The sequence below is a fragment of the Nitrospirillum karajorum genome (assembly GCF_036348415.1).
GTDB lineage: Bacteria > Pseudomonadota > Alphaproteobacteria > Azospirillales > Azospirillaceae > Nitrospirillum > Nitrospirillum amazonense_B.
In genome coordinates, this window is sequence record NZ_JAZBQB010000003.1 from 927,843 (window position 1) to 1,373,954 (window position 446,112).

General features: G+C 68.2%; 433 protein-coding genes, 8 tRNA genes, 1 other RNA gene, 10 pseudogenes and 1 riboswitch (2 of these 453 running past the window's edge). Of the genes and pseudogenes, 242 read left to right on the forward strand and 210 right to left on the reverse strand.

Translation table 11 applies throughout. From position 1 onward, the window contains the following. Positions 1-2,491, forward strand: the 3' portion of a protein-coding gene (locus tag UCD39_RS17840) for a TIGR02302 family protein (protein WP_330497226.1). It extends 290 nt beyond the left edge of the window; the window shows 2,491 of its 2,781 coding nt (coding positions 291-2,781); its start codon lies off the left edge, out of view; it ends in the stop codon at positions 2,489-2,491. A 7-nt stretch (positions 2,492-2,498) separates the two neighbouring features. On the opposite strand, the gene UCD39_RS17845 is transcribed toward UCD39_RS17840, so the two are convergent. Continuing rightward, positions 2,499-3,278: a zinc-ribbon domain-containing protein gene (locus UCD39_RS17845; protein WP_330497227.1), complete on the reverse strand. Its 780-nt coding sequence runs from the start codon at positions 3,276-3,278 to the stop codon at positions 2,499-2,501. A 195-nt stretch (positions 3,279-3,473) separates the two neighbouring features. Here UCD39_RS17845 and UCD39_RS17850 point away from each other — a divergent pair, with 195 nt between their 5' ends. The 5 genes from UCD39_RS17850 (at position 3,474) to UCD39_RS17870 (ending at position 9,967) form a co-directional block, all read left to right on the forward strand. Further along, positions 3,474-4,373: a cell division protein FtsX gene (locus tag UCD39_RS17850; protein WP_330497228.1), complete on the forward strand. Its 900-nt coding sequence runs from the start codon at positions 3,474-3,476 to the stop codon at positions 4,371-4,373. Continuing rightward, positions 4,370-5,026, forward strand: coding sequence for a YdcF family protein (locus UCD39_RS17855; RefSeq protein WP_330497229.1), 657 nt, complete (start codon positions 4,370-4,372; stop codon positions 5,024-5,026). The genes UCD39_RS17850 and UCD39_RS17855 overlap by 4 nt, the downstream gene beginning before the upstream one ends. A gap of 86 nt (positions 5,027-5,112) precedes the next feature. Next, the gene (locus UCD39_RS17860; RefSeq protein ID WP_330497230.1) at positions 5,113-5,892 is read left to right on the forward strand and encodes a lysophospholipid acyltransferase family protein; all 780 of its coding nucleotides are present in this window, start codon (positions 5,113-5,115) and stop codon (positions 5,890-5,892) included. A gap of 196 nt (positions 5,893-6,088) precedes the next feature. Beyond that, positions 6,089-8,368, forward strand: coding sequence for an adenosylcobalamin-dependent ribonucleoside-diphosphate reductase (locus tag UCD39_RS17865; RefSeq protein ID WP_442943703.1), 2,280 nt, complete (start codon positions 6,089-6,091; stop codon positions 8,366-8,368). Positions 8,369-9,082: 714 nt separating this feature from the next. Beyond that, entirely contained in the window at positions 9,083-9,967 is an 885-nt protein-coding gene (locus UCD39_RS17870; protein WP_330497232.1) for an RNA polymerase factor sigma-32, read from the forward strand. A 285-nt stretch (positions 9,968-10,252) separates the two neighbouring features. Here the strand turns inward: UCD39_RS17870 and UCD39_RS17875 are convergent, their stop codons facing one another. The 6 genes from UCD39_RS17875 to UCD39_RS17900 all read right to left on the reverse strand — a co-directional run bounded on the left by UCD39_RS17875 (position 10,253) and on the right by UCD39_RS17900 (position 18,423). Then, positions 10,253-11,554 carry an aminotransferase class V-fold PLP-dependent enzyme gene (locus UCD39_RS17875; RefSeq protein WP_330497233.1) on the reverse strand — a complete coding sequence of 434 codons (1,302 nt, stop codon included), beginning with the start codon at positions 11,552-11,554 and terminating at the stop codon, positions 10,253-10,255. Between the two features lie 234 nt (positions 11,555-11,788). Beyond that, a complete protein-coding gene (locus tag UCD39_RS17880; RefSeq protein WP_330497234.1) occupies positions 11,789-14,497 on the reverse strand; it encodes a TonB-dependent receptor domain-containing protein in 2,709 nt (902 codons plus the stop codon). 166 nt (positions 14,498-14,663) lie between these two features. Continuing rightward, positions 14,664-14,924 carry a FecR family protein gene (locus UCD39_RS17885; RefSeq protein ID WP_330497235.1) on the reverse strand — a complete coding sequence of 87 codons (261 nt, stop codon included), beginning with the start codon at positions 14,922-14,924 and terminating at the stop codon, positions 14,664-14,666. Beyond that, positions 14,894-15,697, reverse strand: a complete 804-nt coding sequence (locus tag UCD39_RS17890) for a FecR family protein (protein WP_330497236.1) — start codon at positions 15,695-15,697, stop codon at positions 14,894-14,896. Before UCD39_RS17890 ends, UCD39_RS17885 begins: the two co-directional genes overlap by 31 nt. 13 nt (positions 15,698-15,710) lie before the next feature. Beyond that, positions 15,711-16,322: an RNA polymerase sigma factor gene (locus UCD39_RS17895; protein ID WP_330497237.1), complete on the reverse strand. Its 612-nt coding sequence runs from the start codon at positions 16,320-16,322 to the stop codon at positions 15,711-15,713. A 118-nt stretch (positions 16,323-16,440) separates the two neighbouring features. Beyond that, positions 16,441-18,423, reverse strand: coding sequence for an adenylate/guanylate cyclase domain-containing protein (locus tag UCD39_RS17900; protein WP_330497238.1), 1,983 nt, complete (start codon positions 18,421-18,423; stop codon positions 16,441-16,443). Between the two features lie 563 nt (positions 18,424-18,986). Between UCD39_RS17900 and UCD39_RS17905 the strand changes: the two genes are divergently transcribed. After that, positions 18,987-19,946 carry a thermonuclease family protein gene (locus tag UCD39_RS17905; RefSeq protein ID WP_330497239.1) on the forward strand — a complete coding sequence of 320 codons (960 nt, stop codon included), beginning with the start codon at positions 18,987-18,989 and terminating at the stop codon, positions 19,944-19,946. On the opposite strand, the gene UCD39_RS17910 is transcribed toward UCD39_RS17905, so the two are convergent. After that, entirely contained in the window at positions 19,943-20,353 is a 411-nt protein-coding gene (locus tag UCD39_RS17910) for a group III truncated hemoglobin (protein WP_330497240.1), read from the reverse strand. The two genes, UCD39_RS17905 and UCD39_RS17910, sit on opposite strands and share 4 nt — an antisense overlap. A gap of 121 nt (positions 20,354-20,474) precedes the next feature. Between UCD39_RS17910 and pip the strand changes: the two genes are divergently transcribed. After that, entirely contained in the window at positions 20,475-21,422 is a 948-nt protein-coding gene (pip, locus tag UCD39_RS17915) for a prolyl aminopeptidase (RefSeq protein WP_330497241.1), read from the forward strand. A gap of 127 nt (positions 21,423-21,549) precedes the next feature. On the opposite strand, the gene UCD39_RS17920 is transcribed toward pip, so the two are convergent. Then, positions 21,550-23,307 (reverse strand): potassium/proton antiporter, encoded by a 1,758-nt coding sequence (locus UCD39_RS17920; protein WP_330497242.1) that lies wholly within the window; start codon positions 23,305-23,307, stop codon positions 21,550-21,552. A gap of 217 nt (positions 23,308-23,524) precedes the next feature. Beyond that, positions 23,525-23,980, reverse strand: a complete 456-nt coding sequence (locus UCD39_RS17925) for a DUF488 domain-containing protein (RefSeq protein ID WP_145732711.1) — start codon at positions 23,978-23,980, stop codon at positions 23,525-23,527. 249 nt (positions 23,981-24,229) lie between these two features. On the opposite strand from UCD39_RS17925, the gene rpmI reads away from it, so the two are divergent. The 7 genes from rpmI (at position 24,230) to lepA (ending at position 33,062) form a co-directional block, all read left to right on the forward strand. Then, positions 24,230-24,430 carry a 50S ribosomal protein L35 gene (gene rpmI, locus UCD39_RS17930; RefSeq protein ID WP_004271784.1) on the forward strand — a complete coding sequence of 67 codons (201 nt, stop codon included), beginning with the start codon at positions 24,230-24,232 and terminating at the stop codon, positions 24,428-24,430. Positions 24,431-24,443: 13 nt separating this feature from the next. Beyond that, entirely contained in the window at positions 24,444-24,806 is a 363-nt protein-coding gene (gene rplT, locus UCD39_RS17935) for a 50S ribosomal protein L20 (RefSeq protein ID WP_040843389.1), read from the forward strand. 246 nt (positions 24,807-25,052) lie between these two features. Next, on the forward strand, positions 25,053-26,129 hold the full coding sequence (pheS, locus tag UCD39_RS17940; protein ID WP_330497243.1) for a phenylalanine--tRNA ligase subunit alpha: 1,077 nt from the start codon (positions 25,053-25,055) through the stop codon (positions 26,127-26,129). Between the two features lie 68 nt (positions 26,130-26,197). Next, positions 26,198-28,591, forward strand: coding sequence for a phenylalanine--tRNA ligase subunit beta (pheT, locus tag UCD39_RS17945; protein WP_330497244.1), 2,394 nt, complete (start codon positions 26,198-26,200; stop codon positions 28,589-28,591). A gap of 194 nt (positions 28,592-28,785) precedes the next feature. After that, a complete protein-coding gene (locus tag UCD39_RS17950; RefSeq protein WP_330497245.1) occupies positions 28,786-30,474 on the forward strand; it encodes a methyl-accepting chemotaxis protein in 1,689 nt (562 codons plus the stop codon). Positions 30,475-30,503: 29 nt separating this feature from the next. Further along, positions 30,504-31,175: a haloacid dehalogenase type II gene (locus UCD39_RS17955; protein WP_330497246.1), complete on the forward strand. Its 672-nt coding sequence runs from the start codon at positions 30,504-30,506 to the stop codon at positions 31,173-31,175. A gap of 84 nt (positions 31,176-31,259) precedes the next feature. Then, complete coding sequence (lepA, locus tag UCD39_RS17960) at positions 31,260-33,062, forward strand: translation elongation factor 4 (RefSeq protein WP_330497247.1); 1,803 nt, start codon at positions 31,260-31,262, stop codon at positions 33,060-33,062. A gap of 154 nt (positions 33,063-33,216) precedes the next feature. Here the strand turns inward: lepA and UCD39_RS17965 are convergent, their stop codons facing one another. The 6 genes from UCD39_RS17965 to UCD39_RS17990 all read right to left on the reverse strand — a co-directional run bounded on the left by UCD39_RS17965 (position 33,217) and on the right by UCD39_RS17990 (position 40,867). Next, positions 33,217-33,498 carry a type II toxin-antitoxin system ParD family antitoxin gene (locus tag UCD39_RS17965; protein ID WP_330497248.1) on the reverse strand — a complete coding sequence of 94 codons (282 nt, stop codon included), beginning with the start codon at positions 33,496-33,498 and terminating at the stop codon, positions 33,217-33,219. A 69-nt stretch (positions 33,499-33,567) separates the two neighbouring features. Next, entirely contained in the window at positions 33,568-35,304 is a 1,737-nt protein-coding gene (locus UCD39_RS17970; RefSeq protein WP_330497249.1) for a sensor histidine kinase, read from the reverse strand. Between the two features lie 185 nt (positions 35,305-35,489). Further along, positions 35,490-37,076 carry a bifunctional phosphoribosylaminoimidazolecarboxamide formyltransferase/IMP cyclohydrolase gene (gene purH, locus UCD39_RS17975; RefSeq protein WP_330497250.1) on the reverse strand — a complete coding sequence of 529 codons (1,587 nt, stop codon included), beginning with the start codon at positions 37,074-37,076 and terminating at the stop codon, positions 35,490-35,492. Between the two features lie 82 nt (positions 37,077-37,158). Then, the gene (locus UCD39_RS17980) at positions 37,159-38,811 is read right to left on the reverse strand and encodes a heparinase II/III family protein (RefSeq protein WP_330497251.1); all 1,653 of its coding nucleotides are present in this window, start codon (positions 38,809-38,811) and stop codon (positions 37,159-37,161) included. Positions 38,812-38,826: 15 nt separating this feature from the next. Beyond that, positions 38,827-39,507 carry a ribulose-phosphate 3-epimerase gene (gene rpe / locus UCD39_RS17985; RefSeq protein ID WP_330497252.1) on the reverse strand — a complete coding sequence of 227 codons (681 nt, stop codon included), beginning with the start codon at positions 39,505-39,507 and terminating at the stop codon, positions 38,827-38,829. 43 nt (positions 39,508-39,550) lie between these two features. After that, positions 39,551-40,867, reverse strand: coding sequence for an RsmB/NOP family class I SAM-dependent RNA methyltransferase (locus UCD39_RS17990; protein ID WP_330497253.1), 1,317 nt, complete (start codon positions 40,865-40,867; stop codon positions 39,551-39,553). Between the two features lie 82 nt (positions 40,868-40,949). On the opposite strand from UCD39_RS17990, the gene UCD39_RS17995 reads away from it, so the two are divergent. Further along, positions 40,950-41,240 carry a DUF1674 domain-containing protein gene (locus UCD39_RS17995; protein WP_442943664.1) on the forward strand — a complete coding sequence of 97 codons (291 nt, stop codon included), beginning with the start codon at positions 40,950-40,952 and terminating at the stop codon, positions 41,238-41,240. Positions 41,241-41,411: 171 nt separating this feature from the next. Here the strand turns inward: UCD39_RS17995 and UCD39_RS18000 are convergent, their stop codons facing one another. The 3 genes from UCD39_RS18000 to UCD39_RS18010 all read right to left on the reverse strand — a co-directional run bounded on the left by UCD39_RS18000 (position 41,412) and on the right by UCD39_RS18010 (position 43,618). Next, a complete protein-coding gene (locus tag UCD39_RS18000; RefSeq protein ID WP_330497254.1) occupies positions 41,412-41,993 on the reverse strand; it encodes an ActR/PrrA/RegA family redox response regulator transcription factor in 582 nt (193 codons plus the stop codon). A 252-nt stretch (positions 41,994-42,245) separates the two neighbouring features. Further along, positions 42,246-42,578: an ATP-binding protein gene (locus UCD39_RS18005; RefSeq protein ID WP_330497255.1), complete on the reverse strand. Its 333-nt coding sequence runs from the start codon at positions 42,576-42,578 to the stop codon at positions 42,246-42,248. Then, a complete protein-coding gene (locus tag UCD39_RS18010) occupies positions 42,548-43,618 on the reverse strand; it encodes an ActS/PrrB/RegB family redox-sensitive histidine kinase (RefSeq protein ID WP_330497256.1) in 1,071 nt (356 codons plus the stop codon). Before UCD39_RS18010 ends, UCD39_RS18005 begins: the two co-directional genes overlap by 31 nt. A 168-nt stretch (positions 43,619-43,786) precedes the next feature. On the opposite strand from UCD39_RS18010, the gene UCD39_RS18015 reads away from it, so the two are divergent. Continuing rightward, complete coding sequence (locus UCD39_RS18015; RefSeq protein WP_145732728.1) at positions 43,787-44,179, forward strand: hypothetical protein; 393 nt, start codon at positions 43,787-43,789, stop codon at positions 44,177-44,179. A 63-nt stretch (positions 44,180-44,242) separates the two neighbouring features. On the opposite strand, the gene UCD39_RS18020 is transcribed toward UCD39_RS18015, so the two are convergent. The 3 genes and pseudogenes from UCD39_RS18020 to UCD39_RS18030 all read right to left on the reverse strand — a co-directional run. Then, on the reverse strand, positions 44,243-44,626 hold the full coding sequence (locus UCD39_RS18020; protein ID WP_145619986.1) for a hypothetical protein: 384 nt from the start codon (positions 44,624-44,626) through the stop codon (positions 44,243-44,245). A 115-nt stretch (positions 44,627-44,741) separates the two neighbouring features. Then, a pseudogene (cobT, locus tag UCD39_RS18025) lies at positions 44,742-45,641 on the reverse strand (nicotinate-nucleotide--dimethylbenzimidazole phosphoribosyltransferase); the annotation flags it as partial. An 11-nt stretch (positions 45,642-45,652) separates the two neighbouring features. After that, positions 45,653-45,778 (reverse strand): annotated as a pseudogene (locus tag UCD39_RS18030) (nicotinate-nucleotide--dimethylbenzimidazole phosphoribosyltransferase); the annotation flags it as partial. Positions 45,779-45,862: 84 nt separating this feature from the next. Between UCD39_RS18030 and cobS (UCD39_RS18035) the strand changes: the two are divergent. From cobS (UCD39_RS18035) to UCD39_RS18045, 3 genes are all read left to right on the forward strand, one after another. After that, on the forward strand, positions 45,863-46,678 hold the full coding sequence (gene cobS / locus UCD39_RS18035; protein WP_330497257.1) for an adenosylcobinamide-GDP ribazoletransferase: 816 nt from the start codon (positions 45,863-45,865) through the stop codon (positions 46,676-46,678). Then, positions 46,675-47,307, forward strand: coding sequence for a histidine phosphatase family protein (locus tag UCD39_RS18040; protein ID WP_330497258.1), 633 nt, complete (start codon positions 46,675-46,677; stop codon positions 47,305-47,307). The genes cobS (UCD39_RS18035) and UCD39_RS18040 overlap by 4 nt, the downstream gene beginning before the upstream one ends. Positions 47,308-47,476: 169 nt before the next feature. Then, positions 47,477-48,163, forward strand: coding sequence for a lipid-binding SYLF domain-containing protein (locus UCD39_RS18045; RefSeq protein WP_330497259.1), 687 nt, complete (start codon positions 47,477-47,479; stop codon positions 48,161-48,163). 37 nt (positions 48,164-48,200) lie between these two features. On the opposite strand, the gene UCD39_RS18050 is transcribed toward UCD39_RS18045, so the two are convergent. The 5 genes from UCD39_RS18050 to hemC are packed head-to-tail and all read right to left on the reverse strand — an operon-like array spanning position 48,201 to position 54,228. After that, the gene (locus tag UCD39_RS18050; RefSeq protein ID WP_330497260.1) at positions 48,201-49,181 is read right to left on the reverse strand and encodes a cobalamin biosynthesis protein CobD/CbiB; all 981 of its coding nucleotides are present in this window, start codon (positions 49,179-49,181) and stop codon (positions 48,201-48,203) included. Beyond that, positions 49,178-50,650, reverse strand: a complete 1,473-nt coding sequence (locus UCD39_RS18055; protein WP_330497261.1) for a heme biosynthesis protein HemY — start codon at positions 50,648-50,650, stop codon at positions 49,178-49,180. The genes UCD39_RS18050 and UCD39_RS18055 overlap by 4 nt, the downstream gene beginning before the upstream one ends. Beyond that, positions 50,647-52,440 (reverse strand): COG4223 family protein, encoded by a 1,794-nt coding sequence (locus UCD39_RS18060; RefSeq protein ID WP_330497262.1) that lies wholly within the window; start codon positions 52,438-52,440, stop codon positions 50,647-50,649. The genes UCD39_RS18055 and UCD39_RS18060 overlap by 4 nt, the downstream gene beginning before the upstream one ends. Positions 52,441-52,500: 60 nt before the next feature. Beyond that, positions 52,501-53,247, reverse strand: coding sequence for a uroporphyrinogen-III synthase (locus UCD39_RS18065; protein ID WP_330497263.1), 747 nt, complete (start codon positions 53,245-53,247; stop codon positions 52,501-52,503). Positions 53,248-53,268: 21 nt separating this feature from the next. Continuing rightward, positions 53,269-54,228 carry a hydroxymethylbilane synthase gene (gene hemC / locus UCD39_RS18070; RefSeq protein WP_330497264.1) on the reverse strand — a complete coding sequence of 320 codons (960 nt, stop codon included), beginning with the start codon at positions 54,226-54,228 and terminating at the stop codon, positions 53,269-53,271. 126 nt (positions 54,229-54,354) lie between these two features. Between hemC and tsaD the strand changes: the two genes are divergently transcribed. Then, a complete protein-coding gene (gene tsaD, locus UCD39_RS18075; protein WP_330497265.1) occupies positions 54,355-55,410 on the forward strand; it encodes a tRNA (adenosine(37)-N6)-threonylcarbamoyltransferase complex transferase subunit TsaD in 1,056 nt (351 codons plus the stop codon). 249 nt (positions 55,411-55,659) lie between these two features. Here tsaD and UCD39_RS18080 read toward each other — a convergent pair whose 3' ends face one another. Further along, positions 55,660-57,042, reverse strand: coding sequence for a metal-dependent hydrolase family protein (locus tag UCD39_RS18080; protein ID WP_330497266.1), 1,383 nt, complete (start codon positions 57,040-57,042; stop codon positions 55,660-55,662). A 188-nt stretch (positions 57,043-57,230) separates the two neighbouring features. Here UCD39_RS18080 and UCD39_RS18085 point away from each other — a divergent pair, with 188 nt between their 5' ends. The 4 genes from UCD39_RS18085 (at position 57,231) to UCD39_RS18100 (ending at position 59,449) form a co-directional block, all read left to right on the forward strand. Next, entirely contained in the window at positions 57,231-58,223 is a 993-nt protein-coding gene (locus UCD39_RS18085) for an NAD(P)H-dependent glycerol-3-phosphate dehydrogenase (RefSeq protein ID WP_330497267.1), read from the forward strand. A 22-nt stretch (positions 58,224-58,245) separates the two neighbouring features. Next, a complete protein-coding gene (locus UCD39_RS18090; RefSeq protein WP_330497268.1) occupies positions 58,246-58,527 on the forward strand; it encodes a YciI family protein in 282 nt (93 codons plus the stop codon). Between the two features lie 162 nt (positions 58,528-58,689). After that, positions 58,690-59,103 (forward strand): EVE domain-containing protein, encoded by a 414-nt coding sequence (locus tag UCD39_RS18095; protein WP_330497269.1) that lies wholly within the window; start codon positions 58,690-58,692, stop codon positions 59,101-59,103. Continuing rightward, entirely contained in the window at positions 59,096-59,449 is a 354-nt protein-coding gene (locus UCD39_RS18100) for a Rieske (2Fe-2S) protein (protein WP_330497270.1), read from the forward strand. Before UCD39_RS18095 ends, UCD39_RS18100 begins: the two co-directional genes overlap by 8 nt. 38 nt (positions 59,450-59,487) lie before the next feature. Here UCD39_RS18100 and UCD39_RS18105 read toward each other — a convergent pair whose 3' ends face one another. Next, positions 59,488-59,814 (reverse strand): hypothetical protein, encoded by a 327-nt coding sequence (locus tag UCD39_RS18105; RefSeq protein WP_330497271.1) that lies wholly within the window; start codon positions 59,812-59,814, stop codon positions 59,488-59,490. 520 nt (positions 59,815-60,334) lie between these two features. Between UCD39_RS18105 and acs the strand changes: the two genes are divergently transcribed. Then, complete coding sequence (gene acs / locus UCD39_RS18110; protein WP_330497272.1) at positions 60,335-62,275, forward strand: acetate--CoA ligase; 1,941 nt, start codon at positions 60,335-60,337, stop codon at positions 62,273-62,275. A 75-nt stretch (positions 62,276-62,350) separates the two neighbouring features. Here acs and UCD39_RS18115 read toward each other — a convergent pair whose 3' ends face one another. The 5 genes from UCD39_RS18115 to UCD39_RS18135 form a co-directional block, all read right to left on the reverse strand. Next, complete coding sequence (locus UCD39_RS18115; protein ID WP_330497273.1) at positions 62,351-62,857, reverse strand: MmcB family DNA repair protein; 507 nt, start codon at positions 62,855-62,857, stop codon at positions 62,351-62,353. A gap of 6 nt (positions 62,858-62,863) precedes the next feature. Next, the gene (locus UCD39_RS18120; RefSeq protein ID WP_330497274.1) at positions 62,864-63,400 is read right to left on the reverse strand and encodes a hypothetical protein; all 537 of its coding nucleotides are present in this window, start codon (positions 63,398-63,400) and stop codon (positions 62,864-62,866) included. Beyond that, entirely contained in the window at positions 63,400-63,948 is a 549-nt protein-coding gene (locus UCD39_RS18125; protein ID WP_330497275.1) for a hypothetical protein, read from the reverse strand. The genes UCD39_RS18120 and UCD39_RS18125 overlap by 1 nt, the downstream gene beginning before the upstream one ends. Positions 63,949-64,136: 188 nt before the next feature. Further along, positions 64,137-64,454, reverse strand: coding sequence for a hypothetical protein (locus tag UCD39_RS18130; RefSeq protein ID WP_330497276.1), 318 nt, complete (start codon positions 64,452-64,454; stop codon positions 64,137-64,139). A gap of 175 nt (positions 64,455-64,629) precedes the next feature. Further along, positions 64,630-64,815, reverse strand: coding sequence for a zinc-finger domain-containing protein (locus UCD39_RS18135; RefSeq protein WP_145732760.1), 186 nt, complete (start codon positions 64,813-64,815; stop codon positions 64,630-64,632). A 284-nt stretch (positions 64,816-65,099) separates the two neighbouring features. Between UCD39_RS18135 and UCD39_RS18140 the strand changes: the two genes are divergently transcribed. From UCD39_RS18140 to UCD39_RS18160, 5 genes are all read left to right on the forward strand, one after another. Further along, positions 65,100-66,113 (forward strand): ABC transporter ATP-binding protein, encoded by a 1,014-nt coding sequence (locus UCD39_RS18140; RefSeq protein ID WP_330497277.1) that lies wholly within the window; start codon positions 65,100-65,102, stop codon positions 66,111-66,113. Positions 66,114-66,186: 73 nt separating this feature from the next. Continuing rightward, entirely contained in the window at positions 66,187-67,164 is a 978-nt protein-coding gene (locus UCD39_RS18145) for an alpha/beta fold hydrolase (RefSeq protein WP_330498481.1), read from the forward strand. Next, complete coding sequence (locus UCD39_RS18150) at positions 67,161-68,069, forward strand: ChbG/HpnK family deacetylase (protein WP_330497278.1); 909 nt, start codon at positions 67,161-67,163, stop codon at positions 68,067-68,069. The genes UCD39_RS18145 and UCD39_RS18150 overlap by 4 nt, the downstream gene beginning before the upstream one ends. Positions 68,070-68,146: 77 nt before the next feature. Then, a complete protein-coding gene (locus UCD39_RS18155) occupies positions 68,147-68,992 on the forward strand; it encodes a TrmH family RNA methyltransferase (RefSeq protein WP_330497279.1) in 846 nt (281 codons plus the stop codon). 1 nt (position 68,993) lies between these two features. Then, entirely contained in the window at positions 68,994-69,584 is a 591-nt protein-coding gene (locus UCD39_RS18160; protein WP_330497280.1) for an rRNA large subunit pseudouridine synthase E, read from the forward strand. Here the strand turns inward: UCD39_RS18160 and UCD39_RS18165 are convergent. From UCD39_RS18165 to UCD39_RS18180, 4 genes are all read right to left on the reverse strand, one after another. Beyond that, positions 69,559-70,593, reverse strand: coding sequence for an OmpA/MotB family protein (locus tag UCD39_RS18165; RefSeq protein ID WP_330497281.1), 1,035 nt, complete (start codon positions 70,591-70,593; stop codon positions 69,559-69,561). The two genes, UCD39_RS18160 and UCD39_RS18165, sit on opposite strands and share 26 nt — an antisense overlap. Further along, the gene (locus UCD39_RS18170; RefSeq protein WP_330497282.1) at positions 70,583-71,461 is read right to left on the reverse strand and encodes a motility protein A; all 879 of its coding nucleotides are present in this window, start codon (positions 71,459-71,461) and stop codon (positions 70,583-70,585) included. The genes UCD39_RS18165 and UCD39_RS18170 overlap by 11 nt, the downstream gene beginning before the upstream one ends. Before the next feature lie 190 nt (positions 71,462-71,651). Beyond that, on the reverse strand, positions 71,652-72,113 hold the full coding sequence (locus UCD39_RS18175) for a spore coat protein U domain-containing protein (protein ID WP_330494960.1): 462 nt from the start codon (positions 72,111-72,113) through the stop codon (positions 71,652-71,654). A 315-nt stretch (positions 72,114-72,428) separates the two neighbouring features. Further along, positions 72,429-72,905 carry a Csu type fimbrial protein gene (locus UCD39_RS18180; protein WP_330497030.1) on the reverse strand — a complete coding sequence of 159 codons (477 nt, stop codon included), beginning with the start codon at positions 72,903-72,905 and terminating at the stop codon, positions 72,429-72,431. Between the two features lie 445 nt (positions 72,906-73,350). Here UCD39_RS18180 and UCD39_RS18185 point away from each other — a divergent pair, with 445 nt between their 5' ends. The 7 genes from UCD39_RS18185 (at position 73,351) to UCD39_RS18215 (ending at position 79,888) form a co-directional block, all read left to right on the forward strand. Next, positions 73,351-73,740: a response regulator gene (locus UCD39_RS18185; protein WP_145732772.1), complete on the forward strand. Its 390-nt coding sequence runs from the start codon at positions 73,351-73,353 to the stop codon at positions 73,738-73,740. A gap of 6 nt (positions 73,741-73,746) precedes the next feature. Beyond that, complete coding sequence (locus UCD39_RS18190; protein WP_330497283.1) at positions 73,747-74,592, forward strand: protein phosphatase CheZ; 846 nt, start codon at positions 73,747-73,749, stop codon at positions 74,590-74,592. Positions 74,593-74,829: 237 nt separating this feature from the next. Next, on the forward strand, positions 74,830-75,282 hold the full coding sequence (cdd, locus tag UCD39_RS18195) for a cytidine deaminase (protein ID WP_330497284.1): 453 nt from the start codon (positions 74,830-74,832) through the stop codon (positions 75,280-75,282). A 20-nt stretch (positions 75,283-75,302) separates the two neighbouring features. Beyond that, the gene (gene deoC / locus UCD39_RS18200; protein WP_330497285.1) at positions 75,303-76,100 is read left to right on the forward strand and encodes a deoxyribose-phosphate aldolase; all 798 of its coding nucleotides are present in this window, start codon (positions 75,303-75,305) and stop codon (positions 76,098-76,100) included. 65 nt (positions 76,101-76,165) lie between these two features. Then, positions 76,166-77,488: a thymidine phosphorylase gene (deoA, locus tag UCD39_RS18205; RefSeq protein ID WP_330497286.1), complete on the forward strand. Its 1,323-nt coding sequence runs from the start codon at positions 76,166-76,168 to the stop codon at positions 77,486-77,488. A gap of 183 nt (positions 77,489-77,671) precedes the next feature. After that, positions 77,672-78,655: a response regulator gene (locus UCD39_RS18210; RefSeq protein ID WP_330497287.1), complete on the forward strand. Its 984-nt coding sequence runs from the start codon at positions 77,672-77,674 to the stop codon at positions 78,653-78,655. Between the two features lie 99 nt (positions 78,656-78,754). Next, the gene (locus tag UCD39_RS18215; protein ID WP_330497288.1) at positions 78,755-79,888 is read left to right on the forward strand and encodes a cation diffusion facilitator family transporter; all 1,134 of its coding nucleotides are present in this window, start codon (positions 78,755-78,757) and stop codon (positions 79,886-79,888) included. Here the strand turns inward: UCD39_RS18215 and UCD39_RS18220 are convergent. The 3 genes from UCD39_RS18220 to UCD39_RS18230 all read right to left on the reverse strand — a co-directional run bounded on the left by UCD39_RS18220 (position 79,885) and on the right by UCD39_RS18230 (position 81,726). After that, entirely contained in the window at positions 79,885-80,232 is a 348-nt protein-coding gene (locus UCD39_RS18220; RefSeq protein WP_330497289.1) for a hypothetical protein, read from the reverse strand. The two genes, UCD39_RS18215 and UCD39_RS18220, sit on opposite strands and share 4 nt — an antisense overlap. Positions 80,233-80,299: 67 nt before the next feature. Then, the gene (locus UCD39_RS18225; RefSeq protein ID WP_330497290.1) at positions 80,300-81,067 is read right to left on the reverse strand and encodes a methyltransferase domain-containing protein; all 768 of its coding nucleotides are present in this window, start codon (positions 81,065-81,067) and stop codon (positions 80,300-80,302) included. 65 nt (positions 81,068-81,132) lie between these two features. After that, the gene (locus UCD39_RS18230; protein WP_330498482.1) at positions 81,133-81,726 is read right to left on the reverse strand and encodes a TVP38/TMEM64 family protein; all 594 of its coding nucleotides are present in this window, start codon (positions 81,724-81,726) and stop codon (positions 81,133-81,135) included. A 258-nt stretch (positions 81,727-81,984) separates the two neighbouring features. On the opposite strand from UCD39_RS18230, the gene rpmH reads away from it, so the two are divergent. The 6 genes from rpmH (at position 81,985) to argB (ending at position 86,655) form a co-directional block, all read left to right on the forward strand. Further along, positions 81,985-82,119, forward strand: a complete 135-nt coding sequence (gene rpmH / locus UCD39_RS18235; protein ID WP_044558639.1) for a 50S ribosomal protein L34 — start codon at positions 81,985-81,987, stop codon at positions 82,117-82,119. Positions 82,120-82,127: 8 nt separating this feature from the next. Beyond that, positions 82,128-82,589, forward strand: a complete 462-nt coding sequence (gene rnpA / locus UCD39_RS18240; protein ID WP_330497291.1) for a ribonuclease P protein component — start codon at positions 82,128-82,130, stop codon at positions 82,587-82,589. Then, positions 82,586-82,897, forward strand: a complete 312-nt coding sequence (yidD, locus tag UCD39_RS18245) for a membrane protein insertion efficiency factor YidD (protein ID WP_330497292.1) — start codon at positions 82,586-82,588, stop codon at positions 82,895-82,897. Before rnpA ends, yidD begins: the two co-directional genes overlap by 4 nt. Positions 82,898-82,965: 68 nt before the next feature. Continuing rightward, positions 82,966-84,705, forward strand: coding sequence for a membrane protein insertase YidC (yidC, locus tag UCD39_RS18250; RefSeq protein WP_330497293.1), 1,740 nt, complete (start codon positions 82,966-82,968; stop codon positions 84,703-84,705). Positions 84,706-84,932: 227 nt separating this feature from the next. Beyond that, positions 84,933-85,598: a ribosome biogenesis GTP-binding protein YihA/YsxC gene (gene yihA / locus UCD39_RS18255; RefSeq protein WP_145610552.1), complete on the forward strand. Its 666-nt coding sequence runs from the start codon at positions 84,933-84,935 to the stop codon at positions 85,596-85,598. 130 nt (positions 85,599-85,728) lie between these two features. Further along, the gene (gene argB / locus UCD39_RS18260; RefSeq protein WP_330497294.1) at positions 85,729-86,655 is read left to right on the forward strand and encodes an acetylglutamate kinase; all 927 of its coding nucleotides are present in this window, start codon (positions 85,729-85,731) and stop codon (positions 86,653-86,655) included. A 69-nt stretch (positions 86,656-86,724) separates the two neighbouring features. Here argB and UCD39_RS18265 read toward each other — a convergent pair whose 3' ends face one another. Next, positions 86,725-87,627 carry an IclR family transcriptional regulator gene (locus tag UCD39_RS18265; protein ID WP_330497295.1) on the reverse strand — a complete coding sequence of 301 codons (903 nt, stop codon included), beginning with the start codon at positions 87,625-87,627 and terminating at the stop codon, positions 86,725-86,727. Between the two features lie 122 nt (positions 87,628-87,749). On the opposite strand from UCD39_RS18265, the gene UCD39_RS18270 reads away from it, so the two are divergent. Both UCD39_RS18270 and UCD39_RS18275 read left to right on the forward strand, forming a co-directional pair. Next, positions 87,750-89,204, forward strand: a complete 1,455-nt coding sequence (locus UCD39_RS18270) for a TonB-dependent receptor plug domain-containing protein (RefSeq protein WP_330497296.1) — start codon at positions 87,750-87,752, stop codon at positions 89,202-89,204. Further along, complete coding sequence (locus tag UCD39_RS18275) at positions 89,201-90,523, forward strand: TonB-dependent receptor (RefSeq protein ID WP_330497297.1); 1,323 nt, start codon at positions 89,201-89,203, stop codon at positions 90,521-90,523. The genes UCD39_RS18270 and UCD39_RS18275 overlap by 4 nt, the downstream gene beginning before the upstream one ends. Positions 90,524-90,636: 113 nt before the next feature. Here UCD39_RS18275 and UCD39_RS18280 read toward each other — a convergent pair whose 3' ends face one another. Genes UCD39_RS18280 through UCD39_RS18290 form a run of 3 tightly spaced genes read right to left on the reverse strand, consistent with a single transcriptional unit; the run spans position 90,637 to position 95,062 of the window. Continuing rightward, positions 90,637-92,022: a DUF6880 family protein gene (locus UCD39_RS18280; RefSeq protein WP_330497298.1), complete on the reverse strand. Its 1,386-nt coding sequence runs from the start codon at positions 92,020-92,022 to the stop codon at positions 90,637-90,639. Beyond that, positions 92,022-93,269, reverse strand: a complete 1,248-nt coding sequence (locus UCD39_RS18285; protein WP_330497299.1) for a DUF2336 domain-containing protein — start codon at positions 93,267-93,269, stop codon at positions 92,022-92,024. Before UCD39_RS18285 ends, UCD39_RS18280 begins: the two co-directional genes overlap by 1 nt. After that, on the reverse strand, positions 93,269-95,062 hold the full coding sequence (locus UCD39_RS18290; RefSeq protein WP_330497300.1) for a sensor domain-containing diguanylate cyclase: 1,794 nt from the start codon (positions 95,060-95,062) through the stop codon (positions 93,269-93,271). Before UCD39_RS18290 ends, UCD39_RS18285 begins: the two co-directional genes overlap by 1 nt. A 207-nt stretch (positions 95,063-95,269) precedes the next feature. Between UCD39_RS18290 and UCD39_RS18295 the strand changes: the two genes are divergently transcribed. From UCD39_RS18295 to UCD39_RS18310, 4 genes are all read left to right on the forward strand, one after another. Continuing rightward, entirely contained in the window at positions 95,270-96,010 is a 741-nt protein-coding gene (locus UCD39_RS18295) for a pyrimidine 5'-nucleotidase (protein WP_330497301.1), read from the forward strand. Positions 96,011-96,169: 159 nt separating this feature from the next. Beyond that, entirely contained in the window at positions 96,170-97,015 is an 846-nt protein-coding gene (gene dapD / locus UCD39_RS18300) for a 2,3,4,5-tetrahydropyridine-2,6-dicarboxylate N-succinyltransferase (RefSeq protein ID WP_330497302.1), read from the forward strand. Positions 97,016-97,020: 5 nt separating this feature from the next. Continuing rightward, the gene (dapE, locus tag UCD39_RS18305) at positions 97,021-98,238 is read left to right on the forward strand and encodes a succinyl-diaminopimelate desuccinylase (protein ID WP_330497303.1); all 1,218 of its coding nucleotides are present in this window, start codon (positions 97,021-97,023) and stop codon (positions 98,236-98,238) included. Continuing rightward, positions 98,235-98,846 (forward strand): hypothetical protein, encoded by a 612-nt coding sequence (locus UCD39_RS18310; RefSeq protein ID WP_330497304.1) that lies wholly within the window; start codon positions 98,235-98,237, stop codon positions 98,844-98,846. Before dapE ends, UCD39_RS18310 begins: the two co-directional genes overlap by 4 nt. 6 nt (positions 98,847-98,852) lie before the next feature. Here UCD39_RS18310 and truA read toward each other — a convergent pair whose 3' ends face one another. The 3 genes from truA to def form a co-directional block, all read right to left on the reverse strand. Next, entirely contained in the window at positions 98,853-99,593 is a 741-nt protein-coding gene (gene truA / locus UCD39_RS18315; protein ID WP_330497305.1) for a tRNA pseudouridine(38-40) synthase TruA, read from the reverse strand. A 5-nt stretch (positions 99,594-99,598) separates the two neighbouring features. After that, positions 99,599-100,543, reverse strand: coding sequence for a methionyl-tRNA formyltransferase (gene fmt / locus UCD39_RS18320; RefSeq protein ID WP_330497306.1), 945 nt, complete (start codon positions 100,541-100,543; stop codon positions 99,599-99,601). A gap of 132 nt (positions 100,544-100,675) precedes the next feature. Then, entirely contained in the window at positions 100,676-101,182 is a 507-nt protein-coding gene (gene def / locus UCD39_RS18325; RefSeq protein ID WP_330497307.1) for a peptide deformylase, read from the reverse strand. A 235-nt stretch (positions 101,183-101,417) separates the two neighbouring features. Between def and UCD39_RS18330 the strand changes: the two genes are divergently transcribed. The 3 genes from UCD39_RS18330 to UCD39_RS28560 all read left to right on the forward strand — a co-directional run bounded on the left by UCD39_RS18330 (position 101,418) and on the right by UCD39_RS28560 (position 105,084). Next, the gene (locus tag UCD39_RS18330; RefSeq protein ID WP_330497308.1) at positions 101,418-102,230 is read left to right on the forward strand and encodes a TonB family protein; all 813 of its coding nucleotides are present in this window, start codon (positions 101,418-101,420) and stop codon (positions 102,228-102,230) included. Positions 102,231-102,765: 535 nt separating this feature from the next. Beyond that, on the forward strand, positions 102,766-104,463 hold the full coding sequence (locus UCD39_RS18335; RefSeq protein ID WP_330497309.1) for a methyl-accepting chemotaxis protein: 1,698 nt from the start codon (positions 102,766-102,768) through the stop codon (positions 104,461-104,463). Between the two features lie 90 nt (positions 104,464-104,553). After that, positions 104,554-105,084: an energy transducer TonB gene (locus UCD39_RS28560; protein ID WP_442943669.1), complete on the forward strand. Its 531-nt coding sequence runs from the start codon at positions 104,554-104,556 to the stop codon at positions 105,082-105,084. A gap of 8 nt (positions 105,085-105,092) precedes the next feature. On the opposite strand, the gene recR is transcribed toward UCD39_RS28560, so the two are convergent. The 4 genes from recR to ffs form a co-directional block, all read right to left on the reverse strand. After that, the gene (gene recR, locus UCD39_RS18340) at positions 105,093-105,701 is read right to left on the reverse strand and encodes a recombination mediator RecR (protein WP_330497310.1); all 609 of its coding nucleotides are present in this window, start codon (positions 105,699-105,701) and stop codon (positions 105,093-105,095) included. Between the two features lie 131 nt (positions 105,702-105,832). Next, positions 105,833-106,156: a YbaB/EbfC family nucleoid-associated protein gene (locus UCD39_RS18345; protein WP_040842623.1), complete on the reverse strand. Its 324-nt coding sequence runs from the start codon at positions 106,154-106,156 to the stop codon at positions 105,833-105,835. A 3-nt stretch (positions 106,157-106,159) separates the two neighbouring features. Continuing rightward, positions 106,160-108,124, reverse strand: coding sequence for a DNA polymerase III subunit gamma/tau (locus UCD39_RS18350; RefSeq protein ID WP_330497311.1), 1,965 nt, complete (start codon positions 108,122-108,124; stop codon positions 106,160-106,162). A 93-nt stretch (positions 108,125-108,217) separates the two neighbouring features. Next, an RNA gene (gene ffs / locus UCD39_RS18355) (signal recognition particle sRNA small type) lies at positions 108,218-108,315 on the reverse strand. A gap of 132 nt (positions 108,316-108,447) precedes the next feature. On the opposite strand from ffs, the gene nudC reads away from it, so the two are divergent. Next, positions 108,448-109,419: an NAD(+) diphosphatase gene (gene nudC, locus UCD39_RS18360; protein WP_330497312.1), complete on the forward strand. Its 972-nt coding sequence runs from the start codon at positions 108,448-108,450 to the stop codon at positions 109,417-109,419. On the opposite strand, the gene UCD39_RS18365 is transcribed toward nudC, so the two are convergent. The 3 genes from UCD39_RS18365 to UCD39_RS18375 form a co-directional block, all read right to left on the reverse strand. Next, a complete protein-coding gene (locus UCD39_RS18365) occupies positions 109,416-110,045 on the reverse strand; it encodes a hypothetical protein (protein WP_330497313.1) in 630 nt (209 codons plus the stop codon). The two genes, nudC and UCD39_RS18365, sit on opposite strands and share 4 nt — an antisense overlap. Positions 110,046-110,094: 49 nt before the next feature. After that, on the reverse strand, positions 110,095-110,874 hold the full coding sequence (hisN, locus tag UCD39_RS18370) for a histidinol-phosphatase (RefSeq protein ID WP_330497314.1): 780 nt from the start codon (positions 110,872-110,874) through the stop codon (positions 110,095-110,097). Positions 110,875-110,997: 123 nt separating this feature from the next. After that, a complete protein-coding gene (locus tag UCD39_RS18375; RefSeq protein ID WP_145732810.1) occupies positions 110,998-111,543 on the reverse strand; it encodes a c-type cytochrome in 546 nt (181 codons plus the stop codon). A 287-nt stretch (positions 111,544-111,830) separates the two neighbouring features. On the opposite strand from UCD39_RS18375, the gene UCD39_RS18380 reads away from it, so the two are divergent. The 3 genes from UCD39_RS18380 to UCD39_RS18390 all read left to right on the forward strand — a co-directional run bounded on the left by UCD39_RS18380 (position 111,831) and on the right by UCD39_RS18390 (position 114,719). After that, on the forward strand, positions 111,831-112,616 hold the full coding sequence (locus UCD39_RS18380) for a 3-deoxy-manno-octulosonate cytidylyltransferase (protein WP_330497315.1): 786 nt from the start codon (positions 111,831-111,833) through the stop codon (positions 112,614-112,616). A 101-nt stretch (positions 112,617-112,717) separates the two neighbouring features. Continuing rightward, entirely contained in the window at positions 112,718-113,602 is an 885-nt protein-coding gene (locus tag UCD39_RS18385) for a prephenate dehydratase (RefSeq protein WP_330497316.1), read from the forward strand. Positions 113,603-113,786: 184 nt separating this feature from the next. Continuing rightward, a complete protein-coding gene (locus tag UCD39_RS18390; RefSeq protein ID WP_330497317.1) occupies positions 113,787-114,719 on the forward strand; it encodes a 2-hydroxyacid dehydrogenase in 933 nt (310 codons plus the stop codon). A 5-nt stretch (positions 114,720-114,724) separates the two neighbouring features. Here UCD39_RS18390 and UCD39_RS18395 read toward each other — a convergent pair whose 3' ends face one another. From UCD39_RS18395 to UCD39_RS18425, 7 genes are all read right to left on the reverse strand, one after another. Continuing rightward, positions 114,725-115,606 (reverse strand): cyclic nucleotide-binding domain-containing protein, encoded by an 882-nt coding sequence (locus UCD39_RS18395; RefSeq protein WP_442943704.1) that lies wholly within the window; start codon positions 115,604-115,606, stop codon positions 114,725-114,727. Positions 115,607-115,621: 15 nt separating this feature from the next. Further along, on the reverse strand, positions 115,622-115,999 hold the full coding sequence (locus tag UCD39_RS18400) for a response regulator transcription factor (protein WP_330497319.1): 378 nt from the start codon (positions 115,997-115,999) through the stop codon (positions 115,622-115,624). 129 nt (positions 116,000-116,128) lie between these two features. Continuing rightward, positions 116,129-116,776, reverse strand: coding sequence for a response regulator transcription factor (locus UCD39_RS18405; protein WP_330497320.1), 648 nt, complete (start codon positions 116,774-116,776; stop codon positions 116,129-116,131). Next, positions 116,769-118,283 carry a PAS domain-containing sensor histidine kinase gene (locus tag UCD39_RS18410; protein ID WP_330497321.1) on the reverse strand — a complete coding sequence of 505 codons (1,515 nt, stop codon included), beginning with the start codon at positions 118,281-118,283 and terminating at the stop codon, positions 116,769-116,771. Before UCD39_RS18410 ends, UCD39_RS18405 begins: the two co-directional genes overlap by 8 nt. A gap of 131 nt (positions 118,284-118,414) precedes the next feature. After that, positions 118,415-119,296, reverse strand: coding sequence for a C40 family peptidase (locus UCD39_RS18415; protein ID WP_330497322.1), 882 nt, complete (start codon positions 119,294-119,296; stop codon positions 118,415-118,417). 6 nt (positions 119,297-119,302) lie between these two features. Next, positions 119,303-119,716 carry a MarR family transcriptional regulator gene (locus UCD39_RS18420; RefSeq protein ID WP_145732822.1) on the reverse strand — a complete coding sequence of 138 codons (414 nt, stop codon included), beginning with the start codon at positions 119,714-119,716 and terminating at the stop codon, positions 119,303-119,305. Positions 119,717-119,963: 247 nt separating this feature from the next. Beyond that, positions 119,964-121,364 (reverse strand): leucyl aminopeptidase family protein, encoded by a 1,401-nt coding sequence (locus UCD39_RS18425; RefSeq protein WP_330497323.1) that lies wholly within the window; start codon positions 121,362-121,364, stop codon positions 119,964-119,966. A gap of 152 nt (positions 121,365-121,516) precedes the next feature. Between UCD39_RS18425 and UCD39_RS18430 the strand changes: the two genes are divergently transcribed. Both UCD39_RS18430 and UCD39_RS18435 read left to right on the forward strand, forming a co-directional pair. Beyond that, positions 121,517-122,179, forward strand: coding sequence for a glutathione S-transferase family protein (locus UCD39_RS18430; RefSeq protein WP_330497324.1), 663 nt, complete (start codon positions 121,517-121,519; stop codon positions 122,177-122,179). A 72-nt stretch (positions 122,180-122,251) separates the two neighbouring features. After that, positions 122,252-122,605, forward strand: a complete 354-nt coding sequence (locus UCD39_RS18435) for a VOC family protein (protein WP_330497325.1) — start codon at positions 122,252-122,254, stop codon at positions 122,603-122,605. A 24-nt stretch (positions 122,606-122,629) separates the two neighbouring features. Here the strand turns inward: UCD39_RS18435 and UCD39_RS18440 are convergent, their stop codons facing one another. Next, complete coding sequence (locus tag UCD39_RS18440) at positions 122,630-123,700, reverse strand: TAXI family TRAP transporter solute-binding subunit (RefSeq protein ID WP_330497326.1); 1,071 nt, start codon at positions 123,698-123,700, stop codon at positions 122,630-122,632. Positions 123,701-123,940: 240 nt separating this feature from the next. Continuing rightward, positions 123,941-124,513 carry a PAS domain-containing protein gene (locus UCD39_RS18445; protein WP_330497327.1) on the reverse strand — a complete coding sequence of 191 codons (573 nt, stop codon included), beginning with the start codon at positions 124,511-124,513 and terminating at the stop codon, positions 123,941-123,943. A gap of 89 nt (positions 124,514-124,602) precedes the next feature. On the opposite strand from UCD39_RS18445, the gene UCD39_RS18450 reads away from it, so the two are divergent. After that, positions 124,603-125,244 (forward strand): glutathione S-transferase family protein, encoded by a 642-nt coding sequence (locus tag UCD39_RS18450; RefSeq protein WP_330497328.1) that lies wholly within the window; start codon positions 124,603-124,605, stop codon positions 125,242-125,244. A gap of 12 nt (positions 125,245-125,256) precedes the next feature. On the opposite strand, the gene UCD39_RS18455 is transcribed toward UCD39_RS18450, so the two are convergent. The 4 genes from UCD39_RS18455 to UCD39_RS18470 all read right to left on the reverse strand — a co-directional run bounded on the left by UCD39_RS18455 (position 125,257) and on the right by UCD39_RS18470 (position 129,260). Continuing rightward, entirely contained in the window at positions 125,257-126,018 is a 762-nt protein-coding gene (locus tag UCD39_RS18455) for an SDR family NAD(P)-dependent oxidoreductase (RefSeq protein ID WP_330497329.1), read from the reverse strand. A gap of 190 nt (positions 126,019-126,208) precedes the next feature. Beyond that, on the reverse strand, positions 126,209-126,838 hold the full coding sequence (locus UCD39_RS18460; protein ID WP_330497330.1) for a nucleotide-binding protein: 630 nt from the start codon (positions 126,836-126,838) through the stop codon (positions 126,209-126,211). 47 nt (positions 126,839-126,885) lie between these two features. Further along, entirely contained in the window at positions 126,886-128,544 is a 1,659-nt protein-coding gene (locus tag UCD39_RS18465) for a CYTH and CHAD domain-containing protein (RefSeq protein WP_330497331.1), read from the reverse strand. 131 nt (positions 128,545-128,675) lie between these two features. Continuing rightward, a complete protein-coding gene (locus tag UCD39_RS18470; RefSeq protein ID WP_330497332.1) occupies positions 128,676-129,260 on the reverse strand; it encodes a hypothetical protein in 585 nt (194 codons plus the stop codon). 137 nt (positions 129,261-129,397) lie between these two features. Here UCD39_RS18470 and UCD39_RS18475 point away from each other — a divergent pair, with 137 nt between their 5' ends. Continuing rightward, on the forward strand, positions 129,398-130,591 hold the full coding sequence (locus tag UCD39_RS18475) for a phosphoglycerate kinase (protein ID WP_330498483.1): 1,194 nt from the start codon (positions 129,398-129,400) through the stop codon (positions 130,589-130,591). A gap of 117 nt (positions 130,592-130,708) precedes the next feature. Here UCD39_RS18475 and UCD39_RS18480 read toward each other — a convergent pair whose 3' ends face one another. Beyond that, the gene (locus UCD39_RS18480; RefSeq protein ID WP_330497333.1) at positions 130,709-131,515 is read right to left on the reverse strand and encodes a M48 family metallopeptidase; all 807 of its coding nucleotides are present in this window, start codon (positions 131,513-131,515) and stop codon (positions 130,709-130,711) included. Between the two features lie 610 nt (positions 131,516-132,125). Between UCD39_RS18480 and glpK the strand changes: the two genes are divergently transcribed. From glpK to UCD39_RS18495, 3 genes are all read left to right on the forward strand, one after another. After that, positions 132,126-133,616 (forward strand): glycerol kinase GlpK, encoded by a 1,491-nt coding sequence (gene glpK / locus UCD39_RS18485; RefSeq protein ID WP_330497334.1) that lies wholly within the window; start codon positions 132,126-132,128, stop codon positions 133,614-133,616. A 174-nt stretch (positions 133,617-133,790) separates the two neighbouring features. Next, the gene (locus UCD39_RS18490; protein ID WP_330497335.1) at positions 133,791-134,858 is read left to right on the forward strand and encodes an aspartyl protease family protein; all 1,068 of its coding nucleotides are present in this window, start codon (positions 133,791-133,793) and stop codon (positions 134,856-134,858) included. 101 nt (positions 134,859-134,959) lie between these two features. Further along, positions 134,960-136,030, forward strand: coding sequence for an aspartyl protease family protein (locus tag UCD39_RS18495; protein WP_330497336.1), 1,071 nt, complete (start codon positions 134,960-134,962; stop codon positions 136,028-136,030). Positions 136,031-136,124: 94 nt separating this feature from the next. Here UCD39_RS18495 and gltB read toward each other — a convergent pair whose 3' ends face one another. Together gltB and UCD39_RS18505 are read right to left on the reverse strand one after the other, a co-directional pair. Further along, positions 136,125-140,702, reverse strand: coding sequence for a glutamate synthase large subunit (gltB, locus tag UCD39_RS18500; protein ID WP_330498484.1), 4,578 nt, complete (start codon positions 140,700-140,702; stop codon positions 136,125-136,127). A gap of 23 nt (positions 140,703-140,725) precedes the next feature. Beyond that, entirely contained in the window at positions 140,726-142,171 is a 1,446-nt protein-coding gene (locus UCD39_RS18505; RefSeq protein WP_330497337.1) for an NAD(P)-dependent oxidoreductase, read from the reverse strand. A 476-nt stretch (positions 142,172-142,647) separates the two neighbouring features. Between UCD39_RS18505 and UCD39_RS18510 the strand changes: the two genes are divergently transcribed. Further along, positions 142,648-143,463, forward strand: a complete 816-nt coding sequence (locus UCD39_RS18510) for an undecaprenyl-diphosphate phosphatase (RefSeq protein WP_330497338.1) — start codon at positions 142,648-142,650, stop codon at positions 143,461-143,463. A gap of 118 nt (positions 143,464-143,581) precedes the next feature. Here UCD39_RS18510 and UCD39_RS18515 read toward each other — a convergent pair whose 3' ends face one another. Further along, complete coding sequence (locus UCD39_RS18515) at positions 143,582-144,589, reverse strand: complex I NDUFA9 subunit family protein (protein WP_330497339.1); 1,008 nt, start codon at positions 144,587-144,589, stop codon at positions 143,582-143,584. Between the two features lie 311 nt (positions 144,590-144,900). On the opposite strand from UCD39_RS18515, the gene UCD39_RS18520 reads away from it, so the two are divergent. From UCD39_RS18520 to ptsN, 10 genes are all read left to right on the forward strand, one after another. Further along, positions 144,901-144,987 (forward strand) — tRNA-Leu (locus UCD39_RS18520). Between the two features lie 250 nt (positions 144,988-145,237). After that, a complete protein-coding gene (locus UCD39_RS18525) occupies positions 145,238-146,437 on the forward strand; it encodes an IS256 family transposase (protein ID WP_330496045.1) in 1,200 nt (399 codons plus the stop codon). A 234-nt stretch (positions 146,438-146,671) separates the two neighbouring features. Beyond that, positions 146,672-146,758 (forward strand) — tRNA-Leu (locus UCD39_RS18530). A 169-nt stretch (positions 146,759-146,927) separates the two neighbouring features. Beyond that, positions 146,928-147,539: a ribonuclease D gene (locus tag UCD39_RS18535; RefSeq protein WP_330498485.1), complete on the forward strand. Its 612-nt coding sequence runs from the start codon at positions 146,928-146,930 to the stop codon at positions 147,537-147,539. Between the two features lie 363 nt (positions 147,540-147,902). Beyond that, complete coding sequence (gene lptC / locus UCD39_RS18540; protein WP_330497340.1) at positions 147,903-148,577, forward strand: LPS export ABC transporter periplasmic protein LptC; 675 nt, start codon at positions 147,903-147,905, stop codon at positions 148,575-148,577. Positions 148,578-148,618: 41 nt separating this feature from the next. After that, positions 148,619-149,614, forward strand: a complete 996-nt coding sequence (locus UCD39_RS18545; RefSeq protein ID WP_330497341.1) for an LptA/OstA family protein — start codon at positions 148,619-148,621, stop codon at positions 149,612-149,614. After that, positions 149,611-150,438, forward strand: a complete 828-nt coding sequence (gene lptB / locus UCD39_RS18550; RefSeq protein ID WP_145732850.1) for an LPS export ABC transporter ATP-binding protein — start codon at positions 149,611-149,613, stop codon at positions 150,436-150,438. The genes UCD39_RS18545 and lptB overlap by 4 nt, the downstream gene beginning before the upstream one ends. Positions 150,439-150,499: 61 nt before the next feature. Next, complete coding sequence (rpoN, locus tag UCD39_RS18555; RefSeq protein ID WP_145732852.1) at positions 150,500-152,047, forward strand: RNA polymerase factor sigma-54; 1,548 nt, start codon at positions 150,500-150,502, stop codon at positions 152,045-152,047. Between the two features lie 138 nt (positions 152,048-152,185). After that, a complete protein-coding gene (hpf, locus tag UCD39_RS18560; protein ID WP_322482203.1) occupies positions 152,186-152,830 on the forward strand; it encodes a ribosome hibernation-promoting factor, HPF/YfiA family in 645 nt (214 codons plus the stop codon). Positions 152,831-153,000: 170 nt separating this feature from the next. Further along, positions 153,001-153,459 carry a PTS IIA-like nitrogen regulatory protein PtsN gene (ptsN, locus tag UCD39_RS18565; RefSeq protein ID WP_322483782.1) on the forward strand — a complete coding sequence of 153 codons (459 nt, stop codon included), beginning with the start codon at positions 153,001-153,003 and terminating at the stop codon, positions 153,457-153,459. A 319-nt stretch (positions 153,460-153,778) separates the two neighbouring features. On the opposite strand, the gene ubiG is transcribed toward ptsN, so the two are convergent. Continuing rightward, complete coding sequence (gene ubiG, locus UCD39_RS18570) at positions 153,779-154,522, reverse strand: bifunctional 2-polyprenyl-6-hydroxyphenol methylase/3-demethylubiquinol 3-O-methyltransferase UbiG (RefSeq protein WP_442943705.1); 744 nt, start codon at positions 154,520-154,522, stop codon at positions 153,779-153,781. Positions 154,523-154,836: 314 nt separating this feature from the next. Between ubiG and UCD39_RS18575 the strand changes: the two genes are divergently transcribed. The 10 genes and pseudogenes from UCD39_RS18575 (at position 154,837) to leuC (ending at position 168,741) form a co-directional block, all read left to right on the forward strand. Beyond that, positions 154,837-156,072: an aspartate kinase gene (locus tag UCD39_RS18575; protein ID WP_145732858.1), complete on the forward strand. Its 1,236-nt coding sequence runs from the start codon at positions 154,837-154,839 to the stop codon at positions 156,070-156,072. A gap of 209 nt (positions 156,073-156,281) precedes the next feature. Beyond that, on the forward strand, positions 156,282-157,373 hold the full coding sequence (locus tag UCD39_RS18580; RefSeq protein ID WP_330497343.1) for an NAD(P)H-dependent flavin oxidoreductase: 1,092 nt from the start codon (positions 156,282-156,284) through the stop codon (positions 157,371-157,373). Between the two features lie 167 nt (positions 157,374-157,540). Beyond that, on the forward strand, positions 157,541-159,748 hold the full coding sequence (gene ptsP, locus UCD39_RS18585) for a phosphoenolpyruvate--protein phosphotransferase (protein WP_330498486.1): 2,208 nt from the start codon (positions 157,541-157,543) through the stop codon (positions 159,746-159,748). A 205-nt stretch (positions 159,749-159,953) separates the two neighbouring features. Next, positions 159,954-161,180 carry a helix-turn-helix domain-containing protein gene (locus UCD39_RS18590; RefSeq protein WP_330497344.1) on the forward strand — a complete coding sequence of 409 codons (1,227 nt, stop codon included), beginning with the start codon at positions 159,954-159,956 and terminating at the stop codon, positions 161,178-161,180. Beyond that, the gene (locus tag UCD39_RS18595) at positions 161,180-162,790 is read left to right on the forward strand and encodes a GH39 family glycosyl hydrolase (protein ID WP_330497345.1); all 1,611 of its coding nucleotides are present in this window, start codon (positions 161,180-161,182) and stop codon (positions 162,788-162,790) included. The genes UCD39_RS18590 and UCD39_RS18595 overlap by 1 nt, the downstream gene beginning before the upstream one ends. 150 nt (positions 162,791-162,940) lie before the next feature. Further along, a pseudogene (gene ispG / locus UCD39_RS18600) lies at positions 162,941-164,076 on the forward strand (flavodoxin-dependent (E)-4-hydroxy-3-methylbut-2-enyl-diphosphate synthase). A 173-nt stretch (positions 164,077-164,249) separates the two neighbouring features. After that, positions 164,250-165,335 carry a peptide chain release factor 1 gene (gene prfA, locus UCD39_RS18605; RefSeq protein ID WP_330497346.1) on the forward strand — a complete coding sequence of 362 codons (1,086 nt, stop codon included), beginning with the start codon at positions 164,250-164,252 and terminating at the stop codon, positions 165,333-165,335. Beyond that, positions 165,304-166,236, forward strand: coding sequence for a peptide chain release factor N(5)-glutamine methyltransferase (prmC, locus tag UCD39_RS18610; RefSeq protein WP_330497347.1), 933 nt, complete (start codon positions 165,304-165,306; stop codon positions 166,234-166,236). The genes prfA and prmC overlap by 32 nt, the downstream gene beginning before the upstream one ends. Positions 166,237-166,587: 351 nt before the next feature. Next, on the forward strand, positions 166,588-167,037 hold the full coding sequence (locus UCD39_RS18615) for a DUF4167 domain-containing protein (RefSeq protein WP_330497348.1): 450 nt from the start codon (positions 166,588-166,590) through the stop codon (positions 167,035-167,037). A gap of 294 nt (positions 167,038-167,331) precedes the next feature. Next, positions 167,332-168,741: a 3-isopropylmalate dehydratase large subunit gene (leuC, locus tag UCD39_RS18620; protein ID WP_330497349.1), complete on the forward strand. Its 1,410-nt coding sequence runs from the start codon at positions 167,332-167,334 to the stop codon at positions 168,739-168,741. An 89-nt stretch (positions 168,742-168,830) separates the two neighbouring features. Here the strand turns inward: leuC and UCD39_RS18625 are convergent, their stop codons facing one another. Further along, positions 168,831-169,376 carry an NUDIX hydrolase gene (locus UCD39_RS18625; RefSeq protein ID WP_330497350.1) on the reverse strand — a complete coding sequence of 182 codons (546 nt, stop codon included), beginning with the start codon at positions 169,374-169,376 and terminating at the stop codon, positions 168,831-168,833. Between the two features lie 203 nt (positions 169,377-169,579). Next, the gene (locus tag UCD39_RS18630) at positions 169,580-170,074 is read right to left on the reverse strand and encodes a DUF1178 family protein (protein ID WP_330497351.1); all 495 of its coding nucleotides are present in this window, start codon (positions 170,072-170,074) and stop codon (positions 169,580-169,582) included. A 179-nt stretch (positions 170,075-170,253) separates the two neighbouring features. Between UCD39_RS18630 and UCD39_RS18635 the strand changes: the two genes are divergently transcribed. Beyond that, complete coding sequence (locus tag UCD39_RS18635) at positions 170,254-170,841, forward strand: methyltransferase domain-containing protein (protein ID WP_330497352.1); 588 nt, start codon at positions 170,254-170,256, stop codon at positions 170,839-170,841. A 67-nt stretch (positions 170,842-170,908) separates the two neighbouring features. Here the strand turns inward: UCD39_RS18635 and UCD39_RS18640 are convergent, their stop codons facing one another. Then, positions 170,909-171,319, reverse strand: coding sequence for a hypothetical protein (locus tag UCD39_RS18640; RefSeq protein WP_330497353.1), 411 nt, complete (start codon positions 171,317-171,319; stop codon positions 170,909-170,911). A 249-nt stretch (positions 171,320-171,568) separates the two neighbouring features. Between UCD39_RS18640 and UCD39_RS18645 the strand changes: the two genes are divergently transcribed. Continuing rightward, on the forward strand, positions 171,569-172,372 hold the full coding sequence (locus UCD39_RS18645; protein WP_330497354.1) for a hypothetical protein: 804 nt from the start codon (positions 171,569-171,571) through the stop codon (positions 172,370-172,372). A 27-nt stretch (positions 172,373-172,399) separates the two neighbouring features. Here the strand turns inward: UCD39_RS18645 and UCD39_RS18650 are convergent, their stop codons facing one another. Beyond that, a complete protein-coding gene (locus UCD39_RS18650) occupies positions 172,400-173,263 on the reverse strand; it encodes a tetratricopeptide repeat protein (RefSeq protein WP_330497355.1) in 864 nt (287 codons plus the stop codon). A 190-nt stretch (positions 173,264-173,453) separates the two neighbouring features. On the opposite strand from UCD39_RS18650, the gene UCD39_RS18655 reads away from it, so the two are divergent. Then, the gene (locus tag UCD39_RS18655) at positions 173,454-174,350 is read left to right on the forward strand and encodes an SDR family oxidoreductase (protein WP_330497356.1); all 897 of its coding nucleotides are present in this window, start codon (positions 173,454-173,456) and stop codon (positions 174,348-174,350) included. Here the strand turns inward: UCD39_RS18655 and UCD39_RS18660 are convergent. Further along, positions 174,338-175,069 (reverse strand): hypothetical protein, encoded by a 732-nt coding sequence (locus UCD39_RS18660; protein WP_330497357.1) that lies wholly within the window; start codon positions 175,067-175,069, stop codon positions 174,338-174,340. The genes UCD39_RS18655 and UCD39_RS18660 overlap by 13 nt on opposite strands. A 274-nt stretch (positions 175,070-175,343) precedes the next feature. Then, the gene (locus UCD39_RS18665) at positions 175,344-176,015 is read right to left on the reverse strand and encodes a glutathione S-transferase family protein (RefSeq protein ID WP_330497358.1); all 672 of its coding nucleotides are present in this window, start codon (positions 176,013-176,015) and stop codon (positions 175,344-175,346) included. 195 nt (positions 176,016-176,210) lie between these two features. On the opposite strand from UCD39_RS18665, the gene UCD39_RS18670 reads away from it, so the two are divergent. Beyond that, positions 176,211-176,558 carry a GNAT family N-acetyltransferase gene (locus tag UCD39_RS18670; RefSeq protein WP_330497359.1) on the forward strand — a complete coding sequence of 116 codons (348 nt, stop codon included), beginning with the start codon at positions 176,211-176,213 and terminating at the stop codon, positions 176,556-176,558. 60 nt (positions 176,559-176,618) lie between these two features. Here UCD39_RS18670 and UCD39_RS18675 read toward each other — a convergent pair whose 3' ends face one another. Beyond that, a complete protein-coding gene (locus tag UCD39_RS18675; protein ID WP_145732893.1) occupies positions 176,619-177,881 on the reverse strand; it encodes a polyhydroxyalkanoate depolymerase in 1,263 nt (420 codons plus the stop codon). Positions 177,882-178,323: 442 nt separating this feature from the next. On the opposite strand from UCD39_RS18675, the gene recQ reads away from it, so the two are divergent. The 5 genes from recQ (at position 178,324) to acnA (ending at position 186,147) form a co-directional block, all read left to right on the forward strand. After that, positions 178,324-180,348 carry a DNA helicase RecQ gene (recQ, locus tag UCD39_RS18680; protein ID WP_330497360.1) on the forward strand — a complete coding sequence of 675 codons (2,025 nt, stop codon included), beginning with the start codon at positions 178,324-178,326 and terminating at the stop codon, positions 180,346-180,348. Between the two features lie 356 nt (positions 180,349-180,704). After that, positions 180,705-180,779, forward strand: a tRNA-Thr gene (locus tag UCD39_RS18685). Positions 180,780-180,927: 148 nt separating this feature from the next. Beyond that, the gene (phoU, locus tag UCD39_RS18690) at positions 180,928-181,626 is read left to right on the forward strand and encodes a phosphate signaling complex protein PhoU (RefSeq protein ID WP_145732895.1); all 699 of its coding nucleotides are present in this window, start codon (positions 180,928-180,930) and stop codon (positions 181,624-181,626) included. 835 nt (positions 181,627-182,461) lie between these two features. Next, entirely contained in the window at positions 182,462-183,109 is a 648-nt protein-coding gene (locus UCD39_RS18695; RefSeq protein WP_330497361.1) for a TerC family protein, read from the forward strand. Positions 183,110-183,438: 329 nt separating this feature from the next. Further along, entirely contained in the window at positions 183,439-186,147 is a 2,709-nt protein-coding gene (gene acnA / locus UCD39_RS18700; RefSeq protein WP_330497362.1) for an aconitate hydratase AcnA, read from the forward strand. Positions 186,148-186,241: 94 nt separating this feature from the next. Here acnA and UCD39_RS18705 read toward each other — a convergent pair whose 3' ends face one another. Genes UCD39_RS18705 through UCD39_RS18720 form a run of 4 tightly spaced genes read right to left on the reverse strand, consistent with a single transcriptional unit; the run spans position 186,242 to position 189,146 of the window. After that, positions 186,242-186,520 carry a hypothetical protein gene (locus tag UCD39_RS18705; protein ID WP_330497363.1) on the reverse strand — a complete coding sequence of 93 codons (279 nt, stop codon included), beginning with the start codon at positions 186,518-186,520 and terminating at the stop codon, positions 186,242-186,244. Between the two features lie 26 nt (positions 186,521-186,546). Next, on the reverse strand, positions 186,547-186,876 hold the full coding sequence (locus UCD39_RS18710) for a hypothetical protein (protein WP_330497364.1): 330 nt from the start codon (positions 186,874-186,876) through the stop codon (positions 186,547-186,549). Beyond that, positions 186,851-187,909, reverse strand: a complete 1,059-nt coding sequence (locus UCD39_RS18715) for a hypothetical protein (protein ID WP_330497365.1) — start codon at positions 187,907-187,909, stop codon at positions 186,851-186,853. Before UCD39_RS18715 ends, UCD39_RS18710 begins: the two co-directional genes overlap by 26 nt. Positions 187,910-187,967: 58 nt before the next feature. Beyond that, positions 187,968-189,146 (reverse strand): hypothetical protein, encoded by a 1,179-nt coding sequence (locus tag UCD39_RS18720; protein WP_330497366.1) that lies wholly within the window; start codon positions 189,144-189,146, stop codon positions 187,968-187,970. A gap of 579 nt (positions 189,147-189,725) precedes the next feature. Here UCD39_RS18720 and UCD39_RS18725 point away from each other — a divergent pair. Then, positions 189,726-192,005, forward strand: coding sequence for a hybrid sensor histidine kinase/response regulator (locus UCD39_RS18725; protein WP_330497367.1), 2,280 nt, complete (start codon positions 189,726-189,728; stop codon positions 192,003-192,005). A 60-nt stretch (positions 192,006-192,065) separates the two neighbouring features. Here UCD39_RS18725 and UCD39_RS18730 read toward each other — a convergent pair whose 3' ends face one another. Genes UCD39_RS18730 through UCD39_RS18740 form a run of 3 tightly spaced genes read right to left on the reverse strand, consistent with a single transcriptional unit; the run spans position 192,066 to position 193,991 of the window. Then, a complete protein-coding gene (locus UCD39_RS18730) occupies positions 192,066-192,752 on the reverse strand; it encodes a periplasmic heavy metal sensor (RefSeq protein ID WP_330497368.1) in 687 nt (228 codons plus the stop codon). Beyond that, positions 192,749-193,309, reverse strand: a complete 561-nt coding sequence (locus UCD39_RS18735; protein ID WP_330497369.1) for a hypothetical protein — start codon at positions 193,307-193,309, stop codon at positions 192,749-192,751. Before UCD39_RS18735 ends, UCD39_RS18730 begins: the two co-directional genes overlap by 4 nt. Before the next feature lie 10 nt (positions 193,310-193,319). Then, positions 193,320-193,991 (reverse strand): RNA polymerase sigma factor, encoded by a 672-nt coding sequence (locus UCD39_RS18740; protein WP_145732913.1) that lies wholly within the window; start codon positions 193,989-193,991, stop codon positions 193,320-193,322. Between the two features lie 417 nt (positions 193,992-194,408). Here UCD39_RS18740 and UCD39_RS18745 point away from each other — a divergent pair, with 417 nt between their 5' ends. From UCD39_RS18745 to phoB, 4 genes are all read left to right on the forward strand, one after another. Then, positions 194,409-196,694, forward strand: coding sequence for an NADP-dependent malic enzyme (locus UCD39_RS18745; RefSeq protein ID WP_330497370.1), 2,286 nt, complete (start codon positions 194,409-194,411; stop codon positions 196,692-196,694). A gap of 301 nt (positions 196,695-196,995) precedes the next feature. After that, entirely contained in the window at positions 196,996-198,519 is a 1,524-nt protein-coding gene (locus UCD39_RS18750) for an ATP-binding protein (RefSeq protein ID WP_330497371.1), read from the forward strand. A 237-nt stretch (positions 198,520-198,756) separates the two neighbouring features. Further along, positions 198,757-199,521 carry a phosphate signaling complex protein PhoU gene (phoU, locus tag UCD39_RS18755; protein WP_145732919.1) on the forward strand — a complete coding sequence of 255 codons (765 nt, stop codon included), beginning with the start codon at positions 198,757-198,759 and terminating at the stop codon, positions 199,519-199,521. A 79-nt stretch (positions 199,522-199,600) separates the two neighbouring features. Further along, on the forward strand, positions 199,601-200,305 hold the full coding sequence (gene phoB, locus UCD39_RS18760) for a phosphate regulon transcriptional regulator PhoB (RefSeq protein WP_145732922.1): 705 nt from the start codon (positions 199,601-199,603) through the stop codon (positions 200,303-200,305). A 55-nt stretch (positions 200,306-200,360) separates the two neighbouring features. Here phoB and UCD39_RS18765 read toward each other — a convergent pair whose 3' ends face one another. Continuing rightward, a complete protein-coding gene (locus UCD39_RS18765) occupies positions 200,361-200,747 on the reverse strand; it encodes a hypothetical protein (RefSeq protein ID WP_330497372.1) in 387 nt (128 codons plus the stop codon). A gap of 11 nt (positions 200,748-200,758) precedes the next feature. Continuing rightward, positions 200,759-201,958 (reverse strand): FAD-dependent oxidoreductase, encoded by a 1,200-nt coding sequence (locus UCD39_RS18770; protein WP_330497373.1) that lies wholly within the window; start codon positions 201,956-201,958, stop codon positions 200,759-200,761. Between the two features lie 139 nt (positions 201,959-202,097). Between UCD39_RS18770 and UCD39_RS18775 the strand changes: the two genes are divergently transcribed. The 5 genes from UCD39_RS18775 (at position 202,098) to UCD39_RS18795 (ending at position 207,227) form a co-directional block, all read left to right on the forward strand. Continuing rightward, the gene (locus UCD39_RS18775; protein ID WP_330497374.1) at positions 202,098-202,934 is read left to right on the forward strand and encodes an AraC family transcriptional regulator; all 837 of its coding nucleotides are present in this window, start codon (positions 202,098-202,100) and stop codon (positions 202,932-202,934) included. 113 nt (positions 202,935-203,047) lie between these two features. Continuing rightward, on the forward strand, positions 203,048-203,887 hold the full coding sequence (locus tag UCD39_RS18780; protein ID WP_330497375.1) for a class I SAM-dependent methyltransferase: 840 nt from the start codon (positions 203,048-203,050) through the stop codon (positions 203,885-203,887). Between the two features lie 2 nt (positions 203,888-203,889). Beyond that, entirely contained in the window at positions 203,890-205,428 is a 1,539-nt protein-coding gene (gene ubiB, locus UCD39_RS18785; protein ID WP_330497376.1) for a 2-polyprenylphenol 6-hydroxylase, read from the forward strand. A 277-nt stretch (positions 205,429-205,705) separates the two neighbouring features. Further along, positions 205,706-206,710 (forward strand): aspartate-semialdehyde dehydrogenase, encoded by a 1,005-nt coding sequence (locus UCD39_RS18790; protein ID WP_330497377.1) that lies wholly within the window; start codon positions 205,706-205,708, stop codon positions 206,708-206,710. 256 nt (positions 206,711-206,966) lie between these two features. Further along, the gene (locus UCD39_RS18795) at positions 206,967-207,227 is read left to right on the forward strand and encodes a hypothetical protein (RefSeq protein ID WP_330497378.1); all 261 of its coding nucleotides are present in this window, start codon (positions 206,967-206,969) and stop codon (positions 207,225-207,227) included. A gap of 200 nt (positions 207,228-207,427) precedes the next feature. Here UCD39_RS18795 and UCD39_RS18800 read toward each other — a convergent pair whose 3' ends face one another. The 4 genes from UCD39_RS18800 to UCD39_RS18815 form a co-directional block, all read right to left on the reverse strand. Next, positions 207,428-208,381: an acetyl-CoA carboxylase carboxyltransferase subunit alpha gene (locus tag UCD39_RS18800; protein WP_330497379.1), complete on the reverse strand. Its 954-nt coding sequence runs from the start codon at positions 208,379-208,381 to the stop codon at positions 207,428-207,430. Positions 208,382-208,510: 129 nt separating this feature from the next. Further along, complete coding sequence (locus UCD39_RS18805; protein WP_330497380.1) at positions 208,511-209,554, reverse strand: site-specific tyrosine recombinase XerD; 1,044 nt, start codon at positions 209,552-209,554, stop codon at positions 208,511-208,513. 5 nt (positions 209,555-209,559) lie between these two features. Next, complete coding sequence (locus UCD39_RS18810) at positions 209,560-211,419, reverse strand: hypothetical protein (protein ID WP_330497381.1); 1,860 nt, start codon at positions 211,417-211,419, stop codon at positions 209,560-209,562. 7 nt (positions 211,420-211,426) lie between these two features. Continuing rightward, entirely contained in the window at positions 211,427-211,567 is a 141-nt protein-coding gene (locus UCD39_RS18815) for a hypothetical protein (protein ID WP_186455801.1), read from the reverse strand. Between the two features lie 453 nt (positions 211,568-212,020). Between UCD39_RS18815 and UCD39_RS18820 the strand changes: the two genes are divergently transcribed. From UCD39_RS18820 to UCD39_RS18835, 4 genes are all read left to right on the forward strand, one after another. Next, entirely contained in the window at positions 212,021-212,614 is a 594-nt protein-coding gene (locus tag UCD39_RS18820) for a shikimate kinase (RefSeq protein ID WP_330497382.1), read from the forward strand. An 11-nt stretch (positions 212,615-212,625) separates the two neighbouring features. Beyond that, on the forward strand, positions 212,626-213,768 hold the full coding sequence (gene aroB / locus UCD39_RS18825) for a 3-dehydroquinate synthase (RefSeq protein ID WP_330497383.1): 1,143 nt from the start codon (positions 212,626-212,628) through the stop codon (positions 213,766-213,768). Between the two features lie 9 nt (positions 213,769-213,777). Next, positions 213,778-214,338, forward strand: a complete 561-nt coding sequence (locus UCD39_RS18830) for a DUF2889 domain-containing protein (protein WP_330497384.1) — start codon at positions 213,778-213,780, stop codon at positions 214,336-214,338. An 89-nt stretch (positions 214,339-214,427) separates the two neighbouring features. Beyond that, on the forward strand, positions 214,428-215,519 hold the full coding sequence (locus tag UCD39_RS18835) for a Fic family protein (RefSeq protein WP_330497385.1): 1,092 nt from the start codon (positions 214,428-214,430) through the stop codon (positions 215,517-215,519). On the opposite strand, the gene UCD39_RS18840 is transcribed toward UCD39_RS18835, so the two are convergent. After that, on the reverse strand, positions 215,516-215,788 hold the full coding sequence (locus tag UCD39_RS18840) for a BolA family protein (protein ID WP_330497386.1): 273 nt from the start codon (positions 215,786-215,788) through the stop codon (positions 215,516-215,518). The two genes, UCD39_RS18835 and UCD39_RS18840, sit on opposite strands and share 4 nt — an antisense overlap. Before the next feature lie 181 nt (positions 215,789-215,969). On the opposite strand from UCD39_RS18840, the gene UCD39_RS18845 reads away from it, so the two are divergent. The 3 genes and pseudogenes from UCD39_RS18845 to cobT (UCD39_RS18855) all read left to right on the forward strand — a co-directional run bounded on the left by UCD39_RS18845 (position 215,970) and on the right by cobT (UCD39_RS18855) (position 219,525). Then, entirely contained in the window at positions 215,970-216,545 is a 576-nt protein-coding gene (locus UCD39_RS18845; protein ID WP_330497387.1) for a J domain-containing protein, read from the forward strand. Positions 216,546-216,614: 69 nt separating this feature from the next. Further along, entirely contained in the window at positions 216,615-217,607 is a 993-nt protein-coding gene (gene cobS / locus UCD39_RS18850) for a cobaltochelatase subunit CobS (RefSeq protein ID WP_330497388.1), read from the forward strand. Between the two features lie 32 nt (positions 217,608-217,639). Further along, positions 217,640-219,525 (forward strand): annotated as a pseudogene (cobT, locus tag UCD39_RS18855) (cobaltochelatase subunit CobT). Between the two features lie 63 nt (positions 219,526-219,588). On the opposite strand, the gene UCD39_RS18860 reads toward cobT (UCD39_RS18855), so the two are convergent. Beyond that, positions 219,589-220,152 carry a hypothetical protein gene (locus tag UCD39_RS18860; RefSeq protein ID WP_330497389.1) on the reverse strand — a complete coding sequence of 188 codons (564 nt, stop codon included), beginning with the start codon at positions 220,150-220,152 and terminating at the stop codon, positions 219,589-219,591. A gap of 209 nt (positions 220,153-220,361) precedes the next feature. On the opposite strand from UCD39_RS18860, the gene murI reads away from it, so the two are divergent. Further along, on the forward strand, positions 220,362-221,246 hold the full coding sequence (gene murI / locus UCD39_RS18865) for a glutamate racemase (protein WP_330497390.1): 885 nt from the start codon (positions 220,362-220,364) through the stop codon (positions 221,244-221,246). A 9-nt stretch (positions 221,247-221,255) separates the two neighbouring features. Here murI and nadC read toward each other — a convergent pair whose 3' ends face one another. From nadC to UCD39_RS18890, 5 genes are all read right to left on the reverse strand, one after another. Then, positions 221,256-222,113 (reverse strand): carboxylating nicotinate-nucleotide diphosphorylase, encoded by an 858-nt coding sequence (gene nadC, locus UCD39_RS18870; protein WP_330497391.1) that lies wholly within the window; start codon positions 222,111-222,113, stop codon positions 221,256-221,258. Further along, positions 222,110-223,780, reverse strand: a complete 1,671-nt coding sequence (locus UCD39_RS18875) for an L-aspartate oxidase (RefSeq protein WP_330497392.1) — start codon at positions 223,778-223,780, stop codon at positions 222,110-222,112. Before UCD39_RS18875 ends, nadC begins: the two co-directional genes overlap by 4 nt. Positions 223,781-223,852: 72 nt before the next feature. Further along, entirely contained in the window at positions 223,853-224,863 is a 1,011-nt protein-coding gene (nadA, locus tag UCD39_RS18880) for a quinolinate synthase NadA (RefSeq protein WP_330497393.1), read from the reverse strand. Positions 224,864-225,207: 344 nt separating this feature from the next. Next, entirely contained in the window at positions 225,208-226,398 is a 1,191-nt protein-coding gene (locus UCD39_RS18885) for a class I SAM-dependent rRNA methyltransferase (protein WP_330497394.1), read from the reverse strand. 85 nt (positions 226,399-226,483) lie between these two features. After that, entirely contained in the window at positions 226,484-226,951 is a 468-nt protein-coding gene (locus UCD39_RS18890; RefSeq protein WP_330497395.1) for a hypothetical protein, read from the reverse strand. Positions 226,952-227,299: 348 nt separating this feature from the next. On the opposite strand from UCD39_RS18890, the gene UCD39_RS18895 reads away from it, so the two are divergent. Together UCD39_RS18895 and UCD39_RS18900 are read left to right on the forward strand one after the other, a co-directional pair. After that, complete coding sequence (locus UCD39_RS18895; protein ID WP_330498487.1) at positions 227,300-227,962, forward strand: Crp/Fnr family transcriptional regulator; 663 nt, start codon at positions 227,300-227,302, stop codon at positions 227,960-227,962. 201 nt (positions 227,963-228,163) lie between these two features. Further along, positions 228,164-230,212: a methyl-accepting chemotaxis protein gene (locus tag UCD39_RS18900; RefSeq protein WP_330497396.1), complete on the forward strand. Its 2,049-nt coding sequence runs from the start codon at positions 228,164-228,166 to the stop codon at positions 230,210-230,212. Between the two features lie 61 nt (positions 230,213-230,273). Here UCD39_RS18900 and UCD39_RS18905 read toward each other — a convergent pair whose 3' ends face one another. Next, positions 230,274-231,080 carry an alpha/beta fold hydrolase gene (locus tag UCD39_RS18905; RefSeq protein ID WP_330497397.1) on the reverse strand — a complete coding sequence of 269 codons (807 nt, stop codon included), beginning with the start codon at positions 231,078-231,080 and terminating at the stop codon, positions 230,274-230,276. 133 nt (positions 231,081-231,213) lie between these two features. Between UCD39_RS18905 and rlmN the strand changes: the two genes are divergently transcribed. The 3 genes from rlmN (at position 231,214) to UCD39_RS18920 (ending at position 233,179) form a co-directional block, all read left to right on the forward strand. Continuing rightward, the gene (rlmN, locus tag UCD39_RS18910; RefSeq protein WP_145732969.1) at positions 231,214-232,428 is read left to right on the forward strand and encodes a dual-specificity RNA methyltransferase RlmN; all 1,215 of its coding nucleotides are present in this window, start codon (positions 231,214-231,216) and stop codon (positions 232,426-232,428) included. A 248-nt stretch (positions 232,429-232,676) separates the two neighbouring features. After that, complete coding sequence (locus UCD39_RS18915; RefSeq protein WP_330497398.1) at positions 232,677-232,907, forward strand: hypothetical protein; 231 nt, start codon at positions 232,677-232,679, stop codon at positions 232,905-232,907. A gap of 47 nt (positions 232,908-232,954) precedes the next feature. Further along, positions 232,955-233,179: a hypothetical protein gene (locus tag UCD39_RS18920; protein WP_330497399.1), complete on the forward strand. Its 225-nt coding sequence runs from the start codon at positions 232,955-232,957 to the stop codon at positions 233,177-233,179. Position 233,180: 1 nt separating this feature from the next. On the opposite strand, the gene UCD39_RS18925 is transcribed toward UCD39_RS18920, so the two are convergent. Further along, positions 233,181-234,518, reverse strand: coding sequence for a HipA domain-containing protein (locus UCD39_RS18925; RefSeq protein WP_330497400.1), 1,338 nt, complete (start codon positions 234,516-234,518; stop codon positions 233,181-233,183). Continuing rightward, the gene (locus tag UCD39_RS18930; RefSeq protein ID WP_322957162.1) at positions 234,515-234,766 is read right to left on the reverse strand and encodes a helix-turn-helix domain-containing protein; all 252 of its coding nucleotides are present in this window, start codon (positions 234,764-234,766) and stop codon (positions 234,515-234,517) included. Before UCD39_RS18930 ends, UCD39_RS18925 begins: the two co-directional genes overlap by 4 nt. 274 nt (positions 234,767-235,040) lie before the next feature. Between UCD39_RS18930 and UCD39_RS18935 the strand changes: the two genes are divergently transcribed. Then, positions 235,041-236,252 carry an argininosuccinate synthase gene (locus UCD39_RS18935; RefSeq protein WP_088870560.1) on the forward strand — a complete coding sequence of 404 codons (1,212 nt, stop codon included), beginning with the start codon at positions 235,041-235,043 and terminating at the stop codon, positions 236,250-236,252. On the opposite strand, the gene UCD39_RS18940 is transcribed toward UCD39_RS18935, so the two are convergent. The 3 genes from UCD39_RS18940 to UCD39_RS18950 are packed head-to-tail and all read right to left on the reverse strand — an operon-like array spanning position 236,171 to position 238,279. After that, positions 236,171-237,598 carry a hypothetical protein gene (locus UCD39_RS18940; protein ID WP_330497401.1) on the reverse strand — a complete coding sequence of 476 codons (1,428 nt, stop codon included), beginning with the start codon at positions 237,596-237,598 and terminating at the stop codon, positions 236,171-236,173. The two genes, UCD39_RS18935 and UCD39_RS18940, sit on opposite strands and share 82 nt — an antisense overlap. 41 nt (positions 237,599-237,639) lie before the next feature. Beyond that, on the reverse strand, positions 237,640-237,966 hold the full coding sequence (locus UCD39_RS18945; protein ID WP_330497402.1) for a DUF167 domain-containing protein: 327 nt from the start codon (positions 237,964-237,966) through the stop codon (positions 237,640-237,642). A 4-nt stretch (positions 237,967-237,970) separates the two neighbouring features. Next, entirely contained in the window at positions 237,971-238,279 is a 309-nt protein-coding gene (locus tag UCD39_RS18950) for a YggT family protein (RefSeq protein WP_330497403.1), read from the reverse strand. Between the two features lie 277 nt (positions 238,280-238,556). On the opposite strand from UCD39_RS18950, the gene UCD39_RS18955 reads away from it, so the two are divergent. After that, positions 238,557-238,632 (forward strand) — tRNA-Ala (locus UCD39_RS18955). Positions 238,633-238,792: 160 nt separating this feature from the next. On the opposite strand, the gene UCD39_RS18960 is transcribed toward UCD39_RS18955, so the two are convergent. The 5 genes from UCD39_RS18960 to UCD39_RS18980 form a co-directional block, all read right to left on the reverse strand. Continuing rightward, the gene (locus UCD39_RS18960) at positions 238,793-239,422 is read right to left on the reverse strand and encodes an acyloxyacyl hydrolase (RefSeq protein WP_145732982.1); all 630 of its coding nucleotides are present in this window, start codon (positions 239,420-239,422) and stop codon (positions 238,793-238,795) included. Between the two features lie 101 nt (positions 239,423-239,523). Beyond that, positions 239,524-240,213: an ABC transporter permease gene (locus UCD39_RS18965; protein WP_330497404.1), complete on the reverse strand. Its 690-nt coding sequence runs from the start codon at positions 240,211-240,213 to the stop codon at positions 239,524-239,526. Beyond that, positions 240,210-240,920 carry an ABC transporter permease gene (locus UCD39_RS18970; protein ID WP_330497405.1) on the reverse strand — a complete coding sequence of 237 codons (711 nt, stop codon included), beginning with the start codon at positions 240,918-240,920 and terminating at the stop codon, positions 240,210-240,212. The genes UCD39_RS18965 and UCD39_RS18970 overlap by 4 nt, the downstream gene beginning before the upstream one ends. Positions 240,921-241,211: 291 nt before the next feature. Then, on the reverse strand, positions 241,212-242,099 hold the full coding sequence (locus UCD39_RS18975) for a transporter substrate-binding domain-containing protein (protein WP_330497406.1): 888 nt from the start codon (positions 242,097-242,099) through the stop codon (positions 241,212-241,214). A gap of 86 nt (positions 242,100-242,185) precedes the next feature. Continuing rightward, positions 242,186-242,986 (reverse strand): ABC transporter ATP-binding protein, encoded by an 801-nt coding sequence (locus tag UCD39_RS18980; RefSeq protein WP_330497407.1) that lies wholly within the window; start codon positions 242,984-242,986, stop codon positions 242,186-242,188. Positions 242,987-243,292: 306 nt separating this feature from the next. Between UCD39_RS18980 and UCD39_RS18985 the strand changes: the two genes are divergently transcribed. Then, complete coding sequence (locus UCD39_RS18985) at positions 243,293-244,264, forward strand: hypothetical protein (RefSeq protein WP_330497408.1); 972 nt, start codon at positions 243,293-243,295, stop codon at positions 244,262-244,264. Positions 244,265-244,424: 160 nt separating this feature from the next. Here the strand turns inward: UCD39_RS18985 and UCD39_RS18990 are convergent, their stop codons facing one another. From UCD39_RS18990 to UCD39_RS19030, 10 genes are all read right to left on the reverse strand, one after another. Then, positions 244,425-244,577, reverse strand: coding sequence for a hypothetical protein (locus UCD39_RS18990; protein WP_186455802.1), 153 nt, complete (start codon positions 244,575-244,577; stop codon positions 244,425-244,427). A 10-nt stretch (positions 244,578-244,587) separates the two neighbouring features. Beyond that, the gene (locus tag UCD39_RS28565) at positions 244,588-244,815 is read right to left on the reverse strand and encodes a hypothetical protein (protein WP_442943671.1); all 228 of its coding nucleotides are present in this window, start codon (positions 244,813-244,815) and stop codon (positions 244,588-244,590) included. Further along, entirely contained in the window at positions 244,812-246,494 is a 1,683-nt protein-coding gene (gene feoB / locus UCD39_RS18995) for a ferrous iron transport protein B (RefSeq protein ID WP_442943672.1), read from the reverse strand. The genes UCD39_RS28565 and feoB overlap by 4 nt, the downstream gene beginning before the upstream one ends. Then, complete coding sequence (locus UCD39_RS19000; RefSeq protein ID WP_145732992.1) at positions 246,491-246,856, reverse strand: FeoA family protein; 366 nt, start codon at positions 246,854-246,856, stop codon at positions 246,491-246,493. Before UCD39_RS19000 ends, feoB begins: the two co-directional genes overlap by 4 nt. Positions 246,857-247,024: 168 nt before the next feature. Further along, a complete protein-coding gene (mtgA, locus tag UCD39_RS19005; protein WP_330497409.1) occupies positions 247,025-247,747 on the reverse strand; it encodes a monofunctional biosynthetic peptidoglycan transglycosylase in 723 nt (240 codons plus the stop codon). A 364-nt stretch (positions 247,748-248,111) separates the two neighbouring features. Beyond that, positions 248,112-248,342, reverse strand: a complete 231-nt coding sequence (locus UCD39_RS19010) for a hypothetical protein (protein ID WP_330497410.1) — start codon at positions 248,340-248,342, stop codon at positions 248,112-248,114. 140 nt (positions 248,343-248,482) lie between these two features. After that, entirely contained in the window at positions 248,483-248,617 is a 135-nt protein-coding gene (locus tag UCD39_RS19015; RefSeq protein ID WP_330497411.1) for a hypothetical protein, read from the reverse strand. Between the two features lie 56 nt (positions 248,618-248,673). Beyond that, positions 248,674-249,069, reverse strand: a complete 396-nt coding sequence (locus tag UCD39_RS19020; protein WP_330497412.1) for a hypothetical protein — start codon at positions 249,067-249,069, stop codon at positions 248,674-248,676. Between the two features lie 26 nt (positions 249,070-249,095). After that, a complete protein-coding gene (locus UCD39_RS19025; RefSeq protein WP_330497413.1) occupies positions 249,096-250,418 on the reverse strand; it encodes a hypothetical protein in 1,323 nt (440 codons plus the stop codon). A gap of 211 nt (positions 250,419-250,629) precedes the next feature. Further along, positions 250,630-250,932: a hypothetical protein gene (locus tag UCD39_RS19030; RefSeq protein WP_330497414.1), complete on the reverse strand. Its 303-nt coding sequence runs from the start codon at positions 250,930-250,932 to the stop codon at positions 250,630-250,632. A 270-nt stretch (positions 250,933-251,202) separates the two neighbouring features. Here UCD39_RS19030 and UCD39_RS19035 point away from each other — a divergent pair. Continuing rightward, positions 251,203-254,060 (forward strand): annotated as a pseudogene (locus UCD39_RS19035) (ATP-dependent DNA helicase); the annotation flags it as partial. A 173-nt stretch (positions 254,061-254,233) separates the two neighbouring features. Here UCD39_RS19035 and UCD39_RS19040 read toward each other — a convergent pair. Beyond that, positions 254,234-254,440 (reverse strand): hypothetical protein, encoded by a 207-nt coding sequence (locus tag UCD39_RS19040; RefSeq protein WP_145733001.1) that lies wholly within the window; start codon positions 254,438-254,440, stop codon positions 254,234-254,236. Positions 254,441-254,781: 341 nt separating this feature from the next. Between UCD39_RS19040 and UCD39_RS19045 the strand changes: the two genes are divergently transcribed. From UCD39_RS19045 to UCD39_RS19155, 23 genes are all read left to right on the forward strand, one after another. After that, positions 254,782-255,153 carry a DUF952 domain-containing protein gene (locus tag UCD39_RS19045; protein ID WP_330497415.1) on the forward strand — a complete coding sequence of 124 codons (372 nt, stop codon included), beginning with the start codon at positions 254,782-254,784 and terminating at the stop codon, positions 255,151-255,153. Next, positions 255,153-256,235: a quinone-dependent dihydroorotate dehydrogenase gene (locus tag UCD39_RS19050; RefSeq protein WP_330497416.1), complete on the forward strand. Its 1,083-nt coding sequence runs from the start codon at positions 255,153-255,155 to the stop codon at positions 256,233-256,235. Before UCD39_RS19045 ends, UCD39_RS19050 begins: the two co-directional genes overlap by 1 nt. 40 nt (positions 256,236-256,275) lie before the next feature. Further along, on the forward strand, positions 256,276-256,623 hold the full coding sequence (locus UCD39_RS19055) for a hypothetical protein (protein WP_330497417.1): 348 nt from the start codon (positions 256,276-256,278) through the stop codon (positions 256,621-256,623). Beyond that, positions 256,620-257,060 (forward strand): hypothetical protein, encoded by a 441-nt coding sequence (locus tag UCD39_RS19060; protein WP_330497418.1) that lies wholly within the window; start codon positions 256,620-256,622, stop codon positions 257,058-257,060. Before UCD39_RS19055 ends, UCD39_RS19060 begins: the two co-directional genes overlap by 4 nt. After that, the gene (locus tag UCD39_RS19065) at positions 256,988-257,869 is read left to right on the forward strand and encodes an EAL domain-containing protein (RefSeq protein WP_330497419.1); all 882 of its coding nucleotides are present in this window, start codon (positions 256,988-256,990) and stop codon (positions 257,867-257,869) included. The genes UCD39_RS19060 and UCD39_RS19065 overlap by 73 nt, the downstream gene beginning before the upstream one ends. Before the next feature lie 12 nt (positions 257,870-257,881). Next, positions 257,882-258,766 (forward strand): TIGR01459 family HAD-type hydrolase, encoded by an 885-nt coding sequence (locus tag UCD39_RS19070; protein WP_330497420.1) that lies wholly within the window; start codon positions 257,882-257,884, stop codon positions 258,764-258,766. Between the two features lie 169 nt (positions 258,767-258,935). Further along, on the forward strand, positions 258,936-260,084 hold the full coding sequence (locus UCD39_RS19075; RefSeq protein ID WP_330497421.1) for a hypothetical protein: 1,149 nt from the start codon (positions 258,936-258,938) through the stop codon (positions 260,082-260,084). A 195-nt stretch (positions 260,085-260,279) separates the two neighbouring features. Continuing rightward, entirely contained in the window at positions 260,280-262,040 is a 1,761-nt protein-coding gene (locus UCD39_RS19080; protein WP_330497422.1) for a sensor histidine kinase, read from the forward strand. A gap of 47 nt (positions 262,041-262,087) precedes the next feature. Then, positions 262,088-262,330 carry a hypothetical protein gene (locus UCD39_RS19085; RefSeq protein WP_145733012.1) on the forward strand — a complete coding sequence of 81 codons (243 nt, stop codon included), beginning with the start codon at positions 262,088-262,090 and terminating at the stop codon, positions 262,328-262,330. 85 nt (positions 262,331-262,415) lie between these two features. Then, on the forward strand, positions 262,416-264,311 hold the full coding sequence (locus UCD39_RS19090) for an ABCB family ABC transporter ATP-binding protein/permease (RefSeq protein WP_330497423.1): 1,896 nt from the start codon (positions 262,416-262,418) through the stop codon (positions 264,309-264,311). 47 nt (positions 264,312-264,358) lie between these two features. Continuing rightward, the gene (locus UCD39_RS19095) at positions 264,359-264,649 is read left to right on the forward strand and encodes a CopG family ribbon-helix-helix protein (protein WP_330497424.1); all 291 of its coding nucleotides are present in this window, start codon (positions 264,359-264,361) and stop codon (positions 264,647-264,649) included. An 87-nt stretch (positions 264,650-264,736) separates the two neighbouring features. Continuing rightward, entirely contained in the window at positions 264,737-264,913 is a 177-nt protein-coding gene (locus tag UCD39_RS19100; protein ID WP_330497425.1) for a type II toxin-antitoxin system RelE/ParE family toxin, read from the forward strand. Between the two features lie 111 nt (positions 264,914-265,024). Beyond that, positions 265,025-266,038: a methylmalonyl Co-A mutase-associated GTPase MeaB gene (meaB, locus tag UCD39_RS19105; RefSeq protein ID WP_330497426.1), complete on the forward strand. Its 1,014-nt coding sequence runs from the start codon at positions 265,025-265,027 to the stop codon at positions 266,036-266,038. Positions 266,039-266,361: 323 nt separating this feature from the next. Continuing rightward, positions 266,362-266,658, forward strand: a complete 297-nt coding sequence (rpmB, locus tag UCD39_RS19110; RefSeq protein WP_145610695.1) for a 50S ribosomal protein L28 — start codon at positions 266,362-266,364, stop codon at positions 266,656-266,658. A gap of 144 nt (positions 266,659-266,802) precedes the next feature. Continuing rightward, positions 266,803-267,603, forward strand: a complete 801-nt coding sequence (locus UCD39_RS19115; protein ID WP_330497427.1) for a queuosine precursor transporter — start codon at positions 266,803-266,805, stop codon at positions 267,601-267,603. A 37-nt stretch (positions 267,604-267,640) separates the two neighbouring features. Further along, on the forward strand, positions 267,641-268,903 hold the full coding sequence (tgt, locus tag UCD39_RS19120; protein ID WP_330497428.1) for a tRNA guanosine(34) transglycosylase Tgt: 1,263 nt from the start codon (positions 267,641-267,643) through the stop codon (positions 268,901-268,903). Positions 268,904-269,012: 109 nt separating this feature from the next. Then, positions 269,013-270,620, forward strand: a complete 1,608-nt coding sequence (locus tag UCD39_RS19125; RefSeq protein WP_330497429.1) for a lysine--tRNA ligase — start codon at positions 269,013-269,015, stop codon at positions 270,618-270,620. 57 nt (positions 270,621-270,677) lie between these two features. Further along, on the forward strand, positions 270,678-270,932 hold the full coding sequence (locus tag UCD39_RS19130) for a hypothetical protein (protein WP_330497430.1): 255 nt from the start codon (positions 270,678-270,680) through the stop codon (positions 270,930-270,932). Positions 270,933-270,955: 23 nt separating this feature from the next. Further along, positions 270,956-271,255: a type II toxin-antitoxin system RelE/ParE family toxin gene (locus tag UCD39_RS19135; protein WP_330497431.1), complete on the forward strand. Its 300-nt coding sequence runs from the start codon at positions 270,956-270,958 to the stop codon at positions 271,253-271,255. Positions 271,256-271,287: 32 nt separating this feature from the next. After that, positions 271,288-272,298: a low-specificity L-threonine aldolase gene (gene ltaE / locus UCD39_RS19140; protein WP_330497432.1), complete on the forward strand. Its 1,011-nt coding sequence runs from the start codon at positions 271,288-271,290 to the stop codon at positions 272,296-272,298. Positions 272,299-272,385: 87 nt separating this feature from the next. Further along, positions 272,386-273,051 (forward strand): MarC family protein, encoded by a 666-nt coding sequence (locus tag UCD39_RS19145; RefSeq protein ID WP_330497433.1) that lies wholly within the window; start codon positions 272,386-272,388, stop codon positions 273,049-273,051. 22 nt (positions 273,052-273,073) lie between these two features. Further along, a complete protein-coding gene (locus UCD39_RS19150; RefSeq protein WP_330497434.1) occupies positions 273,074-273,565 on the forward strand; it encodes a hypothetical protein in 492 nt (163 codons plus the stop codon). 55 nt (positions 273,566-273,620) lie between these two features. Next, entirely contained in the window at positions 273,621-275,339 is a 1,719-nt protein-coding gene (locus UCD39_RS19155) for an acyl-CoA dehydrogenase family protein (protein WP_330497435.1), read from the forward strand. A gap of 45 nt (positions 275,340-275,384) precedes the next feature. Here UCD39_RS19155 and UCD39_RS19160 read toward each other — a convergent pair whose 3' ends face one another. Both UCD39_RS19160 and pspF read right to left on the reverse strand, forming a co-directional pair. Next, on the reverse strand, positions 275,385-277,646 hold the full coding sequence (locus UCD39_RS19160; protein WP_330497436.1) for a transglycosylase domain-containing protein: 2,262 nt from the start codon (positions 277,644-277,646) through the stop codon (positions 275,385-275,387). 247 nt (positions 277,647-277,893) lie between these two features. Then, positions 277,894-278,982: a phage shock protein operon transcriptional activator gene (gene pspF / locus UCD39_RS19165; protein ID WP_330497437.1), complete on the reverse strand. Its 1,089-nt coding sequence runs from the start codon at positions 278,980-278,982 to the stop codon at positions 277,894-277,896. A 235-nt stretch (positions 278,983-279,217) separates the two neighbouring features. Between pspF and UCD39_RS19170 the strand changes: the two genes are divergently transcribed. The 7 genes from UCD39_RS19170 to UCD39_RS19200 all read left to right on the forward strand — a co-directional run bounded on the left by UCD39_RS19170 (position 279,218) and on the right by UCD39_RS19200 (position 282,413). After that, positions 279,218-279,388, forward strand: coding sequence for a hypothetical protein (locus UCD39_RS19170; protein WP_186455805.1), 171 nt, complete (start codon positions 279,218-279,220; stop codon positions 279,386-279,388). A 14-nt stretch (positions 279,389-279,402) separates the two neighbouring features. Then, on the forward strand, positions 279,403-280,074 hold the full coding sequence (pspA, locus tag UCD39_RS19175) for a phage shock protein PspA (protein WP_145733032.1): 672 nt from the start codon (positions 279,403-279,405) through the stop codon (positions 280,072-280,074). 7 nt (positions 280,075-280,081) lie between these two features. After that, positions 280,082-280,312, forward strand: coding sequence for an envelope stress response membrane protein PspB (gene pspB, locus UCD39_RS19180; RefSeq protein ID WP_040845458.1), 231 nt, complete (start codon positions 280,082-280,084; stop codon positions 280,310-280,312). Beyond that, the gene (pspC, locus tag UCD39_RS19185; protein WP_145733034.1) at positions 280,309-280,851 is read left to right on the forward strand and encodes an envelope stress response membrane protein PspC; all 543 of its coding nucleotides are present in this window, start codon (positions 280,309-280,311) and stop codon (positions 280,849-280,851) included. Before pspB ends, pspC begins: the two co-directional genes overlap by 4 nt. A 227-nt stretch (positions 280,852-281,078) precedes the next feature. Further along, positions 281,079-281,315, forward strand: a complete 237-nt coding sequence (locus UCD39_RS19190) for a hypothetical protein (RefSeq protein ID WP_145733036.1) — start codon at positions 281,079-281,081, stop codon at positions 281,313-281,315. Positions 281,316-281,329: 14 nt separating this feature from the next. Then, a complete protein-coding gene (locus tag UCD39_RS19195; protein ID WP_145733038.1) occupies positions 281,330-281,545 on the forward strand; it encodes a phage shock protein B in 216 nt (71 codons plus the stop codon). A 124-nt stretch (positions 281,546-281,669) separates the two neighbouring features. After that, the gene (locus UCD39_RS19200) at positions 281,670-282,413 is read left to right on the forward strand and encodes a substrate-binding periplasmic protein (RefSeq protein ID WP_330497438.1); all 744 of its coding nucleotides are present in this window, start codon (positions 281,670-281,672) and stop codon (positions 282,411-282,413) included. Between the two features lie 60 nt (positions 282,414-282,473). Here the strand turns inward: UCD39_RS19200 and UCD39_RS19205 are convergent, their stop codons facing one another. Both UCD39_RS19205 and UCD39_RS19210 read right to left on the reverse strand, forming a co-directional pair. Next, positions 282,474-283,139 (reverse strand): 3-oxoacid CoA-transferase subunit B, encoded by a 666-nt coding sequence (locus UCD39_RS19205; protein WP_145733042.1) that lies wholly within the window; start codon positions 283,137-283,139, stop codon positions 282,474-282,476. Between the two features lie 12 nt (positions 283,140-283,151). Then, positions 283,152-283,856, reverse strand: a complete 705-nt coding sequence (locus UCD39_RS19210; RefSeq protein WP_145733043.1) for a CoA transferase subunit A — start codon at positions 283,854-283,856, stop codon at positions 283,152-283,154. Between the two features lie 200 nt (positions 283,857-284,056). Between UCD39_RS19210 and UCD39_RS19215 the strand changes: the two genes are divergently transcribed. The 3 genes from UCD39_RS19215 to UCD39_RS19225 all read left to right on the forward strand — a co-directional run bounded on the left by UCD39_RS19215 (position 284,057) and on the right by UCD39_RS19225 (position 285,525). Further along, positions 284,057-284,749, forward strand: coding sequence for a MarC family protein (locus UCD39_RS19215; protein WP_330497439.1), 693 nt, complete (start codon positions 284,057-284,059; stop codon positions 284,747-284,749). Between the two features lie 102 nt (positions 284,750-284,851). Continuing rightward, positions 284,852-285,106, forward strand: coding sequence for a FitA-like ribbon-helix-helix domain-containing protein (locus tag UCD39_RS19220; RefSeq protein ID WP_330497440.1), 255 nt, complete (start codon positions 284,852-284,854; stop codon positions 285,104-285,106). Continuing rightward, positions 285,103-285,525: a type II toxin-antitoxin system VapC family toxin gene (locus tag UCD39_RS19225; RefSeq protein ID WP_330497441.1), complete on the forward strand. Its 423-nt coding sequence runs from the start codon at positions 285,103-285,105 to the stop codon at positions 285,523-285,525. Before UCD39_RS19220 ends, UCD39_RS19225 begins: the two co-directional genes overlap by 4 nt. On the opposite strand, the gene UCD39_RS19230 is transcribed toward UCD39_RS19225, so the two are convergent. Genes UCD39_RS19230 through UCD39_RS19245 form a run of 4 tightly spaced genes read right to left on the reverse strand, consistent with a single transcriptional unit; the run spans position 285,526 to position 287,801 of the window. After that, positions 285,526-285,966, reverse strand: a complete 441-nt coding sequence (locus UCD39_RS19230) for a gamma-butyrobetaine hydroxylase family protein (protein WP_330497442.1) — start codon at positions 285,964-285,966, stop codon at positions 285,526-285,528. A gap of 10 nt (positions 285,967-285,976) precedes the next feature. Continuing rightward, the gene (locus UCD39_RS19235; RefSeq protein WP_330497443.1) at positions 285,977-286,162 is read right to left on the reverse strand and encodes a Trm112 family protein; all 186 of its coding nucleotides are present in this window, start codon (positions 286,160-286,162) and stop codon (positions 285,977-285,979) included. Positions 286,163-286,187: 25 nt separating this feature from the next. Further along, positions 286,188-286,853, reverse strand: coding sequence for an LON peptidase substrate-binding domain-containing protein (locus UCD39_RS19240; RefSeq protein ID WP_330497444.1), 666 nt, complete (start codon positions 286,851-286,853; stop codon positions 286,188-286,190). Between the two features lie 15 nt (positions 286,854-286,868). Then, positions 286,869-287,801: a tetratricopeptide repeat protein gene (locus UCD39_RS19245; RefSeq protein ID WP_330497445.1), complete on the reverse strand. Its 933-nt coding sequence runs from the start codon at positions 287,799-287,801 to the stop codon at positions 286,869-286,871. Between the two features lie 295 nt (positions 287,802-288,096). On the opposite strand from UCD39_RS19245, the gene UCD39_RS19250 reads away from it, so the two are divergent. The 4 genes from UCD39_RS19250 to UCD39_RS19265 all read left to right on the forward strand — a co-directional run bounded on the left by UCD39_RS19250 (position 288,097) and on the right by UCD39_RS19265 (position 289,110). Beyond that, positions 288,097-288,171: transfer RNA gene (locus UCD39_RS19250), tRNA-Gly, on the forward strand. A gap of 99 nt (positions 288,172-288,270) precedes the next feature. Continuing rightward, positions 288,271-288,345 (forward strand) — tRNA-Gly (locus tag UCD39_RS19255). Positions 288,346-288,632: 287 nt separating this feature from the next. Next, positions 288,633-288,851 carry a DUF6726 family protein gene (locus tag UCD39_RS19260; protein ID WP_330497446.1) on the forward strand — a complete coding sequence of 73 codons (219 nt, stop codon included), beginning with the start codon at positions 288,633-288,635 and terminating at the stop codon, positions 288,849-288,851. Further along, complete coding sequence (locus tag UCD39_RS19265; RefSeq protein ID WP_330497447.1) at positions 288,838-289,110, forward strand: hypothetical protein; 273 nt, start codon at positions 288,838-288,840, stop codon at positions 289,108-289,110. Before UCD39_RS19260 ends, UCD39_RS19265 begins: the two co-directional genes overlap by 14 nt. Before the next feature lie 10 nt (positions 289,111-289,120). Here UCD39_RS19265 and UCD39_RS19270 read toward each other — a convergent pair whose 3' ends face one another. From UCD39_RS19270 to UCD39_RS19280, 3 genes are all read right to left on the reverse strand, one after another. After that, on the reverse strand, positions 289,121-290,119 hold the full coding sequence (locus tag UCD39_RS19270; RefSeq protein ID WP_330497448.1) for a transporter: 999 nt from the start codon (positions 290,117-290,119) through the stop codon (positions 289,121-289,123). Between the two features lie 154 nt (positions 290,120-290,273). Further along, complete coding sequence (locus tag UCD39_RS19275) at positions 290,274-290,693, reverse strand: CopD family protein (protein WP_330497449.1); 420 nt, start codon at positions 290,691-290,693, stop codon at positions 290,274-290,276. A 240-nt stretch (positions 290,694-290,933) separates the two neighbouring features. After that, positions 290,934-291,689, reverse strand: a complete 756-nt coding sequence (locus UCD39_RS19280; RefSeq protein WP_330497450.1) for an SDR family oxidoreductase — start codon at positions 291,687-291,689, stop codon at positions 290,934-290,936. A 140-nt stretch (positions 291,690-291,829) separates the two neighbouring features. Between UCD39_RS19280 and UCD39_RS19285 the strand changes: the two genes are divergently transcribed. Beyond that, the gene (locus tag UCD39_RS19285) at positions 291,830-292,768 is read left to right on the forward strand and encodes a LysR family transcriptional regulator (protein WP_330497451.1); all 939 of its coding nucleotides are present in this window, start codon (positions 291,830-291,832) and stop codon (positions 292,766-292,768) included. Between the two features lie 75 nt (positions 292,769-292,843). Beyond that, on the forward strand, positions 292,844-293,746 hold the full coding sequence (locus UCD39_RS19290) for a DMT family transporter (RefSeq protein ID WP_330497452.1): 903 nt from the start codon (positions 292,844-292,846) through the stop codon (positions 293,744-293,746). Positions 293,747-293,866: 120 nt separating this feature from the next. Here UCD39_RS19290 and UCD39_RS19295 read toward each other — a convergent pair whose 3' ends face one another. Together UCD39_RS19295 and UCD39_RS19300 are read right to left on the reverse strand one after the other, a co-directional pair. After that, a complete protein-coding gene (locus UCD39_RS19295; protein ID WP_330497453.1) occupies positions 293,867-294,736 on the reverse strand; it encodes an NAD(P)-dependent oxidoreductase in 870 nt (289 codons plus the stop codon). Between the two features lie 24 nt (positions 294,737-294,760). Then, entirely contained in the window at positions 294,761-295,459 is a 699-nt protein-coding gene (locus UCD39_RS19300) for an SDR family NAD(P)-dependent oxidoreductase (protein ID WP_330497454.1), read from the reverse strand. A 206-nt stretch (positions 295,460-295,665) separates the two neighbouring features. Here UCD39_RS19300 and UCD39_RS19305 point away from each other — a divergent pair, with 206 nt between their 5' ends. Beyond that, positions 295,666-296,004, forward strand: a complete 339-nt coding sequence (locus tag UCD39_RS19305; protein ID WP_330497455.1) for a GIY-YIG nuclease family protein — start codon at positions 295,666-295,668, stop codon at positions 296,002-296,004. Here UCD39_RS19305 and UCD39_RS19310 read toward each other — a convergent pair. The 3 genes from UCD39_RS19310 to UCD39_RS19320 form a co-directional block, all read right to left on the reverse strand. Beyond that, positions 296,001-296,480: a HEAT repeat domain-containing protein gene (locus UCD39_RS19310; protein ID WP_330497456.1), complete on the reverse strand. Its 480-nt coding sequence runs from the start codon at positions 296,478-296,480 to the stop codon at positions 296,001-296,003. The two genes, UCD39_RS19305 and UCD39_RS19310, sit on opposite strands and share 4 nt — an antisense overlap. Positions 296,481-296,499: 19 nt before the next feature. Beyond that, positions 296,500-297,207 carry a glutathione S-transferase N-terminal domain-containing protein gene (locus UCD39_RS19315; protein WP_330497457.1) on the reverse strand — a complete coding sequence of 236 codons (708 nt, stop codon included), beginning with the start codon at positions 297,205-297,207 and terminating at the stop codon, positions 296,500-296,502. Positions 297,208-297,329: 122 nt separating this feature from the next. Continuing rightward, positions 297,330-299,816 carry a glycoside hydrolase family 31 protein gene (locus UCD39_RS19320; protein WP_330497458.1) on the reverse strand — a complete coding sequence of 829 codons (2,487 nt, stop codon included), beginning with the start codon at positions 299,814-299,816 and terminating at the stop codon, positions 297,330-297,332. Positions 299,817-300,068: 252 nt separating this feature from the next. Here UCD39_RS19320 and UCD39_RS19325 point away from each other — a divergent pair, with 252 nt between their 5' ends. Further along, complete coding sequence (locus tag UCD39_RS19325) at positions 300,069-300,920, forward strand: pirin family protein (RefSeq protein WP_330497459.1); 852 nt, start codon at positions 300,069-300,071, stop codon at positions 300,918-300,920. A gap of 123 nt (positions 300,921-301,043) precedes the next feature. Here UCD39_RS19325 and UCD39_RS19330 read toward each other — a convergent pair whose 3' ends face one another. Continuing rightward, complete coding sequence (locus tag UCD39_RS19330) at positions 301,044-301,268, reverse strand: helix-turn-helix transcriptional regulator (protein ID WP_442943676.1); 225 nt, start codon at positions 301,266-301,268, stop codon at positions 301,044-301,046. Next, complete coding sequence (locus UCD39_RS19335; RefSeq protein WP_330497460.1) at positions 301,268-301,687, reverse strand: hypothetical protein; 420 nt, start codon at positions 301,685-301,687, stop codon at positions 301,268-301,270. The genes UCD39_RS19330 and UCD39_RS19335 overlap by 1 nt, the downstream gene beginning before the upstream one ends. 366 nt (positions 301,688-302,053) lie before the next feature. Here UCD39_RS19335 and UCD39_RS19340 point away from each other — a divergent pair, with 366 nt between their 5' ends. The 4 genes from UCD39_RS19340 (at position 302,054) to UCD39_RS19355 (ending at position 303,606) form a co-directional block, all read left to right on the forward strand. Next, complete coding sequence (locus tag UCD39_RS19340) at positions 302,054-302,518, forward strand: hypothetical protein (RefSeq protein ID WP_145733089.1); 465 nt, start codon at positions 302,054-302,056, stop codon at positions 302,516-302,518. Positions 302,519-302,593: 75 nt separating this feature from the next. Then, positions 302,594-302,670, forward strand: a tRNA-Arg gene (locus UCD39_RS19345). 213 nt (positions 302,671-302,883) lie between these two features. After that, the gene (locus UCD39_RS19350; protein ID WP_330497461.1) at positions 302,884-303,327 is read left to right on the forward strand and encodes a hypothetical protein; all 444 of its coding nucleotides are present in this window, start codon (positions 302,884-302,886) and stop codon (positions 303,325-303,327) included. 48 nt (positions 303,328-303,375) lie between these two features. Then, positions 303,376-303,606 (forward strand): hypothetical protein, encoded by a 231-nt coding sequence (locus UCD39_RS19355; RefSeq protein ID WP_330497462.1) that lies wholly within the window; start codon positions 303,376-303,378, stop codon positions 303,604-303,606. 52 nt (positions 303,607-303,658) lie between these two features. Here the strand turns inward: UCD39_RS19355 and UCD39_RS19360 are convergent, their stop codons facing one another. From UCD39_RS19360 to UCD39_RS19380, 6 genes are all read right to left on the reverse strand, one after another. Further along, positions 303,659-304,072 (reverse strand): STY0301 family protein, encoded by a 414-nt coding sequence (locus UCD39_RS19360; RefSeq protein WP_330497463.1) that lies wholly within the window; start codon positions 304,070-304,072, stop codon positions 303,659-303,661. After that, positions 304,021-304,491 (reverse strand): STY0301 family protein, encoded by a 471-nt coding sequence (locus UCD39_RS28570; protein ID WP_442943677.1) that lies wholly within the window; start codon positions 304,489-304,491, stop codon positions 304,021-304,023. Before UCD39_RS28570 ends, UCD39_RS19360 begins: the two co-directional genes overlap by 52 nt. Then, positions 304,373-304,816, reverse strand: a complete 444-nt coding sequence (locus UCD39_RS19365) for a BPSL0067 family protein (RefSeq protein WP_330497464.1) — start codon at positions 304,814-304,816, stop codon at positions 304,373-304,375. Before UCD39_RS19365 ends, UCD39_RS28570 begins: the two co-directional genes overlap by 119 nt. Before the next feature lie 351 nt (positions 304,817-305,167). Continuing rightward, the gene (locus UCD39_RS19370; RefSeq protein WP_330497465.1) at positions 305,168-305,494 is read right to left on the reverse strand and encodes an STY0301 family protein; all 327 of its coding nucleotides are present in this window, start codon (positions 305,492-305,494) and stop codon (positions 305,168-305,170) included. 16 nt (positions 305,495-305,510) lie between these two features. Beyond that, a complete protein-coding gene (locus UCD39_RS19375) occupies positions 305,511-305,954 on the reverse strand; it encodes a BPSL0067 family protein (RefSeq protein WP_330497466.1) in 444 nt (147 codons plus the stop codon). A 124-nt stretch (positions 305,955-306,078) separates the two neighbouring features. Next, positions 306,079-308,088 carry a S9 family peptidase gene (locus tag UCD39_RS19380; RefSeq protein WP_330497467.1) on the reverse strand — a complete coding sequence of 670 codons (2,010 nt, stop codon included), beginning with the start codon at positions 308,086-308,088 and terminating at the stop codon, positions 306,079-306,081. 177 nt (positions 308,089-308,265) lie between these two features. Between UCD39_RS19380 and UCD39_RS19385 the strand changes: the two genes are divergently transcribed. Continuing rightward, a complete protein-coding gene (locus UCD39_RS19385; RefSeq protein ID WP_330497468.1) occupies positions 308,266-309,342 on the forward strand; it encodes a lysine-2,3-aminomutase-like protein in 1,077 nt (358 codons plus the stop codon). Positions 309,343-309,351: 9 nt separating this feature from the next. On the opposite strand, the gene UCD39_RS19390 is transcribed toward UCD39_RS19385, so the two are convergent. Together UCD39_RS19390 and UCD39_RS19395 are read right to left on the reverse strand one after the other, a co-directional pair. Beyond that, complete coding sequence (locus UCD39_RS19390) at positions 309,352-309,669, reverse strand: hypothetical protein (RefSeq protein ID WP_330497469.1); 318 nt, start codon at positions 309,667-309,669, stop codon at positions 309,352-309,354. Between the two features lie 5 nt (positions 309,670-309,674). After that, positions 309,675-310,436 (reverse strand): DUF599 domain-containing protein, encoded by a 762-nt coding sequence (locus tag UCD39_RS19395; protein ID WP_330497470.1) that lies wholly within the window; start codon positions 310,434-310,436, stop codon positions 309,675-309,677. A 154-nt stretch (positions 310,437-310,590) separates the two neighbouring features. Here UCD39_RS19395 and UCD39_RS19400 point away from each other — a divergent pair, with 154 nt between their 5' ends. Further along, the gene (locus tag UCD39_RS19400; protein ID WP_330497471.1) at positions 310,591-311,157 is read left to right on the forward strand and encodes a hypothetical protein; all 567 of its coding nucleotides are present in this window, start codon (positions 310,591-310,593) and stop codon (positions 311,155-311,157) included. A gap of 33 nt (positions 311,158-311,190) precedes the next feature. On the opposite strand, the gene maiA is transcribed toward UCD39_RS19400, so the two are convergent. Both maiA and UCD39_RS19410 read right to left on the reverse strand, forming a co-directional pair. Further along, the gene (gene maiA, locus UCD39_RS19405; protein ID WP_330497472.1) at positions 311,191-311,856 is read right to left on the reverse strand and encodes a maleylacetoacetate isomerase; all 666 of its coding nucleotides are present in this window, start codon (positions 311,854-311,856) and stop codon (positions 311,191-311,193) included. A gap of 30 nt (positions 311,857-311,886) precedes the next feature. After that, on the reverse strand, positions 311,887-312,978 hold the full coding sequence (locus UCD39_RS19410) for a fumarylacetoacetate hydrolase family protein (protein WP_330497473.1): 1,092 nt from the start codon (positions 312,976-312,978) through the stop codon (positions 311,887-311,889). Positions 312,979-313,348: 370 nt separating this feature from the next. Between UCD39_RS19410 and UCD39_RS19415 the strand changes: the two genes are divergently transcribed. Beyond that, the gene (locus tag UCD39_RS19415) at positions 313,349-313,825 is read left to right on the forward strand and encodes a MarR family winged helix-turn-helix transcriptional regulator (RefSeq protein WP_330497474.1); all 477 of its coding nucleotides are present in this window, start codon (positions 313,349-313,351) and stop codon (positions 313,823-313,825) included. A gap of 197 nt (positions 313,826-314,022) precedes the next feature. On the opposite strand, the gene UCD39_RS19420 is transcribed toward UCD39_RS19415, so the two are convergent. After that, complete coding sequence (locus tag UCD39_RS19420) at positions 314,023-316,224, reverse strand: xanthine dehydrogenase family protein molybdopterin-binding subunit (protein ID WP_330497475.1); 2,202 nt, start codon at positions 316,222-316,224, stop codon at positions 314,023-314,025. A gap of 2 nt (positions 316,225-316,226) precedes the next feature. Continuing rightward, positions 316,227-316,691, reverse strand: a complete 465-nt coding sequence (locus UCD39_RS19425) for a (2Fe-2S)-binding protein (protein WP_330497476.1) — start codon at positions 316,689-316,691, stop codon at positions 316,227-316,229. A 575-nt stretch (positions 316,692-317,266) separates the two neighbouring features. Between UCD39_RS19425 and UCD39_RS19430 the strand changes: the two genes are divergently transcribed. The 3 genes from UCD39_RS19430 (at position 317,267) to UCD39_RS19440 (ending at position 320,428) form a co-directional block, all read left to right on the forward strand. Continuing rightward, positions 317,267-318,310, forward strand: coding sequence for an amino acid ABC transporter substrate-binding protein (locus UCD39_RS19430; RefSeq protein WP_330497477.1), 1,044 nt, complete (start codon positions 317,267-317,269; stop codon positions 318,308-318,310). Between the two features lie 166 nt (positions 318,311-318,476). Beyond that, positions 318,477-319,727: a dicarboxylate/amino acid:cation symporter gene (locus UCD39_RS19435; protein WP_330497478.1), complete on the forward strand. Its 1,251-nt coding sequence runs from the start codon at positions 318,477-318,479 to the stop codon at positions 319,725-319,727. A 500-nt stretch (positions 319,728-320,227) separates the two neighbouring features. After that, positions 320,228-320,428, forward strand: a complete 201-nt coding sequence (locus UCD39_RS19440; RefSeq protein ID WP_145733140.1) for a hypothetical protein — start codon at positions 320,228-320,230, stop codon at positions 320,426-320,428. Positions 320,429-320,574: 146 nt separating this feature from the next. On the opposite strand, the gene UCD39_RS19445 is transcribed toward UCD39_RS19440, so the two are convergent. The 3 genes from UCD39_RS19445 to hslV all read right to left on the reverse strand — a co-directional run bounded on the left by UCD39_RS19445 (position 320,575) and on the right by hslV (position 322,999). Beyond that, complete coding sequence (locus tag UCD39_RS19445) at positions 320,575-320,799, reverse strand: hypothetical protein (RefSeq protein ID WP_330497479.1); 225 nt, start codon at positions 320,797-320,799, stop codon at positions 320,575-320,577. 320 nt (positions 320,800-321,119) lie between these two features. Further along, positions 321,120-322,430 (reverse strand): ATP-dependent protease ATPase subunit HslU, encoded by a 1,311-nt coding sequence (gene hslU / locus UCD39_RS19450; RefSeq protein WP_330497480.1) that lies wholly within the window; start codon positions 322,428-322,430, stop codon positions 321,120-321,122. Positions 322,431-322,438: 8 nt separating this feature from the next. Then, positions 322,439-322,999 (reverse strand): ATP-dependent protease subunit HslV, encoded by a 561-nt coding sequence (gene hslV, locus UCD39_RS19455; protein ID WP_145733146.1) that lies wholly within the window; start codon positions 322,997-322,999, stop codon positions 322,439-322,441. Between the two features lie 140 nt (positions 323,000-323,139). On the opposite strand from hslV, the gene hisB reads away from it, so the two are divergent. From hisB to hmpA, 8 genes are all read left to right on the forward strand, one after another. Then, positions 323,140-323,763: an imidazoleglycerol-phosphate dehydratase HisB gene (gene hisB / locus UCD39_RS19460; RefSeq protein WP_330497481.1), complete on the forward strand. Its 624-nt coding sequence runs from the start codon at positions 323,140-323,142 to the stop codon at positions 323,761-323,763. 31 nt (positions 323,764-323,794) lie between these two features. Then, complete coding sequence (gene hisH / locus UCD39_RS19465; RefSeq protein ID WP_330497482.1) at positions 323,795-324,460, forward strand: imidazole glycerol phosphate synthase subunit HisH; 666 nt, start codon at positions 323,795-323,797, stop codon at positions 324,458-324,460. Between the two features lie 67 nt (positions 324,461-324,527). Beyond that, positions 324,528-325,121 carry a GNAT family N-acetyltransferase gene (locus UCD39_RS19470; protein ID WP_330497483.1) on the forward strand — a complete coding sequence of 198 codons (594 nt, stop codon included), beginning with the start codon at positions 324,528-324,530 and terminating at the stop codon, positions 325,119-325,121. Positions 325,122-325,129: 8 nt separating this feature from the next. Further along, positions 325,130-325,870: a 1-(5-phosphoribosyl)-5-[(5-phosphoribosylamino)methylideneamino]imidazole-4-carboxamide isomerase gene (gene hisA, locus UCD39_RS19475; protein ID WP_322482348.1), complete on the forward strand. Its 741-nt coding sequence runs from the start codon at positions 325,130-325,132 to the stop codon at positions 325,868-325,870. Then, positions 325,870-326,631 (forward strand): imidazole glycerol phosphate synthase subunit HisF, encoded by a 762-nt coding sequence (gene hisF / locus UCD39_RS19480; RefSeq protein ID WP_330497484.1) that lies wholly within the window; start codon positions 325,870-325,872, stop codon positions 326,629-326,631. Before hisA ends, hisF begins: the two co-directional genes overlap by 1 nt. A 3-nt stretch (positions 326,632-326,634) precedes the next feature. Beyond that, positions 326,635-326,967 (forward strand): phosphoribosyl-ATP diphosphatase, encoded by a 333-nt coding sequence (locus tag UCD39_RS19485; protein ID WP_330497485.1) that lies wholly within the window; start codon positions 326,635-326,637, stop codon positions 326,965-326,967. Between the two features lie 138 nt (positions 326,968-327,105). After that, positions 327,106-327,468, forward strand: a complete 363-nt coding sequence (locus tag UCD39_RS19490) for a histidine triad nucleotide-binding protein (protein WP_330497486.1) — start codon at positions 327,106-327,108, stop codon at positions 327,466-327,468. A 199-nt stretch (positions 327,469-327,667) separates the two neighbouring features. After that, positions 327,668-328,882 (forward strand): NO-inducible flavohemoprotein, encoded by a 1,215-nt coding sequence (hmpA, locus tag UCD39_RS19495; RefSeq protein ID WP_330497487.1) that lies wholly within the window; start codon positions 327,668-327,670, stop codon positions 328,880-328,882. 81 nt (positions 328,883-328,963) lie between these two features. Here the strand turns inward: hmpA and UCD39_RS19500 are convergent, their stop codons facing one another. From UCD39_RS19500 to dnaK, 3 genes are all read right to left on the reverse strand, one after another. Next, on the reverse strand, positions 328,964-329,545 hold the full coding sequence (locus UCD39_RS19500; RefSeq protein WP_330497488.1) for an LOG family protein: 582 nt from the start codon (positions 329,543-329,545) through the stop codon (positions 328,964-328,966). Between the two features lie 80 nt (positions 329,546-329,625). Next, positions 329,626-330,768: a molecular chaperone DnaJ gene (dnaJ, locus tag UCD39_RS19505; RefSeq protein ID WP_145733167.1), complete on the reverse strand. Its 1,143-nt coding sequence runs from the start codon at positions 330,766-330,768 to the stop codon at positions 329,626-329,628. 177 nt (positions 330,769-330,945) lie between these two features. Continuing rightward, entirely contained in the window at positions 330,946-332,865 is a 1,920-nt protein-coding gene (gene dnaK / locus UCD39_RS19510) for a molecular chaperone DnaK (RefSeq protein ID WP_145733169.1), read from the reverse strand. Between the two features lie 691 nt (positions 332,866-333,556). Between dnaK and UCD39_RS19515 the strand changes: the two genes are divergently transcribed. Continuing rightward, positions 333,557-333,763: a hypothetical protein gene (locus tag UCD39_RS19515; RefSeq protein WP_145733171.1), complete on the forward strand. Its 207-nt coding sequence runs from the start codon at positions 333,557-333,559 to the stop codon at positions 333,761-333,763. Positions 333,764-334,098: 335 nt separating this feature from the next. On the opposite strand, the gene UCD39_RS19520 is transcribed toward UCD39_RS19515, so the two are convergent. The 3 genes from UCD39_RS19520 to UCD39_RS19530 all read right to left on the reverse strand — a co-directional run bounded on the left by UCD39_RS19520 (position 334,099) and on the right by UCD39_RS19530 (position 337,210). Then, on the reverse strand, positions 334,099-335,391 hold the full coding sequence (locus UCD39_RS19520) for a hypothetical protein (RefSeq protein WP_330497489.1): 1,293 nt from the start codon (positions 335,389-335,391) through the stop codon (positions 334,099-334,101). Positions 335,392-335,520: 129 nt separating this feature from the next. Next, positions 335,521-336,369: an ABC transporter permease gene (locus tag UCD39_RS19525; protein ID WP_330497490.1), complete on the reverse strand. Its 849-nt coding sequence runs from the start codon at positions 336,367-336,369 to the stop codon at positions 335,521-335,523. Between the two features lie 4 nt (positions 336,370-336,373). Beyond that, entirely contained in the window at positions 336,374-337,210 is an 837-nt protein-coding gene (locus tag UCD39_RS19530; RefSeq protein ID WP_330498489.1) for an ABC transporter permease, read from the reverse strand. A 194-nt stretch (positions 337,211-337,404) separates the two neighbouring features. Between UCD39_RS19530 and UCD39_RS19535 the strand changes: the two genes are divergently transcribed. After that, a complete protein-coding gene (locus UCD39_RS19535) occupies positions 337,405-338,034 on the forward strand; it encodes a regulatory protein RecX (protein WP_330497491.1) in 630 nt (209 codons plus the stop codon). A gap of 3 nt (positions 338,035-338,037) precedes the next feature. Here the strand turns inward: UCD39_RS19535 and UCD39_RS19540 are convergent, their stop codons facing one another. Then, positions 338,038-340,467, reverse strand: a complete 2,430-nt coding sequence (locus UCD39_RS19540; protein WP_330497492.1) for a mechanosensitive ion channel domain-containing protein — start codon at positions 340,465-340,467, stop codon at positions 338,038-338,040. Positions 340,468-340,816: 349 nt separating this feature from the next. Here UCD39_RS19540 and UCD39_RS19545 point away from each other — a divergent pair, with 349 nt between their 5' ends. Both UCD39_RS19545 and UCD39_RS19550 read left to right on the forward strand, forming a co-directional pair. Continuing rightward, the gene (locus UCD39_RS19545) at positions 340,817-341,512 is read left to right on the forward strand and encodes a sulfite oxidase-like oxidoreductase (RefSeq protein WP_442943678.1); all 696 of its coding nucleotides are present in this window, start codon (positions 340,817-340,819) and stop codon (positions 341,510-341,512) included. A 7-nt stretch (positions 341,513-341,519) separates the two neighbouring features. After that, entirely contained in the window at positions 341,520-342,131 is a 612-nt protein-coding gene (locus UCD39_RS19550; RefSeq protein ID WP_330497493.1) for a glutathione peroxidase, read from the forward strand. 15 nt (positions 342,132-342,146) lie between these two features. Here the strand turns inward: UCD39_RS19550 and UCD39_RS19555 are convergent, their stop codons facing one another. Continuing rightward, entirely contained in the window at positions 342,147-343,079 is a 933-nt protein-coding gene (locus tag UCD39_RS19555) for a sensor histidine kinase (protein ID WP_330497494.1), read from the reverse strand. Between the two features lie 53 nt (positions 343,080-343,132). Continuing rightward, positions 343,133-344,380 (reverse strand): annotated as a pseudogene (locus UCD39_RS19560) (PAS domain S-box protein); the annotation flags it as partial. A gap of 14 nt (positions 344,381-344,394) precedes the next feature. On the opposite strand from UCD39_RS19560, the gene UCD39_RS19565 reads away from it, so the two are divergent. Next, positions 344,395-344,724: a DUF1289 domain-containing protein gene (locus UCD39_RS19565; protein ID WP_330497495.1), complete on the forward strand. Its 330-nt coding sequence runs from the start codon at positions 344,395-344,397 to the stop codon at positions 344,722-344,724. Positions 344,725-344,753: 29 nt separating this feature from the next. On the opposite strand, the gene UCD39_RS19570 is transcribed toward UCD39_RS19565, so the two are convergent. From UCD39_RS19570 to rsmI, 5 genes are all read right to left on the reverse strand, one after another. After that, positions 344,754-344,996, reverse strand: coding sequence for a hypothetical protein (locus UCD39_RS19570; RefSeq protein ID WP_330497496.1), 243 nt, complete (start codon positions 344,994-344,996; stop codon positions 344,754-344,756). 307 nt (positions 344,997-345,303) lie between these two features. Further along, entirely contained in the window at positions 345,304-346,254 is a 951-nt protein-coding gene (gene gshB / locus UCD39_RS19575; RefSeq protein ID WP_330497497.1) for a glutathione synthase, read from the reverse strand. Between the two features lie 115 nt (positions 346,255-346,369). Continuing rightward, on the reverse strand, positions 346,370-347,272 hold the full coding sequence (locus UCD39_RS19580) for a SirB1 family protein (protein ID WP_330497498.1): 903 nt from the start codon (positions 347,270-347,272) through the stop codon (positions 346,370-346,372). 123 nt (positions 347,273-347,395) lie between these two features. After that, entirely contained in the window at positions 347,396-347,785 is a 390-nt protein-coding gene (locus UCD39_RS19585) for a YraN family protein (protein ID WP_330497499.1), read from the reverse strand. Beyond that, positions 347,772-348,752 carry a 16S rRNA (cytidine(1402)-2'-O)-methyltransferase gene (rsmI, locus tag UCD39_RS19590; RefSeq protein ID WP_330497500.1) on the reverse strand — a complete coding sequence of 327 codons (981 nt, stop codon included), beginning with the start codon at positions 348,750-348,752 and terminating at the stop codon, positions 347,772-347,774. Before rsmI ends, UCD39_RS19585 begins: the two co-directional genes overlap by 14 nt. Before the next feature lie 49 nt (positions 348,753-348,801). On the opposite strand from rsmI, the gene UCD39_RS19595 reads away from it, so the two are divergent. Beyond that, complete coding sequence (locus tag UCD39_RS19595) at positions 348,802-350,148, forward strand: penicillin-binding protein activator (RefSeq protein WP_330497501.1); 1,347 nt, start codon at positions 348,802-348,804, stop codon at positions 350,146-350,148. Between the two features lie 39 nt (positions 350,149-350,187). Here UCD39_RS19595 and UCD39_RS19600 read toward each other — a convergent pair whose 3' ends face one another. From UCD39_RS19600 to UCD39_RS19610, 3 genes are all read right to left on the reverse strand, one after another. Continuing rightward, positions 350,188-350,439, reverse strand: coding sequence for a hypothetical protein (locus tag UCD39_RS19600; RefSeq protein WP_330497502.1), 252 nt, complete (start codon positions 350,437-350,439; stop codon positions 350,188-350,190). 155 nt (positions 350,440-350,594) lie between these two features. After that, the gene (gene znuB / locus UCD39_RS19605; protein ID WP_330497503.1) at positions 350,595-351,386 is read right to left on the reverse strand and encodes a zinc ABC transporter permease subunit ZnuB; all 792 of its coding nucleotides are present in this window, start codon (positions 351,384-351,386) and stop codon (positions 350,595-350,597) included. Beyond that, positions 351,379-352,197, reverse strand: coding sequence for a metal ABC transporter ATP-binding protein (locus tag UCD39_RS19610; protein ID WP_330497504.1), 819 nt, complete (start codon positions 352,195-352,197; stop codon positions 351,379-351,381). Before UCD39_RS19610 ends, znuB begins: the two co-directional genes overlap by 8 nt. A 174-nt stretch (positions 352,198-352,371) precedes the next feature. On the opposite strand from UCD39_RS19610, the gene UCD39_RS19615 reads away from it, so the two are divergent. From UCD39_RS19615 to UCD39_RS19625, 3 genes are all read left to right on the forward strand, one after another. Continuing rightward, positions 352,372-353,349, forward strand: coding sequence for a zinc ABC transporter substrate-binding protein (locus UCD39_RS19615; protein WP_330497505.1), 978 nt, complete (start codon positions 352,372-352,374; stop codon positions 353,347-353,349). Positions 353,350-353,398: 49 nt separating this feature from the next. After that, on the forward strand, positions 353,399-354,199 hold the full coding sequence (gene dapB, locus UCD39_RS19620; RefSeq protein WP_330497506.1) for a 4-hydroxy-tetrahydrodipicolinate reductase: 801 nt from the start codon (positions 353,399-353,401) through the stop codon (positions 354,197-354,199). Positions 354,200-354,301: 102 nt separating this feature from the next. Beyond that, entirely contained in the window at positions 354,302-356,785 is a 2,484-nt protein-coding gene (locus UCD39_RS19625; protein ID WP_330497507.1) for a patatin-like protein, read from the forward strand. Here UCD39_RS19625 and UCD39_RS19630 read toward each other — a convergent pair. Then, the gene (locus tag UCD39_RS19630) at positions 356,782-357,273 is read right to left on the reverse strand and encodes a DUF2244 domain-containing protein (RefSeq protein ID WP_330497508.1); all 492 of its coding nucleotides are present in this window, start codon (positions 357,271-357,273) and stop codon (positions 356,782-356,784) included. The genes UCD39_RS19625 and UCD39_RS19630 overlap by 4 nt on opposite strands. Positions 357,274-357,378: 105 nt before the next feature. Next, positions 357,379-358,143 (reverse strand): SDR family oxidoreductase, encoded by a 765-nt coding sequence (locus UCD39_RS19635; RefSeq protein WP_330497509.1) that lies wholly within the window; start codon positions 358,141-358,143, stop codon positions 357,379-357,381. Between the two features lie 139 nt (positions 358,144-358,282). Here UCD39_RS19635 and UCD39_RS19640 point away from each other — a divergent pair, with 139 nt between their 5' ends. Both UCD39_RS19640 and nth read left to right on the forward strand, forming a co-directional pair. After that, complete coding sequence (locus UCD39_RS19640) at positions 358,283-359,206, forward strand: LysR family transcriptional regulator (protein ID WP_330497510.1); 924 nt, start codon at positions 358,283-358,285, stop codon at positions 359,204-359,206. 176 nt (positions 359,207-359,382) lie between these two features. Further along, complete coding sequence (nth, locus tag UCD39_RS19645; protein WP_322482378.1) at positions 359,383-360,024, forward strand: endonuclease III; 642 nt, start codon at positions 359,383-359,385, stop codon at positions 360,022-360,024. Between the two features lie 91 nt (positions 360,025-360,115). Here the strand turns inward: nth and UCD39_RS19650 are convergent, their stop codons facing one another. From UCD39_RS19650 to UCD39_RS28575, 3 genes and pseudogenes are all read right to left on the reverse strand, one after another. Next, positions 360,116-360,730, reverse strand: coding sequence for a bactofilin family protein (locus UCD39_RS19650; RefSeq protein WP_330497511.1), 615 nt, complete (start codon positions 360,728-360,730; stop codon positions 360,116-360,118). Positions 360,731-360,999: 269 nt separating this feature from the next. Next, entirely contained in the window at positions 361,000-361,416 is a 417-nt protein-coding gene (locus UCD39_RS19655) for an EI24 domain-containing protein (RefSeq protein WP_330497512.1), read from the reverse strand. A gap of 56 nt (positions 361,417-361,472) precedes the next feature. Next, positions 361,473-361,709: pseudogene (locus UCD39_RS28575) on the reverse strand (EI24 domain-containing protein); the annotation flags it as partial. An 86-nt stretch (positions 361,710-361,795) separates the two neighbouring features. On the opposite strand from UCD39_RS28575, the gene UCD39_RS19660 reads away from it, so the two are divergent. The 4 genes from UCD39_RS19660 (at position 361,796) to UCD39_RS19675 (ending at position 366,886) form a co-directional block, all read left to right on the forward strand. Beyond that, the gene (locus tag UCD39_RS19660; RefSeq protein WP_330497513.1) at positions 361,796-362,776 is read left to right on the forward strand and encodes an adenosine kinase; all 981 of its coding nucleotides are present in this window, start codon (positions 361,796-361,798) and stop codon (positions 362,774-362,776) included. 159 nt (positions 362,777-362,935) lie between these two features. Further along, positions 362,936-363,469 (forward strand): inorganic diphosphatase, encoded by a 534-nt coding sequence (ppa, locus tag UCD39_RS19665; RefSeq protein ID WP_330497514.1) that lies wholly within the window; start codon positions 362,936-362,938, stop codon positions 363,467-363,469. A 202-nt stretch (positions 363,470-363,671) separates the two neighbouring features. Continuing rightward, the gene (locus tag UCD39_RS19670) at positions 363,672-366,395 is read left to right on the forward strand and encodes a bifunctional acetate--CoA ligase family protein/GNAT family N-acetyltransferase (protein ID WP_330497515.1); all 2,724 of its coding nucleotides are present in this window, start codon (positions 363,672-363,674) and stop codon (positions 366,393-366,395) included. A 194-nt stretch (positions 366,396-366,589) separates the two neighbouring features. Continuing rightward, positions 366,590-366,886, forward strand: a complete 297-nt coding sequence (locus UCD39_RS19675) for a hypothetical protein (protein WP_330497516.1) — start codon at positions 366,590-366,592, stop codon at positions 366,884-366,886. 124 nt (positions 366,887-367,010) lie between these two features. Here the strand turns inward: UCD39_RS19675 and xth are convergent, their stop codons facing one another. Beyond that, positions 367,011-367,805 (reverse strand): exodeoxyribonuclease III, encoded by a 795-nt coding sequence (gene xth / locus UCD39_RS19680; RefSeq protein WP_330497517.1) that lies wholly within the window; start codon positions 367,803-367,805, stop codon positions 367,011-367,013. A gap of 158 nt (positions 367,806-367,963) precedes the next feature. On the opposite strand from xth, the gene UCD39_RS19685 reads away from it, so the two are divergent. Next, positions 367,964-368,506, forward strand: coding sequence for a glutathione peroxidase (locus UCD39_RS19685; protein ID WP_330497518.1), 543 nt, complete (start codon positions 367,964-367,966; stop codon positions 368,504-368,506). A gap of 18 nt (positions 368,507-368,524) precedes the next feature. On the opposite strand, the gene UCD39_RS19690 is transcribed toward UCD39_RS19685, so the two are convergent. The 5 genes from UCD39_RS19690 to UCD39_RS19710 all read right to left on the reverse strand — a co-directional run bounded on the left by UCD39_RS19690 (position 368,525) and on the right by UCD39_RS19710 (position 374,854). Continuing rightward, complete coding sequence (locus UCD39_RS19690) at positions 368,525-369,295, reverse strand: gamma-glutamyl-gamma-aminobutyrate hydrolase family protein (protein ID WP_330497519.1); 771 nt, start codon at positions 369,293-369,295, stop codon at positions 368,525-368,527. A 40-nt stretch (positions 369,296-369,335) separates the two neighbouring features. Continuing rightward, positions 369,336-369,986 carry a LolA family protein gene (locus tag UCD39_RS19695; protein ID WP_330497520.1) on the reverse strand — a complete coding sequence of 217 codons (651 nt, stop codon included), beginning with the start codon at positions 369,984-369,986 and terminating at the stop codon, positions 369,336-369,338. 123 nt (positions 369,987-370,109) lie between these two features. Further along, positions 370,110-372,764 carry a DNA translocase FtsK gene (locus UCD39_RS19700; RefSeq protein ID WP_330497521.1) on the reverse strand — a complete coding sequence of 885 codons (2,655 nt, stop codon included), beginning with the start codon at positions 372,762-372,764 and terminating at the stop codon, positions 370,110-370,112. 281 nt (positions 372,765-373,045) lie between these two features. Further along, a complete protein-coding gene (locus UCD39_RS19705; RefSeq protein WP_330497522.1) occupies positions 373,046-374,296 on the reverse strand; it encodes an aminotransferase class I/II-fold pyridoxal phosphate-dependent enzyme in 1,251 nt (416 codons plus the stop codon). Between the two features lie 219 nt (positions 374,297-374,515). Further along, positions 374,516-374,854, reverse strand: coding sequence for a P-II family nitrogen regulator (locus UCD39_RS19710; protein ID WP_330497523.1), 339 nt, complete (start codon positions 374,852-374,854; stop codon positions 374,516-374,518). Between the two features lie 437 nt (positions 374,855-375,291). Here UCD39_RS19710 and UCD39_RS19715 point away from each other — a divergent pair, with 437 nt between their 5' ends. Both UCD39_RS19715 and kynA read left to right on the forward strand, forming a co-directional pair. Further along, on the forward strand, positions 375,292-376,542 hold the full coding sequence (locus UCD39_RS19715; protein ID WP_330497524.1) for a UbiH/UbiF/VisC/COQ6 family ubiquinone biosynthesis hydroxylase: 1,251 nt from the start codon (positions 375,292-375,294) through the stop codon (positions 376,540-376,542). Positions 376,543-376,557: 15 nt separating this feature from the next. Further along, positions 376,558-377,403 (forward strand): tryptophan 2,3-dioxygenase, encoded by an 846-nt coding sequence (gene kynA, locus UCD39_RS19720; RefSeq protein WP_330497525.1) that lies wholly within the window; start codon positions 376,558-376,560, stop codon positions 377,401-377,403. 18 nt (positions 377,404-377,421) lie between these two features. Here kynA and UCD39_RS19725 read toward each other — a convergent pair whose 3' ends face one another. Both UCD39_RS19725 and kynU read right to left on the reverse strand, forming a co-directional pair. Beyond that, the gene (locus UCD39_RS19725) at positions 377,422-377,781 is read right to left on the reverse strand and encodes a hypothetical protein (RefSeq protein ID WP_330497526.1); all 360 of its coding nucleotides are present in this window, start codon (positions 377,779-377,781) and stop codon (positions 377,422-377,424) included. Continuing rightward, positions 377,778-379,043, reverse strand: a complete 1,266-nt coding sequence (kynU, locus tag UCD39_RS19730; RefSeq protein ID WP_330497527.1) for a kynureninase — start codon at positions 379,041-379,043, stop codon at positions 377,778-377,780. The genes UCD39_RS19725 and kynU overlap by 4 nt, the downstream gene beginning before the upstream one ends. A 254-nt stretch (positions 379,044-379,297) precedes the next feature. Between kynU and UCD39_RS19735 the strand changes: the two genes are divergently transcribed. The 5 genes from UCD39_RS19735 (at position 379,298) to UCD39_RS19755 (ending at position 385,301) form a co-directional block, all read left to right on the forward strand. Beyond that, complete coding sequence (locus UCD39_RS19735; protein ID WP_330497528.1) at positions 379,298-381,718, forward strand: penicillin acylase family protein; 2,421 nt, start codon at positions 379,298-379,300, stop codon at positions 381,716-381,718. Between the two features lie 222 nt (positions 381,719-381,940). Beyond that, the gene (locus UCD39_RS19740) at positions 381,941-383,071 is read left to right on the forward strand and encodes a hypothetical protein (RefSeq protein ID WP_145736626.1); all 1,131 of its coding nucleotides are present in this window, start codon (positions 381,941-381,943) and stop codon (positions 383,069-383,071) included. 85 nt (positions 383,072-383,156) lie between these two features. Continuing rightward, on the forward strand, positions 383,157-383,852 hold the full coding sequence (locus UCD39_RS19745; protein WP_330497529.1) for an RluA family pseudouridine synthase: 696 nt from the start codon (positions 383,157-383,159) through the stop codon (positions 383,850-383,852). Positions 383,853-383,943: 91 nt separating this feature from the next. Further along, positions 383,944-384,879: a hypothetical protein gene (locus tag UCD39_RS19750; RefSeq protein WP_330497530.1), complete on the forward strand. Its 936-nt coding sequence runs from the start codon at positions 383,944-383,946 to the stop codon at positions 384,877-384,879. A 2-nt stretch (positions 384,880-384,881) separates the two neighbouring features. Next, positions 384,882-385,301, forward strand: a complete 420-nt coding sequence (locus tag UCD39_RS19755) for a DUF4431 domain-containing protein (RefSeq protein ID WP_330497531.1) — start codon at positions 384,882-384,884, stop codon at positions 385,299-385,301. Positions 385,302-385,330: 29 nt separating this feature from the next. On the opposite strand, the gene UCD39_RS19760 is transcribed toward UCD39_RS19755, so the two are convergent. From UCD39_RS19760 to UCD39_RS19795, 8 genes are all read right to left on the reverse strand, one after another. Then, positions 385,331-385,627: a putative quinol monooxygenase gene (locus UCD39_RS19760; protein ID WP_145736630.1), complete on the reverse strand. Its 297-nt coding sequence runs from the start codon at positions 385,625-385,627 to the stop codon at positions 385,331-385,333. A 25-nt stretch (positions 385,628-385,652) separates the two neighbouring features. After that, entirely contained in the window at positions 385,653-386,123 is a 471-nt protein-coding gene (locus UCD39_RS19765; RefSeq protein ID WP_330497532.1) for a DUF2269 family protein, read from the reverse strand. Then, positions 386,123-387,430 (reverse strand): SDR family oxidoreductase, encoded by a 1,308-nt coding sequence (locus UCD39_RS19770; RefSeq protein ID WP_330497533.1) that lies wholly within the window; start codon positions 387,428-387,430, stop codon positions 386,123-386,125. Before UCD39_RS19770 ends, UCD39_RS19765 begins: the two co-directional genes overlap by 1 nt. A 25-nt stretch (positions 387,431-387,455) precedes the next feature. After that, positions 387,456-387,902, reverse strand: a complete 447-nt coding sequence (locus UCD39_RS19775; RefSeq protein ID WP_330497534.1) for a thiol-disulfide oxidoreductase DCC family protein — start codon at positions 387,900-387,902, stop codon at positions 387,456-387,458. A gap of 46 nt (positions 387,903-387,948) precedes the next feature. After that, positions 387,949-388,614, reverse strand: coding sequence for a phytanoyl-CoA dioxygenase family protein (locus UCD39_RS19780; protein WP_330497535.1), 666 nt, complete (start codon positions 388,612-388,614; stop codon positions 387,949-387,951). Continuing rightward, positions 388,611-389,885 (reverse strand): PQQ-dependent sugar dehydrogenase, encoded by a 1,275-nt coding sequence (locus UCD39_RS19785; protein WP_330497536.1) that lies wholly within the window; start codon positions 389,883-389,885, stop codon positions 388,611-388,613. The genes UCD39_RS19780 and UCD39_RS19785 overlap by 4 nt, the downstream gene beginning before the upstream one ends. A gap of 68 nt (positions 389,886-389,953) precedes the next feature. Next, positions 389,954-390,820, reverse strand: a complete 867-nt coding sequence (locus UCD39_RS19790) for an aldo/keto reductase family oxidoreductase (protein WP_330497537.1) — start codon at positions 390,818-390,820, stop codon at positions 389,954-389,956. A 132-nt stretch (positions 390,821-390,952) separates the two neighbouring features. Then, complete coding sequence (locus tag UCD39_RS19795; protein ID WP_330497538.1) at positions 390,953-392,071, reverse strand: helix-turn-helix transcriptional regulator; 1,119 nt, start codon at positions 392,069-392,071, stop codon at positions 390,953-390,955. On the opposite strand from UCD39_RS19795, the gene UCD39_RS19800 reads away from it, so the two are divergent. Next, the gene (locus tag UCD39_RS19800; RefSeq protein WP_330497539.1) at positions 392,058-393,230 is read left to right on the forward strand and encodes an alpha/beta hydrolase family protein; all 1,173 of its coding nucleotides are present in this window, start codon (positions 392,058-392,060) and stop codon (positions 393,228-393,230) included. The genes UCD39_RS19795 and UCD39_RS19800 overlap by 14 nt on opposite strands. Before the next feature lie 150 nt (positions 393,231-393,380). Here the strand turns inward: UCD39_RS19800 and UCD39_RS19805 are convergent. Further along, a tRNA-Ser gene (locus UCD39_RS19805) sits at positions 393,381-393,472 on the reverse strand. 94 nt (positions 393,473-393,566) lie between these two features. Then, positions 393,567-394,361: a YggS family pyridoxal phosphate-dependent enzyme gene (locus tag UCD39_RS19810; protein WP_330497540.1), complete on the reverse strand. Its 795-nt coding sequence runs from the start codon at positions 394,359-394,361 to the stop codon at positions 393,567-393,569. A 189-nt stretch (positions 394,362-394,550) separates the two neighbouring features. Between UCD39_RS19810 and UCD39_RS19815 the strand changes: the two genes are divergently transcribed. From UCD39_RS19815 to holA, 5 genes are all read left to right on the forward strand, one after another. After that, complete coding sequence (locus UCD39_RS19815) at positions 394,551-395,741, forward strand: porin (RefSeq protein ID WP_330497541.1); 1,191 nt, start codon at positions 394,551-394,553, stop codon at positions 395,739-395,741. Positions 395,742-395,878: 137 nt separating this feature from the next. Next, complete coding sequence (locus tag UCD39_RS19820; protein WP_246130697.1) at positions 395,879-396,421, forward strand: DUF3576 domain-containing protein; 543 nt, start codon at positions 395,879-395,881, stop codon at positions 396,419-396,421. 125 nt (positions 396,422-396,546) lie between these two features. Then, positions 396,547-399,135 (forward strand): leucine--tRNA ligase, encoded by a 2,589-nt coding sequence (leuS, locus tag UCD39_RS19825; protein WP_330497542.1) that lies wholly within the window; start codon positions 396,547-396,549, stop codon positions 399,133-399,135. A gap of 34 nt (positions 399,136-399,169) precedes the next feature. Further along, positions 399,170-399,694, forward strand: a complete 525-nt coding sequence (gene lptE, locus UCD39_RS19830; RefSeq protein ID WP_330497543.1) for an LPS assembly lipoprotein LptE — start codon at positions 399,170-399,172, stop codon at positions 399,692-399,694. 73 nt (positions 399,695-399,767) lie between these two features. After that, on the forward strand, positions 399,768-400,799 hold the full coding sequence (gene holA / locus UCD39_RS19835) for a DNA polymerase III subunit delta (RefSeq protein ID WP_330497544.1): 1,032 nt from the start codon (positions 399,768-399,770) through the stop codon (positions 400,797-400,799). 78 nt (positions 400,800-400,877) lie between these two features. Here holA and UCD39_RS19840 read toward each other — a convergent pair whose 3' ends face one another. The 7 genes from UCD39_RS19840 to UCD39_RS19870 all read right to left on the reverse strand — a co-directional run bounded on the left by UCD39_RS19840 (position 400,878) and on the right by UCD39_RS19870 (position 407,282). After that, on the reverse strand, positions 400,878-401,750 hold the full coding sequence (locus UCD39_RS19840) for a ParB/RepB/Spo0J family partition protein (RefSeq protein ID WP_442943679.1): 873 nt from the start codon (positions 401,748-401,750) through the stop codon (positions 400,878-400,880). 1 nt (position 401,751) lies between these two features. Beyond that, positions 401,752-402,570 (reverse strand): ParA family protein, encoded by an 819-nt coding sequence (locus UCD39_RS19845; protein WP_145735239.1) that lies wholly within the window; start codon positions 402,568-402,570, stop codon positions 401,752-401,754. Then, positions 402,560-403,168 carry a 16S rRNA (guanine(527)-N(7))-methyltransferase RsmG gene (gene rsmG, locus UCD39_RS19850; RefSeq protein WP_330497546.1) on the reverse strand — a complete coding sequence of 203 codons (609 nt, stop codon included), beginning with the start codon at positions 403,166-403,168 and terminating at the stop codon, positions 402,560-402,562. The genes UCD39_RS19845 and rsmG overlap by 11 nt, the downstream gene beginning before the upstream one ends. After that, positions 403,165-405,066, reverse strand: a complete 1,902-nt coding sequence (mnmG, locus tag UCD39_RS19855; protein WP_330497547.1) for a tRNA uridine-5-carboxymethylaminomethyl(34) synthesis enzyme MnmG — start codon at positions 405,064-405,066, stop codon at positions 403,165-403,167. Before mnmG ends, rsmG begins: the two co-directional genes overlap by 4 nt. Positions 405,067-405,305: 239 nt before the next feature. Further along, a complete protein-coding gene (gene mnmE / locus UCD39_RS19860) occupies positions 405,306-406,646 on the reverse strand; it encodes a tRNA uridine-5-carboxymethylaminomethyl(34) synthesis GTPase MnmE (RefSeq protein ID WP_330497548.1) in 1,341 nt (446 codons plus the stop codon). 10 nt (positions 406,647-406,656) lie between these two features. Beyond that, positions 406,657-407,031 carry a (2Fe-2S) ferredoxin domain-containing protein gene (locus tag UCD39_RS19865; protein ID WP_330497549.1) on the reverse strand — a complete coding sequence of 125 codons (375 nt, stop codon included), beginning with the start codon at positions 407,029-407,031 and terminating at the stop codon, positions 406,657-406,659. Further along, entirely contained in the window at positions 407,028-407,282 is a 255-nt protein-coding gene (locus UCD39_RS19870; RefSeq protein ID WP_330497550.1) for a DUF6489 family protein, read from the reverse strand. The genes UCD39_RS19865 and UCD39_RS19870 overlap by 4 nt, the downstream gene beginning before the upstream one ends. 178 nt (positions 407,283-407,460) lie before the next feature. On the opposite strand from UCD39_RS19870, the gene UCD39_RS19875 reads away from it, so the two are divergent. From UCD39_RS19875 to UCD39_RS19890, 4 genes are all read left to right on the forward strand, one after another. Then, a complete protein-coding gene (locus tag UCD39_RS19875; protein ID WP_330497551.1) occupies positions 407,461-409,521 on the forward strand; it encodes a thioredoxin domain-containing protein in 2,061 nt (686 codons plus the stop codon). A gap of 118 nt (positions 409,522-409,639) precedes the next feature. After that, positions 409,640-410,335: a dienelactone hydrolase family protein gene (locus tag UCD39_RS19880; protein ID WP_330497552.1), complete on the forward strand. Its 696-nt coding sequence runs from the start codon at positions 409,640-409,642 to the stop codon at positions 410,333-410,335. 124 nt (positions 410,336-410,459) lie between these two features. Continuing rightward, positions 410,460-411,434: a quinone oxidoreductase family protein gene (locus UCD39_RS19885; protein WP_330497553.1), complete on the forward strand. Its 975-nt coding sequence runs from the start codon at positions 410,460-410,462 to the stop codon at positions 411,432-411,434. Between the two features lie 46 nt (positions 411,435-411,480). Continuing rightward, the gene (locus UCD39_RS19890; RefSeq protein ID WP_442943680.1) at positions 411,481-411,939 is read left to right on the forward strand and encodes a DUF29 domain-containing protein; all 459 of its coding nucleotides are present in this window, start codon (positions 411,481-411,483) and stop codon (positions 411,937-411,939) included. A gap of 1 nt (position 411,940) precedes the next feature. Here the strand turns inward: UCD39_RS19890 and dnaQ are convergent, their stop codons facing one another. The 5 genes and pseudogenes from dnaQ to UCD39_RS19915 all read right to left on the reverse strand — a co-directional run bounded on the left by dnaQ (position 411,941) and on the right by UCD39_RS19915 (position 415,777). Further along, a complete protein-coding gene (gene dnaQ, locus UCD39_RS19895) occupies positions 411,941-412,654 on the reverse strand; it encodes a DNA polymerase III subunit epsilon (RefSeq protein ID WP_330497554.1) in 714 nt (237 codons plus the stop codon). Between the two features lie 9 nt (positions 412,655-412,663). After that, positions 412,664-413,307, reverse strand: a pseudogene (gene coaE / locus UCD39_RS19900) (dephospho-CoA kinase). 47 nt (positions 413,308-413,354) lie between these two features. After that, the gene (locus UCD39_RS19905; RefSeq protein WP_330497555.1) at positions 413,355-414,203 is read right to left on the reverse strand and encodes a shikimate dehydrogenase; all 849 of its coding nucleotides are present in this window, start codon (positions 414,201-414,203) and stop codon (positions 413,355-413,357) included. A 14-nt stretch (positions 414,204-414,217) separates the two neighbouring features. Beyond that, positions 414,218-414,862, reverse strand: coding sequence for a Maf family protein (locus UCD39_RS19910; protein ID WP_330497556.1), 645 nt, complete (start codon positions 414,860-414,862; stop codon positions 414,218-414,220). A 6-nt stretch (positions 414,863-414,868) separates the two neighbouring features. Next, positions 414,869-415,777, reverse strand: a complete 909-nt coding sequence (locus UCD39_RS19915) for a pyruvate, water dikinase regulatory protein (protein WP_330497557.1) — start codon at positions 415,775-415,777, stop codon at positions 414,869-414,871. A 468-nt stretch (positions 415,778-416,245) separates the two neighbouring features. Between UCD39_RS19915 and hemE the strand changes: the two are divergent. From hemE to UCD39_RS19945, 7 genes and pseudogenes are all read left to right on the forward strand, one after another. Then, a pseudogene (hemE, locus tag UCD39_RS19920) lies at positions 416,246-417,305 on the forward strand (uroporphyrinogen decarboxylase). A gap of 60 nt (positions 417,306-417,365) precedes the next feature. Then, positions 417,366-417,752, forward strand: coding sequence for a ferrochelatase (locus UCD39_RS28580; RefSeq protein ID WP_442943681.1), 387 nt, complete (start codon positions 417,366-417,368; stop codon positions 417,750-417,752). Further along, positions 417,671-418,459 (forward strand): ferrochelatase, encoded by a 789-nt coding sequence (gene hemH / locus UCD39_RS19925; protein ID WP_442943682.1) that lies wholly within the window; start codon positions 417,671-417,673, stop codon positions 418,457-418,459. Before UCD39_RS28580 ends, hemH begins: the two co-directional genes overlap by 82 nt. 43 nt (positions 418,460-418,502) lie before the next feature. Next, the gene (gene hemJ, locus UCD39_RS19930; protein WP_330497558.1) at positions 418,503-418,931 is read left to right on the forward strand and encodes a protoporphyrinogen oxidase HemJ; all 429 of its coding nucleotides are present in this window, start codon (positions 418,503-418,505) and stop codon (positions 418,929-418,931) included. 383 nt (positions 418,932-419,314) lie between these two features. Further along, positions 419,315-420,578, forward strand: a pseudogene (rho, locus tag UCD39_RS19935) (transcription termination factor Rho). A 273-nt stretch (positions 420,579-420,851) separates the two neighbouring features. Further along, positions 420,852-421,457 (forward strand): response regulator transcription factor, encoded by a 606-nt coding sequence (locus UCD39_RS19940; RefSeq protein ID WP_145735255.1) that lies wholly within the window; start codon positions 420,852-420,854, stop codon positions 421,455-421,457. Further along, on the forward strand, positions 421,457-421,963 hold the full coding sequence (locus UCD39_RS19945) for a hypothetical protein (RefSeq protein ID WP_330497559.1): 507 nt from the start codon (positions 421,457-421,459) through the stop codon (positions 421,961-421,963). Before UCD39_RS19940 ends, UCD39_RS19945 begins: the two co-directional genes overlap by 1 nt. Before the next feature lie 93 nt (positions 421,964-422,056). Here UCD39_RS19945 and secB read toward each other — a convergent pair whose 3' ends face one another. Then, positions 422,057-422,560 carry a protein-export chaperone SecB gene (gene secB, locus UCD39_RS19950; protein WP_145735257.1) on the reverse strand — a complete coding sequence of 168 codons (504 nt, stop codon included), beginning with the start codon at positions 422,558-422,560 and terminating at the stop codon, positions 422,057-422,059. A gap of 192 nt (positions 422,561-422,752) precedes the next feature. Then, positions 422,753-422,830: riboswitch (SAM riboswitch) on the forward strand. Positions 422,831-422,891: 61 nt separating this feature from the next. On the opposite strand from secB, the gene metZ reads away from it, so the two are divergent. The 12 genes from metZ to UCD39_RS20010 all read left to right on the forward strand — a co-directional run bounded on the left by metZ (position 422,892) and on the right by UCD39_RS20010 (position 436,520). Beyond that, on the forward strand, positions 422,892-424,103 hold the full coding sequence (gene metZ, locus UCD39_RS19955) for an O-succinylhomoserine sulfhydrylase (RefSeq protein ID WP_330497560.1): 1,212 nt from the start codon (positions 422,892-422,894) through the stop codon (positions 424,101-424,103). 137 nt (positions 424,104-424,240) lie between these two features. Further along, positions 424,241-424,861 carry a hypothetical protein gene (locus UCD39_RS19960; protein ID WP_330497561.1) on the forward strand — a complete coding sequence of 207 codons (621 nt, stop codon included), beginning with the start codon at positions 424,241-424,243 and terminating at the stop codon, positions 424,859-424,861. Between the two features lie 358 nt (positions 424,862-425,219). After that, a complete protein-coding gene (locus UCD39_RS19965; RefSeq protein WP_330497562.1) occupies positions 425,220-428,084 on the forward strand; it encodes a [protein-PII] uridylyltransferase in 2,865 nt (954 codons plus the stop codon). A 192-nt stretch (positions 428,085-428,276) separates the two neighbouring features. Beyond that, positions 428,277-429,833: a murein biosynthesis integral membrane protein MurJ gene (gene murJ / locus UCD39_RS19970; protein WP_330497563.1), complete on the forward strand. Its 1,557-nt coding sequence runs from the start codon at positions 428,277-428,279 to the stop codon at positions 429,831-429,833. A gap of 101 nt (positions 429,834-429,934) precedes the next feature. Then, positions 429,935-430,933, forward strand: coding sequence for a tryptophan--tRNA ligase (gene trpS, locus UCD39_RS19975; protein ID WP_145735261.1), 999 nt, complete (start codon positions 429,935-429,937; stop codon positions 430,931-430,933). Between the two features lie 148 nt (positions 430,934-431,081). Continuing rightward, positions 431,082-432,005: a sulfite exporter TauE/SafE family protein gene (locus UCD39_RS19980; RefSeq protein WP_145735262.1), complete on the forward strand. Its 924-nt coding sequence runs from the start codon at positions 431,082-431,084 to the stop codon at positions 432,003-432,005. Next, on the forward strand, positions 432,002-432,763 hold the full coding sequence (locus UCD39_RS19985; protein WP_330497564.1) for a TIGR02186 family protein: 762 nt from the start codon (positions 432,002-432,004) through the stop codon (positions 432,761-432,763). Before UCD39_RS19980 ends, UCD39_RS19985 begins: the two co-directional genes overlap by 4 nt. A gap of 45 nt (positions 432,764-432,808) precedes the next feature. Further along, complete coding sequence (locus UCD39_RS19990) at positions 432,809-433,147, forward strand: universal stress protein (protein WP_330497565.1); 339 nt, start codon at positions 432,809-432,811, stop codon at positions 433,145-433,147. A 29-nt stretch (positions 433,148-433,176) separates the two neighbouring features. Continuing rightward, the gene (locus UCD39_RS19995) at positions 433,177-433,317 is read left to right on the forward strand and encodes a hypothetical protein (protein WP_330497566.1); all 141 of its coding nucleotides are present in this window, start codon (positions 433,177-433,179) and stop codon (positions 433,315-433,317) included. 372 nt (positions 433,318-433,689) lie between these two features. Beyond that, positions 433,690-434,244 (forward strand): NifU family protein, encoded by a 555-nt coding sequence (locus UCD39_RS20000; RefSeq protein WP_330497567.1) that lies wholly within the window; start codon positions 433,690-433,692, stop codon positions 434,242-434,244. 462 nt (positions 434,245-434,706) lie between these two features. Beyond that, positions 434,707-435,780, forward strand: a complete 1,074-nt coding sequence (locus tag UCD39_RS20005; protein ID WP_330497568.1) for a glucosaminidase domain-containing protein — start codon at positions 434,707-434,709, stop codon at positions 435,778-435,780. Between the two features lie 149 nt (positions 435,781-435,929). Then, positions 435,930-436,520 carry a malonic semialdehyde reductase gene (locus tag UCD39_RS20010; RefSeq protein ID WP_330497569.1) on the forward strand — a complete coding sequence of 197 codons (591 nt, stop codon included), beginning with the start codon at positions 435,930-435,932 and terminating at the stop codon, positions 436,518-436,520. Between the two features lie 32 nt (positions 436,521-436,552). Here the strand turns inward: UCD39_RS20010 and ddpX are convergent, their stop codons facing one another. Next, the gene (ddpX, locus tag UCD39_RS20015; protein ID WP_330497570.1) at positions 436,553-437,128 is read right to left on the reverse strand and encodes a D-alanyl-D-alanine dipeptidase; all 576 of its coding nucleotides are present in this window, start codon (positions 437,126-437,128) and stop codon (positions 436,553-436,555) included. A gap of 45 nt (positions 437,129-437,173) precedes the next feature. Between ddpX and tsaB the strand changes: the two genes are divergently transcribed. Further along, complete coding sequence (gene tsaB / locus UCD39_RS20020; protein ID WP_330497571.1) at positions 437,174-437,953, forward strand: tRNA (adenosine(37)-N6)-threonylcarbamoyltransferase complex dimerization subunit type 1 TsaB; 780 nt, start codon at positions 437,174-437,176, stop codon at positions 437,951-437,953. Further along, the gene (locus UCD39_RS20025; RefSeq protein ID WP_330497572.1) at positions 437,950-438,450 is read left to right on the forward strand and encodes a GNAT family N-acetyltransferase; all 501 of its coding nucleotides are present in this window, start codon (positions 437,950-437,952) and stop codon (positions 438,448-438,450) included. Before tsaB ends, UCD39_RS20025 begins: the two co-directional genes overlap by 4 nt. A gap of 43 nt (positions 438,451-438,493) precedes the next feature. On the opposite strand, the gene UCD39_RS20030 is transcribed toward UCD39_RS20025, so the two are convergent. Beyond that, the gene (locus tag UCD39_RS20030) at positions 438,494-438,703 is read right to left on the reverse strand and encodes a sulfurtransferase TusA family protein (protein WP_330498492.1); all 210 of its coding nucleotides are present in this window, start codon (positions 438,701-438,703) and stop codon (positions 438,494-438,496) included. Positions 438,704-438,835: 132 nt separating this feature from the next. Between UCD39_RS20030 and UCD39_RS20035 the strand changes: the two genes are divergently transcribed. The 8 genes from UCD39_RS20035 to lnt form a co-directional block, all read left to right on the forward strand. Beyond that, complete coding sequence (locus UCD39_RS20035) at positions 438,836-439,249, forward strand: Ros/MucR family transcriptional regulator (RefSeq protein WP_145735270.1); 414 nt, start codon at positions 438,836-438,838, stop codon at positions 439,247-439,249. A gap of 531 nt (positions 439,250-439,780) precedes the next feature. Beyond that, positions 439,781-440,596 (forward strand): GNAT family N-acetyltransferase, encoded by an 816-nt coding sequence (locus UCD39_RS20040; RefSeq protein WP_145735271.1) that lies wholly within the window; start codon positions 439,781-439,783, stop codon positions 440,594-440,596. A gap of 50 nt (positions 440,597-440,646) precedes the next feature. Next, positions 440,647-441,522 carry a lysophospholipid acyltransferase family protein gene (locus tag UCD39_RS20045; protein WP_330497573.1) on the forward strand — a complete coding sequence of 292 codons (876 nt, stop codon included), beginning with the start codon at positions 440,647-440,649 and terminating at the stop codon, positions 441,520-441,522. Positions 441,523-441,695: 173 nt separating this feature from the next. After that, entirely contained in the window at positions 441,696-443,132 is a 1,437-nt protein-coding gene (miaB, locus tag UCD39_RS20050) for a tRNA (N6-isopentenyl adenosine(37)-C2)-methylthiotransferase MiaB (protein ID WP_442943683.1), read from the forward strand. Between the two features lie 5 nt (positions 443,133-443,137). After that, complete coding sequence (locus tag UCD39_RS20055) at positions 443,138-444,160, forward strand: PhoH family protein (RefSeq protein ID WP_330498493.1); 1,023 nt, start codon at positions 443,138-443,140, stop codon at positions 444,158-444,160. Next, positions 444,157-444,753 carry an rRNA maturation RNase YbeY gene (gene ybeY / locus UCD39_RS20060; protein WP_330497575.1) on the forward strand — a complete coding sequence of 199 codons (597 nt, stop codon included), beginning with the start codon at positions 444,157-444,159 and terminating at the stop codon, positions 444,751-444,753. The genes UCD39_RS20055 and ybeY overlap by 4 nt, the downstream gene beginning before the upstream one ends. Positions 444,754-444,756: 3 nt before the next feature. Further along, positions 444,757-445,683 (forward strand): hemolysin family protein, encoded by a 927-nt coding sequence (locus UCD39_RS20065; RefSeq protein WP_330497576.1) that lies wholly within the window; start codon positions 444,757-444,759, stop codon positions 445,681-445,683. Between the two features lie 29 nt (positions 445,684-445,712). After that, positions 445,713-446,112: the start of an apolipoprotein N-acyltransferase gene (gene lnt, locus UCD39_RS20070; RefSeq protein ID WP_330497577.1), read on the forward strand. Its footprint extends 1,268 nt past the window's final position; only the first 400 of its 1,668 coding nucleotides appear in the window; its start codon is at positions 445,713-445,715; the stop codon falls past the right edge of the window.

Consider the following 446,112-nt stretch of genomic DNA (forward strand, 5'->3'; position numbering starts at 1 on the left):
CTTCGCCGCCGCCGTCATCATCCTGCTGGTCCGCAGCCTGCGATCCTTGCGCTTGCCCGACCGCGACGCCGTGTTCCGCCGGCTGGAGCGGAACAACGGCCTGCGCCACCGACCCTTCGACCTGCTGATCGACAGCCCCGTGAACCAGGGGGTGGTGGATCAGACCGGCCCCGCCGCCGCCCTGTGGCAAGCGGCGCAGGAGCGGGCACGGCGCGGCCTGGCGGGCTTGCGCGTCAGCGGGCCCAAGCTGGACCTGCCCAGCCGCGACCCCTGGGCCCTGCGCCATGTCCCGGCCCTGCTGCTGATCGTCGCCGCCGTGATGGCCTGGGGCGACTGGCGCCCCCGCCTGATCGAGGCGCTGGACCCCGGGTTCGAGGCGCCGCCCCCGGGCGCGGAGGCCGACCTGGATGTCTGGATCACCCCACCGGAATCGACCGGCCTGCCGCCGCAGTTCCTGACGCACCGGGGCAAGGCTGGCGCACCGACCGACAACGCCGCCACCATCTCCGTCCCGGCTGGCGCCACCCTGACCGCCCGCCTAGGCCCCCACCACCGCGCGCCCACCCTGTCGGTGGACGACGACGCGCGGCCTCTGGACCCGGCCGCCACCGGCGGCTTCCAGGTCAGCCGCACCGTCACCAAGGGGCAGCGCGTCGCCATCACCGACCGGGGCCGCACCCTGGGCAGTTGGACCATCCGCGTGGTGGCCGACGACCCGCCGGCCATCGCCTTCCGCGAGAAGCCCAGCGCCACCGAGCGCTATGCCCTGCGCCTGGACTACACCGCCGCCGACGACTACGGCATCGCCAGCGTCACGGCCACCGTGACCCCGACCACCCGCCCCGAGGGCGCGCCGGTGGAACCGCTGGTGCTGACCCTACCGGTGCCGGCCCGGCCCAGCCGCCAGGCGTCCGCCGCCGGCACGCCGGTGGTGGCCAACGCCAGCGGCTATTTCGATCTGACGGCCAGCCCCTGGGCGGGACAGCCCGTGACCATCCAACTGACGGCCACCGACACCGCCGGTCAGACGGCCACCAGCGAAGCCCAGACCACCACCCTGCCGGAACGGGTGTTCAACAACCCCACGGCCAAGGCCGTGATCGCCCAGCGCCGCACCCTGCTGGACCAAGGGGAGGAGGCGCGCAAGCCCGCCGCCAACGCCCTGCTGGGCCTGGCGGGCGAGTTGGACGGCTATGCCGGCGATCCCACCGTGTTCATGGCGCTGTACGCCGCCGCCCGCCACCTGGGCCTGAACGACGACGCGCGGTCGATCAGCGACGTGGCCGACCTGCTGTGGGACACGGCCCTGACCATCGAGGACGGCAGCCTGGCCTCGGCGGAGACGGAGCTGCGCGACGCCCGCCAGCGCCTGGCCGACGCCCTGGACCGCAACGCGTCGGAGGCGGAAATCCGCCGCGACCTGGACGCGCTGAAATCCGCGCTGAACCGCTACATGCAGGCGCTGGCGGAGAAAAGCGACCAGCAGCCGGGCCAGACCGGCACCCCGCCCGACGAGCAGAACGCCCAGACCATCGACATGGGCCAGATGATGCAGCAGCTGGAGCAAATGGCCCAGACCGGCGCCCGCGATGCCGCGCGCAAGATGCTGGACCAGATGCAGGACCTGATGGAAAGCGTCCAGACCGGCCCGCAGAAGCCGCCGACGGAGGCGGAGCAGCAGCAGATGCGGCAGGCCCTGCAAACGCTGGAGAAGCTGCAGGACCTGACCAAGCGCCAGCGCGAGCTGATGGACCAGACCTTCCGCCAGGGCGACCGGGGCGAGGCCGAGGACAGCCAGCCGCAGCAACCTGGCACCCGGGGCGATGGCCCCAACCGCTCCACCCCCAACCGCCAGGGCGCGGCCCCGCGTCAGCCGCCACGTGACCCGTCGGCGGAGGCCACGGCCCGCGATCTGGCCAAGCAGCAGGACGCGCTGCGCCGCGAGTTGCAGGCCCTGATGCAGCAGCAGGGGCAGCAGGCGGGCCCGCAGGACGAAGGCCAGGCCCAGGACCAGCAAGGCGATGGTCAGCAGGGGCAAGACCAGCCCGGCGGTCAGGAGAACGGCAATGGCGGCGGCCAGGGCCCCGGCCAGGCGCCCTCCCCACTGGACAAAGCCGACCGCGCCATGGGCCAGGCCGGCCGCGCCCTGGCGGAGGGATCGCCCGAGGACGCGGTGGAAGCCCAGGGCCGGGCGTTGGAGGCCCTGCAGGACGGGCTGAAGGGCATGGCGCAGCAGATGGCCCGCCAGATGGGCCGGGGCACGCGCGTGGCCCCCCGCAACGCCACCAACGGCCGGGGCCAGAACACCGACCCGTTGGGCCGCCAGATGACCGGCCAAGGCGCCACCAGCACCGACAGCGTCAAGATCCCTGACCATGGCGACCTGCAGCGCGCCCGCGAGATCCTGGAAGAACTGCGCCGGCGCGCCGGCGAAGCCGGGCGTCCAAAGGAAGAGCTGGACTACATCGATCGGCTGCTGAAGCGGTTTTGAGCGGGTATCAGTTCGGCAGCACGAATTCTGGAAGGATCTTCGTGGCTTGGCCGCCCTTTTCCACAATGTTGCCGTGGTAGACGGTCTTCTCGCCCGGGAATAGGCGGCGGGCCTTGGGCTGCATGCGCCAGCGCTGGAAGGGCTTGCCGTCGGCACCCAGCGCCGAGGCCATGAGGTCCGGCACCGTGCGCTGGCGGTCGGACTTGTTCTGCACCGTGATGTCGATGAACAGCATCGACGTACCCTCGACGTCGCGGAATTCCGTCTTGCTGTCCACCATCTCCAGCCCAGCACCCGGCGGCTCCACGCCGAAGCCGAAGGTGTCGTAGAGGCGGGCGGCGGCGGGCCAGGCGTCGACCACGGCGTCACGCTCCACCGCTAGGCCGGTGACGCCGCCGATGATCACCGCCGCCAGGGCGCCCCAGCGCAGCACCGCGAACAGGCGCCGCGGCTTTTCCTCAAGGTCGGGAAGGGCGGAACCGCCGACCGGGCGCAGGCGCCCCAGGGACATGGGGGCCGGCGGGGCCTCTTCTTCCGCCATGGTCAGGGTGTCGTAGGCAGTCTCCCGCTCCATGGCCGCCGCAAGGTCGGCAAAGGAGGAGGATGAGGGCCGGGGGGACATCCAGTCATCCCCGTCGTCGTCGGCGAGGGCGATGGGGCGCCCGGCCGATTCCGGCACCTGGTGCCAAACCGAACCGCAGGCACTGCACCGCACGCGGCGACCACGGCCCAGCAAGGCGTCGTCGACCCGGAAGCGCGTGGCGCAGGACGGGCAGGTTGTTATCATGGGGGAGAGGCCAGGCCGAAATCCTTGAAAGGCCTTCTAGACTTAAACGAAAAGGTCGGGGATGCGCAAGGTGGGCCCCGATGCCGCAGGGGTGGATACGCCGGGCGGACACGGCTGGACGCCCGCCACCCGCCCGTGCCATCACTAGGGCCGATACCATATCCCCTGGCCCCATCCCTTGGAGAGGCAGTCCCCATGAGCCGGCGCGGCCCTGCCGTCCTATCCCTCCGCCGCGATGCCACGGGCCGCTTCCTGCCCTGGCTGATCGCCCTGATGGTGTTTCTGTCCACCCTGGCCGTCGCGGCGGCCCAGTTGCTGTCCGGCTGGGCCCAGCGCTGGGACAGCGGGCTGGAGGGCAGCTTGACCCTGCAGGTCAGCCCCGTGGGGGATGTGAAGAAGGATGATGGCACGCCCGCGTCCCTGGATGAGCGGGTGCAGATGGTGCTGCACGCATTGGGCGGCGTGCCCGGCATCATCAACGCCCGCCCGGTGCCCATGGCCGATGCCGCCCGCCTGGTGGAGCCTTGGCTGGGCGACGGCGCCCTGCTGCAGGACCTGCCCCTGCCCGCCCTGATCGATGTCACCGCCGGCCCCGCCGTCGATGTCGCGGCGCTGCGCCAGCGCCTGGCCAAGGCCGTCCCCGGCACATCGGTGGAGGAACCGGGCGTGTGGCTGCGCGACCTGCGCCGCCTGGCCCGGCTGGTGGAGGCCGTGGCCCTGGTCATCGTGGCGCTGATCGGCGGGGCGGCCGTGGCTGTGGTGGTGTTCGCCGCCAAGGCGGGCCTGGCCATGCACCAGGAGGAGGTGGACCTGCTGCATGTCATGGGCGCCACCGACAACCATGTGGCGGACCAGTTCCAGCGCCATATCCTGCGCCTGTCGCTGACCGGCGGTATTGGGGGCACGGCGGTGGCGCTGGCCACGCTGGCCATCCTGTCGCTGCTGTCGCGCACGGTGGAGGGCACGCTGCTGCCGCCCCTGACCCTGGCGCCGCCGCAATGGCTGGTCCTGGCCGCCGTGCCGGTGGTCGCCGGGGCCCTGGCCGCCATCAGCGCCCGCCTGACCGTGCTGCGCGCGCTGGAGCGGCTGCCGTGACGCCCCCCTGGGCGCCTCTGTCGCAAGCGGAAGCGGCGGCCCCGCCCCCCGCGGCGGTGGGCGCCCGCCTGTGGCAGCGCCTGCGCCGGCTGACCGGACTGGGTGCCGCCCTGGGGGTCCTGTGGGTGGGGGGGCTGCTGACCTTCGCCGCCAACATTCCCCGCGCGCCGGAGGACGCGACCGCCGCCACCGACGCCATCGTCGTGCTGACCGGCGGCAGCGAGCGGCTGGAAACCGGGTTCGACCTTCTGGCCGCCGGCCGGGGGCGGAAGCTGTTCATCTCCGGCGTCTATCGCGGCGTGGACGTGCGCGCGCTGCTGCGCATGTCGCAGGCGACGCCGGCGGCGCTGGAATGCTGTGTGGTGCTGGGCTACAGCGCCGATGACACGGTGGGCAACGCGGCGGAGACGGCGCGGTGGATGCAGGCGGAAGGGTATCATTCCCTGCGCCTGGTCACGGCCAACTATCACATGCCGCGCAGCCTGGTGGAGTTCCGTCACGCCCTGCCCGACGTGCGCATCGTCCCCCACGCGGTGCAGCCGCCCAACGTGCGCCTGGATGGCTGGTGGCACTGGCGCGGCACCGCCGGGCTGATCGTCAGCGAATACGACAAGTACCTGGTGGCCTTCCTGCGCCACGCCCTGGGGCTGTAGCCGAAGAGTGGACGCCGAAGAGTGGACAGGGGGGCGCCCAGGCACTATCCCTGCATCGGTCAACCCCGGTCATGTGGTTAAGGGCGATGCTGGTTCTGCGATCCCTGGTCTTCAACATCGTCTTCTACCTCTGGACGACGCTGTGGTGCTTCGGCCTGTTGTGGACCCTGGTGGTCCCCCACCGCACCATGATCTGGGGCATCCGGGGCTATATGCGCACCCTGAACTTTTGGGAGCGCGTCATCATCGGCCTGAAGTACGAAGTGCGCGGGCGGGAGCATCTACCGACCTCTGGCGCCTTCCTGGTGGGCGCCAAGCATCAGTCGATGTGGGAAACGATGAAGCTGCACCTGCTGATGGACGATCCCGCCATCGTCCTGAAGAAGGAGCTGACCTACATCCCCATCTGGGGCTGGTACGCCGCCAAGGCGCGCATGATCGCCGTGGATCGGGGCAAGCGCGGCGCCGCCATCCAGTCGCTGCTGAAGGGGGCGAAAGAGCGTGTGGCCGAAGGCCGGCCCATCGTCATCTTCCCCCAGGGCACCCGCACCGCCGTGGGCGCCTGGCGGCCCTACAAGGTGGGCATCGCCCTGCTGTATGAAAACCTGGGTGTGCCGCTGGTGCCCATGGCGCTGAATTCCGGCCTGTTCTGGCCCCGCCACAAGTTCCTGCGCCGACCCGGCACCATCGTCATCGAGTTCCTGCCGCCCATTCCCCCCGGCCTGTCCAAGGAAGCGGCGCTGGCCCAGCTGGAGGCGGTGCTGGAAACCGCCACCGACCGCCTGGTGATGGCGGCCGGCGGCCCCCCCACGGAACGCCCCGCCAACGCGCCGCCCCTGGCCAAGGTGCCCGCCGCCGCCGGCTGACCGGCCCTTTCCGCATACGCTGGGGGCGCGATTGACCGCCCCGGCTCACCGGCCTACCCTTGATGAACGATCAATCATCCGGGATCGGAGGGTGCGCATGGTCGGGCGTGAGGGTCAGGCGACGGCAATCCTCGGGGCGACCACCCCTTCCGAGACACCCACCGACTGGCCGGCCATCTCCTCCCAAGTCTGGGATATGAAGTACCGGTTCAAGGGGCCGGACGGCACGCCGCTGGACCGGACGGTGGATGAGACCTGGCGCCGGGTGGCCAGGGCGCTGGCGGAGGCAGAGCGCGACCCGGCCCTGTGGGAACCCCAGTTCTACGAGGCCTTGCGCGACTTCGCCTTCCTCCCCGCCGGGCGCATCCTGGCCGGGGCTGGAACGGGGCGCAGCGTCACCCTGTTCAACTGCTTCGTCATGGGCACGGTGCCCGATGACATGGGCGGCATCTTCGCCGCCCTGCGCGAGGCGGCGCTGACCCTGCAGCAGGGCGGCGGCATCGGGTATGACTTCTCCACCCTCCGGCCACGTGGCGCGCCGGTGGCTGGGGTGGGGGCCGACGCGTCCGGGCCCATCTCGTTCATGGACGTGTGGGACGCCATGTGCCGCACCATCATGAGCGCCGGCAACCGCCGGGGCGCCATGATGGCCACCCTGCGCTGCGACCATCCCGATATCGAGATGTTCATCGACGCCAAGCGCGATCCCGGTCGCCTGCGCATGTTCAACCTGTCGGTCCTGGTGACGGACCCCTTCATCGCCGCGGTGCGGGAGGACGGCCCCTGGGATCTGGTGTTCGGAGGCACGGTGTGGCGCCGGCTGCGGGCACGCGACCTGTGGGACCGCATCATGCGGGCGACCTACGACTATGCCGAGCCCGGCGTCATCTTCATCGACCGCATCAACGCCCAGAACAACCTGGGCGGGGTGGAGGTGATCAGCGCCACCAATCCCTGTGGGGAGCAGCCGCTGCCGCCCTATGGCGCCTGCCTGCTGGGCTCCGTCAACCTGGCGGCGCTGGTGGTTGACGCCTACAGCCCGGACGCCCGTCTGGACCTGGACCGGCTGGCCCAGGTGGTGCCCGTGGCCGTGCGCATGCTGGACAACGCCATCGACGTCTCACGCTTCCCCCTGCCCGCCCAGCAGGCGGAGGCGCGGGCCAAGCGCCGCGTCGGCCTGGGCGTCACCGGGCTGGCCGACGCGCTGATCCTATGCGGCGTGCGCTATGGCACGCAGAGTGCCGTGGAGCTGACGCGCCAATGGCTGGGCGCGGTGCGCCGCCACGCCTACCGCGCCAGCGCCGGCCTGGCGGCGGAAAAGGGGGCCTTCCCCCTGTATGACCGGGATCAGTATCTGAGCCGGCCCATGATCCAGGGCCTGGACGACGTGACCCGCGCGGCGGTGGAACGGCATGGCATCCGCAACGCCCTGCTCACCTCCATCGCGCCCACCGGCACCATCTCGCTGCTGGCGGGCAACGTGTCGTCGGGTATCGAGCCGGTGTTCACCTGGGAGTATGACCGCGCCGTGCTGCAGCCGGACGGCACCCGCAAGGTGGAACGGGTGACCGACCACGCCTATCACCGCTTCCGCCAGGTCTTCGGCCCCGACGCCCCCCTGCCCGACAGCTTCGTCGATGCCGGATCGTTGCCGCCGGCCGCCCACCTGGTGATGCAGGCGGCGGCGCAGGGCGAGGTCGACAGTTCCATCTCCAAAACCATCAACTGCCCGGCGGATTTGGATTTCGAGACGTTCAAGGACGTCTACCTGCAGGCCTATGACCTGGGCTGCAAGGGCTGCACCACCTACCGCCCCAACGCCATCACCGGATCGGTGCTGTCGGCGCCAGCCACCCCCGCCCCAGTGCCGGCCCCCGTGCCGGACACCTCGCCACCCGCCCCACCGGCGCCCAGCGGCGGCGGGGCCGTGCCCCTGGATCGGCCGGAGACGCTGGTGGGCGCCACCTACAAGGTGCGCTGGCCGGGCAGCGACCACGCGCTGTACATCACCATCAATGACATCGTGATCGAGGAGCGGCGGCGGCCGTTCGAGGTGTTCATCAACTCCAAGAACATGGAGCATTACGCCTGGACAGTGGCGCTGACCCGCATGATCTCCGCCGTGTTCCGGCGCGGCGGCGACGTCGCCTTCGTGGTGGAGGAGCTGAAAGCCGTGTTCGACCCGCGCGGCGGGCAGTGGATGAAGGGCCGCTACGTTCCCTCCCTGCTGGCCGCCATCGGCGAGGTCATCGAGCGGCACATGCTGGAAACCGGGTTCCTGATGCGGGCGGGCGGCCTGCCGGCGATGCCCGAGTCTGGTGCTCCGCCCGCCCCGAGCGCCTCACCGGGTAACCATGACCCCAGTGGGGAGGGCACCCTTCCCCCCACGCAATGCCCCCGTTGCGGCCAAGCCAGCCTGGTCCACCAGGAGGGATGCGACACCTGCCTGTCCTGCGGCTATTCCCGCTGCGGCTGATGGGTGGTGCACCGGCCGCCGCCGACCACTGATCAAAAGAGATAAGGGTGGAAATCAGGCGGACCGTCCGTACCGCGTGGCCACCCCACACCTCCTTACCGGAAGGCATAGACCGGCGGCCTGCCAGCACCGCGGCTGGCCGCCACGTGCCGATGAGTGGCGCCCGAAGGCACAACCCTAGGACGTGCGACATTGCGCGCCGCCCATCGCGATTGACACATTCGGCCAAGGGTTTGGGGGGGTGCCGGGGCAATCCCGGCGCCCGTTAACATTGGAGCGCCAGACCATTCGAGCGCCACGGGTCTCATGTTAACAGAAGCGGAAGCTGAGCCGCGCGTCTAGGCCCTCCGCCAGGGTGACGAAGGTTCTATTGGAAGGGGTGTATAGTCCCTGAATAAGCCCGGCGGACGACAACCGATCCTATCAATTTAGAGAAATTAGACCCTTTGGTGGTGGTAATAGGCGAATACGACCCGGCCCGGCCTAAGGCAAGCCCGGGTTATGCCCTGTGGGTGATCGACTTTTTCCCGCGATATTTCAGTGACCCAATCGGTCATTACTGTCCCATCGATCCCGCAAATCCACGTGGGGCGCCAACCCGGCGGAATAGGCCACCGGGACGCCCCTCCGGGACCGACATCCGACTGGACGCCAAGGCCGCCCGGCCAAGCCCAGACGGAGGTCGATGCCGGGACTGCCAAGATGGAGGGGAGCATGGCGCACATCGACGATCCTCAGACCCAACGGGCGAATTTGTCCTTCATCAAGGCGTCCATGAAGGCGCCGTTGTTGAGCCGTGACCATGAGTTCGAGCTGGCCCGCCGCTGGCAGCAGAACCGGGACGAAAAGGCGCTGCACGCCCTGGTCTCGTCCCACACCCGCCTGGTCATCGCCGTCGCCAGCCGTTTCCGTAACTATGGCCTGCCCCTGGGTGACCTGGTGCAGGAGGGCAACCTGGGCCTGATGCAGGCCGCCAGCCGTTTCGAGCCGGAGCGGGAGGTGCGCTTTTCCACCTACGCCGCCTGGTGGATCCGATCCACCATCCAGGAATTCGTGCTGCGCAACTGGTCCATCGTGCGCACCGGGACCACGGCGGGGCAGAAGTCGCTGTTCTTCAACCTGCGCCGCCTGCGCGCCCGCATCGACAACAACCCCTCCGCCACCTCGCTGACCGTCGAGGGCCGCCGCCATGTGGCCCGCGAGTTGGACGTGAGCGAGCAGGAGGTGGAGACCATGGAAATCCGCCTGACCGCCACCGACCAGTCCTTGAACCACCCGCTGAGCGAAGAGGGTGGGGAGTGGCAGGACTTCCTGGCCGACGACGGCCCATCGCCCGAGCAGATCGTCATCGGCCTGAAGGACAGCCGCAGCCGCACCGCCTGGCTGAGCGAGGCCATGGATACCCTGTCGCCGCGCGAGCGCACCATCATCGCCGCCCGCCGCCTGCGCGAGGACGGCGCCACGCTGGAGGAACTGGGCCACACCCTGGGCGTCAGCAAGGAGCGGGTGCGCCAATTGGAGCACCGCGCCATGGGCAAGCTGCGCCAGAGCATCATGCGCCATGTGGGCCGGCCGGAAGAGCTGTTCGTGGAGGCTTAGTTTAAGTTCGCCTCAGGCGCCGGCGGGGCATCCGCCCCTTGGCTATCCTCGCCTTTCAGTCCACTCCGTTCCCCGGAAGCCTGCGGCGGCCGCGGTCGCGGCCTAGTCGCTATGCTCCAATGCCAACCTCAAGCGCCGGCGGGGCATCCGCCCCTTGGCTCATCCTCGCCTTTCAGTCCACTGCGTTCCCCGAAAGGCTCCGGCGGCCGCGATCGCGGCCTGGTCGCTACGCTCCAACCCCGGCCACACGCGGCGGCAGAGGTCCGGGGTTTCCGTTTGAGCCCCTCAGATTTCCTTCAGCGCCTCCACCAGCTTGGCCATATCGGCCGGCATGGTGCTGAAGCCGGGCGTCACGCGCAGGCAGGCGCCGCCGGCCAGACCCGTACGCACCACGGTGAATAGGCCGTGCTTCTCCACCAGCCTGGCGGCCAGGGCGGTGTTGGCCGCCGGCGTGGTCTGGCCCTTCACCCGGAAGCTGGTCATGCCGGCGCAGAGGCGCGGATCGTCGGGGGTCAGCACCTCGATCTTCGGCAACTCCCGCGCCGGCAGAGCCCAGAGGTCGCGCAGGTGACGCAGGCGGGCGCCGACGACAGCGGAGCCCAGGGCGTTGTGGAAGTCCAGCGCGTCGATGGCCGCCATCTGGGCCGCGAAGTTGGCCATGCCGGTATGCACCCGGCCCAGGATGGGGTCGCGCTCCGACGGTTCCTCCCCCATGAAGGGCTCGATATCGGCGATGCGGGCCTTGGCGATGTAGAGGGCGCCCACGCCCAGGGGCGCGCCGATCCATTTGTGCAGGTTGAAAACGGCGAAGTCGACGCCGTCGCCGTGGACGTCCACCGGGCCCTGCCCCCATGCCTGGGCGCTGTCCACCACCACGTCCACGCCGCGCTGACGCGCCAGGTCCACGATTTCGCGCACCGGCTGGCGCAGGCCGTCACGGTGGCTGAGATGGGTCAGCAGCATGAGGCGCACGGTGGGATGGGCCGCCAGCGCCTGGTCATAGGCGTCGATCAGGTTCTGGTAGGTCGCCGGCTGCGGCAGATCGATGCTGATGACGGTGACGCCCCGCCGCCGTTCCAGCCAGGACGCCGCCATGCGGGCGCTGTCATAGTCATGGTCGCTCATCAGCACGGCGTCGCCGGGCTTGAGCCGGGCATAGCCGCCGATGACCGCCTGCAGCGATTCGGTGGCGTTGCGGGTGATGACGATCTCCGCCGGGTCCGCATGAACCATGCCGGCGATGCGCTGGCGCAGCGCCTGGTAATAGCCGACGAAATCCCGGCGCACGAAGGTGGCGCCTTCCTGGTTCACCTTGGCGGTGTAGCGCTCATAGGCCGCCTGGATGGCCAGGGGCATCTGGCCGAACGCGCCGTATTCCAGATTGATGAGGCCGTTGGCCAGCCGGGGCGGATAGGCCGCCGCGATGGCCGCCCATCCAGCCTCGTCATCAGCCGCCGGCGGGGCGGCCCCCGGCGCCAGCGGGCTGGGCAAGGGGCCGGGCTGGGCGGCGACCGGTGCAGCGGAACCGCTCAAGAGGCCACCGGCACCGCCCACCAGGGCCGCCCGCAACAGGGTACGTCGACGCATGTCAGCAACTCCCCTTGGGTGCCGTCCCGGATGGGAGGTCGGGACGGCACCCCGTACGAACAAGACTCGCTAACACCAGCGGCACGAGCTTTTGACTCGCGCCGCTGTAGGATGCGACCGCGTCCGCCGGAGCGAGTACCGGAGGGCGGAGCGAGGAAGCCAAGCTGCCGGATGGCAGCGCCCGGCGACTGAGGGGCCTTTGATCGTCACGATCAAAGGCTACGCGTGTAAGGTTCAGAAAGCGGCGTTGAAGCGCACGTAGTAGCGGCCGCCGTAGGTGTCATAAGGGGCGTTGCGCGAATATTCGATGCCCCGGCTGGCCTGGTAGATGGCCTTGGCCGGATAGGTGTCGAAGATGTTCTCGCCCGCCACCTTCACCGCCAAATTCTCGGTGATGTGGTAGGTCACCGACAGGTCGACGAAGGTGATGCCGTCGAAGGTCTGGAATATGTCGCCGGTGGAGTTACCACTGCTGTCCGTCCAGCCGCCGTAGTAGCGGACGCGCACCTGGTAATCGAAGGGGTTGTCGCTGTAGGTCAGGCTGCCGGTGATGTTGTTCTTGGGCAGGCCCTGTTCATACAGCACCTTCTGCGTGGGGTTGGCGTTCAGGCTGCCGCCCGTCACCATGGTCAGATTGTGGTTGTAGGCCAGCTTCATGTCGATGCGGGCCGTGTCGAACACCGGCTGGGTATAGTCCAGCACGACGTCCAGGCCCTGGGTGCGGGTGTTGAAGTCGTTGGTGAACCAATAGACCGAGGTGAAATTGTCCGCCCCCGGCACGCCCTGGGCCACCAGCTGCGCCTTCTGCGCCGCCGTCAGGTTGATGGTGGGCGAGCTGGAGAAGCGGTGGTCCACGTCCACCTGATAGGCGTCGACGGAGCCGGACAGGCCCACATCCGTGCGCCACACCGCCCCCAGGCTGTAGTTCCGCGACGTCTCCGGGCTCAGCGGCTTGGCGCCCAGGGCCACGGCCAGCGGATTGTCGGGCGACAGGCGGCCGCTGGTGAACAGTTGCAGGGTCTTGGTGTCCAGCCCCTGCGAGGTGCTGAGCGAGTTGATCTGGCCCGGCGTGGGGGCGCGGAACCCGGTGGAGTAGGAGGCGCGCAAGGCCAGGTCCGGCGTGATTTCATACCGGGTGGAGGCCTTGTAGGTCATCTTGTCGCCGAACCCGGAATAGGTTTCGTAGCGGCCGGCGGCGCCCACGGTCCAATCCGGCGTCAGCTTGGCCTCCATATCCAGGTAACCGGCGTAGCTGGTCTGGTACCAGGACCCCGCCTGCAGATCGCTGAAGCCGGGGAAGCCGTTGGCGCCCGAGGCCAGGCCGGCGGCGGCACCCGGCCCCACCTGGTATGAGGCCTTGTCGCCGGCCTCCACCGTGTAGATCTCCAGCCGGCGTTCGGCGCCGAAGGCGATGTTCAGCGGCTCATCCAGGCCGGCATCCAGGCGATAGACACCGTCGGCGTTGAGGTTGAACTCATCCTGCCGCTGGGTGCCCAGGTTGAAGTTGGTCGGGCTGCTGGGCCCCAGCGAGGCGTTGACGGAGTTGTTCAGGAAAAACCGGCTCTCATTCTCGCCGTAGCTGCCGCTCAGATCCCAGTCGAGGTCGCCGCCGACATGGCCCCGGGCCCCCCAGGCGGCCTGATAGTCGGTGTACTTGATGCCTTCCTTGGGCGTGAAGCCGTTGGGGTAGATGGAGCGCAGATCCCAGCCGAGGAAGACCTTGGGCGCCAGGCCATAGACGCTGGAATTGCTCTTGGGATCGGGGATGCGCCAGTTGATGTCGTTCATGCCCTCGCCCGTGGCGATGGTCATGAAGCCATACAGCTCCACCGCCCCCACGGGCAGCAGGCCGTCCACGGCGTAGTGATAGCTGCTCTCGTCCGGACGGCCCCAGCGCTGCACCGGGTTGGCGATGGTGAGCTGGGGGTTGGCGGCCTGGAAGGCCTGGGCGTCGGCGCGTTGATGGGTGCGGGAGGTCAGCGTGCCGTCCGACCATTCGGCCGTGGCCATGAGGTGCCCGCCGTCGCCGATCTCCGTCGCCCCGCGCAGGCCGCCGTTCCAGGTGGTGCCGTCACCTGCGTAGTATTGCGAGCCCTGCATGTAGCCATAGACGCCGGGCCGGTCGTCCAGCTGGATGTTAATGACGCCGGCGATGGCGTCGGACCCGTACTGGGCGGAGGCGCCGTCGCGCAGCACCTCGACACGGCCGATGGCGAAATCCGGGATCTGCGCCAGGTCAGGGCCCTGGGCGCCGCGCGTGCCCAGATAGGCGGTGCGGTGGAAGCGCTTGCCGTTGATCAGCACCAGGGTCTGGTCGGGTGACAGGCCGCGCAAATGGGCCGGGCGGATGAACTGCCCGCCGTCGGAGCTGGGCAGCTTCTGCACGTTGAAGCCGGGGATGACCTGGGTCAGGTTTTCCAGGAGCTGGTTGGAGGCACCGTCCTGCAGATCCTTGGCCGACAGCACGTCCACCGGCGTCATGGTGGTGAACTGGGTGCGGCCCCGGTCACGCGTGCCGGTCACCACCACCTCGTCCAGGGCACCACCGGCGGCGTCGGCCAGCTGCGGCTCGGCGCCCGGGCCCGCCGGGGCCGCCGCCTGGGCCTTGCGCACCGGCGCGGCGGTGGACACCGGGGTGGGCGCCAGCTTCAGCACGACGGTGCGGCCATCATCGGAAGCCACCACCAGCGGCGTGCCCTTCAGCAGGCGCGCCAGGGCCTGGTGCCGGTCCAGATCCCCCCGCAGCGCCGCGGTGGTGATGCCGTCCAGCAAATCGGTGGGCGCCAGGATTTGAATGCCCGCCTGCTGGGCGAACAGGGGGATGGAGCGGGCCGCCGGCTGGGCCGGCAAGTCGAAATGCGCGCTTTGCGCCCAAGCCGGAACCGCCCACCCCGCCAGGGCCGTCCCGCACAGAGCAAAGAAACTGCCATATTTCTTAATCATTACGATCTTCCCCAACGATGATCGGCGATTTGACCCACCACATCCGGCCTATCGCACTGGTTTACGTCGTCCTAACGGGGAGAGATCGATGAGATTGTCTTTCCGCCACTGCGTCATTTAAGTTTAACAACATCAGGAAATTCTGGATGAGCCACTGCTACCCGCCTCAATCGTAAAGAATGATGGCATTACCCTCTTCCCGATACTTGGCGTTGAAGGCAACGGCCACGGCGTGGGCGAAGCCGTCGATGTCCGTGGCGGTGAACAGGCCGGAAACGTGGCGCGGCGCCAACCGGTCGCTGGCCAGCACGATACGCCGGCGGGAGTAGCGGGCGAACTGCGCCACCGCCTGGGCCAGGGTTTCACCCGCGAAGGCCAGCCGCCCCTCCCGCCACATCAGCGCACGGTCCAGCGCGCCCGGGGCCATGGTCTCGACACTGACCAGCGTGCCATGGCCGGCGCCGCCGGCGCGCACGCTGACCTGCTGCCCCGCCACCGCGAGCACGGCGTCCTGCCCCCCGGATGCAGCGTCCAGTCGCGGCCGGTGGCCCGCTCCAGCGTCTCCGCCAGGGCGGACGGCGCGCCCTCCACCGCCACGGTGCCCGACACCACCGCCACGGTCATGGCGCCGCCAGGGTTCAGCCGGGCGCAACAGGCGCCGTCATTGGTGGCGAGTTGGACCAGCGGGCCGCGCAGGATGAAGGGGCGATCCGTCCGGGGCGCCACCTCGACGTACGCCTCGCCCCGCTCCAGGTACACCAGCCGGCGCCCCGCCTCATCGGCCAGGGTGATGGCGGAGTCGGTGTTAAGCGTGAGGGTGGAGCCGTCCTCCAGCGGAATGTGCCGCACCTCGCCCACCGCCGAGCTGTAGGCTTGCCGGGCGGCGGGCTGGCGCATGCCGGCCCCTAGCGCCGCCAGGCCGGCGACGCTGGCGGCGGCGGCCAGCAGGCCTCGGCGGCTGGGAAGCGGGACGCGCCCAGGGGCGGCGGATTCAGCCGGGGCCGTAACCGGAATAGGCGCGTCCAGCGGGCTGAGCAGCAGGGCGCGGGCGCGGGCCAGCGCGCCCAGGTGCCGGACGTCGGCGGCCAGCCAGGCGTCCAGCGCGCGCCGTTCATCGGCGGTCAGGGCGCGCGCGTCCAGGCGGGCGGCCCAGCCGGCGGCCGCCAGGTCGACGGCCGCGGCGGTTTGTCTTGCGCTCACGCTGCCTGACCCCTCACCCAATCCCCGACCCTCCCCGGCCGAAGCGCTCCGCAAGCAGCCTCAGGCCCCGGGCGATGTGCTTTTCCACCGTGTTCTCCGACAGGCGCATGCGCCGCGCGATCTCCTGCTGCGGCAGGCCCTCCACCCGGCGCATGACGAAGGCGCGGCGGGTCTGGCGCGGCAGGTCGGCAATGGCGTCCTGGATTAGACGGAGTTCCTGGCGCGCCGACGTCACCTCCTCCGGCGACGGGGCGTCCACCACCGCCTCCAGCGCCGACAGGTCGGCCACGGCGGCGATGGGCACGACGCGCGCCTGGCGCAGCAGGCGCACCACCACGGAATAGGCGGTCTGGAAGGCATAGGCGCGCGGGTTCTCGATCCCGGCGACGCAGGCCTTGGCCACCAGGATGGCGTAGGTTTCCTGCACCACGTCATCGACATCGAAGCCCAGGAAGGCCTTGGACCGCAGCCAGGCCCTAAGACCATGCTCGTGGGGCAGGATGTGGGTGGCCAGCCACCGCGCCCGCTCCTCGCCAAAGGGCGCGTCATCCAGGGGCGCATCATCCAAGGGCGCCGGGGACGGGCCATCCTGCGGCCGGGCGATCGCGTCGTGTCGTTCCTGCACGGGGGCGCATCCACACGGAGGGGGGTATCCATCGACAGCCGCCTCGGAACGACGCGGCGCCGGGATACTAGGGTGTGGAGACGCTGGCGGGGGTCTTTCCCCCACCCGTCACAAAAATTTAAGAGGGAACCCGCGCCGGCGGCTCGGGGCAGACGGGGTCCAGCCGCGCCTCGCCCACGGTTTCGCCGGTGGGGCCGACCGGCTCACGCGGGCCATGCTCGCCATCGGCCAACTGCCACACCCGCACTTGGCCCGTGCGCCCGCGCAGGCTGAACTCACCCACGTCCGTCATGGGCACGCCGCAGTCGCCGGCGGCGTCCACCGTGTCGGCGCTGGCCAGCACGATGCAGGCGGCGGCCGGGTCGGCCAGGTCGGCGCCCAGCGCCTCCAGCCGGGCGGCGGCGTTCACCGTGTCGCCGACGATGGTGTAGTTGATGCGGCTGCTGGTGCCGATGTTGCCCACGACCACCGGGCCGGAATGGATGCCGACGCGCAGGCGGATGGCGGGCCGGCCCTGGGCCACCGCCTCGTCATGGCTTAGGCGGATGCAGTGGTCTATGGCGGCGGCGGCGCGCAGGGCGCGGCCGGCGTGGTCCGCCTGGTCATCCGGCGCCCCCCAGAAGGCCATGACGGCATCGCCGATGAACTTGTCCACCGTGCCGCCCTCCGCCTCGATGCAGGCGGACAGCAGGGTGAAATGCTCGTTCAGCAGCGAGGCGGTCTGCGCCGGCGTCATATTCTGGGCCAGGGTGCTGAACCCCTTGATGTCGGTGAACATGACGGTGACATCCCGCTCTTCCGACAGGATGGAGCCGGCATGGTCGCCCCGGCGGATGAGGCGCAGCACCAGGGCCTTGGGCACATAGGATTCGAACCAGCGCAGCCCGGTCAGCATGGTGTTGAACGCGGCGGCGGCGTCCGACAGTTCGCGCAGGCGGCTGTCGGGCAGATAGGGCACGGCGTGGAAATCCAGGTCGCGCAGCGAGCTGGCGGCGTGCGACAGCCCCCGGATCTGCCGGCTGATGGTCTTGCCCAGGATGAGGCTGAGGGCCACCGACACCAACAGGATGGCGACGCCGCCCAGGCCGAACCAGCGCACGCGCCGGATTTCCTGGTCCACCTCGCGCTGGGGCAGGGCCATCACCAGGGTCCAGTTCTGGGCGCCATAGCCGCCGAGGTCGCGCAGCAGATAGACGTAGTCGACATCGCCCACGGTGGCCTGGCGGAAATCCAGGTCGCGCAGCTTGCCGCCCAAGGCGTCGCTGGCGCTGCCCCGTCCAGGGGGCTGGCGCTGCCAGATGGCGGCGGCCACAGGATCCCCCAGGTCGGCCAGCGTGGGCAGGGGCGGGGTACGCCCCGCCAGGTTGAAGGTACGGCCGATCAGGGCCGGATGGGCCAGCACATGGTCGGCGTCGAACAGGATGAAGGCGGTGACGCCCTGGCTGCTGTCCAGTTCGCCCAGGAAACCCGACAGGTCGGCGAAGCTGACGCCCACCAGCACGGCGCCCAGGAACTTGCCGTCCTTGGACCGCACCGGCGCGCGTACGGTAAGGAAGCTGGTGCCCTCGTCCTCCGACCAGACGGGGTCGACCCAGCGCGCGACCGGTGCCGCCTTCATTTCCTGCATCAGAAGATCGCTGCCAGGCGGCGGCGGCACTGTCATGACCTCGGCGTCATTGGGACCCGTGCGCCGCGCCACCGTCCACTGGCCGTCGGCGGACAGGAAGCTGACGGCCGTGATCTGGGGCGAGGCCGCCAGCGCCGAGCGCAGGTTCTGGCCCAGGCGGGTCCTGTCGCTGGTGTCGATCTCCCCCCGCTGGATGGAGGCGACCAGGAATTCCGCCTGGTATTGGGCCGGGTCCAACTGGGCGCGCACGCGCACCGTCATCCCGTCCATGGCCAGGATGACCTTATCCGTCAACAACGCCGCAGTGTTGCGGGTGGAGGTGCTGAAGCCCAGGATCAGGACGCTGGCCACCGCCACCAGAACCAGCGTGCCGAAACCCAGCAGCAGGGCGGTGGCGATGGACACGCGCACGGCGGACCGCCGGATGGGACAGCCCCCGGCCGGACCTTCCAGGGCCTGTGTCGTCTCGCTCATGGCGGCACCGTAGCCGTCAGCCGGCCCGGCGGCAACTGCGGCAATGACGCCGGCCCCCCCGCCCCGGTATGGGGCTAATTCCAATACAGCATATTGCATAGCGCAACGGCTACCGATCCCCGCGCTGCTCATTGCAATATGCATTACATAACGCAGTGATTCCAAGAATTTTGGATAACACGCGCCAACCATCCCGCCGCGGAAACTGGCGGACTGCTGCGAATAAATGGTTAAGGGCCACAAAAATTTCGTCCTGGCCCCTGCTTTGCTATGGCTGGGGTGTCTAGCAGAGCAACACCCGCTAAGGGACCCGCAGACGATGGAACCGATGGAATTCGCCTATCCCATGTTTTTTGCTTCGCGTCCCTGACCATTCGGGGTTGTGACGCCCCCGGATAGGCAGCCCTGACGCCCCATCACCGGCATACGCGGCCGTGCCATCAATCGGTTCTGGCAGAACGCGTAAACTATCAGCGGCGCGGATCCAGGTGGTCCGCGCCGTCTTTTCTTTGGCACACCGCTGCCGTATCGTCGTCGCGCCCCGGTTGCTGGAAACCCGCGCGATGCACGCCTGGCGAATCGTCCTGTTGCCGTTGCTGATCCTGATGATGGCGCCCGCGCCGGCGGCGGCCGGTACGCATCGGGCACATCACAAGGCCCACAAGGAACGGCATGCCAAGGGCGCGCACGGCCTGATCCCCGCCGGCAGTGGCGTCGTCATCGGCGTGCTGAGCGGCGACACCGTGACCCTGCGGGACGGCCGGGTGGTGCGCCTGGCCGGCATCCTGGCGCCCAAGGGGGCCCGCCGCGGCGGGCTGGGCGGCCGCTCTATGGAGGACGGCGGCGGCCGGACGGCCTGGCCCCTGGCGGAGGAGTCGCGACAGGCGTTGGCGGGGCTGGTGCTGAACCGTACCGTCAGCCTCATGCTGGGCGGCGCCGACCATGACCGCTACGGCCGCGTCCTGGCCCACCTGATGGTGCGCGACGGTCGGCGGCAGGTGTGGGTGCAGGACGCGCTGCTGCGCCAGGGCTGGGTGGAACTGGCGCCCCATCCCGACGCGCCCAAGGGGCTGGCCGCGCTGCGCCGGGCGGAAGACGACGCGCGGGACCATCAGCGGGGCCTGTGGTCCGACAGCTTCTACGCCGTGCGCAACCCGGACTCCGCCGGGCATGCCCAGGGACGCTATACCATCGTCACCGGGCGGGTGCTGGATGCGGCCGACGCCCGCGACCGCGTCTACCTGAACTTCGGCGCCGATCGCCGCACCGACTTCACGGTGGAGATCGACCGCCGCGACATGGCCGCCTTCCGCGCCCGCCATCTGGACCCGCTGGACCTGAAGGACAGATTGGTGGAGGTGCGCGGCTGGGTGGAGGAGCATAACGGCCCCATGATCCGCGTCACCAACCCCGACCAGATCATCACCACCGACGGCCGCTGGCCCCACCGCCGCCCGGCGCGCGGCGGAAAGAAAAAGGGGGAGGCGGAGAGCGGCGGCGACGCGGCGGCGACGGAACCCTAGCCCCGATACGCCCCGGCATCCTCACCGCGCGCCACCGCCAGGCCCATCTGCAGGCTGCGGCCGATACGGGTGCTGACCTCCACCAGCCGCTCCGCCGCCGCCGCGGTGAACAGGCCCTGGGCCGTGTCGTGGAACAGGGCCAGCCAGCGGCGGAAATGGTCGGGACCGATCATGGGCAGGCCGGCATGCACCACCATGGGCCGCCCCTCGTAGCGGCCGGTGGACAGCAGGACGGACGACCAGAAGTCCACGATGCGGGCGCGGTGGCGGTCCCACGCGGCCTCATCCGTGCCGACGGCGCCGTGGAACACGGGGCCCAGCAAATCGTCCTGCCGCGCCCGGTCATAGAACACCCGGACCAGGACGGTCAGCGACTCCTCCGTGAAAACGTCAAAAGGGTGTGACATCGCTGTAAAGCCTCCCGTTAAACGGGTTAGGGGGAACCCTGCGGGGTCGGTTGGGTTTGCGCTGGGGGCTGGCCTTGGCCTACACTTCCGCCCCTAACGAGCAAATCTGGTGTACCGACCCATGGCGCGCGGCGATCTCTTCCCACCCCTGGAACCCTATCGGACAGGCACGCTGGCCGTCAGCGGCCTGCATACCATCTATTGGGAGGAAGCCGGCAACCCGGACGGCGCGCCAGTCGTATTCCTGCATGGCGGCCCCGGTGCCGGCGCCTCGCCCACCCACCGGCGCTTTTTCGATCCCCGGCACTATCGCATCGTCATTCTGGACCAGCGCGGCGCCGGCCGGTCCACGCCGCTGGGCGAGATCCGTGAAAACGACATTCCGAATCTTATTTCGGATCTGGAACAACTGAGGTCAATGCTGGAGATCGACCGCTGGCTGGTCTTTGGCGGCTCCTGGGGGTCGACCCTGGCGCTGGCCTATGCCCAGGCCCACCCGGAACGGGTGAAGGGCCTGGTGCTGCGCGGCATCTTCCTGATGCGCCAGCAGGAAATCGACTGGTTCCTGTACGACATGCGCACCTTCTTCCCCGAGGCGTGGTCCACCTTCGCGGCCCACATCCCGGTGAACGAGCGGGGCGACCTGCTGGAGGCCTATTATCGCCGCCTGACCTCCGCCGATCCGCAGACGCGCATGGCCGCCGCCCGGGTGTGGAGCGTGTACGAGGGAGCCTGCTCCACCCTGCTGCCCAGCCCGGAGCTGGTGTCGGCCTCGGGCGAGGACAACCATGCCCTGGGCCTGGCGCGCATGGAGGCGCACTACTTCCGCAACAACAAGCTGTCGCCCGAGGCGGCCCTGCTGGAAAACGTCGACCGCATCCGGCACATCCCGGCCATCATCGTCCAGGGCCGCTATGACGTGGTCTGTCCCATCCGCACGGCGGATGAGCTGCACCGCGCTTGGCCCGAGGCCGACTACATCGTCGTGCCGGACGCCGGCCACAGCGCCATGGAGCCGGGCATCCGCTCCGCCCTGGTGCAGGCGACGGAGCGGTTCAAGACTCTCTGAGTCTGCCTCAGGCGCCGGCGGGGCATCCGCCCCTTGGCTATCCTCGCTGCGCCCTTCGGTACTCGCGCCGGGGCCCGCAGTCGCGGGCCAGGAAAAAAATGATGAGAAGGGGGGCGATCGCGGGTCGTCAGGCCGTGCGCTTCCGCAATCCCTTCAGGCCCTGGCGCAGGCGCGTCCAGGGCCGTTCGTTGGGGGTGAGATCGATGCCGACCTCGGTCACCCGCGCCTCATCCATGGCGGCCACGATCAGGGCCACCTCCCCCACCTTCAGGCGCACGCCGACGGAGGCGCGGCGGCCGAGCCGGCGGCCCAGATGCTCGCCGATGGCGATGTGGCCATCCACGCCCGGCGCCTCGAAGCCGTACAGGCCGGCGACGGTGGCCAACGGCGTGTCGCCCTTGACCTGGAAGTCACCCAGGCCAGCGGCGCGGCGGCCGTGGTCGCGGCGGCCGAACAGCCGTTCCATGGCGGTCAGCGCCGCCGGTTCGCCCAGCACCAACACAGCATCGCCGGGGTAGAGGACGCGCACCTCCTCCGGCGCCACCGGATGGCCCTCGCGGATCATGGCCAGGACGCGCACGGATTCCGGCACCACCAAGCGCCCCAGGCCGCGCACCGCCGCCTCGCTGTCCGGCGAGACGGTCAGCATGGCCAGCTGCTGCGGCCCGTCGACCGGCAGGTCGATGTCGGCCCGGCTGGCGGGTTCGGGATCGGCCGGGATCTCCACATCCAGCAAGCGCGCCGCCGGGCCGATGGTCCACCCCTGGGCCAGCAGGGACAGGAGCACCACGGCGAAGGCGATGCCGAAATAGGTTTCCGCCCCCGGCAGGCCGGACAGCACGGGCAGCAGGCCCAGGAAGATCGGAACCGCGCCGCGCAGGCCAACCCAGGAGATGAACAGCCGCTCGTTCCAGGCGAAGCCGAAGAAGGACAGGCACAGGGTGACAGCCAGGGGCCGCGCCACCAGGATCAGCGCCACCGCCACCACCAGGGCGGGCAAGGCCACGCGCACCAGCGTGTCGGGGGAAACCAGCACCCCCAGCATGAGGAACAGGGAAATCTGGCTGAGCCAGGCCAGGCCGTCGTGGAAGCGCTCGATGATCTGGCGCGCCTTGACCCGGCGGTTGCCGATGATGAAGCCCGCCAGGTAGACGGCCAGGAAGCCGGACGCCCCAATGGTCTGGGTGGCGCCGAAGATGAACAGCGTGCCCGCCAGGGCCAGGATGGGATAAAGGCCGGCCGACAGCTCCAGCCGGTTGATGAGGGCGGACAGGGCGAACCCGCCGGCGATGCCGATGATGCCGCCGCCGCCCATCTCCAGCGCGAACTGTCCCAGTTGCGCCCAGCCGAAGCCCGCCCCCTGCACCGCGTGGATGGACAGCAGCGTCAGGAACACCGCCATGGGGTCGTTCAGGCCCGACTCCACCTCCAGCAGGGCGGAGACGCGGGGACGCAGGCGCAGGCCCCGTTGATGCAGCAACAGGAAGACCGCCGCCGCGTCGGTGGAGGCGACGATGGACCCGATGAGGAAACCCTGGGCCCACCCCACGCCCAGCAGCCAGCGCGCCACCACGCAGGTGACACCGGCCGTGATCAGCACGCCGATGGTGGACAGGATCAGCGCCGGCCAGCGCGCCACCTTGAACACCGCCCTGGGTGTGCGCAGCCCGCCGTCGAACAGGATGACGGCGATGGCGATGGACCCGACCAGCGAGGCCAGGCGGTAGTCGTTGAACTGGAAATTGGCCAGCTTGTCGACAGCGATGCCCAGAGCCAGGAACACCAGCAGCAGCGGGGCGCCGACGCGGGAGGAGGCACGGCCAGCCAGAATGGCCAGCATCAGCAGCGACCCGAGCGCGAAGATGATGGTGTCGACGTGATGCACTGGCCGACTTGCTCCCCCCGGGCGGACCGCCTGCCGGCGCCCCCGTTGACCTCGTTCGCCTGAGGCTTACCCTAGCCCCAAGCCCTTGGACTAGCTGTCCGTTGGGCCAGCGTCCCTTTCGGGTTTCCCATCCGCCGGCCCCAAGGCTCTTGTCGCCACCCTTTGTGTCCGCCGTGCGGCGTCCGATTGGTAAATTGCGGGCGGTGAAATGAAGGGGCTAAAAGGCCGCGTCCACCGCCAGGTGGCGCACGTCGAAGCCCCAGCCCGCCGCCATGTCGGCCGCGACGCGGGAGCGGTGGCAGATGTGCGGGTCATCCTCCAGGCACAGCAGACAGGCCGGGCCCTGGTTCAGCGCGGTGGCGGCGGCCACGCCCAGCTCATACTGCGCCTCCGGCCGGGCCAGCGCCTGATCGACGATGGACCAGAACAGCGGCTGATTGCCGGCGCGGCCGGCCAAGCGCCCCTCCTTGGGCGTGCCCAGCGCCTTCAGGTGCAGATACTCGATACCCGCCTGGCGCAGGGCCGCCGACAACGGGCCCTTGGAAAAGCCGGCGCGGCGCGACAACGGCAGCTCCCGCACGTCGATCAGCGTGCGCACGCCGGCCCGCACCAGGCGCTCCACCAACGCCGGCTGGCCCGCCTTCTCATACCCTATGGTGTACAGCTCGGGCATGGACGGGACTCCCTCGGGGATGCGGCAGGTCTCAGAAATGGGCCCCGGCCCTGTGTCCGGCAAGGGGCGGATGTGCCTGGAAATGAGTCATTCTGCCGCTCTCGGCCCTTGCCATGGGCGCGCGCCCCGTGTACAAACCGCGCTTCATTTTGGCGGCGAGGCCGGGCCGAAAGGTCCAGGGCATGCCCACCCGCTCAAATGAGTCCACCGCCGTCCTTCGGGGCGGTTATTCTTTCGTGAGGAACCAAAATGCCCAAGCTGAAGAATCACAGCGGGACGAAGAAGCGGTTCAAGCTGACCGCCTCCGGTCTCGTTCGCGCCCAGGCCGCCGGCAAGCGCCACGGCATGCGCAAGCGTCCGCAGAAGATGAAGCGGAACGCCCGCGGCATGATGACCCTGTCCAAGCAGGACGGTATCATCATCACCAAGAATTTCATCCGGGTACCGTAAGGAGGGCTGATCCATGGCTCGCGTTAAGCGGGGCGTGACCACCCACGCCCGTCACAAGAAGATCCTGAAGCTGGCCAAGGGCTACCGGGGTCGTTCCAACAACTGCTTCCGTATCGCGATCGAGAAGGTCGAGAAGGCGCTGCGTTACGCCTACCGCGACCGTCGCGCCAAGAAGCGTAACTTCCGCGCCCTGTGGATCCAGCGCATCAACGCCGGTGCCCGCATCCACGGCCTGACCTACAGCCAGTTCATGCACGGCCTGAAGCGCGCCGCCATCGACGTTGACCGCAAGGTCCTCGCCGACATCGCCGCGCGCGAGCCGGAGGCGTTTAAGGTCCTGGTCGATCAAGCCCAGGCCGCTCTCAAGGCCGCTTGATCCTACCCGGATCAACGGTGCTGATAAGAAGGGGAGCAGGCCCGGCGGGCCCGCTCCCCTTTTTGTTTTGTGCTCCCTCAAGCGCCGGGCGCCGGCATCCGCCGGCTTGGCTTCCTCGCTGCGCCCTGCGGTACTCGCTGCGGGGCCGGCGGTCGCCGGCCACAACGGCACGAGTCAAAGCCTGGTGCCGTTGGTAGTATCCGCCCCCAAGATTGCCCTACTGCCCCTAAAAGACGGATCGTCGCGATGAACATCCTCGACAGCCTCAAGGCCGACCTGCTGGCCGCCGCTGCCGCCGCCCCCGACCTGGCCGCCCTGGAAGAGGTGCGGGTGGACGCCCTGGGCAAGAAGGGCCGCATCACCGGCCTGATGAAGGACATGGGATCGCTGACGCCGGATGAGCGGCGCGAACGCGGCCAGGCCTTGAACGCCGTGAAGGAAGAGATCAGCCAGGCGCTGGATGCCCGCCGCCAGGTGCTGAAGGCCGAAGCCCTGGCGCAAAGGCTGGAGGCGGAGCGCATCGACGTCAGCCTGCCGGCCCGCCCCGAGGTCGAGGGCCGCGTCCACCCCATCAGCCAGACGGTGGAGGAGATGATCGCCATCTTCGCCGACATGGGCTTCACCGTGGCGGAAGGGCCGGACATCGAGACCGACTTCAACAACTTCACCGCCCTTAACATCCCGCCGGAGCATCCGGCGCGCCAGATGCACGACACCTTCTACCTGCCCAACGGGCCGGACGGGGGCACCCGCGTGCTGCGCACCCACACCAGCCCGGTGCAGATCCGCACCATGCTGGCGGGGGAGCCGCCCATCCGCATCATCGCGCCCGGCCGCACCTACCGGTCCGACTACGACCAGACCCACACCCCCATGTTCCACCAGATCGAAGGCCTGGTGATCGGGGAGAACATCCACATGGGCCATCTGAAGGGCACGCTGCTGGAGTTCTGCCGCGCCTTCTTCCAGGTGGACGACCTGCCCCTGCGGTTCCGCCCCAGCTTCTTCCCCTTCACCGAACCGTCGGCGGAGGTGGACATCGGCTGCTCCCGCAAGGGCGGCGAGCTGAAGCTGGGCAACCATGGCGACTGGCTGGAGATCCTGGGCTGCGGCATGGTGCACCCCAAGGTGCTGGAGAACTGCGGCATCGACAGCACCCGCTGGCAGGGCTTCGCCTTCGGCATGGGCATCGAGCGCGTGGCCATGCTGAAGTACGGCATCCCCGACCTGCGCACCTTCTTCGAGGCCGACCTGCGCTGGCTGAAGCACTACGGCTTCGTGCCGCTGGATGTGCCCAGCCTGGCCCAAGGCCTCACCCGATAACCCCCCCTTAAAGAGCGGCAGCCGGCGTCGAGACGCCAGGCGCCCCACCCGAAGAACGGCAGGTAGCGATGAAGTTCACCCTTTCCTGGCTGAAGCAGCACCTTGAAACCGACGCCCCGCTGGACGTCATCACCGACAAGCTGACCTCCCTGGGCCTGGAGGTCGAGGGCGTGGAGGACACCGGCAAGGCCCTGGCGCCCTTCGTTATCGCCAAGGTGCTGTCGGCGGAGAAGCACCCCAACGCCGACAAGCTGCGCGTCGCCATGGTCGACACCGGCAAGGGCGAACCCATCCAGGTGGTGTGCGGCGCCCCCAACTGCCGCGCCGGCATCACCGTGGTGTTCGCCAGCCCCGGCGCCGTCATCCCGGCCACGGGCGACACCCTGAAGGTCGGCGCGATCCGGGGCGTGGAAAGCCGGGGCATGCTGTGCTCCGAGCGCGAGCTGAACCTGTCGGATGAGCACAACGGCATCATCGAGCTGCCGGAAGAGGCGCCGGTGGGCGCCAGCTTCGCCGCCTGGCGCAAGCTGGACGACGCCCTTATCGAGATCTCGCTGACCCCCGACCGCGTGGACTGCGCCGGCGTGCATGGCATCGCCCGCGACCTCGCGGCGGCCGGCGTCGGCACGCTGAAGCCCCTGGACACGGCACCCGTGCCCGGCGCCTTCCCCGCCCCGGTCAAGGTGGCGCTGGAAACGGCGACCTGTCCGCAATTCGCCGCCCGCGTGGTGCGCGGCGTCCGCAACGGCCCCAGCCCGCAGTGGCTGCAGGACAAGCTGACCGCCGTCGGCCTGCGCCCCATCTCCGCCCTGGTGGACATCACCAACCTGATGACCCTGGACCAGGTGCGCCCGCTGCACGTCTTCGACGCCGCCAAGGTCCAGGGCGACCTGACCGTGCGCGACAGCAAGGCGGGTGAGACCCTGCTGGCCCTGAACGGCAAGGAATACACCCTGCCCGCCGGCCTGGCCGTCATCGCCGACGCCAGCGGCGCCGTCCTGTCCCTGGGCGGCGTCATGGGCGGGGAGAGCACCGGCGTGTCGGAGACGACCACCGACGTCATCATCGAATCCGCCCTGTTCGAGCCGGCCAAGGTGGCGGAGGCCGGCCGTGCCCTGCAGATCGACAGCGACGCGCGCTATCGCTTCGAGCGCGGCGTGGACCCGTCCAGCGTCGTCAGCGGCATCGAGCAGGCGACCCGCCTGGTGCTGGAGATCTGCGGCGGCGAGGCCGGGGAGGTCTTCGTGGCCGGTGCCGAGCCCGCCTGGCGCCGTCCCCTGACCCTGCGTCCCGCCCGCGTGGCCCATCTGGGCGGCGTGGACGTGGCGGAAGCCGACCAGCTGCGCATCCTGAACGCCCTGGGCTTCGAGACCAGCCAGAAGGACGGGTTGATCCATGCCGTGCCGCCGTCCTGGCGCGCCGACGTGCAGGGCGAGGCCGACCTGGTGGAGGAGGTGCTGCGTATCCACGGCTTCGACACCATCCCCACCACCAGCCTGCCGCGCGACGAGGGCCTGCCCAAGGTGGCCGTCACGCCCAAGCAACGCCGCACCGCCACCGTGCGCCGCCTGCTGGCCGGCCGCGGCATGCTGGAGGCCATCACCTGGTCCTTCCTGGCGCCGGAGACGGCCAAGCTGTTCGGCGGCGCACCGGATGAGCTGGCCCTGCTGAACCCCATCAGCGCCGACCTGGCCATCATGCGCCCGTCGGTGCTGGCCAACCTGGCGGCCGCCGCCGGCCGCAACGCCGCGCGCGGCTATCCTGACCTGGCGCTGTTCGAGGTAGGCCCCGCCTTCCGCGACGGCAGCGAGAAGGGGCAGGACCTGGTCGCCGCCGGTGTGCGCGCCGGCCTGGCCGTGGCTCGCCACTGGGCCAAGGGCACCCGCCCCGTGGACGCCTATGACGCCAAGGCCGACGCCATCGCGGCGCTGGAGGCCGCCGGCGCCCCCACCGCCAACCTGGTCGTCTCCACCGACGCGCCCGGCTGGTACCATCCGGGCCGCTCCGCCTGTCTGCGGCTGGGCCCCACCGTGCTGGCCCGCTTCGGTGAACTGCACCCGGCGGTGCTGGAGGCCCTGGACCTGACGGGCCCGCTGGTGGCGTTCGAGGTGTTCCTGGACCTGATCCCCACCCCGAAGAAGAAGGGCGGGACGGAGAAGCCGAAGCTGGAGCTGTCGGCCTTCCAGCCCATCAGCCGCGACTTCGCCTTCGTGGTGGAGGCCGGCGTGGAGGCCGACCGCCTGATCCGCGCCGCCAAGGGGGCCGACAAGGCCCTGATCACCGGCGTGCAGCTGTTCGACGTTTATCAGGGCCCCGGAGTCGAAACCGGCTTCAAGTCCATCGCCCTGTCGGTCACGTTGCAACCGGTGGACAAGACCCTGACGGACGCGGAAATCGAAGCCGTGGCCGCCAAAGTCGTCGCCGCCGTCACCAAGACGACAGGCGCCGTGTTGCGCGGCTGACACAGAACCGGCAAGGCCGCAGTAGGCGCCCCCTGGGGTTCGGGGGCGCCCTTCTTTCCCGATCAATTTATTGTGAATTTTAGGCGACCGAACCCTCTTGCGCCCTCGCCTTCCCCGCCGCTTACTATCCTTCCAACGATAAAAAGCGGACACTGACGCCAAGACTGGCGTCATCCTCGGGGAGGAGAGGCTGCATGAGGTTTTTCCGGGACCTGCCCATCATCCAGAAGCTGCTGCTGCCCCTGATCCTGATGGGGCTGGTGACGCTGGGCACCTCGCTTTACACCCTGTCGCAGATGAACACGGGTGCGGCCCAATACCAGCACCTGCTGCATGGCGAGGCGGAGGCCCTGAAGGCCATCGACCGCGCCAATGGCGCCGCGGCCAACATCGGCCGCATCAGCTACATGATGGTGGCCGAAACCGACAAGTTCATCATCGACAGCATGAAGGATGAGATCGGGCAGCAGGCCAGCGATCTGTCCAAGTACCTGGACAGCGTCGCCAGGCTGAACCCGGGGACCAAGGACGACCTGGCCATGGCCAGAGATGAGTTCAAGGCCATGATGAAGTTCGCGGAAGAGGCGCGCGAACAGATGCTGGCCGGCAACGTCAAGGCCGGCGCCGCCACCCTGACCGATGAGTTCGACATCCGCCTGTCCAAGCTGCTGGACCGGCTGACCGTCATCACCAAGGCGGTGGACGAGAACCTGGCCAAGGGCGAGGCGGCCGCCAAGGCCCGTAACGAGCGCACCTATTGGGTGACGCTGACGGCCGGCCTGTCCGGCGCCGTCGTGGTCATGGCGCTGGCGCTGTGGATCGCCTGGGCCGGCGTGTCGCGGCCGCTGAAACGCATCGTCGACACCATGACCGCCCTGGCCGACGGCGACCAGACCGTGGAGGTGCGCGCGACCGAGCGGCGGGACGAGATCGGCGCCACCGTCCGCGCCCTGCGCATCTTCCAAAGCGCGATGGTGGAGGCCGACACCCTGCGCCATGAGCAGGAGACGCTGAAGACCCAGGCGCAGGCCGAGCGCCATGCCGCCCTGGCCCACCTGGCCGATGAGTTCGAGGCCAGCATGAACCAGGTGGTGGAAGGGGTGGCTGGAGCGGCCGACCGCATGCAGGGCAACGCCAAGGGCCTGTCCGCCATCGCGGAGCAGACCAACCACCAGACCCTGGCGGTGGCGGGCGCGGCGGAGGCCGCGGCCGGCAACGTCAACACCGTGGCGGCGGCGGCCGAGGAACTGTCCGCCAGCATCCAGGAGATCGGGCGGCGGGTCGAGGAATCCTCGCAGATCGCCCAGAACGCGGTGGTGGAGGCGGAACGCAGCAACCATACGGTCAGCGGGCTGGTGGAGGCGGCGCGCAAGATCGGCGACGTGGTGCGCCTGATCAGCGACATCGCCAGCCAAACCAATCTGCTGGCCCTGAACGCCACCATCGAGGCAGCGCGCGCCGGCGAGGCGGGCAAGGGCTTCGCCGTGGTCGCCAGCGAGGTGAAGACCCTGGCCACCCAGACGGCCAAGGCGACGGAGGAGATCAGCGCCCAGATCGGGGAGATCCAGGCGGTGGCCGGCAACGCCGCCGGCGCCATCCACGGCGTCAGCGGCACGATCGGCCGCATCAGCGACATCGTCACCACCATCGCCGCCGCCGTGGAGCAGCAGGGGGCCGCCACGAACGAGATCGCCAGCAGCGTGGCCCAGGCTGCGGCCGGCACCTCCGACGTGTCCAGCACCATCGGCCAGGTCACCCGCGCCGCCAGCGAGACTGGCACCATGGCGACCGACGTGCTGCACGCCGCCCAGGATCTGGTCAGCCAATCCGACCATCTGCGCCACCAGGTGGCGGGCTTCGTGGCCAAGGTGCGGGCGGGGTAAGATCAGCGCCCCCACCAAGGAGGGTAGCGATGACGGTGACACTGGCCTTTGACGTGTACGGCACGCTGATCGACACCCAGGGGCTGGTGACGATGCTGCGGGGCATGGTCGGGGATAAGGCGGCGGAGTTCTCCCGCACCTGGCGGGAACGGCAGTTGGAATACACATTCCGCCGCGCCCTGATGCAGAACTACGTGCCCTTCAGCGCCTGTACCGCCCAGGCCCTCGACCACACCTGCGCCCTGTACAAAACGCCACTGGGCCCAGATCAGCGGACGGCCCTGCTGGACGCCTACCGCACCCTGCCGGCGTTCAGCGACGTGGCGGATGGCCTGGCCCTGTTGCGCGCGGCCGGCTTTCGCCTTTACGCCTTTTCCAACGGGACCGCGGAGGCGGTGCGCACCCTGCTCGACGCCGCCGGGGTCGCCGACCTGTTCCTGGACATCGTCAGCACGGACGACCTGCGCTCATTCAAGCCCAACCCCGCCGTCTACAGCCATTTCCTGCGAATGGCCGGCGCCACGGGTGCAGAAACCTGGCTGGTGTCCAGCAATCCCTTCGACGTCATCGGCGCCCTTTCCGCCGGTTGGCGCGCCGCCTGGGTGAAGCGGTCCCCCGACGCGCTGTTCGATCCCTGGGGCATCCCGCCGACGGCGACCGTTCCAGACTTGCGCCATCTGGCGGCGGCGATCGCTGGATAGCACATGAACGCCCCGCCAACCCCGCGGTTGCGCCAGGACGCGGGGCATCCTATGGTCGCGGGAATTTTCCCAGACCGGCCCGTCATGACCGACCTTTCGCACATCCGCAATTTCTCCATCATCGCCCATATCGACCACGGCAAGTCGACCCTGGCCGATCGCCTGATCCAGTATTGCGGCGGCCTGGACGCCCGCGAAATGCGCGAGCAGGTGCTCGACAGCATGGATATCGAGCGCGAGCGCGGCATCACCATCAAGGCGCAGACCGTGCGCCTGAACTACAAGGCCGATGACGGGCAGACCTATCAGCTGAACCTGATGGACACGCCCGGCCACGTCGACTTCGCCTATGAGGTTTCCCGCTCGCTGGCGGCGTGCGAGGGCTCGCTGTTGGTGGTCGATGCCTCGCAGGGGGTGGAGGCGCAGACGCTGGCCAACGTCTACCAGGCCATCGACCACAACCATGAAATCGTCCCGGTCCTGAACAAGATCGACCTGCCGGCGGCCGAACCCGACCGCATCAAGCAGCAGATCGAGGACGTGATCGGCCTGGACGCCAGCGACGCCGTCATGATCTCGGCCAAGACCGGCCTGAACATCAAGGACGTGCTGGAAGCCATCGTCAAACGGCTGCCGCCGCCCAAGGGCGAGCTGGACGCGCCGCTGAAGGCCTTGGTGGTCGACAGCTGGTACGATCCCTACCTGGGCGTGGTCATCCTGGTGCGCGTCGTCGATGGCGAGCTGAAGGTTGGCCAGAAGATCCGCATGATGGCCACGGGCGCCGCCAAGGAAGCCGACCGCGTCGGCCATTTCACGCCCAAGGCCGTGCAGTCGGGCCGTCTGGGGCCGGGCGAGATGGGCTTCATCACCGCCGGCATCAAGGACATCCGCGAAACCAAGGTGGGCGACACCATCACCGAGGATCGTCGCCCGGCGGCCGAGCCGCTGGAAGGCTTCAAGCCCAGCGTGCCGGTGGTGTTCTGCGGCCTGTTCCCCACGGACGCCGCCGAGTTCGAGCATTTGCGCGAGAGTCTGGGCAAGTTGGCCCTGAACGACGCCAGCTTCCAGTTCGAGGCGGAGACGTCGGCCGCCCTGGGCTTTGGCTTCCGCTGCGGCTTCCTGGGCCTGCTGCACCTGGAGATCATCCAGGAGCGGCTGGAGCGCGAGTTCAACCTGGACCTGATCACGACGGCGCCCAGCGTCATCTACAAGGTCCACATGACCGACAAGTCGGTCATCGACATGCACAACCCGGCCGACATGCCGGACCCCATCCGCATCGACCACATCGATGAGCCGTGGATCCGCGCCACCATCATGCTGCCCGACGAATATCTGGGCGGCATCCTGGCGCTGTGCACCGAGCGGCGCGGCCAGCAGATCGACCTGACCTACGTCGGCGGGCGCGCCATGCTGGTCTACAAGCTGCCGCTGAACGAAGTGGTGTTCGACTTCTATGACCGGCTGAAGTCCATCAGCCGCGGCTATGCCAGCTTCGACTACCAGATGGAAGGGTACGAGACCGGCGACCTGGTCAAGATGTCCATCCTGGTGAACGCCGAGCCGGTGGACGCGCTGTCGACCATCGTCCACCGCAGCCAGGCCGAGCACCGCGGCCGCCTGCTGTGCGAGCGGCTGAAGGAGCTGATCCCGCGCCAGCTGTTCAAGATCGCCGTGCAGGCCGCCATCGGCAGCCGCGTCATCGCCCGCGAAACCATCAGCGCCATGCGCAAGGACGTGCTGGCCAAGTGCTACGGCGGCGACATCAGCCGCAAGCGCAAGCTGCTGGACAAGCAGAAGGAAGGCAAGAAGCGCATGCGGCAGTTCGGCGAGGTCGAAATTCCGCAGAGCGCCTTCATCGCCGCCCTCAAGATGGGCGACGGCTGATCGCCGTCCTCAAAGCTTCGATTACCGCGCCGGCCGCCCCACAAAGGGCGGCCGGTCGGCGTTTCAGGGGCCTTCGCCACCGGGAATATGCTGTTCCACGTCCATGGCATCGTGAAGGACACGCACGATCCCGACCACAGCGGCTTCGCTGTGATCAGCGCTCGCCAGCGGCTGCACCGCCCAAATTGGCGATGTAATTTTCCAGGTCCGCATCGCTTTCCAGCAGATCAAACCGGCCTTCCGCGATATCCCGGCGCCCCACCTCCGCCGCTTCGCTCAACGCCCTGAGCTTGGCGGCATGTTCCTCTTCTTCCCGTTCCACCAACCGCAGGCCGGCGCGGAGGTCCTCGCTGGCGTTCTGATAGCGGCCAGATCGCACCAGGGTTTCGATGACCCGCTCATGATGGTCGGTCAGCACCACGTTGCGTGTGGGCATAGGGATTCCTCCTGCGGCAAGGGCGGTGCTGGAAGCCCACCCCTTATTGGCATACTATGCCAATGCTGATTATCCCAGCGGGAAGCGCAAGGTGAACCGCGTGCCGGGCGCACCGTTTTCGTAGCGGAAGCTGCCCCGCAGTTGACGGGTGAAGGCGTCGATCAGCAGCAGGCCCAGGCTCTTGCGCCCGGCCCTGGACGCGGCGTCCGGCATGCCGATGCCATCGTCGGTCACGGTCAGCACGCCCTCCGCCCCCTCACGCCGCAAGGTGACGGACAGGGCGCCGCCCCGCCCGCCGGGATAGGCGTGCTTGAAGGCGTTGGACAGCACCTCGTTCAACACCAGGGTGACGGGCACCGAGGCCGTCAGGTCCGTCGCCAGCGGCTCCACCGCCAGCGCCAGGGTCACGCGGCGCGGCTCATCCGCCGGGGTTCCCTCCCCCTGGTGGATATTGTCGATCTCGCGCGCCAGGGCAGTGATCACGCGGTCCAGCGGCACCACGTCGACATCGGCGGCGCGGTGCAGCTGTTCGTGCAGGATCCCCATGGCCTGGATGCGGCGCAAGGCATCGCCCAGCACCGGGCGCAGCGCCGGGTTCATGCTGGCCTGCAGTTGCAGCAGGCTGGAGACAACCTGCAGGTTGTTCTTCACCCGGTGATGCGTATCGCGCAGCAACATCTCCCGTTCCGCCAAGGCCTTGTCCAGATGGCGGGTGCGGTCAGCCACCCGTGCCTCCAGCACGGTGTTGGCCTGGCGCAGGATGCGGTCGGCGCGCGCCAGGTCGCGGGACCGCCGGATGGCGATCCACGCCACGAGCATCAGCGCCAGCGAGGCCGGCACGGCCACAGCGGCGTAGATCAGGGCCCGGCCCTCCCATTCGCTGGCGATGCTGTCCGTGGTGATGCCGTAGACGACATACAGCGGCAGGTTGGGCACCTTGCGGCGGGCGTACAGGCGCTCCACGCCATCGATAGGCGAGGTCAGGATGAAGGTGCCGGCGGCATCCGCCGGCGCCTGGATGAAACCGGGGTAAGAGCCCTGCTGCAGGTTGTCGTCCGCCGGGGCGGGTTCCCGCAGCAGCAGGGCGCCATCTTCCCGGATCAGCAGCATGGTCTTGGGCTCACCCGCGAACAGCGACCGGTAGAAGGAAATGAAATAATCCGGCCTGAGCGACAGCTGGGCCACGCCATTGAACCGGCCATCCAACGTCTGCATGCGCTGGCTGATGGGCAGGAAGGGCTGGCCCGACAGGCGGCCGCGCAGCTGCTGGCCGATATAGATACCGGTGCCTGGTTTCAGCTGGGCGCGGAAATACTCGCGATCGCTGACATCCAGCACGGGCGTCGGCCACTGCATGGTGTTGACCCGGACGATGCCGGTGGGGTCGACCACCCACACGCCCTCCAGCTCCGGCGAGGCCTGCCAAATCTCCCGCAGCCGGTCATAGAATCGGCTGTCACCGGCGATTTCCTTCCAACCGGCATCATCCACCAGGCGTTCGACATACCGCAGGCTGGCGGCGTGGATGCTGAAGATCTTGCCCGCGTGTTCTTCCAGAACATGGGTGACGTCCACCACCTGGTCGCGGGCGTCGTCCCAGACCCGGCGGTGATGGTCCCAGGCGGCCCAGGCGAAGACCAGCAGGGTCAGCACCAGGCTCATGAGCAGCAAGGCCGCCACCGGCCGGCCGGCGGACGGGATCAGGGGAACGGCGGCGGACGCCACCCCCTCCGGCGGATCGCCGGTGGCGGGTGCGGATGGGGGGACGCCTGCCGGAATGGCATGGTCTGGCGCGGAGGCGATCATACGGGCGGGCCCAGTCCTTATTGGCCCAGGCTTCTGCACCCCATCGCAGTCCCGGGCGTACCCCTCAGGTCATCGCCACCCCTGAACGACCGGTCCTCCCCACAGTGTCCCACGAAGGACAAAGGGGGAAGCGCCGACGATGGCCGATGCCTTGATACGGACCATCGCCGGCATTCCTACGCCCGTCAGTGACGGAAATGACGCATCCCGGTAAATACCATGGCCAGGCCGCGCTCGTCCGCCGCGTCGATCACCTCCTGGTCACGCATGGAGCCGCCGGGCTGGATGACGGCGGTGACACCGGCCTCCGCCGCGGCGATCAGACCATCGGCGAAGGGGAAGAAGGCGTCGGACGCCACCACGCTGCCCTTGGTGCCCGGCTCGGACAGGCCCGCGGCCTGTGCCGCCTCGCGGCTCTTGATGGCGGCGATGCGGCTGCTGTCGACTCGGCTCATCTGGCCGGCGCCGATGCCCACGGTGGCCAGGTCCTTGGCATAGACGATGGCGTTGGACTTGACGTGCTTGCCGACGCGGAAGGCGAACAGCAGGTCGGCCAATTCCTTCGCCGTCGGGCCGCGCTTGGTCACCACCTTGAGGTCGGCCGGCAGGACACGGCCGTCATCCCGGCTCTGGGCCAGGAAGCCGCCGGCCACGGTCTTGATCAGGGTGCCGGCCTGGGCCGGGTTGGGCAGGTCGCCGGTCAGCAGCACGCGCAGGTTCTTTTTGGACGCCAGCACGGCGCGGGCCGCCTCGTCCGCGTCGGGCGCGATCACCACCTCGGCGAACAGCCGGGATATGGCCTCGGCCGTCACGGCGTCGAGCGTGCGGTTGGCGGCGATGATGCCGCCGAAGGCGGAAACGGGGTCACAGGCCAGCGCGCGGGCATAGGCGCCGGGCAGGTCATCGCCCTCGGCCACACCGCAGGGGTTGGCGTGCTTGATGATGGCGATGGCGGGACGCTCGAACTCGGCCACCAGCTCGAAGGCCGCGTCGGTGTCGTTCAGGTTGTTGTAGGACAGCTCCTTGCCCTGCAGCTGGGTGGCGGTGGCGATGCCGGGACGGCGCTCCCCCGTCACGTAGAAGGCGGCCGTCTGGTGCGGGTTCTCGCCATAGCGCAGGGTCTGGCGCAGGGTGCCGGATACGGTCACGCTCTCCGGCCAGGTCTGGCCCAGGCGGTTGGCGAACCAGGCGCCGATGGCGGCGTCATAGGCGCCGGTGCGGGCATAGGCCTTGGCGGCCAGCCGGCGGCGCAGGTCCAGTGTGGTCTGGCCGTCATGGGCGGCCAACTCCGCCAGCAGGGGGGCGTAGTCGGAGGGGTCGGTCACCACCGCCACGAAGTCGTGGTTCTTGGCGGCACCCCGGATCAAGCTGGGGCCGCCGATGTCGATGTTCTCGATGCAGGTCTCGAAATCCGCGCCCTTCGCCACCGTGGCCTCGAAGGGGTAGAGGTTCACCACCACCAGGTCGATGCCGGGGATGTCATGGGCGTTCATGGCCGCCACATGCCCCTCGTCATCGCGGCGGGCCAGGATGCCGCCATGGATGCGCGGGTGCAGGGTCTTCACCCGGCCGTCCATCATCTCGGGGAAGCCGGTGTGATCGCCCACCTCGGTCACGGGCACGCCGGCCTCGGCCAAGCGCTGGGCGGAACCGCCGGTGGACAGGATGTGCACGCCGCGCGCGGCCAGGGCCTGGCCCAGCTCAATCAGGCCGGTCTTGTCGGACACGGAGATGAGGGCGCGGCGCAGGGGAACGAGATCGGGGCTGGTCATGATGGCAATCCGGCTTGGATGGATTTGGGGAAAGAGAAAGCCCGGCAGCAAGCCGGGCTCGGGGAAATTCACACAGGGGTGGTCAGGGGTCGGCGCCCTCGGCCTTCTTCTCGCGGCGCAGGGCCCATTTCACGGTGGCGCCGCCGGGGGCCGTCTGGCCGCGCACGGTGACCTGCAAGGTGCCGCGCGGCTCGGGCCCGTCGCCCAGGTAGACGCTTTCCTCCAGCCCCACCACACCGCCCGACAGACGCAGGCGCCAACCGGCGCCCGACGGCAGGCGCAGCAGCACGCCGTCACCGCCCTGAGAAAGGCTGGCATGGACACCGGGATGCAGGTGGAAACGCAGGGTGTAGGCCTGGCCGCCCGACCCGCCCTCAAGCCTGTCCTCGCCCCGCAGGTCCTCCCCGCTTTCGGCGAGGTACAGGCGGCGGTGATGGATCAGGCCGAAGCCGTCGCGGTACCCGTCGTGCGCCGCCTCGACCAGCACGGCGCCGCCGGTTTCCCGCCGCTTGGCCTCTACGGGATGCGGGCGACGGCCCAGGCCGCCATCCTCCCGCACCGAGGCGGAGTTGGTGTCGGCCACCACCAGGGTGGAGTGGGCGGCGGTGGAGGCGAGCGCGCCGCGCCACGCGCCGGTTTCCGACGGATGGCCGCCGCAATTGACGATCAGCCGCTCCCGCCCCACGCTCATTTCAAATGAGAGGGTGCCGGCATGAGCGCGGGCGTCCAGGCCCGCGGGGGGCGGCGCGCCGGCGTCGAACAGCACGCAGGTGCGGCCCGCCGCCAGCCGCTCAAACCCCACATGGGGGGCGGAGCGCAGGGGGCGGCCGCGCGCGTCGGCCTGGCTCAGCACCGTGTCGATGAAGGCCGGGTCTTCCGCGCACCCGCCGTTGAACAGGGCGAGACCGCCATCGCCATGGCGGAAGAAGCGCAGGGTGGGGGTCAGGCGGTCAATAGTATGCTGCAGGGCGTCCGGCATGTCGGCCCGGGCGGCGCGCAACACCCCCCGGATGTCGATGAGGTGACGCAGCACCTGCAATTGCAGCGATGGGCTGCGCTGCACATGGCCACCATCGGCCATGACCTGGCGCGCCAGCTCGCGGTTCAGCAGCCACAGCGCCCGCTGGGCGGTGCGCACGCGGCCTGGCAGGCATAGGCCGCCATAGATCATGCCCTTGATGCCCAGGATCAGGTCGACGCCGCGCAGGCGACCGGGCACCAGGCGGGCCAGATGACGCAACTGGCGGGCCAGGCTGTCGAAGACCCGGGCGCGCAAGCCGTCATCGGCGCTGGCCAGGAAGAAATCATGGGCGCCGATCCAGGCTGCGATGCGCTGGGCCGTCACCTCCGGCGCCCAGGCGACGGCGTGCCAGGAGGAGAAACCGTCCAGCCAGCTGGTGACCAGCACGCGGGCCTGGCGCCGCGCGGCGTCGCCGCCCACGGCCTTCAGGTGGCGCAGCCAGTCGAACCCATGCAGCGCGGTCAGCCAGGCGGACCCGGCGGACAGGTCCAGCCAGGGCGGCAGGTCGGCCTGGCGCTCCTCCCCCGCGAAGGCGAAGCGGCCGGCCAGCAGCGCTTCACCCTGGCGGGGGTCGCCCGGCCACGGGTCGGCCGGCACCACACCCAGCGCCTGGGGCGCGCGGCTTTTCAGCAGCACGCCGTACAGCGGCGTCCGGTAGACCAGCGCGCCGGGGCCGGCGCGAAACCGTCTCATGCCGGAAGTGACACGGGCCATGCGCCGTTCGACCCCTTAGACCAGCGGGCCGCGCAGGCGGCGGATGTTGTCGGCGTAGGCGTCAGGGCCGCCCTGGAAGGTGGCGGTGCCGGCAACCAGCACGTCGGCACCGGCGGAGATCGCCACGGGCGCCATCTCGGCATTGATGCCGCCATCGACCTCCAGGTCGATGACACGGGAGGTGCCGGCGGTCACCGCGTCGATGCGCTGGCGGATGGCCCGGATCTTGTCCTTCTGGCTGTTGATGAAGGACTGGCCGCCGAAGCCGGGGTTGACCGACATGACCAGGATCATGTCGACGTCGTCCATGATGTAGTCCAGCACCGAGATGGGCGTCGCCGGGTTCAGCGCCACGCCGGCCTTCTTGCCCAGGCTGCGGATCAACTGCAGCGTGCGATGGGTGTGGGCGCCGGCCTCGGGATGCACGGTGATGATGTCGGCGCCGGCCTTGGCGAAGGCGGCGACGAAATTGTCGACCGGGCTGATCATCAGGTGAACGTCGAACACCTTGGCCGAATGCGGGCGCAGCGCCTGCACCACCATGGGGCCGATGGTCAGGTTGGGCACGAAATGCCCGTCCATGACGTCGATGTGGATATAGTCGGCGCCGGCAGCGTCCACGGCCCGAACCTCCGCGCCCAGGTTGGCGAAGTCGGCCGACAGGATGGAGGGGGCGATGCGTACCGGCTGCTGCATGGTGACTATGGTTCCTATCAACTAAGGGCTGTTTTGCCAACCGCTAGGCGGTGCGGCGCAGGCGGGTCATGAAAAATCCGTCAAGTCCACCCAGCTCGGGCCAGTGGCCGGGCGTGGTGCGCACGTCGCCGCTGTCGGTCACCAGCGGGGCGAGCGCGGTGGCGTCCGCCTGCGGGTCGTACGCCAAGTCGACCGGGATGACGGGTTCCACCATGACGTCCAGGCGGCCCGACAGCAGCTTGGACAACTGCTCCTCGCCTTCCTCCGGCTGGAGGGAGCAGGTGCAGTAGACCACCAGGCCGCCGGGCTTCACCATGTCGATGGCGCGGTCCAGTAGGCGGCGCTGCACGCCCTGCAGGCGGCCCACGTCTTCCGGCGTCTTCAGCCGCGCCACGTCGGGGTGGCGGCGGATGGTGCCGGTGGCGCTGCACGGCGCGTCCAGCAGCACGGCGTCCACCGGTTCGTCCGGCAGCCATTTGGTGGCGTCGGCCACCGCCGTGGTGACCGACAGGCCCAGCCGTTCCATGTTGCGCGACAGCCGGTCCAGCCGGGGGGCGGAGCGGTCGACCGCCGTCACCTTGGCGCCGGCGGCGGCCAACTGGGCGGTCTTGCCGCCCGGGGCGGCGCACAGGTCGATGACGGTCAGGCCAGCGACATCGCCCAGCAGGCGGGCGGGCAGCGCGGCGGCGGCATCCTGCACCCACCAGGCGCCCTCATTGAAGCCCGGCAGTTCGGTGACCGACCCGCCGGCGGCGCGGCGCAGGGTGCCGGTGGGCAGCACCGTCGCCTCCAGCCTCTCGGCCCAGGCGTGCGGGTCGCCCTTCACCGTGATGTCCAGCGGCGCCTCGACCAGATGGGCGTCGACGATGGCGCGGGTGTGGCCGGTGCCGTAGTGCTGGCGCCAGGCCAGCCACAGCCAGTCGGGCGTGTTCAGGCGGCCGGCGTCCTGCGCGGCCAGCAGGTCAGCGCCCTCGCGCGCCAGGCGGCGCAGCACGGCGTTGATCAGGCCCTTCATGCCGGCCAGGCCCTTGGCCACGGCCAGTTCCACGCCCGTGTCCACGGCGGCGTGGGCGGGGGTGCCCAGGAACAGCAGCTGGGCGGCGGAAACGCGCAGGATGTCCAGCACGCCGGCCTTGGGCAGGTCCGGCCGCGCCAGCAGCGACAGGACCACGGCGTCGATCTGGCCCAGGCGGCGGATGACGGTGGCGGTCAGCAGGCGGACGAAGGCGCGGTCGCGCGCCTCCAGCGCCGGCAATCCCCGATGCTGATCCAATGCGTCATCCAGCGGCACGCGGCGGCGCAGCACGCTTTCCAAGAGATCCAGGACCACCCGGCGGGCAGCCAACGTTTCGGTATTCATGGGGGCGGGGTGTACCCTGGAAAAAGCCCGCTGTCACCGGCCCCTTTCGGCCACCCGCCCCCCGTTTCCGGCATGGATTTGGATGGGAAAGGCCGACACCTGGCAAAAGCCCTTGGCGTCGGTGGGCGTCGGGGCCAATTATACCCCCATGAGCAAGCTCCCCCCTCTGCCCGAACCCCCTTTGCCCGAACCCAAGGCCCCCGTGTTCAAGGCGCACGTCGCCCCCACGGCATCGGCGCCCGAGCCTGCCCCCGAAGCCGTCAAGGCCGAGGCCGCGAAACCCGAACCCGTGCGCGAGATCGGGGGCCCCACCGGCCCCGAGCCCACACGCTACGGCGACTGGGAGCGCAAGGGCCGCTGCAGCGATTTTTGAGGCAGGGCGTCCGCGCCATCCAGACCCAAGTGACCGCTCCAACGGAGGAGCGTCAGCGCCGACTAGCCCGCGACTGCGGGCGCCGGAGCCTTTTGGGGAGCGAAGCGGACTGAAAGGCGAGGATAGCCAAGCCCCCGGATGGGGGCGCCCGGCGCTTGAGGGAAAACGAGACTAAGTCCTAGGCGCGTGCTTGTTCAGGATGCGCTGCAGGGTACGGCGGTGCATTTTCAGCCGGCGCGCGGTTTCCGAGACGTTGCGGTCGCACTGCTCGAACACCCGCTGGATGTGTTCCCAGCGCACGCGGTCGGCGGACATGGGGTGTTCCGGCGGCGGCGGCAGGGGGCCGTCGGTCAGCAGGGCGGCCTCCACCGCGTCGGCGTCGGCCGGCTTGGGCAGGTAGTCCACGGCGCCGGCCTTCACGGCGGCGACGGCGGTGGCGATGTTGCCATAGCCCGTCAGCATGACGATGCGCGCCTCGGGCCGGGCGTCGCGCAGGGCCTTCACCACATCCAGGCCGCTGCCGTCGGCCAGGCGGAGGTCGACCACGGCGTAGCGCGGGGCGGCCTCCTGCGCCACCTCCACGCCCACCGCGACGCTGTCCACCGCCACGACGTCGAAGCCGCGCTTTTCCAGCGCGCGGGCCAGGCGGATGCGGAAGGGGCCGTCATCGTCCACCACCAGCAGGCTGCGCGACGCGTCCCCGGTGAAGCCGAGGCGCATGGGATCGATCACGTCACCGGTCTCAACGCTCATCTCTCGAAAACCCCTTATTTTCCGGCCGTGCTGTGTGGACGGTTGCAAAGCTATGAACGACCTTATTACGCCGTCCGGGACGGCTTGCCTGCGATTTCGACACGCGGCAAAAGGACGCCCCGTTATGGCGGAATAGATGGACACGCGATTGTGGCCATCCAAGGGCGGTAATACGCCCTCGTTCCCACCCGATCCCTGATTTATCCCTTTGGCCTGTCTTGGGCCCGCGCGTACATGGCCTTGTGGGCCGCCTCACTCGCCCGGCTGCGGCCCGCTCCAGTTCACGGTGACCAGGGCGCCGGCCCCGACGGGGGTGCTACCCGGCCGGCCGTTGGCGTAGGAGACGATGGCGCCGGTGCGTTCCAGCAGGATCTGGGCGATGAACAGGCCCAGCCCCATGGTGCCGCCCCCGCCCACGCGCACGGGCACCTGCTCCAACCGCTCATCCCGGTCAGAGACATAGGGCTCCCCCAACCGTTCCAACAGGCTGACGGGAAAGCCGGGGCCATCGTCCGCCACCGTCAGCACCAGGGCGGAGGGGTCGCACTGCAGGGTCACGTCCACCCGGGTGGTGGCGAACTGCATGGCGTTCTGAATGATGTTGCCCAGGCCGTGCTGCAGTTCCGGCGACAGCGGCAGGGGGAAGGCGCCCCCTCCTCCGCCCCGGTGACGGTGATGTCCAGGGTCACGTCCGCCCGCCGGTGCGGAGCGGCCACGGCCTCGATGACCTGGACGGGGCCCAGGGGGGCATAGGGCTCCATCTCCCCTTCCGCGTCCGGGCGGCGGGCCAGATCGGCCAGGATGACGCGGCAGCGGTCGCTCTGGCTCTGCAACAGCTGGACATCCTCCAGCCAGGGGCTGTCGGGTGGCATGTCGCGGGCCAGCTCCTTGGCCACCACGGCGATGGTGCCCAGCGGGCTGCCCAGCTCATGGGCCGCCGCCGCCGCCAGGGCGCCCAGGGCGGACGCCTTCTGGGCGCGGGCCAGCGACACCTGGCTGGCGATCAGGGCCTGGGACAGGTCGCGGCCCGACTGCGCCACCTTGTAGACGTAGGTCGCGATGAAAATGGCGGCCAGGGTGAGCGCCGCCCAGATGCCGGCCAGATAGATGGGCGACAGGGTGACGCCGTTGCTGGCCGGCCAGGACAGGGGCATGGCCAACGCCCACAGCAGGGTGAGACAGGCGGTGGTCAACGCGGTGAGGCTCGTGACCAGCCGGCGCGCCAGCATGCTGGCCCCCACCATCAGCGGCGCCAGCACCAGGACGGCGAAGGGATTCTCCAGGCCGCCGGTCAGCAGGAGCAGCAGGGTGAGCTGCACGGTGTCGTAGCCCAGGAAGGCGACGGCCCCCAGTTCGGTCAGGAAGGGGCTGCGGCGCCGGCGGGCGACGGCGTACAGGTTGATCAGCAGCGATACGGCCGTCACCGCCAGGGCCGGCAGCAGCGGAATGTCGACGCCGACCAGATCCTCCACCGTCAGCAGGGTGATGGTCTGGCCGGCGATGGCGATCCAGCGGATGGTGTTGAGGGTGCGCAGGTTGATGCGCGCCGCCGCCCAACGCCCGCCCCCCGGCCGCGCCTCATCCGGGCTGTCACCCACGCTTGCTGTCCACACCTGCCGCGTCATTGTCCCGACCGTCCCAAAGCTCAAGGTCGCCTGGATTAAGCAGCGGCAACCATGCCGGGCGTCAAGCGATTGCGCATCGGGCCAAGGCGTCGCACCCGCGCAGGCCCTTGCCCCCGGGCGTATGGCATTGATAATGACGGCGGGATGCCACCTGGTGGAGAAAGGTCCGTGGACAGCCAGCGCAAATTCGCGGTGCAGAAGCCCCAGGGCAAGAAGTGGGAAACCCTGGCCCTGGTCGACAGCCTGTCGGCGGGCAAGCGGGAGTTCAGCGAAGCGGTGCGCAGCCACGGGCGCGGCTACGTCCGCCTGATCCAGGTGGATTTCGAAAGTGAGGACGCGCTGTCCAACTATGACTGGCGCCTGGTGGAACTGCACGACCCCTACAAGGGCAGCGGCCGGCCCAAACCCACCGTGGTGGCGGGCTCGGAGCGCCCGGCCAAGCCCAAGAAGGACAAGGGGCCCGGCGAAAAGGTGGCGATCCCCATCCGCACATGGATGCTGGCCTGCCTGGTGGCGGTGGCCGTGGGCGTCATGTGGGTGCTGACGTATCACCGGCCGTGAGTTCTCAAACTCCGCATGACGTATGGAAAGTTCCAAGCTTAGCTACGAAAGGCCTAGCCTACATCACATCGAGCCGTCCAATGTGAACTCGGCATATTCGTGATCGACCACAGTCGCGAAAGTCCAACGCCCATTCCGTTCCTCGAAAACGAGACTGGCACCATCGGGCGACGCCCGTAGCCCATCGCGCGTCAATGTGGCGTCCATATAAGCGGTAAGGCCGAACTTCATCCTCTCAAGCCGATATGTGGATACGTCGCCGCCTCGGCGTATGGTGCCATCCGCCAGCACAATCGAACCGCAGCAGACGCTGCTGTACGTTCCGTTCACAAAAGCTGGACTTGGCTGACCGCTTCTTTTGACGAAGTAGATAAGGGCGACCAGGAGCGCCAAGCCGATGAAAGCCACATCTTTAACGCGCCCTTTGTTCCATGCGGTCCATTCCAACCGTGATCTCCATCGTTCTCACGATAGCAGGCGCATATCATAACACTGGCAGGATAACCCCAGCAGAGCGCCGGTCGCCCCCTGCTCCGACCTGATGGAGCAGGGGGCGACGTCATCAATGCGTGGCCCGGCCCTCGCCGCCCCGCGTGGACACGCCGGCCTCGGTGAACGTCGCCATGCCGGTGTGGCAGGCGACGGCGGCCTGCAGCAGGGGCAGGGCCAGGGCGGCGCCGGAGCCTTCGCCCAAGCGCATGCCCAGGGTCAGCAGCGGCTCCTGGCCGATAGCGTCCAGCAGGCGGCGGTGGGCCGGCTCGGCCGACAGGTGGCCGACGATGCAATGGTCCAGGGCGCGGGGGTCCAGCTTGAACAGCACGGCGGCGGCGGCGGTGCAGGCGTAGCCGTCCAGCACCACCGGCGTGCGGGCCATGCGGGCCGCCATGATGGCGCCGACGATGGCCGCCAGTTCATACCCGCCCAGGGCGCGCAGGACATGGAAGGGATCGGCCAGCAGATCGGCGTTGGCCTGGACGCCGGCCGCGACCACGGCGGCCTTACGCGCCACGCCCTCGGCATCCAGGCCGGTGCCGGGACCGACCCAATCCTCAGCCTTGCCCCCGAACAGGGCCAGGCACAGGGCGGCGGCGGATGTGGAATTGCCGATGCCCATCTCCCCCAGGCACAGCACGTCGATGCCGGTCTCCACCGCCATCATGCCGTAGGCCATGGCGCGGGCGCAGGCCTCCTCGCTCATGGCGGGGCCGTGGGTGAAGTCGGCGGTGGGGTTGTCCAGGTCCAGTTCATAGACGCGGAGGTCGGCGTCGGCCTGGCCACACAGCTGGTTCACCGCCGCACCGCCCTGGGTGAAGTTGTGCACCATCTGGGCCGTGACCGCCGACGGATAGGCGGACACGCCCAGCGCCGCCACACCATGGTTGCCGGCGAACACCGCCACGCGCGGATGCTGCACCCGGGGGGCGTGCGGCCCTGCCAGGTGGCCAGCCACTCGGTCAGGCTTTCCAGCCGGCCCAGGGCGCCGCGCGGCTTGGTCAACTGCACCTCGCGCTGCATGACGGTGGTGGCGGCCTCCAGATCCGGGCCCGGCAGGTCGGCCAGGACGCGGCGGAATTCGTCGAAGGAGGGGATGTCGCTCATGATGCTCCGGCCCGATGATGGGACCCGCGATCAGGCGCCGGACTGGCGCTGGCGGGCGGACGGGACTTCCCGTATACCGGAACCATGACTGATGCAACGGGGCCGCGCCTGGGCGGTGTCTTCGCCGAATTCATAGCCGCCGTGATCTTTTTGACGCGGTTGCCCATCCGTTGGCGCGGGGCCTGGCCCCAGGACCTGGATTCCCGAGCGCTGACCTGGTTTCCCATCGTCGGCACCCTGATCGGCGCCGTGGGCGGCCTGGTCTATTGGGGCCTGAGCAGCGTCAACGTCCCGCCCCTGCTGGCGGCACTGCTGACCGTGGGCGCCCTGATGGGCCTGACCGGCGCCTTGCATGAGGACGGGCTGGCCGACGTGGCCGACGGTTTCGGCGGCGGGCGCGACCGCGAGGCCAAGCTGACCATCATGAAGGACAGCCGTGTCGGCACCTATGGCGCCACCGCTCTGGTGCTGAGCGTGGCCGCCCGCACCCTGGCCCTGGCGGCCATCGCCAGCCCCCACCATGTGGCCGTGGCCCTGATCGGGGCGCATGCCTATTCCCGCGCCTTCCTGCCGGGCATGAAGCTGCTGTTGCCCGAGGCGCGGCTGGTGGGCCACAGCGCCGGCGTGGGCAAGCCCAACAGCGCCCGCGCCCTGGCGGCGCTGCTGGCCGGCTTCGTCCTGGCCGCCACCACCCTGGGCAAGCTGCCCATGGACGGGGGCATGACCCGCCTGGCCGTCCTGGCGGTGGCGGCCGGCGGCGTCCTGGTCGTGGCCCAGCTGGCGCGCCGCCAAGTGGGCGGCATCACCGGCGACGTGCTGGGCGCCGCGGAGCAGGTGGCGGAGATCCTGTTCCTGGTGGCCGTGACGGGCGCGCTGGGCGGCGCGGTCCCCATTCCATGAGCCAACGGCCAGAGGCAACGGTCCGCTGGTGGTGGGTGCGCCACGCGCCGCTGGACCAGCCGCACCAGATCGCCGGCCAGGCCGACGTGCCGCTGGCGGCCCCCTGGCCGGGGTCCAGCGCCCAGCTGACCGCCGCGCGCCTGCCCACCCCCGCGCTGTGGCTGGCCAGCCCCTTGTCCCGCACGCGGGAAACGGCAGCACGCCTGGCCGCCCTGGTGCCCGCCGCACCGGCGGAGGCGGAGACCGACCCTCGCCTAATGGAGCAGCATTTCGGCGCCTGGCAGGGCCACAGCTACGCCGGGCTGGAGGATGCGGGCGACCCACACCTGGCCCCCTTCTGGGCCGACCCCGCCGGCACCGCCCCGCCGGCAGGTGAGAGCTTCGCCACGCTGTGCCGCCGCGTCGCCGAGGCGGTGGAGGACTGGAGCCTCCGGCAGGCGGGTGACCGCGACATCGTCTGCGTCAGCCATGCCGGGCCCATCCGGGCGGCGGTGGCCCAGGCGCTGTCGCTGTCCCCGGCGGCGGCGCTGTCCCTGGACATCGCGCCGCTGTCGCTGACCCGCCTGGACCGTATCCCCAGCCCGGACGGCCCCGTCTGGGCCGTGCGCTGGATCAACCGCATCCCCTAATCACTCTCGCCGTGCCGCACGGCCGCCTTAGTTACCCTTCAGGGTGAGGCCCATGGTGTGGCGTCGCCCTGAACCATGGGCGGCAGCATCCAGATATGGTAGGAATTCTGCCAACAACGTCAAAAGCTGGTTCAGCCCCGCTGAACCGCGACTAAAGAGGATGAGGACGATGATCGATCGGCGGCAGGTGTTGGCGGGTGCGGCGGCGGGTTTCGCGCTGGCGCTGGGAACCGCGATGCCGGCGCGGGCGGAGGTGACGGAGGCGCAGCTGATGGTGGAGCGCGCGCGCCTGACCGCCATGACCCTGCTGGGTGACCCGCAGTACGCCCCGTTGAAAAGCCTGCTGGGCCGGGCCAAGGGCGTGTTGATCCTGCCCAACGTCATCCAGGCCGGTTTCTTCCTGGGCGGCGGCGGCGGCACCGGCGTGCTGGTGGCGCGCGGTAGCGACGGGTCGTGGAGCGGCCCGGCCTTCTACACCATGGCGGAGGCCAGCTTCGGCCTACAGTTCGGGGGCCAGCAGGCGCAGATGATGCTGGTCATCATGACCGACAAGGGCCTGAACGCCGTCATGGACCGCAGCGTGAAACTGGGCGCCGACGCCAAGGTGGCGGTGGGCGAGCTGGGCACCCAGGTGGGCGCCGGCTATGGCGTGGGCATGGACGCCGACATGTACGTCTATGCCAAGACCAGCGGCCTGTTCGGCGGCCTGGCCGTCGACGGCTCGGTCATCACCCCGCGCAAGGAATGGAACGACATCTTCTACGGCCAGCAGACCACGCCCGAACAAATCCTGCTGGACCGCGCTTTCTTCCGGCCGGAGGCACAGGCGCTGGCGGCGGTGCTGAGCCAGCCGTAAGGGTGTTCCTCACGCACCGGCAGCGCGGACGGAATCGCTAAGCCCACACCAGCGCCAACAGCGCGATGCACACGGCCATCAGGCTGGCGGCACTGGTGAGGGCGACGACGGCGCGCAGGTCGCTGGTGTCGACGCGGGCTCGGCCGGTGCCCAGCCAGTCCTCATAGACCACGATCTCGCCCTCCTTGCGGGGGCCGGCCAGCGCCAGGTTCAGGGCGCGCGCCACGGCGTGGAGCGGCAGGGCCGCCGTGCCCTGGATATGATGGGTGCGCAGGGCGGCCAGCGCCAGGGCCGGGCGGCTGCCCGGCACGATCAGGCAGCCCGCCGCCAGGAACAGCACGGTCAGGCGGGCGGGCACCCAGTCCATGACGCCCAGGGCGCGTCGTGCCGGCCGGCCAAAGGCGGCGTAGCGGGGGGACGTGTGGCCCACCGTCGCCGCCACCGTTTCCACCGTCACCCACATCATCAGCCCCGGCAGGTCGAACAGCGCGAACCAGAACAGCGGCGCCACCAGGCCCCGGCTGGCCTGGCCCACCAGCGCCTCCATGCCCGCCCGCAGCACGGCGTGCCGGTCCATGGACCAGACGGGCTTGTGCGTCAGGGGCGCCACCGCCTGGCGCAACGCGTCCTCATCCGCCGCCGGCGCCGCCGCCAGCAGGGTGCGCATCGTGACCAGCAGCCGCCCGAAAACCAGCGCCCGGGTCACCAGCAGCAGCGACAGAAGCCACGCCACGCGCAGGTGCACGGCGGCGATGGTCAGCACCAGGGCCGCCAGCCCCACGCCCCCGGTGAGCACCAGCACCAGCAGGGCGCCGCGCGCCAGGCGCACACTGTCCAGCCGCTCGATGCGGTTCAGGCGCTTGTCCGCCCAGCGTACGGCCTGGGCCAACTGCCCCTGCGGCGTCATCAGCCAGCGATCCACGGCGGGAAAGCCGGCGATGAAGGCGTTCAGCGCCAGGGCCAAGGCCAGCAACAGCAGCGATTCCGCCCGGGGCGGGGCGAAGGGCAGGGGAATCATGACCGGCGGCCGGGCCTGAGGCTGGCAAGCGTGAAGGACGGCAGACGCCCGCCGAGGCGGGACGCTGCACCGGCGCCCTCGCCCCCCTCCGCCGCCGGCTCCGGCGGCGGCAGGAAGCCCAGCGTCTCGGCCGGCACGCTTCCCTGGGCGGCACCGCCGGGAAGCCGCCAGGCAAGGGTGTCGAAGCCGCCGCAATGGGCGCACAGCGCCCCCCAGGCCGGGTTCACACCCCCACAGGACCGGCACACCCAGGCCGGGTCGGCGGCGGCCTTGGCCGCCTGGGCCAGATGGCCCCGCTCTTCCGGTCCCGGACCATGCTCCGCCACGGCCACGGCCGCCAGGCGGCGGTAGACGCGCGCGCTGGGACGCAAGGTCAGCGCCCGGGTCAGATGGCCGCGCGCCAGGCCCCACAGACGGGCCTCGACCGCCGCGTCGGCCAAGGCGACGTGCGCCTCCGGCACGGTCGCGTCAATGGCCACCAGCGCCTCCAGCCGCTTCACGCGGGCCAGCGGATCGGCGGCATCCCCGGCCTTTTCCCCAGCCGCGCCCCAGGCGGCGGCCAAATCGGGGTGGGGCGAGGCCCGCCAGGCCTGTTCCAAGGCGCGCGTGGCGGCGCGGGCCGAACCGGTGGCGGCCAGCAGGCGGGCCGCCTGGACCGCGGCCGGCACGGACCCCGGCTCCAGATCATGCGCCTTGCGCGCCAGCGCCAGGGCTTGGTCCTGGTTGCCGTCGGCCTCCGCCGCCCGGCTGCGTTCGACCAGCAGGGCCGCGCGATGGCGGCGCAGGGTTTCCGGGGGCAGCGCCTTGGCCGAGGTCAGGGCGTCCAAGGTGGTCGCCGCCGCCGTCCAATCGCCGGCGCGGGCCTGCAGGTCGAACTGCGTCAGCAGGGGCCAGCGCGCCTTGGGCTTCAGGGCCCGCGCCTCCTGGGCCAGCTCCAGGGCCTGCCGGGTCTTGCCCGCCGCCAAGGCCTGCAGGGCCAGGCCGCGCAAGCCGACGAAGGCCATGTCCGGCTGCTTCAGCGCGGCCCCCCGGTCGCGCATGGCGGCATAATGGCCGGCCGCCGCCGCCTCATCGCCCGCCAGCTGCGCGGCCTGCGCCGACAGAAGCAGGGTCAGCGACGGCTCATTCAGCAGCGCCTCCGCCTTCGCCGCGAGGCGGCTGGCGGCGGCGGTGTCGCCACTGGCCACCGCCAGGAAGCCGCGGCTGAGCGCCTGGTACCCGCGCGTCCGCCGGCTGGTGCGCCGTCCCGCGCCGAAGCGCCGGGGGCTGCGCCACAGCAGCAGGAGCAGGCGGACCAGGACATAGGCCACCACCGCCACGACCAGCAGCGCCGCGGCCACTACCCCCACCTGGGTCTGGACGATGTATCCCTGCCAATCCAGGCGCAGGGTGCCGGGCCGCTGCGCCACCCAGACCGCCAAAGCGACCACCAGGCCCAGGCGCAGCAGGAACCAGAGGGTCCGCCTCATGGGTGACCCCCTTCAGCCGGCTGTTGGCCACTGGGGGGTTGAGAGGCGGGCGGTTGAGCCGCATCCTCGGGTGGCTTCGGCTGCTCCGGCTGGGGCGTCTCACCCTTGCCGGACTCCGACGGGGTGGGCGACGGCTCGGCGGGCGCGCTTTCGGCCGGCTTGGCCTTGGGGGCCGGCAGGCCGGCCTGCACATCGCTGACGGCGCGGCGCGATAGCCGGGCCATGGCCTCGTCGGCGCTCAGCCGCGCCTGGGCATCCCGCAGCCAGGCCTGGACCTCGGGCGCGGCGGCCGGCGGACCGGACAGGGCCGACATCTCCGCCACCGCCGTGCCGATATCGCCCCGGTCCAGGGCGGCGCCGGCACGCGACACGACGGCGTCGGGGGCGTTGCCCTCCAGGCGGCCATCCTTGCGGCGAATGGTGACCAGGGCCTTGAGCCGGCCCCAGAGGGTTTCCAGCCAATCCGCCCCCTCCGGCACCTGGGCGGCGCGCTGAGCGGCGGCGGCGGCGCGGTCGAAGCCTTCACGCAGGGCGACGGGGCCGGCCAGGCCGGTGGCCTGGCTTTGCGCCAGCCGGTCCAGCGCCTGGCGCAGGGTGTCATCCTCCGGCGCCAAGCCGCGCACGGCCGACAACTCAACGCCATAAGGCCGGCCAGACATGAGGGCCGCCTGCAACTGGTTGGTGGCCACCAGCAGGGCCTGCCCACGGCCGGCGGCGGCGGTTTGGGCGGCCAAGCGTCCTGACAGCTCCTCCCGCTGCTGCGCCGACTGGGCCAGCGCCTGCTCCAGCGCGCGCTGCCGTTCGGTCAGGCGGTTGAACTGGTCGGTCATCTGTTCCAGCCGCGCGGCCAAGGCCGGGTCGGGCGCCGCCGAGGCGGGCGCGCCATCGGCGGACGGCGCCTCTGGGGAAGCCGGTGCTGCGGCCAGCTTGGCCTTGAGGTCGGCCACCTCCTGCTCCAGCGCCTGTTGGTGCTGGGCGGCGGCGCTCAGGCGGCGGGCCATCTCGGCCAGCGTCGCCTCCACCCCCGCCTGCTCCGCCGACGGGGTAGGCAGGGCAGCCGAGGCGGACGCCCCAGGCGCCAGTCCGGCCCGGACCAACCAGGGATCGAGGCTGCCTGACCGGTACAACGACCAGCCCCCGGCACCCAGCGCGCCCAGGGACAGCAACAGCGCCAGGGCCGACACGGCGCCGCCGCCCCGGCGGGGCGGTGGCGCGGCGGGGCGCGGTGGATCGCGGCGGATGGCGTCGGCCTTGGGAATCTCCATGCGCGGCGTCTCCGTCCTGGAAGAGTCAGGCCTAGGCGAGTCAGCCGGCGAACTGGTGGAGGCGCTGGCCCTCGGCGGCTCCGCCCGGAAGGCTTCCAGCCTGGGGGGCTCCGGCCTTTCCGGTTGCGGCTTTGGCGCCTCCGGGAGGGAGGGGGCCGGCGACGGCACGGCATGCCCTTCGGCACGGGGTTCAACAGCGCCGGGCAGGGCGATGACAGCGGGGGCGGCCGGCGCGGCGGGAACCTCGGGCGCGCCCATCACCGCGTCCAGTTCGGCGGCGGTCAGGGGGATGCCCAGGCGCGTGGCCGCCGCCTCCAGGTCGGCGCGGCGGTTGGGCGGGATGTGCCCACGCTTTTTCCAGCCCTGGACCGTGGTCACCGGGATGCCCAGCTTGGCCGCCATGGGACGGATGCCGCCGAACCGTTCGACGATGGCGTCCACCTGCGGGTTGGCGCCCGCCTGGCCCAGGCCAGCAGGCACCAGGCCGGTTTGGGGGGACGTCGCGTCCGAACCTTCACCGCTCATACGGCGATCCTTTCATCCTTCAAAGCGTACCCTGTCAACGCGGACCCTGCCGGCGGCCGGTCAGGCCCCGGGCCCGCGCCCCAGCAGGTCGAGCAAGGCCGCCTGGTTGGGATGGGCGGCCACGGCCACATGGCGGAAAACCCCGGGGCGGAAGGAATGCACCCCGTCGTGATCATCCCGCTCCAGGGCGCCCGCCACCGCCGGGCTGAGGCACAGGGCTGAGACGGCGGCCAGATCGGCGCCGCCCTGTACCGCAAGGTTAACAAACGTACGCGCCGACCGGGGAGAAAAAAGCAGCACATGGGTGATGGACCCCGCCGCCAAGGCATCGCGCACCTCCGGCAACAGGGCATCGGCGGCCACGGTGCGGTATAGGGCCAGGCGCCGTGTGGCATAGCCCTGGGCCGCCAAATCACCGGCCGGGTCGCCCGCCACATCGGCCCCGGCCGCGTGCAGCAGCAGGCCCTCGCTCACCGGCACCTCATCCGCCACCAAGCGCACCAGGGCATCGGCATCGCCGGCGGCGGAGCGCACGGTGGTGAAGCCCAGCCCCCGCGCCACGTCGGCGGTGCGGTCGCCCACGGCGTACAACGGCCACGTACGGGGCGCGTTCAGGCGGGCCAGGGCCCGTACACCGTTGGCGCTGGTGATCAGGACGGCGCGCACCGCATCCGCCGGCGGCAGGGCCCCGTCCAGCCAGTCCACCTTCAGCAGCGGATCAACCAGGACCTGGTGGCCCAGCGCCGCCACGGCCGCCGCCGTGCGGTCGGCCTCCGGCTGGGGACGGGTGATCAGGACGGTGGCCATGGGTGCCGTCCGCTATCGTGGTCAGGAGACGGTGAAGATGCCAGGCGGCAACCGGCCCTTCAACTCCGCGCCCGCGTCCAGGCCGGCGGCCAGCGCGTCGGTGGCGAGGAAACGGCGGCTGGTGGTGACGATGGTGCGGCCGTCCGGGCTGAGGGCCATGGCGTCCAGTTCCAGCGCCCCCTCCCCCACCACGCGGGCCAGCGCGGCGATGGGGGTGCGGCAGGACCCGTCCAGGGCGGACAGCACGCCGCGCTCCGCCGTCACGCGCAGGGCGGTTTCAGCACAGTTCAGAGGGGCCAGCAGACCGTTGGTCACAGTGTCGGCGACGCGCGTCTCGATGCCGATGGCGCCCTGGGCCACGGCGGGCAGCATGAGGTCCGCCTCCAGCACCGCGGTCGCGTGCCCCTCCAGGTTTAGGCGGCGCAGGCCGGCCATGGCCAGCAGGGTGGCGTCCACCTCGCCCTCGGCCAGCTTGCGCAGGCGGGTCTGCACATTGCCGCGCAGGGGCACCACGGTCAGATCGGGGCGGCGGGCCAGCACCTGCGCCTGGCGGCGCAGGCTGGCGGTACCGACGACGGCGCCGGCCGGCAACTGCAGCAGGGTGGCGCCGTCGCGGCTGAACCAGGCGTCGCGCGGGTCCTCGCGCGGCAGCAGGCAGGTGATGTCCAGCCCCGCCGGCAGCACCGTGGGCACGTCCTTCATCGAATGGACGGCCAGGTCGATCTCCCCCGCCAGCAGGGCGTCCTCGATCTCCTTGGTGAACAGGCCCTTGCCACCGGCCTCCGCCAGGGTGCGGTCCAGGATGCGGTCGCCCGTCGTCTTGATGACAACGATTTCGATGACACCGGGCGCCGCCAGGTGCGGGTGGGCCGCTCCCAGCCGGTCGCGCGTCTCATGCGCCTGGGCTAGGGCGAGCGGGCTGCCCCGCGTTCCTATGCGGAGGGGGGCCTGCGGGGTATGGGAGGGCGTCGCGGTCGTCATGCTTGCCTGTCTATCGCCCTTTGCGGTTGCGGGAAAGGCCCCGGTCGGTGACAACGGCGCAAATCGTGCCGATTTGATATGGCTTAAATCCGGTGGACACCGGATCGGCCCCGAAGGTTTTACGTCATGATCGTCCTGGGTATCGAGACCAGTTGTGATGAGACCGCCTGCGCCATCGTCGACGATACGCGCGCCATCCGCGCCAACGTCGTGCTGTCGCAGCTGGATGAGCACCGCCCCTATGGCGGCGTGGTGCCGGAGGTGGCCGCCCGCGCCCACCTGCATTACCTGGACGGCCTGATCCGCCAGGCCCTGGATGAGGCGCACCTGGATCTGGGCCAGGTGGATGCCATCGCCGCCACCGGCGGACCCGGCCTGATCGGCGGGGTGATCGTCGGCGTCATGACGGCCAAGGCCATGGCGGCCGCGCGCGGCCTGCCCTTCGTCGCCGTCAACCACCTCGAAGGCCACGCCCTGACGGCGCGCCTGACCAACGACGTGCCCTTCCCTTATCTGCTGTTGCTGGTGTCGGGCGGGCATTGCCAGTTGCTGGAGGTGGAGGGCGTGGGCCAATACCGCCGCCTGGGCACCACCATCGACGACGCGGTGGGCGAGGCCTTCGACAAGACGGCCAAGCTGCTGGGCCTGGGCTATCCCGGCGGCCCGTTGCTGGAGAAGGCCGCACAGAAGGCCACCAACCCCAGCCGCTTCGACCTGCCGGCCCCGATGAAGGGGCGGCCGGACTGCGACTTCTCCTTCTCCGGCCTCAAGACCGCGGTGCGCCGGCATGTGGAGCAGCTGGGCACGCCGACCGAGGCGGACGTGGCGGATCTCGCCGCCGCCTTCCACCATGCCGTAGGGCAGTCGCTGCTGGACCGCTGCGACCGCGCCATCAAGGCTTTCAAGGGGCGCCACCCTACCGGCAAACACCTGGTGGTCGCTGGTGGGGTGGCGGCCAACAAATATCTGCGCGAGCAGTTGGCCAAGCTGGCGGCCAAGCGCGGCCTGACCTTCACCGCCCCGCCCCTGGCGCTGTGCACCGACAACGCCGCCATGATCGCCTGGGCGGGGCTGGAGCGCTTCCGCCTGGGCCAGACCGACGGCCTGGACTTCGCCCCCCGCCCCCGCTGGCCGCTGGACCCGACCGCGAAGCCGATGAAGTTCGCGGGGGTTAAGGCGTAAGCGCCGCGTCAGCCGGCGCTATTGCTTGGGCGAAATGGCATCGCCCGGGTCGAGGACCTCGATAGGCCAATGCTTGGCCTCATAATCGGCGATGTCCAAGGCGATCAAATCAAAGTCGCCAGCCTCCGCTGTGCCTGGGGCCGGCTCGTTGTCAAAGAAGCGCTCAATGTCGGCCTGGGCCTTTTCGTAGTCCGCTTCGAAGCCTCTAGGCAGGTGCCCCCGGCCACCGCCGGCCGGGGGCCGCCTCGCTCAATGCGCCGTGCTGGTGAATACCTGCTCGGCACCGCCTTTCTTGAAGACGACGCCACCCTTCATCACGAAGTCGACCTTGCCCATCAGGGTGATGTCCTTGGTCGGGTCGCCGGGGACGGCGACGATGTCGGCGTACTTGCCGGCGGCGACGCTGCCGATGTCCTTGTCCTTCTTCAGCAGGGTGGCGGCGTTGATGGTCGCCATCTGCAGGGTGTAGATCGCCGGCATGCCCACCTGGACCAGCAGGGGGAAATCCTTCCAGTTCTCACCATGCGGGTAGACCCCGGCATCGGTGCCATAGGCGAACTTCACCCCCGCCTTGTAGGCGTCGCCCACCGTCTTCATCAGCTGCGGCCCCACCAGCAGGGCCTTGGCCTGCACCGCCGGCGGATAGGCGTGGGGGTTGCCCTTGGCCTTCTCGGTCACATAGGTGCCGGTGTAGAGGGTGGGCACGTAATAGGTGCCGTGCTCCTTCATCAGCTTCATGTCCTGGGCGTCCATGAAGGTGCCGTGCTCGATGCTGTCGGCGCCGGCGACGACGGCGCGGCGGATGCCCTCCGCCCCGTGGGCGTGGACGCCGACGATGTAGCCATACTCGTGCGCCGCCGTGACCAGGGCCTTGGTCTCCTCCTCCGTCAACTGGCTGTTGTCGACGCTGCCCGACAGGTCCAGCACGCCGCCGGTGGTCATGATCTTGATGGTGTCGACATTCTGCTTGTAGTGCTCGCGCACCGCCTTCCAGGCGTCGGCCGTGCCGTTGATGATGCTGTCATGCGCGCCCACGTCGGGCTGCAGATCCATGCGCAGGCCGTCGCCGTCGTCGGCATGGCCGCCGGTGGAGCCGATGGCGGGCCCGGCCGTCAGGATGCGCGGGCCGGGGACCCAGCCCTTGTTGATCTGGTCGCGCAGGGCCACCGTCTCATAATGGCTGTCGCCCAGGTTGCGCACGGTGGTGAAGCCGCCCAGCAGGGTCCGCTTCGCCCATACCGTGCTGCGCACCACCCAGTCGGCCAGGTTGAAGTGCAGCATGTCGCTGTAGACCGTGGGCGAGAACTCGCTGCTGATGTGGACATGGGCGTCGATCAGGCCGGGCAGGCAGGTTTCCCCTGCCAGGTCCACCACATCGGCATCGGGGCGGGTGACGGTGCCGGGCACCACCTCCACCACCCGCTCACCCTGGATGACCACGCTGGTCGCCCCCAGCATCTTACCCGCCACCGAATCCAGCAGCGCCGGGCAGTGCAGGACCACCGGCTTGGGCGGCACGTCTGGAGCCTGGGCGGCAACCGGGCCCGAGAGGGAGACCAGCGCGCAGCCGGCCAGCAAGGCAAAGGAACGGGCGGCGCGGCGACGCGCCGTCGACAGACGACCAACAGCCATTTTCGGCATCCCCTTATGTGAAGCCATATCCCTGATTCATCCGCCGGTTACCCCACCGGTCGGCTGACGCCACGGTAGCATCGGCCCCCGCCCGCCGCCACCGGCCCCTTGCGGCGACCGTTGCGAACCGGGGCCCATCCGGGGTAAGCCAAAGCCGGCAGACGCTTACCGGTTCGGAAGGGGACGAAATGCAGCGCATCGGTGTCATCGGCGCGGGTGCCTGGGGCACGGCCTTGGCCATGGCCGCCCGCCGGGCCGGGCGCGACGTGGTGCTGTGGGCGCGTGAGGCCGAGGTGGTGACCGCCATCAACGGCCGGCATGAGAACACCCCTTTCCTGCCCGGCGTGCCCCTGGACCATGACATCCGCGCCACCGCCGACCTGGCGGAGGCCGCCCAGGCCGACGCCGTGCTGCTGGTCACCCCGGCGCAGCACATCCGCGCCACCACATCCCGACTGAAACCCCTGCTGGCCGCCGGCACCCCCGTCGTGCTGTGCGCCAAGGGCATCGAGATCGCCACCGGCAGCCTGATGACCGAGGTGGCGGCCGGCGAGTTGCCCGACACCCCCTTGGCCGTGCTGTCCGGCCCCACCTTCGCCGCCGAAGTGGCGCGCGGCCTGCCCACGGCCGTGACCCTGGCCTGCCGGGACCCACAGGTCAGCCAGCGTCTGGCCCAGGCCCTGGGCAGCCTGACCTTCCGCCCCTATGCCAGCGATGACCTGGTGGGGGCGGAGATCGGCGGCGCGGTGAAGAACGTGCTGGCCATCGCCTGCGGCATCGTCGCCGGCCGCGCCTTGGGCGACAACGCCCGCGCCGCCCTGATCACCCGCGGCCTGGCAGAGATCGCCCGCCTAGGCCAGTCACTGGGCGCCAAGCCGGAAACCTTCATGGGCCTGTCCGGCCTGGGCGACCTGACGCTGACCTGCGGCAGCCTGCAATCCCGCAACATGTCGTTGGGCCACGCCCTGGGTCAGGGCCAGCCGCTGGCCACCATCCTGGCCGGCCGCACCTCCGTGGCGGAGGGCGTCTACACGGCGGAAGCCGTGGTGCGCTTGGCCGCCCGCTGCCAGGTGGACATGCCCATCTGCCAGGCGGTGGACGCCATCCTGAACCATGGCGCCGACGTCAACGCCACCATCCAATCCCTGCTGTCCCGCCCCCTCAAACCCGAGGGCGCCTAAGCCTTCCCGGAGAGCCATCCCCATGCATTTCGCCATCACCTGCACCGATAAGCCCGGCCACCTGGATCTGCGCCTGGCCACCCGCCCGCGGCATTTGGAGTACCTGGACGGTCAGGTGGACCACATCGTCGTGGCCGGCCCCCTGCTGGACGCCGAGGGCAAGCCCACGGGCAGCCTGCTGGTCGTGGATTTCCCGGATGAGGCCGACGCCCAGGCCTTCGCCGCCGCCGACCCCTATGCCGAAGCCGGCCTTTTCGCTTCCGTAACGATCCAGCCCTTCCGCGTCGTTTACCCAAAGGCCTGACCAGCGCCATCACCAGCCCACCCCCGCTTTTCTTAGGATGCGACCCCCTTTTCACATAAAGGAGGGCCTGAGATTTACGGGGAGCGTAGCGGACTGGAAATCGAGGATAAGCCAAGCGGCCGGATGGCCGCGCCCGGCGCCTGAGGGAACAAGGAACCAAACATGTCCTACTGGCTGGTGAAGTCGGAACCCTTCAAATATTCCTGGGACAAGTTCGTGGCCGACGGCCGCACCCATTGGGATGGCGTGCGCAATTACCAGGCCGCCAACAACCTGAAGGCCATGAAGGTGGGTGACCGCGCCTTCTTCTATCATTCCAACGAGGGGCTGGAGATCGTGGGCATCGCCGAGGTGGTCCGCGAGGCCTATCCCGACCCGTCGGATGAAAGCGGCCGCTTCGTCATGGTGGACCTGAAGCCGGTGACGCCGGTGAAGACGCCCCTGACCCTGAAGAACATCAAGGCCGACCCCGAATTGTCCAGCATGGCCCTGGTGCGCCAGTCGCGCCTGTCCGTCTGCCCCATCACGGAGGCGGAATGGAAAAACGCCTGCCAGCGCATGGGCGTCGATGCCTGACGCTGTTCCCTCTCCCCTGTGTCGCCTGGACGACATCCCCGACGGCCAAGCTAAGGGAATCAATTGGGGCAGCGGCGCCGACCGCCAGGAAATCCTGGTTGCCCGGCGCGGCGGCGCGGTGTTCGCGTATCACAACCGCTGCCCCCATGTCGGCACCACCCTGGACTGGACGCCCGATCAATTCATGAGCGCCGATGGCCAGCATCTTCAGTGCGCCACCCACGGCGCCCTGTTCCGGGTGGATGACGGCCTGTGCCTGCGCGGCCCCTGCGCCGGCCGTGGCCTGACACCAGTAGCCGTCCGGGTCAAGGATGGCGCGCTGTACCTGGACATCGCCGCCGCTTGAGCGCGTACGGCGGCGCCGACAAGTCGTTACGGGAAGCGTCAGGCCGACCGGGTCTTCATGGTGGCGGCGAAATCCTCGGTCGTCGTGACCATGCGGCGGGCGATCACCCCCACCTCGCGGGCGACATCGGCGACGGTGGGTGTGGATAGGACGTCGGCGGCGTCATTGGCGACGGCGGCGGACGAGGCGGCCCGCCCCTCCCCCGTGGCCAAGCCGGAGGTCGCGCGCGCCACGGCCGGGTGCGAGAGCGCGCGCAGCACGCTATCGATGGCCATCAGGCTGGTTCGGCTACTGATCTGGCTCAAGCGGCCGATCAGGTCCGTGGCGTCCTGTCCTGCACCGTTGTCCCCAACACCGGTCGTCATGGTCGTCCTATCCGCGGAGCTACGGGCGCCGTCGCAGGGGCGGCCGCCGATGACAATAACAGCCTTATCAATAACACAAAATGAACACGCGCGGCAGCGACGCCAATGGAGAGGGGGTGGGGAAATCACCCGATCACTCCGCAACCTCCAGGAGCCCCCTTGGGCACCGCCCTGAACGGTTGGCGGGGTGATCTATGTCATGGCCCCATCGCCGTCGATGGTTTCCCATGCCACGACTCCGCCGGAAAAAACAAGGCGAACCCCCAGGGCTGACGCGAAATTTACCAGCGGCCGCAACGGCCTGGCGCTTGTGGAATGCGGGGGCAAGAGGGATACTCGGGCCGGTAAGCGATGGCCATCGCCGCCGGGCATGAACTAGACGATGCCGGCCAGCGCCCCCCGATGTGGAGGGGGCAAGCCGGACAGGGATGGCGGCTTCGGAAGGGGTATACCCCGCGAGGGAGTGGGCCCGCGAAGCCCCGGCAGGCGACAACACATCAGGGAAGGAAACCAAGGTCCCATGAGCAACAACACCCTGTTCCCCGTTCCCGACGCGGTGGCGGCAGACGCCTGGGTCGACGCGACGAAATACCAGCAGATGTATGACCGCTCGATCAGTGATCCGGACGGGTTCTGGGGCGAGCATGGCCGCCGGCTGGACTGGATTCAGCCCTACACCAAGGTGAAGAACACCAGCTTCACCGGCGATGTGTCCATCCGCTGGTATGAGGACGGCGTGCTGAACGCCTGCGCCAACTGTGTGGATCGCCACCTGCCCGCGCGCGCCGACCAGACCGCCATCCTGTGGGAGGGCGACAGCCCATCCGAACACAAGCACATCACCTATTCCGAGCTGTACGACAACGTCACCCGCCTGGCCAATGTGCTGAAGGCGCGCGGCGTTAAGAAGGGTGACCGCGTCACCATCTACCTGCCCATGATCCCGGAGGCGGCCTACGCCATGCTGGCCTGCGCCCGCATCGGCGCCGTCCATTCCGTGGTGTTCGGCGGCTTCTCCCCCGACAGCCTGAAGGACCGGGTGCAGGACTGCGGCAGCAGCGTCGTCATCACCGCCGACGAGGGCCTGCGCGGCGGCCGCAAGGTGGGCCTGAAGGTCAACGCCGACCAGGCCCTGAAGTCCTGCCCCAGCGTGGACACGGTCATCGTCGTGCGCCGCACCGGCGGGGCCGTGAACTGGGTCGAAGGCCGGGACATCTGGTATCACGAGGCGGTGGCCGCCGCCTCCCCCGATTGCCCGCCGGAACCGATGAACGCGGAAGATCCGCTGTTCATCCTCTACACCTCCGGTTCCACCGGGAAGCCCAAGGGCGTGCTGCACACCACCGGCGGCTATCTGGTCTATGCCAGCATGACGCACCAGTACGTCTTCGACTACCACGAGGGCGATGTCTACTGGTGCACGGCCGACGTAGGCTGGGTCACCGGCCACAGCTACATCCTGTACGGGCCGCTGGCCAACGGCGCCGTGACCCTGATGTTCGAGGGCGTGCCCAACTATCCGGACAGCGGGCGCTTCTGGGAGGTCATCGACAAGCACAAGGTCAACATCTTCTACACCGCCCCAACCGCCATCCGCGCCCTGATGCGCGAGGGCGAGGGGCCGGTGAAGCGCCATAGCCGCAAGAGCCTGCGCCTGCTGGGTTCGGTGGGGGAACCCATCAACCCCGAGGCCTGGCTGTGGTACCACTCCGTGGTGGGGGATGAGCGCTGCCCCATCGTCGACACCTGGTGGCAGACGGAAACCGGCGGCATCCTGATCACCCCGCTGCCCGGCGCCACCGCCACGAAGCCAGGCTCGGCCACCCGCCCGTTCTTCGGCGTGAAGCCGGTCATCGTCGACAATGAGGGCCATCTGCTGGAAGGCGCCACCGAGGGCAATCTCTGCATCGCCGACAGCTGGCCCGGCCAGATGCGCACCGTGTTCGGCGACCACGAGCGCTTCAAGCAGACCTATTTCTCCACCTTCGCCGGCAAGTATTTCACCGGCGACGGCTGCCGCCGGGACGAGGACGGCTATTACTGGATCACCGGCCGTGTGGACGACGTCATCAACGTTTCCGGCCACCGCCTGGGCACGGCCGAGGTGGAAAGCGCGCTGGTCGCCCACCCCAAGGTGGCCGAGGCCGCCGTCGTCGGCTACCCGCACGACATCAAGGGCCAGGGCATCTACGCCTACGTCACCCTGAACGCCGGCGAAACGCCTTCGGAGGAGTTGCGCAAAGAGTTGGTGGCATGGGTGCGCAAGGAGATCGGGCCCATCGCCACGCCCGACCTGATCCAATGGGCGCCGGGCCTGCCCAAGACCCGCTCCGGCAAGATCATGCGCCGCATCCTGCGCAAGATCGCCGCCAACGAGCATGAGGCGCTGGGCGACACGTCCACCCTAGCCGATCCCACGGTCGTCACCGACCTGGTGGACAGCCGCATGAACCGGGCCTGAGGCACCGTATCATCCATGACGGAAAGGCCGGCCGGGGTAACCTGGCCGGCTTTTTTCTTTGAGTATCGGCGCGTATCACAGCGCCGTCGGCCGGGGATCTTCCACCTGGTGCAGGCGCTGGAAGGCCTGCATGGCCACGCGCAGCAACAGGGTCTTGCGCCGCGCGGCGTTCAGTTTGACCTCGGGCCCCTCGCGCAGGATTTCCGCGCCATAGCCATCGGCAACGATCAGGCCGCATTCCTCGGGGATCAGTTCCTGGGGAAAGTCCTCGCCCACGGCGAAATAGAAACGGTCGCAGAACTCCAGGTAATCACCCCATTTGTGGTCGGCGCGGAAATCGGCGACGGAGCTTTTGATCTCGACGATGGTGACGGTGCCGTCGCCGGCCAGGGCCAGGATGTCGGCGCGGCGGTTGTTGGCCAGCGGCACCTCCAGCATGGAGCGCATGCCGCGGTGGACCAGCATGCGGCGCACACCACGCGCCAGCAGCAGGGCGCGCTCCATGCCGGGCCGGCCAAAGAAGGGCGGCACAGTGGCGGGAATGACGAAGTCAGCCGCATCGTCGTCGGAGGGTGCGGACATGGGGCCTTACCCCCGCTTGAAGCGTTCCACCTTCTGGACGCGATAGCCCAGGCCGGTGGGAAAGCGCTGTTCCGCCCGGAAACGGGCATCGCGATCGGTGGTGGCGCCCAGCAGATAGACCCGGGCGCCGTTATCGCCGGCGGGGGTCTCCGCCTCGGCCCCGTTGGCGGCCGTTCCGGCCACGGGGACCACGGTCACCTCCCACAGGCGGCCATGCACCAGTACCGCCTTGTCCGGCACGATCAGGCGGCGGCGGGGGGCAGACTGCAATTCACGCAGCTTGGCGTCAGCCTCCGCACGCACGGCGCGCAGTTCCGCCACCGCTTCTTCCAGGGCGGCGGCCTCGCGGGCGCTGCCCTCGGCCGTGGCCTTGGCGTCATTGGCGGCGGCGGTGGCGTGACCCAATTCCTCCTCCAGACGGCCCAGCCGGCGCTCCCGCGTCCGGCGGTCCTCCTCAATGCTGCGGGCGGTCAGCGTGAACTGGATGAGCGAATACATCAACAGGACGATCAGCCCGATATTGGCGAGCAGCGCGGCCGACATCAGGAGGCCACCAGCTGCTGGGGTGCCGAATCACGCGCCTGCAGCATGGACAGGGTGAAGCCCGCCGCCTCTGGAAAGGCCTGGCGGGCCAGGCGCAGGGCCTCCGCCTGATTGTCGGCCCACACCTCGACCAGATGCGGGCATCCGCGCAAATGGCTGTGCGTGGTGGCCGTCTGGTTGATGGTCAGGGTCGGCCCCAGGGCCAAGCTGCCGGTGTAGAGCCGGCGGCTGGCGCCCGCCTCCCCCACCTCGTGGATCACCTCGAAATTGTCGGACTGGGCGGTCAGCAGGCGGCGATGCGTTTCCGCCAGTTGGTTCTGAATCATGCGCCGCTCCTCCGCCAAATCCCGGCCCCGGGCCAGGTTCTGGTCATGGGCCTTGGCGGCCTGGTCCATGGCGGTGCGCGCCTTGGACACCCGGCCCTCCAACTCCGCCACGGCGTTGCGGGTGGCGTAGAGCAAGGTCTGGCGAAACAGCACCATGGCGACCATGCCGATCGCGCCGAGGAGCGCGATCACGAACAGGCTGATGCTGAATTCTTCAAGCACGACCGCGGTGATCCTTTCGGCGTTCCTGGTAAGCCTAACATTAGCGACAATTTTCCACAAATTGTCGCGCCTTACCGCCAGACCATACCGCCAAGTCCATCACGCCGGTCCGTTCATAGACGGTTATTATGGGACCCTAAACCCCGACAAGGCCAGAAGCAACCTATACGGGAGCATTCTGAACGATCTCACGCAGCGCTTTGTGAGAAGCCCTGGCTGGCGATTTCGCGGAGGAAGGCACGATCGACGGCGGGATAACGGGACGGCATCTCACGCTCGATGCTATCCATCAGGGCGCGCGCGGCCGCCCGGCCATTGATCTCGGCATACAGCAGGAACCAGGCGGCGTAGGTCCGCCCCAGGCCCACGGCGGCGGCCCCGACGGCGACATCGCCGTCCTGGGGCATCACCCAATAACCCAAGGCCCCGTCCCGGCGCAAACCGACGAAAGGCAGCTTGACCAGCGGCAGGTGGGTAGGGTTGGGCTGGGAGGGGGAGGAGACCATCGGATGCCGTTGAGGACGGGCCTGCCCCCAATGATAGCGGAGCGCGACCGGCAAACACACCGGCAATGGTATATCGTGGCGAGTTGGGGCCCGCCACCGATGCGGAAGAATAGGGTGCCCGCGCCAGGGGGTGACCGATTGCCCCACCCTGGCACGTGGTATGGCGTGCCCGGCGTCAGTGGCCGTGGCCGCCCTTGGCCTTGCCGGCCTCGGACAGGACGAAATGGCGGCCGCAATAGGGGCAGTCGATCTCGCCGTTCTTTTCCATGGTCAGGTAGACCAGCGGATGGCCCAGCGCACCGCCCCCGCCATCACACCCGACGGACGGGGTGTCGACATAGATCGTCTCAATCGGCTGCATGGCCTTGGGCGCTCCGTAAGAAATAAAGGTCAAGGGGGCGGGACGGCCGTCCCACCGACGCCCGGATCATAGCCAAGCGCGCCGGCGGATCAAGGGCGAGGCGCCGGGGATGCCTCTTCCTTCCCTTGCACATCCGTACCGCCACGCCGGGGGGGGTGTGATGGCCGTGGTTGACCGCCATCAACCGCGGGGTGTACGCCTTTTTGCATCCGGTTTTGTTAGGCCTCCCCTTCATTTCGGGCCCCACGCTTTCCGGCCCCGCCATCATGGACCGTTCCGATCCCATGCCTGACACGCGCGCGCCCGATTCCCACCCCGCCCAACCCGCCCCGACGGTGGAGCCTGGCGCCCAGCCCGCCCTGGCGATTGAGCTGCGCGGCCTGACCAAGACCTACAAGGCCAGTGGCAAGGCGCCGGCCAAGCTGGCGCTGAAGGGCATAGACCTGTCCATCCCGCGCGGCTCGGTCTATGGCCTGCTGGGCCCCAATGGCGCCGGCAAGTCCACCATGATCAACATCCTGGCGGGCCTGGTGACCAAGAGCGGCGGCACGGCCAAAATCTGGGGCATCGATATCGACCAGGACCCGCGGGCCGCCCGCGCCGCCATCGGCGTGGTGCCCCAGGAACTGAACATGGACCCCTTCTTCACGCCACGGGAACTGCTGGACCTGCAGGCCGGCCTGTACGGTGTGCCCAAGCGCGAGCGGCAGACCGACCGCCTGCTGGAGGCAGTGGGCCTGAAGGACAAGGCCAACGCCTATGCCCGCACCCTGTCGGGCGGCATGCGCCGGCGCCTGATGGTGGCCAAGGCCATGGTGCACACCCCGCCGGTGCTGGTGCTGGACGAGCCCACCGCCGGCGTGGACGTGGAACTGCGCCAATCGCTGTGGGCCCATGTGCGCGAACTGAATCGCGCCGGCACCACCGTGGTGCTGACCACCCATTACCTGGAAGAGGCGCAGGAGCTGTGCGACAGCATCGCCATCGTCAACCATGGCCAGGTGGTGGCCTGCGACAGCACCGACCGCCTGCTGCGCACCCTGGACCGCAAGGACCTGGTGGCAGTGGTGGACCAGGATCTGACGGAGGTGCCCGCCACCCTGGCCGGCTTCGAGGTTGCGCTGAAGGGCCGGCAACTGACGGTGCAATATCCACCCAGCCGCGTGAAGGTGGGGGAGGTGCTGAACGCCATCGCCGCCGCCGGCCTGACCATCGTCGACCTCAGCACCAAGGAGTCGGACCTGGAGGACATCTTCCTTCAGCTGACCCGCGCCCCCGCCGGCAATGGCGAGGGCTGAGAGTGGCATCCATTCCGCAGCAGTTCCGCGCCGGCGCCGCCGCTGGCTGGCGGCCTGTGTTCTTTTGCTGTCCGTGACCGCTTGCGCCACCACCCCGCGGGTGGCGCCGCCGCCGGTGGCCGTCACCCCACACTTGACCCAGGCCGGGATCGCGGCGCGCGACGGCGCCGTGTTGCCCACCCAATCCTGGCTGCCCGCTGACACCCCCCCGCGCGCCGTCATCCTGGCGCTGCACGGCTTCAACGACTACGCCAACGCCTATGACGCGCCCGGCCGCTGGTGGGCGGAGCGCGGCGTCGCCACCTACGCCTATGACCAGCGGGGCTTCGGCCGCAATCCCCGGCCCGGCGTCTGGGCCGGGGGCGACGTCATGGCGCGCGACATGTGGGACGCGGCGGCGGCCCTGCACGACCGCTATCCTGACACGCCCCTGTTCCTGACCGGGGAGAGCATGGGCGGGGCCGTGCTGATGACCGCCCTGGCCGGCCACACCCTGCCGGCAGGGTTCAAGGGTGCCATTCTGACCGCCCCCGCCGTCTGGTCGCGCGGCACCATGCCCTTCTATCAGCGCTGGGCGCTGGCCATCGCCAACTGGACCGTACCCTGGCTGACGCTGACACCGCCGCGCGGCCTGGTCCATGTGCAGGCGTCGGACAACATCCCCATGATGATCGCGCTGGGCCGCGACCCTCTGGTGGTGAAGGCGACCCGCGTGGATGCGTTGGAGGGCCTGACCGATCTGATGGATGCCGCCATGGCCGCGGCGCCGGACTTCAGGGTGCCGTCGCTGGTGATGTACGGGCAGCATGAGCAACTGATCCCGCGTGAACCCATGACGAAGGCCCTGGCCCGCCTGCCCGACCCCAGCCAGGGCGGGCCGCGCATCGCCTTTTATCCCACGGCCTGGCACATGATGTTGCGGGACCTTCAGGCCCGGATCGTGTGGCAGGATATCCTGGCCTGGATCACCGACCCGTCCGCCCCGCTGCCCAGCGGCGCGGATGTGAACCCCGAAATCCCCAAGCTGCTGGCCGAGGGGCGCGCACCATGACCGCGACCATCATCCCGAATGCCGACGCGGGTCCCCTCGGCAATGCCGGCGAGAGTCGTCCCGTTGTCGTCGTCAATGCCGACGACTATGGCCTATCCCCCGGGGTGTCCCAGGGCATCCTGGCCCTGATTCGCCAGGGGCGGCTGTCGGGCACCAGCTGCATGACCGCCACGCCGTACTGGCCGGAGCATGCCGCCTGGCTGGCAGAGGTGGCGGACAAGGCGGACATCGGCCTGCATCTGACCCTGACGGACCAGGAACCAGCCGGCCCCTGCCCGGCGCTGGCGCCCGGCGGACGCTTCGGCGGCGTGGGCGGCCTGATGGCCCGCGCCCTGACCGGCCGCCTGATGGGGGCCGCGGTTCAGGCAGACCTGAAGGCGGAGATCAACCGCCAGTTGGATCTGTTCGAGGCTCATGCCGGACGGCCGCCGTCGCACGTCGACGGGCACCAGCATGTGCACCTGCTGCCCGGCATCCGGGCTCTGGTGCTGGACGCCGTGGCCCGCCGCTATCCGGCCGGCAGCGTTTACGTGCGCGACTGCTCCGACCCCATCGCGGCCGTGCTGGCCCGCGGGGTGGACAGCGTGAAGGCCCTGATCATCGCCACCCTGGCACGGGGGCTGGCGGCGGCGGCGGCCCGGCGCGGCATCCCCACCAATCGGGGCTTTCGCGGCGTCTACGACTTTGCCCCCGGCCGCGACTTTCCCGCGCTGATGGCCAAGTTCCTGGAACCGGCCCGCGACCGTGCGCTGATCATGGTGCATCCCGCCCTTCCTGACGAGGTGCTGGCCGGGCTGGACCCGGTGGTGGCCAGCCGCCAGGTGGAACAGGCCTATCTGGCGGGCCCGGCCTTCGCGGCGCTGCTGGATCGCGCGGGCGTGCGGCTGGGGCGTCTTCTGGGTTGAAACAAAACCGGTTGACCCCGTAAGGACCCGCGCGCTTCATGCGGCCCCATCACCGCTATTCGTCACGAGGACCAGGGATGCCGGACCCCCGCAGCGCCAAAGGGCCGTCCAAGGCCGCCCCCCAGCCCAAGCCCGTCGGTATGGCTGAAGCCACCGGCGGTGACAGCGCCCGCCGCAAGACCTTCCGCGTCCTGGGCCTGCCGGCGGTGGCCGCCCTGTTCGCCCAGGACCCGGGGCGGGTGGAGCGGCTGTTCTTCGACGACCGCATGAAGGAGAAGGTGGGCGCCTACTGCGCGGCCCTGGCCCAGGCGCGCAAGGTCTATCGCCTGCTGCCCGCCGATGAGATGGAGAAGGTGGCCGGTACCCCCCTGCATGGTGGCGTCGTGGCGGTGGCCCCGCCCCGGCCCGTCCTGCCGCTCGACGTGGACGAGGCGGCGCGATGGGCGGCGGCGGGGGAGCCGCTGATGATCCTGGACGGCGTCGGCAATCCACACAATCTGGGCGCCATCGTCCGCACCTGCGCCTTCTTCGGCATCAACCGCCTGGTGCTGTCCGACCATGGTGAGCAGGCCTTGCCGTCCGAGGCCACCTATCGCGTGGCCGAGGGCGGGCTGGAATATGTGACGCTGTACCAGGCATCGCGCTTCGTCCAGACGCTACGCCACCTGCGCGCCCACTATCGCATCGTCGGCACCGCCCTGGGCGACCATCCGGACCCGGCGGCCGTCCTGGCGGGCGGCCAGCCCAAGCCCGCCGCCCTGATCCTGGGCAACGAGGAGGTGGGCCTGCCCGCCACCACGCTGCAGGCCTGCAACCAGCTGGTCACCCTGCGCGGCAGCGGCCAGGTCCAGTCGCTGAACGTTTCCGCCACCGCCGCCATCCTGGTCCATGCTTTGGCGACCCCCGGGGTCCGGCGGGCCTGAGATGCCGCGGCTGATCCTGTTCAACAAGCCCTATGACGTGCTGTCGCAGTTCAGCGACGATGGGGCCAATGGGGGCAAACCTCGGGCGACGGTGAAGGATTATGTCGACGTGCCCGGCGTCTATCCGGCCGGCCGCCTGGACCGGGACAGCGAAGGGCTGCTGGTGCTGAGCGACCATGGCCCCCTGATCCACCGCATCGCCGACCCCAAGCACAAGTCGCCCAAGACCTACTGGGCGCAGGTCGAGGGCGTGCCGGACGAGGCTGCCCTGGAAGCCCTGCGCCGGGGCGTCCTGCTGAAGGACGGGCCCACCCTGCCCGCCGGCGCGCGGCTGATGGCGGAGCCCGCCGGCCTGTGGCCCCGCGACCCGCCCATCCGCTATCGGGCATCCATCCCCACCAGCTGGGTGGAGCTGACCCTGAGGGAGGGGCGCAACCGCCAGGTCCGCCGCATGACGGCGGCCGTGGGCTTCCCCACCCTGCGTCTGGTGCGCTGGGCGGTGGGCGATTGGACGCTGGAGGACCTGGCGCCCGGCCAGTGGCGCGACGCGCCGCTGCCGCCGCCCCCTACCGGGTCTCGACGATCAAGGTGACGCGCCGGTCGGCGGCACGGTCATGGTCCGGCGCGGTGGGGTCGGCGTTGCCCCCCGGTGGCGCCACATGCGGCCGGGTATCGGCATAGCCCACCGCCCGCAGGCGGTTGGCCGGCACGCCATCGCTGATCAACATGCGCACCACGGCAGCCGCACGGGCGGCCGACAATTCCCAATTGCTGGGAAAGCGGGCGGTATTGATGGCGTTGCTGTCGGTGTGCCCCTCCACCGTGACCATGCCCTTCAGCGATTGCAGCATGGGGACCAGGCGGGCCAGCAACTGCTGCCCTTCCTCCCCCAAATCGGCCCGGCCGGAGGCGAACAGCACGCGGTCCTTGATCTCAATGGACAGGCCGCTGCCGTGGGGGGTGACCTGCACGTCCGGCGGCAGGTCCTGCGCCTCCAGGGTCTGGGCCAGGCGCTTGGCCTCCGCCGTCGGCTCTTCCGCCGGGCCGGCCTCCGGAAGGGCGTCGGTGGGCGGGCGTTGCGGCGGGTAGGAGGGGACGGGCGGGAAGGTGGGGCTGGTGGTGGAGGCCGCCGTCGGATGCTTGGCCATGTCCCGGGCGGGCGCCCCGATGGGATCGGCCGTGACCGCCACGCGACCGGCGCCCGGCTGGTCGTTGTCGGACTTCAGCTTCAGCCGGCCATTGATGCCCAGGATGGCCACCATGCCCAGGAACACGATCATCAGCAGCGTGACCATGTCCATGTAGCTGATGACCCACTCCTCCGACTCCTCGGCCGGCTCGCCGGGCATGCGGCCCGGGACCGTGCGGTTATGGGCCAGCCGGCCCCCGCGGGCACGGACGTCCGGGCGGGCTGGGGGCTTGGGTAGCGGCGATTTGGGGGTGGACGGTTGCGCGAACGAAGCGTGCGCCGCCCCCGGCATGACGGGGGGCGGGACGGGAACACCGGAGGCGTAGACGCGGGCGGTGTGCCGGGGCTTGGGCGGCGGCGGGTCGCCACCACCATTGCCGGCGCCGCTGCTGGACTGGTCGCTAGGCGCCACCCCAGTCCTCCTCCCGCGCGTCGCGCAGGTAATGGTCCAGGCTGTCCTGGATCAGGGTGGGGGAGCGGCCGAGATGGGTCAGCACCACCCCCTCCAGCAGCACGTTCATCAGGGCGACCCGCCGGCCGGTGCGTTGCTCCAGCTTGATGGCGATGGGCTTGAACACCAGGTTGGCCAGGATGAGGCCGTACAGCGTGGCCAGCATGGCCACCGCCATGCTGGCGCCGATCAGACCGATGTCGCCCTCCCCCAGGTGCTTCAGCATGCCGACCATGCCGGCCAGTGTGCCCAGCAGGCCGAAGGCGGGGGAGAAGGTCGCCAGCGTGCGGAAAAAGCGCGACTGCCCGGCCTCCAACTCCATCTGTTTCTGGATGCGCCAGTTCATGACCTGCAGCAGGTCCTCCAGCGGCTGGCCATCCACGACCATCTGCAGGCCCAGGCGCAGGAAGGGGTGGGACACGCGCTGGGCCCGCTCATCCGCCGCCTGGATGCGCTTTTCATAAAGAGGACGGGCGACCTCCATCAACTCCGCCACATCGGCGCGGATGCTGTCGCGGTCGCGCACGATGCCGACCAGGGCGCCCAGGGCGGCGCGAATTTCGTCACCACGAAAGGCCAGCAGCGCGACGCAGACGACGCCGCCCAGCACGATGACCAGGCCCTCGGGATTGTAATAGAAATGCCAGCTGCCGCCGGCGGAGACGACGAACCACAGCAGGACGATGGTGGCCAGCACCCCCGCCAGCGTCGTGCCGATGAAGCGCGAGGTGACGCCGCTGCCCTTGGCGCGTCCATCGCCGGCGCCTTGGCCCCCTCTGGCGGCCGGCGCGTTCCGCGCCGGGCGCGCGCCCCGTTCATTCACAGTCACGCCCCATACCCCTAAACGGACAGATGCCGCCTGCCCCGGCGGCTCGCTTCCCCAGATTAACCGACTGCCCCCGCCGAATATACCCCGGCCAGAAGATCAAGCGTTTAGGGGCGTGACCTTCTGGATACGAAATGGCAACGGCCCCGCCTGGGTGACCAGGCGGGGCCGTTTTGCATTGGGGGAAGAAGCGTCACTTTCCCTGGATGGTGATGGTCAGGGTGTCGGTGTAGCTGCCGGCGATGGCCTGTGCGTTGGCGGGGACGGTGACGGCGACGGTGGCGGTCTTGTTGAACTGGGCGGAGGAGCGGACGACGTTGACGCTGCTGCCGCTGGACTGGCCGTCGTAGATGGGGGTGTAGCTGATGGGCTGGGCGCCGGTGGCGTTGGACTTCAGGGTGCCGCCGTTGGCGGAGGTGACGCTGATCTGGTAGCCGGCGCCGTCGTTGCAGGTCTCGACCACGCTGCCGACGGTGACGGCGTTGGAGCCGGAGAGGATGTTCAACTGGGCGCCGGCGTCGGTGACGGCCACGGTGCAGGTCTGGGCGACGGTGCTGTTCAGCTGGATGGTGCCCGAGGCGCTGGCGGCGGCGAAGGCGGGGGCGGCGGCCAGGGAAGCGGCGGCGATCAGGGCGGCGGCGGCGAAGCGGATCATGACGGTGGTTCCTATCGGTTCGGCTGGGCTTGTTGCCCGTTTGCTTGATGGAAGGAATAACAGCAAACGGGGTGCCAGAACCGGGGCCGCGCCGGGCCAATTTGTTAATGTGTTGATAACGTTAATATATCTTATTTATACGGGCCGGGCCCGCCGGACACGGTGGCGGAACCCTTGCGTTCCGCAGTGGGCGGAAGGCAAGGACCGCAAGCGAATCAATGCATTAGGATTTGCCGTTCGCCAGGGCCGGCCCGGACGCGCGAAAGGGCGCCCCGGTCTGGGGCGCCCATTTGCCACGGCGAAGAAGGGGTCGGCTTACTTGCCGGCGATGGTGATGGTCAGGGTGTCGGCGTAGCTGCCGGCGATGGCCTGGGCGTTGGCCGGGACGGTCACGGACACGGCGGCGGTCTTGTTGAACTGGGCGCCGGAGCGGGTGACGGCGAAGCTGGAGCCCGAGCCGCTAGTGCCGTCATAGCTCGTGGTGTAGCTGATGGCCTGGGCGCCGGTGGCGCTGGACTTCAGGGTGCCGTTGTTGGCCGAGGCGACGGTGATGGTATAGCCGGCGCCGTCGTTGCAGTTCTCGACCACGCTGCCGACCGCCACGTTGCTGGAGCCGGACAGGATGTTCAGGGTGGCGCCGGCATCGGTCACCGCCACGGTGCAGGTCTGGGCGACCGTGCTGTTCAGCTGGATGGTGCCCGACGTGCCGGCGGCGGCGAAGGCGGGGGCGGCGAACAGGGCGCTGGAGACCAGGGCGGCGGTGGCGGCGGCGGTGGCGATGCGGCGGATCATGGCAGAGGTTCCTATCGGTTCGGCGCGGCTTCGGCGCCAAGTTTGTTCATGCCAGGTTAGTAAGCATCCACCGTGCCAAGTGCCGCGCCTTCCCGGACCGGCGTTCACCAAAATTCAACGAATTCATTTTACTGTTTGGTTGAACCGGGTTGGAACGCCGTCCAACCCTTAGACGCCGCACGCCGGCGACCCGACGGGTCGCTGCACCTTGCATCACGCCCTTGGGATAGGTTCTTTTGATAATGCATTGCAATATGCAAATACACCCAAAAGCCTCCCCATTTGCCCCACCGCCAGGGCGGGGCTTCTTCTTCGACACTCCCCATACGGGTGGGTGATGGGCGACAACCCAGACTCGTGTTAGGGTCTGCCGGGATTCACATCAATAGACACCCCGGTGGCCCCGCCCACCGTATCGCCAAGTACCCTCCGGAGACATGTTCCTATGGCCAAGGCCTCTGCCACCCCCGTCCTCGTTGTCGATGACTACGCCACCATGCGCCGCATCGTGCGCAATCTGCTGACCCAGATCGGCTTCACCCAGATCGAAGAGGCCGCCGATGGCGCGGAGGCCCTGGGCAAGCTGCGCGGCTCCAACGTCGGGCTGGTCATTTCCGACTGGAACATGGAGCCCATGACCGGCCTGCAGCTGCTGAAGGAAGTGCGCGCGGACGTCCGCCTGAAGGGCACGCCCTTCATCATGGTCACTGCCGAGTCCAAGACGGAAAACGTGGTTGCCGCCAAGGAAGCCGGCGTCAACAACTACATCGTGAAGCCGTTCAACGCCGAAACGCTGAAAAAGAAGATCGAGAGCGTCCTCGGCACGCTGGAGTAACCCCGCATGGGCCAGAAGACGGGTGTGGTTGAAACGGCGGCCCTGACGGCCGCCGATTACACCGCCATTGAGGCCGAGCTGCTGAACGACCCGCGGACCCGCGCCTTTCTGGAAAAGCGCGACGCCCATATGCGGAACGTGGGGGCGGCAGCCGGTGGGGATCTGCTGGGCGCCTTGCGGGCCGAGGTCGGCAAGCTGCAGTCCATGAGCCATCAGCTGGGCGACGGCAGCATCGCCATCGCCGGCCAGCATCCGCACATGCACATGATGCGGCAGGAACTGCGGCAGCTGTCCTCGCATATCGAGCAGACGAAGCAGGAAATCGCCCAGATGGTGCCCAAGGATTCGGCCAACAGCCGCATCCTGGCCGCCACCTCGGAACTGGACGCCATCGTCACCGCCACGGAGCGGGCGACCAGCGACATCCTGTCCGCCGCGGAGGCCATCCAGGCCACCACCGAGCGGCTGGCCCGCACCGGCCACATCGACGTCATCGAGATCGCCACCGATATCGAAAACCACGTCATGTCCATCCTGCTGGCTTGCAGCTTCCAGGACATCACCGGCCAGCGCACCACCAAGGTGGTGAACACCCTGCGCTATATCGAGCACCGGGTGGCGGCGATGATCGGCATCTGGGGGGTGGAAGGCAACGGCGATCCGATGATGCCAACCAAGCCCGGCGACACCCGGCCCGATGCGCATCTGCTGAACGGCCCGGCCCTGAACGACGTCAGCCAGGACAACATCGACGCCCTGTTCAACGCCGCCGGCACACCGGCGGCGGCGCCCAAGCCCGCCGCGCCAACCGGTCCGAGCAGTCAGTCGGATATCGACGCCCTGTTCGACTAAGGCGCGATGTCTGGCTGAAGGCCGGCGCCTTAGTCGAACAGCCGTACCGATCCCACCGAAAGCGGTCCCCCAAGGACCGCTTTCGTATTTGTGGGCCTTGTGATTTCCTATGGGGTAGGCACTCCCAAGACTTGACCATTTGGTCAGGTTGTGGCGGTGTCCTGGGTGTGGCGGCGCGGCCCTTGCCGCTTCACCCGCGTTGGACCAAACACCCGCCCCTCGGAGCCTAGGCCCCTCATGTCCGCACCTCCGCCCGCCCCTGTGCCCACACCGGCATCGCCCGCGCTGTTCACGGCCGCCGCCGCCGCACGCCTGCATGCCCATGCGCCCTATTCCCGTTTCCTGGTGGGCGCGGCCCTGCGCACGGCGGACGGCACCGTCTTCGTCGGCGCCAATGTGGAGAACGCGGCCTATCCCCAGGGCCAGTGCGCGGAGGCCAGCGCCATCGGCGCCATGGTGGCCGGCGGCGCCAAGCGGATCGCGGAAATCGTCGTCATCGGCGCGCCGGCCGACCCGAACGCTGACGCGTCGGGACTGTGCACGCCGTGCGGCGGCTGTCGCCAGCGCTTGCGCGAATTTTCCGCCCCCGACACCCTGATCCATGTCGCGGGGCCGGAGGGGATGCGCGCCACCTTCACCATGGACCAGCTGCTGCCCTTTTCCTTCGGGCCGGATAACCTCAGTTTCTAACGGGTTGAGCTGTTGACGCCATGACCGATCCCCAGTCGCTAGAAGGTCAAGACCTGGCCCGCCGCGCCCTGCCCCTGCTGGACCTCACCAGCCTGAACGAGGAGGAGGACGAGGCCACGACCGACGCGCTGTGCGCGCGCGCCGTCACCCCGGCCGGCCGGGTCGCCGCCGTCTGCCTCTGGCCCAGCTTCATTCCCCAGGCCCGGGAACGCCTGGCCGGCACCGGCGTGCGCATCGCCACGGTGGTGAATTTCCCCGGCGGCAGCCTGTCGCCGGAAAAGGTGGCGGAACAGACGGCCGCCGCACTGGCCGATGGCGCGGACGAGATCGACGTGGTCATCCCCTATCACAGCATCATGCACTACCCGAACAGCCCCCAGCCGGATGAGGTGCTGGCCGCCACGCGGGAGGCGGCGGGCGACGCCGTGATGAAGGTGATTCTGGAAACCGGCAGCCTGGCCAAGCCCGTCTTCATTGAAAAGGCGGTGGAGATCGCGGTGCGCAACGGCGCCGATTTCCTGAAGACCTCCACCGGCAAGGTGCAGATCGGGGCCACCCTGGGCGCCGCCCGCATCATGCTGGAAGCCTGCCGCGACAGCCTGAAGCCCGACAGCCCCCGCCGCGTGGGCTTCAAGGCGTCGGGCGGCATTCGCGACCTGGACGGCGCGCGGGATTATCTGGCCTTGGCCGACAAGATCTGCGGCCCCGACTGGGCCAGCCCTGCCACCTTCCGCTTCGGCGCCTCGGGCCTGCTGGACGCCCTGCTGGCGGCCCTGGGCCAGGATGCAGGTCACCCGGCCGCGACCAGCGGGTACTGACGCCCTTCCAATCGCCCCTTTCACGGCCCCCCTGGCCGCTGTCCCCTTCGTGAACGGACCATCCCATGCTTCCCCAAGAAATCATCCGCCAGAAGCGCGACGGCGGGCGCCTCAGCGCCGCCGACATCACCGATTTCGTGCGCGGCCTGACCGACGGCCGCGTCACCGAGGGCCAGGCCGCGGCCTTCGCCATGGCGGTCTATTTCCAGGGGCTGGAGATGGAGGAGCGTGTGGCCCTGACCCGCGCCATGACCCAGTCCGGCACGGTGATGGAATGGCGCTCGCAAGATCTGCCGGGCCCCATCCTGGACAAGCATTCCACCGGCGGCGTCGGCGACAAGGTCAGCCTGCTGCTGGCGCCTCTGGTGGCGGCCTGCGGCGGCTTCGTCCCCATGCTGTCCGGCCGGGGCCTGGGCCACACCGGCGGCACCTTCGACAAGATGGAAAGCATTCCCGGCTATGTCGTGCAGCCGGACCTGGGGACGTTGCGCCAGGTGGTGCGGGAGGTGGGCTGCGCCGTCATCGGCGCCACAGCCGACCTGGCCCCGGCCGACCGCCGCCTCTATTCCATCCGCGACGTGACCGCGACGGTGGAGAGCATCGACCTCATCACCGCCTCCATCCTGTCCAAGAAGCTGGCCGCCGGCCTGGACGGGCTGGTCATGGACGTGAAGTTCGGCAGCGGCGCCTTCATGGCGCAGTATGACAAGGCGGAAGCGCTGGCCCGCAGCATTGCCACCGTGGCGCGGGGCGCCGGACTGCCCACCGTGTCGCTGCTGACCGACATGAACGAGGTGCTGGGCACCACCGCCGGCAACGCGGTCGAGGTGGCGGAGTGCGTGGCCATCCTGAAGGGCGACGCGCCTGAATCCCGGCTGTGGGAGGTGACGCGCGACCTGACGGCGGAGTTGATCCTGCTGGGCGGCCTGGCCACCGACCTGACGGAGGCCCGCGCCAAGGTGGACCGGGCACTGGCCGACGGCAGCGCCGCCGACCGCTTCAGCCGCATGGTGGCGGCCCTGGGCGGCCCCGCCGACTTCCTGGAACGGTCGGAGGCCTACCTGGCGGCGGCCCCGGTGGTGCGCGACATCCATGCCGCCGAGGCCGGCACCGTCACCGCCATCGACACCCGCGCCGTGGGCATCGCCGTGGTGGCGCTGGGCGGCGGCCGCACCCGGCCACAGGATGGCGTGGACCACCGCGTGGGCTTCACCGCCATCGCGGGCCTGGGCGACCGGGTCGGCCCCGGCGGCCGGCCGCTGGCCCAGGTCCATGCCGCGACCGAGGCCGACGCGGAGGCCGCCGTGGCGGCCTTGGCGGCGGCCTACACCGTGGGCGGGGGCCCCGCCCGGCGCGGCCCGACGGTGGCGGATCGCATCACCGGCTGACCCAGGTTCGGGGGGCTGGCAGGGGCTATCCTTTCGGGGGGCGCCCCCTTTCTCACAGGCCGGCCTTCTCGCATTCATTGCATTATTGGGGGCGAGCGGCCATGATTCCGTGTCGTCGTTGGGCTGTCGGAATGACCGGCGCCCAGCGGCCCGTCACTGTCCCCCGCGCCTGCCGTCCGCCTCATGTCCCTTGACCTCAGCAAGATCCAGACCCTGCTGGTTGACGCCGACCTGAACACACGGCGCATCCTGCGCGCCATGCTGGCGCGCATGGGCATGGACAAGGTGACGGATCACGCCACCCTGGCGGAGGCCGCCGGCAGCCCCGCCACCATCGACCTGGTCATCCTGGACGCCGACCAGGCGGATGGCGCGGCGCTGCGCTGGATACACGCCATCCGCCACGGCCTGACGACGCTGAACCCCTTCGTCGGCGCCATCGTCATGACCTGGAACCCGACGCAGCAGATGCTGATCCGCTTCGCCAGTTCCGGCGCCGACGACATCCTGGTGAAGCCCTACTCGCCCAAGCAGGTGCAGGAGCGGCTGGTCAACCTGGTGGAGAATCGCAAGAAGTTCGTCGTCACCAGCGACTATATCGGCCCCGACCGGCGGCGGGCCCCCCGCGAGGGCCAGGTGATACAGCTGATCGACGTGCCCAATCCCCCCCGCCTGAAATGCACGGGCGAGTTCGACCGCGTGAACATCCATGAGCTGACCGCCCAGGCGGCCCGCGTCATCGACGCCGAGAAGGTGGTGCGCCACGGCTTCCAGGTCGCCTTCCTGGTGGAGTTCGCCCTGCCCGGCTTGTCGACCCAACCGCCGGAGAAGCGCGCCATGGACCACGCCCTGCGCGTGACCGCCGTACTGGAGGATCTGGAGCGGCGCCTGCCGCCGGGCGACTTGCGGGTGGAGGCCACGAACCACATCCGCCGCATGGAAACCCTGCTGGGCATCCTGAAGACCCGCCACACCCTGCCCCCCCATGAGCTGGAGCAGCTGCGCCAGGACGCCCATTCCCTGATGGGCCTGACCAGCCGCGTGGATGACGCGGAAAAGCGCATGAACGAGGTGCTGGCGGCCGTCGCCGGCTATCGCACCCGGTTGGACCAGCTGACCCTGGCCAAGAACGCGGCTGACGCGGCGCCGGCCACCGGTGCCGGTTGATGCCTGCGGCATAAGCCCACCGGCCACCGAGCCCATGGCTCCCCGGCGCCGCCCACGGTATGGTTGGCACCCCAGCCCACCACGGTACGCCCGCAGCCCATGGCCCCGCACGATCACGACTTTTCCAGCACTTCGCCGGCCTCAACCGCGCCGGCCCACGGCCATGACCACAGCCATGGCGCGGGGCATGATCATGGGCACGACCATGACGCCCACGGCTGTGCCGGGCATGACAACGGGCATGATCATCACGGGCACGATCATCACGGCCATGATCATGACGACCATGATCACGATCGTCACGGCCACGACCACCATGGACACAGCCATGGCCTGGGCGGGCATCACCATGCCGCACCGGCTGACGCCGGCACGGCCTTCGCCATCGGCATTGCCCTGAACCTGGCCTACGTCGGGGCGGAAGCGTTCTATGGATTCGTCAGCAACTCGCTGGCGCTGCTGGCGGACGCGGGGCACAACCTGTCGGACGTGCTGGGCCTGGCCGCCAGCTGGGTGGCGGTGATCCTGGCGCGGCGCCAGCCCTCCAGCCGCTATACCTATGGCCTGGGCGGCAGTTCCATCCTGGCGGCCCTGGCCAACGCCGTGGCCCTGCTGCTGGTCACCGGCGGTATCGCGTGGGAAGCCTTGCGCCGCTTCACCGAGCCCCAGCCCGCGTCACCCACCATCATGATGTGGGTCGCGGCCGGCGGCATCCTGGTCAATGGCGGCACCGCGCTGCTGTTCATGCGCGGCTCCCAGCATGACCTGAACCTGCGCAGCGCCTTCCTGCACCTGGCGTCTGACGCCCTGGTCACCCTGGGTGTGGTCATCGCCGGCGCCCTGATCCTATGGACGGGGTGGAGCTGGCTGGACCCGGTCATCAGCCTGGTGATCAGCGTGGTCATCGTGCTGGGTACCTGGTCGCTGCTGCGCGAATCGCTGAACTTGGCGCTGAACGCCGTGCCGGCCGGTGTGGACATCGCCGCGGTGCGCGCCTATCTGGCGGCCCTGCCGGGGGTGACGGAGGTGCACGACCTGCACGTCTGGGCGCTCAGCACCACCGACACGGCCCTGACCGCCCACCTGGTGCGCCCGGACAACGCGGACGGCGACCGCCTGCTGGCGGAAATCTGCCGCGACCTGAAGGCGCGCTTCCGCATCAGCCATGCGACGGTACAGGTGGAAACCGGCCTGGGCGAGCCCTGCGCGCTGGCACCGGACAGCGTGGTTTAATCTTCTTCTTTGTGGCACGACGCCTTGATCGTGCCCCCCGCTTCGCACAGCATGCCGGTGGAGGACTTGAAGTTGCCGCCGGCCACGCGCCGCATGCTGACGCCATTGCTGAACTGCACCCAGCTGCCGGCCCCCCAATGGGCGGTGATGCCGTTGGAGAAGGAAAGGTTGCCGTCCGGCAGCCGCGACACCACCACGCCGTTGTCGTAGTGGATGACGCCCTTCTCCTCCGTCGCCGACAGGCCATTGGTGCATTCCACCGCCTGGTCCTTCTGTTCGCAGAAGAACGGCTTCTTCCCGCCGGTCATCACCAGGGCGTAGACGGCGACCTCAAGGACGGTCATGGGGCCTCATGCGCGAAAAAGGGAAACGACGCGCCCATTGTCCGTCCTTCCCCGCATGCCGTCAATTTCACGCCCGCGTGGCCACGATGAACAGCCGGCGGAAGGGGAACAGGGTGCGGCCATCGGGACGGCGGGGATAGGCGGAGGCCAGCGCCGCGCGGTACCGCTCCGTGAAATCGGCCAGTTCAGCCCCCGTCAGCGTTTCCAGGACCGGCAGCATGGCCGTGGCCCGGGTCCATTCCAGCACCGGGTCGGGGCCGTCCAGCACGTGCAGATATTCCGTCTCCCACACATTCACGTGGGCGGCGGCCGGGGACAGCCAGTCATAATACTGGGCGGGATCGTGCACTGGCGCCTCTCTCAGCCGGCCCTCCAATACCGCCGCCCACGGCCCCTCCGCCGCCACCCGCCGCAGCAGCGTGTGGGAGGGGGAGGCGAAGTTGCGCGGCATCTGCACCGCCATCACGCCCCCCGGCGCCACCGCGTCGAACAGCCGGGGGAACAGCGCCTCATGCCCCTCCACCCATTGCAGGGCGGCGTTGGAGAACAGCAGATCGACCGGCGCCTTGGGGCGCCAATGGCGGATATCCCCCAGTTCCCAGGCGACGCGTGCGTCCAGCAGGGCGGCGCGGCCCAGCATGGCGGGGGAACTGTCGATGCCCGCCACCTCCGCCCCGGACCACCGGCTGGCCAGGGCCATGGTCAGCTTGCCGGGCCCACAGCCCAGATCGACCACGGTGGCGGGCTTGCACGGCGGCAGTGCGGCGATCAGGTCATGCCCGGGCCGGGCACGGGCCGCCTCGAACAAACCATACTGCGCTGGATCCCAAGCCATGGGCGGTCCCTCTCCTCCATGAGTCCTTACTTATACATAGGAGCGAATCGGGCGGTGCGCGAGGCTCAGGACCGATGACGGAGGGCGCGGATGAGCACCGGCGCCAGGGCCAGCAATGCCAGTGCCACCAGGGGGCCGCCCACTTCCGGCCGCAGCAGCAGCCCCGGGCCCGGTCGTTCGCCCGCCGCCAGCAGGGCCGGCAGGCGGGACCCAAGCAGGGCGTACAGGAACTGGGGTGGATAGGCGCCCAGCGCCGTGCCGGCCGCGAAGACGGGCAGGGGCATGCGAATCGCCGCCGCCAGCACGTTGATGGCGGAGAAGGGCATGACGGGCAGCAGGCGCAGGACCAGGATGACCGCCCAGGGTTGCCCCGCCATCGGCTTCAGCCAGCCCGGCAGCCTTGCTGCCAGCCCACCGGCGCCGGCGCGCCGCAACGCCAGGAAAACCAAGGTTCCGCCCAAGGTGCTGCCCGCCACCGACAGCAGGGCGCCCAGCGGCGCGCCGAACGCGTATCCGGCCCCCAGGCTGACCACCGTCGCCGCCGGCAGGGAGAAGGCGGCCACGCCCAAGGCCACGCTGAACACGGCCGCCGCCGCCCAGGCGGGATGCTGGTCAACCAGATCGGAGAGGTCGCGCAGGCGGCTGGCCAGGGCGTCCACCGTCAACCAATGGTGTCCACCGGCCGCCAACACCACAAGAAGCCCCGCCAGCAAAAGGCCAAGGGGCAGCAAACGCCGTATCAGAGAGACAGGTGTCCGTGATGGACGAGCCGCGTCCATGCTTTCATAATGGCGAGACGCCTTCTCTACAGGCAATGCGGCCATCCTTTCGACGAAGAACAGGCGCATTGACTCTGCGCCGGGCCGCCACTATACAACGCCCTTCCATTTTCCAGTTTTTTATCCGGAGTATCCGTCGTGAAGCGTACGTTCCAGCCGAGCAAGCTCGTGCGTGCCCGCCGCCATGGCTTCCGCGCCCGCATGGCCACCCCCGGCGGTCGCAAGGTTCTGGCCCGCCGTCGCGCCCAGGGCCGCAAGCGTCTGTCGGCCTAAGGCCGAAGATGGCGCCCCGGCGCGCAGCCGTGGTGGGGCGCCTCCTGAAACGGTCGGAGTTTCTGGCCGTTGCCGGGGCGCGCCGTAAATGGGCAACCCCCGGCCTGATTCTGCAAGCCCGTGCCCACGACGATCGCCAGCGGCCTGCCGCCGGCGACGTTTTGGTGCGCGTGGGCTTTACCGCCAGTAAAAAGGTCGGCAACGCCGTCAAGCGCAATCGCGCCCGGCGACGCCTTCGCGCAGCCGTGCGCGAGGTGCTGGCCCTGCATGGCAAGCCCAACAATGATTTCGTGGTGATCGCGCGCGGTGAGACCGTGACGCGGCGCTATGCCGATTTGTTGGCTGACCTGACCCTGGCCTTGAAAAAGCTGGGCGCCTGGACCGAGGGCGCCCAGGCTATTGCCATGCCCGCGGCCCCGCCGGCGCCCGCCGGACCGTCTTCGGACACCGCCCCCGGCGCCGCGTCATGAGCCCGCTGGCCCGCCTTCTTCGCCTTCCCATCCATGCCTACCGGCTGCTGCTGGCCCCGCTGCTGGGGCCGCGCTGCCGGTTCGAGCCCAGCTGTTCGGCCTATGCGCTGGAGGCCTTGGCCGTGCATGGGGGAATCAAGGGGGCGTGGCTGGCCGCCCGCCGCATCGCCCGCTGCCACCCCTGGGGTGGCGGGGGCTTCGATCCGGTGCCGCCGATGACGTCCGGCCCATCCGAATCGGCCCCATCGCGGCGTCATTCGCCTGACATCCATTGCTGCCATATGGACGGGGGCCGCGCGGCCCGTTAGGGTCCTGCCGCCGTCTGTTTCCAAAGATTGCCGCCATCGCCGGCCGGGGTCGTGTGGGAAGTGATTACATGAGCGATCAGAAGAACCTGTTCATTGCCTTGGGCCTGTCGGCCGCCATCTTGGTGGGTTTCCACTATTTCTACGAGGCGCCGCGCCAGCGGGCCCTGCAGGAGGCGCGGGCCAAGCAGGAAGCGGCGCAGGCCCTGGCGGCGCCCAATACCACCCCAGGGGCGGCGCCGGGTGCGGCCCCCACCGGGGCCCCGGGCGCCGTGGCCTCCGGCGGTGTGGCCGACGCCCTGCGTGACCGCGCCACCGTGCTGAGCGAGGGCCAGCGCGTCACCATCCGCACCCCGCGCCTGGCCGGCAGCCTGAACCTGCGCGGCGGCCGCTTCGACGATTTGAGCCTGCAGGACTATCGCGAGACGGTGGACAAGAGCAGCCCGGCCGTCACCCTGCTGTCGCCCAGCGGCGCCCCCGGCGCCTATTTCGCGGAATACGGCTGGACCGCCAACGGCGCCACCGTCCCCGGCCCCACCACCGAGTGGCAGGCCGACGGGACGGAACTGACGCCGGACCACCCGGTCACCCTGCGCTGGGACAACGGCCAGGGCCTGACGTTCGAGCGCAAGGTGGCGGTCGACGCCAACTTCATGTTCACCATCACCCAGAAGGTGACGAACAACGGCGCCGCCGCCGTCACCCTCTACCCTTACGCCCGCATCGCGCGGGCCAGCCACCCGACGCTGGTCGGTTCCTACATGCTGCATGAGGGCCCCATCGGCCTGATGGACGGCACGCTGAAGGAGATCAGCTACAAGGACGTCAGCGGCGAGACCTCCAAGTCCTTCGAGACCAAGGGCGGCTGGCTGGGCATCACCGACAAGTACTGGCTGGTCAGCCTGGTGCCGGACCAGGCCAAGAGCCTGACGGCCCACGTCACCCACCAGGAGAAGGGTGACCTCTACCAGACCGACTATGCCGAGCCGTCGGTGACGCTGGAGGCCGGGCAGAGCACCGAGGATACCGAGCGCCTGTTCGCCGGGGCCAAGGAGATGAAGCTGCTGGACAGCTACCAGGATGACCAGCACATCCCGCTGTTCAACCGGGCCATCGACTTCGGCCACCTGTGGTTCCTGACCATGCCGTTCTCGCTGGCGCTGGATTTCTTCGGCCGCCTGCTGGGCAACTTCGGCCTGGGCATCATGCTGTTCACCATCTGCCTGCGCACGCTGATGTTCCCGCTGGCGCAGAAGCAGTTCCGCAGCGCCGCCAAGATGAAGAAGCTGCAGCCGCAGGTGGAGGCCATCCGCAAGCGCGCCGGCGACGACAAGCAGAAGGCGTCCATCGAGATGATGGCGCTGTACAAGAAGGAAGGCGCCAACCCCATGACGGGCTGCCTGCCCGTCCTGGTCCAGATGCCGATCTTCTGGTCGCTGTACAAGGTGCTGTCGGTCACCATCGAAATGCGGCACGCGCCCTTCTTCGGTTGGATCCATGACCTGTCGGCGCCCGATCCGACCAGCCTGTTCAACCTGTTCGGGCTGCTGCCCTTCACCCCGCCGGCCTTCCTGCACCTGGGCGTCTGGCCCATCCTGCTGGGCTGCACCATGTTCCTGCTGCAGAAGATGACGCCCACCCCGGGCATGGACCCGACGCAGCAGAAGGTGATGATGACCATGCCCCTGGTTTTCACCTGGATGATGGGCTCCCTGCCCGCCGGCCTGGTGATCTACTATGTGTGGTCCAACCTGTTCAGCGTGACGCAGCAGTACGTGCTGATGCGCCGCATGGGTGTGAAGCCAACTTAAAGAGTGCCCTCAAGCGCCGGGCGCCGGTATCCGCCGGCTTGGCTTCCTCGCTCCGCCCCCCGTTACACTAACTGGGGGTGCTCGCTCCGGCGGACGCGGTCGCGTCCTACAACGGCATGCGGCGTGGCCGCACGTCGTTGGTGCAAGAGGTGTTTTCATACCGCCGGGGGCATGGGACAAGGTTCCATGCCCCCGCGCCATTTCAAGCAAGTGAGAGAGTCCGGCCCATGGCCATCCAGCTGCCCCCCCTGCCCGCCCTGACCCCCATCTCGCCCGAGGCGCTGGAGCAGGGGCGCCTGCTGTTCGCCAAGGAGTGCGAGTTCAAGTGGGGCGCCTCGGCCAAGGACAACCTGCCGCCGCAGGGCCTGCCGGAGGTGGCCTTCGCCGGCCGGTCCAACGTGGGCAAGTCCAGCCTGGTGAACGCCCTGACCGGCCGCAAGACCTTGGCCCGCACCTCCCACACCCCAGGCCGGACGCAGCAACTGAACTTCTTCGACCTGGGTGACCGGCTGTCACTGGTGGACATGCCGGGCTACGGCTACGCCAAGGAGAGCAAGGACAAGGTGGAGGCGTGGAACGAGTTCGTGCGCGCCTACCTCAAGGGCCGGGTGACCCTGCGCCGCTGCTGCCTGCTGATCGACAGCCGCCATGGCTTCAAGCCCATCGACATGGAGGTCATGGGCATGCTGGACAACGCCGCCGTGGTCTACCAGGTGGTGCTGACCAAGACCGACAAGCTGACCCGCCAGGCCCTGAACCACGTGCACGCCGCCACCCAGGCCGCGATCAAGAAGCATCCCGCCGCCCATCCCGAGGTGCTGTTCACCAGCAGCGAGACGGGCCAGGGCGTGCCGGAACTGCGGGCCAGCCTGGCGGCTTTAGCGAATCCGTAACAGGCGTCGGGGCGTCCGCCCCGCTATGCTCGGGACCATCGCCGCACCGGCCGACAGGGGGATTGCCCCGGGGCCGGGTCGGGTATAGATACGAACCGCCCTTCCATCCCGTGACACGGATCCCGAGCCGATGACCGCTGCCACCGCCGCTTCCTCCTCCCTGGCCGCCTCGCGTGAGGATTGGTTGGGCAAGGCCACCACCCTGTCGGAAGCGCTGCCCTACATGCGCCGCTATGCCGGCCAGACCTTCGTCGTGAAGTATGGCGGCCACGCCATGGGCGACGAGCGCCTGGGCGAGATGTTCGCCCGCGACATCGTGTTGCTGAAGCAGGTGGGCATCAACCCCATCGTCGTGCACGGCGGCGGGCCGCAGATCGGCCAGATGCTGGACCGGCTGAAGATCAAGTCCGAGTTCATCGACGGCCTGCGCGTCACCGACAAGGAAACGGTGGAGATCGTCGAGATGGTGCTGTCCGGCTCCATCAACAAGCAGCTGGTGCAGCTGATCAATGACCAGGGCGGCCAAGCCATCGGCATGTCCGGCAAGGACGGCAACCTGATCGAGGCCCGCAAGGTCATGCGCACCAAGCGCGACCCCGACAGCAACATCGAGCGGGTGCTGGACCTGGGCTTCGTGGGTGACCCCTTCAACGTCAACCCGGGCATGATCCGCCGTATCCAGGACGCCGGCCTGATCCCCGTGATCGCCCCCATCGGCTTCGGCCCGCATGGCGAGACGTTCAACATCAACGCCGACACCGCCGCCGGCGCCGTGGCCGCCGCCGTGAACGCCAAGCGCCTGCTGCTGCTGACCGACGTGGCCGGCGTGCTGACCAAGGACAAGACCCTGATCCCCGAGCTGTCGGTGGAGCAGGCCAAGGCCCTGATCGCCGACGGCACCGCCAGCGGCGGCATGATCCCCAAGATCGAGACCTGCATCCAGGCGGTGGAAAAGGGTGTCGACGCCTCCGTCATCCTGGACGGCCGCGTGCCCCACGCCATCCTCATGGAAATCTTCACCGAGGGCGGCGCCGGCACCCTGATCGGCCACAAGTAAGCGCCGACTTCGGTCCAAAACGCGAAACGCCGGGCGGAGCGATCCACCCGGCGTTTTTTCTTATCATCGTTAATTCCGGAGCCCACCTTCCAGGCCTGGAGCCGGATGGATATAGCCCAGCGTCGCCGAAATGTTCGCGGCGGCGACCTGCAGCAGCCGCTGGGCTGTTTCAAAATCGACCTTTTGCGATCCATCGATCAAGGCCAGAAACGGGATGGTCAGGGCGCCGACGACGTCCCCATCGAAGCCGAAGACGGGATAACTGATATCGGTCACCCCGTGGGTGATCGGGCTTTTGCGGTGATCGAAGCCATCCCGTCGGATGGCATCCAAACGCTCGGCCAGCCAGGCGCGGTCAGCGGGCCCGCCTTGAACCACCTCGGCATCGGCGATGATACGATCGGCGCGATCCGATTTGGAAAAGGCCAGGATCACCTGACCGGAGCAACTTCTCACCATGTCGATGGCCGCGCCGAGCCGCAGCGAAAAACCCCGCGCACCAGGGTTTTCCTCGCGCGCGATAACCAGCCCTTCGCCGCCATTGGGAACGACAAAGTGGCACGACTGCCCCGTCTCGATCGCCAACTGGCGCATTTCGGGCAGCGCCGCATGCATGAGATTCTGCGCCGGGGTGGCCCGGTAGGCGAGGTCGAGCAGCTTGTACGCCACCGTGTAGCGATCCGATTTCGCCGACTTCTGCAGATAGCCCAACTGCTCCATCACGATGACCACGCGGAATAGCTCACCGACGGACCGGTTGAGTTGAGCCGCCATTTCGCTGACCAGTGCCCCGTCGCGCCGAGTCGCCAACATCTCAAGGATTTCAAACGCCTTTTCTATGGCAGGCGCGGCATAGGTGCCTTTAGGGCCGGCTCGGTTCATGTCGTCTCCCTTGATTGCCAACGCGGGCTGGTTGGCATCCCCGTTCCATGATCGATCCGCCTTGCGGGGGTGTTCGTCAAGCCGGTGCATCGCCCCGGGCAGCCCTCCGATTAATGCACAGGTGCGATCTCCTCAAAGTTCTAATTGCATATATGATAATTGGATCGTACTGGTGAAAACACCGAAGCAAAAAACGATCTGGGAGGTTGCGCATGTCGCGCCGACGCCGTTCATCAGGACTGATTACGCTGTTGCTAGGCTTGCCGCTGCCGCTGGCCCTGATCTGGTCAGCCCCGGCCATCGCGCAAACGACCGATGCGCCGCCGCCAACCCAAGGCCCGGCCACCACCACGGGCGCCACCACCCCGGCCGAGCAGGATGGCCTGGAGGAGATCGTCGTCACGGGCGTCCGCGCGAGTTTGAAATCGGCGGAAGCCATCAAGCGCGACGCGCCGGAAATCGTCGATTCCATCGTCGCCGAAGACATCGGCAAGCTTCCCGACCGCAATGTCGCCGAAGCGTTGCAGCGGGTCGCCGGCATTCAAATCCAGCGCAATTACGGTGAAGGCAGCTCGGTGGCCATCCGGGGCTTGACCCAGGTGCGAACCGAACTGAATGGCCGCGATATTTTCACCGCCGGCGGTGTCGACCTTCTGAATCTGGAAGACGTCCCGGCTGAATTGCTGGCGGGCATCGACGTCTACAAGAATCCGTCGGCCGAACAGATCGAAGGGCAACTCAGCGGCGTCATCAACTTCCGCACGCGCAAGCCCTTCGACTTCGACGGCTTCAAATTCGCCGGCGGGATCACCGGCAACTATTATGACCTAGCCGACAAGACAGGGCCATCCGGGTCGGTGCTGATGAGCGATCGCTGGAATACGGGCATCGGCGAAATCGGCGTGCTGGCCGACATCGCCTACCAGAAGGACTATTTCCGCGATGACCAGATCACGACAGAGCCGTTTTACACGCTGAATCAAAGCCGCAATGCCGACGGCAGCTTCGTCAACCCGTCGGACGCGGCGGCGGCGGCGGCCATGGGCCGGTCGGGCCAGCTCACGACCATTCCGCACGGCGGCGGTCTGAACAAAAATTACGGCAACCGGCAGCGCTTCGGCACGGACGTCGCCCTGCAGTGGAAACCCACGGACACGGTGGATATCACGGGCGAGGTGCTGCGCAACAACTACAAATTCAACATCCGCGGTAACGCCTTCTTCGCCACCACCGGGGATGGGCCGATCACGCCGCTGCCGGGCGCCGACTTCAAATTCGCCAGCAACGGCGATTTCATCAGCGGCACCTGGGAAGACGTTCCGCTGGGGTCCTACGCCAGCCTGACCACGCGCGATTCGACCACGACCGACTATTCCCTCAAGGCGCATTGGACACCGACGTCGAACCTGGAGATCACGGCGGATGGCCAATACATCCGGTCGGACACCAGCCAGAGCAATTTCATCGTTCTCACCAATGGCCCGAACACCGTCTTTCACCAAAACGTATCGGGTGACGTGGCCTCGTTCTCCACCATCCCAGCCAGCCAGACGACCAATGCCGCGCTTTATTCCAACAACGGGTTCCTCGACGACTTCTCCAATTCCGTGGGGGAGGAAAAAGCGGCCGACTTGACGTCAAGTACAGCTTCGACACCGGCATTTTGAAGTCACTGCGGGCCGGGGTCCGCTACACGGACAGGACGAACTCGACCCGCGATACCGGCTATCGGTATTCGAGCATCAACGGCCGGGGCGCACTTGAGAATTACGACCTGACCGATATTTTCCGCGGTGACGCGGATGTGTTCCGCAGCGTGGTCACCTTCCCGCTGGAGACCATCGGCAATTACACCAACACGCTGGCCGCCTTCGGGATTAACGGCGCGCCGCCCTTCCTGCCCAGCGGCTCGAACGCGCAGAGCCAGCAGACCTATGCGGAATATGGGGCGGCCTATTTCGACGCCAGCCCACTGTCGATCCCGCTGGACGGCAATATCGGCGTGCGGATCGTCCAGACCAACCTGGGCGTCTCGGGCTATTATCAGCAGGTGCCGCAGATCGCACAGCCGGATGGGTCGACGGCGACCGGCGCCCCCCAATACGCCGCCATCGCGTTCCAGGACTCCTACACCAAGTTCCTGCCCAGCCTGAACCTGCGCTATCACCTGACGGATGCCCTGCAGCTCCGCCTGGCGGCATCGACCAACCTGGCGGCCCCGACCTTCTCCCAGCTGAATCCCAGCCTGACGCTGACCGAGCCGGGGCCCTCGCAACATGCCGAGATCCATACGGCCACCGGCGGCAACCCGTTGCTCAAGCCGATGACTTCCCGCAACCTCGACGCCTCGCTGGAATGGTATTTCTCGGACCATGAATATGTCTCGGTCGCGGGCTTCTACAAGAAGATCAACGGATACATCCAGACCGCGATCACGCCGCGCGACATCACCTTCCCGGATGGGAAGACGTACACCTACCAGGTCACGTCCTATACCAACGCGGCGGATGCCGAGGTGAAGGGGGCCGAGTTCTCGTTCCAGCAGTTCTTCGATTTCCTGCCCGCGCCACTGGACGGCTTGGGACTTCAGGCGAACTTCACCTATGTCGACTCCCAGGCGCCCAGCCCGGCCACGTCGGGCCCCGTCACCAACGTGCCGCTCGAACTGCTGTCAAAGTATAGCTACAACCTGATCGGGATTTACGAGAAGGGCCCGCTGTCGGTTCGGCTTGCGTACAATTGGCGCAGCAAGTTCGTCGAGACGACGGCGGGCGTCGGCACCGGCAACCTGCCGATCTTCGACCAGCCCTACGGTCAGCTCGACGGCTCGCTGACCTATCAGGTGACCCAGAATTTCTCGCTGGGCGTGGATGCGCGCAACATCAATAATGCGCTCAAAATGTCGTATTTCGGCATCGAGACGCGGCCGCGAACCGCGACCATCTCGGACAGGCGTTTCAGCGTCACGGCCCGCGTCACCTACTGACGGGTCACCCACCGTCAGGCATATGAAACGCCCGTACGACCCATGGAAGACATACGCCGGGTGGAGCGATCCACCCGGCGTTTTCGTTTGGGACGGAATGGATCAGGCGGTCGTCACTGGCTCCAGAACGACGCCTTGCGGCCATGGTCCTTGCGCAGGCGCAAGACATACGTGGTGTGGTTGTCCAGGTCCTCATAGGTCTCGATGCGCGGCGCGAGGGCGCCGAGACGGGCCAGATAGCGGGCACCATGGCCGTAAGCGGCCGAGACACCGCGCCCCAGGATGTCGTCCAGCAGCACGCGGTAGAGAACAGTCGCCGCCAGGGGGAACACGTCCTCCAGTGCCGCCGACGCCTCGGACAGCACGTCGTAGTAGGCGCCCCTCCACTCGCCGCGCCTGGCAAAGACCAGGCTGGCCGCCAGGTCAAGGCGGGGCCAGCGGATGAAAAAGTCCAGCCCCGTGTGCGGGTCCTTGCTGGCGGCGACGACGGCGAACGCCCGATCCAACTCATCGAATTCCTGGAAGTCATCCAGTTTTTCGATGTAATCGCGCAGCAGGCTGGCGTCCAACGTGGCCTCGAACCCCCGCCAGCGCAGCGCCTGGGCGGCGGCGCGATCCTTCATGGCGTCCAGGATCCTGGCTTCCAGCCGAATCTTGTCGGGGTGGCCCCCTCGGCGCGGCAGGGTGCCGGCCATCAGTTCAGCGGTGGTCGCCACGATCAGCCGGTTGGGCTTGTCCTCGGTGCGGACCCAGCGCAGCGCGTCCTCATACCGGCCCGCCGCCAGCAAGCGCTCAGCCAGGCGCATGGGATTCTGACGCCAGGACGGCAACCGCGTCTCCAGCGCCATCACCGCGTCCATGTCGCCCCGGGCTTCGGCCAGGGCCTGGCGCACCTCTATGGGCGCCGACCGGTCGCTGCCCGCCTTGGCCAGCGCCCTGTCCCAATCCTGGCGCTGGGGGTCGGACAGCAGGGGCGCCAGCGCCAGGGCGACGCGCAGGAACAAGGAATAATCGTCCGTTTCCAACGCAGGGGTCAGCCACTCGGCGATCTGCGCCCGTTCCACCGGCTTCAGCCGCTCCAGCAACCCATGGGCCAACTCCGTCGCCTCCCAATAGAGGTTACCCATGCGTCCACCGGAATCAGCGGTACGCTCCAGCACATCCTGCTGCGTCCCCAGGAATCGCAACAGGCGGTTGACCGCGGCAAAGGCATCCGCCGGCCCCAATTCCTTGACGATGGTGTCCACGGTCGCCTGAAGGTCGGCGACGAAGGCCTTTTCCTTTTCCCAGGGAATCAAAGACTGCGCCCGCTCCAGCGCGCTCAAGCGGCGATCGATCAGCTTGGCCACCGCGTCCGGTCCCTTAAGGGCTGCCAGGGCCGCATTCACCCGCTTGCGGAACGGGGCGCTGTCGGCCGCCTCATCCAGGATGATCTGCGCCAGTTTCTCCGGCCCCAGGGCGATCAGGGCCTCTACGGACAAGGCGGGTTTACGCGCCATCACTCAACCCCGAAAAATTCCAGCTGCCACTTCATCTCATCGTCGGTCATGGGGTATTTGGTGCCCTCACGCGCGTTCAGCACGTTGGACGGGGGGATTTGGGCCAGGCGCATCTGCACCTGGCGGGCGGCGCGCATGGTCAGCTTGGCCTTCCAGCACAACGCGGTGACCCCGCGCGGGCTCTGGCCGGCGATGATCTTGTCCACGATGGGCAGGGGCAGGCCGGACAAGAGCGCCAGGGCGGCGATGACGAAGCCCCGGTCGCCCTGGCCCAGGGCCATGGTCACCGTATCCTCCGTCAGCTTCTTTTCCTTGTGCAGGCGGCGGGCGCGGTCGACCGGCCGCTCCTTGGGCGTCTCTTCCTCATCCACCAGACCGTTGCCAATCCCGGTGCCGGCCTTGGCGGCGGGCAGGCGCTGGCGCACGGCCTGGGTGATGGCTTGGCGGGTTTCCGGCGGCAGGTCGCTGCGGCTTTCCAGCACCTTCACCAGGCTGTCGGTGACGAAGCCGGCGATGCGGGCCGCCGCCGCCGCCGGCAGATGGGGCCGGCGCACCAGGGGGGCGTGCCAGGGTTCATGCTTGGGCGCGAGATCCAGGATGCGGTCCAGAGTCTCTTCCCGGATCTGGGCGCTGGCGTTGCCCAGCAGGCTGGCCACCGCCGCCTCACGCTCCGTCTGCACGATGGCGTCGGACACGGCGACGCTGACGTCGGCGCGTTCGGCGATGGCGCACAGCCGGTCATCCTCCGGCGCGCCGGCGATGATCTCCAACAGGTCGTCGTCGGTCAGGATGGGAGAATGGCGCAGGACGGGGCCGGAAATGCTGGCGTCCAGGTCGCGGGCCAGTTGCTGGATGACCGTGGGCGGGGCGTTGGGCAGGTCCTTCAGCGCTGCGACCATGACACCCCGCACCGCCGCCGCGCGATCGCGGGCCAGCGTTTCCAGGATCTGCAGGGTCATGCGCTCGATCTGCCCTACCCGGTCGGCGGACAGCGAGGGCACCAGGGCCGCGATCTTAGAGGCCAGGCCGCTGCGCACGCTCTCATCCACGTCGGTGGACAGCAGCATGTCCGCCTGGCGGGGCGTGGCGTTGTTCAGCGCGATCTCGCGCCGCACGTCGGCGCTCTTGTCCGTCGCCAGCAGGTACAGGATTTCCGGCTGGGTTTCGGCGCGGGAGGCGACGAAACGCCGATCGGCGGTGTCGCCGGTGGCCAGCTTCTTGGCGGTATCGTAGTCCAGTCCGCCCATCACAGATCCTTTTCCCTGGGTTCACCGGGTTCCCCGAGAGCCTCTTTCCCGGTGTCGTCACTATAGGCCGGCGCCAGGGTGCGGTGGCCCTTGCCCAGGCGCTTGGCGGCGTACATGCCCTGGTCGCCGCGATCCACCAGGCTTTGCGCCAGTTCACCCCCGCCGCCCCGGTGGACGGCCACGCCCACCGACACGCCCAGCGGCTTTTCCGGCCCGGCCGACAGCGGGCGCAGGAATTCCGCCGCCTCGCGCAGCAGACGGTCGGCCACGGACAGGGCCTGGTCCCCGTCCACCCGGTCCACCCACAGCACGAATTCGTCACCGCCCAGGCGGCCCGCCAGGTCGCCCGGCCGCGCCATGCGGCGCAGCAGGTCGCCCACGGCGCGCAGCACGTCGTCACCGGCGGTGTGGCCGCGCAGGTCGTTCACCGCCTTGAAATTGTCGAGGTCGAAATACAGCAGGGCGGAGGAGCCGCCGGTCTTGGCGCCCAGGCGCTGCCCCAGCAGTTCCATGACGGTGCGGCGGTTATAGAGGCCGGTGAGCCCGTCCCGCTCCGACAGGGTCTTCAGCCGTTCCTGGTAGCGGGCCTGGGCGATGGCGGCCCCGACATGGTCGGCGATGGTGCGGACCATGGACAGGTCGTCCGCCGACCAGCCGCTGGCTTTGGCGTCCTCACCGCCGGTGCCCGCCGCCGTATTGGTGTCAGCGGTGGGGCGCCAGACCAGGACGGCGCCATTGACCTCATGCCGGAACAGGGTGCGGGCGGCCAGCACGTCATAACCCGCCGCCGTAACCGTCACCGGCCCCTCGCTGCCGGCGGCGCGCTGGGGTAGGCCGGCCAGGACCGTCTCCAACTCCGGCGGGATGCGCTCCTCCGCGCCCACCGGGGTGCCGACGGGCGTGTAATCGGTGGTGCCCACCGTGCGGGCGCGCAGCGCGGAACCGGCGGCGCCGGTGGCGTTCACCGCCACGCCGGCAGCGATCTCCAGCGTGCGGGCGGGATCGACGTCATCGCGGGTGGAGGAGACGATATAGCCCAGATACTGCTCGCGCAGCCGCACCTGGGCCAGTTCCATGGCCCGCAGCCGGGCATCGGTGATGTCACGGCACGCGCCCCGCGCGCCAGCCCACCGGCCGTCCGGCCCCGTCAGCGGCAGGGCGGAGGAGATGAGGCAGGCCGGGCGGCCATCCGCCGCGCGCAGCCAGACCTCCACCCGCTCGATGGCGTCCCGCGCCTCGAACGGGGACAGGCCGTCGTCGAATTCCGGCAGCAGGAAGTCGTTGGGATGGCGGCCCACCAGGTCATCCGGGCGATAGCCGATGGCCCCAGCGGGAGAGACGAAGGCGAACCTTCCGTCCGGCCCGGTTTCCCAGGCGAAGTCGCTGGAGATCTCCACCAGGTCCTTGTACCGCTGACGCGATTCGGTCAGCGCCTGGCGCAGGCGCCGCTCCAGGGTGGCCATGCGCCCCAGCAACAGGTAGCGGGGCTGGCCGTTCCCGTCCGACCCGTCCGCCTGGGGCGGCAGGGCTAGGGGCGTCCACTCCACCACCTCCTGGTCCGGCAGGGGGCTGGAATGGGTGCCCGGCTGCAAGCCGCCGCCATCGGCCACCCAGCGGGACAGCAGGTCCAGCCAACCGTCATCCCGGGTCAGAAGCTGGGCACCGGCTGGGTTTGCGCCGGTGACGGCGCCGGCGGCGTCCATGGCCAGGCCAGGCCCGGCCCAGCCCATGAGCAACGCCTGGCTGTCCACCTCGCGCCCCGCGGACCGGTCATCATGCATATCGGAACCCATGCCCGCGCCTCGCGCCCCAAGCCGTCCGGCTTCCCTCGTGGAAGCCAAGCCTATCAGACCAAAGGAGTAGCCTACTCAACCGGTGGCGGCAACCAGCCCGGACGGGCACCCAGGGCCGCATTGGGGGACTGCATCGGGATAGGGTCCCCGCGCGGTTGGGCCGTTCCGCGTCTTGCCGCGAACCGGCGCCGGGCCCATGTTGGGGGCATGATGACCGACACAGCCGCCCCCGCCGCTCTCGCCCCCACTGCCCCGGGAAGCCCGTTCGCCCAGATCGACACCTGGATCTTCGACCTGGACAACACGCTGTACCCGGCGGCGTGCGACCTGTTCGCCCAGGTCGATGTGCGCATTGGCGCCTACATCGCCCAGGCCCTGGGCCTGGATGCCGAGGCCGCCCGGCGGCTGCAGAAGGATTATTTCCGTCAATACGGCACCAGCCTGCGTGGCCTGATGCTGAACCACGGGGTGCAGCCGGGGCCCTTCCTGGACTATGTCCACGACATCGACGTCAGCGCCATCCTGCCGCAGCCGGCCATGGCCGAAAGCCTGGCGGCCCTGCCGGGGCGCAAGATCATCTACACCAACGGGTCGGCCGGCCATGCGGAGAACGTGATGCGCCGCCTGGGCGTGGCCGACCAGTTCCACGCCGTGTTCGACATCGTGGCGGCGGACTACACCCCCAAACCGGATGCCCAGCCCTACACCACCCTGGTGCAGCGCCACGGCATTGACCCCACCCGCGCCGTGATGGTGGAGGATATCGCCCGCAACCTGGAACCGGCGCGGGCGCTGGGCATGGCCACCGTGCTGGTGGAGACGAACTCGCCTTTTTCCCTGCCCAATCCCGAGGCTCCGCCGGCGGCACTGCCCTATGTGCAGCACCGCATCACCGACGTGCCCGCCTGGCTGGCCCAGGTGGTGGCCGATCTGGACCAGGGGCGGTGAGCGCCCCCACGCAACAATATGTCCGGGAGAGCCTGCTAAAGTAGGATCTGGCTTGTGGCCGCGGGACGTTGACAGGGGGCGAAGCCGCCCGCCATTGTCCCCCGCCCCCATCGCCCCACCTTCAAAGTCGCCGCCAAGGCGCCCTCCGGACGACGCCCCATGACCGCTTTCACCGACCTGCAAAGCCATATCGAGCAAGCGTGGGAAACCCACGACACCCTGAACGCCAGCACCCACGGCGCCATCCGCGACGCGGTGGATGAGGCGCTGTCGGCCCTGGACCGGGGCGACCTGCGGGTGGCGGAGAAGGTGGACGGCGCCTGGGTGGTGAATCAGTGGCTGAAGAAGGCGGTGCTGCTGTCCTTCCGCCTGACCGACAGCGCGCCGGTGCCCGGCGCCCCGGGCGGCAGCACCTGGTTCGACAAGGTGCCGACCAAGTTCGAGGGCTGGGACGATGCCCGCTTCCGCGCCGCCGGCTTCCGCGCCGTGCCGGGCGCCATCGTGCGCCGCAGCGCCTACATCGCCCCGGGCGTGGTGCTGATGCCCAGCTTCGTCAACATCGGCGCCCGCGTGGGCAAGGGCACCATGGTCGACACCTGGGCCACGGTCGGCTCCTGCGCCCAGATCGGCGCCAACGTCCACCTCTCGGGCGGTGTCGGCATCGGCGGCGTGCTGGAGCCGCTGCAGGCCGGCCCGGTGATCATCGAGGACAACTGCTTCATCGGCGCGCGGTCCGAGGTGGTCGAGGGCGTGGTGGTCGAGGAGGGCGCCGTCCTGTCCATGGGCGTCTACATCGGCGCCAGCACCAAGATCGTCGACCGCACCACGGGTGAGGTGTTCGTGGGCCGCGTGCCCGCCTATTCCGTCGTCGTGCCCGGCAGCCTGCCCGGCAAGCCCCTGCCCGACGGCACCCCCGGCCCCAGCCTGTACTGCGCCGTCATCGTCAAGCGCGTGGACGAGCAGACCCGGGCCAAGACCTCGATCAACGACCTGCTGCGGGACTGATCCCCATGGCCAACGCCTCCCCCACGCCCCCGAACGCCGCGCTGGACCCCACGGATCCGGTGGCGCTGACCCAGGCGCTGATCCGCTGCGCCAGCGTCACGCCGGCCGACGCCGGCGCGCTGGGGGTGCTGGAGGGGGTGCTGGCACCCCTGGGCTTCACCTGCCACCGCCTGACCTTCACCGAGGACGGGACGGCGCCGGTGGAAAACCTGTACGCCCGCCTGGGCGACGCGGGCCCCAACTTCTGTTTCGCCGGCCATACCGACGTGGTGCCGGTGGGGGATGAGGCGGCGTGGACCGTGCCGCCCTTCGCGGGGGAGATCATCGAGGACCGGCTGTTCGGCCGGGGCGCGTCGGACATGAAGGGGGCCATCGCCGCCTTCATCGCCGCCGTGGCCCGGCACAGGGCCGCCGGACTGCCCATGGCCGGCAGCCTCAGCCTGCTGATCACCGGGGATGAGGAAGGCCCGTCCATCAACGGCACGCGCAAGGTGCTGGGCTGGCTGGCGGAACGGGGCGAGAACCTGGACGCCTGCCTGGTGGGGGAACCGACCAACCCGCAGCGCCTGGGCCAGATGATGAAGATCGGCCGGCGTGGCAGCATCACCTTCACCCTCACCAGCCTGGGTGCCCAAGGCCACGTGGCCTATCCCCACTTGGCCGACAACCCGCTGCCCCGCCTGGCCCAGGCCCTGGCCCGCCTGTCGGGGGAGCCGCTGGACCAGGGCACGCCCCATTTCCAGCCAAGCAGCCTGCAGATCACCACCATCGACGTGGGCAACCCCACCACCAACATCATCCCGGCCAAGGGCACGGCGGTGCTCAACATCCGCTTCAACGACCTGCACAGCCCCGCCAGCCTGGAGGCCCACGTGCGCGGCGTCCTGGCCGAGGTGGGCGGCGCCTGGGATGTGAAGGTCGCGGTCAGCGGCGACGCCTTCCTGACCCCGCCGGGGCAGCTCAGCGCCATCGTTGCGCAGGCGGTTCAATCCGTGACGGGACTGGAGCCCGAGCTGAGCACCAGTGGCGGCACCTCCGACGCCCGCTTCATCAAGAACCACTGCCCGGTGGTGGAGTTCGGTGGCGTGGGCGCCAGCATGCACAAGGTCGATGAGCATATCGCCGTGGACGATCTGACCCGCCTGACCGACATCTACGCCCGCGTGCTGGTCGACTGGTTCGCCGCCCAGGGCGTGGGTCAGGCCCCGGGCGCCACCGCGTGATGGGCGAGCTGGGCCGCAGCCTGGCCGGCGCCCTGCGCCTGGCCTTCCTGGATAAGACGGCCGCCGACCGCTTCCCCGCGGACCGGGCCGGCGCCCTGCGCAGTTTCTGGGCCATGCTGATCCTGCTGCCGGGACTGGCGGCACTGGACACGGTGGACCGCTGGATGGGCCACCCTATAGTGCTTGTTGGGGAAGCGCCGACAAGCACACCGATGGTTCCCCTGACACAGGCCATCCTGTCCCTGCTCCTGGCCTACATCATCGGTACCCTGGCCTATTTCCTTATGGTCGAGCGCCTCCTGCATCTGCAGGGCAACGCCGCCGTGTTCCCCCGCCTCGTCGCCGGCCTCAACTGGAGCGGGGTCGTCGCCCTGATTGTCGTCCTTCCGCTGGCCGCCCTGGCCCATACCGGCTGGCTGTCCACGCCCATGGCGCTGGCCATCGTATGGGTGACCTATTTCTGGAACCTGTTTTACGAGGCTTATGTCGCCCGCGCCATCTTGGGAACGGGTTGGATCACCGCCGCCGGCTTCGTCATGCTGGACGTCATCACCACGGAACTGGCCTTCGCCCTGGTGCGCGGCCCCCTCATGGCGGCGGTGGGTTAGGGCGCGCTACTCATACCATGCTTCGGTGAAGTAGAGCCCGTCGGGCGGCGCCGTCTGGCCGGCGGCGGCGCGGTCGCGCGCCTCCAGCGCCCGGGTCACGTCGTCGGGCGTCCACTTGCCCTCGCCCACCAGGCGCAGGGTGCCGATCATGTTGCGGATTTGGTGGTGCAGGAAGGACCGGGCGCGGGCCACCATGTGGATCTCCTGCCCCACCCGGCTCACCGTCAATAGGCTCAGCGTCTTCACCGGGCTCTTGGCCTGGCAGATGCTGGCGCGAAAGCTGGTGAAGTCATGGTTGCCCACCAGGCGCTGGGCGCCTTCGTTCATAGCGTCGGCGTCCAGGGCCGTGGGGATGTGCCAGGCGCGGCCGATGTCCAGCGCCAGCGGCGCCCGGCGGTTGACGATGCGGTAGAGATAGGCGCGGCCCTTGCAGGACAGGCGGGCGTGGAAGTCGTCGTCCACCGCCTCCACCGTCACCACGGCCACCGGCTCGGGCCGCAGGTGGAAGTTCAGGGCGTCGCGCACCGTGTCGGCCTTGGTCGGCTTTTCCAGGTCGAAATGGCAGACCTGGCCCAGGGCATGGACGCCGGCGTCGGTGCGGCCGGCGGCATGCACCCGCACCACCTCGCCCGAGAAGCGCCGGATGGCCTCTTCCAGGCAGGCCTGGACGGAGGGGCCATGCGGCTGCAGCTGCCAGCCCTGATAGGGCCGGCCATCATATTCGACGGTGAGTTTCCAGCGCGGCATGGGGGTCAGACGGTGGCGATGGGCGTGCCCACCTGGTGCGGGAAGCCGCGCAAGAAGGCCGCCCCCTCTACCGGGCCCTTGCCCGGACGCTGCACGGTGGTGAGGCGCAGGGCGCCCTCGCCGCAGGCCACGGTCAGATCGGCGCCCAGCAAGGTGCCGGGAGCGCCGGAACCCGCGACAGGTTCAGCCGCCAGCACCTTGATCTTTTCAACCGTACCACCCTCAAGGGCCGCCTCGAACCAGGTGCCGGGCCAGGGGGTCAGCGCCCGCACCTGGCGGTCCAGCTCGGCCGCCGGTTTGGTGAAGTCCAGCAGCCCTTCCTCCTTGGCCAGCTTGGCGGCGTAGGTCACGCCCGCTTCCGGCTGAACCGTGGCGGGCAGGTCGCCGGCGGCCAGGCGGTCCAGCGCCGTGACGATCAGGCGCGCGCCCATGGATGACAAGCCGTCGTGCAACTGGCTGGCGGTCATGCGCGGGGTGATCGCGATGCGCTCCTCCAGCAGCATGGGGCCGGTGTCGAGGCCCGCCTCCATCTGCATGATGGTGACACCGCTCTCGGCATCGCCGGCCAGGATGGCGCGCTGGATGGGCGCGGCGCCGCGCCAGCGGGGTAGCAGCGAGGCGTGGATGTTGAGGCAGCCCAGGCGCGGCGCGTCCAGCACCGCCTGCGGCAGGATCAGGCCATAGGCGACCACCACCGCGACATCCAGGTTCAGCTCCCGGAACTCCGCCTGGGCCTGCTCGTTGCGCAGGGTTCGCGGCGTGCGCACGGGGATGCCCAACGCCGCCGCTCGCGCGTGCACCGGCGTCAGCTGCTCCTTGTGCCCGCGCCCGGCGGGGCGGGGCGGCTGGCTGTAGACACAGGCGACCTCATGCCCGGCCGCGACCAGGGCGTCCAGCACCGGAACGGAAAAGTCGGGCGTGCCCATGAAGGCTAGGCGCAGGCGGGTCATGGCGACCTCCAACCAAAAAGTGAACCAGGCCTGCGACCGCAGGCCCCGGAGATTTCTGGGGAGCGTAGCGGACTGGAAATCGAGGATAGCCAAGCGGCCGGACGGCCGCGCCCGGCGCCTGAGGGAACAGCGTCAGCGAGACGCCTTGGTCACCTTGCGCATGATCATGTTGCGCTTCAGGGAGGACAGGTGGTCGATGAACAGCACACCGTTCAGATGGTCGACCTCATGCTGGATGCAGCGGGCCAACAGGTCGTCGCAGTCACGCTCCTGCACACTGCCGTCGCGGTCGACATAGCGCACACGGATTTGCTTGGGCCGCACCACGTCGGCGTAGATCTCGGGGATGGAAAGGCAGCCCTCGTTGTGCACGCAGGTCTCATCCGACAGCCACAGCAGCTCCGGATTGGCCATGGCGATGGGTTCCTTGGCGCCTTCCTTATGCTCGGACACGTCCACCACGATGATGCGCTCCAGCAGGCCGATCTGCGGGGCGGCCAGGCCGATGCCGGGGGCCTTGTACATGGTCTCCAGCATGTCATCCATCAGCTTCACCACCCGGCCATCGACATTGGCGATGGGGGCGCACTTCTTCTTAAGGCGGGCGTCGGGAACGGTGAGGATGGGCAGGAGGGCCATGGGTGTCGTGTCCAGGTCAAGCGGCGCCAAGTTGGGCGGCAAATGAATTAGGGCGGCAAGTATAATCACTTGTTCCCCTGCGAGATAGGGGAAGCCGTCGGCGGGGGCAAGGCCCGGTTGCGGCGCGGGGGGTATGCGGGCCTTTACAGGTCGGGAAAGGGACCTCCTGACAATTGATTCCGCCTGTCACTTATTCTAACGCTAAGGCATGCGTTAAGGGGGAACGCGCGTCGCCATGCACCACCGTCATCATCGACTGTTTGTCGCCCTATGCCTGGCCCTGCTGCCGTCCACCGCCGGCGCGGCGGACCAGCCCGACCCGACCCAGCCCCGCCTCGACATCGCCTCGTTCAAGCAGCCGGACTATCCGGCGGAATCGGCGCGGGCGGGCGAGGAGGGCCGCGTCGGCGTCAGTGTCCTGTGCGAGGCGGATGGGCGCGTCAGCGACCCCCAGGTGGTGGAGCCCAGCGGCTTCGCCCGGCTGGATAACGCCGTGCTGGCCGTGGTGCCCGGCCTGCGCTGCTTTCCCGGCCACGACGCCAAGACGGGTGAGATCGTCACCGGCCGTACCCGCTTCCGCTTTAATTTCAAGCTGCGGGAACCGCCGCCACCGGCCAGCCTGCACCTGACCCCCGACGATATCCGCGACTTGGCGGCGGCGGCCCGTGCGGCCAACCCCGGCGTCACCATTCCCGAGCCCACGGACAGCGACAGCCAGCAGACCCTGTGGAAACTGGCGCTGGAGGCCAAGCTGGCGCCCGGTGCCTTCAAACGCCCGGCCTACCCGGCCGCGTCGGTGGATCAGCGGGAGGCCGGCACGGCGGCCGTCGCCTTCCTCTGCGGCATCGATGGCCATGTCACCACCACCCGCGTCATCAACAGCGCCGGCAGCCCCCGGCTGGATGCCGCCCTGTCCGAGGCGGTGCCCGTGGGCACCGCCTGCCAGCCCACGACCACGGGACCGGATAAACGGCCCGTGGCGTCCTGGGGCTTCGTCGCCCACGCCTTCACGCCGCCGGAGCCGGCCGCTGGCGCGCCGCGGCCCTAGGCTCCGCCCCCATCCGCACAAACCCGTTCCTTGGAGAACGGGGGCGACGACTGTCTCCGCATCATACCCGGCGCCTCAAGGGGGCCGGCCACGGCTGTTTGTCGAAAACCCAAATTTTCAGCGAAGGCGGGTGCCGGAAATATTCCGAGCCCTTTTCGACCCCCAGCGCAAAAAACGCTTTCCCCGTGCGCGGAGCACGCCAACCGACTTTATTTTTCGGCCGGCACCAATAGATTTTCAAAGATGGTTGGCGAAATTCTTGCAATCACACCAACCGGCGCGTCACTCAGACATAATCTAAACTCTATACCAAAGCATATATCGGTGATCCAGAAACAAATTCGCTCGTAAGAAACCTCCTATTTCTATTCTATGAAAATATTGGTTAACCATATTAAAAACGCTATCCGATTAGGATTACATTTTATAACTATGGTTATACGTACCTTGAACAGCATAAAATAAAATTTATTCTTTTCACCCCAAGACAATCCTCGCACTCCAGCACCCGCTACTCCGGGAAGGACGCAGTCCCATGGCTTTGGAAAATCTTCGCATCTCAAACAAAATCAACATCATCGTCGGGCTGTTCTCCGCCGCCTTCCTGGCATCAGTGGCCGTTAGCGGCATGCGGATGCAGAAAATCGACACTGATTATTCCGACTTGGTTTCCCGGGTGGATCGGGCCGTCGCGACCAGTTCCCGCGCCAACCGCAACCTTGCCAACTATCTGGCCCAAACCTACCAACTGGCCGCCGAAACGACGGTGGAAGGCAACGCCAAGGCCAAGGCCTCGGTCGAGGAAAGCCAGAAAAAATATGGCGCCTTCATGGAAGAGGTTCGCCAGCGGCTGCCGGAAATGGCGGATGATTTCAAGGTCATAGATGCGGAAGCGAAGGCGGCGTTCACCGCCTGCGCGCCGGTGATCGACTTGGCGGCGAAGACCGCCACGGCGGAGGAAAGCCAGAAGGCGGCCGGTGAAATCAAAGCCCGATGCGCGCCCCTGATCACCCAGGCGACGAAAAATCTGTCTGCGTTCAATGACAAGGCCAGCGCATACGCGCAGAAGGTGTCCGATGAGCTTAGCGACCGGACCGACACCACCATCAAGACGCAGATGGTGATGGCCATCCTCAGCATCGCGGCCATCCTGGCCCTGGCGCTGTGGATCAGCCGCGCCGCCATCACCCGGCCGCTGAACGTGCTGCGCGCCGCCATGGAGGCGTTGGCCACCGGTGACTTCAGCACCGAGGTCACCGGCCAGGCCCGCAAGGATGAGGTCGGCCTGATGGCTCGCAGCGTCCAGGTCTTCAAGACCAATGGCCTGGAAGTCCTGCGCCTGCGCGAGGAGCAGGAGCGGCAGAAGGAGATCGCCGCCCAGGAACAGAAGCGGGTGCTGAACCAGATGGCCGACGCGTTCGAGGCCAAGGTCATGGCCGTCGTCCAGGCCGTCACCCTGTCCTCCGGTGAGTTGCAGGACACGGCCAAGACCATGTCGTCCAGCGCCAGCGAGTCCACCGTGCGCTCCACCACCGTCGCCGCGGCGGCCGAGCAGGCGTCGGCCAACGTTCAGACCGTGGCGGCCGCGTCGGAGGAGCTGACCTCCTCCATCATCGAGATTTCCCGCCAGGTCACCGACTCCGCCCGCATCGCCAGCACGGCATCGGAGGAGGCGGCCCGCACCAACGCGCTGGTCACCAAGCTGGCGGAGGCCGCCAACCGCATCGGCCAGGTGGTGAAGCTGATCACCGACATCGCCAGCCAGACCAACCTGCTGGCCCTGAACGCCACCATCGAAGCGGCACGCGCCGGGGACGCCGGCAAGGGCTTCTCCGTGGTGGCGAACGAGGTGAAGTCGCTGGCCAACCAGACGGCCAAGGCCACGGGCGAGATCGGCGAACAGGTCACCTCCATCCAGGAGGAAACCCGCCGGACCGTGGCCGCCATCGGCGAGATCGCCACCACCATCGAGCGCCTGGGCGCCATCTCCACCGGCATCTCCTCGGCGGTGGAGGAGCAAGGGGCGGCGACGCAGGAGATTTCCCGCAACGTGCAGGAGGCCGCCCAAGGCACCCAGCAGGTGAGCGAGAACATCAGCGCGGTCTCGGAAAGCGCCACCGTCACCGGTGCCGCCGCCACCCAGGTCCTGGCCTCCGCCAGCGAACTGGCCGGCCTTTCCGCCCAACTGCGCCAGGAGGTCCAGGACTTCCTGGTCACGGTGCGGGCGGCCTGAGGCGGGCGGGACACGGCTTGGGGTGAGGGCGTTCCCTCACCCCAGGCCGCCCAACCTCGACCTTCGCGATGAACCTGCTATCATCGTCCCATGGCGGAGAGGGGACGTCATGCGGACGAGTGCGGCGCACGCGGTTCTGAGCGGGGTACTGGTGGTGCTCGCCTGTTGGCCGGCGACGGTACCGGTTCATTCACAGGCAAGCGAACGGGTGTTCCATCCCGCATTCTATTCCGAGATGATAATTTACGATTTTGCGATGACGCCTCCCCCCTCGATCCAAACCAACATGCAGCCCCCTATGCAGCCTGGCCTCTCACCAGAGTTGATGCGCATTCCTTTCACCGCTTTCCGCCGGCCTATCCAGCGGCGGCGGTAAAGCGGGGCGAGGAAGGCAGGGTGGTCTTCATCGCTCTCTGTGACGCGAAAGGCCATGTCTATGACGCCAGGGTCTGGGAGAGCAGCACCCACGACCGATTGGACGCGGCCCTGGTAAAGGCCGCGCGCTCCCGCCGGTGGCGATGCGTCCCGGCCATGGAGAACGGCCAAGCGGTCCCCTCTGTTTCGACAAAAATAGCCTACCGCTTCCAACTCCCCGATGTCGGCAAGAGCCAACACCGATAGCTGCCCCCTCACCCCAGCGTCCGCCGCGCCCGTAACGCCGCGGTCAGTGTGCCGTCATCCAGGTAGTCCAGCTCGCCGCCCACGGGCACGCCGTGGGCCAGGCGGCTGATGGCGACGTTCAGGCCGGAGAGGCGGTCAGTCAGGTAATGGGCGGTGGTCTGGCCGCCGGCGGTGGCGTTCAGCGCCAGGATGACCTCGCGCACGGGCATGCCGTCCGTCCCTTGGGCCACGCGGGCCAGCAGGCCCGGCACGGCCAAATCATCGGGGCCGATGCCGTCGAGCGCCGACAGGGTGCCGCCCAGCACGTGGTAGAGGCCGCGATAGGCGCCCGTGCGCTCCAGCGCCCACAGGTCGCCCACCTCCTCCACCACGCATAGGGTGGTGCTGTCGCGCGACGGGTCGCGGCAGACGCCGCAGGGGTCGACCGTGTCCAGGTTGCCGCAGATGGGGCAGGTGCGGATGCGGGCGGCGGCGGCGGCCAGCGCCTCGGCCAGCGGGTCCATCAGTTGGTCGCGCTTCTTGATCAGATGCAGGGCGGCGCGGCGGGCCGAGCGCGGGCCCAGGCCCGGCAAGCGCGACAACAGCTGTATCAGGCGGTCGATTTCAGGGCCGATCATGGCCCCAAGATAGGGGCTGTGCCGGCTTTGTTCCAGCCCTGCTTTGTCTTGGGCCCTGCCGGAAAAATGACAAACGCCGGGCCCGTCGCCAGGCCCGGCGTTCAAAACCATACCCTGACGGGCGGCGCCGATCAGAACGGCAGCTTCATGCCCGGCGGCAGCTTCAGGCCGCCCATGAGCTTGTTGGTCTCTTCGGCGATGTGCGCCTCGACCTTGCTCTTGGCATCGTTGAAGGCGGCGACCAGCAGGTCCTCCAGCACCTCGATGTCCTCGGGGTCGACGACGGACTTGTCGAGCTTCACCTTCTTCAGCTCGCCCTTGCCGTTGACCACGACGCGGACCATGCCGGCGCCGGACTGGCCGTCGGCCTCGATCTCGCCCAGCTTGCCCTGCATTTCCTGCATCTTGGCCTGCATCTGCTGGGCCTGCTTCATCATCTGGCCGATGTTTTTCATGGCCTAAAAATCTCCTTCCCAGTCGCCGTCGCTCATATCGGGCGGCGCGTCGAAATACGGGTTGTCCGGGGCATCCATACCGCCATCCTCGTAAGAAGGGAAGGCGGGGGCGCGTGCGGCCTCTTCGGCGGCGGCCTTGGCGGCGGCGGCGGCCACCTGGTCCAGGTCACGCACCGCCGTCATCTTGGCGCCGGGAAAGGCGGCCATGAGGGCCTGCACCAGGGGGCTGGCGGCCGCCTGCTCCCGGGTGCGGTTCTCGGCCGCGCGATCCTGGTCGCTGAGCGTGGGTTCGCCGGGGGCGCCGGAAACGGTGACGATCCAGCGCCGGCCGGTCCATTCCGTCAGCAGCTGGCCCACGCGGCCGGCCAGGTTGGGCACGGCCATGGCGGTGGGCCGCAGCTCGATCAGCCCCGGCTCGAACTTCACCAGGTGGACCATGCTCAAGAGGTTGCCTTGCAGCATGCCCTCACGCCGGGCGCCGAACAGCTCCGCCACCTCGCGGAAGGACTTGGGATCGGCCGGGGGCAGGTCCGGCACAGGCTCCATCATCGGCGCCGGGGCCACCGGCGCCGGGGCCGCCACGGGCGCCGCCTTCACCGCGCCGGCCAAGCCGCCACGCAGCACGGCCATGGGGGCGCCACCGCCGTTCGAGGTGCCGTTGGACAGGGCCATGCCCCGCGCCAGGGCGCCGCCGCCGTTGCCCCCCACGGGGGCGCCACCGCCATTACCACCGCCGCCCCCCATGGCGGCACCGGTGGGCACGCCGCCCTCCATCACCTTGCGCACCAGGTCGCCCGGACTGGGCAGGTCGGCGGCGTAGGCCAGGCGGATCAGCACCATTTCCAGGGCCTGCATGGGCACCGGCGCCTGCTGCACCTCCGACAGGCCTTTCAGCAGGATCTGCCAGGCCCGGGCCAGGGCCGGCATGCCCAGCTTGGCCGCCAGGTCGCCGCCGCGTACCCGCTCCATCTCCGGGATGCCCTGGTCCTGGGCCGTGCCGGGCACCACGCGGGCGCGGGTCAGGAAATGGGTGAAGTCCAGCAGGTCCTGGGCGATGACCACCGGGTCGGCGCCGCGCTTGTGCAAATCGTCCAGCACGGCCAGCGCGTCGGCCGGCTTGCCCGACAGGGTCGATTCGAACAGGTCCACCACCAGGGTGCGGTCGGCCAGCCCCAGCATGTCGCGGACCTGCAGGCCGGTGACAGCACCACCACCCAGCGCGATGGCCTGGTCCAGCAGCGACAGGCCATCGCGCACCGACCCGTCGGCGGCGCGGGCGATCAGACTCAGCGCCTCCGCCTCCACCGGCACCGATTCCTGATCGGCGATACGGCCGAAATGGGCCTGCAAGGTGCCCTGGTCCACCCGGCGCAGGTCGAAGCGCTGGCAGCGCGACAGCACCGTCACCGGCACCTTGCGGATTTCGGTGGTGGCGAAGACGAACTTCACATGCGGCGGCGGCTCCTCCAGCGTCTTCAGCAGCGCGTTGAACGCGCTGCGTGACAGCATGTGGACCTCGTCGATGACGTAGACCTTGTAGCGGGCGCCGGCGGGGGCGTAGCGCACGCCCTCGATGATCTCGCGGATGTTGTCGACCGAGGTGTTGCTGGCCGCGTCCATCTCGATGACGTCGACATTGCGGTCCTGCGAGATGGACACGCACTGCTCACACACGCCGCAGGGGCTGACGGTCGGGCCGCCCTGACCGTCGGGGCCGACGCAGTTCAGCGCGCGGGCGATGATGCGGGCGGTGGTGGTCTTGCCCACGCCGCGCACGCCGGTCAGCATGTAGGCTTGATGGATGCGCCCGGACTGGATGGCATTGCGCAGAGTGCGCACCAAGGCGTCCTGGCCGATCAGCTCATCGAAATTGCGGGGGCGGTACTTGCGGGCCAGCACGCGATAGACGGCGTCGCCGGCGGAGGCGGGGGACTGGACGTCGGGGGAAAGCGGGCTCTGATCGGTCACGGGATCGCTCAACCCTTCCGGCGCTGGCTGCCGCCGGCCAAGTGTGGGCCGGACCGTGTGGCCGGCCCAAAGGCGGCGTTCAGATTTTATGAGGTGGGAGGCTGGACATGCGACCCGCGCCGAAACTCGTTACGGCTGCTTCCTTCCGGACCTGACCGGGTTGGCGAGGGACACGTCCGCCGCCAACCTCCCGCCGCCATATATCGGCATCGACCCGCCCCATAGCAAGTGAAAAGGCGGCAGGGCCGACCCGCCCGTTCCGACGCGCTGCCCAAAAGGGGTGGCCTTGTCCCCCCTGGCCCGTCGTGAGACGAATGATGATCATGACGAACCGCTCCCAAAAGAACTTCTACACTGGCGCCGGCCTGGACCGCGCCACCGTCGCCCGCAAGCAGGCCGACTGGCTGGCCCAGCGTCTGGCGGCACCGGAAAGCCGCTTCCTGGCCGTGTGGCGCGGCCAGTTCCTGGTGGCCCCGCCGCCAGAGGGGGCGCCGGATCGGGGGACGTCAGAGGGAGAAGCGGTGCGGCCGGCCTATCTCGACCCCGGCAGCCCGTGGTGGCGGGAGGCGGCCACCCTGGCCCCCGCCTTCCTGGGCGTGGAGGGCGACATCGCCCATTTCGCCGTGGACCTGTCGGGCCTGGAGCAAGACCATCCGGCGCTGCAGGGCCTGGGCACGCCGACGGAGCTGCGCACCCTGGCCCACCAGGTGGACCGGCCCACGGCCAGCCTGCTGGCCTATGTGCGCGGCCTGTTGGGCTGGCACCAGCGCCACCGCTTCTGCGGCGTCTGCGGCACGGTGACCGAGGTGATCGAGGGCGGGCATGTCCGGCGCTGCACCAACCCCGACTGCCAGACCCTGCATTTCCCGCGCACCGATCCCGCCGTGATCATGCTGGTGCATGATGGCGACCGCTGCGTCCTGGGCCGGCAAAGCCGTTTCGGCCAGGGCATGTATTCCACCCTGGCCGGCTTCGTGGAACCGGGCGAAAGCCTGGAGGAGGCGGTGGCCCGCGAGGTGATGGAGGAGGCGGGCATCCAGGTGACGGACGTGCGCTATCTCTCCTCCCAACCCTGGCCCTTCCCCTCCTCCCTCATGCTGGGCTTCCACGCCCGCGCCGTGACCACCGAGTTGAAGGTGGATTTGGAGGAGTTGGAGGACGCGCGCTGGTTCACCCGGGATGAGGTGTACCAGGCCAGCCTGCGGCGCGGGCCGCCGGACGGCAGCTTGCGCCTGCCCGGCGCCGACAGCATCGCCCGCCGCCTGATTGAGGATTGGCTGGAGGGCGACGTTTAGGGATGCGGCGGCGCCCTGGGCTTGTCACAGGTGCCGTCGTAGGCATCGGCATAGGGCTTGGTGAAGCAAGCCACCAGGCTATTGACGATCCCCATATTCATGGGCCATTTCACCACCTTCATGGACGTGCCCCTGGCGTCCGGCTCGGGTGGGGGCGGCGGAACATGGCTCAGGCGGTCGCGCGCCGCCAGCAGGGACCGCTGGTCACGGCGCAGAAAGGCCATGGTGGCGTCGACGTAGGCATTCCAGGCCTGGGCCCGGGACGTGGCGCGCGGGTCGCGTGATTGGTCGAGCAAGGGCAGGGCGGCGGCGGTATCGCCGGTCATGGCCCGCAACTGCCCCTCATGCCAGTACAGGATACGGGCCGGTTCCTGCGGATGGGCGGCCCGGTAGTCGCGCAGCAGATCGGCCGCCGCCGTCATGCAACCCGGCTTGTAGGCGATATGACGCCACCCCCCGTTCAGATCCTGGTCGAATGCCTGCCCATCCAGTGCCAGCAGCGCGGCTCGGTCGGGAATGCAGGCATCAGCGGGGGCATCGGCCGCCAGCGCCACCCCCGCGCCCAGCATTGGCAAGCTGGAAAGGAAAACCGATGCCTGCAGGAAGGCCAAACCCCACGTCTTCATGGCCACACCATCAACGCGATTGATGGTGGTGATATTAACCCAGAAAGTATCACCCCCCCATGATGGCCAGCGCCTCGGCATGCGACCGGATGTCGCCGGATGCCACCACCTCGCCCACGGCGCCTAGCACCAGGTCGCGGCCCTGCCAGTCGGTCATGCGGCCGCCCGCACCCTCGACCACCGGCACCAGGGCGGCCCAGTCCCAGGGCGCCAGGTCGCGTTCCACCGAAATGTCCAGCCAGCCGTTGGCCACCTGGGCATAGCCGTAGCAGTCGCTGCCGTAGACGACGTAGCGCGAGGCGGCCTTGAGCCGGGCGAAACGCTCCGCCTCCTCGCCCTTGAACATGTCGGGGCTGGTGGTGGTCACGGTCGCCTCCGCCAAGGTGGGGCAGGCGCGGGTGCGGACGGGCGTGCCGTTGAACCGGGTGGGGTGGCCCACGCCACCGATCCAGCGTTCGCCAAGGATGGGCTGGTCGATGACGCCCAGCACCGGCCGGCCATGGCGCAACAGGCCGATCAGGGTGCCGAAGATGGGCCGGCCGGTCATGAAGCTCTTGGTGCCGTCGATGGGGTCCAGCACCCAGACATACTCCCGGTCCAGGCCGTGGGTGCCCAGCTCCTCCCCCAGGATGCCGTCGTCGGGGCGCTCGGCGGCCAGGATGGCGCGCAGGGCCTCTTCCGCCTGGCGGTCGGCGATGGTGACCGGCGTCAGGTTGGACTTGGCGTCGATCTCCACATCCGCGCGGAAATAGCGGCGGATGACCGCGCCCGCCGACTCGGCCATGCGGTGGGCCAGGGCGATGAGGTCATCGGGCACGGGCGTGGTCATGGGGGCGCTTCCTGGGCAAACGGGACATGCAAAGAGGGGCGGCCCCGGCTGGGACCGCCCCTGCTTTTATACCGAAGAGGCCGCCGCCTCAAACCCAAGGCGGCGGACTATCCCATCAGCGCCTTATTGCGGCAGCGGCGCCGGGCTGTCGGCCTGGGTGCGCAGATAGGCGATCACGTCGGCGCGGTCCTTCACGGACTTGAAGCCGGCGAAGGTCATCTTGGTGCCGGGGGCGTAGGTCTTGGGGCTGGCGAGGAACTCGTTCAGCTTTTCGTAATCCCAGGTGCCGCCCAGCTTCTTGATGGCGTCGGAATAGGCGAAGCCTTCCATATGCCCCTGCTTGTTGCCGATGATGCCCCACAGGTTGGGGCCCACCTTGGCGGCGCCACCCTTGTCGAAGGTGTGGCAGGCCTGGCAGACCTTGGTCAGCTTGGCGCCGTTCTCGGCGCTGGCGCTGGCCAGCAGCGGGCTGACCGGGTCCGGCTTGGCCGGGGCGGCGGGCTCACCGCCGCCGGCGGCCGGCGCCGCCTCCGCCCCTTCGATCTTGTAGACGTTTTCGGTCAACATCGTCGGGTGCACGACCTTCTTGGCGATGAACCCCGCCAGCAGGGCGATCAACGCGCCCAGCAGAATGGCCATGGAAATCTTGTTGAAGAAGCTACCCGCCATCAGATCAAGCCCTCATGTCCCACGCTGCTGCGGTTCGCGTGCTGGTTATAGTCCCTGCGCGTTCAAATTAACGCCAGGTGGTGACGCTTGTCGATGCCCCGGGGCCGCCCCAGCAATGCAAGAGGGGGTCCGGCCATCGTTCTCCCAATTCCGGGCGACGATAAGCGGCCTGTTCAACCAGGGCAAGATAGTTCGGCGCCCCGCTTGTAAACCGGCTTGACCGAGGGTGGTAAATGTCGCACGCCTGCCCCGGCCATGAGGCAAATCAATTCGTAGGCGACACCCCCATGTCTTCCCGCCCCGCCGGCAGCCCGTCCCTGGGCGCCCCCACCTCTCCCATCGTCATCATCCCGGCGCGCCTGGCCTCCACCCGCCTACCCAATAAGCCGCTGGCTGACATTGGCGGCGCGCCCATGATCGTGCAGGTGTGGCGCCGCGCGGCGGAGGCCGACATCGGCCCTGTCCTGGTGGCGGCGGCGGAAAAGGAAATCGTGGAAGCCGTGCGCGACGCCGGGGGCCAGGCGGTGCTGACCGACCCCAACCACCCCTCCGGCTCCGACCGCATCTATGAGGCGCTGTGCCAGGTGGACCCGGAGGGGCGCCACGACGCCGTGGTCAACGTCCAGGGCGACCTGCCGACGGTGGAGCCCGCGACGGTGCGCGCCGCCTTCGGCCCGCTGGCCAACCCGCAGGTGGACATCGCCACCCTGGCCGTGGAGATCACGGTGGAGGAGGAGCGGCACAACCCCAACGTGGTCAAGGCGGTGATCGAACTGGCACCGGGCGCCCGCGTGGGCCGCGCCCTGTACTTCACCCGCACCACCACGCCCTGGGGCGCCGGGCCGCACTATCACCATATCGGCCTGTACGCCTATCGCCGCGAGGCGCTGGCCCGCTTCGTCGCCCTGCCGCCCGCCGCGCTGGAGCAACGCGAGAAGCTGGAACAGCTGCGCGCCCTGGCCAACGGCATGCGCATCGACGTGGCGGTGGTGGACGCCGTCCCCCTGGGCGTTGATACGCCGGAGGATCTGGAGCGCGCCCGCGCCCTCATCAGCCGCATAGGCGCCCCCTGATTCAAACGGCATGAGCCCCGGCCCCCGCCGTTGTAGGCTGCCCCCGGTTACAGGACCGCAGACCGGCGGCACGAAGGCACCGGTACAAGAGAGGGAAAGTGATGCCGAACAGTGTGCAGGGCGCTGAGAACACCATCGCCTACCAGGGGGCGCCGGGCGCCAATTCCGACATGGCGTGCCGCCAGGTGTTCCCCGACATGGTTCCCCTGCCCTGCCATTCCTTCGAGGACGCCTTCGCCGCCGTGACGGAGGGCCGCGCCCGCCTGGCCATGATCCCCATCGAGAATTCGGTGGCGGGCCGCGTGGCCGACATGCACCACCTGTTGCCCCAGGGCGGCCTGCACATCATCGGGGAGCATTTCCAGCGCGTGGTCCATTGCCTGGTGGCGCCCAAGGGGGCGACCATCGCCGGTCTGAAACAGGTGCATTCCCATATCCAGGCGCTGTCGCAGTGCCGGGGCTATCTACGCGGCCACGGCCTGGCGCCCATCACCCACGCCGACACGGCGGGTGCGGCCGCCGACGTGGCCAAGTGGGGCGACCTGACCCAGGGCGCCATCGCCTCGGAACTGGCGGCGCAGATTTACGGGCTGGAGGTGCTGGCGCGGGGCATCGAGGATGCGGAGCACAACACCACCCGCTTCCTGATCCTGTCGCGGGAGCCCAAGCCGGCGCCGCGCGGCCAGGGCCCCGTGATCACCAGCTTCGTCTTCCGCGTGCGCAGCGTGCCGGCCGCCCTGTACAAGGCCATGGGCGGCTTCGCCACCAACGGCGTCAACATGACCAAGCTGGAAAGCTACATGGTGGGCGGCCGCTTCACCTCCACCCAATTCTACGCCGACGTGGAGGGCCATCCCGAGGACCGGCCCCTGCGGCTGGCTTTGGAGGAGCTGGACTTCTTCGCCCGCGAACTGAAGATCCTGGGCGTCTACCCCGCCCACCCATTCCGCTCGGAGAGCAGCCAGCGCGACGACGGTCAGGATTAGTTTTTGCTGACCGTTGATCGTCACCGATCAACGGTCCCCTCAAGCGCCGGGCGCCAGCATCCGCTGGCTTGGCTTCCCCGCTCCGCCCTGCGGTACTCGCTCCGGGGCCGGCAGTCGCCGGCCTCCAACAGCATGAGTCCAAGCCTCACGCTGTTGGTTCATCTCTCGACACCGGGATTGCGCTATGGCCTTGCTGTTCGTCTCCGCCCACGACCATGCCGCCGACTGGGTGCATGAGCTGAAAGCCCAGTTGCCGGACATGGATGTGCGCGTCTGGCCGGAGGGCATGGGCGACCCGGCGGAGATCGACTACGCCCTGGTGTGGAAGCCGCCGGCGGGCCTGCTGGCCAGCCTGCCCAAGCTGAAGGTCATCTTCTCGCTGGGCGCCGGGGTCGACGCCTTGCTGGCCGACCCCACCCTGCCCGACCTGCCGCTGGTGCGCATGGTCGAGCCCGGCCTGACCGAGGGTATGACCGAGTATGTCTGCCTGCACGTCCTGCGCTGGCACCGCGACGCCCCCTTGTTCGAGGCGCAGCAGCGGGATGTCGTCTGGAAACAGCTGACCCACCAGCACCTGGCGCGGGAACGGCGGGTGGGCATCCTGGGGCTGGGCGCCCTGGGTAGCGATGCGGCGCAGGCCCTGAAGGCGCTGCGCTTCGACGTGGCGGGATGGAGCCGCTCGCCCAAGAGCCTGGACGGCATCACCACGTATCACGGGGCGGAAGGGCTGACGCCCTTCCTGGCCCGCACGGACATCCTGGTCTGCCTGCTGCCCCTGACGCCGGACACCGAGAACATCCTGGATTCGGGCCTGTTCGCCCAGTTGCCCCGGGGCGCGGTGGTCATCAACGCCGCCCGGGGACGTCATCTGGTGGAGGAGGATCTGCTGGCGGCGCTGGATGGCGGCCATCTGGCCGGGGCCACCCTGGACGTGTTCCGCACCGAGCCGCTGCCGGCCGACCACCCGTTCTGGACCCACCCCAAGGTGACCGTCACCCCCCATGTCGCCGCCATCACCCAGGCGCGCACGGCGGTGGAACAGGTGGTGGGCGGCCTGAAGCGGCTGGCCGCCGGGCAACCGCTGATCAATCTGGTGGATCGCCAGCGGGGATACTGAACCGCTTATTGCACCAGGCCCGACCGGCCACCGCCCTCCGACAGGTCGATCAGGGCCTCGACATCCACCAGTTCCACCATCTGGTCGGGCAACAGCCGGATGAGACGGGTGGTCTTCAGCTTGGTGAAGGCGCGCGACACGGTTTCCATGGTCAGGCCCAGGAAATCCGCGATGTCGGTGCGGGTCATCGGCAACGGGATGCGGCAATGGTCCTGGGGCTCGGGCGTCACGCGGCGGGCCTGGCGCAGCAGGAAGCTGGCCAGCCGCTCCGGCGCGGTCTTGCGGCCCAGCAACAGCATCTGTTCCTGCGCGACCTGCAATTCGGTGGCGGTGGCGGCCAGCAGGCGCAGGCGCAATTCCGGATCCCGTTCCAGCAGCGTATCGAACTGCGTGCGCGACAGACGGCGCAGGGTCACCGGGGTCACGGCTTCGGCGGAGTAGAGGTAGGTGCCGCCCAGGGCCAGCCCCAGCATGTCGCCGGGCTGGAGGAAGCCGACGATCTGGCGCCGCCCATCGGCCATCATGCGCAGGATGCGGACCATGCCGGAGGTGACGATGCGCACGCTGCTGGCCGGATCGCCCTCGGAAAAGATCACCTGGTCCCGGCTGTAGGCGGAGGCCTCATCCCCCAGGGGGCGAACGGGCTGGCCGGAGCGGCGCGGCCGGCGGAGGACGCGGGCACGGCACCGAAAATGGCGGGGCTGGGGTGGCGGGCGGTGGCCGGGGCGGTGGCGAGCGATGGCGTCATCTGGGGGGCTCCCGTTGTGTCGGGCCTGAACCAGCCCGTCGTCGTTCCGTAAGAGGACGTTAGCGCCCGTGGGCCCGCCTGATGAGTTCGGTCTTCTACCTACGTAAAACCCCTTATGCCGGTAAAACCCCTTATGGATGTGACGGTCACGCCGTCAGGCGGCGGTGGCCAGCAGGCGGTGCAATTCATCCACCAGCCGGCCGGTATCGACGGGCTTGTCGAAAAAACAGGCCACGCCCGCCCGCGCGGCGCGGTCCCGCGTCTCCGGCTCCATGTTCGCGGACATCATCAGGACGGGCACGTCGCGCAGCAGGGCGCGGTGCCCTTCCACGAATTCGACGCCGGTCATGCCCGGCATATGCTGGTCGAGCAGCAGGCAGCTCCGCCCGCCATCGTAGGTCGCGGCGAAGTCCTGGCAGGAGGCGTGGAGGTCGACCTCGAAGCCATACAGCCGCAGCAGGAACTTAAGGGAATGGCGGACGGACTCGTCGTCATCGACGACATGGATCCGTCCCGCCGCGATCTCGGCCACATCAAATCTCCTCGGGGGCGTTACACCGGCGTCGGTGGTGCCGGCCCCGTCGACCCTGATGAATTTAAGGCGTCGGCGCGTACGGGAGTAATAAGGGTTTCCCCGTATTCCGTCCGTGTTTGACGCGGATCAACCCGCGTTCGGGCGAATACCTGCCGTCAGCGCCAGGCGGACCAGTTGGGACAGGCTGGTGGCGCGCATCTTCTCCATCACCCGGGCGCGGTGGATTTCCACGGTGCGCGGGCTGATGGACAGGTCGAAGGCGATGATCTTGTTGGGCTTGCCGTCGACCAGGCCCTGCAGCACATCCAGTTCCCGGGGCGTCAGCGCGCCCAGGCAGGCCAGAACCTCCGGCGAGGGCGCCTCCACCGCCGCCGTGGTCGAGGGCGGCGGAACCTCGGCCGCGGCCCGGGGACGCGACAGCGCCGACTGGATGGAGGCCAGCAGCGTCTCCTCCTCGAACGGCTTTTCGATGAAATCCACGGCCCCGGCCTTCATCGCGGCCACCGCCAGGGGCACGTCGCCATGGCCGGTCATGATGATGACCGGCAGGGTGGACCCGCTGGCGACCAGCCGCTCCTGGACCTCCAGGCCGGTCAGCCCCGGCATGCGCACATCCACCACCAGGCAAGCGCAGCGCGCCGGGGCATCGGAGTCGAGGAAATCCAAGGGGGAGGGAAAGGCCGCGACCTGGTAACCCGACGCCATCAGCAACAGCCGCAGCGAATCCCGCACGGCGGCATCGTCATCCAGCACGGCGATGACAGGGTCAGGCATCCTGGTTTTCCTCGGATTCGGACAGCAGAGGCAGCGTGAAGCGGAAGGTCGCGCCGCCGTGTTCGTTACGTTCCGGCCACAGCCGGCCGCCATGGGCCTCGACGATGGACCGGCTGATCGACAGCCCCACCCCCATGCCCCGTTCCTTGCCGGAAACGAAGGGCTGGAACAGGCGGGCCATGGCGGCGTCATCCAGGCCATGGCCGGTATCGGCCACCGCGACCTCCATGAATCCCGCGCCATCCGGGGCGACCATGGGGGCGGCCGAGATGGTGAGGATGCGTTCAGGCTGGCCGCTCATCGCCTCGACCGCGTTGCGGATAAGGTTCAGCAGCACCTGCTGAACCTGGATTTTGTCGATGACGGCGCGCAGGTCCTGCCGCTGCAGGCGCAATTCCATGCGCACGCCGCTTTCCCGCGCCCCGACCAGGGCCAGGGCGGCGGCCTCCTCGATCAGGCCGTCCAGGCTTTCGGCGCGGCGGTCGGTGCCGCCCTTGGCGATGAAGTCGCGCAGCCGGCGGATGATCTGCCCGGCCCGCAGCGCCTGCGCCGACGCCTTGTCCATGGCCTCGCGCGCCAGGGGCATGTCGGCGGTCTCCGCCCGCTCCAGCAACCGCAGGGACGCCTTGATGTAGTTGACCACCGCCGTCAGCGGCTGGTTCAGTTCATGCGCCAGGGCGGACGCCAGCTGCCCCATGACGCTGACCCGGCTGACATGCAGCAGTTCCGCCTGAAGCTGCTGCAGCCGCCGCTCCACCGCCTGATGTTCCGTCAGGTCGTGGATGAAGCCGGTGAACAGCCTCTCCCCCTCCAAATCCACGGCACCGACCGCCAATTCCATGGGGAACACGGTTCCGTCGCGGCGCTGGCCGGAAACGATGCGGCCGACGCCGATGATCCGCTTCTCCCCCGTGGCGAGGTAGCGGCCGATATACTGGTCGTGCTGTTCCCGGTAGGGCGAGGGCATCAGCATGCTGACGTTCAGCCCCAGCACCTCGCCCTCGGCATAGCCGAACATCCGCTGGGCCGCCGGGCTGAAGGAGCGAATCAGCCCCTGGCCGTCGATGACGATGAGGGCGTCGGGAATGGTCTCGATGATGGAGGCTAGGCGCGCCTCGCGGTTGCGCAACGCCTGTTCCGCCGCCCGCCGGTCGCTAATGTCGCGGATGATGCCGATATAGGCGGGCGGTCCGTCCTGCTGCGCCTCCCCCACCGACAGTTCCATGGGGAAGGTGGTGCCATCGCGGCGCAGGCCCGTCACCTCACGGCCGATGCCGATGATGCGCTTTTCCCCCGTCGCGTGATAGCGGGCCAGGTACTGGTCATGCTCCTCCTGATAGGGGGCGGGCATCAGCACCTTGACGTTGCGGCCGATCACCTCCGCCGCCGTCCAGCCGAACAGGCGTTCGCAGGCGGGGTTGAAGGATTGGATCGTGCCCTGGCCATCGATGACGATCACGCCATCGGGCACGGTATCCATCAACGCGCGGAAGTGAGGTGAGAGCATGGGGTCCTCCGTCCGCCACACCATATGTCGTGGGCCGAACGTTTCCCATACCTAACAATCTTTCCGCCCCCGCGTAAGGTTGAAATGCGGCGCGGTATTCGCCTGATGCGTGGGGCGGAGGCCCCACGCCCTCACCCCAGCCGCTTGACCGCTGTGACGCCCTTGCCGGCCGCCGCCCGCGCCAGGACATCGGCCAGGGGTTCGCGCACCGTGGCCATGTGATGGGCGTTGGCGTGCACCAGGTGGGTTTCATCCGCCATGATGCCGACATGGCCGGGGAAGAACACCAGGTCGCCGCGCTGGTAGGCGTGGCCGACGCCATCGGCCGAAACCAGCGTGCCCAGGGCCGCCTGCTGCTGGTCGCTGTCGCGCGGGCACGGCAGGCCGGCGGCGTCCAGCGCCAACTGGATCAGGCCGGAACAGTCGATGCCCACGCTGGTGCGCCCGCCCCACAGATAGGGCGTGCCCAGCAGGCGCAGCGCGGTTTCCACCGGGTCGGCCTTCACGGCCCCGATCTCCGCCACATGCACCAGGGGCACCCAGCCGCCGCCGGCCACACCAGCGAAGCCGTCGGCCTCTTCCACCACGCACAACGGCGCGCCCAGGCTGATCATGTCCAGCGGCGGCGTCTTCAGGTCCGGCTCCGGATGGAAGAAGCTGCGCAGCGCCGTCAGCTTGTGCGTCGGCTCCGCCAGCTCGTCATCCAGCGCTTCCAATTGCAGATAGCCGACATAGCCGTCCGTGGCGTTCTGGCCCCAGACCCAGCCGTCCTTCTCCTCGAACACCGTGAACACCTCACCGAACAGCAACTGGCTGGACTGGCGGGCGGTGAAGGTCGGCTCTTCCTTCAGGCTGACATAGCCGGCGCGAACCTGGCAGGGCACGCCATCGACATAGCGGTCGGCCGTGACCTTGCCATAGAGGTGGGCGGAGGCGAGGTCGGAACGATAGGGGTTCACACGGGGGTCGAGAGCCGCCTTGGGGGCTGGCGTGGACTTGGACTTGCTGGACATCTCACATCATACCGGCGCTGAAACCGGCTCCGAAGCAGGGGCTGACGGCGGGCGCGGCGGCGTGGCGCGCGCCCCGTCCAATGCGCCCTGCACGGCGCCGGCGTCAATCACCATCTGCCCGAACTCATGCAGGAAGACCGAACCCTTGACCGTGCGTTGGACCAGGACGTTGCGCCGGTCGTCCGCGTCCCGCTTGCGCTTGGTGAAGCCCAGACGGCCCAGCCGGTCCAGGGCGCGCGTGATGGCGGGCTTGGACACGTTCAGCGTCGCCGCCAAGCCGCGCACGGTATGGGGTGGCGGGGTCATGTAGACCGTCAGCAGCAACGCCAACTGGCGGGCCGAGAGATCCGGGCCGGCGGCCCGCACGCTGGCCACCAGCGCGCCGCGCCAGAGTTCCAGGGCTTCGAGATTACGCGACATGCTGCCCCCCGCATCCGGAAACGGTCGTCCGGCCACCCCCGCTGCGCCGGCCCCACCGTCATTCCGGTAGCGTATCGGGCGAGACGCAACTTTTCCGGAGTGTGCCGAAAGTCCCGCGCAGCGGCAAGGGCTTGCCACCCCCTTAGGGGTAGGCATTGGATAAAGTATCTATGATTTTATCCCCGGGAGCCCCTCTCGGGATTCCCCCGGGCGCCGCCCGCCCTTCCCCGGCGTCAGCCCTTGGGGATCAGCCCTTGGGGAAGCGGCGGCTCAGCATGGCGAAGGCGGCGCGCAGGCCCATGGCCTCGCCCCCCTCGGGGCGGCCGGGCTTGGCGCTGGCGTTCCAGGCCATCAGGTCGATATGGGCCCAGGGGGTACCCTTGGTGATGAAGCGCTCCAGGTACAGGGCGGCGGTGATGGCGCCGCCATAGCCGCCGCCGGGGGCGTTGTTGAGATCGGCGATCTTGCTGTCCAGCTGCTTGGCGTAGCCCTGCCACAGCGGCAGGCGCCACAGCGGGTCGCCCGTCTCCTTGGCGGCGGCCAGGATGTCGTCCGCCAATTGGTCGTCGTTGGCGAACAGGGCCGGCAGCTCGGTGCCCAGCGCGATGCGCGCCGCCCCCGTCAGGGTGGCGAAGTCCAGGATCAGGGCGGGCTTGGCGCTGTCGGCCTCCGCCAGGGCATCGCACAGGATCAGCCGGCCCTCGGCGTCGGTGTTACCGATCTCTACCGTCAGGCCCTTGCGCGTGGTGATGATGTCCATGGGGCGGAAGGCGTTGCCGGAAATGGCGTTCTCCACCGCCGGCACCAGCACGCGCAGCCGCACCGGCAACTGGGCCGCCATGACCAGGCGGGCCAAGCCCAGCACATGGGCGGCACCGCCCATGTCCTTCTTCATCAGCAGCATGCCGCCCGCCGCCTTGATGTCCAGGCCGCCGCTGTCGAAGCACACGCCCTTGCCCACCAGGCAGACCAGCGGATGGCCGGCATCGCCCCAGGTGAGGTCGATCAGGCAGGGCGCCTTGGCCGCGGCCCGGCCCACGGCATGGACGGTGGGATAGTTGGCGGCCAACAGATCGTCACCGGCGATGACCGAAACATCGGCGCCGAACTCGGCCCCCAATTCCCGGGCGGCGGCGGCCAGGTCGGACGGGCCCATGTCCTCCGCCGGGGTGTTGATGAGGTCGCGCACCAGGGTGACGGCGCGGACCATGCTGTCTACCGCCTGGGCGTCGGCGCCGGCCGGCAGCACCAGGCGCGGCAGAACCTTCTTCGGCTTGCGGTAGCGGGTGAAGCGATAGCTGCCCAGGGCCCAGCCGGTGGCAAGCACGGTCGCCTCATCCGGGGTCAGGCCGTCCTCCAGGGCATAACTGGCCTCCCCCTCCTTGGCGCCCGTCGGCAGCGTCGTGGGCAGGCCGGCGATGCTCCACAGGTCCAGCGTCTCCCCCACGCCCACCAGCACCCGGTCCAAGCGGCCATCGGCGGCGGGCAGCAGGGCCGTGGCCCCAGGCTCGGCGGTGAAGCCGACGCCACGCACCCAGGCGGCCGTCTCGGCGGGGGCCGCCGCCAGCCAGGCGTCCAGCCCATCCTTGCGCACGGGGATCAGGGTGACGGTATCGGCGGCCTTTTCGGCCAGGAAGCAGGACAGCACGGGGGAAACCCTTTCGGCTTCGGAAAGTCAGGCCCGCAGGGTTCCACATCCGGGCGCCGGTTTCAAACGCGGCGGCGTCACAGCGCTGGCGCGGGGCGGCATCCCCCGCTACCCTCACCCGCCCGACCTTACCGATTCCCGAGGGCCGATTCATGTCCGCCGACCTGACCTTGATCCTGGGCAGCAAGACCTATTCCTCCTGGTCGCTGCGTCCCTATCTGGCGCTACGCCATGCCGGCCTGGCGTTCGAAGAGGTGGTGATCCCCCTGCGGCAGCCGGACAGCAAGGCCCGCATGCTGGCCCACAACCCGGCGGGCAAGGTGCCGGCGCTGATCCACCGCACCGCCGACGGGCCGGTGACGGTCTGGGACAGCCTGGCCATGTGCGAGTACGCGGCCGAGCTGGCGCCCAGTGCCAACCTCTGGCCCGAGGACCGCGCGGCGCGGGCGCACGCGCGCTCCGTCAGCGCGGAGATGCACGCCGGCTTCATGGACCTGCGCCGCAACCTGTTCATGGACCTGGCCCGCACCATCGACCGGCCGGAGCGGGTGGCCAAGGCCGCCGGCGACATCGCCCGTGTCCAATCTTTGTGGGCCGATTGCCTGGACCGGTACGGCGGCCCCTTCCTGTTCGGCGCCTTCACCATCGCGGACGCCATGTACGCGCCCGTCATCACCCGTTTCCAGACCTGGCGCGTGCCGCTGACCGAAAGGTCGCAGGCTTATGCCGCCACCGTCGAGGAATTGCCCGCCATGAAGGACTGGCGCGCGGCCGCCGCCACCGAAACCGTGGTCCTGGACATGTTACTGGATTGAGGTCAGCATCGGCCGGCAAACGGCATCCGTAGGTCGTCCCAGCGACGGTACGGAGAACAGGGAGGGGACGGTATGGCAATCACCGGTATAGGCGGGCTGTTCTTTCGGGCGCGCGACCCGGCGGGCTTACGCGCCTGGTACAAGACCCATCTGGGCATCAACGTGGGCGGTGTCTGGAACCAGGAGGCCGGCCCCACGATACTGTCGCCCTTCGCGCAGGACACCAGCTATTTCCCTGCGGATCACGCCTGGATGCTGAACCTGCGCGTCGATCAGCTGGACCCGCTGCTGGAGGCGTTGCGCGCCGCCGGCATCGCAATCACGACCGACCCTGCCTGGGACACCCCGGAAACCGGCCGCTTCGCCCGTATCCATGACCCCGAGGGCAATCCCATCGAGCTGTGGGAACCGCCCGCCGACGACTGAGCGGCATAACCTAACCGCCCGGGATCAGCCCGAGGTGGCTAGGGAGACATCGAACCCCTGCTCCCGGTAATAGCGCGCGGCCCCCGGGTGCAGGGGCACGGCGAGGCCGGTCAGCGCCGCCTCTTTGCGGATGCTTTCTCCCCGGGGATGGCCGGCGACCAGCAGGCGGTGGGTGTTGGGGTGCCACAGCGCCTTGACGATGCCGTAGGCCAGGTCGTCCGGCAGGGCGGTGGTGGCCAGCCACTGCGCGCCCACCCCCAGGGTCTTGGTCTCCGGCACGCCGACATAGGCGCCGTCGCCGCCGATCATGGTTTCGGTGAACAAGGGCAGGCCAGGGCTGAGGCGCGGCAGGCGCGCGTCGATGATGGAGATGAGGCGTACCGGCAGGCGGGCGGCCACATCGGCCACCGCCGGCAGGGGGTAGCCGCCGATGATGAAAAAGGCGTCCAGTTGGCCTGAGGCCAGGCGATCCCCGGCCGTGCCGGGGTTGAGGTAGAAGGGCTGCACCGTTTTTTCCGACAGGTCGTGCGCCTGGAGGATCAGCAGGGCCGTGGGCAGGGTGCCGGACCCCTTCTCCCCCAGGGCCACGCGCCGGCCCTTCAGGTCGTTCACCGTTTTGATGGGGCTGTCGCCCCGAACCACCAGGTGCACCGTCTCGCTGTACAGGTTGGCCAGGGCCCGCAGCTCGGTGAACGGCGGCTTGCCGGCGTAGGGGCCCTTGCCCTTGTACGCCAGGAAACCGATATCGGCCTGGACCAGCCCGGTCTCATACCGCCCGGTGCGCAAGGCCTCGATATTCTCCACCGCGCCGGAGGTGGTCTGCGCCACGGCGATCATGCCCGGCACGCCACAACTGCCGCCCCGGTCGCAACCGGGACTGCCGGGCGGGTTGCTGATGGCGTTGGCCAGGATGCCGCCGATGGGGAAGTAGGTGCCACCAGCCGTGCCGGTGCCGATGGTCAGGAAGCGGATGGACTCCGCGCGGGGGCGACCGCCGCCGCCGCCCCAACCCAGGCCCGCCGCCGCAAGCGCGCCCAATCCCCCCATCAGCACATGGCGGCGCGAGGCCGTGGCGGGAGGCGTGCTGGCGACCATGCCTGGGGCTGCCTCAGAACCCGCGCGCCGTTTCCCTGGTGACGGGACGGAGGGCCGGGTGGGGGGAACCTCAGACACGGCGGAAACATCCTTGGCGGCGGTGCAACGGAACGCGGTGCGACGGACGGCGGGGCGGCCCCAGGCTACAAGGGCGACTCGGGTAATTATTATCGCGCCGAGATGCCTTTTCGCGCAACGTTCGAATGCCGCGCGCGCACACTTCCTTTGGCCAGTGTGGCCTTAAAACGCCACCAGCCTCAGCTCGCGGCGCAGCAGCCGGGCACGGTCCTGCAGCACGCGCAACCGAACCCGGAAGTTTTCCGGCGTCGGCTGGTAATGCATGACGACAGCCAACCGGTCCAGGCCGCCATCCGTTCCCCGGAACGGCAGGCCCAGGCGGGGAACGTTGTACATCACACCCTCATCCGTGCCGATCTGGTCCAAGCCGAAGACCGGCCGGGCGTCGCGCACGATGGCTGCCTGAAAGCCCAGTGCCGCTTCCAGCATGTCGGGTGGATAAAATTCATCGAAATACTGGCCGGTGGGATCGCCCCCGGCGGCCAGGGCGGAGAGGGAGCCACAGAAGACGACACGCACCCGGCCATCGGCGCGATAGGCCGTCGTCACCGCCAAATGGGGCAGGAAGCTGTCGGGAACCGCAGCCACATCCAGAGCGGCAGACGGCGGTGGAACGACACCTCCACCCAGCCCCCGCCACCACGCGTAGGCATGGGCGATAGGGCCGTCGGGCAATTCATCCGCATGGATGAAACCCGCGATATCCGGCAAGGGTTCGCATGCGTTCAATGGCATAATGATATGACCATACCGTCGCGCCCGGCCGATCGCCAGATGCAAGACCGTCGTCGGCGATCCACCTTTACGGTTGGAGGAGAATGCCCATGAAACTTTATGGCGCCGCCCTGTCCCCCTACTCCGCCCGCGTGATGCTGGCCATCCGCGCCAAGGGCCTGGACATTCCCCTGACGGACCCGCCGGGCGGGCAGAAATCCGCCGCTTTCCTGGCCATCAACCCGCTGGGCAAGACCCCAGTGCTGGAGGTGGACGGGGCGTACATCATCGAGTCCGCCGTCATTTGTGAATTTTTGGAGGATGCCTTCCCCACGCCGCCCCTGCTGCCGGGGGAGCCGCCGGCGCGGGCGGCCCAGCGCACGGTGGCGCGCCTTCTGGACCTTTATGTCCTGCCACCACTGCTGTCGCTGATGGCCCAGACGGGCGACGCGGCGGCCGGGGCGGCGCGCCTGTCGGACCTGACCCGGGGGCTGGACGCGCTGGAAACGGTGGTGGGGCGCGGGCCCCCACCACCGGCGGCGGACGGGTTGTTGGGCCTGGCCGACTGCGCCCTGGCCCCCACCCTGATTTTCCTGGAGCGCTTCCTGCCCCGCTACACGCCCCAGGACATGCTGGAGGGACGGCCGGCGTTGGCCGCCCGCTGGGCCGCCTATGCCGACCATCCCCTGGTCATCCCGGTCGCGCGGGCGATGGAAACGGCGCTGGAGGCGTTCCGCCAGCGCCGGGGATGATACCCGCCGTCCTTACTTGGCGTTCATGCGGACCGCGCCGTCAAGGCGGATGGTCTCGGCGTTCAGCATCACGTTGCGCACGATGGTCAGCGCCAGATCCGCGTATTCCTCCGGCTTGCCCAGGCGCTTGGGGAAGGGGATGGAGGCCGCCAGGCTGTCCTGCACCTCCTGCGTGAAGCCGGCGACCATGGGGGTCCAGAAGATGCCGGGGGCGATGGTCATGACGCGCACGCCCACGCGGGCCAGTTCCCGGGCGATGGGCAGGGCCATTGCATGCACGCCGCCCTTGGACGCGCTGTAGGCGGCCTGGCCCACCTGGCCATCGAAGGCCGCGACCGAGGCCGTGTTGATGATCACGCCGCGCTCATTGTCCTCCAACGGGTCCAGGGCGCTCATATCCGCCGCCGCCAGGCGCAGGATGTTGAAGGTGCCGATCAGGTTGATCTCGATGACCTTGCGGAAGGCATTGAGGTCCAGCGGACCTTCGCGGCCCAACACGCGGCCGGCGGTGGCCACGCCGGCGCAGTTCACGGCGATACGGGCGGCGCCATGGGCCTCGCGCGCGGCGGCGATGGCAGCGGTGGCGCTGTCGGCGCTGGTGACATCGCAGCTGAGCGCCAGGCCGCCGATCTCGGCGGCGACCGCCTCGGCCGCGGCCAGGTTCACGTCCAACAGGGCCACCTTGGCGCCCTCGGCCGCCAGCCGGCGCGCGGTCGCAGCACCCAGACCGGACCCGCCACCGGTGATGATGGCGGCAACACCTTGAACCTGCATGCTTCTCTCCCGAAAGTTCTGGCCCGATCCTGTCGGCCCGAAAATTTTGACGTCTGGCCTGGCTTGGCCACGTTTAGGCGTCTTTCTGGCAAGGAAGAGGGCTCAAGTCCAGGCCCCGATGTCCCGGTCCCACGTGCCGGTCCCACGTCCAGGCGGACCAGGGTGCGCGTCGGCTGCGCGGGGCGGCGCCTCAGCCGTTCGGGTCCACGATGAACGTCATCAGCGGCGCCCAATCCTGGCGCAAATCGGCCAGACGCTTAGCCTTCTGGTCGAACAGGGTGAGGCCGGCGGCCGCCGCGTCGGGGTAGGCCTGGCTGTCGCGCAGGCGGGTCACCACCCGGTGGCCAACCGTGCCCAGGAAGGCGTCCAGCCGGTCGGCGGCGCGGGTGCGGGCGCGCACGCGGTTGCCCACCACCGCCACGGCCTTGCGGCTTTTGCGGATGGGCTTCAGCTCATCCAGCTTTTTCAGGAAGCGCTCGGTCGCCTGCTCATCGAACGCGCCGGGCAGCAGGGGCAGCACCACCACGTCGGCCTCCGCCACCAGCAGTTCCACCTCCTTGGCCTTCAAGGCGGCCGGCGCGTCGATGACCAGCACGTCGGCGCCCTTGGGCACGCTGCCGATTTCCTTCGTCCAGTCCAGGGCGGCGATGACCGGGGCCGTCACCGGGCGGCGGGCCAGCCAGCCCAGGGACGATTTCTGCCGGTCGACATCGGCCAGCACCGTCTGCCGGCCCTCGCCGGCGAAGGCGGCGGCCAGGTGGGTGGCGACCGTGGTCTTGCCGACGCCGCCCTTGATGTTGGCCACGAGGATGGAAAGCATGAGGCGCCAATTCCCTTGAAATATGCAGCGATTGAAAGACGGGAGGGTCAGGAGGGCGGATGCGGCCAGTGATCGGCCGGCGTCCAGAAGGGGTCGGCGTCCATGAATCCATCCACCGCGCGGCACAGCGCCTCCTCCCCCACCGCCATGTGGGCGGCATGCCAGCCCAGCACCAGGCCGGCGCCCATGTCCCAGCCGGCGGGGCTCACGTCCTTGGCGGCGGCCAGATCGGCCCGAAGGTCGCGGATCAGCGCGTCCATGGTGGCGACGTCGTTCAGGTGGCCCAGACCGTCCTGCAGGGCGGAGAGCCGCTCCAGATACCGGCGCACGCCCTTCTGTGGGTAAATCTCGCGGAAGAAGTCCACGGCATAGCGCAACTTCTTCAGGGCGATGCGCAGGCCATGGCGGGCGGGCGCGTCCAGCCGGGCGAAGTGGCGCCCGCGCTTGGCGGCGCGGTGGCGCTGGCGTGTCAGCACGGCGTCGGCGAAAGGCAGCAGGGGTTGGCCCAGCCAGGCCAGGCGCTCCGCCGGCGCGTCGTCGCGCCAGCACCGCCCATCCACCCACCGGCCCAGGGTCAGCAGCAATTCGGTGTAGCCGGGGCCCGACACGGCGGCCCGCGCGGCGGCATGGCCCCGGCCCCGGGCGCCCTGCGCCGCCACGGCCAGCGCCTGCAGGCTTTCCTGCTCCGGCATCGCCGCCGAAACCGGCGTCAGCAATTCCTCCAGGAACACGTCCCAGGAACGGGCGGGGCCGACGGCATCGGCCAGCCCCTTCAACGCCGCCTTCAAGGCGGCCGCCTGGGCATCGGGCAGGATGGCCTTGAACAGGGTCAGGGCGGAGCGCAGGCGCCGGACCGCCACGCGCAGCTGATGCACGCCCGAGGGATCGCCGGCCAGCACCGCCGCCTCGTTCGCCGCCATGTGATGCAGGCAGGCGCGGGCCACGCCGGCCAGGGCCGCCTCCACCGTCTCATCGGGTTTGAAGTTCAGGGGGCCGGCCTTCACGGCCTTGGCGGACGTCAGCTCCCCCCGCGCCAGGGCATAGCCCCGGTCCGCCTTGCTGCGCGGTTCCAGGCGCAGCGGCACGGTGCGGTGGAGGGCCAGCGCCAGGTCATAGAGCACGCGGCGGTCCTGGCCGGCGGCCAGTTCCAGCTCCACCTCCGCGATGGCCTCTTCCCGCCCGTCGGCCGCACGGGTGACGCCCTGGTCCACCGCCACCTCCACCGCCAGGCCGGCGGCCAGCGGCAGGGTGCGGGTCCAGCGCTTGACCTCATTGCTGAACACCGGCGCCAGGCGGCGCAGATCCACGCCGTCCAGCAGGGTCTGGGCGGTGGGGTCGGTGAAGGCCTGGGGCACCAGATGCCCGTCCGGCGCCGGGATTTCCCATTCCGACCGGGACATGGCCATGCCGGCCCCGGCCGAGGGCCCCTTCAGCGTCTGCAAAACCTTGGCCCCAGACTGGCGCAGGCGCAGGCTGACGCCCCGGGCGGCCAAGTCCCCCTCCGGCGTGTCGAAGTAGGTGTTGCGCAGGGTCTTGGTCACGGCGCGGGCGCCGGCCAGGACGGGCGCGGACTTCAGCCGGGACAGGTGCTCCGGCGCCACCGCCAGCTTCAGTTCGATCTCCTGCGGGGCATCCGCCTCCACAGGAATGGCCGCGCCCTCCGTCGGGACGGAAGGGGCGGGGGACGGCGACGGGTTTTCAGGCATCAAGGCGGGAATCCGGCATTGACAGGGGCGGCGGCCGCAGGGGCGCACCCTTGTCCCTCAACGCTATAGGACGCGACGGCCCGCGACAATATGGGTAAAGGTGAAACTTTCGCGGGCTGGCGGCCCGCCGCTCACAGGTGTCCATGGCGCACGATGGCCAGGTTGATGGCCAGGTGCAGCACCACCATGAGGGTGAACCACAGCGCGCGGGCCGCCGGATAGGTCGCCCGCACCGCCCACAGCTGCCCGAACGACAGGGCGACGTGCAGCAGGCTGGGCACCGACCGCGCCACCAGCACCGTGCCCAGTGCCAGCAAGGGCGGGAACCCCAGGCCGAAGCAATGCGGATTGCCGGCGGCGCACAGGGGCAACATGCCGCGCGCCAGCGCCCAGACCGCCCCGCCCAGTTCCCACGCCGCCCAGGCGTAGCCGGCGCTGACCGCCGCGCGGGTGTCGCGGTTGCTGAGCGACAGCAGCAGGTAGCGACCCGCCTCCTCCACGCAGGCGCCCAGGATCAGCAGCAGGGTGACCGGCCCGACATGGCCCCCGGACAGGCCCAGGGCGCCCATGTCACGGGCCGCCCATCCCTCCATGGCCGTCACCCCGGGCAGGACCAGCAGGCCGGCGGCCAGCACCCGCCCCTCCAGCACGCCCTGGCGGGCCAGTAAGAGGGTGGCCAGGACCAGGACAATCAGGAAAAGGATGTAATAGATCACCAACGTCCTCCCAGTCGCCGCGCGGCCGTCCGCCTTTCGGCCAGAGTGGTGTAGCGGGCCGGCTTGTGCGGTTGCAACAGGGTCCCGCCTATGCTTCCTTGGCCCCCGTCTTTCGCTTTTACGGGCCGGGAACCGACATCATGACCTTCAAGACCCTAGACGATATCGCCCCCGCCAGCCGCACCGTGCTGGTCCGCGCCGACCTCAACGTCCCGGTGCAGGACGGCCAGGTCACGGACGCCACCCGCCTGGTCCGTCTGGTCCCCACCTTGAAGGAACTGGCGTCCAAGGGCGCCAAGGTCGTGGTGCTGTCGCATTTCGGGCGGCCCAAGAACGGCCCGGATGAGAAGAACTCCCTGCGCCAAGTGGTGCCGGCCCTGGCGGACGCCCTGGGCGCGCCGGTGGCCTTCGCCAGCGACTGCATCGGCAAGCCGGCCCAGGACGCCATCCGCGGCCTGGAAAAGGGCCAGGTGCTGGTGCTGGAGAACCTGCGTTTCCACGCTGGGGAAGAGAAGAACGACCCCGCCTTCGCCGCCGAGCTGGCCAAGCTGGGCGACCTTTATGTCAACGACGCCTTCTCCGCCGCCCACCGCGCCCACGCCTCGACCGAGGCGCTGGCCCGCCTGCTGCCGGCGGCCGCCGGCCGCTTGATGCAGGCGGAACTAGTGGCCCTGTCCAAGGCCCTGGGCCAGCCGCAGCGGCCGGTGGCCGCCGTGGTCGGCGGCGCCAAGATCAGCACCAAGCTGGACCTGCTGCTGAACCTGGTGGGCAAGGTCGATATCCTGGCGCTGGGCGGCGGCATGGCCAACACCTTCCTCTACGCCCAGGGCGTGGACGTCGGCGCCTCGCTGGCGGAGAAGGACATGGCCGACCAAGCCCGCGCCATCCTGGCCAAGGCCGAGGCCGGCGGTTGCCAGATCCTGCTGCCCAAGGACGGCGCGGTGGCCAAGCAGTTCAAGGCCCATGCCCCCTCGCGCATCGCCGCCCCCGGCGACATCGCCGCCGATGAGATGATCCTGGACGCCGGCCCCGCCACCGTCGCCTATTACGGCGAGAAGCTGGCCACCGCCAAGACGGTGGTGTGGAACGGCCCCATGGGCGCCTTCGAGATCGAGCCCTTCGACGCCGCCACCAACGCCGTGGCCAAGATCGTGGCCGACCTGACCAAGGCCGGCACCGTCCTGTCCGTGGCCGGCGGCGGCGACACCGTCGCGGCCCTGGAGCATGCCGGCGTGGCGGACGCCTTCAGCTACATCTCCACCGCCGGCGGCGCCTTCCTGGAATGGCTGGAAGGCAAGGAATTGCCGGGCGTGAAGGCGCTGGAAGCGTGATGGAGTGGCCATTGGTCCTAACGGATCAATGGCCCCCTCAAACGCCGGGCGCGGTCGCGTCCTGTGGTGGCATGAGGCAATCTCATGCCACTGGCAGGTTGGCTCACCCCCTCAAAACTAACCGAACCGGTGCAGCTTAGCTCCATGGGCTTTCAGCCAGGCACGCGGCTTGTCCACGTCGCCGGCCAGTTCCGCGCACAAGGCCCAGAACTTGGGTCCGTGGTTCATCTCCTTGAGGTGCGCCACCTCGTGCGCCACGACGTACTCGACGATCTGCGGCGGGGCCAGGATCAGGCGCCAGGAATAGCTGATGCGGCCGGTGGCGGAGCAACTGCCCCAGCGGCTACGGGTGTCGCGCACGGAGACGCCACTGGCGCGCAAACCGGCGCGGGCGGCCGTGTCCGCCGTCAGGGCCGACAGGTGGCGCCGCGCCTCCGCCTTCAGGAAGTCGGTCACACGGCGATTGAGGAACTCCGCCTCCCCGCCCACGCGCAGGTCCAGTCCCCCCGGCCCTTCCACCAGGTGGGCGCCCCCCCGGCGGCCGGCGTCATGACGGATGATGGCCGAACGGCCCAGCAAGGGCACCGCCATGCCATCGACGAAGGGCTGACGCGGCGGTAGGGCCGCCAGGCGGGCGTTCACCCAATCCAGGTGCCGCCCGACGAAGCCCGCGACCTCGGCATCGCCGACGCGGGGAGGCACGGTGACGCGCACGGTGTCGGTGGCGCCATCGACCTTGAGCGACAGGCGGCGGGCGCGCGGACTGCGCCGCACCTCGATCGGCTGGGCGATGCCGGCGATACGCAGCCGCGTGACCGTTATCGGCACCGCCGGCCGCGCCACACGCGCCTTCGTCCTGGTTTTCGGCGCCGGCTTTTTCGGGGCGGTCAGCCCCATGCCGCGCAGCAGGCCCATCAAACCCATCGGCCCCGGCCCTCGATTCCTCCAGCGGCCGCACCATCGGCCTGCCGTCCTCACCCTATATACGGTGTCCGGTGCCCAGGCGCACCCCCATAGAGGTCATGGCGCGCGGGGTGAAACCGTCGGCGAAAGCGTCCCGCCCGTGTTCCCATGCCCCAAAAAGCGAACCCCCGCGCCGGTCAGGGTCGCGGGGGTTCTTTTGGCTTCAGCGAAGCTCAGATATCCATCGAGCGATACACCGGTCAGCAACCGGCGTTAGCTACAGCTATATATGTGGAGTTGGTCACACAACTCATACAGTACGCATCGGTGGAGTCATGGTTTGACGCACCCTCCTGGTTACGGGCAACACATCGAATACTGCATGCATTCGACGATTTACCTGATCTGGTGGGCTAATCTGGTTTCTGATGCCTCCTGAGTGCTTCGGTAAGACAGATGGTGCGCCTGTTACAGTTCCGCGTCAACCCCATTACGCAGGACTTTTCGCCCCCCTTCTGGATAGCTTTTTCCGACCCCGGCGTTGACAGGGTGACCCTTGCGACGCACCGTCGGCGTACAGCGCACGGGCGACCAAGGCCCGTGATAACAAGACCCTGAGGGAGGGGCCGCGATGCCCGCCAACCTGATCCTGGCCATCGACCAGGGGACCACCTCCACCCGCGCCATCCTGTTCGAAGCCGGGGGCCGGCCCCTGGCCACAGCCCAGCGCGAGTTGCCGCAGCACTATCCCGCCGACGGCCAGGTGGAGCATGACCCCGAGGATATCTGGCGCGACACCGTGGCCGTCTGCCGGGGCGTGGTGGAAAAGGCCGGGGTGGACGCCGCCCGCGTGGCCGCCATCGGCATCACCAACCAGCGTGAGACGACGGTGGTATGGGACCGCCGCACGGGGGAGGTGTTGCACCCCGCCATCGTCTGGCAGGATCGCCGCACCGCCGGCCTGTGCCAGGCCCTGCGCCGCGAAGGGGCGGAAGACATGGTGCGCCAGCGCACCGGCCTGCTGCTGGACCCCTATTTCTCCGCCACCAAGCTGGCCTGGATTCTGGACACCGTGCCCGGTGCGCGCCGCCGGGCCGAGGCCGGGGAGCTGGCCTTCGGCACCATCGACTGTTTCCTGCTGTGGCGCCTGACCGGCGGCCAGGTGCATGCGACCGATGCCACCAACGCCGCCCGCACCCTGCTGTTCAACCTGGAAACCCTGGACTGGGACGCCGACTTGCTGCGCCTGTTCGGCATACCGGCGGCCGTCCTGCCCCGGGTGTTGGACAATTCCGGTCCCTTCGGCATCGCCACGGCAGATCTGCTGGGCCGTCCCATCCCCGTGCTGGGCATGGCGGGCGACCAGCAGGCCGCCGCCATCGGCCAAGCCTGCCTGGCCCCGGGCATGATCAAGAGCACCTACGGCACCGGCTGCTTCGCCCTGATGAACATCGGCGACCGGCCGCGCCCGTCCGCCCACCGGCTGCTGACCACCCTGGCCTATCGCCTGGACGGCCGCGCCAGCTACGCGCTGGAGGGGTCGATCTTCGTGGCGGGCGCCGCCGTGCAATGGCTGCGCGACGGCTTGCGGCTGATCCCCGACGCGGCGGCCACCCAGGGTCACGCGGCGGCCCTGGCCGATACCGGCGGCGTCTATCTGGTGCCGGCCTTCACCGGCCTGGGAGCCCCCTACTGGGACCCGGATGCGCGCGGCGCCATCCTGGGCCTGACCCGGGACAGTGGGGTCAGCCACATCGTGCGCGCCGCCCTGGAGTCCGTCTGCTACCAGACCCGCGACCTGATGGACGCCATGGCGGCGGACGGCGGCTGCGACCTGACCGCCCTGCGCGTGGACGGCGGCATGGTCGCCAATGACTGGCTGATGCAGTTCCTGGCCGACCAGCTGGACCTGACGGTGGAACGCCCCGCCGTGACCGAGACCACGGCCCTCGGCGCCGCCTTCCTGGCCGGCCTGGCCGCCGGCCTGTTCCCCAGCCTGGACGCCATCGCCACCTTGTGGCGGGAGGAGCGGCGGTTCGAGCCGGCCGCCGACCCCGCCGCGCGGGAGCGCCTGTACGACGGATGGAAGCGCGCCGTCGCCCGGGTGCGGACGGTGTCCTAAGCACCGGCCCCGGCGCCAGCCGGGTGCGACCAAGAACCGCACGCCATTTCCCGCGCCCCTCGTCGGCCAGAGGGGCGCGGTAGTTGCAATCATGCTTCCCCATACCCGCGCGCGGCGATAAATTGTTGCCAAGAATGGGTCCAAAAGGGATCCGCAACAGGGGATGAACGGGAAATGGGTTGGGGACTCAGGGCCTGGGGTGGTGTGGGGCGATTGGCGGGGCTGGGACTGATGGGGCTGGTGCTGGCGGCGGCGCCCGCGCAGGCGGCTTCCAAATGCCAATTCGTCAAGGTGGCCAGCCTGCCGGTGAAGATGGAAGGCAACAGTCCCCTGATCCAGGGCAGCATCAACGGCCAGCCGGTGTACTTCCTGGTCGATACCGGTTCTTTCGCCAGCCTGCTGTTCCGTGGGTCGGCCGAGAAGCTGGGCCTGCGCCTGAACACGGTGGAGGGGGCCACCGTCTACGGCGTCGGCGGCGGCAGCGATGTCTGGATCACCACCGTGGACAACCTGACCCTGGACGCAGCGTCGGTGAAGAACCTGAAGCTGAACGTGGTGGGAAGTAACCAGGGCGGCGACGGTCCTGTGACCACGGCCGGGGTCCTGGGCGAGGATCTGTTGCGGCAATTCGACGTCGAGATGGATTTGAGCCACGGCAAAATCAATCTCTATGACAGCAAGAACTGCGACGATGTCGACCTCATTCCCTGGGATGACCCCTTCACGGTCGCGGAATTTCCGACCGTCACCCGGGACAATACCCACATCCAGGTTGTGGTCCAGGTGAATGGGGAGCGCGTGCGCGCCGACCTGGATTCCGGCGCCTACTATTCCATCCTGACCACGGCCGACGCCGCCCGGGCCGGGGTCAGGCCCGACAGTCCCGGTGTGGTCGAGGTGGGCCGCGCCTACGGCATCGGCGCGCGGCAAGAGCAGACGTGGGTCGGCACCTTCGACAGCTTCAGCATCGGCGAAGAATCCATCCACCATCCCAAGATGCGCTTTGGCGACCTGTTCAAGCACAGCGCCGTGACCTTCACCGGATCGCACATCCCCACCCAGATGCTGCCGGCGGGGATGCTGCTGGGCGCGGACTTCCTGCGGGCGCACCATGTGATGATCGCCCACAGCCAGGGCAAGCTGTACGTCAGCTATGTCGGCGGCACGGTGTTCCAGACGGATCAGCCGGCGCCGGCGACGTCGGCGCCAGCCAACCCAACACCTTCGTCCCCGAGCCCTTGACCTGGAGGGGACCAGGCGCCCCTTGATCCCCACACCATTTGCGCGCACCTTTCCGCGCACAAATGCGAACAATAGGGGCCGTGCGGGAAATGGGGGAGCGGATGCGGGGGGTCGTGGGGCGTGCCGTGGCGGGGGCCATCGTGGCCGCCTTTTCCGTGGCCGGTGGGACGCTGGTGGCTGGGGCGCTGGTGGCCGGGGCGGCGGCCCAGGCCGCCGAGACCTGCCAGATGATCAAGTCGGACACCCTGCCCGTCGAGATGGACGGCAACCAGCCGCTGGTGAAGGTGGCGGTCAATGGCCACCCGGTCTATTTCCTGGTCGACACCGGCTCCGCCCTCAGCATGATCCTGCGCAGCAAGGCGGAGGAGCTGGACCTGCCCAGTTTCAGCGGACGCAACGGCACGCTGGTGGGCGTGGGCGGGCGCAGCGATATCCAAGGCACCCGCATCAAGACCTTCACCCTGGGCAAGCAGACGGTCACCGACATGCCCCTGAAGCTGGCGGGGGAGCGTCGCATCGGCCGCGAGGACGTCGTGGGCCTGCTGGGCGAGGACGTGTTCCGCAAGTTCGACGTCGAAATCGACCTGGCGCACAACGTCATCAACCTGTACCAGCCGCGGGGCTGCGACAGCGCCTTCCTGGGTTTTTGGGCTGAAAACGCCATGACCGCCGACTTCCGGCCGGTGGACTGGCAGGCGCCCAGCATCGTCCTGGATGTCACCGTCGGCGGCAAACCGGTAAGGGCCATCCTGGACAGTGGCGCCACCCATTCCGTTCTGTCCCTGGAGGCGGCCAGCCGCGCCGGCGTCACCCCCGACACGCCAGGCGTGGTCATGGGGGAGAAGAGCGAAGGCATCGGCGCCAAGCTCGTCCAGGATTGGGTGGGTGTCTTCGACGGCTTCACCCTGGGCGATGAAACCATCAAGCGCGCCAAGCTGCGCTTCAGTGACCTGAACGGCTCGGCCAGCTACGCCGATGCCGGATCGCGCACCCGCTTCGACACCAGCGGCGGGCCGGAAATGCTGCTGGGCGCCGATTTCCTGCGGGCGCACCATGTGCTGATCGCCCACAGCCAGAACAGGCTGTACTTCACCTACAATGGCGGCCCGGTCTTCCAGGTCACCGGGCCGGCGCTGCGACGTGCGTCCGGCGAGAACGCCGACGCCAACTGATCCCATAAGGAAAGACCGCCACCGGTGCGTACCGGCGGCGGTCCTATTTTTCAGCGTGCGGCCCGGTCGAAACCGGGCCGCCTGACTGGAAGGCTCACTCGGCGCTCAGCGCCTGGGGCGGGACGACGGGCACCGCCAGGCGGTGCAGCATCTCCTTGGGCACGACCTGCCAGAAGTGGCCGCGCACCAGCGGCCAGTCGTTCAGCAGGGTCATGGCCCAGCGGCTTTGCGTGCGCGCCACGTGCTCCTCGATCAGGGACACCAGCATGTCCTCGTAATGCTGGACCTCGATGCGCTGGAAGATGACGCTGTCCGGGTTGATGTGCAGCGGCAGGGTGCCGCTCTCGTCATAGACGAAGGCCATGCCGCCGGTCATGCCGGCCGCGAAGTTGTCGCCCACGCCGCCCAGGATGACCACCATGCCGCCCGTCATGTACTCGCAGCCGTTGGAGCCGCAGCCCTCAACCACCACGGTGGCGCCGGAGTTGCGGACGGCGAAGCGCTCACCCGCCTGGCCGGCGGCGAACAGCTTGCCGGCCGTGGCGCCGTACAGCACCGTGTTGCCGATGATGGTGTTCTCATTCGACTTCAACGGCGTGGCCGTCATGGGCCGGACGATGATGGTGCCGCCCGACAGGCCCTTGCCGACATAGTCATTGGCGTCGCCGAACACCTCCAGGGTCAGGCCCTGGACGGCGAAGGCGCCCAGCGACTGGCCGGCGGAGCCGCGCAGCCGCACCGTGCAGTGGCCGGGCTGCAGCCCGCTCATCCCGAACTTGCGGGTGATCATGGCCGACATCCGGGTGCCGATGGCGCGATGCGTGTTCTGGACGTTGTAGGCCAGCTGCATCTTCTCGCCGTCGTCGAACAGCTGACGGGCGTCGCGGATCATCTGGGCGTCCAGGGTGTCCGGCACCTCGTTGCGGCCGACCTGGGTGCAGTAGCGGGCGCTATCCCCGGCCGGGTCGGCCTGGGCCAGCAGCGGGTTCAGGTCCAGGTCGTCCAGGTGGACGGCGCCGCGGCTGACCTGGTGCAGCAGGTCGGTGCGGCCGATGACCTCGCGCAGGGTGCGGAAGCCCAGGCTGGCCAGGATCTCGCGCACCTCTTCGGCCATGAAGCTGAACAGGTTCACCACCTTTTCCGGCGTGCCCACGAACTTCTGGCGCAGGGCCTCGTCCTGCACGCACACGCCCACGGGGCAGGTGTTGCTGTGGCACTGGCGGACCATGATGCAGCCCATGGCGATCAGGCTGGCGGTGCCCACGCCGAACTCCTCGGCGCCCAGCATCGCCGCCATGACGATGTCGCGGCCGGTCTTCAGGCCGCCGTCGGTGCGCAGGGTGACGCGGTGGCGCAGGCGGTTCAGCGTCAGAACCTGCTGCACCTCGCTGAGGCCCATTTCCCAGGGCAGGCCGGCGAACTTCACGCTGGTCTGGGGCGAGGCGCCGGTGCCACCGACATTGCCCGACACCAGGATGACGTCGGCGCCGGCCTTGGCCACGCCGGCGGCGATGGTGCCGATGCCCGAGCGGCTGACCAGCTTCACGCAGACCTTGGCGTCCGGGTTGATCTGCTTCAGGTCGTAGATCAGCTGCGCCAGATCCTCGATCGAATAGATGTCGTGGTGCGGCGGCGGGCTGATCAGCATGACGCCGGGCGTGCTGTGACGCAGGCGGGCGATCAGTTCCGTCACCTTGAAGCCGGGCAGCTGCCCACCCTCGCCGGGCTTGGCGCCCTGGGCCACCTTGATCTCGATCTCACGGCACTGGTTCAGGTATTCGGCGGTGACGCCGAAGCGGCCCGACGCCACCTGCTTGATGGCAGAGTTCCAGTTGTCGCCGTTGGCGTCCGGCTTGAAACGCGCCGGATCCTCACCGCCCTCACCCGAGTCGGACTTGGCGCCGATGCGGTTCATGGCCACGTTCAGCGTGCCGTGCGCTTCGGGGCTGAGCGCGCCCAGCGACATGGCGGGGGTGATGAAGCGCTTGCGGATGGCGGTGATGCTCTCCACCTCGTCCACCGGAACCTTGCCCTTGGACGGGCGGAAGTCCAGCAGGTCGCGCAACTGCATGGGCGGGCGCTTGTGCACACCCTCGGAGTAGCGCTTGAAGGTGGAATAGCTGTCGTTGGACACCGCCTGCTGCAGCAGGTGGATCAGGCCGCCTTCCCAGGCGTGGCGGTCGCCGCCCTTGCGGAACTTGTAGAAGCCGCCGATGGGCAGGGCCACGACCTCCTCGTTCCAGGCCAGGGCATGCTGCTCCAGCACGTCCTTCTGGATGCCGACCAGGCCCAGGCCGGAGATGCGGCTGATCATGCCGGGGAAGTGCTCGGCCACCAGCGAGCGGGACAGGCCCACCGCCTCGAAATTCAGGCCACCGCGATAGCTGGAGACGATGGAGATGCCCATCTTGGACATGATCTTCAGCAGGCCTTCGTTGATGGCCTTCTTGTACCGCTCCAGGCACTTTTCCAGAGGCATGTCGCCGAACAGGCCACGCCGCTGGCGGTCGGCGATGGCCTCCTGCGCCAGGTAGGCGTTGACCGTGGTGGCGCCCACGCCGATCAGCACGGCGAAATAATGCACGTCCAGGCACTCGCCCGCCCGCACGTTCACCGACGTGAAGGTGCGCAGCTGTTGGCGGATCAGGTGGGTGTGGACGGCCCCCGTCACCAGGATCATGGGCAGGGCGGCGCGGCCCGGGCCCATGGCCTCGTCCGTCAGGATCAGGTGGGTGGCGCCGCCGCGCACCGCGTCCTCCGCCTCCTGGCGCACGCGGCGCAGGGCGTCGTTCATGGCGAACTCGCCGCCAGCGGGGTCGAAGGTGCAGTCGATTTCCGCCGCCGTGTCGCCCATGTAGCGGCGCATGGCGATGAACTCCGCCGTCGTCAGGACGGGGGTTTCCAGCTGCAGCAGGCGGGTCTGGCTGTCATCCTCGTCCAGGATGTTGCCCAAATTGCCCAGGCGGGTCTTCAGGCTCATCACCCGCTGCTCGCGCAGGCTGTCGATGGGCGGGTTGGTGACCTGGCTGAAGTTCTGGCGGAAATAGTGGTGCAAACCACGGTAGCGATCCGACAGCACGGCCAGCGGGCTGTCGTCACCCATGGAGCCCACGGCCTCCTTCGCATCCTCCACCATGGGGTGCAGGATGGTCTCCACATCCTCCATGGAGATGCCGTAGGCCACCTGGCGGCGGCGCAACTGGTCGCGGCTGAGTTCGGCCGTGGCGGCGGGCGCCCCCTTCACCAGATCGTCCAGCGCCGTGATGTGGCGCACCCAACTGCCATAGGGCTTGCCGGCGGCCAGGGTGTCCTTGATCTCCCGGTCCTTGTAGAGGCGGCCCTCGGCCAGATCCAAGGCGATCATCTGCCCCGGGCCCAGGCGGCCCTTCTCGCGCACCGTATATTCCTCGACCTTGGTCATGCCGGTCTCGGAACCGGCGATCAGCAGGCCGTCGCCGGTGACGACATAGCGCATGGGGCGCAGGCCGTTGCGGTCCATGCCGCCCACGACCCAGCGGCCGTCATACATGGCCAGCGCCGCCGGGCCGTCCCACGGCTCCATCACCGCGTTGGCATAGCTGTACAGGTCGCGATGGTTCTGGGGCATGGTCTCGCGGTCGGACCAGGCCTCCGGCACCAGCATGGTCTTGACCATGGGGGCGGAACGGCCGGAGCGCACCAGCACCTCGAACACCGCGTCCAGGCAGGCGCTGTCGGACCCACCGGCGGGGATGATGGGCTTCACGTCCTCGATCAGGTTGCCGAAGATCTCGTGACCCATGCGGGTCTCGTGCGCCTTCATCCAATTGACGTTGCCGCGCAGCGTGTTGACCTCGCCATTGTGCGCCAGCATGCGGAAGGGCTGGGCCAGCCACCAGGTGGGGAAGGTGTTGGTGGAGTAGCGCTGATGGTAGATGGCGAAGTTGGACTCGAAGCGCTCGTCCAGCAGGTCCGGATAGAAAGACGTCAGCTGTTCCGCCAGGAACATGCCCTTGTAGATGATGGACCGGCAGGACAGCGTGCAGATGTAGAAGTCGCTGATGCTTTCCGCCTTCACCGCCTTCTCGATACGGCGGCGGATGACGTAGAGGTCACGCTCCAACTGGTCTTCGGGGATGTTGCGCGGGTTGCCCACCATGATCTGCTCGATCTCGGGGCGGGTGGCGTTGGCCTTCTCGCCGATGATCTCGATGTTGATGGGGACCTGGCGCCAGCCATAGATGATGTAGCCGAACTTCAGGATTTCCGTCTCGACGATGCAGCGGCAGCGCTCCTGCGCCTCCATGTCGGTGCGGGGCAGGAAGACCTGGCCGACGGAAATCAGGCCCTCGGGCGGCAGGTGGCCGCTGCGGGCCACGTGCTCCCGGAAAAAGCTCTGCGGGATCTGCAGGTGGATGCCGGCGCCGTCGCCGGTCTTGCCGTCGGCGTCCACGGCACCGCGGTGCCACAGGGCGCTGAGCGCCTCCACCGCCTTCTCCACGACGGAGCGGCGGGGCTTGCCGTCCAGGGCGGCGACGAAGCCCACGCCGCAGGCGTCATGCTCCATCTCCGGCGACCAGACGTGCGCGTCCTCCAGGCGGCGGGCGGCATCACGGTACCGCTCGACGAATTGGGCGCCGGTTTCGGCGCGGGTCCCGTTGGACACGGAAAGGGGGCTGCCGTTCTCGATCATTTCGCTCATGTCCAATCCCCCTCTTACTCGGCGGCCAGCGCGGCGGCGGCGCGGGCGGTGATGTAGTTATGGATGCCGGCGGCGGCGTCGCGGCCGTCGCGGATGCCCCAGACGACCAGAGAGGCGCCGCGCACGATGTCGCCGGCGGCGAACACGCCCTCCAGGTTGGTCATCAGGGTGCGCGGGTCGGCCATGACGGTGCCCCAGCGGCTGACCTTCAGGCCCGGTTCACCGAACAGGGTGGGCAGCGGCTCGGGATCGAAGCCCAGGGCCTTGATCACCAGGTCAGCCTCCAGCGTGAAGGCGGAGCCCTCGATGGGCTGCGGCGTCTGGCGGCCGGAGGCGTCGGCCACGCCCATGTGCATGCGGTGGGCGCGCACGCCGGTCACCTGGCGGTCGCCCAGGAAGGCGTCCGGGGCGGCCTGCCACACGAATTCCACGCCCTCTTCCTCGGCATGGGCGACCTCGCGCTGGCTGCCCGGCATGTTGGCGCGGTTGCGGCGGTACAGGCACTTCACCGACTTCGCCCCCTGGCGAATGGCGGTGCGCACGCAGTCCATGGCGGTGTCGCCACCGCCGATGACGACGACGTTCTTGCCTTTGGCATTCAGGCGGCCGTTCTCGAAATCGACCACCGTGTCGCCCAGGCTGGTGCGGTTGCTGGCGGTCAGGTAATCCAGCGCCGGGACGATGCCGTCCACGCCGCTGCCCGGGCCTTCCAACTCACGCGCCTTGTAGACGCCGGTGGCGATCAGGATGGCGTCGTGCTGCACCCGCAGCTGGCCCAGCGTGGCATGGCGGCCGACCTCGAAGCCCAGGTGGAAGACGACGCCGGCATCGGCCAGCAGCTTGGCCCGGCGCTCCACCACGTCCTTTTCCAGCTTGAAGCCGGGAATGCCGTAGATCAGCAGGCCGCCCACGCGGTCGTAGCGGTCATAGACATGTACCTGATAGCCCTTGCGGCGCAGCTGGTCGGCGGCGGCCAGGCCGGCGGGGCCGGCGCCGATGATGCCGACGCTCTGCGGCCGCTCACGCACGGGCGTGGCCGGCTTCACCCAGCCGCGTTCCCAGGCGGTGTCGGTGATGTACTTCTCGACCGCGCCGATGGTGACGGTGCCGTGGGTCGACTGCTCGATGGTGCAGTTGCCCTCGCACAGGCGATCCTGCGGGCAGATGCGGCCGCAGATTTCCGGGAAGTTGTTGGTGGCCTGCGACACCTCGTAGGCCTCTTCCAGGCGGCCCTCGGCCGTCAGCTTCAGCCAGTCGGGGATGTTGTTGGAGACGGGGCAGTGCACCTGGCAGAAGGGCACGCCGCACTGGGAGCAGCGCGAGGCCTGCGTCACCGCCTGGTTGTCGGCGAAGCGGGCGTAAATCTCGTTGAAATCGTGCCGACGCAGCGCGGGTTCCCGTTTATCGGGCATCTGCTGGTCCGTGTGGACGAACTGGAGCATCTGCTGCTTCTGCGCCATGGCCTTGTTCCTCGTGTCCAATCCGGCGGGCCCCCAGCCCGGCCGGGTGATCCCGACATTCCGTCGGCGGCCCTGTGCGGGGACCGCCGTGTTCCCGACGCCCGCAACCGTCGTGGGTCACGGGCTTGCGCACAAGCGGGTGCGCCGAGTTCATATAAGTCGTTAGACACCACCGCTCCAGCACTTTTTTCACGATAGGTCAGCCTTATTGACACATTTATTGCCAGCCAAGCGACTCGCGTGTGGAAAAGCGGTGACTGCCCGGGTTGCTGGCGCAGCAAATAGTACACTATTGCTTACTAAATTTTTTCAAGACGTTGATTCAGATAGTAATTTTGATTTACGTTTTTTGTCAGCCGGCGATGCCCGCGCCCGCAAGCCATTGTCGCGGGCCGCAGCGACCGCTGCTATAAGCAGGCAGCCGTCCCCCGGCCGGGCCCGTCCGGCCGTCTTTCGCCCCTAGACGTTGAGGCGCCATGTCTTTTTTGCAGACCCTGATCTTCGCGATCATCCAGGGCATCACCGAGCTTTTCCCCATCAGCAGCGTGGCCCACGGGGTGCTGACGCCCTTCCTGCTGGGCTGGGGCCTGGACCAGGCGTTCCTCAAGGAACACTTCCTGCCCTATCTGGTGATGCTGCACCTGGGCACGGCCACCGCCCTGCTGGTGTTCTTTTGGCGCGACTGGATCAACCTGCTGAGGGGCGTGATCAAGGGCGGCGAGGACCGCCGCGTGCTGGCCCTGCTGGTGGTGGGCACCATCCCCGCCGCCATCCTGGGCCTGGCTTTCGAAAAGGTGCTGCGCGCCGCTTTCAGCGACCCGGCCAACGCCGCCCTGTTCCTGATCGTGAACGGCTTCCTGCTGTTCTTCGGTGAGCGCCTGCGCGGGCGGGGTGACCGCACGCTGGCGCAATTGGGCTTCGGCCAGGCGCTGCTGATCGGCCTGGCCCAGTCCCTGGCCCTGATTCCCGGCTTCTCCCGCTCCGGCGCCAGCATGGTGGCGGGCTTCTGGGCGGGCCTGCGCCATGAGGAGGCGGCGCGCTTCTCCATGCTGTTGGCGACCCCCATCATCGCCGGCGCCAGCCTGCTGGTGGTGCCCAAGATGCTGCGCCAGGCGGAGGGCGACGTGATCCAGAGCGCGCTGGTGGGCGGCGCCGTGTCCGGCGTCTGCGCCCTGGCGGCCGTCTGGGCCCTGATGCGCTGGTTCAAGCGCCACGAGGTCGACGCCATGCGCCCCTTCGCCTTCTATTGCTGGGCCCTGGGCGCCATCGTGCTGGGGATGGTCTATATCTAAGGAGTGCCCCGCACCCGAATCGGCCCCCGAATCGCACAACAAAAAGGGCGCCTCCCGGCTGGGAAGGCGCCCTTTCCATTCAGATCCCGATCCGCCGTCCGGCGTCTAAGGGAATCTCTCAATAATGCGTGCCGTGGGCGTCGACTTTGGTCAGCTGCGGCAGGGACGGGCCCTGGCGGTGGGTACCGTAACGGCCGCCGACCTGGAAGCGATCCAGATAGGTGGGCAGGATCACCTCGGCGGCGGTGGGCGCCACGCCGAGATCGGCCAGGCCCGGCAGCTTGCCGGACAGGACATTGTCGCTCTTCAGCAGGATGACCTGGTCACGGGTCAGCGGCTTGCCCGGCACCATTTCCAGGAAGGCGGCCTGCAGGCTGGCCAGCCCCCACGGGATGGAGATCAAGCGGGTCTTGCGGCCCGTCAGGTCCAGCGTCAGCTGGATCAGCTCCCGGAAGCTGTAGGCGCGCGGGCCACCCAGCTCATACGTCTTGCCCTCGGCGCCGGCGCGGGTGGCGGCGTTGACGATGGCGTCGGCGACGTCACCGACATAGACCGGCTGGAAGCGGGTGGCGCCGCCGCCGATCAGCGGAACGAAGGGCAACGTCTTCGCCATGCCGGCGAAACGGTTGAAGAAGTTGTCCTCGGGCCCGAACACCACGCTGGGGCGCAGGATGGTGGCCTCGGGGAACACGGCGCGCACCGCCTGCTCACCCGCCGCCTTGCTGCGGGCGTAGGCGGAGCGGGAGTTGGCATCAACGCCCAGGGCGGAGACATGCACCAGGCGGGACACGTCGGCGCCCTTGGCCAGGCGGGCGATGCGGCCGGCGGCCTCGGTATGCACCAGGTCGAAGCGCTGGCGGCGGCCGCTCTCGGCCAGGATGCCCATCAGGTTGATGACAACATCGGCGCCCTCGATGGCGCGGGCGACGGAGGCGTCGTCGGCGATATCCACGGCCATCGGGACGATCTGGCCCACGGCGCCGTTGGTCTTGAGGAAGGCCGCCTCACCCGGGTGGCGGGCGGGCACACGGATGACGCAGCCCGTCTTGGCCAGGCGCCGGATGACATGGCGGCCGATGAAGCCGGCCCCGCCGAACACGGTGGCGATACGAATGCTAGTGCCCATCCTCTTAGACCCTCTGCCCACTGAACGATTGACCCGCCGGACCTGTTGGTTCCAGCCACCCCGCATGCGGGCGGGGGTGGAAGCGAAGCCGGCGGTGGCCGAAGACCCAAGCTTATAGCGAAGCCGGCGGGCCAGGGCTAGGCGCTTGGAATGCAAAGGAGAGGGCGCGCCCATGCGCGTGTGCGTGCGTGTCCGTGCGCGCGCCGAAGGCCGCTGGCCCGTCTCCGGCGGCGGCGTCACAAAAAACAGAAAATCCCAAAAGAAGAGTATTGACAGGCCCCGGCCATAATCGTACTTAGGCGGCCCGCGCTGCCCAGGTGGCGGAATTGGTAGACGCGCAGGTTTCAGGTACCTGTGGCAGAGATGTCGTGGAAGTTCGAGTCTTCTCCTGGGCACCAATTACAGCGCGGGTTTAACGCAGGGCCGCCGTGTTCCAAATGGAACCGGCGGCCCGCGGCGTTTCTGGGGCTTGCTTCAGCGCCGAAGCCTCCATAGGTCACGTCCCCCCGGATGGTGTAGCAGGCACCGGTGCCGGAACAGCCCTGTAGGACGGCGTAGCCGGCCGGAAGGGCTGCCCCGGCGGGCGGTCATCGTGGGTCTTCGGTAAAGTCTGGTCACCACAACTATCCCCAACCGAGGGTGACCACGATGACCGACGAGATGATGGCACTGCGCAGCATGCTGGAAAAGGGCGCAGACGCCGATGTGCTGAGGCAGATGATCGGCTTTGCCGCTGAGCGGCTGATGGAATTGGAAGTCCATGCCCTGACCGGGGCGGCGCCTGGGGAGCGGTCACCCGACCGCCTGGTCCAGCGCAACGGCTACCGCGACCGCGACTGGGAAACCAGGGCCGGCACGGTGGAACTGCGCATCCCCAAGCTGCGCAAGGGCAGCTACTTCCCGGGCTTCCTGGAGCCCCGGCGCATGGCGGAAAAGGCGCTGACCGCCGTCATCCAGGAAGCCTATATCCAGGGCATCTCCACCCGCTCGGTGGACGACCTGGTGCAAGCCATGGGCATGTCGGGAATATCCAAGAGCCAGGTCAGCCGGTTGTGCGCCGACATCGACGACCGGGTGAAGGCCTTCCTCGACCGGCAGATCGAGGGTGACTGGCCCTATCTCTGGATCGACGCCACCTATGTGAAGGTCCGCCAGGACAAGCGCACCGTCTCGGTCGCCGTCACCATCGCCATGGCGGTCAACAGCGACGGCCGCCGCGAGGTGCTGGGCATGGACATCGGCCCGTCGGAGGCGGAAACCTTCTGGACCGACTTCCTGCGCAAGCTCAAACGCCGGGGGCTGAAAGGCGTCAAGCTGGTCGTCTCTGACGCCCATGAGGGCATCAAGGCCGCCGTCGCCAAGGTGTTCTGCGCCACCTGGCAGCGCTGCCGGGTGCATTTTATGCGCAACGTCCTGGCCCACGCCGGCAAGAACGGCCGCCGCGTCGTCTCCGCCTTCATCGCCACCGCCTTTGCCCAGAACGATGCCGCCGCGGCCAGAGCCCAGTGGCGCCAGGTGGCCGATCAACTCCGCCCCAAGGTGCCCAAACTCGCCACCCTGCTGGACGAGGCCGAGAACGACGTGCTGGCCTACATGACCTTCCCGAAGGAACATCGGGCCAAGATCCACTCCACGAACCCCATCGAACGCCTCAATGGCGAGATCAAGCGCCGCACCGAGGTCGTCGGAATATTCCCAAACGAGGCCGCCATCACCCGCCTCGTCGGTGCCATCCTATTGGAACAGAACGATGAATGGGCCGTCCAACGCGCCCGTTACATGACCCTTGAGACCATCGCTCCGCTCAGCGATGATCCAACCATCATGCTGGCCACAATGGCCGCATGACACAGCCGGCCAGATATGCCGGAGAGCACGACGCCAAAGCGCGAGCTACACCACGTCAGGGGACACGATCCCTCCATACCCCTTCCCTGAATACCTCCGCCCGACGCAACCACCTCTGTCGAAAGCCAGTGGTGGAGTTCCCTTCTGCCTGAAGGCGTGATCAAAAAATATCGGGCGGCCACAAGAAGGGTGTTGACAGGCCCCGGCCATAATCGTACTTAGGCGGCCCGCGCTGCCCAGGTGGCGGAATTGGTAGACGCGCAGGTTTCAGGTACCTGTGGCAGAGATGTCGTGGAAGTTCGAGTCTTCTCCTGGGCACCAATTCAGCGCGGGTTTAAGGTCGCAGGGCCGCCGATGTTCCGATGGAACGCCGGCGGCCCGCGGCGTTTCTGGGGTCCGCTTCCCGACGCGCACCCCGATACGCGCCCTTGCGGCTCCCCAGAACGCGCGGACCTTAATCGGCAGCCCCACCAGCATGAAGGACGGTATGATGCCCATCGATCTCTATGACGGCGACTTGCCCGACGGCCTGGACCTGGGCCCGGTGGTGGCCATCGATACCGAAACCATGGGCCTGAACCCGCACCGCGACCGACTGTGCCTGATCCAACTGTCTTCCGGCGACGGCCGCAGCCATCTGGTGCAGCTGCGCCAGGGCCAGTACGACGCGCCCAACCTGAAGCGCCTGCTGACCAATCCGGACCAGTTGAAGCTGTTCCATTTCGCGCGCTTCGACATCGCCGTGCTGAACCAATACCTGGGCGTGCTGACCGCGCCGGTCTACTGCACCAAGATCGCGTCCAAGCTGGTGCGCACCTACACCGATCGCCATGGCCTGAAGGACCTGTGCCGCGACCTGCTGGGCGTGGAACTGTCCAAGCAGCAGCAGTCGTCCGACTGGGGTGCGGAGGAGCTGACGGCCGAACAGTTGAAGTACGCCGCCTCCGACGTTCTGTACCTGCATGAGATCAAGGCCAAGTTCGACGCCGTGCTGGCCCGCGAGGGGCGCACGGAATTGGCCGAGGCCTGCTTCCGCTTCCTGCCGCATCGCGCCCTGCTGGACCTGGCCGGCTGGGACGAGCCGGACATTTTCGCCCACTGACGCGGTCGGCGCCAACACGCCCCCGCCCCCATCCGCATGGGTGGGTCGCGGGGGCGCCCCTGGAAAAAGGGACGGCGCATGACGATTTGACCGTGGAATCCAGGCTCGGGTAGATTACGCCCAAGCCGGCGTGGTGCCGCGCGACATGCCCGCGCCACATTTGGCGGCCAAACCCCGTGGAACCATGACCCTGCCCCCCCTTCAGAAACCCCCGGCGCCGACCATGGCGACGTGGGCGGGATTCGGCAGCCGGCAAGCCCGGCCGGTTCCGCGCGTCCCTCTTCCAGCCCGCCTGCCCCAACCGCATCTGCCCCAGCCACACCTGCCCCACGGGGCGGCGCCAGCGCCCGCCATACCCGCCGGGTGAACCAGGCCAAGGTGGTGCTGCCCACCCTGGCGGGATTGACCATCGCCGCCATCGCTCTGTGGCCCCTGATCAAGGAAACCACCAACCCGCGCCCCGCCGACCCCGGCACGGGACAGCTGGAGATGTTGGACGCGCATTTCCTGGGCACGGACAAGACCGACCGCCCGGTGGAGGTGCGTGCCGACCGCGCGATGCAGGAGAGCAATCAGGACAACCTGATCGATCTTGTTTCGCCGGAGGCGGAGATCACGCTAAAGAATGGGCAGTGGGTGACCCTGAACGGGGACACCGGGCGGTACGACAAGCAGTCTGGCCACCTGACGCTGGAGGGGAGGGTCACGCTGTTTCATGACCATGGCTATGAGTTCACCACCGACAAGGCGGAAGTGGACACCAGCAAGAACATCGCCTGGGGCAACGCGCGCGTCGCCGGCCAGGGCCCCTTCGGCGACATCGACGCTGGCGGCTTCCGCATGACCGACAAGGGCAGCACCATCGTCTTCACCGGCAAGGCCCGCCTGCGCCTGGTGGAGAAGGACCGCCATACCGACGGAGCCGCGCCCACCGGCGCCGGCGCCATGCCCCGCATTCCGGCCCCGCCCACCCTGTCCACACCCGCTCCCTCTACCCCCAGTGCGGAACCATCGCGGACCGGAGGCAAGCAACCTTGAGTACCCGGTTCATGAAAACGGCCCCGCAAAAAACCGCCCCGATGATGCGGACCCTGCTGCTGGGTGGCCTGGCGGTCGCGGCCTGCGCCCTGGTCACCCTGGCCCCCGCCTCCCGTGCGGAAGAGCCGGCGGCCAAGGCTGCCACCCAGACGCCGGCGGGCGGAAAGCCGGCGAAAGCGAAGAAGGCCGCGCCGCCGGCGCAGAACCCGGCCGTGGCCGGGGAACCCGGCCTGTTGCCCTTCACCCCGACCGAGGTGACGGCCGCCCCGCCGGGCGCCATCGACATCACCTCGGACGAGACGATGGAATGGCATAACGACCAGCTGGCGGCGGTGGCCCGTGGCCATGTCATCGTGGTGCGGGGGGAAGACACCCTGCATTGCGATACGCTGGTGGTCTATTACCGCAAGGCCCAGGACGGCTCGACCGAGATGTACCGCATGGCCGCCGACGGCCAGGTGGTCATGACCTCCCCCAGCCAGCAGGCCTATGGCGATCACGGCGTCTATGACGTGGACCAGGACGTGACCGTGCTGACCGGCGACCATCTGCACCTGGTCACGCGCAGCGACACCGTCTACGCTCGCGACACCCTGGAATACTGGAAGCAACAGCAGTTGCTGGTCGCGCGCGGCAACGCCGTCGCCATCAACGACAAGGGCGATCGCATCCGCGCCGACGTGCTGGTCGGCATCATGGAGCAGAACGCCGCCAAGCAGCTGGAAATGACGCGCATGGACGCCAAGGGCAACGTGCTGATCGTCACGCCCAAGGATATCGCCCGCGGCAGCGACGGCACCTATAACGTGAAGACCCGCATCGCCATCCTGACCGGCGATGTGAAGCTGACCCAGGGTCAGAACCAGGTGAATGGCCACAGGGCCGAGGTCAACAACGCCACGGGGGTCAGCCGCATGCTGCCCGACGAGACCGTCAAGGGCGGGCGCGTGCACAGCGTGCTGGTGCCCAAGCGGTCGGACCAGCCGGCCGCCCCTGCCGGCGGCACCAAAACCCCTGGCGGCGGAGCGCAGCCATGAGCAAGACGACCGAACCCGCCAAGGCGGCGCCAAGGGACAAGGTGCCCGCCACCCCCAAGGATTCGAAAACGGAAGGCCCCCGTCTGGTGTCGGACAACCCCAACAGCGGCCTGACCGCCACCAAGCTGGGCAAAAGCTACAAGGGCCGGCCCGTCCTGCGCGACGTCAGCGTCAGTGTGCGCCGGGGCGAGGTCGTGGGCCTGCTGGGCCCCAACGGCGCCGGCAAGACCACCAGCTTCTACATCATGACCGGGCTGATCATGCCCGATTACGGCACCATCACCCTGGACGGGCTGGAGGTCACCGAGCTGCCCATGTACCGCCGCGCGCGGCTGGGCATCGGCTACCTGCCGCAGGAGGCCTCGATCTTCCGCGGCCTGACGGTGGAGAATAACATCCGCGCCGTGCTGGAGGTGGTGGAGCCCGACCGCGACAAGCGCGAAGCCACGCTGGATGAGCTGCTGGCGGAGTTTTCCATCAGCCATCTGCGCCGCACCTCGGCCCTGGCCCTGTCGGGCGGTGAGCGCCGCCGCGTGGAAATCGCCCGCGCGCTGGCATCCCAACCCAACTTCATCCTGCTGGACGAACCGTTCGCCGGCATCGACCCCATCGCCGTGAACGACATCCGCGAGCTGGTCAGCCATCTGCGCGAGCGCGGCATCGGCGTGCTGATCACCGATCACAACGTACGCGAAACCCTGGACATCGTTGATCGCGCATACATTCTTCACGACGGTATGGTATTGATGGAGGGTGAACCGTCGGAAATCGTGGCGCACAAGGATGTGCGTCGCGTCTATCTCGGCGAACGGTTCAGTCTGTAAAGCAAGTATAAGCGCATTCGCGCGATTCCATTTCGGGCCACAGTTATAATTTGGGCGGGTGATGGCGCTTCAACAACGCCTCGATCTTCGGCAGACCCAGGCGCTGGTGATGACTCCCCAGCTGCAGCAGGCAATTAAGCTGTTGCAGCTGTCGAACCTGGAGTTAGCCGACTACGTCGACCGCGAGATGGAGCAGAACCCGCTCCTGGAACGCGATGATGGCGACCGCAACCGCGATCCCGCCCCTGATGGCGTGGATCGTGAAGACCCCGTGGCGCGCGCCGACGACCAGCCCATCCGCGACACGGCCGACCTTACCGCGTCCGACCGGCTGGGCCCATCCAGCGACGCGCCGCTGGACACGGATTATGAAAACGTCTGGACCAACTCCAGCGCCGTGGACATGGCCGCCGACATGCGCGCGGACGGTGGCGGCGATGGGGGCGAGGCCTTCGGCAACTGGTCCGGTCGGGGCGGCAGTTTCGAGGACGACGAGAACTCGTTCGAGCAGACGCTGTCGGGCAGCGTCTCGCTGCGCGACCACCTGACCGAACAGATCACCATGGACATCGCCGATCCGCTGGACCGGATGGTGGCCTTCGCGTTGATGGATTATCTGGATGAGGCCGGCTATTTCATCGGCGACATCGGGATCATCGGGGACCAGCTGGGCTGCACCGAATCGCAGGTCGTTTCGGTACTGGAACGGTTGCAGCGCCTGGACCCGGTGGGCATTTTCGCCCGGTCGCTGAAGGAATGCCTGGCCCTGCAGCTGCGCGAGCTGGACCGGCTGGACCCCTGCATGCAGGCGCTGCTGGATAATCTGCCCCTGCTGGCGGCGCGCAACGTGCCGGCCCTGCTGAAGGTCTGCCAGGTCGACACCGAGGACCTGTCCGACATGGTGTCGGAGATCAAGGCGCTAAACCCGAAGCCGGCGCTGGCCTTCGACCATGAGCCGGTGCACACCGTGGTGCCGGACATCCTGATGCGCGCCCAGCCCGGCGGCGGCTGGCTGGTGGAGCTGAACAGCGATACCCTTCCCCGCGTGCTGGTCAACCAGCGCTACTACGCCCGCATCCAGGGCGCCGCACGCAACAAGCAGGACAAAGAGTATTTGGCCGAACAGTTCCAGTCGGCCAGCTGGCTGGTGAAGTCGTTGCACCAGCGTGCCAACACCATCCTGAAGGTCGCGACCGAAATCGTCCGCCAGCAGGACGCGTTTTTCCTGCACGGCCTGCAGTTCCTGCGCCCCCTTATCCTTCGGGATATAGCGGAGGCGATCGGCATGCACGAATCGACCGTCAGCCGGGTGACGACCAACAAGTTCATGGCCACGCCGCGCGGCCTGTTCGAGCTGAAATACTTTTTCACATCAGCCATTTCCGGGGCTGATGGCCAGGCCGCCCACTCCGCCGAGGCGGTGCGCTACCGCATCAAGGTGCTGATCGACGCGGAGAAGCCGGACGAGATCCTTTCGGATGACCGCCTGGTCGAGATCCTTCGGGATGAGGGGATCGACATTGCACGGCGGACGGTCGCCAAGTATCGTGAAGCCATGAAGATCCCTTCCTCAGTCCAGCGTCGCCGGGAGAAGGCCCTTGGGATCTGAACCATGCGCCCGATGGATGGCGCATGGCGGCTGGCCTTCCCAGCGTAACGAGGCCGGTCGCGGGCTATTGTAACGGCCGACGGCAAGGCACCACGCCGCCGCCACTCCTGGCTTCCAACCAAGCGAGACGGACAGGCCATGCATATAATCGTCAAAGGCAAGCAGCTAGACGTTGGCGAGTCCCTGCGCACCCATGTCGAAACGACATTGACCGGGTTGGTCGAGAAATATTTCAGCAGTCCGATCGAGGCGACCGTCGTGCTGTCGCGCGAGGCGCACCTCTACAAGGCGGACATTCAGGCCCATGTGGGCCGCGGGATTCTTCTGCAAGCCTACGCCGAGGCCACGGAACCCTATCCCGCCTTCGACGAGGCGGCGGAGCGCGTCGCCAAGCGGCTGCGACGGTACAAGCGCCGGCTGCGCGACCATCACCAGCGCGTCCATGGCGAGGCCGAGGCCGCCGTGCCGGCCCGCAAGTACATCATCAACGCCGACGCCCATGACGACGAGGCCGACGAAGGCGGTCATGAGGCGGGCGCCCACAATGGGCACGCGGTGAACGGCAACGGCGCCGACCACCACCCCATGATCATCGCCGAGATGCAGACCCATATCGACATGCTGACGGTCAGCGAGGCGGTGATGCGCATGGACCTGGCGGACCTGCCGGCCCTGCTTTTCCGCAACCGCGCGCACGGCCACCTGAACATGGTTTACCGCCGGCCGGACGGCAATGTCGGCTGGGTCGACCCGTCCGACGGAAAATCGGCGGCAACCCACTGAAACGGCGAGGCCCCCGGGGTTCCCCCCATTGACCTGGGGCCGGTGATCGCCGAAGCTTGAATTGGGGGTGGGGCGGAAAAGTTTGGTAACTTTTCCGCCCTATAACACTTCAAGTGAAAGCCGGGTAAGTGAGTGTGGTGGCAATGCCGTCCCAGTTTTTGTTGACGCCGATGGTCGAGTTGCTGAGGCCGGACGGCATTGTCGCCAATCTCAAGGCCTCCTCCAAAAAGCAGGTGCTGCAGGAGTTGGCGAAGCGGGCCGCCGACCTGACGGGCCAGCATGAGCGGGCCATCTTCGACGTCCTGCTGGAGCGGGAGCGGCTGGGCACCACCGGCGTGGGGCGCGGCATCGCCATCCCCCACGGCAAGCTTCCGGCCCTGCCCAAGGTCTGCGCCCTGTTCGCCCGCCTGGACCGGCCGGTGGACTTCGATTCCATCGATGAACAGCCGGTGGACCTGATCTGCCTGCTGCTGGCCCCCGAATCCGCCGGGGCGGACCACCTGAAGGCCCTGGCCCTGGTGTCCCGCATGCTGCGCAACCCGCTGTTCTGCGAGAAGCTGCGCGGCGCCGACACCGCCGACGCCATCTACGCCCTGCTGACCCACACGGAAGCCAGCAACGCGGCTTAGTTTGTGTTTCCCTCAAACGCCGGGCGGGCGCATCCGCGCCCTTGGCTGTCCTCACTTTTCAGTCCGCTGACGCTCCCCGAAAAGTTCCGGCGGCCGCGGTCGCGGCCTACGGCGGCATGGGGTCATGCCGCCGCTTCAGTCGCGCTTATTTGGCCAGATCTATGTCAGCGGCACGAGATGGTGACTCGTGCCGCTCTAGCCCGCGACTGCGGGCGCCGGAGCGAGCACCGAAGGGCGCAGCGAGGAAGCCAAGCCTGCGGATGCTGGCGCCAGGCGACTGAGGGGGCGTTTGAGCGTTCGCGATCAAACGCCGCGGGTTTCAGCGGCAGGCCCAGAGCAGGTAGTTGACGTCCAGGTCGCGGGCGTCCAGGCGGAAAGTGTCGTTGAAGGGGCTGTAGACCAGGCCCACGACCTCGCGCACCGTCAGGCCGGTGGCGCGCAGGCCGGCGGCCAGTTCGGACGGCTTCAGGAACTTGCGCCAATCGTGGGTGCCGCGCGGCAGCCAGCGCAGCACGTATTCAGCACCGATGATGGCCATGAGATAGGATTTGGGCGTGCGGTTCAGCGTCGCCATGACCAGCAGGCCCTCGGGCTTCAGCAGCGCGGCCAGACTGTCCAGGAACAGCGGCACGTCGGCGACGTGCTCCACCACCTCCAGCGACAGCACGGCGTCGAAGGTTTCGCCGGCGGCGACCAGTTCCTCCGCCGTGGTGTGGCGGTAGTCGACCGGCGTGCCGCTCTCCATCGCGTGGGTGGCGGCCGTCTTCACGTTGCGCTCGGCGGCGTCGATGCCCACCACGTCGGCACCCATGCGGGCCAGCGGTTCGGACAGCAGGCCGCCGCCACAGCCGATATCCACCAGGCGCAGCCCCTTCAGCGGCTGCGGCGCCAACGGATCGCGGCCGAAATGGGAGCAAATGCGGTCGCGCAGGTATTCCAGCCGAACGGGGTTCAGCTTGTGCAGGGGCCGGAACTTGCCCGCCTCATCCCACCATTCGGCGGCGATGGCCGAAAAGCGCTGGATTTCACCGGGATCGACGGTCGTGGCGGTCTGGCTCATGATGGCACCCTTGAACGGAACGGGCCAGAATATGGGCCGCCGCCGTCGCCAACTCAACACCCCCCAACTCAACGCTGCCGGCGCACGCCGGACAGGGCCCGCGAAATAGAAATGCTCTGTCGCCCGGTTTACGCAACCCTGACCTTTTATTACCCGTTTGTTGCCTGCGCGGCCGCGACGGGGTAAGGATAGCGCGCTTTCGCGCAGCCCCCGCGCAGGATCCGCCCGAACGGGACGGACCCCGCCCGCGCGGCACCGGAAGCCCCCTGCATCCACCGCCGGCGGTTGGCCGGCTTTTAGCAAGGCAGACACGGGTTATGGCACGCCTCGTCTTGAAGTTCGGCGGCACGTCGGTCGGCACCATCGACCGCATCAAGAATGTCGCCCGCAAAGTGAAACAGGAGGTCGACGCCGGCCATGAGGTGGCAGTGGTCGTCTCCGCCATGTCGGGCGTGACCAACCAGCTGGTGGACTATGTGAAACAGGTCGGCCGCCTGGCGGACGAGCGCGAATACGACGCCGTGGTCGCCTCGGGCGAGCAGGTGACCAGCGGGCTGCTGGCCATCGCCCTGCAGGAGATCGGCATCCCCGCGCGGTCGTGGCAGGGATGGCAGATCCCGCTGATCACCGACGACGTGCATGGCAAGGCCCGGATCGAGCGCATCGAGTCCGCCGAGCTGGTGGCCCGCATGTCCACGGGCGAGGTGGCGGTGGTCGCGGGCTTCCAGGGCGTGTCCAAGGACGGCCGCATCGCCACCCTGGGCCGCGGCGGCTCCGACACCTCGGCCGTCGCCCTGGCGGCGGCGGTGGGCGCCGAGCGGTGCGATATTTACACCGATGTCGATGGCGTCTACACCACCGACCCGCGCATCGTGACCAAGGCCCGCAAGCTGGGCCGCATCACGTACGAGGAAATGCTGGAGATGGCGTCGCTGGGCGCCAAGGTCCTGCAGACCCGGTCGGTGGAAATGGCAATGAAGCACCGGGTGCGCGTCCAGGTGCTGTCGACCTTCGAGGAAGCGGCCGGCAGCGCGTTGCCGGGAACTCTTGTCGTTGATGAGGACGAAATCGTGGAACAGGAACTGGTCAGCGGCATCGCCTACAGCCGGGATGAGGCGAAGGTGACCCTGGTGGGCGTTGAAGACCGGCCGGGCGTGGCGGCCGCCATTTTCGGGCCGCTCACCGACGCCGCCATCAACGTCGACATGATCGTGCAGAACGTGTCGGAGGACGGCACCACCACCGACATGACCTTCACCGTCACCAAGGCCGACCTGGACCGCACCGTGCAGGTGCTGGAGGGCGCCCGGGACGACCTGAAGTTCCGCCGCCTGATCGCCGACAGCAACGTGGTCAAGGTCTCGGTCATCGGTGTGGGCATGCGCAGCCACGCTGGCGTTGCCCAGCGCATGTTCAAGGCGCTGGCCGATCGCGGCATCAACATCCAGGTCATTTCCACCAGCGAGATCAAGGTCAGCGTCCTGATCGCCGAAGAATACACCGAACTGGCGTTGCGCGCGCTGCACACCGCATACGGCCTGGACCAGGCATAAGCATCTGAGCGACACTGTGCCCCGGGGGTCCGCCAAGACGACCCCCGGGGCATTGTTGTTTTCAGCGGCTGTTTTGGGTTAGGGATCGGCATCGTCCCGGTGCCGGACCGCCCGGGGCGCCCCACTCGGGGAGCGGCCCCACGGAATACCCGTCGCAAGACACCCGCCGGGCACCACGCCTTTTTCGCCAAACAGGGACTAGCGTTTTGATGACCATCGCCACCACGACCGGAACCGCGCGCGGCAAGCTGGACGCGCTTTGGGCCCGTGGACGGGATTTCCTGGGAACGGAGTTGGCCATCATGGGCGGCGCCATGACCTGGGTGTCGGACGCCAACCTGGTGGCCGCCATTTCGAACGGCGGGGGGTTCGGCGTCCTGGCCTGTGGCGCCATGACGCCCGAGATGCTGGCCCAGGAGATCGACGCCACCCGCGCGCTGACCGCGAAGCCCTTCGGCGTCAACCTGATCACCATGCACCCGCAACTGGACGTGCTGGCCGAGGTTTGCCTGAGCCATGGCGTCCACCATGTGGTCCTGGCCGGCGGTCTGCCGCCCGCGCCGGTGATCAAGCAGTTGAAGGACGGCGGCGCCAAGGTCATCTGCTTCGCCCCGGCGCTGGTGCTGGCCAAGAAGCTGGTGCGCATGGGCGTGGACGCCCTGGTGATCGAGGGCATGGAGGCCGGCGGCCACATCGGGCCCGTCGCCACCTCCGTCCTGGCGCAGGAGATCCTGCCGGAAATCCACGACGTGCCGGTATTCGTGGCCGGTGGCATCGGCCGGGGCGAGGCCATCGTGGCCTATCTGGAACTGGGCGCCGCCGGCGTGCAGCTGGGCACCCGCTTCGTCTGCGCCACCGAATCGCGGGCGCACCCGAATTTCAAGCGCGCCTTCATCCGCGCCAGCGCGCGCGACGCCATGCCGTCGGCCCAGTTGGACAGCCGCTTTCCCGTCATCCCCGTGCGCGCCTTGCAGAACGAGGGCACCCGCCGCTTCATGGATTTCCAGCGCGAGGTGGTGGAACGCTTCAACCGTGGCGAGGTGGAGCAGAAGGACGCGCAGCTCGAGATCGAGCACTTCTGGGCGGGCGCCCTGCGGCGCGCCGTCATCGAGGGCGATGTGGAGAATGGCAGCCTGATGGCGGGCCAATCGGTGGGCATGGTGACGCGGGAACAGCCGACGGCCGAAATCCTGGCCGAACTGGTGGCCCAGGCGGAGGACGCGCTGGCCGGTCGCTATGGCCATGTCCGTGAAACGGTGGAGACGGGACCGGCGTTGGCGCTGGCGGGAGCGGCGGGCTAGTGGCACCGAACTCCGGAACTCCTCCCCTCCTCATCGACCCGGGGCTTGACGTTCCGGAGGCCGGCACCGTCGCCACCGGTGCCCCCCCCGACGCCGTGACCACCCTGCGCCGCTCCGCCGACGCGGCCGGCGGTGCCCGCCGCCTGCTTGCCCGGCTGCGCGACGTCATGGCCGCCGGCGGCACCGCCCAGTCGCGGCTGGACAAGATCGTCATGCTGATCGCCGCCGAGATGGGGGCGGACGTCTGTTCCTGCTACGTCATGCGGGCGGGCGAGGTGCTGGAGCTGTTCGCCACCATCGGCCTGAACCTGGACGCCGTGCACAAGACGAGGCTGAGGGTGGGCGAGGGCCTAGTGGGCGATATCGCCGCCCACGCCCGGCCGGTGGCCCTGGCCAACGCGCCCAGCCACCCCAACTTCGCCTATCGACCGGAAACCGGCGAAGACCCGTTCGACAGCTTCATGGGCGTGCCCATCCTGCGCGGCGGCCGCGTGCGCGGGGTGTTGGCCATCCAGCACATCGCGCGCCGCGCCTATGACGAGCAGGACGTGGAGACGCTGGAGACCATCGCCATGGTGGTGGCCGAGCTGGTGGCCACGGGCGAGCTGGTTGACAACCGCGAACTGCAGGTGGCCAACGACCTGGTGCTGCTGCCGTCCCGCCTGGACGGCGTCAGCCTGAACCGGGGCATCGCCATGGCCGTGGCGGTGCTGCACCGGCCGCAGCTGACCATCCGCCAGATGGTGGCGGACGATCCGGAGCTGGAGCTGGGCCGCCTGCGCGAGGCGGTGGACAGCATGCACTCCGCCATCGACCGGCTGCTGATCCTGTCGGGCGAAAGCGGGGGTGAGCACCACGAGATCATCGAAACCTACCGCATGTTCGCCACCGACCGCGGCTGGCTGTCGCGCATCCGCGAGGCGATCCGCACCGGCCTGACGGCGGAGGCGGCGGTGCAGCAGGTGCAGAACGACAACCGCGCCCGCATGGCGTCGGTGACCGACAGCTACATCCGCGAGCGCCAGCTGGACCTGGACGACATCACCAACCGCCTGCTGCAGCACCTGGCCGGGCGGCAGGACAAGGCCGACGGCGGCACCCTGCCGGAGGAGTTCGTGCTGGTGGCCCGCAACCTGGGCCCAGCCGAGCTGCTGGATTACGACCGCACGCGGCTGCGCGGCCTGGTGCTGGAGGAAGGGGCGGCCTACAGCCACGTGGCCATCGTGGCCCGCGCCCTGGACATCCCGGTGGTGGGCCAATGCACCGGCGTGCTGAGCCGCGTCGACCCGCTGGACTTCGTCATCGTCGATGGCGACCACGGCCAGGTCTTCGTGCGCCCGGCGGAAGACATCACCGAAGCTTTCCTGAAAAGCATCGAGGTGGGGGAGGAGCGCAAGCGCGAGTTCGCCGCCGCCCGCAAGCTGGAGTCGGTGACGCGCGACGGCGTGCCCGTGCGCCTGATGCTGAACGCCGGCCTGCTGATCGACCTGCCCCACCTGCACGCCACCGGCGCCGACGGCATCGGCCTCTACCGCACCGAAATCCCCTTCATGGTGCGGCACACCTATCCCGACACGGCGGTGCAGAAGGAAACCTACGCCAAGGTGCTGGACGAGGCGGGGGACAAGCCCGTCACCTTCCGCACCCTGGACGTGGGCGGGGACAAGACCCTGCCCTATTTCCCCGACCTGGGCGAGGAGAACCCGGCCCTGGGCTGGCGCGCCATCCGCATCGGCCTGGACCGCCCGGCCATGCTGCGCAAGCAGCTGCGCGCCCTGTTGTGGGCGGCGGCGGGCCGCGACCTGCGGGTGATGTTCCCCATGGTGGCTGAGGTGTCGGAGTTCATCCGCGCCCGCCGTGTGCTGGACCTGGAATTGCGCCGGCTGGAGCACGACGGCGTGACCCCGCCCCGCGACCTGAAGGTCGGCGTGATGATGGAGGTGCCGGCCCTGCTGTTCCAGCTGGACGCGCTGCTGCCCAACATCGACTTCATGTCCGTCGGCTCCAACGACCTGCTGCAGTACCTGTTCGCCAGCGACCGCGGCAACCCCATGCTGAACAACCGCTATGACCTGCTGTCGCCGGCCATGTTGTCGGTGCTGCGCATGCTGGTGCGGCGGTGCGAGGCGGCCGGGGTGCAGCTGTCGCTGTGCGGGGAGATGGCCAGCCGGCCCCTGGACGCCATGGCCCTGCTGGGCTGCGGCTTCCGCACCCTGTCGATGAGCCCCGGGGCCTTCGGCGAGGTCAAGACCATGATCCGCTCGGTGGACGTGGGTGTGCTGCAGCAGTTCCTGGACAGCCTGCTGGACCGGCCGGACCGCAGTTTGCGCCAGCACCTGCTGGCCTTCGCCCGGGACCACGGCGTGCGGCTGTAAGTCAGCGGCAGCATCGCTCCACCGTCGGTGCCCGGTGACAAGCCCAAGGGGCATATGCCCGCCGACGTTCGGAGCGGCTGGAGACTTACTGTGGTTGCGGTACCGCGAGCCCCTTGATAAGACTCCGGCCAACATCGTCGTCGGCGCAATAAACGGACCGGCGGTTGGGATAATTCGTGCACCATTCTGTGCTGGGACAGCCGTCATGACTGAACGCCGCGACCGTTACCGGGACATGATAGACGCCGGTCGTGCCGCCGAACCGCAGGCCCCGCGCCAAACGGTGGGCGACATCCTGCGCATGCGGCGGGAGGAGCTGGGCTACGATCTGACGGGCGTGGCCAACGTCCTGCGCATCCGCCGCGCCTATCTGGAAGCCATCGAGGACGGCCGTTACGGCGACCTGCCGGGCCAAGCCTACATCCTGGGCTTCCTGCGCAGCTACGCCGACCTGCTGGGCATCGATTCCGGCGACCTGCTGAACCGCTTCAAGGATGAAACGGCGGGCCATGTCCGCCCGGCGGAGCTGTACCTGCCCATCCCCGTCAGCGAGAACCGCGTGCCCAGCGGCGCCCTGATGGTGGCGGCCGTGGTGCTGGCCGCCGTGCTCTACGGCGGCTGGTATCTCTATTCCTCCGCCGACCGCAGCGCGCTGGATCTGGTGCCCAAGCTGCCGGAGCGGCTGGCCCACCTCACGGGCGGCGGCGACACGTCGTCCCCGCCGCCGGCCAACGTGCTGCCGGCCCCGGCGGTGCAGGCCCTGCTGAACCAGGCGCAGCCCACGGCGCCGGAGGTGGGGGCGGCGCCGGACGCCACCGCCCCGATGCCCGACGCCATGCCGGGCCCCGTGCCGGTGGCCCCGGCTGGTGGCTCCACCACTGCCCCGGGGGCGACGGGCGCCACCGTCCCGGCCGTCCCCCCTGCACACGGCCCGGCCGCGCCCGCCCCGGCGGGAAAGACGGTCCCGGCGACGACGCAGCCGACCGCCCCCGTCACGTCGGAAGCACCGGATGACGAGGCGCCGCAGATGCCGGATTTGGGCCAGCCCAAGAGTGCCGCCGCCGACACCGACGCGGCGCCGGCCGATACCGGCATGCGGCCCGACACCACCGCCCCCGGCACGGCGCCGGTCGCCACCAAGGGCCGAGTCTTCGGCCAGACCGGGCCCGCCCGCGTGGTGGTGCGCGCCACGGACGAGAGCTGGATCCAGGTGCGCGACGCCAAGGGCACGCTGTGGGCGTCGCGCGTGCTGCACCCGGGCGACAGCTTCCGCGCGCCCGACGTGCCCGGCCTGTCCCTGGAAACCGGCAACGCCGGTGGCGTTGTCATCAGCCTGGACGGCAAGGACCTGCCGGCGCTGGGCGCCAAGGGCCAGGTGGTGCGCAGCTATTCCCTGCAACCGGACGATCTACAGGCTCGGGTGACACATTGATGGCTTCCCTGTTCCGCGGCCGGGCGGTCGCCGCCGCCTGCCTTTCCGCCTGCGTCGCCCTGACGGCCGGCCTTGCCTCCCCGACGGCGCGGGCCGCGGGCCGCGTCCGCCAGATCGACGTCGACGTGGCCAAGGCGACCCAGCCGCTGGATCGCTTCTACGACCTGTCCATCGGGTCCGATTACCCGGGCACCCTGATGCGCCCGGACAGCATGGCGCAGTTGAAGACCACGCAGGATGAGCTGGGCTTCCGCTACATCCGCTTCCACGCCATTTTCCATGACGTGCTGGGCACGGTGAAGGTCGAGAACGGCGCCACCACCTACGACTGGAGCAAGATCGACCAGTTGTACGACGACCTGAAGGCGCGCGGGCTGAAGCCCTTCGTGGAGCTGGGCTTCACGCCCAAGGCCATGGCCACCTCGGACAACAAGATTTTCTATTGGGAAGGCAACACCTCCCATCCCCGTCCCAACGCCTGGCGCGACCTGATCACCGCCTTCGTCCAGCATATCGAGGCGCGCTATGGCCAGGCCGAGGTGCGCAGCTGGTTCTTCGAAGTGTGGAACGAGCCCAACCTGGCCGGGTTCTGGGAGGGGGCGGACCAGCAGGCCTATTTCGCCCTCTACGACCTGACCGCCAACACCATGAAGGCCATCGACCCCGAACTGAAGGTGGGCGGCCCCGCCACCGCCGGCGCCGCCTGGGTGCCGGAGTTCCTGGACCATGTGGCCAAGAGCGGCGCGCCGGTCGATTTCGTCACCACCCACACCTATGGCGTGGATGGCGGCTTTCTGGACGAGGCGGGCAAGGCCGACACCAAGCTGTCGCCCTCCCCCGACGCCATCATCGGCGACGTGCGCAAGGTGCGCGAGCAGATCGCCGCCTCCCGCTTTCCGCACCTGCCGCTCTATTTCACGGAATGGAGCACCAGCTACACCCCGCGTGACCTGGTGCATGACAGCTACATCAGCGCGCCCTACATCCTGGCCAAGCTGAAGGCCAGCCAGGGCATGGTCCAGGGCATGAGCTACTGGACCTACAGCGACCTGTTCGAGGAGCCCGGCCCGCCCACCGCCCCGTTCGAGGGCGGCTTTGGCCTGATGAACCGCGAGGGCATCCGCAAGCCGGCCTATTTCGCCTACAAGTACCTGCACGCCCTGCAGGGCGACGCCGTGCCGGTGACGGATGGCCAGGTCATGGCCGCCGCGACGGAGGGCAAGGCCGCCGCCCTGGTGTGGGACTTCCAGCAGCCGCGCCAGCCGGTCAGCAACCGGTCCTTCTACAGCAGGATCGTGCCCAACAAGCCGGCACCGGCCATCAAGGTGGCGTTCCAGGGGCTGAAGCCCGGTTCGTACCGCCTGGCGGTTCACCGTACCGGCTATCGCGCCAACGACGCCTATTCCGCCTACATCGACATGGGCGCGCCCAAGACCCTGTCGCCGGAGCAGCTGGCCAAGCTGACCGACCTGACACGCGACCTGCCCGAGGCGGACAAGACCGTGACCATCGGCGCCGACGGCCACTATGCCACCACGCTGCCCATGCACAGCAACGACATCGTGCTGGTCACGCTGGAGAAAAGCGGCGCTGTCGCCGGCGGCAAATAGGCCAGCCGGTTCGGCCGCTTAACCGTTCAAGCCCGCGCCGCGCCGCCAGGACCCGCACGCGGCGCGGTGAAGCCTTGTGCGATGGCCTCTTGATCCCGGGGCCGTCCGGCAGCACTTTACGGTCAAAATTCCCTCATGAGGCCCGTTCCCATGTCCACCTCCCATCGTGCGTATCGCCAGATCCTGCGCCGGCCCTCCCGTCAGATTCGCGTCGGCAAGGTCCTGGTCGGTGGCGACGCGCCGATCTCCGTCCAGACCATGACCAACACGCTGACCGCCGACGCCAAGGCGACCATCGAGCAGGTGTTGCGGGCCGAAGAGGCCGGCGCCGACATGGTCCGCGTCTCCTGCCCCGACGAGGAGTCGACGGCGGCGCTGAAGGAGATCGTGAAGGCGGTGAACGTGCCCATCGTGGCCGACATCCACTTCCACTATAAGCGCGCCATCGAGGCCGCCGAGGCGGGTGCCGCCTGCCTGCGCATCAACCCCGGCAACATCGGGTCGCACGACCGCGTGCGCGAGGTCGTGCAGGCCGCCAAGGACCATGGCTGCGCCATGCGCATCGGCGTCAACGCCGGCTCGCTGGAGCGTGAGTTGCTGGAACGCTACGGCGAGCCCTGCCCGGAAGCCCTGGTGGAAAGCGCCCTGACCCACGCCAAGATCCTGGAAGACCATGACTTCCGGGAGTTCAAGATTTCCGTGAAGGCGTCGGACGTGTTCCTGGCCGTGGCCGCCTATCAGGGCCTGGCGGAAGCCTGCGACTATCCCCTGCACATCGGCATCACCGAGGCTGGCGGCCTGCGCGCCGGCACGGTGAAGTCGTCCATCGGCCTGGGCATGCTGCTGTGGTCGGGCATCGGCGACACCATCCGCGTGTCACTGTCCGCCCCCCGGAGGAAGAGGTCAAGGTCGGCTTCGAGATGCTGAAGTCGCTGGGCCTGCGCCGCCGCGGCGTCACCGTCATCTCCTGCCCGTCCTGCGCCCGCCAGCAGTTCGACGTCATCAAGACGGTCGAGGTGCTGGAGGAACGCCTGGCCCACATCACCACCCCCATGACCGTCTCGGTCATCGGCTGCGTGGTGAACGGCCCGGGTGAGGCCACCATGACCGACATCGGCTTCACCGGCGGCGGCAAGGGCGTGCACCAGGTGTTCCTGGCCGGCCAGCCGGCCCACCGCCTGAAGGACGAGAGCATCGTCGACCACCTGGTGTCGCTGGTGGAAAAGAAGGCCGAGGAAATCAAGGCCGCCCAGGCCGCCGAAGAAGCCGCCGCTGCCGCCGAGTAGTATGAAAGTGCCCGCGGCATGAGCCTTGGCTCATGCCGCTAGGCCCCAAGTGGGGCCGCCGGAGCTTTTTGGGAAGCGAAGCGGACTGAAAAGCGAGGAAGCCAAGCGGCCGGATGGCCGCGCCCGGCGCTTGAGGGCTTTAGTCAGCCCGGACACGGGATGACGGAAACACCATGACCACATTGGAAGAACGGTTCGGGGACACGCTGGCCAAGCTGTCGGCCCGGCATGACGAACTGCGCGACGCCCTGGCGACGGGAACGCTGGCGGCCGACGCCTACACCCGCATGAGCAAGGAGTTCGCGGAGCTGACGCCGGTGGCGGAATCCATCGCGGACCTGCGCCGCGCCCGGTCCGACCTGGCCGAACTGGTCCGCATGGCGGAAGCCGAAGCCGACCCCGAGATGCGGGAGCTGGCGCAGGAAGAGCTGATCCAGGCGGAAAAGGCCCTACCCGGGCTGGAACGCCAGGTCATGCTGGCCCTGCTGCCCAAGGACGCCGCCGACGACAAGAACGCCATGCTGGAGGTGCGCGCCGGCACCGGTGGTGATGAGGCGGCCCTGTTCGCCGCCAACCTGTTCGATATGTACCGCCGCTACGCCGGTATTCAGGGCTGGCGCTTCGAGGTCATCGAAATTTCTGAGACCGGGCTGGGCGGCTACAAGGAAGCCATCGCCAGCATTTCCGGCCGGGGCGTGTTCCGCCGGCTGAAGTTCGAATCGGGCGTGCACCGGGTGCAGCGCGTGCCCGCGACCGAAACCCAGGGCCGCATCCACACCTCCGCCGCCACCGTGGCCGTGCTGCCCGAGGCGGAGGAGGTGGACATCCAGATCGATGAGAAGGACCTGCGCATCGACGTATTCCGCTCGTCCGGCCCGGGCGGACAGTCGGTCAACACGACCGACAGCGCCGTGCGCATCACCCACCTGCCCACCGGCCTGGTGGTCAGCCAGCAGGATGAGAAGTCGCAGCACAAGAACAAGGCCAAGGCCCTGCGCGTGCTGCGCTCCCGCCTCTATGACCTGCAGCGCAGCGCCCTGGACGCCGAGCGCGCGGCCAACCGCAAAAGCCAGGTGGGCAGCGGCGACCGCTCCGAACGCATCCGCACCTACAACTTTCCCCAAGGCCGGGTGACCGACCACCGCATCAACCTGACGCTCTACAAGATCGACAAGGTCATGGCGGGCGAAGCCCTGGACGAGGTGGTGGAGGCGCTGATCGCCCAGGATGAGGCGGAGCGCCTGGCCGAACTGCAGTGAGCGCGGCGATCCTTCCCCCCTGCCCCTTCGCACCGTGCTGAAGGCGGCCGAGGCGCGCCTGGCGGCCGCCGGTTGCGCCAGCCCCCGGCTGGACGTGCGCCTGCTGGCGGAAGAGGCGCTGGGCTGGTCGCGCACCGTCCTGCTGCTGGAGGGCGACCGACCCGTGCCGGCCGAAGCCCAGGCCGCGCTGACCGCCCTGGTCGAGCGCCGCGCCGCGCGGGAGCCGGTGTCCCGCATCCTGGGCAAGCGGGAGTTCTGGAGCCTGGAGTTCCGCCTGGCCCCCGACACGCTGGACCCCCGCCCCGATACCGAAACCCTGGTGGAAACGGCCCTGCGCCATCTGCCGGACGGCGGGCGCCCCCGGCGCCTGCTGGATTTGGGCACGGGCAGCGGCTGCATCCTGCTGGCCCTGTTGTCGGAACTGCCGGGCGCCTGGGGCCTGGGCGTGGATATCGCCCCCGGCGCCGCGCGGGCCGCCGCCGCCAACGCGCGGGATCTGGGGTTCGCCGGCCGCAGCGCCTTCATGGTGGGCAGTTGGACGGACGCCCTGGCAGCCGGTGCGCCCGGTGGCCGCTTCGACGCCATCGTGTCCAACCCACCCTACATCCCGGCAGCCGACATCGCCAACCTGGAGCCGGAGGTGCGGACCTTCGATCCCCTGCGCGCCCTGGATGGCGGCGCCGACGGGCTGGACCCGTACCGCCACTTGGCCAAGGTCGCCGGCGGACTGCTCATTCCCGGCGGGCTGCTGGCGGTGGAGCATGGCGCCGGCCAAGGAGCGGACGTGGCGGCCCTGTTCACCGCCGGGGGCCTGGAGGTTCTGGAACGGGTCGACGACTTGGCCGGTCATGACCGGGTGGTGGCCGCCCGTACCCCGCCCGGCAGCCCCGCCTCTTCCTAAAGGACGGAACGACGCCGGCTGACCTGACCGTCTGCGCCGGGAACGCAGGGGCGCTTCGCCAAAAAAGATGTTGGATTAGCGGGATACTGCGTTTAGGGTCGTGTTCGCGTGGTGAAGGCCGAAGGGGCGACGCGCCAGGTCCAAACGGGGAAACACCCGTGCAGGGGTCCGGCTAGCGTTCATGGGCCAAGAATGATCACCACGGCATGCCAGTTTGCCCAGCATGGTCGATCCGGTTTCAATCCGGGTAACGGGTGGATTCCGGGATCGGATGCAGTGGCGCGGATGGAAAAGCTCCGCCCCCTTGGCACGGCATGCATTGAACTCCAACGGGGCTAGAGCAGCAGTCGGATGAGACAGGGACCGAACTCCAGGCGTTCGCGTGGACGCGGCGGTAACAACGGTGGCAATGCCGGCGGCAACGGCGGCGGCAATGGCAACAACGGGGGCGGCAATAACCGCCGCCAGAACGTGCCCCTGCGCCACCAGACCTTTGACAGCAACGGCCCGGATGTGCGCATCCGCGGCAACGCCTTCCAGGTGCATGAGAAGTACCTGGCCCTGGCCCGGGACGCCCAGTCGTCCGGTGACCGGGTAGCGGCAGAAAACTATCTGCAGCATGCGGAGCACTATTTCCGCATCATCACGCAGATCAACGAGTCCGAACAGCGCCAGCGCGGCGGTGAGCCCCGGCCTTACCAGCCGCAGACGGGCTACGACGACGCCGACAGTGGCGACGCGTCCGACGAGGGCGAGGGCGACAGCCCGGCCGAAGACGAACGCGAGACGCTGAGCGCGTGATCTTAAAAAGCCCCGCCCTCACCGGCGGGGCTTTTTGCTGCCCTGTTTTAGGTGCCTCGGGCGCCGGCGGCCCCAATCGGGGCCTCGGCCCCTGGGGAAGCCCGCCCCGCTGCTGGGCCGGTGCTGGGCCGGCGCTGGGGACGCAAGAACAAATGACCGCTATGCGGCGACGGCACGCTCTTGCGCTTGTTCACGACAGGACCGGTCGTTATTCTGCGCCTCCGTGAAACAAAAAGACCCGCCGCACGGGTTTTGGCGTTTCAGAAATGTCGGTCCGCATTAGAGTGAAGATCCATGGGCAAGCCGCGCACCCTCTATGACAAGATCTGGGACAGCCATGTCGTTCACCGGCAGGAGGACGGCACATGCGTGCTCTATATCGATCTCCACCTCGTGCATGAGGTGACGAGCCCGCAGGCGTTCGAAGGACTGCGCATGGCCGGCCGCAAGGTGCGCCGCCCGTCCGCGACCCTGGCCGTGGCCGACCACAACGTCCCCACCAGCCATGACCGCCTGGCCGGCATCAAGAATGAGGAAAGCCGCGTCCAGGTCGAGCAGCTGGCCATCAACACCAAGGAATTCGGCGTCGACTATTACGACATGTCCGACATCCGCCAGGGCATCGTCCACGTCGTGGGGCCGGAGCAGGGGCTGACCCAGCCGGGCATGACCATCGTCTGCGGCGACAGCCACACCGCCACCCACGGTGCGTTTGGCGCTTTGGCCTTCGGCATCGGCACGTCGGACGTGGAACATGTGCTGGCCACGCAGACCCTGCTGCTGAAGCCGTCGAAGAACATGCGCATCACCGTGGATGGTGAGTTGCCCGTGGGCGTGACCGCCAAGGACGTGGTGCTGGCCATCATCGGCAAGATCGGCACCGCCGGCGGCACCGGCCATGTCATCGAGTTCGCCGGCTCCGTCATCCGGGGCCTGAGCATGGAAGGCCGCATGACGGTCTGCAACATGGCCATCGAGGCGGGCGCCCGCGCCGGCCTGATCGCCCCGGACGAGACCACGTTCGACTACCTGAAGGGCCGCCCGCAGGCGCCCAAGGCCGCGACCTGGGAACAGGCCGTCAACTGGTGGAAGAGCCTGCCCTCGGACGAGGGTGCGGTCTACGACCGCGAGGTCGTTCTGAAGGCCGAGGACATCGCCCCCATGGTCACCTGGGGCACCAGCCCGCAGGACGTGCTGCCCATCACCGCCGCCGTGCCCAACCCCGCCGACGAGGCAGATGAGCACCGCCGCGCCGCCATGGAACGCGCGCTGAAGTACATGGGGCTGGAAGCCGGCACGCCGCTGGACGCCATTCCCGTGGACAAGGTCTTCATCGGCAGCTGCACCAACAGCCGCATCGAGGACCTGCGCGCTGCCGCCAAGGTGGTGGAAGGCCGCCATGTGAAAGATGGCATCTACGCCATGGTGGTCCCTGGTTCAGGCCTGGTGAAGGAACAGGCGGAGGCCGAGGGCCTGGACAAGGTGTTCACCGCCGCAGGCTTCGACTGGCGGGAGCCCGGTTGCTCCATGTGCCTGGCCATGAACGACGACAAGCTGAAGCCGGGTGAGCGCTGCGCCTCCACCTCCAACCGCAACTTCGAGGGTCGCCAGGGCCCCGGCGGCCGCACCCATCTGGTGAGCCCCGAAATGGCCGCCGCCGCCGCCCTGACCGGCAAGCTGACGGACGTGCGCACGCTGAACTGAGCGGACGCCACGGAGTGATCCGAGCGACGGCGCGGGCCCTTCGGGTTCCGCGCCGTTCGCGTTTCAGCGATGGCCCATGCCTACCCGGGTCACAGTCCATCCACCGGATTGGCGGCGGGGGCGAAGGGCTGGCCGGCGCGGATCAGGTCCCGCCGGGCCTCATACTCGCGCAAGGCCCAGTCGACGCTGGGGAAAGCCAGGTCGGTCCAGGGGACATCCTCCCAGGCGAACAGGGCGACTTCCTGGCTTTCCACGCCGGCGGCGATGTCCGGACTGGTCAGGGTGGCCAGGTAGATCAGTTGCACCTGGCTGATGCGGGGAATGTTGTAGACGGCCAGCAAGGGCCCGATGGCCAGGCGTGCGCCCGCCTCCTCCCACGCCTCGCGGGCGGCGCCGTCCTGGGTGGTTTCCCCCAACTCCATGAAGCCGGCGGGCAGGGTCCAGTACCCGATGCGGGGCGGGATGGCGCGGCGGCACAGCAGGATGCGGTCCTGCCACAGGGCGACGGAACCCACCACAATCTTGGGGTTGTCATAGGCGATATAGCCGCAGTCGGGGCAGACCAGCCGTTCCCGATCCTCCCCCGGCGGCACCGTCACCACGCGGGGCCCGAACGTCGGCACGGGATCGGACATGGGGCGCTCTCCCTCGCTGCTTTACGCCACTATAACGGCCCCGCCGCCGATGCGAAGCGCTCCAAAGCACCTGCCCCCAAAGGCACCGGACGCGAAGCGCCAGCCTGCGACCGCAGGCGCCGGAACTTTCCGGGGAGCGTCAGCGGACTGGAAAGTGAGGACAAGCCAAGGGGCGGATGCCCCGCCGGCGTTTGGGAATACGATCAAGAGTCGTGTTTGGGTACCCACGGGATGCGGGCGAAGGTCACGCCCTCGTCCTCCAGCTCCGCCGCTTCCTCGTCGGTGGTCTGGCCGTAGATGGGCTTGGCCTCGGTCTCGCCGTAGTGGATTTTGCGCGCCTCCTCGGCGAAACGGTCGCCCACATGGGTGGCGTTGGCCTCCACCTGGCGGCGCACCTCCCGCAACAGGGACAGCACCGCCGCCGGGCCCTGGGCCGCCGCCTCGGCCATCACCGCCGGCGTCACCTCCGGTGCTGGCTGCTGCGGCGCCGGCACGGAAACGGGGGCGTTCCCCTCTTCCGCGCGGCCGCCCCGTCCCTTGGCGATGCGAGGCGCCATGGGCGCCTTGCCCACCTGATGATCGCCGCAGACCGCGCACGCGACCTCGCCCGCCGCCAGCTGCTGATCACAGGCGTCGGCGTTGCGGAACCAGACATCGAAGGTGTGGCCCTGGCCACATTTCATTTCATACAGGATCATGGAACGGAATCTTGAGGAGCGCAGCGCCTTGCGACGACTCGGACTGGGCGACGACTCGAACTGGAAAGTGTCATATACAGTCTTGATGTGGGTGGGAAAAGCCGCCCTGACAATGGACCGGCCCGGCGGCCCAGCCGCCCGCGGATCATACACCACCCCTTATATTCAGAGCGCATGCCATGATGCCGTCCGTTTGCGATCCCCGGGGCCAACCCAGCGCCTGGGTCGCCCGCTTCGCGCCCCTGGTCGCCCGGGGTGGCGCCGTGCTGGACGTGGCCTGTGGCGGCGGCCGGCATACCCGGCTGTTCCGGGGGCGGGGCCACCCGGTCACGGCGGTGGACATCGACCTGCGCGGCTTGGCCGACCTGGCGGACCAACCGGGCGTCACCCTTCTGCAGGCGGATCTGGAGGGGGAGGCACCGGTGGATTTGGGCGGCGCCTACGCCGGCATTGTCGTCACCAACTACCTGCACCGGCCGCTTCTGCCGCGCCTGCCCACCCTGCTGGCCCCCGGCGGGGTGCTGCTGTACGAGACCTTCGCCCAGGGCAACCAGCGCCATGGCCGGCCCTCCAGCCCCGCCTTCCTGTTGCGCGCGGGCGAACTGCTGGCCCTGGCGCGGGACGCCGGCCTGCAGGTGGTCGCCTTCGAACAGGGGGAGATCGCCCTGCCCCGCGCCGCCGTGGTGCAGCGCCTGGCCGCCGTGCGCCCGCTGCCCGCCCCGGACATGGAGGGCGAGCCCGAGCCGCGCCCCCTGCCGCACGCCTGAAAACAGAAACGGCCCCGACCGCTGAGGCCGGGGCCGTCCTGTTCAGGAGGCGTGTAAGGGCTGGGGCTTACTTCTTGGGTGCGGCGGTTTCGCTGCCGGCTTCGGCCTTGGCCTTCTTCGCATGATGATGATGGGCGACCTTCTTGGTCTCCTTCGTGCCCTCGACCTTGGTTTCAGCCTTGGCCTCGGTCTTGGTCTCGGACGCCTTGGCGTCGGTCTTCACCTCGGTGGCCTTGGTGGCCTCAACCGGCTTGCCGGCCTCGGCGGCCTTCTGCACCGGGGCGGTCGTCGTGCCCGCGGTGGCGGGGGTGGCGGCGACAGGGGCGGCGGCAGGGGCGGCGGCAGGGGCGGTCGCCGTGGAGGCGGCGGTCTTGGCCGGAGCGGCGGGGGTGTCCGCCGCGAACGCCCCGTAAGACACCATCACGGCCGCGGCGGTAGCGAGGGCCAGCAGGGGACGGCGGTGGGCGAACATGCTCATGGTCGTGATCCTTAGTGATCAGAGGGGGTTTGATCGGGCGTCCCACCATCGGGGCGCAGGGTCATAATCCCAAGGCATGAGGGCCGCCGTTGGCCCGGATTGTGGCAAAGACGCGATTTCATCACGGCCTTTCCGCCGAACTCCTTGCCAAAAGGTTAAGACTTTTCCGCCCTATGTGCCCGACCGCCGCTGCGTACTATGAGCGTCTGGCATAGGCTGGGGCGCGGGGACGGGGGCGGGGCGGAAGGTATGGACAGCACAAAGGACAAGGACCGGGAGCACATCGCCAAGCTGGTCCGCCTGATGGGGTCGGACCATGAGGGCGAGGCCACCGCCGCCTTGCGGAAGCTGCAGGGGGCCTTGAGGCAGCGCGGCCTGAACTTCAACGACCTGGGGCACTGGATCACCCAGCCGGCCCCCGCCGCCACGCGGACGGCACCGGCCGACCATACCGCCTGTAACCGCCGTGCCAACGACCTGACGCGGCAGAACCAGCAACTGACCCTCAGCCTGCGGGAGGCCCAAGCCCAGCTCGCCGCCGCGCACGCCGCCGCCCAAAAGGCGGAGGCCCGCGTGGTGCAGGTGACGACGGAGGGGGAAGCCATCCGCCGCCAGGGCCGCCGACACTGGTGGGCCCACGGAGCCGCAGGCGCGCTGGTGTGCGCCCTGGCCGTGCTCATAAGCGTGCAATCGCGGACCGTACCCCCGCCGCGTCCCGTGGCGACGGGCCCGGGGTCTCACCAAATGGCCACCGATGATCCACGACCCGCCGTCCCCGCCAAGCCCCGCGTCCCGGCCAAGCCTATGCCGGCGCCGACGGATGCCGTCCTGCGCCGCGACAGCGAAATTGCCGGCCGCACCGCCTATCTCTACGGATCGCCGGGCCGGGAAGAGACCATCGACATCCTGCTGACACCGCACACACCGGTGGAGGTGCTGGCGGGCGACGTGGTTCCCGGCTGGCTGCGGGTCCATGTCGAAACCGAAGACGGGGACAAGGTGGGTTATGTCCAGGCGGGCCGCATTGGACCGCGCACAGCCGGAGCGCCCTGAAGGCAGAGGAACCGTGAGCCTTGGCCGTCACTGGCCCTGGGGCTTGTCGCCTTGGGGCTTGTCGTCCGTCTTTTTCCCATCGGTCTTCGGGGCCGCCTTGCCCGCCGCGTCGTCCTTCAGCGGGTCCTTGCCATCCAGGCGAAGGATGTTGTCCTGGGCGGCGGCGCCGGCGGCGGTGTCGCCCGCCACCTGCACGGCGTGGGCCCAATCGGCCTTGGCCCCGACCTTGTCACCCCGGTCGGCCTTGATATTGCCGCTGAGCAACAGGCCCTGGGCGTTGTCCGGGTCCAGCGACAGCGCCATGCGCAGGTCGCGCCCGGCCTCCACATCGCGGCCCAGGCGGTGCTTGGTTTCCGCCCGCATGATGATGGCGTCCACCCGGCCGCCGTCCAGGGTCAACGCCCGGTCCAGGTCACGCAGCACGTCCCACCAGCGCTCCGCCCCCGCCCGTTCGGTGGCGCGGTCGATCAGCAGGTCGGGATCGGTGGGCTGCAGGCCGATGGCCTTGGTGTAGTCGACATCCGCCTTGGCGTGTTCCTTGGCGTTGAACCAGGCCCAGCCGGCCTTGCCCCACAGCCCCGCCGTCACCTTGGGCGGCAGGCCCAGGGCGGGGATCACCGCCTCCAGCGCCACCGCCAATTCCTTGTATTCGCCCCGGAACAGCTGGGCCATGGCCTGGCAGAGGCGGGCATCGTCGCCGCCGCCCTTCTTTTCCCACAGCTGCGCCTCGGCATAGGCGAAGTCGGGCAGTTGCTTGGCCCGCTCCAGGCAGGTGTCGCGGTTCAGGGCCACGGGCGCGGCACTGGCCACGCCGGCGATGCCGCACAGGACGGTGACCGCCGCCGCCAGGCGGGCGGAAAAGCGGAGGGGGTGCTTGAGGGTAATCATCATGACGCCTAGAGTCCCGAACGGCGGATGGATCGCAAGTGCTTTCATCCCGGGCCTTGCCGATTCGGGCGCGGCCACGGGTCACAGGATAGCACGGGCGGACACCGCTCTGGCAGGCGTGAGCCCTGCCATCCTGAAGGTGCAGGGGTCGCCGCCGGCGCCCCTTATGGTTAATCTAATGGAGCCTGACCCGATGCCGCAGTCCCCCGCGCCCCGCCGCCTGTTCTGCTTCGGCCTGGGCTTCAGCGCGACGGCGCTGGCCCACCGGCTGCTTGAGGCCGGCTGGCTGGTCGCCGGCACCTGCCGCACGGCGGAAAAGGCGGCCGCCCTGCGCGCACGGGGCATCGAGGCCCATATCTTCGGCCCCGGCCAATCGCTGGACCCGACGGCCCTGGCAGGCACCACCCATCTGCTGGACTCCGTGCCACCCACCTCGGAGGTGGACGGCGTGCTGGCGGCGCTAACGCCCGCCATCCTGGCCCTGCCCGGCCTGCGCTGGGTGGGCTATCTCTCCACCACCGGCGTCTACGGTAACCGGGATGGCGGCTGGGTGGACGAATCGGCGCCGGTGCAGCCCAGCACGGAACGGGGCGTGGCCCGCGCCGTGGCGGAGGGGCAGTGGATGGCCCTGCACGGCGCCCACGGCCTGCCCGTCCACCGCTTCCGCCTGCCCGGCATCTACGGCCCCGGCCGCAGCGCGCTGGACCAGATGCGGGCCGGCACCGCGCGGCGGGTGGACAAGAAGGGCCAGGTGTTCAGCCGCATCCACATCCACGATCTGGGCAGCGCCCTGATGGCCAGCATGGAACGACCCAACCCCGGCGCCATCTACAACGTCGCCGACGACCACCCCTGCCCCTCGCCCGAGGTGGTGGCCTACGCCGCCGAGCTGCTGGGGCTGGAACCGCCGCCCCTGGTGCCGTTCGATCAGGCCAACCTGTCGCCCATGGCCGCCAGCTTCTATGGCGAGAACAAGCGCATCTCCAACGCCCGCATCAAGGCGGAGCTGGGGGTGACCTTGCGCTATCCCAGCTACCGCGAGGGGCTGGCGGACCAGCTGGCGACGGAGCGGGACGCTCACCGCCCCTGAGGCGCCGCCGGCGCGTAGGCGGAGAAGGTGACGCGGGCCGTCTGCGTCGCCTTCTGCGCCACGTCCAGCCCGCCGCCCTCGGCGGCGGCGCCATCCGCCGTCTTGGCCATGGCCATCATCGGTGCGCGGGGGGCCATGCCGCCGCCGATCACCGGGGCGTTGAAGTCCACCCGACCGACGCGGAAGTCCCGGCCGGGGAAGGCGGTGTTCAGGCCTTTCATCTCATCATTCACGCGGCGGTACAGCGTCTCGCGCAGGCGGCTACGCACGGCCTCCTGCTCCGCCAGGGTGGGGGTGAAGTCCATGCCCGCCACCCGGATTTGCAGGCCGGGGCGGCTGGCCTGACGCGCGCGGTCGGCCAGGCCACCCAGCTGCGCCTCGGGCAGGCGTGTCTCCAACTCCGCCCGCCACTGATCCAAGCCGGCGGCGTCCTGCTGCCGGTCGAAGGCGACCACGCGCCACTCGCCCTTGTCCGACACGCTTTGCGCCGCCTTCAGGATGTCCGCGCGGGCGGAGCCGGCGCTGCCGCCGCCAGCGTCCACCGTCAGCGACACGCGGGCCGTGTCGGTCTTCACCCAGTCCTCCGCCATCAGGGTCAGGGTCACCTGGTCCTGCACCGGCGGGGCCGTCATGACCTGCGCCACGGCGGGGACGGCGGCCAGAGGCAGGGCGCCGAGGCTGGCGGTCGAGATCAGGGAGGCGGCAATCAGGCTACGCATCGGGTTCCACCCATCGTTTCTTGGCCGATGCGGAATGCATCGGTGTTCTCCCCCGCTTATGGCAAGGGGACGCGGCGGATTTATGGCGGGAACGAAACCCAGATTTGGCAATCAGCCGGTTCAATAAGCCCCAGCGGCATGGACATCATGCCGCTGTAGGCCCCGACCGGGGCCGCCGGAGCTTTCCGGGGAGCGTAGCGGACTGGAAAGCGAGGATGAGGATAAGGCAAGCGGGCGGATGCCCGCCCCCGCCGCCTGAGGGGGCAACTAAAAATTAAAAGTCCAAATCCGCGTAATGCTTGGGCGGCGGGGCGCCCGGCAGGTGGTCGCCCAGCAGGGGGCGGAAGCTGGGCCGGCACTTGATGCGCATGTACCAGTCCTTGGCCTCGGGATGCTGGTCCCACGGCACGTCGCCCAGATAGTCGATGGTGGACAGGTGCGCCGCCGCCGCGATGTCGGCCAGCGAGAACTCGTTGCCCGCCAGCCATTTCCGCCGGTCCGCCAGATAGGCGATGTAGTCCAGGTGGTAATGGATGTTGGCCAGGCCGGCCCGGATGGCCTGGGCGTGCGGCGTGCCGGAGCCGGAGAAGCGCTTGATCAGCTTTTCACCCACCAGGTTCTCCGTCACCTCCTGGTTGAACTTCACGTCGAACCAGGCGGCCAGGCGCCGCACCTCCGCCCGCAGCAGCACCTCCCGACCCAGCAGGGTGGGGGCGTGGGGGTAGGCCTCTTCCAGATAGCTGCAGATGGCGGCGTGTTCCGCCACCGTCGCCCCGTCATCCTCGATCAGCACCGGCAGCTCGCCCGCCGGATTCAGCGCCAGGAACTCATCCCGGCGTTCCCACGGCTTTTCGACCTCGAGTTCGACCTCAAGACGTTTTTCCGCCAGGACGACGCGCACCTTGCGCGCGAAGGGGGACAGGGGATGATGGATAAGTGTACGCATGTGGGCGGCAATCTAACGTAAGCGCGTTGAATCCAATAGAGCCTAAAGGCCTTAAGCGGAGATCACCCTATGGCCAAGCCCGAGTCACCCGCCCTGGGAATTAAGATAGAGCCCATCGGCCCCGATGACGAGGCCGCATGGCGTCCTTTATGGGACCAATACTGCGCTTTTTACCAGGTCAACGTGGATATCGCTGTGACATCTACGCTGTGGACCCGGCTCATGGACCCGGATTTCGCCATCAAGGCGCTGGTGGCGCGGGGCGGGGATGGCCACATCCTGGGCTTCTGCCACTACGTCCTGCACCCCAACACCTGGGGGACCAGCCCGGTCTGTTATCTGGAGGACCTGTTCACCGACCCGGCATCCCGCGGCCAGGGGGTCGGCCGGGCCCTGATCGACCAACTGGTGGCCCTGGGGCGGGCGGGCGGCTGGGGCCGCGTCTACTGGCACACGCAGGAGACCAACACCACCGCCCGCCGCCTATACGACAACGTGGCCGGCGGCGCGGACGGCTTCGTGCGCTACGTGATACGGCTGTAAAATGCGACCAGGGCGGCCCCGGCGGGACCGCCCTGGTCTACATCATTCCAAACCGGTCGATCAGACGGCGGCGTCGCGGCGCGGTTGCGCCGCCGCCTTGTCGTGGCTGCGGATGAAGGACCGCACCCGCGGCATGATGTGTTCACGCCAGCGACGGCCGTTGAAGATGCCGTAATGGCCGACGCCCAGCTGCAGGTGGTGCTGCTTCATCTCTTCCGGCAGGCCGGCGCACAGGGCGTGCGCCGCCACCGTCTGGCCGGGGGCGGAGATGTCGTCCAGCTCCCCCTCCACCGTGAACAGGGCCGTCTTCTTGATGGCCGAGGGGTCGACCCGCATGCCGCGGTAGTGCAGGGTGCCCTTGGGCAGGGCATGTTCCTGGAACACCAGATTGACGGTCTGAAGGTAGAATTCCGCCGTCAGGTCCATGACCGACAGGTATTCGTCATAGAAGCGGCGGTGCGCTTCGGCGCTTTCGCCGTCACCGCGCACCAGGTGATTGAACATCTTCATATGCTCGCCGACATGCCGGTCCAGGTTCATGGACATGAAGCCGGTGAGCTGGACGAAGCCGGGGTACACATGGCGCATGGCGCCGGGATAGTAGGGCGGGACGGTGGTGGTCACCGTGCGCTCGAACCAGCCGATGTCCCGGGTTTCCGCCAGCTGGGTCACCTGGGTGGGCGACACGCGGGTGTCGATGGGCCCGCCCATCAGGGTCATGCTGCGCGGCTGGCAGTCGTCGGCGGTCTGGGCCATGACGGCGGCCGCGACCAGGGTCGGCACGGCCGGCTGGCAGACGGCGATGACATGGGTGTCCGGGCCCAGGAAGCGGATGAAATCCATCACGTATTCGACGTAGTCGTCGAAATCGAAGCGGCCGCGGGCCAGCGGCACCAGCTTCGCGTCCACCCAGTCGGTGATGTAGACGTCGTGGGCCGGCAGCAGCGCCTCCACCGTGCCGCGCAGCAGGGTGGCGTAGTGGCCGGACATGGGGGCCACCACCAGCACCTTGGGATCGCTGTGCGGCGTCGCGCGCTCAAAATGGCGCAGCACGCAGAAGGGCTTGCGCAGCGCCGCCTTTTCCGTGACCGCGACCTCGCGCCCGTCGATATGGGTGATGTTGAGGCCGAACTCCGGCTTGCCCCAGCGTCGGGTCGTGCGCTCGATCAACTCACCGGCGGCGGCCATGGCGCGGCCCATGCCGGTGTAGGACGCGGGCACGAAGGGGTGGCGGAACGTCGCCTGCGTCGCCTCCGCCACCAGGCGGAGGGGGGTGAGGGCGGCATGGTGCAGGTCAAACAGCTGGTAAAGCACGCGGATCATCCTCGTCATTGGACGTGGCGGCGCCGTACGACCCGCGCTGCGGGGCGGCGTCTCGGGAGTAAATAGGCTTTGCCGCGTCGGCGGCCCCAGGCGCGCCGCTACCCCACATCCACCGGAACCTATATCCGGAGGGGTAGGCGGCCTTCCAACTATGCCTCGTCCATTATCCTAGCTAGGTAAGGATGAAAAGGTCCTTAATGAAGGCGACGAACGATAGCGGTCACATTTCCGCAACGGAACCACTTTTTCCCCCGCTGCGGCCGGCTTTTCCGAGTCCAGCTAAGAACTCCCGGCGTTCGCGGGATGTTCCGCCCACGGTGGGCGACGCCACAGGAAGCAGTGGACAGCGGCCCCTTGGCACCCCTAGATATTGGCTTATCCTAAGCACGCACCCGCTATCCCTGGCCCCATTCGCGGCATCTTCCGCTGGTGGGACCCGGCCATGCCCAGAGCCGTCATGTCCCACGCCCGGCCCCTTCCCCTCGCCCTGTTCGACCAGGATCCCGGTACGCCGGACTCCGGCTATCCTGATATGGGTCACCCGGATATGGGCGACTTCGTGCCCGACCATTATGGCGACCTGCCGGAGCCCAGCATCATCCATGGCGACTGGCCGGAGGATGAGGCGCCCCAGGGCACGCGCGACCCGGTGGCGACGGCGCGGGACATCCTGAAGCGCGTCTACGGCTATTCCGCCTTCCGCGGCAACCAGGAAGACATCATCACCCATGTCATCCAGGGCGGCGACGCCCTGGTGCTGATGCCCACCGGCGGTGGCAAGTCGCTGTGCTTCCAGATCCCGGCCCTGGCCCGGCCGGGTGTCGCCATCGTCGTCAGCCCCCTGATCGCCCTGATGCGCGACCAGGTGGACACGCTGCGCCAGGCGGGCGTGCGGGCCGCCTATCTCAACTCCACCCTCGACTGGCGCGAGGCGCTGGATGTGGAGCGGGCGTGCGAGCGCGGTGACCTGGACCTGCTCTACGTGGCGCCGGAGCGGCTGGTGACCCCCCGCTTCCTGGAACTGCTGGAACGCTCGCGCCTCTCCCTGTTCGCACTGGATGAGGCGCATTGCGTGAGCCAATGGGGCCACGACTTCCGGCCGGAATACCTGCAGCTGTCGGTGCTGCATGAGCGCTTCCCCACCGTGCCGCGCATCGCGCTGACGGCCACGGCCGACGCGCAGACCCAGGCCGACATCGTGGAGCGCCTGGCCTTGGGCGAGGCGCGGCAGTTCGTCTCCAGCTTCGACCGGCCCAACATCACCTATCGCGTGGCGCCCAAGGACAACGAGCGCCGGCAATTGCTGGACTTCATCCGCCGCCACCACGCTGAAGACGCAGGCATCGTCTATTGCCTGTCCCGCGCCCGGGTGGAGGCGCTGGCCGACTGGCTGAAGGAGCAGGGGCTGGACGCGCTGCCCTACCACGCCGGCCTGGACCCGGCCGTGCGCCAGGCCAACCAGGACCGCTTCATCAAGGGCGAGGGCGTGGTGGTGGTGGCGACCATCGCCTTCGGCATGGGCATCGACAAGCCCAACGTCCGATTCGTGGTGCACATGGACGCGCCCAAGAGCCTCGAGGCCTACTATCAGGAAACGGGTCGCGCCGGCCGCGACGGCCTGCCCGCCAACGCCCTGATGCTGTACGGCCTGCAGGACGTGGTCATGCTGCGCCAGATGATGGACGCATCGGACAGCAGCGCTCAGCACAAGCGGACGGAACGGCGCAAGCTGGACGCCCTGCTGGGCTTCTGCGAAACCGCTCATTGTCGGCGCCAGGTGCTGCTGACCTATTTCGGGGAGGAGCACCCGGGCAATTGCGGCAACTGCGACACCTGTTTCGAGCCGGTGGAAACCTGGGACGGCACAGTGGCGGCGCAGAAGGCGCTGTCGGCCGTCTACCGCACCGGCCAAAAGTTCGGCGTGGGCCATTTGATCGACGTGCTGCGCGGCGGCGCCACGGAAAAGGTGGTGCGCTTCGGCCATGACCAGCTGAAGACCTTCGGCTGCGGCGCCGACATCTCGAAAAGCGACTGGCAGACGGTGTTCCGCCAGTTGGTGGCGCTGGGCCACCTGACGGCCGATCCGGAGGGGCACGGCGGCCTGATGCTGACCGACCAGGCGGCGTCCGTGCTGAAGGGGCAGGAGACCGTGCGCCTGCGCCGCGACCGCGCCGTGCTGTCGGGCGACGGCCGGCGCGGCGGCGGACGCACAAGCGGCGGGCGCACCGGCCCCGCGCTGGCCCCGCCGGACGACAAGCTGTGGCACAAGTTGAAAGCCGTACGCCTGGAATTGGCCAAGGCCCAGGGCGTGCCGCCCTACGTCATCTTCCACGACAGCACACTGATGGAGATGGTGATCAGCCGCCCGCGCGACCTGACCGGCCTGGGCCTGCTGCCCGGCGTGGGTGTGCGCAAGCTGGAGCGCTATGGCGCGACGTTCTTGGACGCCATCCTGGCGGATGGCTGAGTTTTGTTTCCCACCCTCAAACGCCGGGCGCCGGCATCCGCCGGCTTGGCTTCCTCGCTGCGCCCTGCGGTGCTCGCTGCGGCGGCCGCGGTCGCGGCCTAGCCCAGTTCCATGGAAACTGGGCCTTATGCTCGTGCAACCTGCCGGGCGCACCTGGAGCGTAGCGACAAGGACGCGACCGCGTCCGCCGCAGGTTTCCGGGGAACGCAGTGGACTGGAACCGAGGACAAGCCTAGGCCACGGATGTGGCCGCCCGGCGTCTGAGGGCGAACGAAGCACTAAATAACCTCAAAATCGCACCGCGCTGTTGCCATCCGCGTTTCGGTCTGCTAATACCCCCCTCCATTCCAAGGGGCGCCCCAATAGCTCAGTGGTAGAGCAACCGCTTCGTAAGCGGTAGGCCGTTGGTTCAAATCCGACTTGGGGCACCATCCTTCCCGTCATTCCCGCATCGCTGAGCCAAACCGCGTCCAACCGGGCGTTGATTTACCGTTCCCTGCGACGGACGGTCGCACGATTGCAATACGATGACGGTATGGTGGCGCCACCCTGGTTTCCACCCTTCTGGATGCACCGCCCATGTCCGAGCAGCTGCCCCGTCACATCGTCACCTCTTACGAAAACGAACTGCAGCGTCTGGACGCGCTGCTGGCGGAAATGGGCGGCCGGGCCGAGCAGCAGCTGGAACAGGCGACCCGCGCCGTGCTGGGCCGCGACGACGCGCTGGCACGCGAGACGGTGGCCCAGGATCAAGTGCTGGACGCCCTGGAGCATGAGGTGGAGAGCCTGATCATCCGCCTGCTGGCCCTGCGCCATCCCATGGCCATCGACCTGCGCCACACCCTGGCCGCCCTGAAGGCCGCCAACGCCCTGGAACGCGTGGGTGACTACGCCAAGAACATGGCCAAGCGCGCCCTGGTGCTGAACGCCGTTCCCGCCATCGCCGCCACCGCCTCGGTCGGCCGCCTGTCGGAGCTGGCGCGGCGCCAGCTGGCCAGCGCCATCGAGGCCTTCACCCGCCGCGACACCGCCCTGGCCGCCGAAGTGTGGCGCCGCGACCAGGAGCTGGACGACATGCATGCCGGCGTGACGCAGGAGATTTTCGCCTTCGTCGCCAAGGACGCCAGCCTGATCGAGGCCTGCACCAGCCTGCAGTTCATCGCCAAGAACCTGGAGCGGGTGGGCGACCTCGCCACCAACATCGCCGAGATGGTGCAGTTCGACGCCACCGGCACCCTGGTGGAACCGGCGCGCCCCCGGGGCGGCGAAGCCCACTGACCGTTCGGAGCGGGAGGCGATCCGTCATGATCGCCTCCCGCTCCGAACCTGTTCATGGGTAGAGCGGAACGCGGCCGGCCCCGGGCGGAAATGGACACCGGCCCCAGCCTGGCGCCCGGATTTGGATTCCCCGCGGCCTCGCGGCTCTCACGGGGCCGGCGCCTGGCGCATTGGCCCGATTTTTAATCATTCCCCGCACCTGCTTCGTTTTCGGGCGGTTCGCGGCCCCCTATGCCGTGTGGGAGGTCGGCGGAGCCGTACCTGCGCCCCGCGACGGGCGCGGGAAGGATTCGCGAATCGCGTGTGGGCCTGCCCGGCCGGCGCTGATTCTTTTCCCTTTTTCAGTGAAGCCCTTACCCTAATTCCGCGACGCCGCAACCCTTTCAAGTTGCTAAATCAACCCCAACCGCAGGTTCACCCCTTATGAATTAACACGTTCATCATTTGGGTATAGAGCTACGATCCTAGGGAACTTTCGCAGACGCGGCGTCGCGTAAAACAATACATATCCTTTTGCTACAGGTTCATTGCTTGACATCTTTTACGCCATGGGTTTTACGTAATGTGTCCTGTATCACAGAGCAGGACCCAACTGCCAAAACTCTCGGCCCGCCACTTCTTGAAGTGTGCGGGCCGTATTTTATCCAAAATACATTCTACTCACCGCATCGTTTCTAGCCCGTCGATGCCCGGTTCCAGTTGAGGCTAGTCTAAAGCGCGGCCGTTGCGCTCCCGGTTCAGGCTTATTGGGCGATATACGCGTCGCAATGCGACGCGCGCTTATGCCGCAGCCGTGCTATGAAGGGTCGATCCACGACCGGAACGGCTGTGCCCCATGCTGCTTGCTGAACTGACCGCCCTGATCCAGGTGCTTCTCATTGACCTTGTCCTGGCCGGAGACAACGCCCTGGTGGTGGGGATGGCGGCCAGCGGCGTGCCAGTGGAAAAGCGGCGCAAAGTCATCTTCTGGGGCATCGGCGTGGCCGTGCTGTTGCGAATCGGCTTCGCCCTGCTGGCCACACGCCTGCTGGACATCATCGGCCTGACGCTGGCCGGCGGCATCCTGTTGCTGTGGGTCTGCTGGAAGCTGTGGCGGGAACTGCGCCAGCATGGCAAGGAGCAGGCCACCACGGCGGCGGTGGAGGGGCACGACTCGCCCATGGCGCCGGTCGCGGGCAAAAGCGTGGGCGTCGCCATCCGGCAGATCGCGCTGGCCGACGTCTCCATGTCGCTGGACAACGTGCTGGCGGTGGCCGGCGCCGCGGAGGACCACACCCGGGTCATGGTGCTGGGCCTGGTGCTGTCGGTGGCCCTGATGGGGGCGGCCGCCACGCTGATCGCCCGGCTGCTGGCCCGCTATTTCTGGATCTCCTACATCGGCCTGGCCATCATCGCCTACGTCGCCTGCCACATGATCTGGGACGGCGGGACGGAAGTGGCGCCCTTCGCCCAGCCCCTGATCGACATGATCAAACGGATTTAAGCGACCCGCGGCCGGCCGGGCGCGGTGGCTGTCGCGCCTTGGGCACAGGGCTGGGGAATCTCGGCAGGGGAGGCATGCGATGTAGCCCCGACCGCAACCGTCCGGGTATTTGATCGCAGGCGCAAAAAGCGGTAAACCTCGCGCGCGCGCCTTTCCGCGCAAACCTTTCGATCAAGGGCGTCCCCAGCCCGGTATTCTTATTTCATAAGGGTCTCAATAAGGGGACGTCGCGAAGGGTGTCGGAATGGCCGTCCGCATCGCTGGCCATGACACCCGCTGAAGGGTGCCGGCGGCGCGGTACCATCCCCTTCCCCTAGGAGGCCACTCCTGTGTCCACGATCACCGGTCACGACACGCTGAAAACCCGCCGCAGCCTGAGCGTCGGCAGCAAGAGCTATGACTACTTCAGCCTCAAGGCGGCTGAGGAAGCCGGCCTGGGCGACCTGTCCCGCCTGCCCTACAGCCTGAAGGTGCTGCTGGAGAACCTGCTGCGCTTCGAGGACGGCCGCACCGTCAGCGTCGACGACGTGAAGGCCGCCGCCCAGTGGCTGGTCGACCGCCGCAGCGACCGTGAGATCGCCTACCGCCCCGCCCGCGTGCTGATGCAGGACTTCACCGGCGTTCCCGCCGTGTGCGACCTGGCCGCGATGCGCGAGGCCATGGTGGGCCTGGGTGGCAAGCCGGAGCGGATCAACCCGCTGACCGCCGTCGACCTGGTCATCGACCACTCGGTGATGGTGGACTACTTCGGTGGCCCCGACGCCTTCCAGAAGAACGTCGACGTCGAATTCCAGCGCAATGGCGAACGTTACGCCTTCCTGCGCTGGGGCCAGAAGGCCTTCAACAACTTCCGCGTCGTGCCGCCCGGCACCGGCATCTGCCACCAGGTGAACGTTGAGTACCTGGCCCAGACCGTGTGGACCGACGGCGACCAGACCGGCGCCACCGTCGCCTACCCCGACACCCTGGTCGGCACCGACAGCCACACCACCATGGTGAACGGCATGGGCGTGCTGGGCTGGGGCGTGGGCGGCATCGAGGCCGAGGCGGCCATGCTGGGCCAGCCCATCTCCATGCTGATCCCGGAAGTCATCGGCTTCCGCCTGACGGGCAAGCTGAAGGAAGGCGCCACGGCGACCGACCTGGTGCTGACCGTCACCCAGATGCTGCGCAAGAAGGGCGTGGTGGGCAAGTTCGTGGAGTTCTACGGCCCCGGCCTGGACGCCCTGACCCTGGCCGACCGCGCGACGATCGCCAACATGGCCCCGGAATACGGCGCCACCTGCGGCATCTTCCCGATCGACGCCGAGACCATCCGCTTCCTGAACTTCACCGGCCGTGACGCCGACCGCGTCGCCCTGGTGGAAGCCTATGCGAAGGCCCAGGGCATGTGGCGCGACGCCAACAGCCCCGAGCCGGTGTTCACCGACACGCTGGAACTGGACCTCAACAGCGTCGAGTCCTCGCTGGCCGGCCCGAAGCGCCCGCAGGACCGCGTGCTGCTGTCCAACGCCAAGACCGAGTTCGAGGGCGTGTTCGCCAAGGACTACGCCGGCAAGCCCGCCAGCAACCCGGCCAAGGTCGCCGGCGCCGACTTCACGGTCGACCACGGCGACGTGGTGATCGCGGCCATCACCAGCTGCACCAACACCTCCAACCCCAACGTGCTGGTCGCCGCCGGCCTGCTGGCCAAGAAGGCGGTTGAGGCGGGCCTGGCCACGAAGCCGTGGGTGAAGACCTCGCTGGCCCCCGGCAGCCAGGTCGTGACCGATTACCTGAACGCCGCCGGCCTGACCCCCTATCTGGACAAGCTGGGCTTCAATCTGGTCGGCTACGGCTGCACCACCTGCATCGGCAACTCCGGCCCGCTGCCCGACGCCATCGGCGCCGCGGTGGACGCCAACGACCTGCTGGCTTGCTCGGTCCTGTCGGGCAACCGCAACTTCGAAGGCCGCGTGAACCCGCAGGTGAAGGCCAACTACCTGGCCTCCCCGCCGCTGGTCGTGGCCTACGCCCTGGCCGGCACGCTGCGCAAGGACCTGACCACCGAGCCGCTGGGCAAGGGCAAGGACGGCAAGGACGTCTTCCTGAAGGACATCTGGCCGAGCAGCGCCGAGATCGAGGACGCCATCGCCAAGTCCCTGACGCCGGAGATGTACCGTTCGCGCTACGCCAACGTGTTCCTGGGTCCGCAGCAGTGGCAGTCCATCGAGACCGCCACCGGCCTGACCTACAAGTGGGAAGACGACAGCACCTATGTGAAGCTGCCGCCGATCTTCGAAGGCATGACCACCACCCCGGGTGCGGTGCATGACGTGAAGAAGGCCCGTCCGCTGGCCATTCTGGGCGACAGCATCACCACGGACCACATCTCCCCCGCCGGTTCGATCAAGAAGACCAGCCCCGCTGGCACCTACCTGATCAGCCACGGCGTGGAGCCGGTGGACTTCAACGGCTACGGCGCCCGCCGCGGCAACCACGAAGTCATGATGCGCGGCACCTTCGCCAACATCCGCATCAAGAACGAGATGGTGCCGGGCGTCGAAGGCGGCGTGACCAAGTACATCCCGACCGGCGACGTCATGTCGATCTACGACGCCGCCATGAAGTACCAGGCCGACGGCACCCCGCTGGTGGTGTTCGCCGGCCAGGAGTACGGCACCGGCTCGTCCCGCGACTGGGCGGCCAAGGGCACCCGCCTGCTGGGCGTCCGCGCCGTGGTGGCCGAGAGCTTTGAGCGCATCCACCGGTCCAACCTGGTGGGCATGGGCGTGCTGCCCCTGCAGTTCAAGGACGGCGCCAGCCGCAAGACCCTGGGCCTGGACGGCACCGAGGTCATCGACATCACCGGCGTCGAGGCCGGCCTGAAGCCCCGCATGGACCTGACCCTGACCATCACCCGCGCGGATGGCAAGGTCGACACCGTGCCGGTGCTGTGCCGCATCGACACCCTGGACGAGGTCGACTACTTCAAGCACGGCGGCATCCTGCAGTACGTGCTGCGCAACATGCTGAACCAGCCCCAGGCGGCTGAGTAAAGCGTGATATCGGCTCCGGCGGTCTTGGGATCGCCGGAGCCAATGGAAAGGGGCGCGACCCGGCCGGGTCGCGCCCCTTTTTCCTATGCCATCGTCAACGCGGCGGGCCTTTGAAGAACGTCTCCGCCGCCATTTCCTCCGGCGTCTTGCCCGGCATAGGCCGTAGGGGGATGACTTGGCTCAACCCGCCTATCACCGCACCGGAGCCCAGGACGCCCCAATAAATCACTCGCATGGGTGGCCATTGATGAGAAACGAGGCGCCACAGCCCGAACATCAGGGCCAAGGAACCGGCCCAGGCCAGCAAGCCCAGACCGGCGCCGATGTTGGCCCGCACCACCTTGCGGCGACGGCGTTCACGGACGGAAGACAACCAGCCGTCTTCTCCCATCCCAATCCTCAGTCGAACTGCAGGTCGCTGACGGCCCCGCCGACCTCGGAGACCGGCAGCAGGCCGGCGGCCGTCAGGTCGCCCGCCGCCACCAGCAGGGTGCGGCCGGCCGCGCCGGGGATGCCGGCAGCCTGGGCCAGGGTGGCCAGGGCCTCGCGCGTCGGCGCCTGGCTGATGACGCCGTTGCCATAGATGAGGATGGAGACGGCCAGGGTGCCCGGCCGGCTTTTTTCCACCAGCGCGGCCGCGTTCATCAGGCCGCGCAGGGTGGAAACGCGGGGGAAGCCGCTGTCGCTGAGGGTGTCGCCCGCCTCATCCAGCACCCAGTGGCGGCCCACCAGAATCCTCAACCCCCACCAGGATGGCCAGCGGCATGCCGCGGTGCCGGCCCGTGGCCACAGCCACCAGGCCGCCATCCTGAGGCGTCTGCGGCAGTTGCACGGTGCCGCCCAGGAGGTGCCCCACGCTGTCCAGCACGGACGAAACGGCCTGGGCCAGCGCCTCCGCCCCCGTGGGCCGCATCAGGCTGGGCCAGGCGCCGAACACCAGGGAGGCGAGGCCGGCGGTGCCGCCATCGGACCGGTCCGCTGGCGCGGACGCGGGCGCCCGGCGCAGCTTCTCCTCCACCGCGTCCAGCCGACCGGCCAGCGCCTGCACCGCCCCCGCGTCGGGCGCGGCGGCCTTAACGTCGGCCACCTTGCCATCAGCGGCCGGCGGCGGCAGGGCGGGGACACCGCCCCTCACCTGGTCGCGCAGGTCGCGCACATCCAACTGCGTGGCGCGCACGGCGTTGACGACGCGCAGCAGCGATTCGTGCAGATGGTCGACCAGGCTGTTCAGCTGCTCCGGCAGGGGGCCGGGCGGCAGATCGGGCAGGCGCACGCCGTTCACGGCCTTGGCATGGCTGAGCCAGTTCTCCAGCACGCCCACCCGCTGGGTCACGTCCTGAAGGGTGTTCGACAGCTCGCCGACGCCACGGGCCAGGCGCTCCGCCTCTTCCGCCGGGCGGCCGGCGTGATGGCTGACCACGCCGGTCAGGTGGGCCACGCGCTCGCGCAGTTCCTGGATCGACTGCCCCAGGGCGTTGATCCGCATCGTTTCCGGCAACGAAACGACGGCGGAGTGCATGGCCGTCAGGTCGTTGCGCAGGTCGCGCAGCCGGCTGCCGACATGCAGCGCCAGGTCGCGGACGATGGATTCGGCGTAATCGAAGGGGTCAACCCCCTCGTCGATCTCCCCCTCGCGCACGGCGGCTGGCGCGGATGGCGGCGCCACCTCGATGTCGGCGGATGGGGTGGCTGGCACGGCGCCGGGGGCTCCCGAACCGGCGTCGCCATCGGGGCCTGGGGCGTCACGGTGCTCGTCGGTCATGGCGTCGCTCATGAGGATCGGGGAAGGGGGCTGGCGGGCATAGGCGTCACAGGGGGTGTCACAGCTCGCCGGCAATGGCTTCTAGCAGACGCGCCCGGCGCTTGTCCGCCTGTTCGCGTGGCATACGGGGCACGGCGGCGGCCGGACGCCGCGCCATCGCCGGCTGGGGCGGCGGCACCGGAGCGTCGGAGGAGACACGGGGCGGCGGCACGACCACGGGCGCGGCCAGGGGCGCCGCGCCCTCCGGATTGGAAACGGCGGCGGGGCTGGGCTTGGGGCCGTGCAGGGTTACACGGGCGGCGGCGACGGGATTGGTGGCCATGCGTGCGCCGCCCGGAACGGTCACGGCCGACACGGTCACGGGCGCGTGGATCGGCGTCGGGCGGCTGGGGGTGGACAGGGGTTGCGCCGGCAGCGTGCCCGCCACGGCCGAGGCCCGCACCGGTGTCGGCGGCGCCGCGCGCAAGGACAAGGCCCCGGGCACCCGGGGGGTGGGGGTGGGCACGGCCCGCATTTCCGCCCGATCCGCCGGATGGGCATCACGGGTCAGGGCATCGCGCCCCTTGGCCGCCAGGGTGGTGAACAGCGGGCCCGTGCGCGACGGCTGCGGGCCCGGGGCCGGAGGGGCCGACGCGGGCGGCGCCGGAACCGACAGCGGGGCGGACGCCGTGGCCGTCATGACCGGCGCTGGCGGGGCCACCGGCGACGGGGCGGCGGATATCTCCGCCTCGCCCCTGGACAGAGGGGGGGTGGATCCAGATGGGCCGGAAGGGGAGGCTTCGGACGGTGCGGTCGGCCCGCCCTCGCCCGAGGGCTTTCCCCCATCGCCGATATCGCTCAGCAGGCGGCGCAAGGTGGTGGCGCTGGCGGCACGCGCGTCCCCCAGTTGGGCCAGGGCCTTGGCGGTCAGAGCCGGGTCGATGCTGATCTGCAGGAAGCCGAACTGCTCGGTCGACAGGGACTGCAGCTTGCGGACCAGCCCCTCTGCCTGTTCCTCACCCGCGACGTAGCGGCGGATGGTGTCGATGGTGGAGGTGACGACGGCGGCGTCCCGCACCGCGCGGGAGGAAAACACAGGGCCGCGGCCGGCGTCGGCGAAGCCGGCCCCGCTTTGACCGTGCCCCCCGTCTGCCCGCAGGGCGCCACCACTGGCCCCATCGGCGGAAAGGACAGCATCCGGCGGGGGCGACGTGTCATCCCCCTTGCCGGCAATCCAGCCCATCACCTTCCGAAACATGCCACCCTGCCCCCTGCAAGAGACCGGAATTATGACCCCGCGGGTCCCGGCACGGCAAACGGTTTGCACCGGCCGCGAGTTCTCGACGGACTAATGGTTACCACGGCCGATCCGGCCGATTCAATTTCTACCCCCGGCGAATTCTTCCGGCGCTTGTGCCCTGTAATGCAAGAAAAAAGGCACCTTTCACACGACCGCCCCGCATTTCCCCGGGCTCACGCGATAAACCCCGGCTAACAACCGATGATTGATGGCGCTCACTAAGCCTTTCCACTTGGACCAGCGGCGCTGATCAAGGCTTTGCGGGCACAGGTGTCTAAAATTTTAGGGATCTTTTCTGATCTTTAATTACGCAAGGGATTCGCAAATGTGATTGGCCAATTTCCGCCGCCGTCGTACAGTCGGCCCGGGGATTTCGCATGGAAATTGACGGGTTCAGGGCCGACCACGGCCTTCACCGGGCGGCATCGCCCCCCGGCACCCGCATCCCATGGCAGTAGACCTTTCCGGCACCGGGACGCTGGAGGGACCATCCCCGAATGGATCAACACCCGGAACAGACCACGGGGAATACCGGACGTGCGGCGCTTGGAACCGGGATTGCGGCGATGGACCGGCCCGCTGATCGGCGACCCAGCCACCGACCCCCTGGAAGCGCTGGGCGACCGCGCCCCGACCATAGCCCGCCCACAGCTGGTCGAACTGGGCCAGCTTATCCTGATGGCGCTGAACCATCGCGATGATGCCTGGCTGCTGCCCCTGCTGACGGCCGTCGTCGCCGGCGGCATCGCAACGTGGGCACCCTGGCCGGCCGTCGTCGTCTGGTCAGTGCTGTCGATCGGGGCGGCGGGCATATCGCAACTGGCGTTCCAGCGTTTCCTGGTCCGGGCCAACAGCCTGACCGATCCGCGTCCCTGGTTGTGGGTGCTGGCCGCCGCGCGCTTCGCCACGTCCGCGGTGTGGGGCCTGCTGCCCCTGTTCGCCTGGCCCGACCATGACTTGGCCGGTCGATGCTTGCTGATGCTTATCATGGGCACGGCCATGGCGCTGCGCACCTGTGGAACGATACCGCATCCCTTGATGCTGGGTTTGCAAATGGTGCCGCCGGCCCTGGCGCTGCTGGTGCTGGCCGGCGCCACGCTGGCCGAGGAAAGCGGCACAGCACGGGGCGGGGCCCCCGGTATGGCCTTGGTTCTGGGCAGCCTGCTCTATTCGGTGTTCATCTACCGGATGGGCCGCCAGATCTGCCGACGCATGCGCCATATGCTGGAGATGCAGCTGGACCTCGCCGCCGCCAAGCGGGCAGCCGACCAGGCCAACGACGCCAAGTCCGGCTTCCTGGCCACGCTGAGCCATGAAATCCGCACCCCCATGACCGGCATCCTGGGCCTGACCCAATTGCTGCTGGAAACGGGGCTGTCCATGCGACAGCGCGACTACGTCCGCACCGTGCACGAATTGGGCGAATCGCTGTTGGCCATCCTGAATGACGTGCTGGACCTGTCGAAGGTGGAGGCTGGCAAGCTGGAGATAGACCAACGCCCCTTCGACACGGCCGCGCTGCTGGACGGGGTGCTGAAGCTGATGGTCGGCCGCGCGGCGGAGAAGGGGCTGGACCTGCAGCTGCGCACCAGCCAGGCCTTTCCCGCGCGGCTGATGGGCGATCCGTTGCGCCTGCGCCAGGTGCTGCTGAACCTGGTGGGGAACGCCATCAAGTTCACCGACCGCGGCTGGGTGCGCATCAGCGCCTCCGCCGACCGCCTGGACGACGGACGCATGCAATTCGGCATCATCGTGTCGGACACCGGGATGGGGGTGCCCGAGGCATCACAGGGGCGCCTGTTCGAAACCTTCAGCCAGGCCAGTGTCGAGGTCACGCGCCGCTATGGCGGCAGTGGGCTGGGCCTGGCCATCGCCAAGCGCCTGGTCCAGGCCATGGGGGGCGAGATCGGCTTTCGCAGCCGCCCGGGCAACGGCAGCCATTTCTGGTTCACCATTCCGACCGCGGAGCCCGACGATGAGGTGGCTATCGCCCGGAATACCGACGCCCCGCCCCTGTGCCTGCCCCCCCTGGCCGTCCTGGTGGTTGAGGATGTGACCGCCAACCAGGTCGTGCTGGATGCCCTGTTGCGGGCACGGGGACACGCGGTCACCGTGGCGGCTGACGGTGCCGCCGCCGTCCGTCTCGTGGCGCAGGGCCGCTTCGACCTGGTGCTGATGGACATGCAGTTGCCGGGCATCGACGGGCTGGAGGCGACCCGCCGCATCCGCGCCCTGCCGGACGGCAACCGCGCGCGCGTTCCCGTGGTGGCCACCACCGCCAACACCGATGCGGCCGATGGCGACCGCTGCCTGGCGGCGGGCATGGACGGCTTCGTCACCAAGCCCATCCGCCCCGACGCCTTGGTCGAGGCTATGCACAGGGCGTGGACCGCCTGCGGCGCCCATGTCTGGCCGAGCGCCGAGCCCGACGCGGCGGATGCCGTTCTGGACGCGCGGCAGATCGAGACCGTGGCCCAAGCCATTGGCGCCCAGGATATGCCGGAGTTCATCACGATCACCGCCCGCACCCTGGTCGAAACGGCGGATCGTTTCGCGGAGAAGGTGGTGGCCGGCGATCTTCCGGGCGCTGGCCAGGCCGTCCACACCCTTTACGGCGTCGCCGCCAACGTCGGGCTCAGCAGCCTGTCGGCCGAGGCGCGCCGAGCGCAGCAGGCCCTGCGCGACGATCCGCCGGAAATTCAGCGCGCCCTGGCCGGCACCCTGCGAAGCAATGCCGAGCAGGCGGCGGCGGCCTTGGCCGACTGGCTGAGGGAATGGCTGGGCAGCCAGCGCCCCGCCGACAGCGCCGTGGCCTGAGACGCGCCCCGGGATGCGAAAGGCCCCGGAGCGATCCGGGGCCTTGGCGGTGGGATGGGGTCAGTGCGGGGTCACCGGTGTGGCCGTCGGCGCCCGGGGCGTCAGGGGGATGCCCCCGGGATTGGCGGGCGTCACCGCCGGATTGCCGGCCGGGCCGGGCCCATCGGCGCCATCATCCGGCGGCGGCGGCGGTCCGTCCGGGAAGGGGGGATGGTCGAAGCGGCCGTCACCACGGCCATCCGGTCCCCGCCCGTCTGGTCCCCGGCCATCGGGATGGGGGCCATGCATGCCCCCCAGGATGAAGGGGGCCTTCAGCTCCGACAACTTCTTGCGGCCTTCCGGCGACATCTTGGACAGGACGTCGATCAGCGCCGCCTGGCGCGACGCCTCGAAGGCGCGGCGGCTGTCGGCGACCTTCTGCAAGGCGGCGGCGAAGGCCTGGGCGTCGAAGGTGTCGGCCGCAAGCAGGGGCTGGACTTCAGCCCAGCTTTCGCGGGCCTGCTTCTCCAACGCCTTGAAATCGGCGCGGTCGGGCGCCATGGCCTTCTGCAGCAGCTCGGCATCGGCCGGCGGCAGGATGTCGGCCAGGGGGCGCGGGCGATAGTTCAGGCCCGGCGCGGGCTCGCGGCCCGGCCCGCCGTCATGATGCCCCAACAAGTGGGGGATGAAGGTGCCGGCCAGGAACAGGTTCATACCGACCGACGCGATCAGCAGGGGCCCACGCCACCGGCTGGAAAACACACTCATCGCGCGTGGGTCTCCACCGTGTAAGAGGTGAACAGCAGGCTGGGCATGTCCGTGACATCGGCCTGCGCCGTCTCCACCGTTCCCGCCGTCTGGGCCACCGTTTCAGACATCGGCAGGGTGGCGGCGGGCATGGTCATGACGCCCACCATGATACCGGCCGCCGTGGCACCGGCCAGCCAACCGGCCTGGGGCGCCCGGACGCTCAGCCACGACAGGGCCGCGCGCACCACATCGAAGGGCGACGGCAGGAAGGTGTCCAGCCGGCGCGACGCGGCCTTGGCCGCCGCCGGTGCGGCCATCGCATCCAGCCGCGCCAGCGCGCCGGCCACCACGCTATCCACCCGGGTGGCCGAAATCTCCGGCTCCGCCACCAGCGACAGCAGCGCGTCCAGCCGCGCCTCGTTCACCACCAACTCATGCGCCTCACCGTCCGCGGCCAGGGCACGCACCGCCGCGGCCCGGCGATCCGCCGGCCAGCGGGCGGGGTTGCCGCCGTAAACCGCGGTGAGCGCCGCGATATCCTCCACGTCCACCGTGGACCATTCCCTGTCAGCCATGACCAACCCCCTAGACCTCACCCGTATCCTGAACCACACCGGACAGGCGCGCCCGCAACGCGCGCCGGGCCCGGGCCAACAGCGATTCCACCGCCGAAACAGAGAGGGAAAGGATTTGCGCAGCGTCGGCGGCGCTGCGTTCCTCGTAATAGCAGAGCGTGACGGCCAACCGCTGCCGTTCCGGCAACTCCGCCAAGGCCTGCGACACCAATTTGGCCGTCTGTTGCCGCGCCATCACATTCACCGCGGATGGCGTCGGGTCAGGCGGCTCGGGTATTCCTTCCAGCCCGGCGAAGGCGGGACGCCGCCGCCGGTCCACACATAAATTCACCACCACGCGGTGCAGCCAAGTGGAAAACCGGGCGCGGCCATCGGGAATCCAGTTCTTGGCCCCCGTCCACACCCGAAGCAAGGCCTCCTGCACCACCTCATCCGCGTCGGCCGCGTTGCCCAGAATGCGCTGGGCCAGCTTCATGGCCTTGGGCGCATGGCGGGCGGCCAGCAGGGCGAAAGCCTGGCGGTCCCCCTGGGCGATGCGCGCCAGCAAGGCGTCATCCCCCGGTTCCGGCAGGGAGCCGCCCGGGATGGACGCGGATAGGGCCCCGGACCTGGTCCGGGACGCGGCGATGTCAGCGGCCGAGGCTGCGCCGATGCGCGGCTCCGGCTGGACGGATTCGTCCATCAGTTCCCCTGAAGAGTGACCCGGGACGTCTATGTCGCGAAGTGCATACATGACCCCTTATACGGGCCGCGGGCAATGCCCTGTCGGTAAGGTTGTCAAATAAAATCCGGCCTGGTCGAGACGGGATATCGTCTGCGGGGCGTAAAAGGATAGTCACGGGGACGGTCCTGCCCCAAACCGCCGATCCCGTCGACGCCGGCCACGCCAGCCCCGATACGGCGTGGCCGACCGGATGCGCGCCCCCGCACGCATCCCGGCGCCGCCCCCGACCTACCGCGATTGCAGCCCCGCCCGCGGAACAGAGGTCGGGGGCGGATTTGCCCGTGACCCCGGCCGGACCCCTCGGCTACCATCGCTCGCAATAATTGAAGGGCCGGCAACAAGACCGGACCCGCAAACGCGGTGGAGAGAGAACGTATGGCCGATACCGAGAAGCGCGTCACCGACGCCGAGGCCCTGCTGCTGCATGCCAGCGGGCGTCCGGGCAAGCTGGAAATCACCCCGACCAAGCCCCTGACGACCCAGCGCGACCTGGCGCTGGCCTATTCCCCCGGCGTCGCGGTGCCCTGCCTGCGCATCCATGAGGACCCGGCCACCGCCTACGATTACACCGCCAAGGGCAACCTGGTGGCCGTCATTTCCAACGGTACCGCCGTGCTGGGCCTGGGTGACCTGGGCGCCTTGGCCTCCAAGCCGGTCATGGAAGGCAAGGCCGTGCTGTTCAAGCGCTTCGCCGACGTGGACGGCATCGACCTGGAGGTCGACACCCGCGACGTCGATGAATTCATCAATTCCGTGCGCTATCTGGGCCCCAGCTTCGGCGGCATCAACCTGGAAGACATCAAGGCGCCCGATTGCTTCATCATCGAGCAGCGCCTGCGCGAACTGATGGACATTCCCGTCTTCCACGACGACCAGCACGGCACCGCCATCATCGCCGCCGCCGGCCTGATCAACGCCCTGCACCTGACGGGCCGCAGCATGACCGACGCCCGCCTGGTGGTGAACGGCGCCGGTGCCGCCGCCATCGCCTGCGTGGAATTGATCAAGTCCATGGGCATGCCCCATGAGAACGTGACCCTGTGCGACACCAAGGGCGTCGTCTACCAGGGCCGGACCAACGGCATGAACCAGTGGAAATCGGCCCACGCCGTCACCACCGACGCCCGCACCCTGGCCGAGGCGGTCAAGGGCGCCGACGTGTTCTTGGGCTTGTCGGTCAAGGGCGCCCTGACGGCCGAGATGGTGGCCAGCATGGCGGCCAAGCCCATCATCTTCGCCATGGCCAACCCCGATCCGGAAATCACGCCGGAAGAGGTGAAGTCGGTGCGTGACGACGCCATCGTCGCCACCGGCCGGTCCGACTATCCCAACCAGGTCAACAACGTCCTGGGATTCCCCTACATTTTCCGCGGCGCCCTGGACGTTCGGGCCAGCACCATCAACGACGCCATGAAGATCGCGGCCGTGAATGCCTTGGCCGAGCTGGCGCGCGAGGACGTGCCGGACGAGGTGGACGCCGCCTATTCCGGCCGGCGCCTGCGCTATGGCCCGGAATACATCATCCCCGTGCCGTTCGACCCGCGCCTGATCGTGAAGGTGCCGGCGGCCGTGGCCCAGGCGGCCATGGACACCGGCGTGGCCAAGCGCCCCATCACGGACATGGAGGCCTATGGCCGCGCCCTGCGCCTGCGCCTGGACCCCACGGCCGACAGCCTGCAGCAGATCTTCGACAAGGTGAAGGCCAACCCGCGCCGCGTCGTCTTCGCCGAGGGCGAGGAGGAGCGGACCATCCGCGCCGCCCTGGCCTTCCGCTCCGCCGGCTACGGCACGCCCATCCTGATCGGCCGCGAGAAGGTGGTGGCGGAGCAGATGGCGGCCTTGGGCCTGCCCCAGGGCAGCGCGCCACTGGAGGTGCGTAACGCCCGTCTGTTCCAGTCCACGGAAAACCAGCGCTACACCGACTTCCTGTACAGCCGCCTGCAGCGCAAGGGCATGCTGCACCGCGACTGCCAGCGGCTGGTCAACCAGCATCGCAACGTCTTCGCCGCCTGCATGGTGGCGCTGGGCGACGCCGACGCGGTGGTCACGGGCCTGACCCGCGACTTCTTCACCTCGTATGAGGAGATCGGCCACGTCATCGACGCCCGTCCGGGCGCGCCGGCCTTCGGCCTGTCGGTGCTGGCGTTGCGCAAGCAGACGGTGTTCATCGCCGACACCACGGTGCATGAGCGCCCGACCGCCCAGCAGCTGGTCTGCATCGCCGAGGGGGCGGCCCGCACCGCCCGCCAGATGGGGCACGAGCCGCGCGTGGCCTTCCTGTCCTTCTCCAACTTCGGCCAGCCGATGCGGGAGCGGGCGCAGCATGTGCGCGACGCCGTGGCCCTGATGGACCAGCGGGGCGTCGACTTCGAGTATGAGGGCGAGATGTCGGTGGACGTGGCGCTGGACCACGATCTGATGAAGCGCCTGTACCCGTTCAGCCGCCTGTCGGGCCCGGCCAACGTGTTGATCATGCCGGCGCTGCACACCGCCAACATCGGCGCCAAGCTGTTGCAGAAGATGGGCGGCGGCACCCTGATCGGGCCGCTGCTGATCAACCTGGAGAAGCCGGCGCAGATCGTGCAGATGGGCGCCACGTCCAATGAGCTGCTGACGGCCGCCGTCATGGCGGCCCACGACAGCCTGTCCACCGCCTTGTAAGGGGATCGGCCGCACCGACAGTGTATCCAGTATACAAATGGCGCGGGTCCAGGCCCGCGCCAGCGCGCAAATAAAAGCGGGCCGCGGACAGATGGTCGCACCACCGGATGCCGCGGCCTTTTCTTATGAGACGCGGCCGGTGGTGGGCCGGGCCCGGAATTAAACTTCCATGACGTGGGTCCCGCGCGCATTTCTTGCGCTATGTTCGGGGCAATGACCGGGGCACTGGACAGCGTTGCGCGATTCTGACCTGGCCTGTTCGGCTGGCCTCGCGGGAAATGAGCATGGGTGGGTTAGGGAGATGAGTCGTTTGGAAGCGCGTCCCGATCGTTTCGTGGCCATCGCCGTGCTGATGCTGGCGCCGACGGGCGCCCTGCTGGCGGCGCTGGTTCTGTCCGGGCGTCTCCACCCCTTGCTGGCGCTGGGCGCCTTCGTCCTGGTGGCGGCCGTGACCGCCGTGGCCCGGCATCTGGTGCTGCGCGACAGCCGGCTGATCGCCGCCTATCTCGACCAGGTGCGCGACCGGCGCACGCCCCTACCGCCCCCCCTGGCCCGCACCCTGACGGGCGCCGCCCTGCTGGAAGACATCGCCCACCTGCACCAGAATTGGCTGCGCCACAGGGAGGAGATCGAACACCGGCTGGCCGCCGACGAGGCGGTGGTGGAAGCCCTGCACGACCCCCTGATGCTGGTCGACGCCAAGCGCAAGGTGGGGCGCGCCAACAGCGCCGCCCGCGCCCTGTTCGGCGATCGCATGCTGAACCGCGACCTGGCGGTCAGCGTGCGCAACCCCGACGTGCTGGCGGCGGTGGACGCCGTGCTGGCGGGAGGCGAAAGCCGGCGGGTGGAATTCACCCTGCCCCTGCCGGTGGAGCGGGTGTTGGAGGTGCGGGTCACCCCCTTCCAGCCCGCGGCGGAGGATGGCGCGGACGAACGCGAGATCACCGCCATCATCACCCTGCACGACATCACCGCCATCAAGCGGTCGGAACAGATGCGGGCTGACTTCGTCGCCAACGCCAGCCATGAGCTGCGCACCCCGCTGTCCACCCTGGTGGGCTTCATCGAAACCCTGCGCGGCCCAGCCCGCGACGACGCCGACGCGCGCGACCGCTTCCTGGCCATCATGCAGGAGCAGGCCGGCCGCATGTCGCGCCTGGTGATGGACCTTTTGTCCCTGTCGCGCATCGAGCTGGATGAGCACACCCACCCCACCGGAGAAACCAACGTCGCCCAGTTGGTGCAAAGCGTGGTCGCCATGCTGGAGCTGAAGGCGGCGGCCCGCAAGATCACCATCAAGGTGCACGGCGGCGAGGATCTGCCGCGCGTGCAGGGCGATGAGGACCAACTGACCCAGGTGTTCCAGAACCTGATCGACAACGCCATCAAGTATGGCCGGGAACAGACGGACGTGGTGGTGTCGCTGGAGCGGGCGGACGCGCCGCCGGCCACGGGCGCCACCGGCATCCGCGCCCGCCAGAAGTCACCTCAGAAAGTGGTCGGCATCAAGGTGTCGGTGACCGACAAGGGCGATGGCATCGCGCGCACGCACCTGCCCCGTCTGACGGAACGCTTTTACCGCGTGGACGCCGCCCGCAGCCGCGCCCTGGGCGGTACCGGCTTGGGGCTGGCCATCGTGAAGCACATCGTGAACCGCCATCGTGGGCGCCTGACCATCGACAGCGAAGTGGGCAAGGGCAGCACCTTCACCGTGCACCTGCCGGGCGTGGAGAAGCCCGCTGAGAAACTGGGCGAGAAGGGGGAAAAATCCCTCCCACAATCCGCCCCGAATCTGTCACACGAAGGCGGTCGCGGCGCGGCTTGAGCCCTGAGGCGGCGGCACATCGCCGGACACACCCTACGTTCGTATGGTATAAGCCCTTGAGCGCAGGGCATTTTTGACAGCGGAATCCGCCCCGTGCCATGTCACAAAACTGTCGCCTGTTTGTAGCAATTCCATAGCGACCTGTCGCTATGGTCCACCCTGCCCGACCGGCGACGTCCCGCCGGCCGCCGTTTTTCATGCCCCGGCCGGGACCGCCGGGGATGGGGTGGTAAGAGAATGCCCGCCGAACACACCGTCAAATCGTTCGAGCAACAGCTGCAGCGCCTGTCCAACCTGATCACCCAAATGGGGGGCGTGGCCGAAGCGCAGGTGGACGGTGCCGTGCAGGCGGTGGTGCGCCGGGATGTCGACCTGGCCGCCCGCGTGATGAAGGCGGACCTGCAGTTGGACGACTATGAGCGCGGGATCGAGCAGGAGGCCGTGCGCATGCTGGCCCTGCGCCAGCCCGTGGGCAGCGACCTGCGCGAGATCCTGGCCGCCCTGAAGATTTCCGCCGACCTGGAACGCACCGGCGACTACGCCGCCAACATCGCCAAGCGCAGCATGGCCCTGGCCAAGCTGCCCGCCGTGCGGCCCGTCAGCGCCATTCCGCGCATGGGCAAGCTGGTGGAAAGCATGCTGAAGGACGTGCTGGACGCCTATATCGATCGCGACGTGGGCAAGGCCATCGACGCCTGGAACCGCGACGAGGAGCTGGACGACCTGTACACCAGCCTCTTCCGCGAGGTCCTGACCTATATGATGGAGGACCCGCGTAACATCACCCCTTGCACCCACCTGCTGTTCATCGCCAAGAATTTGGAGCGGGCGGGCGACCACGCCACCAACATCGCGGAAAACATCCATTTCCTGGTGTTGGGCCAACCACTGACGTCCAGCCGCCCCAAGCATGACGAGTCCAGCTTTGTCGTCGGCCCCACGGCGGACGTCGACCTGCACGGCAGCGGCCTGCATGGGGCCGAGTCGCTGGATGACCTGTAAGTAGCGCCTGCGCCTGTACCGATTAGATTTCTCGACCCACCTGCCTCCGCCTGCGGACAGCCAGTTTTAGGGACACCCCATGAACGCCTCGTTGAAGCCCTTGGTCCTGATCGTCGAGGATGAAACCGACCTCGTCACGCTGCTGAGCTACAACCTGGAGAAAGAAGGCTTCCGGGTGCTGACCGCCAACGACGGTGAGGAGGCCCTGCTGCTGGCCGACGAGCAGGCGCCGCACCTGGTGCTGCTGGATTGGATGCTGCCGCTGATGAGCGGGCTGGAGGTCTGCCGCCAGATGCGCCGCAACCCCAAGACTCGCGAGATCCCCATCATCATGCTGACCGCCCGGGGCGAGGAGGCGGACAAGGTGCGCGGCCTCAATTCCGGCGCCGACGACTACATCTCCAAACCCTTCAGCCCAACCGAACTGGTGGCCCGCATCCGCGCCGTGCTGCGCCGGGCCGTCCCCTCCCTGGCGGAGGAACTGCTGCGCTACGGCGACATCAGCATGGACCTGGCCGCCCACCGGGTGCGCCGCAACAGCCGCGACATCCACCTGGGCCCGACGGAGTTCCGCCTGCTGCGCCACTTCATGCAGCACCCCGGCCGCGTCTTCTCGCGGGAGCAGTTGCTGGACATCGTCTGGGGCCACGACGTGTACGTGGAGCCGCGCACCGTGGACGTGCACATCCGCCGCCTGCGCAAGGCCCTGAACGAGGAGACGGAACTGGACATGATCCGCACCGTGCGGTCGGCCGGCTACGCCCTGGACATGAAGTCCGCTTGATATTTCCATATCGGCGGCCCGAGGGGATACCTCGTGCCGCTGGTCGGCCTCCGTATCATGCGGCGAGGGCGGCCGTCGCCAGGGTCGCGGCCTCGTCCTCCGTGGCGGCCACCTCCATCGCCACGCCGAAGGCCTTCACGGCGATGGCGGCTTGGACCTTGAAGGCAGCGCGTTGCGCCGCGTTCGGCTCCACCGTGATCACCGCGCGGCATAACGCCGCCAGGGTATCGCGGTTGCGCTTCAGCCACATACCGCGCAGGCGCCGGTCCTCATGCGCCTCCCCTTCCGGGGAATCGCGCATGATGATGACGAAGGGCACGCTCCGTTCCAACAGGGCATCCATTTCCCGTTCCCACTGCGGCGCGTAACCAGGCCGGGTGGTGCCGGGCCGGGTCGTCACCACGGGAAAGCGGCTGAGATCGTGTATCTCGAACAGGCTCATCCTCAATCTCCTTAAAACACATCCGCAAATAGCGCCGCAGCACCGACCTCCGAGAGGTGGATGGCGCGGGCCGCACGCACGCGCATCTCCGCCTCATATTCCCGCGCGGCCGCCGTGGGGGACGAGGTGCGGGACAGGCTGTCCGCCAGCACGGCGGCATCCCGCAGGGCGGTGTTGGCCCCCAGGCCACCGGCCGGGCTCATGGCGTGGATGGCATCGCCCAGGAAAGTCACCGCCGCCGCCGTCCAGTGGGGCCAGGTGCGGGCCAAGCGGGCGCTGCGCACCGGCAGCCGGGTTATGCCTTCCGGATCGGCATGCCGGAACAGACCGCGCAGGCTGGGATGCCAATCGCGCGCCAGATGCCGTGCCACCGCCGCCGGCACGGCATCTGGCAACGCCCCCATCATCCGCGAGCGCGGACCAATCAAGGCCCAGTAGAGATAGTCGGCCACGGGGGTCAGGCTGGTCGAAGCGCCCTCCGGGGCAAAGGCCGCAGGCGGAAACAGCATGGGCTCGATGATACCGGCATGGCCGTCGGCGAAGACCACGCTGGTGCCTGTACAGAGGTCGTCGCCCACCACCGCCCGCACCTGAGGCGTCAAAACGGTGCGGCCGTAGAGGCAGACCGCCCCCACATCCAGCGGCTCCGCCTGGGGCATCAACTGACGGCGCACGACGGAGTTGACACCGTCGGCGGCCACCACCAGGCCGGCGCGAACGGTGGTGCCATCAGCGAAGGCAATATGGGCGCGGCCGTCCGCCCCCACGGCCAGGCCCTGAAACGCGGCGCCGAAGCGCACCCGGTCCTCGATGCCCGAGAGCAAGATTTCCCGCAGCGTCTGACGATGGACGCAAAAGTCTCCCGCCGCCGCGCCACCCGCCGCGTTGTCCCGGCCTTGCGCATCGGGGGCCGCACTCCACACCGCCGGCGCGCGACCGGTCACCGGTGCCAGTTGGCCGTCCAGGAAGCGGCTGCGCGGGGCGGCCACGGCACAGGTGCGCCTGAACAGGTCATACAGGGACGGCGACAGGCACCGGGCCAAGGCATCAGCGCCATCCGCGTCGATGCGCACGCGATAGCCCTGGGACCGGCTGTCCACGGCCACGTCCCGCTCGTACACCACGCACGCGACACCGGCGCGCGTCAGTGCCTGCGCCAGGCACAGCCCCCCCAGGCCCGCCCCGATGATCGCCACCTGCGTCCCATTCATTCCGTCACCATCCGCCTAACTCCGCGCTGGAGTATCGATATCCCACCGAACGAGGCACTTGATAACGACAGTCGGACGAAAAATAATGCGGAGCGGCCAAACCGTCCGGCAGCAACCCCCCTTTACCTCAGGGAAAGCCATGCGTCCCGACAGCGATAGCAACCGCATGACCAAGGAAGCCTTCCTGGAGATGTGTGAGCGGGCGGACGGTCCGCCCGTCCTGACCTTCTGGGGCAGCCATTCGCGGGAGGATCGGGACCGCATGGGCACGAGGGAGATCGACTGGCACGCCCACCGCCGGGGACAGCTGTTCTGCATCGCCAGCGGCCTGATCCATGTGCGCACGGCACATGGATCCTGGATGCTGCCGCCCTTGCGCGCGGGATGGCTGCCACCCGGCATGATGCACAAGGTGACCATCAGCGGCGTGCTGGACGGCTGGGGCATGATGCTGACGCCAGAGGCCAGCGCGGGCCTGCCCGACAGCCCCTGCGTCATGGGCATCAGCGACCTGTTGCGATCACTGGTGCGGCGGGTGTCGGGATGGCCGCTGGAGGCGGCGTTGACGCCAGAGCAGGAGCGGCTGCTGGCCGTGTTGCTGGATGAGGTTCGCCTGGCGCCGCGCGAACCGCTGCACCTGCCCATGCCCACCGACCCGCGGCTGCTGCGTCTGGCCCTGCGCCTGCTGAAGGCGCCGGACGATGATCGCCCCCTGGGCGTGCTGGCGCGCGATGCCGGCCTGTCGGAACGGACGGCCCGCCGCTTGTTCATGGCGGAAACGGGCCTGAGCGTGACCCAGTGGCGCCAGCAGGCCCGGCTGACCCTTGCCCTGGAACGGCTGGCGAAAGGGGAGCCGGTGACGGAGGTGGCGGATGCCTTGGGCTATGCCACGCCCAGCAACTTCATCGCCATGTTCCGCCGGGCCTTTGGTGAGCCCCCCGCCCGTTATTTCGCCCGAAGGGGGATCGCGGCCTGACCTTCTGCCTAGGGCCGCCGAACGGATAAGCCACTTATCCTGCCCCGTTTTCAGGGCAGGCCTGCCCACCAAGCCCGCTACCCAAGCGCCGTTCCCGACGCTATGGTGCCGCCATGGTCGACCATCCCACGCCCCCGCCCTTCACCGCCGACACCCCCGCCACCGACGCCCTGACGGCGCAGGAGCGTGAGGCGCGATCCTTCGGTTTCCGCGCCATCAACCCGGCGGAGAAGGCACCGCTGGTGCAGGGCGTGTTCTCCAGCGTCGCCAGCCGCTACGACATCATGAACGACCTCATGTCGGTGGGCATCCACCGGCTGTGGAAGGCGGATTTCGTCAGCCTGGTGAACCCCCGGGCGGGCGAGACCATCCTGGACGTGGCCGGTGGCACGGGCGACATCGCCTTTCGCATGGCCGCCAAGGCACCCGCCGCCCGGATCATGGTCTGCGACCTGACGGAAGCCATGGTGCGTGTGGGCCGCGATCGCGGCATCGACAAAGGGTCCATGCCAGGCTGGGACCAGACGCCGGAAACGCGCGGCGGTCTACAGTGGACCGTGGGCAATGCCGAGTCGCTGCCCCTGCCCAACCGCTCGGTCGACGCCTACACCATCGCCTTCGGCCTGCGCAACGTCACCCATATCGACAAGGCCCTGGCCGAGGCCCACCGCGTGCTGAAGCCCGGCGGACGCTTCTACTGCCTGGAATTCAGCCAGGTGAACCTGCCCATCCTGCGCGAGCTGTACGACCGCTATTCCTTCGAGGTGCTGCCCCGCATCGGCCAGGTGGTGGCAGGTGACCGCGACAGCTATCAGTACCTGGTGGAAAGCATCCGCCGCTTCCCCGAGCGGGAGGCGCTGTGCCGCCGGCTGGAGGCCGTTGGCTTCAGCCAGGCCAAGGCCCGGCCCCTGACGGGTGGCGTGGCCGCCATCCATTCCGCCTGGCGCGTCTGACCATGTTCCGCATCCTGCGCAACCTGCGCCGCCTGTACATCATCGGGCGTACGCTGGGCCGGCATGGCGCCCTGTTCCCGGAGGAGTTCCGCGACGTGGCGCCAGGCCTGGCCATGATGCTGCGCCTGATGAACAACAACCGGGCGCCCGGCCGCAAGGGCCAGCGCCTGGCGGCCGCCATCCAGGAGCTGGGTCCCAGCTTCATCAAGCTGGGCCAGGCCCTGTCCACCCGGTCCGACCTGGTGGGCGACGCCGTGGCCGAAGATTTGGCCCTGCTGCGTGACCGGCTGCCGCCCTTCCCCACGCCCCAAGCCGTGGCCATCATCGAGGAACAGCTGGGCCGCCCGCTGGGCGAGATCTTCCAGAGCTTCGAGCCCGAGTCCGTGGCCGCCGCCAGCATCGCCCAGGTGCACTTCGCCGTGACGGCGGAGGGCAAGGAGGTGGCGGTGAAGGTGCTGCGCCCCGGCGTGGAACTGGCCTTCCGCCGCGACATCGACCTGATGTTCTGGCTGGCTGGCCTGGCCGTGCGCGTCCTGCCCCGGCTGAAGCGCCTGAAGCCGGTGGAGGTGGTGGAAACCTTCGCCGAGACCGTGCGCATGGAGATGGACCTGCGCCTGGAGGCCAGCGCCGCCTCGGAACTGGCCGACAATTTCAGGGGCGACGTCACCTTCAACATCCCCAGGGTGGATTGGGACCGCACCAGCCAGCGGGTGCTGACCATCGACCGTATCCACGGCATCCCCGTGGATCAGGTGGACGCCATCCGTGCCGCCGGCTTCGACCCCGACGACGTGCTGCGCCAGGCGGCCAATTCCTTTTTCAACCAGGTATTCCGCGACGGCTTCTTCCACGCCGACCTGCATCCGGGGAACATGTTCGTGAACATGTCCGGCCATCTGGCGCCGGTGGATTTCGGCATCATGGGGCGGCTGGACCGGCAGACGCGACTGTACCTGGCCGACATGCTGCTGGGCTTCCTGAACCGCGATTACCGCCTGGTGGCCGACGTGCATTTCGACGCCGGCTACGTCCCCGCCCACCAGTCGCGCGAACTGTTCATGCAGGCGGCCCGCGCCATCGGTGAGCAGGTGCACAACAAGCCGCTGCACGACATCTCCGTCGGCCGGCTGCTGGCCCAGCTGTTCGCCGTGACCGAGCAGTTCGAGATGGAGACCCAGCCCCAGCTGCTGCTGCTGCAAAAAAGCATGCTGACGGCGGAAGGCGTGGGCCGCGCCCTGAACCCCAAGCTGAACATGTGGGAAGTGGCCCGCCCCCTGATCGAGCAGTGGATGCGGGAGAACCGTGGGCCGGAGGCGCGCCTAGCCGAGGCCGTGCGCAACCTGAGCGCCACCGCCCACAAGCTGCCCCTGCTGCTGCGCCACGCCGACCGCCTGGCCGAGCACCTGGACAGAGGCGGCCTGCCCATCGACCCGCGCAGCATCGACGATCTGGCCACCCGCCTGGGGCGGGGCCGGGGTGGATGGCAATGGGCCGCCATCCTCGCGCTGACCGTGGCCGTCACCGTCCTCGCCTTGCGATAAGCCAGGCCGGCATGAGGCACTGCCTCATGCCGGTAGGACGCGACCGCGTCCGCCGGAGCGAGCACCGCAGGGCGCAGCGAGGACAAGCCAAGGCGGCGGATGCCGCCGCCCGGCGCTTGAGGGACAACATACACAAACCCTAACCAAAACTTGCGCGGCACGGCCCTGGCCACAAGGCAGCCCTGCGAGTCGTCCGCTTGACGCGGGTACGAAACGAACAAGAGGATGGCGCCTCTCGTTCCATATGTTTCACCCTTCGTCTTTGAGGAATTAGGTCATGGCCTTGCCCGTCGTTGCCATCGTCGGTGCCACCGGTGCCGTTGGCGTCGAGCTGCTCGAGTGCCTGGAGCAGCGTGATTTCCCCCTGTCCGAGCTGCGCCTGCTGGCGTCGCCCCGGTCGGCCGGCAAGACCATGACCTTCAAGGGTAAAGAGATCACCGTCCAGGCCCTGGACGAGAACAGCTTCGACGGCGTCAACATCGCCCTGTTCTCCGCTGGCGGCTCCATCTCCAAGGTCTATGGCCCCATCGCGGTGAAGGCCGGCGCCGTGGTGGTGGACAATTCCAGCGCCTTCCGCCAGGACCCCAACGTCCCCCTGGTGGTGCCGGAGGTGAACCCGGAGGCGGTGAAGCAGCACAAGGGCATCATCGCCAACCCCAACTGCTCCACCATCATCGCGCTGGTCCCGCTGTGGCCGCTGCACGCCAAGAACCGCATCACGCGCTTCATCGCCGCCACCTATCAGGCGGCCTCAGGCGCCGGTGCCGCCGCCATGGAAGAGCTGCGCGAAGGCACGCGGGCCTATCTGGAGGGCAAGCCCTTCACCCCCACCGTGCTGCCCCACCCCTACGCCTTCAACCTCTTCAGCCACAACGCCAAGGTCGACCCGGCCAACGGCTATAACGAGGAAGAGATGAAGATGGTGAAGGAGACGTGGAAGATTTTCGGCGACGCCGACATCCGCATCTCCGCCACCTGCGTGCGCGTGCCCGTGCTGCGCGCCCATTCCGAGGCGCTGACCGTGGAGTTCGAGCGGCCCATCACCCCGGCCGAGGTGAAGGACATCCTGTCCACCGCCCCGGGCGTGCGTATCGTCGATGATTGGGAGAAGAACTACTTCCCCATGCCGGTGGACGCCTCCGGCCAGGGCGACATCCTGGTGGGTCGCATCCGCCAGGACATCAGCGACCCCAGCGGCCGTTCCATCCAGCTGTTCGTCGCCGGCGACCAGCTGCTGAAGGGCGCCGCTCTGAACGCCGTGCAGATCGCCGAGTTGCTGTAAGACGGGGTTTTCCGTGATGGGGGCCGTCGGCAGGAACACCGGCGGCCTCATTCTTTTGGGGTAAGGACGGGCTGCTGGGGCCGCCTCAGCCCCATCCTCATGGGAAAATCGGCCGCAGGCCCAACTTTACGGTCGCGGAAAAGCCTCAATTGGTCGCAATATCCTGGTTGTCCGGGGTCGTTCCCGGGCGAACCCCAACCAGGGACCTCGCATGCATCCGCATGAGGCGACCGGAGCCCCTAATCCGGAACCCGGCATGGCCGCCGCCGTGATGGCCGCCACCCCCAGCACCTTTGATATTCCGCCGCCCCAGTCCCGTTCCTCCGCCGCCCCCGCCCGCCAAATCCTGGACGCGGTCACGCGCTTCCGGAAGATGGGCTGCCGCAACGTCAGCCTGACCCTGACCCGCTCCACGGACACCATCCTGGACGTGCAGGCCACGTTGAGCCTGGCGGGCCTGGCCAGCGACGTGCAGCCGGCCGGCGGCGGTTGCTCCCGCCTGGTGCTGCGCAGCTAGGTTCGGAATCCCCCCGAACCTCTTTCGATCCGCCGGCCCCTGGGCCCGCGCCCCTGTCCCCGGCGGCAGCGCCGGGGATAAGTCTCGGGTTTTTGCCCGCTGATCGGCCACCGCGCATAGAAAAAGGGCGCCTCCATCGCTGGAAGCGCCCCTCCTGTTCATGTGAACGCTGAGCATCAGCCCAGGCCCTTCTGGAAGTCTTACCCCAGGCCCTTCTGGCCCATGGCCAGGTACTTCTCGCGGCGGCGGGCGATCAGGGTGCCGCCGTCCTGGCCGCGCATCGATTCCAGGCTGTCGTCGATGGCGTTGCCCAGGGCCAGGATGGTTTCCTCGCGCCGGCGGTGCGCGCCGCCGATGGGTTCCATGACGATGCGGTCGATGACGCCCAGTTCCTTCAGGTCCTGGGCGGTCAGGCGCAGGGCCGCGGCCGCGTCGGCGGCGTTGGTGTTGCTGCGCCACAGGATGCCCGAGCAGCCTTCCGGCGAGATGACGGAGTAGATCGAGTGCTCCAGCATCAGCACACGGTCGGCCGTGGCGATGGCGATGGCGCCCCCCGACCCGCCCTCACCGATGACGGCGGAGACGATGGGAACGCGGGCGCGCAGGCAGGTCTCGATGGACTTGGCGATGGCCTCCGCCTGGCCGCGCTCTTCCGCACCCACGCCGGGATAGGCGCCGGCCGTATCCACCAGGGTGATGACCGGCAGGTTGAAGCGGCTGGCCAGGGCCAGCAGGCGCTGCGCCTTGCGGTAGCCTTCCGGCTTGGCCGAGCCGAAGTTATGACGGATGCGCGTATCGGTGTCGTGGCCCTTTTCCTGGCCGATGATCACCACCGACCGGCCCCGGAACCGGCCCAGGCCGCCGACGATGGCGCGATCCTCACCGAACACGCGATCGCCCGCCAGCGGCGTGAAATCCGTGATCAGGGCATTGATGTAGTCCAGGCAATGCGGCCGGTTGGGATGGCGCGCCACCTGGACCTTCTGGGCCGGGGACAGCTTGGCATAGGTCGAGCGCAGCAGCTTGTCGACCTTGTCCTCAAGCTTGCGGACCTCGTCGGCGATGTTGATCCCGCCGCCATCGGACAGATGACGGAGTTCATCGATCTTGCCTTCGAGTTCGGCGATCGGCTTTTCAAATTCAAGGAAATGCATGGGGCGGCTTACAACTGCTTGTAAGGAGGCGCGGCCGCCGGGACGGCGATCCGCACAAAGGTCGAAGCCGGCTGATTACCATGAGCGCGGGCCAGGGGCCAGTGCTATCGACTTTAGGGGTGCGCGGCCCTACCCCTTGCGGGGGCGGCCACCCGCGTTGCCCTTGGCCAGGGGGTGGTGGTCCTCCACCGCGCGGCGCAGGCGCTCCCCCACGACATGAGTGTAAATCTGAGTGGTGCCGATGTCGGCATGGCCCAGCATCTTCTGGACGGAGCGCAGGTCGGCGCCATGGTCCAGCAGATGGGTGGCGAAGGCGTGGCGCAGGACATGGGGGCTGACCTTGGCCGGGTCCAGGCCCGCCGCCAGCGCCAGATCCTTCAGCAACTGGCCGAAACGCTGACGCGTCAAGGTGCCGCCGGAACTGCGCGAGGGGAACAGGTGACCGGCCTGTTTGGCCTCCCGGCCCGGGGAGAAGAAGGCGGCGCGGTGCGGCAGGTAGGCCGCCAGCGCATCGCGGGCCGGCGGGGACAGGGGCACCATGCGCTCCTTCCCGCCCTTGCCCTTGACCACCAGCACCCGACCGTCGCGGCTGAAGGCCGAAAGCGGCAGGCCCACCAACTCCGACACACGCAAGCCCGTGGCGTAGAGCAGTTCCAGCAACGCCGCCAACCGCAGCCCCTCCGCCCCGCCCTGGGCGGCGGCGGTGTCCAGCATGCGGGCCACGTCATCCTCGGACAGGATCTTGGGCAGGGGGCGGCCCAGGCGCGGGCCGTCCAGCACGGCGGCCGGGTCGATCTCGCGCCGGCCTTCTGACACCAGGAACTTGTAATACTGGCGCAGGGCCGACAGGCGCCGGGCCACGGTACGGACGGCGGCGTTGGTGCCGTCGCGCCCCAGATGGTCCAGGTAGGCGCGCAGGTCGTCCGTGCCCGCCTGGTCCAGCGTGGGGCCCTTGTCCCCCTGCTGGGCGGCGATGAAACGGGCCGCGTCCACCAGATCGCGGCGATAGGCGTCACGGGTGTTGGCCGCCGCCCCCCGTTCCGCCACCAGCATGTCCAGGAAAGCGTCCACCCCGGGCGGCAGGGCCAGGGTGGCGCCGCGCGGCCGACCGGGGGACCGCTTCCTGGAAACGGCCTTCCCGACGGTGGGGGCCTTTGGGACGCGCGACGCCATGGTCCTCAGGACCCGGCCAGGGCGGCGACGGCCTCCAGCGCCAGACGCCGGGCGTCGTCCTTCAGGCCGATGGCGGCCAGGGCCGACAGGGCATGAACCGTGACCGTGGGCGCGGTGCTGGCCGGGCCGGCGTCCGCCAATTCCGCCAGGGCCAGCAACGCCACCTCGCCCCGCCGGGGCACCGTCACCGACTGGTCCAGGCGCAGCCAGGAGGCGGCGTCGGGGATCACCCCCGGCGCCTCCGCCACCGCGGAGGTGCGGGCCAGCAGCAGCGGGTCGATCTTCTCCCCCGCCGCCGTGAGCAAGGCCAGGATGGACCCGGCGCGCAGGCGCGACGGCGCGTCGGCGTCGGCCTTCACCGCGTCCAGCCACTGCGCCCAGTTGGCGCCGTCGCTGGGCAGCAGGCCGCCCAGCACCGCCAGGGGCACCAGACGCAGGTAGGCCTGCAAGGGCTTGCCATCGGCTTTCCCGCCAGCGGACGCCTCTTGCGCCGTCTGGCGGGCCAGTTCGAACCAGGGCTGGGCCAAGTCGCGCCGGTTCTGCAGCAGGGCCAGGCGGGCGGCGGCCGGGGCCAGGTCCTTCAGCGCCGGCCCGGGGGCCAGCCCTTCCAGTTCCTGGACCAGCAGGTCACCCCAGGCCCCGGCCAGCAGGCCGGGATCGCTGACGTCCACCGCCTTGGCCAGGATGGCGCCCTTCAGCGAGGGTATCGTTTCCCCGGTCAGGGCCTGGTACAGGATGGCGCGCTGGTCGGCGCCCTGGCGTTTCTCCGCCACGCCCACAGCGTTCTTCAGGTCGCTGGGGCTGACCTTGGCCGCCTTGTAGAGGGGGGCCAGGGCCGCCGCCGGCAGGGTACCGTAGGCGGCGGCGCGGTCGCCCGCCACCAGCTTCAGCGCCGCCGGCGTGTCGGGCAGGTCGGCGACGGCGGCGGCCGCCGCCGGGTTGAGGGTCTGGATCTGGGCCGCCGGCACTTCCGCCGGCAGGCCACGGCCCATGGCGCGGGCCAGGGCCACCGCCTCGGCCGACAGGGTGGAGAAGCCCTTCAGCGCGCCCTTCTGCCCGCTGGCCGCCACCTCCGCCAGGCGGGAGAAGCCGTCATCCTTCACCCCCTGTTCCCGCATGATGTCCAGCGACAGCATGACATTGTCGGTGGACCCGCCGCGCACCTGGCAAACGACGCCCAGCATCTGGATTTCGCCGTCGTTGAAGCGCTTCTGCAGGTCCGCCATCTGGTTGCAGGCCGACCCGTCGCCGGTCAGCAGCGACAGGCGGGCCCAGGCCTCCGCCGCGCCGGCGTCGTCCAGGGCGGTGGGCAGCGCGGCCATGGCGTCGGCGTTCTTGCCATCACCCAGCAGGGCCAGACGTTCCAGGCGGGCGCCCAGGAAGTTACGCGTATCCTTGTTCGCCTGGGGGGCCGTGCCGGAGGACATCAGCACACGCCCCAGCAAGGCGCGCACCGCCGGCGAGGGACTGGAGGGCGGCAGGGACATCAGCGCCCGGTCGACCAGGCCGCGCGGACTGTCGGCCCACAGCGCCTGGCCCAGGCCCCCCTGCCCCGCGTCCAGCAGGCCGCCGCCATCCGGCGTCACCGCCGCCAGGGTCTTGACCTCGAAGGAGGATGAGCGGGGGGCGGGGGGCGTGTAGAGCGGGGCGCCCAGGGGGGTGGGACCTTGGGTCGCGCCGCCATCGGTGCCGGTTGGGGCGCCCCCGGAAGGCACGCCGGCGGACGGCGTACTGGTGGACGGCGTCGCCGGCCCCTGTGGCCACAAGGGGGTGGGTGCGCCCGAGGTCTGGGACCCCGATTGCGCCAGCGCCACCGGGGCCGTCATCAGGCCGGCGGCCAGCGCCAGGCCCAGTCGGAGCGCCAAGCGGAGCTTACTGCGGGAAGCGGTCATTGGGGATCACCCGTTCGGTGGGCGCGGAGGGCGCCGGGGAGGTGGTAGCGGCCACGACCAGGGCGGCGCCGGCACCGCCAAGGACAACCAGGGCGATCAGGATCAGAAGAAGCTTTTTCATCGTGGGATCGGCATCAATCGCTGAAAGGGAAAGGACGGATTCGGAAAGAAAATTGCGAGACCATCGCGGCGCAAGCAAGGCGGCAGTGCGCAGCACCTCGGTGGAGTTGAGGGACAGGCGGGGTCGACTGTGTTATGCAGTCCCCCCTAACCGTTTCCATCCGGCGCCGTCCACCAGATCGTCCCACCAGATCATCGGGGGCAGGCTGTCACGGAAAAGCGGGGCCGGACAGATCGCCGAAGGCCGCAGGGCCAAAGGCGGACAACCGGTGTTAAGGGTTAAGAACAACCCCCGGAACGGGGCACGGCTTTAGGTCTCGGCTGTTATGGATGATACGGCAAACATGGTGTTAGCGCTTGGCACTGTAGCGTCCGGTCCCCGGGTGCGCAACGCCACCCCGATCCGCCGGGCACCGGCCGGCCAGGCCGCCATCCGGTTCGGGGGGGTGCGCTGATGCGGCCCACCTTGCGCCAACGCCCGCCGCGCACCCTGGTCCTGGTCGGCCTGATGGGTGCCGGCAAGACCAGCATCGGCCGCCGCTTGGCCGCGCGCCTGGGCCTGCCCTTCGTCGACGCCGACCATGAGATCGAGCGCGCCGCCGGTTGCAGCATACCCGAATTCTTCGACCGCTATGGCGAACCGGCCTTCCGCGAGGGGGAGCGCCGGGTGATCGCCCGCCTGCTGGACCAGCCGCTGCAGGTGCTGTCCACCGGCGGTGGCGCCTTCATGGATGCCGAAACCCGGGCCCTGGTGCGCCAGCGCGCCCATTCCATCTGGCTGCGAGCGGAGCTGGACCTGCTGGTGCAGCGCACGGCGCGCCGGGGCAATCGGCCCCTGTTGAAGGATGCCGACCCGCGCGAGACGCTGCGCAAACTGATGGAGCTGCGCCATCCCTACTACGCCCAGGCCGACATCACCGTGGACAGCGGCGACCGCCCGGCGGAGGACACGGTGGACAGGGTGGTGGAGGCGCTGCAGGACTATCTGGACACTGACGCGGATAGCCAAACCCAGGAGACGCGGCCCCAGCCGGCCGCCGTGGAATGAGCGCTGGAATCATGAGCCAAACCGTTTCCGCCCACACCGGCCTCGCCCGTACCGTTCCCGTCCATTTGGGCGACCGTTCCTATGACGTGCGGGTGGGCACCGGCCTGATTGAGAACGCCGGCGCCCTGGTGGCCCCCATCGCCGGCCGCCGCCCCCTGGTCATCCTGAGCGACGAGACGGTGGCGCCCCTGTACCTGGGCACCCTGACCCGCTCGCTGGAAGCGGCCGGCGCCCGCGTCCTGGACCCCATCGTGGTGCCGGCGGGCGAGGCGACCAAGAGCTTCCACCATCTGGAGGCGGTGCTGGAAATCCTGCTGTCGCGCGGCATCGAGCGCGGCGCCATGCTGGTGGCGCTGGGCGGCGGGGTCATCGGCGATCTGGGCGGATTCGCCGCCGCCATCGCCCTGCGCGGCATCGACTTCATCCAGGTGCCCACGACCCTGCTGTCCCAGGTGGACAGCAGCGTGGGCGGCAAGACCGGCATCAACAGCCGCCAGGGCAAGAACTTGATCGGCGCCTTCCACCAGCCCCGCCTGGTGCTGGCCGACATCGGCGCGCTGGATAGCTTGCCCCGGCGCGAGGTGCTGGCCGGCTATGCCGAGGTGGTGAAGTACGGCCTGATCGACCGGCCGGACTTTTTCACCTGGCTGGAGGAAAACGGCCCCGCCCTGGTGGCCGGCGACACCGCCCTGCGCACGGACGCGGTGACCGAAAGCGTGGCCGCCAAGGCCGCCATCGTCGCCCAGGATGAACGCGAGGGCGGGGTGCGCGCCCTTTTGAACCTGGGGCACACCTTCGGCCACGCGCTGGAGGCGGAAGTGGGCTATGGCGGGGAGCTGCTGCATGGCGAGGCCGTGGGCATCGGCATGGTCATGGCCTTCGACCTGTCGGTGCGCCTAGGGCTGTGCCCGCCCGCCGACCTGGACCGCATGCGCCGCCACTTGACGACCGTGGGCCTGCCCACCGGCGCCGCCCACTTGGCCAAGGGCCGCTGGACCGTGGACGCCCTGATGGCCCACATGGCCAAGGACAAGAAGGTGAAGGATGGGGGCATCACCTTCATCCTGGCGCGCGGCATCGGCCAGGCCTTCACCGCCCGGGGCATCGATCCCGAGCCGGTGCGCGCCGTGGTGGCCGCGGCGCTGGAGGCGTGACCCGCCCCCATGCCCCTGCCCCCCGCCGCCCCGCGCAAGCCGCTCCACACCCGCCGCGTCACCTGCCAGGGCTATGAACGCGCGGACGGCCTTTGGGACATCGAAGGCCACATCACGGATGAGAAGCACTACGCCTTCGACAATGAATGGCGCGGCACCATCCAGCCGGGGCAGTTCCTGCATGAGATGTGGGTACGCCTGACGGTGGACGACACGCTGACGGTGCGCGCGGTGGAGGTCGCCACCGACAACGCCCCCTTCGCCCACTGCCCCGCCATCCTGCCCAACTTCCAGCGCCTGGTGGGCCTGCGCATCGCCGCCGGCTGGACCAGCGCGGTCAAGCAGCGCCTGGGCCGGACGGAGGGCTGCACCCATCTGGTCGAGTTGCTAGGCCCTGTGGCCACCACCGCCTTCCAGACCCTGGCCCCGGTGCTGAGCGCCCGCCGCCGGGGCGGCGCCGGCGGCCCGCCCCCGGTGCTGAACACCTGCCACGTCATGGCCAGCGACGGCCCCGTGGTGAAGCGCTGGTACCCGGAGCACTACACCGGACCGAGGGAAGAGGGAAATTAGCCACGCCCATGTTATGGTTTTTCGATTTCCTTAACATGTCGTGTCGATATGTTAAAGACGTCGCAATTCTTCGACATGAGCGGGCCATCATGTTAAAGCCAACGTACAACCTGCCACCGCTTCCACCTCCGGGTGAGTTGGAAACAACCCAAGTATTTCGAGAGATGGCACGAGCCCATAGGCATCTTGGCGAGTTGAAGGGCCGCGCCACCAGCATGCCCAACCAAGGCATATTGATCGACACATTGTCGCTTCAGGAGGCCAAGGCCAGTTCCGAGATAGAGAATATCGTCACTACCCAGGATGAACTATTCCAGGCGAGTTTCTTTCCCCCCGCTGCATCCCCGGCGGCGAAAGAGGTGGCGCTATATCGAGATGCCTTGAAGCTTGGGTTTGATCAGCTTAGAAAAACCGGTCTGCTTACAAACAACACCATTATCTCGATGTTCCAGTTGTTGAAGCGCACGACAGGGGAGTTTAGAGACACCCCCGGCACCGCCTTGAAAAATGAGGCAACAGGCGATCTTGTCTATGTGCCACCACAAGATAAAAACACCATAGTGGCGGCCATGTCCGACCTGGAGAAATTCATCAACGATGATTCTTTATGTTCGCTCGACCCCTTGATCAAGATGGCGGTCATCCATCACCAATTCGAGAGCATTCACCCGTTTCCGGACGGGAATGGTCGGATTGGAAGAATTATTAATGTACTATACCTAACCCAGCAGGGTCTTCTTGAAATTCCGATTCTTTATTTAAGTCGATATATCACGGAACATAAAGGGCAATACTACTCTCTCTTGCAATCAACCCGAGACACAGGCGAATGGCAGGAATGGCTACTGTATATGATGAAAGCCGTATCTGAGTCATCTATCCACGCGCTGACTTTGATCGACGGCATCAAGGAACTTATGGAAAATTACAAAAACAGGCTCCGAACTTATCATTATAAAATATACTCACATGATCTTCTGAACAACTTGTTTCGACATCCGTACACGCGAATTGATTTCGTCCAGAGCGAACTTGAAGTTTCACGGCAGACTGCCGCCAAATATCTGGATCAGCTCGCTGAGGGCGGCCTACTGCTCAAGCAGCAACACGGGCGGAACAACTATTACGTCAATGTCCCGCTGGTGAATTTATTCACGAACGCCCCATGGCGGTCTGCTTAAACCACCTCTTCCGGCGTCAGCGTCTTGAGCGACAGGGCATGAACCCGCTCGGCCAGTTCATCCTTCAGGATGTCGTATACCAGGCGCTGACGCGCCACCCGTGACTTGCCGGCGAAGGCGGCCGACACCACCGTCACCTCGAAATGGGTTTCGCCGCCGGGCGCGGCGCCGCCGTGGCCGGCGTGGGCCGCCGACTGGTCGTCGACGATCAGCGTGACGGGCGCCAGCGCCTGGGTCAGCTTGGTGTGGATTCGGTCGGCATAGCGCATGGAAGGGGCCCGCGGCGGAAGGTTCGTCCTACCCCCTCAGGTGCGATGCCGGGGCGCCGCTGTCAATGGCGGCAAGGCGATTCGCGGCGGTCGGGACAGCAGCCCAGCTTTGCCCCGGCAATGGTGCCGTGGGCGACCCGCCGCGCTTGTCACGGCCCGGACGTGCCCCCATACTTTCGCGATGCAGAAACAGCGCCCCGGATTCTCCTTCTCGTTCGACGACCCGCCGCAGGTCCAGGTCAGGGCCTGCGACCACCCGGGCTGTGCCGAGGTGGGGGAGTATCGCGCGCCCAAGAACCGCAGCCAGCTGAACGACTATTTCTGGTTCTGCCTGGACCATGTCCGCGCCTACAACAAGGCCTGGGACTATTACCAGGGCATGAGCACGGAAGAGATCGAGCGCGCCATGCGCTACGACACCACCTGGCAACGGCCCACCTGGCCCATGGGGGATTGGCGCACCCGGGAACGGAACCTGCGCGACAAGATGAGCCGTGGCCACACCTTCGGCGCCGATTGGGAAGGGACGGCCAACCGCCCGCCGCCGCCCTCGCCCCGCACGCCGGAGGATGAGGCGCTGGACGTGCTGGGCCTGAAGGCGCCGGTGGAGTTCGGTGAGATCAAGCAGCGCTACCGCGAGCTGGCCAAGCAGAACCATCCCGATACGCATGGTGGCGACAAGGATGCGGAAGAGCGCCTGAAGCGCATCAACCAAGCCTATAACGTGCTGAAGGCCGCCTACGCCGACCAGGGCTGAGCCCCCGGCACCGAACCAAGACCAAAAACCAACCGTTCTGTCCGATATCGCAGGAAAGCCGACCGTCTCATGTCCCAGGAAAAGACCCCGATGAACGCCGCCTCGCTGCCCGATACCACGATCTCCGTCCGCAAGGCCTTCGGGATCGACAGCGACATGCAGGTGCCGGCCTTCAGCGCGCCCACGGAACATGTGCCGGAAATCGACAGCACCTATCGTTTCGACCGCGAAACGACCATGGCCATCCTTGCCGGCTTCGCCTACAACCGCCGCGTCATGGTCCAGGGCTATCACGGCACGGGCAAGTCCACCCATATCGAGCAGGTGGCCGCGCGCCTGAACTGGCCCTGCCTGCGCATCAACCTGGACAGCCACATCAGCCGCATCGACCTGATCGGCAAGGACGCCATCGTCCTGCGTGAGGGCGTGCAGGTGACGGAATACCGCGAGGGCATCCTGCCGTGGGCGCTGCAGCACCCCTGCGCCATCGTGTTCGACGAGTACGACGCCGGCCGCCCAGACGTGATGTTCGTCATCCAGCGCGTGCTGGAGGTCGAGGGCAAGCTGACCCTGCTGGACCAGAACAAGGTCATCCGCCCCCACCCGGCCTTCCGCCTGTTCGCCACGGCCAACACCATCGGCCTGGGCGACACCACCGGCCTCTATCACGGCACCCAGCAGATCAACCAGGGCCAGATGGACCGGTGGAACATCGTCACCACCCTGAACTACCTGCCCCATGACGCCGAGGTGAAGATCGTCCTGGCCAAGGTGCCGTCCTACGACACGGAGGAGCGCCGGGTGCTGGTCAACGCCATGGTGCGCCTGGCCGACCTGACGCGCGCCGGGTTCATCGCCGGCGACATCTCCACCGTCATGAGCCCGCGCACGGTCATCACCTGGGCCCAGAACGCCGACATCTTCGCCGATGTCGGCTTCGCCTTCCGCGTCACCTTCCTGAACAAGTGCGACGAGATCGAGCGCGCGGCGGTGGCCGAGTATTACCAGCGCTGCTTCGGCACCGAACTGCCCGAGAGCGGCGTGCGCGCCACCCTCGCCTGAGGCGGGGCCGACGCCCGAGAAGGAACGAGCCCATGTCTTCCGACCGCGAATCGCCGCTGGAGGCGTTCAAGCGGGCCACCGGTGCCGCCGTCCGCGCCATCGCGGAGCGCGGCGACCTGACGGTGGGATTCTCCGCCGAACCGCCGGGCTTTTCCGGCACGCGGGTGCGGGTCCCCCTGCCCACGCGTGACCTGAACGCCCGCGACGTGGCGCCGGTGCGGGGGCGGCCGACGCCGCCGCCTTGCGTCTGCGCCATCACGACGCCGCCACGCACGCCCGGCTGCTGCCCACCGGCGACACCGCCCGCCTGGCCTTCGACGCGCTGGAGCAGGCGCGGTGCGAGGCGCTGGGCGCCACCGCCATGGCCGGCGTGGCCGACAACCTGACGGCGGCGCTGGAGGAGCGGTTTCGCCGCCAGGGCCTGGACAGGGCCACGGCGCGCGACCAGGTGCCCCTGGCCGACGCCCTGCGCCTGATCGCGCGCGAGGCCCTGACCGGCGCCCCCGTCGCCCCCGCCACCCAGGCGGCGCTGGACCTGTGGCGTCCCTTCATCGAGGAAAAGGCCGGCGCGGACCTGGCGCAGCTGAAGGCCGCCATGGCCGACCAGCAGGCCTATGCCCGCGAGGCCCGCCGCATCCTGACCGACCTGGACCTGGAGGTGGGCGGCGAGCCGGACAAGTCGGAAGAGGAGGAGACGGCCGAATCGGGCGACACCCAGAGCCCTGAGGGCGCCGACAATGACGACGCCGGCGGCGGCCAATCCGACGATGCCGACCCCGAAGCGACGGGTGAGCAGCAGCAGTCCGGCGGCCAGACGGAGGAAACCGCGGGCGCCGCCGAGAGCAGCGAGGGCGAGGAGCAGGAGATGGAGGGGGCCGGGGCCGAGCAGTCGGGCGAGCCCGGCGAGCCGTCCCGCCCCGATTTCGGCCGCAACAGCCCGGACGCGGGCGGTTATCGCGCCTTCACCACCGAGTTCGACGAGGTGGTGGGCGCCGCCGACCTGTGCGACCCGGATGAACTGGCCCGCCTGCGCATGATGCTGGACCAGCAGTTGCAGCACCTGCAGGGCGTCATCGCCAAGCTGGCCAACCGCCTGCAGCGCCGCCTGATGGCCAAGCAGACCCGCGCCTGGGTGTTCGACCTGGAGGAAGGCATCTTGGACGCGGCCCGCCTGGCCCGCGTGGTGGCCAACCCGGTGCTGCCCCTGTCGTTCAAGCAGGAGAACGACACCGATTTCCGCGACACCGTCGTCACCCTGCTGATCGACAATTCCGGGTCCATGCGCGGCCGGCCCATCACCATCGCCGCCATGAGCGCCGACATCCTGGCGCGCACGCTGGAACGCTGCGGCGTGAAGGTGGAAATCCTGGGCTTCACCACCCGGGCGTGGAAGGGTGGGCAAAGCCGCGAGCGCTGGCTGGCCAGCGGCAAGCCGCCGGCCCCCGGCCGCCTGAACGACCTGCGCCACATCGTCTACAAGGAGGCCGACGCCCCCTGGCGCCGGGCCCGGCGCAACCTGGGCCTGATGCTGCGCGAAGGCATCCTGAAGGAGAACATCGACGGCGAGGCCCTGTTGTGGGCCCACACCCGCCTGATCGCCCGGCCGGAACAGCGGCGCATCCTGATGGTGATCAGCGACGGCGCGCCGGTGGACGACAGCACCCTGTCGGTCAACAGCGGCAGTTATCTGGAAAAGCATCTGCGCAGCGCCATCGAGTATATCGAGACCCGCAGCCCGGTGGAGCTGATCGCCATCGGCATCGGCCACGACGTCACGCGCTATTACCGCCGCGCCGTCACCATCGTGGACGTGGAGCAACTGGGCGGCACCGTCATGGAAAAACTGGCCGAGCTGTTCGATGAGGACGACCGTCGTCCGGGAAGAAGCCGGCGCCAGGCGCGCGGCGGACGCCGTTAGAGCGGGACGCTCACAAGAAAAGGGCCGCCGGGCGGATGCCAGGCGACCCCAATCTTTTCAGGCTTACTTGCCGGCGGGCTTGGCCGCCGGCGCCGGGGCGGCGGGTGCCGGTGCGCCGCCGGTGCGCGCCTTGTACACATGCAGTTGCTGGTTAAAACGGGCCGCCAGGATTTCCATGTCGCTGACCACGGCGTCCTGCACCCTGGTCAGCTGCAGGAACTTCGCCACCGTCACCTTGTCCGGATGCTGGGCCACCAGTTGATCGACGCAGGCGATGAAGCCCTGGCCGCTGTTCACGTAGGCCTGCATCTCCTCATGCGCCTTGCGCATGTCCGCCTCGGGCGCGGTCTTGCCGTCGGGAATGGTGGGCACCTTCTTGGGGAAGGGGCAGGTCCAGCCGTCATCCTCCTCACCAGCCTTGGTTCCGGCCGCCGGAGCGGCCGCGACCGGGGCGGTCGGCTTGGCCGCCGACGGGACGATGGGCGCGGAACCGGTCGCGGGCGCGGTGGTCGCCGGCTTCGCCGCCTGGGCCCAGGCGGGCGCGGCGCCGACAACCGCGAGGGTTGTCGCCGAAGCGAGGACGGGCAGGATCATCAAGGACCGGCGGACGGCGACACGCAGGCTCACGGGCAAGGTTCCTCAAAGACGGAATGGCAAAGGGCGCCAGCATAATGGACCGGCGCACTAAGGCATAGCCGACATGCAATGGCAAGCAGGGGGCAAGACGGGGCGGCAACCGGCCGCAAGGGCGTTGCCGCCGCCCCGGCGGATCGTGCTAAACCGATGGGGATGGGGCCCGGACGCGCCCCGGGCGGTGAACGGTGCGGTTGCGAGCGATGATCGGCGTTTTCGATTCAGGCCACGGCGGGTTGACGGTGTTGCGCGCCCTGGCCAACCAAATGCCGGATCGCCGGTTCGTCTATTTGGGCGACCACGCCAACGCCCCCTATGGCAACCGCACGCCGGAGGAAATCTACCGCTATACCGTGGCCGGGGTGGAACGGCTGTTCGGCCTGGGCTGCCCCCTGGTCATCCTGGCCTGCAACACCGCCTCGGCCCAGGCGCTGCGGCGCCTGCAGCAGACCTGGCTGCCCACCGCCTATCCCGACCGCCGGGTGCTGGGCGTGCTGGTGCCCATGGTGGAGGCCATCACCGGCGTGCCCTGGATGGCCGATGTGGCCGCCGGCTCCCGCGCGGGCGAGCCGCGCACCGTGGCCATCTTCGCCACCCAGCACACGGTCAGCAGCGGCGCCTACCCCACGGAGATCGCCAAGCGCGCGCCGGAGGTGCGGGTGGTGCAGCAGGCCTGCCCCGACCTGGTGCGCCTGATCGAGGCCGATGCCCCGGTCGACACCATCCGCGCCGCCATCGAGGACTATGCCGGGCGGTTGATGACCCAATTGGAGGGCGTGCCGCCCGACGCGGTGGTGCTGGGCTGCACCCATTATCCCCTGGTGGCCGACCTGTTCGCCCAGGCCCTGCCCCCCGGTGTCGAAATCCTGGACCAGCCCAACCTGACGGTCAGCAGCCTGCGCGCCTATCTGGAGCGCCACCCGGAATATGAGTTGCCCAGCCGGGCGCGGGAGCAGGGCGGGGTCGAAGCCTTCCACACCACCGGCCCGGCGGAGCCCATCACCCGCCTGGCCAGCCGCTTCTTCGGCGGCGAGGCGCGCTTCCACAGCGTTGGGCCTGACCCCATCCCTGAGAGATTGAAGGGCTGAAGGCCCCGCTCAAAGGCTCTCGAAATCCAGCCCGATGTCGAAGTTGGTGACGGAGTGGGTCAGCCAACCCAGGGAGATCAGGGTGACGCCCGTTTCCGCCACGGCGCGCACCGTCTGGGGCGTGATGCCGCCCGAGGCCTCGGTGATCAGGCGGCCAGCCACCATCTCCACTGCCTGGCGCAGGGTGGGCGGGTCCATGTTGTCCAGCAACACCGCGTCCACCGGCAGGGTCAGCAACTCCTCCAACTGGGCCAGGGTGTCGACCTCCACCTCGATCTTCACCATGTGACCGACATGGGCGCGGGCGCGTTCCACGGCGGCGCGCAGGCCACCGGCCGCCACCAAATGGTTGTCCTTGATCAGGACGGCATCATCCAGGCCGAAGCGGTGGTTGCTGCCCCCGCCCACGCGCACGGCGTATTTCTCCAGCGCGCGCAGGCCGGGCGTGGTCTTGCGGGTGCAGACGATGTGGGCGCCGGTGCCGTCGATGGCCTGGACCAGCTCCGCCGTCTTGCTGGCGATGCCGCAGAGGCGGCCCAGCAGGTTCAGCGCCGTGCGCTCCGCCGACAAGATCGGGCGGGCCGCCCCCTCCACCACCGCCACCGCCTGGCCCGGGGCCACGCGGGCGCCATCGGCCACCAGGGTCCGCACCGATAGGCTGGGGTCGAGCAGGGAGAAGGCCGACAGCGCCGGGGCCAGACCGGCGATGACGCCGGCGTGACGGGCCTGGAACAGCGCGCGGGCCTGGGTGTCCACCGGGATGCAGGCATCGGCGGTGACGTCGCCCGCCCGCCCCAGATCCTCCAGCAGCGCGGCGCGGACCAGGCCTTCATACATCACGGGATAGAGGGGGGCAGGCGTGCTCATGGGCGGTTTTCCCGGGTAAGGGCAGGCTCGGCCTCGGCGCCACGGCCCAGGTCGGAATAAGTCAGGATCTGGTGATGGCGCCAGGCGTCACGGGTTTCGGGATGGTCGGCGCGGGTATGGGCGCCCCGGCTTTCCTCCCGCCGCTTGGCCGCCTCCACCACCAGTCGCGAGAGGACCAGGCGGTTGCGCAGTTCCAGGCCGGCACGAATGCCGGCGTAGTCGTCGGCTGGCGCCAGGCGCTCGGCGGCGGTGCTGAGTGCCGACAGGTGCCGGGCGGCCTCGGCCAAGCCCGCGCCGTCGCGCACCAGGCCCACCTTCTCCGCCATCAATGTCTGGGCCTGGGCCGCGAGGTTCGCGGCGGCGGGACCGCCGGGCACCGTTGGCGCCACCGGAACCGCCACCGGCTGGGACGCGGCCGACTCGGCCACCAGGGCCGCCGCCACCCGGCCGGCGAACACCACCGCCTCCAGCAGGGAGTTGCTGGCCAGGCGGTTGGCGCCATGGACATGGGTGCAGGCGACCTCACCCGCCGCCCACAATCCTGGGATGGAGGTGCGGCCGTCGGCGTCCGTCAGTACGCCGCCCATGTGGTAATGCGCGGCGGGCGCCACGGGCACGGGCGCGGCGGCCGGGTCCAGGCCGGCCTCGGCGCAGATGCCAGCCACGGTGGGAAATTTCTGGGCGCCACCGGCGGCCCACAGCGGGCGCAGGTCCAGGAACACCGCCTCCCCACGGGCCACGCGGCGGCCGATGGCGCGGGCCACCACATCGCGGGGCGCCAGTTCGGCATCGGGATGCTCATCCGCCATGAAGGCGTGGCCGCTGGCGTCCAGCACCTTGGCCCCGGCGCCGCGCAACGCCTCCGTCAACAGCGGCCGGCGGCCGGGCGGGCCGGCGACGGCCAGGGCGGTGGGATGGAACTGCACGAATTCCAGGTCGGCCAGGTGGGCGCCGGCGCGGGCGGCCAGCGCCATGCCGTCGCCGGTGGCCTCTGGCGGGTTGGTGGTCACGGCCCACAGTTGGCCAGTGCCGCCAGTGGCCAGCACCACATGCGGGGCGACGTGCAGCACCCAGCCGCCCCTTTGGCCAACCCCGCCGTCCTCATAGGCCAGGACACCCTGCACCCGGCGGCCGCGCCCGACATCGCGCACCACCAGATCGGCGGCCATGGCGCGGGTGTGGACGGTGATGCCCGAGGCGGCGCGCACACGGGCGGCCAGGAAGGTGACCAGGGTGCGCCCAGTGGCGTCGCCGCCAGCGTGCAGGATGCGGTGGCGGCCATGCGCCGCCTCGCGCCCCAGCAGGGGTTTGCCGTCCTCGCCCCGGTCGGCAGGCAGGCCAGCGTCCAGCAAGGCCGACATCTCGGCGATGCCGGCCTCGGCCAGCAGGCGCGCCATGCCGGGGTCGGTCAATCCCGCGCCGGCGGCCACGGTGTCGGCGGCATGGTCGGCGGCGCTGTCACCGGCGCCCAGCGCCACGGCCACACCGCCCTGGGCCCACAGGCTGGATCCGCCAGGCAGGTCATCGGTCTTGGTCAGCAGGGTGACCCGCCGCCCGGCACCAGCCAAGGCCAAGGCGGCGGCCATGCCGGCCGTGCCGGACCCGACCACCACCACATCGCTGTGGACGACCTTCACAGGCGACACCGGATAAGACGCACCATCCATGGCATCACGCTCCGTCACCAGGGGAACGGGGGCCGGCCGCACACCCGGCCGGCCTTCGGGAAAGCGGTGGGATCAGCGGCCCACGGCCAGCATGCGCTCCACCGCCAGGCGGGCACGGTCGGCCACCGTGGGGTCGATCTCCACCTTCGGCTCCAGCGTCCGCAGCGACTCCAGGATGTTGGAGAGGCTGACCCGCTTCATGTGCGGGCACAGGTTGCAGGGGCGGATGAATTCCACGTCCGGATACTCGGTGGCGACGTTGTCGCTCATGGAGCATTCGGTGACCATCAGCACCCGGTTCGGCCGCGCCTCGCCCACATATTCCACCATGCGCGCGGTGCTGCCCACGAAGTCGGCCTCGGCCAGCACCTCGGGTGGGCACTCGGGATGGGCGATGATGGTCAGATCCTTGAAGCGGGTACGGTAGTCGCGCAGCTCCGCCCCGGTGAAGCGCTCATGCACCTCACAATGGCCCTTCCACTTGATGATCTTCTTCTTGGTCTGGGTGGCGACCCAGCTGGCCAGATATTCGTCTGGCAGGAACAGCACGCTCTCGCTGTCCAGCGATTCCACGATCTCCACCGCGTTGCCGGAGGTGCAGCAGATGTCGCTTTCCGCCTTCACCTCGGCGGAGGTGTTGACGTAGGTGACCACCGGCACGCCGGGGTGCGCCTCACGCAACAGGCGGATATCGGCGGCGGTGATGCTGTCCGCCAGGGAGCAGCCGGCCCGCATGTCGGGCATCAGCACCGTCTTGGACGGGTTCAGGATCTTGGCCGTCTCGGCCATGAAATGCACGCCGGCCATGACGATGACGTCGGCGTCGGTCTGCGCCGCCTTGCGCGCCAGCGCCAGGCTGTCGCCCACGATGTCGGACACGCAGTGGAAGATTTCCGGCGTCTGGTAGTTGTGCGCCAGGACGACGGCGTTGCGCTCTTTCTTCAGCGTGTTGATGGCGTGCACCAGCGGCGCGTGGAAGGGCCACTCCACCTCGGGGATCACCTTGGCCACCCGTTCATACAGGGGGCGGGTCGCGGCGGCGACGGCGGGGGTGTATTCGAGATCGAGTTCGGCAACGGACATCGGGACACCTGGCAAACGAAAGCGCGCCACGAATGACATCGGCCCGCATGGCCGGCCCCCGCGGCGCGATTGGCGGAGGCGTCTTCCCTGTACCTTCACCCCTTATGCTCTATTTGAGCATTAGGGTGGGTAATGCTCGCCCGGAGCATAAGGGGTGTCAAGCCCGCTTTCGGACCCCATTCATGTAACTGTCACAGGGGTGACCCGGGTCCGCCGCATCGCTGCAAGTGCGAAAAATGCGCCCGAAGAACGAAAAAAGCGGCCGATATCAGCCGCTTATCTTAGTCGCGTCAGGCGCCGGCATCCGCTGCAGCGGCACGTGTCAAAGTCTCGTGCCGCTGATATCAGTCGAGGGCGAAGACCTCGGCCTTGAGATAGGCGCTTTCCGGCAGCAGGGGATGCACCGGATGATCCGGGCCGGCGCCGGAGAAGCGCAGGATGCGCCCCTGGCGGCGGGCGTCGCCCAGGCCCTTGGCCACCAGTTCGGCGAAGGTGTCGGGCGGCATGTTGTGGCTACAGCTGGCCACCAGCAGGATGCCGCCGGGGGCGGTGATCTGGGCACCCAGCTTGGCCAGCTTGCGATAGGCGCGGCTGCCGTTGGCCAGATCCTTCTTGGACTTCACGAAGGCCGGCGGATCGCAGATCACCACCTCGAACGTCTCGCCGGCCTCGGCCAGGCGTTCCAGCTCGGCGAAGGCGTCGGCCTTGCGCAGTTCGACCTTATCGGCGACGCCATTGGCCTCCGCCGCCTTGCCGGCCAGTTCCAGGGCGCCGGCGGAGCGGTCGACCAGCACGGCGCGCGCCGCCCCCCGGGTGGCGGCCAGCACGCCGAAGCCGCCGCAATAGCTGTAGAAATCGATGACCGACCGGCCCTGCGCCAGGTTGGCGACGAAGGCGCGGTGGTCGCGCTGGTCATAGAACCAGCCCGTCTTCTGCCCGCCCGCCGGGTCGGCGAAGAAGGTGGCGCCGTTTTCCTCGACCTTGATGGGGCCGTCGACCGTACCGACGGCCACCCGCACCTCCTCGCCCACACCTTCCAGGCCACGGGCGGCGCTGTCGTTGCGCAGGATGACGGACGATGCGGGAAAGACCTCCGCGAGGCCTTCCAGGATCTGGGGCAGCAGGCGGTCCATGCCGGCGGAATTGGCCTGCACCACCAGCACGTCGCCATACCGGTCCACGATCAGCGCCGGCAGGCCGTCGGCCTCCGCATGCACCAGGCGGTAATAGGGCCGGCCGATCAGGCGATCGCGCAGCGCCGCCGCCGTGCGGAAGCGCTTGGCGAAAAAGCCGGCGTCCACCGTCTCCGACAGGTCGCGGGTCAGGACCCGCGCCGCGATCAGGGTGTGCGGGTTGAAGGTGGCGATGCCCAGGACGCCGCCGCCGGCATCGGCCAGGCGCACCAGCCCGCCCTTGGGCAGGGCCTTGGCGGCCGCGTCCATCTGGATTTCATTGGAATAGGCCCAGGGGTGGCCACCGGCCACGCGCTTGTGCCGGCCCGCCTGGAACAGCAGGGTGGGAAGCTTTTCAGTCATGGGCCGGAGCATAGCGCGCGGCGGCCGGGGCACAACGGCAAAGGGCGCAAGGGATCCCGTCGCCGGGGACGGGGCTACCGGGTTCTCAGGCAGGGACCGCCGCCTCCGCCGCCATGTGCTTGCACAGGCGCCGCCCCTCGGGCAGGTGCCCCAGGGCGCGGAAGCGGGCCAGCGACGGGTGCGCCTTGACCTGGCTGTCCGGCAGGGTGATGTGGATGGCGTCGCAGCCGTAGCGCAGGGCGATCCGGTCCATTTCCGCCAGCAGCGCGTCCGCCGCCCCCTCCCGGTCGAACAGGTCCAGGGCCACGAACACGTCCACCTGCAGACCTAGCCGATGGTCCAAATCCGGCACCATCAGATAGGAGAACAGGCCATGCATGTAGCGATGGTCCAGTTGCACCGTGACGATGCCGCCCCGGCTGCCGGGGGCCAGCAGGGCCAGGGCATGGTCGCGCCACCGCTCCACCGTCAGGTCCGGATAGAAGGGGCGCATCAACGCGTAGGCCTGGTCGATCTGACGAGGATCCAAGGGGCGGGTTACGAATGTAGGCATGGAAGCGCAGATCCGAGCCGGAGGGATCGCCACCCGTACAACGCGCCATGACGCCCCGCCATGATCTGGATCAAAGAATAAACGACGGGTTGGAGTAAGCCAGTCACGGCGATCTCTAGCCTTTTCCTAAGTCGTTCCCCGGCTATATGCTGACCTCGCGGCACTGATTGGGGAACGAAAGACCGGCCGCACCACCCACAATCGCGCCATGAGCGGGCGAAGGGTGGCGGCTGATAGCGGAGTGCGGCAATGACTCACATCGATTTCGCCTATGGCAGGGACGCGACCGTCCAGACGAACGCCAAGTCCGACCCCGCCGGGGAAATCCATCCCTGCAGCGCCTGCACCGTGCGTACCCTGACCGTCTGCGCCGCGCTGGAAGCGGAGGAGTTGCGCCGCCTGGCGGAGATCCTGCAAACCACCCGCTTCGATGCCGGCCACACCGTGTTCGGTGAGGGCGACCCGGCGGAAACCCTGTACAATGTCACCTCCGGCACCGTGAAGGTCTACAAGCTGCTGCCCGATGGCCGGCGGCAAATCACCGGCTTCCTGCTGCCGGGCGACTTCTTCGGCCTGTCGGTCAACGACAGCTACGCCTACACCGCCGAGACGGTGACGCCGGTGTCGCTGTGCCGCTTCCCCCGCCGCCGCATGGAGGCGCTGCTGGACGAGTTCCCCAAGATGCAGCGTCGCCTGTTCTCCATGGCGTCGAACGAGCTGGCGGCGGCGCAGGACCAGATGCTGCTGCTGGGCCGCAAGACGGCGAAGGAGAAGATTTGCTCCTTCCTGCTGCTGCTGTCGCAGCGGGCCAGCCGGCGCGGTCACAAGACCAACCCGGTGCATGTGCCCATGAGCCGCGCCGACATCGCCGACTACCTGGGCCTGACCACCGAAACCGTCAGCCGCACCTTCACCCAGCTGAAGACCAGCCGGGTCATCAGCCTGTTGGAAGGCAACAAGGTTCAAATCCAGGACATGGACGACCTGCTGGAGTTGGCCGAGGGCGCCTGACCTCGGTTAAGGATCGCCGCCCTCAACGGGCCGTGACTTGTCCTTATGTGATTCTTTCATTGCGGACGAGAAGGGCGCAACAACCACACCCGGAAAATCATTTATTAAATCAAATTTATAATTAACCAAACTTTCGAATTTTCCTTTGGGATCGATTGCATTAGCGTGCTTTTTTTAGAAAAGCCGAAGATACCGATTCCCATGAACCGTTTCCGAATCCTGCACCGCGTGGTGCTGGCGCTGCTGGTGCCATCGCTGGGCCTGCTGCTGGCCGCCGTCGTCATCCTGGCGGAAAAACAGGCAACCGTCTCCCAGATGCAAACCCTGTCGCGGCTGACGCAGCTCGCCACCACGGTCGGCGATCTGGTGCATGAGATGCAGCGCGAGCGGGGCGCCTCGGCCGTGTTCCTGGGCAGCAAGGGTACGCAGCTCCAGCGGGAACTGCCGGAGCAGCGGGCGCGCACCGACCAGCGGCGCCGGGCGCTGGAGGCGGCACTGAAAGGCGACGCCACCGCCTCGGCCGGCGCCGCACTGGCCCAGATCCTGGCCGACGCCTCTCAGCGGCTGACGCAGCTGGATGAGGTGCGGCGCAAGATCGACGGCCTGCAAATTCCCGCCGCCGAGTCGAGCGCCTATTTCACGGCGACGATCCTGCGTCAACTGGACGTCGATATCGAGATTTCGAAGTCGGTGACCAACCCGGACGTGGCGCGGGCGCTGTCGACCTACGTCAACTTCACCCAAGCGAAGGAGCGGGCGGGAGAGGAGCGGGCGAACGGCGCGCCGGCCTTCGCCGCCGGCAAGTTCGACATGGCCCAATACCGGCGCTTCCTGGGCACGGTCGCGGATGAGGCGACATATTTCCGCCTGTTCGCCGCCAGCGCCTCCCTTGAGGACCAGGCGTTCCTGGCCCGCACGGTGACCGGTGAAGCGGTCAGCGAGGTTGAGCGCATGCGCAAGGTCGCCGTGGAAACCGCCCCCGGCGACGCGCTGGGCGGCATCGAAGGCGCCTATTGGTACAAGACGACCACCACGCGCATCGACATGATGAAGACGGTCGAGGACTACCTGTCCCACAATCTGCTGGCGCAAGGGGAGCGCGTCCAGGACGACGCCAGGGGCGTGCTGTGGACGGCCCTGGCGGCGACGCTGGCGCTGTTCGGCGTCACCGGCGTGCTCAGCACGGTGATCGTGCGCGACATCACCCGGCCGGTGGCCGGCATGACCCAGGCCATGACCCGCCTGGCGGGCGGCGACCAGTCGGTCGAGGTGCCCGGCGTCGGCCGCAAGGATGAGATCGGCGACATGGCCGCGTCGGTCGAGGTCTTCAAGCGCAAGATGATCGAAGCGGACCGCCTGCGCGCCGAGCAGGAGTCGATGAAGCGCCGGGCCGAAGAGGAGAAGCGCGCGACCATGACCAAGCTGGCCGACGAGTTCGAGGCCAGCGTGAAGGGCGTGGTGGGCACGGTGTCCTCCGCCTCGGCGCAGTTGCAGTCCACAGCGCAGTCCATGTCGTCCACCGCCGCGCAGACCAGCCTGCGGTCCACCGCCGTGGCGGCGGCCGCCGAACAGGCCTCCGCCAATGTGCAGACGGTCGCCTCGGCGGCGGAGGAACTGTCCTCCTCCATCGGTGAGATCAGCCGCCATGTGGCGGAGTCGACGCGCATCGCCAGCCAGGCGGTGACCGATGCCGGCCGGACCAACACGCAGGTGCAGGCCCTGGCCTCCGCCGCGCAAAAGATCGACGACGTGGTGAAGCTGATCAACGGCATCGCCGGCCAGACCAACCTGCTGGCCCTGAACGCGACGATCGAGGCGGCGCGCGCCGGTGAGGCGGGCAAGGGCTTCGCCGTCGTCGCCTCCGAGGTCAAGCTGCTGGCCACCCAGACCGCCAAGGCAACCGAGGACATCTCGGCCCAGGTCAAGGCCATCCAGCAGGCCACCACCGATTCGGTGCTGGCCATCGAGGGCATCACCGGCACCATCACCCGCATCAACGAGATCGCGACCACCGTCGCCTCGGCGGTGGAGGAGCAGGGCGCCGCCACCCAGGAAATCGCCCGCAGCGTCCAGCAGGCATCCTCCGGTACGGCTGAGGTGGCGACCAACATCACCGCCGTCACCCAGGCGGCCGGGGAGACGGGGGCGGCCTCCAGCCAGGTCCTGACGGCGGCGGAGGATCTGTCGCGGCAGTCCGACGCGCTGCGCACCCAGGTCGACGCCTTCATCTCCAAGGTGCGCGCGGCTTAATCCCCGGCGACTGAAAGCGGCATTTGCGCGGTCACGATCAAATGCCATTGGCCAAAGCGCGTCAGGCCCGGCGGGCGAACGCCGCCACGTCGGCGTCGAAGCGGTGGGGCGCCTCGAGGAACGGGGCGTGCCCGACGCCATCGTAGAGATGCACCTGCGCCTGCGGCAGGGTTGCCGCCAGCCAGTCGGCCATGGCCGGCAGGATCACGGGGTCATCCCGGCCATGGACCACCAGGGCGGGACGGTCGAAGGCCGCCAAGGCGGCACCGTCCCTCTGGCGGCGCATCATGGCCCGCCGTGCGGCCAGGGGCACCGACAGGGTGTCGGCCACCGCCGAATCTGCCTCCTCCCGCTCGCCAAGGGCCTCAGCCAGCGCGCGGGCGCCGCTTTCATGGGCCGCCAGGTCATCGGACAGGATGGGCGGGAAATGGGCCTTGGCGGCGGGGCCCAGATAGGGGGCGGCGGCCTTGCCCAGCCGGGGGCAGGCCCCGACGAAAACCGCGCCGGCGATCCCCTCCGTTCCGAACCCGGCCGCATGGTCGGCCAGCACGGCGCCGCCGTAGGACCACCCCACCAGGATCAGATCCGCCAAACCCAGGGCGCGGCGCACGGCCATGACGTCCTCGCCCCAGTGCGGGCCGTCGCCATAGGCGGCTGGATCCTCTGGCCGGCCGGATTGGCCATGTCCGCGCAGGTCCAGCGCCAGCAGGCGGAACTCCGCCGCCAGGAGACCGGCGAACTGGGCGCGGAAGGCGCGATGGCTCTGGCCGAAGCCGTGCAGGAACAGGATGGGCCTGCCCTCGGGCACGCCGCCCTCCGCCACCGCCAGCAGGGTGCCATCCCCCGCCGTCACCTGATGCAGGCTCATGGCCCTGTCCCTCCCGCTTGTATTCCGCCCACCCGCGATAGCCGGCCCCGACCCCGGACGCAACCCCGCCCCGCGCATTTTTCCCGGGTCCCCCCTTTGACTCGGGGCCGGATCTGGCCCATCTATCGCCGCCATGGGCGTGGAAAATCACATGAAGGAATTCGCCCCGCCGCCTCCTCGGGCGGATGGGCGGGTGAACCTGGTCGGCCTGTCGCGGGACGATCTGGAGGCTGAGGTCGCAAGGGCCGGGCTGGAGCGCTTTCGCGCGCGCCAGCTGTGGCACTGGATTTATCATCGCGGCGCCACCGATTTCGCGGTGATGAGCACACTGGCCAAGCCGGTGCGCGAGAAGCTGGCCGACCTTTACGTCATCGACCGGCCCACCGCCGTGAAGGACCTGAAGAGCGAGGACGGCACCCGCAAGTGGCTGGCCCGCATGCCCGACGGCCAGGAGATCGAGACCGTCCACATCCCCGAGGAAGACCGCGGCACGCTCTGCGTCTCCTCCCAGGTGGGCTGCACCCTGACCTGCCGCTTCTGCCATACCGGCACCCAGCGCCTGGTCCGCAACCTGGACGCCACCGAGATCGTGGGCCAGGTCATGCTGGCGCGCGACCACCTGGACGAATGGCCGGCCCCGCCCGACGGGCGCATGCTGAGCAACATCGTCATGATGGGCATGGGCGAGCCGCTGTTCAATTACGCCAACGTCGCCAAGGCCCTGAAGATCGTCATGGATGGCGAGGGCATCGCCATTTCCAAGCGGCGCATCACCCTGTCCACCTCCGGCGTCGTGCCCATGATGCGCCAGTGCGGCGATGAGCTGGGCGTGAACCTGGCCGTCAGCCTGCACGCGGTGAATGATGAGCTGCGCGACCGCATCGTGCCGCTGAACCGCAAGTACCCCATCAAGGAACTGATGCAGGCGTGCCGGGACTATCCGGGCCTGAGCAACGCGCGCCGCATCACCTTCGAATACGTCATGCTGAAGGGCGTGAACGACAGCCTGGCCGACGCGCGCGAGCTGGTGCGCCTGCTGCGCGGCATCCCGGCCAAGATCAACCTGATCCCCTTCAACTATTGGCCGGGCGCGCCGTTCGAGTGCTCGACCGATGAGCAGATCACGAAGTTCGCGGACTTCGTGAACAACGCCGGCTACGCCTCGCCCGTGCGCACCCCGCGCGGCCGCGACATCCTGGCCGCCTGCGGCCAGCTGAAGAGCGAGAGCACCAAGCCCACCGCCCAGGCCCGCATCGCGGCCCTTGAGGCGCACAAGGCCCTGCAGGCCGAATACGCCGCCCAGGTGGCGGAAAAGGAAGCCGTGCTGGCCGCGACGGGGACTCTTTAAGTTAAGGTCCTCAAGCGCCGGCAGGGCCATCCGGCCCTTTGGCTGGTCCTCGATTTCCAGTCCACTGCGTTCCCCGGAAATCTCCGGCGGCCCCGGTCGGGGCCTACAGCGGCATGAGCGGTCATGCCGCTGGGCGGGGGGCCGCCCCGGCGCCTGAGCCACCTCAAGGCGGGGGTGATGCCGGCCCTGTAATCCCTGCGGCGCTTTGCTATCATCCGGCCCATAAGGACCCGTGGGGGACGCGCGCTTTGGATCTCGGTACCGATCTCGTCAACAGCCTGATGATCCACCTCGGCGTCACGGCCCTGCTGCTGTGGCCAGCCTACCGGCTGGTCGCCCGCGCCGGCCTGCCCCGCCGCTGGCCCCTGTGGCTGGCCCTGCCCCTGCTGGGCCCGGTCATCTTCCTGGTGCTGCTGGCCAAGACGCCCTGGCCCATCCTGCCCGTCCGCCCCCCAAGATGCACCCGCGCGAACGCCTGAAGCGCGAACGGGCGGCCGCCCAGGCCGCCGCGTCGGAGTAAGCGCCCATGCTGCCCCTGGCCTACGCCCCCGCCCTCAGCCTGCTGCTGCCCACCTGGGCCGCCCTGCTGATCGTCGTCATCCTGGCCACCATCGCCGTCTGCGCCGCCGGCCTGGTGCTGGCCAAGGTGGGCCGCAACCCCTATTGGGCGCTGCTGCTGTACTTCCCCGTCCTAGGCGTGCCCGCGCTGTGGTACCTGGCCTATACGCGCTGGCCCCGGCAGAAGGGGTGAGTCAGCTGGGAATGGTCCAGCCACCCGCGCGCGTCAGATAGGGCGGCGCCTCAGCCACGATGGTCCAGTCGAAGGCGGCGGCCACGCTGCGCACCACCTCCGCCACGCAACGGCGAATATTCTCATAGGGCTGGACACCGGCAAATTCCGGCTTCTGCCGCAAGGCGTCCAGCTTTGACAGCACGCTCTCCGCTTGGGCTTTCACCGCCGCCTCCAGCCCGCTGAGGGCACCAGGGGTGGCCGCCGGCGCCAGTATGAGCCAATCAACCTTACGGATCGCGTCTGGCCGGGTGGCGGCACCGACAGCCATGGCCAAATCTTCCGTAACCGGAAAGATACGGGTGCACAGCATGTCATAGGCTGGGGCCAAGGATGGCGCACGGCCCGGCGCATCATAGAGCAGGCTGAAATTCTTGGCGTGGGCATCGGCATTGGCGAGCAGGACCGTGGCGATTATCCGCCGCAACAACTCCGCCCGCCCCAGCAATGGGGCCGCCGTCCGCTGGGCCAGGGCCAAGCACTGGCTCAAGCCAGGCCCTACTTTTTGGGCCTCGCCTGCCTCATTGGCGGAAAACTCATATTTACGTTCCGGCGGATAGCCCAGTGCCTGACAGAAATCCTCCTGATGGATTTCATGGACACGGCCGCCCTCGACACGTCGATCGTAGCGCTCCACCAACAGGCATTCACGCCCCGCGAACGTGCGTAGGGCCGTTCCCGCCACGTCCACACCCAGGCTGGCCGCCAGCGCCATTGAGAATGCCTCCGCCTTGGGCACCAGGGCGAAATCCGGCTTCCCAGCAGGGGCCACCTTGATGAGATGGGTGGAGGGGGAGCCGTTGAGGGGTCGATAGAAGCGCCCGCCCAGTAGGGCCACGGCGGTCTTGGGCTGGGCCCCGGCTAGGGACAGGCGGACCCGCCGGTCGCCGGCGGAGTTGGGCGACGCCGGAATCTCATCGATTATGCGGGCGAGGTCCGCTTCATCCAGCGGCTCATAATCCTGCGGAATCTCCGGCCGGCTGCCGGGCTGCAGCAGCCGCACCGCACCAGCACATTCAGCGCCGTATTCACGCAACAGGTTAAAGGTCTCATACGACTGCAACCGGCGGCGTTCGGCAGCGGCGGCCAAGGCCTCCCCCTCCGGAAGCAGCCCGGCAAAAAAAGGTCGACACTCCGCGTCAGCATAAGGCTCGGGTTGAGGCCGCATGCTGATCGATAGCCGCGACAGTGGGTCGCGATCGGCATAGGTGAAGGTCAGGCGGCCCAGGTCGTCTGCCTCCAGGACACCAACCCCGCGTTCACCCAGGAAAACCTCCAGAGCCCGCCCGTCCCCAGTCACCGCAATCCTCCAAACAGATCGATGCCCAGGGCCTGCATGTAGGCCATGACCTTGCCCAGTTCGGCCGTGGGCTTGCCGTTTTCCACCGCCGAGAGGAAGGACAGGCTAAAGCCAGTGCCGGCCGCGACCTCACGCAAGGTCATGCCCAAGGCCTGGCGCCGGGCACGAATCAGGGCGCCCAGACGGCCAGGACCATCCAGCGGAACGGCATCGGTCACGTCCTGCACAATGGCGCCAAACTGGGCCAATGGCGCCCCCCGATCCCGCTTCCTGTTCGCCGCTCGACTAACGCCGGACATGATACGATCCAGATTCCATCACCGTTCGTCGTACGGCTAACGTAACCCGCTGAAGCTTTCACACCAACCCTGTATTCGTCGTACGCCGAACATTCCTTCACCCAAACCGACGCTGGCGAGGGCTGGGGATGCGGTCGTCACAGGCGCACTAATCTTGCCAGGCGGGCGCCCGGGGGATAACGTCCGGACGCATTCCACCCTGACCTTTAGCGGGCGTACAGTCATGAGCGTCAAGAAAGTTGTCCTCGCCTACTCCGGCGGTCTCGACACCTCCGTCATCCTGAAATACCTGCAGGAGACCTATAAGTGCGAGATCGTGACCTTCACCGCCGACCTGGGCCAGGGTGAAGAGCTGGAGCCCGCCCGCAAGAAGGCCGAGCTGCTGGGCGTGAAGCCCGAGAACATCTACATCGACGACCTGCGTGACGAGTTCGTGCGCGACTTCGTGTTCCCCATGTTCCGGGCCAACACGCTGTATGAAGGCGTCTACCTGCTGGGCACCTCCATCGCCCGTCCGCTGATCGCCAAGCGCCAGATCGAGATCGCCAAGGCCGTCGGCGCCGACGCCGTGGCCCATGGCGCCACCGGCAAGGGCAACGACCAGGTGCGGTTCGAGCTGGGCTATTACGCCCTGAAGCCGGACATCAAGGTCATCGCCCCCTGGCGCGAATGGACCCTGAACAGCCGCACCGCCCTGCTGGAGTTCGCCGAGAAGCACCAGATTCCGATCGCCAAGGACAAGCGCGGTGAGGCGCCGTACAGCACGGACGCCAACCTGCTGCACATCTCCTACGAGGGCAAGGCGCTGGAGAACCCGTGGGAAGAGCCCGACGAGGACATGTACACCCGCACCGTCGCCCCGGAAAAGGCGCCGGACACCCCGACCTATGTTGAGATCGAGTTCGAGGGCGGCGACCCGGTGGCCGTCGATGGGCAGAAGCTGGGCCCGGCGGCCCTGCTGACCCGCCTGAACGAGCTGGCCGGCGCCAACGGCATCGGCCGCCTGGACCTGGTGGAGAACCGCTATGTCGGCATGAAGAGCCGCGGCGTGTACGAGACCCCCGGCGGCACCCTGCTGTCGGTGGCCCACCGCGCCATCGAGAGCCTGACGCTGGACCGCGGCGCCATGCACCTGAAGGACGAGATCATGCCGCGCTATGCCGAGCTGATCTACAACGGCTTCTGGTTCAGCCCGGAGCGTGAGGCCCTGCAGGCCCTGATCGACAACACCCAGAAGCGCGTCACCGGCGTCGTGCGCCTGAAGCTGTACAAGGGTTCCGCCCGCGTGGTCGGCCGCCAGAGCCCGAACTCGCTGTACCGCCTGGACTACGTCACCTTCGAGGCCGACAGCGTCTATAACCAGAAGGACGCCGAAGGCTTCATCAAGCTGAACGCCCTGCGCCTGCGCCTGGGCGCCATGGCCGGCAAGCAGTAAGCCTTACCGCTGCAAGGAAGCCCCGCCTGGGAAACCGGGCGGGGCTTTTTGTCGAGGACGCTACTTCGCGTCCCCCATTCCCGCGGCGTGAACAGCGAGCGTTCCCGGTCCGCTGCTTCATCCGCCTCATCGCAATCAGCTCGCGGCGCGGACAAGATGTCCACCATTTGAAGGCGGTCCGGCTTGCGCCAGCGAACCAGGAAATAGGTCTGGCCCAAGTCCGGGGCCGTGTCGGCGAAATTCGCCTCCACCTGCCACAGCTCGGGATCGGCACGGCAGTGCCGGGTGGCGGCGACCTCGCCTAAGGCCCCATCCTTGCCCCACTTCTTGCGCCAAGCCTGAAGGTTGGCGACGTTGACGTTGGGTGCCGCCCAGCGCAAGGCCTCCGGCCAGGCGATCTTCACCCATTCCTGCGCGAAATCGCGGGGGGTAAGGGCGGCCGGACCGATACGCGTCACCGTTCCGCCATCGATCCGGTAGTGCCGCACCGCCCCGTGGAACAAGGTGGCCTCATCAAAGCCGCCGGCGCTGAATTCCACCGTCGCCTCGGTGGAGGTCAGCCGGCCAAGGATGGGAATGTCATGCCGGGCCAAATAGGCGTCGGGCGCCTCATCGACCAGAGACGTCACCCCGCTATCCGCCACCTGCCATAAACGGATATAGACAGGATACCAGTTGGAAGAGCACCAGCTCTGGTGTCCTAGAGTCAGCATAAGGCGTGCCCGGGTCGCGGGATCGGGTGCCGAGATCTGAACTGATTGCAGCGTCTGCGGCAGGTAGGGCTTGCCCAGCTGGATGTCCTGCTCGCTCTGCCACAGCCGGCGCCGGGCGCCGTCCCGCCACTGATAGGCGTAGGCGCTGTCGTCCGTGCCACACCGGATGCCGATGCCGGTGCGCAAAACCAGGAGGGCACCGTCAGCCACCGGTTCCAATCGCACTGGCGCCAGGAAGCCAACACCGCTCCAGAAGCCCCCATCATCCGGGCACCGATCCGGGCCGCCGGCCTGGGCTTCACAGAAAAGATCGGCCGCCTGGAGATCGGCATTCAGCTGCCGGGCCAGGGCTGCCGGATCGGCATCCCTCCCGGCGGCCGCCAGACGGGCTTCCACCCAGTCGCGCAATTGATGCTTCACGTCCATCATGCGCGGGTCGGCCTCGCGCAGGCGAATGGTGTCGCTAGGGTCAAAGTTCCCGGGCTTGCTCGACCGCCCCGGATCGCGCAAGGACATCAGGGTGGCGCGCAGGGACAGCGGAACAGACATGTCCTCTGGATCGGCGGCCGCCACGGCCTCCTCCAGGCATAGGCCCATCAACAGCCCTGCCAGGATCAATCTGCTCCAACCCATGTTCCGCATCCACGCCCTCAATGCGCTCAAAACGCTGGAGACTACCCCTCGAGATCGTGACCGACGATAAGGCGCAGCAGCACCTCCGCCTCCCCCGCCACCTCCACCACCTTGTTGCGGTCGGTCTGGCCGGCGACGATGGTGAGGCTGGATTTGGAAACGCGCCACGTCTTGGACAGCAGCTTCAGCACGGCCTCGTTGGCCTTGCCGTCCTCGGGCACGGTGGTGACGGCCACCTTCAGCAGTTGGCGGCCCTCCGGCCCCTCCATGAGGCCCTGGATGGCGGTGCGGGAGGCGCGGGGGGTGACGCGCAAATACACGCGCACCCCGCCGGGGATCGCCTCGGCAGCCGGTTTGATCTCGGCCACCGCCTTAGCGGAACATCAAGGCGCTGAACATGTAGTTCTGGATCAGCCGTTCCAGCGCCCAGATGATCAGCATCAGCACGATGAAGGAGATGTCGACCCCGCCCAGGTTGGGCACGACGTTGCGGATGGGGCGCAGCAGCGGTTCCGTCAGGCGGTAGGTGACGTCCATCAGGGTGGCGACGAAGCGGTTGCGGGTGTTGATCACCCCGAACATCACCAGCCAGCTCAGGATGGCGCTGACCATCAGCACCCACCAAGCCAGGTTCAGCACCACGAGCAGCAATTCCAGGATGGTGCGGATCAAAGGATCCATGGCGGTTCCGTCCCCAATGGTTTCAACGGCATGGCCGCCACCCTACGGGCGGGCCGCCCCCTTGTCCAGCGTAGGCCCGCACTGGCCGCACCGCCGGGGAGCCAAGCGGACCCAGGGCGCGCATCCCGGGGTGGGACCATGTGTGGGCACCCGCGTCACCGCAGGACGGATATTCCACCTGGCCGGCAGAATGGCCGCTTGACAGGCGGGGTCGCCCTGAGCATTATCCCGCCCACTTCAGGCGCCCGGGACTATGCCCGCCGCCGGATTTGAGTGTGGGGCCGTAGCTCAGCTGGGAGAGCGACGCGTTCGCAATGCGTAGGTCGGGAGTTCGATCCTCCTCGGCTCCACCAAATCCCTCCTTTCCAAAATAGTGATGACAGATGTGGGACGGACCGGTTGGTGCCGGCCTTTTGGCATGCCCACGCCACAGCGTCGCCGCCCAGCGCCCAAAAGAAACGGCGCGGAAGTGCCCCTTCCGCGCCGCTCTTTCATTCACCCTCGGCTGAAGGATCAGAGGGCGAAGCTGTAATAGGCCACCAGGTTGTTGGCGCCGGGGTTGACCGTCCGGGTGCGCGGGGTGCCCGGGATGGTGACGGTCTTGCCCAGTTCGGCGTTCGAGATGTGGCTGAGCGCGATGGAGAAGCGGTCGCCGTTGGTGAAGCGGTAGCCGGTCTCGATCTGGGTGCGGAACTCCAGGGGATAGCCCATGTCCTTGCCGTCGCCATGGGCGTAATAGCCGGCGGCGGCGCTGGGGGTGATGAAGAACGGCCCCCAGGTGAAGTCCGCCTGCAGGCCGCCATAGCCGTAGAAGCTGCCCTTGAAGGTTTCCATCACGCCCACCAGCGGCTTGATGGCGAACCAATCGTCCACCTTCACCAGCGACCAGCCGAAACGGTATTCGGCGGTGACGAACTGGCTGCGGTCGTGGGGGGTGTCGGCGTCCACCTGGAAGAAGGCGGGCGGGTCGATCCAGGACTGGTCATAAATGCCGATACCCAGGGCCAGCAGGTCGGGGTCGCGGTCGGCGGCCAGGGCCGGCGTCGCCATGCCAGCGGCGGCGGTCAACAGGGACGTGGCCAGCAGAGAGGTGGCGGCGCGCAAACCACGGCCGCGCGGAGCCTTGCGGGAGGTCTTCGTCATGATCCTGCTTGGGAAAGATGGAGGGGTATTTCCGCCTTTATGCAGAGCAATCCGGCGCCAACTCAAGGGGAAACGGACAAAACGGTTCCCTGCGAGCAACCTTACCGCCGGGCTGGGCTGAGCCGCCGCTCCGCCAATTGCACGCCCCGGGTGATGAGGAAGCTCATACCCAGGTAGATCGCCCCCGCCAGGCAGAAGGCCTCGATGGGCTGATAGGTGCGCGAGGCGATGTCCTTGGCCACGCCCGTCAGGTCCATCAGGGTGATGGTGCTGGCCAGGGCGCTGCCCTGCAGCATCAGGATGATCTCATTGCCATAGGCGGGCAGCGCCAGACGGAAGGCCTGGGGCAGGACGATGCGCCGGAACAGCAGGCTGCCGTTCATGCCACAGGCCTTGGCCGCCTCGATCTGGCCATGGGGCACGGCCTCGATGCCACCGCGCATGATCTCCGCCGTGTAGGCGCCGGTGTTGAGGGTGAAGGCGATGATGGCGCACCAATAGGGCTGGCGCAGCAGGGGCCACAGCACGCTCTGGCGCACGGCGTCGAATTGGCCCAGGCCGTAATAGATCAGGAAGATCTGGACCAGCAGCGGCGTGGAGCGGAAGACGTGGATGTAGCCGCGCGCCAGCCAGCGCAAGGGCGGCAGATGGGACAGCCGCATCACGGCGACGACGGTCGCCAGCACCAGGCCCACCAGCAACGACAGTGTGACCAGTTGCACCGTCAGGCTGGCCCCGGCCGCGAACCGCGGCAGGGCCGCCACCAGCGTGGACAGCAGGGAGGCATTCATCGCGCGGCCCTCCGCACGCCCCGCCCGGCCCACAGCTCGGCCCGGGCGAACAGGCGGCCCGACAGGCCGGCCATGCCCAGGTACAGCACGCCGGCGGTGGTGAAGAACAGGAAGGGCTGGCGGGTGGCGCCCTGGGCCAGATAGGCCACGCGCATCAGCTCCACCAGCGCCACCACGGACACCAGCGACGTGTCCTTGAGCGTCAGTTGCCAGACATTGCCCAGGCCCGGCAGGGCATAGCGCAGCACCTGGGGCAGCATCACCCGACGGAAGATCAGCCAGCGGTTCATGCCCAGGGCCTTCGCCGCCTCCACCTGGCCATGGGGCACGGCCAGGGCACCGCCGCGCAGCACCTCGGCCGAATAGGCGCCGGACACCGTGCCCACCGCCAGGATGCCGACGGGTAGGGCCGACAGCTCCACCGGGCCGTTGAAGCCCAGCAGGCTGACCACCCAGGTGGCGGCGCTGTTGCCGCCGAAGAACAGCAGATAGATGACCAGGAGGGAGGGCACGCCGCGCACGATGGTGGTGTAGACATCGGCCGCCACCCGTCCACCCCGGTGGCCGGACAGCTTCAACGCCGCCGCCGCCCCGCCCAGCAGCAGCCCCCACAGATAGGCCGACACCGCCACCAGCAGGGTCATCCCCATGCCCTGCAGCAGCTGCAAGCCCCAGCCCCGGCCACCAAAGCCCAGAAGGTCTATCATTACCGTGCCAATTCCTCAGACGCCGGCGGGCCATCCGGCCCTTGGCTTGTCCTCGATTTCCAGTCCACTGCGTTCCCCGGAAATCTCCGGCGGCCGCCGTCGCGGCCTAGTCGCTACGCTTGTCTCTCATGCCTCAGACGCCGGCGGGCCCGCTAGGGCCCTAGGCCGCGACCGCGGCCGCCGGAGCGAGTACCGCCCAGTCAACGTAAAGGGGGCGCAGCGAGGAAGCCAAGGGGCGGATGCCCCGCCGGCGCCTGAGGCAACTCAAGACTCCGGCGCTTGAGGGAAAACTCAATGCGCCGACGCGTCGAAGTGGAACCACTGCTCCGCCAGCTTCTTCATCGTGCCGTCTTCCTTGGCGGCGTTCATGGCGTTGTTCAGCGCGTCCAGCAAGCGGCCGTCGCCCTTGCGCAGGGCGGCGGCGATGCCGGGGCCCAGCAGGCCGCCGGTGATGCCGGGGCCGAAGGTGGCGGCGTTCTGGCCATCCGCCCCCTCCAGGAAGGGCTGCCAGCCCGTCATGTCGGCCAGGCCGGCGTCGACGCGGCCGGTCGCCAGGTCCAGCGACAGGTTCTGCAGCGTGTCGTAACGGCGGATGGTGATGGTGTCGCCCAGGTAGGTGTCCAGGAAGCTGGCATGGATGGTGGCGACCTGCACGCCCACCGTCTTACCCTTCAGCGCCGCCTTCAGCTTGTCCAGCGCCTGGGTCGAGGCCTCGTCCATGTTGGCCAGGTCCAGCCGTTGCAGGCCGAAGTCGATCTTGGTCAGCGGGCTGTCCTTGGGCGCCACGAAATAGGCGGGGGTCAGCACGTAGGGGACGGTGAAGTCCACGGCCTGGCGGCGCTCGTCCGTGGCCGACATGCCGGCCAGGATCACGTCATACTTGCCGGCCTGCAAGGCGGGGATGATCCCGTCCCAAGCCTGGGCGGAGATCTCGCACTTCACGCCCATGCGGCGGCAGAGGTCGCGCGCCAGGTCGATGTCGAACCCCTTCAGGGTGCCGTCGGGCTCCGCCACGTTGAAGGGCGGGTAGGCGCCTTCCGTCGCGACGCGCAGGGGATTGGGGACCCCCTGGTCGGTGATGGTGGGACCGCCCGCGCCGGACGGCGCGCGATGCGTCGCCAGGTAGGCGGCACCGGCGACCACCGCCACCGCGATCAGGCCCAAGACCAGCTTCTTCATGAAACCCCCTACGAAACCAAGGATGGGACGGTCCGCATCAACACCCCGTGTCCGATCGGCCGCCGCTCTTTGTTGTCCAGTATGCCTCAGGCGCCCCGGGCCAGGAATTGCCGGCAGCGTTCGCTGCGGGGGTTGCCGAACACCTCATCGGGCGTCCCCTCCTCCTCCACCCGGCCCTGGTGCAGGAACAGCACGTGGGAGGAGACGTCACGGGCGAAGGCCATCTCATGGGTCACGATCAGCATGGTGGCGCCCTCATCCGCCAGTTGGCGGATGACGCGCAGCACCTCACCCACCAGCTCCGGGTCCAGCGCCGAGGTCGGTTCGTCGAACAGCATGACGCGGGGCTGCATCGCCAGCATGCGGGCGATGGCGGCGCGCTGCTGCTGCCCGCCCGACAGCTGGCTGGGGTAATAGTCCTGGCGCTGGCCCAGGCCCACCTTGTCCAGCAGGGCCTTGGCGCGGTCCACCGCCTCACCCCTCGGCACGCCCAGGACATGCAACGGCGCCTCGATGACGTTTTCCAGCACCGTCATGTGGGTCCACAGATTGAACCCTTGGAACACCATGCCCAGGCGCTGGCGGATGCGGTCCACCTGTTTGCGGTCGGCGGGAACGGCATGGCCCCGGCGGTCGCGGCCCATGCGGATCAGCTCGCCATTGACCCAGACCTGGCCCTCATCCGGCGTTTCCAGCAGGTTGATGCAACGCAGCAGCGTGCTCTTGCCCGAACCGGACGAGCCGATGAGGGAGATGACGTCACCGTCCCGCGCCGTCAGGGAAACGCCCTTCAGCACTTCCGTCTCGCCAAACCGCTTGTGCAGATCACGCACCTGGATGGCAGTGTTGGCTTGGTCGGCCACGGCGACAGCCGGCGATTGCGTCATAGGACCCCGAAATTCGTCCGGACCCATCCGGACCTGAAAGCGCGACCGGCCGGCGCGGCGATGGGGGCCGCGCGCCAGCCGGTGACCGTGAATGACCGAGGGACGTTTCCGCGAGGAAACCCCGAAGCCGGCAAAACTACCGTGCGCCGCCCGGGACGGAAAGAGGTTTCCTGTCACAGCCGGGGGTTCGTCCATCCTACCCCCATGCCGATGCAGCCCCGGCCTGAAACGTGGTACTGTGACAACCCTTGTCACGCCCAGCCCCGGGGCGGGACTCCGTTCGCCATCTGGAGTCTTCCAGCGCCCATGAGCACAGGCATTCAGCCCGCGGCCAACCGCAGCACGCACTTCCTGTTCGAGCACAAGCTTTTCACCGTCGACGGCTGCCGCTTCATCCTGTCCAAGACGAACGATGAGCCGGTGATGTGCATGAAGCTGGGCAAGCTGGATGTCGAGGTGCCCATCGAGAAGCTGTACAACGAGTTCGACATCCAGCCCAAATCCTTCGACGGGCAGTTGCTGACCATGGCGGCCAAGGGCCTGCGCTATGTCCGCGAAATCCGCCCCGGCGACACCATCCCCAATGAGTTGATTGACGGTTCCGCCAGCTGGCGGGTGGACGACCGCCATTACAACGTGGCGCGCGGCCGCCTGACGGTGCAGCTGGTGACCTGGCTGACGGGCGGCGAAACCGTCGTTTCCAGCCCCGAGCAACTGGAACAGGTGGTGGAGGATCCCAACACCAAGGCCCGCGTGCACGAGGCCTTCCGCATGATCGCCAACCGGTTGTCGCTGGCGGGCGACCCGGAAGAAGAGATCGGCATGCACATCGACATGCTGGCCAAGGAGCTGTCCTACATCGAGGCGCTGCGCGAACGGGCCCAGGCCCTGCACCTCGTCCGCCAAGGGCTGGAAACCGCCCACCGCATCTACAAGGCGGAGCGGCTGGTGAAGGAGGAGATCGTGCGGATGCAGACCCTGTCGCTGCCGCCCATCACCGACCTGGAATCCCGATTCGCCCAGGTGGACGCCCAGACCGGCGAAATCCTGGCCATGCTGAGGAAGTTCGACCAGAACATCAGCTATATCCGGGAAATGCGCGACGACCTGCACCAGTCCCTGCTGCCCTGGGATGAGGTGCTGGACGGATGGCTGAACGTGACGGTGGAAAAAAGCCCTGCCCTGGAAGCCTTGCTGAAGCGCACCTACCACTTCCTGGCCAAGCGCTACAGCCAAGCCACGCAATGGCGCCTGGCGACGCGGCCCGCGCCTAAGTAAAGACGCCCTCAAACGCCGGGCGCCGGCATCCGCCGGCTGGGCTTGTCCTCAGTTTCCAGTCCACTCCGTTCCCCGGAAACTTCCGGCGGACGCGGTCGCGTCCTAGGGCTGGCGTCGCCAGCCCCCTGCGCTCCTGATTGGGGCCGGTTGGGGATGCGCTTCAGCTGCCGCAGTTGCAGCTGTCGGAGCCGCAGGGGCCCGGCGCCTTGCCGGCCGCGACCTGGCGGCGGCGGAGGGCGCGCCGGAGGGTGGGACGCAGGACCCAAGCCAGCGCCGCCACCACGATTACCCCCACGATCGCTTGCTGAATCATGGTGTCCTCCTTACGCCCAGCCCAGGCTGGCGGCGACGTGGTAGGTGGCCAGCGACGCCAGGTAGGCCAGCGTCAGCATGTAGACGAACATGATGACCGGCCATTTCAGCGAGTTGGTTTCCCGCCGCACGACCCCCAGGGTGGAGGCGCACTGCGGCGCGAAGATGTACCAGGCCAGGAAGGACAGCGCCGTCGCCAGGGACCAGCTGTGGCCCAGCGTGTCCATCAGGGCGGTCACGTTCTCCTCCCCCCGCCCACGGCGTAGACGGTGCCGAGGGCCGCCACCGCCACCTCACGCGCGGCCATGCCGGGGATCAGCGCCACGGTCATCTGCCAGTTGAAGCCGATGGGGGCCACCAGGGGCTGCAGCCAATGGCCGATCATGCCGGCGATGCTGTAGTCGATGGCGGGTTCGGTCGCCCCCTCCGGCGCGCCGGGGAAGGAGCTGAGGAACCAGATCAGGATCATGATGCTGAGGATGGTGGTGCCGGCCCGTTGCAGGAAGGCCTTGGCCCGCGTCCACACGCTCATCACCACGTTCTTGGCGTCCGGCACCTTGTAGGCCGGCAACTCCATCAGGAAGGGCTCCACCGTGCCGCGCCACACCAGGCGCCGCATGACGAAGGCCACCAGCAGCGCGCTGAGGATGCCGGCGGCGTAGAGGCCGAACATCACCAGCCCCTGCAGCGCGAACACGCCCGCCACCGGCCGGTCCGGCACGAAGGCGGAGATGATCAGGGTGTAGACGGGGATGCGGGCGGAACAGGTCATCAGCGGCGCCACCATGATGGTGGCCAGCCGGTCGCGACGGTTGTCGATGACGCGCGTGGCCATGATGCCGGGAATGGCGCAGGCGAAGCTGGACAGCAGCGGGATGAAGGCGCGGCCGTGCAGGCCCGCCCCGCCCATGATCTTGTCCATCAGGAAGGCCGCGCGCGGCATGTAGCCGAAGTCTTCCAGCAGGATGATGAAGGTGAACAGAATGACGATCTGCGGCAGGAAGACGACGATGCTGCCCACGCCGGCGATGATGCCGTCGGTGATCAGGCTGCGCAGGATGCCGTCCGGCATGGCGCCGTTGACCCAGGCGGCCAGGGCGTCGAAACCGGCCTTGATGCCGTCCATGGCCGGCTGCGCCCAGGTGAAAACCGCCTGGAACATGAAGAACAGCACGGTCAGCAGGATCAGCAGCCCCGCCACCGGGTTCAGCAGCACGGCGTCCAGCCGGGTGGTCCAGGTGTCGGGTTTGGTCGGCGGACGCACCGCCAGCTTGATGATGCGGTCGGCCTCGCGGTGGGTGGCGCGCACCTCCTCGGCCGAGGGCTCGTGCCAGGTGTTCGCCCCCTGACTCACCCCCTGGGCCGCGGCCAGGGCCAGGTCGACGACCTGGGCGTCGATATGCTTCAGCAGGTCGACCGTGCCGGCCTTGCGCACCGCCACGGTAGGCACCACCGGCACGCCCAGTTCGGCCGCCAGGCGGTCCACGTCGATCTCGATGCCGCGATGCTTGGCGATGTCGAACATGTTGAGGGCCAGCAGCAGCGGCCGACCCACCTGCTTCAGTTCCAACACCAGGCGCAAGACCAGGCGCAGGTTGGTGGCGTCGGCCACGCAGACCAGCAGGTCGGGTTCCGCCTCGCCCTTGAAGCGGCCCAGCACGACGTCGCGCGTCACCTCCTCATCCGGGCTGCGGGCGCGTAAGGAATAGGTGCCGGGCAGGTCCAGCACCTGGACGCGCCGCCCCTCCGGCGTGGTGAAGCTGCCTTCCTTGCGCTCCACCGTCACGCCGGCGTAGTTGGCGACCTTCTGCCGGCTGCCGGTCAGGGCGTTGAACAGCGCGGTCTTGCCGCAATTCGGGTTGCCGACCAGCGCCATGCGCGGCGCGCCGGTTTGGAGAACGGGGGTGACGGCGTTCATGACCGGCGGTCTTCGGCGACGGCATGCAGGGAGGCTGGCTGCCAACGGGTGACCAGGATGGCCTCGGCCTCGCGGCGGCGCAGGGCCACGCGCATGTCATCCACCTTCACCGCGATGGGGTCGCGGCCGAACAGGCCTTCGTGCAGGATTTCCACCCGCGCGCCCTCGACAAAGCCGATTTCCAGCAACCGGCGCTCCAGCTCATCGGGGTCCAGGCTGTCGTGCAGGGCGCCGTTCAGGCCGACGCGGACCACCCGCCCCACCTCGCCCTTGGCGGCGCGGCTCAGGGGCCGGGCGTCGGCGGGAACGGTCTCATGGTCGGGCCCGGCGGGAAGGTCGGCGGGGCGGGGGGAAATGTGCATTCGTCCATGCCTCAGGCCCGGTGAGGGGCCCTTGAAAGGGGCCGCCCCAGAATCGACCAAAGGATCGACCGGAGGATCGGCCGGGGCGTCCTGGAAATTAATAGTTATTCTCACGGCTCAGCACAAGGGACGTGGACGCGCGTCGGGGCGTCGCACAGGGCATGGTCCTCACCGCCTGAGACAGGCGTCCAGGCCGTCGCGGGCGACCAGGGCGGCGCGCTGTTCCAGGATGCCGATGCGGCGGGCGACGTAGGGGCCGGGGTGGCGCGCGTTCCATTTGCGCGGGCTGGGCAGCACGGCGGCCAGCGCCGCCGCCTGGGACGGCGACAGGGCGGCGGCCGGCACGCCGAAATAGGCGCGGGACGCGGCCTCCGCCCCATAGAGGCCGTCGCCCCATTCCACGATGTTCAGATACATCTCCAGGATGCGGCGCTTGCCCCACACCAGCTCGATCAGCTCGGTGAAACCGAACTCCACCCCCTTGCGCAGCCAGGTGCGGCCAGGCCAGAGGAAGGCGTTCTTGGCCGTCTGCTGGCTGATGGTGCTGGCGCCGCGCAGCTTATGGCCTTCCTCATCCTCGTCCATGGCGGCGTCCACCGCCTCCCAGTCCACGCCATGGTGGCTACAGAAGCGGCTGTCCTCCGCGCCGATGACGGCGCGTTGCAGGGCCGGGGCGATGCGATCCAGGGGTACGGGCGTCCAGCCCTGGGTGGGCACGCCCTGCATCCGGCGGATGAGCATCAGGGGCGTGCCCGGCGGATCGACCACGGCGTAGAGGCAGACCCATCCCAGGCTGAGCACCACCGCCGCGAGCAGTCCCGCCTGCGCCCAGCGGAGGGCGCGGCGCAGTGAAGGGCGCCGGTCCCGCTGATGGCCGACGCCAGCCTTCATCGCGCCTGCTTTCTCGTGGGAGGGTCCATCCATGGGCTACACGCTGTTCCATTTTCCGGGAAATGCCAACCTGGCACCGGGGGGAATCCCCCCTTGCTGCATGGCGGGGAAACGGCGTTCAAGACCGCCGCCATCCTGCCGCAGATGCTGGGGCGATGGGGCCGCGCTTTCGCACAGCCTGTCCGTGATCTGCCCCATCGAGGCGCCCGTAGGGTTGTTGTCAGGCGATCCACGATATCGCGGTGATGTTGGGCCGTGAGCGCGTTGGCCGGGAAGCCAGCTCGTTGTCAAGAGACCCTTACCATTTCAAATATGCAGAAAATTCCAACCAGAAAAACATAAATTATTACATTAATATCTGGATTTATACATTTGATACATAAGGATCAATACCAGAAAGCTGCAAACGTCTTTGCAAAGCGCACAACACACGTGTCGCCTCGGCGGTTCCAGCCATTGCCAGATTGGCTTCATCTTCAGATATCTCATCCTCCCTAATCTTTATTTGATGCGCACCCACATCGTATCTAATATATAACTTTCCATCACTATTAATAATAGCGATCCCGCCATCGTCGTAAATTACCTTACGCATTATTTTCTCCTCAAAACAGCGGTTTCACGTTGTAGTTTCCGGGCGTCACGGGATCTATAACCGCTTCAGGCAGGTATTTTCCCGGAGTGCCTTTATCGAAAAAATAGTCCCCAGATATATGATCGAGTAGCGCCTGAATCCTATTTCGCCTTCACGTCGACGATCACGGCCGCGATCGCACCGGCAAACCGTTTCGCTTCCGCGTCGATCGTCGCGTGGCGGCGCGACATCTCCTCCAATTGGAGGGCAGATTGCTTGAGGCGCTCCTGATCCATGCCATCCTGCCCACTTCCTTTACAATTATTGAGCTAACCGGCTTTGGCTTTCCCTATCAGATAAAGGGGGCGATCTCGCTCGCTGGCGGCAGAGCTGGCCAGGAGTACGCCTTAATCCATTCCGTGGATCCGCTCAAAATGTCCTGCGCCGCTTTTCGCAGATGGTTCGCCAGGCTCCGGGTCTGAAGTTCAATAAACTCCGCGTAGCTGTGTGTCGGTGGTTGATTTTTCGCTAAATCGAGTTGATTTCGGCGCTTATCCACCAGGAATCGAAATATATTGTATCCCTTGATATATTTTTCCCTCTTGTCAAAATATACAAGACTAACACCGTCTCTATCCGCGATCACGTCTATCGCATATTCGCGCGACTTCAGCAAAATCTCTCTGTCACTGACGGCATAGATTGTTAGTTTGTAAGCGGAAATTATATCACCCATCTCCTGTATCACGATATTCTCTAGGCTAAAATTCGAATTCATTTTACCATCACCCCATCTTTATAAATATAACCGGCACGGCGCATCGTTAAATACTCACGACCAAACCCACTGAGCTCCATTTGCCCGGTGATGGGATTGGGGCGGGCCAGAACGCTAGCCCCGGTCCTTATATCCGTCACATCAAACGCCGGCTTCGTGGCCATGAGGAAATTGTCGCCACGATCAATGGCGTTTTTGAGCCATGGTTCATTGTATTCGCTCCAGAACTGCTGGGGAGATTTATACAGCTCATCCGGAACGTTTAAGACGTTAAAACCATCCATGCGCGGACCAAGATCCGTGCTCTTCACGTTCCCAAGCTCGCCGACGATCGACTTCATATCGTTGGTGTAGGAGCCCAGAATTGTGGTCGTCTGCCCTGGCTTCGTCTGCAGCAACACGCCGGAGGTCGGCTTATAGGCGAGTGCCTTGACATCGGGCGGCTTCGGCAGCGGCTTCAGCGGCGGGGGCAGCACTTCCGTTTTAACCGGCTCCGCCACCTTCCTCGGCGGCAGCGGCGGGTCGGCCGGTGGGGGTGGCGGTTCCTCGACCACCGGGCGCTTGCCGCCCGACGCCGGCTTGACCTTGGCGATCAGGGCGATGAGGGCGTTGATGGTCAGGATGGTGAGGCCGGCGGCGGTGCGCTTGGCGGCTTCGTCCAAATCGTGCGGGGTCTTGGCGGTGGTGGCCAGGACGACGCCGTGGCCAAGATCATTCAAACCCTCGAACACCGACCAGCCCACCATGGCGTAGCCCACGAGCAGCAGGACACCGTCGATGGCCTCGCCATAGCCCGCCAGGTGTCCACCAGCCCAAACCACCAGGAAGCCGGCCAGCCAGTACAGCGTCTCGCGCGTGAACAGGCTTTTGGCCGCCTGCTGCATCTCGCGCGGCAGCAGGGGCACGCAGCGGCGCAGCGTGGCGACGACGCGGTCGGTCACCGACCATTGCGCAGGCTGGCCCGGCGGGTCCTCGTCCCCCGGGTCGTGCCGGGGCGGGTCCACGGGCGGCGGCAAAAGCGGGGCCGCCACATGGGGGATGAGGAAGGCGCTGAGCGTGCCCGCCGCCAAGTCATGCAAGGTGCGATCGACGAGCGCGGCGTCGCTGACGCGGAAGTCCACGCCCTCCACCAACCGGCGCAGGCGCAGGCGGCCGACCTCATCCAGGCTTCGCAGATAGCGGATCAGCCGCAGGTCCTGCCACACCGGGCCCAGCGTGGTGCTGACAAGGGAATAGCGCCGCATATAGGGCGGCACGCCGCGGGTGGGGCCGATCAGCAAGCGTCCATCGGGTATGTCGGCGTCGATCCAGTCCGCCATGGACCGGTCGCCCGCACCGAAGAGACGACTGTCCGGCACCATCCCCCTCCGCCGCCTCGCGCACCCGTCTGGCGCCCAGCGTTGAATTAGGGGGAACACCTGCGCGGTAAAGGGGCATATCCCGACAGCCCGGCCCCTGCCCGCCAAGCCAAGGGGCCGCTATCGCTTTCGTGCGGGACGACGCCTCAGGCCCCGGGCTCAGGCCCCGGATTCAGGCGTAGTGGGGTATGCGATCCTTGGCCCGGCGGAAGGCGGGATTGTCAGCATCGGTCACCTGCCGCTTGAACCGGGCATAGGCTTCGGCCAAGGGGCGGTTGCGGCGCAACCCGCCCTCCATGAAGAACCAGTCGCCCGGTATGTCCGCCATGGGGGCCAACACGCGGCCCGCCTTGGCGTCATCCAGGATGGGCCGCAGGTCCCGCAACAGCGCCGCCGCCTCAGGGCTGGTGGCCACGCAGCGCCGCAACATTCCTTCCAGATCCCCAGCCAGGGACTTCACCACACCTTGGTCCATGATTTCCTCCGATCCGGCCTCTGCAACGGGCCTTGATGTCAATCGCTCCGGGGTTGCCGCTCCGGGGTTGCCGCTCCGGGGTTGCCGCTCCGGGGCCGCTCAGGATGAGCAACCTGGTTTGGGCCTGGGATGGGGAACGGCGGCCGGTGGGATTGGTTCCGTCGAAAGACGGGCTACCCCGGTCGCGCCGGAGGCCGTTGATCGCTGTGGTCGGGACGTACCGCTTTTGTTCATGAAATGCCACGAATCGCCGTCTATACTCCGCCCGTCATGACCGAGCCCTCCCCTCCCTCGCCTGGCGGCAAGCCGCCGCCGCCCAGCCTGGTGTCAGCCCCGACCGGGCCCCGCCGCCTGCTGGTGCCCGACGCGCCGGCCCTGGTGCCGGGCGCCCGCCAGGCCGTCTGGCTGAGCCCCGATGGCGAGGTGGAGGTGATCGAGAAGGGGGAGGCGGTGCGCCGCGCCCTCGCCAAGCCGCACCTGCTGTGCCATGCCCGCGCCACCGCCCGGCGACTGGGCACCGACAAGCTGATCCAGGGCTATGACCTGTTGGAGCTGTACGCCTTCGTGCGGCCGGCCACCTTCTGCCTACCCACGCCGCGCGGTTTGGCCCAGGCCCTGGGCCTGCCCCACCCGGCGGACGCGGAGGGTGAGGCCCTGACCCTGGCGCGCGCCGCGGAGGCGCTGCTGCGCGAGCTGATGGGCCCTATCGACGACCAGCGCTCCGACCCCATCGGGCTAGCCTGGGCCATGGGCGGGGAGGGCCAAGAGGGCGGGGGCCAAGTGGGCACCTGGCTGTGGTCGCCCCTGGTGCTGGCGGCCCTGGGGGCGCCGGCGGGCCCGGAAAAGTCACGCTGGCGGGGCGGCGCCATCCGCGCCTATCAGGTGTGGGCCGGCATGAAGGAATGGCAGGCGGAGGCGCCGGAGCCGCCGCCCGGCCATCTGCCGGTGGAGCCGGCCGAGGCCCGCCGCCGCCTGGCCGACCTGGTGATGAACGGTCAGCAGGCGGAGCCCCGGCCGCAGCAGTCGGACTATGCCAGCGCCGTCTCCACCGCCTTCACCCCCCGCGATATGGAGGGCGAGCCCAATATGGTGCTGGCGGAGGCGGGCACGGGCGTGGGCAAGACCTTGGGCTACCTGGCGCCGGCCACGGTGTGGGCGGAGAAAAACAAGGGCCCCGTCTGGATTTCCACCTACACCCGCCAGTTGCAGCACCAGATCGACAAGGAGATGGACCGCCTGCACCGCGACCCGGCCACCAAGGCGCGTAAGGTCGTGATCCGCAAGGGGCGGGAGAATTACCTGTGCCTGCTGAACCTGGAGGAGGCGGCCGGCGTCGCCACCGCCAACCCGCAGTACGCCGTGGCCATCGGCCTGATGGCGCGCTGGGCGGCCGCCACCCGCGACGGCGACATGCAGGGCGGCGACTTCCCCGGCTGGCTGGTCGACCTGCTGGGCAAGGGCCGCACCCTGGCGCTGGCCGACCGGCGGGGCGAATGCGTCTACAGCGCCTGCAGCCACTACACCAAGTGCTTCATCGAGAAGAGCGTGCGCCGGGCCAGGCGGGCCGACATCGTCATCGCCAACCACGCCCTGGTCATGATCCAGGCGGCGCTGGGCGGTGGGGACGACGCCTATATCCCCACCCGCTATGTCTTCGATGAGGGCCACCATGTCTTCGACGCCGCCGACAACGCCTTCGCCGGCCACCTGACGGGGTTCGAGACGGCGGAGCTGCGCCGCTGGCTGCTGGGCGCCGAGAGCGGCGGGCGCAGCCGGGCGCGCGGCCTGCGCCGCCGGGTGGAGGATCTGATCGGCGGCGATGACCACGCCAACCGCCTGCTGGATGAGATCGCCCGCGCCGCCCGCACCCTGCCGGGTGAGGCCTGGCCGCAGCGCGTGGGCGGGGGGAGCCCGTGGGCCCGACGGAGGCCTTCCTGGCCCAGGTGCGCGCCCAGGTCTATGCCCGCGCCCACGGGCCCGACAATCCCTACAGCCTGGAGGTGGAGGTCCAGCCCCTGGTGGACGGGGTGCTGGAGGCGGCGCAGGCCCTGTCCGCCGCCCTGGGTGAGCTGTCCGCCCCGCTGGAGGCGCTGGCCGACCGGCTGCGCGAGCGGCTGGACGACGAGTCGGATGAGCTGGAGAGCGACACGCGCCGGCGCATCGACGCCATCGCCCGGAGCCTGAAGCGCCGGTCGGCCAACGAGATCGGCGGCTGGCGCCAGATGCTGGCGGCCTTGGCCGAGGAGACGCCCAACCGCTACGTCGACTGGTTCGGGGTGGAGCGGCAGGACGGGCGCGACCTGGACGTGGGCATGTACCGCCACTGGGTGGACCCGACCTGGCCCCTGGCCCAGATCCTGGGCGCGCAGGCCCACGGCTTGGTCATGACATCCGCCACCCTGACGGACGGCACGGGCGATGTGGAGGCGGACTGGCAGGCGGCCCAGGTACGCACCGGCGCGGTCCACCTGCCCCGCCCCGCCCTGCGCGCCCAGGTGCCGTCCCCCTTCGACTACGCCAACCAGACGCGGGTGCTGATCGTCAACGACGTGCGCAAGGACGACCTGGCCCAGGTGGCCGCCGCCTATCGCGAGCTGTTCCTGGCGTCCGGCGGGGGCGCCATCGGCCTGTTCACGGCGGTGCAGCGCCTGCGCGCGGTGCATGAGCGCATCGGCGCGCCGCTGGAGGCCGCGGGCCTGCCGCTGCTGTCCCAGCACCTGGACGGGCTGGACGTGGCCACGCTGGTGGACATCTTTCGGGGGGAGGACAACGCCTGCCTGCTAGGCACCGACGCTGTGCGCGACGGCGTGGACGTACCCGGCCGGTCCCTGCGCCTGATCGTCTTCGACCGCGTGCCCTGGCCCCGGCCCGACATCCTGCACAAGGCGCGGCGCGATTATTTCGACCGCACCGCCCGCCGGCGGCATTACGACGACATGATCACCCGGCTGCGGCTGCGCCAAGCATTCGGCCGGCTGGTGCGGCGGGCGGACGATACGGGCGTGTTCGTCCTGCTGGACCCGATGATGCCCAGCCGCCTGAAAGGCGCCTTCCCCGGCGGGGTCGAGCCGCAACGCGTGGGCCTGGCCGAGGCCGTGCGCATCACGCGCGAGTTCCTGCGTGTGCCGGGGCAAGCCCCGGACATCGCCCTGCCGCCGCTATCGCTGCCGGCCGCGCCCAAACCGGCGTCGCCGCACGATGACCCGTGGGGCGACGAGCCTTTCCACCTGCACGGCTTCGACTTGGACTGAATCCAGGCTGATCGCTTGGCGTCAGGCCGACTTGAGCATCCCCGTCGGCCTCAAGCTGACTTGAGCATAGACGTGTAGATGGCCCAGGCGGTGGCGACACTGACGCCACCGGCGCGGGCGCCGGCCGCCAGCATTTCGGTGGTGGGCTTCAGGGGGGCCTGGGTATGGGTGGTGGGGGCGCCCGCCAAAGAGGCGCCCAGCGTCAGAAAGCCGGCGCTCAGGGTTTCATCACGATGCGGCGCGTCCAGCAGGCTCATGGTTCCGTTCCCCTCGATTGCGTGTGCCCCTACCACACGCAAGAGCGGTGCCACGACGATCCAAGGTTGAGCGCAACAGCGACGCCGGTGCTTTCCGTAGGCATCAGGCGGCTTTCCGTTTGCGTCGCGCCGGCCGTCACAAAATTTCCCCCTCACGGCATTATCATTTTGCGACGACACCTGCGCCGTTCTTCTCAATTTGCGACTCACACATTTTCCCAACCTGCTACCGGCCGCAATGGCGATGCGGCCCGGTCCGTCGGCGAGCAATTTCAGGTCCAAAGGTGATTCCACATTGGGGCGATCTGCTCTAGGGTCGGCGCCAAGATGGGGACGACAGCATGAATGATGTGATTTTCCATATGTGCCGCGCGGATGAATGGCTGGCGGCCCTGGCCGTCGGTGTCTATGCCGGGTCCTCGCAGGACCAGGCCGACGGCTTCATCCATTTCTCCACCGCCACCCAGATCGTGGAGAGCGCCGCCAAGCATCGCGCCGGCCAGACCGGCCTGCTGATCCTGACGGTGGATCCAGCCCCCCTGGGCGATGCGTTGAAGTATGAACCCTCACGCGGGGGGCAGCTGTTCCCCCACTTATATGGCGGCCTGCCGGTGAGCGCGGTGCTGCGGGCCGACCCCTTGCCCCTGGGTGAGGACGGACGCCATGTCTTCCCGGACCATGTCCTGCTCGGTGAGACGGGGGGGATGACCTGATGAGCCTGGCCTACCGCCTTGCCCGCCCGCTGCTGTTCGCCTTGGATGCCGAGCGGGCGCACGACCTGACCATCAACCTGCTGAAGGTTGGCGCCGTGCCGCCTGGGCTGTTCGGCGCCGGCGGCGCGGACGACCCGGCCCTGGCACAGACGGTCTTCGGCCTGAACTTCCCCAATCCCGTGGGCCTGGGCGCCGGCTTCGACAAGAATGCGCGGGTGCCGGACGCCATGCTGGCCCTGGGCTTCGGCCTGGTGGAGGCCGGCACCGTGACGCCCCGGCCACAGCCGGGCAACCCCAAGCCCCGCCTGTTCCGCGCCGTGGAGGTCGACGGCGTCATCAACCGCTTCGGCTTCAACAATGAGGGGCTGGAGACTTTCGCCCGGCGGCTGGAGGACAGGCGCGGCCTGGGCCGCACCGGCATCCTGGGAGCCAATGTCGGCAAGAACAAGGACACGGCGGATGCGGCCAGCGACTATGCCATCGGCATCCGCCGCCTGGCGCCGCTGGCCGATTACCTGGTGGTCAACGTCTCTTCCCCCAACACGCCCGGATTGCGCTCCCTGCAGGGGCGGCAGGCGCTGACCGACCTGCTGGCCGCCTGTCTGGAAGCGCGAGGGGCCCACCGCACGCCCCTGCTGCTGAAGGTGGCGCCAGACCTGACGGCGGATGACAAGCTGGACGTGGCCGAGGTGGCGCTGGCCAGCGGCATCGACGGCCTGATCGTGTCGAACACCACCCTGGACCGGCCGGACAGCCTGAGCCCGGCGCACCGGGCGGAGGCGGGGGGCCTGAGCGGCCAACCGCTGTTCGACAAGTCGACGGCCGTGCTGCGCGATTTCTACCGCCTGACGGGGGGCAAGCTGCCCCTGGTGGGCGTGGGCGGCGTGGGCTCCGGCGCGCAGGCCTATGCCAAGATCCGCGCCGGCGCCAGCCTGGTGCAGGTATACTCCGCCCTGATCTACCAGGGTCCGGGCCTGGTGACCGCCATCAAGCGCGACTTGGCCGCCCTGCTGCGCCGCGACGGCTTCACCAGCATCAACGAAGCCGTGGGGGCGGATCACACACCGGCACCGGCGGCCTGACGGCAAGGACCGGGAGCGCCGGGCGAATTTGGGAGGGGACATGTCGGTCATCAGCACGGAATTCGAATTCACCCTGCCCATCGGCTATCGCGACGGCGACGGCACCCTGCACCGGAACGGCGTCATGCGCCTGGCCACCGCCGGGGACGAGATCCTGCCGCTGAAGGACCACCGGGTGCAGGCCAATCCCAGCTATCTCACCATCATCGTCCTGTCGCGGGTGGTGGTGCGCCTGGGCACGCTGGACATGATCAACACTAAGGTGATCGAAGACCTGTTCGCTGCGGACTTCGCCTATCTGCAGAAGCTTTACAACCAAGTCAACCAGATGGGGGACGGCGACGAGCCGGACAGCCGGCTTCCGGGTAAACCGGGGACGGCGCGATGACGGTGCTGCGCCATATCATCTTCGCCGCCTGCTATGTCGCCGTGGCGGTGGCCGTCGCCCTGGCCCTGCCGCTGGCCGGCGTGGGGGTGGACCGTTCCTACGGCCTGCTGCTGGGCCTGGTGGTCTTCGTCTTCGGTGGCCTGCTGCATGAGTTCTACGCCCGCATGGAACAGGCGGAGCGGCTGGAAGACCGGCTGGACCGCCTGCTGGACCGGCAGCGTGACGTGCTGGCGGCCCTGGACCGGCTGGTGCGTCCCAGCGCCGAGGCCGGCGGCGCCGTGGCCGCCGTGGTCAGCGACGCCCGCATGCTACGCACCCTGGCCGACCAGATGCCGGCGGGGGGACCGTCCCGCCGCAAGCGCCGGTGCCCATCAGTGCGGCGACAAGCCTGGCGAACACTCCGGCGGCCCCGCGCGCGCCCACGACGTCCACCCTAGCCACGCCCACCCTGGGTTCCGCCTACGGTCCCCTGCCGGGGCAGGAACCGGCGGCGGAGAACGACAGCGCCGTGATGAACGGCATCCGAGAGGCGTTGCGGTCGGACCGGGTGGACATCTTCCTGCAGCCCATCGTCAGCCTGCCGCAGCGCAAGCATCGCTTTTACGAGGTCTTCTCCCGCATCCGGCTGGAGGACGGCAGTTACCTGACGCCGGACCGTTACCTGGGTGTGGCCGCGCGTCACAAGCTGATGGCGCCCATCGACAACCTGCTGCTGTTCCGCTGCGTCCAGTTGCTGCGCGAGACGGAGAAGCGCCACCAGAACGTGGGCTTCTTCTGCAACATCTCCGCCGCCACGCTGAACGACGGCACCTTCATGCAGGAGTTCGTGCAGTTCATGGGGCAGCACCCCAACCTGGTGCAGAAGATCATCTTCGAACTCAGCCAGGCCGACCTGATGCAGGGCGATGTTTTCGCCACCGGCTTCCTGGACGGGCTGCGCAGCCTGGGCTTCCGCTTTTCCATGGACCAGGTCGACCGCTTCGACGTCGATTGGGACCAGTTGGCGGCGCATGAGATCCGCTTCGTCAAATTGGATGCCGCCCGCCTGCTGGACCCGGACGGCCGCTTCGCCAACCCCGACAAGGTGACCCTGCTGAAACGCCAATTGGACCGGAACAACATCGACCTGATCGTGGAAAAGATCGAAACCGACCAGCAGTTGCTGGACCTTTTGGATCTGTTCATCGATTTCGGCCAGGGCTACCTGTTCGGCGAGCCGCGCATGGCCCGCCGCCTGCCATCCTGAGATTAGAGCCCTATGACCGCCATTCCCCTGCACACCGGCCTGTCGCACCTGGCGGACCGTTACGACGGATTCATCCTGGATTTGTGGGGGGTGGTGCATGACGGCATCGCCCCCTATCCGGGGGTGCCGGAGTGCCTGAAGACCCTGCGCGCCCGGGGCAAGCGCGTCTGCCTGCTGTCCAACGCCCCGCGCCGCGTGGACGCCGCCGCCGACCGGCTGACGGAGATGGGCCTGACGCCGGACCATTACGATGCGCTGCTGACCTCGGGCGAGGCCACGCACGACGCCTTGCGCGACCCGCCGGACGCCTGGCACGCCGCCCTGGGGCCGACGCTGTTGCACATCGGCCCCGACCGGGACGCCGGCGTCTATCTCGACCTGCCCGGCCGTATCAAGGTCGACCGGCCGGAGGACGCGGACTTCGTCCTCAACACCGGCATCGTCGATTTCAGCGAGTCGCTGGCGGATTACGAGCCCATCCTGGCGGCCTGCGCCGCGCTGAAGCTGCCCATGGTCTGCGCCAACCCGGACCTGGTGGTGCATGTCGGGCCGCAACTGGTGATTTGCGCCGGGGAGCTGGCGCGGCGTTATGAGGAACTGGGCGGCGACGTGCGCCAGCACGGCAAGCCTTATCCCGGGGTCTACGCCCGCTGCTTCGACCTTTTGGGTGATATTCCACGCCAGCGCATCCTGGCGGTGGGGGACAGCCTGCGCACCGACATGGCCGGCGCCAACGCCGCCGGCATCGACGGCCTGCTGATCACCGGCGGCATCCACCGCGAGGAACTGGGCGTCGCCGACCCGCTGGCCGACCTGCCCGACCTGGACCGGCTGGCGGAGATCGCCGCCCGGGCGGGCCTGACCATCAGCGGCGCCATGAACCGTCTGGGCTGGTGACCGCCCCCGCTGGCATGCTCCTCCCGGCGTGCCCCCCTTGGTTCACCACCTCTGGCGGGCGTGTAACAGCCGGGTTAAAAGTGTAACGCTTAGGCAAACGTTGCGGACAGGGTGGGACCAAGTGGCCAATAGTCGGGGGAGTTCTACGATGTCGCGCAGGGTGCGTCCCATGGAAACCAGTGCCCTCCCCTCCCGTCCGCGCCTGACGCCGGGCATTCCCGCCGGTGGCGTCATCGCCGCCCTGGTGGCCGTCGGCTCGCTGGGCTTCATGCTGTTCGGCAGCCACAGCCCGTCCCACTCGGTCAAGATCGTGAAGATGGATGGCGGCATTCCGCCCATTCCCCCCATCCCGCCGATCCCACCGATCCCGCCCATATCTCCCGCGTCGCCGGCACCGGCGGCCGCCCCCATCAGCCGGGCCGACGCCGACCAGATCCGCCGCGACGTGGAAGAGGCGATGAAGGGCCTGGACGTCGAGTCCATCAAGCAGCAGGCCAAGGCCGCAGCGATGGCCGCGCGGGCCGCCGCCCGGGACGCCCGCGCCTTGAGCGAAAGCAGCCAGGAGTTTCCGGCGCAGCAGGTGGTGAACCTGTCCAACCTGGCCGGCAACACCATCATCCACCCGTCCAGCAGCGCCACCACCATCGCCATTTCGGCCAGCGGCGGGGCCGTGCGCGCCGCGGCGGAGGATGGCGCCCTGCAGGTGTCGGGCAGCGGCCGGTCGACGGAGCTGACCATCACCGTTCCCGCCAAGACCAAGCTGGTGGCCGCCGGATTGTCCGGGGAGTTGTCCGTGGATGGCGACCTGGACGGCGACGTCGTGCTGGACGTGCGCAAGGCCCAGGTGACGCTGAAGAAGGTCAAGTCGCTGCAGGCCAACATCGTCGAAAGCGCCGACCTCAGCGTCGACGATGTGGCGGAATCGCTGAAATTCATCATCGCGGGCCGTGGTGACCTGCATGTGGGCCACGCCGCCGACGCGGAGATCCGGGTGATGGGCCAGGCCGACGTATCGCTGGGCACCGTCGACAAGACCTTGCGCCTGGCCATCTACGGCAATGGCGATGTCTCCGCCGACCGCGTGGACGGCGTGATCGAGACGGTCATCAACGGCAAGGGCGATGTGCACATCAACGATGGCAACGCCAGCGCCCTGAAGGTCGCCGTCCTGGGCCAGGGCGACTTCACCTTCGACGGCACCGCCAAGGACCCCAACCTGTTCATGGGCGGCGGCGGCACCATCACGGTGGCCAAGCACACCGGCACCCCCCGGATTGGCAAGTCCGGCAATGGCGAGGTGGTGCTGGGTGGGGAGTGACCCGCCGCCGCCTGCTCAGCCATTCCGACTATCCTGCCGCCCCCTTTTCCGCCGCCCGCTTTTCCACAGATTGCACGGGACCGTAGCCCGTGCCTACAGTATGCCCGTTGGTAGAAGCCAGCCGACCTGACCCCTGATCTTTCGAGGGGGTGCGGCCGAGAGGGCGGACGGCCAGGCGAAAAGGACGGACACGGGGTGCGGTTGGGGGCGGCGACACGGATTTGCCTGGGCTACGCCGTGTTCGGCGGGGTGTGGGTCTTAGGGTCCGACATTTTCCTGGAGACGGTGCTGGGCCGCGCCCACGCCGCCTGGCTGGCGCCGGTCAAAGGTGTGGGCTTCGTCCTGGTGACGGCCCTGCTGCTGCACCGGGTGTTGCTGCGCGCCCTGGCGGTCGATGCGCGCAAGACGCGCGACCTCGCCCTTAGCGAGGCGCGGTACAGCGCCCTGGCGGAGATGGCCCCCGTCGGCATCTTCCATGTCGATGCCGATGGCCAGATCACCTACCGCAACCCCCGCCTGCGCGAAATTTCCGGCCTGCCGGCGGAACTGGACCCGGGGGGCAGCTGGGAATGGTGGCTGATCCATCCCGAGGACCACAAACGGGCGCAGTCCCGCTGGCTGGCCGCGACCCAGGCCGGCGAACGCTTCGCCGAGGAATTCCGCATCCGCCGGCATGATGGCCGCGTCGTCTGGGTCCTGTGCGAGGCGGTGCCGGTCACCGCCCGCGAGGGGGAGCGGATGGGCTATGTCGGCATGGCCCTGGACCTGACGGCCCAACATTTGGCGGCGGAGGGGGTACGCCAGGAAAAGGAACGGTATGAGCTGGCCACCGCCGGCTCCGCCGTCGGCATCTGGGACTGGCACTTGGGCGACGGCAGCCTGCATCTGTCCGGCCAGGCCCTGACCCTGCTGCGCCTGCCGACGGGAGCGGTCGCCCCACGACGCGTGCTGGGCATGATCCCCAGGGCGGAGCGGGCACGGGCCTTTGCCCATGTGCGTGGCGCCCTGCGCTTGCGCCGCCCTTTCGACCTGGAGCTTCCCATGGTCTGCGCGGATGGCGTGACCCGGTGGTTCCATGTGCGCGGCCAGGGCGTCTGGCCCGCGGCCGCGCTGGCCGAAGACCCCAGCCGGCCAATCCGGCTTCTGGGATCGCTGATGGACATCACCGCGCGCAAGGAAACGGAAGGCCAACTGGCCCGGGCGCGGCACGACGCGGAAATGGCCAGCCGCAGCAAGACGGCCTTCCTGGCCAGCATGAGCCATGAGTTGCGCACCCCCCTCAACGCCATCATCGGCTTCAGCGAGCTGATCACCCAGCAGACCTACGGCCCGGTGGGCGACCCGCGCTATGCCGACTATGCCGAGGACATCCGGGTCAGCGGCCTGCATCTGCTGGAACTGGTGAACGACATCCTGGACGTGGCCCGCATGGAGGCCGGCCGGTTCGAGCTGGAGGACAAGGTGGTGGACATCGCGGCGGAAGTCGCGGTGGCCGTGCGTCAAATCCAGGCGGGCAACCTTCAGCGCCATCTGGACATCACCGTGGCCCCCGGCACCGAGGGGCTGCACGCCATGCTGGATCCCACCGCCCTGCGTCAGGTGCTGCTGAACCTGGTGGGCAACGCGGTGAAGTTCACGCCCGACGGCGGGCGGGTGACGGTGGCGGGGGAGATCCGGAGCGATGGCTTGGCCCTGTCGGTCACCGACACCGGCCCCGGCATCTCCCGCTATGTGCTGGAAAACCTGGGCACCCAGCCCTTCCTGCAGGCCGAACCCTCGCTGCGGCGGCGCCATGGCGGCAGCGGCTTGGGCCTGTTCATCGTCCGCCGGCTGATGGACCTGCACGGCGGCACCCTGCACGTCGAATGCCCCGCAGACGGGGGCACTCGCGTCACCGTCGTCTTCCCGCCCGACCGCCAGGTGCCGCCGGGCCCGTCGCTGGCGATATCGCCCTGATCAGGGCATGATGGGTCCACACGGTTCCCGCGAAAGGGCACATCCCAATGCCCCCCTTCAAAGCTAAAACAGCCAAACCATCCAAGACACCGCCCCCGGATGGGGAGCTACCCTCCAGCCTGGATGCGGTGCTGGCGGCCGGCGCCCGTGACAGCCTGCGGCGCGACCAGGGCTATGCCCGCTTCCGTGCCCAGGCGGACAAGGCCGCCGCCGCCGCCGACAAGGGCGACGACCGCGCCTACCGCCTGCTGGCCGAAGCCATCCGCCAATTGCTGAACGACCGCCGCTGAGGCCCCGCCGCGGAGCATGGCCGTCCCCCGCCCTGACACACATCCGCCCCTGTCGCTGTCCATCCCACCGCCCCATCTAGACCTGATGACCCAGACAACCGCCACCGCCCCAACCGCGAATCCCGCGCCCATCCCCGGCGCGCCGGAGCCCCGCCCCACCCGCCCGCAGATGGGGGAGGCCAAGGCGCTGGCCACGCTGCTGCCCTACATCTGGCCGGCCGGTGACTGGGGCACGCGCGGCCGGGTGGTCATCTCCATGCTGCTGCTGCTGGGCGCCAAGGCGGCCAGCGTCACCATCCCGGTGTTCTACAAGCACGCGGTGGACCAGCTGGGCGAGGGCATCAAGGCCAACGCCGCCGTGGTGCCGGTGCTGGCCATCCTGTCCTATGGCCTGGCCCGCGTGCTGTCCCTGGCCTTTGGCGAATTGCGCGACAGCGTGTTCGAGCGGGTGGCCCAGCGCGCCATGCGCAAGGCGGCGCTGACCGTGTTCCGCCACCTGCATGGCCTGTCGCTGCGCTTCCACCTGGAACGGCAGACGGGCGGCCTGTCCCGCTCCATCGAGCGTGGCACCAAGGCCATCGAGACCCTGCTGTCCACCGCCCTGTTCAACATCCTGCCCACGGTGCTGGAAATCCTGCTGGTCACCGGCATCCTGTGGCGCCTGTTCAATATCTGGTTCGCCCTCGTCACCTTCACGGCGGTGGCGGGCTACATCGCCTTCACCGTCATCGTCTCCAACTGGCGTACCCGCATCCGCCGCCAGATGGTGGACAGCGATACCAAGGCCAGTGCCCGCGCCATCGACACCCTGCTGAACTATGAGACGGTGAAGTACTTCGGCAATGAGGAGCATGAGGCGCAGCGCTACGACCGCGCGCTGAAGGTCTATGAGCAGGCGGCGGTGCGCACCCAGACCTCGCTATCGGTGCTGAACGTCGGGCAGAGCTTCATCATCGCCTCGGGCCTGGTGGCCGTCATGTGGATGGCGGCCGGCGGCATCCAGTCCGGCACCCTGACCCTGGGCGATTTCGTGCTGGTCAACACCTACCTGCTGCAGCTGTACCAGCCGCTGAACATCTTCGGCTTCGTCTATCGCGGGGTGAAGGAAGCCCTGATCGACATGGAGAAGATGTTCGTCCTGCTGGCCGTGGACCGCGAGGTGGCGGACGCCCCCGGCGCCCGACCCCTGGCCGTCAGCGGCGGCGAGGTGCGGTTCGAGGACGTGTCCTTCGGCTATGACCCGCGCCGCCCCATCCTGAAGGGCGTCAGCTTCACCGTGCCCGCCGGCCGCACCGTGGCCATCGTGGGCCCCAGCGGTGCCGGCAAATCCACCCTGTCGCGCCTGCTGTTCCGCTTCTACGACGCCAACGGCGGCCGCATCCTGATCGACGGGCAGGATATATCCCAGGTCACCCAGGCCAGCCTGCGCGCCGCCATCGGCATCGTCCCGCAGGACACGGTGCTGTTCAACGACACCATCCGCTACAACGTCGCCTATGGCCGCACCAGCGCCACCCAGGCGGAGGTGGAGCACGCGGCGGTCCTGGCCCACATCGACGGCTTTATCGCCGGGTTGCCCGACGGCTGGGAAACCATGGTGGGCGAACGTGGCCTGAAACTGTCAGGCGGCGAGAAGCAGCGCGTGGCTATCGCCCGCACCATCCTGAAGGACCCGCCCATCCTGATGTTCGACGAGGCGACCAGCGCCCTCGACACCCATACCGAACGCGAAATCCAGCGCAACCTGCGCGAGGTCAGCCGCGGCCGCACCACCCTGGTCATCGCCCATCGCCTGTCCACCGTGGTGGAGGCGGACGAGATCATCGTGCTGGAGGAGGGCCGGGTGCGCGAACGCGGCCGCCACGCCGACCTGCTGGCCCTGGGCGGCGCCTATGCCGAGCTGTGGGCGCGGCAGCAAACGGCGGACCCGGTGCCGGAGGATGCTGTGGGCGCCGCTACCGCCGAACCTGTCATGGGGTGATGGCGACGTGTTACAGTGTACATGCGCTGTAACACATGGGCCCTGCGATGACCGAAACGACCTTCACTTTCCGGGTGGACGAAACTCTGAAAGCCGCGTTCGCGGAAGCAGCCAAGGCCAATGACCGCACCGGCGCGCAATTGCTCCGGGATTACATGCGCGATTTCGTGCGAAAGCAGCAGGAAGCCGCCGACTACAATGCTTGGTTCCGGGCTGAGGTCCAGGCAGGTATCGATGAAGCCAATGCCGGTGACACGGTATCGGTGGAAGAGGTGGAGGCGGAAGCGGAAGCATGGCGGGCTGAGGCCCGGCGCAAGCTGGCCGGTTTTGCCTCGTGAAGCTGATCTGGACGCGTTCCGCGACCGTCAACCGGAAGCATATTCGGGAGTATATCGCCCAGGAAAGCTTGGGCAGGGGCTTTGGCTTTGGACGATCTTTTCTCTAAAAGGGCCATTCTCTTGGCCAAGAATCATGGCGCCGGGCGGCCGGGCCGCGTCGCTGGAACTCGTGAATTGGTTCTCCATCCCAATTACATCATGATCTATCAAGTGGCCGGCGACACGGTGCGGATACTGCGTCTGCTGCATGCCGCACGCCAATGACCACCAAGGCGATAGCCAACGGATGGACCGTTTTTGACATCGGCAATCGCCCGGACCAAAGTTCTGGGGTATGGACCGTCGAAGGACCCTTTGCCTGAGGCCGGTTGCGTCATGAACGCCGACATCCCCCTGCACCCCGAGTCGCCCGCTGATCCGACCGGTCTGGCGGAACCGCTGCTGGCGGGGGATCGACGGGCCCTGGCGCGGGCCATCACCCTGATCGAATCGACCCGCGCCGATCACCGCGCCCAGGCCGACGCCCTGCTGGCCCGCCTGCTGCCCCATGCCGGGCGGTCGGTGCGGGTGGGCATCACCGGCGTGCCGGGCGTGGGCAAGTCCACCTTCATCGAAGCCTTCGGCCTGCACGTCATCGGCCGGGGGCACAAGGTCGCCGTGCTGGCCATCGACCCGTCCAGCCAACGCACCGGCGGGTCCATCCTGGGTGACAAGACCCGCATGGAACAGCTGTCGCGCGACCCGGCGGCCTTCATCCGCCCCTCTCCCGCCGGCAGCACCCTGGGCGGGGTCGCCCGGCGCACGCGCGAGGCCATGCTGTTGTGCGAGGCCGCCGGCTTCGACGTCGTCGTGGTGGAGACGGTGGGCGTGGGCCAGTCGGAGACGGCGGTGGCCGACATGGTGGACCTGTTCCTGCTGCTGCTGTTGCCGGCGGGCGGCGATGAACTGCAGGGACTGAAGAAAGGCATCGTGGAGCTGGCCGACCTGGTGGTGGTGAACAAGGCCGATGGCGACCTGGTGGCCCAGGCCCGCCACGCGGTGGCGGAGTACCGCCACGCCCTGGCCCTGCTGCGCCCGGCGGTGCCCGACTGGACCGTGCCGGTGCTGAGCTGCTCCGCCCTGACCAACCAGGGGGTGGACGGGGTTTGGGACACCATCGTCCGCTTCCGCGACGCCCAGACCGCCAGCGGCCGGCTGGACGGCCGCCGCGCCGAGCAGGCGCGCGCCTGGATGTGGAACGAGATTCGCGAAAGCCTGCTGGCCGCCTTCACCGGCGATGCCGCCGTGCGCGCCCGCCTGCCGGAGGCCGAATTGGCGGTGACGGCCGGAACCCAGACACCGGCCATGGCGGCGCGCGACCTGCTGGCCCGGTTCCGGCGTGAGGCGTAAGGCGCGAGAAAAAGGAACCGTGGCGCCGGGATGTCCCCGGCACTGGGAATCGTTTCCGACGAATAGGCCCCGCCCAACGCTCAAGAAAAGGCGGTGCGGCCTTGACTCCGGGCGGCCAACTGGTCATCCGTAACGCCCCGTGGCCGCCGGCCTCTGTTCTATGCCTCATTCCCATTAGGCCATGGCAGGGATGCCGACGACTGGCCCCTGGTTTTTCCAGGGGTGCCCTTGACTCTCCGCTGCCCCTTCGGTTATATCGCCGCTTCCCTCCGGAGCGGTGTGCGCCGGGGTTGTCATTCTTGTTATTCCGTGAAGGTGCTCCAATGGCCCGCAAGTGCGATGTGACCGGCAAAGGTCTGCAGTTCGGCAACAACGTTAGCCATGCCAACAACAAGACCCGTCGGCGTTTCCTGCCCAACCTCCAGGAGACCTCGCTGCTGAGCGACGCGCTGGGCACCATGGTCCGTCTGCGCCTGTCCACCAAGGGCATCCGCACGATCGAGCACAAGGGCGGCCTGGACAGCGCCCTGCTGGACATGAAGGACAGCGAGCTGTCGCTGGATGCGCGCCGCGTGAAGCGCCGCATCGCCAAGGTCCTGGCCGCCAAGGCCGCCGCCTAAGCATCGCACGCCTTCCGGGAATGGGGCGGCCCCACCGGGTGCCGCCCCGATCCTTGTGACGAATGCCATCCGACAGGCCCGCCTGCGGCTTATTGGCATTCCCGCGTGACGATCGCCTTGCCCGCGGGCTGGGGCCTCACATCCATGACGCTCTCGCCTGCCGCTCTCGTCGATTTCCTGAACGGCCTGCCGCCAGCCCTGTTGCTGGTGGGTCAGATGCTGTTCTGTTTCAGCGCCATTTTGGCGCTGGCCCGGCTGTTCGGACAGTCCGGTCTCTATATCTACATCATCGTCGCCATCATCGGCGCCAACGTCGAGGTGTTGAAGGCGGTTCAATTCCCCTTCTACGAACACCCCGTGGCCATGGGCACGATCCTGTTCAGCTCAACCTATCTCGCCACCGACATCCTGACCGAGCATTACGGGCGGGAGGCGGCACGGCGCGGCATCTATCTCAGCTTCGCGGGCTATCTGCTGTTCACGCTGATGATGCTGATCACCCTGGGTTTCCGCCCCATGACGGCGGACCAGGCGGGGGAGGACATGGCCTGGGCGCTGTCGACGCAAGACCATCTGTCGGCCCTGTTCCTGCCGGCCCCGGCCCTGTTCCTGTCGGGCATGGCCTCCTATCTGGCCAGCCAGCTGTGCGACGTCTGGATCTATCAGAAGATCCGGGGGGCGACGGGGCAGCGGCACCTGTGGCTGCGCAACAACGGCTCCACCATGGTGTCGGCGCTGATCGACAACACCGTCTTCAGCCTGCTGGCCTGGCGCGTCTTCGCCGAGACGCCGGTGGACTGGCACGCCCTGGTGTTCACCTACATCCTGGGCACCTATCTGATGCGGGTGGCCGCCAGCCTGTTGGACACCCCCTTCATGTACCTGTCGCGCCGGGCGCTGGCCCCCCATCTCACGGGCCGGCCCCAGCCCGCGAAGGCCGCCTGACCCCTTTTTCGTTTCCTTGGCCTCAGAGTCCGTCCCCATGTCCGATCTGCCCACCGCCTACCCCGGGTTCTCCTTCGAGATCACCCACAAGGCCCCCGACAGCCGGGCGCGCCTAGGCCGGCTGACCACGCCGCACGGCACCATCTCCACCCCCAACTTCATCTTCTGCGGCACCAAGGCGTCGATCAAAGGCGTCACCCCGGCGCAGATGCGGGCGGAGAAGACGGACATCATCCTGTCTAACACCTATCACCTGATGATCCAGCCGGGCGCCGACATCATCGCCAAGATGGGCGGCCTGCACCGCTTCATGGGCTGGGACGGTCCCATGCTGACCAACTCGGGCGGCTTCCAGATCTTCTCCATGGGCCACGGCTCGGTGGCGGATGAGATCAAGGGGCGCCGCACCCAGACGCGCGACACCACCCTGCTGAAGATCACCGAGAAGGGCGCCACCTTCCGCAGCTACATGAACGGCGAGAAGCTGTTCCTGTCGCCTGAGTTATCCATCGACATCCAGCGCAAGCTGGGCGCCGACCTGATCGTGCAGTTCGACGAGTGCACGCCCTTCCATGTCGATCGCGCCTACACCGCCAAGTCCATGGCGCTGAGCCACCGCTGGGGCGACCGGTCCTTGAAGGAATTCGCCAAGGGCGGGGGCATGAGCTACAACGGCCTGCCCCAGGCGCTCTACGGCATCATCCAGGGCGGGGTGTACGAGGATTTGCGCAAGGAAAGCGCGACATACACCAAGGACCGCCCCTTCTTCGGCACGGCCGTGGGCGGCAGCCTGGGCGCCAACACCGCGCAGATGGATGAGGTGGTGGCCATGACCATGCCGCACACCCATCCTGACCGGCCGGTGCATCTGCTGGGCATCGGCGGCATCCGCGACATTTTCGCCGGCGTGGTCCAGGGCATCGACACCTTCGACTGCGTCAGCCCCACCCGCATCGCCCGCCACGGCTGGGCCCTGGCGCCCAAGGCGAAGGGGGAGCGGCTGAACATGCGCAATTCCCGCTTCCGCGAGGATCCCAACCCCATCGACCCGGCCTGCGACTGCTACGCCTGCAGCAATTTCAGCCGCGCCTATATCCACCACCTGCTGAAGGCGGGTGAGTTGCTGGCCATGCAGCTGCTGTCCATCCACAACGTCGCCACCATGAACCGGCTGCTGCGCGACGTGCGCGAGGCCATCGCCACCGGCACCCTGGGCGAGGCGCGCCGGCGCTGGGTCTATGATCCCCAGGAGCAAGAAAATGGCGAAGGGGAACCGGCGGCGCAGGGCGGGGCCGCCTAGACCCCGGATTGACCGCTCCCCCCGCTCCCGCCTAGGGTGCCGAGCCCCGATTCGGCATCCGCAAGGCCGGGCGGGATTTTCCACATCCGAATTGACGTGAGTGACCGCGATGGCGACGGAACAGGAACTGGCACGCGAGGCGAAGGCTTGGCCGTTTGAGGAGGCGCGCAAACTGGTCGCGCGCTACGGCGACAAGGCCCCGCCCAAAGGCTATGTCCTGTTCGAGACCGGCTATGGCCCCTCGGGCCTGCCGCACATCGGCACCTTTGGCGAGGTGGCCCGCACCACCATGGTGCGCCAGGCCTTCCAGCGGCTGGCGCCGGGCGTGCCCACCCGCCTGTTCGCCTTCTCCGACGACATGGACGGCCTGCGCAAGGTGCCGGACAACATCCCCAACCGGGAGATGGTGGCCGAGCATTTGGGCAAGCCGCTGACCAAGGTGCCGGACCCCTTCGGCACGCATGAGAGCTTCGGCCACCACAACAACGCCCGCCTGCGCGCCTTCCTCGACAGCTACGGCTTCGAGTACGAGTTCCAGAGCAGCACCGACTGGTACACCTCCGGCCGGTTCGACCACGCCCTGCTGGCCGTGCTGCGCCACTATGACGAGATCATGGGCGTGATGCTGCCGACCCTGGGCGAGGAACGCCGGGCGACCTACAGCCCCTTCCTGCCCATCAGCCCCAGCACCGGCCGCGTGCTGCAGGTGCCGATGCTGGAGATCAACCCGGATGCCGGCACCGTGGTGTTCGAGGATGAGGACGGCAAGAAGGTCGAGACCCCGGTCACCGGCGGCCATGTGAAGCTGCAGTGGAAGCCCGACTGGGGCATGCGCTGGTTCGCCCTGGGCGTCGATTATGAGATGGCGGGCAAGGACCTGATCCCCTCCGTCGAGCTGGCCAGCAAGATCTGCCGCATCCTGGGCGCCCAGCCGCCCGAGGGCTTCAATTACGAGCTGTTCCTGGACGACAAGGGCCAGAAGATCAGCAAGTCCAAGGGCAACGGCCTGACGATGGAGGAGTGGCTGCGCTACGCCCCGCCGGAAAGCCTGGCGCTCTACATGTTCCAGAAGCCGCGGGCGGCCAAGAAGCTGTTCTTCGACGTCATCCCGCGCGCCGTCGACGACTATCTGACCTTCGTCGACAAGCTGAAGGGCGAGGAACCGGCCAAGGCGCTGGAGAACCCGGCCTGGCACATCCACAACGGCCAGGTGCCGGCGTGGGCCACCGCTGCGGACCAGCTGAAGACCAACCTGTCCTTCGGCATCCTCTTGAACCTGGCGGGGGCCGCCAACGCCGAGAACGCGGACGTGATGTGGGGCTTCATCAGCCGCTACGCCCCGGCCGCCACGCCCGCCAACAGCCCCTTCCTGGACCGGCTGGTGGGCTACGCCGTGGCCTACTACCAGGACCGCGTGAAGCCCACCAAGGTCTACCGCGCGCCCACCGATATGGAGCGGGCGGCCCTGGAGGAACTGCGGGCGGCCCTGGCGAACTGGCCGGCCGACCAGCTGACCAATGCCGAGGCCCTGCAGAACGAGGTCTATGAGATCGGCAAGCGCCATCCCTTCCCCGAGCTGCGCGCCTGGTTCCTGACCCTCTATGAGGTGCTGCTGGGCCAGAGCACCGGCCCCCGCATGGGCAGCTTCATCGCCCTCTACGGTGTCGCCGAGACCAAGGCCCTGATCGACCAGGCGCTGGGCGACGGCATCAAGTAAGCAGCCTGTCACGGGCGGGAATGGACAAAAGCCGTTCCCGCCCGCATATACTTCGGCATGACCCAGCGCATCGACATCCAGGACAGCACCGCCGAACGGTTGGCCCGCCTGCAGGCGCTAACCGGCCAGGACATTGATACGGTCCTCGATGCCGCCTTGGCCGCCCGGCTGGAGCAACTGGAGATGGAAGCGTTGCGGGCCGCCGTCAAGCTTGGCGCGGATGAAGCAGACGCCGGCCTCTTTTCCACCCGTAGCGTGGAAGAAATTTTCGCCGAGGGCATCGCCCGAGCCCGCCGGCGCACCAACGGCTAACCGATCAGAGGGCGCCGCGTTTCATGACGATCCGTCTAACGCGCCGGGCGGACGCCGATTTGCTGGATATTGCGGAGTATACGGCGGGCCGCTGGGGGACCGCCCAGGCGAACGCTTATACAGCCGCCTTTGCCCAAGCTTTTCAACGACTCGATGAGAATCCGACGATGCTCGGAAGCCGGGCACGTGACGACTTGGGTCGCGGCTATCGCACGTTAGCGGTTGAACAGCATCTTGTCATTTACCGCCATCGGGCTGGCGTGACTCACATAATGCGTGTCCTTCACCACCGCATGAATCTGCCCCTGCATCGCCTGTCGTGACACGTCGATTTTGCCTTAAAGGAACGCTTTCCATGATCCGCTACGACTTCCGCAGCGACACCGTCACCCGGCCCAGCCCCGCCATGCGGCAGGCCATGGCGAATGCTGAGGTCGGCGACGATGTGTTCGGCGACGATCCGACGGTGAAGCGGCTGGAGGAGACGGCGGCGGCGATGCTGGGCAAGGCGGCGGGCCTGTACCTGCCATCGGGCACCCAGTCCAACCTGGCGGCGCTGATGGCCCATTGCGGCCGGGGCGATGAATACATCGTCGGCCAGATGGCCCATTGCTATCGCTGGGAGGCGGGCGGGGCCGCCGTGCTGGGCAGCATCCAGCCACAGCCCATCGCCCACCAGGCCGACGGCACCCTGGCCCTGGCCGACATCCAGGCCGCCATCAAGCCGGATGATCCGCACTTCGCCCGCACCCGCCTGCTGGCGCTGGAAAACACACTGGGCGGCCGCGCCCTGCCGCTGTCCTACATGAGGGACGCCGTCGACCTGGCCCGGCGCCACGGCCTGGCCGCCCACCTGGATGGTGCCCGCGTGTTCAACGCCGCGACAGCCCTGGGCGTGCCGGCGGCGGAGGTGGCGGCCGGCTTCGACACCGTGTCCGTCTGCCTGTCCAAGGGCCTGGGCGCCCCGGTGGGCAGCGTGCTGGTGGGCGAGGCCGACCTCATCACCCGCGCCCGGCGCATCCGCAAGATGCTGGGCGGTGGCCTGCGCCAAGTGGGCATCCTGGCGGCTGCGGGCCTGTACGCCTTGGAGCACAACGTGGGCCGCCTGGCCGACGACCATGCCAACGCCCGGCGCTTGGCCGAGGGCCTCTCCGCCTTCCCCGCCCTGACCGTGACCCCACCCGACACCAACATCCTGTTCGTGGCCGTGGCATCCGACGTGGCCGACGCCTTCAACGCTCACCTGAAGGCCCACGGCATCGCCGTCACCAGCACCTACGGCATGCAGCGCTGGGTGACCCACCTGGACGTGGATGCGGCGGCCGTGGACGCGGCGCTGGAGATCGTGGCGGCGTTTTTCCGTTAAGGAACTGCACGCTGAGCGGTTGAAGCGCCGCCACCGCCAACGCTACTCTGCCCCGAACCCGCGACTGGGCGCGGGCATGGTGCGGGGGTGGCCTTGGATCTTTCATCGTTCGTGGCGTCGTGGCAGGAATACAGCAAGTTCATCATCGCGCTGTTCGCCATTCTGACCCCCTTCGCCGCCATTCCCATTTTCTTGGGCTTGACCGAGGGCCGCAGCGAGCGCGAGCGCAACATGATCGCCCGCCAGGCGGTGCTGACGGTGGCGACCGTGCTGATCGTCTCGGCCCTGGTGGGCGACCTGGTGCTGCGCCTGCTGGGCACCAGCCTGGACAGCTTCCGCGTGGGCGGCGGCCTGGTGCTGCTGCTGATCGCCCTGTCCATGCTGAACGCCAACGTCTCCGCCATGAAACAGACGGAGGGGGAGGCCAATGAGGCGGGGCAGCGCACCGCCATCGGCGTGGTGCCCCTGGGCCTGCCCCTGCTGGCCGGCCCCGGCGCCATCACCGCCGTCATCATCCAGATGCAAAAGGGTCACGGCCCCATGCATGGCGGCCTGATCATCGGCTGCATCGTCTTCGTCTGCCTGCTGCTGTGGGGCGCCCTGCGCCTGGCCGGCCCCATCGGCAACCGCCTGGGCCAGATCGGCCTGAACATCATGAGCCGCCTGTTCGGCCTGCTGCTGGCCTCGGTCGCGGTGGAAACCATCGCCACAGGCCTGCGCAACCTGTTCCCCGGCCTGGCCGGCGGCGGCTGAAGCGACGGCGGCCATGGAGTGGGTGCATATCGCCCTGGGCGCCATCGGGAGCGCGGCGGTGGCCACGGCGAAGGTCGTGGAACAACAGCAGAAGCCCTGCACCGTCACCCGTTCGACCATCATGATCCCCGGCATGGACCAGACCTGGGCCCTGCTGAACGACTATCCCGCCCAACCTGGCTGGCGGCGCTTCGCCACCGCCCAGCCCACGACACGGCAGGATGGCCAGACCGTCTGGCAGCTGGAAACCGCCACGGAAACCCGGGGGTTTTTCCTGGTTCGCCGGCGGGAGACTTTCATCGTGGTGAGCAGCAGCCCCTATGAACTGGTGCATCGCATGCTGGCCCCGATCAGAGGCGAGCGCCGCTTCCTGTTGGAACGGCAACAGGGTCACGGCCGGCTTTCGCGCCTGACCGTCACCTGGACCGGGGCCCTCTATCACCGCAAGCGCCTGGTCTTGGAAGCCGACCGCCTGATCCGGGACCTGACCGCCCATTTCCACCGGGCGCGTTGAACCCCCCTGCCGGCCGGCGCACAATGGCGGGCAGCCCAGCGTTGGAGGACGCCCTTTGATCGAGCCGCCCATGATCGCGCCGGATGAGGTTCCCCGCACCGCCCGGGGCACCAACCTGTACATCGCCGACATCAACCTGCAGCGCCTGCTGGAACGGCGCGCGGCGGGGGAGTTGCAGCGGCACGAGGATCGGCTGGCCGATTTCGGCGCCTGGGCCGGCGGCCCGTTGGACGAGCAGGCGGAATACACCGACCGTTACGCCAACCCGCGGCACACGCCCCAACCCTATGGCCCCAATGGGCACCAGGGCGCCCCCATCGTCTTCAACCCCCGCTATGTGGAATGCCACGCCGACGCCTATGCCCGCGGCGCCGTCGGTCTGCCCTATCAGAAGGGCGCGTCAGGCCGGCACATGGCCTGCTTCACCATGGGTTATCTGCTGAGCCAGGCCGACGTGTCCATCCACTGCCCCGTCACCATGACGGGGGCGGTGGCGCATGTGCTGAACACCGTGGCGCCCGACGATCTGCGCCAGCGCTTCCTGCCGGACCTGACGCGCATGGACGGCCGGGCGCTGTCGGGCGGCACCTGGGCGACGGAACTGCACGGCGGCTCCGACGTGGGCGCCACCACGACGCGGGCGGTGAAGACGGATGAGGGCTGGGCCCTGCACGGCCTGAAATGGTTCACCAGCAACGCCGGGTCCGGCCTGGCGCTGGCCACCGCCCGGCCGGCCGGCGCGCCGGCCGGCGGCAAGGGATTGGGCTGCTATCTCGTGCCCAGCCATCTGGAAGATGGCCAACCGAACGCCTACAGCGTCCGCCGGCTGAAAGAGAAGGTGGGCACGCGCGGCCTGGCCACGGCGGAACTGGATCTCAACGGCGCCACCGCCTTCGAGGTGGCGGGGCCGGGCGAGGGGCTGAAGGTCATGATGGCCGCCCTGGAATACAGCCGCATCCACAACGCCGTCGCCTCCGCCGGCCTGCTGCGCCGCGCCTTCGTCGAATCGCTGGGATGGTCGGCGCACCGCGCCGCCTTCGGCCAGACCGTCATCCATTACCCCATGGTGCAGGACCAGTTGCTGGACATGCAGATGGAATTGGAGGCGGCGGTGGCGCTGTCCTTCGAGTCGGTGTTCGCCTTCGACGCCCTGGCGACCGGCGACAGCGACCCGGAGCAAGGCGGCGACTGGCTGCGCCTGGTGACGGCGCTGGCCAAGTACCGCACCGCCGATCAGGCGGTGAAGGCCTGCCGCCATGCTGTCGAGATGGTGGGCGGCAACGGCTACACCGAGGAGTTCCCCACCGCGCGGCTTTACCGCGACTGCCTGGTGACGGCCGTGTGGGAGGGGCCGGCCAACATCCAGGCGCTGGAGCTGTTGCGCCTGGTGACGGGCAAGCGGCCGGGCGACCAGATTTTCCTGGGCCGGGTGGGGGCCGCCCTGTCCGACCTGCCGCCCCAGGCCGGTGACACCGCCGACCTGCTGGAAGGCGCCCTGGAGGAATGCCGGGCCGCCCTGTCCCACCTGCGCCGCAACCCGGACCAGGCGCCCCGCCACGGCCGCCGCCTGCTGGACCTGCTGTCCGACACCCTGGCCACGGCCCTGCTGTGCGAGGAGGCGGTGGCCGACCTGAAGCTGGGCGACCGGCGCAAGCTGCTGGTGGCCAACCGCTTCGCCGCCCGCGTTCTAGCCCACCACAACCCCATCGCCACGGAGATGGAACCGGCCCTGGCCGCGTTTGAGGATGTGATCCTGTATCAGCCGGTGGAGTGAGGCGCCCCAGCCGGGCTGGCCAAGACGCCTGAGTAATCCCGAAAACTACTGCTCTTTCTTCAGCTTGTTCAGCAAATCGCCGATGGGGTCGGGCTTGCTGGCAGTGTCGGCAGGGGGGACGTCCTTGTCGTCGTCCTGGTCCTCTTCCTTCTGCACCGCCTCGGGCTTGACCTGACCGCTGGTGTCGACCGCCGGCACTCCGGGGGCGGGCGTGGCGGCGGCGGTGGGGGCGCCGTCCAGGGGCGCCGTTTCCACCGTGGGCAGGGGCGGCACAGCCGGGCCGTCGGGCGCCTGGTCCTGCACGGCGGCGGGCTGCAGCGGGATCAGGTCGCGCACCGGCAGGCCTTGCTCCAGGTCGGTCATGATGGCCTTCCACAGCTTGGCCGGCAGGGTGCCGCCGGTGATGCGCTTCATCTCATCGCCGTCGTCGTTGCCCAGCCATACGCCGGTGACATAGTCGGCGGTGAAGCCCATGAACCACGCGTCGCGGTAGTCCTGGGTGGTGCCGGTCTTGCCGGCGATGGGGCGGTCGGCCAGTTGCGCCGACTTGCCGGTGCCGACCTGCACCACGCCCATCATCATGCGTACCAGGTTGGCATCCTCGACCGCGGAGATGGCATAGCCGGCACCGCTGCCCTTGCGCTGGTACAGCACGCTGTCGTCGGCGTCGCGGATCTCGGTGATGCCATAGGGGAAGACGGCGCGGCCGCCATTGGCGATGGCGGTATAGGCGCCCGTCAGTTCCAGGGGCGTGACCTCGCTGGTGCCCAGCGCCAGCGACAGGTCGCGCCGCAGGGGCGAGGTGATGCCCAGGCGACGGGCGGCGGCGATGGCACGGTCGATGCCCACGCTTTCCAGCAGGCGGATGGTGGCGGTGTTGACCGAGTGGGCCAGCGCCGTGCGCAGCGGAATCTCCCCCATATAGCCGGGCTCGTAGTTCTTCGGCTCCCACTTGCCGCGCTTGTAGGGGGCGTCCAGGATCAGGTCGTCCGGCGTGCGGCCGGCTTCCAGCGCCGCCAGGTAGACGAAGGGCTTGAAGGAAGAGCCGGGCTGGCGCAGCGCCTGGGTCGCGCGGTTGAACTGGCTTTCGTCGTAGTCGCGGCCCCCCACCATGGCCTTCACCGCCCCGTCCGGCGCCATGATGACCACGGCGGCCTGGTGGACGTTGGCGGCCACGCCGGGACCGTTCAGGATTTCCGCCACATGGGCCGTGGCGGCGCGCTGCATCTTGGCGTCATAAGTGGTGTGGACCACCAGGTCGCCATGGTTGGGACCGATGAAGGCGTTGACCTGGTCGGCCACCCAGGCGGCGAAGTAGCGGCCGTCGCCCTCGACCGCCGGGTTGGCGCGCGGCTGGGCCGGCTGGTTCACCACCGCCTTGGCCTGGTCCACCGTGATGTAGCCGGCGTCCACCATGGTGGCCAGCACCACGGCCATGCGCTGTTCGGTGCGTTCGTTGTTGGCGCTGGGCGAGTATTTGGAGGGCGCCTTCAACAGGCCGGCGATGATCGCCGCCTCACGCAGGTTCACCTGGGTCGCCGACTTGTCGAAATAGGTGCGGGCCGCCGCGTCCACGCCATAGGTGCCGGCCCCCAGGTACACCCGGTTCAGGTAAGCACCCAGGATCTGGTCCTTGCTGTAGCGATGCTCCAGCATCAGGGCCAGCATGGCCTCCTGCACCTTGCGGCGCATGGTCTTGGCCGGCGACAGGAACAGGTTGCGCGCCAGCTGCTGGGTGATGGTGGAGGCGCCCTGGCGCATGTGCCCGGTGCGGTAATCGGTCCAGGCGGCACGGGCTATGCCGATCGGATCGACACCGAAATGACTGTAGAAGCGCCGGTCCTCCACCGCCAGGACGGCATGGACCAGGTCGGGCGAGATCTCCGACACCTCCAGCGTCTCGCCGCGCATGTCGCCGAAGCGGGCCAGCTTGCTGCCATCGGCCGCCAGCACAGTGACGGCGGGGCGGCGCTGGAACTGCGCCACCTGGCTGATTTCCGGCAGGTCGTAGGCGAAATAGGCCACGACGCCGGCGAAGACCATCACGCCCCAGATGCCCAGGACGATTAGCGCCCGTCCCCACCAGGGCAGGCGGCGGCCGGGACGTCCCTTGGGCGCGCGCCGCCGGGGCGGCGGCGGGCGGCGGCGGGGCGGCTGGCCACCGGCCCCCTCGTCACCGCCCTGCGGCCGGGCCTCCTCACGCGGGCGGGGTGCAGCCTTGGGCGGCGACGGCTTGCGCCGCGGCGCCGGCTGGCTGGCCACGGGGCGGAAGGCGCGCAGCGAAGTATCGGTATCGTCAGGGCTCAAGACGGCGGCTCACCTGGGGCGTTGCTGGCGCAACGGGCGCCGTAACGCGGGAAAATATCAAGGCGGTTCAGGCCCTATCTAGGAGATGGCCGGGGCGGCGGAAAGCGCCGGCTGGTCAACCCTGACCCCCTGTCCCTTCGCCCTCCCCCGCCCCCGGCGTTACGGGGGCCCATCGGTTCCATTCCAGCGTTAGAGGCCAAAAAGGGCGTTTTCAGGGCGGCGTTTGGCCGCATGTTTTAGGGGCCCCTCACTCGGCGGCGCTGCGGCGGTCCAGCAGTTCGTACTTGCGCAGATATCCCCGGAACTGGTGGTAGTTCAGCCCCAAATCAGCGGCGGCGCGTTTCTGGTGGAACTGGTTGCGCTCCAACGCCGCGCGCAGCAGCGCCTTCTCGAAGTCCGCCACCTGTTCCAGGAAGTTGCATGGACCGCTCGCCGCCGCAGGGCCACCGGGCGTCGCGGAGTTGGACGGGGCGGCGGCGGGTGCCGCCTCGTCGCCCGTCTCCTCCGCCGGCGCGGGACCTGACCGGCGGTCGCCCGGCATGGGCGCGGGGCGGAAGGGCGAATCGAAGGGGTCGAAGATCACCTCGTCGATGGGCCGCTCCGCCCCCTGGGCGCGATAGACCGCCCGCTCCACCACGTTCTTCAGTTCGCGGATGTTGCCGGGCCAAGGATACGCCAGCAGCTGGCTCATGGCCTTGGGCGCGAAGCCGGGAAAGAAGGGGCGCCCCAGTTCACGCGCCATGGCGATGCCGAAATGGTCGACCAGCATGGGGATGTCGTCGGCCCGCGCCCGCAGGGGCGGGATGGTCACCACGTCGAAGGACAGGCGGTCCAGCAGGTCGGCGCGGAACTTACCCGCCGTGGCCATCCGGGGCAGGTCGGCGTTGGTGGCGCCGACCACGCGCACGTCCACCGACACCGTCTGGGTGCCGCCCACGCGCTCGAACTCCCCATACTCGATGACGCGCAGGATCTTTTCCTGCACCGAGGCCGAGCTGGTGGCGATCTCATCCAGGAACAGGGTGCCGCCGTCGGCCAGCTCGAACCGGCCGACATGGCGCTTGGCAGCGCCGGTGAAGGCCCCCTGCTCATGGCCGAACAGCTCCGTCTCCAGCAGCGTTTCCGACAGGGCGGCGCAGTTCAGCTTGATGAAGGGCTTGTCCCAGCGGGACGACAGATAGTGCAGGCGGGCGGCCACTAGTTCCTTGCCCGTGCCGCGCTCGCCAATGACCAGCGTGGGCCGGTTCAGCGGCGCGGCCCGCGACACATGCTCCATCAGTTGCAGGAAGGACGCGGCCTGGCCGACCAGAGACGGCGGGGTTGCGGAGGACGCCATCGGTGATTCGCTCGCCTCAGAAAGATGGGGCTGTTTCGCGGATGATGGCACCGATTGGCGAAATTCGCCACATAATCGTCAGTTTGGATAAATCACCCACCCCGGAGCCCTTGGCGCCGGAGGATGATTTATTTTAAATCAATGGGTTAGCATCGCTCACCCAAACTGGCACACCCCTTGCTGATGTAGGGACACACGATCGAATGCAAGGCACTCATCGAAGGGGGATGCAGCGATGACCGACCACACGATCCATGACAAGTCCGGCGACGCCGGCTTCTTCGCCAGCCGGGCCCACAGCCATCTGGCCATGTTGGCGGACGATTTCCGCGCCGTACCGGTTGAGGCATGGATCATCCTTGCGGTCGCCACCGTGTTGAGCAACCTTTTCATCGCCCTTGCCTGAAGGAGACCTGACCCATGGGCATCTTTTCGCGCCTCAGCGACATCATCAATTCCAACCTGAACGCCATCCTGGATCGCGCCGAGGACCCGGAGAAGATCATCCGTCTGGTCATCCAGGAAATGGAAGACACGCTGGTCGAGGTTCGCTCCTCCGCGGTGAAGACCGTGGCGGAGAAGAAGGAGATCGAGCGCCGCCTGGTCGACCTGCGCCGCGAGGCGGACGAATGGCAGCGCAAGGCCGAGCTGGCCCTGTCCAAGGACCGCGAGGACCTGGCCAAGGGCGCCCTGATGGCCCGCGCCAAGATCGCCGAAGCCGCCGAGGGCCTGACTGTCGACCTGGGCCGCCTGGATGAGGCCCTGGCCAAGACCAACGACGATATTGGCCAGCTGCAGGCCAAGCTGCAGGACGCCAAGACGCGGGAACGCACCATCGTCGCCCGCCAGAAGACCGCCACGGCGCGTCTGAAGGTGAAGACCCAGCTTCATGACGACCGCATCACGGACGCCTTCTCGCGTTTCGAGCAGATCGAGCGCAATCTGGACGTCCTGGAAGGCAAGGCGGAAGTCCTGGACATGGGCCGCAAGCGCAGCCTGGCGGACGAGATCGCCGAGCTGGAGAACAACGACAAGGTCGAATCCGAGCTGCAGGCCCTGAAGGCCAAGCTGGCGACCAAGAACCAGGGGTAATCTGTCCATGGACCTGGACGCACTTGTCGCCGTCCCCATCATCTTCATGGTCATCGTGGCGCCGGTGTGGATCATCGCGCACTACGTGACGAAGTGGCGGGTCGCCAAGACCCTCTCGGTGGATGACGAGCGTATGCTGTCGGACCTGTGGCACAGCGCCACCGAAATGGACAGCCGCATCCAGCAGCTTGAGAAGATCCTGGATGCGGAGGCCCCGGGCTGGAGGGCACGGCAATGACTGGTAGAGGTTCCAACCCGCCGCCCTTCCCCGGGCGGCGGCCCCCCGGCGGGAAGCCCGGCGGGGGTCCTGGCGGCGGCCAGGGCGGGTACGGCGGCGGCAGCCGCTGGACCAACCCGGCTGCTGGTTCCGGCGGCGGGTATGGCGGCGGCTCGTTCGGCAGCCCCAACCCCCACCGCCTGTACCGCAATCCCCGCGCCGGCAAGGTGGCCGGTGTCTGCGCCGGCGTCGCCGACTACTTCAGCGTCGACGCCTGGCTGGTGCGCCTGGGCATGGTGCTGGGCCTGGTGTTCTTCTTCCCCGCCACCATCATCGCCTACATCGTCCTGGCCGTGGTGTTGAAGCCACAACCCCAGGGCCTGTACGGCAGCAGCGAGGAAGAGGTGTTCTGGCGGTCGGTCACCACCCGCCCCGACCAGACCCTGGCCGGCCTGCGCGCCAAGTTCCGCGACCTGGACCGCGAGATCGGCGCCATGGAAAGCGCCGTCGCCTCCCGCGAGTTCGACCTGCGGCGGCAGTTCAAGGACCTGGAGAAGTAAGTCTCCGGGCCGTGGCGGGGAAGCGGGCGCCCCCGAGGCCCCCTTCCCCAGGGTGCCCCCCGGGCGATCCTCCAGGCCGTTTATTGCGGCAGCCCATCCCAATGGTTGCCAGGGGCCTGTCACCAGGCACAAAATAATCTAAGATTGCGTGGTCTGATGCGATCGATCCGGTCCCGTCGACGCTCCAAGTTTACCCATTACACGACCCTTAGCAGGTGGCCTCCCCCATGTCGCCGATACTCGTCCCCCTCCTGGCGCTGTCTATTCCCATCGTGGCCATCGTCCTGCGGGCGGTGCAGAGGCTGCAGGACATCGAGGCCATCGCCCAGGCGCGCCGCGGCCAGCAGGACCAGCGTTTCCGCTGCTTCGACGATCTGGAACGCCGCGTGACCCAGATGGAGCGGCACGTCACCAGCCCCGAATTCGACCTCAACCGCAAGCTGAACCAACTGGCCCAGCGCTGATAGGACGAAGCCCCATGTCTCCCCTTCTCATTCCCATCACCGCCCTGCTGATCCCCATCGTGGCCCTGGTGACCCGTTACATGATCCGCGCGCGCGAACTGCAGGCCCAGGGCCTGTCGGACAACGCCGCCGGCGACCTGCTGGCCCGCGCGGACCGGCTGGAGCAACGGGTGCAGCAGCTGGAACGTCTGCTGGATGTGGAGTCCCCCGGCTGGCGCGCCCGCGCCTGACAGGCCCAGGAACGACATTCCCTTCGGCCTTCCAGCACCAGGAAAACACCAACCCGTGCCGCGACCCCTCCTCGCCGGGGCTGTCTTTTTGATCGCGGCCCTGGTCACGGCCGGGGGAGGAGGCTTGTTTCCGACAAAGGCGCGAGCCGAGCCCCGGCCCCTGGTCTTCGGCATCTTGGAAACGGAACAGCCGCCGCTGGTGGAGATGCGCGACGGCGCGGTGACGGGCGGCCTGGTCAAAGCCATCGGGGATGAGATCGCCCAGCGCACCGGCTTCAAGCCGATCTACCGGCTGATGCCCCGCAATCGTTTTGAGGGCGACCTGGCCAACGGCCTGATCGACCTGGCCTGCGGTTACAGCCCCGACTGGTTGCCCAAGGTCGATCCCGGCCGGTTTTCCGTGCCGCTGCTGACCAGCCGCAGCGTGCTGGTCGTCCGCCGCGAGGACGCTGATCGCCTGCGCGCGTTAAGTGACCTGGCCGGGCGGCGCGTGGGCGCCATCCTGGGCTTTCACTACCCGGCGGAGGTGGAGTCCGCCTTCATCGACGGCACCTGGCAGCGCGAGGACGCGCCGACCGCCGACAGCAATTTCCGCAAGCTGCGCAACCGCCGCGTGGACGCGATCCTGACCACCGATTTGGAAGCGGAGTACCGCCAGGGTGCGGGACGATCGGATGGGGCCAATGCGCCCAGGGATGGGGCGCTGGCCGTGCTGCCGCAGCCGGTGGGCGAACATCAGGAGCGATGCGCCAACGCGCCGGCGTCCCCTTTGTCCATGGACGCGCTGAATGCCGCCGTCGACGCCATGCGCGCCGATGGTACGCTGACCCGCCTGCGCCGCGAGGCCGCCCACCGCGCCGGTAGCTGATACCAAACGGGCCGTCGCCCGGAGGAGACGGCCCGTCGTGCCTTCATGCCGGGCAGCCTGTCAAAGGCCCGGGGCGACCTTGAACTCGGCCTCGGTCTTCTGGCGGATTTCGTCCACCGTCACGCCCGGAGCGACCTCGGCCAGGGTCAGGCCGCTGCCGCCTTCCTTGTCAACCTGGAAGACGCCCAAGTCGGTGACGATCATGTCCACGACCCGGGTGCCGGTCAGCGGCAGGGTGCAGGCCTTCAGGATCTTGGGCTCCAGCGCGCCGGTCTTCTTGTCGACGGCGCAGTGCTCCATGACCACGACCACCTTCTTCACGCCGGCCACCAGGTCCATGGCGCCGCCCATGCCCTTGACCATCTTGCCCGGGATCATCCAGTTGGCGAGATCGCCATTGGCCGCCACCTGCATGGCGCCCAGCACCGACAGGTCGATATGGCCGCCGCGGATCATGGCGAAGCTGTCGGCGGAGCTGAAGAAGCTGCTGTCCGGCAGTTCGGTGATGGTCTGCTTGCCGGCGTTGATCAGGTCCGGGTCCTCATCCCCCTCATAGGGGAAGGGGCCCATGCCCAGCATACCGTTCTCACTCTGCAGCGTGACGTGCACGCCATCGGGGATGTAGTTGGCCACCAGGGTCGGGATGCCGATGCCCAGGTTGACGTAGAAACCGTCGCGCAGCTCCTTGGCGGCGCGGGCGGCGATGTCCTCACGGGTCCATGCCATAGGTCAGCTCCTTCACGCGCGCGGACGGGTGGTGCGCTGCTCGATGCGCTTTTCGAACGTGGCGCCCTTGATGATGCGCTGGACGAAGATGCCGGGGGTGTGGATGTGGTCGGGGTCGAAGCTGCCCGGTTCCACCAGTTCCTCGACCTCGGCCACCGTCACCTTGCCGGCCGTGGCCATCATCGGGTTGAAGTTCCGCGCCGTCTTGCGATAGACGAGGTTGCCCGCCGTATCGCCCTTCCAGGCCTTGACGATGGAGAGATCCGCGACGATGCCGCGTTCCATCACATAGGTCTCGCCGTCGAACTCGCGCAGCTCCTTGCCCTCGGCCACCAGCGTGCCGACACCCGTCTTGGTGAAGAAGGCGGGGATGCCGGCGCCGCCGGCGCGGATACGCTCGGCCAGGGTGCCCTGCGGGTTGAATTCCAGCTCAAGCTCACCGGACAGATACTGCTGGGCGAACAGCTTGTTCTCACCCACGTAGCTGCTGATCATCTTCTTGATCTGCTTGGTTTCCAGCAGCAGGCCCAGGCCGAAGCCATCCACGCCGGCATTGTTGGAAACAACCGTCAGCCCGGTCACGCCCGAGAGGCGGATGGCCTCGATCAGGTTTTCCGGGATGCCGCACAGGCCGAAGCCGCCGGCCATGACGGTGATGTCGTTGCGCAACAGCCCGGCCAGGGCGGTTACGGCGTCGGGGTAGACCTTCTTGCTCATCGTGTCTCCGGACGGCCCCCTAGGATGTTTGAATTATGGTGCGGCCCCTCTCCCAGGCGCAATGCACCGCAGCATTGCTTACGGCCCTTAAGGGGGGTTCGTCAACTTGAACGGCCGTTCAAGTCGGGCAGACCTGCCCCCTGACGGCTGCGGCTTGCAGCAGGCGCCCCAACGCGCTAGACCCTGAAGGGTCTGCCGGAATGCCGGGCCCGCGCCCCTTGCGGCCTACCCCCAATTCCCTGGCCTATACTCCCGTGCTGGACCTCATCCTCACCACCGCCGTCGCCCTGTTCGTCACCATCGATCCGGTGGGATTGGGACCCATGTTCGTCGGCCTGACCGCCGGCATGGACCAGCGCTATCGCCGGCGCATGGCCATCAAGGGCACGGTGATCGCGGCCCTGATCCTGTTCTTCTTCGCCTTCGCCGGCGACCTGTTGCTGCGGGCGCTGGGCATCGGTTTCGCCGCCTTCCGCATCGCCGGCGGCGTGCTGCTGATGCTGGTGGCCATCGACATGGTGTTCGCCCGCGAAAGCGGCGTGCGCACCGCCACGGCGGATGAACGGGAAGAGGCGCGCCACCGCGCCGACATTTCCGTCTTTCCCTTGGCCATCCCGCTGATCAGCGGCCCCGGCACCATGACCACCATCGTGCTGTTCATGGGCCGCACCCAGGGCGATTTCGCCAAGCAGGCCGTGGTACTGGGCGTCCTGGCCGGCATCCTGGCCCTGACCCTGTTCGTGCTGATCTTCGCCACCAAGGTCAGCCGCATCCTGGGCCGCACCGGCATCACCGTGCTGAACCGCGTGCTGGGCATCCTGCTGTCCGCCCTGGCCTGCCAGTTCGTGATCGACGGGATCTTGGCCAGCGGGCTGATCCCAGGGAAAGGTTAGCACCACCCACTATAGCACCGGCTATAACCGATACCGGATTGCGCGCCTGCTTTCATTTTGTAAAATTGCATGCATCTCAAGCGCTATTACGGAGGTGCTATCATGCCATCCATCACCGTGAGAAACGTGCCAGAAGAGGTCCACCGCGCCCTACGGGTGCGCGCGGCGCAGCATGGCCGCAGCGCCGAAGCGGAAATCCGCGACATTCTGGAGCGTGCCGTTAAGCCGGAAAAGCGCCTGCACCTGGGGGACGCGCTGGCGGCGCTCAGCCGGGAAGCGGGCCTTAGTAATGAGGACTTCGCTATCTTTGAGGATATGCGGGATAGAACACCGGCTGAGCCGATGACGTTCGAATGATCGTCCTGGATACCAACGTCGTTTCAGAGGCGATGAAGCCGGAACCCAACCCGGTCGTTCGCACTTGGCTGAATAACCAGGCCGCCGAAACGCTTTACCTCAGCAGTGTGACACTGGCGGAACTGTGGTTCGGCATTGAGGCGCTGCCGGAAGGCCGGCGCAAGATCGCACTTGCCCAAACCTTGGACGGGCTGTTGGCCCTGTTCGAGGGACGGGTGCTGTCGTTTGATGTCAGCGCCGCCCGCCATTATGCCACGCTGGCAGCCGCAGCTCGAAAGCGTGGCTTGGGCTTTCCGACGCCGGATGGATATATCGCCGCGGTCGCCGTCTCACGCGGCTTTATCGTCGCCTCACGTGATACTGCCCCGTACGAGGCGGGTGGCGTGAAAGTGATCAATCCCTGGCAAGAGCCGGCCTGATCAACCGCAACCGCCACCCGAGCCGCAGCTGGGGCCGTGGCGGTGGGGGGCGGTGTCGCGGTCCAGGCCCTGGGCCGCCAGCTCGGACAGATAGCGGGTCCAGCGCTCCTCATACTCCATGCCCAGCTCGTACAGGTACTTCCAGGAGAAGATGCCGGTGTCGTGGCCGTCGTCGAAGATCAGGCGGACGGCATAGTTGCCGATGGGCTCCAGCTCCGCCACCGCGACGGCGCGCTTGCCGGGCACCGTCTGCTTCTGGTCGGGGCTGTGGCCCTGCACCTCGGCCGACGGGCTTTCCACCCGCAGGTACTCGGCCGGCAGGGTGGCGCGGGCGCCGTTGTCGAAGGTGATGACCAGCTCGCGCTCCGCCCGCTTGTAGCGGATTTCGGTCGGCCAGTGCTGGGTGCCGTGGGCGTCGGTGGCGAAGGTTTCCTGGGTCATGATGTCCGCCTCAATCGTCCAGGGGCCGGGCCTCATCCACCAGCATGATGGGGATGCCGTCGCGGATGGGGTAAGCCAGGCGCGCCTGCTGGCTGATCAGCTCCTGGCGCTGGGCGTCGTAGCTGAGCGGCCCCTTCGTCAGGGGGCAGACCAGGATTTCCAACAGCTTGGGATCGACCTTGGCGGTATCGGACATGAGACAGGGTCCTTCGGGAAGAAAATCAGTGGCGCGCGACGTCGCCGTCCGCCGATTCATGCACCGCCATCTGCACCAACGCCAGCAGCATCGACGCACGGCTGATGAAATCCGGCGCCTCTAGCAGTGCCTGCTTCTCAGCCGGCGTGAAGGGGCACAGCATGGCGATGGTGGCGATCAGCTGCTCATCCGACGCCGCCTCCAGCGCCTGCCAATTCACCGTCAACGAGCGGCGGGCGAAGTAGGTCTTCAGCGCCGCCATCAGCACGGCGCGGTCGAACTGCCCGTCGGCGGGCAGCACGAAGTCGTCGGCGAAGGGCGACCAATCGGCCATGACGCGGCGGTAGCCGCGCATGGTCGAGACCTCTTCCCGGATGCGGAAGCGGCACAGGCCGCTGAGCGTGATGAGGTAGCGCCCGTCGTCGGTCTCGGCGAAGGCGGTCAGCCGTCCGCAGCAGCCGACACCGGCCAACGGCGGCTCCAAGCCGCCCGCCGCCTCCGCCCCCGGCTCCATGGGCTGGATCATCCCGATCAGCCGATCACCGGCCAGGCTGTCCTGCACCATGGCGAGGTAGCGCGGCTCGAAGATGTTGAGCGGCAGCCGGGCGCGCGGCAGGACCAGCGCCCCCGTCAGCGGGAAGACGGGAATGCTGGCCGGCAGCCGGTCGAAGCTGGGGGTGAAGGGGCTCATCACGCCGCCATCGGCTCAGGCGAACAGGATGGACGACAGCTTGCGCCGGCCGGCAATGGCCAGCGGATGCTTGAAGCCCAGCGCCTCGAAGAACTTCACCAGCTGCTTGCGGGCCGCCTGCTCGTTCCATTCGCGGTCGCGCTTCACGATGTCCAGCAGATGCTCCACCGCCGCCTCCTGCTGGCCGGCGGCGTAGAGCGCCAGCGCCAGGTCGTAGCGCGCCTGGTGGTTGTCGGGATCGGCCGCCACGGCGCGTTCCAGGTCACCCACCGGGCCCATGTCCGCCGCCTGGCGGGCCAGGTCCATCTGGGTGCGCAGGGCCACGATCTCCGGCGCCTTGGCCAGGGCGGCCGGCGCCTGGTCCAGCATCTCCTGCGCCGTGTCCGCCTGGTCGGCGGCCAGCAGGCAGCGAATCAGGCCGGCATAGGCGGTGGCGTTCTCCGGCTCCTCACCCAGCACCTCGTTATAGAGGGCGGCGGCGGTCTGGGCGTCGCCCGACTCCAGCAGTTGCCCGGCCTCCTCCAGCACGGCGGCGATGTCGGCGGCGCCGGGCACGCCACCCGCCGCCTGCACCAGGCGGTCGATGAACTGCTTCACCTGGCTTTCCGGCAGGGCGCCGGTGAAGCCGTCCACCGGGCGGCCCTGGAAGAAGGCGTAGACGGCGGGGATGGACTGGATGCGCAGCTGTCCGGCGATGGCCGGGTTCTGGTCGGTGTCGATCTTGACCAGCTTCACCGCACCCTTGGCGGCCAGCACAGCCTTTTCGATGATCGGGCCCAGGGTCTTGCAGGGGCCGCACCAGGGCGCCCAGAAGTCCACGATCACCGGCACCTCGCGCGAGGCCTCGATGACATCGGCCATGAAGGTGCGGTCGCTGCCGTCCTTGATCAGGTTGGACTTGTCCACCGGGGCGTTGCCGCCGGGGGCGGCGCTGGTCGGAAACTGCATGGCTTCGTCATCCCTTCTGAGCCGCAGGCGCCGCCGCCCCCCTTGGGCACGGCACGGGAGCCCGCGCATAGGTCACTGAAATGAGCCCGCCTGGCCGCCGCCGCAAGGGGCATAGGAGCCCCGGACGCCGGCAGGGCGGGTGACCGGTCCCTTATAGCCGTCCCGGCAGGGGGAAAAAAGCCACCCGATTTTTCCCTGAAAAAAGCACTTGCATTCGATCAACACCTGCATATTATCCGCGCTCACCGCCGGGGGGCACTGACCGCAAGGGCAGAACCGAACGTCGGGATGGAGTGCGGGCGTAGCTCAGGGGTAGAGCACAACCTTGCCAAGGTTGGGGTCGAGGGTTCGAATCCCTTCGCCCGCTCCAGTCTTCCTCTACGGGAAGATCAAGCGAGAAAAGGCCGGGCCGGCTGGTTCGGCCTTTCGCTTTTAGGTGAGCCTTCGATGAAGGCGGAGAGTTGGATACGCGGGCGTAGCTCAGGGGTAGAGCACAACCTTGCCAAGGTTGGGGTCGAGGGTTCGAATCCCTTCGCCCGCTCCAGTCTCTCAACAGTCGCACCAAGGGCGTCCGTTCGGGCGCCTTTTGCTTTTTCACCCCCCTCCCATCGACCCCTTCCCCATCGGAAGCCTGGCCAGCCCACCCTGGGCGGACGATGCGCCGCCTTTGGTCGCTGCCCACGAGGCCGGGGGTCTGCGCATAAGACCTCATTTAAAAAAAACCGACTAGATGGTTTGTATTTTGAGAATCGAGCTGTTATGGTTGGCGTCAGTCAGCAAGCGGGATACCCCACCCCCGCAGTGCGGTTCCAACACAGGAGCACCGGCCCGATGATCCACCGTTCCCGTCCTGCCGCGCAGACATGCGCCTATCGCCTGAGCCGCCTGGGCCGCGTCGCCCTGGTCCTGGCCGCCGCCGGCACCGCAAGTGGGTGCAGCGGCCTGGTGGCGCTGCCCGTCCGCACCGCCAGCGCCGTGGTCAAGGTGGTGCCGGTGGCCGGCGACATCGCCGCCAAGCCCCTGGACGCCGCCGCCGATGCCATCGACTGACCCCAACCCACCGGCAGTGGCCGTGTGCGAGGGCTGTGGCGTGCTGCTGACGGGGGCCCCGTCAGCGCACCCCCCCCGGTGCCCGCGGTGCGAAAAGGCCATCGGCCCCCGGCCTCTGGCCGACGCGCTGTTCCTGGTCGCGCTGGCGGTGGGCGGCACCCTGTTGGTGACGGCGACGACCTTCACCATGACGGAGGTTTCGGCGGAGCCGCCCCACGGCGCCCTGGTGGGCGCCTGGCGCCGGCCTGCCACGCCGTAAGCTCCCGTCCTTAGAACAGCCGCCGCCAGTGCAGCACCACCAGGGACGCCACGATGGTGAAGATCATGACGCCGCAAACCCAAAGGAAGCCGGCGTCGTGGCCGCTCCACGGCAGGCCGCCCACGTTCATGCCGAAGATGCCGGTGATCAGGTTCACCGGCAGCAGGATGGTGGTGACGATGGACAGGACATAGAGGTTGCGGTTGGTGGCCTCGCTGAAGCGGTTGGACAGTTCGTCCTGCAACAGGCGGGCGCGTTCCTGCACCAGGTCCAGGTCCTGGCCGACACCGTCCAGCCGGTCGATGCCTTGTCGCAAACGGGCCTGATCCTCCACCCCGCACCAGCCGGGCAGGCGGCCCAGCGCCACGTTCAGCGCCGTGCGCTGCGGGCCCAAATGGCGGCGCAGGCGGGCGGCGGTGCGGCGGATGCGGCCCAGCTTCTCCCCCTCATCCTCCAGCCGGTCGGCCAGCAGGGCGTCCTCCACATCGTCGACGTCGTTGGCCAGCTCGCTCACCTCCGCCGCCACGGTGTCGGTCAGGTGGAACATGAGGTGGGCGATGAGGTCGATGGCCCCGGTGGGCGCCAGGCCTTGGGCGACGGCGCGGCGCAACTGGTCCACCGCCATCAGCGGCTGGCGCCGCGCGGTGATGACCAGGCGCGAATCCATGTACAGGCGCAGCTGCCCCAGGCCGCCGGCCGGATCGTCGAAACGGTGGTGCAGGTCGGCCAGCACGCCGGTCAGCCCCTCCCCCACCGGTTCCAGGCGGAAATGGCTGTCCTGGCCCAGCAACGCCTGGCGGGCGCCACGCGGCAGGGTGGGCATGGCCTCGATCCACTGCCGCGCCCGCACATCCACCAGGTTGAAATGCAACCAGACCAGGCCATCGGGTTCCGCCAGCGCGTCGGCGATACGGGGCCAGGGCACGGGCGTCACCACCCCGTTGCGGATCAGGAAACCGCAGATCAGCCCATGTTCCTCGCTGATGTCCGACGCCGCGCGCGTGCCCATCCATGGTCCTTTCGGAAGCGGGACGGCCCGCCGCCGCCCGTCTCCTGTGATGCAGGGTGGGGACGGCCAGCGTCAATGGCCTGGAATCTGACGACTTTATGACAACAGGACCGCCCACCCCGCGACGTGTTGGCCCGCGTCGCTTCATCGCGGCTCAGAATGGCTTGCCGATCACCAGGAACAGGATGCCGACCACCGACAGAACGATCAAGGCAGGGATGAAGCGGCCGAACCCGGTACGCCGGTGCTGTTGCCCATTGGTCAGCCGGCGCAGCGCCCCGGCCTGGGCGCCGTGCAGGCCCGACAGCGCCGTGACAATGGCCAACTTGGCCCACAGCCAGCCGGCGGAAGGCAGCCAGCCGCCCTTGACCGCCAGGGTCAGGCCCAGGCCCCAGACCAGCAGGATGGCCGGCCCCGTCACCCAGCGGTGCCAGGCCCGCGCCGCGCGCCAGAAGGCGGGCGACAGCGCATCGGCGCTGGGCACGAAGGCCAGCAGCAGGGCCGCCGCCAAAAGGCCCGCCACGAAGGTGACGGCGGCGGCGGCATGCAGCGATTCCAGCCAGAGATAGGGCATGGGTCCGGGTTCCCGATCTGAAGTTCGTCCCCTTGATACACCAGCCGCCGCCCCGCCGGAGGGGCCAGTTTGACCAGGGCGAACAGCCCCGGGTCGCCCCGGGGCCGCACGCACTTCTCGGGATTTAAGCCGGCGACTTGCCGACCCGGGCCGGTCAGGCCCGTAAGCCAAGCCACCGGATGGTGGCGCCCACCGCCTGAGGAAGGGCATTTGATCGATCAAGATCAAATGCCCTGCGCATCAGACTTGAGCCAGGCCGCCATCGGCGAACAGTTCGGCGCCGGCGACGAAGCTGCTGTCGCTGGAGGCCAGGAACAGGGCGGCCTTGGCGATCTCTTCCGGTTCCCCCACGCGGCCCAGCGGCACCTGGCTGGCCATGTAGTCCAGCAAACCCTGCTGTTGGGCGGCGTCGGGGCCGGCCAGGTCCACCAGGCCCGGCGTGCGGATGGGGCCGGGGCTGATGACGTTCACGCGGATGCCGCGTTCCTTCAGGTCCAGGGTCCAGCTGCGGGCGAAGTTGCGTACCGCCGCCTTGCTGGCGCTGTAGACGCTGAAGGCCGCCGTGCCGGTGCTGCCGGTGACCGAGCCGGTGAGGATGACCGAGGCGCCGTCCACCAGCAGGGGTAGGGCCTTCTGCACCGTGAACAGCACGGCCTTCACGTTGCGGCCGAAGATGTCGTCGTAATGCTCTTCCGTGATCTGGCCCAGGGGCAGCATGGTGCCGCCGCCGGCGTTGGCGAACAGCACGTCGATGCGGCCGGCCTGGGCCTTCACCTGCTCATAGAGGCGGTTCAAATCCTCCGCCTTGGCGCTGTCAGCCTGGACGCCGATGGCGTTGGGGCCGATGGCCGCCACCGCCGCCTGCAGTTCCGGCGCGCGGCGGCCGGTGATGAAGACGCGGGCGCCTTCGGCGGCGAACGCCTTGGCGGTGGCGAGGCCGATGCCGCTGGTGCCACCGGTGACGACCGCGACCTTACCGTCGAGTTTGCGAGCCATTTCTTATGTCCTTTCAGTCTCTTGTCCATCGTCGCCCTGTTGTCGATAGCGGGTGGGGGCGGCTGATGGGCAAAAGATGTCGCCAAACCCGTATTTCCAAAATAGAAAGGGTTGAAAACCATCATTGCAGGTTTGGTGTGATGACCAAGGTGCCGGATTTTGAAGGCCTGGCCATGTTCGCCAAGGTGGCGGAGGAGCGGTCCTACGCCGCCGCGGCCCGGGCCATGGGCGTGTCGGTCGCCACCGTATCGCGCGGCGTCAGCCGGCTGGAGGACAGGCTGGGCGCCCGCCTGTTCAACCGCACCTCGCGCCGCCTGGCCCTGACCGACGTGGGCGCCGCCCTGGCCGCGCGGGCGTCCCAGTTGTATGCCGAGGCCGAAGCGGTGGAGGACGCGGCGCGCGAACTGTCCAGCCGCCCCCGCGGCACCGTCCGCCTGGCCGTGCCCATGAGCTTCGGCGTGCGCTGGGTGGCGCCGCTGCTCCCCGCCTTCCTGCGCGCCTATCCCGAGATCACCGTCGATCTGCATCTGAGCGACGCCGTGGTGGATTTGATCGGCGACGGGTTCGACGCCGCCCTGCGCATCGCCGTGTTGCCCGACAGCTCGCTGGTGGCGCGGCAGCTGTGCCCCATCGCCCGGCACATCGTGGCGGCGCCGGCCTACATCGCCCGCTATGGGCGGCCACGGCATCCGGGCGAACTGGCGGCCCATCACTGCCTGGGCTACGCCTACCGCGCCCGCCAGGACATCTGGCGCTTGATCAACACCGAGGGGGCGGAGGTGGCCGTGACGCCCACCGGCCCCCTGCGCGTCACCAATGGGGAAGCGCTGCTGCCCACCGTGCTGGACGGCCTGGCCATCGCCGAGTTGCCGGAGTTCCTGGCGGCGGAATACCTGGCCGACGGCCGGCTGGTGGATCTGCTGGACGGCTGGTCGCTGCCCCTGGGCGGGCTGTACCTGGTGACCCCCACCACCCGCGCCCGCCCCGCCAAGGTGGAGGCATTGGCCGATTTCTTCATCGAAACCCTGTCGCATCCCGCTTGGGTCCGGCCCGCCTGGCGGTCGCCGCCGCGCCGATAGCTGCCGTCGCAAAGTCGCTCTACAGCCCAAGGCCATCCGGCATTAGGGTCGCGTCCCCAGAAGGACCGAGCCACCATGACGCCCCGCCTGTACCTGACCTTTCCCCTGCTGGCCGTGCTGATCTGGACCGGCAACAACCTGGTGACCAAGGCCTCGGCCGGCGCCATCCCGCCCAGCGTCATCGCCTTTGACCGCTGGTTCGTGGCCTTCGTGCTGCTGACGCCCTTCTGCCTGCGCAGCGCCTGGGCGCGACGGGCCACCCTGCGCCAGCACCTGCCGCAGATCGTCATCCTGGGCCTGCTGGGCATGGCGCTGTACCAGGGCCTGGCCTACTACGCGGCGGCCAGCACCAGCGCCACCAACATCGGCATCTTTGTCGCCCTGGTGCCGCTGCTGACCCTGGCGATCAGCGCCGTGTGGCTGCGGCAGAAGCACGGGCCCCTGGCCCTGGCGGGCGGCCTGGTGTCGCTGGCCGGCATCCTGTTCGTGCTGGGCCAGGGCGATTATGGTCGCCTGCTGTCGCACGGCGTGGGCCGGGGGGATGCCTTCATGCTGGGCGCCTGCGTCGCCTATGCCGCCTATGGCGTCTGCCTGAAGCGCTGGCCCCTGCCCTTGCCGGTGTGGACCTCGCTTTACGCCCAGGTGGCGGCGGGCCTGGTCTTCCTGCTGCCAGGCTATCTGCTGGCGCCATCGGCCCCGGCCACGCCGGCCACCATCGCCATGATCGCCTATGCCGGCATCCCGACATCCATCCTGGCGCCGGTGCTGTGGATGCAGGGGGTGAAGCACCTGGGGCCGGGCCGCACCGCCATCTTCATGAACCTGCTGCCCATCACCACCGCCGTGCTGGCGGCCCTGCTGCTGGGCGAGGTGCTGCACCCCTATCACCTGGTGGGCGGCGGGCTGGTGGTGCTGGGCATCGTGCTGGCCCAGCGCCCGGCGCGCCCGCAGCCGCAGCCGGCCGCCGCGCAAACCTGATACGATAGGCATCTCCTCGATTTCCAGTCCGCCTTCGGCTCCCCGGAAATCTCCGGCGCCCGCCGTCGCGGGCTACAGCGGCACGAGGGACCCTCTCGTGCCGCTGGTACGCGCCCCTCCTCAGCGGCCGGTATATAGGCGGATGAGGGCGGAGACGTTCTCCCCGCCATGGCCGGCCTCCCGCGCGCGCTCCAGGACCGCGAGGGTCGCGTCCGCCACGGGGGTGTCGGCCTTCAGCCCGTCCGCCGCCTGGGTGCCGTAGCGGAAGTCCTTGGTCATCAGGTCGATGGGGAAGCGCACGGCGAAATCGCCGGCCTGCATCAGGCGGGCGTAGGTGGCCGCGGCGGGACTGGCCACCGGCAGGGTGGTCAGGACGTCCAGGGCGGCGGCGCCGTCGAAGCCGGCCTTGACCAGGAAGCCCAGCATCTCCGCCCAGGCGGCCAACTGGATGCCCAGCAGACCGTTGACCGCCAGCTTCATCACCGCCCCCCGGCCCACCGGGCCGACATGGTGGATGGCCGCCGCCAGGGGCGCCAGCGCCGGCCGCGCCGTCTCAAAGGTCGCAACCTCACCGCCGGCCAGGACGATTAGCTTGCCATCCTGCGCCTGGGGCAGGGTGCCGACCACCGGCGCCTCCAGGAAGCCCGCCCCGGTGGCGGTCACCGCCGCCGCCAACTGGGCAGCCCAGGCGGGGGAGAGGGTGCTGCACTCGATGGCCACGGCCTCCGGGTCCAGGCCCGCCAGGGCACCCGTCTTGTCGTCCAGCCACACGGCCCGGGAGGCCGTGTCGTCGGCCACCATGGCGATGACGAAATCCGCCCCGGCCGCCGCCGCGCGCGGGCTGGGGGCGGCGGTGGCGCCCAGCGCCGTCAGGTCGGCCGTGGCGGCGGGGGAGCGGTTCCAGACGGTGACGGCGTGCCCCACCTTGACCAGGTTCGCGGCCATGCGGGCGCCCATGGCGCCCAGGCCCAGGAAGGCGACCTTGCTCATGCTGTGATGCTCCTTGACGGGGGCTCACCAGGGAACGGTGTTGCCCTGGTAATCCAGGTACTGCAGGCCGGGCTTGCCGGCCTGGGCCGTCACCACGTCGACCACGCGGGGAATGCTTTCCGATACGTCCAGGCTGGCGGCCGGCCCGCCCATGTCGGTGCGCACCCAGCCGGGGGCGATGACCAGCAGGGTGCGGCCATGGGCCGGCTGCCGCGCCGCGTAGGACCGCATGAGGGTGTTCAGCGCCGCCTTGCTGGCCCGGTACACCTCCCACCCGCCGCTGAGGTTTTTGGCCACGCTGCCCAGGATGGAGGACATGACGGCGATGGTGCCCTTGGGCGTCACCAGGTCGCCCAGCACCTCGACACAGCGCATGGGCGACAGGGCGTTGGTGACCTGCACCCGCACGAATTCCTCGGTCGACACCTGGCCGATGGTTTCGCTGGGGTCGTTGGTGACGCCGGCGTTGACGAACAGCACGTCAATACGGCTGCCCGCCAGGCGCTGACGCAGGCTGGATATCTGGTCGGCATGGACGATGTCGACCAGCTCCACCGTCAGGCGGCCCTGGGCCTCGCCGGCCAATTCATGCAGGGGGCCGGGCTCGGTGCCGGGACGGACGGTGCCGATGACTTGCCAGCCCCGCGACAGGTATTCCTGGGCCAGGGCCAAGCCCAAGCCACGGGAGGCGCCGACGATGAAGGCGGTGGGGGAAGCGGACATGGGGGGAGACCCTTTCTGCTAGGGGCACCGGCCGCCCCGATTGGCGCCGGGGTCGGCCCAGAGGGACGGCAGATGCCTGATATGGGGCGGCCCCGGCAAAAGTCAGGGGCCGATGATCGACAACAGGGCCACGCCCGGCCTTGACCTTGTTTTACCCGGGTATTATATCGAGGCCCAATATCACCCGGGTAAAATAGGATCGCGCCATGCAAGCCCAGGCCAGGAAGGCGGCCATCGCCAACTACAAGAAGCGGGAGGATGAGCCCGGCATCTACGCGCTGCGCTGTGCCGCCCTGCCGGACACCGTGTGGGTGGGGCCCACGCCGACCCTGGACACCATCCAGAACCGGCTGTGGTTCAGCCTGCGCCACGGCGGCCACACCCACCGGGGCCTGCAAGCCGCCTGGACCGCCCACGGGGCCGACGCCTTCACCTTCGAGGTGCTGGAACGGCTGGAGCCGGAGGAAAGCCCCTACCTCGCCCGCGCCCAACTGAAGGACCGCGCCGCCCATTGGCGGGCGGCGCTGAAGGCGGAGGCGATTTAATTATCCGTCTCAGCCAAGCAACTTAGGCAGGCGTCTAGGGCCTCCCTTGCCGCCGCATCGACGGAAAGTTCACTCGAAGGCTCAGCCCAAACCCGCAAATCGTCGATAAGCGACGGATGGCGGCAAAGTGCCGCTGCCTCCAGGACTGGGATGGTCACATGCTCAGCGACCAATGCCCTGCGCACCAGGGGTAAGGCCGAGGCAGGATCAACCTTGGCGACGCCCAAGATGGCCTCGGCTCGGACAATTTCGATTTCGTCCTCGGTTGCACGTAGCAACACGTCGCGCACAGCGGGCGTGTCGATATCAGCCTGTGCCAGTAAGAAAACCGCCCAGTCGCGGTTGATGGGATCACAATCCATAGTCAGATCCATCAACCGGCCCAAGGCGGCGGCGCCACCGTCTCCCGATAGCGACACCTTCTCGGCAATGAAATCCTGAAGGAAAGGCGATGGCGGTTCATACCACTCGTTCACGGGGCCACTGCTCATAGGATCACCCCGGCCGCTTCGGGATATCGAGGCCCCGCTGCACCGCCGGCCGCGCCAGGCCGCGTTCCAGCCAGGCGGGAACGTTCTTGAGGCTGGCATAGTCGACCAGCTCACCCGCGCCATAGAAGCCCACCAGGTTGCGCACCCAGCCCAGGCAGGCGATGTCGGCGATGGTGTACTCCTCGCCCATGATCCAGGGGCGGTTGGCCAGGCGACCCTCCAGCACGCCCAGCAGGCGCTTGGATTCATCGGCGTAGCGCTTCAGGGGGCGCTTGTCCTCATAGTCCTTGCCGGCGAATTTGTGGAAGAAGCCGACCTGGCCGAACATGGGGCCGATGGCGGCCATCTGGAAGAACACCCATTGCAGGGTCTCATAGCGGGCGGTAGCGCCGGCGGGCAGGAACTTGCCCGTCTTTTCCGCCAGATAGACCAGGATGGCGCCGGACTCGAACAGGGCGATGGGCGTGCCCTCCGGCCCATCGGGGTCGATGATGGCCGGGATCTTGCCGTTGGGGTTCAGCGACAGGAATTCCGGCGTCCAGCTCTCGTTCTGCATGATGTTGACGAGATGCGGCTCATAGGGCAGCCCCGTCTCTTCCAGCATGATGGAAACCTTCACGCCATTGGGCGTGGGCAGCCCATAGAGCTGGATGCGGTCGGGATGCTGGGCCGGCCAGCGGCGGGTGATGGGGAAGGCGGACAGGTCGGTCATCGGGCTTCTCATCAGTCGGCGGGGGAACGGCATTGAACCGCCAATCCACCGCTGCTTCAACGACCGTGGTCACAACCTGAAAGAAAAGGGCGGCCACCCCCGGCCGCCCTTTCCCATGAACTTTACTTGGCCTGCACCACCTCCACCACCTTGGCGTCGGGCTCGCTCCAGCCCTTGGCGCCGGTGTGGCCTAGGCTGTGGCTGGCCTCGGTCCAGGTAAGCTCGGTGACCTTGCCGCCGCCCTGCTCATAGGCGTAGGTGAAGCCGTCGTCCTGGAACAGGGTGAAGCGGCCATCGGCGCCGGGATAGACCTTCACCTTGGCGATGGTCTGCGTCTGGTGCGTGTTCTCGATGGGGGAGCCCAGGGGCAGGATGGACCCAGCCTTCACGAACACCGGGATGCGGTCGATGGGGGCCGCCACCGTCACCGTCTGGCCGCCGGTGTAGCGCGTGTCCGTCCAGAAGTCGTACCAGTCGCTGCCCGCCGGCAAATACACCGGCTTGGTCGTCGCCCCCTGCTCCGTCACCGGGGCGACCAGCAGGGCGGGGCCGAACATGTATTCGTCCCGCATGTCGGTCACGGCCGGATCGTTGGGGAAGTCCAGCGGCAGGGCCCGCAGGAAGGGCGCGCCCGTCTTATAGGTCTTGTAGCCCAGGGAATAGATGTACGGGATCAGCTGGTAGCGCAGCTTGACGTACTTTTCCAAAATGGCCTGGGCGTCGGGCCCATAGGACCAGATCTCGTTGGCCGGGCGGCTGCCGTGGGTGCGCAGCACCGGCAGGAAGGTCGCATACTGGAACCAGCGGGTGTACAGCTCGGGATAGTCGTCATAGCCACCGACCACGCCGCGCGCCTGCGTCGGGTCCAGCAGCGGCGCCTTGGCGGGCTTGTGTTCCTCCGGCAGGTACTGCCAGCCGCCGGTGTCGTTGCTCCAGTAGGTGATGCCAGACGCGGCGAAGTCCAGGCCGGTGGGCACCTGGCGCTTGAAGGCGTCCCAGGTGGGGGTGATGTCGGACGACCAGACGATGGCGCCGTTGCGCTGCACGCCCAGATAGGCGTCGCGCGACAGGATGACGGTGCGCTTGTCCTTGAAGTCGCGGCGGAAGCCGTCATACAGCGCGCTGGTGTGGAACAACGGGTAGACGTTGAAGTACTTCGTGCCCGGCCCGATGTGGTAGTAGCTGCCGTTGGGCGGCAAATCCGGCTCCGTCTCATCCGACCACAGGCTGTCGAAGCCCTGGCTCAGGATGGTGTCGCGGATGGTGTTCCAGTACCACTTGGCGGCGTCGGGGTTGGTGGTGTCGATGTCCGACCCGGCCTTGTCATAGGGCAGGCCGTTGGTGGGCGTGCCGTCCGCCTGGCTCAGGAACCAACCGTTCTTCTTCAGCAGGTCATAATAGCGGCCGTCGGACGTGAAGCGCGGCCACACGCTGATCATGGTCTCGAAACCCATGTCGTGCAGCTGCTTGTTCATCGCCTTGGGGTTCGGCCACAGCTCCGGCACGAAATCGAACTGGCCCATGATGGTGTAGTAGAACCAGTCCACCACCAGCACGTCGGCCGGAATGTGCCGCTCACGATAGCCCTTGGCGACGTCCAGCACCTCCTGCTGTGAGCGGTAGCGCTGCTTGGACTGGATATAGCCGTAGGCCGACTTGGGCAGCATCGGCGTGGCGCCGGTCAGCTGGCGGTAGCCGGCGTAGATCTCGTCCGGCGTCTTGCCGGCGATGACGAAGAAGGAGACACGGTCGCCGACCTCGGACGTCCAGCGGGTGACCTCGTTGAAGCCCGGCTCGATCGTCGTCTTCGACGGGTTGTCCCACAGCAGGCCGTAACCGTAGTTGGTGATCATGAAGGGCACACAGGTGCTCTGCCCGCCCGGCGCGTTGTAGTCGTTCCAGCAGCGCACGACGTGGCCGCGATGGTCCAGGAAGCCCTCCTGGTTCTGGCCCAGGCCGTAGTAATGCTCATCCGCCGGGGCGGCGAAGACGCCGTTCACGGTGTAGAATTGGTCGTCCGTGGGCCGGCGGTCGTGCAGCAACTGGCTGTTGCCGTCCTTGAAGTTGGGGACGCCCATGGACCAGCCGGTGAAGTCCAGGATGGTCTTGCCCGACGCGTCCTTGAAGGTGATGTGGGCGCCGTTGGTGGTGCCACCGAAATAGCGGCTGATGTCCACGGCGGTTTGCTGCGGCGGCACGGCATGCGGCGACGGGTGCCAGCCGACGATGGTGGCCGACATCTGGCCGGACCTCAGCACGGTGTCGCCGCGCTCATCCTTGCCTTGCGTCCAGCCGGCGGTGTTGACGCCGGGGATGATGCCGTAGCCGGGACCCGCCAGCGCCGCGTCCTTTTTCAGGCTGAGGGTGACCCGGATGATGTTGGGGCCATAGGGCTCCAGCACCAGGGTCTGTTCCTGGGTCTTGTTCGACTGATCCACCACCACGGGGGCGGTCACGCCGCTGTCGGCCGCCCAGGCGGACGCGGTGGAGGCGGAGGCCGCCAGGGCCACGGCCGCGACACTAAGGCGGGTGGCAAGGGCCAGGCCGCGCCAGGATGGGCGCATGGATTTCGGTGTGGCGCCCCGCATGGGCTGCCCGCGCGTCTTCATGGTCCGTATTCCCCCTGAAGGTTATTATTAAGGCAGGTGTTATAAATCATATGATAGCGCTAACATCTGTCAGGTGCGGGCCCCGGTCAACCCGAAATGTCCCGTCGGGGTGGAGGGCCCATCGTTCCGGCAGGGCAACGGTCCGTGCCGCCCGCGCTCCCTATCGCCCCATCGCACCACGGCTTAGAGTGGGGCCGACGATGGCGCGGGTACACTGCGTCCCCTTTGATATTGCCCGGCAAGGGTGGCCCGATGAGCACGCTCAAGACCCTGAAACGACTGCACGCCGCCTATCGCGACGACATCGCGGACCTGACGACGCGCCGCCCGCTGCCGGGCCCCGACCTGCCACAGCTCAGCCCTTTCCTCTTCCTGAACCACCACGGCCCCCAGGTCTATCCGCCCAACAACCGCGGCCTGCCCTTCGGCCCCCACCCCCACCGGGGCTTTGAGACGGTGACCTTCATCCTGGAGGGGGAGCTGACGCACGCCGACAGCGCCGGACATGAAAGCGTTATCAGGGCCGGTGGCGTGCAGTGGATGACGGCCGGGCGCGGCGTGGTGCATTCGGAACTGTCGCCGGCGGAGTTCCGCCGCCGGGGCGGGCCGCTGGAGATACTGCAGTTGTGGGTGAACCTGCCCGCCCGGCTGAAGTTCGCGGAGCCGGGCTACACCGGCCTGCAGCGTGACGCCATCCCCGCCCTGCCCACGCCGGATGGGCGCGGCACCGTCAACCTGATTTCCGGCAGCTGGGGCGGTGCGACCGGCCCCATCACCTCCCTGACCGGCGTGTTCATGAGCACGGTGACCTTGGGCGCCGGCGGCACCGTGCGCTTTGACGGCGCCGCCGGCCGCACCGTTTTCCTCTACGTCGTGCGCGGCGCCCTTTCCGTGGGCGGCGGCACCGCCCCGGCCCACAGGCTGGTGGAATTGAGCCTGGAGGGCGACGCGGTGGAGATCACCGCGCAACAGGACGCCGTGCTGCTGTTCGGCCATGGCGAGCCCATCGCCGAACCGGTGGTGGCCCATGGCCCCTTCGTCATGAACACCCGTGAGGAAATCATCGCCGCCATCCGCGACTACCAGGCGGGGCTCTTTGAATAGCTGCCTCAAACGGCGTGCGCGGCCATCCGGCCACTTCCTTGTTCTCGATTTCCAGTCCGCCTTCGGCTCCCCGGAAATCCCCGGCGGCCCCGGTCGAGGCCCACACCGGCATGAGTCAAAATCTCATGCCGGTGGTGCCAGGTCAGGTAATGGCCGGTGGGGATTGATGAAGATCGCCTCGACCGGCAGGCCGAACAGCGCGGCGATGCGATAGGCCAGGTCCAGCGACGGGTCGTGCTTCTCCGTCTCCAGGGCATTGACCGCCTGGCGGGACACGCCCAGCCGCTCCCCCAGGTCGTTCTGCGTCCAGCCCCGTTCCGCCCGTAGGACTTTCAGGGTGTTCCGCATCAGCGCGTCGTCCGGATGAAGGGGGAGACCAAGCAAAAGGCGACCCAGAACACGGCATAGACCATGAAGCCCGGCACGTGCGGCAGATTCAGGAACACTTCCAGAAAGCCCCAGGTCGAGGCGACGATGAAGGACAGCGCGGCGGCGACGATGAAACGCTTGGCCGTCAGCGCCCGCATGAACTCGTCCACCCGACCCATGAAACGCAGGGTCAGCCAGAGCTGGACGGCGATGCTGGCGGGCGGCACCAGGACTGCCAACACCAGCAACGGGCCTTGCATATTGAGGCCGGACCAGTTGATCACGGCGATGGACAGGCAATAGACGAACATGGAGGCGGCGCTGCCGATGCGATACTGCCGGCAGGCGGCATCCGACGGATTGACGGTGGGAAATGCTGTGGCGGTATCAATGGTCATGTCATGCTCTCCTGACGTTTTGTCAGGTGAACATGACTCCATTTCCATGTCAGATCAACCTGACTTTCGCAGGATTCCGCGAGGTATCGTCGCTGTCACCGAGTCGCGGCGGCGCGGCCGGCCCGGCGCAGCCTATCCACGCCTTTTGAACAGGGGGCCGGGTAAGAAAGCCTTAAGGAAAGGCCTCTAGTATCCGCATGCCAGTCGCACAACAGGCTCAGGCTTTACTTTCGTACAGCCGTGCTAGACTAAATTTTGCGCCTGGTTTTCGATCTTGAACCGTTGCGCCAAACGAATGCGCAGAACCGATGCCGCCCCGGCGGTCACCCAAGCAGACCGATTGCTGGTCCCAGGATTCCACCCGCGATGATCCGCCCCGCCCAACGCCTGCCCCGTGAGCGCCGCCTCGGCCGCCTGCGCGCGCTGTTGGCCGGCGCCTTGCTGGCGCTGACGGCGGCGCTGCCGCACGCGGCCATGGCGGGCGAGGGCGGTGGCGGCCAAAAGTCGGAAGACCCGGAGGTGATGCGCAAGATCAAGATGAGCCCCATGCTGCTGCCGGGCCGGGACCGTTTTTCCTACGTCCGTCTGCAAGTGATGCTGGTCGTGCGCATGAGCAAGCATCTGAACGAGGACGTGGACCTGGTCACCAACCTCAAGCCCCGCATCAACGGGGAGCTGACCGAGGCCCTGACCGTCGACCATGTGGCCCGCAACCGCCTGAACACCGCCGACATCCAGGCCCTGAAGGGCCGCATCATGCAGGTGGCCAACGAGGCCGTGGGCAAGCCCCTGGTGGATGAGGTCCTGATCGTCAGCCTGCTGGTGGGCTGAGCCGATACCAGCACCCGTGCCTTGCGTGCCCCGGGGCTGTGCAAGCCGCCCAAACCTGCTATAAACCGCCCCGGCGTCTCCGTAGCTCAGCAGGATAGAGCACAGGATTCCTAATCCTGGGGCCGTGGGTTCGAATCCCGCCGGGGACACCATTAATCCCAGACACCAGCAGAACTCCTAAGTTGTTGGCTTGCCAGCGCCACTGGCCCTGGCCGCTGGGACTTTGTTGGGAATTTTCGGGCGCATGACCAAGGTCGCTTGACGTCTGACCATCGCCATCTACTTGACCGTCGAAGCTGAAAGCCCAAAAGGAATTTCGCGGCATGGCAAGGGATGGGGCGCGGGGTGCGTTGGTGGGGATGATCATGGCCTGGGCCGCGAGCTTGGCCACGGGCGGTGCCACGGCAGCGGACGGGTACGATAGCTACACCAACGCACGGTTCGATTATACGATCTGTTATCCCCGCGCCTTCACAGCACAGCGGGAGGCAGACAATGGCGACGGCCGGGCGTTCAAGGCTGCCGGGGGCGGGGAACTGCTGGCTTTCGGCGCATACAACATCAGGAACATGACACCCAGGCAGGGACTGGACGAGGCGGTGGCCGATCTTAAAAAGGATGGTTTCGACATCCGCTACACCGCACTGAAACAGTCTTGGTTCGTCGTGTCCGGCGCCGGTACCGTGGGCAAGCACGCGGATCGCATCGTCTACCAGCGCACGCTGTTCAAGGGCGACACGGTCATCACCGCGCGGCTCACCTATCCCGCCCCCAGGCGGCCACCTACGCCCCCTTCATCAAGGAACTAGGCCGATGCGTGCGCTAACCGGGAGGCCGGCTGCCCAGGGATGCAGGTGATGATGCCCCGCAAGGTCGCTGAGAAGGCGTGGACCTACATCCTGTATGAAACCGGCACCGGCCATGTGCTGTCGGTGCTGTGTGGCGGGGTCGGCATGTATGAACTGAACATTCCGCTGACGGCGGTAGAGGCGGCGCGGGCCCTAGCCGACAGCGCCTACTTGGACGGCCTGGCGTCCGAAATCAGGATGCATCCGCAGCAATTCGCGCCGCGATCCGTGATGCTGTAAGCGACCCGCGAACAGGATAAGGGTAGGCTGCAAGGCGCTGATAAAGAAGATTTCAGTGGCAGCGTACCGACAGTTCAGTGGGCTTCTTCTCGGTGACCACGCAGCGGTCGACCTTATCCTTCAGTTCCACATCGGTGACGGTACCGCTGGCGTATGTGCAACGGATATTGATAGTCCTTCCCATTTTATAAACATATCCGACGGAATAGGTTCCGCCCCCGGCCCTGTTGTCATCGGGCGCCAGGAATATTTCTTCTTCTGGCTTTCCATTGAATATGTAGATGTTTTTGACAAGATCGGCCGGGCGAGCGGGGCAAATTTCCCGCGGTGCCGCGAATGCCTCTTGTTTAAAAGAACCGTAGAGCAGCAGAGTTAGTGCGGCTTTTATCAATGGACCGTATGCGCGGTGTGACCTTAGCGGCACTGAACTGTAACCTCGCCAGACTTCCCTCTCGACGCCGTGCACTGTTTAACCGGATCTTTCAGCTCCACATCCGTGACGGCGCCACTCGCGTACTTGCATCGGATGGTGGCCACTCGGCCATCTTTGTAGATATAGTCCAGCGTGAACTTGTCCTGCTTTGGATTTTTACCGGTTTCATCATCAGGCGCGAGATTTATCAAATCCTCGGGTTTTCCATTGTACACGCTGATATATTTAACGGGATCGCTATCGTGAACGGGACAAACGCTTGGCGTCGCCGCAGACGCCGAGCCCGACGATATCAAGCCAACAAGTAATGGAAGTAAGGATATTCGGGCCATATCAGTGCTCGACGATAAAGAACTTATTGCCGGTATTTGAGACGCCTCGTCCCTGCCACAAAATAAGCCGAAGCGAAACCGCTTGAGGAGCAGTACCGGTGATCCATTGATCATATACATAAATTCCATCATCGGTTTGATGATCGTAAATAGCGGCATGCCCATCATAATGGCCATTCGAATCGAATGTCGCTATCACGGTTCCCGCAACAATATTCTTGTTTTCCTTTACGCGGTCACCTCTTCTCCACAGCCCTGTTCTTACCGGGAGGGAAGGGCATACCTGCGTCACATAGGAAACGCACTGCCCACAATAATCCGGGTTGTGTCGGGTATCGTCAGGAGGTGGCGTGTCATAGGGCCCTAGCGCCGAGGTGCGGGTACAAACCCATTTCCCAACGGGCGCCTTGGGATTGGCGGTATAGCCGATGGCCACGAACGGCATGAGGCGTCGCTCCGAAATCCGAATTTGCCCTATGAGGATCGGTCGAATTTCCGGCGCGGCAATGGCTGTGGGGGAAAAAAATTGACTGCTGTCGCAGGACGGACGCCTCCACCCGCCCGTCGCCCCCTCACTTCAGATTATCAATCGCCACCCCCGGCAACGCGTCCGCCTGCGTGAAGCCGAAGATGCGAACAGCTCCGCCTCCGGCGTGCGGATATGGCGATGATGTCGGCCTTGTGGAAGCCATACGGCTCCCCCTCGAACTCGATGTCGGCGCCGATCACTATCTGACCCGTTGTCGCACCAGCAGTTGCCCCAAAACCGTGCCCGCCCTGAGCGCGGTTGCCTTGATCAGTGACAGCTTATTGTCACTTCACCTGACTTCTTTTCAGACGCCTTGCACTGCTCAACCTTGTCTTTAAGTTCCACATCGGTGACGGTACCGCTGGTGTATATGCAGCGGATAGTTACCATCCGCCCAGCCTTGTAGATTTCACCAACTGTGAAAGTGTCCTGCCCCGCCCCTTCGTCATCTGGGGCAAGGTTGAACATGTCCTCTGGCTTGCCGTCGAACACGTTGAGGCTTTTAACCTTATCGCCAGGTCGCGCTGGGCAAACGTCCGGCGGAGCAGCGCAGGCGGCATTTGCTATGCCAAAACTGGCGGCGGAGATCAGCAAGAGCCGCTTCATAACATCACGGTTCAACGACAAAGAAACCATCTCCTCTGTTCGAGATGCCGTGACCGTCCCAGCGGATGCCTCTAGGTGCGACTGGCTGGGGGATATGCCCGGTAATCCATTGATCATAAACATAAATTCCCCGACCATCCTGCCGCTCATAGATCGCCGCGTGCCCGTAGTAGCGGCCTTGGTCATCAAAGGTCGCGATCACGGTGCCGGGAAGGATGGTCGCGTTGTTCTTGACGGCCGCCCCCTTTCGCCAGAGCGCCGTGCTGACGGGCAATGAAGGGCAAACTTGAGTGACGAAAGAAACGCACTGCCCGCAGAAATCCGGCGAGTGCCGCGTTTCTTCGGGCGGCTTATTATCATAGGGCCCCAGCGCCGATGTGCGGGTACAAACCCATTTCCCAACGGGCGCCTTGGGATTGGCGGTATAGCCGATGGCCACGAACGGCATGAGGCATCGCTCCGAAATCCGAACCTGCCCTATGAGGATCGGTCGAAATTCCGGCGCAACAATGGCTGCAGGAAAAAATAAGGCCGCCGTCGACGGGCGGGCGTTTACGCCCGCCCTTTCCCGCTCACTTCAGATTATCGATCGCCACCCCCGGCAGGGTGTCCGCCGGCGTGAAGCCGAAGATGCGGCCGTAAAAGTACAGCTCCGCCTCCTGCGCGCGGATGATGCTGTCGGCCTTGCGGAAGCCGTGCTGCTCGCCCTCGAATTCGATATAGGCGACGGGCACCCCCTTGGCCTTCAGCGCGTTGACGATGCTGCGCGACTGGGCGGGAGGAACCACCGCGTCCTCCGACCCCTGGAAGGTGATGAGCGGGGCGGAGAAGCCGTCCAGGTGTCGCAAGGGGCTGCGGGCGTCATAGACGGCCTTGCCCGCCGGATAGGGGGCCACCAGGCTGTCCAGGTAGCGACTTTCGAACTTGTGGGTGTCCTTGGCCAGGGCCTCCATGTCCGACACGCCGTAGTAATTGGCGCCGGCCTTGAACACATGCGTGAAGGCCAGGGCCGCCAGGGTGGTGTAGCCGCCGGCGCTGCCGCCCCGGATGGCGGCGCGGTTGGCATCCGCCAGGCCGGTCTTGTCCAGATAGGCCACCACCGCGGTGGCGTCCTGCACGTCGGTGATGCCCCAGGTGCCGCGCAGACGGTTGCGATAGGCGCGGCCATAGCCGGTGCTGCCGCCATAGTTCACGTCCACCACGGCGAAGCCCCGGCTGGTCCAATACTGGATGCTCATGTCCAAGGAAGGCCGGGCGGCGGCGGTGGGGCCGCCGTGCACCTTGACCAGCAGGGGCGGCTTTTCCACCGCCGGGGCCCGGAAGGCGGGATTGGTGGGGGCGTAGTAGAAGGCGTGAGCCGTGCGCGCCTGGCCATCTGGACCGGGCGCCGTGGGGAACTCGATGGGCCGCGCGCGGGACACCAGGCTGGCCTCCAGGCTTTCCGGCGCCGGGCGGCGCAGCACGGCATGGGTGCCGGTGGCCAGGTCGACCGTCACCACCGCCGGGGTGGCGTCGGCGAAGCTGGCGATCATGACCGCCTGGTCAGGGCCCAGCAGCCGCACGCCGGTGATGCCGACGACGGGCAGGTCCAGGTCGCGCGCCGTCCCCGTCTTCAGGTCGATCACCGCCAGCCGGTCCAGTCCCTGGCTGCTGTAGCGCGCCACCGCCTGGCCACGGCCCGTCAGGGCATAGGTGGTGAGGCCCAGGTTCCACAGGGGGCCGCCGAACTCCGCCGCTCGCGCCGAGACGGCGCGCGTGGCGCCATCCCGCCAAGCGTAGAGGTTCCACCAATCGCTGCGGTCGGAGATGAAGTAGAGGGTGCCGTCGGCATCCCACTGTGGCTCCAGCACCGATTCCTCATGCCCGCCGGCCACCACCGTGGGGCTGCCCAGGCCCTGGGGCGTGACATCGGCCACGTACAGCGTGGTGGTGTCCCACGGCATGTTGGGGTGGGACCAGGCGATCCAGGCCAGCCGCTTGCCATCCGGGCTGGGGCGGGGGTAGGCCACGAAATCGCTGGCGCCGAACAGCACGGTGCCGGCATCGCCCGGCTGGTCCACCGCCAGCGACACGATCGCGTTTTTCGCTTCCCCGGGGGCCGTGTGATCCTCGCGCACGCAATAAAGGTGGCCGGGCGCGCCGGCCACACAGTCGGCGTAGCGGTAGCCCTCCGGTGTCAGCGGCTGCGGCGCGCCGCCGGCCACGGGCAGGGTGTACAGGCGCTGGTCGGCGAAGTTGCTGAAGTATAGGCGACCGCCAACGGCCAGCAGGGCGCCGCCGCCATATTCATGGACCCGGGTGCGGGCGTTCACCGCCGGCCCCGTCAGCTCGCGGATGCCGCCGGCGCCATCGGGCGTCACCACGGCGTAGCGGCCCTTCTCGGCCGGGCGGCTTTCCAGCCAATAGGGCACGCCGCCGTCCACCGTCAGGTCGCCCAGGCGCACCTCGCTGCCGGCCAGCCGCTGGGCGGTGATGGGCGAGGCCCAGGTGCCATAGGCGGCGGTCTTCTTCTCAGCGGCGGTCGCGTCCGTCATCACAAGCCCCATCAGCAGCGCCGCCATCGCGGCCCGTTTCAGCCCCATCGCCCTTCCCCCGTCCCACTGGTCGCCCCGCGTTGGCGGGCAGTGTGCCCCAAGCGCGGCGCGCGCGCCAACGCCGATGCGGGGGGCCCATGCGGGCGGGCCGCTTGACGAGGGGGCGCCCAAGGTCGATCTAAACCCCTGATTCCGTCGTTCCACGCATCGCCAGGGAGAGGCCCCATGGGCATCGCCGTTCGCCAGCTCGCCCCGCGCAAGGCCCCCATCCGCACGCCGGATGGCTTGGTCGAGGCCGGCTTGGCCGAGCCCGCCGCCCTGCCCGTGCTGGAACAGGTGGCGGCCAGCTTCGCCGTGTCGGTCACCGACCAGATGGCCGGCCTGATCGACCCCACCGACCCGAACGACCCCGTGGCCCGCCAGTTCATCCCGGCGGGGGAGGAGCTGGAGACCACCCCCGGCGAACTGGCCGACCCCATCGGCGATGGGCCGCACAGCCCGGTGAAGGGCATCGTCCACCGCTACCGCGACCGCGTGCTGCTGAAGGCCGCCAACGTCTGCCCGGTCTATTGCCGCTTCTGCTTCCGGCGGGAGATGGTGGGCCCGGGCAGCGAAACCCTGGACGGGGCGGAGCTGGACGCCGCCCTGGCCTATATCGCCGAACACGAGGAGGTGTGGGAGGTCATCCTGACCGGGGGCGACCCCCTGGTCCTGTCCCCCCGCCGCCTGGCCGAGATCGTCACCCGCCTGGACGCCATCCCCCATGTCGGCATCGTCCGTTTCCACACCCGCGTGCCGGTGGTGGACCCCGACCGCGTGACGCCGGAACTGGTGGCGGCCCTGAAGGGCAAGCGCATCGCCAGCTGGCTGATGCTGCACGCCAACCACTGGCGCGAGCTGAACGACGCCGCGCGCGGCGCCATCGCCCGCCTGGTCGACGCCGGCATCCCGCTGCTGTCGCAGACCGTGCTGCTGAAGGGCGTCAACGACGACGCGGACACCCTGACCCGCACCTTCCGCGCCCTGGTCCAGGCGCGGGTGAAGCCGCATTACCTGCACCAGGGGGATTTGGCCAAGGGGACGGCCCATTTCCGCACGACGATCCAGCGTGGCCGCGCCCTGATGCGCGAGTTGCGCGGCGATGTCTCCGGCCTGTGCCAGCCCACCTATGTGCTGGACATCCCCGGCGGCCACGGCAAGGTGCCCCTGACCGCCGACTACCTGGCCCCCGACGGCGAAGGCGGCTGGACCGTCACCGATCCACGCGGCGGCCGGCACGCCTATAGCGAAGAGGTGGAGTAGGGTCTGGCGCTAACCGGCATCCCCGAATAGCCCCGCATACCACCAAGCTGTGGACCGGCGGAGCCATTCACGGTTGGCATCCGTCTCGAACCTGGCCAATTGCCGCGCCTTGACACCGTAGCGATGGCATAAAGCGAGCAGATGCATCAGTTCATCGTCGTCCGGTGCGTGCCTGAGTTGGACGACAAGGCCGCGCGCGCCGTCACCGAAGAACTTCCCCACACAAGTGATGCTGGCCAGCCAGTGAAAGAACACCCATTCGTCGCTGTCATCCAGGTAATGAACCCCGCTGTCCATTTGGGTCAGGGTCAGGAAATCGTCTTTCATCACCCTCAGCCCCCTTCGGGCGGCAGGGGCCGGGTGCGTTCGGGCAGCACCATCCGCACCGCTGTGCCGAAGCGGCGCACGGCGTGGAAGGCGCGGGAGTGGAAGTGGCGGCGGACCAGCACCACGATCACCAGGGCGGTGGAGGCCATGAAGGCCAGGGGGTGGACGAACCAGCCCAGGGCCGCGAAGCCGAAATAATAGGCCCGCACCCCGGCGTTGAAGCTCTGCACCGCCAGGGACAAGAGGGCCGCCGCCGCGTCCGCCGCCTCTTCCACGTCCACGCTGGGCGGATGGTTGGTGGCGTCGGGCATGGCGCCGATCAGGGCGCAGGTATAGTTGTACTGCCGCACCGCCCAGGTGAACTGGAAGAAGGCGTAGACCAGCACGCCCAACAGCAGGAACAGCTTCACCTCGATCAGGGCGCCGGACGCGGTGCTGGCCACGTGCATCTTGTCCACCAGGGCCGCCAGCCGGTCGGCATTCACCAGGGCGCTGAGGTCGCCGGCGATCAGCAGCACGGTGGTGGAGGCGAAGAAGGACACGCTCTGGATCAAATGGCCCAGCAACTGGCCGTCCAGCAGGCGGGTATCGCGCGCCTGCATGTTGCGCATCCACACCTCGCGCACCGTGCGCATGTGCAGGTTCAGGCTGGCCGGCGCGCCCGGCAGGCGGAAGATGACGTTATAGCCGCCCCACAAACCGAAGAAGGTGAGGAGGGCCAGAAGGTCCAGCGGCGCCAGGTCGAAGGGCATGGGATCAAACGCCATGGGGCGGGGCCCGTGTCAGCCAAGGGTGCGCCATCATGCCCTGCCATAGCGCGCCAGGCGAGCAGAAGCTTGCGATAAGGTATATTTGAACTCGACAGTTTTTACGCCGAGACTTATATTTTTTAAATTATTGCTTTTTTGAGGAACGGTTACAATGAAACTAGAGAATATTTGCGCTCTATTATCGCCGGCTTTGGCTCTGTTTATGCTAACAGGTTGCGCTACCGGCGAGGCAAATAAGGATATTAATTTTAACGCCAATAGCAAAAATGGAATTATGGTTCTGGGCTGGGAAGGGCTAGACAATTATTATACTGCCGGCATACAGATATATTTTCACGGCGTGGATAGAAACGGAAAATTCGATGGCCGAGTATTTTCAATATCGAACGGAAACCCCTACGAAAGAAAAAATCCTTCTGAATATTACGTTGTCGAAGTAGAGCCTGGATATTACGTATTTGACTATGCCGTGACCCATCCAGTCATAACAAAAATCGATAGACTGTGTCTAGGTACAATAAAATTCGAAATTCAGGCTGGAATGGTCTCGTACGTCGGAAATATACACTCAGCATTAAACGGCCCTCCAATCCAGACCGTACCCTCCCACCGTGAAGAAGCGACCGCCAAATTAACGGAGTTTCCACATATCACGCAGCCCCTCACGACGGCGCGCGTCTGGAATGTTCCTTATCCAGACAAAACGCAGTGCCATTAAAGAAGAGCATTACCTGATCTTCTTACGACCTAATTAAATTGGCGGCGCGTCCCCCTGCCGCTCCGGCGCCGCATCCGCGAAGGCGGGCAGATCGCGGGCGGCGGCGTCGATGGCCACCAGGGTGGGGCAGGCGGACAGGTCGGCGTTGAAGCGCCGGGCGTTGAACATCTGCGGCACCAGGGTCAGGTCCGCCAGGCCGGGCGTGTCGCCGACGCAGAAGCGCCCCGCATGGGGCCTCACCATCGCCTCCACCGCCGCCAGGCCGGTTTCCATCCAGTGGCGCACCCAGCGGCCGGCGCGTTCCTCATCCACGCCCATCTCCCCCTTCAGGTATTTCTGGACTCGCAGATTGTTGAGGGGGTGGATGTCGCAGGCGATGGCCAGCGCCACGGCGCGGGCCTGGGCCCGCAGGATGGGGTCGGCCGGCAGCAGGGGCGGGATGGGATGCACCTCGTCCAGGTATTCCACGATGGCCAGCGACTGGGTCAGCAGGTGGAACCTTGAGTCGTCCGTCACCGCCAGCGTCGGCAACTGGCCTTGCGGGTTCAGCGCCAGGTAGTCGGGCTTCAACTGCTCCCCGCCATCGCGCAGCAGGTGCACCGGCACCTGCTCGGCCGTCAGACCCTTCAGGTTCAGGGCGATGCGCACGCGATAGGCAGCGGAGGAGCGGAAGTAGGTGTAGAGCGTCAGCAAGGCCATGAGGCAGGCGGGTCCTTGGAAGATCGGCTATCAGGGCACCGGGGCGGGAACGGGCTCGGGCGCCACCGGCTGGGGCTGGTATTCGGCCACCGTCTGCTCGATGGCGCCGAAGATGCTGGCGCCGGCGGCGTCGCGCATCTCGATGCGCACGCTGTCGCCGAAGCGCAGGAAGGGCGTGCGGGGCTGGCCCTGCAGCAGGGTTTCCACGGTGCGCACCTCCGCCAGGCAGGAATAGCCCACGCCGCCCTGGGCGATGGGCAGCCCCGGCCCGCCGTCCGGCCCCCTGTTGGACACGGTGCCGGACCCGATGATGGTGCCGGCGACCAGCGGCCGCGTGCGCGCGGCATGCGCGATCAACTGGCCGAAATCGAAGGTCATGTCGACTCCGGCGTTGGGCCGGCCGAAGGGGTGGCCGTTGATGAAGGACAGCAGGTCCAGGTGCAGCTTGCCCTCACGCCAGGCGTCGCCCAGCGCGTCCGGCGTCACCGCCACGGGGGCGAAGGCGCTGGACGGCTTGGACTGGAAGAAGCCGAAGCCCTTGGCCAATTCCCCTGGGATCAGGCCGCGCAAGGACACGTCGTTGACCAGCATGACCAGGCGGATCAGGCCGCGCGCCTCATCCGCCGACACGCCCATGGGCACGTCGCCGGTGATGACCGCCACCTCCCCCTCCAGGTCGATGCCCCAGGCCTCGTTGGCCATCAGGATGGGATCGCGGGGGCCGAGGAAGCTGTCGGACCCGCCCTGGTACATCAGCGGGTCGGTCCAGAAGCTGGGCGGCATGTCGGCGCCGCGCGCCTTGCGCACCAGTTCCACATGGTTGACGTAGGCCGAGCCGTCCGCCCACTGGTAGGCGCGGGGCAGCGGGGCCATGCAGGCGGCCTCATCGAATGCCTCGAACGGGGCGATGCCCTCGTCCAGTTCGGCGGCCACCTCCGCTAGGCGGGGGGCCACATTCGCCCAGTCGTCCAGCGCCTGCTGCAGCGTGGCGGCGATGCCCGGCACGGCGCGGTAGCGCGCCAGGTCGGCGGATACGACGACCAGGATGCCGTCACGGCCCACCTTGGCCTGCAAGGCGCCATCCAATGTCCGGTCCAGCGATTTCAGGGTAGCCAGCTTCATGGGGGCCCTTCTTCAGTCGTCTTCACGGCCGCCGCGACCTTGAGGCGGAGCCCGGCGGGCCAGCAGGGTCGGCAGGAAAAACGGCGCCCTCAAGGCGACCGACACATCCACGAGGGATGGCGGCGCCTTGAGACCACGAGAGAACGGGGCTGTTTCCTCCCAACCCGTCTTCCATCCCCGGGGTGGCGCCCGTTAAGGCAACCCCAATGACGGGATGGACAGCGGTCGGTTTTATCGTTTCAAATGAAACGTTGTATTTACAGTAGGCTGGGTGGGCTTGCCCTGTCAAGCGGCCCCCTGCCGCAGGCGCCACCGCCACCATCTTGTTACAGGCCTCTTGTTACAGGCCCCCTTGGTCATAGGTCCCTCCATGCCCCCCGATCTGCGGCTGAACCGCTTCCTGCCTTATCGCCTGAACATCCTGTCGAAGAAGGTCAGCCTGGCGCTGGCCACGCGCTATCAGGAACGCTTCGGCCTCAGCATTCCGGAGTGGCGGGTGTTCGCCACCCTGGGCCAGGAACAGCCGCTGTCGTCCAACGACATCGTGGAGCGGACGGCCATGGACAAGGCCAAGGTCAGCCGGGCAGTGAACCGGCTGGTGGCCGCCGGCCTGCTGGACCGCCAGCCCCACCCCCACGACCAACGCCTGTTGCGCCTGTCGTTCAGCCGCAAGGGGCGCGACCTGTACACCCAGGTGGCGCCGGAGGCCCTGGCCTGGGAAGCACAACTGCTGTCCGTGCTGACCGACGCCGAACGCGCCCAGCTGTGGGCACTGATGGAACGGCTGGAACAACGGGTGGCCGAGGACATTCCCGCGTCCACCCCGCTGTCGGATTCTTTGGATTAATTCCTCAGGCGCCGGCAGGCCCATCCGGGCCTTAGGCTTTCCTCAGTTTCCTGTCCGCTGCGTTCCCCGGAAGCTTCCGGCGGCCATCTATTTACATAACAAAGGTCGCGGCCTACAGCGGCACGAGGCCAGGCCTCCTGCCGCTGCTTGGCGCGTCAAGGCGACGGTGGCGGGCCAGGGCCACCGTCGCGCTTCACTCACACGCTGACCGACCCGGCGAAGGGCAGGTCGCGGATGCGCTTGCCGGTCAGGGCGGCGATGGCGTTGGCCACCGCCGGCCCCAAGGGCGGCACGCCCGGCTCGCCCACGCCGGTGGGCGGGTTGGCGCTGGGGACGATGTGCACCTCCACCTTGGGCATCTCATCGATGCGCAGGCAGCGGTAGCTGTCGAAGTTGGACTGGTCGACCACGCCGTCGGTCATGGTGATGGCGCCGAACATGACGGCGCCCAGGCCGAAGCCGATGCCGCCCTCCATCTGCGCCTTGACCACGTCCGGCGTGACGGCGATGCCGCAATCGACGGCGCAGACCACGCGCTCCACCTTGATGCGGCCCTTGTCGTCCTGCGACACCTCGGCCACATGGGCGACGACGGAGCGGAAGCTTTCCGCCACCGCCACGCCCCGCGCCCAGCCCTTGGGCAGGGGCTTGCCCCAATCGGCCTTTTCCACCGCCAGGTTCAGCACCGCCAGGTGGCGCGGGTGCTTTTCCATCAGCGCGCGCCGGAAGGCCACGGGGTCCTGCTTGGCCTCCGCCGCCAGTTCGTCCAGGAAGGTTTCCACGGCGAAGGCGGTGTGGGTGGACCCCACCGACCGCCACCACAGCACCGGCACGGGCGAGGTCGTGGTGTGCAGATCCACCAGGCGGTTGGGGATGGTGTAGGGGATTTCCGCCGCGCCCTCGACCGACGTCGCGTCGGGCTTGCCCGGTTGGTCGAAGGGACCGCCGGCCATGATGCTCTGCCCGACGATGCGGTGGCGCCAGGCCAGCACGCTGCCGTCCGCGCCCAGCTTGGCCTCCATGCCATGGACGTACAGGGGGCGATAGCGCCCGCCACGGATGTCATCCTCCCGCGACCAGATCAGCTTCACCGGCCGCCCGGCCAGCTTGCCGCCCTGCACCTTGGCATCCGAAAGCGCCTTGGCGATGGCCACGCCCTCGACGATGTAGTCCGACTCGACATTGGCGCGGCGGCCGAAGCTGCCACCGGCATAGACGGTGTGGATGGTCACCTGTTCCGGCTTCAGGCCGGCGGTCTTGGCGGCGTTGCCCTGGTCGATGGTCTGGAACTGGTCGCCCGCCCAGATCTCGCACCCGTCCTTGCCCAGCTTGACCACGCAAGTCAGCGGTTCCATGGGCGCGTGAGCCAGGTAGGGAAAGGTGAATTCCGCCTTCAGGGTCTTGGTGGCCCCTTTCACCGCGTCGACATCGCCCTCCTTGGTGACCAGCAGGCCGGGCTTGGGCAGCAGGGCCTTGTAGTCGGCGATGATGGCGTCGGTGCCGCGCTTCTCGGCCTTGGACTCGTCCCAGGTGACCTTCAGCGCCTCCCGCCCCTGATGGGCCGCCCAGTAGGAGGTGGCCAGCACGGCCACGCCGCGCGGAATCTCCACCACCTCGACCACGCCCTTCACCGCCTTCGCCGCCTTGGCGTCGATGGTCTGGGCCGTGGCGCCAAAGCGCGGCGGACGCTGCACCACCGCCACCAGCATGCCCGGCTGGACGACGTCGATGGCGAAGATGGCCTTGCCGGTCGTCTTCTCCGCGCTGTCCTTGCGCGGCAGCTTGGTGCCCACCAGGGTGAAGGACTTGGGGTCCTTCAGCGGCACGTCCGCGGGCACGGGCAGGGCGGCGGCCGTCGCGGCCAGCTCACCAAAGGTGGCCTTGTGCGTGCCGGAGGACACCACGCCCTTGGACACGGTGATGGCGGAGGCCGGCACGCCCCAGGTCTGGGCGGCGGCGGCCACCAGCAGGGCGCGGGCCGTGGCGCCGGCCTGGCGCAGCTGGGTCCAGGAATTATAGACGGAGGTGGACCCGCCCGTCCCCTGGATGGGGCCGAAGGCGGTGTTGTTGTACAGCTTGGCGTTGGCGGGGGCGTGCTCCGCCCGCATCTGCGCCCAATCGGCGTCCATCTCCTCGGCCACGATGGCGGTCAGGCCGGTAAAGACGCCCTGTCCCATCTCCAGGTGCTTGATCAGCACTGTGACCGTGTTGTCCGGCGCCACCTTGATGAAGGCGTTGGGCTCGAAAGCCTTGGCGGCGGCCACGGCGGCCTGGGCCCGGCGGCTGGTGCCGGTCCAGGTGAAGCCCACCATCAGGCCCACGCCGGCCCCGCCGGTGACTTGCAGGAAACGACGGCGGGAGGTGCCTTCGGGGCTTTGGGTCATGTGTCCATCGGGCATGATCAGATCTCCAGCGCCTTGGCCGCCTCGTGGATGGCGGCGCGGATGCGGACATAGGTGGAGCAGCGGCAGAGGTTGCCGCTCATGGCGCTGTCGATGTCCTGGTCGGTGGGTTTGGCGTTATCGGTCAGCAGGGCGACGGCCGACATGATCTGGCCCGACTGGCAATAGCCGCACTGGACCACGTCCAGTTTGACCCAAGCCTCCTGCACCGCCTTGGCCACCTTGCCCTCGATGCCCTCGATGGTGGTCACCTTGGACCCGGCGATGGAGCCGATGGGGGTGGAGCAGGCGCGCACGGGCTGGCCGTCGACATGCATGGTGCAGGCGCCGCACTGCGCGGCGCCGCAGCCGAACTTGGACCCCGTCTTGCCCGCGATCTCCCGCACCGCCCAGAGGAGCGGCATGTCGGGATCGGCATCGACCGACCAGGGCTTTCCGTTGAGGGTGAGTTTGATGGGTGGCATGGCTTCCAATCCTGGGGGCTGGTCGTGCGAATTCCCGGTCCACCCGCGCCCCCTGACGGCCATCCGGCGGGAAGCATGGGCCCAGGCCAAAGCCCACCCGATGCGGCGGATGGCGAAGGCGGCCCCTACAGGGATGCGTGGATGCGGGACGGCGGGCAACCCCACGCCCGCCGAAGTCATCGCTTTACCATGATCGTGTAGAAATGGCCAACTCGGCCAAATGGTGGCCTTGCGAAATCGCCCGATTATTCCCATGTGACAGCCGGTTCCGACGCCCCGGTCGCGGCCTTTACTTCGCTGGACCCGCTATTTCCATTCAGATATAGCGTTTATTCCATCAGTCCAAACAGTCGCCCTTATTGTTGTCATCGCGCGGAAACATCGTCTGCGGAGCCCTCGGCACTAGGCGCGCGCCCGGCCCTTTTGTATCCTGCGGCCGACGGCGACGACGCCTTGGACGCCAGACGGCGAGGGGGACTAAGCCGTTGAGAGGCAAGGCCACCCTCTCCGCACGGGACTCGGGCAATGGTATGGGGCGGGGCATGGGGTACGGAATAAGGCGGCTTGGCGTACGCATGGCGGCGTCGCTGCTGCTGGGCCTGACGCTGACGGTCGGCGTGTCGTCGCACCCGGCGCAGGCGGCGGCCAAGGCCCCCGTCGCGGGCGGCACGCTGGAGCAGGTGCGCCAGCGCGGTGCCCTGCGCTGTGGCGTCAACACCGGACTTCCGGGCTTCGGCGCGCCGGACAGCAACGGGGAATGGTCGGGACTGGACGTCGATGTCTGCCGCGCCGTCGCCGCCGCCGTGCTGGGGGACGCCCGCAAGGTTCAGTTCATCCCCCTGGGCAGCCGGCAGCGTTTCAGCAGCCTGGCAGCCGGTGAGATCGACCTGCTGTCGCGCAACACCACCTGGACGCTGAGCCGCGATGTGCAGGGCTTGGAATTCGCCCCGCCCGTCTATTACGACGGCCAGGCCTTCATGGTGCGCCGGTCCTTTCATGCCCGCAGCGTGCGCGAACTGGACGGCGCCACCATCTGCGTGCAGCAGGGCACCACCACCGAGGTGAACCTGGCCGATTATTTCCAGTCCACGGGCATGAAGTACACCCCCCTGGCCATCGAGGATTTGGGGGAACTGGTCGCCGCCTTTTTCGCCGGCCGCTGCGACGCCTACACCACCGACGCCTCGGCCCTGGCCGCAACCCGCGCCGCCCAGACGACCAGCGCCGACGATTACCTGATTCTGCCCGAGCTGATCTCGAAGGAGCCGCTGGCGCCCGCCGTGCGCAAGGGGGACGAACAGTGGTTCGATATCGTGAAGTGGACCATCTATGCCCTGATCGAGGCGGAGGAGCGCGGGATCACCAAGACCAACGTGCAGGACAACCTGGCCTCGGCCGCGCCGGGCGTGCAACGGTTGCTGGGCGTGCGCACCGGGGCCGGCCTGGGCAAATCGCTGGGCCTGGACGACCAGTGGGCGGTGCGCATCATCGCCCAGGTGGGCAATTACGGCGAAGTGTTCGAGCGTAATGTGGGCCGCAATTCCGTGCTGCGCCTGAACCGGGGCCTGAACGCCCTGTGGAACCAGGGCGGCCTGATGTACGCCATGCCCATACGGTGATCGAAAGACACAACAATTCCGGTAGGGATGAGCCTCTGGGGCGAAGGCCGCCGTTGTGTCGGGACCGGTTTCAAGGCAAGTAGACAGCAACAGAAAATTTGACCGCGCCACAGTCGCCCCGCCGGATCGGTGGGGCTGGGCGCCGGCCATCGGGGGATAGGTTTCAATGCAGCAAAAGCGCTTCACGCTGTTCGTCCTGGGCGCGATGGTCGCCGGCATCGCGGTGGGTGCCGTCGGGCACAGCCTGCCGGCGGCCGATGGGGCCTCGCTGGCCGGCACGCTGTCCATCCTGACGGACATCTTCCTGCGGCTGATCAAGATGATCATCGCCCCCCTGGTGTTCTCCACCCTGGTGGTCGGCATCGCGCATATGGAGGATGTGGCCGCCATCGGCCGCGTGGGCGTGAAGACGCTGGGCTGGTTCCTGTTGGCCGGCATCGTCTCGCTGGTGCTGGGCCTGGTCATGGTGCAGATCCTGGAGCCGGGCGTGGGCATGGCTCTGCCCGACCCGACCACAGGGGGCAAGGCGCCGGACGCCGCCGTCTTCACCCTGAAAAACTTCATCGAGCACACCGTGCCCCGCTCGGTGATCGAGGCCATGGCCAACAACGAGATCCTGCAGATCGTCGTCTTCTCCATCTTCGCCGGCATCGCCATCGCCTCGGTGAAGGACAAGGTGCCGGTGGTGGTGCACCTGGTGGAACAGATCGCCACCGTCATGCTGAAGATCACCAGCTACGTCATGATGTTCGCGCCCATCGCCATTTTCGCGGCCCTGGCCGCCACGGTGACGACGCAGGGGCTGCAGGTTCTGGGCAGCTACGTGAAGTTCGTGGGCGGTTTCTACCTGGCCATGGCGTTGCTGTGGGGGGTGCTGCTGCTTGCTGCCGTGCCCTTCATTGGCGGCCGCGTGCGCGAACTGGTCAGCGCCATCCGTCAGCCGGTGCTGCTGGCCTTCTCCACCGCCAGTTCCGAAGCGGCCTATCCCCGCACCCTGGAACGGCTGCAGGCTTTTGGGGCGGCCCGCAAGATAGTCAGCTTCGTCCTGCCGTTGGGGTACTCGTTCAACCTCGACGGCTCGATGATCTACTGCACCTTCGCCACCATGTTCATCGCCCAGGCCTATGGCATCCACATCAGCATCGGCCAGCAGGTGGAGATGCTGGGCCTGTTGCTGCTGACCAGCAAGGGCATCGCCGGCGTGCCGCGCGCCTCGCTGGTGGTCATCGCCGCGGCCCTGCCCTTCTTCCACATCCCGTTGGAGGGCATGGTGTTGGTGCTGGCCGTCGACCACCTGCTGGACATGGGCCGCAGCGCCACCAACGTGGTGGGCGTATCCGTGGCCGCCGCCGTCATCGCCAAGTGGGAGGGCCTGCTGGGGGCCGGCCACCTGGCCGACGGGGAAGAGGACATCTGATCGATGGCTCCAGCACCCAATCAGGGTGGCGGAAGGACGCATCCTTGATCGACGGCGGGCCCCCAGGCCCGCCGTTTTCCGTTCCGGGCGCGGAAGCCAAGCCGCCGGATGGCGGCGCCGGCGATTGAGGGCGATGGACCTGACCATAGGTCAGGATCATCGCTACTTGGTATAAGGGCTTGAGCGGCCTCCGCTTTCAGGCCCCTCCTGCGGCAGGGCGCCCTACCCCGCCGGAAACGCGACAATTCCCAGGCCCGGGCACCGTACAACCGGCTATACGGCAAGGGTATGCCCGATGGCTGCTGACATTGGCATCCACAAACCCGACATGCCCCTGTCATAGCCGTCTGCCATGGTCATGCTTGACCCATGGCGGCGGATGGCCGGCCTGGCCCCCTGGTGGAAAAGGGGGGTGGGCCTTGGAACCCCGGGCCTGACGCAGGCTTCTGACGCAGGCTTGGGACGATGCCCGAGACGGGCCCCAGAAGGGAGGGTGAAACATGATGATGGTGCACCACGAACCCCGCCTGACCGACATGCTGGAGGACCCGGTGGTCCGCCTGATGATGGAGCGCGACGGCGTTTACCGCGACGATGTGCTGAAACTGATGCGCAGCGTGGCCCAAAAGACCACCAAGCCCGCCGTCAAGGCGGCCCCTGCCAAGGTTCCTGCGGCGGATGCCGTGCTGGGACATGCCTGACACCGCCCGCCGCCAGCCCGCCGCCCCCTGAACTACCGCTGGGGCGGCGGCGGAAGCGTACCCTGCAAGCGAAACTCAGCGATTCGGCAAATAAAAAGGGCGGCCCAAAGGCCGCCCGGCGAACAACGAAACCTGATCAAGCCAGGTTATTGTTCGGCCGGAGCCCCCGACAATTGGGCCGGTACCTTGGCCGGAGCGGCATTCGACTCGCCCGATGACGACCACGCCGCCAGCAGGATCATGCCCACGGCGGTGACGGCCAGCAAAAGCCAGCGTCCGGCGCTCTTGTCCACCGTTGGTCTCACTCGAACCAGTGGCAGGTCCGCCACCGTCTCTCCTGCATCGCTGTTCATCTTGCCCCCGGATGTCATGTCCCTGGGTTGATCCTGTGCGGGAACAATAAAGTTACCCGTGGGGCCTATCAAACCCCCCTTAAGGTATAAATAGTCTATATTTTCATTAAACAGAGTCTCTGTGTCATAGATCACACACTTCAATCGCAAATGAAATTTAAGTCAAATAATCCATTAACGGATTAAAAAGCCAAGACACCGTTGTCTGAACCCGGCGTCCCTGTCCCGGCTTGGGCGGACGTGACGGGCGGCGCGCGGCGCCCCAAAAAACGCTCACGAAAAAAGGGCGGGACCCTGCGGCCCCGCCCTTCACTCTGTCGGCCCAAGGGTCGACGGCGTTACAGGATGAACTTGCTGAGGTCGGCGTCCTTGGCCAGGTCCGACACCTTCTCCCGCACATAGGCGGCGTCGATGGCCACACTGCTGCCGGCCTGATCGGCGGCGGTGAAGCTGATCTCCTCCAGCAGGCGTTCCAGCACGGTGTGCAGGCGGCGGGCGCCGATGTTCTCCACCGTGCTGTTGATCTGCACCGCCAGGCGCGCCAGTTCGTCGATGGCGTCGTCGGTGAAGCTGAGGGCCACGTCCTCGGTCTTCAGCAGGGCCACGTACTGCTTGATCAGGCTGGCCTCCGGCTCCGTCAGGATGCGGCGGAAGTCCTCCTCCGTCAGCGGCTTCAATTCCACGCGGATGGGCAGGCGGCCCTGCAGCTCGGGCAGCAGGTCGGACGGCTTGGCCACATGGAAGGCGCCGGAGGCGATGAACAGGATGTGATCGGTCTTCACCGCGCCATGCTTGGTGTTGACCGTCGTACCCTCGATGAGGGGCAGCAGGTCGCGCTGCACGCCCTCGCGGCTGACATCGCCGCCGCCCCGGTTTTCGGAGCGGGCGGTGATCTTGTCGATCTCATCCAGGAAGACGATGCCGTTCTGCTCCACGGCGTGGATGGCCTCGGCCACCACCGTCTCGTTGTCCAGCAGCTTGTCGGACTCCTCGGCCATCAGCACCGTGTGACTTTCGGCCACCGTCATGCGGCGGGCCTTGGTGCGGCCGGCGAAGGCCTTGCCGAAGATGTCGCCCAGATTGATCATGCTCATGCTGCCGCCGGGCATGCCGGGGATGTCGAAGGCCGGGGCGGACGCGGCGTTGTCCTGCACCTGGATTTCGATCTCCTTGTCGTTCAGCTGGCCCTCGCGCAGCATCTTGCGGAACTTCTGCCGGGTTTCGGCCGAGGCCCCCTCGCCCACCAGGGCGTCCAGCACCCGTTCCTCGGCGCGCAGTTCGGCCTTTGCCGCCACCTCCTTGCGCAGGCGCTGGCGCGTCAGGGTGATGGCGATCTCCACCAGGTCGCGGACGATCTGTTCGACATCGCGGCCGACATAGCCCACCTCGGTGAACTTGGTCGCCTCCACCTTCAGGAAGGGGGCCTGGGCCAATTTGGCCAAACGGCGGGCGATCTCGGTCTTGCCCACGCCGGTGGGCCCGATCATGAGGATGTTCTTGGGCAGAACCTCCTCCTTAAGGCCTTCCGGCAATTGCTGGCGGCGCCAGCGGTTGCGGAGCGCGATGGCCACGGCGCGCTTCGCATCCTTCTGGCCGACGATATAGCGATCCAGTTCCGAGACGATTTCGCGGGGGGAGAACGAGGTCATCGCCGGGCTCACATCTTTTCCAGGGTGATGTTGCGGTTGGTGTAGACGCAGATGTCGGCGGCGATGCCCAGCGCCTTGCGGGCGATGGCCTCCGCATCCAGGTCGGGCTGGTCGATCAGGGCCCGGGCGGCGGCCAGGGCGTAGGGGCCGCCGGAGCCGATGCCGATGATGCCGTCCTCCGGCTCCAGCACGTCGCCATTGCCGGTCAGGATCAGGCTGGCTTGTCTATCGGCCACCGCCATCATCGCCTCCAGCCGGCGCAGGTAGCGGTCGGTGCGCCAGTCCTTGGCCAGCTCCACGGCGGCGCGGGTCAGCTGGCCCGGATACTGTTCCAGCTTGGCCTCCAGCCGCTCGAACAGGGTCATGGCGTCGGCCGTGGCGCCGGCGAAACCGGCCATGACGGACCCGCCGGCCAGCGGCCGCACCTTGCGGGCGTTGGACTTCATCACCGTGTTGCCCACCGACACCTGGCCGTCGCCGGCCACCACCACCTGTCCGTTCTTGCGGACGGAAAGGATGGTGGTGCCGTGCCACTGGATGGGATCGTGGGTCTTGCCATAGTCGGACATGGGAAGCGGTTCCGGTTGGAAAACGGGAAATCGGATAAGGGCCCACGGTATGTGGGATGGCGATGATGCGGGTCAAGCCATGCGCCAGAGTCTATGCTCCGCCCCTTTCACGGTAACAGCCTTGCTGCTAAGTAGTGCTTATGGACAGGAACGAACCAGTAGGCGCCCGCAGCAGCACTGTGGAGCGCAAGACCAAGGAAACGCAGATCAGCGTGACCGTGGATCTCGACGGTACCGGGCGCTACGACGTGTCGACCGGCATCGGCTTTCTTGACCATATGCTGGAGCAGCTGTCGCGCCATTCGCTCATCGACCTGACGGTGCGCGCGGTGGGCGACCTGCACATCGATTTCCACCATACGACCGAGGACACCGGCATCGCCATCGGCGAGGCTGTGGCCAAGGCGTTGGGCGACCGGCGCGGCATCAACCGCTATGGTCACGCCTACATCCCCATGGATGAGACGCTGACCCGCGCGGCCATCGACCTGTCCAACCGGCCCTACCTGATCTGGAAGGTCCAGTTCACCCGCGACAAGCTGGGCGAGATGGACACGGAACTGTTCAAGGAATGGTTCCAGGCCTTCGCCTTCGCCGCCGGCGCCACCCTGCACATGGAAAACCTGTACGGGGAGAACAACCACCACATCGTGGAGAGTTGTTACAAGGCCCTGGCCCGCGCGCTGCGTGCCGCCATCGAGATCGACCCGCGCAAGGCCGACGCCGTGCCCTCCACCAAGGGTGTGCTGGGCGGCTCGCTCTGATACTTCCTTCCAGTCACAGGGTTCGCCTCCCATGACCGCGACCTCTCCCGCCTCCGTGGCGCTCATCGACTACGGTTCCGGCAACCTGCGTTCCGCCGCCAAGGCGGTGGAACGGGCGGGGCATGAGGCGGGCCATCATGGCCTGACGGTCAGCGTCACCGCCGACCCGGACGCCATCGCCAAGGCCGACCGCATCATCCTGCCCGGCGTGGGCGCCTTCGCCGATTGCATGGGCGGGCTGTTGGCCGTGGACGGGCTGCGCGACGCGCTGGAAGAAGCCGTGATCCATCGCGGCCAGCCCTTCCTGGGTATCTGCGTCGGCATGCAGCTGATGGCGCGCGAGGGCCGGGAACACGGCGTGCATCCTGGCCTGGGCTGGATCGATGCGGTGGTGGAACGATTGGCCCCGGCCGATCCCACGCTGAAGATTCCGCACATGGGGTGGAACGAGCTGGTGCTGGACCAGCCGGAGCACCCGCTGCTGGACGGCATCGCCCCGGGCGCGCATGTCTATTTCGTTCATTCCTACGGCCTCAAGGTGGGCGACCCCACGCTGCTGAAGGCGCACGCCGATTACGCGGGGGTCGTGCCCGCCCTGGTCGGCCGCGACAACCTGGCGGGCACCCAGTTCCATCCGGAGAAAAGCCAGGCCACCGGCCTGCGGCTGATCGCCAATTTCCTGGGCTGGACACCCTGACCCCGGCCCCCCAGCTATGGGATGCGGCCGCCCCTGGTCGTGCCCCATCCCCCGTCTCGAGGTTACCATGACCGGTGCTCACCAACCGGCCGTCCCCGGCACCCAGATCTCCGTGGAGGTCGTGGAGCGCCTGCGCCCCGGCGACATGGACGATTTGTGCGATGCCGCCGACCTGGCCATCCGCGATGGCGGCGGTTTCGGCTGGGTGACTCCACCGGCCCGCGAGGCCATGGAGCGTTATTGGAAGGGCGTGATGGCGGTGCCGGAGCGCACGCTGGTGGTGGGCCGGCTGGATGGCGCCATCGCCGGCTCCGCCCAGTTGGTGCGCCCCACCCGTAATAACGAGGCGCAGAGCTTCGCCTGCAACCTGACCACCAGCTTCGTCGCCCCCTGGGCGCGCGGCCATGGCCTGGCGCGCGCGCTGACCCTGGCGGTGGAGGCGGAGGCGCGCGCGGCCGGCTTCCGCATCCTGAACCTGGACGTGCGTGCCACCCAAGGGGCGGCCATCGCGCTCTATCGCGCGCTGGGCTACATCGAATGGGGCAGCCATCCCCATTATGCGCGGGTGGACGGCCGGGATATCCCGGGCCTGTTCTTTTACAAAGATCTGACTGAACCCAGCCGGCAGGAAGACCGGCCACCAGACATCAAGCGGGACTAGGGCGAACCATGATCATTTATCCGGCCATCGACCTTAAGGACGGCGCCTGCGTGCGCCTGGTGCGCGGCGACATGGACCAGGCGACGGTGTTCAACACCGACCCGGCCGACCAGGCGGCGCGGTTCGCGGCGCAGGGCTTCGAATGGCTGCATCTGGTCGACCTGAACGGCGCCTTCGCCGGACGGCCGGTCAACGGCGACGCCGTGGCCGCCATCCTGGACCGGGTGAAGCTGCCGGTGCAGCTGGGCGGCGGCATCCGCGATCTCGCCACCATCGAGGACTGGCTGAAGCGCGGGGTGGAGCGGGTGATCCTCGGCACCATCGCCGTGCGCGATCCCGAGCTGGTGAAGCAGGCCTGCCGCCTGTTCCCCGGCCGCGTGGCCGTGGGCATCGACGCCCGCGACGGCCGGGTGGCGGTGGAGGGCTGGGCCGAGGCTTCGGACATCACCGCCCTGGACCTGGCCCTGAAGTTCGAGGATGCCGGCGTGGCCGCCATCATCTACACCGACATCGACCGCGACGGCGCCCTGGGTGGGGTGAACGTGGAGGCGACGGCGGACCTGGCCTCCCACCTCACCACGCCGGTCATCGCCTCGGGCGGGGTGTCCAGCATCGCCGACCTGACGGCGCTGAAGCGGCAGGAGGACACGGGCATCACCGGCGTCATCTGCGGCCGGGCCCTGTATGACGGCCGCATCGACCCGGTGGCGGCGCTGGCCCTGCTGAACCGCCCTAAGGAGATGGTGTGATGCTGAAACGCCGCATCATCCCCTGCCTGGACGTGAAGGACGGGCGCGTGGTCAAGGGCGTCAACTTCGTCGATCTGGTGGATGCCGGCGACCCGGTGGAACAGGCGCGTCTGTATGACGCCGCCGGGGCGGACGAGTTGACCTTCCTGGACATCACCGCCAGCCATGAGGGCCGCGACACCATCTTCGACGTCGTGCGCCGCACGGCGGAGCAGGTGTTCATGCCCCTGACGGTGGGGGGCGGGGTGCGCGCGGTGGAGGACATCCGCAAGCTGCTGCTGGCCGGCGCCGACAAGGTCTCCATCAACAGCGCCGCCGTCAGCCGGCCGGAATTCGTGCGCGAGGCGGCGCAGAAGTTCGGCGCCCAGTGCGTGGTGGTGGCCATCGACGCCAAGCGCGGCCCAGATGGGCGTTGGGGCGTGTACACCCACGGCGGCCGCAAGGAAACGGGGCTGGACGCGGTGGAATGGGCCTGCCGTATGGCGGAATACGGCGCCGGCGAAATCCTGCTGACCTCCATGGACCGCGACGGCACCAAGAGCGGGTTCGACCTGGAGCTGACCCGCGCGGTGGCCGACGCCGTGCCGGTGCCGGTGATCGCCTCCGGCGGGGTCGGCACCCTGGACCACCTGGTGGAGGGCGTCACCCAGGGCCACGCCTCGGCCGTGCTGGCCGCCAGCATCTTCCACTTCGGCACCTATTCCATAGCCCAGGCCAAGGCCCACATGGCCGCCGCCGGCATTCCCATGCGCGGGATCTGAACCATGGCCGGAAAGAGCAAAGGCGATCCGCTGAAGGACCTGTACGCCACCATCCTGGCGCGCAAGGGCGCCGATCCCGAGACATCGCACACCGCCCGGCTGTTCAGCCGCGGCACGGCCAAGATCGCCCAGAAGGTGGGTGAAGAGGCGGTGGAGGCGGTGATCGAGGCCATGCGTGGCGACCGCGACAAACTGGCGTCCGAATCCGCCGACCTGCTGTATCATCTGCTGGTGCTGTGGGCCGACGCCGGCCTGACGCCGGATGATATCTATGCCGTCCTGGCGGCCCGCCAGGGCATCAGCGGCATCGAGGAAAAGAAGAGCCGCAAGGGCTGACGCGCCATAAAACTGAGCTATAGCGGGCTGGCGACCGCCAGCCCCGCAGTGAGCACCGCCCAGTCAGCGTAAAGGGGCGGAGCGAGGATAGCCAAGGCCACGGACGTGGCCGCCCGGCGCTTGAGGGAGAAGCCAAAAATGTCCTACGACACCAACAACATCTTCGCCCGCATCCTGCGCGGCGAGATCCCCTGCAAGAAGGCCTACGAGGACGACCACGTCCTGGCCTTCCATGACATCCACCCCCAGGCCCCCACCCATATCCTGGTGATCCCCAAGGGCTCTTACGTCAGCGCCGCCGACTTCGGGTCCAAGGCCAGCGATGCCGAGATCGCCGCCTTCACGCGCGCCGTCAGCCGTATCGCGGCGGAAGCGGGCGTGGAGGGCTCTGGCTATCGCCTGATCTCCAACCACGGGCCCGACAGCCACCAGGAAGTGCCGCATTACCATGTCCACATCCTGGGCGGCCGCCCGCTGGGCCGGCTGGTGACACCGCTTTAACCGTCGTCACGGCGGACACGGACGGGACAGACGCGAACAAGGCCGCCGAGGGGCTCCCGGCGGCCTTTTTTCATGGGCGCGTTGCCTATCCCGAAGCGTCGATGCGCCCTCAAAAAGATGTATTTGACATACGGCATTTGGCTGAGCACAAATACATTCATTGAAAATGAATGTTATGTCCCCACCACAGGAGCGTGAAATGCCGACGCCGCTGAGCCCCGAAACCGTCGCGCTGGTCAAGGCCACGGTGCCGCTGCTGGCCGAACACGGCCCCGCCATCACCCAGGCCATGTACCGCCGCCTGTTCCAGGACGCGGATATCCGCGCCCTGTTCAACCATGCCAACCAGGGCAAGGACGGCGCCCAGGTGCACGCCCTGGCTGGCGCCATCCTGGCCTATGCCCGCAATATCGAAAATTTGGGCGCCCTGGTCCCGGTGGTGGAGCGCATCGCCCACAAGCACGTCGGCTATCACATCCTGCCGGAGCACTATCCCTTTGTGGCGACCGCCCTGCTGGGCGCCATCAAGGAGGTGCTGGGCGGCGCCGCCAGCGATGCCGTGCTGAACGCCTGGGGAGAAGCCTACTGGTTCCTGGCGGAGGTGCTGAAGGCCCGCGAGGCCGTGCTGCGCGAGGAAGTGGCGGCGCAGAAGGGGGGCTGGACCGGCTGGCGCCGCTTCACCGTGGCCGACAAGGTGCGCGAAAGCGGGGTCATCACCTCCTTCATCCTGCGCCCGGCGGACGGTGGCGCCGTCCCGCGGCACAAGGCGGGCCAGTACCTGACCTTCCGCTTCCCTCTGGCGGATGGCACCGAGGTGAAGCGCAACTACTCCATCTCCTGCGCCCCGCAAGACGGGCAGTACCGCATCTCGGTGAAGCGGGAGGCCAACGGCAACGGCGGCTCGCGTCACCTGCACGACCATGTCCAGGTGGGCGACGTGATCGAGGCCACGCCGCCGGCCGGCGACTTCTTCCTGGCCGAGACGCCGACGCGTCCGGTCATCCTGCTGTCAGGCGGGGTGGGCCTGACCCCCATGGTCAGCATGGTGGAGGAGATCGCGGCCCGGCACCCAGGGTTGGAGACGCACTACATCCACGGCGCGCTGAACGGCACCACCCATGCCATGGACGCCCATGTCCGGGCCCTCGCCACCCAGCATCCCACCATCAAGGTCGCCACTTTCTACAGCGATCCGCGCCCGCAGGACCGGCTGGGCATCACCCATGATGGGGAGGGGTTCATCAGCATCGATTGGCTGCGGGAGAACACGCCGCTGCACCAGGCCGACATCTACCTGTGCGGGCCCAAGCCCTTCCTGCGTACCTACCTCCGCGGCCTGGTCCTGGCGGGCGTGGCGGCGGATCGCCTGCATTATGAGTTCTTCGGCCCCGCCGATGACCTCATCGCCGCCTGAATCACGGGCCCTGAATCACGGGTAAGGAAAAGGCCACCGGGATCATCTCCCGGCGGCCTTTATTCTTTCCCCCGTGTCCTGTCAGCGCTCGTCCGCCTTGATCCATTTGGTCACGGCCGGCGGCTGATAGGCCCTCAGCCTGTCCAGCAGCGCCTCCGCCGTGTCAGCCGTCACCAGCATGTCGCGGTGGTTCTGCTTCATGAAGCCGGCGGCCACCACGCTGTCCAGGAAAGCGCTCAGGCCGTCATAGAAGCCGGCGACGTTATAGATGGCGCAGGGCTTCTGGTGATGGCCCAACTGGGCCCAGGTCCAGACCTCGAACAATTCCTCGAAGGTGCCGATGCCGCCGGGAAGGGCGATGAAACCGTCCGACAGCTCCGCCATCAACGCCTTGCGCTCGTGCATCGAGGCGACGACGCGCAGGTCGGTCAGGCCGGCGTGGGCGATTTCCTTCTTTTTCAGCGATTCCGGGATGACGCCGATGACCTGGCCGCCCACCGCCATCACGGCATCGGCCACGGCGCCCATGAGGCCGACGGAGGCGCCGCCGTAGACCAGCCCGATGCCGGCGGCGGCAAGCGCCCGCCCCAGGCCGCGCGCGGCCTCCAGGTACTGCGGATCAAAGCCGGGGCTGGAGCCGCAGAAAACGCACAGACGCTTCATGATCTTCCCCAAAAGAAAACGCCGGCGCGTCCCCCCAAGGACCTAGGCAGGGGCGACGCGCCGGCGTGATTCAACACCCCTTATTCCTTCAGGTCGGCCCACAGCTCCTTCACCTTGGCGAAGAAGCCTTCCGATTCGGGGTGGGTGCCGCCCTTCTCTTCCCCAGCCTTCTCGAACTCGCGCAGCAGTTCCAGCTGACGCTTGGTCAGGTTGACGGGGGTCTCGACCAGGGCGGTCACGTACATGTCACCGCGCTGGGTGCTGCGCAGCACGCTCATGCCCTTGCCCTTCAGGCGGAACTGGTGTCCGCTCTGCGTACCCGGCGGGATGGAGACGCGGGCGCGGCTGCCGTCGATGGTCGGCACCTCGACCGTGCCGCCCAGGGCCGCCGTGGTCATGGGGATGGGCACCCGGCACTGGATGTTGGCGCCGTCCCGCATGAACAGCGCGTGCGGGGCGATGGCCAGGAAGATGTAAAGGTCGCCCGGGGGTGCCCCGCGGGCCCCGGCCTCCCCCTCGCCCGAGAGGCGGATGCGGGTACCATCCTCGACACCGGCCGGGATGTTGACCTGCAGGGTCTTTTCCTTGCGCACGCGGCCGTGGCCGCCGCAGTTGCGGCAGGGATCCTTGATCACCCGACCAGCGCCGGAGCAGGCCGGGCAGGTGCGTTCGATGGTGAAGAAGCCCTGCTGCGCCCGCACCTTGCCCGCCCCGTTGCAGGTGGGGCAGGTAACGGGCTGCGTGCCCGACTCGGCGCCGGTGCCGTTGCAGACCTCGCACGCGACCGAGGTCGGCACGCGCACCGTGGTGGAACTGCCCTTGAAGGCGTCCTCCAGCGAGATTTCCAGGTTGTAGCGCAGGTCGCTGCCGCGGCCGGGCCCCTGCCCGCCCCCGCGCCGGCCACCCATGAAGTCGCCGAACATCTCCTCGAAGATGTCGGCGAAGCCGCTGCCGAAATCAAAGCCGCCAGGTCCACCGCCGGGACGGCCGCCGCCATTCTCGAAGGCGGCATGGCCGAAGCGGTCGTAGGCCGCGCGCTTCTGCTCGTCCTTCAGGACTTCGTAGGCTTCGCTGACTTCCTTGAATTTCTGCTCAGCCGCCTTGTCACCCTGATTGCGGTCGGGGTGATACTGCATGGCCAGCTTGCGGTACGCTTTTTTCAGATCGTCGGCCGAGGCGTTCTTCGCCACGCCGAGAAGTTCGTAATAATCCTGCTTCGCCATGTTCGGCCCTAAGCCCTTTCAGGGAGTGTCCAGAACCCGGGTCCTGCCTAGCCCCCATGAGAGTCCAAGGCCCGCGTGGGCCAGGCCCCTGATGGGGCACAGGCCCGCCCCCCGGCTTTCACCGGCGGGCGGGCCCGATACCTAGTGGATCATTGCCCGGATCATCTTAAGAAAGACTTAGGCGGACTTCTTCTTGTCTTCGTCGACTTCCTCGAAGTCGGCGTCGACGACCTTTTCCGAGCCTTCGCCATGGGCGGCGCCATGGTCCTCGCCACCGGCGGCGCCGGTGTCCTGGCCGGCCTTGTACAGCTCTTCACCCAGCTTCATGGAAACCTGGGCCAGGGCTTCGGTCTTGGCCTTGATGTCGGCCGCATCCTCGCCTTCCAGCGCGGTCTTCAGCTCGGCGATGGCCTTCTCGGCGGCGGCCTTCTCGGCGGCCGGCAGCTTTTCCGCGTTCTCCTTCAGCGTCCGCTCGGTGGAGTGCATCAGGCCATCGGCCTGGTTGCGGGCTTCCACCAGCTCCTTACGCTTCTTGTCGTCGGCGGCGTGGCTTTCGGCTTCCTTGACCATGCGCTGGATGTCGGCGTCCGACAGGCCGCCGGAGGCCTGGATGCGGATCACCTGCTCCTTGCCGGTGGCCTTGTCCTTGGCCTGGACGTTGACGATGCCGTTGGCGTCGATGTCAAAGGTGACCTCGATCTGCGGCACGCCACGCGGGGCCGACGGGATGCCGACCAGGTCGAACTGGCCCAGCATCTTGTTGTCCGCCGCCATCTCGCGCTCACCCTGGAAGACGCGGATGGTGACGGCCGTCTGGTTGTCCTCGGCGGTGGAGAAGGTCTGGCTCTTCTTCGTCGGGATCGTGGTGTTGCGGTCGATCAGGCGGGTGAACACGCCGCCCAGGGTTTCGATGCCCAGGGACAGCGGGGTCACGTCCAGCAGCAGGACGTCCTTCACCTCACCCTTCAGCACGGCACCCTGGATGGCGGCGCCGACGGCCACCACCTCGTCCGGGTTCACGCCGCGGTGCGGCTCACGGCCGAAGAACTGCTTCACCGTCTCGATGATCTTGGGCATGCGGGTCATGCCGCCGACCAGGATCACCTCGTCGATCTCGCTGGCCTTCAGGCCGGCGTCCTTCAGGGCGGCCTTGCAGGGCTCGACCGTGCGGGCCACCAGATCCTCGACCAGGGCTTCCAGCTTGGCGCGGGTCAGCTTGACGTTCAGGTGCTTCGGACCGGTCTGGTCCGCGGTGATGAACGGCAGGTTGACTTCCGTCTGCATGGCGGACGACAGCTCGATCTTGGCCTTCTCGGCGGCTTCCTTCAGGCGCTGCAGGGCCAGCCGGTCCTTGCGGAGATCGATGCCGTTCTCCTTCTTAAACTCGTCGGCCAGGTAGTCGATGATGCGGCTGTCGAAGTCCTCGCCACCCAGGAAGGTGTCGCCGTTGGTGGACTTCACCTCGAACACGCCATCGCCGATTTCGAGGACGGAGACGTCGAAGGTGCCGCCACCGAGGTCGTAGACCGCGACGATGCCGGAACCCTTCTTCTCCATGCCGTAGGCCAGGGCCGCGGCCGTCGGCTCGTTGATGATGCGCAGCACTTCAAGACCGGCGATGCGGCCGGCGTCCTTGGTCGCCTGGCGCTGGCTGTCGTTGAAGTAGGCGGGCACGGTGATGACGGCCTGGGTCACCTTTTCGCCGAGGTAGTTCTCGGCCGTTTCCTTCATCTTCTGCAGAATAAAGGCGGACACCTGGCTGGGGCTGTACTTGTCGCCGTGGGATTCGACCCAGGCGTCACCGTTGTCGCCCGAAATGATCTTGTAGGGCACCAGGCCCTTGTCCTTCTGGGTCAGCGGGTCGTCGTAGCGGCGGCCGATCAGGCGCTTGATCGCGAACAGGGTGTTCTCGGGGTTGGTCACCGCCTGGCGCTTCGCCGGCTGGCCGACCAGGCGTTCCCCGCCCTGGGTGAAGGCGACCATGGACGGCGTGGTGCGCGCGCCCTCGACGTTCTCGATCACCTTGGCCGACGTGCCTTCCATGACGGCCACGCAGGAGTTGGTGGTGCCGAGATCGATACCGATGACTTTGCTCATAGCTCAAACCCTTCCGATGTGGCAGACGCGCGGCGGCCCTTCCGGCACCGGGGCGCTCCCCCTGTTAAAACGGGACACGTTCAACACGATCATGGCCCAGCACCCTGAGGCGCCTGCCATGGCACGGCCCTCCCAATCCTGAAAGCGGGAGCGACCGCATCGCAACGCAGATATAGGCAGGGCCGGCCCCGGCTGCAACCGGCTTTGCGGCGCTCCGCCCCCGGAAAACGCATGGGGCCGCCGTCAACGCACGCCCCTTATTTCATAGCGCGGAAGCGTTACCGGTCCCATGCCGGGCTCCCGCAGGCCAGCCATAGGGGTGGTGTTGCCGCAGTGGCACCACTTATTGCGCCGCCAAGGTTGAGAACCCGCTACCCGCGATTTGATGCATCAAGTTACAATTTGTCAGAATTCAGGCGCCCCAAGTGAATGTCGTGTGAATATCGGCCAAATACCACTCCTGCGGAATTAACACAGAGTTAACGAGCCGATTTACGGCCCGTTATTGCTGCAAATTTATAACTTATTGCCGACCACAACCAGGCAACCACCGCCAGACGCGACATGGCGTATCACTGGTTGAGTTTTTATTCTTCCTGTTGACTTGAAGCGCCAGATCTGTGCTTTAATTACTTCAGGGGCCGCCGGGCCCCCGGGCGAGGGGTCGCCCGCACTCTTGGGGCACAAAGTCATGACCGACACGCGCCGCACTACCGCCATCGCCATCAAGCATTGCCTGGACAATCTGGCGCTGGACGCCCGCCGCAATAACATGGGGGAATTGGTCCACCTGCTGGGCCTCGCCTCCTTGGCCGCGGAGGACGCCGCCAAGGCCGCCGACAGCCGCGTCGTGGGCCTACAATCGCTGCTGGACCGCACGCCGCAGGGGCGCTGCTGACCGCCTGCCCACGCCCTGCGGATGGGCAAGGCCCCGTCCGATAGGCGCCAGGCAGGTGACCCAGGGGCAGATTTGTCAGAGGCTGAGTGAACCTGGGTGGCGGTCGACTTGACCGTTGCCCTTTTGGTTCATTTTGTCAGGTGCGGCACGCTTAGGTGTGTGCCCCATGGCCGCGTCGGGCATGATCCTGGCGGGGCACCGCGGCGGGAAGGCGGGCCCTGTCAGGCCCGCGACGGCTCAGTTCTTGGCCGGATCGTCGCCCTTGCGGCGGGGATGGCTACCATCCTCTTCATCCGAGTCGATGACGCCGTCCTCGTCGAAATCGTCATCATCCTCTAAGCCCGCGTCGTCCTCATCCCAGTTGCCGGCATCCCAGCCGCCAGCGGGCCATGACGGGGCGACGCCCGGCAGCAGGCCGTCATCACCGTTGCCGGGGCCATCGCCAACGGGCAGGGACTCGTAGCCGCCGATCTGGGCACGGCGGATTTCCCGTTCCAGCATGGCGACGGCATCGACCGCCAGGGGCGACCCCTGCAGCCCCTCGGGCACGCCATAAGAGAAGACGGCCAGGGTGGCGCGCCCCCCGACCACGGCCCCGCGCAGCCACAGGTGACAGCGCCGGCGCCGCCCATCCTCCACCGCCGTATGGGTGAAGCGGGCCAGAACCTCGTCGTCGGCCAGGGTATCGACGCTGCCCAGGCCCACCTGGCCATCCGGCCCATCGGCGAACTGCGCCGCGATACGCTGGAGCAGGACGGCGGGGGCAGGGACTCGCCCTCCCCAAGGGTGACCGCTTCCCAGTCCAGGCCCGCCGCCAGCGCCGATTCCAGAGCCAGTTCCGGTTCCATGTCGTCGGGCGGGGGATAGTCGTGGACCACCACCCGCAGGATCTCATCCGCCTCGGCATCGTCGGGACGGCGGAACTGGCTGGTCTGCGGACCGCCCAGGTCGTCCTCATCCTCATCGCTGCTGCGCCAGTCCCAGGGCAGGCGGAAGCGCAGGATGTCGGCATGCACGATGTTGCGCATGGTCACGGCGCTGACGGGGCCCTGGTCGGCGGGACCGAATTCCATGCGGCCGATCTCATCGCCCAAGCGGTCCAGCAGGCCGCCCAGACCGGGGACCCAAAACTCCTCACCCGGCACATACAGTTGTAGGGTGGCGACGCGCACCCGGTCCGGCGGCCGGAAGTCCGCCATCTTCCAGACGAAGATCTGCGCCTCGGCGACGCGTCCACCGGCAGCGGGGGGCGCACCGTCCCCTTCCGGGGCCGGGGCGACCGGCAGGGCGGCGCAATAGGCGATCCACCGGCGCTCGCCGGAGGCCATGGCGGTCACGCCGGGGGGCAGCAGGTGATCGCGGTCCAGGTACTGCAACGCGTCTTCGGCATCCACGCCATAGTCATTGGCGTAGGTCGTGACCGATACCAGCAGGTCCAGCGGATGGCCGCCGATGGGATGCCCCGCGGTGGACGACCAGATCGCTGGTGATTGCAGGGCCAGGCCGCCGTCATCGCGATAGATGCGCGTCCAGGTCGCGGGCAGGCAAATGCGCACGGCCCCGCCATGCACGGCCATCCACTGCCAGTCACCCCCGGCGAGGTCTATGTCCAAAGTCCGCTGTCCCATGGCGCGGCACTCTAGGCAAGCCGGCCTCCGGTTGCAAACCCTCCGCCAGCAGGCCAGCCAGTACACTCGTGCCGCCCGCACATGGCTGGCGGGGCACCACGTTCGCGAAAGCGAGAAAAATCAACGGGCTCAGTTACGCAGGCGGTAGCCGTGGTGCAGCAGGGTGGCGGCGATGGCCAACAGCGCCCCGTTCACCCCCACCAGCACCAGGGCGGCGAGGGCGGCCTGATCCTGGCCCTGGCCCAGGAAGCCGATGCGCACACCCTCGATGGCGTAATAAATGGGATTGGCCTGGACGATGGCGCGCAGGACCGCCGGCATGCTGGTGACGGGGGCGAACAAGCCGGACAGGAAGATCAGCGGGGTAAAGACGAAGGTCATGGCCGCCGAGAGGTGGTCCCATTTCATGCTGATCAGCCCGGTCAGGACGCCGAAGGTGGCCATCATGGAGGAACCCAGGACGACGAACAGCAGCACCAGGGCCGGATCGGCCATGGGCGCCTGCCAGAAGATCAGGAAGCCGATCCAGACGGTAGCACCGCTGGCGACCCCCGCCGCCATGGCCGACAGGACGTAGGCGGCCAGCATCTCCGCCGCCCCCACCGGCGCCATCAACTGGTCCAGGATGGCGCCCTCCAGCTTGGCGTAGAGGATGGAGAAGGAGGGGATCTGCACGGACTGGGTCAGCAGGGAGAGGGCGACCAGACCCGGCACCAGAAAGGCCAGGATGGCGTCGCCCTCCGGCGTGCCGCGCCTGTCGCCCAAGCCAAATTCGAAGACGGTGAAATAAAGCGCGGCGGACAGGCAGGGCGCCACCAGGAACAGCATGGCCAGCTTGCGCAGGCGCTTCACCTCCCGCCCCAGCAGGGTGAGGAAACCCAGGGTGTTGAAGCGGCCATGATGGCGTTGCCGGTGGGGACGGTAGGCCCCGGCCGGCGGCGGCATGTCGGTGGCGTTCCCGGCGGCCGGCATGTCCATGGCGTCAGGCCTTCAGCTTATAGCCGGTGGAAACCATGCGCAAGACCACCAGCCACAGGACCAGGTTGGTGCCCAGCATGACCGCGACGCCGGTGCCCAAGGTGCCGTCGGTATGGCCGATGAAGCCGTAGCGGAAACCGTCGATGAAATAGAAGAAGGGGTTCACGTGCGCCAGCGTGTGGAAGAAGGGCGGCGCGCTGTCCAGCGTGTAGAAGGTGCCGGACAGGAAGGACAGGGGCGTGATCACGAAATTGGTGACGGCCGCCATGTGATCGAACTTGTCCGCCCAGATGCCGCCGATGAGCCCCAGCAGGGACAGCAGCATGGAGGCCATGACGGCGTGGAACAGCACATAGAACGGGGCATGTATGCCCAGCGGCACCACCATCTCGATGACGATCCAGGTCACCAGCCCCACCATGAGCCCGCGCACGACGCCGCCGGTGACGAAGGCGGAGACGAATTCCAACGGGGACAGCGGCGGCATCAGCACATCGACGATGTTGCCCTGCACCTTGGACACCAGCACGGAGGATGAGCTGTTGGCGAAGGCGTTCTGCGCCATGCCCATCATGATCAGGCCGGGGCCCAGGAAGCGCAGGAAGGGAACGTCGCCCACCATGCGCACCACGCCGCCCAGGGCCAGCGCGAACACGGCGTAGAACAGCAGGGTGGTCACGACCGGCGCGGCGATGGTCTGCACCCAGACCTTCAGGAAGCGGCGGATTTCCCGCTTGGTCAGGGTGGCGAACCCAACCCAGTTGATGGCGCCCAGCGCCCGGGGCGCCGGCGCGGGAACACCAACCAGGGACGTGCCAGAGGGTGGGGAATGCTGCAGCATGGTCATGGAATGAGGGTGCCCGTCGCGAAGGCCCCGGGGTTGACGCCCCCGGCGAGGCTGGGCCCGACCTTAACGCCGCAACCCCGCCCCGGCAATATGAGCGGCGTCACAGAAGGCGCCGGATACCGGAGCGCCAGATAACGGGGCGCCAGATACCGTGGCGAAGGTGCCGTCTCCGGCGCTACCATGGCGGCATGACCGACGACCTTTTCGACCCCCGTCCAAACCGTCCCTCCCCCACCCGTCCCTCCACGGGCCGTCCGGCGGCCCGGCGGGGCCCCAAGCGCGTGAGCGCCGCCTATCTGGAACGGGCCGCCCTGCATTATCTGGAACGCTTCGCCGCCTCCACCGCGTCCCTGCGCCGGGTGCTGATGCGCAAGGTGGAGATGTCGGCCACCGCCCACGGCACGGACCGCACGCAAGGGGCGGAATGGGTGGAGGCGCTGATCGCCCGTTATCAGCAAAGCGGCCTGCTGAACGACCGCGTCTATGCCGAAGGCCGGGTGGCCAGCCTGCACCGCCGGGGCGGGTCCACCCGCACCATCCGCCAGAAACTGGCGGCCAAGGGTGTCGACGCCGGCTTGGTGGACGCCGCGCTGGACGAACTGGACGGGGCGGAGGAAGGGGCGACGGACCTGCGCGCCGCCCACGCCTACGCCCGCCGCCGGCGCCTGGGCCCCTTCCGCGCCGGGGAGGAGGAGCGGGCGGCCAAGCGGGACAAGGATATGGCCACCCTGGCCCGCGCCGGCTTCGACTTCGACACCGCCGCGCGCGTCATCGACGCGGCGGACCCGGACGACATTTGGCCGGACGGGAACCACTGAGCCTTAAGCCGGGAAGGGGATGCCCTCCTTATCGAAGCGCAGTTTCAGGCGGCGGTTGAACTCGCGGCCCACGGCGTACTGCCGGCGGGGGCGGGTCTTGATGCGGAACTTGATCTTCACCGCCTTTTCCGCGAACTCGCTGACACCAAGGATTTCCATGGGCGCCAGGATGCCGCTGCCAAACAAGCTGTCACTCTGCAACTCCTCGCCGATCTCGGTCATGATCTGCATGGCGCGGTCCAGATCGGTGGCGTAGGCGATGCCGAAGTCGGCGGTGAAGTAGCTGTAGTCCTTGGTCAGGTTGGAGATGCCGGTGACGGCGCTGAACGGCACCGTATGCACGGCGCCGCTGTCGTCACGCAGGCGGATGGTGCGGATGGTCAGGCCCTCCACCGTCCCGGTGTAGCCGGCCAGCGTCACGGAATCGCCGACGGAGATGGTGTCCTCGAACAGGATGAACAGGCCAGTGATGACGTCCTTGACCAGGGATTGGGAGCCGAAGCCGACGGCAACACCGAGGAAACCGACACCGGCCAGCAGCGGGGCGATGTTGACCCCGATCTCCGCCAGCACGGTCAGCCCCACCATGACCAGCAGCATGACCAGCACGACATTGCGCACCAGGGGCAGCAGGGTGCGGATGCGGGGACTGCGCTCCACCAGACGGCCATGCCGGTCGGTGGTGTTGAGGTAGCGCTCAATGGCGCCGCTGACCAATTCCCACACGATCAGGGCGAACACCACCATGAGCACGATGGTCAATAGGGAGGCGCTGACCCGCTGGCCGAAGGGGGTGCTGAGCCAGCCGAAGCTGTCCACGCCCCAGGCCTGCAGCAGGGTCAGGACCGCCACGATCCACACCACGACCTTGGCCCCCCGGTGCAGGATGGGCAGGTAGCGGTTGGCGCGGGATTCCAGCAGGGGATATTGGCGCTTCAGATCGTCGGGAATGGAGAAACCGCGCCGGATCAGGCGGTCGGCTCCTTCCATCAGCAGGCGGGCGACGATGATGGTGACGACGCTGACCAGCGTGGCGCGGGAAACGAAGCCGAAGCCGCCCTTCACCTCCAGCGCCCAGATGCCATAGATGGCCACCAGATAGACAATGGCCAGGATATGCCAGATTTCCGCCAGGCGACGGCGGACCAAACCCCAGGCGCTGGGGGCCGGCGGGGCCGCGACCAGGGGGGCGTCGCCGGAAATCTCGGCGGCCAGCTGGGCCTCCAGCGCGCCATCCTCGTGCAGGTCCTCGGGTTTCAAGGGCTCGCGCCCCCGGATCCAGTCGGCGACGCTCTGCCGGTTCTGCAGCACCAGGATCACCAGCATGATGCCGACGACCAGGCCCACCACCTTCAGCAGCGCCATGTAGGGGCGGGTGGGCAGGCCCAACTGATAGGCCACCTGCGCCACGAAATACCCGTACACCGCCGTCAGGGCGATGCGGCGCACCCAGATGTAAACATAGTGCGCCGTCTCGTCGCCCACGGGCAGCAGCCGCAGGAAGGGGGCGCCCGGCGACAGCAGGAAGCGGGCGGCCAGCGTCGTGCCCTGGACCAGCAAACTGGACAGGATGATGCCCAGCGCCGCCATGGCCGCGGGCTTGGGCGGATGGGTCAGGGTCTGCACGCCATAGGCGGCCACGGCGAAGGTCACCATGGGCACCGCGTCCAGCAGCGTGCGGGCCAGCAGCAGGCCCATCCGGACCCACAGATTGCTGGACTGGCGGCGTTCCAGGACGTGGCGGGGCCGGCTCAGCGCCCAGAAAGTGGCCAGCCGGGCCACATAGCCCGCGATGACCACCAGCAGCACCTCGCCGATCAGGATGCCCCACTGCTGGCGCAGGTGGGGATCGGATATCTGCCGGTCCAGCCAGCGATACGCCTTCGGCAGGTCGAGCAGCGCCTGGCCGGCGGCCGCGATCTCCTCACTCAATTCCTCGATACGGTCCGACAGGGCATCCAGCATGCGGGTGCCCAACGTCTCCACCTCGGATTCCTGCGCCGGCGGGGTAGAATCGGACGGGGCGCTACCGGCCGGCGCGGCGGTGGCGCCGGAGGGGAGCGGAACGGGAACGGCGGTGGATGGCGACGCCACGGCCGGTGCGGCCGGATTGGCGGCGGCCAGCAGGCTCAATTGCGCGATCAGCGCGTCGCGGCGCTGCGGATCCTGCAAGGTCTGCAACAAAGCCGCCGCCTGGGAAGCGGCGGCGGGGGAAACGACGCCCGCCGGGACGTGGGTGGGAACCGGCGCATGCTCCCTGGGCGCCTCTTTAGGCGGCTCCGCCTGAGGAGATGTCTCATGCGGTGATGTGGCGTCCGACGTGACGCCATCGGACGGTGCAACCGGCGCGGCCTGGTCCAGTGGGGCCGAGTTGACGGCGGGCGCCTCCGACGTCTGCGCCCCCGCCCCCCGGGAGAGAGGCGACGGCGGCAAGATCGCCAACAGCGCAAGAACAACGGCAAGGAGAGCTTTCCGCATCGTCCGCAACCATCCACTATAGGCAAGACTAAGGAATATGAGGCGGGCGAACGTTAGCCTTAACGGATAGGCCTGCCAACGGTCTGTACAGGCGGCGTTGCCGTAAAGCACAGGCCCCTAAGCACAGTTCCCCCGAAAACGTTCGCTCGGACGTAGGCAGGCGGGTTAGGCCGCACTATCCTTATTCCCGGTGAATTCGCGGAAGACACGCGGGAGCGGCCGGGTATTCGCCAGACTGATCCGCCCGGGGGCGCCGCCCCGCGGGCATCCGCCGCCTGATTCAGCCTGATGAGTGACCCGGTCCATGGCCAAGGACAGCCCTGATGACATGATGGCGGAGGCCGCCTCGCCCCAGGGCGGGCCACCGGAAAGCAAGTTGATCGAAACCAAACGGGCCTGGGCGCGGGAAGGCCGGCTGTTGACCGGCGCGGCGCCGGGGGCCGAGCGGCCCCGCCTGCCCCCGGGTCAACGCCTGGTGACCAGTTGGCCGGTGCTGGACCTGGGCATCCAGCCCGAGGTGGACACCAACACCTGGACCCTGACGGTGGAGGGGCTGGTTGACCGGCCCTTCACCTGGAGCTGGGCGGACTTCCAGGCCCAGCCGGTGGTCAACGACACCTCCGACATCCACTGCGTCACCTCATGGTCGCGCTATGACAACCACTGGCAGGGGGTTTCCGCGCGGCACTTGGTGACCCTGGCCCAGCCCCAGCCTGACGCGGCGCATGTGCTGCTGCACAGCCATGACGGCTATACCACCAACCTCCGCCTGGCGGCGTTCGACGACGCCGACGTGCTGCTGGCCACCCGCTGGGAGGGCCAGCCCCTGACACGGGAGCACGGCGGACCCGTGCGCCTGGTGGTGCCCAAGGCCTATTTCTGGAAATCGGCGAAATGGATCCGCCGCATCCAGTTCATCAACGATGACACACCGGGGTTCTGGGAAGTGCGCGGTTACCATAACGAGGGTGACCCCTGGACCGAGCAGCGGTACGGTTGAGGCGGCGATGAAGTTCCAGACCCATCCCCAACTGGCTCATCCGACCCCACCTGTAGCCGGTGGCATGCCAGCCGCGCAGGCATACCCGCCGGGCGACACCCCGGGGCAGACGAGGCCGCGGGCGCGGCCGAACGCCCACAACTTCGCCTTCCCCAGTCTGACGGGCGGCGCCCCCCTCCGGATGGAGGCCTTCAAGGGCCGGCCGGTGCTGGTGGTGAACACCGCCTCCGCCTGCGGCTACACCTCGCAATACGCGGAGCTGCAGACACTGTGGACGCTGCTGCGCGGCCGGGGCCTGATGATTCTGGGCGTGCCCTCCAATGATTTCGGAGGGCGCGAACCTGGCAGCGCCGAGGAGATCGCGCGGTTCTGCGCCGACACCTATGGCGTCGACTTCCCCCTGGCGGGCAAACAGACGGTGATCGGCCCCGCCGCGCACCCGTTTTTCCACTGGGCGGTCAGCAGTGTGGGCGAGGCCGGATGGCCCCGGTGGAATTTCCAGAAATACCTGGTCACCCCGGACGGCCGGCTGGCGGAAATCTGGCCGTCGCCCGTGCGGCCCCTAGCCGACGTGGTCCTGGAGAGGATCCAAGCGCTGCTGCACAAGGCCGGCCTTTAGCTGGAGTGCAATGGCTCAGGTCGCCCCGACCAGGCCCATGTCCGGCCACACCCGGTCGGCAGGCATGATAACGCGGGCGGTGGTGCCCATGCCGGGCTCGCTCTCGATCTCCAGCCGGCCGTCGTGCAGTTCCACCAGGGCGCGTACCAGGGGCAGCCCAAGCCCCGCCCCGCCGGTGGTGCGGGTAAGGGGGTTTTCGATCTGGCGGAAGGGTTCCAACGCCCGGCCGATATCCTCCGCCCGCATGCCGATGCCGGTATCGGCCACGGTGATGACCAGGCGCCCCTGGCCATCGACCATGGCGCCCAGGGTGACGGTGCCGCCCTTCAACGTGAACTTCACGGCATTGGCCAGCAGGTTGGACAGGAGCTGTTTCAGCGCCACCTCATCCGCCCGCAGACGGGGCAGGAAGTCCGCGTACTCGGTCTGAAGGTTGATGCCGCCCCGGATGGCCCGTTCCTTCACCACACGCAGGCAGGAGGCGAAGACCCGCGGCAGGTCGACCATATGCTCGTTCAGCTCACGCTTGCCGGCCTCGATCTTCGACAGGTCCAGGATGTCGTTGATGAGATCCAGCAGCATGCGGCCGCTGTCATGGATATCCCGGGCGTATTCGGCATAGGCGGGGTTGCCGATGGGCCCCAGGGACTGGCTGCCGATGATTTCGGAAAAGCCGATGATGGCGTTCAGGGGCGTGCGCAGCTCATGGCTCATATTGGCCAGGAATTCGGTCTTGGACCGGCTGGCGAACTCCGACTGCTCCTTGGCCAGGCGCAGCGCCACCTCCGCCCGCCGCCGGTCGGTGATGTCGTCGGCGGTGCCCTGGATGGCGTAGGCCCGGCCAACGCCGTCCAGCAACACCCGGGCGGACAGGGAGGCCCAGAGGGCGCTGCCGTCCTTGCGCCGGATTTCAGCGGCAAAGTCCTGGATGGCGCCCCGCTCCACCACGTCCCGGGGAAATCCACCCGGGCCCGGGTATCGATGAATAGTTGAGCCCAGGCATCCGTCATCGAGTTCGCCAGATCCTCCTCCGACGCGTAGCCGAGCATGCGCACCAGCGCCGGATTGGCGGACAGGAAGGCGCCGCCGACGGTGATGGTGAACATGCCCTCCACCGCGTTCTCATAGATGTCGCGGTATTTGCGCTCGCTGGCATGCAGGACGGCGTTGGCCTGTTCCAGGCTGTCCATCAGGATGATGCGGTCGTGGGCGCGGCGGCGGCTGACCATCAGCACGAGGCTGACGCCCAGGGTCAGCGCGGCGCCGAACATCAGCACTGCCTCCACTTCCCACGCCTGCCGGGCCAGCCCGGCCTGCAGGTCGCCGGTCATGTCCAGCCACCAGACGCCGTCGCCGATGGACAGGGCGCGGCTGAACTCAGCGGTGGCGGTGGCGGCATGCCCCGTCTGGACGAAGGCCGCCTCGCCCGCCCGCGACCGCAGGCTGAGCCGCGTCCAAAGCGCGGGATCGGCCTGCCCGTCCATGCGCAAGGTCAGCAGGTCGCGCAGGTCGATACGGGCGACCAGGGCTGCCCCAGCGGCGGTGGCGTGCGCCAGCAGCAGACTGGCCCCGTCACCGCCCAGGCGCACCGTCACGGCACCATCGCCCGCGGGCATCGCGGTGCCCGGCGCGGGCCCGCCCGCCGGAATCGCCGTGATCAGGTCGGCCAGATCAGCGGGATCGATCTCCGCCCCCGCGGGGCCGGTGCGCTGGGCGCGACCGCCCGGCCCCACCCAGGATACCGACCTGATTTCAGGCCGCAGGTCGATCAACAGCGCGACCTGCCGATCGAACTCTGCGGGGGCCGGGTTGGCGGTCAGGAAATTCCCCTCGGCGCCCAGGGTGGCGGTGATACGATCCAGACGCTGCTGCACGTGACGGCTGCGGGCGTCCGCTTCATCGGCCAGCCGGGCCTGAGCGACGCCGGACAGCATGGAATGCACATAAAAGGCGGCAAGGACGGTCAATACAATACCGGACAGCGCGGCCAGAATCGGACCGCGAGTCAAAAAAAAGACGGCCGGGCGGCGGCGCCGCGCGGTCTCCAACACTGACATCCTGGTACTACCCTTTCCGCTTCCCCTTGATTGGGGCCCCCTGCGGCCGTGCAGACCCCCAGGATAACCCCATTCCCAACCCCAAAGAAACAGCAGCGCGTTAACGTGCCGCTGACAAAGGGGCCCAATTGGGGGGCCAAGCCGGAGGGCGATGCAGGGTGACAAGGAGACGGGCGACAAGGGTAGCCCCATGCCGCTATACCTGAATGCCGGTGATCATCCCCCTGATCGACCCCCTGATCGACCCCCTGATCGACACTGCCGTGACTGATATTCCTGAAGCGTCCATGGCCGACACAGCCGCCACCGGGACCGGAGCCTCGGACCCCAATGACTATGTGGCCAGCCCCTGCACCCGTGTCTGCCGTATCGACGGCCGCACGGGCCTGTGCGCGGGGTGTCAGCGCACGCTGGAAGAGATCACGCTGTGGGGCGGCATGACGGCGGACCAGCGTCGCGCCGTCCTGGCGTGCCTGCCTGGCCGGCGGCGGGATAAGCGCAGGCTGATCCGATGGCGCCGGGGCGAGGGCCCATAACTATACGGCCAACAAGGGGAAGGGCCGGGTCAGTCCGCCTGGGTTTCCGAGTCGCCGCCTCCGGCGAAGGCGCGGGCGCCCCACATCAGACGTTCGATTTCACGGATGCGGTCGCCCTGCAGGCGCATGCGCTCGGCATTGACCACGGTACCCCCCGCCGGGCCACCCGCCGGCGTGCCATCGGGTGCCGGGCCGCTGGGTGACGGGCTGCCGGATGCCCTGGACCCCCGCTTGGGGCCGTCCTCCTCGCCGTGATCGTCCGCGCCAGCCATCGACCGCCTCATCGATCGGACGCCACTCCCAAGCCACGGGCGCCCTCTGGTTCATGCAAATATCACGAAGCGTATCATGGCCCCTGGCCCCCCGCATCCGGGAAAGCCCGCCAAATCGTTCGGACAGGGTGATAATAAGTACACGGTGTGACCTGATTTCAACGGTCTCCGCCTCACGCTTTCGCAGTAGGCTGCCGCTGGGGTTCCGGCGGGGAACTGGTGCGGCGGAAATGTCGCACCAATCCCACCAAGCCCCCTTCTCGCCCGCTGACTTTACCGCGACGCGGCGTACCGCCGCTCGATGGCATCACCGTGACGCGGCGTACCGCCGCTCGATGGCATCCCACAGCGTCGACTCGATGGCGCTGCCGTTCAGGCGGTTGATTTCCTGGATGCCGGTCGGGCTGGTGACGTTGATCTCGGTCAGGTAGTCGCCAATGACGTCGATGCCCACGAACACCAGGCCCTTGTCGCGCAACACCCCGCCAATGGCCGCGCAGATCTCGCGCTCACGCTGGGTCAGATCGGTCTTGGCAGCACTACCGCCCGCATGGAAGTTGGCGCGGGCCTCGCCTTCCTGGGGCAGACGGCTGACAGCGCCCACCGGCTCGCCATCCACCAGCAGGATGCGCTTATCGCCCTGGCGGATTTCCGGCAGGTACTTCTGCACGATGATGGGCTCCCGATACAGCTGGGTGAAGGTCTCCAGCAGGGCGCCCAGGTTCTCGTCATCCGGCTTCACATGGAAGACGCCCGATCCGCCGTTGCCGAACAGCGGCTTCACGATGATGTCCTTATATTCCCGGCGGAAGGCCAGAACCTCATCCTTGGCGCTGGTGATCAGCGTGGGCGGCATCAGGTCGGGGAAGTGGGTGACGAACAGCTTTTCCGGCGCGTTGCGGACGGAGGCCGGGTCGTTCACCACCAGCGTCCTGGGATGGACGTGTTCCAGCAGGTGCGTGGCCGTGATGTAGGCCATGTCGAAGGGCGGGTCCTGGCGCATCAGCACGATGTCGACGCTGGCCAGGTCCAGCGTCTCCGCCGGGCCGAAGGTGTGGTGGTTGCCGCGCTCGCGCCGGACCTGCAGCGGCCGGGCCGTGGCCACCAGGCGGCTGTGGCGGAAGGCCAGGTCCTGGGGCAGATAGTGATACAGGGTGTGACCCCGCCGCTGCGCCTCCAGCGCCATCATGAAGGTGCTGTCGGTGTCGATGTTGATGGAATGCATCGGGTCCATCTGAATGGCAACGGACAGGCTCATCCTCAATCTCCCCCACCCCGGCGTCCGGCGGTGCTTTGGCATGTGACGGTTTGGACTGTGGCCCCCCATGGACCGGCCCGGCTGCGGCGCCGATCACAGGGGAATTTACATCAGATCAATTCAGGCGGTTCCGCAGATGCTGCACCAGGGTGGCCGCCTGGTCCAGCAGTTGGGCCGAGGTGCCGGCGCGGGCCCCCAGTTCCAGGAAGGTCTCGAACGCGGCGATGGCGGCGGCGATGTGGCCGAGCTGCGCCTGCAACAGGCCGGATTCACGCCACAGCGGCACCTGGCCCGGCGCCATCAGCAGCATGGCCTCGACCGCCTCGGCCGCGAGGTCGGGCCGCTCGCCACGCATGTGCAGCAGCTTCACATTGTTATGCAGGCGCAAGAGGATGTCGCGGTTGCCCACGGGGGCGTAGTGGTCGGGCTCCAGCTCCGCCGCCGTGCCGGAGGTCTGCTTGATCAGGTCGCGCAGGTCGACCACGCTCAGGACCCGCCCGCCGCCGAAGGGATCGATGATGGCCCGCTCGCCCCCCTGTTCCAGGCGGATGAGGAAATGGCCGGGGAAATTCAGCCCCACCATGGTCCAGCCCTGGGCGCGGGCGGCGTGGATGTAGAGGATGCCCAGCGCCACCGGCAGGCCCCGCCGCCGGTCGATGACCCGGGCCAGGTTGGCGTTCTGCGGATCCTCGTACGTGGCGCTGTCGCCCTCGTACCCCATGCGGTCCACCAGGGCGGCCCGCAGCGCGTCCAGGCATTGGTTGAGGGTCAGCGCCTCCCGCGGGCGGCCGGCCAGTTGCGCACCCACTTGCGCGCCCACGGCGGCGGACAGGGTGGAAAGATGGCGGCGATAGGGGGTCAACCCGCCCTCGCCCCCCGACAGGGCGGCCAGCGCCAGGGCGGTTTCGGCCAGGTCGATGTCCTCGTCGCGCATCTGGCCCACGGCGCGCAGCAGCGCGCGGGCTTGCGCCTGGCCCTTGCCGGCACGGCCGCGATTTGGGGACAGCTGGCTGGTCACGGACTGGGCGCTCCCTCCGGCATCGGGTTTCCGGGACATAGCGCATCGCCGGGGCGGGTGTCGACCACCAAAGCCGCCGGAACCCTTAATGAATGCTTATGAGATGCTTACGGGGTTTGCCCATCAGGATGCCCGCCATGCATCCGGCCGGTGCAACGGCCAGCGCCGGGGCCGCACGATCATCAGGTCGAAACGGATGGCGTGCCGCGCCAGCCGGGGACGGGCGGCGATGTACAGGCCGGCGGCCCGCTCCAGCCGCCGCCATTGCTGAAGGCTGACGGCACCGTGCCCCAGGTCCTCGCTGGCGCGCGCCTTGACCTCGACGATGGCCAGCAGGTCACCGCGCTGGGCCACGATGTCGATCTCCCCCGCCGGGGTGCGGCATCGGCTGGCCAGCACGCGGTAGCCCTTCAGCCGCAGCGCCAGGCGGCACCAGGCCTCCGCCCAGCGGCCCAGGCGCTCGCCGGAGCGGCCCTTGAGCGTCTTTCTCGCCAGCCGCTCAGCCCGCGTCATCTTTCGAAATCTCAAGCGCCCGTTGGTAGACCTGCTTGCGCGGGGCACCGCTGGCCTCCGCCACTGTGGCGGCGGCGTCACGGACGCTGAGGGTGCGCAGGGCCGCGCGCAGCAGCGCGTCGATGTCCAAGGGCTCCTCCCCCGACGCGACGGGCGGGCCGATGACCACCACGACCTCGCCCTTGGGCGGGCCGTTCTCGGCATAATGGGCGGCGAGGTTGGCCAAGGTGCCGCGCCGCACCTCCTCGAACAGCTTGGTCAGCTCCCGCGCCACCGCCACCTCGCGCCCGCCCAGCACCTGGGCGGCGTCGGCCAGCAGATCGGCCAAGCGCTGGGCCGACTCGAACAGCACCAGCGTGGCGCGCACCGGCGCCAATTCCTCCAGCGCCGCGCGGCGGGCGCCGGTCTTGTTGGGCAGGAAGCCGGCGAACAGGAAGCGATCGGACGGCAGGCCGGCCAGGACCAGGGCCGTCAGGGTGGCGCTGGCGCCCGGCAGATGGGTGACGTGCAGGCCCTGGTCGCGCGCCTCGCGCACCAGCTTGTATCCCGGGTCGGAGATCAGGGGCGTGCCGGCGTCGGACACCAGGGCGATGGCCTCGCCCGCCGCCATGCGGGTCAGCAGCTGCGGCCGCATGCGGGCGGCGTTGTGCTCGTGATAGGGCAGCAGGGGCTTGCGCACCTGGTAGCGGGCCATCAGCTTGGCCGTCACGCGGGTGTCCTCGCAGGCGATGGCGTCCACCCCCTTCAGCGTTTCCAGCGCGCGCAGGGTGATGTCGCCGGCGTTGCCGATAGGGGTGGCGACGACGTGCAGGCCAGGCGGCGGTTTACGGAACGGGGCGCTGCCGCTAGGCTCTGCCCCGTCCAGCGCGGCGTCCCCCTCCAGGGTGTCGTCCTGCGCGTCTTCAGTATCGTCTTCAAGGGCGTCGCCGGCGTCGACATCGTCGACTGGCGGATGCTGCGGTTTCATGGGATCGACAGATGGTCCAAAGGGTGGGTTCGCGATGATGTATGCCGGTATGTCTGGCAAAGCCAGGGTAGGCAAAACCGCTGCCGGGCTGTTGGCGCTGACCCTGTTGGCCGCCTGCGCCAGCCAGCCCACGGTAACGGCCCCGCCGCCGCAGGCGCAAGCGCCGCGGCAGGCCGCCCCCCAGTCGCCGACACCCAAGACCGTTGAGGCCGCGCCCGAGGCGCCCCCACCCGCCCCCACCCCCGCGCTTACGGTGCCGGCGGATGAAACGGTGCGCGTGGCGCTGCTGCTGCCCCTGACGGGCAAGGCGGCCAGCCTGGGCGAAGCCATGCAGCAGGCGGCGCAGATGGCGCTGTTCGACACCGCCGACCCTCATTTCCAACTGCTGATCCGCGATACCCGCAGCACGCCGGAGGGGTCGGTGGCCGCGGCGCAGGAGGCATTGGCCGCCGGGGCCACCCTGCTGATCGGACCCGTCTACGGCGTGGACGCCAAGGCGGTGACCCCGGTGGCCGGCACGGTGCCGGTATTGAGCTTTTCCAACGATGCCACGGTGGCGGACACCCACGCCCCCGCCGGCGGCACCTGGGTGCTGGGCTTCCAGCCACAAGACCAGGTGGCCCGCGTGGTCAGCTACGCTGCGTCCCATGGCCTGACGCGCCTGGCCCTGCTGGCCCCGGTGGGTGGCAACGGCGACATGGTGGAACAGGCCATGCGCGAGGCCGCGTCCAAGGCCGGCGCCGACGTGACCACCGCCGCGCGCTATCAACCCACGCAGAAGGACGTCAGCGAAACCATCAAGCGCCTGTCCAACTTCGAACAGCGCCACGCCCAGATGGCGGCGGCGCGCGACGCGGCCGCCAGCAAGGACGGAAAGGCCGCGCCCGCCGTGGACGACCTGCCCTTCCAGGCCATCCTGATCGCCGAGGGCGGACAGCGGCTGAAGGAGGTGGCGCCCCTGCTGCCGTTCTTCAACATCGATCCCGGCCCCGTCCGCTTCCTGGGCACGGGCCAATGGGACGAGCCGGGCATCGGCCGCGAGCCGTCGCTGGTCGGGGGCTGGTACGCCAGCGCGGCGCCGGACGCGCGGCAGGGCTTTGAGAAGCGCTTCAACGACGTGTACGGGCAACGGCCGCCGCGGCTGGCCACCTTGGCCTATGACGCGACCGCGCTGGCCGCGGTGCTGGCCAAGGCCCACAAGGCCTATGTGCGGGAAAACCTGACGGACCCCAATGGTTTCGCCGGCATCGACGGCGTGTTCCGCCTGCTGCCGACCGGCCAGGTGGAGCGGGGGCTGTCGGTGCTGGAGGTCACGCGGACCGGCGTCACCGTCGTGGACCCCGCCCCGACCAGCTTCACAGCACCCGCGACCCCGGCACCGAACCCCGGTTCCTGACGGACAGGGGCGGCGGCGCAGGCCGGGGCAAAAAGAAGATCAGCGAACGATCGTGGCGTCCCCGGCCGAATCCGGAGCGTCAGCCAGGTCCTGGGCCAGGGATCGTCGGGTGGCGGCGGCGGCCAGTTCGAACCAGGCCAAGCGCGCCACGCGGGCGGCGGCCGAGCGGTCGGTATCACGGCGCAGCTCTGCCGGGATGACACCCGGACCCAATGAGCCAGCAGGCGCCGGCGCGTTGCCGGCCTTCATGCCGGCGAGGGAGAACCGATCCAAACCATGCTCCATCGTCATGTCTGCCCCACCTCAGGTGGGTGCCGGTTCACGTGCTGTTAATCAGATTGTGACCGAGATGACGCGGCGGCGGTAGCGAAATTATCCTTAAAAATTGGTTAAAATGGCGTGCAGGTGCGAACGCGACTCCACCTGCGGTCGCTCGGCGGCCCGGGTCAGCGAAGCGTGCGCCGGGGAAAAAGCTGGGACAGCACGAATAACGCGGCCGCAGCAACCACCACCGCCGGCCCCGCCGGCAAATCCGCCCGGAAGGACGCGCCCAGGCCCCCGCAGACCGAGAGCGCGCCGATCATCGCAGCCAGGGCGGCCATGACTTCCGGCGTGCGGGCGAATCGGCGGGCGCAGGCGGCGGGGATGATCAGCAGCGCCGTGATCAGCAGCACGCCCACCACCTTCATGGCCAGCGCGATGGTGGCGGCCATCAGCATCATGAACCCCAGTTGGGTGGCCAGGACGGGCACCCCTTCCACCCGCGCCAGATCCTCGCTCACCGTCATGGCCAGCAGGGGCCGCCACAGCCAGGCCAGCAGGGCCAGCACCACGGCGCCGCCCCCCCAGATCCAGGCCAGATCCCCGCCGCCGACGGCCAGGATGTCGCCGAACAGATAGGACATGAGGTCCACCCGCACCGTCTGCAGCAGGGCGACGGCGATCAGGCCCAGGCTGAGGGTGGTATGGCTGAGCAGGCCCAGCAGCGTGTCGGTGGCCAGCTTGCGCTGGCGCTGCATCAGGACCAGGACGCCGGCCAGCGCCAGGCCGACCAGCGCCACCGCCAGCATCAGGTTGATGCCGGCCACGAACCCCAGCGCGATGCCCAGCAGGGCGGCATGCGACAGGGTGTCACCGAAATAAGCCATGCGCCGCCAGACGACGAAGCAGCCCAGGGGGCCGGCCACCAGGGCGACGCCCACACCGCCGGCCAGCGCGCGCAACAGGAAATCATCCATGAGAGGGGTGGTCCTTGGTGGCGCCGGGGCCTGGGGGCGTCTGGTCGTGGCTGTGCTGGCACCCCGGCGGGGCGGCACCATGGCTGTGCGGCCCGGCCGAGGACAGCCAGGTCGGAACGGCCAGCGGGTCCCAGGCGTCGGCCGTGATGCCGAACAGGGCCTGGAAATCGGGATGGCGGCGGACATCCTCGGGCCGGCCGGCGCAGCAGACATGGCCGTTCAGGCAAACCAGGCGATCGGTGCCGGACAGGGCGTGGTTGAGATCATGGCTGACCATCAGCACGCCGCAGCCGTGACGGCGGCGGATGGCGTTGATCAGGGCGTACAGCGTGGCCTGGCCCGCGACGTCCACCGCCTGCGCCGGCTCGTCCAGCACCAGCAGATCCGGGCGGCGCAGCAGGGCGCGCGCCAGCATCACCCGTTGCAGTTCACCGCCCGACAGGGATTGGACGGCACTGCCGGCCAGGCCGGCGGCCCCCACCTCGCCCAGGGTTTCCACCACGGCCGCTTCTGTCACCGGCCCCCAAAGGGAAAGCAGCCGGCGCACGGTCAGGGGCAGGGTGGCATCCACGGCCAGGCGCTGCGGCATATAGCCGATGCGCAAGCCGGGCTTGCGCCATACCGTGCCGCCGCTGGGCCGCTGCAGACCCAGCACGGCGCGCAGCAGGGTGGACTTGCCCGCGCCATTGGGCCCCACCAGGGTCACGACCTCACCCGCCGCGACGGTGAGGTCCACCGACTGCAGCACCGTGCGCCGGCCGAACTGCACGGTCAGCCCGGCGGTCTTGATAAGCGGTTCGGCTGGCAACATGTGAGGGACCTGTTGGCGGGGCGAGCCTGCGGCTCGGCGGGGGAGACGAGCCTGCGGCGCGGGTATGCGTGCCCCCCGGCTTTACGGCATCCGAACCGACTTGACAAATGTTATAGTATAACATCACTTGCCGGCCACAACCGCCCCGGCGCCCTTACATCGGTTGGGATTCCCATGGTTTCTACCCGCATCCTGCCCCTGGTCGCCCTGCTGTGGCTGGCGGTCGCCACCCCGTCGCACGCCCAAACCCAGCAGGGGGCGGCTTCTCATGCCCCCCAGGTGGTCGCCAGCGTCAAGCCGGTGCATTCCCTGGCGGCGGCCCTGATGCAGGGGGTCGGCCCCGGGGGTGACACGCCCAAATTGCTGGTGGACGGTACCGCCAGCCCGCACAGCTTCAGCCTGAAGCCGTCGGACGCCGCGGCCTTGTCCCGGGCCGACATCGTGTTCTGGATGGGCCCAACCCTGGAGCCGTTCCTGGTGAAGCCGCTGGCCAACCTGGCGCGCGGCGCGCACATCGTCACCTTGATCGAGGCGCCGGGACTGCGCCCCCTGGCCCTGCGGTCCGCCGGTGCCTGGGCGGACGGCGACGACCATGGCCATGTGGTGGCGGCCGTGGCGGGGGGTGCGGCCGACACCCAGATCGACGGCCATGCCTGGCTGGACCCGGCCAACGCCAAGGCCATGGCCCGCGCCATGGCCGACGCGCTGATCCAGCAGGACCCCGCCGACGCCGCCCGCTACCGCGACAACCTGGCCAAGCTGCTGCGGGACCTGGACGCGCTGGATCAGGAGGTCGGCGCCATCCTGGCCCCCGTCAGCGGCAAGCCCTTCGTCGTCTTCCATGACGCCTTCCATTACCTGGAGGCGCGCTATCGCCTGGACGGGGTGGGCGCCATCACCCTGAACCCGGAGGTGCGGCCCGGCGCCGCGCGCCTGAGCCAGCTGCGCGCCCGCATCCAATCGTCCGGCGCCGCCTGCGTCTTCGCCGAACCACAGTTCGACACCGCGCTGATCGCCACCCTGGTGGACGGAACCCAGGCCAAGCGCGGCGTTCTGGACCCCGAGGGTGCGCTGCTAACCCCCGGCCCCGACCTCTACGCCACGCTGATGCGCGCCAACGCCCATGCCCTGGCCGGCTGTCTCGGCGGGTAAGCTGTGATAAGACCGCCCCCACGAGAGCTTCACCGGTGGGGATAGGGTCATGCGGATCGGGATCGTGGGCTGCGGCGGCCGGATGGGCCGCATGCTGATGCGGGAGGTGCTGGGCACCCCCGGCGCCACACTGGCGGGCGGCACCATGCGTCCCGGCAACCCGGACCTGGGCCGGGACCTGGGCACGCTGGCCGGGCTGGAGCCCACCGGCCTGGTTTCCACCAGCGACACGGACGCCCTGTTCGCCGCCAGCGACGCGGTCATCGACTTCACCACCCCCGCCGGCACCGCCGTCCATGCGGGCCTGGCCGCGCGGCACGGCACCGCCCTGGTGGTGGGCACCACCGGCCTCAGCCCCGAGCAGCAGGCCGCCATCGACGCGGCGTCGGGGCAGGCGGCGGTGGTGCAAGCGCCCAACATGAGCCTGGGGGTGAACCTGCTGCTAGCCCTGGTGCAGGACGTGGCCCGCACGCTGGGCCCCGACGTCTGGGACATCGAAATCGTGGAGATGCACCACCGCCACAAGGTGGACGCGCCGTCGGGCACCGCGCTGGGCCTGGGCCGCGCCGCCGCCGCCGGCCGGGGCGTGGACCTGGACACCGTGTCCGACCGGGTGCGCGACGGCCACACCGGCGCGCGGGAGATCGGGCACATCGGCTTCGCCACCCTGCGCGGCGGTGATGTGGTGGGCGACCACACCGTCATCTTCGCGGCCGAGGGTGAACGCATCGAGCTGACCCACAAGGCCGGCAGCCGCGCCATCTTCGCCCGGGGTGCGGTGCGCGCCGCGATCTGGGCCGGCGCCAGAGGGCCCGGCCTTTACAGCATGCGCGACGTGCTGGGTCTTTAAGCTCTGAGCCGCCCGCACAGGCCAAAAACTTAACTTAATTGACCGGCCGAGGGCGGAGGGCGACAGTCGGGGCGGGAGTAACCACGCCTCGGATGCCATGCCGTGAAGGAAAAAGAACTGCGCATGGCCCTCGTCTGCTACGGCGGGGTGTCGCTGGCCGTCTACATGCATGGCGTCACCAAGGAACTGCTGAAGCTGGCCCGCGCGTCACGGGTGTTCCACGGCACCCATGATCCCCGGCTGCGCGCCCAGGGCGGTTACCAGGCGCTGCAGGACGATCTGGCCCGCCGCATCGGCTACAGCAGCGGCAGCGCCCTGGGCGCCAACCAGACCCCGGACACGGAGGAGGTCTACGTCGCCCTGTTGCAGGAGGTGGGCGCCCACATCGACCTGCGCATCGTCATCGACGTCATCGCCGGATCGTCCGCCGGCGGCATCAACGGCGTGCTGCTGGCCCGCGCCCTGGCCCACGACCTGGACCTGGACGCCCTGACCGCGCTGTGGCTGGAGGAGGCGGACGTCACCAAGCTGATGGTGGAGGACGGTCGGGCGACGAAATGGAGCAAATGGTTCCTGAAGCCCTTCCTGGCCTATGGCCTGGGGCGGCTGATGCGCCTGGCGCCGGACGACGAGATGCGCTGGAAGCTGTCGATGTTCGTGCGCTCCCGCTGGTTCAAGCCGCCCTTCGACGGCATGCGCCTGATGGAGATGCTGCTGGACGCGGCCTGCGCCATGGGCCAGCCGGTCAGCCCCTATGCCTCGCTGCTGCCGGCGGGACAGTCGCTGTCGCTGTTCGTCACCGTCACCGACTTCCACGGCTTCCTGCAGCGCATCCCCGCCCATGACCCGCCGGCGGTGGAGGAGCGGGAGCATCGCCACGTCCTGAAGTTCCATTACCGCCGCTGGCCCGGCGGCCGGGTGGACACGGATTTCGGCGAGGGCGCCATCCCCGGCCTGGTGTTCGCCGCGCGCGCCACCTCCTCCTTCCCTGGCGCCTTCCCGCCCGCCCATCTACGGGCGCTGGACGGGCTGCTGGCGCGCCGGGGGCAGGATTGGCCGGACCGGGACCGTTTCCTGAAGCGCAACTTCCGCCGCTACACCGCCGCCGGCGTGGACCCGGGGCGCATCAGCTTCATCGACGGCAGTGTGCTGAACAACAAGCCCTTCGCCGAAGCCCTGCGCGCCATTTCCGGCCGCCCGGCCTACCGCGAGGTCGACCGGCGGCTGATCTACATCGATCCCGACCCGGCCCACCTGAAGCGGGTGGCCCGGGCGGAAACGCCCGGCTTCTTCCGCACGCTGAAGGGGGCGCTGTCCGACATTCCGCGCAATGAGCCGGTACGCGACGAGCTGGTGTCCATCGACCGCAACAACGCCCGCATGCGCCAACTGCGCTCCGTCATCGAGGCGGCGCGGCCCGGCATCACCCAGCTGGTGCATGAGGTGGTGGGGGGCGAGACGCCGGCGGAACTGACCTACGCCCAAATCCACGATTGGCGGGAGATCGCCAACGGCCGCGCCGCCAAGGAGGCGGGTTTCGCCTATGAGGCCTATGTGCGGCTGAAGCTGACCTCCGTCCTGGACGCCCTGGGCCGGCTGGTGGCGGTGGGCTGCGGCTATCAGCCGGGCACGGCGGCGGCACGCCAGGCGACGGACGCCCTGCACGCCTGGGCGCAGACCACCGGCATCACGCCCGACCAGGTGACCACCTGGGGTCTGGAGCGGGGGAAGGAAGGGGGGACCGGCGACACGGCCGCGGCCGAAGCCCCGCCCTGGGTTCGCTTCCTGCTGGCCTTCGACGTGGGCTTCCGCGGCCGGCGCCTGCGCTTCGTCATCCGCGCCCTGAACGAGCTGTACGCCCGCTTGGACGAGGACGGGTTCACCGACGTCACCGCCCGCGACCTGGATGACATCAAGGCCAACCTCTATGACTGCCTGGAGCGTCTGCGCGTCTATGAGTCTGGCGCCTTCCTCAGCGCCGACGAGCGCGAGGCCCTGGCCGTGCCCTTCGTCGAGCCGCTGGCCATGGGCCGTGCGCCCGACCTGGCGGCGGTGGACCGCGTGATGTGGGACCTGGCCCGGCGCATCGACCTGAACGCCATCAACCAGCAGGTGGACGAGATTTTCGCGCTGATGGGCCTGAACATGCTGGGCCTGGCGGCGCGGCGGGAATTGTTCGTGGCCTATGTCGGCTTCGCCTTCTGGGACGTGCTGACCTTTTCCATCAGCGGCTGGCGCGAACTGGACGATCTGGAGGAGGTGCGGGTGGACCGCATCAGCCCGGACGACGCCCGGTTCTGCCAGGCGATGGGCGGCGCCATCCCCCTGAAGGGGCGGGAGATCAACCATTTCGGCGCCTTCTTCAGCCGCGCCCACCGGGAAAGCGACTATCTGATGGGCCGCCTGCACGCTGCCGATCGGCTGGTGGATCTGGTGCTGGACGCGGCGGGCCACCCGCCGGGGGTTGACGGGGCCGGCCTGAAGCGCCGCCTGTTCGCCGCCATCGCCCGCACCGAACGCGAGCGTCTGGGCGAACGCTCCCCCGCCCTGCGCTGGCTGGAAGGGTTGCTGGCGGAGGGCGGTTAAAAGCCGCTGTTCCTGTGCCGGGCGAGCGCGTCACTGAGGGTGCTGGCCACCCGCACCCGTTCCTCCATGGGCAGGAAGCTGCCCACCACCAGGCGCTTGCCGTGGCTGGTCAGCACCACCTGGCTGTCGTGCCGGGCGGGATCGTCCATGTGCACGCGCAGCCAGTAGGGAACGAAGGACCAGCTGCGGCTGGGGCGGCGGGGCTCCACCCGTTCCACCGTCAGGGCCTGGTCGGTCAGCTCCACCCGCTCATACAGCCGGGCGGAGCGGTAGCTGGCGCGGAAGGCCAGGTAGATGACCAGCACGTCCAGGCCGCAGAAGCCGATGACGGGCCAGGCGCCGCGCAGGAAGAAGACCAGGCCCACGCCGAAACTGACCGCCGCCACAGCGCCCATGAGGATGCGGAACCCCGTCGGCGACAGGCTGCGGTGGGGCCGCAGGATGACGCTGAGCCAGGTCTGCCTCAGGGTGGTTTCGTCATGGATCATGGACAAAACAGTAGGGCGGCCCACCTACCCGGTAAAGGCCGCCCCCTGTCAGGGCTGAAGCGCGGGCCATGCCCCCGGCGCTGGGGTCCCCAGATTCGCGTGCCCTCAGTTTCGTGTGATCGAAATGCCACCGTCCACCAGCTGGGCCGTACCGGTTACGAAGGACGAGTCGTCCGACGCCAGGTAGAGGACGGCGCGGGCCAGTTCCGCCGGCTGGCCGGCGCGGCGCAGGGCGTGGGCGTTGTTCAGCCAGTCGCGCTTTTCGGCCGTGTCGTTGGCGGCGTGGTACATCTCGGTCTCCACGGCCCCCGGCAGCACGGCGTTGACCCGCACGCCCTGGGGGCCGAACTCGGCGGCCAGCGCCTGGGTCAGGCCGATCAGGCCGGACTTGCTGGCGGAATAGGCGGCCAAACCGGGGAAGGAAAAGGTGTAACCGACGAAGGTGGAGGTGAAGATGACGGAACCGCCGCCGTTCTTCACCATCTGGCCGATCTGGTGCTTGGCGCCCAGGAAGGGGCCGGTGAGATTGACGGCCAGGGTGTTGGTCCAGCCGGCCTCGCTCACCTCCGTGCTGGGCCCGGCCTCACCCAGGGTGCCGGCGTTGTTGAAGGCGATGTCCAGGCGGCCGAAGCGCTCCACCGCCAGCGCCACCAGGGCCTGGTTATAATCCTCATGCTGGACGTCGCCGGCCAGCGCCACGGCCTGGCCGCCGGCGGCGGTGATCTCCGCCACCAGGCTGTCCAGTTCCGCCTGGCGGCGGGCGCCGACGACGACCTTGGCGCCTTCCGTCGCGAACAGCTTGGCGGTGGCGCGACCGATGCCTGAGCTGGCGCCGGTGATGAGGGCGACCTTGTTCTGCAAACGAGCCATTTTTCACTCTCCGATGCTGGGGTCGGCGCGACCACCGCGCCGCTGACGAACCAAGAATTACCCTTCAGCGGCCCTTGCATCGATGGGGTGGAAGTGAGTTTATAATTCACTTTTCCTGAATAATGAGCCGATGGGCCCTATGGACAGGCTGCGCGCGTTCGAGGTGTTCGCCACGGTGGTGGCCAGGGGCGGCTTCGCCAAGGCGGCGGATGCCCTGAACACCTCCCCCGCCAACGTCACCCGCTATGTCAACGAGCTGGAGGGCCATCTGGGCAGCCGGCTGCTGAACCGCACCTCGCGCCGGCTGTCGCTGACCGAGGCGGGGGAGGCGCTGTACGAGCGCGCCCAGACCATCCTGGAGGAGGTGGCGGAGGCGGAGGCGCTGGCGTCCGCCACGACGCTGAAGCCCAGGGGACGGCTGCGGGTGAACGCGCCGCTGAGCTTCGGCGTGCGGCACCTGGCGCCGCTATGGCCCCGCTTCATGGCGTTATATCCCGACGTGCTGCTGGACATCGCCCTGACCGACCGGGTGGTGGACATGGTGGAGGAGGGGTTCGACCTGGGCATCCGCATCTCACGCGGCGGGTCGCCCACCTATGCCGCCCGCAAGCTGGCGACCTCACGCAACGTGCTGTGCGCGTCGCCCGACTATCTGGCGCGCCAGGGCGTTCCCGAAACGCCGGAGTGCCTGGCCAACCATGCCCGCATCGCCTACAGCTACACCGGCGTGCCGGAGGATTGGGTGCTGCTGGACCCGGAGGGCGAACCGGTGACGGTGCGCATCCCCATCCGCCTGGTGACCAACAACGGCGACACCGCCCGCGCGGCCGCCCTGGCCGGGCAGGGCATCATCTGGCAGCCCACCTTCCTGATCGGCGACGATTTGCGCGCCGGCCGCCTGGTGCCGGTGCTGCCCAACCACCGCATCCCCGATATCGACATCCTGGCCGTCTATCCCAGCCGCCGCCATGTCAGCGCCAAGGTCCGCGCCCTGGTCGACTTCCTGGCCGACGCCTTTCACGGCACGCCCGGATGGGAATGGCATCCCGGGGACACCGCTTGATCCGCCCCCCGCTCCGCCCCTAGATTTGCCGGCCCGCTGCATCGGGCAAACCAGCGCATCTCCTTTTTTACCCCAGGCCGCGACGGCGGCCGCCGGAAGTTTCCGGGGAGCGTCAGCGGACTGGAAACTGAGGAAGCCAAGGGGCGGATGCCCCGCCGGCGTTTGAGGCCCCGAACATGAAACGCGCGACCATCGAAGAATTCTTCCGCCGGCTGGCCGAGCGGGACCCGGAGCCCAAGACGGAGCTGGAGTACGTCAACCCCTACACCCTGCTGGTGGCGGTGGTGCTGTCGGCCCAGGCGACGGACGTCGGCGTGAACAAGGCGACCAAGGCGCTATTCCAGATCGCCGACAACCCGGCGGCCATGGTGGCGCTGGGGGAGGCGACAGTGCGGGACCATGTGAAGACCATCGGGCTCTACAAGACCAAGGCCGCCAACGTCATCCGCCTGTCGGAAATCCTGCTGGAGAAGCATGGCGGCCAGGTGCCGCGCAAGCGCGAGGATCTCGAGGAACTGCCGGGCGTGGGCCGCAAGACGGCCAACGTGGTGCTGAACGTGGCCTTCGGGGAGCCGACCATCGCCGTGGACACCCATATCTTCCGCGTGTCCAACCGCACCGGCCTGGCCCCGGGCAAAACGGTGGAGGCGGTGGAGGAGAAACTGGTGAAGGTGGTGCCCAAGGCCTACCGCCTGCACGCCCACCACTGGCTGATCCTGCACGGACGCTATGTCTGCAAGGCGCGCAAACCGGACTGCGCCGTGTGCGGCGTCATCGACCTGTGCGCCTATGAGGCCAAGACGGTCCTGACGGCCTGAAACGATGCCGGGGCTGAAACCGTTACAGAAATGAAATGGGCCAGCCCATGCCTGGGCCGGCCCATCATCAATCCCCACAAGGGGGAGGAGATCAGGTGTCGGCGCCAGGGGCGACGACGGCCTCCACTTCCTTCACCGGGCGGGCCCGGGATTCGCCCGTCAGCGTCTCGATGGTGCCGACCAGCAGACCGCCCTGCTCCACCTCCAGCACGCCGTAGCGGATGTTGCCCTGGATACGGCCGGTGGAGCGGACGCGCAGGGTGCCGCGCACGGAAATATCGCCTTCGAAACGACCGCCGATATCGGCCTCATCGATCTCGACGGAGCCCTTGAACAGGCCGCTGTCGGTCACCTCGATGGCCCGGCCCTCGCGCAACTTGGCCTCAACCGTGCCTTCCACCACCAGGATGTCGCAGGCGGCGATTTCACCCGACAGGGAAATTTCACGGCCGACGATCAGTTTGCGCATGTCATTGGTAGGCAAGGGTGCGTTTCCTTCAGTACCGGTGGGCGCGACACGCCGGGGCGGCGTGCCCGGAATTTCCACGACGCGGCGCGGAATGTCACTACGAAAACCACCGGTGGCGGCACCCGCCGGCGCCGGGGTCGCGGGCGTCGGCGGCACCGGCGTGGCGCCGCCGCCGAGGCCAAGCGAGGGCTGGCCCGGTGTCGGGGCGGGGCCGGGCGTCGGCGTCTTGAACTGCATGTTGATCCCCTTGTCTAAGGGCCCCCGGTTGGCCGCGGCCAAGGTCGAGGGCTCCGGTTCGGTAACGGGTTCCGCGGCCGGGGAGGCCGGGGGCGTGGGCTCAGCCACCGGAACGGGCGTGCGAAGGTCGGCCGGCTTGGCCGGGTCGCCGCCAACGGGGCCCAGGTTCGGTCGGTTACGTCGGAACATTGGCGTTGTCCCCAAATCTTCGTGTCGCGCGGCCAACATGGCCCCGATCAGAGGCAGGTCGGTCGTTCAAGATCGTTTTTTTATGAGTTCGCCCGGGATGCGCCCGGCTGCGGACCCCGCGTTCCGCCCGCCGGCGTAAAGCCGCCGAAGAGGTGGAGCATGAAGGCCGTCGCCAGAACCGGCGCGAACAGATTCACAACAGGCAGCAAGGAAATAAAGGCAATAATGAGGCCCGCGCAAAAAATCCGTCCCTTATAGCGCAGACGGAGTAGACGGGCCTGATCCGGCGGCATGCGCCGCACCGCCACTTGGTCGAAATACTGCCGTCCCAGCAGGAAACCGTTGGCCAGCGGATAGGCAACGGCACCCACCGGCGGCAAAAGCCACAGCGGCAGCACGGCCACGTTGACGACGATGAGAAGGGCGGTGAAGCGCAGCGCGATGGCCGTCTCCTCCCACAGGCTGGCGTCGCGGGGGGCGGCAATTGGGGGTACCACCGGCGTTCTACAGCCCGGGCCACCGGCTCGACCAGCATGCCCGCGACGGCCGCCACCACAACCAGGAAGAAGTACCAGGCCAGCGCCACGACGCCCAGGGCACCCGCCACCGTGACCAGCGGGTCCAGCCAGGGATTGCCGGTGGGATGCAGGCGGTCCAGCCCGAAAGAGACCAGGACGCCCAGCGCCACGAACGACAGCAGCGTCAGGACGAAGGAACGGACCATCACCCGCAGCAGGGCGGGATCGAGGGCCTGGGCCAGGGTGCGGAAGAGGGCGCGGATCATCAACATCCTAGGTAATATGCCCCCGCGCTTGCCGCAAGCCGCCCCTTCTCTATACTGCGCGCCAAGTTTCTTGCCGATCCGGAGGATTTTAAGTGACGGCTGAATTGCATGTGGTGGGGATCGGCAACGCGATCGTCGACGTGATCACGCAGACGACGGATGCGTTCCTGGGCGAAAACAGCCTGGACAAGAACAGCATGCGCCTGATCGACACGGCCGAGGCCGAGGCGCTGTACGCCAAGATGGGGCCGGGCATGGAAATGTCGGGCGGCTCCGCCGGCAACACCATGGCCGGCATCGCCATGCTGGGCGGCAAGGGCGCCTTCATCGGCAAGGTGGCCAACGACCAGCTGGGCCGCGTCTACCGCCATGACATCGAGGCCGTGGGCTCGCGCTTCGTCACCACCGACCTGACGGACGGCACGCCCACCGGCCGCTGCCTGATCCTGGTGACGCCGGATGCGGCGCGCACCATGAACACCTACCTGGGCGCCGCCGTCCGCCTGACCCCGGAGGACATCGACCCGGCGCTGATCGCCTCGGCCCAGGTCACCTACATGGAAGGCTATCTCTGGGACCCGCCGGCGGCGAAGGAGGCTTTCCTGAAGGCGGCGTCGGCCGCCCACGGCGCCGGCCGCAAGGTCTCGCTGTCCCTGTCGGACGCCTTCTGCGTGAACCGCCACCTGGACAGCTTCCGCGATCTGGTGGCCGGGCATGTCGACGTGCTGTTCGCCAACGAGGCGGAGATCACCGCCCTCTATGGCACCGACTTCGACCAGGCGGTGCAGGCGGTGCGCGGGCAGGTGGCCGTGGCCGCCCTGACCCGCAGCGAAAAGGGCGCCGTCATCGTCACGCCGGAGGAGATCGTCACCGTGCCGGCCGCCCCGGTGGCCAAGGTGGTGGACACCACCGGCGCCGGCGACCTGTTCGCCTCGGGCTTCCTCTACGGCTACACCCGGGGGCGGGACATGGCGGCCTGTGGCCGCATGGGCGCCCTGTGCGCCGCCGAGATCATCAGCCATTACGGCGCGCGCTCGCAGGCCGACCTGCGTCAACTGGTGGCGGGCGTCTGACCATCCCGGCGGGAAAGGGTATGGCGGTTGCGCCGCTATACCTTGTCCCGGCTTTTTTTCGCAGGTGCACTCGCATAGACTGCGCCGCGCCGGGCCCCCACCGGGGCCCGATCCCATCATCACGGTTCAACCGTTTGTCGTGACGCAAAGGCAACTTCCATGGACATGAGCAAGATCCCGGTCGGCAAGAACGCCCCGTGGGACATCAACGTCGTCATCGAGATCCCGCAGGGTGGTCAGCCGGTGAAGTACGAGGTGGACAAGGACTCGGGCGCCATCTACGTCGACCGCTTCCTGCACACGGCCATGTACTACCCGGCCAACTACGGCTTCGTGCCGCACACCCTGTCGGGCGACGGCGACCCGGCCGACGTGCTGGTGGTCAGCAACACCCCCGTGGTCCCGGGCGTTGTGCTGCGCTCGCGCCCCATCGGCGTGCTGCTGATGGAGGACGAGGCCGGCATGGATGAGAAGATCCTGGCCGTGCCGGTGGACAAGCTGCACAGCTTCTACACCAACGTCAGCAGCTACAAGGACCTGCCGGAGATCCTGGTGGAGCAGATCGCCCACTTCTTCGAGCACTACAAGGACCTGGAAAAGGGCAAGTGGGTGCGCATCGTCCGCTGGGGCGACGCCGACGAGGCGGCCAAGATGATCAGCGACGCCATGGCGCGCTACAACGCCCAGAAGTAAGCCTGGCTCTGCGCTAAGGTAGGAAGGGGGCGGTGCCGCAGGGTGCCGCCCCTTTTTCATGGCGCTGACCCCGGCGCCCTTGGTCGGGCCGGCCAATGGGGCTAGGCTTCCTGAAACCTTGAGACATGTCATGGCCCTGCCGCGCGAGGCTGCTATGGTCGGGCCCACGCCCAATGATGGCTGAGGACAGAGGGAAGGCCGCATGACCATCCGCAACCTGCACCACCTGTTCAAGCCGTCGTCCATCGCCCTCATCGGCGCCAGCCGACGCCCCCAGACGGTGGGCGCGGTCGTCGCCCGCAATCTGTTCGGTGGCGGCTTCGATGGGCCCATCATGCCGGTGAACGCGGAAGAGCGCTCCATCGAAGGGGTGCTGACCTACCCGGACGTGGCCTCGCTGCCCGTGGTGCCGGACTTGGCGGTCATCTGCACGCCGCCCGCCACGGTGCCTGACCTGATCCGCCAGCTGGGGGAGCGCGGCACCAAGGCGGCCGTGATCATCACCGCCGGCTTCGCCGAACTGGGCGACGTGGGCAAGGCGCTGCAACAACAGGTTCTGGACGCCGCCAAGCCCCACCTGCTGCGCGTGCTGGGCCCGAACTGCCTGGGTGTCATGGCGCCGGGCAACGGCCTGAACGCCAGCTTGGTGCATGTGCCGCCGCTGAAGGGCGACATCGCCCTGCTGGCGCAGAGTGCCGCCGTCGTCACCTCCATCGTCGATTGGGCGACCCCCCGCGGCATCGGCTTTTCCCACCTGGTGTCGCTGGGTGGCATGGCTGACGTGGATTTCGGCGACCTGCTGGACTTCATGGCCCAGGATGGGCACACCCGCGCCATCCTGCTGCATGTCGAGGCCATCGCCCACGCCCGCAAGTTCATGTCGGCCGCCCGCGCCGCCGCCCGGGCCAAGCCGGTCATCGTCATCAAGGCAGGCCGCTCGGACGAGGCGGCGCGCGCCGCCAGCTCGCACACCGGGTCGCTGGCGGCGGCGGACGCCATCTATGATGCCGCCTTCCGCCGCGCCGGCATGCTGCGGGTGGGGGAGCTGGGCGAGCTGTTCGACGCGGTGGAGACATTGGCCACCGGGGTGCAGATCAAGGGCGACCGCCTGGCCATCCTGACCAACGGCGGCGGTATGGGCGTGATCGCCACCGACAGCCTGATCGAGCAGGGCGGCCGCCTGGCCCAGCTGTCGCCGGAGGCCATCGCCCGGCTGGACAGCCTGCTGCCCCCGACGTGGAGCCACGGCGACCCCATCGACATCCTGGGCGACGCCACCGGCAAGCGTTATGCCGACGCCCTCTCGATCCTGCTGGAGGAGAAGGGCTGCGACGCCGTCCTGGTGATGAACTGCCCCACCGCCGTGGCCGACAGCGGCGAGGCGGCGCGCGCCGTGATCGAGACGCTGCGCGGCAAGCGCTTCCCCGTGCTGGCCAATTGGCTGGGGGAGGGGGCGGCGGTCGAGGCGCGGCGCCTGTTCGCCGCCAATCGCATCCCCAGCTACCAGACCCCGGACGAGGCGGTGCGCGCCTTCATGCACCTGGTGCGCTATCGCCGGAACCAGGATGAGCTGATGGAGGTGCCGTCCACTGTGCCCGACCAGTTCGTCTATGACGGCGTGGCGGCGCGGATGCCCATCGAGCAGGCTCTGGCGGAGGGGCGGACCTGGCTGTCGGAATACGAGGCCAAGCAGGTGCTGCGCGCCTACGGCATCCCGGTGGTGGAGACGGTGACCGCCACCACGCCGGAGGAGGCGGAAGCGGCGGCCAAGAGGCTGGCCGTGCCCGGCCGCAACAGCCGGCTGGCCGTCAAGATCGTGTCCCCGGACATCACCCACAAGTCGGACCTGGGCGGCGTGGCCCTGAACCTGGCGCCGGATGAGGTGCGGATGGAGGCGGAGGCCATGCTGGCCCGCGTCCACGCCGCCGCCCCCGACGCCCGCATCGACGGGTTCACCGTGCAGCAGATGGCCCATATGCCGGGTGCCGTGGAACTGATCGTGGGCATGACCGACGACCCGCTGTTCGGCCCGGTGCTGCTGTTCGGCCAGGGCGGGACGGAGGTGGAGGTGGTGCGGGACAAGGCGCTGGCCCTGCCGCCGCTGAACATGAACCTGGCGCGCGACCTGATGGCCCGCACCCGCGTCCACCGCCTGTTACAGGGCTATCGCCACCGCCCGCCGGCCGACCTGACGGCCATCGCCCTGACCTTGAACAAGGTCTCGCAACTGGTGATCGACTTCCCGGAAATCCAGGAACTGGACATCAACCCGCTGTATGCCGGCGCCGACGGCGTCATGGCGCTGGACGCCCGCATCCGCGTGGCGACGCCGCCGGAACCGGGGGCGGTGCGCCTGGCCATCCGGGCCTATCCGAAGCGGCTGGAGCAGCACGTCAAAATCCATGACGGGCGGGAGTTCCTGATCCGGCCCATCCGACCGGAGGATGAGCCGCTGATCCACGACATGATCGCCCGCACCGCCATCGAGGACATCCGCCTGCGCTTTTTCGCGCCCATGCGCCGCCTGTCGCGCACCATGGCCGCCCGCCTGACGCAGATCGACTATGACCGTGAGATGGCGCTGGTGGCCATCGCCGCCGACCCCGCCCCACCGCCGGCAGAGGGGTCGAACCTGCGCCCGGGGGACGAGGCCATCTTCGGCACCGTGCGCATCACCGCCGACCCCGACAACGACAAGGCGGAATACGCCGTGCTGGTGCGCAGCGACATGAAGGGCAAGGGCCTGGGCTATCTGCTGATGACCCGCATCCTGGACTATGCCCGCACCCGCGGCATCCGTGAGGTGTTCGGTGAGGTGCTGCGCGAGAACGTCACCATGCTGCAGATGTGCCGCGACCTGGGCTTCAAGCAGACCGAATACCCCGACGATCCCGGCATCGTCGAGGTGCACTACACGTTTGGCTGAGAGGATCGACTGAAAAGGGACGGACGGGCAAAGGCGCCAGAAGAAGAGCCGAAGTCGACAGATTCAATAAAATTGTAGATAATTTCCCGGGGCGGCAAATGGTCGCCCCTGCGCATCTGCATGCATGACTGTCCGCTTACTTACGCCGTTGGCGTGTCTTGACTCAACGCCAAGGGAAGCGTTGAGTCATTCGCATGTTTGTCCCGCCCACCATCGCCCAGGCCGTACCGACCCCGGTACTGACGCCGCAGCAGCAGACGCCGACGCAGAACCCGTCGTTCGTGGCGGCGGTCGCGGGCGCGCAGGCAACCGCCAAGCCGGTGGCGACGCAGACAACCATAGCCGCCCAACCCACGGGCCGGTCGGAAAGCAGCAAGGACAACCGCAGCGGCACCGACACCGGCCAGGCGACCGACACCGGCGCCAACGCCGTCCGCGCCCGCAGCAGCGCCCACCCCTGGCGTGGCCAGTTGGTGGACGTGACGGTTTAGTTTTCCCTCAGGCGCCGGACGCGGCCATCCGGCCGCTTGGCTTATCCTCGCTTTCCAGCCACTACGTTCCCCGGAAAGCTCCGGCGGCCGCAGTCGCGGCCTATGACGGCCTCGTGCCGCCGCTTCAGATATCCAAATCGATCATAATCGGCACATGGTCGGAGGGCTTGGGGCCCCAGCCGCGCGCCTCGCGCAGGACGGTGTAGCCCTGCAGGTGCGGCACCAGTGGCGGGGTGACCCAGATATGGTCCAGGCGCCGGCCCCGGTCGGACAGGCCCCAGTCGGCGGAGCGGTAGGACCACCAAGTGTAGAGCTTCTCCGTCGCCGGCAGGAAATGGCGCACGGCGTCCACCCACTCCCCGGCGCGCATCATGGCGTCCATCTTCGCCACCTCGATGGGGGTGTGGGAGATCACGTTCAACAGTTGGCGGTGGGACCAGACGTCGTTTTCCAGCGGCGCGATGTTGAGGTCGCCCACCAGGATGCGGGGCTTGTGCCGGTCTTCCAGCGCCTCGCCCCAGGCGGCCAGTTCGTCCAGGAAGCGCAGCTTGTGCCGGAACTTGTCGTTCAGGTCGGGGTCGGGAATGTCGCCGCCGGCGGGGATGTAGAAATTGTGCAGTTCGATGCCGCCCGGCAGCTCCGCCTGCACATGGCGGCAGTCCTGCCGCTCACACCACAGCGTGCCACCCGTGGCCGACAGCGGCAGGCGCGAGAGGATGGCGACGCCGTTATAGCTTTTCATCCCCCGGACATGGGCATGGACATAGCCCCGCGCCGCCAGTTCCTTGAGCGGAAAGGCGTCATCCACCACCTTGGTTTCCTGCAGGCACAGGACGTCGGGGCCGTAGTCGTCAACCAGGCGCAAGACCATATCCAGGCGCAGCCGCACCGAATTGATGTTCCAGGTGACGATGCGCATGGGCCTTCCAGCGGGGTCGATGATGGGGTGTGCGCTGCATACGACCACCAGGCGGCCAAGGTCAAATCCCATCCGGGATCGCGCGCTCAAATTACATTGTGCACAATATAATTTGATTTTACCCTGCCTTTCCTTTCCCCATACCGGAGCCCGACGCCATGAGCCTCTATGACATCCCGCTGACCCGCCTGAACGGCACGCCCGCCAGCCTAGCGGAGTACCGCGGCCAGGCGCTGCTGGTGGTCAATGTGGCGTCCAAGTGCGGATTGACGCCGCAATATACCGGCCTCAGCGCGCTGTACGACCGGTTCGAGGACAAGGGCTTCCAGGTCCTGGCCTTCCCGTGCAACGACTTCGCGGGGCAGGAACCGGGCAGCGCCGAGGAAATCCAGACCTTTTGCGAGCGCAATTACGGCGTCCGCTTCCCGGTGTTTTCCAAGGTCCATGCCAATGGGGAGGAGCGGCACCCGCTGTACCAGGCCCTGATCGCGGCCCAACCCAAGGCCCAGCCGAAAGAGGCCGGGCAGTTGCTGGCCAAGCTGGCGCAGCATGGCCTCGGGCCCAAGAACGACAGCGACGTGGCCTGGAACTTCGAGAAGTTCCTGGTCAGCCGCGACGGCCAGGTCATCGCCCGCTTCGCCCCGGACGTGGAACCGCAGGACCCGGCGCTGGTCACCGCCATCGAGGGTGCGCTGGGCTGATTTGCCGGGCGGGCAGCGTCAAGGCGCGCGCGTGGCCGCGCGCGCGCGCACCGCGTCGCCGAAGGCCTTGAACAGGGCGACGGCGGCGGGGTCTTCCCAAAAGCGCCATTCGGGGTGCCACTGCACGCCCAAGGCGAAGGTGGCCTTCTCCACCCGCACGGCCTCGATCAGGCCGTCGGGAGCCACCGCCTCCACCGCGAGGCCGGGGGCCAGGCGGTCTATGCCCTGCTGGTGCAGGCTGTTGACGGTCAAGCGCTCCCGCCCCGTGATGCGGGCCATCAAGCCGCCGGCGGTGAGGTCGACGGCGTGGGCGGCGCCGTACTGGACCTCCAGCGGCTGGGTCTCGTCATCGCGGTGGTCCATGAGGCCCGGCACGTCCTGCACCTTCTGGTGCAGGGTGCCGCCCAGCGCCACGTTCAGTTCCTGCAAGCCCCGGCAAATGGCGAACAGCGGCAGGTCGGCATCCAGGGCCGCACGATACAGGGGCAGAGTGGTGGCATCGCGGTCCAGGTCGTGCAAGGTGCCGGGTTCGGACATCGGGCCCTGGTAGCGGTCAGGATGCACATTGCTGGGGCTGCCGGTAAACAGCAGGCCATCCAGGCGGGACACCACCTCCGCCGCGTCATACCGGTCGCCCAGGGCCGGCAGCAGCACCGCCAGAGCGTTGGCGCCGTCCGACACGGCGCGCACATACTTGTCGCCCACAACGTGGAAGGGATGCCGCCCCAGGGTGCGGTAGTCGGCGGAAACGCCGACGATGGGCAACGGGGTGCGGGGAAGGCTGGTCATCGCTGAACCCTCCTTTGCTTCAGGGGCGCCAGGCGCGGCGTCAGTCGCGTTCCTTGCGGCGGCTGGGATCGCGGAAATAGAACTGGCTGTCGTCCAGGCTGACACCCGCCTGGGGATCCAGCAGCGCCACCTCCGTGGTCGCGCCTTGAGCGTCCAGCACCCGCCACCGCTTCAGGGTGAAGGGTTGTTCCTGGAACATCAAGGTCAGGCGGCCCAGGCCGGGATCCTTGGTCTGGACCAGCGTCACCTCCAGCACCCCGGCGCTGTCATCCATGGACGTGACGGTGACGTCGCCGGACAGGTGCAGGTCGGGCCGCAGGATGAAGTCGGCCATGGTGCTGCCGATGGGGGCGTTGGACTGTTCCTTCGCCTCCGCATCCCAGAAATAGACGAAATGGCCATCGGCCACGATGAAGTTCTTGTTGGGCGGGTCGTAGTCGATCCGCATCTTGCCCGGCCGCTTCAGCTGGAAGGTGCCACGCACCAGGCTGCCGTCCGGGTTGATCTGCTGAAACTGTGATTTCAGCGTCTGGATGCCGTTCAGGTAGGTTTCCACCTGCGCCAGCTTGGCCTTGTCCTGGTCGGTAAGCTGGGTGGACGGCTTGGCAGCGGCCGTCCCGGACCACGCCACAGGGGCGAGCGCGACCAGAAAGGCGAGAGGCAGGGCGGCGAGGGCGGTGCGGCGGATCATGATGCCTTCAGGATAGACCGCGCTTTAAGGCGGAATTGGGGTGGCGATACAAGATGTTGGAAAATCGACCGCGAGAGGGGAGGGGGCGTACGTCTGGCGTACGCCCGCTTGTCGCGCTTCGCTCTAATTCACGCGCTCATGGTCGTCAATGTTGCGGGCCAGAACCTCGCGCTTGCCGACATGGTTGGCGCGGCTGACCACGCCCTCCTGCTCCATGCGCTCGATCAGGCGGGCGGCGCTGTTATAGCCGATGCGCAAATGGCGCTGGATGAAGCTGGTGCTGGCCTTGCCCTCGCGGCAGACCACGGCCACCGCCTGGTCGTACAGGTCGTCGCCGGAGCTGGCGTTGCCGCCCCCGGCACCGCCGCCCGAACCGCCATCCTCATCGAAGGGGCTGGCGTCGTCCTCTTCCGTCACCGCGTCGACGTAGTTGGGCTCGCCCTGGGCCTTCAGGAACTTCACCACGTCCTCCACCTCCTGGTCGCGGACGAAGGGGCCGTGGACGCGGGTGATGCGGCCACCGCCGGCCATGTAGAGCATGTCGCCCTGGCCCAGCAGCTGTTCGGCGCCCTGTTCGCCCAGGATGGTGCGGCTGTCGATCTTGGAGGTGACCTGGAAGCTGATGCGGGTGGGGAAGTTGGCCTTGATGGTGCCGGTGATGACGTCCACCGAGGGGCGCTGCGTCGCCATGATGATGTGGATGCCGGCGGCGCGGGCCATCTGGGCCAGGCGCTGGATGGCGGCCTCGATATCCTTGCCGGCCACCAGCATCAGGTCCGCCATCTCATCGACGATGACGACGATGTAGGGCAGTTCCGTCAGGTCGATGGGCTGGTCCTCGAACACCGGCTTGCCGGTGTCGGGGTCGAAGCCCGTCTGGATGCGGCGGGTCAGCGTCTCACCGTTCTGGCGCGCCTCGCGCAGGCGCATGTTGTAGCCGTCGATGTTGCGTACGCCCAGCTTGGACATGGCGCGGTAGCGGTCCTCCATCTCCCGCACTGTCCACTTCAGGGCCACCACCGCCTTCTTGGGGTCGGTCACCACCGGCGCCAGCAGGTGGGGGATGCCCTCATAGATGGACAGTTCCAGCATCTTGGGATCGACCATGATGAAGCGGCACTTCTCCGGCGGCAGCCGGTAGAGCAGCGACAGGATCATGGTGTTGATGGCCACCGACTTGCCCGAGCCGGTGGTGCCGGCCACCAGCAGGTGGGGCATGCGGGCGAGATCGGCGATGACCGGCTGGCCGCCGATGTCCTTGCCCAGCACCAAGGCCAGCTTGTGCTGGCTGCGGTCGTAGGTTTCCGCCTCCAGCAATTCGCGCAGGTAGACGGTTTCGCGCTTGGCGTTGGGCAGCTCGATGCCGATGACGTTGCGGCCGGGGACGACGGCCACGCGCACGGACACCGCACTCATGGACCGGGCGATGTCGTCGGCCAGGCCGATGACGCGGGACGACTTGGTGCCCGGCGCCGGTTCCAGTTCATAGAGGGTGACGACGGGGCCGGGATGGACCTTGCCGATCTCCCCCTTCACGCCGAAATCGTCCAGCACGCCTTCCAGCAACTGGGCATTCTGGCGCAGGCCGTCCTCATTCACGCCGGGGCTGCGTACCGACAGGTCGGGCAATTGCAGCAGGTCGACCGGCGGCAGCTCGTATTCGCTGGGCCCATCGGGTTCCAGATCCAGGCTAGGCTGGACCGGCGCCGGGGCCTTGCGCGCGATTTCCACCGGCTTGGCCTTGGGCGGCACGACGGTGGCCAAGGGACGGCGGGGTGCCGCCTCACCCTCCACATCCAGTTCGCCGTCGCGCGGCGGCTCGCGGTCGCCGGCGGGGCGGTCCATGCCAGAGGCGGGACGATCGAGCGTCGGGATGGACAGGCTGGGTTCGCGCCGGAGGCCGTCGCCGAAGCCGGGCTCACGCCGCGACGTGGGGGCCGCCCGCTTCGGTGTCGCCAGGCCCTTCAACGTGCCGGCCAGACCGCCCTTGAGACCATGGGCCAGGCCACTCAGGCCACCGATTCCGTCCCCAAGGGCGGAGCCGGCGGCGGCACGCAGACGGCCGGCAAGACCGCTCGCGGGCGCGGCCGGTTCCTCCGCATAGTCCTCATACGCCTCATCCTCCGGCTCATACGCTGATCCGGGGGCCGGCCTGGAAGCCGATCGGGGGGCCGGCTCGGGTGCGCGGCGGACGGAGGCGGGCTTGGGCCCGACGGCGGGCCGCCATTGGCCCACCCGGCGCAGGAAGCCGTAGGCGGCGCCCACCGCGGCGAAGGCCTGGTAGAAGGGCACGCCCAAGGCCACCACGATCAGCGCGACGGTGGCCAGCGCCATGACCAGGCCCAGCAGCACCGGACTGCTCCACCCCACATGACTGGCGATGAAATGGTCGATCAGGGTGACGATGACCCGGCCGGCGTTGCCGCCGGCGCCACCGCCGAAGGGGGCGGAGATGCCGCCCAGGGAAACGCCGGCCAGGGTGATGGCGAACAGCCCGGCGGCGATGCGGCCGGCCCAGAAGCTGGGCGGGTCGTGCCGCAGGATGCGCACGCCCCAGCCGGCGACGATGACCGCCAACAGGTAGGCCGCCAGGCCGAAACACTGCACCAGCACGTCAGCGGTGTAGGACCCGAAGGCGCCGGCCACGTTGTGCACGGCGGTGTGCGGCCCGGCCGTGTTCCACGACGGGTCATTGGGGTCGTAGCTGAACAGGATGGCGGCCAGCGCCAACGCCAGCAGCACGACGCACAGTCCGCCCACCTCGGTCGCGCGGCGCATCAGGAACTGCGACGCGCCCTCGGGCAGCAGGCTGCCGCGGCGGCGCTTGCCCGGGCCCGTGGGTGCGGAGCCGGGGGACAGGGGGTCGCGGTTGCCCCGGGAACCGGGGGGGAGGCAAGGCGGGTCGTCATGGGCCGTCGCTCGTTCCTGAAAACTTACGGGCGTGGGTCAATATCGGAATCGGTGCCGCAGCCGGTGAGGGCGGTGGGCCGGTTCCAGGGAGTAAACACGGTATCAGGCAACTTTATGTCAGGCCGAAAACCGGGTGTGCCCGGTGCGGGTCATCCCAGCACCCGGGCAATGGTCTCACAGGCGCGGGCCACGGTTTCGGTGTCATGCACCAGGGCCACGCGGATATAGGGATGGCCGGCATTGCTGCCGTCCGGTTCCGACCGGGTGAAATAGGCGCCGGGCAGGACGCGCAATCCCGCCTCCCCCCACAGCCTGCGGGTCGCGGCCTCGCCGTCGCCCACGTCCAGCCACAGGAAGAAGCCGCCGGCCGGGCGGTAAAAGCCATAGCGGCCGGCCAGCGCCGCTTCCGCTGCGTCGATCTTCTGCCGGTAGAGGCGCCGGTTCTCCTCCACATGCGCGTCGTCGTTCCACAACGCGGCGGCGGCGGCCTGGGCGGGCAGGGCGTTGCCGGCCAGGGCATAGCTGCGCAGGCGGGTGAAGGCCTGGATCAGCGCCGGATCACCCGCGATGAAGCCGGAGCGCAAGCCGGCGGCGCTGGATCGCTTGGACAGGGAGTTGAAGACCAGCAGGTTGGCGGTTCCCTGGCCTGCTTGCCCCAGACCGGCCCCCTCGTTCTCCAGGGCCAGCGCGGCCTCGAACCCGCCGGGCGGCGGGGCCTTGTCCCAGATTTCGGCGTAGCATTCGTCCAGCGCCAGGACGAAGCCGTAGGCGCGGGCCAGGGTGATGGCCTTTTTCAGATAATCCAGGTCCGCCACCGCCCCTTGCGGGTTGGACGGCGTGCACAGATACATCAGGGCGGTGCGGGCCAGCAGGTTGGGCGCCAGCGCGTCCAGGTCGGGCAGGAAGCCGGTCTGCCGGGTGGCCGGCATGAACACCGGCTCCGCCCCCGCCAGGGCGGCGGCCCCCTCGTACACGGCGTAGAAGGGGTTGGGGATCAGCACGGCCGGCTGGCGGCCGTCCTTGAACTGCGGCGTGGCCAGCAGCGCCACCTGGAACAGGGCCTCCCGCGTGCCGGTGGCGGGCAAGATGCCCTTGTCCACGTCCACGAAGCCGGCGGGCAGGCCATAGCGGCGGCACAGCCAGCCATGCACGGCGGTGCGGAAGGGGGCGGTGCCGATGGTGGGCGGATACTTGCCCCAATCCGCCAGGGGCGCGCTGGCCAGCGCCTGGGCCAACAGGGCCGGCGGCTCGTGCTGCGGCTCCCCGATGGACAGCATCAGGGGGGCGGCGTTGCTGCGCGGCGTCACGTCGGCCAGCAGCGCCGCCAGGCGGGTGAACGGATAATCCGACAGTCCGCTCAAACGGCCGTTCAAGGACGGACCCACGATGGGACTCGTCATGACGGGAACCCGGGTATCGGCCGTCAGCTGCATGGGAAAAATCATATCCGGCATATCGGGAAAGACGGCCCCGATATTAGCGGTCGGCGGTGGCCCCCACAAGGCCCACGGCGTCGGGGCCGCCCTGCCCCGACCCGCAAAACCGCCTTAGAATCCGTGGATTTGCCCCTAAATGCTTAGAAACCCGATGAAAAGCTCACGTCCGCCTATGCCATAAGGTCAGAGCGCCGGCTGTCCCCGTTCCCCCGTGCGGATGCGCACCGCCTCCGCGATGGTCATGACGAAGATCTTGCCGTCGCCGATGCGGCCGGTGTTGGCCGTGGCCTGGATGGTCTCCACCACGCTTTCCATCTGGTCGTCGGGGACCGCCACCTCGATCTTCACCTTGGGCAGGAAGTTCATGGCGTATTCCGCCCCGCGATAGATCTCCGTCCGGCCTTGCTGGCGGCCACAGCCCCGCACCTCGCTGACCGTCACGCCCAAATGCCCCATGACCGCCAAGGCCTCACGCACTTCATCCAGCTTGAACGGTTTCAACACCGCCACCACGAGCTTCATCGGCAGTCCTCAAAGGCCCGGAACCCCAAGGGTCCCTTTTCGGGGAAGCCCCATGCGCCGGGGCGCCGCCCACCACCGGGGCGCGCCGGTTGGCGGGGCCTGTTGGGCCGTCCGGTCTTCAAGAAGCGTGCCGCGTTCACAGAATTGTCGTCGCTCATCCGAAAGAGCGGGCGGAGAAAGGGGCCCGCCATGGGATGCGCAGGCGCGATGCGAGGGCGGAACCGCCCCGTTTGCGCGCAGCGGATGCCGATAAAATATGCCGCGCCGGAGAGATTACCGGCAAAGCGCAGGCAATTGCATAAATTATAGGCATCGGCAGCCTGGGGATCGATCATGTGCGCGGTACTGGACAAGTGACCGCGCCACCGCGATCTATAGGGGGCTGAACTCTATCCCCTTTGCCCCCCTCCTTGCCCCCGTTTGCCAAGGCGCCGCCGATGTCCACCGAAGCCCCCCTCCCCACCGCCGAAACCGATCTGGTCGCGGACGTCGCCATCGTGGGCGGCGGCTTGGCCGGCCTGTCGCTGGCGGCGGCCCTGGGCACGGCCGGGGTGCGCACCCTCTGCATCGACCGCGACAGCCCCGCCCATCAGCTGGAGGCGACCTTCGACGGGCGCACCACCGCCATTTCCCATGGCAGCATGAAGATCCTGGAGGGGGCGGGGGTCTGGGCTCACCTGAACGGCGACGCCGGCCCCATCCTGGAAATCCGTGTCACCGACCAGAACCGGCCGACCTTCCTGCACTATGACCACCGCGAGGTGGGCGACCAGCCCTTCGGCTACATCGTCGAGAATGTGGTGCTGCGCCGGGCCCAGTTCGCCCGCCTGGCGGAGCTGCCGTCCGTCACCCATCTGGCCCCGGTGGAGGTCGCGTCGCTGGACCGGGGGCCAACCATGGCCACCATCACCCTGGCCGACGGTCGCCGCGTCCGCGCCCGCCTGGTGGTGGGCGCCGACGGCCGGGGCAGCCTGTGCCGCAAGGACGCCGGCATCGGCCTGGTGGGCGGCAGCTATGACCAGACGGCCATCGTGGTGACTGTGGAGCATGAGTTCCCCCACCACGGCGTGGCGGTGGAGCTGTTCCTGCCCAGCGGGCCCTTCGCCATGCTGCCCCTGACCGGCAACCGCACCTCCATCGTCTGGTCGGACAAGAGCGCGGCCGTGCCCCATTACATGGGCCTGGACGACGCGGCCTTTACCGCCGAGCTTCAGGCCCGCATCGGCGATTGGCTGGGCGCCGTGCGCCCCATTGGCGGCCGCTACAGCTTCCCCCTGTCGTGGCAGCACGCCCAGCGCTATGTCGACCGCCGGCTGGCGCTGATCAGCGAGACCATCCACGCCATGCACCCCATCGCCGGCCAAGGGCTGAACATGGGCCTGCGCGACCTGGCGGCCCTGGCGGAGGTCATCGTCGACGCTTGGCGCCTGGGCCTGGACGTGGGCGGCACCGCGACGCTGGAGCGCTACCAGCGCTGGCGCCGGTTCGACAATGTCAGCCTGCTGGGCGTGACCGACGGCCTGACCCGCCTGTTCTCCAACGACATCGCGCCGCTGAAGCTGGCGCGCGGCCTGGGCCTGGCGGCGGTGAACGCACCGCCCCTGCTGCCGCTGAAAAAGCTGTTCATGCGCCATGCCATGGGCGTCGTGGGCGAACTGCCGCGCCTGGTGCGCGGCGAGCCCCTTTAATAAGACGGCGCCGCCATGACGCAGGAAAAGAACACCGGTGCCGTCGACCTGTCGGGCGAGGGCATCCACCAGCGGCCCGACCTCAGCTATGGCGCCTATCTGGGCCTGGACCAGTTGCTGTCCGCCCAGCATCCCCGCTCGGACCAGCATGACGAGCTGCTGTTCATCGTCATCCACCAGGCGTCGGAACTGTGGATGAAGCTGAGCCTGCATGAGCTGCGCGCGGCCCTGCACCAAATCCAGGCGGACGATCTGGGCCCGGCGCTGAAGATGATTGCGCGCGTCAGCCGCATCCAGGCGCAACTGATCCAGTCGTGGGACGTGCTGGCCACCATGACGCCGGCGGACTACAGCCTGATCCGCCCACACCTGGGGCAGAGCAGCGGCTTCCAGTCCTTCCAGTACCGGCAGCTGGAATTCCTGCTGGGCAACAAGAACGCCGGCATGATCACCGTGCACCAGGGAGACCCCGCCATCCATGCCGAGCTGATGGCCGCCTATGCCCAGCCCAGCCTGTATGACGAAACCCTGCGCCTGCTGCACCGCCGGGGCTTCGCCATCCCCGCCGGCCTGCTGGACCGCGACTGGACCGAGCCGCACCAGGCGCATCCGGCGGTGGAGGCCGCCTGGCTGGCCGTCTACCGCGACCCCCATGAGCATTGGGAGCTGTACGACCTGGCGGAGAAGCTGGTGGATTTGGAATACCGTTTCCAGCAATGGCGCTTCAGCCACATGAAGACGGTGGAACGCATCATCGGCTTCAAGCCCGGCACCGGCGGCACCGGCGGGGTCAGCTATCTGGTCAAGGCGCTGGACCTGAAGTTCTTCCCGGAGCTGTTCAGCGTGCGGACCAGCCTGTAGCGGCCTAAGAGTGATGAACTAAGGTTCGGGCGGCATTATTGGCGACACCCAATCCACCACGCCATCGCGCACACGAATGGTCATGGAGATGATGCCCGGGGCTTCCTGTATCGGGACACCGATGGATATGCTGTAGGTGTCCGTTGCCGTCGCCTTCACTTCGGGGTCGTTGGCCACGCTGAACTTGACGCTGCGCAGGCCAGCGGCGTCGGCAAGACGCTCCACCTCCGCGCCCTTCATGCCTACATGGATTTGGAGGGACACTTTGCGCAAGGTGTCATAGGCGGTCCCGAGATCTGAAGATCCCCGGCCATGACCGGCCACCACCAGCAGAAGCAGGGCACCGACCAGCAGCAGTAGCCGCGACCGGGCCGTCACGTCACGGCCGCCCGCTCATGGAACCGCGCCTCCCGCCACAGGCCCGTTTCCATGATGTCCACCAGATGATCCACGGCGTCCCAGACATCCACGTAGCGGATGTAGAGGGGGGCGAAGCCGAAGCGTAGGACCTCGGGCGCGCGGAAGTCGCCGATGACGCCGCGCTCGATCAGCGCCTGGACGATGGCGTAGCCCTGGTCGTGGCCCAGGCTGACCTGGCTGCCCCGCCGCGCGCTGTCGCGGGGGCAGAGGACCTGGAAGCCATGGGCCCCCAGGCGCTGGTCCACCAGATCCAGGAACAGATCGCCCAGGCGGCGGGACTTGGCGAACAGGGCGTCACGGTCGGCGCCGGCCATGATCTTCACCCCTTCCTCCAACGCCGACAGGCAAATGACCGGGGGCGTGCCGCAGAGGTGGCGCAGGATGCCGGGGGCCGGCCGGTAGTCGTCGCCGAAGGCGAAGGGCGCCGCATGGCCCATCCAGCCGGACAGGGGCGAGTGCAAGGCGTCCTGGTGCCGGCGGGCGACGAACAGGAAGGCCGGGGCACCGGGGCCGCCGTTCAGGTATTTGTAGCCGCAGCCCACGGCCAGGTCGGCCCCGCAGCCGTTGAGGTCCACCGCCAGCGCCCCGGCGCTGTGCGACAGATCCCATAAGGCCAGCGCCCCCACGGCGTGGGCCTTGGCCGTCAGGGCGGCCATGTCGTGCACCCGGCCCGTCTTGTAATGCACATGGGTCAGCAGCAGCAGGGCCACGTCCGGGGTCAGCGCGTCGGCCAACCCCTCCGCCGGCACGGTGCGCAACTCGACATCGCCCAGCAGGTCGGCCAGGCCCTGCATGACATAGAGGTCGGTGGGGAAGTTGCCCGGTTCCGACAGGATGACGCGGCGGCCCTGGCCCGGGTTCTGGCCCGGGTTCCGGCGACGCTGCATCGTCACGGCCCCCGCCGCCAGCTTGAACAGGTTGGCGGAGGTGGAGTCGGCGGCGATGACCTCGCCCGCGTCCGCCCCGATCAGTGGGGCGATCAGGTCGCCCACCCGGGTGGGCAGGGTGATCCAGTCAGCGCTGTTCCAGCTGCGGATGAGGTCCACGCCCCATTCGCGGTCCACCACCTGGGCCAGGCGGGCGCGGGTGGCGTGGGGCAGGGCACCCAGGGAATTGCCGTCCAGGTAGATGACGCCGGGGGGCAGGTCGAAGGCGTCGCGGGCCGCCGCCACCGGGTCCCGGGCGTCCAGCGCCAGCGTCGCGTCACGTGTCCAGGCCATGGCCGGCCTCTCCCAACCGTTGTTGATGGCCAACCGTTATTGATGGCGTCCGACCATACCCATGGCGCGGCGGCGGAACCAAGCCCAATCACCAACGATCCCCGCTCACCGGGCACGGCGTTGGCATACTTGGGATTTGTTGCCTTCACCAGACACATTGGATGAGAATGCGCCGCCGCCAAGGCGGCCGGGCCCACGGGACCTTCGCTCGAAGGAGCCTCGGCCCAAAACAAGCCTGACGCATGGGGACAGGAATGGAAGCGAAGACCGACCGCCGCAGCGGGCGCCGGGTTCTGGCATGGTTGGGCGGGATCGCCGGCGTGGCGGTGGTGGGCATCGTCGGCCTCGGCACCTGGTCGGCCTGGAGCCTGAACGCCAGCCTGCCCCAGCTGGAGGGCACGGCCGCCGTCCCCGGCCTGTCGGCCCCGGTGACGGTGGAGCGGGACGAGAACGGCGTGCCCACCCTGACGGGCCCCGACCGTGCCAGCCTGATGTACGCCCTGGGTTTCCTTCATGCCCAGGAACGGTATTTCCAGATGGACCTGATGCGGCGCAGCGCCGCCGGGGAGCTGTCGGAACTGGTGGGCCCGGCGGCGGCCAAGGTGGACACCCCCCATCGCCTGCACCGCTTCCGCGCCCGGGCCCACGCCGCCGTCGAGCGGGCCGGCCCGGAAGAGCGGGCGATGCTGAGCGCATATACCGCCGGCGTGAACGCCGGGCTGAACGGGCTGAAGCGCGCGCCCTTCGAATACACGCTGCTGCGCCAGCAGCCCACGCCGTGGAGCCTGGAGGACACGCTGCTGGTCGTAGACGCCATGTATTTCGACCTGCAGTCCTCTGACGGGTGGGAGGAGCGCCGCCTGGCGCTGGCCATCGACCAGATGGGCCCCGCCATGGCCAATTTCCTCTATCCCCAGGGCACCGAGCTGGACGCCCCCCTGGACGGCAGCACGCTGCCCGAGCCGCCCATGCCCGAAAGCTACACCCCCGCCGTGAAGGTGGGGGCGGCGGCCCCTGAGCAGGGCGAGGGGGAGGCGATGATCCCCGGCAGCAACAACTGGGCGGTCAGCGGCGCGCTGACCGGCACCGGGGCCGCCATGGTGGCCAATGACATGCACCTGAGCCTGCGGGCGCCCAACACCTGGTACCGCGCCCGCCTGGTGGTGAAGCCCGCCGGGGCCGACGCCCCCACCCTGGATCTGATCGGCGTCACCCTGCCGGGCAATCCGCTGCTGGTGGTGGGCAGCAACAAGCGCATCGCCTGGGGGTACACCGACGCCTATGTCGACACCGGCGACGTCGTCGTCCTGGAACCGGTGGACGGCGACGCCGACCGCTACAAGACGCCGGATGGGCCCAAAACCCTGGAGAAGCACCGGGAGGTGCTGTGCCCCGCCCCGACCTGCCCCAGCATCACGGTGGAGGACAGCGACTGGGGCCCGGTGGTCGGCACCGACGCGCAGGGCCGCAAGCTGGCCTACCGTTGGGTGGCGCACGACGTGGGGGCGGAGGTGATGTCCGCCGGCGCCGCCCTGGAGCGGGCGGGTTCGGTGGATGAGGCGGTGGCCATCGCCCACCGGCTGCCCATCCCCAATGAGAACATGATGGTGGTCGATACCAAGGGTAATCTGGCCTGGACCATCGTCGGCCTGGTGCCGCGCCGCTTCGGCCATGACGGCACGCTGCCCGTCAGCTGGGCCGATGGCAAGGCGGGCTGGAACGGCTATCTGTCGCCGGCGGAGGTGCCGGTGATCACCAACCCCGCCAACGGCCGGCTGTGGACGGCCAACACCCGCGTGGTGGGCGGCGACGCGTTGGCCAAGCTGGGCTTCGGCGGCTATGCCCTGGGCGGCAGGGCCGGACAGATCCGCGACGACCTGGCCGCCCGCGACCATTTCGCCGAAAAGGACATGCTGGACATCCAGCTGGACGACCGGGCGCCCATGCTGGATTTTTGGCAGCGGCTGATGCTGCAGGCCCTGGGTGAACGGGCCAGCGACCAGGCGCTGGCCAACCTGGTGGCGCCGGTGGAAAGCTGGGGCGGCCGGGCCGCAATCCCCTCTGTCGGGTATCGCCTGGTGCGCAGCTTCCGCACCGCCGTGGTCGACAGGCTGTACCAGGCGTACACCGCCCCGCTGGCGGGACCCGCCGGGGACCATGCCGGCGACCTGGTCAGCCACCAGGCGGAGGGGCCGGCCCGCCGCCTGCTGACGGCCAAGTCGCCCGGCCTGGTGCCGCCCGGATACAAGAGCTGGGACGCCCTGATCGACGCGGCTCTGAAGGATGTGCGCGAGCGCCTGGCCCAGAACGGGGGCGACATCGCGCGTTTCACCTGGGGCGACCGCAACCGCCTGGCCATCCACCACCCCCTGTCGACCGTGGCCCCGGTGCTGGCGCCCTACCTGGACCCGCCGTCGGAGCCGGTGGCCGGCGATCTGTTCCAGCCGCGCGTGACGGCACCCAACTTCGGCGCCTCTGAACGGCTGGTGGTGTCGCCGGGGCATGAGGACACCGGCCTGTTCCACATGCCCACGGGGCAAAGCGGCCACCCGCTGTCGCCCTATTACAACAAGGGGCATGAGGACTGGGTTCAGGGCCGCGCCACGCCGCTGCTGCCCGGCGCCACCCGCTGGCGCCTGACCCTGGAGCCCGCGCCGGGAACCACCCCGCCCTGACCTGTAGTTTGGGTATTGCGAAACGCGTGATGGCGTTGACAGCGATGCTGTCACGCTTTCGGCAATTACTGCCGGCTTTTTGCAGGAACCCGGCAGGACTTTCCGGCGCACCCTGTCCTCAACGCCGCCGCTTATGCAGTAATGCATTGATTCCGCTTAGATCGTTGCATGGCCCGTCCTGTGCTTGGGCATCCCCGGTTTCATCTGCGGGGTGCCTGCATCATGGATGGTGGCGTTGTTTCCGGCCTGAGTTCGACCGAGTCCGCCGGCCTGGAGACGGAGGCGCCCAGCGGCTCCTTCGCCCGGGCCTATCAAGAGGCGCACGCCGCCGCCGGTATCCAGCGCCTGGCCGTGACGCCGGTGCTGGAGATGATGGACCTGACGGGCGACGCGCACGCGCTGGACGCCTATCTCGCCCGCGCCCATGCCGATCTGGCGCTGACCAGCGACAACGTCGACCGGCTGAAGGGCAACCTGCACCTGGTTTTCCTGTTCCGCGATTTCCGTCACCGCCTGGTCCGCGCCATGGAGCGCATGAAAGACACGGGCGCCGGCCCCTTCGCGGCGTTGCCCGAGTGGATGAGCGCCCACCACCGTTTCGGCCTGCTGCGCACCGCCGGCTGCCTGGGCCTGAACAAGGAACTGGACCTGTGGATGGCGGACCTTGAGGCGCGCGGGGCCCCGCAGGCGCCCATCGCCTGTCCCTTCGGCCGCATGGCGCGGGCCGCGGGCCGCTTCTTCTCCGCCTCCGCCCTGTATCGCCGCGCCGACCATTCGGTGCTGAGCATCGCCAAGACCGGCAGCAACACCGCCCTGCATGTGTGCTGGAGCCTGGTGGAGGCCGCCTACTACCTGGGCGTGGACCTGCCGCCGGCGGAGTGGCGGGCCATGCTGTGGCGGTCGCGCAAGGAGATCGCCACCCTGGCCTCCGGCAGCCTGGGCATGATCGTGGCCTTTCTGGAGGCCGCCCACCTGCATCCCCATGGCGACTCGGCCGTGAACCCGACCACGCAGGAGGGCTCACCCTTCCGCCTGGTGGGGGAGGGGGCGGACCGCCGCCTGGACCTGCGGCTGGACGGCATCGCCCCGGTCAGCACCGGCCACGACCGGCTGTTCACCGGCTGCCCCGCCTTCCATGTCAGCGGTATGATCGACACCTATCTCACCTGGGTGCTGGACATCGCCCTGCACCACGGGCTGAACCGGCAGCCGGCGCCCGCTCCGGCCCTGGTGCCCGCCTTGGGCCTGACCCCGGTCTTGGGACCCAGCCTGTTGGGGGCCACGGTGCCCTCGCTGGGGGCAGGCCGGGCCATGACCCAGCAGGTGGCGGCGGCGCCATCGCGTGACCCCTGACCTTGATTAGCGGGACCTGACGGGGTAAGGCCTGGGGCGAGCGCGGCACCACCTGATCGCGTTCCGCTCCAGGGACCCCATTGCCATGAAGCCAGAGGAAATCCAGGCGCGGGTGCTGTACCGCGACGCGCTGATGTTGATCATCGACAAGCCGGCCGGCCTGCCCGTGCATGCCGGTCCCGGCGGCGGCGACAACCTGGAACGCCATTTCGACGCCCTGCGCTTCGGCTTGCCCCGAGCCCCCACCCTGGCCCACCGCCTGGACCGCGACACCAGCGGCTGCCTGGTGCTGGGCCGCCATCCCAAGGCGCTGCGCAAGCTGGGCAAGCTGTTCCAGGAGGGACGGGTGTCCAAGACCTATTGGGCGGTGGTGGCGGGATCGCCGCCGGCGGAGGAGGGCCGTATCGAGGCCAGCCTGTTCAAGCGCACCAACAAGAACGGCTGGAAGATGGAGGTGGTGCCCGACGGCACGCCCGACAGCCAAGCCAGCGTCACCGACTACAGGGTGCGCGGGCGGGCGGAGACGCCGGACGGCCCCCTCACCTGGGTGGAGCTGTATCCCCGCACCGGCCGCACCCACCAGATCCGCGTCCACATGGCCCATGTCGGCTGTCCCCTGCTGGGCGACCCGGCCTATGGCGGCCCCGCCGGCGCCCTGCACCTGCATTCCCGCGGCATCGTCCTGCCGCTGTACCCCAGCCGCGATCCCGTGGGCGCCGAAGCCCCCGTGCCCGCCCATTTGCGCGCGGCGCTGAAGCGCTGCGGCTGGGCGGGGGAATAGCGCACCTTCCCGTTTCGGCGGTTGCCTCTCTTGCAACCCACAGATGTTCCTGTTATGTTCCAATCCGACATCATCACCGTCGGAGTCGGAAATGGATTTGCCTGTGTTAAGGAAGTTCACCCTCGCCGGTCCCCGCGGCGATGGCCGCCACCCCTATGTCAATGACCATGGCGCCTTCATCGGTGCCGCTGTTCCCCTGTTGGAGCGTGATGGCCGGGGCCGTTGGCAGGCACGGGACCGCCGGGCACTGGTCCAACTGTTCACCAAGGGATACGGCTACGCCAGTGATATGGATCGGCGGATGCGTCAGTTGGACCGCGTCGCCCACGCCCTGAACAAGGGCGAACCAGCCTTGGCCCACATCTCCCTGGTCCACGCGGCGCTGCCGCCTTTGGCCAATGATGATGCAGCCCTGGCCATGGCGGAGATGAGCGACCTGCTGCTGAAAGGCGGGTGGGGAGACGAGCCACGCGTGCCTGGAGGAACACCCGAAGGCGGTGAGTGGACCACCGGCGGGGATGACAGCGGCTCCGGCAATGCCGCGCTAAAAGATCCGCCGAGCGCACTGAAAGCAAGAAAACAGGGTCATAAGCTGGTTGTCATTGAGAACAGTGATGGTTCGACCGAAACCCGCAGCGGTGGCAGCCGTGCCTGGCGCAACAACAACCCGGGCAACCTCGGCTACAAACCAGGGGGAGGCGACGAATACCTTGCCCATCGATACGGCGCTATTGGCAGCGATGGAGAACGCGCCATTTTTCCGGACGAAGCGAGCGGCATAGCGGCGCAAAAGGCTCTTTTGCTAGGGAAATATGGCGACAACACCGTCGATGAGATGATCGGAAACTGGGCGGATAAGAAAATAGATGACGTGCCCGCTTATAGAGCGCGGATACACTTGTGGACTGGTTTAACGGGCAACGAAAAGGTGAAGGGTCTCACAGCCGAAGAGCTTTCTGCCGTTATGGCCGCCCAACGCCGCCAGGAAGGGTGGAAGGTGGGAACCGTATCGCGGAAAGGAGCCTGAACATGCGTATCATCGCAGCAACGATAGTAACGATAGTGTTGATCGGCTTTCAGATATGTGTGGCGAAGGCCCAACAAGGGGGGTGCTTGAACTATCCCCCCAGTATCGTAACTCTCACAGGCAAGATCTCTGAGCATTCATTCCATACGGACCCAGGCAGCAAATATGATCGCTTAGAGACCTATTGGTTCCTTGATCTACCTCATCCCATTTGCACAAATTCCAACGGCCATGAAAATGATGATTTGTACGAGGGGCCAGAAAAAAACTTGGCGAGACTGCAGCTTATAGTTGATCAATACCCCAACGACTCTTGGATTGGCCATGATGTGGTTCTTACCGGAACCTTGGAACACGCACAACTAGGCAACCAGCACACGTCGGTACTGCTACGCGTTCAAACCTTCCAACTTGCAAAATGAATTAAGCGGTACTTTGCCCTCATAATCACTCACAGCCAGAGCGGGTCGATGGGGAAACGGGTGCGGACGACCTTGCCTTCAGGCTGGGCCAGCATCCAGGTACGCCAGGCCTGGAAGTAGGCGCCGGCGTAGTGGGCGTCCAGGGCCGCCTGATCCTCGAACACCTCCCACACATAGTAGACGCCGGGTTCGTCCTTGGCCGCCGCGAAGTCGAAGCGGCGGCAGCCGGGCTCCAGCCGGGTCTGTTCGACGTTGACCTGCTGCAGGGCCAGCGCCTGCTCCCGCAGGTCGGGGGCGACTTCCAGGCGGATCAGTTGGGCGATCATGGGGATGGTCCTTTGGAGGCAGGAATTAAAGGGTGGGCTTGGTGACCATCAGCCAGAGGATGCCCAGCACCGCGGCGAAGGCGGGGAAGCCGAAGGCGAACCAGACCCGGAACAGGCGGAAATAGGCGGGCGGCAGCGGCTGGCCCGTGCGCACCGCCACCCGCGCCAGGTCACGCATACGGATCTGCATCCACACCACCGGCAACCAGAAGGCACCGGTGACGGCGTAGAGGATGAGGCTGAGCCCGATCCAGCCGCTGAACAGGGGATATCCGGCCAGATGGGCCAGCGTGCCGCCGGTCAGCGGCTGCGCCACCACGGCGGATGCGGTGAAGAGGGTATCGGCCACCACCACGATCTGGGCGGTGTGGGCGATCAGGGCCGCGTCGCGCGTGCGATGGGCCATCAGCATGAAGAAGGCGATGCCGGCCCCCGTGCCGAACAGCACGGCGGCGCCGATGATGTGGGCGACCTTCACCAAGTCATAGAGGTCCATCAGCGCTCATCCAGCAGGGCCAGGGCCGCCAGCGCCAGCATCGCCGCCGGCAGGGTCTTGAGGAAAGGGCCCATGGGGTCAAGCCACAAGTCCGGCCGCCACAGCGTACCGCCCACCATGTACGCACCCGACACCGTGACCATGCCCAGCAGCGCGGTCCTGGCCCGCCGCCGGAAGACGACGCCCACGCCCAAGGCGATGTCGACGGCCGATCCCAGCAGCACCGCCAGGGTGGCCGGCGTCCGGGCCATGCCCGCCAGGGTCAGGACCGTGGTCGCCTCCGGCACGCGGCACAGGCCGATAACGCCAGACACAATCCAAAAGGTTGCCAGCATTGCCAGCATCGCTGGCTTCAGGAAATAGCTTTTGGCGAACCAGCGTTCCTGCACGCCGGCCGGATAGGCCGTCAGCATGTCGGCCAACGACAGGGGCTTGATCGCCAATTCCCGCTCCATGGCGTGGCCATCGCCGGCGATTCCGGCGCGGAGCTGATCCAGGGTGGCGGTGCGCAGGGGGCTGCGCCAGCCGGCCCAGGCCAGGGCGTCGGCGCCCCTGGCCGCCAGCCGCGCCACGCCGGGGGGCAGGCGCCATAAGCGTGCCGCCGGCAGGCCGAGCCAGCGCCGCAGGGTACCCACCAGATCGGCCATGGTGACGGCCTTGGGATGCACCAAGTCGATGGCGCGTCGCGCCGGGGTGTCGGGCCGCACCGCCAGCGCCACCGCCCGGGCCACATCGGTCGCGGCCACCACCTGCACCGTGGCGTCGGCATGGACGACGGGCGTCACGACGGGCAAGGCGGCCAAGCCCCGCAACAGGGCGCTGCCGCCATAGGCGGCGGGCGCCAGCACCAGGCCGGGGCGCAGGATGATCCAGTCCAGGTCGCTGGCGCGCAGCAGATCCTCGGTCGCCAGCTTGGTGTCGTTGAAGCGGTCGCCCTGGACGCCCAGGGCGCGATGGGCGGCGACACCGGCGGCGGAGATATGGACCAGGCGCCGTACGCCGGCCTGTACGCAGGCCGCCACCAGGCGGGCAACCCCGTCGCGGTGCACGGCCGCCAGATCGTCACGCGGCCCATCCTGTAGCGCGCCGGCGCAATTCGCCACCGCCTGGACGTCCGTCAGCAGGGGCAGCCAGTCCTCCACCGTCGCCTTGGCAAGGTCGACGCGGACCCAGCGCACCTGGGGCGTTTGTCGCGCGGGGCCGGTGATATCGCGGCCGGCGCCGGTGACGACGTGCCCCTCGGCCAGCAGACGCGCCACAACATAGCTGCCGATCAGCCCATAGGCCCCAATGACCAGGACGCGCATGCCCCATCCCCCTGGGCCAGCCCCCTTACAGGATGAACCGGTCCCGCTGTTCCGGGGTGGGAAGGTAACAGACCTGGCGCGTGCCGAACCAGCGCAAGCGGTTGCGCGCGACGAGGCTGTAGAGCGCGTCGCGCAAGGGCCGGGGCAGCAGGCGGCCGAGGGTCAGCAGCGACCAGGGAAAGCCCAGGCACTCGAACACGCGGATGGAGCTATCGGACTTCACCCGCGCCACGCCACCCTCCAGCACCAGGTTGGTCTGGTAGTCCACAGGGTCGAGCCCGTAATGCCGGTAGAGTGCCGCCCCCAGGGGCGTCTGCGCCGCCATCAAGCGGAAGCGGCCGGCCGGGTCGTGGCGCATCACGAACTGGGCGAAGCCGGAGCAGAGGACGCAATGGCCATCGAAGACGATGATGGGTTTGTCATCCGGAAACGCCGGCACCGACGGATCATCACAATAGCTGTACGCGGCCATGGCGCTTTGTCCTGACAGGCAAGTCCGCCGCCAATGCACCCCGCCCTCAAACCCCCAGCCAGCGCAGCCCGCCCGGCAGGTCGCCAGCGGCGTAGTCGACCTGCAGCACCCGCCGATGCCGGGGGCGGGTGGCAGCGGCGGAGGCGTGCAGGATGAGGGTGGCGTAGAGCCAGACATCGCCAGCCTCCGCCAGGCAGGCCACCTGGCCGCAGCGGCGCACCGTGTCCGCCACCTGGCCCTCGGCCACCCGGCCCAGGCGGTGGGACCCGGGTGCCACCAGCAGCGGGGCGTTGTCGGCATCCACCGGGTCGAGATGGACGCGCAGGGTGACCATGCCTGCCAGCAGATCCGGCGGTGGCGCCCCATGAACCAGGCCATCCTTGACACTCCACGGGCCATAGCCCGGCACCTCCACCCGTGCCGCCACGGCGATGGTTCGGTCCTGGTGCCAACCCAGGGCCCAATTGCTGTCAGCCGTCTTATCGAACAGGATGGCGCGTACCGGCCGGGCATCCAACCCCAGGGCGGAGACGGCAAGACGACCCACAGGGCCATCGGCATTCAGGAAGGCGCCCAGTCCGGCGATGCCGTGCAGGCGCGCGCCCGCACGAACCGGAGGAACGTCGGACAGCACCTGGATCAGCCGCGCCAGGTCGACCGGCGACAGCAGGCCGGGGTGGCGCTCGGCGCCGTCGCGGGCGAAGGTGGTCATGGCGCCCTGGTCCCCTTAGCCAGCCGCAACAGCGTGCCGTTATGGTCCTCCGTCACCAGCACGCTGCCATCGGGTAGGCGGGCCAGGGATACGGGCGTGCCCTGGGGGTGGTCGCCGGTCACGGCCTCCCAGCCCGAAATGATGTCCCGGATCGCCCCGGTGAGATGGCCGCGCGCGTTGATCGGCAGGGCCACGACGCGGTGGCCGGTGTCGCGGTAGCCATGCAGGGTGATCAGCAAGGTGCCGGCCAGGCCGGGCAGCGGCCCCTCGGCATAGGGCAGCAGGCCCAGCGGGGCGGCATGCGGCGGCAACAACAGGGTAGGCGCCTGTTTGGCCTTGCAGTCGGCCACCGTGTAATGGCTGCGGTATTCCGGGCTGGGCACGCCATCGTCATAGCAATAGGGCCATCCGTAATCCGCCCCCTCCTTCACCACCAGATAGAGGTCGTGGGGCACCGCCTCATCATCCAGGGCCGGATCGGCGTCGGAGATATTGTCGCGGGCGTTGGTGGCGGTGACCACCTGGTTGCCGGGCAAGACCGCCAGCGCCACGGCGTTGCGCAAGCCACGGGCATAGGGCCGCACGCCCGTGATGTCCACGGGGGCAGCGCCGGGCGTCACATGCAGGATGACGCCTCGGGGGACGGCGCCCACCGTTTCCGGGCAGGCCGCATCGGCGTTGGGTGGAGTGTCCTGGCCTTTCTTCCCACCTGGGCTTTCGCAATGGTCGGTGGCGGAGCCGACATTGACGAACAGCGATCCGTCCGGTGCCACCGCCAGGGCCGGCAGCGGGTGCAGCCCGGTCTTGGGCAGGCCGACAACCACGTCGCGCAGACTGGCGGCCACGTCGGCGGCGTTGGGGTCGAGCGAGACGATGCGCCCCAGCACGCTCATGTACAGGCGCCCGTCCGGCGCCGGCGCCAAGGCGTGGGGCTCATCCAGGCCGGTCAGCAACACCTCCGGCGGCGCCTTGCCCAAATTCCTCAGGCGCAGCAGCCGGCCGTGGTTGTGGCGCCAGCCGCCGCCCAGATCCACGACATAGAGGTCGGCCCCCAGGACCGCCACGCCCCGGACGAACCCCAGTTGATTGGCGACCAGGCCAACACAGAGCCCAGGCGCCGCCGCCAGGTTCACCGCCGGATAGCCGTCACACGTCCCTTGGGTGGCATAGCCGACATGGACCCGGGCGCCCGCTGGCGTGGCCGCCGCCAGCAGGGCCAGCAGGCCGGCGCCCAGCACCTTGCGACCGTCGCGGATATGTCTGGCGGGCATCGCCCCCTCCCATGCCGATGGCTTCCGCACCAACATAGCGCGGGGACGACGCCCGGCCAGCCGCTACCTCAATGCGCGGCGGGCACCCCCGTCAGGACGTTCAGCGCCACCATCGCGTCCTCCGGCAGGTCCAGCGTCGCCGCCGCCAGGTTCTCCTGCAGGTGCGCGACGGAGGAGGTGCCGGGGATCAGCAGGATGTTGGGCGACCGGCGCAGCAGCCAGGCCAATGCCACCTGCATCGGTGTGGCCCCCAGCCGCGCCGCCACCTCGGACAGGGCGGTGGACTGCAAGGGGGTGAAACCCCCCAGCGGGAAGAAAGGCACATAGGCGGTGCCGTCGCGGGCCAGATCGTCGATCAGGGCGTCGTCAGCGCGATGAACCAGGTTGTAGTGGTTCTGCACACAGGCGACGCGGCAGATGCGCCGGGCCTCCGCGATCTGTGCCGCGGTCACGTTGCTGACGCCGATATGGCGGATCAGGCCCTGGCGTTGCAGGTCGGCCAGCACGGTCAGGGGCGCCTCGATCGAGCCCTCGGCCGGCCCATGCACGTCGAACATGGCGCGCAGGTTGACCACCTCCAGCACATCCAGGCCCAGGTTGCGCAGGTTGTCCTGCACCGCCTGGGTCAGTTGCTCCCGCGAGAAGGCCGGGTTCCACGAGCCATCGCTTCCCCGCACGGCGCCGACCTTGGTGACGATGACCAGATCGTCGGCATAGGGGTGCAGCGCCTCGCGGATCAGTTGGTTGGTGACATGCGGCCCGTAGAAGTCACTGGTGTCGATGTGGTTGACGCCGGACTCGACCGCGGCGCGCAGCACGGCCAGCGCCGCGTCGCGGTCCCTGGGCGGACCGAACACGCCAGGCCCGGCCAACTGCATGGCGCCATAGCCCAGCCGATTCACGGCACGGTGTCCAAGGGTGTAGGTGCTGTTCATGATGGGGCATCCCCTGTTCTGGAAGATGCCGTAGAAGTAGGCGCCAACCGCCTGCGCGATAATCCAGCCCAATCGAAATGGGTTGTTCGGTAAATCGAACAATGAAGGGCGACTGGTTCAGCCGACGGCTTATCAAAGGTTGCGGGGCGACGCGCCAAACCAGCGCCGCGCCGCGCGACTCAAAATAGCCTGGTCGGTGTAGCCGAGCAGGTAGGTAATCATGCTGAGGGACTGCCGTCCGTCCGCCAGAAGCACCTTTGCCCGTGCGCGCCGCAGATCGTCCAAGATCTCGGCAAAGCTCGCGCCCTCCGCATTCAGCGCCCGTTGCAGGGAGCGTTTGGAAAACCCCATATGCTTTGCGATCTCCTCCAGCGGCGGAGGACCACCCGCCAGATTGCCCTCCAGAAAGGCGCGCACCCGGTCGCCAAGCAGCTCGCATGGCGGCAAGGCGGCGACATGGAGCGCGGCGGCGCCTTCGAGATGCGACAACAGACGGGCTTCCGGCGCCTTGTGCAATCCTCGCAAAGCCGCAACCGCGAAACAGAGTCCAGGTTGGCCGGCGTCCAGATCGATCGACCGGCCGAAGATCCGGTACAGCCCAGCGACGTCCCTGAGGTGTGCACCGGGCAGTGTGGCCCGTTCCGGGTAAACATCGGCACCGAACAGGCGGCCGGGCAGTAGCGCGAGATGGGCCAAGGACCAAATGATGCCGGCGTCCAGCCCGGCCTGGCATGTGTCGGCCTGCAGACTGCCCCCATAAACCACGGTCAAGTGGCTGGCCGTCCGCTTCTGGCCAATGCGCGCGCGCTGGTTCAACAACCGGCTGAACCGGACCACCTGATCGAACGCCTCGGTCGGGCTTGCGGCATGATTAACGATCTCACCCAGCAAACCGAGTTTGTGGACGGGCACCTGCAAGGCCAGTATTCCCCCGACATCACTGCCGCCATAGCGCAGGGCGAGAAGCGACCAGAGGCGCAGCAGGGCACGCTCGCTGAGCCGGGCGAAAGCATGCCCATCCGCATACGCCCCACTGATCACCTGGACTTCGTTGCAGGAAACCAGACCGGCCCGCACCGCGGCCTCGGAAATTGTGTCGAAAAGGTCGCGCGACGCCGTCACGTCGGGAAATGAAGTCGGCATGGCGCGCAAAATCAAGCATTTGGCGCGTGAAATCAAATCTTCTGCCGGGGTGGGCGTTAGGATTCCGTATCCATCCCCTAGAGAAGGCCCGCCGATGATGGTTCCCATGCCCCCAACAGCAGCCACCGGCATTCGCCGCTTGTTCGGTGACCAGACCTTTCATTTCCAAGCCTTGCGCGTCCTCAACGACGTGGCCGCGGGCGGCGCGGACGTGAACGAGGTGTTTGAGACCATCTCCCATATCGCCGAAAGTGATGCCGAGGCTTGGTATGAAGCGTTTTCCGCCACCGCCCGCCGTAACGAAGACCGGGTGCGCGACAACCGCGACCCGATCAGCAGGGGGCTGGGGCTGCAGCGAGCCCATACGTATTGGCGGACGGCGGAATTCCTGCTCTCACCCGATGATCCCCGCCGGGAGATCGCCTGGTCCGCCCAGATTTCCAATTTCGATGCCGGACTGCAGGCGCTGGGCGTGCCCTTCGAGCGTTCCGATGTTCCTTATGAAAAGGGTAGTCTGCGCGCGATCTTCTATCCGGTTCCCGGTGGCGATGATCGGCCGCTTATCGTGTTCGTCGGCGGGTATGACAGCACGTTGGAAGAGCTCTATTTCATGCTGGCGAAGGACGCCAATGACAGGGGCTACAACGTCCTGACTTATGAAGGCCCTGGCCAAGGTGCCGCGCTGCGTCGCCACGGGCTGCCATTCACCCATGAATGGGAAAAGCCGAACGGCGCGGTTCTCGATCATTTCCTGGCCCGCCATGCCCAACCGCGCGGGATCGTCCTGATCGGCATGAGCATGGGCGGCTACCTGGCGCCCCGCGCGGCCGCATTCGACCAGCGGATCGACGGTCTGATCGCCTTTGATGTGCTGTTCGATTTCGGGGCGCTGTGCAAGACCTATGGCGCACTGGCTGCGGATCCGGTCAAGAGCCGGAGCCCGGGTGTGAAATGGGCCATGGAGAACGGCTGCTGGACCTTCGGAGTCGGCAGCGTTGAGGCGTTCCTGGCGGCCAGCGCGGCTTATACGCTAGCGCCCGTCGCGCACAAGATCGGCGCCGATGTTCTTGTTCTGGCGGGGGCGGCCGATCACTTCGTGCCGCTATCGCAGGTCGACGCCTTCACCACCGCGCTGAAACAAGCGCGCTCAGTGGAAACCCACATCTACGACCAAGCCTCTGGCGGGGCCGAGCATTGCCAGTTGGGGGCAACGACGCTGTGGCATGCCACCCTCTTCGATTGGATGCTGCGCCGTTTCGGTTCCTGATCAGGCGCACACTTTCGTTCCGCGACGGCCCAGGGCCCCGAGACGAAAGCTGCGCTTACTGAAGTAGGTCTGCTGAACGGGGTGCCTGGCACATCCGAGGCCGCCTCCAAGGAGCAGCAGCCGCTAAAGGGGGCAGCCCTGGAAGTAAAGTGGCGGAGGGGATGGGATTCGAACCCACGATACGGTTTTGGCCGTATACCCGCTTTCCAGGCGAGCGCCTTCAACCACTCGGCCACCCCTCCGTCCGGAATGGGGCGGGACCATATAGAGACATGGCACCCACGGCAAGCGCCTTTTTTGGGTGCCCCGTTCCCGGCTGAATTTTCCGCGGAAACCTTAGCCTTCGCCCGCCTCTACGCCCTCGCGGGCGGGTTCGGGGGCGGCTTCGGGGGCGGCTTCGGGGGCGGCTTCGGGGGCGGGTTTCAGCCGCTCGCCGAACAGGGCGGTGCCGACGCGGACCTGGGTGGCGCCCATGCGCACCGCCAGGTCGTAATCGCCGCTCATGCCCATGGACACCTCGGCCAAGCCCGCCTTGCGCGCCAGGTCGGCCAGCAGGGCGAAGTGCATGGCCGGTTCCTCCTCCGCCGGGGGGATGGCCATCAGGCCGGCGATCTCCAACCCGTGACTGCCGCGGCAAGCGGCCAGAAAGGCGGGCACGTCGGCGGGGGCGATGCCGGCCTTCTGCGCTTCCTCGCCCGTGTTCACCTCCACCAGCAGGCGGGGCAGGCGGCCCTGGCGCTTGCCCTCGACGGCCAGCGCCTCGGCCAGGCGCTCGCGGTCCACCGTCTGGATGACATCGAACAGCGCCACGGCGTCCTTGACCTTGTTGGTCTGCAGGGGGCCGATCAGGTGCAGTTCGACATCGGGATACCGCGCCTTCAGCTCCGGCCACTTGGCCTTGGCCTCCTGCACCCGGTTTTCACCGAACACCCGCTGGCCGGCCTCAAGCGCCGCGCGGATCTTCTCCACCGGCTGGACCTTGGACACGGCCACCAGGCTGACGCCGGCCGGATCGCGGCCGACGGCGTGCGCGGCGGCATCGATGACGCCGCGCACGGTGGCCAGGCGGGTGGCGACGTCGGCGTCCGCGGGCGGGGCGGGCGGGGCGGGGGGCTTGCTGGCGCGGGTCATGGCGGTGCCAAGGTTGTGTATGGGCGGTTGTGTGCGGACAGGATCGACGGTAAAGCGTGCCCAAGGGCCGACGGGCGCCGGGCACGGGGGCGACTTTCCTGCGCCACGCCGCCCAAGGCAAGGCTCGCGTATCGGCATCCGCCGCCTATATCACTTGTTCCGCCGCATTTCCCGGACACGGAAGAGCCCATGACCCGCTTCAGGACCCGCCCCATCCCCGCCGTCCTGCGCCTTCCCCTGTGCGCCGTTCCCCTCTGCGCCGCCCCCCTGCGCGCCGCTCCCCTGTGCGCCGCCATCGCCGTGCTGGCCCCCCTGCACGCGGCCCGCGCCCAGGTCGACTATCACCTGTCGGGCGTGGCCCAGGGCGGGGTGGTCGGCACGGACCGCCCGGCGGCGGGAGACGCCCATTGGGACGCGGTCGGCGCCTACGCCGTGACCGGCAGCCTGGAGACGGTGACGGACAGCGGCGTGACCTACGGCGCGCTGCTGCGTGTCGGCTCAGGCAACACCGGGCGCAGCACCGACCGGCCGGGCAACGCCGACCGCCAGGGGATCGGCATCGACCAGGCCTATGTCTACGCCGCCGGCGGCTGGGGCAAGGTCCGCCTGGGCCAGAGCTGGGGGGCGTCGGAACGGGCGACCGACCTGCTGCCCCTGTTGGTCGGCGGGGAGATGGACGGCTTCTGGACGCAGAGCGGGCGCGTGCGACCGCCGGGCACGGCGCTGGGCCGCGCCTATGCCGCCCGCGACAGCGACGACGCCACCAAGGTGGATTATGAGACGCCCCGCCTGTTCGGCGTGAAGGCCGGCTTTTCCTACGCCCCGAAGCGCCGGGCCTTCGGCCAGGACATCGTGGCCGCCAGCGCCGTCCCGGCCGAGACCAACTTCTGGGAGGGGGCTGTGAACTACCGGGGCGACTGGGGCCCCCTGCAGTATGAGCTGGGCGCCGCCTACAACCATGCCGACGCCGCCCACGGCTGGCTGCGCGACACCTCCACCGTCACGCTGGCCGGCGGCCTGACCTATGGCGGCTTCACGGTGGGCACGGTGCTGTTCGACGATGGCGACAGCGGCCTGCTGCGCAACCGTACAGCCCCCTCCCCCGGCGACACCCGGGGCGCCACCGTGCAGGGCACCTACGAGAACGGCCCCTATGGCCTGACCCTGTTCTGGCACGGCAGCGAGACGGAGAATTGGACGACCTACCAAGCTTACGGCCTGGGGCTGTCGTGGAAGGTGAGGGGAGACACCACCCTGGGTCTGGACCTGATCCACTGGGCCGCGGATCTGGAGAGCGGCAACCCGGCCGCGATGGCGGGACAGTCCAGTCCACACCCGACAGGTAACGTGGCCACCGCCGTGGTAGAATTCCGTTTCTAGGTTTCCGTCCACCGCCGCCCGTCCCCATCCGCGCGCACCATCCCCCGCGCCCCACCCTGCGCCAACGTTACGCTTCGTCACGGCCGCTTGGCCGGCCTTGCGTCCCAGCGGCTTTTTTGATCTAAGGAACCGTTCTCGTGACCCTGGGTGACAATCACATGCCGTCGCGCTCCGCTTTTTTCATTGGCCGCTCCCTCCTGGTTGCCGGACTTCTGCTTTCCACGTCCGCTTGCTCCTGGCTGGGCTGGGGCGATGACGACGACGCGAAGGCCGCCCCCAAGCCCGTCTCGATCCTGATGCGCCAGAACACCTCTGGCCCGGTCGGCACCTCCAACACCGCCGTGCAGGCGGTGGGCCCGACGGTCAACGCCTTCCTGTGGCGCGCGTCGCTGGACACCATCGGCTTCTTGCCGCTGATTTCGGCCGACCCCTACACCGGCGTGATCATCACCGACTGGTACAGCCCGCCCAGCACCCCGGGCGAGCGGTTCAAGATCAACCTGTACGTCCTGGACAGCACGCTGCGCGCCGACGGCGTGCGCGTGACCGTGTTCCGCCAGGTCGACCAGGGTGGCCAGTGGCGCGATGCCACCGTGGCCGCCGAAACCAACAGCCAGCTTGAGGACACCGTCCTCACCCGGGCGCGGCAGCTGCGCATCCAGCAGGCCCCCCCGAAGTAAGCTGATCCATCGCCGGCGGGCGACTGTCTCCTCTCGCAACGCCCCGGCGCCCGCCGGGAGGGGGTGACGCCCCGGCCCTTCCGGGCTGATGGCCGGCGCGACACCCGAGAGAAGGCGGTTTTTCCATGTCCCGGTACAATGTCAGGGAAAACGAGGCGAAGTGGCAGTCGGCCTGGGCCGACCGGAACAGCTTCGCCGTTTCCGCGGACCCTGCCCGGCCGAAGTATTTCGTCCTGGAGATGTTCCCCTATCCCTCGGGGCGCATCCACATGGGTCACGTCCGCAACTACACCATCGGCGACGTGATCGCCCGCTACAAGCGGGCCAAGGGCTTCAACGTCCTGCATCCCATGGGCTGGGACGCCTTCGGTCTGCCGGCGGAAAACGCCGCGCTGGAGCGCAAGGTCCACCCCGGCAAGTGGACCTACGAGAACATCGCCACCATGCGCGGCCAGTTGCAGTCGATGGGCCTGGCCATCGACTGGAACCGCGAGATCGCCACCTGCCGTCCGGAATATTACCGGCACGAGCAGAAGATGTTCCTGGATTTCCTGAAGGCCGGCCTGGCCTACCGCAAGGAAAGCTGGGTCAACTGGGACCCCGTCGACAACACCGTGCTGGCCAACGAGCAGGTGGTGGACGGCCGTGGCTGGCGCACCGGGGCGCTGGTGGAAAAGCGCAAGCTGTCACAATGGTTCCTGAAGATCACCCACTTCGCCGACGATCTGCTGTCGGCCCTGGCCACGCTGGACCGCTGGCCGGAAAAAGTGCGGATCATGCAGGAGAACTGGATCGGCAAGTCCACCGGCCTGCGCTTCCGTTTCCAGCTGACGGCGCCCGAGGGTATTTCGACGGAGCCTGAGGTCGAGGTGTTCACCACCCGGCCCGACACCCTGTTCGGCGCCAGCTTCGTCGGCATCTCCCCCAACCACCCCATCGCCTTGGCGCTGGCGGAGAAGAACCCGGCCGTGGCCGAGTTCATCGCCGACTGCAACCGCGTCGGCACCTCGGAAGAGGCCATCGAGACGGCGGAGAAGAAGGGCTTCGACACCGGCATCACCGCCGAGCATCCCTTCGTGCCCGGCTGGACGCTGCCGGTCTACATCGCCAACTTCGTGCTGATGGAATACGGCACCGGCGCCATCTTCGGCTGCCCGGCGCACGACCAGCGCGACCTGGACTTCGCCCGCAAGTACGGCCTGAAGGTCACCCCCGTGGTGGTGCCCGAGGGTGAGGACCCGGCGACCTTCGACGTGGGCACCGAGGCCTATACCGGCCCCGGCCTGCTGCGCAACTCCCAGTTCCTGGACGGCATGGACGTTGAGGCCGCCAAGCAGGCGGCCGGTGAGCGCATCGAGGCCATGGGCCGCGGCCAGCGCACCACCATCTTCCGCCTGCGCGACTGGGGCGTGTCGCGCCAGCGCTATTGGGGTTGCCCCATCCCGGTCATCCACTGCCCCAGCTGCGGCCTGGTGCATGTGCCGGAGGACCAGCTGCCCGTCACGCTGCCGGATGATGTGACCTTCGACCAGCCGGGCAACCCGCTGGACCGCCACCCGACATGGAAGCATGTGGCCTGCCCCACCTGCGGCACGGCAGCGGTGCGTGAGACCGACACCTTCGACACCTTCATCGAGTCGAGCTGGTATTTCCTGCGCTTCGCCAGCCCGCGCGTCGAGAACCAGGCCTTCAATCGGGAGGAGGCCGCGTACTGGCTGCCGGTTGACCAATATATCGGTGGCATCGAGCACGCGGTGCTGCACCTGCTGTACGCCCGCTTCTGGACGCGCGCCCTGGCTCATGTCGGCTACACCGACCTGAAGGAACCGTTCGAGGGCCTGTTCACCCAGGGCATGGTGACCCACGCGACCTACCAGGACGCCGAGGGCAAGTGGCTGCTGCCGTCGGACGTGGACGTGGTGGACGGCAAGTCGGTGCAGCGCGAGGGCGGCGGCCCGGTGACCGTCGGCCCCATCATCAAGATGTCGAAGTCCAAGAAGAACGTGGTGGACCCGGCGCACATCATCGACACCTACGGCGCCGACGCCGCCCGCCTGTTCATGCTGTCCGACAGCCCGCCGGATCGTGACCTGGAATGGACCGAGGCCGGCATCGACGGGGCCTGGCGCTTCATCAACCGCCTCTGGCGCCTGGTGACGGAGCCGTCCGTGGCGTTGCCGCCCGCCGGCACGCCTATTCCGGCCGAGCTGTCACCGCTGGCCACCGACGCGCGCCGCATGGTGCACAAGACCGTGGCCGCCATCGGCGAGGATCTGGAGCGCTTCCGCTTCAACAAGGCCGTGGCCCGCATCCGCGAGCTGTCCAACGCCTTGGAGAAGCTGGACGGCAAGGCCGGTGCTGATGCCGGTGACGCCGCCGTGCTGCGCGAGGGGCTGGAGGTGCTGGTGCGCCTGATCGGCCCGATGATGCCGCACCTGGCAGAGGAGTTGTGGTCCGTGCTGGGCCATGACACCCTGCTGGTCGACTCGGTCTGGCCGGTGGCGGATGAAGCCCTGGCGACCGAGGACACCGCCACCGTGGCGGTGCAGGTCAACGGCAAGCTGCGTGCCACCCTGCACCTGCCCAAGGACATCGCCAAGGAAGAGGCCGAGGCGCTGGCCCTGGCGGAGCCCAACGTGCAGCGCGCCCTGGAGGGAAAGCCCGTGCGCAAGGTCATCGTCGTACCCAACCGGGTGATCAATGTTGTCGTCTAACCCCGGCTTCAAGGCCGTGATCCGCAAGGCGGTGATGGGAGTGTTACTGGCGGCGGCGCCCCTGGCCCTGTCCGCCTGCGGCTTCCACACCGTCTATGGGGACCACAGCCTGTCGGGCAAGCCGTCGACGCGGTCGCAAATGGCGTCGGTATCCATCGACATCATCCCTGACCGCATCGGCCAGATGCTGCGCAACAACCTGATCGACCGCTTCTACCAGGACGACGGGCGGCCGGTGAAGCCGGACTACCGTCTGAACGTGCGCCTGAATTCTTACAAGGAAGACCTGGGTATCCAGCGCGACGCCACCGCCACCCGCGCCCGTCTGCACGTCATGGCGGATTACCAACTGATCGACAACAAGACGGGCAAGACGCTGTACCGCACCTCCAGCCGGTCCATCGTCAGCTACGACATCTCAGAGGCGCAATACTCCACCATGGTCACCGAGCAGGACGCCTATGATCGCGCCCTGACCGAACTGGCGGAGGAGATCACCACGCGCCTGTCGCTGTATTTCGACCGTGGATCGGTGGTCCAATCGGCCAAGGACAAGTAAGGTTCTTGGCACTGTTTCGTGTTGATGGGCCGCCACCGACCGGGGCGGCCCTTTTCACTCCCGGGAGGCGCCCGTGAAGGTCCAGCCGCGCAACGCCGATGGCTTCTGCAAAAGCCCCGCCGCCGGCATCGTCGCCGTCCTGGTCTATGGCCCCGACACCGGCCTGGTGCGGGAGCGCGCCAAGACGCTGGCCCGCGCGGTGGTCGCGGACCTGAACGACCCCTTCCGTGTCAGCGACCTGAAGGCCGACCAGATCAGCGGCGACGGCGCCCGCCTGAATGACGAGATGGCCGCCATGGCCCTGACCGGCGGCCGCCGGCTGGTCCGGGTGCGTGACGCCGACGAGTCGGTCACCGTCGCCTTCCAGGCCCTGCTGAAGCAGCCGCCCAGCGGCGACACCCTGGCGGTGGTGGAAGCGGGCGACCTGGGGAAATCGTCCAAGCTGCGTGCCCTGTTCGAGTCGGATGACAAGGCGGCGGCCATCGCCTGCTATGTCGAGGAGGAGGGGGAGCTGGCGGTGACCATCGCCCGCATCCTGGGGGAGCATAAGCTGACCATTGACACCGACGCCCGCGACTGGCTGGCCGCCAATTTGGTGGGCGACCGCGCCGTGGCGCGCGGCGAGGTGGACAAGCTGGCCATCTACATGATGGGCGCCAGCCGCGTGACGCTGGAAGATGTGCGCACCATCATCGGCGACAGCGCCGCCCTGGACATGGATGAGCCGGCCCTGGCCGCCGCCGACGGCGACATCGCCAGCATCGACCGGGCGCTGGGCCGTTTGTTCGGGGAGGGGACCAGCCCTGTCCCCATCCTGCGGTCCGCCCAACGCCATTTCCAGCGCCTGCAAATGGCCGTCTACCACACCACCCGGGGGCAGACGGCCCAACAAGCGGTGAAGGCCCTGCGCCCACCGGTGTTCTTCAAGATGGAAAACCAGATCACCAACCAGGTGCGGCGCTGGACCCTGCCCAACCTGGCCCTGGCGCTGGACCGCCTGATGGACGCGGAAGCCGACTGCAAGCGTACCAACATGCCGGATGAGACGCTGTGCGCCCGCGCTTTTTTCCAGGTGGCGCAGCTGGCCAGACGGTCGGCCGCGTAAAGCCCGTCCCCCGATAAAAAAGCGCCGTCAGTGCTGTCACTGACGGCGCTTTTTTCATGGGCTATCGATGGCTGGGGTTCAGAAACGCTGCTTCAATCGCGCCAGCAAGCCGTCCAACTGGTCCAGGTTGGCGTAATGCACGGTCAGGCTCCCGGCTTGGCCCTTGGCCTTCAGCGCCACCTTCAGGCCAAGCTCGGCCGCCAGCTCCTTTTCCAGCGCCAGGGTGTCGGCGGTCTTGGGGGCAGGGGCGGGACGGGCGGCCGGGTTGGCCGCGTCCTTCACCAGCTGTTCCGTCTGGCGGACGTTCAGGCCGCGCTTCACCACCTCACGCGCCAAGGCCAGGGGATCGGCGGCGGTCAGCAGGGCGCGGGCGTGGCCCATGGTCAGGCTGCCATCCTGCACCAGCGCCTTCACCGCGTCGGGCAGGGCCAGCAGCCGCAGCATGTTGGCGACATGGCTGCGGCTCTTGCCGACGGCGCGGGCCAGATCCTCTTGGGTGTGGTTGAACTCATCCATCAGGCGCTGGAAGCCTTCGGCCTCTTCCAGAGGTGTCAGGTCCTGGCGCTGGATGTTCTCGACCAGCGCGATTTCCAGAGCCTCGCGGTCGGTCAGCGACCGCACCACCACCGGCACCTCGTGCAGGCCGGCCAGCTGGGCGGCGCGCCAGCGGCGCTCACCCGCGATGATCTCATAGCGGGCGCTGCCGCCGATACCGCCATCCTCCAGCTTGCGCACCAGGATGGGCTGCAGCACGCCGCGTTCGCGGATGCTGTCCACCAGGCTGCGGATGGCCTCCTCATCAAAGTGGCGGCGCGGCTGATAGCGGCCGGGATGCAGCAGCTCAATGGGCAGCGTCCGGGGCGGACGGCCCTTTTCCACCGGCTCCTGCTCGTCCGCGACCTCGGCAAACAGCGCGGACAGGCCGCGCCCCAGGTTGCTGCGCTTTTTCATCTCATCCATGGACTGACTGCCGGTTACGCTCACGCTTCAAAACCTCTCCCGCCAAATGAATATAGGCCTGGGCGCCCGCCGATTTCAGGTCGTAGAGCAGCACCGGCTTGCCGTGGCTGGGCGCCTCGGAGACACGGACATTGCGGGGGATGACCGTCTCATACACTTTTTCGCCGAAGAAGCCGCGCACATCGGCGGCCACCATGTCGGACAGGTTGTTGCGCCGGTCGAACATGGTCAGCACCACGCCCTGGATTTCCAGGCTGGGGTTGAAGGTGCGCTTCACCCGTTCGATGGTGCGGATCAGCTGCGACAAGCCCTCCAAGGCGTAGAACTCGCATTGCAGCGGCACCAGCACCGAATCGGCCGCTGCCAGGGCATTCAGGGTCAACAACCCCAGGGCTGGAGGGCAGTCGATCAAGATATAGTCATAATCGGCGCCGGCACTGGACAGGGCGTCGCGCAGGCGGAACTCGCGCCGCTCGAGCTCCACCAATTCCAGCTCGGCACCCGACAGGTCGGCGGAGGCGGTGACCACGAACAGCTTGGGGATGCTGGTGCCACGCACCGCGGCCGCCACCGTCGTCTCGCCGAACAGCAGCTCATAGGTGCCGACGCCGCGTTCCGTCCGGCCGATGCCCAGGCCGGTGGAGGCGTTGCCCTGCGGATCGTTGTCCACAATCAGCACGCGCTTGCCGGTGGCCGCCAAGGCGGTGCCCAGGTTGATGGTGGTCGTGGTCTTGCCCACGCCGCCCTTCTGGTTGGCAAGGGCAAGGATGCGCGCTCGCTTCGGCGCGGGGGTGGGGGCGTCAGCGGGCACGGGCGATCTCACCAAGAATAAGGATGGTCCCCGACGGGTCCGTGATGCTGGGGACTTGGGAGACGGTCATTGTCCAGGATTGGGCGGCGAGGGTCAATTCCTCGGCAGCGGTCCTGCCCTTCAGGAACAGACACTGGCCTCCCGGTTTCAGGAAGCGATAGCCCCAGTCCAGCAGTTCGGGCAGGGCGGCCAGGGCGCGGGCGGTGACCACGTCGGCCACGATCTCCGGCACCTGCTCGATACGCTGGGCGTGTACCGTCACCGACGTGCCGGTGGCCCGCGCCACCTCCCGCAGGAACGTGGCCTTGCGGGTGTCGCTCTCGATCAGGTGAACGTTGGGCACGCCCAGGATAGCCATGACCAAGCCGGGAAACCCAGCGCCGCTGCCCATGTCCACCTGTGTACGCGTGCCGGGCGGCAGGAGGGCGTACAGCTGGGCGCTATCCGCCATGTGGCGTTCCCAGACATCGGCCACGGTGGACTTGGCCACCAGGTTGATGGCGGGATTCCACTTGGCCAGCAGCTGGGCATAGAGGGTAAGCCGGTCCAGTGTTTCACGTGAAACAGCGAACCGGGCGGCGAAGTCGGCAGGGGTCATGCGGCACTCGTGGTGTCGTCGGTATGGGCGGGCCCTGGGGCCGGGCGGGCAGGGCGCTTCTTCACATGCCGCAGCAGGGCGGTCAGCGCCGCCGGCGTCATGCCGGGGATGCGCGCGGCGGCCCCCAGGGTGGCGGGGCGTACCTGGCGCAGCTTTGTGCGGATTTCGGCGGACAGGGAGGCGATGGCATCCACGTCCAGATCCACGGGCAGGGCCAGGGCCTCATCCCGGCGGAAGGCGCGGATATCGGCCTCCTGCCGATCGAGATAGCCGGCATAACGGCCGTCGATTTCCACCTGTTCGGCGATCTCCGGCGAAAAGCCGTTCAGCTCCGGCCAAATGGCGCCCAGGCGGGCCAGGTCGATGTCGGGGTAACGCAGCAGGTCGGCGACGCTGCGGCGCACCCCATCCTGGTTGATGGTCAGGCCATGCTTGGCCAGCTCATTGGGCGTGGCCGACAGGGTGCCGGCCAGATGGCGAGCCTGATCCAGGGCGGCCAGCTTGGCGCCGAAGGCGGCGGCGCGCGCCTCACCCACGCAGCCCAGCGAGAGGCCACGCGGGGTGAGGCGCTGATCAGCGTTATCCGCGCGCAGCAACAGGCGGTATTCCGCCCGGCTGGTGAACATGCGGTAGGGTTCTGACGTGCCTCGGGTGATCAGGTCGTCGATCATCACGCCGATGTAGGATTCGGCGCGGTCCAGGACGAAAGGCGCCGACCCCGACGCGGCCAGGGCCGCGTTCAGACCGGCCACCAGGCCCTGGGCCGCCGCCTCCTCATACCCCGTGGTGCCGTTGATCTGGCCGGCCAGGAACAAGCGGGGCAAGCGGCGCGTCTCCAACGTCGGGCCCAGTTCGCGCGGATCGACGTAATCGTATTCGATGGCATAGCCCGGCCGCAGCATGGTGACATGCTCCAGCCCCGGGATGGCCTTCAGGATCTCCAGCTGCACATCGCGGGGCAGGGAGGTGGAGATGCCGTTGGGATAGACGGTGTCATCGTCCAGCCCCTCCGGCTCCAGGAAGATCTGGTGCCGTTCCTTGTCGGCGAAGCGGACGATCTTGTCCTCCACCGACGGGCAGTAGCGCGGGCCAATGCCCTCGATCTGCCCAGAATACATGGGCGCGCGGTGCAGGTTGGCGCGAATGACCTCATGCACGCGAGCGCTGGTCCAAGTGATGTGGCAAGGCACCTGCGGCGTGGTGATCCGATCTGTGAGGTAGGAGAAGGGCGGGGGCGGGTCATCGCCCGGCTGCATCTCCAGGCTGGCCCAGTCGATGGTGCGGCCATCCAGGCGCGGCGGGGTGCCAGTCTTCAGGCGGCCCAGGGGGAAGCCCACGCGCATCAGCGTGTCGGACAAGCCAAGGGCCGGCGCCTCCCCCACACGGCCGGCGGGGATCTTCTCCTCACCGATGTGGATCAGGCCCCGCAGGAAGGTGCCGGTGGTCAGCACGACGGCCCCGGCCAAGACCGTCTCGCCGGCGGCGGTGACGATGCCGGCGACCCGGCCATGGGCGTCAATCACCAGATCCTCGACGGCGGCGGCCACCAAGGTCAGGTTCTCCTGCTCCGCCAGTATGGCCTGCATGGCCTGGCGATACAGCTTGCGGTCGGCCTGGGCCCGCGGGCCGCGAACGGCCGGGCCCTTGGACTTGTTCAGCACACGAAACTGGATGCCGGCGCGGTCCGTGACCCGGCCCATGACGCCATCCATGGCGTCGATCTCGCGGACAAGGTGGCCCTTGCCCAGGCCGCCGATGGCCGGGTTGCAGCTCATTTCCCCAACGGTGTCGAGGCGATGCGTGTAAAGGGCGGTGCGGGCGCCCAGCCGCGCGGCGGCGGCAGCCGCTTCGCAGCCGGCATGGCCGGCGCCAACCACAATGACGTCATAGGTTTGCATGGCGCGGACTTTAGGGGCGGGCGCCGGATGAGTCAAAGGGCGCCAAGGGATAACGGCCATGAATCCGTGAGGCACACCCGATGTTTCACGTGAAACATCCATTCCCCGACCCTCAAACGCCGGGCGCCTGCTCCGCAGGCTTGGCTTCCTCGTTTTGCGGTCCGCCGACGCTTCCCGCAAAACTCCGGCGGATGCGGTCGCATCCTACAGCGGCAGGGCCATCATGCCGCTGGATAGCCTCACTTCCCGATGCAGAAGTCCCGGAAGATGACGTCCAGCAAGTCCTCCACATCCACCCGCCCGGTGATACGGCCCAGGGCCCGCGCGGCCAACCGAACGTCCTCGGCCGCCAGTTCCGGCAAGTCGGCGCGCAAGGCCCGCGCCAAGGCGGCGCGGCAATCTTCCAGCGCTTGACGATGCCGGGCGCGGGTAAGGGAGGGGGCGGCGCCCGGCATCAGGCGGTCGCCGATGATCCGCTGCAGCGCCGCCAGAAGATCGGCCAGGCCTTCGCCCGTGGCGGCGGAAACGGCGATGGCGGTACGCCCCGCCACCATGGACGGCACATAGGGGCACAGGTCGCGCTTATTCAGCACCACCAGCGCGTCGCCGTCGGCCAGGGCCAAGGTGGCCTCCGCCCCATCGCCGATGTTCCACGTGGAACAATCCAGCACCAGCAGCTTCAGGTCGGCCTTTTCCGCCCGGGCCAGGGCGCGGCGAATACCCTCCCGTTCAACCTCGTCGGCGGCGTCGCGCAAGCCGGCGGTATCGGCCAGGATGACCGGGAACCCGCCCAAATCCAGGTTTACCTCGATCACATCGCGCGTCGTGCCGGCCGTGGCGGAAACGATGGCCGCGTCCCGCCGGGCCAGGGCGTTCAGCAGGCTGGACTTGCCGGCGTTGGGCGCCCCCAGGATGGCGATGGAAAAGCCATCGCGCAGGCGCTCGCCCCGGTGCCCATCCGCCAGATGGGTGCCGATCTCTTGATATAGGCTGGTGAGCACCGGCACCACCGCCGGCGCCAGGCCGTGGGGCAGGTCTTCATCCGGGAAGTCGATGTCAGCCTCCAGGTGGGCCAAGGCCCGCACCAGGCGGTGACGCCAGCCCTCGTACAACTGCCCCAACGCGCCGTCCATCTGGCGCAAGGCCTGGCGCCGCTGGGCTGCGGTCTCGGCGTCCACCAGGTCGGCGATGGCCTCCGCCTCTGTCAGGTCCAGCTTGCCGGCCTCGAAGGCGCGGCGGCTGAATTCTCCCGGCTCCGCCACGCGCAAGCCCTGCGCCGTCAGCGCCCCGCTGGCGGCGGCCAGGACGGCCCGGCCGCCATGCAGATGCAACTCCGCCACGTCCTCCCCGGTGAAGCTGTCCGGCGCCGGGAACCACAGCACCAGCGCCTGGTCGAAGACCTCACCCCCCTGGTCCTTCAGCCGGGCCAGCGTGGCCTGGCGCCGCGGGGGCAGGGAGCGCCCCATCAGGGCTGAGAGGGCGGCCCCGGCCTTGGGACCGGACAGGCGGATGACCTGGACACCGCCCCGGCCGGGGGCAGAGGCCAGGGCGAAAATAGTGTCGGTGCAGTATAGGGACATGGGGGTTGGGTCAGTCTGCGGCAGCGGCTTTGCGGGCGCGGTGCGCCGGCACTTTCTCATCCGGATATAGCATCAAGCGGTCCACGCGGCCGCCCTCCACCAGGTGAGTCTTCACAATTTCATCGACATCGCCGGTGGTGGCGCAGGTGTACCAGACGCCCTCCGGATAAATCACCAGCGTCGGCCCCAACTCACACCGGTCCAGGCAGCCGGCGGCGTTGACCCGCACCTTCTTGCCCAGGCCGGCCTCCTTGGCGGCGGCCTTCATGTGGTCGCGCAGCGCTTCGGAACCCTTTTCCTTGCAGCAGCCCCGGGGATGACCCGGCGCCCGTTCATTGGTGCAAAAGAAGACGTGTCGGTCGAAATAGGGTGCGGGATCGGTCACTTCGTATCCTTGCCCCCGCCCATGGCGGAGGTCATCTGGTTCCACATCATTTTCTGCAACTGCTCGAACCCTTGGATGCCCACGGGCAGCCAGGTTTTCAGCAGGGCGTCCGGGTCCATGGCCGCCAGGTTGGCGCTGATGCGGTCCTGCATCTGACGCATCAGGGCGTCCTGCATGGGCCTCACATCCGGCAGCCCCAGGAAAGCACGTGCCTCTTCCGGGGTGCAATCGACGTCGACGGTTATTTTCATGGGGAGAACCTTCCTGTTCGGTTGACCTCTAAAGCCATGGGCCCGGGCACTAACAAGGGTTAGGTCCCTGCAACCCCGTCTCTTTTTCTGACCTTCACTGTAGCGGAGGCTACAGTGGGGTCAAAGCGGCACGGAACCTTCAACGGCCTCATCATTCAGTCCAAAGAGCGTGAACCCCATGGCGGTATCGGATACGACACAAGCGGCGGCGAACCTTTTGGTTCATGAAACCAGCCCCTACCTGCTGCAGCACAAGGACAACCCGGTGCACTGGCGCGCCTGGGGGCCGGAGGCGTTCGCCGAGGCCCAGGCCTTGGGCAAACCCATCCTGCTGTCCGTAGGCTATGCCGCCTGCCACTGGTGCCACGTCATGGCCCACGAAAGCTTCGAGAATCAGGCCATCGCCGGTCTGATGAACGACCTGTTCATCAACATCAAGGTGGACCGGGAAGAACGGCCGGACGTGGACCAAGTCTACCAACAGGCGCTGTCCCTGCTGGGCCAGCAGGGTGGCTGGCCCCTGACCATGTTCCTGACGCCCAAGGGGGAACCGTTCTGGGGTGGTACCTATTTCCCGCCCAGTGGCCGCTATGGCCGCCCCGGGTTCCCGGACGTGTTGCAGGGTGTGGCGGAAACCTACGCCCAGGACCCCGGCAAGGTCAGCCGCAACGTGAAGGCCCTGGGTGACGCGCTGGCCCGCTTATCCCAAGGCAACCCGGGGGAGGCGGTGACCATCGGCGCCTTGAACGCCGTGGCTGACCGCCTGGTGCGGGAGGTCGACCCCTTCCTGGGCGGCATCAACGGCGCGCCCAAGTTTCCGCAGCCCAGCATCTTCGACCTGCTGTGGCGCGCCCATCTGCGCACCGGCCGCACGGACCTGCGCGACGCCGTCATCACCACCCTTACCCATATGGCCAACGGCGGCATCTATGACCACTTGGCCGGTGGCTTCGCCCGCTATTCCACAGACGAACAGTGGCTGGTCCCGCACTTTGAGAAGATGCTGTACGACAACGCCCAGCTGGTGGCGTTGATGACCCAGGTGTGGCAGGGCACCCGGGACCCGCTGCTGGAGGTCCGGGTGCGCGAGACCGTGGGCTGGCTGCTGAATGAGATGAAGGTGCCGGGCGGTGCCTTCGGTGCCACCCTGGATGCCGACAGCGAAGGAGAGGAGGGGCGCTTCTACGTCTGGACCAAGGCGGAAGTCGACCGCCTGCTGGGCGAGGATGCCGAGCTGTTCTGCGCCCACTATGACGTGACCGAGTTGGGCAATTGGGAAGGCCACACCATCCTGAACCGACGCACGCCCCTGGCGCCGGGCAGCGCCGAGGAAAACCGCCTGGCCCATGCCCGCGCCCGCCTGCTGAAGGCGCGGGCCCTGCGCATCCGCCCCGGCTGGGACGACAAGGTGCTGGCCGACTGGAACGGCCTGATGATCGCGGCCCTGGCCTGCGCCGGCTTCGTCTTCGAACAACCCGGGTGGATCGAGGCCGCCATCGACGCCTACACCCATGTTGTAACAAGCCTGGGCCATAGTGGCGCGGACGGGTTGGATCGCCTGTACCACAGTGGCCGGGGCGGCCGGGCCCGTCATGCCGGTTTGCTGGAAGACTACGCCAACATGGGGAAGGCCGCCCTGACGCTGCATGAGATCACGGGCGATGTAGCCTTCCTGGACCAAGCCGTGCGCTGGACGGCGACGCTGGACCGCCATTTCTGGGATGAGGCAGACGGCGGCTATTACACCACGGCCGATGACGTGGGCGACCTGCTGATCCGCCCGCGCCACGCCCATGACAACGCCGTGCCCGCCGGCAACGGCACCCAGTTGGGCAACCTCACGCGCCTGTGGATGCTGACGGGGCAGGACCGCTACCGCGCCCGCGCGGACACGCTGATGTCAGCCTTCAGCGGTGAGCTGGGGCGTAATTTCTTTCCGCTGTCGACCTTCCTCAACACGGCCGAAACGCTGCTGAACGGGATGCAGGTCGTGCTGGTGGGGGAGGCGGATGAGATCGAGCCCTTCAACGCCATCTTACGCAACCAGTCTCGGCCGACCCTGGTGGTCAGCCGCCTGTCCCCGGGACAAAACCTGCCCGAGCCGCACCCGGCAGCCGGCAAGGCCATGCTGGGCGGCAAGGCGACCGCCTATGTCTGCCAGGACATGCGCTGCTCACTGCCCGTGACCACGCCGGAAGCCTTAGACGCCCTGCTGGCCTCTAGCGCTTCCGGCCAATGACGGGAACGGGAACGGCCATCACGGTGACAGGCCCCGCGCCAACCGCTACTATAGGCCCATTAAGAAACGATCCGTTTTTTAACCACAGCATCCGGCAACCAAATCAAAGGGGTAGCGCATGACCACTGTGACGATCGAAGCCACCGACGGCGGCAGTTTCGACGCCTATCTGGCCATCCCGAGCAGCGGCAAGGGCCCGGGTCTGGTGCTGATCCAAGAGATCTTCGGCGTCAACGCCAACATGCGCGCCCTGTGCGACCATTACGCGGCGTTGGGCTACACGGCGCTGTGCCCTGACCTGTTCTGGCGGCAGGAGCCGGGCGTGCAATTGACCGACAAGACCGAGGCCGAATGGCAGCGGGCCTTCCAGCTCTACAACGGCTTCAGCGAGGCCAGCGGGGTGGAGGATCTGATCGCCAGCGTCAATTTCCTGCGCGAGCATGAGGCGACCGGCCGCAAGGTCGGCACCCTGGGCTATTGCCTGGGCGGCAAGCTGGCCTTCCTGATGGCCACGCGCTCCGATGCCGACGCCAACGTCAGCTATTACGGCGTGGGGCTGGACGGCGCGCTGGGGGAGATCAGCGCCGTCACCAAGCCGCTGCTGCTGCACACCGCCGGCAAGGACAAGTTCTCCTCCGATGAGACGCGCGCGAAGGTGAGCGCCGCCATCGAAGGCAACCACCTCATCACCCAACATCTGTACGCCGACCAGGATCACGCCTTCGCCCGCGTGGGTGGGGAGCATTACGACGCCGCGGCCGCCGACCTGGCCAACCAGCGCACCGCCACCTTCCTGAAAGAGACGCTGTCGTAGGCTGTCCCGCCGACGCCGGCCCTCGCCGGCCTGGCTATCCTCACTGCCTCCTCCAGCGCCATGAGGGGCCCCCTCATGGCGCTGGCTTAAGCTTAGTCCACTTCCCCTGCATCAGGAGCCAACCATGGTCCACGCCATCCGCATCCACCAGACCGGCGGTCCGGAGGTGATGAAGTGGGAGGAGGTGGCGGTGGGGGAACCGGGGCCCGGCCAGGTCCGCCTGCGCCAGACGGCCGTGGGCCTGAACTACATCGACGTCTATGTCCGCACCGGCCTCTACAAGAACCCGCTGCCCCTGATCCCGGGCATGGAAGCGGCGGGCGTGGTGGAGGCCGTGGGCCCCGACGTCTATGACTTCAAGGTTGGCGACCGGGTGGGCTATTGCACCGGCGGCACCGGCGGTTATGCCGAGGCGCGGCTGTATCCGGCCGAGCGCCTGATCCACCTACCGGACGGGATCGACGACCAGACCGGGGCCGCTATGCTGTTGCAGGGCCTCACCGCGCATTACCTGCTGCACCGGACCTTCCCGGTGAAGCCGGGACAGACCATCCTGTTGCATGCCGCCGCCGGCGGGGTGGGGCTGATCGCCTGCCAGTGGGCAAAGGCGCTGGGCGCCACCGTCATCGGCACCGTGGGGTCGGACGAGAAGGCGGAACTGGCCCGCGCCAACGGCTGCGACCACGCTATCGTCTATACCCGCGAAAACTTCGTGGAGCGGGTCAAGGAAATCACCAACGGACGGGGCGTGCCCGTCGTCTATGACAGCATCGGCAAGGACACGTTCTACCAGAGCCTGGACTGCCTCAGCCGCCTGGGCACGATGGTCAGCTTCGGCAACGCCTCGGGCCCCGTGGGCGCCGTGGATGTCAGCATCCTGAACACCAAGGGGTCGCTGTTCCTGACCCGGCCATCGCTGGGCGGCTATGTCGCCACCACCCAGGAACTGCGTGACAGCGCCAACGCCCTGTTCGCCGCCGTACTGTCCGGCAAGGTGAAGATCGACGTGCGCCAGACCTTCGCGCTGAAGGACGCAGCTCAGGCCCACATCGCGCTGGAGGCCCGCCGCACCACCGGTTCCACGGTGCTGCTGCCGTAGGATCGGTTATAGTGGGCAGGGCTTTTAGCTTCCCGGAGGCACCGCCATGCCTGATATCCGAAACCCCTCCCTCTATGACCAGGATTTCTACGCCTGGGCGACAGAGCAGGCCGCGCTGCTGCAGGCCGGCAAGCTGGCGGACGCCGACATCGCGCATATCGCGGAGGAGATCGAGAGCATGGGCCGGACCGAAAAGCGCGAGCTGGTCAGCCGCCTGACGGTCCTGCTGCTGCACCTCCTGAAATGGCAGTTCCAGCCCACCCACCGGGGCCCGTCCTGGCGGCTTGCCATCGCCAATGCCCGCGATGACCTGACGGACCATCTGGCGGACAACCCCAGCCTGAAGTCACATTTGGACATGGCCATCACCTCGGCCTATCGCCGGGCGCACCGTCAGGCATCAATGGAGACGGGCTATCCCGAAAGCCGCTTCCCCGGAACCTGCCCGTGGGATTTCCGCCAGATCATGGCGGAGGACTTTTGGCCGGAATCGGACGCCGAATAACTCAGCCGGCGGTCGCGGCCGCTGGTTCATCCCCCGCAAGCCACAGCGGCGACTTGATGGCCTTGAGGAAGGCGGCGTGGGCCTCCAGTTCCTCGGGCGAGGCGGCGTGCGGCCGCGGTGCGCGGAACACGCGGGTTTCCTCCACCACCACCAGGCCGACCTCGGTCGTCTTGGCGGCGGCTGCGCCCAGCACCAGGTCGGGCTGACGCCCGCCCATCAGTTCCAGATAGACCTCAGCCAGCAACTGGGCGTCGAGCAGCGCGCCGTGATAGGTGCGGCCGGAATTGTCGATGCCGAAGCGGCGGCACAGGGCGTCCAGGCTGGCCGGCGCGCCGGGGAAGCGCTTGCGCGCCATGGCCACGGTGTCCACCGAGCGCGCCATGGGCATGGTCTTCATGCCCAGGCGGGTGAACTCCGCGTTCAGGAAGCCCATGTCGAAGCTGGCGTTGTGGATGATCAGCGGGCTGTCCTGGATGAAATCCAGGAAGTCGCCGGCCACGGCGGCGAACACCGGCTTGTCCGACAGGAAGGCGGCCGACAGGCCGTGCACCGCCTCCGCTTCCGCCGGCATGTCGCGTTCCGGGTTGATGTAGGCGTGCCAGCTGTTGCCCGTGGCCACATGGTTCAACAGCTCCACGCAGCCGATTTCCACCACGCGGTCGCCGCTCAAGGCATTCACGCCGGTGGTTTCGGTATCGAGAACGATTTCACGCATGGGAACGGGCTACCTGGCTCTACGGATCGATGACGGACGGGGGCGGGGCGGCCAGACGCGGCCGCTCTGCCCCGACAGCAGTGTGACGATGCCGGCCAGCCGCCGCAAGGTCAGCGCGCGGCCCAGGCCCGTGGGCACGACGAAATCCGCCCGCCGCCGCTTCTCGGCATCCGGCATCTGCCGGCGCAGGATGGCGTCCAGCTTGCCGGGGTTCATGCCCGGCCGGGCCAGCACACGGGCCCGCTGCAGGCTGCGCGGGGCGGAAACGACGGCCACGCGGTCACAGTTGACCTGCCCCCCGTCTCGAACAGCAGGGGCACGTCCAGCACCGCCACCTTGGCCCCCGCAGCCGCTGACCGGCGCAAGAACCTGTCCCGCGCCTGGGCCACCAGGGGGTGGACGATGGCCTCCAGCCGCCGCAGCGCCGGGGTGTTGCCCATGACCTCCGCCGACAGCAGCTGCCGGTCCACCGCCCCATCGCGCACCACGCCGGGGAAAGCCTGGGCGATCGGCGCCACCGCCGCACCGCCCTTGGCATAGAGGCGATGCACCGTGGCGTCGCTGTCATGCACCGGGCAGCCCAGGCGGCGCAGCATGGCGGCGGCCGTGGACTTGCCCATGCCGATAGAGCCGGTAAGGCCGAGTACGATCAACGGACCGTCCCCCTCCAGACCATGATCATGACCCTGACCATGGCCGGTCAGTCCCCGAAGACGGCGGCGTAAAGCGCGTCCGTCACCTGGGGCGCCTGCCCGAACCAGGCCTCGAAGCCAGGCCGGCCCTGGTGCAGCAGCATACCCCGCCCATCGACCACGACATGGCCCCGGACCTTGGCCGCCGCCAGCAAGGGCGTTTCCACCGGGGTGTAGACGATGTCGGTCACCACGGCGTGCAGGGGCAGGGCGTCCAAGGCCAGTTCCAGGGGCGGATGGCCGACCATGCCCTGGGTGGTGGCATTGGCCAGCACATGCGCACCGGACAGGGCATCCGCGCGCTCATCCCAGGGGACGGCGGTCACCGGACAGGCGACGCCGGGCCCCAGTGCCGCCACCAGTTCCTGGGCCCGCGCCAAGGTGCGGTTTACCAGGCGGATTTCCGGCACGCCGGCATCGGCCAGGGCCACCACCAGCGACCTGGCGGCACCGCCGGCGCCGATGATGACGGCCGGTCCGGTCGCGGCCACCCAACCGGGGGCGCCGGCCTTCAGGTTCTCGATGAAGCCGAAGCCATCGGTGTTGCGACCCTCCAACGTGCCGTCGGCATGGACGATGACGGTGTTGACCGCCCCCATGCGCCGGGCGGTCGCGTCCACCCGGTCCACGGTGCGGAACGCGGCTTCCTTATGCGGAACCGTGACGTTGCACCCGGCGAATCCCAAGGCGGGCAGGGCGCGCAGGGCCTGTTCGATGCGGTCCGGTGGCACAGCCAGGGGCACATAGGCCCCATCGATGCCGTAGTGCGCCAGCCAATACCCGTGCAGCCGGGGGCTGCGGCTATGTCCCACCGGCCAGCCCATGACGCCGGCCACCTTCGCCTTGCCGCTGATCATATCCCCGTGTTTCCTCAATCCGGCAGCACGCCGCGCACGCGCAGGAAGCTCAGCAGCGGCAGCAACGGCAGGCCCAGGATGGTGAAGTGGTCGCCGGCCACGCGGCTGAACAGCTGGGCGCCCAGACCTTCCAGCTGGTAGCCCCCGACGGACGTCAGGACCGCGTCGCCGGCGGCGTCCAGATAGCGCTGGATGAAGGCGTCGCTCAGCGGCCGCATGGTCAGCTTGGCCTGATCGGTCTGATGCCAGACACGGCTGTTGTTGTGGAACAGCACGGCCGTGGTCACCAGCCGATGGGTGCGGCCGGACAGGGCGCGCAATTGCTCCGCCGCCGCCTGCCGGTTCTCCGGCTTGTCGAACCAGCGGCCTTCGCATTCCAGCATCTGGTCGGCGCCGATGACATAGGCGCCCGGCACCTTGGCGGCGACGCGGCTGGCTTTCAGCTCGGCCAAGGCCTCCGCCGTTTCCTCCACCGTCAGGCCCGCGGCCTTGCAGGACAGCTTGACCTCATCCTCATCCACCCCGGGGCGGTGGGCCACCACCTCCAGCCCCGCGTGGCGCAGCATGGACAGGCGCGTGGCGCTGCCGGAGGCCAGCACCACGGGCTGGGTCGCCAGCACCGGAGCCAAGGAGGCCGACGGAATATCCTCAGACGACATGCGAACTCACATTCCGGAATGGGGCGGGCGGGGGGACAGGCGCGGACCCTCGGCCGGCTCCCCCACCGGGTTGAGGGGCGGGGCGCTGGCCGGCCGGCGGCGGGCCAGCAGCATGAGGATTTCGGCCGCCGTCTCCTCGATGGAGCGGCGGGTGACGTCGATGACGGGCCAGCCCTTGCGGCTGTACAGGCGGCGCGCCTCCGACAGTTCGGAGCGCACCTGCTCGGGATCGACGTAGCTGGTTTCCTCGCCCTGGTTCAACAGGCGCAGGCGGTTGCGGCGGATTTGGATCAGCCGCTCCGGGTCCTTGGTCAGGCCTACCACCAGGGGGCGGGACACTTGGTCCAGTTCCGGGGGCAGGGGACAGCCGGGGACGAAGGGGATGTTGGCCGCCTTGATGCCCCGGTTGGCCAGATAGATGCAGGTGGGCGTCTTGGAGGTGCGCGAGACACCGACCAGGATGACGTCGGCCTGGTGCAGTTCCCAGGCCGTCTGGCCATCGTCATGGCCCAGGGCGAAATCCATGGCGTCGATGCGGCTGAAATATTCCGCGTCCAGCGCGTGCTGCCGGCCTGGCTGGCTCTGGCTTTCCAGGCCCAGATAGGCCGCCAGCGAATTGATCAAATGGTCCAGCACCGGCACGCAAGGGATGCCGATCTCCCGGCAGGTGTCCTGCAGGCGGCGGCGCAGCCGCTCGTTCACCAGGGTGAACATGACCAGGCCCGGATTATCGCGGATGCCGTCGATGACCATCTCCAGCTGCCGGTCGGTGCGGACCAGGTTCCAGAAATGCTCGACGGGTTCGACATGGTCGAACTGCGAAACGCAGGCGCGGGCCACGGAATTGATGGTTTCGCCGGTGGCGTCCGACACCAGATGCAGGTGGAATTCCTTGGTTTGGGGCGTCTGGGTCAAGGGCGTCGCTCCGGCAACGGGTAGAGAAGACAGGCCTGGGGACCTGGGGACCTAATCTGGGGAAAACCGGCGGACAAAACGGGAAAAAACACCCTCCACCGGATCCTGGTCCTGTTCCATACAGGTTCCGCGGGATCCCGTGCAGAGGGAATCCACCCCTGGGGTAAAAGTCCGTCACCCCGTGGAACAACCGGGGCAATGCGACGCGCGTCGCACTTATCCCCAGGATCCCCAGACATCACGAACTCTATAGCATTCCGGGGTTCTCGCCATAAACCCCGCAGCATCATCCACAGTCCCTTCCTTCGTTCCGGGATCCCGCGATCGCTGTGGATGAAATCAGGACGAATTTGAATTCCCGTTATCCACAGGACCAACCACCACCCCATTCCTTTTTCAATTTAAGTCAGAGTAGAAAAGGGGCCTGTGGGAAAACTTCTGGCCCGGCCGCCGGTGTGGCCCGCCCTCATGGAGACCGCCTTGTCCCAGATCCAGCCGGACCGTCTGCTGCTCCGTACCCTCAAGGGTGAGATTTCGCCCCGGCCGCCGTTCTGGCTGATGCGCCAGGCCGGGCGCTATCTGCCCGAATACCGCGAGGTACGGGCCCAGGCCGGCGGATTCCTCGACCTGTGCCTGAATCCGGATCTGGCGACCGAGGTGACCCTGCAGCCCATCCGCCGCTATGGCATGGACGCCGCCATCCTGTTTTCCGACATCCTGATCCTGCCGCATGCTCTGGGGCAGAAGGTGTGGTTCGCGGAAGGAGAGGGGCCCCGGCTGGATCCCATCCGCGACCAGGCCGGACTGGACCGTTTGGACGTTGCCAACCTGACGGCGCGGGCCGAGCCGGTTTATGAGGCTGTCCGGCGTATCCGGGCGGCGCTGCCGGACACCGTGGCGCTCATCGGCTTTGCGGGCAGCCCCTGGACCGTGGCGACCTATATGGTCGAAGGGGCGGGGTCCAAGGAGTTCCTGCACGCCAAGGGTTGGGCCTATGCGGATCCGGCCGGCTTCCAGCGCCTGATCGACCTGCTGGTTGACACCACCGTCACCCATCTCTCCGGCCAGATCGAAGCGGGGGTGGAGGTGGTGCAGCTGTTCGACAGCTGGGCCGGCGCCCTGGCCCCGGCCGAATTCGCCCGCTGGTCCATCGCCCCGACCCGGGCCATCGTGCGGGCCCTGAAGGAAAAGCATCCGGGGGTCCCCGTCATCGGTTTTCCGCGCGGGGCGGGAATCAATATCCAGGCTTATGTGGAGCAGACCGGGGTGGACGCCGTCAGCCTGGACACGTCCGTCCCGCTGGACTGGGCTGCCACGGCCCTGCAAAGCCGCGTGCCGGTGCAGGGCAACCTGGATCCCCTGGCCTTGGTGGCGGGGGGGGGCGCTGCGCCGCGCCGCCACCGACATCCTGACCACGCTGGGCAAGGGGCCCTTCATCTTCAACCTGGGGCATGGCATCGTGCAGCAGACGCCGCCGGACCATGTCGCCGAATTGGCGCGCCTTATCCGCGACTGGCCTTCCGCCTGATCCAGGCGGCAGCCCCAGCCGTACTGCTTCCCGTCCTGACCGACCGCCGACCGAGCCCCCATGAGCCCGCTGCCCCTTCCCGAGACCGCGTCCGACGCGGCGCCCAAGACCGCCCGTGGCCGGCGCATCGCCGTCGTCCTGTTCAATCTGGGCGGTCCCGATCGTCTGGAGGCGGTGCGCCCCTTCCTCTACAACCTGTTCCGCGACCCGGCCATCATCCGGCTGCCGGCACCTTTGCGGCAGATGGTGGCGCACCTGATCTCCAGCCGGCGCGACAAGGTCGCCCAGGAGATCTACCGGACGCTGGGCGGCGGTTCCCCCCTTTGCCCAACACCGAAGCGCAGGCCCGTGCGCTGGAACAGCAGTTGTGGGACATCGGAACCGTCCGGGCCTTCGTCTGCATGCGCTATTGGCATCCCTTCAGCGACGCCGTGGCCCATGACGTAAAGGACTGGGAACCGGATGAGGTGATCCTACTGCCCCTGTATCCACAGTTCTCGACCACCACCACCGCCTCCAGCCTCAAGGACTGGCACCGTGCGGCCAAGGCAGCGGGACTGAAGGCGCCCAGCCGGGCCCTGTGCTGCTACCCGGATGAGCCGGGCTTCATCGCCGCCACGGCCAAGCTGGTGCGGGCCGCCGTGGAGGAGGCCTCGCAGCATGGCAAGCCCCGTGTGCTGTTCTCATCCCATGGCCTGCCGGAAAAGGTGGTGAAGGACGGCGATCCCTATCAATTCCAGTGCGAGCGCACCGCCCAGGCGGTGGTCAAGGCACTGCGCATCGACGGACTGGACTGGGTTTCCTGCTATCAGAGCCGTGTCGGTCCCATGAAGTGGATCGGCCCGTCGACGGATGAGGAGATCCGGCGGGCCGGCCAGGACAAGGTGCCGGTGGTGGTCGCTCCCATCGCCTTCGTCTCCGAACATTCCGAAACCCTGGTGGAGATCGAGCACGAGTATCGCCACCTGGCGCAGGAACAGGGCGTGCCCTATTTCGTCAGGGTGCCGACGGTGGGGGTGGAAGCCGCCTTCATCCAGGGCCTGGCCGGTCTGGTCCGCCAGGCTCTGACCCGCGCATCAGGCGGGCCGGTGCTGTGCGGCACGGGCCTGCGCCTGTGCCCCGCCGGCAAAGCCGGTTGCCCTCAGGCGGTATGACCGTCATAAGAGGCCAACGCGGTTAACCGGGCGAGGCTACCCCATGTATCTCTGGATCAAGGCCCTCCACGTCATCGCCGTCATCTCGTGGATGGCGGGCCTGCTCTATCTGCCCCGGCTGTTCGTCTATCACTGCGCCGCGCCGGTGGGATCCCCCCAGTCGGAAACCTTCAAGGTCATGGAGCGGCGCCTGCTGCGGGCCATCATGAACCCGGCCATGATCGTGGCTTGGGCTTGCGGCCTGGCCATGATCACCCTGGATCCGGCATTGCTGAAGGGTGCCGGCTGGTTGCATGCCAAGCTGGCGCTGGTGGTGCTGATGACCGTGGCCCACATGACCATGGCGCGCTGGCGCCGCGAGTTCGCGGAGGATCGCAATACCCGTCCGCAGCGCTTCTACCGCATCGCCAATGAGGTGCCGACCCTGCTGATGATCGGCATTGTCATCCTGGTCATCGTGCGGCCGTTCTGACCCTCCCCCGTTATTGTGCCGTTCAAGTTCCAGGCCCAGCCCAGGCTATTCAGGCCTAAGTCCGTTGCGCCCGCCGGATCCGGGTCTTTTTGTTTTGACTTGTCCTCGGTTCCTGTACTAATCCTGAAACAGGTCAAGGCCCGTAACATCGGGGTGATCCCGAGTCGCCCCGTAACCGGGCGCCAGGCTCGTGAGGCATCCCCGCCCCCCTCCCCGGGATGGGCGCAGCGAGGCCAAATTTCCCCGAACTTCCCATCCCCGGTGTTGCCGTTCTTTTTCCCAGGCGATGCCATCCTTCCACCCCACACACCCTATTTCATGAGGCCGGGGCCGACGGCCAAGCCCGTCGTCTTTCCATCCCGGGTCTCCCCGACAGGACGAAGATGAATCTCCAAGAGTTGAAGGCTAAGTCGCCCGCCGAGCTGCTGGCGTTCGCGGAAGAGCTGCAGATCGAGAACGCGGGCACCCTGCGCAAGCAGGACATGATGTTCGCCATCCTGAAGCAGCTGGCCGAAAACGACGTGCCGATCTTCGGCGAGGGCGTGCTGGAGGTTCTGCAGGACGGCTTCGGCTTCCTGCGCTCGCCCGAGAGCAACTATCTGCCGGGTCCGGACGACATCTACGTCAGCCCCAGCCAGGTGCGCCGCTTCGGTTTGCGTACCGGCGACACGGTGGAAGGCCAGATCCGCTCGCCCAAGGATGGCGAGCGCTATTTCGCCCTGCTCAAGGTCGGGTCCATCAACTTCGACCACCCGGACAAGGTGCGTCACCGCATCAACTTCGACAACCTGACCCCGCTCTACCCCGAAGAGCGGTTGAAGCTGGAAATCGAGGATCCGGTCCGCAACAAGAAGGACATGACCACCCGGGTCATCGACCTGGTGGCCCCGCTGGGCAAGGGCCAGCGCGCCTTGATCGTGGCGCCGCCCCGCACCGGCAAGACGGTGATGTTGCAGAACATCGCCCATTCCATCGCCACCAATCATCCGGAAGTTTACCTCATCGTCCTGCTGATCGATGAGCGTCCGGAAGAAGTGACCGACATGGCCCGCTCCGTCCGGGGCGAGGTCATCAGCTCCACCTTCGACGAGCCGGCGACCCGTCACGTTCAGGTGACCGAGATGGTGCTGGAAAAGGCCAAGCGCCTGGTCGAGCACAAGCGCGACGTCGTCATCCTGCTGGACAGCATCACCCGCCTGGCGCGTGCCTACAACACCGTGGTCCCGTCCTCGGGCAAGGTGCTGACCGGTGGTGTGGACGCCAACGCCCTGCAGCGCCCCAAGCGCTTCTTCGGCGCCGCCCGCAATATCGAGGAAGGCGGCAGCCTGACCATCATCGCCACCGCGCTGATCGACACCGGCTCGCGCATGGACGAAGTGATCTTCGAAGAGTTCAAGGGTACCGGTAACTCGGAAATCGTTCTGGACCGCAAGCTGTCGGACAAGCGCGTCTTCCCCGCGATCGATATCCAGAAGTCCGGCACCCGAAAGGAAGAGTTGTTGGTGGAAAAGGGAACCATGGCCAAGATGTGGATCCTGACGCCGCATCTTGAACCCGATGGGCGCCACCGACGCCGTGGAATTCCTCATCGACAAGCTGAAGCAGAGCAAGCAGAATTCGGAATTCTTCGAGAGCATGAACCAGTAAGAAGAATTCTAGTAACGATATCAAAGGTGCCATCGTTTATCGGTGGCACCTTTTTTATTGAGAAATAAAACAGCAGAAGGATCGTAAACCATTCGTTAACCATAGCGGCACGGCCTTTGCGCCCACAGCCCCGATCTGCGGCTTAGTCATACTCAATTGCAGCCTATAAGCATTTTCTGCTTGCATGACCCTTGCAGACGCTGAAAAAAGGTTCAAATAGCATGGCTTAGTGTCTATCCTTTTGGATAGAACAACCGCCGGGGGTCGTCTCAGATGCGCTTAATGATTGCCGATGACCATGGTCTGGTACGCGATGCGTTGTCTTCGCACATCGAGAGACAGGCGCCGGGTGCGGTCGTCGTGGGTGTCGCCAGTGTGGATGAGGCCGTGACGGTGCTGCGGCGGGACAGCGCCATCGACCTCCTGATCCTGGACCTGCGCATGCCGGGGATGAACGGCCTTGATGGCCTGCAGCAGGTGCGCACCGAATTTCCCGCCCTGAAGGTGGCGCTGATGTCGGGCCTGGCCCGGCCGGATGAGATCCGGGGCGCCTTCACCCGCGGTGCGGTGGGTTTCCTGCCCAAGACGCTCAGCGCGGCGGAACTGCTGTCCGCCATCCAGACCATGCTGCAGGGTGAGCGCTTCATCCCGGCCGATCTCAACACCGCCGACACCGCCGATGGCGCCAGCTTCACCCGGCGTGAACGCGAGGTGCTGGACTACTTGCTGCAGGGCCGCTCCAACAAGGAGATCGCGCGCTCGCTGGAACTGGAAGAGGTGACGGTGAAGCTGCACGTCCGGGGCATCTGCCGCAAGCTGGGCGCCAAGAACCGCACCCAGGCGGTGATGCGCGCGGTGGAGATGGGCATCGCCAGCTGATGGCCGCGCCCATCGGCCAATCCCCTGACAACACCGATGAGGCGAAGGTGGAGGGCCGCATGGTCCCCGCCACCTTCCTGCATGATCTGAACAACCTGCTGACGGCCATCCACGGCTATTCCTCATTGCTGGCGGTGGATCTGCCGGCGGGGGGGATGGAGCAGGATTTCGCCGCCCGCATCCTGGCGGCGGCGGAAGAGGCGCGGCTGCTGGTGGCGCGGGTGCCCCGTCCGCGTCCGGTGGCCACGCTGCGCGTCTTGCTTGTCGGTCGGGCCATGGACAGGCTGGCCGGCGCGCTGGAAACGCTGGGCCTGGAGATCACCCTGGCGGCGTCCGCGCGCGAGGCGCAGGCTGTGCTGGCGGACGGCGTTGGCGATTGGCAGGTTGTGGCGGGCACCAAGGCCGCGTTAGCCGGCTTGGACGGTTATGGCCTGCCCTTGGCGACGGTTCCTGCTGGCGCCGATGCCGTCACTGTCGACGCCCTGATCCGCGCCGCGCGCGGTTGATCTTTCTTTCCGGCAAAAGAAAACCGCCCGGGCCGTGAGGCGCCGGGCGGCTTTGATCGGCAACAGTAGCCGGGCTTACGCCCGTATCAAGACTTACGCCTGGGCCATGTCTTCTGGCTTTTCAGCCGCCAGCACCTGGCGGCGGTACAGATCCACGAAGTCCAGCGGCTGCAGCATCAGCGGCGGGAAACCGCCGTCGCGCACCGCGTCGGACACGATGGCGCGGGCGAACGGGAACAGCAGGCGCGGCGCCTCGATCAGCAGGACGGCGCGGGTCTGGTCGACCGGCATGGGCGGCATGGAGAAGATGCCGGCGTAGGACAGTTCCACGATGAAGGCGGTGCGCCCGTCGTGGTTGGCCTCGGCGCGGATGTTCAGCGCGACCTCATGGACGTTTTCCGCCACGTTGCGGGCCTGCACGTCGACCTGCAGGTCGACCTTGGGCTGCTGGCCGTTCATCAGGCTGGCGGGGGCGTTCGGGTTCTCGAACGACAGATCCCGGACGTACTGGGCATTGACCACCAGCGGCAGCATGCCGGCGCCTTCGGTGGCGGTGCTTCCGTTGGCGGCGCCGTTCAGGCTGGTCTCATCGGACATAGGTCTGGGACTCCCGGTAAAAGCAAATCAGCTATTCCGCAGAAGCGGACTGACGCGCGCGGGACTAGCACGGAAGCGGCTGGCCGGCAACCGCCCAATATATCCTGGGCCTTCCCAGGGCCCCTGGGGGCCGTCCTTGCATTGTGTCGATGACAAGGTCGCCGTTGACGCTCGCCCCGGCCTGGGCCTAAAAACGGTGCCCGTGGTGATTTGCTGACCGGCTTGCAGACCACGTTAAACAAGCTGCTAAAAGGTCGGGCCGTACATAAGGTACACCGACCACGCCGCCGCCCTCGCCGGTCGCGGTTGCCTTATGATCGGAGTGACGGCCATGGGCCAGACGCCTGACAATCCCGCTTCCACCGCCCCCACGTACCGTTCGCGCACCCAGTTGGTGCATGGCGGCACACGCCGCAGCGGCTTCGAGGAAACCTCCGAAGCGCTGTTCCTGACCTCGGGCTTCATCTACGCCAGTGCCGAGGAGGCCGAGGCCGCCTTCGTCAACGATGGCTCGCGCTTCGTCTATTCCCGCTTCCGCAACCCCACCGTTGTCATGCTGGAGGAACGGCTGGCCGGCTATGAGGGCTTCAGCCGCTGTATCGCCACGGCCAGTGGCATGGCGGCCGTGCATCTGGCGGTCATGGGGCTGCTGAAGGCCGGCGACCGGGTGGTGGCACCGCACGCACTGTTTGGTTCCTGCCTCTACATCATCAAGGATCTGGCGCCGCGCTACGGCATCCAGTGCACCCTGGTGGACGGCACGGATCTGACGCAGTGGGAAGAGGCGCTGTCCACCCCGGCCACCGTCGTTTTCCTGGAAAGCCCCAGCAACCCCACCATGCAGGTGGTGGACGTGGCGGCGGTGGCGGATCTGGCCCACAAGGCCGGGGCCCGCGTCGTGGTCGACAACGTCTTCGCCACCCCCGTCCTGCAACGGCCCAAGGAATTGGGCGCCGACGTGGTGGTCTATTCCGCCACCAAGCATATCGACGGCCAGGGTCGCTGCCTGGGCGGCGCCGTGCTGTGTGATGACGAGGTGGCGGCCCTGATCTCCCCCGTCCTGCGCCACACCGGCCCATCCATGAGCCCCTTCAACGCCTGGGTGCTGCTGAAGGGCCTGGAGACGCTGGAACTGCGCGTCAACGCACAGGCCACATCCGCCCTGGCGCTGGCCCAGTTCCTGGAAAGCCACCCGGCGGTGGCGACGGTGCTATATCCCGGCCTGCCCAGCCATCCGCAGCATGACCTGGCCATGCGCCAGATGAAGAGCGGCGGCACGCTCATCACCTTCGACGTGAAAGGTGGCAAGGAGGCGGCGTTCCGCCTGCTGAACACGCTGAAGATCATCAAGATCTCCAACAACCTGGGCGATGCCAAAAGCCTGATCACCCACAACGCCACCACCACCCACCAACGTCTGACGGATGATGAGAAGGCCAAGGTGGGCATCGGCCCCGGCACCCTGCGCCTGTCCGTGGGCCTGGAGGATGCGGACGACCTGCGTGACGATCTGGCCGCCGGCCTGGCCGCCGCCGCCGGCTGACCGGCTGCGTAGACATCGGCCCTGGGTACAATTCAACTTTCGTCTCAGGTGAGGACACAACTTCCCCTGTGGACGGTTGTCGGCGTTTCCCCTAATGTTGCGGTGCAACAACGCAGCGCAACATGGGGAGCGCTTACGTGCCCGACCGGCATTTCCCTTACCCCCAAGCCCCGCGACCGACCAAGCGGCCGCGCCGGGGGCGCATCGGCATGGTTCTTCCCGGCACGCCGGAGGCCATGCACCTGAAGCGGGCCCAGGTGGAACTGGACCGGGTGGCGACGCGGGTGCATGAGACCGCCTTCGCCTCGGCCCACACCATCACCGCCCGGCTCGGCCTGCTGGCCCAGACCGGCGGCGACCCGGTCGCCCTGGGCACCAACCCCGAATTTGAGCGCATGGGCCGTGAGAAGGTCGAGGCGTTCGCGGACTCCGCCCTTGCCCTGGTGGGCGGCATGCGCGCCTTCCAGGACGCGTGGTGGCGCTGGCGCGACCACCAGGTGGACGCGTTGGGCGAATTCGCCCGCGCCACCTGGTCTTCATGGCATCCCGGTGATTGGGTGACGGCGGAACGCCGCCTGGTCACCTCAACCCTGCGCGCCGCCACCGGCGCTTTCACCCGTTTCAGCCACGCCACCAGCCGCCTGGGCGGGCTGGGCCTGGCCCCCATCCACCGTGCCGCCTCGGCAAACGCCCGGCGCCTGTCGCTGGTGCCCCGGTTTCTGCCGCGGCGCGGCGATGCGCCGGAGGGGGGCCGATAGCGTCAGGAAGGGCCCCGGGACAGGGAAGGGGCCCAAAAAAGGTAGTCAGCCTGAAGCCTGGGAATCGAAACAACAAAATCCGGGAGGCGGCCATGGGACAAAGGGCAGGGGGGAAACCCCCGGAAGATCAGGATCGGGTGGCACGGACGTGCTGGACCGTCCAGCCAGCGCGTCGCCGACCCCGTCCGACGCTAAATGGTTAGGCAAGGCATCGGCCCGCGCATGGAGTGATGCGTGGGAAAAAGTTTGTGCCATACTCCCCGTCCGTCCCGGGACCCGCAGTGCTGGTGCCCCGATCCTGGATGATGCCCGCCTGGCCGGTTTGACACGCCGGGCTTTGCCAGAGACCCGCCGCCCCATGTCTTCCACCGCCAAGACCATCCCTACCGCCTCTTCCGCACAGGCGGGCGCGCCGCCGGAAGACGACCGGGTGGTGGAAGCCCTGCCAACGGCCGAACTGCTGACCACCCGCCTGGCCAACCTGGCGGATGGCGATCTGCGGCCGGACGCCTTGCGCGTCGGTATCCTGGCCCTGATGCGCCAGACGCTGGACCAGGGCCGCGCCCAGACCCGCCGTCGCTTGGAAGGTGGCGGCCGGGGGGAGGTCTGCCTGCGTGAGGCCACGGCGCTGACCGACGCCATCGTGGTGTCGCTGGCGGACTTCGCCCTGCACCGTGTCTTCCCGACCGCGGGCCCCACCCGGGGTGAACAGTTCGCCGTGGTGGCCACCGGCGGCTATGGCCGCAAGGAGATGGCGCCCTTCTCCGACGTCGACCTGCTGTTCCTGCTGCCGTACAAGCGCACGCCGCGCATCGAGCAGGTGGTGGAATACGTCCTGTACCTGCTGTGGGATCTGGGGCTGAAGGTCGGCCACGCCGTGCGGTCGGTGGATGAGTGCGTGCGCCAGGCCCTGGGCGACATCACCATCCGCACCAGCCTGCTGGAGGCCCGCTTCCTCTACGGTGACGACAAGCTGTTCACCGAGTTCCGCAAGCGCTTCGCCAAGGAGGTGGTGGCCCACACCGGCCCCGCCTTCATCGAGGCCAAGCTGGCCGAGCGCGACAGCCGCCACCTGAAGTTCTGCGACAGCCGCTATGTGCTGGAACCGAACGTGAAGGAGGGCAAGGGTGGCCTGCGCGATCTGCAGACCCTGTTCTGGATCGCCAAGTACGTCTATCAGGTCGACAAGGTGAAGGATCTGGTGGCCAACGGCGTGCTGCTGGCCGAGGAGGCGCAGCGCTTCGCCAAGGCGCAGAACTTCCTGTGGACCTGCCGCTGCCACCTGCACTACCTGACCGGCCGGGGCGAGGATCGCCTGACCTTCGACGTGCAGGGCGAGATGGCCCGCCGCCTGGGCTATACCGACCACGCCGGCACCAGCGACGTCGAACGCTTCATGAAGCACTACTTCCTGATGGCCAAGGATGTGGGGGACCTCACCCGCATCCTGTGCGCCACCCTGGAACAGGAAAGCCAGCGGCCGCCCCGCTTCGCCTTCCTGCGGCGGCTGAAGCCCAGTGAGCTGGAAGGCTTCGTCATCGACAACGGCCGTCTCAGCATCCGGGACGAGCGGCATTTCCGCGACAAGCCGGTGGACATGGTGCGCCTGTTCCGCGTGGCGCAGTGGCACAACCTGGACATCCATCCCAAGGCGCTGCGCGCCCTGGCGCGCTCCATCTCCGCCTTGGGTCCCAAGGTGCGCAATGATCCGGAGGCCAACCGGCTGTTCCTGGAAATCCTGGGGTCGCGCAAGGATCCCGAGGTCACGCTGCGCCGCATGAACGAGGCCGGGGTACTGGGCCGTTTCCTGCCGGATTTCGGCCGGGTCGTGGCCCAGATGCAGTACGACATGTACCACATGTTCACGGTGGACGAGCACACGCTGTTCGCCATGGGCATCCTGCACGACATCGACAAGGGCAACCTGAAGGACGAGGTGCCGCTGGCCTGCGAGGTCATCCATACCCTCAGTTCCAAGCGCGCCCTGTCGGTCGCCCTGCTGCTGCATGACGTGGCCAAGGGTCGGGGTGGCGACCACTCCATCCTGGGCGCCAAGGTGGCGGAAAAGCTGTGCCCCCGCCTGGGCATGACGGAGGAGGAGACGGAAACGGTGGCCTGGCTGGTGCGCCAGCACCTGACCATGTCCATCGTCGCCTTCAAGCGCGACCTGGATGACGAGAAGACCATCCGCGACTTCATCGATATCGTGAAGTCGCCGGAACGTCTCAAACTGCTGCTGGTCCTGACCGTGGCCGACATCCGCGCCGTGGGTCCCGGCCGCTGGAACAACTGGAAGGCCACGCTGCTGCGCCAGTTGTACTGGCGGGCCGAGGAAATGATGTCCGGCGGCGTCGTGGGGTCCGACGGGCGGGAGGCGCGCATCATCAACGCGCAAGGCGCGTTGCGCGCCCAGTTGACGGATTGGTCGCCGGCCGATGTCGACCACCATCTGGCGCTGGGCTACCCCAATTACTGGCTGGCCTTCGATCCGCCAACCCTGGCCCAGCATGCCCGCCTGATCCATGAGGCGGAGGCCAAGCAGGCGCCGCTGACCATCGAGACCCGCTACGATCCCGGCCGCTCGGTGACGGAGGTGACGATCTACACCGCCGACCATGCCGGCCTGTTCTCCCGCCTGGCGGGAGCCATGGCACTGGCCGGCGGCGACATCGTGGACGCGCGCATCACCACCATGACCAATGGCATGGCGCTGGACGTCTTCTCCCTGCAGGGTGCCGGCACCAGTGGCGCCCGCTTCGACAGCGGGGATAAACGGGCGCGGCTGAAGTCCAGCGTGGAAAAGGCGCTGGCCGGCGATATCAAGCTGGCGCCGGAGTTGGCGAAGCGCGCCTCGCCCTTGCCGTCGCGCACCCGGGTGTTCCGCGTGCCACCCCGCGTGCTGGTCGACAACAAGGCCAGCGCCGGCTACACGGTCATCGAGGTCAACGGCCGCGACCGCCCCGGCCTGCTGTATGACCTGACCCGGGCGCTGACGGCGCTGAACCTGCAGATCGCCTCGGCCAAGATCTCCACCTACGGCAACGCCGCCGTCGACGTGTTCTATGTGAAGGACATCTTCGGCCTGAAGGTGGCGCATGAGGCCAAGCTGGCCCAGATCCGCAAGGAACTGCTGGCCGTGCTGGACGAGCCGGACCCGGCGGCGGAGCAGCCCAAGGCCAAGCCGCCAGCCCGGCGTCGCTCCACCGCCGCAGCGGCTGAGTGAGGTCAACGGACGTGCTGCGTGGCCTGGGCCTGTTTCAGTTTTCCCTAGGCCCCGACCGGGGCCGCCGGAGCTTTTCGGGAGCGTCAGCGGGCTGGAAAGCGAGAAAACCAAGCCGGCGGTTGCCGGCGCCCGGCACCCGAGGGAACATGAAATCTGGCGCCTGCGCCCGTTTTCGGATAATGCGCGGGCACTATGAGCTTCGCGCGCGCTACCGCCACCGTCGGCGGTCTCACCCTCATCTCCCGCGTCGGCGGGTTCGTCCGTGACCTGCTGACCGCCTGGGTGCTGGGGGCGGGGGTGTCAGCCGACATCTTCATCGTGGCGCAGCGGCTGCCCAACTACTTCCGCTCCATGTTCGCGGAAGGGGCCTTCACCGTCAGCTTCGTGCCCATGTACTCCGCCGACCTGAAGGCGCGGGGGCGGGGGCCGGCGGACCAGTTCGCCGACCAGGCGCTGTCCTTCATGGTGCTGGTGCTGCTGCCCATCACCGCCCTGGTGATGATGGCCATGCCCTGGGTGATGCTGGGCCTGGCCAGCGGCTACGCCGACCAGCCGGACCATTTCTCCCGCCTGGTGGAATTGGGGCGCATCACCTTCCCCTATCTCATGTTCATTTCCATCACCGCCCTGCAGACCGGGGTGCTGAACGCCCTGGGGCGGTTCGCGCCGGGGGCGGCGGCGCCCATCGCCTTCAACATCTGCATGATCGCCGCCCTGGGCTGCACCGTCTGGCTGCATCTTGAGGCCAATCTGGGCCAGGCCTGGGGCCTGACCATCTCGGGCATGGTGCAGATGATCTGGCTGGCGGTGTCCTGCCACCGGGCGGGGGTAAGCCTGCGTCTCACCTGGCCGCGCCTGACGCCGGATTTGCGGCGGCTGTTCCGCCAGATGGTGCCCGGCGCCATCAGCGCCAGCGTCATCCAGATCAACCTGATCATCGGCACCCATGTGGCCTCCCTACTGCCCTCGGGGTCGATCTCCTACCTCTATTATGCCGACCGCCTGAACCAGCTGCCCCTGGGCGTCATCGGCATCGCCATCGGCACCGCCCTGCTGCCCACCCTGTCGCGCCATGTGCAGGCCGGGGAGCGGGACGCCATCGACCATCATGTCAGCCGGGGGATCGAGTTCGGTCTGCTGCTGGCCCTGCCGGCGGCCTTCGCCCTGGGCCTGGTGCCGGAACCCATCTACAAGGCGCTGTTCCACGGCGGCCGCTTCGGCCTGGCGGAGGCGCACCAGACCGCCTTGGCCCTGGCCGTCTACGCCCCCGGTATCCCGGCCTATGTCGCGTCCAAGGTGCTGACGGCCATCTACTTCGCCCACCAGGACACGCGCACCCCCATGCGCATCGCCATCGCCACCCTGGTGGGCAACATGGTTCTGGCCACCGTGCTGGCGCTGTACACGCCCCTGGCCCATGTCGGCATCGCGCTTGCCAGCACGATCACCGCCTGGGGCAACATCAGCCTGCTGGCCCTGTCGCTGGCCCGGCGCGGCTGGCTGCGGCTGGACCGCCAGCTGCTGACCCGGGCGCCGCGCATCCTGGCGGCCAGCCTGGTCATGGCCGGATGCCTAGTACCGCTGGCCCATGTGCTGGACCCCTATTTCATGGACAGTGTCTGGGTGCGCGTGCCGGCGCTGGCCGCCCTGGTGACGGCGGGCCTGGCGGTCTATGGCATCGCCGTCGTCGCGCTGCGCGGCGTGGTCATTTCCGACTTCCTGGCGCGCTTGCGGCGGCGGCGGAAGTAACAGTTCACGGGAAGACAGGGGCCCCTCCGGCTTGACCGAAAGCGGGGCGGGGCCCTACCTTCCCCATCCGGTTTTATCATCTGGCCCAAGGTTTCCATCCCATGACCCGCATCTTCTCCGGCATGCAGCCGACCCGCCTGCTCCACCTCGGCAACTACCTGGGCGCGCTGCGGAACTGGGTGGATTTGCAGGACCAGTATGAATGCATCTTCTGCGTCGTGGATTTGCACGCCCTGACGCTGCCGCAGGACGCCCCGACGCTGACCAAGAACATCCGCGCCGTGGCCGCGGCCTACATCGCCGCCGGCATCGATCCCGACCGTAACCTGATCTACAACCAGTCGGCCGTGTCGGGCCATTCGGAACTGGCCTGGATCTTCTCCTGCCACACCCCCATGGGCTGGCTGAACCGCATGACCCAGTTCAAGGAGAAGGCGGGCAAGCAGAAGGACATGGCGGCCCTGGGCCTCTATGCCTATCCCGTGCTGATGGCCGCCGACATCCTGCTGTACAAGGCGACCCACGTGCCGGTGGGCGAGGACCAGAAGCAGCACCTGGAACTGGCCCGCGACATCGCCGGCGCCTTCAACCGCTTCTATGAGAAGGACGTCTTCCCCCTGCCGGAACCGCAGATCCTGGGGGAGGCCACCCGGGTGATGAGCCTGCGCGATGGCACCAAGAAGATGAGCAAGTCGGACGAGTCCGACTACAGCCGCATCAACCTGACGGACGACGCCGACGCCATCGCCCTGAAGATCCGCAAGGCCAAGACCGATCCGGAGCCGCTGCCGGCCACGCTGGAGGAATTGGCCAAGCGGGCCGAGGCCGACAATCTGGTCACCATCTACGCGGCGCTGGAGAACATCTCCAAGCAGGACGCCCTGTCCCGCCACGCCGGCGCCACCTTCTCCGCCTTCAAGGCCGATCTGTGCGACCTGGCGGTGGCCAAGCTGTCGCCCATCACCGCCAAGATGAACCAGCTGCTGGCCGACCCGGCCGAGCTGGACCGGATCCTGCGCAAGGGCGCTGACAAAGCCAACGAGATCGCGGCCCAGACCATGGCCGAGGTGAAGGACATCGTGGGCCTGCTGCGGCCGTAAACCGCACAGGGGTTCCGGGGCTTTGAGATCAGCGGCATGGGGCCCGTTCCCGTGCCGCTTTTCTTTTGGGCGGACGGCCAAGTCCCATGGCCCATGCCTGGCCGCTCAGGTAGAGTGGTCTTCATGGCCGGCACGCCTTAAGGGTCCCATGCAAATCTACCTGCCGATCGCCGAAATGTCGGTCAACGTCTTCTGGGTCCTGGGCCTGGGCGCCATGGTCGGCTTCCTGTCGGGCCTGTTCGGCGTGGGCGGTGGCTTCCTGATGACGCCGCTGCTGATCTTCATCGGCGTGCCGCCGGCGGTGGCGGTGGGCACCCAGGCCAACCAGCTGGTCGGGGCCGGCGTCTCCGGCGTCATGTACCATTGGCGCAAGCGCAACGTGGATGTGAAGCTGGGCCTGGTCATGCAGGCCGGCGGCATCGTCGGCACCGTGCTGGGCGTCCTGCTGTTCGGCATGCTGCAGCGGTTGGGCCATATCGATTTGGTCATCTCCCTGTCCTACGTCATCTTCCTGGGCGGCATCAGCGGCCTGATGCTGATGGAAAGCGTGCGCGCCCTGTTCCGCGGCCGCCGTAAGGGGGCGACGCGGGGCAAGCTGCACCACCACACCTGGCTGCATGGCCTGCCGTTCAAAATGCGCTTCCCCCGCTCGCGATTGTACATCAGCGTGTTGCTGCCGGTGGGCATTGGCTTCATCGGGGGCGTGCTGGTGGCCATCATGGGCATCGGCGGCGGCTTCCTGCTGGTGCCGGCCATGATCTACATCCTGGGCATGCCCACCACCCTGGTGGCCGGCACCTCTCTGCTACAGATCATCCTGACCACGGGCGTGGCCGCCGTGCTGCAGGCGGCCACCAACCATACGGTCGATATCCTGCTGGCCCTCATGCTGCTGGTCGGCGGCGTGCTGGGGGCGCAGCTGGGGTCCCGCGCCAGCGGCTACCTCAAGGGCGAACAGGCCCGCGCCCTGCTGGCGCTGACCGTCCTGGGCGTGGCGGTGAAACTGGCGGTGGACTTGGTGCTGACGCCGGACGACCTCTATTCCATCACCACCACGGCAGGCCCCAAATGAAGGCGCCGCGCGGCAAGGGGATGATGGTGATGCTGGCATTGCTGGCATTCTGCATGCCCGCACCGTGGACGCCCGCGCGGGCCCAGACCCTGGTCGCGGATCTGTCCAGCCACCTGATCGCCATCACCACCGGCTTCACCGGCACCGACGTGGTGCTGTTTGGCGCCATAGACCAGCCCGGCGATGTCGCCGTGGTGATCGAGGGGCCGGAGACATCCCAGACCGTGCGGCGCAAGGACCGCATCGCCGGCATCTGGATCAACAATGAGACCCTGAAGTTCTCGCACGTTCCCGGCTTCTACGGTGTCGCCAGCAACAAGCCGCTGGACGCGCTGCTGCCGCCGGCGGTCGCCCAGCGCCATGAAATCGGCCTCGACCATGTACGCATGCTGCCCCGCGTCGATGCTGACGCGGCCACGGTGGCGGAATTTCGCGCCGCCCTGATCCGCAACAAGCAGCGCGAGGGCCTCTACGGCACCGAGGTGGGGGAGGTGGTGTTCCTGGGCCAGCGCCTGTTCCGCACCTCCATCAGCTTCCCCGCCAACGTGCCCATCGGCCTATACACCGTCAGTGTCTATCTCATCCGCGACCGTGACGTGGTGGGGGCGCAGACGACGCCCCTGGCCGTCAGCAAGATCGGCTTTTCCGCCGACATCTTCGACTTCGCCCAGCATGACGGCCTGGCTTATGGCGTGATGGGCGTGCTGTTGGCGGTCGGTGCCGGCTGGCTGGCCGGCAGCGTGTTCCGCAAGGGCTGATGGCCCGATCGTTTCAACCGGTTCAACAGATGGGTGCCGCGTCCCATGTCCATCGATGATCCCACCCCTGGCGTCTCCCCCGCTGCCGATGGCCCCACCCGCATCTTCCTGGTGGTGGTGGATGAGACGGAGGAGATGACCGTCGCCCTGCACTATGCCGCCCGCCGCGCCCGCAGCACCGGCGGCCGCGTCGCCCTGCTGCATTGCATAGAGCCGGGCGACTTCCAGCATTGGGCGGCAGTGGAGGACCTGATGCGCCAGGAGCGCCGGGAAGAGGCGGAGCAGCTGCTGCAGCGCCTGGCCCGCGACGTGGTGGACATCTGCGGTTCCCCCCGGCCCTCTATCTGCGCGAGGGCGACACCCGGGACGAACTACTGGCCCTGATCGCGGAGGAACCCTCCATCTCCATCCTGGTGCTGGCCGCCGGCACCGGCACCGCCGGGCCCGGCCCCCTCATCACCTATATCGTGGGCAAGATGTCGGGCACGTTGCGCATCCCCATCACCATCGTTCCCGGTTCGCTGAACGACCTGCAACTGGACGCGATCACCTGACCACTTCCCACATCCCAAGGGGGTGTATTTTGACTCGTTGCGGGGCTGTTTTAAAACTGTGACCGTTTTTAAAAGCCGTGATGGCCGTCATTCCGCTTTTGAAAATCCGTACTTTTAAAATACGCCAATGGTTGCAGTCGCGGGGACGGATCCTCTGCCCAGATGCCACTAATTCCGCAGGAATTCCGCGATTTCGCGGGCTTGTTTCGAGGCCGTGCCAGTTGCGGCGGAGGGTCGCGCAGACCGGGTTTGCTGCCTGGCGCCTTGATATTGGCGGACAGTCGCCCCATTTTGGCTAAAATGCTGATGCACATACGGCGCGCTGTCGTATTTTAAGTCCGCATTTCCGTGTTGTCTTTCAAGGTTTTCCAGATGTTCATCCAGACCGAGGACACCCCCAATCCGGCCACCCTGAAGTTCATTCCGGGCCGGGAGGTGTTGGCGCGGGGGACGGCCGACTTTGCCGACCGGACGGCTGCCGACCGCTCGCCCTTGGCGCAGGCGCTGTTCGACGTCGATGGCGTGGAACGCGTTTTCCTGGGCGGTGATTTCGTCACCGTGACCAAGGGCGGGAACCAGGATTGGTTCACGCTGAAGCCCCAGATTCTGGGCCGGATCATGGAACATTTCGCCGCCGGCCGCCCCGTCCTGCTGGACGAGGCGGAAGACGGTCATAGCGCGGGTGAAGAAGAAGATTCCGAGATCATCACCCAGATTAAGGAATTGCTGGACACGCGCGTCCGTCCCGCCGTGGCACAGGATGGTGGCGACATCACTTTTCACGGTTTCGACAAGGGTATCGTCTACTTGAGCATGAAGGGTTCCTGCGCCGGATGCCCCAGCTCGACGGCGACATTGAAGGCCGGCATCGAAAACATGCTGCGTTACTACATTCCTGAGGTTGTCGAAGTTCGCGCAGCCCGCTAGTATGCGCGCCGCCCACCCCCCAACAAAGGACGGGGGAAGGATGTTTGTGGGCGGTACCCGATGGGGGGAGCGACGGAAAAGCGTCCCCACCTGGGTGTAAGTTCCCGTCCAGCCATGCCGGCCTGGAGAATGGCCCACATAGTGGCGGGCCCATTGGGCATGGCTGAACGGATTATCCCGGATTTGATTTCCGGCAGCAAAAACGTCCCATGGACGCGTACCCCGGTCGCCCTATGTCCCTAAGCTGTGGACGCGATCGATGGGGCGGGCGTCTGGACGTTCCTCGGTAACTGTTCGGAGCATTCATTAATGGCGAAGGTCGACACTGCGGGGATTCCCGCGCAGCGCTGGCTGGCTATTGGTTCCGTGCTCGTGATGGTTTTCGCGGTGTTCCCGTTAACCCTCGCTGAGCTGGCGTCTGGAAGCGGTCCGCTTCTGGCCCCCACCGGTTTCATTGTCCCCGTGACGCGCCCGACCCCTCCGGTCTTGGCCCAGGCACCGCAGCAACCCGCCCCCGTCCAGCCCAAGCTGGACGCGCAGAACCTGCTGGCCCTGTTCAAGGAAAAGAATTTCACGTTGGATGAGGTGCGTACCGGCGAGCGTCCCGTACCGCGCATCGTGCTGGCCGGCCTGCCCCGTGACCTGGGCAAGATGGACAGCGTCGATGATCGCAAGCAGATCTTCGTGAACACCATGCTGCCCCTGGTGCTGCTGGTGAACGAGGAGATCGAGCGTGACCGCGCCCGCCTGACCGCCCTGCGCGACAGCATGAAGGGCATACCGGCCGATGCCGCCAAGGCCGGTGGCCCGGCCGCCGTGTCCGTCAATGCCAACGTCGCCGCCGCTGCTCCGGTGAATGCACCGGTGGGCGGAAAGGTCGTGGCGGCCGCCATCCATACCCTGGCACCGGGCGTGGCCCCCCATGGTGCCGCCGAGGCCGTCCCGGCCACGGCTGCTGCTGCCCCTGCTGGCGCAGCCCTGTCGCCGCTGGACCAGGTGTGGGTGGCCCGCCTGGCCGCCCGCTACGGCATGGACCCCACCCGCAAGATCGACCTGGACGCCCTGCTGCGCCGGGTGGACGTGGTGCCGGTGTCCATGGCGCTGGCCCAGGCGGCGGAGGAAAGCGGCTGGGGCACCTCCCGCTTCGCCCAGCATGGCAACGCCTTGTTCGGCCAGCTGACCTGGTCGGAAGAGGAGAAGGAGGGCATCACCCCGCGCAACCGCCATCCCGGTGACACCTCCCGCTTCCGCAAGTTCGAGGATCTGCTGGAGTGCGTGCGCGTCTACATGCAGAACCTGAACACGCATGACGCCTACGCGCAGTTCCGCGCCACCCGCGCCACCCTGCGTAAACAGGGCAAGCCGCTGGACACCCTGCTGCTGCTCAACACGCTGGACAAGTATTCGGAACTGGGGCCGGTGTACGTGAAGGCGGTGCGCTCCCTTATCCGCAGCAACAACCTGCGCGACTTCGATCAGGCGGTGCTGCATAACGAACCGCAGCAGATCGTGGTGCAGGTGAAGCGCGCCAGCTGATGGTCGCGTCCCAGGTTGTCGTGGCCACCCGGCGCTCTTGATGGTTTCTTGATTTTCCCGGTGGCGCCGGACCGGCAGTGTTGGCGCCACCGATCCCCGGCACCGTCCGGGGCCAACCCGGACGATCACCAGGCAGGAAAACCATACCCATGAGCGAACCCCTGAGCGAGGCAGGCAAGGACCTGTTGTTCCGTACCGCCCGCACCCAGAACGGCTGGCTGGACAAGCCGGTGCCCGAGGCCCTGCTGCGTGAGCTGTACGACCTGTTCAAGTTCGGACCCACCAGCGCCAACGCCAGCCCCGCCCGCGTCGTTTTCGTGACCAGCCCCGAGGCCAAGCAGCGGCTGAAGCCCGCCCTGTCCGGCAACAACACGGAAAAGACGATGACGGCACCGGTCACCGCCATCATCGGCCACGACCTGGAATTCTATGAGCAGCTTCCCCGCCTGTTCCCCCACGCCGACGCCCGGTCGTGGTTCACCAGCAGCGAGGAATTGGCCCGCACCACGGCCTTCCGCAACGGCACCCTTCAGGGCGCCTATCTCATACTGGCCGCCCGTTCCCTGGGGCTGGATTGCGGGCCCATGTCCGGTTTCGACAACGCCAAGGTGGACGCCGAGTTTTTCCCTGGGGGCACGGTGAAGTCCAACTTCCTGTGCAATCTGGGCTACGGCGATCCGTCCAAGGTCTTCCCGCGCCTGCCGCGCCTGGCGTTCGAAGAGGCGTGCAGCATAGTTTGACCCCGTCGGTCGCCGTCGTCCCGGCCCTGGGTTCAGGCTGCCAGCCTTGGGCCCAGGGCGCCGTCGTCCACCAGCGGGTGGAGGTGGGCGTCCGGCAACTGGTAATGCCACCACTCCGCCGGATAATGCGTCCAGCCCGCCACGGCCATGATGCCCAGCAGCAGGGCCCGGTTGCGCTGGGCCGCTGGGCTGACCGTGTCATCCCCGTGATGGGCCTGCGGACTCATGTCGTCGAAGCAGGTCCCCATTTCCAACGGCGTTCCATCGGCCTGGGCCAGAGTCAGGTCCACGGCCACACCCCGCGTGTGGTTGGACCCTGACCGCGGGTCGGCGATGAACACCGGGTCGGGCAGGGCGCGCCACAGCGCCCATTGCGCCTGGGGCGGGCGATAGGCGTCGAACACCCGCAACCGCAAGCCCAGCGCGCCGGCGCGAACCACGGCGCGGGCCAGACGCTCGGCCGCCTCCGGGTGCAGCAGGCAGGCCGGACGCGCGTACAGGGGGCTTCCCGTCAGGTTGTCCGCCGTGGCATAGCGAAGGTCCAGGTCGACGTCGAACCCCGTCTCCGGGGCGATGGTCACGAAACGCGGCTGGCCGGTGGGCGCCATGGTCGTCTGCTGCCTTGCTTGGGACTGTTTTAGGGAAACCGCCATATGGGCCAATCGAGCGGCCAATCCAGCACCGGCGCGCCGGCCGACGGCCCCACGATAGCATTGGGCATCGACACCGCCACCAGCGTCTGTGCCGTGGCGCTGTGGCGTTTCGATCCGGCCACGGGACACTCTGAGGCCCTGGCGGCACGGGCCGAGCCCCTGTCCCGGGGGCAGGCGGAGCGGCTTCTGCCCCTGGTGGGGGAGGTGCTGGCCCAGGCCGGCCTGGATTACGCCGCCATCGACCGCCATGGCGTCACCATCGGCCCCGGCGCCTTCACCGGCCTGCGCGTCGGCTTGGCGGCGGCGCGGGGCCTGGCGCTGGCGTCCGGCCGCCCGCTGATGGGGGTCACCGGGCTGGAGGCCTTCGCCCACGCCGCTGTTCATGGCCTGGGCGGCCCCCTTGTGCCGGCTGGCCGTTCCGCCCCCCTGTTGGTCGCTATCGATAGCCGCCGCGAGGATTTTTACCTGCAGGCGTTCGATCCCGCGGGGGCCCCCCTGTCCCCGCCGGAGGCCGTGTTGCCGGCCGACGTGCCGGCCTTCGCCGCCCGCTTCGCCGGCCCGCCCTTGCTACTGGGCGATGCCGCGCCGGCGGTGGCCGCCGTCCTGGCCGCTGCGGGCTGTGACCACACCGTCGCCGCCCTGGCGCCGGAGGGGCCGGCGCTGGCGGTGGCGCGCCTGGCGGCGATGGCCACCCCGGCGACGCTGGCGGCCCACCCGGCCAACCCCCTGTACATCCGAGCGCCCGACGTCACGGTGGCCCAGCCCGGAGCCGGACGATGATGTCCTCCTGGCATGTCCGCCCGGCGCTGGCGGCGGAGGTTGAGGTGCTGGCGGCGGTGCATGCCCTGTGCTTCGCCGACGCTACTGTCGCCGGGCCGGCCTGGTCGGCCCAGGCCATCGCCGACCTTCTCAGTCTGCCGGGCGTGGCCGCCCTCATGATCCTGGATGGCGATCAACCACCGGGCTTGCCCTTGGGCATGGCCCTGATCCGCACCGTGGTTGATGAGGCGGAAATCCTGACCATCGGGGTTATCCCGGATGCCAGAGGCCGGGGGTTGGGCGCCGCCCTGGTTCAGGCCTGCGTCGACAGGGCCGCGTCGGCCGGGGCCGCCGCCCTTTATTTGGAAGTGGCGGAAACCAACACGCCAGCCCGCCGCCTTTACGCCGCCACCGGTTTCGAGCCCGTCGGCCGGCGGGCAAATTACTACCACCTCGCCGGCCAGCCCGTGGCCGCGATGCTCCTTCGCCGGGAAGTCGGCGCGGGCGGAACGGCGTAAAACAAGCTGCCTGCCGGTCGGCAACAAAAAAAGCGGGTAGAGTTCATCGTGTCACACGTATGCGATGTACGCCTTCCGGCATGTCAATCCGCTCCGGTCCACGCATCTCCACTGTATATCCATGTTCAATCAAGGATCGGGGCACGTTGTGCAGCGGCTCACCGCTGTTGAGGCGAATTTCCAGCGTTTCACCCGGCCTCAGCTTTTCGACCGCAAGTTTGGCTCTGACAAAGGTAATAGGGCAAACTTGCATCGTTATATCCAAAAGACTGATTATAGCTGTCTCGCTTGTCACTCTATCCTCGCACGATGGACTTGAACGTTATTGCCATGCCTATGGTTTAGACTTATACAAGTCAGGTACTGAATCCTTGGAGTAAGGAAAATGACCGGTCCGTCCGCGGCGAATGAGTTGTTGTCCCTGACCACGGAAATTGTTTCCGCCCATGTCTCCAATAATACCGTCCCACCCGCCGATCTGACCGGGCTGATCGAGCAGGTCTACAAAACCCTGACCAACATCGGCCAGGACCAGCCGGCGGCCGTGGAAAAGCCCCAGCCCGCCGTTCCCATCAAGCGCTCGGTCACGCCTGAATACATTGTGTGCCTTGAGGATGGGAAAAAGCTGAAAATGCTGAAGCGCCATCTGAAGACGGCCTACAACATGACGCCCGAGGAATACCGGGAGAAGTGGTCGTTGCCGACGGACTATCCCATGGTGGCGCCGAATTACGCCAAGCAACGCTCGCGCTTGGCCAAGGAAATCGGCCTGGGCACCCGGGCGCGCGGCGACGCCTGACGCCCCGGCGCGGCGGATCCGGCTGGTCGCGGCCGGAGTAATCCTCCCGATAGCCCGCGCGCATGGTAGGGCTGCGCCGTGACACGGGCGGCCCGGTTCGATGCCGACGTCAAGGCTGGTGTTCCAGGCTTTGAGGGACGAGGGAAGGGTAAGGGGGTGACGGCTGGCCGGTCGGGCTGCCGTCCTGTCCTCTATCCAGCGACATCGGGCACTTAAGGCGCCTTTGCCACTTTCCGGAACATCCGCAGGGGCCGTCCGGCGCCACCATGATTACGGCTCACCCGCCACACCCCTGGCGAGATCGCTCCGAATATTTCTGCAGCCTAACAGACCCGTGAATGTTTCGTGACCCGGTGGGGTTGGGGCACATGACTCGGTTGACCGCCCCGCCGCGCTTTGTGGTATGCCAATGGCGGAAGCGTTTTTCCGGGGACCATAAGCCCGGCTTCGACAGGCCGGGACTTCGGACGGGGAACGCGTCACGCAAATCGCGACCGCCTCTGGCGCCGCTCAAGGACCGCGAACGAGAGCATGGCTGACATCACGATCGACGCTCTGACCTCTGGCGATCTTCGCATGGGGAGCTTGGAGGTCCGCCTGGCCGAGACGAAGGCCGAGGTTGAGGCCGCCCAGGCCATCCGCTACCGGGTCTTCTACGAAGAGATGGAAGCGCAAGCGACGCCGGAAATGGCGCGCCTGCGCCGCGATTTCGATGATTTCGACCCGCTGTGCGACCACCTGCTGGTCATCGACCACGCCCAGGGCGCCGGCGCCGCCGGTGTCGTGGGCACCTACCGCCTCATCCGCCGCGCCGCCGCCGCCCGCGCCGGCTCCTTCTACTCCAGCGATGAATACGATATCTCGCGGCTGGAGGAGTACCGGGGCGAGATTCTGGAGCTGGGCCGGTCGTGCGTCGATGCGGCCTACCGCAGCCGTCACGCCATGCAGCTGCTGTGGCGCGGCATCGCGGCCTACGTCGCGGTTTACGACATCCACCTGCTGTTCGGGTGCGCCAGCCTGCCGGGGACCGATCCCAAGGCGCTGGCCCTGCCGCTGTCCTACCTGCATTACCACCACCTGGCGCCGCCGGCCCTGCGCCCCGTCGCCCTGCCGCACCGCTATGTCGACATGCGCCTGATGGCGGAGCATGACGTGGACGCGCGCCGGGGTCTGGCCCTGGTGCCGCCGCTGATCAAGGGCTACTTGCGCCTGGGCGGTTTCGTGGGTGATGGCGCCGTGGTCGATCACCAGTTCAACACCACCGACGTTTCCATCGTGGTGAAGACCGACATGATCACCGACAAGTACCTCCGCCACTACGAACGGCGCGGATCGGCGTTGATCTGATCCTGCCGGCATCCCATTCATTTTCATTCGCACCCGGAGGAGGGCATTCCATGGCGATCGGCTCCACCCGTGCCGGTTTCCTGCGCCTGGCCCTCTACATGGCGTGGACCTTCCTGTGCATCCCCGTGCAGGCGACCCTGGTGTCGCTCAACCTGCCGGGACAGGCGCGCTTTCCCCGCTTTTACCACCGGGTGTGCTGCCGCCTGATGTTGGCGCTGGACGTGGACGTGGTGGGTCAGCCCTCGGTGGACCGGCCGACGCTGTTCGTCTCCAACCATTCCTCCTACCTGGACATCCCGGTCCTGGGCTCCGTCATCCCGTGCTCCTTCGTGGCCAAGTCCGAGGTGGGCCTATGGCCGCTGTTCGGCCTGCTGGCCAAGCTGCAGCGCACCGTCTTCGTCAACCGCGCCAACAAGCGCGAGGCGGGCAAGCAGCGCGATGACATGGCCGGCCGCCTGATCGCCGGTGACAGCCTGGTGCTGTTCCCCGAGGGCACCAGCAGCGACGGCAATCGCGTGCTGCCCTTCAAGACGGCGCTGTTCGCCGTGGCCAACACCCAGGTGGATGGCCGTGCCGTGGCGGTTCAGCCGGTCAGCGTCGTCTGCACCCACCTGGACAACCTGCCCCTGGGGCATGATTTGCGCCCCCTGTACGCCTGGTATGGCGACATGGAGCTGCCGCCCCACCTCTGGCAGATGATCGGCGCCGGCCGCCTGCGCATCCGGGTGGAGTTCCATCCCGTGGTGTCGCTGGAGGACTTCAGCTCGCGCAAGGCCCTGGCGGACCATTGCTGGCAGGTGGTGGCCGCCGGGGTGGACCGCGCCGTGGCCGGCCGCTGGTCGCGTCCGGTGCCGGTGGCCCGGCCCGCCGCCCCGGCCGGTATCGGGCCGGAAGCCGCGACGGGGGCGGCCAGGGGGATGGCTTGACCCCGCCGTCTTTCCGAATGGGAACAGCCCCGGCTGGACCCTGTATTGACCCATGCCCACCTTGACTACGACCGCCGGCCGCCCGATGTTACGGTCCGCGCGCCAGCCCTGGGCCGGCGCGCCTTTTGTGTTCGTGCGGTGTTCCCGGGCCAAGGGCCGGCAGGGGCAGGGAGTTGGGTGTGGCGACCTCGCGTAAGAAGCTGTTCATCAAGACCTACGGCTGCCAGATGAACGTCTATGACAGCGGCCGCATGGCCGACGTCCTGGCGCCGCTGGGCTATGAACCAGCGGAAGAGGCGGAGGGGGCCGACATGGTCATCCTCAACACCTGCCACATCCGTGAGAAGGCGTCGGAGAAGGTCTATTCCGAGCTGGGCCGCCTGCGCCTGCAGCAGCAGGAGAAGGCCGCACAGGGCGAGCGCATGATCATCGCCGTGGCCGGCTGCGTCGCCCAGGCCGAGGGCGCGGAGATCATGGCCCGCGCGCCCCATGTCGACATGGTGTTCGGCCCGCAGACCTATCACCAGCTGCCGGAGATGGTCACCCGGGCCGTGCGCGGCGCCGGCGGCGTCATCAACACCGACTTCCCGGTGGAAAGCAAATTCGACCTGCTGCCGGGCGAGGGCGCAACACCGCAGGGGCCATCTGCCTTCGTCTCCGTCCAGGAGGGATGCGACAAGTTCTGCACCTTCTGCGTCGTGCCGTATACGCGCGGTGCCGAATACTCCCGCTCCGCCACGCAGATCCTGGAAGAGACGCGGCGCATGGTGGCCAACGGCACGGTGGAAATCACCCTGCTGGGCCAGAACGTCAACGCCTACCACGGCGAAGGTCCCGGCGGTGGCACCTGGGGTCTGGGCCGGCTGATCCGTGAACTGGCGGAGATCGACGGGCTTTCCCGCATCCGCTACACCACCTCCCACCCCCGGGACATGGATGACGACCTGATCCGTGCCCATGGCGAGGTGCCGCAGCTCATGCCCTTCGTCCATTTGCCGGTGCAAAGCGGGTCGGATCGCATCCTGGCGGCCATGAACCGCAAGCACACCGCCGACGACTATCGCCGCATCGTCGACAAGCTGCGCGCCGCCCGGCCGGGCCTGGCGCTCAGCAGCGACTTCATCGTCGGCTTCCCCGGCGAGACGGCGGAGGATTTCGCCGCCACCCTGCGGCTGATCACCGACGTCGGCTTCGCCAGCGCCTATTCCTTCAAGTATAGCGCCCGCCCCGGCACTCCCGCCGCCGCGATGGCGGAAGGCCGCCTGACCGAGGATGACAAGTCGGAACGGCTGGAGGCGGTGCAGACCCTGCTGGCCGAACAGCAGCGCGCCTTCAACGCCAGCCTGCTGGGCACGGTGCAGGAGGTGCTGTTCGACCGGCGCGGCAAGCATGCGGGCCAGTTGCTGGGCCGCAGCCCCCACATGCAGGCGGTCCACGCCGCCGCCCCCGACCGCCTGCTGGGCCAGGTGGTCCCGGTGCGCATCACCGCCGCCTCGGCCAGCAGCCTGGGCGGCGAGGTCGTCACCACCGAGACGGTTCTGGGGAACAAAACCGCCCCGTCCGGTGTCGCCCCCGACATCAAGGCCAATCATCAGGAGATGACGGCGTGACCCACGTGTCCGGAACGGACCAGCGCATCGACCTGCAGTTCGATGACAATCGCCTGCTTCCCCTGCTGTTCGGGGAACATGAACAGTATCTGAGCCGCATCGAGCGCCAGTTGGGGGTCAGCCTCATCAGCCGCGGCAATTGCCTGACCATCACCGGTCCGGAAGACGCCACCGGTGCCGCGCGCGCCGCCCTGGACGCGCTGTGGGAACGGCTGAAGCGGGGCATGCCCGTCGGCCCGGCCGAGGTGGACGCCGCCATGCGCATCGCCACAGGGGTCGATGCCGAAAGCCGGGGCCGGGCCCTGGCCTCCATCACCCGGCCCGAGGCGGTGCTGAAGACCCGCCGCCGCGATATCACCCCCCGCTCCCCCACCCAGGCCGCCTACCTCAAGGCGCTGGCGGAGAACGAGCTGGTGTTCGGCCTGGGCCCCGCCGGCACGGGCAAGACCTACCTGGCCATGGCGCAGGCGGTGTCGCTGCTGATCACCGGCCGGGTTGACCGTATCGTCCTGTCCCGCCCGGCGGTGGAGGCGGGGGAGAAGCTGGGCTTCCTGCCCGGCGACATGCGCGAGAAGGTGGACCCCTACCTGCGCCCACTGTACGACGCGCTCTACGACATGCTGCCGGCCGAGCAGGTGGCCAAGCGCCTGGGCTCGGGCGAGATCGAGGTGGCGCCCCTGGCGTTCATGCGCGGCCGCACGCTGGCCAACGCCTTCGTCGTGCTGGACGAGGCGCAGAACACCACGCCCATGCAGATGAAGATGTTCCTGACCCGCCTGGGCGAGGGTAGCCGCATGGCCATCACCGGCGACCTCAGCCAGGTGGATTTGCCCGGCGGCGTGAAGTCCGGCCTGCGCGAGGCGGTTGAGGTGCTGGAGGGCGTGCAGGGGGCCGCCTTCGTCCATTTCTCCGCCGCCGACGTGGTGCGCCACCCGCTGGTGGGCCGCATCGTCGACGCCTATGACCGCGCCGACGCCCGGCGCAAGCGGCCGGTGGAAATGGCCAAGGCGCCGGAGACCGGGGAATGACCGTGGACACGGCCCGGGCCGATGCCCTGGAGATCATCGTCGAGGTCGAGGCCGGCGACTGGGAGGCCACCATCCCCGGGGTCGAGGAGGTGGTGACCAAGGCCGCGCGCAAGGCCCTGGTCCAGGCGCTGGCGGTGGATGCCGACGCCCTGCCGGAAGGGGAGGGCGAGGTGTCCATTCTGCTGTCCGACAACGCCGCCGTGCGCGTGCTGAACCACCAGTACCGGGGCAAGGACAAGCCCACCAACGTCCTCTCCTTCCCCATGCTGGGGGACGAGGACGAGGACGAGGAATTTGAGCTGCCGGAAGGGATGGACCGCCCGCCCTATCTGCTGGGCGACATCATCCTGGCGTATGAAACCTTGATGACGGAGGCGGCGGAACAGAACAAACCCGTCGCCAACCACTTGACCCACCTTGTGATCCATGGCGTGCTGCACTTATTGGGCTATGATCACATTGAGGACGCCGAGGCCGAGACCATGGAACGGCTGGAGACGGTGATCCTGGCGGACATGGGCATAGCCGATCCCTACCGGGACGGTGCCGGCCCCACCCGCGAAGACCCTCAGAGCGAAGAGACCACGCGCTAAACGATGGCCGATCTTTCCGACAGTCGAACGCCCCGTGAAGACGGGGCCGAAGATCACGGGTCACTGACCCAGCAATTCCGGGGCTGGCTGCGGGCCGCCCTGGGCGGGCGCGTGGATCCCACGCTGCGCGACACCATTGAAGAGCTGATCGAGGACAGCAGCGCGGACGAAACGTCCGTGGGCGGCAATGAGCGCACGCTGCTGGCCAACATCCTGAAGCTCCGGGGCCGGACCGTGGTCGACATCATGGTGCCGCGCGCCGACATCCTGGGCATCGAGGCCTCGATCAGCCTACCAGATCTGATCCGCCGGTTTTCCGAGGACGCGCACTCGCGCATGCCGGTCTACCGCGAGACGCTGGACGATGTCATCGGCATGGTCCACATCAAGGACATCCTGGCGGTGGTGGCCGACCAGCGGCCCTTCGACCTGGAATCCATCGTGCGCGAGGTGCAGATCGTGGCGCCCAGCATGCCGGTCCTGGACCTGCTGCTGCACATGCGCCAGGCGCACCAGCACATGGCCCTGGTGGTGGACGAGTTCGGCGGCATCGACGGCCTGGTGACCATCGAGGATTTGGTGGAGGAGATCGTCGGCGAGATCGAGGACGAACATGACGACGCGGTGCAGCCGCGCATCGTGGAACGCCCCGACGGCACGCTGATCGCCGACGCCCGCCTGCCGCTGGAGGATTTCGAGGCCCGCGTCGGCCCCGTCCTGGACGAGGAAGAGCGGGAGGAGGTCGACACCCTGGGTGGCCTGGTCTTCTCCCTGGCCGGCCGCATCCCCCGCCGGGGCGAGACGCTGGTCCATCCCTCGGGCATCGAGTTCGAGGTGGTGGACGCCGACCCCCGGCGCATCAAGCGGCTGCGCGTGCGCAACCTGCCCACGGTACCCGGCCAGGACCTGCCCTTGGCGACGGGTTCCTGACGCCCCCGCAACCGGAGAGCATCCCCATCGTGAGCCTGCCCGACCGTCTGGCCCGCCTCGCCACCCGTCTGCGCGAGGGCGGCCGTTGGCGTCGCCTGGGCCTGGCCGCCCTTCTCGGCGGCCTCGCCACGCTGGCCATGCCCCCCGTGAACGCCGTCCCGGTGCTGTGGCTGGCCTTTCCCGGCCTGATCTGGCTGTTGGATGGGGTGGAGCGTCCGGCCGGCGCCTTCTGGACCGGCCTGGCCTTCGCCTTCGGCCATTTCGTGTTGGGCCTGTACTGGGTGGGGGCGGCCCTGCTGGTCTTCCCCCGTTTCTGGCCCATGCTGCCCTTGGCCGTGGCCGGCTTGCCGTTCCTGCTGGGCCTGTTCGTGGGGACGGGCACCTTGGCCTGGTGGGCCCTGGTGCGGCGCTTTCGGATCGGAGGTGTCT

What these genes read in the sequence shown, in the direction of transcription:
- UCD39_RS17845 (WP_330497227.1), bottom strand. Translation starts at nt 3,278, where the DNA reads ATGATAACAACCTGCCCGTCCTGCGCCACGCGCTTCCGGGTCGACGAC.
- rpoN (WP_145732852.1), top strand. Translation starts at nt 150,500, where the DNA reads ATGGCGCTTCAACAACGCCTCGATCTTCGGCAGACCCAGGCGCTGGTG.
- UCD39_RS18385 (WP_330497316.1), top strand. Translation starts at nt 112,718, where the DNA reads ATGCCGAACAGTGTGCAGGGCGCTGAGAACACCATCGCCTACCAGGGG.
- UCD39_RS19425 (WP_330497476.1), bottom strand. Translation starts at nt 316,691, where the DNA reads ATGCCACCCATCAAACTCACCCTCAACGGAAAGCCCTGGTCGGTCGAT.
- UCD39_RS19550 (WP_330497493.1), top strand. Translation starts at nt 341,520, where the DNA reads ATGAAGTTCCAGACCCATCCCCAACTGGCTCATCCGACCCCACCTGTA.
- dnaJ (WP_145733167.1), bottom strand. Translation starts at nt 330,768, where the DNA reads ATGGCGAAGCAGGATTATTACGAACTTCTCGGCGTGGCGAAGAACGCC.
- UCD39_RS19785 (WP_330497536.1), bottom strand. Translation starts at nt 389,885, where the DNA reads ATGCCCGCCAGACATATCCGCGACGGTCGCAAGGTGCTGGGCGCCGGC.
- UCD39_RS19570 (WP_330497496.1), bottom strand. Translation starts at nt 344,996, where the DNA reads ATGGCTGGCGCGGACGATCACGGCGAGGAGGACGGCCCCAAGCGGGGG.
- UCD39_RS19130 (WP_330497430.1), top strand. Translation starts at nt 270,678, where the DNA reads ATGACCCAGCGCATCGACATCCAGGACAGCACCGCCGAACGGTTGGCC.
- UCD39_RS19745 (WP_330497529.1), top strand. Translation starts at nt 383,157, where the DNA reads ATGAAGCCAGAGGAAATCCAGGCGCGGGTGCTGTACCGCGACGCGCTG.
- UCD39_RS18155 (WP_330497279.1), top strand. Translation starts at nt 68,147, where the DNA reads ATGCCGGACCCCCGCAGCGCCAAAGGGCCGTCCAAGGCCGCCCCCCAG.
- UCD39_RS19285 (WP_330497451.1), top strand. Translation starts at nt 291,830, where the DNA reads ATGACCAAGGTGCCGGATTTTGAAGGCCTGGCCATGTTCGCCAAGGTG.
- UCD39_RS19195 (WP_145733038.1), top strand. Translation starts at nt 281,330, where the DNA reads ATGTCTCCCCTTCTCATTCCCATCACCGCCCTGCTGATCCCCATCGTG.
- leuC (WP_330497349.1), top strand. Translation starts at nt 167,332, where the DNA reads ATGGGCAAGCCGCGCACCCTCTATGACAAGATCTGGGACAGCCATGTC.
- UCD39_RS19045 (WP_330497415.1), top strand. Translation starts at nt 254,782, where the DNA reads ATGAATGATGTGATTTTCCATATGTGCCGCGCGGATGAATGGCTGGCG.
- UCD39_RS19380 (WP_330497467.1), bottom strand. Translation starts at nt 308,088, where the DNA reads ATGGGGCTGAAACGGGCCGCGATGGCGGCGCTGCTGATGGGGCTTGTG.
- UCD39_RS18980 (WP_330497407.1), bottom strand. Translation starts at nt 242,986, where the DNA reads ATGACGCAATCGCCGGCTGTCGCCGTGGCCGACCAAGCCAACACTGCC.
- UCD39_RS19210 (WP_145733043.1), bottom strand. Translation starts at nt 283,856, where the DNA reads ATGAGCAAGAAGGTCTACCCCGACGCCGTAACCGCCCTGGCCGGGCTG.
- UCD39_RS19535 (WP_330497491.1), top strand. Translation starts at nt 337,405, where the DNA reads ATGACCGACGACCTTTTCGACCCCCGTCCAAACCGTCCCTCCCCCACC.
- UCD39_RS19470 (WP_330497483.1), top strand. Translation starts at nt 324,528, where the DNA reads ATGACCGGTGCTCACCAACCGGCCGTCCCCGGCACCCAGATCTCCGTG.
- UCD39_RS19205 (WP_145733042.1), bottom strand. Translation starts at nt 283,139, where the DNA reads ATGGCATGGACCCGTGAGGACATCGCCGCCCGCGCCGCCAAGGAGCTG.
- UCD39_RS20025 (WP_330497572.1), top strand. Translation starts at nt 437,950, where the DNA reads ATGATGTCCTCCTGGCATGTCCGCCCGGCGCTGGCGGCGGAGGTTGAG.
- UCD39_RS19410 (WP_330497473.1), bottom strand. Translation starts at nt 312,978, where the DNA reads ATGAAGCTGGCTACCCTGAAATCGCTGGACCGGACATTGGATGGCGCC.
- UCD39_RS18455 (WP_330497329.1), bottom strand. Translation starts at nt 126,018, where the DNA reads ATGCAGGTTCAAGGTGTTGCCGCCATCATCACCGGTGGCGGGTCCGGT.
- gshB (WP_330497497.1), bottom strand. Translation starts at nt 346,254, where the DNA reads ATGAGCCTGTCCGTTGCCATTCAGATGGACCCGATGCATTCCATCAAC.
- rnpA (WP_330497291.1), top strand. Translation starts at nt 82,128, where the DNA reads ATGGCGCCCCGGCGCGCAGCCGTGGTGGGGCGCCTCCTGAAACGGTCG.
- UCD39_RS19525 (WP_330497490.1), bottom strand. Translation starts at nt 336,369, where the DNA reads ATGGACATGCCGGCCGCCGGGAACGCCACCGACATGCCGCCGCCGGCC.
- UCD39_RS18105 (WP_330497271.1), bottom strand. Translation starts at nt 59,814, where the DNA reads ATGACGACCGGTGTTGGGGACAACGGTGCAGGACAGGACGCCACGGAC.
- UCD39_RS17970 (WP_330497249.1), bottom strand. Translation starts at nt 35,304, where the DNA reads ATGATCGCCTCCGCGCCAGACCATGCCATTCCGGCAGGCGTCCCCCCA.
- lptB (WP_145732850.1), top strand. Translation starts at nt 149,611, where the DNA reads ATGAGCAAGACGACCGAACCCGCCAAGGCGGCGCCAAGGGACAAGGTG.
- UCD39_RS18175 (WP_330494960.1), bottom strand. Translation starts at nt 72,113, where the DNA reads ATGATCCGCTTCGCCGCCGCCGCCCTGATCGCCGCCGCTTCCCTGGCC.
- recR (WP_330497310.1), bottom strand. Translation starts at nt 105,701, where the DNA reads ATGATCGGCCCTGAAATCGACCGCCTGATACAGCTGTTGTCGCGCTTG.
- UCD39_RS18480 (WP_330497333.1), bottom strand. Translation starts at nt 131,515, where the DNA reads ATGGGTTTGATGGGCCTGCTGCGCGGCATGGGGCTGACCGCCCCGAAA.
- kynU (WP_330497527.1), bottom strand. Translation starts at nt 379,043, where the DNA reads ATGGCCTGGACACGTGACGCGACGCTGGCGCTGGACGCCCGGGACCCG.
- UCD39_RS19565 (WP_330497495.1), top strand. Translation starts at nt 344,395, where the DNA reads ATGCCGGTGATCATCCCCCTGATCGACCCCCTGATCGACCCCCTGATC.
- UCD39_RS19735 (WP_330497528.1), top strand. Translation starts at nt 379,298, where the DNA reads ATGGAAGCGAAGACCGACCGCCGCAGCGGGCGCCGGGTTCTGGCATGG.
- UCD39_RS19215 (WP_330497439.1), top strand. Translation starts at nt 284,057, where the DNA reads ATGCCGGGCCCGCGCCCCTTGCGGCCTACCCCCAATTCCCTGGCCTAT.
- cobS (WP_330497257.1), top strand. Translation starts at nt 45,863, where the DNA reads ATGACTGATGCAACGGGGCCGCGCCTGGGCGGTGTCTTCGCCGAATTC.
- UCD39_RS19545 (WP_442943678.1), top strand. Translation starts at nt 340,817, where the DNA reads ATGGCCAAGGACAGCCCTGATGACATGATGGCGGAGGCCGCCTCGCCC.
- UCD39_RS19790 (WP_330497537.1), bottom strand. Translation starts at nt 390,820, where the DNA reads ATGAACAGCACCTACACCCTTGGACACCGTGCCGTGAATCGGCTGGGC.
- UCD39_RS19365 (WP_330497464.1), bottom strand. Translation starts at nt 304,816, where the DNA reads ATGCCGTTCGTGGCCATCGGCTATACCGCCAATCCCAAGGCGCCCGTT.
- hisH (WP_330497482.1), top strand. Translation starts at nt 323,795, where the DNA reads ATGACCGCGACCTCTCCCGCCTCCGTGGCGCTCATCGACTACGGTTCC.
- UCD39_RS18975 (WP_330497406.1), bottom strand. Translation starts at nt 242,099, where the DNA reads ATGAAGAAGCTGGTCTTGGGCCTGATCGCGGTGGCGGTGGTCGCCGGT.
- UCD39_RS19085 (WP_145733012.1), top strand. Translation starts at nt 262,088, where the DNA reads ATGCCCCCCTTCAAAGCTAAAACAGCCAAACCATCCAAGACACCGCCC.
- maiA (WP_330497472.1), bottom strand. Translation starts at nt 311,856, where the DNA reads ATGGCCTTGCTGACGCTCTACACCTACTTCCGCTCCTCCGCTGCCTAT.
- UCD39_RS18185 (WP_145732772.1), top strand. Translation starts at nt 73,351, where the DNA reads ATGGCCAAGGCCTCTGCCACCCCCGTCCTCGTTGTCGATGACTACGCC.
- UCD39_RS19870 (WP_330497550.1), bottom strand. Translation starts at nt 407,282, where the DNA reads ATGAAAATAACCGTCGACGTCGATTGCACCCCGGAAGAGGCACGTGCT.
- rpmB (WP_145610695.1), top strand. Translation starts at nt 266,362, where the DNA reads ATGGCCCGCAAGTGCGATGTGACCGGCAAAGGTCTGCAGTTCGGCAAC.
- tsaB (WP_330497571.1), top strand. Translation starts at nt 437,174, where the DNA reads ATGGGCCAATCGAGCGGCCAATCCAGCACCGGCGCGCCGGCCGACGGC.
- UCD39_RS18720 (WP_330497366.1), bottom strand. Translation starts at nt 189,146, where the DNA reads ATGTTTCGGAAGGTGATGGGCTGGATTGCCGGCAAGGGGGATGACACG.
- prfA (WP_330497346.1), top strand. Translation starts at nt 164,250, where the DNA reads ATGACCACATTGGAAGAACGGTTCGGGGACACGCTGGCCAAGCTGTCG.
- UCD39_RS18215 (WP_330497288.1), top strand. Translation starts at nt 78,755, where the DNA reads ATGGCCCCGCACGATCACGACTTTTCCAGCACTTCGCCGGCCTCAACC.
- feoB (WP_442943672.1), bottom strand. Translation starts at nt 246,494, where the DNA reads ATGAACGCCGTCACCCCCGTTCTCCAAACCGGCGCGCCGCGCATGGCG.
- UCD39_RS18545 (WP_330497341.1), top strand. Translation starts at nt 148,619, where the DNA reads ATGATGCGGACCCTGCTGCTGGGTGGCCTGGCGGTCGCGGCCTGCGCC.
- gltB (WP_330498484.1), bottom strand. Translation starts at nt 140,702, where the DNA reads ATGATCGAGAACGGCAGCCCCCTTTCCGTGTCCAACGGGACCCGCGCC.
- deoA (WP_330497286.1), top strand. Translation starts at nt 76,166, where the DNA reads ATGCTTCCCCAAGAAATCATCCGCCAGAAGCGCGACGGCGGGCGCCTC.
- pspA (WP_145733032.1), top strand. Translation starts at nt 279,403, where the DNA reads ATGGGCATCTTTTCGCGCCTCAGCGACATCATCAATTCCAACCTGAAC.
- UCD39_RS17995 (WP_442943664.1), top strand. Translation starts at nt 40,950, where the DNA reads ATGGGAAAGGCCGACACCTGGCAAAAGCCCTTGGCGTCGGTGGGCGTC.
- hemJ (WP_330497558.1), top strand. Translation starts at nt 418,503, where the DNA reads ATGTATCTCTGGATCAAGGCCCTCCACGTCATCGCCGTCATCTCGTGG.
- leuS (WP_330497542.1), top strand. Translation starts at nt 396,547, where the DNA reads ATGTCCCGGTACAATGTCAGGGAAAACGAGGCGAAGTGGCAGTCGGCC.
- UCD39_RS18060 (WP_330497262.1), bottom strand. Translation starts at nt 52,440, where the DNA reads ATGAGCGGTGAAGGTTCGGACGCGACGTCCCCCCAAACCGGCCTGGTG.
- hslV (WP_145733146.1), bottom strand. Translation starts at nt 322,999, where the DNA reads ATGTCCGACTATGGCAAGACCCACGATCCCATCCAGTGGCACGGCACC.
- UCD39_RS18130 (WP_330497276.1), bottom strand. Translation starts at nt 64,454, where the DNA reads ATGGTCTCCTCCCCCTCCCAGCCCAACCCTACCCACCTGCCGCTGGTC.
- UCD39_RS19275 (WP_330497449.1), bottom strand. Translation starts at nt 290,693, where the DNA reads ATGCCCTATCTCTGGCTGGAATCGCTGCATGCCGCCGCCGCCGTCACC.
- UCD39_RS19280 (WP_330497450.1), bottom strand. Translation starts at nt 291,689, where the DNA reads ATGGCTCGCAAACTCGACGGTAAGGTCGCGGTCGTCACCGGTGGCACC.
- UCD39_RS19270 (WP_330497448.1), bottom strand. Translation starts at nt 290,119, where the DNA reads ATGGGCACGCGCGCGGCGTCGGACATCAGCGAGGAACATGGGCTGATC.
- UCD39_RS19340 (WP_145733089.1), top strand. Translation starts at nt 302,054, where the DNA reads ATGATCCGCCCCGCCCAACGCCTGCCCCGTGAGCGCCGCCTCGGCCGC.
- UCD39_RS19990 (WP_330497565.1), top strand. Translation starts at nt 432,809, where the DNA reads ATGTCCATCGATGATCCCACCCCTGGCGTCTCCCCCGCTGCCGATGGC.
- UCD39_RS18655 (WP_330497356.1), top strand. Translation starts at nt 173,454, where the DNA reads ATGCCGCAGTCCCCCGCGCCCCGCCGCCTGTTCTGCTTCGGCCTGGGC.
- hmpA (WP_330497487.1), top strand. Translation starts at nt 327,668, where the DNA reads ATGCCGACGCCGCTGAGCCCCGAAACCGTCGCGCTGGTCAAGGCCACG.
- UCD39_RS18745 (WP_330497370.1), top strand. Translation starts at nt 194,409, where the DNA reads ATGGCCGATACCGAGAAGCGCGTCACCGACGCCGAGGCCCTGCTGCTG.
- UCD39_RS19880 (WP_330497552.1), top strand. Translation starts at nt 409,640, where the DNA reads ATGACCACTGTGACGATCGAAGCCACCGACGGCGGCAGTTTCGACGCC.
- UCD39_RS18695 (WP_330497361.1), top strand. Translation starts at nt 182,462, where the DNA reads ATGCTGCTTGCTGAACTGACCGCCCTGATCCAGGTGCTTCTCATTGAC.
- UCD39_RS20040 (WP_145735271.1), top strand. Translation starts at nt 439,781, where the DNA reads ATGGCTGACATCACGATCGACGCTCTGACCTCTGGCGATCTTCGCATG.
- UCD39_RS19350 (WP_330497461.1), top strand. Translation starts at nt 302,884, where the DNA reads ATGGCCTGGGCCGCGAGCTTGGCCACGGGCGGTGCCACGGCAGCGGAC.
- UCD39_RS19710 (WP_330497523.1), bottom strand. Translation starts at nt 374,854, where the DNA reads ATGAAGCTCGTGGTGGCGGTGTTGAAACCGTTCAAGCTGGATGAAGTG.
- UCD39_RS18135 (WP_145732760.1), bottom strand. Translation starts at nt 64,815, where the DNA reads ATGCAGCCGATTGAGACGATCTATGTCGACACCCCGTCCGTCGGGTGT.
- UCD39_RS18270 (WP_330497296.1), top strand. Translation starts at nt 87,750, where the DNA reads ATGTCGCGCCGACGCCGTTCATCAGGACTGATTACGCTGTTGCTAGGC.
- UCD39_RS17860 (WP_330497230.1), top strand. Translation starts at nt 5,113, where the DNA reads ATGCTGGTTCTGCGATCCCTGGTCTTCAACATCGTCTTCTACCTCTGG.
- tsaD (WP_330497265.1), top strand. Translation starts at nt 54,355, where the DNA reads ATGATCGTCCTGGGTATCGAGACCAGTTGTGATGAGACCGCCTGCGCC.
- UCD39_RS18285 (WP_330497299.1), bottom strand. Translation starts at nt 93,269, where the DNA reads ATGGGCGGACTGGACTACGATACCGCCAAGAAGCTGGCCACCGGCGAC.
- metZ (WP_330497560.1), top strand. Translation starts at nt 422,892, where the DNA reads ATGGGCCAGACGCCTGACAATCCCGCTTCCACCGCCCCCACGTACCGT.
- UCD39_RS18420 (WP_145732822.1), bottom strand. Translation starts at nt 119,716, where the DNA reads ATGTCGCGTAATCTCGAAGCCCTGGAACTCTGGCGCGGCGCGCTGGTG.
- UCD39_RS19375 (WP_330497466.1), bottom strand. Translation starts at nt 305,954, where the DNA reads ATGCCGTTCGTGGCCATCGGCTATACCGCCAATCCCAAGGCGCCCGTT.
- UCD39_RS18040 (WP_330497258.1), top strand. Translation starts at nt 46,675, where the DNA reads ATGAGCCAACGGCCAGAGGCAACGGTCCGCTGGTGGTGGGTGCGCCAC.
- UCD39_RS18890 (WP_330497395.1), bottom strand. Translation starts at nt 226,951, where the DNA reads ATGCCTACATTCGTAACCCGCCCCTTGGATCCTCGTCAGATCGACCAG.
- nadA (WP_330497393.1), bottom strand. Translation starts at nt 224,863, where the DNA reads ATGTCCGTTGCCGAACTCGATCTCGAATACACCCCCGCCGTCGCCGCC.
- UCD39_RS19075 (WP_330497421.1), top strand. Translation starts at nt 258,936, where the DNA reads ATGGAAACCAGTGCCCTCCCCTCCCGTCCGCGCCTGACGCCGGGCATT.
- UCD39_RS18505 (WP_330497337.1), bottom strand. Translation starts at nt 142,171, where the DNA reads ATGGCGCAGAAGCAGCAGATGCTCCAGTTCGTCCACACGGACCAGCAG.
- UCD39_RS18225 (WP_330497290.1), bottom strand. Translation starts at nt 81,067, where the DNA reads ATGGCTTGGGATCCAGCGCAGTATGGTTTGTTCGAGGCGGCCCGTGCC.
- UCD39_RS19700 (WP_330497521.1), bottom strand. Translation starts at nt 372,764, where the DNA reads ATGCGCCGCGCGACCGAGGTGGGCGGACTGTGCGTCGTGCTGCTGGCG.
- mnmG (WP_330497547.1), bottom strand. Translation starts at nt 405,066, where the DNA reads ATGCAAACCTATGACGTCATTGTGGTTGGCGCCGGCCATGCCGGCTGC.
- UCD39_RS19940 (WP_145735255.1), top strand. Translation starts at nt 420,852, where the DNA reads ATGCGCTTAATGATTGCCGATGACCATGGTCTGGTACGCGATGCGTTG.
- UCD39_RS18510 (WP_330497338.1), top strand. Translation starts at nt 142,648, where the DNA reads ATGTCTTTTTTGCAGACCCTGATCTTCGCGATCATCCAGGGCATCACC.
- dnaK (WP_145733169.1), bottom strand. Translation starts at nt 332,865, where the DNA reads ATGAGCAAAGTCATCGGTATCGATCTCGGCACCACCAACTCCTGCGTG.
- UCD39_RS19325 (WP_330497459.1), top strand. Translation starts at nt 300,069, where the DNA reads ATGAGCACGCTCAAGACCCTGAAACGACTGCACGCCGCCTATCGCGAC.
- UCD39_RS19885 (WP_330497553.1), top strand. Translation starts at nt 410,460, where the DNA reads ATGGTCCACGCCATCCGCATCCACCAGACCGGCGGTCCGGAGGTGATG.
- UCD39_RS19260 (WP_330497446.1), top strand. Translation starts at nt 288,633, where the DNA reads ATGATCCACCGTTCCCGTCCTGCCGCGCAGACATGCGCCTATCGCCTG.
- argB (WP_330497294.1), top strand. Translation starts at nt 85,729, where the DNA reads ATGACCGCTGCCACCGCCGCTTCCTCCTCCCTGGCCGCCTCGCGTGAG.
- UCD39_RS18410 (WP_330497321.1), bottom strand. Translation starts at nt 118,283, where the DNA reads ATGCTCTCACCTCACTTCCGCGCGTTGATGGATACCGTGCCCGATGGC.
- UCD39_RS19685 (WP_330497518.1), top strand. Translation starts at nt 367,964, where the DNA reads ATGAGCCTCTATGACATCCCGCTGACCCGCCTGAACGGCACGCCCGCC.
- UCD39_RS18080 (WP_330497266.1), bottom strand. Translation starts at nt 57,042, where the DNA reads ATGGCTGTTGGTCGTCTGTCGACGGCGCGTCGCCGCGCCGCCCGTTCC.
- UCD39_RS18290 (WP_330497300.1), bottom strand. Translation starts at nt 95,062, where the DNA reads ATGGGTTCCGATATGCATGATGACCGGTCCGCGGGGCGCGAGGTGGAC.
- UCD39_RS19445 (WP_330497479.1), bottom strand. Translation starts at nt 320,799, where the DNA reads ATGACATCCGGGGGCAAGATGAACAGCGATGCAGGAGAGACGGTGGCG.
- UCD39_RS20030 (WP_330498492.1), bottom strand. Translation starts at nt 438,703, where the DNA reads ATGCAAGTTTGCCCTATTACCTTTGTCAGAGCCAAACTTGCGGTCGAA.
- UCD39_RS19010 (WP_330497410.1), bottom strand. Translation starts at nt 248,342, where the DNA reads ATGCGTAAGGTAATTTACGACGATGGCGGGATCGCTATTATTAATAGT.
- UCD39_RS18965 (WP_330497404.1), bottom strand. Translation starts at nt 240,213, where the DNA reads ATGAATGCCTCCCTGCTGTCCACGCTGGTGGCGGCCCTGCCGCGGTTC.
- UCD39_RS18875 (WP_330497392.1), bottom strand. Translation starts at nt 223,780, where the DNA reads ATGGATGGTGCGTCTTATCCGGTGTCGCCTGTGAAGGTCGTCCACAGC.
- UCD39_RS17925 (WP_145732711.1), bottom strand. Translation starts at nt 23,980, where the DNA reads ATGCCCGAGCTGTACACCATAGGGTATGAGAAGGCGGGCCAGCCGGCG.
- UCD39_RS18845 (WP_330497387.1), top strand. Translation starts at nt 215,970, where the DNA reads ATGCAGAAACAGCGCCCCGGATTCTCCTTCTCGTTCGACGACCCGCCG.
- phoB (WP_145732922.1), top strand. Translation starts at nt 199,601, where the DNA reads ATGAACGCCTCGTTGAAGCCCTTGGTCCTGATCGTCGAGGATGAAACC.
- UCD39_RS20000 (WP_330497567.1), top strand. Translation starts at nt 433,690, where the DNA reads ATGTTCATCCAGACCGAGGACACCCCCAATCCGGCCACCCTGAAGTTC.
- UCD39_RS17875 (WP_330497233.1), bottom strand. Translation starts at nt 11,554, where the DNA reads ATGCGTCGACGTACCCTGTTGCGGGCGGCCCTGGTGGGCGGTGCCGGT.
- UCD39_RS19320 (WP_330497458.1), bottom strand. Translation starts at nt 299,816, where the DNA reads ATGAAGACGCGCGGGCAGCCCATGCGGGGCGCCACACCGAAATCCATG.
- UCD39_RS18630 (WP_330497351.1), bottom strand. Translation starts at nt 170,074, where the DNA reads ATGATCCTGTATGAAATGAAATGTGGCCAGGGCCACACCTTCGATGTC.
- UCD39_RS19490 (WP_330497486.1), top strand. Translation starts at nt 327,106, where the DNA reads ATGTCCTACGACACCAACAACATCTTCGCCCGCATCCTGCGCGGCGAG.
- ptsP (WP_330498486.1), top strand. Translation starts at nt 157,541, where the DNA reads ATGGCCGCCGGCGGCACCGCCCAGTCGCGGCTGGACAAGATCGTCATG.
- UCD39_RS18640 (WP_330497353.1), bottom strand. Translation starts at nt 171,319, where the DNA reads ATGAGCATGTTCGCCCACCGCCGTCCCCTGCTGGCCCTCGCTACCGCC.
- hpf (WP_322482203.1), top strand. Translation starts at nt 152,186, where the DNA reads ATGCATATAATCGTCAAAGGCAAGCAGCTAGACGTTGGCGAGTCCCTG.
- UCD39_RS18775 (WP_330497374.1), top strand. Translation starts at nt 202,098, where the DNA reads ATGCGTCCCGACAGCGATAGCAACCGCATGACCAAGGAAGCCTTCCTG.
- UCD39_RS17980 (WP_330497251.1), bottom strand. Translation starts at nt 38,811, where the DNA reads ATGGCCCGTGTCACTTCCGGCATGAGACGGTTTCGCGCCGGCCCCGGC.
- UCD39_RS19500 (WP_330497488.1), bottom strand. Translation starts at nt 329,545, where the DNA reads ATGAAGCGTCTGTGCGTTTTCTGCGGCTCCAGCCCCGGCTTTGATCCG.
- UCD39_RS18805 (WP_330497380.1), bottom strand. Translation starts at nt 209,554, where the DNA reads ATGGCGTCGCGCGTCCCAAAGGCCCCCACCGTCGGGAAGGCCGTTTCC.
- UCD39_RS18120 (WP_330497274.1), bottom strand. Translation starts at nt 63,400, where the DNA reads ATGTCGGCCGCGCTGCTCGCCAATATCGGGCTGATCGTCCTGTTGATG.
- murI (WP_330497390.1), top strand. Translation starts at nt 220,362, where the DNA reads ATGATCGGCGTTTTCGATTCAGGCCACGGCGGGTTGACGGTGTTGCGC.
- UCD39_RS18765 (WP_330497372.1), bottom strand. Translation starts at nt 200,747, where the DNA reads ATGAGCCTGTTCGAGATACACGATCTCAGCCGCTTTCCCGTGGTGACG.
- UCD39_RS18440 (WP_330497326.1), bottom strand. Translation starts at nt 123,700, where the DNA reads ATGGTCGCCAGCACGCCTCCCGCCACGGCCTCGCGCCGCCATGTGCTG.
- UCD39_RS19760 (WP_145736630.1), bottom strand. Translation starts at nt 385,627, where the DNA reads ATGATCGCCCAACTGATCCGCCTGGAAGTCGCCCCCGACCTGCGGGAG.
- rsmG (WP_330497546.1), bottom strand. Translation starts at nt 403,168, where the DNA reads ATGACCCCTGCCGACTTCGCCGCCCGGTTCGCTGTTTCACGTGAAACA.
- UCD39_RS19220 (WP_330497440.1), top strand. Translation starts at nt 284,852, where the DNA reads ATGCCATCCATCACCGTGAGAAACGTGCCAGAAGAGGTCCACCGCGCC.
- UCD39_RS19585 (WP_330497499.1), bottom strand. Translation starts at nt 347,785, where the DNA reads ATGACGCGGGCTGAGCGGCTGGCGAGAAAGACGCTCAAGGGCCGCTCC.
- UCD39_RS19905 (WP_330497555.1), bottom strand. Translation starts at nt 414,203, where the DNA reads ATGATCAGCGGCAAGGCGAAGGTGGCCGGCGTCATGGGCTGGCCGGTG.
- UCD39_RS19315 (WP_330497457.1), bottom strand. Translation starts at nt 297,207, where the DNA reads ATGACCGACCTGTCCGCCTTCCCCATCACCCGCCGCTGGCCGGCCCAG.
- UCD39_RS19530 (WP_330498489.1), bottom strand. Translation starts at nt 337,210, where the DNA reads ATGCTGCAGCATTCCCCACCCTCTGGCACGTCCCTGGTTGGTGTTCCC.
- ybeY (WP_330497575.1), top strand. Translation starts at nt 444,157, where the DNA reads ATGACCGTGGACACGGCCCGGGCCGATGCCCTGGAGATCATCGTCGAG.
- UCD39_RS19705 (WP_330497522.1), bottom strand. Translation starts at nt 374,296, where the DNA reads ATGACGAGTCCCATCGTGGGTCCGTCCTTGAACGGCCGTTTGAGCGGA.
- UCD39_RS18265 (WP_330497295.1), bottom strand. Translation starts at nt 87,627, where the DNA reads ATGCACCGGCTTGACGAACACCCCCGCAAGGCGGATCGATCATGGAAC.
- UCD39_RS19040 (WP_145733001.1), bottom strand. Translation starts at nt 254,440, where the DNA reads ATGAGCCTGCTGGACGCGCCGCATCGTGATGAAACCCTGAGCGCCGGC.
- UCD39_RS17880 (WP_330497234.1), bottom strand. Translation starts at nt 14,497, where the DNA reads ATGATTAAGAAATATGGCAGTTTCTTTGCTCTGTGCGGGACGGCCCTG.
- UCD39_RS18465 (WP_330497331.1), bottom strand. Translation starts at nt 128,544, where the DNA reads ATGCCTGAAAACCCGTCGCCGTCCCCCGCCCCTTCCGTCCCGACGGAG.
- UCD39_RS19715 (WP_330497524.1), top strand. Translation starts at nt 375,292, where the DNA reads ATGTCCACCGAAGCCCCCCTCCCCACCGCCGAAACCGATCTGGTCGCG.
- UCD39_RS19025 (WP_330497413.1), bottom strand. Translation starts at nt 250,418, where the DNA reads ATGGCGGACTGGATCGACGCCGACATACCCGATGGACGCTTGCTGATC.
- UCD39_RS18730 (WP_330497368.1), bottom strand. Translation starts at nt 192,752, where the DNA reads ATGAGTGTGTTTTCCAGCCGGTGGCGTGGGCCCCTGCTGATCGCGTCG.
- rplT (WP_040843389.1), top strand. Translation starts at nt 24,444, where the DNA reads ATGGCTCGCGTTAAGCGGGGCGTGACCACCCACGCCCGTCACAAGAAG.
- UCD39_RS19610 (WP_330497504.1), bottom strand. Translation starts at nt 352,197, where the DNA reads ATGTTGCCAGCCGAACCGCTTATCAAGACCGCCGGGCTGACCGTGCAG.
- UCD39_RS19615 (WP_330497505.1), top strand. Translation starts at nt 352,372, where the DNA reads ATGGTTTCTACCCGCATCCTGCCCCTGGTCGCCCTGCTGTGGCTGGCG.
- UCD39_RS18160 (WP_330497280.1), top strand. Translation starts at nt 68,994, where the DNA reads ATGCCGCGGCTGATCCTGTTCAACAAGCCCTATGACGTGCTGTCGCAG.
- UCD39_RS18535 (WP_330498485.1), top strand. Translation starts at nt 146,928, where the DNA reads ATGCCCATCGATCTCTATGACGGCGACTTGCCCGACGGCCTGGACCTG.
- UCD39_RS18800 (WP_330497379.1), bottom strand. Translation starts at nt 208,381, where the DNA reads ATGCATTTCCTTGAATTTGAAAAGCCGATCGCCGAACTCGAAGGCAAG.
- UCD39_RS18840 (WP_330497386.1), bottom strand. Translation starts at nt 215,788, where the DNA reads ATGCGCTATGCCGACCGAATCCACACCAAGCTGACCCAGGCGCTGGCG.
- UCD39_RS19770 (WP_330497533.1), bottom strand. Translation starts at nt 387,430, where the DNA reads ATGCGCGTCCTGGTCATTGGGGCCTATGGGCTGATCGGCAGCTATGTT.
- UCD39_RS18445 (WP_330497327.1), bottom strand. Translation starts at nt 124,513, where the DNA reads ATGCCATTGAACGCATGCGAACCCTTGCCGGATATCGCGGGTTTCATC.
- UCD39_RS18045 (WP_330497259.1), top strand. Translation starts at nt 47,477, where the DNA reads ATGATCGATCGGCGGCAGGTGTTGGCGGGTGCGGCGGCGGGTTTCGCG.
- UCD39_RS19245 (WP_330497445.1), bottom strand. Translation starts at nt 287,801, where the DNA reads ATGCAGTTTCCGACCAGCGCCGCCCCCGGCGGCAACGCCCCGGTGGAC.
- UCD39_RS18150 (WP_330497278.1), top strand. Translation starts at nt 67,161, where the DNA reads ATGACCGCGACCATCATCCCGAATGCCGACGCGGGTCCCCTCGGCAAT.
- pip (WP_330497241.1), top strand. Translation starts at nt 20,475, where the DNA reads ATGGCGCGCGGCGATCTCTTCCCACCCCTGGAACCCTATCGGACAGGC.
- UCD39_RS18675 (WP_145732893.1), bottom strand. Translation starts at nt 177,881, where the DNA reads ATGATCCGCGTGCTTTACCAGCTGTTTGACCTGCACCATGCCGCCCTC.
- UCD39_RS18495 (WP_330497336.1), top strand. Translation starts at nt 134,960, where the DNA reads ATGCGGGGGGTCGTGGGGCGTGCCGTGGCGGGGGCCATCGTGGCCGCC.
- UCD39_RS18515 (WP_330497339.1), bottom strand. Translation starts at nt 144,589, where the DNA reads ATGGGCACTAGCATTCGTATCGCCACCGTGTTCGGCGGGGCCGGCTTC.
- UCD39_RS18715 (WP_330497365.1), bottom strand. Translation starts at nt 187,909, where the DNA reads ATGACCGACGAGCACCGTGACGCCCCAGGCCCCGATGGCGACGCCGGT.
- nudC (WP_330497312.1), top strand. Translation starts at nt 108,448, where the DNA reads ATGACGAACCGCTCCCAAAAGAACTTCTACACTGGCGCCGGCCTGGAC.
- UCD39_RS19115 (WP_330497427.1), top strand. Translation starts at nt 266,803, where the DNA reads ATGACGCTCTCGCCTGCCGCTCTCGTCGATTTCCTGAACGGCCTGCCG.
- rpe (WP_330497252.1), bottom strand. Translation starts at nt 39,507, where the DNA reads ATGCAGCAGCCGGTACGCATCGCCCCCTCCATCCTGTCGGCCGACTTC.
- UCD39_RS19390 (WP_330497469.1), bottom strand. Translation starts at nt 309,669, where the DNA reads ATGAAAGACGATTTCCTGACCCTGACCCAAATGGACAGCGGGGTTCAT.
- UCD39_RS18450 (WP_330497328.1), top strand. Translation starts at nt 124,603, where the DNA reads ATGAAACTTTATGGCGCCGCCCTGTCCCCCTACTCCGCCCGCGTGATG.
- UCD39_RS20065 (WP_330497576.1), top strand. Translation starts at nt 444,757, where the DNA reads ATGGCCGATCTTTCCGACAGTCGAACGCCCCGTGAAGACGGGGCCGAA.
- UCD39_RS19695 (WP_330497520.1), bottom strand. Translation starts at nt 369,986, where the DNA reads ATGATCCGCCGCACCGCCCTCGCCGCCCTGCCTCTCGCCTTTCTGGTC.
- UCD39_RS19515 (WP_145733171.1), top strand. Translation starts at nt 333,557, where the DNA reads ATGACCGACACGCGCCGCACTACCGCCATCGCCATCAAGCATTGCCTG.
- UCD39_RS17955 (WP_330497246.1), top strand. Translation starts at nt 30,504, where the DNA reads ATGACGGTGACACTGGCCTTTGACGTGTACGGCACGCTGATCGACACC.
- UCD39_RS17900 (WP_330497238.1), bottom strand. Translation starts at nt 18,423, where the DNA reads ATGAGCGAGACGACACAGGCCCTGGAAGGTCCGGCCGGGGGCTGTCCC.
- UCD39_RS18790 (WP_330497377.1), top strand. Translation starts at nt 205,706, where the DNA reads ATGGCCTTGCCCGTCGTTGCCATCGTCGGTGCCACCGGTGCCGTTGGC.
- UCD39_RS18405 (WP_330497320.1), bottom strand. Translation starts at nt 116,776, where the DNA reads ATGCCTGACCCTGTCATCGCCGTGCTGGATGACGATGCCGCCGTGCGG.
- fmt (WP_330497306.1), bottom strand. Translation starts at nt 100,543, where the DNA reads ATGACCCGCCTGCGCCTAGCCTTCATGGGCACGCCCGACTTTTCCGTT.
- UCD39_RS19305 (WP_330497455.1), top strand. Translation starts at nt 295,666, where the DNA reads ATGCAAGCCCAGGCCAGGAAGGCGGCCATCGCCAACTACAAGAAGCGG.
- UCD39_RS19300 (WP_330497454.1), bottom strand. Translation starts at nt 295,459, where the DNA reads ATGTCCGCTTCCCCCACCGCCTTCATCGTCGGCGCCTCCCGTGGCTTG.
- UCD39_RS19050 (WP_330497416.1), top strand. Translation starts at nt 255,153, where the DNA reads ATGAGCCTGGCCTACCGCCTTGCCCGCCCGCTGCTGTTCGCCTTGGAT.
- UCD39_RS18050 (WP_330497260.1), bottom strand. Translation starts at nt 49,181, where the DNA reads ATGATTCCCCTGCCCTTCGCCCCGCCCCGGGCGGAATCGCTGCTGTTG.
- xth (WP_330497517.1), bottom strand. Translation starts at nt 367,805, where the DNA reads ATGCGCATCGTCACCTGGAACATCAATTCGGTGCGGCTGCGCCTGGAT.
- acs (WP_330497272.1), top strand. Translation starts at nt 60,335, where the DNA reads ATGAGCAACAACACCCTGTTCCCCGTTCCCGACGCGGTGGCGGCAGAC.
- UCD39_RS18830 (WP_330497384.1), top strand. Translation starts at nt 213,778, where the DNA reads ATGCCCCTGCCCCCCGCCGCCCCGCGCAAGCCGCTCCACACCCGCCGC.
- UCD39_RS19600 (WP_330497502.1), bottom strand. Translation starts at nt 350,439, where the DNA reads ATGACGATGGAGCATGGTTTGGATCGGTTCTCCCTCGCCGGCATGAAG.
- UCD39_RS19670 (WP_330497515.1), top strand. Translation starts at nt 363,672, where the DNA reads ATGACCATCCGCAACCTGCACCACCTGTTCAAGCCGTCGTCCATCGCC.
- UCD39_RS19740 (WP_145736626.1), top strand. Translation starts at nt 381,941, where the DNA reads ATGGATGGTGGCGTTGTTTCCGGCCTGAGTTCGACCGAGTCCGCCGGC.
- UCD39_RS18970 (WP_330497405.1), bottom strand. Translation starts at nt 240,920, where the DNA reads ATGATAGACCTTCTGGGCTTTGGTGGCCGGGGCTGGGGCTTGCAGCTG.
- UCD39_RS19965 (WP_330497562.1), top strand. Translation starts at nt 425,220, where the DNA reads ATGTCTTCCACCGCCAAGACCATCCCTACCGCCTCTTCCGCACAGGCG.
- UCD39_RS20010 (WP_330497569.1), top strand. Translation starts at nt 435,930, where the DNA reads ATGAGCGAACCCCTGAGCGAGGCAGGCAAGGACCTGTTGTTCCGTACC.
- UCD39_RS18580 (WP_330497343.1), top strand. Translation starts at nt 156,282, where the DNA reads ATGACCATCGCCACCACGACCGGAACCGCGCGCGGCAAGCTGGACGCG.
- UCD39_RS19055 (WP_330497417.1), top strand. Translation starts at nt 256,276, where the DNA reads ATGTCGGTCATCAGCACGGAATTCGAATTCACCCTGCCCATCGGCTAT.
- mtgA (WP_330497409.1), bottom strand. Translation starts at nt 247,747, where the DNA reads ATGAAGGCTGGCGTCGGCCATCAGCGGGACCGGCGCCCTTCACTGCGC.
- UCD39_RS18210 (WP_330497287.1), top strand. Translation starts at nt 77,672, where the DNA reads ATGTCCCTTGACCTCAGCAAGATCCAGACCCTGCTGGTTGACGCCGAC.
- rpmI (WP_004271784.1), top strand. Translation starts at nt 24,230, where the DNA reads ATGCCCAAGCTGAAGAATCACAGCGGGACGAAGAAGCGGTTCAAGCTG.
- UCD39_RS17950 (WP_330497245.1), top strand. Translation starts at nt 28,786, where the DNA reads ATGAGGTTTTTCCGGGACCTGCCCATCATCCAGAAGCTGCTGCTGCCC.
- hslU (WP_330497480.1), bottom strand. Translation starts at nt 322,430, where the DNA reads ATGACCTCGTTCTCCCCCCGCGAAATCGTCTCGGAACTGGATCGCTAT.
- UCD39_RS19415 (WP_330497474.1), top strand. Translation starts at nt 313,349, where the DNA reads ATGCCCCCCGATCTGCGGCTGAACCGCTTCCTGCCTTATCGCCTGAAC.
- yihA (WP_145610552.1), top strand. Translation starts at nt 84,933, where the DNA reads ATGGCCATCCAGCTGCCCCCCCTGCCCGCCCTGACCCCCATCTCGCCC.
- recQ (WP_330497360.1), top strand. Translation starts at nt 178,324, where the DNA reads ATGCCCAGAGCCGTCATGTCCCACGCCCGGCCCCTTCCCCTCGCCCTG.
- UCD39_RS18375 (WP_145732810.1), bottom strand. Translation starts at nt 111,543, where the DNA reads ATGGCGGGTAGCTTCTTCAACAAGATTTCCATGGCCATTCTGCTGGGC.
- secB (WP_145735257.1), bottom strand. Translation starts at nt 422,560, where the DNA reads ATGTCCGATGAGACCAGCCTGAACGGCGCCGCCAACGGAAGCACCGCC.
- znuB (WP_330497503.1), bottom strand. Translation starts at nt 351,386, where the DNA reads ATGGATGATTTCCTGTTGCGCGCGCTGGCCGGCGGTGTGGGCGTCGCC.
- UCD39_RS19400 (WP_330497471.1), top strand. Translation starts at nt 310,591, where the DNA reads ATGAAACTAGAGAATATTTGCGCTCTATTATCGCCGGCTTTGGCTCTG.
- ubiB (WP_330497376.1), top strand. Translation starts at nt 203,890, where the DNA reads ATGTTCCGCATCCTGCGCAACCTGCGCCGCCTGTACATCATCGGGCGT.
- UCD39_RS19070 (WP_330497420.1), top strand. Translation starts at nt 257,882, where the DNA reads ATGACCGCCATTCCCCTGCACACCGGCCTGTCGCACCTGGCGGACCGT.
- UCD39_RS18900 (WP_330497396.1), top strand. Translation starts at nt 228,164, where the DNA reads ATGAACCGTTTCCGAATCCTGCACCGCGTGGTGCTGGCGCTGCTGGTG.
- UCD39_RS19430 (WP_330497477.1), top strand. Translation starts at nt 317,267, where the DNA reads ATGGCGGCGTCGCTGCTGCTGGGCCTGACGCTGACGGTCGGCGTGTCG.
- UCD39_RS19030 (WP_330497414.1), bottom strand. Translation starts at nt 250,932, where the DNA reads ATGGACCAAGGTGTGGTGAAGTCCCTGGCTGGGGATCTGGAAGGAATG.
- UCD39_RS17850 (WP_330497228.1), top strand. Translation starts at nt 3,474, where the DNA reads ATGAGCCGGCGCGGCCCTGCCGTCCTATCCCTCCGCCGCGATGCCACG.
- UCD39_RS19420 (WP_330497475.1), bottom strand. Translation starts at nt 316,224, where the DNA reads ATGCCCGATGGACACATGACCCAAAGCCCCGAAGGCACCTCCCGCCGT.
- hemC (WP_330497264.1), bottom strand. Translation starts at nt 54,228, where the DNA reads ATGACGACCGCGACGCCCTCCCATACCCCGCAGGCCCCCCTCCGCATA.
- kynA (WP_330497525.1), top strand. Translation starts at nt 376,558, where the DNA reads ATGACGCAGGAAAAGAACACCGGTGCCGTCGACCTGTCGGGCGAGGGC.
- UCD39_RS18095 (WP_330497269.1), top strand. Translation starts at nt 58,690, where the DNA reads ATGTCCTACTGGCTGGTGAAGTCGGAACCCTTCAAATATTCCTGGGAC.
- UCD39_RS19295 (WP_330497453.1), bottom strand. Translation starts at nt 294,736, where the DNA reads ATGAGCAAGGTCGCCTTCCTGGGCCTGGGCGCCATGGGCGCCCGCATG.
- UCD39_RS18090 (WP_330497268.1), top strand. Translation starts at nt 58,246, where the DNA reads ATGCATTTCGCCATCACCTGCACCGATAAGCCCGGCCACCTGGATCTG.
- UCD39_RS19385 (WP_330497468.1), top strand. Translation starts at nt 308,266, where the DNA reads ATGGGCATCGCCGTTCGCCAGCTCGCCCCGCGCAAGGCCCCCATCCGC.
- ltaE (WP_330497432.1), top strand. Translation starts at nt 271,288, where the DNA reads ATGATCCGCTACGACTTCCGCAGCGACACCGTCACCCGGCCCAGCCCC.
- purH (WP_330497250.1), bottom strand. Translation starts at nt 37,076, where the DNA reads ATGACCAGCCCCGATCTCGTTCCCCTGCGCCGCGCCCTCATCTCCGTG.
- yidD (WP_330497292.1), top strand. Translation starts at nt 82,586, where the DNA reads ATGAGCCCGCTGGCCCGCCTTCTTCGCCTTCCCATCCATGCCTACCGG.
- hisB (WP_330497481.1), top strand. Translation starts at nt 323,140, where the DNA reads ATGGACAGGAACGAACCAGTAGGCGCCCGCAGCAGCACTGTGGAGCGC.
- UCD39_RS28570 (WP_442943677.1), bottom strand. Translation starts at nt 304,491, where the DNA reads ATGTATATGATCAATGGATCACCGGTACTGCTCCTCAAGCGGTTTCGC.
- UCD39_RS19945 (WP_330497559.1), top strand. Translation starts at nt 421,457, where the DNA reads ATGGCCGCGCCCATCGGCCAATCCCCTGACAACACCGATGAGGCGAAG.
- UCD39_RS18905 (WP_330497397.1), bottom strand. Translation starts at nt 231,080, where the DNA reads ATGAGCCTGCATCAGGTGACGGCGGGGGATGGCACCCTGCTGGCGGTG.
- UCD39_RS19435 (WP_330497478.1), top strand. Translation starts at nt 318,477, where the DNA reads ATGCAGCAAAAGCGCTTCACGCTGTTCGTCCTGGGCGCGATGGTCGCC.
- UCD39_RS19190 (WP_145733036.1), top strand. Translation starts at nt 281,079, where the DNA reads ATGTCGCCGATACTCGTCCCCCTCCTGGCGCTGTCTATTCCCATCGTG.
- UCD39_RS19795 (WP_330497538.1), bottom strand. Translation starts at nt 392,071, where the DNA reads ATGGGAACCATCATCGGCGGGCCTTCTCTAGGGGATGGATACGGAATC.
- UCD39_RS18055 (WP_330497261.1), bottom strand. Translation starts at nt 50,650, where the DNA reads ATGAGGCGGACCCTCTGGTTCCTGCTGCGCCTGGGCCTGGTGGTCGCT.
- UCD39_RS18645 (WP_330497354.1), top strand. Translation starts at nt 171,569, where the DNA reads ATGGACAGCACAAAGGACAAGGACCGGGAGCACATCGCCAAGCTGGTC.
- UCD39_RS18180 (WP_330497030.1), bottom strand. Translation starts at nt 72,905, where the DNA reads ATGATCCGCCGCATCGCCACCGCCGCCGCCACCGCCGCCCTGGTCTCC.
- UCD39_RS19095 (WP_330497424.1), top strand. Translation starts at nt 264,359, where the DNA reads ATGACCGAAACGACCTTCACTTTCCGGGTGGACGAAACTCTGAAAGCC.
- UCD39_RS19595 (WP_330497501.1), top strand. Translation starts at nt 348,802, where the DNA reads ATGTCTGGCAAAGCCAGGGTAGGCAAAACCGCTGCCGGGCTGTTGGCG.
- ddpX (WP_330497570.1), bottom strand. Translation starts at nt 437,128, where the DNA reads ATGGCGCCCACCGGCCAGCCGCGTTTCGTGACCATCGCCCCGGAGACG.
- UCD39_RS19290 (WP_330497452.1), top strand. Translation starts at nt 292,844, where the DNA reads ATGACGCCCCGCCTGTACCTGACCTTTCCCCTGCTGGCCGTGCTGATC.
- UCD39_RS19230 (WP_330497442.1), bottom strand. Translation starts at nt 285,966, where the DNA reads ATGACCCAGGAAACCTTCGCCACCGACGCCCACGGCACCCAGCACTGG.
- prmC (WP_330497347.1), top strand. Translation starts at nt 165,304, where the DNA reads ATGAGGCGGAGCGCCTGGCCGAACTGCAGTGAGCGCGGCGATCCTTCC.
- truA (WP_330497305.1), bottom strand. Translation starts at nt 99,593, where the DNA reads ATGCCGCGCTGGAAACTCACCGTCGAATATGATGGCCGGCCCTATCAG.
- pheS (WP_330497243.1), top strand. Translation starts at nt 25,053, where the DNA reads ATGAACATCCTCGACAGCCTCAAGGCCGACCTGCTGGCCGCCGCTGCC.
- nth (WP_322482378.1), top strand. Translation starts at nt 359,383, where the DNA reads ATGAAACGCGCGACCATCGAAGAATTCTTCCGCCGGCTGGCCGAGCGG.
- UCD39_RS19755 (WP_330497531.1), top strand. Translation starts at nt 384,882, where the DNA reads ATGCGTATCATCGCAGCAACGATAGTAACGATAGTGTTGATCGGCTTT.
- UCD39_RS19520 (WP_330497489.1), bottom strand. Translation starts at nt 335,391, where the DNA reads ATGGGACAGCGGACTTTGGACATAGACCTCGCCGGGGGTGACTGGCAG.
- murJ (WP_330497563.1), top strand. Translation starts at nt 428,277, where the DNA reads ATGAGCTTCGCGCGCGCTACCGCCACCGTCGGCGGTCTCACCCTCATC.
- UCD39_RS19890 (WP_442943680.1), top strand. Translation starts at nt 411,481, where the DNA reads ATGCCTGATATCCGAAACCCCTCCCTCTATGACCAGGATTTCTACGCC.
- UCD39_RS19000 (WP_145732992.1), bottom strand. Translation starts at nt 246,856, where the DNA reads ATGCACATTTCCCCCCGCCCCGCCGACCTTCCCGCCGGGCCCGACCAT.
- UCD39_RS18635 (WP_330497352.1), top strand. Translation starts at nt 170,254, where the DNA reads ATGATGCCGTCCGTTTGCGATCCCCGGGGCCAACCCAGCGCCTGGGTC.
- UCD39_RS18815 (WP_186455801.1), bottom strand. Translation starts at nt 211,567, where the DNA reads ATGAAAAAGCTTCTTCTGATCCTGATCGCCCTGGTTGTCCTTGGCGGT.
- UCD39_RS17885 (WP_330497235.1), bottom strand. Translation starts at nt 14,924, where the DNA reads ATGGCCCCGGGCGCGCTGGACCGTGCGCTGATGTGGCGGGAGGGGCGG.
- pspB (WP_040845458.1), top strand. Translation starts at nt 280,082, where the DNA reads ATGGACCTGGACGCACTTGTCGCCGTCCCCATCATCTTCATGGTCATC.
- UCD39_RS18380 (WP_330497315.1), top strand. Translation starts at nt 111,831, where the DNA reads ATGTCTTCCCGCCCCGCCGGCAGCCCGTCCCTGGGCGCCCCCACCTCT.
- UCD39_RS17910 (WP_330497240.1), bottom strand. Translation starts at nt 20,353, where the DNA reads ATGTCACACCCTTTTGACGTTTTCACGGAGGAGTCGCTGACCGTCCTG.
- mnmE (WP_330497548.1), bottom strand. Translation starts at nt 406,646, where the DNA reads ATGTCCCTATACTGCACCGACACTATTTTCGCCCTGGCCTCTGCCCCC.
- UCD39_RS18885 (WP_330497394.1), bottom strand. Translation starts at nt 226,398, where the DNA reads ATGACTGAAAAGCTTCCCACCCTGCTGTTCCAGGCGGGCCGGCACAAG.
- glpK (WP_330497334.1), top strand. Translation starts at nt 132,126, where the DNA reads ATGCCCGCCAACCTGATCCTGGCCATCGACCAGGGGACCACCTCCACC.
- UCD39_RS18115 (WP_330497273.1), bottom strand. Translation starts at nt 62,857, where the DNA reads ATGTCCGCACCCTCCGACGACGATGCGGCTGACTTCGTCATTCCCGCC.
- nadC (WP_330497391.1), bottom strand. Translation starts at nt 222,113, where the DNA reads ATGAGCACGCCTGCCCCCCTCTATCCCGTGATGTATGAAGGCCTGGTC.
- UCD39_RS20045 (WP_330497573.1), top strand. Translation starts at nt 440,647, where the DNA reads ATGGCGATCGGCTCCACCCGTGCCGGTTTCCTGCGCCTGGCCCTCTAC.
- rlmN (WP_145732969.1), top strand. Translation starts at nt 231,214, where the DNA reads ATGGGCGTGGAAAATCACATGAAGGAATTCGCCCCGCCGCCTCCTCGG.
- UCD39_RS17990 (WP_330497253.1), bottom strand. Translation starts at nt 40,867, where the DNA reads ATGAATACCGAAACGTTGGCTGCCCGCCGGGTGGTCCTGGATCTCTTG.
- UCD39_RS19640 (WP_330497510.1), top strand. Translation starts at nt 358,283, where the DNA reads ATGGACAGGCTGCGCGCGTTCGAGGTGTTCGCCACGGTGGTGGCCAGG.
- UCD39_RS19690 (WP_330497519.1), bottom strand. Translation starts at nt 369,295, where the DNA reads ATGACCAGCCTTCCCCGCACCCCGTTGCCCATCGTCGGCGTTTCCGCC.
- UCD39_RS18960 (WP_145732982.1), bottom strand. Translation starts at nt 239,422, where the DNA reads ATGACGAAGACCTCCCGCAAGGCTCCGCGCGGCCGTGGTTTGCGCGCC.
- dapB (WP_330497506.1), top strand. Translation starts at nt 353,399, where the DNA reads ATGCGGATCGGGATCGTGGGCTGCGGCGGCCGGATGGGCCGCATGCTG.
- UCD39_RS19635 (WP_330497509.1), bottom strand. Translation starts at nt 358,143, where the DNA reads ATGGCTCGTTTGCAGAACAAGGTCGCCCTCATCACCGGCGCCAGCTCA.
- UCD39_RS18435 (WP_330497325.1), top strand. Translation starts at nt 122,252, where the DNA reads ATGGCAATCACCGGTATAGGCGGGCTGTTCTTTCGGGCGCGCGACCCG.
- UCD39_RS18920 (WP_330497399.1), top strand. Translation starts at nt 232,955, where the DNA reads ATGCTGCCCCTGGCCTACGCCCCCGCCCTCAGCCTGCTGCTGCCCACC.
- UCD39_RS19330 (WP_442943676.1), bottom strand. Translation starts at nt 301,268, where the DNA reads ATGCGGAACACCCTGAAAGTCCTACGGGCGGAACGGGGCTGGACGCAG.
- UCD39_RS19980 (WP_145735262.1), top strand. Translation starts at nt 431,082, where the DNA reads ATGCAAATCTACCTGCCGATCGCCGAAATGTCGGTCAACGTCTTCTGG.
- UCD39_RS17965 (WP_330497248.1), bottom strand. Translation starts at nt 33,498, where the DNA reads ATGCCCACACGCAACGTGGTGCTGACCGACCATCATGAGCGGGTCATC.
- UCD39_RS19815 (WP_330497541.1), top strand. Translation starts at nt 394,551, where the DNA reads ATGACCCGCTTCAGGACCCGCCCCATCCCCGCCGTCCTGCGCCTTCCC.
- UCD39_RS18365 (WP_330497313.1), bottom strand. Translation starts at nt 110,045, where the DNA reads ATGAAGACGTGGGGTTTGGCCTTCCTGCAGGCATCGGTTTTCCTTTCC.
- UCD39_RS19225 (WP_330497441.1), top strand. Translation starts at nt 285,103, where the DNA reads ATGATCGTCCTGGATACCAACGTCGTTTCAGAGGCGATGAAGCCGGAA.
- hisN (WP_330497314.1), bottom strand. Translation starts at nt 110,874, where the DNA reads ATGACCACGCCCGTGCCCGATGACCTCATCGCCCTGGCCCACCGCATG.
- UCD39_RS18935 (WP_088870560.1), top strand. Translation starts at nt 235,041, where the DNA reads ATGAGCGTCAAGAAAGTTGTCCTCGCCTACTCCGGCGGTCTCGACACC.
- UCD39_RS19060 (WP_330497418.1), top strand. Translation starts at nt 256,620, where the DNA reads ATGACGGTGCTGCGCCATATCATCTTCGCCGCCTGCTATGTCGCCGTG.
- UCD39_RS19775 (WP_330497534.1), bottom strand. Translation starts at nt 387,902, where the DNA reads ATGGCCGCGTACAGCTATTGTGATGATCCGTCGGTGCCGGCGTTTCCG.
- yidC (WP_330497293.1), top strand. Translation starts at nt 82,966, where the DNA reads ATGAGCGATCAGAAGAACCTGTTCATTGCCTTGGGCCTGTCGGCCGCC.
- deoC (WP_330497285.1), top strand. Translation starts at nt 75,303, where the DNA reads ATGACCGATCCCCAGTCGCTAGAAGGTCAAGACCTGGCCCGCCGCGCC.
- UCD39_RS18735 (WP_330497369.1), bottom strand. Translation starts at nt 193,309, where the DNA reads ATGGCTGACAGGGAATGGTCCACGGTGGACGTGGAGGATATCGCGGCG.
- UCD39_RS18065 (WP_330497263.1), bottom strand. Translation starts at nt 53,247, where the DNA reads ATGGCCACCGTCCTGATCACCCGTCCCCAGCCGGAGGCCGACCGCACG.
- aroB (WP_330497383.1), top strand. Translation starts at nt 212,626, where the DNA reads ATGAGCCAAACCGTTTCCGCCCACACCGGCCTCGCCCGTACCGTTCCC.
- phoU (WP_145732895.1), top strand. Translation starts at nt 180,928, where the DNA reads ATGTCCGAGCAGCTGCCCCGTCACATCGTCACCTCTTACGAAAACGAA.
- trpS (WP_145735261.1), top strand. Translation starts at nt 429,935, where the DNA reads ATGACCCGCATCTTCTCCGGCATGCAGCCGACCCGCCTGCTCCACCTC.
- UCD39_RS18665 (WP_330497358.1), bottom strand. Translation starts at nt 176,015, where the DNA reads ATGCGTACACTTATCCATCATCCCCTGTCCCCCTTCGCGCGCAAGGTG.
- UCD39_RS19875 (WP_330497551.1), top strand. Translation starts at nt 407,461, where the DNA reads ATGGCGGTATCGGATACGACACAAGCGGCGGCGAACCTTTTGGTTCAT.
- UCD39_RS18835 (WP_330497385.1), top strand. Translation starts at nt 214,428, where the DNA reads ATGTTAAAGCCAACGTACAACCTGCCACCGCTTCCACCTCCGGGTGAG.
- meaB (WP_330497426.1), top strand. Translation starts at nt 265,025, where the DNA reads ATGAACGCCGACATCCCCCTGCACCCCGAGTCGCCCGCTGATCCGACC.
- ptsN (WP_322483782.1), top strand. Translation starts at nt 153,001, where the DNA reads ATGGTCGAGTTGCTGAGGCCGGACGGCATTGTCGCCAATCTCAAGGCC.
- UCD39_RS18740 (WP_145732913.1), bottom strand. Translation starts at nt 193,991, where the DNA reads ATGGACGAATCCGTCCAGCCGGAGCCGCGCATCGGCGCAGCCTCGGCC.
- UCD39_RS19170 (WP_186455805.1), top strand. Translation starts at nt 279,218, where the DNA reads ATGACCGACCACACGATCCATGACAAGTCCGGCGACGCCGGCTTCTTC.
- dapD (WP_330497302.1), top strand. Translation starts at nt 96,170, where the DNA reads ATGACCGCTTTCACCGACCTGCAAAGCCATATCGAGCAAGCGTGGGAA.
- UCD39_RS19440 (WP_145733140.1), top strand. Translation starts at nt 320,228, where the DNA reads ATGATGATGGTGCACCACGAACCCCGCCTGACCGACATGCTGGAGGAC.
- UCD39_RS18415 (WP_330497322.1), bottom strand. Translation starts at nt 119,296, where the DNA reads ATGTCCAGCAAGTCCAAGTCCACGCCAGCCCCCAAGGCGGCTCTCGAC.
- lepA (WP_330497247.1), top strand. Translation starts at nt 31,260, where the DNA reads ATGACCGACCTTTCGCACATCCGCAATTTCTCCATCATCGCCCATATC.
- UCD39_RS19800 (WP_330497539.1), top strand. Translation starts at nt 392,058, where the DNA reads ATGATGGTTCCCATGCCCCCAACAGCAGCCACCGGCATTCGCCGCTTG.
- lptE (WP_330497543.1), top strand. Translation starts at nt 399,170, where the DNA reads ATGGGAGTGTTACTGGCGGCGGCGCCCCTGGCCCTGTCCGCCTGCGGC.
- UCD39_RS18295 (WP_330497301.1), top strand. Translation starts at nt 95,270, where the DNA reads ATGATGACCGACACAGCCGCCCCCGCCGCTCTCGCCCCCACTGCCCCG.
- UCD39_RS19125 (WP_330497429.1), top strand. Translation starts at nt 269,013, where the DNA reads ATGGCGACGGAACAGGAACTGGCACGCGAGGCGAAGGCTTGGCCGTTT.
- UCD39_RS18140 (WP_330497277.1), top strand. Translation starts at nt 65,100, where the DNA reads ATGCCTGACACGCGCGCGCCCGATTCCCACCCCGCCCAACCCGCCCCG.
- UCD39_RS17870 (WP_330497232.1), top strand. Translation starts at nt 9,083, where the DNA reads ATGGCGCACATCGACGATCCTCAGACCCAACGGGCGAATTTGTCCTTC.
- UCD39_RS18660 (WP_330497357.1), bottom strand. Translation starts at nt 175,069, where the DNA reads ATGCGTAGCCTGATTGCCGCCTCCCTGATCTCGACCGCCAGCCTCGGC.
- UCD39_RS18345 (WP_040842623.1), bottom strand. Translation starts at nt 106,156, where the DNA reads ATGAAAAACATCGGCCAGATGATGAAGCAGGCCCAGCAGATGCAGGCC.
- UCD39_RS18615 (WP_330497348.1), top strand. Translation starts at nt 166,588, where the DNA reads ATGAGACAGGGACCGAACTCCAGGCGTTCGCGTGGACGCGGCGGTAAC.
- UCD39_RS20035 (WP_145735270.1), top strand. Translation starts at nt 438,836, where the DNA reads ATGACCGGTCCGTCCGCGGCGAATGAGTTGTTGTCCCTGACCACGGAA.
- pheT (WP_330497244.1), top strand. Translation starts at nt 26,198, where the DNA reads ATGAAGTTCACCCTTTCCTGGCTGAAGCAGCACCTTGAAACCGACGCC.
- UCD39_RS19135 (WP_330497431.1), top strand. Translation starts at nt 270,956, where the DNA reads ATGACGATCCGTCTAACGCGCCGGGCGGACGCCGATTTGCTGGATATT.
- UCD39_RS19810 (WP_330497540.1), bottom strand. Translation starts at nt 394,361, where the DNA reads ATGACCCGCGCCAGCAAGCCCCCCGCCCCGCCCGCCCCGCCCGCGGAC.
- UCD39_RS18000 (WP_330497254.1), bottom strand. Translation starts at nt 41,993, where the DNA reads ATGAGCGTTGAGACCGGTGACGTGATCGATCCCATGCGCCTCGGCTTC.
- UCD39_RS18750 (WP_330497371.1), top strand. Translation starts at nt 196,996, where the DNA reads ATGAGTCGTTTGGAAGCGCGTCCCGATCGTTTCGTGGCCATCGCCGTG.
- UCD39_RS18990 (WP_186455802.1), bottom strand. Translation starts at nt 244,577, where the DNA reads ATGATTCAGCAAGCGATCGTGGGGGTAATCGTGGTGGCGGCGCTGGCT.
- UCD39_RS18490 (WP_330497335.1), top strand. Translation starts at nt 133,791, where the DNA reads ATGGGTTGGGGACTCAGGGCCTGGGGTGGTGTGGGGCGATTGGCGGGG.
- UCD39_RS19985 (WP_330497564.1), top strand. Translation starts at nt 432,002, where the DNA reads ATGAAGGCGCCGCGCGGCAAGGGGATGATGGTGATGCTGGCATTGCTG.
- UCD39_RS18590 (WP_330497344.1), top strand. Translation starts at nt 159,954, where the DNA reads ATGACTGAACGCCGCGACCGTTACCGGGACATGATAGACGCCGGTCGT.
- UCD39_RS18795 (WP_330497378.1), top strand. Translation starts at nt 206,967, where the DNA reads ATGGCCGCCGCCGTGATGGCCGCCACCCCCAGCACCTTTGATATTCCG.
- UCD39_RS19015 (WP_330497411.1), bottom strand. Translation starts at nt 248,617, where the DNA reads ATGGATCAGGAGCGCCTCAAGCAATCTGCCCTCCAATTGGAGGAGATG.
- UCD39_RS18220 (WP_330497289.1), bottom strand. Translation starts at nt 80,232, where the DNA reads ATGACCGTCCTTGAGGTCGCCGTCTACGCCCTGGTGATGACCGGCGGG.
- UCD39_RS18010 (WP_330497256.1), bottom strand. Translation starts at nt 43,618, where the DNA reads ATGACGCGGCAGGTGTGGACAGCAAGCGTGGGTGACAGCCCGGATGAG.
- UCD39_RS19780 (WP_330497535.1), bottom strand. Translation starts at nt 388,614, where the DNA reads ATGACCACCTTCGCCCGCGACGGCGCCGAGCGCCACCCCGGCCTGCTG.
- UCD39_RS18820 (WP_330497382.1), top strand. Translation starts at nt 212,021, where the DNA reads ATGCGGCCCACCTTGCGCCAACGCCCGCCGCGCACCCTGGTCCTGGTC.
- dnaQ (WP_330497554.1), bottom strand. Translation starts at nt 412,654, where the DNA reads ATGCGTGAAATCGTTCTCGATACCGAAACCACCGGCGTGAATGCCTTG.
- UCD39_RS18190 (WP_330497283.1), top strand. Translation starts at nt 73,747, where the DNA reads ATGGGCCAGAAGACGGGTGTGGTTGAAACGGCGGCCCTGACGGCCGCC.
- tgt (WP_330497428.1), top strand. Translation starts at nt 267,641, where the DNA reads ATGTCCGATCTGCCCACCGCCTACCCCGGGTTCTCCTTCGAGATCACC.
- UCD39_RS19650 (WP_330497511.1), bottom strand. Translation starts at nt 360,730, where the DNA reads ATGCAGTTCAAGACGCCGACGCCCGGCCCCGCCCCGACACCGGGCCAG.
- UCD39_RS18950 (WP_330497403.1), bottom strand. Translation starts at nt 238,279, where the DNA reads ATGGATCCTTTGATCCGCACCATCCTGGAATTGCTGCTCGTGGTGCTG.
- UCD39_RS18525 (WP_330496045.1), top strand. Translation starts at nt 145,238, where the DNA reads ATGACCGACGAGATGATGGCACTGCGCAGCATGCTGGAAAAGGGCGCA.
- UCD39_RS18780 (WP_330497375.1), top strand. Translation starts at nt 203,048, where the DNA reads ATGGTCGACCATCCCACGCCCCCGCCCTTCACCGCCGACACCCCCGCC.
- UCD39_RS19265 (WP_330497447.1), top strand. Translation starts at nt 288,838, where the DNA reads ATGCCATCGACTGACCCCAACCCACCGGCAGTGGCCGTGTGCGAGGGC.
- UCD39_RS19240 (WP_330497444.1), bottom strand. Translation starts at nt 286,853, where the DNA reads ATGAGCCCCTTCACCCCCAGCTTCGACCGGCTGCCGGCCAGCATTCCC.
- UCD39_RS18575 (WP_145732858.1), top strand. Translation starts at nt 154,837, where the DNA reads ATGGCACGCCTCGTCTTGAAGTTCGGCGGCACGTCGGTCGGCACCATC.
- UCD39_RS28560 (WP_442943669.1), top strand. Translation starts at nt 104,554, where the DNA reads ATGGCGGAGAGGGGACGTCATGCGGACGAGTGCGGCGCACGCGGTTCT.
- ppa (WP_330497514.1), top strand. Translation starts at nt 362,936, where the DNA reads ATGGACATGAGCAAGATCCCGGTCGGCAAGAACGCCCCGTGGGACATC.
- hisF (WP_330497484.1), top strand. Translation starts at nt 325,870, where the DNA reads ATGCTGAAACGCCGCATCATCCCCTGCCTGGACGTGAAGGACGGGCGC.
- UCD39_RS17865 (WP_442943703.1), top strand. Translation starts at nt 6,089, where the DNA reads ATGAAGTACCGGTTCAAGGGGCCGGACGGCACGCCGCTGGACCGGACG.
- UCD39_RS19235 (WP_330497443.1), bottom strand. Translation starts at nt 286,162, where the DNA reads ATGTCCGATACCGCCAAGGTCGATCCCAAGCTGTTGGAAATCCTGGTC.
- UCD39_RS28580 (WP_442943681.1), top strand. Translation starts at nt 417,366, where the DNA reads ATGAGCCCGCTGCCCCTTCCCGAGACCGCGTCCGACGCGGCGCCCAAG.
- phoU (WP_145732919.1), top strand. Translation starts at nt 198,757, where the DNA reads ATGCCCGCCGAACACACCGTCAAATCGTTCGAGCAACAGCTGCAGCGC.
- UCD39_RS19630 (WP_330497508.1), bottom strand. Translation starts at nt 357,273, where the DNA reads ATGATCCATGACGAAACCACCCTGAGGCAGACCTGGCTCAGCGTCATC.
- UCD39_RS18940 (WP_330497401.1), bottom strand. Translation starts at nt 237,598, where the DNA reads ATGGGTTGGAGCAGATTGATCCTGGCAGGGCTGTTGATGGGCCTATGC.
- UCD39_RS18460 (WP_330497330.1), bottom strand. Translation starts at nt 126,838, where the DNA reads ATGCTTTCCATCCTCGTGGCCAACATCAAGGGCGGCGTCGGCAAGACC.
- UCD39_RS18390 (WP_330497317.1), top strand. Translation starts at nt 113,787, where the DNA reads ATGGCCTTGCTGTTCGTCTCCGCCCACGACCATGCCGCCGACTGGGTG.
- UCD39_RS18335 (WP_330497309.1), top strand. Translation starts at nt 102,766, where the DNA reads ATGGCTTTGGAAAATCTTCGCATCTCAAACAAAATCAACATCATCGTC.
- UCD39_RS19355 (WP_330497462.1), top strand. Translation starts at nt 303,376, where the DNA reads ATGATGCCCCGCAAGGTCGCTGAGAAGGCGTGGACCTACATCCTGTAT.
- pspC (WP_145733034.1), top strand. Translation starts at nt 280,309, where the DNA reads ATGACTGGTAGAGGTTCCAACCCGCCGCCCTTCCCCGGGCGGCGGCCC.
- UCD39_RS18770 (WP_330497373.1), bottom strand. Translation starts at nt 201,958, where the DNA reads ATGAATGGGACGCAGGTGGCGATCATCGGGGCGGGCCTGGGGGGGCTG.
- UCD39_RS18430 (WP_330497324.1), top strand. Translation starts at nt 121,517, where the DNA reads ATGTCCGCCGACCTGACCTTGATCCTGGGCAGCAAGACCTATTCCTCC.
- cdd (WP_330497284.1), top strand. Translation starts at nt 74,830, where the DNA reads ATGTCCGCACCTCCGCCCGCCCCTGTGCCCACACCGGCATCGCCCGCG.
- hisA (WP_322482348.1), top strand. Translation starts at nt 325,130, where the DNA reads ATGATCATTTATCCGGCCATCGACCTTAAGGACGGCGCCTGCGTGCGC.
- UCD39_RS19840 (WP_442943679.1), bottom strand. Translation starts at nt 401,750, where the DNA reads ATGAAAAAGCGCAGCAACCTGGGGCGCGGCCTGTCCGCGCTGTTTGCC.
- pspF (WP_330497437.1), bottom strand. Translation starts at nt 278,982, where the DNA reads ATGGCGTCCTCCGCAACCCCGCCGTCTCTGGTCGGCCAGGCCGCGTCC.
- UCD39_RS17905 (WP_330497239.1), top strand. Translation starts at nt 18,987, where the DNA reads ATGCACGCCTGGCGAATCGTCCTGTTGCCGTTGCTGATCCTGATGATG.
- def (WP_330497307.1), bottom strand. Translation starts at nt 101,182, where the DNA reads ATGGCCCTCCTGCCCATCCTCACCGTTCCCGACGCCCGCCTTAAGAAG.
- UCD39_RS18650 (WP_330497355.1), bottom strand. Translation starts at nt 173,263, where the DNA reads ATGATGATTACCCTCAAGCACCCCCTCCGCTTTTCCGCCCGCCTGGCG.
- rsmI (WP_330497500.1), bottom strand. Translation starts at nt 348,752, where the DNA reads ATGAAACCGCAGCATCCGCCAGTCGACGATGTCGACGCCGGCGACGCC.
- UCD39_RS19910 (WP_330497556.1), bottom strand. Translation starts at nt 414,862, where the DNA reads ATGTCGTCTGAGGATATTCCGTCGGCCTCCTTGGCTCCGGTGCTGGCG.
- UCD39_RS19675 (WP_330497516.1), top strand. Translation starts at nt 366,590, where the DNA reads ATGTTTGTCCCGCCCACCATCGCCCAGGCCGTACCGACCCCGGTACTG.
- UCD39_RS19765 (WP_330497532.1), bottom strand. Translation starts at nt 386,123, where the DNA reads ATGGACCTCTATGACTTGGTGAAGGTCGCCCACATCATCGGCGCCGCC.
- UCD39_RS19395 (WP_330497470.1), bottom strand. Translation starts at nt 310,436, where the DNA reads ATGGCGTTTGATCCCATGCCCTTCGACCTGGCGCCGCTGGACCTTCTG.
- UCD39_RS18005 (WP_330497255.1), bottom strand. Translation starts at nt 42,578, where the DNA reads ATGCAGTTCGCCACCACCCGGGTGGACGTGACCCTGCAGTGCGACCCC.
- UCD39_RS19750 (WP_330497530.1), top strand. Translation starts at nt 383,944, where the DNA reads ATGGATTTGCCTGTGTTAAGGAAGTTCACCCTCGCCGGTCCCCGCGGC.
- UCD39_RS18625 (WP_330497350.1), bottom strand. Translation starts at nt 169,376, where the DNA reads ATGTCCGATCCCGTGCCGACGTTCGGGCCCCGCGTGGTGACGGTGCCG.
- UCD39_RS19485 (WP_330497485.1), top strand. Translation starts at nt 326,635, where the DNA reads ATGGCCGGAAAGAGCAAAGGCGATCCGCTGAAGGACCTGTACGCCACC.
- UCD39_RS18985 (WP_330497408.1), top strand. Translation starts at nt 243,293, where the DNA reads ATGAGCACAGGCATTCAGCCCGCGGCCAACCGCAGCACGCACTTCCTG.
- UCD39_RS19090 (WP_330497423.1), top strand. Translation starts at nt 262,416, where the DNA reads ATGACCCAGACAACCGCCACCGCCCCAACCGCGAATCCCGCGCCCATC.
- UCD39_RS18330 (WP_330497308.1), top strand. Translation starts at nt 101,418, where the DNA reads ATGCACCACCGTCATCATCGACTGTTTGTCGCCCTATGCCTGGCCCTG.
- cobS (WP_330497388.1), top strand. Translation starts at nt 216,615, where the DNA reads ATGTCCCAGGAAAAGACCCCGATGAACGCCGCCTCGCTGCCCGATACC.
- UCD39_RS18595 (WP_330497345.1), top strand. Translation starts at nt 161,180, where the DNA reads ATGGCTTCCCTGTTCCGCGGCCGGGCGGTCGCCGCCGCCTGCCTTTCC.
- dapE (WP_330497303.1), top strand. Translation starts at nt 97,021, where the DNA reads ATGGCCAACGCCTCCCCCACGCCCCCGAACGCCGCGCTGGACCCCACG.
- UCD39_RS18280 (WP_330497298.1), bottom strand. Translation starts at nt 92,022, where the DNA reads ATGGCGCGTAAACCCGCCTTGTCCGTAGAGGCCCTGATCGCCCTGGGG.
- UCD39_RS18085 (WP_330497267.1), top strand. Translation starts at nt 57,231, where the DNA reads ATGCAGCGCATCGGTGTCATCGGCGCGGGTGCCTGGGGCACGGCCTTG.
- UCD39_RS18100 (WP_330497270.1), top strand. Translation starts at nt 59,096, where the DNA reads ATGCCTGACGCTGTTCCCTCTCCCCTGTGTCGCCTGGACGACATCCCC.
- UCD39_RS19335 (WP_330497460.1), bottom strand. Translation starts at nt 301,687, where the DNA reads ATGACCATTGATACCGCCACAGCATTTCCCACCGTCAATCCGTCGGAT.